The sequence below is a fragment of the Patiriisocius marinistellae genome, from assembly GCF_009014635.1.
Lineage (GTDB): Bacteria > Bacteroidota > Bacteroidia > Flavobacteriales > Flavobacteriaceae > Patiriisocius > Patiriisocius marinistellae.
Genome location: NZ_BKCF01000001.1, coordinates 1 through 461,373, shown reverse-complemented (window position 1 = coordinate 461,373; position 461,373 = coordinate 1). Strand labels below are relative to the sequence as shown.

General features: G+C 33.8%; 407 protein-coding genes and 4 tRNA genes (1 of these 411 only partly in view). 240 read left to right on the top strand and 171 right to left on the bottom strand.

What is annotated here, in order from left to right; all coding sequences use genetic code 11:
* The 9 genes from GB234_RS02010 to GB234_RS01970 form a co-directional block, all read left to right on the top strand.
* Window positions 1–426: the 3' portion of a uracil-DNA glycosylase family protein gene (locus GB234_RS02010; protein ID WP_151892834.1), read on the top strand. It extends 144 nt beyond the left edge of the window; only the last 426 of its 570 coding nucleotides appear in the window; its start codon lies beyond the left edge, outside the window; the stop codon is at window positions 424–426.
* A 75-nt stretch (window positions 427–501) separates the two neighbouring features.
* On the top strand, window positions 502–1,389 hold the full coding sequence (locus GB234_RS02005; protein WP_151892833.1) for an MBL fold metallo-hydrolase: 888 nt from the start codon (window positions 502–504) through the stop codon (window positions 1,387–1,389).
* A gap of 8 nt (window positions 1,390–1,397) precedes the next feature.
* Window positions 1,398–3,062, top strand: coding sequence for a S8 family peptidase (locus GB234_RS02000; RefSeq protein WP_151892832.1), 1,665 nt, complete (start codon window positions 1,398–1,400; stop codon window positions 3,060–3,062).
* Between the two features lie 80 nt (window positions 3,063–3,142).
* On the top strand, window positions 3,143–4,966 hold the full coding sequence (locus GB234_RS01995; RefSeq protein WP_151892831.1) for a M1 family metallopeptidase: 1,824 nt from the start codon (window positions 3,143–3,145) through the stop codon (window positions 4,964–4,966).
* A 170-nt stretch (window positions 4,967–5,136) separates the two neighbouring features.
* Complete coding sequence (gene rnpA / locus GB234_RS01990; RefSeq protein ID WP_151892830.1) at window positions 5,137–5,502, top strand: ribonuclease P protein component; 366 nt, start codon at window positions 5,137–5,139, stop codon at window positions 5,500–5,502.
* Window positions 5,503–5,753: 251 nt separating this feature from the next.
* Window positions 5,754–7,388, top strand: a complete 1,635-nt coding sequence (locus tag GB234_RS01985) for a S41 family peptidase (RefSeq protein WP_151892829.1) — start codon at window positions 5,754–5,756, stop codon at window positions 7,386–7,388.
* Between the two features lie 10 nt (window positions 7,389–7,398).
* Window positions 7,399–7,947, top strand: a complete 549-nt coding sequence (locus GB234_RS01980) for an NUMOD4 domain-containing protein (RefSeq protein ID WP_151892828.1) — start codon at window positions 7,399–7,401, stop codon at window positions 7,945–7,947.
* Between the two features lie 3 nt (window positions 7,948–7,950).
* Window positions 7,951–8,772 (top strand): sterol desaturase family protein, encoded by an 822-nt coding sequence (locus GB234_RS01975; protein WP_151892827.1) that lies wholly within the window; start codon window positions 7,951–7,953, stop codon window positions 8,770–8,772.
* A 59-nt stretch (window positions 8,773–8,831) separates the two neighbouring features.
* Window positions 8,832–9,203: a hypothetical protein gene (locus tag GB234_RS01970; RefSeq protein ID WP_151892826.1), complete on the top strand. Its 372-nt coding sequence runs from the start codon at window positions 8,832–8,834 to the stop codon at window positions 9,201–9,203.
* Here GB234_RS01970 and GB234_RS01965 read toward each other — a convergent pair.
* The 5 genes from GB234_RS01965 to GB234_RS01945 all read right to left on the bottom strand — a co-directional run bounded on the left by GB234_RS01965 (window position 9,193) and on the right by GB234_RS01945 (window position 12,345).
* Window positions 9,193–9,633 carry a GNAT family N-acetyltransferase gene (locus tag GB234_RS01965; protein WP_151892825.1) on the bottom strand — a complete coding sequence of 147 codons (441 nt, stop codon included), beginning with the start codon at window positions 9,631–9,633 and terminating at the stop codon, window positions 9,193–9,195. The genes GB234_RS01970 and GB234_RS01965 overlap by 11 nt on opposite strands.
* Window positions 9,634–9,647: 14 nt before the next feature.
* Complete coding sequence (locus GB234_RS01960; RefSeq protein ID WP_151892824.1) at window positions 9,648–10,559, bottom strand: cation diffusion facilitator family transporter; 912 nt, start codon at window positions 10,557–10,559, stop codon at window positions 9,648–9,650.
* Window positions 10,560–10,562: 3 nt separating this feature from the next.
* Window positions 10,563–10,985: a PH domain-containing protein gene (locus GB234_RS01955; protein ID WP_151892823.1), complete on the bottom strand. Its 423-nt coding sequence runs from the start codon at window positions 10,983–10,985 to the stop codon at window positions 10,563–10,565.
* Window positions 10,986–10,996: 11 nt separating this feature from the next.
* Window positions 10,997–11,428, bottom strand: a complete 432-nt coding sequence (gene rpiB, locus GB234_RS01950) for a ribose 5-phosphate isomerase B (RefSeq protein ID WP_151892822.1) — start codon at window positions 11,426–11,428, stop codon at window positions 10,997–10,999.
* Between the two features lie 677 nt (window positions 11,429–12,105).
* On the bottom strand, window positions 12,106–12,345 hold the full coding sequence (locus GB234_RS01945) for a DUF2007 domain-containing protein (protein ID WP_151892821.1): 240 nt from the start codon (window positions 12,343–12,345) through the stop codon (window positions 12,106–12,108).
* A gap of 215 nt (window positions 12,346–12,560) precedes the next feature.
* On the opposite strand from GB234_RS01945, the gene rnr reads away from it, so the two are divergent.
* From rnr to GB234_RS01930, 3 genes are read left to right on the top strand one after another with little or no spacing between them, the layout of a single operon-like run.
* On the top strand, window positions 12,561–14,777 hold the full coding sequence (gene rnr / locus GB234_RS01940) for a ribonuclease R (RefSeq protein WP_151892820.1): 2,217 nt from the start codon (window positions 12,561–12,563) through the stop codon (window positions 14,775–14,777).
* A 53-nt stretch (window positions 14,778–14,830) separates the two neighbouring features.
* Window positions 14,831–15,505 carry a head GIN domain-containing protein gene (locus GB234_RS01935; RefSeq protein ID WP_151892819.1) on the top strand — a complete coding sequence of 225 codons (675 nt, stop codon included), beginning with the start codon at window positions 14,831–14,833 and terminating at the stop codon, window positions 15,503–15,505.
* 57 nt (window positions 15,506–15,562) lie between these two features.
* Window positions 15,563–16,267: a LysE family translocator gene (locus GB234_RS01930; RefSeq protein ID WP_151892818.1), complete on the top strand. Its 705-nt coding sequence runs from the start codon at window positions 15,563–15,565 to the stop codon at window positions 16,265–16,267.
* Window positions 16,268–16,345: 78 nt separating this feature from the next.
* Here the strand turns inward: GB234_RS01930 and GB234_RS01925 are convergent.
* Both GB234_RS01925 and folB read right to left on the bottom strand, forming a co-directional pair.
* Window positions 16,346–16,419, bottom strand: a tRNA-Cys gene (locus tag GB234_RS01925).
* 100 nt (window positions 16,420–16,519) lie between these two features.
* Window positions 16,520–16,873, bottom strand: a complete 354-nt coding sequence (gene folB / locus GB234_RS01920) for a dihydroneopterin aldolase (protein WP_151892817.1) — start codon at window positions 16,871–16,873, stop codon at window positions 16,520–16,522.
* Window positions 16,874–17,101: 228 nt separating this feature from the next.
* On the opposite strand from folB, the gene GB234_RS01915 reads away from it, so the two are divergent.
* The 4 genes from GB234_RS01915 to GB234_RS01900 all read left to right on the top strand — a co-directional run bounded on the left by GB234_RS01915 (window position 17,102) and on the right by GB234_RS01900 (window position 20,065).
* Window positions 17,102–18,775 (top strand): glutamine--tRNA ligase/YqeY domain fusion protein, encoded by a 1,674-nt coding sequence (locus GB234_RS01915; RefSeq protein ID WP_151892816.1) that lies wholly within the window; start codon window positions 17,102–17,104, stop codon window positions 18,773–18,775.
* A gap of 228 nt (window positions 18,776–19,003) precedes the next feature.
* Window positions 19,004–19,381 carry a YtxH domain-containing protein gene (locus tag GB234_RS01910; protein WP_151892815.1) on the top strand — a complete coding sequence of 126 codons (378 nt, stop codon included), beginning with the start codon at window positions 19,004–19,006 and terminating at the stop codon, window positions 19,379–19,381.
* A 1-nt stretch (window position 19,382) separates the two neighbouring features.
* On the top strand, window positions 19,383–19,820 hold the full coding sequence (locus GB234_RS01905; protein WP_151892814.1) for a hypothetical protein: 438 nt from the start codon (window positions 19,383–19,385) through the stop codon (window positions 19,818–19,820).
* Window positions 19,821–19,822: 2 nt separating this feature from the next.
* Window positions 19,823–20,065, top strand: a complete 243-nt coding sequence (locus GB234_RS01900; protein ID WP_151892813.1) for a DUF6327 family protein — start codon at window positions 19,823–19,825, stop codon at window positions 20,063–20,065.
* A gap of 71 nt (window positions 20,066–20,136) precedes the next feature.
* Here the strand turns inward: GB234_RS01900 and GB234_RS01895 are convergent, their stop codons facing one another.
* Window positions 20,137–21,138, bottom strand: a complete 1,002-nt coding sequence (locus GB234_RS01895) for an SPFH domain-containing protein (RefSeq protein ID WP_151892812.1) — start codon at window positions 21,136–21,138, stop codon at window positions 20,137–20,139.
* 72 nt (window positions 21,139–21,210) lie between these two features.
* Between GB234_RS01895 and GB234_RS01890 the strand changes: the two genes are divergently transcribed.
* Window positions 21,211–21,882, top strand: a complete 672-nt coding sequence (locus GB234_RS01890; RefSeq protein WP_151892811.1) for a hypothetical protein — start codon at window positions 21,211–21,213, stop codon at window positions 21,880–21,882.
* A gap of 82 nt (window positions 21,883–21,964) precedes the next feature.
* Here the strand turns inward: GB234_RS01890 and gltX are convergent, their stop codons facing one another.
* Window positions 21,965–23,476 carry a glutamate--tRNA ligase gene (gene gltX / locus GB234_RS01885; protein WP_151892810.1) on the bottom strand — a complete coding sequence of 504 codons (1,512 nt, stop codon included), beginning with the start codon at window positions 23,474–23,476 and terminating at the stop codon, window positions 21,965–21,967.
* A gap of 278 nt (window positions 23,477–23,754) precedes the next feature.
* On the opposite strand from gltX, the gene GB234_RS01880 reads away from it, so the two are divergent.
* From GB234_RS01880 to GB234_RS01865, 4 genes are all read left to right on the top strand, one after another.
* Window positions 23,755–27,165: a DUF4175 family protein gene (locus GB234_RS01880; protein ID WP_151892809.1), complete on the top strand. Its 3,411-nt coding sequence runs from the start codon at window positions 23,755–23,757 to the stop codon at window positions 27,163–27,165.
* On the top strand, window positions 27,158–27,574 hold the full coding sequence (gene ybeY, locus GB234_RS01875; RefSeq protein WP_151892808.1) for an rRNA maturation RNase YbeY: 417 nt from the start codon (window positions 27,158–27,160) through the stop codon (window positions 27,572–27,574). Before GB234_RS01880 ends, ybeY begins: the two co-directional genes overlap by 8 nt.
* Before the next feature lie 175 nt (window positions 27,575–27,749).
* Window positions 27,750–29,621, top strand: a complete 1,872-nt coding sequence (gene mnmG, locus GB234_RS01870; protein WP_151892807.1) for a tRNA uridine-5-carboxymethylaminomethyl(34) synthesis enzyme MnmG — start codon at window positions 27,750–27,752, stop codon at window positions 29,619–29,621.
* Between the two features lie 130 nt (window positions 29,622–29,751).
* A complete protein-coding gene (locus tag GB234_RS01865) occupies window positions 29,752–30,600 on the top strand; it encodes a class I SAM-dependent methyltransferase (protein ID WP_235906037.1) in 849 nt (282 codons plus the stop codon).
* Window positions 30,601–30,740: 140 nt separating this feature from the next.
* Here GB234_RS01865 and GB234_RS01860 read toward each other — a convergent pair whose 3' ends face one another.
* A complete protein-coding gene (locus GB234_RS01860) occupies window positions 30,741–31,889 on the bottom strand; it encodes a DNA polymerase III subunit (RefSeq protein ID WP_151892806.1) in 1,149 nt (382 codons plus the stop codon).
* A 95-nt stretch (window positions 31,890–31,984) separates the two neighbouring features.
* Between GB234_RS01860 and GB234_RS01855 the strand changes: the two genes are divergently transcribed.
* The 5 genes from GB234_RS01855 to GB234_RS01835 all read left to right on the top strand — a co-directional run bounded on the left by GB234_RS01855 (window position 31,985) and on the right by GB234_RS01835 (window position 38,395).
* Window positions 31,985–33,172, top strand: coding sequence for a phosphoglycerate kinase (locus GB234_RS01855; RefSeq protein WP_151892805.1), 1,188 nt, complete (start codon window positions 31,985–31,987; stop codon window positions 33,170–33,172).
* Window positions 33,173–33,233: 61 nt separating this feature from the next.
* Entirely contained in the window at window positions 33,234–34,883 is a 1,650-nt protein-coding gene (locus tag GB234_RS01850; RefSeq protein WP_235906036.1) for a lytic transglycosylase domain-containing protein, read from the top strand.
* A gap of 2 nt (window positions 34,884–34,885) precedes the next feature.
* On the top strand, window positions 34,886–35,854 hold the full coding sequence (locus tag GB234_RS01845; protein ID WP_151892804.1) for a DUF4837 family protein: 969 nt from the start codon (window positions 34,886–34,888) through the stop codon (window positions 35,852–35,854).
* A 293-nt stretch (window positions 35,855–36,147) separates the two neighbouring features.
* Window positions 36,148–37,353, top strand: a complete 1,206-nt coding sequence (locus tag GB234_RS01840) for a hypothetical protein (RefSeq protein WP_151892803.1) — start codon at window positions 36,148–36,150, stop codon at window positions 37,351–37,353.
* Between the two features lie 205 nt (window positions 37,354–37,558).
* Window positions 37,559–38,395 (top strand): alpha/beta fold hydrolase, encoded by an 837-nt coding sequence (locus tag GB234_RS01835; RefSeq protein ID WP_151892802.1) that lies wholly within the window; start codon window positions 37,559–37,561, stop codon window positions 38,393–38,395.
* A 75-nt stretch (window positions 38,396–38,470) separates the two neighbouring features.
* Here the strand turns inward: GB234_RS01835 and GB234_RS01830 are convergent, their stop codons facing one another.
* Entirely contained in the window at window positions 38,471–38,653 is a 183-nt protein-coding gene (locus tag GB234_RS01830) for a Sec-independent protein translocase subunit TatA/TatB (RefSeq protein WP_151892801.1), read from the bottom strand.
* Window positions 38,654–38,772: 119 nt separating this feature from the next.
* Between GB234_RS01830 and GB234_RS01825 the strand changes: the two genes are divergently transcribed.
* From GB234_RS01825 to GB234_RS01715, 23 genes are all read left to right on the top strand, one after another.
* Complete coding sequence (locus GB234_RS01825) at window positions 38,773–39,639, top strand: M23 family metallopeptidase (RefSeq protein ID WP_151892800.1); 867 nt, start codon at window positions 38,773–38,775, stop codon at window positions 39,637–39,639.
* 70 nt (window positions 39,640–39,709) lie between these two features.
* Window positions 39,710–41,200: a GH3 auxin-responsive promoter family protein gene (locus GB234_RS01820; RefSeq protein WP_151892799.1), complete on the top strand. Its 1,491-nt coding sequence runs from the start codon at window positions 39,710–39,712 to the stop codon at window positions 41,198–41,200.
* A 56-nt stretch (window positions 41,201–41,256) separates the two neighbouring features.
* Window positions 41,257–42,942, top strand: a complete 1,686-nt coding sequence (locus GB234_RS01815) for a DUF6909 family protein (RefSeq protein ID WP_151892798.1) — start codon at window positions 41,257–41,259, stop codon at window positions 42,940–42,942.
* A gap of 14 nt (window positions 42,943–42,956) precedes the next feature.
* Window positions 42,957–43,976, top strand: coding sequence for a dTDP-glucose 4,6-dehydratase (rfbB, locus tag GB234_RS01810; protein ID WP_151892797.1), 1,020 nt, complete (start codon window positions 42,957–42,959; stop codon window positions 43,974–43,976).
* 91 nt (window positions 43,977–44,067) lie between these two features.
* The gene (gene rfbA / locus GB234_RS01805) at window positions 44,068–44,925 is read left to right on the top strand and encodes a glucose-1-phosphate thymidylyltransferase RfbA (RefSeq protein ID WP_151892796.1); all 858 of its coding nucleotides are present in this window, start codon (window positions 44,068–44,070) and stop codon (window positions 44,923–44,925) included.
* A 3-nt stretch (window positions 44,926–44,928) separates the two neighbouring features.
* Window positions 44,929–45,477 carry a dTDP-4-dehydrorhamnose 3,5-epimerase gene (rfbC, locus tag GB234_RS01800; protein ID WP_151892795.1) on the top strand — a complete coding sequence of 183 codons (549 nt, stop codon included), beginning with the start codon at window positions 44,929–44,931 and terminating at the stop codon, window positions 45,475–45,477.
* A gap of 31 nt (window positions 45,478–45,508) precedes the next feature.
* The gene (wecB, locus tag GB234_RS01795; protein WP_151892794.1) at window positions 45,509–46,633 is read left to right on the top strand and encodes a non-hydrolyzing UDP-N-acetylglucosamine 2-epimerase; all 1,125 of its coding nucleotides are present in this window, start codon (window positions 45,509–45,511) and stop codon (window positions 46,631–46,633) included.
* A 1-nt stretch (window position 46,634) separates the two neighbouring features.
* Window positions 46,635–47,849, top strand: a complete 1,215-nt coding sequence (gene wecC, locus GB234_RS01790; RefSeq protein ID WP_208997313.1) for a UDP-N-acetyl-D-mannosamine dehydrogenase — start codon at window positions 46,635–46,637, stop codon at window positions 47,847–47,849.
* Between the two features lie 12 nt (window positions 47,850–47,861).
* Complete coding sequence (rfbD, locus tag GB234_RS01785; RefSeq protein WP_151892793.1) at window positions 47,862–48,713, top strand: dTDP-4-dehydrorhamnose reductase; 852 nt, start codon at window positions 47,862–47,864, stop codon at window positions 48,711–48,713.
* A 5-nt stretch (window positions 48,714–48,718) separates the two neighbouring features.
* Window positions 48,719–49,702, top strand: coding sequence for a hypothetical protein (locus GB234_RS01780; protein WP_151892792.1), 984 nt, complete (start codon window positions 48,719–48,721; stop codon window positions 49,700–49,702).
* A 51-nt stretch (window positions 49,703–49,753) separates the two neighbouring features.
* Complete coding sequence (locus tag GB234_RS01775) at window positions 49,754–50,953, top strand: MATE family efflux transporter (protein ID WP_151892791.1); 1,200 nt, start codon at window positions 49,754–49,756, stop codon at window positions 50,951–50,953.
* Window positions 50,943–52,685: a 7-cyano-7-deazaguanine synthase gene (locus GB234_RS01770; RefSeq protein WP_172966829.1), complete on the top strand. Its 1,743-nt coding sequence runs from the start codon at window positions 50,943–50,945 to the stop codon at window positions 52,683–52,685. The genes GB234_RS01775 and GB234_RS01770 overlap by 11 nt, the downstream gene beginning before the upstream one ends.
* Before the next feature lie 125 nt (window positions 52,686–52,810).
* A complete protein-coding gene (locus GB234_RS01765) occupies window positions 52,811–53,980 on the top strand; it encodes an O-antigen ligase family protein (RefSeq protein ID WP_172966828.1) in 1,170 nt (389 codons plus the stop codon).
* Window positions 53,964–55,004 carry a glycosyltransferase gene (locus tag GB234_RS01760; protein ID WP_151892788.1) on the top strand — a complete coding sequence of 347 codons (1,041 nt, stop codon included), beginning with the start codon at window positions 53,964–53,966 and terminating at the stop codon, window positions 55,002–55,004. The genes GB234_RS01765 and GB234_RS01760 overlap by 17 nt, the downstream gene beginning before the upstream one ends.
* Window positions 54,997–55,911: a hypothetical protein gene (locus GB234_RS01755; protein ID WP_151892787.1), complete on the top strand. Its 915-nt coding sequence runs from the start codon at window positions 54,997–54,999 to the stop codon at window positions 55,909–55,911. Before GB234_RS01760 ends, GB234_RS01755 begins: the two co-directional genes overlap by 8 nt.
* Window positions 55,874–57,085 (top strand): O-antigen ligase family protein, encoded by a 1,212-nt coding sequence (locus GB234_RS15035; protein ID WP_151892786.1) that lies wholly within the window; start codon window positions 55,874–55,876, stop codon window positions 57,083–57,085. Before GB234_RS01755 ends, GB234_RS15035 begins: the two co-directional genes overlap by 38 nt.
* A complete protein-coding gene (locus tag GB234_RS01745; protein ID WP_151892785.1) occupies window positions 57,072–57,920 on the top strand; it encodes a heparin lyase I family protein in 849 nt (282 codons plus the stop codon). Before GB234_RS15035 ends, GB234_RS01745 begins: the two co-directional genes overlap by 14 nt.
* Window positions 57,921–57,933: 13 nt before the next feature.
* A complete protein-coding gene (locus GB234_RS01740; RefSeq protein ID WP_235906035.1) occupies window positions 57,934–58,704 on the top strand; it encodes a WecB/TagA/CpsF family glycosyltransferase in 771 nt (256 codons plus the stop codon).
* Between the two features lie 79 nt (window positions 58,705–58,783).
* Window positions 58,784–60,001: an O-antigen ligase family protein gene (locus tag GB234_RS01735; RefSeq protein ID WP_151892784.1), complete on the top strand. Its 1,218-nt coding sequence runs from the start codon at window positions 58,784–58,786 to the stop codon at window positions 59,999–60,001.
* Between the two features lie 153 nt (window positions 60,002–60,154).
* Window positions 60,155–61,468 (top strand): UDP-glucose dehydrogenase family protein, encoded by a 1,314-nt coding sequence (locus GB234_RS01730; protein WP_151892783.1) that lies wholly within the window; start codon window positions 60,155–60,157, stop codon window positions 61,466–61,468.
* On the top strand, window positions 61,468–62,454 hold the full coding sequence (locus GB234_RS01725) for a UDP-glucuronic acid decarboxylase family protein (protein ID WP_151892782.1): 987 nt from the start codon (window positions 61,468–61,470) through the stop codon (window positions 62,452–62,454). Before GB234_RS01730 ends, GB234_RS01725 begins: the two co-directional genes overlap by 1 nt.
* A gap of 1 nt (window position 62,455) precedes the next feature.
* Window positions 62,456–63,811: an exopolysaccharide biosynthesis polyprenyl glycosylphosphotransferase gene (locus tag GB234_RS01720; protein ID WP_151892781.1), complete on the top strand. Its 1,356-nt coding sequence runs from the start codon at window positions 62,456–62,458 to the stop codon at window positions 63,809–63,811.
* On the top strand, window positions 63,780–64,589 hold the full coding sequence (locus tag GB234_RS01715) for a glycosyltransferase family 2 protein (RefSeq protein WP_151892780.1): 810 nt from the start codon (window positions 63,780–63,782) through the stop codon (window positions 64,587–64,589). Before GB234_RS01720 ends, GB234_RS01715 begins: the two co-directional genes overlap by 32 nt.
* A 125-nt stretch (window positions 64,590–64,714) precedes the next feature.
* Here the strand turns inward: GB234_RS01715 and GB234_RS01710 are convergent, their stop codons facing one another.
* Window positions 64,715–66,028 (bottom strand): phenylacetate--CoA ligase family protein, encoded by a 1,314-nt coding sequence (locus tag GB234_RS01710; protein ID WP_151892779.1) that lies wholly within the window; start codon window positions 66,026–66,028, stop codon window positions 64,715–64,717.
* A gap of 91 nt (window positions 66,029–66,119) precedes the next feature.
* On the opposite strand from GB234_RS01710, the gene purD reads away from it, so the two are divergent.
* Window positions 66,120–67,388, top strand: coding sequence for a phosphoribosylamine--glycine ligase (gene purD, locus GB234_RS01705; RefSeq protein WP_151892778.1), 1,269 nt, complete (start codon window positions 66,120–66,122; stop codon window positions 67,386–67,388).
* Window positions 67,389–67,544: 156 nt separating this feature from the next.
* Here the strand turns inward: purD and GB234_RS01700 are convergent, their stop codons facing one another.
* Complete coding sequence (locus GB234_RS01700; protein ID WP_151892777.1) at window positions 67,545–67,805, bottom strand: DUF6341 family protein; 261 nt, start codon at window positions 67,803–67,805, stop codon at window positions 67,545–67,547.
* Window positions 67,806–67,845: 40 nt separating this feature from the next.
* Here GB234_RS01700 and GB234_RS01695 point away from each other — a divergent pair, with 40 nt between their 5' ends.
* The 3 genes from GB234_RS01695 (at window position 67,846) to GB234_RS01685 (ending at window position 70,760) form a co-directional block, all read left to right on the top strand.
* A complete protein-coding gene (locus GB234_RS01695) occupies window positions 67,846–68,784 on the top strand; it encodes a DUF6427 family protein (protein WP_151892776.1) in 939 nt (312 codons plus the stop codon).
* A 261-nt stretch (window positions 68,785–69,045) separates the two neighbouring features.
* Complete coding sequence (locus tag GB234_RS01690; protein ID WP_151892775.1) at window positions 69,046–69,657, top strand: DUF4254 domain-containing protein; 612 nt, start codon at window positions 69,046–69,048, stop codon at window positions 69,655–69,657.
* Window positions 69,658–69,725: 68 nt separating this feature from the next.
* Window positions 69,726–70,760: a glycosyltransferase family 9 protein gene (locus GB234_RS01685; RefSeq protein ID WP_172966826.1), complete on the top strand. Its 1,035-nt coding sequence runs from the start codon at window positions 69,726–69,728 to the stop codon at window positions 70,758–70,760.
* Window positions 70,761–71,097: 337 nt separating this feature from the next.
* On the opposite strand, the gene GB234_RS01680 is transcribed toward GB234_RS01685, so the two are convergent.
* Window positions 71,098–72,147, bottom strand: coding sequence for a ferredoxin--NADP reductase (locus GB234_RS01680; protein ID WP_151892774.1), 1,050 nt, complete (start codon window positions 72,145–72,147; stop codon window positions 71,098–71,100).
* A 183-nt stretch (window positions 72,148–72,330) separates the two neighbouring features.
* Between GB234_RS01680 and porW the strand changes: the two genes are divergently transcribed.
* The 13 genes from porW (at window position 72,331) to GB234_RS01620 (ending at window position 85,290) form a co-directional block, all read left to right on the top strand.
* The gene (gene porW, locus GB234_RS01675; RefSeq protein ID WP_151892773.1) at window positions 72,331–74,895 is read left to right on the top strand and encodes a type IX secretion system periplasmic lipoprotein PorW/SprE; all 2,565 of its coding nucleotides are present in this window, start codon (window positions 72,331–72,333) and stop codon (window positions 74,893–74,895) included.
* Between the two features lie 28 nt (window positions 74,896–74,923).
* The gene (locus GB234_RS01670; protein ID WP_151892772.1) at window positions 74,924–75,346 is read left to right on the top strand and encodes a bactofilin family protein; all 423 of its coding nucleotides are present in this window, start codon (window positions 74,924–74,926) and stop codon (window positions 75,344–75,346) included.
* On the top strand, window positions 75,312–75,530 hold the full coding sequence (locus tag GB234_RS01665) for an AtpZ/AtpI family protein (protein WP_151892771.1): 219 nt from the start codon (window positions 75,312–75,314) through the stop codon (window positions 75,528–75,530). Before GB234_RS01670 ends, GB234_RS01665 begins: the two co-directional genes overlap by 35 nt.
* Before the next feature lie 2 nt (window positions 75,531–75,532).
* Complete coding sequence (locus tag GB234_RS15335; protein WP_371863328.1) at window positions 75,533–75,925, top strand: DUF6168 family protein; 393 nt, start codon at window positions 75,533–75,535, stop codon at window positions 75,923–75,925.
* 94 nt (window positions 75,926–76,019) lie between these two features.
* Window positions 76,020–77,204 carry a F0F1 ATP synthase subunit A gene (gene atpB, locus GB234_RS01660; RefSeq protein ID WP_151892770.1) on the top strand — a complete coding sequence of 395 codons (1,185 nt, stop codon included), beginning with the start codon at window positions 76,020–76,022 and terminating at the stop codon, window positions 77,202–77,204.
* 50 nt (window positions 77,205–77,254) lie between these two features.
* Window positions 77,255–77,455 (top strand): ATP synthase F0 subunit C, encoded by a 201-nt coding sequence (gene atpE / locus GB234_RS01655; RefSeq protein ID WP_111815511.1) that lies wholly within the window; start codon window positions 77,255–77,257, stop codon window positions 77,453–77,455.
* Window positions 77,456–77,555: 100 nt separating this feature from the next.
* Window positions 77,556–78,056, top strand: coding sequence for a F0F1 ATP synthase subunit B (locus GB234_RS01650; RefSeq protein WP_151892769.1), 501 nt, complete (start codon window positions 77,556–77,558; stop codon window positions 78,054–78,056).
* Between the two features lie 37 nt (window positions 78,057–78,093).
* A complete protein-coding gene (gene atpH / locus GB234_RS01645) occupies window positions 78,094–78,633 on the top strand; it encodes an ATP synthase F1 subunit delta (RefSeq protein ID WP_151892768.1) in 540 nt (179 codons plus the stop codon).
* A gap of 166 nt (window positions 78,634–78,799) precedes the next feature.
* A complete protein-coding gene (atpA, locus tag GB234_RS01640) occupies window positions 78,800–80,380 on the top strand; it encodes a F0F1 ATP synthase subunit alpha (RefSeq protein ID WP_151892767.1) in 1,581 nt (526 codons plus the stop codon).
* 116 nt (window positions 80,381–80,496) lie between these two features.
* Window positions 80,497–81,366 (top strand): ATP synthase F1 subunit gamma, encoded by an 870-nt coding sequence (gene atpG, locus GB234_RS01635; protein ID WP_151892766.1) that lies wholly within the window; start codon window positions 80,497–80,499, stop codon window positions 81,364–81,366.
* A 353-nt stretch (window positions 81,367–81,719) separates the two neighbouring features.
* Window positions 81,720–82,736: a recombinase RecA gene (recA, locus tag GB234_RS01630; RefSeq protein ID WP_151892765.1), complete on the top strand. Its 1,017-nt coding sequence runs from the start codon at window positions 81,720–81,722 to the stop codon at window positions 82,734–82,736.
* Window positions 82,737–83,114: 378 nt separating this feature from the next.
* Window positions 83,115–83,648, top strand: a complete 534-nt coding sequence (locus tag GB234_RS01625; RefSeq protein ID WP_151892764.1) for an RNA polymerase sigma factor — start codon at window positions 83,115–83,117, stop codon at window positions 83,646–83,648.
* Between the two features lie 43 nt (window positions 83,649–83,691).
* Window positions 83,692–85,290, top strand: coding sequence for an outer membrane beta-barrel protein (locus GB234_RS01620; RefSeq protein ID WP_151892763.1), 1,599 nt, complete (start codon window positions 83,692–83,694; stop codon window positions 85,288–85,290).
* An 82-nt stretch (window positions 85,291–85,372) separates the two neighbouring features.
* Here the strand turns inward: GB234_RS01620 and GB234_RS01615 are convergent, their stop codons facing one another.
* A complete protein-coding gene (locus tag GB234_RS01615) occupies window positions 85,373–86,113 on the bottom strand; it encodes a lysophospholipid acyltransferase family protein (RefSeq protein WP_151892762.1) in 741 nt (246 codons plus the stop codon).
* A gap of 104 nt (window positions 86,114–86,217) precedes the next feature.
* Between GB234_RS01615 and trpS the strand changes: the two genes are divergently transcribed.
* On the top strand, window positions 86,218–87,186 hold the full coding sequence (trpS, locus tag GB234_RS01610; protein ID WP_151892761.1) for a tryptophan--tRNA ligase: 969 nt from the start codon (window positions 86,218–86,220) through the stop codon (window positions 87,184–87,186).
* Here trpS and dprA read toward each other — a convergent pair.
* On the bottom strand, window positions 87,183–88,289 hold the full coding sequence (gene dprA, locus GB234_RS01605) for a DNA-processing protein DprA (protein WP_151892760.1): 1,107 nt from the start codon (window positions 88,287–88,289) through the stop codon (window positions 87,183–87,185). The two genes, trpS and dprA, sit on opposite strands and share 4 nt — an antisense overlap.
* Before the next feature lie 202 nt (window positions 88,290–88,491).
* On the opposite strand from dprA, the gene GB234_RS01600 reads away from it, so the two are divergent.
* From GB234_RS01600 to GB234_RS01590, 3 genes are all read left to right on the top strand, one after another.
* Complete coding sequence (locus GB234_RS01600; protein WP_151892759.1) at window positions 88,492–89,430, top strand: HU domain-containing protein; 939 nt, start codon at window positions 88,492–88,494, stop codon at window positions 89,428–89,430.
* 151 nt (window positions 89,431–89,581) lie between these two features.
* Window positions 89,582–90,091, top strand: a complete 510-nt coding sequence (locus GB234_RS01595; protein ID WP_151892758.1) for an acyl-CoA thioesterase — start codon at window positions 89,582–89,584, stop codon at window positions 90,089–90,091.
* 147 nt (window positions 90,092–90,238) lie between these two features.
* Window positions 90,239–93,817 (top strand): S8 family serine peptidase, encoded by a 3,579-nt coding sequence (locus GB234_RS01590; RefSeq protein WP_151892757.1) that lies wholly within the window; start codon window positions 90,239–90,241, stop codon window positions 93,815–93,817.
* A 60-nt stretch (window positions 93,818–93,877) separates the two neighbouring features.
* On the opposite strand, the gene GB234_RS01585 is transcribed toward GB234_RS01590, so the two are convergent.
* From GB234_RS01585 to GB234_RS01540, 10 genes are all read right to left on the bottom strand, one after another.
* A complete protein-coding gene (locus tag GB234_RS01585; protein ID WP_151892756.1) occupies window positions 93,878–95,116 on the bottom strand; it encodes a murein hydrolase activator EnvC family protein in 1,239 nt (412 codons plus the stop codon).
* A gap of 2 nt (window positions 95,117–95,118) precedes the next feature.
* Window positions 95,119–95,898 carry a lipoprotein insertase outer membrane protein LolB1 gene (gene lolB1, locus GB234_RS01580; protein ID WP_151892755.1) on the bottom strand — a complete coding sequence of 260 codons (780 nt, stop codon included), beginning with the start codon at window positions 95,896–95,898 and terminating at the stop codon, window positions 95,119–95,121.
* Between the two features lie 4 nt (window positions 95,899–95,902).
* Entirely contained in the window at window positions 95,903–97,273 is a 1,371-nt protein-coding gene (locus GB234_RS01575) for a tetratricopeptide repeat protein (protein WP_151892754.1), read from the bottom strand.
* A 72-nt stretch (window positions 97,274–97,345) separates the two neighbouring features.
* A complete protein-coding gene (locus GB234_RS01570; protein WP_151892753.1) occupies window positions 97,346–98,362 on the bottom strand; it encodes a sugar phosphate nucleotidyltransferase in 1,017 nt (338 codons plus the stop codon).
* Window positions 98,363–98,418: 56 nt separating this feature from the next.
* Window positions 98,419–98,859: a dUTP diphosphatase gene (gene dut / locus GB234_RS01565; protein ID WP_151892752.1), complete on the bottom strand. Its 441-nt coding sequence runs from the start codon at window positions 98,857–98,859 to the stop codon at window positions 98,419–98,421.
* 5 nt (window positions 98,860–98,864) lie between these two features.
* Window positions 98,865–99,242 carry a PH domain-containing protein gene (locus GB234_RS01560; protein ID WP_151892751.1) on the bottom strand — a complete coding sequence of 126 codons (378 nt, stop codon included), beginning with the start codon at window positions 99,240–99,242 and terminating at the stop codon, window positions 98,865–98,867.
* A gap of 3 nt (window positions 99,243–99,245) precedes the next feature.
* On the bottom strand, window positions 99,246–100,706 hold the full coding sequence (locus GB234_RS01555) for an oligosaccharide flippase family protein (RefSeq protein ID WP_151892750.1): 1,461 nt from the start codon (window positions 100,704–100,706) through the stop codon (window positions 99,246–99,248).
* Window positions 100,707–100,789: 83 nt separating this feature from the next.
* Window positions 100,790–101,314: a hypothetical protein gene (locus GB234_RS01550; protein WP_151892749.1), complete on the bottom strand. Its 525-nt coding sequence runs from the start codon at window positions 101,312–101,314 to the stop codon at window positions 100,790–100,792.
* Window positions 101,315–101,394: 80 nt separating this feature from the next.
* On the bottom strand, window positions 101,395–102,090 hold the full coding sequence (locus GB234_RS01545) for a T9SS type A sorting domain-containing protein (protein ID WP_151892748.1): 696 nt from the start codon (window positions 102,088–102,090) through the stop codon (window positions 101,395–101,397).
* 243 nt (window positions 102,091–102,333) lie between these two features.
* A complete protein-coding gene (locus tag GB234_RS01540; protein ID WP_151892747.1) occupies window positions 102,334–103,047 on the bottom strand; it encodes a T9SS type A sorting domain-containing protein in 714 nt (237 codons plus the stop codon).
* Between the two features lie 174 nt (window positions 103,048–103,221).
* Between GB234_RS01540 and trhO the strand changes: the two genes are divergently transcribed.
* The 6 genes from trhO (at window position 103,222) to GB234_RS01510 (ending at window position 110,604) form a co-directional block, all read left to right on the top strand.
* A complete protein-coding gene (gene trhO / locus GB234_RS01535) occupies window positions 103,222–104,253 on the top strand; it encodes an oxygen-dependent tRNA uridine(34) hydroxylase TrhO (RefSeq protein ID WP_151892746.1) in 1,032 nt (343 codons plus the stop codon).
* Window positions 104,254–104,574: 321 nt separating this feature from the next.
* Window positions 104,575–105,915 (top strand): PSP1 domain-containing protein, encoded by a 1,341-nt coding sequence (locus GB234_RS01530; RefSeq protein ID WP_151892745.1) that lies wholly within the window; start codon window positions 104,575–104,577, stop codon window positions 105,913–105,915.
* The gene (locus tag GB234_RS01525) at window positions 105,908–106,396 is read left to right on the top strand and encodes a gliding motility lipoprotein GldH (protein WP_151892744.1); all 489 of its coding nucleotides are present in this window, start codon (window positions 105,908–105,910) and stop codon (window positions 106,394–106,396) included. Before GB234_RS01530 ends, GB234_RS01525 begins: the two co-directional genes overlap by 8 nt.
* A gap of 190 nt (window positions 106,397–106,586) precedes the next feature.
* Window positions 106,587–108,887 (top strand): penicillin-binding protein 1A, encoded by a 2,301-nt coding sequence (locus GB234_RS01520; RefSeq protein WP_151892743.1) that lies wholly within the window; start codon window positions 106,587–106,589, stop codon window positions 108,885–108,887.
* 299 nt (window positions 108,888–109,186) lie between these two features.
* A complete protein-coding gene (locus GB234_RS01515) occupies window positions 109,187–109,885 on the top strand; it encodes a CoA transferase subunit A (RefSeq protein ID WP_151892742.1) in 699 nt (232 codons plus the stop codon).
* Between the two features lie 62 nt (window positions 109,886–109,947).
* Entirely contained in the window at window positions 109,948–110,604 is a 657-nt protein-coding gene (locus GB234_RS01510) for a CoA transferase subunit B (protein ID WP_151892741.1), read from the top strand.
* A 622-nt stretch (window positions 110,605–111,226) separates the two neighbouring features.
* Here GB234_RS01510 and GB234_RS01505 read toward each other — a convergent pair.
* Window positions 111,227–112,900 (bottom strand): ABC transporter ATP-binding protein, encoded by a 1,674-nt coding sequence (locus GB234_RS01505; RefSeq protein WP_151893725.1) that lies wholly within the window; start codon window positions 112,898–112,900, stop codon window positions 111,227–111,229.
* Window positions 112,901–113,115: 215 nt separating this feature from the next.
* Between GB234_RS01505 and GB234_RS01500 the strand changes: the two genes are divergently transcribed.
* Together GB234_RS01500 and GB234_RS01495 are read left to right on the top strand one after the other, a co-directional pair.
* The gene (locus GB234_RS01500) at window positions 113,116–113,364 is read left to right on the top strand and encodes a hypothetical protein (RefSeq protein ID WP_151892740.1); all 249 of its coding nucleotides are present in this window, start codon (window positions 113,116–113,118) and stop codon (window positions 113,362–113,364) included.
* A gap of 121 nt (window positions 113,365–113,485) precedes the next feature.
* Window positions 113,486–117,088, top strand: coding sequence for a S8 family serine peptidase (locus GB234_RS01495; protein WP_151892739.1), 3,603 nt, complete (start codon window positions 113,486–113,488; stop codon window positions 117,086–117,088).
* Window positions 117,089–117,230: 142 nt separating this feature from the next.
* Here GB234_RS01495 and GB234_RS01490 read toward each other — a convergent pair whose 3' ends face one another.
* The 3 genes from GB234_RS01490 to GB234_RS01480 form a co-directional block, all read right to left on the bottom strand.
* The gene (locus tag GB234_RS01490) at window positions 117,231–117,944 is read right to left on the bottom strand and encodes a 3'-5' exonuclease (protein ID WP_151892738.1); all 714 of its coding nucleotides are present in this window, start codon (window positions 117,942–117,944) and stop codon (window positions 117,231–117,233) included.
* 102 nt (window positions 117,945–118,046) lie between these two features.
* Window positions 118,047–119,183: a serine hydrolase domain-containing protein gene (locus GB234_RS01485; RefSeq protein WP_151892737.1), complete on the bottom strand. Its 1,137-nt coding sequence runs from the start codon at window positions 119,181–119,183 to the stop codon at window positions 118,047–118,049.
* Between the two features lie 52 nt (window positions 119,184–119,235).
* Window positions 119,236–119,727 (bottom strand): methylated-DNA--[protein]-cysteine S-methyltransferase, encoded by a 492-nt coding sequence (locus GB234_RS01480; protein WP_151893724.1) that lies wholly within the window; start codon window positions 119,725–119,727, stop codon window positions 119,236–119,238.
* A 108-nt stretch (window positions 119,728–119,835) separates the two neighbouring features.
* Here GB234_RS01480 and GB234_RS01475 point away from each other — a divergent pair, with 108 nt between their 5' ends.
* The gene (locus GB234_RS01475; protein WP_151892736.1) at window positions 119,836–122,052 is read left to right on the top strand and encodes a tetratricopeptide repeat-containing hybrid sensor histidine kinase/response regulator; all 2,217 of its coding nucleotides are present in this window, start codon (window positions 119,836–119,838) and stop codon (window positions 122,050–122,052) included.
* A 1-nt stretch (window position 122,053) separates the two neighbouring features.
* Here GB234_RS01475 and GB234_RS01470 read toward each other — a convergent pair whose 3' ends face one another.
* From GB234_RS01470 to hemB, 4 genes are all read right to left on the bottom strand, one after another.
* Window positions 122,054–123,136, bottom strand: a complete 1,083-nt coding sequence (locus tag GB234_RS01470) for a CNNM domain-containing protein (RefSeq protein WP_151892735.1) — start codon at window positions 123,134–123,136, stop codon at window positions 122,054–122,056.
* An 88-nt stretch (window positions 123,137–123,224) separates the two neighbouring features.
* Window positions 123,225–123,737 (bottom strand): DinB family protein, encoded by a 513-nt coding sequence (locus tag GB234_RS01465; protein ID WP_151892734.1) that lies wholly within the window; start codon window positions 123,735–123,737, stop codon window positions 123,225–123,227.
* Between the two features lie 21 nt (window positions 123,738–123,758).
* A complete protein-coding gene (locus tag GB234_RS01460) occupies window positions 123,759–124,451 on the bottom strand; it encodes a TlpA family protein disulfide reductase (RefSeq protein WP_151892733.1) in 693 nt (230 codons plus the stop codon).
* Window positions 124,452–124,455: 4 nt separating this feature from the next.
* The gene (gene hemB, locus GB234_RS01455; RefSeq protein WP_151892732.1) at window positions 124,456–125,445 is read right to left on the bottom strand and encodes a porphobilinogen synthase; all 990 of its coding nucleotides are present in this window, start codon (window positions 125,443–125,445) and stop codon (window positions 124,456–124,458) included.
* A gap of 57 nt (window positions 125,446–125,502) precedes the next feature.
* On the opposite strand from hemB, the gene GB234_RS01450 reads away from it, so the two are divergent.
* Entirely contained in the window at window positions 125,503–128,154 is a 2,652-nt protein-coding gene (locus tag GB234_RS01450) for a DEAD/DEAH box helicase family protein (RefSeq protein WP_151892731.1), read from the top strand.
* 37 nt (window positions 128,155–128,191) lie between these two features.
* Here the strand turns inward: GB234_RS01450 and hemF are convergent, their stop codons facing one another.
* The 8 genes from hemF to hemA all read right to left on the bottom strand — a co-directional run bounded on the left by hemF (window position 128,192) and on the right by hemA (window position 135,016).
* Entirely contained in the window at window positions 128,192–129,097 is a 906-nt protein-coding gene (gene hemF / locus GB234_RS01445) for an oxygen-dependent coproporphyrinogen oxidase (protein WP_151892730.1), read from the bottom strand.
* Window positions 129,094–129,726, bottom strand: a complete 633-nt coding sequence (locus GB234_RS01440; RefSeq protein ID WP_151892729.1) for a hypothetical protein — start codon at window positions 129,724–129,726, stop codon at window positions 129,094–129,096. Before GB234_RS01440 ends, hemF begins: the two co-directional genes overlap by 4 nt.
* A 4-nt stretch (window positions 129,727–129,730) precedes the next feature.
* Window positions 129,731–130,510, bottom strand: a complete 780-nt coding sequence (locus GB234_RS01435; protein ID WP_151892728.1) for an EI24 domain-containing protein — start codon at window positions 130,508–130,510, stop codon at window positions 129,731–129,733.
* An 11-nt stretch (window positions 130,511–130,521) separates the two neighbouring features.
* Window positions 130,522–131,010 carry a DUF6973 domain-containing protein gene (locus GB234_RS01430; RefSeq protein ID WP_151892727.1) on the bottom strand — a complete coding sequence of 163 codons (489 nt, stop codon included), beginning with the start codon at window positions 131,008–131,010 and terminating at the stop codon, window positions 130,522–130,524.
* Window positions 131,007–132,044 (bottom strand): uroporphyrinogen decarboxylase, encoded by a 1,038-nt coding sequence (gene hemE / locus GB234_RS01425; RefSeq protein WP_151892726.1) that lies wholly within the window; start codon window positions 132,042–132,044, stop codon window positions 131,007–131,009. Before hemE ends, GB234_RS01430 begins: the two co-directional genes overlap by 4 nt.
* Before the next feature lie 96 nt (window positions 132,045–132,140).
* Window positions 132,141–132,809, bottom strand: coding sequence for a uroporphyrinogen-III synthase (locus GB234_RS01420; RefSeq protein WP_151892725.1), 669 nt, complete (start codon window positions 132,807–132,809; stop codon window positions 132,141–132,143).
* A gap of 1 nt (window position 132,810) precedes the next feature.
* The gene (gene hemC / locus GB234_RS01415; protein WP_151892724.1) at window positions 132,811–133,737 is read right to left on the bottom strand and encodes a hydroxymethylbilane synthase; all 927 of its coding nucleotides are present in this window, start codon (window positions 133,735–133,737) and stop codon (window positions 132,811–132,813) included.
* Complete coding sequence (gene hemA, locus GB234_RS01410) at window positions 133,730–135,016, bottom strand: glutamyl-tRNA reductase (RefSeq protein WP_151893723.1); 1,287 nt, start codon at window positions 135,014–135,016, stop codon at window positions 133,730–133,732. The genes hemC and hemA overlap by 8 nt, the downstream gene beginning before the upstream one ends.
* A 205-nt stretch (window positions 135,017–135,221) precedes the next feature.
* Between hemA and GB234_RS01405 the strand changes: the two genes are divergently transcribed.
* The 16 genes from GB234_RS01405 (at window position 135,222) to GB234_RS01330 (ending at window position 157,616) form a co-directional block, all read left to right on the top strand.
* The gene (locus GB234_RS01405) at window positions 135,222–136,130 is read left to right on the top strand and encodes a helix-turn-helix transcriptional regulator (RefSeq protein ID WP_151892723.1); all 909 of its coding nucleotides are present in this window, start codon (window positions 135,222–135,224) and stop codon (window positions 136,128–136,130) included.
* A 180-nt stretch (window positions 136,131–136,310) separates the two neighbouring features.
* On the top strand, window positions 136,311–137,354 hold the full coding sequence (gene hemH / locus GB234_RS01400; protein ID WP_151892722.1) for a ferrochelatase: 1,044 nt from the start codon (window positions 136,311–136,313) through the stop codon (window positions 137,352–137,354).
* A gap of 29 nt (window positions 137,355–137,383) precedes the next feature.
* The gene (locus GB234_RS01395) at window positions 137,384–138,760 is read left to right on the top strand and encodes an MATE family efflux transporter (RefSeq protein WP_151892721.1); all 1,377 of its coding nucleotides are present in this window, start codon (window positions 137,384–137,386) and stop codon (window positions 138,758–138,760) included.
* A gap of 33 nt (window positions 138,761–138,793) precedes the next feature.
* Complete coding sequence (locus GB234_RS01390) at window positions 138,794–139,477, top strand: T9SS type A sorting domain-containing protein (RefSeq protein WP_151892720.1); 684 nt, start codon at window positions 138,794–138,796, stop codon at window positions 139,475–139,477.
* 41 nt (window positions 139,478–139,518) lie between these two features.
* Window positions 139,519–142,632 carry a VPS10 domain-containing protein gene (locus tag GB234_RS01385; RefSeq protein ID WP_151892719.1) on the top strand — a complete coding sequence of 1,038 codons (3,114 nt, stop codon included), beginning with the start codon at window positions 139,519–139,521 and terminating at the stop codon, window positions 142,630–142,632.
* 91 nt (window positions 142,633–142,723) lie between these two features.
* On the top strand, window positions 142,724–143,260 hold the full coding sequence (locus GB234_RS01380) for a CopD family protein (RefSeq protein WP_151892718.1): 537 nt from the start codon (window positions 142,724–142,726) through the stop codon (window positions 143,258–143,260).
* Window positions 143,261–143,416: 156 nt separating this feature from the next.
* A complete protein-coding gene (locus GB234_RS01375; protein ID WP_151892717.1) occupies window positions 143,417–144,832 on the top strand; it encodes a sensor histidine kinase in 1,416 nt (471 codons plus the stop codon).
* A gap of 102 nt (window positions 144,833–144,934) precedes the next feature.
* Window positions 144,935–145,717: an enoyl-CoA hydratase/isomerase family protein gene (locus GB234_RS01370; RefSeq protein WP_151892716.1), complete on the top strand. Its 783-nt coding sequence runs from the start codon at window positions 144,935–144,937 to the stop codon at window positions 145,715–145,717.
* Between the two features lie 150 nt (window positions 145,718–145,867).
* A complete protein-coding gene (locus tag GB234_RS01365; protein ID WP_151892715.1) occupies window positions 145,868–146,941 on the top strand; it encodes a PA0069 family radical SAM protein in 1,074 nt (357 codons plus the stop codon).
* A 38-nt stretch (window positions 146,942–146,979) separates the two neighbouring features.
* The gene (locus GB234_RS01360) at window positions 146,980–147,516 is read left to right on the top strand and encodes a PaaI family thioesterase (protein ID WP_151892714.1); all 537 of its coding nucleotides are present in this window, start codon (window positions 146,980–146,982) and stop codon (window positions 147,514–147,516) included.
* Window positions 147,517–147,566: 50 nt separating this feature from the next.
* The gene (locus tag GB234_RS01355) at window positions 147,567–149,273 is read left to right on the top strand and encodes an AraC family transcriptional regulator (RefSeq protein ID WP_151892713.1); all 1,707 of its coding nucleotides are present in this window, start codon (window positions 147,567–147,569) and stop codon (window positions 149,271–149,273) included.
* Window positions 149,274–149,518: 245 nt separating this feature from the next.
* Window positions 149,519–149,953, top strand: coding sequence for a hypothetical protein (locus GB234_RS01350; RefSeq protein WP_151892712.1), 435 nt, complete (start codon window positions 149,519–149,521; stop codon window positions 149,951–149,953).
* A gap of 7 nt (window positions 149,954–149,960) precedes the next feature.
* Entirely contained in the window at window positions 149,961–150,170 is a 210-nt protein-coding gene (locus GB234_RS01345) for a hypothetical protein (RefSeq protein ID WP_151892711.1), read from the top strand.
* 189 nt (window positions 150,171–150,359) lie between these two features.
* Window positions 150,360–151,226: a TraB/GumN family protein gene (locus GB234_RS01340; RefSeq protein WP_151892710.1), complete on the top strand. Its 867-nt coding sequence runs from the start codon at window positions 150,360–150,362 to the stop codon at window positions 151,224–151,226.
* 208 nt (window positions 151,227–151,434) lie between these two features.
* On the top strand, window positions 151,435–154,503 hold the full coding sequence (locus GB234_RS01335) for a carboxypeptidase-like regulatory domain-containing protein (RefSeq protein ID WP_151892709.1): 3,069 nt from the start codon (window positions 151,435–151,437) through the stop codon (window positions 154,501–154,503).
* A gap of 5 nt (window positions 154,504–154,508) precedes the next feature.
* Window positions 154,509–157,616, top strand: a complete 3,108-nt coding sequence (locus GB234_RS01330) for a carboxypeptidase-like regulatory domain-containing protein (RefSeq protein ID WP_151892708.1) — start codon at window positions 154,509–154,511, stop codon at window positions 157,614–157,616.
* Between the two features lie 2 nt (window positions 157,617–157,618).
* On the opposite strand, the gene GB234_RS01325 is transcribed toward GB234_RS01330, so the two are convergent.
* The 3 genes from GB234_RS01325 to GB234_RS01315 form a co-directional block, all read right to left on the bottom strand.
* Window positions 157,619–158,281 (bottom strand): HD domain-containing protein, encoded by a 663-nt coding sequence (locus tag GB234_RS01325; protein WP_151892707.1) that lies wholly within the window; start codon window positions 158,279–158,281, stop codon window positions 157,619–157,621.
* A 1-nt stretch (window position 158,282) separates the two neighbouring features.
* Window positions 158,283–159,032 carry a lysophospholipid acyltransferase family protein gene (locus GB234_RS01320; RefSeq protein ID WP_151892706.1) on the bottom strand — a complete coding sequence of 250 codons (750 nt, stop codon included), beginning with the start codon at window positions 159,030–159,032 and terminating at the stop codon, window positions 158,283–158,285.
* A gap of 232 nt (window positions 159,033–159,264) precedes the next feature.
* Window positions 159,265–159,675 (bottom strand): BrxA/BrxB family bacilliredoxin, encoded by a 411-nt coding sequence (locus GB234_RS01315; RefSeq protein ID WP_151892705.1) that lies wholly within the window; start codon window positions 159,673–159,675, stop codon window positions 159,265–159,267.
* 218 nt (window positions 159,676–159,893) lie between these two features.
* Here GB234_RS01315 and GB234_RS01310 point away from each other — a divergent pair, with 218 nt between their 5' ends.
* From GB234_RS01310 to GB234_RS01275, 8 genes are all read left to right on the top strand, one after another.
* Complete coding sequence (locus GB234_RS01310; RefSeq protein ID WP_151892704.1) at window positions 159,894–160,673, top strand: TerB family tellurite resistance protein; 780 nt, start codon at window positions 159,894–159,896, stop codon at window positions 160,671–160,673.
* Window positions 160,674–160,796: 123 nt separating this feature from the next.
* Window positions 160,797–161,453 (top strand): metal-dependent transcriptional regulator, encoded by a 657-nt coding sequence (locus GB234_RS01305; RefSeq protein WP_151892703.1) that lies wholly within the window; start codon window positions 160,797–160,799, stop codon window positions 161,451–161,453.
* Window positions 161,454–161,530: 77 nt separating this feature from the next.
* Entirely contained in the window at window positions 161,531–162,310 is a 780-nt protein-coding gene (locus GB234_RS01300; RefSeq protein WP_151892702.1) for a transporter, read from the top strand.
* Between the two features lie 22 nt (window positions 162,311–162,332).
* Complete coding sequence (locus GB234_RS01295) at window positions 162,333–163,250, top strand: metal ABC transporter solute-binding protein, Zn/Mn family (protein WP_151892701.1); 918 nt, start codon at window positions 162,333–162,335, stop codon at window positions 163,248–163,250.
* A 1-nt stretch (window position 163,251) separates the two neighbouring features.
* Complete coding sequence (locus tag GB234_RS01290) at window positions 163,252–163,989, top strand: metal ABC transporter ATP-binding protein (RefSeq protein ID WP_151892700.1); 738 nt, start codon at window positions 163,252–163,254, stop codon at window positions 163,987–163,989.
* Between the two features lie 11 nt (window positions 163,990–164,000).
* Window positions 164,001–165,128 carry a metal ABC transporter permease gene (locus GB234_RS01285; protein WP_151892699.1) on the top strand — a complete coding sequence of 376 codons (1,128 nt, stop codon included), beginning with the start codon at window positions 164,001–164,003 and terminating at the stop codon, window positions 165,126–165,128.
* Window positions 165,121–166,281 carry a metal ABC transporter permease gene (locus GB234_RS01280; protein WP_151892698.1) on the top strand — a complete coding sequence of 387 codons (1,161 nt, stop codon included), beginning with the start codon at window positions 165,121–165,123 and terminating at the stop codon, window positions 166,279–166,281. Before GB234_RS01285 ends, GB234_RS01280 begins: the two co-directional genes overlap by 8 nt.
* Window positions 166,282–166,356: 75 nt before the next feature.
* Entirely contained in the window at window positions 166,357–166,761 is a 405-nt protein-coding gene (locus GB234_RS01275) for a hypothetical protein (RefSeq protein WP_151892697.1), read from the top strand.
* Between the two features lie 97 nt (window positions 166,762–166,858).
* Here GB234_RS01275 and GB234_RS15030 read toward each other — a convergent pair whose 3' ends face one another.
* The 4 genes from GB234_RS15030 to GB234_RS01260 form a co-directional block, all read right to left on the bottom strand.
* A complete protein-coding gene (locus GB234_RS15030; RefSeq protein ID WP_172966825.1) occupies window positions 166,859–167,017 on the bottom strand; it encodes a hypothetical protein in 159 nt (52 codons plus the stop codon).
* An 11-nt stretch (window positions 167,018–167,028) separates the two neighbouring features.
* Window positions 167,029–169,128: a ferrous iron transport protein B gene (gene feoB / locus GB234_RS01270; protein WP_151892696.1), complete on the bottom strand. Its 2,100-nt coding sequence runs from the start codon at window positions 169,126–169,128 to the stop codon at window positions 167,029–167,031.
* A complete protein-coding gene (locus tag GB234_RS01265; RefSeq protein WP_151892695.1) occupies window positions 169,128–169,355 on the bottom strand; it encodes a FeoA family protein in 228 nt (75 codons plus the stop codon). The genes feoB and GB234_RS01265 overlap by 1 nt, the downstream gene beginning before the upstream one ends.
* Window positions 169,356–169,517: 162 nt before the next feature.
* Window positions 169,518–170,216: an SCO family protein gene (locus tag GB234_RS01260; RefSeq protein WP_151892694.1), complete on the bottom strand. Its 699-nt coding sequence runs from the start codon at window positions 170,214–170,216 to the stop codon at window positions 169,518–169,520.
* Between the two features lie 263 nt (window positions 170,217–170,479).
* On the opposite strand from GB234_RS01260, the gene rseP reads away from it, so the two are divergent.
* On the top strand, window positions 170,480–171,793 hold the full coding sequence (rseP, locus tag GB234_RS01255; protein ID WP_151892693.1) for an RIP metalloprotease RseP: 1,314 nt from the start codon (window positions 170,480–170,482) through the stop codon (window positions 171,791–171,793).
* Window positions 171,794–172,172: 379 nt separating this feature from the next.
* On the opposite strand, the gene GB234_RS01250 is transcribed toward rseP, so the two are convergent.
* Both GB234_RS01250 and GB234_RS01245 read right to left on the bottom strand, forming a co-directional pair.
* Window positions 172,173–172,246, bottom strand: a tRNA-Asn gene (locus GB234_RS01250).
* Window positions 172,247–172,386: 140 nt separating this feature from the next.
* Window positions 172,387–173,340 carry an NAD-dependent epimerase/dehydratase family protein gene (locus GB234_RS01245; protein WP_151892692.1) on the bottom strand — a complete coding sequence of 318 codons (954 nt, stop codon included), beginning with the start codon at window positions 173,338–173,340 and terminating at the stop codon, window positions 172,387–172,389.
* Between the two features lie 138 nt (window positions 173,341–173,478).
* On the opposite strand from GB234_RS01245, the gene GB234_RS01240 reads away from it, so the two are divergent.
* Both GB234_RS01240 and GB234_RS01235 read left to right on the top strand, forming a co-directional pair.
* On the top strand, window positions 173,479–174,072 hold the full coding sequence (locus GB234_RS01240; protein ID WP_151892691.1) for a hypothetical protein: 594 nt from the start codon (window positions 173,479–173,481) through the stop codon (window positions 174,070–174,072).
* Between the two features lie 52 nt (window positions 174,073–174,124).
* On the top strand, window positions 174,125–176,194 hold the full coding sequence (locus GB234_RS01235) for a M13 family metallopeptidase (protein WP_151892690.1): 2,070 nt from the start codon (window positions 174,125–174,127) through the stop codon (window positions 176,192–176,194).
* A 103-nt stretch (window positions 176,195–176,297) separates the two neighbouring features.
* On the opposite strand, the gene GB234_RS01230 is transcribed toward GB234_RS01235, so the two are convergent.
* The 4 genes from GB234_RS01230 to GB234_RS01215 all read right to left on the bottom strand — a co-directional run bounded on the left by GB234_RS01230 (window position 176,298) and on the right by GB234_RS01215 (window position 180,997).
* Window positions 176,298–177,107, bottom strand: coding sequence for an NAD(P)-binding domain-containing protein (locus GB234_RS01230; RefSeq protein WP_151892689.1), 810 nt, complete (start codon window positions 177,105–177,107; stop codon window positions 176,298–176,300).
* Window positions 177,108–177,111: 4 nt separating this feature from the next.
* Complete coding sequence (locus GB234_RS01225) at window positions 177,112–179,457, bottom strand: M20/M25/M40 family metallo-hydrolase (RefSeq protein WP_151892688.1); 2,346 nt, start codon at window positions 179,455–179,457, stop codon at window positions 177,112–177,114.
* A 109-nt stretch (window positions 179,458–179,566) separates the two neighbouring features.
* Window positions 179,567–179,923: a hypothetical protein gene (locus GB234_RS01220; protein ID WP_151892687.1), complete on the bottom strand. Its 357-nt coding sequence runs from the start codon at window positions 179,921–179,923 to the stop codon at window positions 179,567–179,569.
* 132 nt (window positions 179,924–180,055) lie between these two features.
* Window positions 180,056–180,997, bottom strand: coding sequence for a DUF6268 family outer membrane beta-barrel protein (locus GB234_RS01215; protein WP_151892686.1), 942 nt, complete (start codon window positions 180,995–180,997; stop codon window positions 180,056–180,058).
* Between the two features lie 201 nt (window positions 180,998–181,198).
* Here GB234_RS01215 and GB234_RS01210 point away from each other — a divergent pair, with 201 nt between their 5' ends.
* Window positions 181,199–181,720, top strand: a complete 522-nt coding sequence (locus GB234_RS01210; protein ID WP_151892685.1) for a hypothetical protein — start codon at window positions 181,199–181,201, stop codon at window positions 181,718–181,720.
* A gap of 132 nt (window positions 181,721–181,852) precedes the next feature.
* Here the strand turns inward: GB234_RS01210 and GB234_RS01205 are convergent, their stop codons facing one another.
* The 5 genes from GB234_RS01205 to GB234_RS01185 all read right to left on the bottom strand — a co-directional run bounded on the left by GB234_RS01205 (window position 181,853) and on the right by GB234_RS01185 (window position 191,859).
* Window positions 181,853–182,713, bottom strand: a complete 861-nt coding sequence (locus GB234_RS01205) for a hypothetical protein (protein ID WP_151892684.1) — start codon at window positions 182,711–182,713, stop codon at window positions 181,853–181,855.
* 115 nt (window positions 182,714–182,828) lie between these two features.
* Window positions 182,829–188,735, bottom strand: coding sequence for a T9SS type A sorting domain-containing protein (locus tag GB234_RS01200; RefSeq protein WP_151892683.1), 5,907 nt, complete (start codon window positions 188,733–188,735; stop codon window positions 182,829–182,831).
* A 66-nt stretch (window positions 188,736–188,801) separates the two neighbouring features.
* The gene (locus tag GB234_RS01195; RefSeq protein WP_151892682.1) at window positions 188,802–189,041 is read right to left on the bottom strand and encodes a response regulator transcription factor; all 240 of its coding nucleotides are present in this window, start codon (window positions 189,039–189,041) and stop codon (window positions 188,802–188,804) included.
* A 194-nt stretch (window positions 189,042–189,235) separates the two neighbouring features.
* Complete coding sequence (locus tag GB234_RS01190) at window positions 189,236–189,862, bottom strand: response regulator transcription factor (RefSeq protein ID WP_151892681.1); 627 nt, start codon at window positions 189,860–189,862, stop codon at window positions 189,236–189,238.
* Window positions 189,859–191,859: an ATP-binding protein gene (locus GB234_RS01185; protein WP_172966824.1), complete on the bottom strand. Its 2,001-nt coding sequence runs from the start codon at window positions 191,857–191,859 to the stop codon at window positions 189,859–189,861. The genes GB234_RS01190 and GB234_RS01185 overlap by 4 nt, the downstream gene beginning before the upstream one ends.
* A 328-nt stretch (window positions 191,860–192,187) precedes the next feature.
* Here GB234_RS01185 and ileS point away from each other — a divergent pair, with 328 nt between their 5' ends.
* Genes ileS through GB234_RS01165 form a run of 4 tightly spaced genes read left to right on the top strand, consistent with a single transcriptional unit; the run spans window position 192,188 to window position 197,325 of the window.
* A complete protein-coding gene (ileS, locus tag GB234_RS01180) occupies window positions 192,188–195,595 on the top strand; it encodes an isoleucine--tRNA ligase (protein WP_151893722.1) in 3,408 nt (1,135 codons plus the stop codon).
* Window positions 195,596–195,600: 5 nt separating this feature from the next.
* Complete coding sequence (locus GB234_RS01175) at window positions 195,601–195,984, top strand: TraR/DksA family transcriptional regulator (RefSeq protein ID WP_151892679.1); 384 nt, start codon at window positions 195,601–195,603, stop codon at window positions 195,982–195,984.
* Between the two features lie 59 nt (window positions 195,985–196,043).
* Window positions 196,044–196,676 (top strand): hypothetical protein, encoded by a 633-nt coding sequence (locus tag GB234_RS01170; protein ID WP_151892678.1) that lies wholly within the window; start codon window positions 196,044–196,046, stop codon window positions 196,674–196,676.
* A gap of 31 nt (window positions 196,677–196,707) precedes the next feature.
* Window positions 196,708–197,325 (top strand): lipoprotein signal peptidase, encoded by a 618-nt coding sequence (locus GB234_RS01165; protein ID WP_151892677.1) that lies wholly within the window; start codon window positions 196,708–196,710, stop codon window positions 197,323–197,325.
* Window positions 197,326–197,346: 21 nt separating this feature from the next.
* On the opposite strand, the gene GB234_RS01160 is transcribed toward GB234_RS01165, so the two are convergent.
* The 7 genes from GB234_RS01160 to GB234_RS01130 all read right to left on the bottom strand — a co-directional run bounded on the left by GB234_RS01160 (window position 197,347) and on the right by GB234_RS01130 (window position 201,942).
* A complete protein-coding gene (locus GB234_RS01160) occupies window positions 197,347–197,916 on the bottom strand; it encodes a 5-formyltetrahydrofolate cyclo-ligase (RefSeq protein WP_151892676.1) in 570 nt (189 codons plus the stop codon).
* Complete coding sequence (locus tag GB234_RS01155) at window positions 197,916–198,914, bottom strand: succinylglutamate desuccinylase/aspartoacylase family protein (RefSeq protein WP_151892675.1); 999 nt, start codon at window positions 198,912–198,914, stop codon at window positions 197,916–197,918. Before GB234_RS01155 ends, GB234_RS01160 begins: the two co-directional genes overlap by 1 nt.
* 69 nt (window positions 198,915–198,983) lie before the next feature.
* The gene (rimK, locus tag GB234_RS01150) at window positions 198,984–199,859 is read right to left on the bottom strand and encodes a 30S ribosomal protein S6--L-glutamate ligase (protein WP_151892674.1); all 876 of its coding nucleotides are present in this window, start codon (window positions 199,857–199,859) and stop codon (window positions 198,984–198,986) included.
* 46 nt (window positions 199,860–199,905) lie between these two features.
* Window positions 199,906–200,355 carry an ATP-dependent zinc protease family protein gene (locus GB234_RS01145; protein ID WP_151892673.1) on the bottom strand — a complete coding sequence of 150 codons (450 nt, stop codon included), beginning with the start codon at window positions 200,353–200,355 and terminating at the stop codon, window positions 199,906–199,908.
* Between the two features lie 69 nt (window positions 200,356–200,424).
* The gene (locus tag GB234_RS01140; RefSeq protein WP_151892672.1) at window positions 200,425–201,303 is read right to left on the bottom strand and encodes an ATP-grasp domain-containing protein; all 879 of its coding nucleotides are present in this window, start codon (window positions 201,301–201,303) and stop codon (window positions 200,425–200,427) included.
* Window positions 201,304–201,437: 134 nt separating this feature from the next.
* Entirely contained in the window at window positions 201,438–201,728 is a 291-nt protein-coding gene (locus GB234_RS01135; protein ID WP_151892671.1) for a type II toxin-antitoxin system RelE/ParE family toxin, read from the bottom strand.
* Entirely contained in the window at window positions 201,721–201,942 is a 222-nt protein-coding gene (locus GB234_RS01130; RefSeq protein ID WP_151892670.1) for a hypothetical protein, read from the bottom strand. The genes GB234_RS01135 and GB234_RS01130 overlap by 8 nt, the downstream gene beginning before the upstream one ends.
* A gap of 153 nt (window positions 201,943–202,095) precedes the next feature.
* Between GB234_RS01130 and GB234_RS01125 the strand changes: the two genes are divergently transcribed.
* A complete protein-coding gene (locus GB234_RS01125) occupies window positions 202,096–204,834 on the top strand; it encodes a DUF7619 domain-containing protein (protein ID WP_151892669.1) in 2,739 nt (912 codons plus the stop codon).
* Window positions 204,835–205,020: 186 nt separating this feature from the next.
* Here the strand turns inward: GB234_RS01125 and GB234_RS01120 are convergent, their stop codons facing one another.
* Window positions 205,021–207,243 carry a TonB-dependent receptor gene (locus tag GB234_RS01120; RefSeq protein ID WP_151892668.1) on the bottom strand — a complete coding sequence of 741 codons (2,223 nt, stop codon included), beginning with the start codon at window positions 207,241–207,243 and terminating at the stop codon, window positions 205,021–205,023.
* A 101-nt stretch (window positions 207,244–207,344) separates the two neighbouring features.
* Window positions 207,345–207,737, bottom strand: coding sequence for a hypothetical protein (locus GB234_RS01115; protein WP_151892667.1), 393 nt, complete (start codon window positions 207,735–207,737; stop codon window positions 207,345–207,347).
* 232 nt (window positions 207,738–207,969) lie between these two features.
* Between GB234_RS01115 and uvrC the strand changes: the two genes are divergently transcribed.
* From uvrC to GB234_RS01075, 8 genes are all read left to right on the top strand, one after another.
* A complete protein-coding gene (uvrC, locus tag GB234_RS01110) occupies window positions 207,970–209,760 on the top strand; it encodes an excinuclease ABC subunit UvrC (protein WP_151892666.1) in 1,791 nt (596 codons plus the stop codon).
* An 82-nt stretch (window positions 209,761–209,842) separates the two neighbouring features.
* Complete coding sequence (locus GB234_RS01105) at window positions 209,843–212,077, top strand: patatin-like phospholipase family protein (RefSeq protein WP_151892665.1); 2,235 nt, start codon at window positions 209,843–209,845, stop codon at window positions 212,075–212,077.
* A gap of 187 nt (window positions 212,078–212,264) precedes the next feature.
* Window positions 212,265–213,425 carry a homogentisate 1,2-dioxygenase gene (locus tag GB234_RS01100; RefSeq protein ID WP_151892664.1) on the top strand — a complete coding sequence of 387 codons (1,161 nt, stop codon included), beginning with the start codon at window positions 212,265–212,267 and terminating at the stop codon, window positions 213,423–213,425.
* Between the two features lie 173 nt (window positions 213,426–213,598).
* Window positions 213,599–214,369, top strand: coding sequence for a DUF3108 domain-containing protein (locus GB234_RS01095; RefSeq protein ID WP_151892663.1), 771 nt, complete (start codon window positions 213,599–213,601; stop codon window positions 214,367–214,369).
* 3 nt (window positions 214,370–214,372) lie between these two features.
* Window positions 214,373–215,311, top strand: a complete 939-nt coding sequence (locus GB234_RS01090) for a tryptophan 2,3-dioxygenase family protein (protein ID WP_151892662.1) — start codon at window positions 214,373–214,375, stop codon at window positions 215,309–215,311.
* A gap of 61 nt (window positions 215,312–215,372) precedes the next feature.
* A complete protein-coding gene (locus tag GB234_RS01085; RefSeq protein WP_151892661.1) occupies window positions 215,373–216,593 on the top strand; it encodes a M23 family metallopeptidase in 1,221 nt (406 codons plus the stop codon).
* A 173-nt stretch (window positions 216,594–216,766) separates the two neighbouring features.
* Window positions 216,767–219,436 carry a TonB-dependent receptor gene (locus GB234_RS01080; RefSeq protein WP_151892660.1) on the top strand — a complete coding sequence of 890 codons (2,670 nt, stop codon included), beginning with the start codon at window positions 216,767–216,769 and terminating at the stop codon, window positions 219,434–219,436.
* 99 nt (window positions 219,437–219,535) lie between these two features.
* Window positions 219,536–219,976 (top strand): hypothetical protein, encoded by a 441-nt coding sequence (locus GB234_RS01075; protein WP_151892659.1) that lies wholly within the window; start codon window positions 219,536–219,538, stop codon window positions 219,974–219,976.
* Window positions 219,977–220,096: 120 nt separating this feature from the next.
* Here the strand turns inward: GB234_RS01075 and GB234_RS01070 are convergent, their stop codons facing one another.
* Window positions 220,097–221,146 carry an endonuclease/exonuclease/phosphatase family protein gene (locus GB234_RS01070; protein ID WP_151892658.1) on the bottom strand — a complete coding sequence of 350 codons (1,050 nt, stop codon included), beginning with the start codon at window positions 221,144–221,146 and terminating at the stop codon, window positions 220,097–220,099.
* A gap of 131 nt (window positions 221,147–221,277) precedes the next feature.
* Between GB234_RS01070 and GB234_RS01065 the strand changes: the two genes are divergently transcribed.
* A complete protein-coding gene (locus GB234_RS01065) occupies window positions 221,278–224,136 on the top strand; it encodes a carboxypeptidase-like regulatory domain-containing protein (RefSeq protein ID WP_151892657.1) in 2,859 nt (952 codons plus the stop codon).
* Between the two features lie 35 nt (window positions 224,137–224,171).
* On the top strand, window positions 224,172–225,590 hold the full coding sequence (locus GB234_RS01060; protein ID WP_151892656.1) for a DUF5689 domain-containing protein: 1,419 nt from the start codon (window positions 224,172–224,174) through the stop codon (window positions 225,588–225,590).
* A gap of 143 nt (window positions 225,591–225,733) precedes the next feature.
* Here the strand turns inward: GB234_RS01060 and GB234_RS01055 are convergent, their stop codons facing one another.
* From GB234_RS01055 to GB234_RS01030, 6 genes are all read right to left on the bottom strand, one after another.
* Window positions 225,734–226,270, bottom strand: a complete 537-nt coding sequence (locus tag GB234_RS01055; protein WP_151892655.1) for a PH domain-containing protein — start codon at window positions 226,268–226,270, stop codon at window positions 225,734–225,736.
* A gap of 127 nt (window positions 226,271–226,397) precedes the next feature.
* Window positions 226,398–228,293, bottom strand: a complete 1,896-nt coding sequence (locus tag GB234_RS01050) for an OmpA family protein (protein WP_151892654.1) — start codon at window positions 228,291–228,293, stop codon at window positions 226,398–226,400.
* Window positions 228,294–228,316: 23 nt separating this feature from the next.
* Window positions 228,317–229,243 (bottom strand): PorP/SprF family type IX secretion system membrane protein, encoded by a 927-nt coding sequence (locus GB234_RS01045; protein ID WP_151892653.1) that lies wholly within the window; start codon window positions 229,241–229,243, stop codon window positions 228,317–228,319.
* A gap of 132 nt (window positions 229,244–229,375) precedes the next feature.
* The gene (locus tag GB234_RS01040; RefSeq protein WP_151892652.1) at window positions 229,376–233,950 is read right to left on the bottom strand and encodes a T9SS type B sorting domain-containing protein; all 4,575 of its coding nucleotides are present in this window, start codon (window positions 233,948–233,950) and stop codon (window positions 229,376–229,378) included.
* A gap of 120 nt (window positions 233,951–234,070) precedes the next feature.
* Window positions 234,071–235,033, bottom strand: coding sequence for an endonuclease/exonuclease/phosphatase family protein (locus GB234_RS01035; RefSeq protein WP_151892651.1), 963 nt, complete (start codon window positions 235,031–235,033; stop codon window positions 234,071–234,073).
* Between the two features lie 160 nt (window positions 235,034–235,193).
* A complete protein-coding gene (locus GB234_RS01030; protein WP_151892650.1) occupies window positions 235,194–235,448 on the bottom strand; it encodes a hypothetical protein in 255 nt (84 codons plus the stop codon).
* Window positions 235,449–235,653: 205 nt separating this feature from the next.
* Here GB234_RS01030 and hflX point away from each other — a divergent pair, with 205 nt between their 5' ends.
* Both hflX and GB234_RS01020 read left to right on the top strand, forming a co-directional pair.
* Window positions 235,654–236,862 carry a GTPase HflX gene (hflX, locus tag GB234_RS01025; protein ID WP_151892649.1) on the top strand — a complete coding sequence of 403 codons (1,209 nt, stop codon included), beginning with the start codon at window positions 235,654–235,656 and terminating at the stop codon, window positions 236,860–236,862.
* 105 nt (window positions 236,863–236,967) lie between these two features.
* Entirely contained in the window at window positions 236,968–238,008 is a 1,041-nt protein-coding gene (locus GB234_RS01020) for a T9SS type A sorting domain-containing protein (protein WP_151892648.1), read from the top strand.
* A gap of 98 nt (window positions 238,009–238,106) precedes the next feature.
* Here GB234_RS01020 and GB234_RS01015 read toward each other — a convergent pair whose 3' ends face one another.
* The 15 genes from GB234_RS01015 to GB234_RS15295 all read right to left on the bottom strand — a co-directional run bounded on the left by GB234_RS01015 (window position 238,107) and on the right by GB234_RS15295 (window position 252,399).
* On the bottom strand, window positions 238,107–239,018 hold the full coding sequence (locus GB234_RS01015; RefSeq protein WP_151892647.1) for a DUF3078 domain-containing protein: 912 nt from the start codon (window positions 239,016–239,018) through the stop codon (window positions 238,107–238,109).
* Between the two features lie 102 nt (window positions 239,019–239,120).
* Window positions 239,121–239,627 carry a DUF2480 family protein gene (locus GB234_RS01010; RefSeq protein WP_151892646.1) on the bottom strand — a complete coding sequence of 169 codons (507 nt, stop codon included), beginning with the start codon at window positions 239,625–239,627 and terminating at the stop codon, window positions 239,121–239,123.
* A gap of 82 nt (window positions 239,628–239,709) precedes the next feature.
* Window positions 239,710–240,036 carry a DUF59 domain-containing protein gene (locus GB234_RS01005; protein ID WP_151892645.1) on the bottom strand — a complete coding sequence of 109 codons (327 nt, stop codon included), beginning with the start codon at window positions 240,034–240,036 and terminating at the stop codon, window positions 239,710–239,712.
* Between the two features lie 88 nt (window positions 240,037–240,124).
* Window positions 240,125–240,550, bottom strand: a complete 426-nt coding sequence (locus tag GB234_RS01000; protein ID WP_151892644.1) for a SufE family protein — start codon at window positions 240,548–240,550, stop codon at window positions 240,125–240,127.
* Window positions 240,551–240,569: 19 nt separating this feature from the next.
* The gene (locus GB234_RS00995) at window positions 240,570–240,995 is read right to left on the bottom strand and encodes an META domain-containing protein (RefSeq protein WP_151892643.1); all 426 of its coding nucleotides are present in this window, start codon (window positions 240,993–240,995) and stop codon (window positions 240,570–240,572) included.
* A gap of 105 nt (window positions 240,996–241,100) precedes the next feature.
* Complete coding sequence (locus tag GB234_RS00990; RefSeq protein WP_151892642.1) at window positions 241,101–242,315, bottom strand: aminotransferase class V-fold PLP-dependent enzyme; 1,215 nt, start codon at window positions 242,313–242,315, stop codon at window positions 241,101–241,103.
* Window positions 242,316–242,406: 91 nt separating this feature from the next.
* Complete coding sequence (gene sufD, locus GB234_RS00985) at window positions 242,407–243,720, bottom strand: Fe-S cluster assembly protein SufD (protein WP_151892641.1); 1,314 nt, start codon at window positions 243,718–243,720, stop codon at window positions 242,407–242,409.
* A 66-nt stretch (window positions 243,721–243,786) separates the two neighbouring features.
* Complete coding sequence (gene sufC / locus GB234_RS00980) at window positions 243,787–244,539, bottom strand: Fe-S cluster assembly ATPase SufC (protein ID WP_151892640.1); 753 nt, start codon at window positions 244,537–244,539, stop codon at window positions 243,787–243,789.
* Window position 244,540: 1 nt separating this feature from the next.
* Window positions 244,541–244,969, bottom strand: a complete 429-nt coding sequence (locus tag GB234_RS00975; RefSeq protein ID WP_208997312.1) for a hypothetical protein — start codon at window positions 244,967–244,969, stop codon at window positions 244,541–244,543.
* A gap of 21 nt (window positions 244,970–244,990) precedes the next feature.
* On the bottom strand, window positions 244,991–246,439 hold the full coding sequence (sufB, locus tag GB234_RS00970; protein WP_151892639.1) for a Fe-S cluster assembly protein SufB: 1,449 nt from the start codon (window positions 246,437–246,439) through the stop codon (window positions 244,991–244,993).
* A gap of 19 nt (window positions 246,440–246,458) precedes the next feature.
* Entirely contained in the window at window positions 246,459–246,788 is a 330-nt protein-coding gene (locus GB234_RS00965) for a HesB/IscA family protein (protein ID WP_151892638.1), read from the bottom strand.
* Window positions 246,789–246,952: 164 nt separating this feature from the next.
* Window positions 246,953–248,020 (bottom strand): cytochrome-c peroxidase, encoded by a 1,068-nt coding sequence (locus tag GB234_RS00960; RefSeq protein ID WP_151892637.1) that lies wholly within the window; start codon window positions 248,018–248,020, stop codon window positions 246,953–246,955.
* A gap of 14 nt (window positions 248,021–248,034) precedes the next feature.
* The gene (locus tag GB234_RS00955) at window positions 248,035–248,787 is read right to left on the bottom strand and encodes an MbnP family protein (protein ID WP_151892636.1); all 753 of its coding nucleotides are present in this window, start codon (window positions 248,785–248,787) and stop codon (window positions 248,035–248,037) included.
* Between the two features lie 197 nt (window positions 248,788–248,984).
* Window positions 248,985–250,364: an autotransporter outer membrane beta-barrel domain-containing protein gene (locus tag GB234_RS00950; protein WP_151892635.1), complete on the bottom strand. Its 1,380-nt coding sequence runs from the start codon at window positions 250,362–250,364 to the stop codon at window positions 248,985–248,987.
* Window positions 250,365–250,482: 118 nt separating this feature from the next.
* Entirely contained in the window at window positions 250,483–252,399 is a 1,917-nt protein-coding gene (locus GB234_RS15295; RefSeq protein ID WP_151892634.1) for a choice-of-anchor B family protein, read from the bottom strand.
* Window positions 252,400–252,695: 296 nt separating this feature from the next.
* Here GB234_RS15295 and thiL point away from each other — a divergent pair, with 296 nt between their 5' ends.
* Entirely contained in the window at window positions 252,696–253,745 is a 1,050-nt protein-coding gene (gene thiL, locus GB234_RS00940; RefSeq protein WP_151892633.1) for a thiamine-phosphate kinase, read from the top strand.
* Here the strand turns inward: thiL and GB234_RS15025 are convergent, their stop codons facing one another.
* From GB234_RS15025 to GB234_RS00930, 3 genes are all read right to left on the bottom strand, one after another.
* Complete coding sequence (locus GB234_RS15025; RefSeq protein WP_172966823.1) at window positions 253,746–253,952, bottom strand: hypothetical protein; 207 nt, start codon at window positions 253,950–253,952, stop codon at window positions 253,746–253,748.
* 11 nt (window positions 253,953–253,963) lie between these two features.
* A complete protein-coding gene (locus tag GB234_RS00935; RefSeq protein ID WP_151892632.1) occupies window positions 253,964–254,212 on the bottom strand; it encodes a DUF1660 family phage protein in 249 nt (82 codons plus the stop codon).
* Window positions 254,213–254,274: 62 nt separating this feature from the next.
* Window positions 254,275–255,045, bottom strand: coding sequence for an alpha/beta fold hydrolase (locus GB234_RS00930; RefSeq protein WP_151892631.1), 771 nt, complete (start codon window positions 255,043–255,045; stop codon window positions 254,275–254,277).
* 41 nt (window positions 255,046–255,086) lie between these two features.
* Between GB234_RS00930 and brnQ the strand changes: the two genes are divergently transcribed.
* Window positions 255,087–256,361, top strand: a complete 1,275-nt coding sequence (gene brnQ, locus GB234_RS00925; protein WP_151892630.1) for a branched-chain amino acid transport system II carrier protein — start codon at window positions 255,087–255,089, stop codon at window positions 256,359–256,361.
* On the opposite strand, the gene GB234_RS00920 is transcribed toward brnQ, so the two are convergent.
* Complete coding sequence (locus GB234_RS00920) at window positions 256,358–257,647, bottom strand: aminopeptidase P family protein (protein ID WP_151892629.1); 1,290 nt, start codon at window positions 257,645–257,647, stop codon at window positions 256,358–256,360. The two genes, brnQ and GB234_RS00920, sit on opposite strands and share 4 nt — an antisense overlap.
* Before the next feature lie 152 nt (window positions 257,648–257,799).
* On the bottom strand, window positions 257,800–258,426 hold the full coding sequence (locus GB234_RS00915) for a Crp/Fnr family transcriptional regulator (protein ID WP_235906033.1): 627 nt from the start codon (window positions 258,424–258,426) through the stop codon (window positions 257,800–257,802).
* 75 nt (window positions 258,427–258,501) lie between these two features.
* Here GB234_RS00915 and GB234_RS00910 point away from each other — a divergent pair, with 75 nt between their 5' ends.
* The 4 genes from GB234_RS00910 (at window position 258,502) to GB234_RS00895 (ending at window position 264,968) form a co-directional block, all read left to right on the top strand.
* On the top strand, window positions 258,502–261,345 hold the full coding sequence (locus GB234_RS00910; protein ID WP_151892628.1) for a WD40/YVTN/BNR-like repeat-containing protein: 2,844 nt from the start codon (window positions 258,502–258,504) through the stop codon (window positions 261,343–261,345).
* 102 nt (window positions 261,346–261,447) lie between these two features.
* On the top strand, window positions 261,448–262,140 hold the full coding sequence (locus GB234_RS00905) for a succinate dehydrogenase cytochrome b subunit (RefSeq protein WP_151892627.1): 693 nt from the start codon (window positions 261,448–261,450) through the stop codon (window positions 262,138–262,140).
* Between the two features lie 12 nt (window positions 262,141–262,152).
* Window positions 262,153–264,168 (top strand): fumarate reductase/succinate dehydrogenase flavoprotein subunit, encoded by a 2,016-nt coding sequence (locus GB234_RS00900; protein WP_151892626.1) that lies wholly within the window; start codon window positions 262,153–262,155, stop codon window positions 264,166–264,168.
* 53 nt (window positions 264,169–264,221) lie between these two features.
* Window positions 264,222–264,968 carry a succinate dehydrogenase/fumarate reductase iron-sulfur subunit gene (locus GB234_RS00895; RefSeq protein ID WP_151892625.1) on the top strand — a complete coding sequence of 249 codons (747 nt, stop codon included), beginning with the start codon at window positions 264,222–264,224 and terminating at the stop codon, window positions 264,966–264,968.
* A gap of 127 nt (window positions 264,969–265,095) precedes the next feature.
* Here the strand turns inward: GB234_RS00895 and GB234_RS00890 are convergent, their stop codons facing one another.
* Window positions 265,096–267,327, bottom strand: a complete 2,232-nt coding sequence (locus tag GB234_RS00890) for a response regulator (protein ID WP_151892624.1) — start codon at window positions 267,325–267,327, stop codon at window positions 265,096–265,098.
* Window positions 267,328–267,444: 117 nt separating this feature from the next.
* On the opposite strand from GB234_RS00890, the gene GB234_RS00885 reads away from it, so the two are divergent.
* The 4 genes from GB234_RS00885 to GB234_RS00870 all read left to right on the top strand — a co-directional run bounded on the left by GB234_RS00885 (window position 267,445) and on the right by GB234_RS00870 (window position 272,321).
* Window positions 267,445–268,578 carry a methionine aminotransferase gene (locus tag GB234_RS00885; RefSeq protein ID WP_151892623.1) on the top strand — a complete coding sequence of 378 codons (1,134 nt, stop codon included), beginning with the start codon at window positions 267,445–267,447 and terminating at the stop codon, window positions 268,576–268,578.
* A 144-nt stretch (window positions 268,579–268,722) separates the two neighbouring features.
* Window positions 268,723–270,960 carry a catalase/peroxidase HPI gene (gene katG, locus GB234_RS00880; RefSeq protein ID WP_151892622.1) on the top strand — a complete coding sequence of 746 codons (2,238 nt, stop codon included), beginning with the start codon at window positions 268,723–268,725 and terminating at the stop codon, window positions 270,958–270,960.
* Between the two features lie 65 nt (window positions 270,961–271,025).
* Window positions 271,026–271,493 (top strand): ankyrin repeat domain-containing protein, encoded by a 468-nt coding sequence (locus GB234_RS00875; RefSeq protein ID WP_151892621.1) that lies wholly within the window; start codon window positions 271,026–271,028, stop codon window positions 271,491–271,493.
* Window positions 271,494–271,541: 48 nt separating this feature from the next.
* The gene (locus tag GB234_RS00870) at window positions 271,542–272,321 is read left to right on the top strand and encodes an amidohydrolase (RefSeq protein WP_151892620.1); all 780 of its coding nucleotides are present in this window, start codon (window positions 271,542–271,544) and stop codon (window positions 272,319–272,321) included.
* Here the strand turns inward: GB234_RS00870 and GB234_RS00865 are convergent.
* Together GB234_RS00865 and GB234_RS00860 are read right to left on the bottom strand one after the other, a co-directional pair.
* Complete coding sequence (locus GB234_RS00865; RefSeq protein WP_151892619.1) at window positions 272,308–273,870, bottom strand: Ig-like domain-containing domain; 1,563 nt, start codon at window positions 273,868–273,870, stop codon at window positions 272,308–272,310. The two genes, GB234_RS00870 and GB234_RS00865, sit on opposite strands and share 14 nt — an antisense overlap.
* Before the next feature lie 148 nt (window positions 273,871–274,018).
* Window positions 274,019–274,699, bottom strand: coding sequence for a ComF family protein (locus GB234_RS00860; protein WP_151892618.1), 681 nt, complete (start codon window positions 274,697–274,699; stop codon window positions 274,019–274,021).
* A 77-nt stretch (window positions 274,700–274,776) separates the two neighbouring features.
* Here GB234_RS00860 and GB234_RS00855 point away from each other — a divergent pair, with 77 nt between their 5' ends.
* Both GB234_RS00855 and GB234_RS00850 read left to right on the top strand, forming a co-directional pair.
* The gene (locus tag GB234_RS00855) at window positions 274,777–275,661 is read left to right on the top strand and encodes a DUF8428 domain-containing protein (protein ID WP_151892617.1); all 885 of its coding nucleotides are present in this window, start codon (window positions 274,777–274,779) and stop codon (window positions 275,659–275,661) included.
* A gap of 177 nt (window positions 275,662–275,838) precedes the next feature.
* Window positions 275,839–277,377, top strand: coding sequence for a glycine--tRNA ligase (locus tag GB234_RS00850; RefSeq protein ID WP_151892616.1), 1,539 nt, complete (start codon window positions 275,839–275,841; stop codon window positions 277,375–277,377).
* Between the two features lie 81 nt (window positions 277,378–277,458).
* Here the strand turns inward: GB234_RS00850 and GB234_RS00845 are convergent, their stop codons facing one another.
* A complete protein-coding gene (locus GB234_RS00845) occupies window positions 277,459–277,824 on the bottom strand; it encodes a hypothetical protein (RefSeq protein ID WP_151892615.1) in 366 nt (121 codons plus the stop codon).
* A gap of 241 nt (window positions 277,825–278,065) precedes the next feature.
* Between GB234_RS00845 and GB234_RS00840 the strand changes: the two genes are divergently transcribed.
* A complete protein-coding gene (locus tag GB234_RS00840) occupies window positions 278,066–280,249 on the top strand; it encodes a T9SS type A sorting domain-containing protein (protein ID WP_151892614.1) in 2,184 nt (727 codons plus the stop codon).
* Between the two features lie 199 nt (window positions 280,250–280,448).
* On the opposite strand, the gene GB234_RS00835 is transcribed toward GB234_RS00840, so the two are convergent.
* Complete coding sequence (locus GB234_RS00835; protein WP_151892613.1) at window positions 280,449–283,862, bottom strand: DUF8818 domain-containing protein; 3,414 nt, start codon at window positions 283,860–283,862, stop codon at window positions 280,449–280,451.
* 198 nt (window positions 283,863–284,060) lie between these two features.
* Between GB234_RS00835 and GB234_RS00830 the strand changes: the two genes are divergently transcribed.
* From GB234_RS00830 to GB234_RS00820, 3 genes are all read left to right on the top strand, one after another.
* Window positions 284,061–284,825 (top strand): exodeoxyribonuclease III, encoded by a 765-nt coding sequence (locus GB234_RS00830; RefSeq protein WP_151892612.1) that lies wholly within the window; start codon window positions 284,061–284,063, stop codon window positions 284,823–284,825.
* A gap of 140 nt (window positions 284,826–284,965) precedes the next feature.
* Complete coding sequence (locus GB234_RS00825) at window positions 284,966–285,958, top strand: OmpA family protein (protein WP_151892611.1); 993 nt, start codon at window positions 284,966–284,968, stop codon at window positions 285,956–285,958.
* 78 nt (window positions 285,959–286,036) lie between these two features.
* On the top strand, window positions 286,037–287,077 hold the full coding sequence (locus tag GB234_RS00820; RefSeq protein ID WP_151892610.1) for an aldo/keto reductase: 1,041 nt from the start codon (window positions 286,037–286,039) through the stop codon (window positions 287,075–287,077).
* A gap of 90 nt (window positions 287,078–287,167) precedes the next feature.
* On the opposite strand, the gene GB234_RS00815 is transcribed toward GB234_RS00820, so the two are convergent.
* The 5 genes from GB234_RS00815 to GB234_RS00795 all read right to left on the bottom strand — a co-directional run bounded on the left by GB234_RS00815 (window position 287,168) and on the right by GB234_RS00795 (window position 293,388).
* Entirely contained in the window at window positions 287,168–288,376 is a 1,209-nt protein-coding gene (locus tag GB234_RS00815) for a lipase family alpha/beta hydrolase (RefSeq protein ID WP_151892609.1), read from the bottom strand.
* 7 nt (window positions 288,377–288,383) lie between these two features.
* On the bottom strand, window positions 288,384–289,967 hold the full coding sequence (locus tag GB234_RS00810) for a GMC oxidoreductase (protein WP_172966822.1): 1,584 nt from the start codon (window positions 289,965–289,967) through the stop codon (window positions 288,384–288,386).
* Window positions 289,968–290,014: 47 nt separating this feature from the next.
* Window positions 290,015–291,379, bottom strand: coding sequence for an acyl-CoA dehydrogenase family protein (locus tag GB234_RS00805; RefSeq protein ID WP_151892608.1), 1,365 nt, complete (start codon window positions 291,377–291,379; stop codon window positions 290,015–290,017).
* 96 nt (window positions 291,380–291,475) lie between these two features.
* A complete protein-coding gene (locus GB234_RS00800) occupies window positions 291,476–292,609 on the bottom strand; it encodes a M23 family metallopeptidase (RefSeq protein WP_151892607.1) in 1,134 nt (377 codons plus the stop codon).
* A 176-nt stretch (window positions 292,610–292,785) separates the two neighbouring features.
* The gene (locus GB234_RS00795; RefSeq protein ID WP_151892606.1) at window positions 292,786–293,388 is read right to left on the bottom strand and encodes a T9SS type A sorting domain-containing protein; all 603 of its coding nucleotides are present in this window, start codon (window positions 293,386–293,388) and stop codon (window positions 292,786–292,788) included.
* 236 nt (window positions 293,389–293,624) lie between these two features.
* On the opposite strand from GB234_RS00795, the gene GB234_RS00790 reads away from it, so the two are divergent.
* Complete coding sequence (locus tag GB234_RS00790) at window positions 293,625–294,500, top strand: AraC family transcriptional regulator (RefSeq protein ID WP_151892605.1); 876 nt, start codon at window positions 293,625–293,627, stop codon at window positions 294,498–294,500.
* Between the two features lie 2 nt (window positions 294,501–294,502).
* Here the strand turns inward: GB234_RS00790 and radA are convergent, their stop codons facing one another.
* On the bottom strand, window positions 294,503–295,879 hold the full coding sequence (gene radA / locus GB234_RS00785; protein ID WP_151892604.1) for a DNA repair protein RadA: 1,377 nt from the start codon (window positions 295,877–295,879) through the stop codon (window positions 294,503–294,505).
* Window positions 295,880–296,123: 244 nt separating this feature from the next.
* Here radA and GB234_RS00780 point away from each other — a divergent pair, with 244 nt between their 5' ends.
* Together GB234_RS00780 and GB234_RS15020 are read left to right on the top strand one after the other, a co-directional pair.
* Window positions 296,124–299,846: a T9SS type A sorting domain-containing protein gene (locus GB234_RS00780; protein WP_151892603.1), complete on the top strand. Its 3,723-nt coding sequence runs from the start codon at window positions 296,124–296,126 to the stop codon at window positions 299,844–299,846.
* Window positions 299,847–300,029: 183 nt separating this feature from the next.
* The gene (locus tag GB234_RS15020; RefSeq protein ID WP_172966821.1) at window positions 300,030–300,182 is read left to right on the top strand and encodes a hypothetical protein; all 153 of its coding nucleotides are present in this window, start codon (window positions 300,030–300,032) and stop codon (window positions 300,180–300,182) included.
* 42 nt (window positions 300,183–300,224) lie between these two features.
* On the opposite strand, the gene GB234_RS00775 is transcribed toward GB234_RS15020, so the two are convergent.
* A complete protein-coding gene (locus GB234_RS00775; RefSeq protein ID WP_151892602.1) occupies window positions 300,225–301,373 on the bottom strand; it encodes an alpha/beta hydrolase in 1,149 nt (382 codons plus the stop codon).
* A gap of 577 nt (window positions 301,374–301,950) precedes the next feature.
* Here GB234_RS00775 and GB234_RS00770 point away from each other — a divergent pair.
* Window positions 301,951–302,592 carry an ANTAR domain-containing protein gene (locus tag GB234_RS00770; protein WP_151892601.1) on the top strand — a complete coding sequence of 214 codons (642 nt, stop codon included), beginning with the start codon at window positions 301,951–301,953 and terminating at the stop codon, window positions 302,590–302,592.
* A 57-nt stretch (window positions 302,593–302,649) separates the two neighbouring features.
* Here the strand turns inward: GB234_RS00770 and GB234_RS00765 are convergent, their stop codons facing one another.
* The 3 genes from GB234_RS00765 to panC all read right to left on the bottom strand — a co-directional run bounded on the left by GB234_RS00765 (window position 302,650) and on the right by panC (window position 304,979).
* A complete protein-coding gene (locus GB234_RS00765; RefSeq protein WP_151892600.1) occupies window positions 302,650–303,612 on the bottom strand; it encodes a lysylphosphatidylglycerol synthase transmembrane domain-containing protein in 963 nt (320 codons plus the stop codon).
* A 1-nt stretch (window position 303,613) separates the two neighbouring features.
* On the bottom strand, window positions 303,614–303,961 hold the full coding sequence (gene panD, locus GB234_RS00760) for an aspartate 1-decarboxylase (RefSeq protein WP_151892599.1): 348 nt from the start codon (window positions 303,959–303,961) through the stop codon (window positions 303,614–303,616).
* A gap of 175 nt (window positions 303,962–304,136) precedes the next feature.
* Window positions 304,137–304,979: a pantoate--beta-alanine ligase gene (gene panC, locus GB234_RS00755; RefSeq protein ID WP_151892598.1), complete on the bottom strand. Its 843-nt coding sequence runs from the start codon at window positions 304,977–304,979 to the stop codon at window positions 304,137–304,139.
* Between the two features lie 102 nt (window positions 304,980–305,081).
* Between panC and GB234_RS00750 the strand changes: the two genes are divergently transcribed.
* The 13 genes from GB234_RS00750 (at window position 305,082) to bioA (ending at window position 320,837) form a co-directional block, all read left to right on the top strand.
* Window positions 305,082–305,894: a glycogen/starch synthase gene (locus GB234_RS00750; protein WP_151892597.1), complete on the top strand. Its 813-nt coding sequence runs from the start codon at window positions 305,082–305,084 to the stop codon at window positions 305,892–305,894.
* A 95-nt stretch (window positions 305,895–305,989) separates the two neighbouring features.
* Window positions 305,990–307,570 carry a BamH family beta-barrel-assembly machinery protein gene (bamH, locus tag GB234_RS00745; RefSeq protein WP_172966820.1) on the top strand — a complete coding sequence of 527 codons (1,581 nt, stop codon included), beginning with the start codon at window positions 305,990–305,992 and terminating at the stop codon, window positions 307,568–307,570.
* A gap of 6 nt (window positions 307,571–307,576) precedes the next feature.
* Entirely contained in the window at window positions 307,577–309,424 is a 1,848-nt protein-coding gene (glmS, locus tag GB234_RS00740) for a glutamine--fructose-6-phosphate transaminase (isomerizing) (RefSeq protein WP_151892595.1), read from the top strand.
* Window positions 309,425–309,540: 116 nt separating this feature from the next.
* On the top strand, window positions 309,541–310,263 hold the full coding sequence (locus GB234_RS00735) for a sulfotransferase-like domain-containing protein (RefSeq protein WP_151892594.1): 723 nt from the start codon (window positions 309,541–309,543) through the stop codon (window positions 310,261–310,263).
* Window positions 310,264–311,160, top strand: coding sequence for an aminotransferase class IV (locus GB234_RS00730; RefSeq protein WP_151892593.1), 897 nt, complete (start codon window positions 310,264–310,266; stop codon window positions 311,158–311,160).
* Window positions 311,161–311,346: 186 nt separating this feature from the next.
* The gene (atpD, locus tag GB234_RS00725) at window positions 311,347–312,852 is read left to right on the top strand and encodes a F0F1 ATP synthase subunit beta (protein ID WP_151892592.1); all 1,506 of its coding nucleotides are present in this window, start codon (window positions 311,347–311,349) and stop codon (window positions 312,850–312,852) included.
* A gap of 40 nt (window positions 312,853–312,892) precedes the next feature.
* Entirely contained in the window at window positions 312,893–313,168 is a 276-nt protein-coding gene (locus GB234_RS00720; RefSeq protein ID WP_151892591.1) for a F0F1 ATP synthase subunit delta/epsilon, read from the top strand.
* Between the two features lie 267 nt (window positions 313,169–313,435).
* The gene (locus tag GB234_RS00715; protein WP_151892590.1) at window positions 313,436–315,304 is read left to right on the top strand and encodes a mechanosensitive ion channel family protein; all 1,869 of its coding nucleotides are present in this window, start codon (window positions 313,436–313,438) and stop codon (window positions 315,302–315,304) included.
* Window positions 315,305–315,651: 347 nt separating this feature from the next.
* Complete coding sequence (locus GB234_RS00710; protein ID WP_151892589.1) at window positions 315,652–316,860, top strand: sensor histidine kinase; 1,209 nt, start codon at window positions 315,652–315,654, stop codon at window positions 316,858–316,860.
* 253 nt (window positions 316,861–317,113) lie between these two features.
* Window positions 317,114–317,617 (top strand): hypothetical protein, encoded by a 504-nt coding sequence (locus tag GB234_RS00705; RefSeq protein ID WP_151892588.1) that lies wholly within the window; start codon window positions 317,114–317,116, stop codon window positions 317,615–317,617.
* A 71-nt stretch (window positions 317,618–317,688) separates the two neighbouring features.
* Complete coding sequence (locus tag GB234_RS00700) at window positions 317,689–318,867, top strand: aminotransferase class I/II-fold pyridoxal phosphate-dependent enzyme (RefSeq protein WP_151892587.1); 1,179 nt, start codon at window positions 317,689–317,691, stop codon at window positions 318,865–318,867.
* Between the two features lie 42 nt (window positions 318,868–318,909).
* On the top strand, window positions 318,910–319,548 hold the full coding sequence (bioD, locus tag GB234_RS00695; RefSeq protein WP_151892586.1) for a dethiobiotin synthase: 639 nt from the start codon (window positions 318,910–318,912) through the stop codon (window positions 319,546–319,548).
* A 20-nt stretch (window positions 319,549–319,568) separates the two neighbouring features.
* Window positions 319,569–320,837 carry an adenosylmethionine--8-amino-7-oxononanoate transaminase gene (bioA, locus tag GB234_RS00690; RefSeq protein ID WP_151892585.1) on the top strand — a complete coding sequence of 423 codons (1,269 nt, stop codon included), beginning with the start codon at window positions 319,569–319,571 and terminating at the stop codon, window positions 320,835–320,837.
* Here bioA and GB234_RS00685 read toward each other — a convergent pair.
* The gene (locus GB234_RS00685) at window positions 320,820–321,260 is read right to left on the bottom strand and encodes a cytochrome c oxidase assembly factor Coa1 family protein (RefSeq protein WP_151892584.1); all 441 of its coding nucleotides are present in this window, start codon (window positions 321,258–321,260) and stop codon (window positions 320,820–320,822) included. The genes bioA and GB234_RS00685 overlap by 18 nt on opposite strands.
* 64 nt (window positions 321,261–321,324) lie before the next feature.
* On the opposite strand from GB234_RS00685, the gene GB234_RS00680 reads away from it, so the two are divergent.
* From GB234_RS00680 to GB234_RS00665, 4 genes are all read left to right on the top strand, one after another.
* A complete protein-coding gene (locus GB234_RS00680) occupies window positions 321,325–322,488 on the top strand; it encodes a beta-ketoacyl synthase N-terminal-like domain-containing protein (protein WP_151892583.1) in 1,164 nt (387 codons plus the stop codon).
* 27 nt (window positions 322,489–322,515) lie between these two features.
* On the top strand, window positions 322,516–323,604 hold the full coding sequence (gene bioB / locus GB234_RS00675) for a biotin synthase BioB (RefSeq protein WP_151892582.1): 1,089 nt from the start codon (window positions 322,516–322,518) through the stop codon (window positions 323,602–323,604).
* A 112-nt stretch (window positions 323,605–323,716) separates the two neighbouring features.
* Window positions 323,717–324,580: a cupin-like domain-containing protein gene (locus GB234_RS00670; protein WP_151892581.1), complete on the top strand. Its 864-nt coding sequence runs from the start codon at window positions 323,717–323,719 to the stop codon at window positions 324,578–324,580.
* Window positions 324,581–324,673: 93 nt separating this feature from the next.
* Complete coding sequence (locus tag GB234_RS00665; protein ID WP_151892580.1) at window positions 324,674–325,243, top strand: DUF6646 family protein; 570 nt, start codon at window positions 324,674–324,676, stop codon at window positions 325,241–325,243.
* On the opposite strand, the gene GB234_RS00660 is transcribed toward GB234_RS00665, so the two are convergent.
* The 3 genes from GB234_RS00660 to GB234_RS00650 form a co-directional block, all read right to left on the bottom strand.
* Window positions 325,233–325,712, bottom strand: a complete 480-nt coding sequence (locus GB234_RS00660) for a regulatory protein RecX (protein ID WP_151892579.1) — start codon at window positions 325,710–325,712, stop codon at window positions 325,233–325,235. The genes GB234_RS00665 and GB234_RS00660 overlap by 11 nt on opposite strands.
* A 121-nt stretch (window positions 325,713–325,833) precedes the next feature.
* Entirely contained in the window at window positions 325,834–327,375 is a 1,542-nt protein-coding gene (locus GB234_RS00655) for an Rne/Rng family ribonuclease (RefSeq protein WP_151893719.1), read from the bottom strand.
* A 396-nt stretch (window positions 327,376–327,771) separates the two neighbouring features.
* Window positions 327,772–328,062: an HU family DNA-binding protein gene (locus GB234_RS00650; RefSeq protein WP_151892578.1), complete on the bottom strand. Its 291-nt coding sequence runs from the start codon at window positions 328,060–328,062 to the stop codon at window positions 327,772–327,774.
* Window positions 328,063–328,178: 116 nt separating this feature from the next.
* On the opposite strand from GB234_RS00650, the gene mutY reads away from it, so the two are divergent.
* From mutY to rpmA, 7 genes are all read left to right on the top strand, one after another.
* Entirely contained in the window at window positions 328,179–329,243 is a 1,065-nt protein-coding gene (mutY, locus tag GB234_RS00645; RefSeq protein WP_151892577.1) for an A/G-specific adenine glycosylase, read from the top strand.
* 75 nt (window positions 329,244–329,318) lie between these two features.
* Window positions 329,319–329,783 carry a single-stranded DNA-binding protein gene (locus GB234_RS00640; RefSeq protein ID WP_151892576.1) on the top strand — a complete coding sequence of 155 codons (465 nt, stop codon included), beginning with the start codon at window positions 329,319–329,321 and terminating at the stop codon, window positions 329,781–329,783.
* Window positions 329,784–329,832: 49 nt separating this feature from the next.
* Entirely contained in the window at window positions 329,833–331,155 is a 1,323-nt protein-coding gene (locus tag GB234_RS00635; protein ID WP_151892575.1) for a gliding motility-associated protein GldE, read from the top strand.
* Window positions 331,155–331,706 carry a gliding motility lipoprotein GldD gene (gene gldD, locus GB234_RS00630; RefSeq protein WP_151892574.1) on the top strand — a complete coding sequence of 184 codons (552 nt, stop codon included), beginning with the start codon at window positions 331,155–331,157 and terminating at the stop codon, window positions 331,704–331,706. The genes GB234_RS00635 and gldD overlap by 1 nt, the downstream gene beginning before the upstream one ends.
* Before the next feature lie 78 nt (window positions 331,707–331,784).
* Window positions 331,785–332,657 (top strand): DMT family transporter, encoded by an 873-nt coding sequence (locus GB234_RS00625; RefSeq protein WP_151892573.1) that lies wholly within the window; start codon window positions 331,785–331,787, stop codon window positions 332,655–332,657.
* 244 nt (window positions 332,658–332,901) lie between these two features.
* The gene (rplU, locus tag GB234_RS00620) at window positions 332,902–333,600 is read left to right on the top strand and encodes a 50S ribosomal protein L21 (protein ID WP_151892572.1); all 699 of its coding nucleotides are present in this window, start codon (window positions 332,902–332,904) and stop codon (window positions 333,598–333,600) included.
* A gap of 39 nt (window positions 333,601–333,639) precedes the next feature.
* A complete protein-coding gene (rpmA, locus tag GB234_RS00615) occupies window positions 333,640–333,903 on the top strand; it encodes a 50S ribosomal protein L27 (protein WP_151674773.1) in 264 nt (87 codons plus the stop codon).
* A gap of 130 nt (window positions 333,904–334,033) precedes the next feature.
* Here rpmA and GB234_RS00610 read toward each other — a convergent pair whose 3' ends face one another.
* The 4 genes from GB234_RS00610 to GB234_RS15015 form a co-directional block, all read right to left on the bottom strand.
* Window positions 334,034–334,267, bottom strand: a complete 234-nt coding sequence (locus GB234_RS00610; RefSeq protein ID WP_235906032.1) for a hypothetical protein — start codon at window positions 334,265–334,267, stop codon at window positions 334,034–334,036.
* Window positions 334,268–334,465: 198 nt separating this feature from the next.
* Window positions 334,466–335,131, bottom strand: coding sequence for a DNA-binding response regulator (locus GB234_RS00605; protein WP_151892571.1), 666 nt, complete (start codon window positions 335,129–335,131; stop codon window positions 334,466–334,468).
* Window positions 335,132–335,139: 8 nt separating this feature from the next.
* Entirely contained in the window at window positions 335,140–337,044 is a 1,905-nt protein-coding gene (locus tag GB234_RS00600) for a tetratricopeptide repeat-containing sensor histidine kinase (protein WP_151892570.1), read from the bottom strand.
* A gap of 51 nt (window positions 337,045–337,095) precedes the next feature.
* Window positions 337,096–337,242, bottom strand: a complete 147-nt coding sequence (locus GB234_RS15015) for a hypothetical protein (protein WP_172966819.1) — start codon at window positions 337,240–337,242, stop codon at window positions 337,096–337,098.
* 341 nt (window positions 337,243–337,583) lie between these two features.
* On the opposite strand from GB234_RS15015, the gene GB234_RS00595 reads away from it, so the two are divergent.
* The gene (locus GB234_RS00595) at window positions 337,584–338,252 is read left to right on the top strand and encodes a hypothetical protein (protein ID WP_151892569.1); all 669 of its coding nucleotides are present in this window, start codon (window positions 337,584–337,586) and stop codon (window positions 338,250–338,252) included.
* A gap of 77 nt (window positions 338,253–338,329) precedes the next feature.
* Window positions 338,330–338,665, top strand: coding sequence for a hypothetical protein (locus GB234_RS00590; protein ID WP_151892568.1), 336 nt, complete (start codon window positions 338,330–338,332; stop codon window positions 338,663–338,665).
* Window positions 338,666–338,789: 124 nt separating this feature from the next.
* Here GB234_RS00590 and ahcY read toward each other — a convergent pair whose 3' ends face one another.
* Window positions 338,790–340,100 (bottom strand): adenosylhomocysteinase, encoded by a 1,311-nt coding sequence (ahcY, locus tag GB234_RS00585; RefSeq protein WP_151892567.1) that lies wholly within the window; start codon window positions 340,098–340,100, stop codon window positions 338,790–338,792.
* 247 nt (window positions 340,101–340,347) lie between these two features.
* Here ahcY and GB234_RS00580 point away from each other — a divergent pair, with 247 nt between their 5' ends.
* The 8 genes from GB234_RS00580 to GB234_RS00545 all read left to right on the top strand — a co-directional run bounded on the left by GB234_RS00580 (window position 340,348) and on the right by GB234_RS00545 (window position 347,662).
* On the top strand, window positions 340,348–340,977 hold the full coding sequence (locus GB234_RS00580; RefSeq protein WP_151892566.1) for a 4'-phosphopantetheinyl transferase family protein: 630 nt from the start codon (window positions 340,348–340,350) through the stop codon (window positions 340,975–340,977).
* A gap of 10 nt (window positions 340,978–340,987) precedes the next feature.
* A complete protein-coding gene (locus GB234_RS00575; RefSeq protein WP_151892565.1) occupies window positions 340,988–341,686 on the top strand; it encodes a phosphoglycerol geranylgeranyltransferase in 699 nt (232 codons plus the stop codon).
* Between the two features lie 88 nt (window positions 341,687–341,774).
* The gene (locus tag GB234_RS00570; protein ID WP_151892564.1) at window positions 341,775–342,035 is read left to right on the top strand and encodes a thiamine-binding protein; all 261 of its coding nucleotides are present in this window, start codon (window positions 341,775–341,777) and stop codon (window positions 342,033–342,035) included.
* Window positions 342,019–342,651 (top strand): nicotinamide riboside transporter PnuC, encoded by a 633-nt coding sequence (gene pnuC / locus GB234_RS00565; RefSeq protein WP_151892563.1) that lies wholly within the window; start codon window positions 342,019–342,021, stop codon window positions 342,649–342,651. Before GB234_RS00570 ends, pnuC begins: the two co-directional genes overlap by 17 nt.
* Complete coding sequence (locus GB234_RS00560) at window positions 342,612–343,178, top strand: AAA family ATPase (RefSeq protein ID WP_151892562.1); 567 nt, start codon at window positions 342,612–342,614, stop codon at window positions 343,176–343,178. Before pnuC ends, GB234_RS00560 begins: the two co-directional genes overlap by 40 nt.
* Before the next feature lies 1 nt (window position 343,179).
* A complete protein-coding gene (locus GB234_RS00555) occupies window positions 343,180–344,709 on the top strand; it encodes a DUF4301 family protein (RefSeq protein WP_151892561.1) in 1,530 nt (509 codons plus the stop codon).
* A complete protein-coding gene (gene arfB, locus GB234_RS00550; protein ID WP_151892560.1) occupies window positions 344,709–345,113 on the top strand; it encodes an alternative ribosome rescue aminoacyl-tRNA hydrolase ArfB in 405 nt (134 codons plus the stop codon). The genes GB234_RS00555 and arfB overlap by 1 nt, the downstream gene beginning before the upstream one ends.
* Window positions 345,114–345,478: 365 nt before the next feature.
* Window positions 345,479–347,662 (top strand): TonB-dependent receptor, encoded by a 2,184-nt coding sequence (locus GB234_RS00545; protein ID WP_151892559.1) that lies wholly within the window; start codon window positions 345,479–345,481, stop codon window positions 347,660–347,662.
* A 122-nt stretch (window positions 347,663–347,784) separates the two neighbouring features.
* Here the strand turns inward: GB234_RS00545 and GB234_RS00540 are convergent, their stop codons facing one another.
* Window positions 347,785–348,216 carry a hypothetical protein gene (locus GB234_RS00540; protein WP_151892558.1) on the bottom strand — a complete coding sequence of 144 codons (432 nt, stop codon included), beginning with the start codon at window positions 348,214–348,216 and terminating at the stop codon, window positions 347,785–347,787.
* 213 nt (window positions 348,217–348,429) lie between these two features.
* On the opposite strand from GB234_RS00540, the gene greA reads away from it, so the two are divergent.
* Window positions 348,430–348,906 (top strand): transcription elongation factor GreA, encoded by a 477-nt coding sequence (gene greA / locus GB234_RS00535; protein ID WP_151892557.1) that lies wholly within the window; start codon window positions 348,430–348,432, stop codon window positions 348,904–348,906.
* Window positions 348,907–348,917: 11 nt separating this feature from the next.
* A complete protein-coding gene (locus GB234_RS00530) occupies window positions 348,918–349,307 on the top strand; it encodes an HIT family protein (RefSeq protein ID WP_151892556.1) in 390 nt (129 codons plus the stop codon).
* Here the strand turns inward: GB234_RS00530 and GB234_RS00525 are convergent.
* On the bottom strand, window positions 349,302–349,652 hold the full coding sequence (locus tag GB234_RS00525) for a hypothetical protein (protein ID WP_151892555.1): 351 nt from the start codon (window positions 349,650–349,652) through the stop codon (window positions 349,302–349,304). The genes GB234_RS00530 and GB234_RS00525 overlap by 6 nt on opposite strands.
* On the bottom strand, window positions 349,649–350,686 hold the full coding sequence (locus GB234_RS00520) for a sensor histidine kinase (RefSeq protein ID WP_308645049.1): 1,038 nt from the start codon (window positions 350,684–350,686) through the stop codon (window positions 349,649–349,651). The genes GB234_RS00525 and GB234_RS00520 overlap by 4 nt, the downstream gene beginning before the upstream one ends.
* A 222-nt stretch (window positions 350,687–350,908) precedes the next feature.
* On the opposite strand from GB234_RS00520, the gene GB234_RS00515 reads away from it, so the two are divergent.
* The 4 genes from GB234_RS00515 to GB234_RS00500 all read left to right on the top strand — a co-directional run bounded on the left by GB234_RS00515 (window position 350,909) and on the right by GB234_RS00500 (window position 354,793).
* The gene (locus GB234_RS00515; protein WP_151892553.1) at window positions 350,909–351,742 is read left to right on the top strand and encodes a flavin reductase family protein; all 834 of its coding nucleotides are present in this window, start codon (window positions 350,909–350,911) and stop codon (window positions 351,740–351,742) included.
* A gap of 110 nt (window positions 351,743–351,852) precedes the next feature.
* Complete coding sequence (locus tag GB234_RS00510) at window positions 351,853–352,236, top strand: DUF3127 domain-containing protein (RefSeq protein ID WP_151892552.1); 384 nt, start codon at window positions 351,853–351,855, stop codon at window positions 352,234–352,236.
* 98 nt (window positions 352,237–352,334) lie between these two features.
* Window positions 352,335–352,979: a leucyl/phenylalanyl-tRNA--protein transferase gene (aat, locus tag GB234_RS00505; protein WP_151892551.1), complete on the top strand. Its 645-nt coding sequence runs from the start codon at window positions 352,335–352,337 to the stop codon at window positions 352,977–352,979.
* 86 nt (window positions 352,980–353,065) lie between these two features.
* Entirely contained in the window at window positions 353,066–354,793 is a 1,728-nt protein-coding gene (locus GB234_RS00500; RefSeq protein ID WP_151892550.1) for an agmatine deiminase family protein, read from the top strand.
* 69 nt (window positions 354,794–354,862) lie between these two features.
* Here GB234_RS00500 and GB234_RS00495 read toward each other — a convergent pair whose 3' ends face one another.
* Window positions 354,863–355,429: a DNA-3-methyladenine glycosylase I gene (locus tag GB234_RS00495; protein ID WP_151892549.1), complete on the bottom strand. Its 567-nt coding sequence runs from the start codon at window positions 355,427–355,429 to the stop codon at window positions 354,863–354,865.
* Window positions 355,430–355,527: 98 nt separating this feature from the next.
* Between GB234_RS00495 and GB234_RS00490 the strand changes: the two genes are divergently transcribed.
* A complete protein-coding gene (locus GB234_RS00490; protein ID WP_151892548.1) occupies window positions 355,528–356,148 on the top strand; it encodes a thioredoxin family protein in 621 nt (206 codons plus the stop codon).
* A gap of 4 nt (window positions 356,149–356,152) precedes the next feature.
* Here the strand turns inward: GB234_RS00490 and GB234_RS00485 are convergent, their stop codons facing one another.
* The 7 genes from GB234_RS00485 to GB234_RS00460 all read right to left on the bottom strand — a co-directional run bounded on the left by GB234_RS00485 (window position 356,153) and on the right by GB234_RS00460 (window position 360,191).
* Window positions 356,153–356,869 carry a hypothetical protein gene (locus tag GB234_RS00485; RefSeq protein ID WP_151892547.1) on the bottom strand — a complete coding sequence of 239 codons (717 nt, stop codon included), beginning with the start codon at window positions 356,867–356,869 and terminating at the stop codon, window positions 356,153–356,155.
* 62 nt (window positions 356,870–356,931) lie between these two features.
* Window positions 356,932–357,108, bottom strand: coding sequence for a hypothetical protein (locus GB234_RS15010; protein ID WP_172966818.1), 177 nt, complete (start codon window positions 357,106–357,108; stop codon window positions 356,932–356,934).
* A 15-nt stretch (window positions 357,109–357,123) separates the two neighbouring features.
* Window positions 357,124–357,867: a tRNA pseudouridine(55) synthase TruB gene (truB, locus tag GB234_RS00480; protein ID WP_151892546.1), complete on the bottom strand. Its 744-nt coding sequence runs from the start codon at window positions 357,865–357,867 to the stop codon at window positions 357,124–357,126.
* 10 nt (window positions 357,868–357,877) lie between these two features.
* A complete protein-coding gene (locus GB234_RS00475) occupies window positions 357,878–358,672 on the bottom strand; it encodes an undecaprenyl-diphosphate phosphatase (RefSeq protein ID WP_151892545.1) in 795 nt (264 codons plus the stop codon).
* Complete coding sequence (locus GB234_RS00470; protein WP_151892544.1) at window positions 358,672–358,938, bottom strand: DUF3098 domain-containing protein; 267 nt, start codon at window positions 358,936–358,938, stop codon at window positions 358,672–358,674. The genes GB234_RS00475 and GB234_RS00470 overlap by 1 nt, the downstream gene beginning before the upstream one ends.
* Window positions 358,939–358,987: 49 nt before the next feature.
* Window positions 358,988–359,329, bottom strand: a complete 342-nt coding sequence (locus GB234_RS00465) for a hypothetical protein (protein WP_151892543.1) — start codon at window positions 359,327–359,329, stop codon at window positions 358,988–358,990.
* A complete protein-coding gene (locus GB234_RS00460) occupies window positions 359,313–360,191 on the bottom strand; it encodes a cell division protein FtsX (protein WP_151892542.1) in 879 nt (292 codons plus the stop codon). The genes GB234_RS00465 and GB234_RS00460 overlap by 17 nt, the downstream gene beginning before the upstream one ends.
* A gap of 144 nt (window positions 360,192–360,335) precedes the next feature.
* On the opposite strand from GB234_RS00460, the gene GB234_RS00455 reads away from it, so the two are divergent.
* Together GB234_RS00455 and GB234_RS00450 are read left to right on the top strand one after the other, a co-directional pair.
* Window positions 360,336–363,359: a leucine--tRNA ligase gene (locus tag GB234_RS00455; protein WP_151892541.1), complete on the top strand. Its 3,024-nt coding sequence runs from the start codon at window positions 360,336–360,338 to the stop codon at window positions 363,357–363,359.
* A 642-nt stretch (window positions 363,360–364,001) separates the two neighbouring features.
* Window positions 364,002–364,691, top strand: a complete 690-nt coding sequence (locus tag GB234_RS00450; protein ID WP_151892540.1) for a zinc metallopeptidase — start codon at window positions 364,002–364,004, stop codon at window positions 364,689–364,691.
* Window positions 364,692–364,825: 134 nt separating this feature from the next.
* Here the strand turns inward: GB234_RS00450 and GB234_RS00445 are convergent, their stop codons facing one another.
* A complete protein-coding gene (locus GB234_RS00445) occupies window positions 364,826–366,196 on the bottom strand; it encodes a saccharopine dehydrogenase family protein (RefSeq protein ID WP_151892539.1) in 1,371 nt (456 codons plus the stop codon).
* Window positions 366,197–366,293: 97 nt separating this feature from the next.
* Between GB234_RS00445 and GB234_RS00440 the strand changes: the two genes are divergently transcribed.
* Window positions 366,294–366,665 (top strand): DUF423 domain-containing protein, encoded by a 372-nt coding sequence (locus tag GB234_RS00440; protein ID WP_235906031.1) that lies wholly within the window; start codon window positions 366,294–366,296, stop codon window positions 366,663–366,665.
* 332 nt (window positions 366,666–366,997) lie between these two features.
* Window positions 366,998–368,608, top strand: coding sequence for a phosphoenolpyruvate carboxykinase (ATP) (gene pckA / locus GB234_RS00435; RefSeq protein ID WP_151892537.1), 1,611 nt, complete (start codon window positions 366,998–367,000; stop codon window positions 368,606–368,608).
* A 169-nt stretch (window positions 368,609–368,777) separates the two neighbouring features.
* Here the strand turns inward: pckA and GB234_RS00430 are convergent, their stop codons facing one another.
* Both GB234_RS00430 and GB234_RS15330 read right to left on the bottom strand, forming a co-directional pair.
* Window positions 368,778–369,524, bottom strand: coding sequence for a uroporphyrinogen-III synthase (locus GB234_RS00430; protein WP_151892536.1), 747 nt, complete (start codon window positions 369,522–369,524; stop codon window positions 368,778–368,780).
* A gap of 27 nt (window positions 369,525–369,551) precedes the next feature.
* Window positions 369,552–370,205: a DUF4271 domain-containing protein gene (locus tag GB234_RS15330; protein ID WP_151892535.1), complete on the bottom strand. Its 654-nt coding sequence runs from the start codon at window positions 370,203–370,205 to the stop codon at window positions 369,552–369,554.
* 115 nt (window positions 370,206–370,320) lie between these two features.
* Between GB234_RS15330 and GB234_RS00420 the strand changes: the two genes are divergently transcribed.
* From GB234_RS00420 to GB234_RS00410, 3 genes are read left to right on the top strand one after another with little or no spacing between them, the layout of a single operon-like run.
* The gene (locus GB234_RS00420) at window positions 370,321–371,052 is read left to right on the top strand and encodes a polyprenol monophosphomannose synthase (protein WP_151892534.1); all 732 of its coding nucleotides are present in this window, start codon (window positions 370,321–370,323) and stop codon (window positions 371,050–371,052) included.
* Window positions 371,052–372,392 carry a dihydroorotase gene (locus GB234_RS00415; protein WP_151892533.1) on the top strand — a complete coding sequence of 447 codons (1,341 nt, stop codon included), beginning with the start codon at window positions 371,052–371,054 and terminating at the stop codon, window positions 372,390–372,392. The genes GB234_RS00420 and GB234_RS00415 overlap by 1 nt, the downstream gene beginning before the upstream one ends.
* Window positions 372,393–372,407: 15 nt before the next feature.
* On the top strand, window positions 372,408–372,944 hold the full coding sequence (locus GB234_RS00410) for a DUF4296 domain-containing protein (RefSeq protein ID WP_151892532.1): 537 nt from the start codon (window positions 372,408–372,410) through the stop codon (window positions 372,942–372,944).
* On the opposite strand, the gene GB234_RS00405 is transcribed toward GB234_RS00410, so the two are convergent.
* Window positions 372,926–373,942, bottom strand: coding sequence for an NAD-dependent epimerase/dehydratase family protein (locus tag GB234_RS00405; protein WP_151892531.1), 1,017 nt, complete (start codon window positions 373,940–373,942; stop codon window positions 372,926–372,928). The genes GB234_RS00410 and GB234_RS00405 overlap by 19 nt on opposite strands.
* Window positions 373,943–374,012: 70 nt before the next feature.
* Here GB234_RS00405 and tyrS point away from each other — a divergent pair, with 70 nt between their 5' ends.
* On the top strand, window positions 374,013–375,356 hold the full coding sequence (gene tyrS, locus GB234_RS00400) for a tyrosine--tRNA ligase (RefSeq protein ID WP_151892530.1): 1,344 nt from the start codon (window positions 374,013–374,015) through the stop codon (window positions 375,354–375,356).
* Between the two features lie 155 nt (window positions 375,357–375,511).
* On the opposite strand, the gene GB234_RS00395 is transcribed toward tyrS, so the two are convergent.
* Genes GB234_RS00395 through GB234_RS00385 form a run of 3 tightly spaced genes read right to left on the bottom strand, consistent with a single transcriptional unit; the run spans window position 375,512 to window position 378,041 of the window.
* Window positions 375,512–376,027: a DUF350 domain-containing protein gene (locus GB234_RS00395; protein WP_151892529.1), complete on the bottom strand. Its 516-nt coding sequence runs from the start codon at window positions 376,025–376,027 to the stop codon at window positions 375,512–375,514.
* 7 nt (window positions 376,028–376,034) lie between these two features.
* A complete protein-coding gene (locus GB234_RS00390; RefSeq protein WP_151892528.1) occupies window positions 376,035–377,066 on the bottom strand; it encodes a hypothetical protein in 1,032 nt (343 codons plus the stop codon).
* Window positions 377,067–378,041 carry a LuxE/PaaK family acyltransferase gene (locus tag GB234_RS00385; RefSeq protein WP_151893717.1) on the bottom strand — a complete coding sequence of 325 codons (975 nt, stop codon included), beginning with the start codon at window positions 378,039–378,041 and terminating at the stop codon, window positions 377,067–377,069.
* 254 nt (window positions 378,042–378,295) lie between these two features.
* On the opposite strand from GB234_RS00385, the gene GB234_RS00380 reads away from it, so the two are divergent.
* Window positions 378,296–379,258, top strand: a complete 963-nt coding sequence (locus tag GB234_RS00380) for a hypothetical protein (protein WP_151892527.1) — start codon at window positions 378,296–378,298, stop codon at window positions 379,256–379,258.
* Window positions 379,259–379,330: 72 nt separating this feature from the next.
* Here the strand turns inward: GB234_RS00380 and GB234_RS00375 are convergent, their stop codons facing one another.
* A complete protein-coding gene (locus GB234_RS00375) occupies window positions 379,331–380,263 on the bottom strand; it encodes a T9SS type A sorting domain-containing protein (RefSeq protein WP_151892526.1) in 933 nt (310 codons plus the stop codon).
* 183 nt (window positions 380,264–380,446) lie between these two features.
* Between GB234_RS00375 and GB234_RS00370 the strand changes: the two genes are divergently transcribed.
* Together GB234_RS00370 and GB234_RS00365 are read left to right on the top strand one after the other, a co-directional pair.
* Window positions 380,447–381,130, top strand: a complete 684-nt coding sequence (locus GB234_RS00370) for a response regulator transcription factor (protein WP_151892525.1) — start codon at window positions 380,447–380,449, stop codon at window positions 381,128–381,130.
* Window positions 381,130–382,179, top strand: coding sequence for a sensor histidine kinase (locus tag GB234_RS00365; protein WP_151892524.1), 1,050 nt, complete (start codon window positions 381,130–381,132; stop codon window positions 382,177–382,179). Before GB234_RS00370 ends, GB234_RS00365 begins: the two co-directional genes overlap by 1 nt.
* Here GB234_RS00365 and GB234_RS00360 read toward each other — a convergent pair.
* On the bottom strand, window positions 382,153–383,214 hold the full coding sequence (locus tag GB234_RS00360) for a glycosyltransferase (protein ID WP_151892523.1): 1,062 nt from the start codon (window positions 383,212–383,214) through the stop codon (window positions 382,153–382,155). The two genes, GB234_RS00365 and GB234_RS00360, sit on opposite strands and share 27 nt — an antisense overlap.
* A 64-nt stretch (window positions 383,215–383,278) precedes the next feature.
* On the opposite strand from GB234_RS00360, the gene trmB reads away from it, so the two are divergent.
* The 7 genes from trmB to GB234_RS00325 all read left to right on the top strand — a co-directional run bounded on the left by trmB (window position 383,279) and on the right by GB234_RS00325 (window position 388,125).
* Entirely contained in the window at window positions 383,279–383,959 is a 681-nt protein-coding gene (gene trmB, locus GB234_RS00355; protein ID WP_151892522.1) for a tRNA (guanosine(46)-N7)-methyltransferase TrmB, read from the top strand.
* A 33-nt stretch (window positions 383,960–383,992) separates the two neighbouring features.
* On the top strand, window positions 383,993–384,628 hold the full coding sequence (locus tag GB234_RS00350) for a LysE family transporter (protein ID WP_151892521.1): 636 nt from the start codon (window positions 383,993–383,995) through the stop codon (window positions 384,626–384,628).
* The gene (locus GB234_RS00345) at window positions 384,628–384,957 is read left to right on the top strand and encodes an MGMT family protein (RefSeq protein WP_151892520.1); all 330 of its coding nucleotides are present in this window, start codon (window positions 384,628–384,630) and stop codon (window positions 384,955–384,957) included. Before GB234_RS00350 ends, GB234_RS00345 begins: the two co-directional genes overlap by 1 nt.
* Window positions 384,958–385,279: 322 nt before the next feature.
* Window positions 385,280–386,416 (top strand): Mrp/NBP35 family ATP-binding protein, encoded by a 1,137-nt coding sequence (locus tag GB234_RS00340; RefSeq protein WP_151892519.1) that lies wholly within the window; start codon window positions 385,280–385,282, stop codon window positions 386,414–386,416.
* A gap of 4 nt (window positions 386,417–386,420) precedes the next feature.
* Window positions 386,421–386,663, top strand: coding sequence for a NifU family protein (locus GB234_RS00335; RefSeq protein ID WP_151892518.1), 243 nt, complete (start codon window positions 386,421–386,423; stop codon window positions 386,661–386,663).
* An 80-nt stretch (window positions 386,664–386,743) separates the two neighbouring features.
* On the top strand, window positions 386,744–387,796 hold the full coding sequence (locus GB234_RS00330) for an NAD(P)/FAD-dependent oxidoreductase (protein WP_151892517.1): 1,053 nt from the start codon (window positions 386,744–386,746) through the stop codon (window positions 387,794–387,796).
* The gene (locus tag GB234_RS00325; protein ID WP_151892516.1) at window positions 387,796–388,125 is read left to right on the top strand and encodes a 2Fe-2S iron-sulfur cluster-binding protein; all 330 of its coding nucleotides are present in this window, start codon (window positions 387,796–387,798) and stop codon (window positions 388,123–388,125) included. Before GB234_RS00330 ends, GB234_RS00325 begins: the two co-directional genes overlap by 1 nt.
* Window positions 388,126–388,128: 3 nt before the next feature.
* On the opposite strand, the gene GB234_RS00320 is transcribed toward GB234_RS00325, so the two are convergent.
* The 7 genes from GB234_RS00320 to GB234_RS00290 form a co-directional block, all read right to left on the bottom strand.
* Window positions 388,129–388,821, bottom strand: coding sequence for an SGNH/GDSL hydrolase family protein (locus GB234_RS00320; RefSeq protein ID WP_151892515.1), 693 nt, complete (start codon window positions 388,819–388,821; stop codon window positions 388,129–388,131).
* A 22-nt stretch (window positions 388,822–388,843) separates the two neighbouring features.
* Window positions 388,844–389,740 carry a metallophosphoesterase family protein gene (locus GB234_RS00315; RefSeq protein WP_151892514.1) on the bottom strand — a complete coding sequence of 299 codons (897 nt, stop codon included), beginning with the start codon at window positions 389,738–389,740 and terminating at the stop codon, window positions 388,844–388,846.
* 135 nt (window positions 389,741–389,875) lie between these two features.
* Entirely contained in the window at window positions 389,876–390,661 is a 786-nt protein-coding gene (locus tag GB234_RS00310) for a DUF3050 domain-containing protein (RefSeq protein WP_151892513.1), read from the bottom strand.
* Window positions 390,662–390,730: 69 nt separating this feature from the next.
* Window positions 390,731–391,909 carry an acyl-CoA dehydrogenase family protein gene (locus GB234_RS00305; RefSeq protein WP_151892512.1) on the bottom strand — a complete coding sequence of 393 codons (1,179 nt, stop codon included), beginning with the start codon at window positions 391,907–391,909 and terminating at the stop codon, window positions 390,731–390,733.
* A gap of 50 nt (window positions 391,910–391,959) precedes the next feature.
* Entirely contained in the window at window positions 391,960–392,688 is a 729-nt protein-coding gene (locus GB234_RS00300) for a tRNA1(Val) (adenine(37)-N6)-methyltransferase (RefSeq protein ID WP_151892511.1), read from the bottom strand.
* A gap of 85 nt (window positions 392,689–392,773) precedes the next feature.
* The gene (gene rimM, locus GB234_RS00295; RefSeq protein WP_151892510.1) at window positions 392,774–393,298 is read right to left on the bottom strand and encodes a ribosome maturation factor RimM; all 525 of its coding nucleotides are present in this window, start codon (window positions 393,296–393,298) and stop codon (window positions 392,774–392,776) included.
* A 12-nt stretch (window positions 393,299–393,310) separates the two neighbouring features.
* The gene (locus GB234_RS00290; RefSeq protein WP_151892509.1) at window positions 393,311–393,817 is read right to left on the bottom strand and encodes a 30S ribosomal protein S16; all 507 of its coding nucleotides are present in this window, start codon (window positions 393,815–393,817) and stop codon (window positions 393,311–393,313) included.
* A gap of 195 nt (window positions 393,818–394,012) precedes the next feature.
* Here GB234_RS00290 and GB234_RS00285 point away from each other — a divergent pair, with 195 nt between their 5' ends.
* From GB234_RS00285 to GB234_RS00220, 14 genes are all read left to right on the top strand, one after another.
* Complete coding sequence (locus GB234_RS00285; protein ID WP_151892508.1) at window positions 394,013–394,855, top strand: DUF6252 domain-containing protein; 843 nt, start codon at window positions 394,013–394,015, stop codon at window positions 394,853–394,855.
* 195 nt (window positions 394,856–395,050) lie between these two features.
* Complete coding sequence (locus GB234_RS00280) at window positions 395,051–395,500, top strand: ferritin-like domain-containing protein (RefSeq protein WP_151892507.1); 450 nt, start codon at window positions 395,051–395,053, stop codon at window positions 395,498–395,500.
* A gap of 213 nt (window positions 395,501–395,713) precedes the next feature.
* Window positions 395,714–396,169, top strand: a complete 456-nt coding sequence (locus tag GB234_RS00275; RefSeq protein WP_151892506.1) for a ferritin-like domain-containing protein — start codon at window positions 395,714–395,716, stop codon at window positions 396,167–396,169.
* A 318-nt stretch (window positions 396,170–396,487) separates the two neighbouring features.
* A complete protein-coding gene (gene dnaE, locus GB234_RS00270; protein ID WP_151892505.1) occupies window positions 396,488–400,975 on the top strand; it encodes a DNA polymerase III subunit alpha in 4,488 nt (1,495 codons plus the stop codon).
* Between the two features lie 396 nt (window positions 400,976–401,371).
* Window positions 401,372–401,689, top strand: coding sequence for a thioredoxin (gene trxA, locus GB234_RS00265; RefSeq protein ID WP_151892504.1), 318 nt, complete (start codon window positions 401,372–401,374; stop codon window positions 401,687–401,689).
* A gap of 229 nt (window positions 401,690–401,918) precedes the next feature.
* Window positions 401,919–402,470: a ClpP family protease gene (locus GB234_RS00260; RefSeq protein WP_151892503.1), complete on the top strand. Its 552-nt coding sequence runs from the start codon at window positions 401,919–401,921 to the stop codon at window positions 402,468–402,470.
* Window positions 402,471–402,531: 61 nt separating this feature from the next.
* Window positions 402,532–403,461, top strand: coding sequence for a DUF58 domain-containing protein (locus GB234_RS00255; protein ID WP_151892502.1), 930 nt, complete (start codon window positions 402,532–402,534; stop codon window positions 403,459–403,461).
* 170 nt (window positions 403,462–403,631) lie between these two features.
* Window positions 403,632–403,705 (top strand) — tRNA-Asp (locus tag GB234_RS00250).
* Between the two features lie 156 nt (window positions 403,706–403,861).
* Window positions 403,862–405,862 carry a sensor histidine kinase gene (locus tag GB234_RS00245; RefSeq protein WP_151892501.1) on the top strand — a complete coding sequence of 667 codons (2,001 nt, stop codon included), beginning with the start codon at window positions 403,862–403,864 and terminating at the stop codon, window positions 405,860–405,862.
* Window positions 405,863–406,017: 155 nt separating this feature from the next.
* Complete coding sequence (locus GB234_RS00240) at window positions 406,018–407,859, top strand: cytochrome-c peroxidase (RefSeq protein ID WP_151892500.1); 1,842 nt, start codon at window positions 406,018–406,020, stop codon at window positions 407,857–407,859.
* 385 nt (window positions 407,860–408,244) lie between these two features.
* Complete coding sequence (locus GB234_RS00235; RefSeq protein ID WP_151892499.1) at window positions 408,245–411,223, top strand: alkaline phosphatase PhoX; 2,979 nt, start codon at window positions 408,245–408,247, stop codon at window positions 411,221–411,223.
* A gap of 87 nt (window positions 411,224–411,310) precedes the next feature.
* The gene (locus tag GB234_RS00230; RefSeq protein WP_151892498.1) at window positions 411,311–412,228 is read left to right on the top strand and encodes a leucine-rich repeat domain-containing protein; all 918 of its coding nucleotides are present in this window, start codon (window positions 411,311–411,313) and stop codon (window positions 412,226–412,228) included.
* A 93-nt stretch (window positions 412,229–412,321) separates the two neighbouring features.
* On the top strand, window positions 412,322–414,028 hold the full coding sequence (locus tag GB234_RS00225) for an FAD/NAD(P)-binding protein (protein ID WP_151892497.1): 1,707 nt from the start codon (window positions 412,322–412,324) through the stop codon (window positions 414,026–414,028).
* Window positions 414,029–414,211: 183 nt separating this feature from the next.
* Entirely contained in the window at window positions 414,212–416,491 is a 2,280-nt protein-coding gene (locus tag GB234_RS00220) for a transglycosylase domain-containing protein (protein WP_235906030.1), read from the top strand.
* Window positions 416,492–416,495: 4 nt separating this feature from the next.
* Here GB234_RS00220 and GB234_RS00215 read toward each other — a convergent pair whose 3' ends face one another.
* The gene (locus GB234_RS00215) at window positions 416,496–417,509 is read right to left on the bottom strand and encodes an alpha/beta hydrolase (protein WP_308645048.1); all 1,014 of its coding nucleotides are present in this window, start codon (window positions 417,507–417,509) and stop codon (window positions 416,496–416,498) included.
* A gap of 8 nt (window positions 417,510–417,517) precedes the next feature.
* On the opposite strand from GB234_RS00215, the gene GB234_RS00210 reads away from it, so the two are divergent.
* Window positions 417,518–418,468, top strand: coding sequence for a hypothetical protein (locus tag GB234_RS00210; RefSeq protein ID WP_151892496.1), 951 nt, complete (start codon window positions 417,518–417,520; stop codon window positions 418,466–418,468).
* Between the two features lie 4 nt (window positions 418,469–418,472).
* Here GB234_RS00210 and GB234_RS00205 read toward each other — a convergent pair whose 3' ends face one another.
* Complete coding sequence (locus GB234_RS00205; protein ID WP_151892495.1) at window positions 418,473–419,978, bottom strand: hypothetical protein; 1,506 nt, start codon at window positions 419,976–419,978, stop codon at window positions 418,473–418,475.
* A 460-nt stretch (window positions 419,979–420,438) separates the two neighbouring features.
* The gene (locus GB234_RS15240; RefSeq protein WP_262714097.1) at window positions 420,439–420,573 is read right to left on the bottom strand and encodes a hypothetical protein; all 135 of its coding nucleotides are present in this window, start codon (window positions 420,571–420,573) and stop codon (window positions 420,439–420,441) included.
* Window positions 420,574–421,084: 511 nt separating this feature from the next.
* On the opposite strand from GB234_RS15240, the gene GB234_RS00200 reads away from it, so the two are divergent.
* Window positions 421,085–421,369: a DUF2188 domain-containing protein gene (locus GB234_RS00200; protein ID WP_151892494.1), complete on the top strand. Its 285-nt coding sequence runs from the start codon at window positions 421,085–421,087 to the stop codon at window positions 421,367–421,369.
* A gap of 60 nt (window positions 421,370–421,429) precedes the next feature.
* Here GB234_RS00200 and GB234_RS00195 read toward each other — a convergent pair whose 3' ends face one another.
* From GB234_RS00195 to GB234_RS00190, 4 genes are all read right to left on the bottom strand, one after another.
* Window positions 421,430–421,639 carry a hypothetical protein gene (locus tag GB234_RS00195; protein ID WP_172966817.1) on the bottom strand — a complete coding sequence of 70 codons (210 nt, stop codon included), beginning with the start codon at window positions 421,637–421,639 and terminating at the stop codon, window positions 421,430–421,432.
* A gap of 64 nt (window positions 421,640–421,703) precedes the next feature.
* A complete protein-coding gene (locus tag GB234_RS15005; RefSeq protein WP_172966816.1) occupies window positions 421,704–421,844 on the bottom strand; it encodes a hypothetical protein in 141 nt (46 codons plus the stop codon).
* A 75-nt stretch (window positions 421,845–421,919) separates the two neighbouring features.
* Window positions 421,920–422,075 carry a hypothetical protein gene (locus GB234_RS15000; RefSeq protein ID WP_172966815.1) on the bottom strand — a complete coding sequence of 52 codons (156 nt, stop codon included), beginning with the start codon at window positions 422,073–422,075 and terminating at the stop codon, window positions 421,920–421,922.
* A gap of 188 nt (window positions 422,076–422,263) precedes the next feature.
* Window positions 422,264–422,662 (bottom strand): DUF1573 domain-containing protein, encoded by a 399-nt coding sequence (locus GB234_RS00190; protein WP_151892492.1) that lies wholly within the window; start codon window positions 422,660–422,662, stop codon window positions 422,264–422,266.
* Between the two features lie 347 nt (window positions 422,663–423,009).
* On the opposite strand from GB234_RS00190, the gene hppD reads away from it, so the two are divergent.
* Both hppD and GB234_RS00180 read left to right on the top strand, forming a co-directional pair.
* Window positions 423,010–424,173: a 4-hydroxyphenylpyruvate dioxygenase gene (hppD, locus tag GB234_RS00185; RefSeq protein WP_151892491.1), complete on the top strand. Its 1,164-nt coding sequence runs from the start codon at window positions 423,010–423,012 to the stop codon at window positions 424,171–424,173.
* Window positions 424,174–424,288: 115 nt separating this feature from the next.
* The gene (locus GB234_RS00180) at window positions 424,289–424,846 is read left to right on the top strand and encodes a nitroreductase family protein (protein ID WP_151892490.1); all 558 of its coding nucleotides are present in this window, start codon (window positions 424,289–424,291) and stop codon (window positions 424,844–424,846) included.
* A gap of 22 nt (window positions 424,847–424,868) precedes the next feature.
* On the opposite strand, the gene GB234_RS00175 is transcribed toward GB234_RS00180, so the two are convergent.
* On the bottom strand, window positions 424,869–425,369 hold the full coding sequence (locus GB234_RS00175) for a DUF456 domain-containing protein (protein WP_151892489.1): 501 nt from the start codon (window positions 425,367–425,369) through the stop codon (window positions 424,869–424,871).
* 178 nt (window positions 425,370–425,547) lie between these two features.
* On the opposite strand from GB234_RS00175, the gene GB234_RS00170 reads away from it, so the two are divergent.
* From GB234_RS00170 to GB234_RS00155, 4 genes are read left to right on the top strand one after another with little or no spacing between them, the layout of a single operon-like run.
* On the top strand, window positions 425,548–425,913 hold the full coding sequence (locus tag GB234_RS00170) for a BlaI/MecI/CopY family transcriptional regulator (RefSeq protein ID WP_151892488.1): 366 nt from the start codon (window positions 425,548–425,550) through the stop codon (window positions 425,911–425,913).
* Between the two features lies 1 nt (window position 425,914).
* Window positions 425,915–427,324, top strand: a complete 1,410-nt coding sequence (locus tag GB234_RS00165) for a M56 family metallopeptidase (RefSeq protein WP_151892487.1) — start codon at window positions 425,915–425,917, stop codon at window positions 427,322–427,324.
* The gene (locus GB234_RS00160) at window positions 427,314–428,492 is read left to right on the top strand and encodes a tetratricopeptide repeat protein (RefSeq protein ID WP_151892486.1); all 1,179 of its coding nucleotides are present in this window, start codon (window positions 427,314–427,316) and stop codon (window positions 428,490–428,492) included. The genes GB234_RS00165 and GB234_RS00160 overlap by 11 nt, the downstream gene beginning before the upstream one ends.
* A 50-nt stretch (window positions 428,493–428,542) precedes the next feature.
* Window positions 428,543–429,025 (top strand): hypothetical protein, encoded by a 483-nt coding sequence (locus tag GB234_RS00155; RefSeq protein ID WP_151892485.1) that lies wholly within the window; start codon window positions 428,543–428,545, stop codon window positions 429,023–429,025.
* On the opposite strand, the gene GB234_RS00150 is transcribed toward GB234_RS00155, so the two are convergent.
* From GB234_RS00150 to GB234_RS00140, 3 genes are all read right to left on the bottom strand, one after another.
* The gene (locus GB234_RS00150; RefSeq protein WP_151892484.1) at window positions 429,022–429,915 is read right to left on the bottom strand and encodes a hypothetical protein; all 894 of its coding nucleotides are present in this window, start codon (window positions 429,913–429,915) and stop codon (window positions 429,022–429,024) included. The genes GB234_RS00155 and GB234_RS00150 overlap by 4 nt on opposite strands.
* Before the next feature lie 73 nt (window positions 429,916–429,988).
* Window positions 429,989–431,122, bottom strand: a complete 1,134-nt coding sequence (locus tag GB234_RS00145; RefSeq protein WP_151892483.1) for a glycosyltransferase — start codon at window positions 431,120–431,122, stop codon at window positions 429,989–429,991.
* A complete protein-coding gene (locus tag GB234_RS00140; RefSeq protein ID WP_151892482.1) occupies window positions 431,119–432,075 on the bottom strand; it encodes a hypothetical protein in 957 nt (318 codons plus the stop codon). The genes GB234_RS00145 and GB234_RS00140 overlap by 4 nt, the downstream gene beginning before the upstream one ends.
* Before the next feature lie 155 nt (window positions 432,076–432,230).
* Here GB234_RS00140 and ruvC point away from each other — a divergent pair, with 155 nt between their 5' ends.
* The 10 genes from ruvC to GB234_RS00090 are packed head-to-tail and all read left to right on the top strand — an operon-like array spanning window position 432,231 to window position 440,723.
* Window positions 432,231–432,809: a crossover junction endodeoxyribonuclease RuvC gene (gene ruvC, locus GB234_RS00135; RefSeq protein WP_151892481.1), complete on the top strand. Its 579-nt coding sequence runs from the start codon at window positions 432,231–432,233 to the stop codon at window positions 432,807–432,809.
* 60 nt (window positions 432,810–432,869) lie between these two features.
* On the top strand, window positions 432,870–434,030 hold the full coding sequence (hemW, locus tag GB234_RS00130; protein WP_151892480.1) for a radical SAM family heme chaperone HemW: 1,161 nt from the start codon (window positions 432,870–432,872) through the stop codon (window positions 434,028–434,030).
* Window positions 434,031–434,074: 44 nt separating this feature from the next.
* On the top strand, window positions 434,075–434,821 hold the full coding sequence (locus GB234_RS00125) for a cyclase family protein (protein WP_151892479.1): 747 nt from the start codon (window positions 434,075–434,077) through the stop codon (window positions 434,819–434,821).
* Between the two features lie 21 nt (window positions 434,822–434,842).
* Entirely contained in the window at window positions 434,843–435,193 is a 351-nt protein-coding gene (locus GB234_RS00120; protein WP_151892478.1) for a DUF4260 domain-containing protein, read from the top strand.
* Between the two features lie 5 nt (window positions 435,194–435,198).
* Entirely contained in the window at window positions 435,199–435,828 is a 630-nt protein-coding gene (locus GB234_RS00115) for a DUF4230 domain-containing protein (RefSeq protein ID WP_151892477.1), read from the top strand.
* Window positions 435,815–436,789 carry a transglutaminase domain-containing protein gene (locus tag GB234_RS00110; protein WP_151892476.1) on the top strand — a complete coding sequence of 325 codons (975 nt, stop codon included), beginning with the start codon at window positions 435,815–435,817 and terminating at the stop codon, window positions 436,787–436,789. Before GB234_RS00115 ends, GB234_RS00110 begins: the two co-directional genes overlap by 14 nt.
* A 9-nt stretch (window positions 436,790–436,798) precedes the next feature.
* Window positions 436,799–437,158: an MmcQ/YjbR family DNA-binding protein gene (locus tag GB234_RS00105; RefSeq protein ID WP_151892475.1), complete on the top strand. Its 360-nt coding sequence runs from the start codon at window positions 436,799–436,801 to the stop codon at window positions 437,156–437,158.
* Window positions 437,155–438,930: a MutS-related protein gene (locus GB234_RS00100; protein ID WP_151892474.1), complete on the top strand. Its 1,776-nt coding sequence runs from the start codon at window positions 437,155–437,157 to the stop codon at window positions 438,928–438,930. Before GB234_RS00105 ends, GB234_RS00100 begins: the two co-directional genes overlap by 4 nt.
* The gene (locus GB234_RS00095; protein WP_151892473.1) at window positions 438,931–439,926 is read left to right on the top strand and encodes a metal-dependent hydrolase; all 996 of its coding nucleotides are present in this window, start codon (window positions 438,931–438,933) and stop codon (window positions 439,924–439,926) included.
* Window positions 439,927–439,961: 35 nt separating this feature from the next.
* The gene (locus tag GB234_RS00090) at window positions 439,962–440,723 is read left to right on the top strand and encodes a T9SS type A sorting domain-containing protein (protein ID WP_151892472.1); all 762 of its coding nucleotides are present in this window, start codon (window positions 439,962–439,964) and stop codon (window positions 440,721–440,723) included.
* A gap of 44 nt (window positions 440,724–440,767) precedes the next feature.
* Here GB234_RS00090 and GB234_RS00085 read toward each other — a convergent pair whose 3' ends face one another.
* From GB234_RS00085 to GB234_RS00065, 5 genes are all read right to left on the bottom strand, one after another.
* On the bottom strand, window positions 440,768–441,202 hold the full coding sequence (locus tag GB234_RS00085; RefSeq protein ID WP_151892471.1) for a YybH family protein: 435 nt from the start codon (window positions 441,200–441,202) through the stop codon (window positions 440,768–440,770).
* A gap of 11 nt (window positions 441,203–441,213) precedes the next feature.
* Window positions 441,214–444,201: an aminotransferase class III-fold pyridoxal phosphate-dependent enzyme gene (locus GB234_RS00080; protein WP_235906029.1), complete on the bottom strand. Its 2,988-nt coding sequence runs from the start codon at window positions 444,199–444,201 to the stop codon at window positions 441,214–441,216.
* Window positions 444,202–444,255: 54 nt separating this feature from the next.
* The gene (locus GB234_RS00075; RefSeq protein WP_151892469.1) at window positions 444,256–445,356 is read right to left on the bottom strand and encodes a DUF4407 domain-containing protein; all 1,101 of its coding nucleotides are present in this window, start codon (window positions 445,354–445,356) and stop codon (window positions 444,256–444,258) included.
* Between the two features lie 110 nt (window positions 445,357–445,466).
* Window positions 445,467–447,962 (bottom strand): M56 family metallopeptidase, encoded by a 2,496-nt coding sequence (locus GB234_RS00070; protein ID WP_151892468.1) that lies wholly within the window; start codon window positions 447,960–447,962, stop codon window positions 445,467–445,469.
* 2 nt (window positions 447,963–447,964) lie between these two features.
* Entirely contained in the window at window positions 447,965–448,330 is a 366-nt protein-coding gene (locus tag GB234_RS00065; RefSeq protein ID WP_151892467.1) for a BlaI/MecI/CopY family transcriptional regulator, read from the bottom strand.
* A gap of 209 nt (window positions 448,331–448,539) precedes the next feature.
* Between GB234_RS00065 and GB234_RS00060 the strand changes: the two genes are divergently transcribed.
* Complete coding sequence (locus GB234_RS00060) at window positions 448,540–449,133, top strand: PhnA domain-containing protein (protein ID WP_151893714.1); 594 nt, start codon at window positions 448,540–448,542, stop codon at window positions 449,131–449,133.
* Window positions 449,134–449,199: 66 nt separating this feature from the next.
* Here GB234_RS00060 and GB234_RS00055 read toward each other — a convergent pair whose 3' ends face one another.
* The gene (locus GB234_RS00055; RefSeq protein WP_151892466.1) at window positions 449,200–450,588 is read right to left on the bottom strand and encodes a dipeptidase; all 1,389 of its coding nucleotides are present in this window, start codon (window positions 450,586–450,588) and stop codon (window positions 449,200–449,202) included.
* 67 nt (window positions 450,589–450,655) lie between these two features.
* On the opposite strand from GB234_RS00055, the gene GB234_RS00050 reads away from it, so the two are divergent.
* Both GB234_RS00050 and GB234_RS00045 read left to right on the top strand, forming a co-directional pair.
* Window positions 450,656–451,354 (top strand): aspartyl/asparaginyl beta-hydroxylase domain-containing protein, encoded by a 699-nt coding sequence (locus GB234_RS00050; RefSeq protein ID WP_151892465.1) that lies wholly within the window; start codon window positions 450,656–450,658, stop codon window positions 451,352–451,354.
* 77 nt (window positions 451,355–451,431) lie between these two features.
* Window positions 451,432–451,513: transfer RNA gene (locus tag GB234_RS00045), tRNA-Leu, on the top strand.
* A gap of 135 nt (window positions 451,514–451,648) precedes the next feature.
* Here the strand turns inward: GB234_RS00045 and GB234_RS00040 are convergent.
* From GB234_RS00040 to GB234_RS00010, 7 genes are all read right to left on the bottom strand, one after another.
* A complete protein-coding gene (locus GB234_RS00040) occupies window positions 451,649–452,356 on the bottom strand; it encodes a hypothetical protein (protein ID WP_151892464.1) in 708 nt (235 codons plus the stop codon).
* Between the two features lie 70 nt (window positions 452,357–452,426).
* A complete protein-coding gene (locus tag GB234_RS00035) occupies window positions 452,427–453,134 on the bottom strand; it encodes a hypothetical protein (protein ID WP_151892463.1) in 708 nt (235 codons plus the stop codon).
* Window positions 453,135–453,202: 68 nt separating this feature from the next.
* Window positions 453,203–453,898 carry a hypothetical protein gene (locus GB234_RS00030; RefSeq protein WP_151892462.1) on the bottom strand — a complete coding sequence of 232 codons (696 nt, stop codon included), beginning with the start codon at window positions 453,896–453,898 and terminating at the stop codon, window positions 453,203–453,205.
* Between the two features lie 63 nt (window positions 453,899–453,961).
* A complete protein-coding gene (locus tag GB234_RS00025; protein WP_151892461.1) occupies window positions 453,962–454,801 on the bottom strand; it encodes a mechanosensitive ion channel family protein in 840 nt (279 codons plus the stop codon).
* Between the two features lie 7 nt (window positions 454,802–454,808).
* Entirely contained in the window at window positions 454,809–456,959 is a 2,151-nt protein-coding gene (locus GB234_RS00020; protein ID WP_308645047.1) for a thioredoxin domain-containing protein, read from the bottom strand.
* A 29-nt stretch (window positions 456,960–456,988) separates the two neighbouring features.
* Window positions 456,989–457,189, bottom strand: coding sequence for a dodecin family protein (locus GB234_RS00015; RefSeq protein WP_151892460.1), 201 nt, complete (start codon window positions 457,187–457,189; stop codon window positions 456,989–456,991).
* A 142-nt stretch (window positions 457,190–457,331) separates the two neighbouring features.
* Window positions 457,332–458,279: a NifU family protein gene (locus GB234_RS00010; RefSeq protein ID WP_151892459.1), complete on the bottom strand. Its 948-nt coding sequence runs from the start codon at window positions 458,277–458,279 to the stop codon at window positions 457,332–457,334.
* A 356-nt stretch (window positions 458,280–458,635) separates the two neighbouring features.
* Here GB234_RS00010 and GB234_RS00005 point away from each other — a divergent pair.
* Window positions 458,636–461,373: FIDD domain-containing protein (locus tag GB234_RS00005; protein ID WP_151892458.1), on the top strand; the 2,738-nt coding region annotated here is incomplete at its 3' end.

Sequence of the window (461,373 nt, the reverse complement as noted above, 5' to 3'; positions counted from 1 at the left end):
GGAAAAGCATGGGCAGATCAAAGCGGTAAAAAACTACGTCAATGGCTTGGTGTAGATGAAAATACTTTTTACAATACAAATAACTTTGCTATTCTACCCATGGGGTTTTGTTATCCTGGAAAAGCAAAAACAGGAGATTTACCTCCTAGAAAAGAATGTGCACCTCTATGGCATGAGCCAGTTTTAAATAAACTTAATAAAGTGCAACTTATTCTCTTAATAGGTAGTTATGCTACAAATTTTTATTTACCAAAAGATGGTAGAAACCTTACTCAGCGTGTAGAAAATTATAACGAGTATCTTCCTCAATATTGGCCACTCCCCCATCCTTCACCAGTAAATAGATTTTGGAGAGCAAAAAACCCTTGGTTTGAAGAACACTTAGTTAGTGAATTGCAAACTAAGATTACTAAAATTCTTAAATAGTTTTAATCTATCATTTCTTAATAAAATCTTAACGTATTTCAACAATCGCTGCCCTTTTTGTAAATTGCACATTCTATGAAATTATACCCCATCGAGGCAGGAAATTTTAAGTTGGATGGCGGCGCTATGTTTGGCGTTGTTCCTAAATCACTTTGGACTCGAACCAATCCTGCAGACGCTAATAATATGATTGACATCGCAGCGCGTTGTTTGTTAATTGAAAATGGCGACAGACTTACATTAATTGATACAGGAATGGGCGATAAACAAAGTGAAAAATTCTTTGGGTATTACTATCAATGGGGAGATGATACTCTTGACAAGTCATTAAAAAAATACGGTTTTCACCGTGATGATATTACAGATGTTTTTATGACTCACCTACACTTTGACCATTGTGGTGGCAGTGTGGAATGGAATAAAAATAGAACAGCATATAGACCCGCTTTTAAAAATGCGACTTACTGGAGTAATCAAAATCATTGGGATTGGGCTACAAAACCTAATCGCAGAGAAAAAGCCTCTTTCCTTTCAGAGAATATATTACCTATGCAGGAAAGTGGTCAATTAAAATTTGTGGATGGTCCTTCAAGTTCTATTTCCGAAGAAAATATAAAAAAAGATTTTTCAAAAAATACCCCACTTGATTTTGGACTATTTTTTGCTGATGGCCACACAGAAAAACAAATGCTTCCTATGCTAGAATACGATAATAAAACTATCGTTTTTATGGCAGATTTGTTACCCACAGCTGGACATTTACCATTACCATTTGTAATGGGGTATGACACTAGGCCATTACTAACAATGCCCGAAAAAGAAAAATTTTTAAACAAAGCAGCAGACAACAATTATTATTTGTTTTTAGAGCACGATGCTCACAATCAAATAATTACAGTTAAACATACAGAAAAAGGCGTAAGATTAAATGAAGTCTTAACGTGCAACGATTTATTTAATTAATAATAACTATGAATATATTAAAATCCTCTTTGGTTGCGGCTAGTGCTGCATTAGTCCTATCAGGTTGTGGATCAACATCTGCTCCTATAATTGCTACTCCAGTAGCTAATATTGATACACTTCCTTTAAAAATAACACCACTTACTGAAACACAGTTGAAAATGTGGAGTGCTGCAGATTTGGCTACAGACACCATTCCTGGAATGGCTGTAGATAGAACATATGCAGAGCTATTGACTGGACGCACTGGTCAAAAAGTAATCGTAGGTGTTATTGACAGTGGTGTTGATATTGAGCATGAAGATTTAAAAAATGTACTTTGGACAAACAAAGGAGAGATTCCTGGCAACAATATTGATGACGATAAAAATGGGTATATAGATGATATCCACGGTTGGAACTTCCTAGGAGATATAGTAGCCGAAAACATGGAGTATGTGAGAATTGTAAGAAAGCTAAAGCCTAAATATGAAGGCAAAACCGAAAGTGCAATCAGCGCTGCAGACCGTGAAGAATTTGCATTGTATCAAAAAGCACAAGCTGAAGCTGAGAAAGAAATTCAGCAAACAAATGCTAACGTACAACAATACAGTGGTATTTTAGCACAATTAAAGCCTGCACATGCTGCCATAAGTACAAAACTAGGGACAGAGGATTACTCTAAAGCAGACCTTGCTGCTATTGAAAGCCCAACCGAAGCTGAGCAACAACAAATTGCGTTACTTACTCAAATGCTAAACTACGATGATAACATTCCTGCATTTATCAAGCAACTTAATAGTGGTGTTGAATATTTTGAAGGGAGACTAAATTCTCACTTTAGTATGACTGAAGACTTTAGAGCTGCCATAGGAGATAATCCAGACGATAATAGCAACCCTTACTACGGTAATAATGATGTTGACGGTCCAGATCCTAAGAAAGCAGACGCAAAGCATGGAACTCATGTTTCAGGAATTATTGCTGCACAACGCAACAATGGTATAGGAATGAATGGTGTGGCTAGTAATGTAGAAATTATGGTTGTACGTGCTGTACCTGATGGAGATGAGTATGATAAAGATATTGCAAACGCTATTCGTTATGCAGTCGATAACGGAGCAAAAGTATTAAATACTAGTTTTGGTAAATATTACTCAACGCATCCAGAATGGGTGAATGATGCGATTAAATATGCTGCTAAGAAAGATGTATTAATCGTAAATGCAGCTGGTAATGAAGGTTTAGATTTAGATGCAACTCGTGTGTACCCTAATGACCAAGTAGGTGCAGATGCAGAGATTAGTGATACGTTTTTAACTGTGGGAGCATTAAACTATAAGTATGGTGGAGATCTAGTTGCAAACTTTTCTAACTATGGTAAAACAAACGTTGACGTTTTTGGACCTGGAGTTAAAATCTGGGCAACAACACCTTTAAATACGTACGAATATTTACAAGGAACATCTATGGCGGCACCTAATGTTGCGGGTGTTGCGGCGATGATTCGTTCTTACTTTCCTAAATTGAGTGCTCAACAAGTAAAGCAACTTTTAATGGATAGTGGTCTTTCAACAAAGACTCCAGTAGTTCTTGGTGGAGATCCATCAAACGTAGGAAGTTTTGGTGAGATTTCTACATCTGGAAAAATGGTAAATATGTACAATGCCTTCATTATGGCATCAAAAATGTAATAAACAAAGTAATTAAGTATATTTAGGCTGCTTTTTTCTTCGGAAGTAAGCAGCTTTTTTTAATGTATAATCAAACGACTATGAAATCAATTTTTAAAATTTCCGTAGCCCTTCTTTTCTTCGGAAATGTGATGGCTCAAAACAATACTAATTATTGGCAACAACATGTAGATTACACCATGAATATTGATGTGAATGCAGACGCCAATCAATACAAAGGTGAGCAAACATTAGTGTACACCAATAATTCACCTGATGTTCTTGATCGCGTATTTTACCACCTTTATTTTAACGCCTTTCAACCAGAAAGTGAAATGGACGCACGTTCTTTATCAATTGAAGATCCAGATGGGAGAGTGGGAGATCGTATTTCTAAGTTAAATCCAGACGAAATAGGCTACATAAAGCCTACGATGCTTACACAAGACGGGAAGCCTTTGCAATATGAACTTGCAGGTACTGTACTTGAAGTAAAACTCAACACACCTATACAACCAGGTGCAAAAACTACTTTTAAAATGGAATGGGATGCACAAGTACCTTTACAAGTGCGTCGTAGTGGTAGGGACAATGCAGAAGGGGTTAAATTTTCAATGTCGCAATGGTATCCTAAATTAGCAGAATATGATTTTCAAGGATGGCACGCAGACCCATACATAGGACGTGAATTTCACAGTCCATGGGGAGATTTTGATGTAACAATTACTATTGACAAAGATTATACAGTAGCTGCAACTGGTTATAGTGCAGAAAATGTAAAAGACTCAAAAGAATACAAAGAGGTTAAAAAAGCTAAAAAAGGAAAACGCTCTTGGAATTTTGTAGCACCTAATGTACATGATTTTACTTGGGCTGCAGATAAAGATTATATCCACGACCAGTATATGGCTGATAATGGAGTGACATTAAATTTTTATTATAAAGATAATGATGAAATAAAAGAAAATTGGAAAAACCTTCAGCCTAAAACCGCTGAGATGCTTGCCTATTTTAATGAGCACGTAGGTCAATATCCTTACAAACAATATTCTGTTATTCAAGGTGGAGATGGCGGTATGGAATATGCGATGGCTACATTAATTACTGGTAATAGAAAATTTGGTAGTCTTATGGGTGTTACAGCACACGAGCTTGCACACACATGGTTTCAGTTTTTATTAGCAACAAACGAAGGAAAGCATGAGTGGATGGATGAAGGATTTACTTCGTATATAAGTTCAGAAGCTATGAATTATATTAATAATGAAAACAACCCTAATGTACACGCTGGTTCTTACCGCGGGTATCAGTTTTTAGCAACAAGTGGTAAAGAGCAGCCTGCAACTACACATGCGGATAGATATGCAGCAAACCGAACGTATAGTATTATAGCTTATGCAAAAGGTGCTGTTTTTCTTTCTCAATTAGGTTATGTGATTGGAAAAGAAAATCTAGACAAAACATTAAAAAAATACTTTGAAGACTGGGCTTTTAAACACCCAACTCCAAACGATTTTATTCGTGTTGCAGAAAAAGTAAGCGGTCTAGAATTAGACTGGTACTTGATGGATTTTATGCAAACGACAAACACTATTGATTACGGTATTAAAAGTGTAGAAACTAGAAAAGATGCTACAGTTGTAACACTAGAGCGCATTGGATTAATGGGGATGCCTATTGACCTTGATGTAACGTATACAGATGGTACACAAGAACAATTTTACATCCCATTGCAAATGATGCGTGGTGAAAAAGCTAATCCTTATAATGGACAAAAACGCACTGTGGCAAAAGACTGGGCGTGGGCTTATCCAACGTATGAGTTGAATATACCAAGTACTAAAAAGGTAAAATCAATGATGATTGATGCTTCAAAAACAATGGCAGACATCAACGCAGAAAACAATAGTTGGGGTGAGGAATAGTTTTTAGCTTACGCTAAAATTTTAAGTAATTAAAGCCTCTTGAGTCTCTTTTGTAGATTTAAGAGGTTTTTATGTTTTTAAAAAAATATGAGAGCATTGTCTGTTTTTAAATCACGGTTATGAAATAGATTACTATTTATTTGTCAGTTCAAACTAAGTATCTTTACATCATGAGTTTTAAATTTCCGAAGCAAGAAAAATTAAAATCCCGCAAGGTAATTTCGCAATTGTTTGCTGAAGGAAAATCGTACTCAAAATTTCCAATAAAGGTGCTCTATTTGCCTGCTGATGAAGCTGATGTTACAAAAGTAACTTTCGCAGTGCCAAAAAAGAATTTTAAAAAAGCCGTTTCTAGAAATCGTATAAAACGCCTATTACGAGAAGCCTATCGTTTGAATAAAACTGAATACCTTGAAATTAACGGCAAGAAGTTTGTTCTTTTATTTATCTATCTAGGTAAGGATGAATTTGAGTTTAAAAAAGTACAAAAAGCTATGGTTTTTGTATTAAAAAAGCTAAACCTTAGCAGTACTTAACCTGTTTTGATAAACACTTTAGTCTTTTAGTATTGTTGTAATCATTATATTTATAATTCGTCATTCTAAAAATCGAGACTTTAATTACGTAAATAAGATAAAATGATAATTTGCGTTATACTTCTGAAGAAAAATTTATAATTCTGGTTACGTTTCCGAAGAAATTTAAATCATCCTTTTTTTGAGAACCAGAAATAAAAGACTCGCTTACGTGAGTAAATAATAGTTTCCCGACTTCTCGGGCATATAATATGAAAAAGAAAATTATAATTCCATTCCTCGCAGGTGTAGTGCTTTTGACTACTGTAGGGTTTACTACAACAGTAAAAAGCGACTTTTTTGAAATCGCTAAACAACTTGAAATTTTTACAACACTTTACAAGGAGCTGAATATGAATTATGTGGACGAAGTAACACCAGCCACATTAATGGATAATGCAATTAAGGGCGTTCTAGCAGATTTAGATCCTTACACTGTGTACTGGAATGAACAAGCTGTTGAGGATGCACGTATTAAAAATAGTGGTGTTTATACGGGTATTGGTGCCACTGTTAGAAATGCAAAAGACAAATTAATTATCGTAGAGCCTTTTAAAGGATATCCTGCTGATAAGGCTGGATTAAAAGCTGGTGACGAAATTATTAAAGTAGGAAATACAGCCATTGATGGTTATGAAGATGAGCCTTTAGATTTACTAAAAGGTAATCAAGGATCAAAGGTTGAAGTTACTTTCAACCGTCAAGGAAAAACTCAAAAAGTATCAATTGAAAGGGATGCAGTTGAGGTAAATGCTGTACCGTATTACAAATTGATTAATGAGGATATAGGGTATATTGTTTTAAGTAAATTCAATAAAAAAACAACAAAAGAAACACAAAGCGCACTTGAAAATTTAAAACTACAAGGAGCTAAAAAAATTGTTTTAGACTTACGAGGAAATCCTGGTGGGCTTTTGAATGAAGCAATTAATATTGTTAATCTATTTGTTCCTAAGGGCGAAGTGGTTACTACAACACAAAGCGTTATTGAAAAATATAATAAAGTATATAAAACAACTAAAGAGCCGGTTGATACTGAAATTCCTTTAGTTGTATTAGTAAACGGGCGCAGTGCCTCGGCTAGTGAGATTGTAAGTGGTGGGTTACAAGATCTAGACAGAGCGGTAATTGTAGGAGCGCGTAGTTTTGGGAAAGGTCTTGTACAGCGTCCTAAAAAATTGACGTATGGTACTCAGTTAAAGGTTACAATATCTAGGTATTATACACCAAGTGGTCGTTGTATTCAAGCACTTGATTACTGGAATAGAGATGAAAATGGTGACCCCGTACGTGTAGATAGTAAAGAATACAATGCATTCAAAACTAAGGGAGGAAGAACAGTTTATGATGGTGGTGGAGTTTTGCCAGACATTGAGCTTGAAACAGCGGTATTTAGTCCAATAACAACGGCGCTATTAAAAGATAATGCCATCTTTGATTATGCTACCGAATTTTATTACAAGAACAATAGTATTGATCCTGCTACATTTGAATTTACAGATGCCGAATTCAATAAATTTTTAGCTTTCTTAAAGCAGAAAAATTTTAAATATGAAACCGATACTGAAAAGAAGTTTGAGGAAGCTTTAAGAAACGCTGAGGACGATGATATCAAAAATGAGATAAGTAATGCTTACAATGCTTTAATGACTCAAATTGCAGCTGCAAAAGAGCAAAAGCTTATTAAGAAAAAAGTTGAAATCAAATCTTTATTAAGTGACGAAATTTTAAAGCGTTATTTCTATAAAGAAGGTTTATACGATTATCAAATTGTAAATAACCCTGAAATTCTTGCAGCTATTGATGTATTGAATGATGAAAAAAAATACAAAAGAATATTAAAGTAAGTTTTTTGAGATGATAAGAAATTTGTGGAATGAAGAATGGAAAGTCATTGATTTTGATGAGAAAATTGATGATAAAGAAAGGTTTAAAATATCTAATTATGGAAGAATTATAAACTGTAAGAACGAAGATGAATTTTTGATGAAAAAATCATTTATAAATGGCTACCAAACAATATCTCTCAAACAAAAAAAGAACGGAAAGTCTACTAGTAGGTATGTACATAAACTAGTAGCTGAACATTTCCTCAAGAAAAATGTTGGTATTTATGTGATTCATTTAAACTACGAAAAAAAAGAAAATCATATAGATAATTTAAAATGGGCTACTAAAAGAGAAAAAGAAATCCACCAGTTTAGTAATCCTGAATATATTAACAGACCAAAAAAAATTACATATTCAAAACTTACAGAAACAAGGGTTAAATTGATTAAAAGAAAACTGAACGATCCTAATCGCAAAACACGTTTAAAAATGATTGCGAAACAGTTTGGAATATCAACAATGCAACTGTATAGAATTAAAACAGGTGAAAATTGGAGTAGTGTAACAGAATATTAATTAATGGAAACTTTTCTAAACTTTTTTGAAACAATGCCTATTTGGTTAAAAGCTGGATGGGTGTTTTTTGTATTAGCTGTTTTTTGGATTTTAGAAGGATATTATTCTCTTTCAACAAAACCCTATAAAAAATGGCGTCATGGTAAAGCTAATTTTATCCTCCTCTTTTTTGTAATGATAATTAATGCTGTTTTTGGTATTGTAACCTTAGGAGTTTTCACTTGGTTGGGTGCTGAGCGCTTTGGATTACTCTATTTAATTAAGGCTCCTATTTGGGTTGAGTTATTATTATCTATTCTAGTTTTAGATATAATTGCGCAGTACGGCGTTCACTATTTATTGCATAAAGTACCTGCTATGTGGCGACTTCATATTGTACACCACAGCGATAAACATGTGGATGCAACAACAGGAACCAGACATCATCCGTTCGATTTTATTATTCGTGAAACTTTTGCACTTGTAGCGGTTATTATTATGGGAATGCCTATTTCATTCTATTTGTTCTACCGCATTTTAAGCGTTGCATTTACATATTTTACTCATGCAAATATCAAACTTCCACTCAAACTAGATAAAGCCTTGAGCTACGTTATTGTAACTCCTAACATGCATAAATTTCATCACCATAATCAACTACCATGGACAGATAGTAATTATGGAAATATGTTTTCAATATGGGATAGACTCTTCGGAACTTTTGTCTACGGAAATATTAATAACATAACCTATGGAGTTGACATTGCAGATCATACAGATGATGAAAATATTCTAGTTCAGTTAGGAATTCCATTTAATAAAAATGTGAAAAGTAAAACACTTTAAATAATCAATTAACAGCCCTTTAACGCACATTCCCATTTAATAACCTTATACTTAGGGTTATGATACAAATAGATAAACGCGAAAGCACAGAGACAATTAAAGAAGCTGTTGAATATTTAGAGAACAGAGATTACGAAAATATCAAAGCAGATATTGAAGGATATGAAACTCCTAAGTCGTATCATAAAAAGGATGGTGACGTTAAAGTAACGCCAGATATTGTTGCTGAACGTGCTGGAATTAAGCACTATTTTGAAATAAGCTTAAAGTCGGAAAAACCAAATTTATTAAAATCAAAATGGCGTTTTCTAGAAGTACTAAGTAGAATGAAAAAGTCTAAATTCAAGATTTTTACAAGAAAAGGACATTACAGTTTTACAAATACAATGCTAGATGATTTAAATATGGAGAAAAACATGATTAAATTGTAATCATAGCAACATGAGGAATACCATCTTCAAGATAGCCCTCGCCTATTTGATGGAAACCATGTGACTCATAAAATTTTATCAAATAGGTTTGTGCTGAAAGTTTAATACTTTCAGTATCAAACCTATTTTTTATAGCCTCTTTTGATGCTTTCATAATATCGTGACCGTATCCGTATTTTCGCTCGTTTGAGTCCACTACAACTCTTCCTATTGCTGCTTGGTCAAAATAATACCCTGGAGGAAAACAGCGAGTATATGCCACTACCTTATTTTTTTTCATTCCAATTATATGTAACGCCTTTGCATCTTTTCCATCAATATCTTGATACACACAATCTTGCTCCACTACAAAAACTTCACTACGTAATTGCAAAATATCATGTAGCTCATAAATAGTTAATTTGTCAAAGGTTTTTATAATGATATTCATAATAGGTTATTAATTTAATCTTGTACAATAATATCTTTTACATCATCTTTATTCCATTCTGGTTGTAAAGTAACATGATTAATTTTGTAGTCATGAAACAATAAAGCTTCTACAGTTTCACTAATATCATCAAATTGAGAGATTGTAACATCTTGTTCTATTACAATATGTGCTTCAAGGTGAATTTCTTTTTCATTTAATTGCCAAACATGTACATGATGCACATTTTTTATTTCTGAAATGTTACAAATTTTAGCACTTATCTCTTCGATATTTAAATGATCTGGAGTATAAAGCATTAGCACTTTAAAACTTTGCTTAAATAAGTCCCAACCCATTACAATTAAATAAATAGCTATTAAAACTGTTAAAACACTATCTACCCAAAACCATCCATAGTATTTCATTAACAACCCACCAATCAACACAGCTACAGATGCAGACATATCTGTCAATAAATGCAAATAAGCAGATCGCATATTCATGTTCTCTTTACTATCTTTTTTAAGTAATAAAACACTAAACCCATTAGCTACAATACCTAGTAAAGCCAACCAAATAACTATTGTACTCTCAATTGTTTGTGGATCAAGAAAACGTTCTACAGCTTCATAGATTAAATAAATTGCTACTAGAATTAAAGAAAGTGCATTGACAAAAGCTGCGATGATTTCAGCACGTTTATAACCAAAGGTTTTAGTAAGTGACGCTTCTTTCTTGGAATATAAATCTGCTATATAACTAACTACTAAAGAAATAACATCACTAAAATTATGTAGTGCATCACTCAATAACGAAAGACTTCCTGAAATTAGTCCACCTATTACTTGTGCTACTGTAATAGTAATATTAAGAAAAATTGATATAAGAAGATTACGACCTTTCAAGTCGTTGTGAGAATGTCCATGAGAATGTGAATGACTCATGATTTAAATTGTCGATTTAATTGATGGATTTACAGTTTGTAATGCAGTAATAAAAGCTTTTTTATTTATTGGAGAAATTATAACACTATCATATGTATTAAATTTTATTTCAATCCTATCCATTGAAGCAGCTGGCGCAGCAATTATTGAATTAGTTTTTTCAATACTCTTAATACTTTTTATAGGTATAGCTGGATAATTAAGTAATCCAGATTTAATATATAAAGTAGTTTCTTTAATTATATAACGCGTTCTCAAAAAAAGATCAATACAAAAAGCTAGTAATAATCCAATAAATAATTTTAAAAACCACCCTCCTAAAGTATCAATTGTTTGGTCAAAAACTATCTTTAAAATGAATATTACAAATAGTACTAAGAATAATCCTAGAAATATAAAATTAACTTTAGACCTAAACACTTTCATAACAATAATTGTTAAGAACAGGATATTTTATCAACTCTATTTTGATGACGACCACCTTCAAAAGCTGTATTTAAAAAAGTTTTTACCATTTTTACTGCTTGAGGTATTGAAGTGAAACGTGCTGGAATACAAATTATATTAGCATCATTATGTAATCTCGTTAACTCAGTAATTTCGTTTGTCCAACAAATACCAGCTCTTACATTAGGATATTTATTAGCTGTCATTGCAACACCGTTTGCACTTCCACAAATAAGAACACCAAAAGGAACATCACCTTCATTTACCGCTTTTGCTACAGGATTTGCAAAATCTGGATAATCAACACTGTCTAAAGTATCTGTACCGTGATTAATAACTTCATGTCCTTGTTCCTTTAAATAAGCAACAATTGCAAATTTATAATCTGGTCCTGCATGGTCATTTCCTATGGCTATTTTCATCTTTATTATATTTCTATTACTCGTTTGTCGCTTTTTAAAGACAGGCTAAAGACGTGTAATGTTTTAATTAATACTTCTATCTTGGTAAAGATAAAAATAGTTATTGGGTGAATGGTTTACATTTCAATAAAAAGTAATGGCATGATAGTGGATAAAGAATAATTGTAGCTATTAACATTTAACTAACAACAATGTTAATATCTACATGGAAGAAATCGAAAGAAAAATTTGCACAATTGTTTCAAAAAATTCATATCCATTTTTATCTGAGAATTCCTAAATATAACTATCCAATTTATAGGTAAGTTTTCAGACAAATAATTGTAGTTCCAAACATTGAAATTAAAATTATTTATCAAAAATGAGTTGTGGATTAGCGTTATCAACAATTGTTAACTAAGGTGTGTAATGTATTAAATTTCAGAAGAAAATAATATTCATATCTTGTTAATAACCTATCAAGAACAAACTATAAAGTTTAAAACAACGGTTCTTCAATAAAGTTATGCTACATATTAACATACCATTATATACATCATTTTTATTTTAAATTTTTAAAAAGAAAAAAGTATTATATATATAATTGTTGATAACAGGGATAACTTTGAAAATGGAATTTTTACTTCGGAAAAGTGACAAGATTTTAAGAGTAGTATTTTTAATTTAGAAGAAATATTTTAAACCACAGATAAATGACTATCATCTTCTAGCGAGTTAATAATAAGTCTTGCTTTATCAATATCACTAGGGTGCACTTTTAAACGAATGCCTCCAAAAGCGTTGCTATGAAAAGGAAGCACGCTAATCATTGTTTCGTTTTGAAAAAAATAATGCAATTCAGCCTGCTCAAACAAATGTTGAAGCACAGCATATTCACTGGGGAATGTAAAAATGGCAATTGTTTTATAGTCTTCCATAGCCTTAGATAAGCATTTTAAAATTACATATATTTTTATTTATAATTATATAAAGTTATTTTAATGTTACGATACCTTTAAAAGTAACACCCACAATGCTAAAACTTTACAAATAAGAGACGGTTTGATTTTATTAAACCTACTTTTACATTAAATAATAATAAGATTCTCACATTTTTGAGAACAAAAAATACCCGCTTTTGCGGATCATGAATATGTCGAAAAGAACAAAACAAAAAAGAAAAAAAAATACAGATGGTCTTGAACAAAAAATATTAGAAGTCCTACGAAAAGACCATTCAAACCCTAAAAATCATAAACAAATTGCTGCAAAAATGGGCGTTGATGACGCAAATAGCCGCAACCAAATTATAAAAAAATTAAAAGAATTACAAGTAAAAAAGACCATTCAAGAAATTGAACGTGGCAAATATATTATTACACCAAACCAAAATTATTACACAGGAAAAGTAGATATCGCTGGACGTGGCCAAGGCTACATCATAGTGGAAGACTTAGAAGATGATATTCTGGTAAAGAATAAAAATCTTAATAAAGCATTACAAAATGATATTGTAGAAGTCTATGTTTTTAAACGTCGAAGAGGCGGAAAAACTGAGGGCGAAGTAACAAGAATCATAGAACGCCATAAAACCGAATTTGTAGGAACAATAGACATCAAAGAAAACTTTGCATTTGTTGATACCAGTGACCATAAAATGTACACTGATATTTTTGTTCCCAAAGCAAATATAGGCGATGCAAAACAAGGTGAAAAAGTACTTGTACGTATGGATGATTGGCCAGAAAAAGCAGATTCTCCTTACGGTACAGTTATAAAAAGTTTAGGAATGCCTGGTGAGCATAATACAGAGATCCATTCAATTTTAGCTCAGTATGGATTGCCATATGATTTTCCCCCAGAGGTGGAGGAATATGCAAATACATTAGATACTAAAATTCATGCTTCGGAAATTGCTAAACGGCGAGATATGCGCAAGGATTTAACTTTCACTATTGATCCTAAAGACGCAAAGGATTTTGATGATGCTCTTTCATTTACAACTTTAGAAAACGGAAACTACGAAATAGGAATTCATATTGCAGATGTATCTCACTATTTACAACCAGGATCTGTGCTTGATGATGAAGCTTACGAAAGAGCAACCTCTGTTTATTTAGTTGATAGAGTAGTACCTATGTTACCAGAAATTTTATCAAACGGTGCTTGTTCCTTAAGACCTCATGAAGAAAAATATACATTTTCTGCAGTATTTGAAATGAACACTAAAGCCGAAATTGTTAATAGATGGTTTGGTAGGACAGTTACATACTCAGACGCTCGTTTTGCGTATGAGGAAGCGCAACAGATTATTGATAATAATGTAGGTAAAAACAGCAGTGATAATAATCTGGATCTTAACATTTCGGCAGACATATCAATAACAGATAAAGCTTACAAAGTGGATGCTCCTATAGCATCTGCAATTATTGAAATGGATAGACTTGCTAAGATTTTAAGAAAAGCAAGGATGAATGCTGGAGCTATATCCTTTGATAAAGTAGAGGTTAAATTTATACTTGATGAAGAAGCAACGCCTACTGGTGTTTATTTTAAAGAAAGTAGAGATGCTAACAAATTGATTGAAGAGTTTATGCTTCTAGCAAATAGAAGTGTTGCTGAATTTATAGGCAAAAAGAAAAATAAACAAGGAGAATCAAAAACGTTTGTATATCGTGTACACGATGAGCCAGATGATGAAAGGATTGCAGCGTTAGAGAATATTATTAAGCAATTTGGTTATAAATTAAACACCAAAGACAGAAATTCTACAGCGCAATCTTTAAATAAATTATTAAAAGATGTCAATGGTCGTAAAGAGCAAAACATGATTGACACACTTGCTATCCGTACAATGAGCAAGGCAGTGTATACAACACAAAATATAGGTCACTATGGACTTGCCTTTGATTATTATACACATTTTACTTCGCCTATTCGTCGTTACCCAGATGTAATGGTACATCGTTTATTACAACGATATTTAGATGGTAAAGAAAGTGCTAAAAATGAAAAATACGAAGATCGTTGTGCACATTCAAGTGAGATGGAAGGACTTGCAGCAAGAGCTGAGCGTGATAGCATTAAATATATGCAGGTTAAATATATGCAAGACCATAAAGATCAAGAATTTAAAGGCGTTATTAGTGGTGTAACAGAATGGGGAATTTACGTAGAAATTATTGAAAATAAGTGTGAGGGAATGATAAGGATTCAAGATATGCAAGATGACCATTATGAGTTTATCAAAGAGGAATATGCTGTTGTTGGACAACGTAAACATAAAAAGTATGTCTTAGGTGATGAAGTACAAGTAAAGGTTAAAAATGCCGATTTAGTAAGAAAACATTTAGATTTTGTATTTGTATAATTTCATTTTTGGAATAACTATTGTAAAACACATTATAGAAAACAAAAAAAATCATGAAAAACCTATTTACGTTAGCATTAGTTTTATTAACAACATTTACTATTGCCCAAAACAGAGAAGAAACAGTACCACAATTCAATGAAATTAAAGTATTTGACCTTATTGAAGTTGAGCTCATTACTGCAGATGAAAACAAAATTGTAATCACTGGAACTAATGTAGATGATGTAAAAGTTGAAGTGGATGACAAGGATATTTTAAAAATTAGAATGAAACTTGATACTCGCTTTAATGGTAATGACACGCAAGTAAAAGTATATCATACAGGTGTTACTATTCTTGATGCAAATGAGGGTGGCGAGATTACAAGTGCTCAAACTTTTAAACAAGAAAATATTATTATTAGAACTCAAGAAGGTGGTGAAGTTCGTATAACATTAGATGTTAATAACGGTGAGTTTAAATCTGTTTCAGGAGGTTCAATACAAGCTTCTGGGATGATTGTTTCTCAAGAAATAACAGTTAATTCTGGTGGTGGATTTAGAGGAGAAGATTTAAAATCTCAAAATACTGAAGTAAAAGTCACCGCTGGGGGAGCTGCAGATGTTTATGCTAGTGAAAAAGTAGATGCAAAAGTCACTGCTGGTGGAACTATAACTGTCTATGGAAATCCTAAAAAAATCAATAAAAAGAAACGCTTAGGAGGTAAAATAATCATCAAAGAGTAACTAAATAGCTTCCATATATAGAAAGCATAAAAGGTTTTGTATTTTTACGAAACTATTATGGACGGACTTCTATTCGCAGCTTTCTACGGTTTTATTATGGCATTTGCCGTAGGTCCTGTCTTTTTTACACTTATCGAAACTAGTATAACTAAAGGTTTTAGAGCTGGTTTAGCCTTTGATGGAGGTGCAATTTTTGCAGATATTATTTTTATTTGTATTGCCTATTTTAGTACAACTAAACTTCTAGAACGTGTAAAAAATGACCCTGCATTACTCATTTTTGGTGGAGGAATTTTAATAGCTTATGGTATTATTTCTTACATACGTACGACAAAATCTTTATACAAAATAGTTAGAGAACATCATGCACTAGAAGTAAAGAAAAATCTTGGAAGTCTCTTTATTAAAGGGTTTTTCTTAAATTTTGTAAATTTTGGAGTACTTGCTGGATGGGTGGGTATGATTATTCTTGCAAACGCAAATGCAAAGAGTGAACGGGGTGTAATTCTTTTTATAACTACGGTGCTTGTTGTTTTTATAACTATTGATATTTTAAAAATAGCACTTGCAAAAAAATTAAAAAGTAAAATGACACCTAGATTTACAGTTAAGACAAAAAAATGGGTAAGTCTCTTAATTGTTGGTTTTGGTGTATTTATGTTATTAGAAGGTATTTTTCCTGCACAGGTTCAAAAGGGTATTGATAATTTACCAACTCCACTTGACCCATTAGAAAAGCCTATTCCACCAGTAGTTGAGTAATTTTCTTGTCTTCGGAAATGTGACTAATCATTTTCCTGTAAAACATAAAAAAACCAGTCTTTTTGAGACTGGTTTTTTTGGAGGCATCTAGCGGATTCGAACCGCTGTAGAAGGTTTTGCAGACCTCTGCCTAGCCACTCGGCCAAGATGCCGTTTTTTATGTAAAGGCAGGAATCTCTTCACTGGCTAAAATTACAGGACGCAAATATAAAAGATTACCGCCTAAGTTTGCAAACAATAATCATCTTTTAATTATGCTGAAGTCATTGTTACACTAACAGCTTCAACATCACCACCTATAGGAGGATTAACTTTTGAAACTGTTACCGTCGTAAAAGTAACTTCAGAAAAATCACTTAAAATACGTTCTATGATTCTAAAGCCTACGTTTTCTAAAAGTTTTGCTCTAATTGCCATTTCTTCCTTTACAATGTTGTTTAATGCAACATAATCTATAGTATCATCAAGTTCATCAGTTTGTGCAGCGTGCATTAAATCTGCTTCAACGCGCACATTTACTAGATAATCACTCCCTATTTTTTCTTCTTCAGTAAGGCAGCCGTGATTTGCAAATACACGTATATTTTTTAATTCAATTGTACTCATAATGTTTTTGTTTATTTTTTTATGTGTTCAAGAATGCATCTTTTGAATCTTTATCTCTTCGGAAATTTTAATGCCAGTTACATTTCCGAAGAAAGCCTTTTTTAGCCATTTAAAATATTTTTAAAAAAAGGAACTACTGTAAATATAAAATTTAGTTTGTAGTTGTGTGTTGTAGTTCGCTAGAATTTAACAATAATGGTATCTTTGCGTTGCTTTAAAGCATGCAACATGGAAGAAAAAGAACCGCTTAATTTTATTGAGCAAATCATAGAGAAAGATTTAGAAACTACACACAAAAAAGAGGATTTGTGTTTTAGATTTCCACCAGAACCTAATGGATATTTACACATTGGGCACGCGTCATCTATTTGTTTAAATTTTGGATTAGGGCTGCGTTATAATGCACCAGTTAATCTTAGATTTGATGATACAAACCCTGCAAAAGAAGAACAGGAATTTGTAGATGCAATTAAGAGAGATGTAAGCTGGTTAGGCTTTAATTGGGCAACAGAGTGTTATGCGAGTGATTATTTTCAACAATTGTATGATTGGGCAATTATGCTTATTAAAGATGGAAAAGCGTATGTAGATTCTCAATCTTCTGAGGCTATTGCAGAACAAAAAGGGACGCCAACTCAACAGGGTGTTGATAGTCCATTTCGTAATCGTAGTGTTGAAGAAAATCTTGATTTATTTGAGAAAATGAAAAATGGAGAAGCACCAGAAGGTGCTCATGTTTTGCGTGCTAAGATTGATATGAAATCTACAAACATGTTAATGCGTGATCCCGTAATTTATAGAACATTACATAAGAGTCATCATAGAACGGGAACTGATTGGAAAATATTCCCTATGTATGATTGGACCCACGGTGAAAGTGACTATATAGAACAGGTATCTCATTCTTTTTGTACACTAGAATTTTTACCTCATAGAGAATTATATGACTGGTTTTTAGATCAAATTAGAGATTCAAGTAAATTACGACCAAAACAACGTGAGTTTGCTCGTAGAAATTTAAGTCATACAGTTGTGAGTAAGCGAAAATTAGCTCGTCTGGTTGAAGAGGGTGTTGTTACTGGCTGGGATGATCCAAGAATGCCTACTATTTCTGGCTTACGCCGTAGAGGATACACTCCAGAGTCTATCGTAAATTTTGCAAATGGAATAGGAGTAGGGAAGCGTGATAATTTAATTGATGTATCTAGATTAGAATTTAGTGTGCGTGATGATTTAAATAAAAAAGCCAATAGAGTAATGGCAGTTTTAGATCCAGTAAAAGTTATTATCACTAATTATCCAGAAGATAAAACAGAATGGCTAGATGCTGAAAATAATCAAGAAGATGATAGTGCCGGTTTTAGAAAAGTACCATTTTCAAGAGAGTTATATATTGAAAAAGAGGATTTTAGAGAAGAAGCAAATAAAAAGTTTTTCCGTCTCAAATTAGGGAAAGAAGTTAGATTGAAGAATGCATATATTATTCAAGCTAATGATTGTGTAAAAGATGCAAATGGAAATGTTACCGAGATTCATTGTACTTACGATGAAGACAGTCTTAGTGGAAGTGGAACAGAAGCTTCAATGCGCAAGGTAAAAGGAACATTACATTGGGTTGCAATTAAAGAAGCATTAGAAATAGAAGTACGACTGTATGACCGTTTATTTACGGTTGCCTCACCAGATACACATAAAGAAAAAGATTTTATGGAATTTGTTAATCCAGATTCTTTAGAGGTTATTACAGGATATGCTGAGCCAAGCTTTAAGGAATTACATGTAGAAGATAAAGTACAGTTTCAACGTTTAGGTTATTTTACTGTGGATAAAGACACTACTACAGAAAAAATGGTTTTTAATAAAACGGTAGGTTTAAGAGATTCTTGGGCAAAGCTAGAGTAGCTGTATTTTTAAACTATTTTTAAAATAAAGAGCAAGGCATTTATGCCTTGCTCTTTTAATTTTAACTAATTAATATTTTCTTTAAGAATTTTTAATAAAAATTTACCCTTTTTAAGATAACTTTAAGTCTTATAAATCAACTATTAACCGGTTATTAACAACCACTCGTTTAATCAAGATTTATATTTGTGGTATAAATAAACAATTAACAATCTAAATTCACATACAATGGCATCTAACTCAGGACAAACCTTATTAGCAATATTAACAGGAGCAGCAATAGGAGCTGGTATAGGTATTCTATATGCCCCAGACAAAGGATCTAAAACACGTAATAAAATTACGAAAGAGACTACTAAGCGTCAGAAAGAATTAACTAAACAACTTAAAAAAACAACTGAAGTTCTTGGTGCAAAAGCTAAAGACACAAAGTTGACATTAGAGCAAAAACTTGAAGGTGCTATTTCTTCTGCAAGTTACAAGGCTGATGATGTTCTTTCTGCTTTAGAAAGCAAATTAGAAACTTTAAGAGTTCAAAATGCAAAATTACAAAAAGACGTAAAGGTTGAGCAATTAAAAACTGAAGTGAAAAAAGCGACATCATAATATGCCTTTTAAAGAGCTAACAGACAATATAAATTCTACGAGTGACAAGGCTCAAGAATATTTAGAAAATACGGCGGAGTACTTAAAACTTCGCCTTTTTAAATCTTCTATGAAATTTGCTACGTCTCTAATAAATATGTTATTACTAGGAAGCATAGGAATATTACTCTTCATGTTTTTATCAGTAGGATTAGCACTATACCTTAATACATTACTAGATAGCGCATCAGCTGGATTTTTTATCATAGCTGGTATTTATTTACTTGGATTTATTTTAATAGCGATTTTTGGAAAAAATTTTATTACTAGGAGAATCTTATCTAAATTTTCAGAATTATTAGAAGACAATGATGATGAGGATTTTTCTGCAAAAGACGTTGCTAAAGAAAATATGAAAGAAGTAATGATGGAAAAAGTAATTGAAGAAAAAACAATTTAAATATGTCAAAAAGCTATACCTCTTTTAAAGAAATCGATCTAGAATTAAAACGTTTAAAGCTTCAGTCTGAAATAAGCAAAGAAGAACTTAAGCTAAATTTTCATAGCACCAAGAAAAGTGCATCACCTTCAAATTTAATAGGAGGTATGTTTGGAGGTTTAGTTTCAAGTGGTTTTATTTTTAAACTTTTAATGCCAGTAGCAACATTTGCAATTGGAAAATTGACCGAAAAAAAGGAGAAATAGATTTATTATAAAATATAAAAGCCCGAAATAAAAATATTATTTCGGGCTTTTTTGTGTTTAAAATTTCAACATTAAAACTGAACATCGTCATCATCATAAGAAGACTGTGCTGGTGGCGGCTTGGGACGTGAGCGTTTTTTATTAGTAATTCCTTTTGCCGCATTTGTCTTTTTCATTTCCTCTCCTATCTGATTACTTGCCACAAAACTTGCAATCATATCGTTCAACATATTGCTACCGGCTTGCGGCGAGTTAGGTAATAAAATTAAATTTGTATTTGTTTCTTCACCTATAGATTGTAGCGTATCATAATGCTGGGTTACCACGATTAATGCAGACGCCTCCTGTGAGTTAATCCCCACATTATTTAATACATCAACACTTTCTTCTAATCCGCGAGCAATTTCTCTTCGTTGATCTGCAATACCTTGTCCTTGTAATCGTTTACTTTCAGCTTCGGCGCGTGCTTTTGCCACAATTTTAATTCGTTCAGCTTCAGCTTCATACTCAGCAGCTACTTTCTCGCGTTCTGCTGCATTAATTCTATTCATAGCCTCCTTTACCTGTAAGTCTGGGTCTATGTCTGTTACAAGGGTTTTAATAATGTCATATCCATAATCGCTCATTGCTTCATTTAGTTCTTGCTTTACAGCTATTGCAACATCATCTTTACGCTCAAAAACATCATCAAGTTTCATTTTTGGAACTTCAGCACGCACTACATCAAAAACATAAGAGGTAATTTGATCATGAGGACTTTCTAACTTATAAAAAGCATCGTAAACCTTCTCTTTAATTACTTGAAATTGTACCGAAATTTTAAGGCGTACAAATACGTCGTCTTTTGTTTTAGTCTCTACAAGTACATCAAGTTGTTGTACCTTTAAATTGATACGACCAGCAATCCTATCAAACACAGGTATTTTAAAATGTAAGCCAGAGTTTCTGCTACTTAAAAATTTTCCAAAACGCTCCACCACAGCAGAAGTTTGTTGTTTGACAGTAAATATCCCCGAAAGGAGAATAAAAAATCCAAGAATAAATAATGGAATTAAAAAGACAAATCCGCTCATAGTAATTTATTTAAAGTTTAAATGATTGAAGGTACAAAATTAAAGCTATTTTAGCCTTTTAAAGTATCAATTATGAGTCTTCAAAAAATATTATTTGTTACATTAATATGTTTCATTTGCGCAAACGTTTACAGTCAAAGACGCTATGGAGATGGTGATTATAACCGTATAGGAATAACAGGAGGATTAGCTATTTTTGATATAAACACAGACGACTTTATTACTGAATCCCGCACAGGGTTTATAGGAGGATTTACAACAAGAGGCTCCTACAGAAATAATTTTGACCTTATTTATGGGATTAATTTTGTAAGCAATGAAATAGGAATTTCAGCAATTGGAACAGGAACTAATATAGGCGACCAGCAGTTTATTATTTATACCATTATTGGTGCTCAAATAAATTTTTTAGTGAGTTACAACATTGTAAAACCATATTTATCCATTGAAGTAGGTCCTATGTTACAACTAAATGGAAATATGAAATTAAAAAATGATCGTTTTGCGGATTATAATATCGATGGCTATACAAATCTTACAGCAGAAGATATACAAGACATTTCGCCTATTAATGGTTTGGGGTATGCCGGCTTAAGTGTAGGACTTAAAAGTTTTAAATTATCTGGAGGATATCAATATGGTTTTACAAATACTTTTGCAAAATTGAATGATAAGAATCTAAAAAATGAAGATTTTAAAGGTAATATAGGGAAGATAGTAATTGCTGCAACCGTTTATTTTTAAAAAAATTTTATTGAATTAAAGAGTCCGTTTCGAAATTCACTATGAATTTCAAAACGGACTCTTTAAGTATTACATAATTAAATTATCCTATAAATTTTACTGCCTGCTCAATCCTTGCGATAGTTTCTTCTTTACCAAGTAGCGATGCAATTTCAAAAACATCTGGACCTTTCATTTCGCCAACAAGGGTAAGTCGCAATGGCATCATAACCTTTCCAAAACTCATCTCTTGACTAGTAATCCATCCTTTAACAGCTTCGGAAATGTGACTACTTTCAAAACTGTTCAAACCATTTATAATTGTAGCAACAGAGCTTAAAATTTCGGCTGTGCCTTCTTTAAACGCTTTTCCAGCTGCTTTTTCATCATAAGTAGTAGGGCGTTCAAAAAAGAAACTTCCTTCATCCCAAATATCTTGAACAAATGTTGCTCTTTCCTTTAAAGAAGCTACAATAGGAACAATATTAATAGAGGTAGTGATACCCTTATCCTTCAATAATTTTGAAAATTGAATTGCTAATGTTTCATCGTCAACTTCTTGTAAATACTGTTGTTGAAACCATTTTGTTTTCTCAAAATCAAACTTAGCCCCAGATTTGTTAACGCGTGCCAAATCAAAATCTTTTATCAATTGATCAAGCGTAAAAAGCTCTTGCTCAGTACCTGGATTCCAACCTAAAAATGCTAGCATATTTACAACTGCTTCAGGTAAATAACCATCTTCTTTATAACCTGGAAAAACCTCTCCATTCGCAGTGTTCCAATTTAATGGAAATACTGGAAAACCAAACTTGTCTCCATCTCTTTTGCTTAACTTTCCATTGCCAACAGGCTTTAAGATAAGTGGTAAATGTGCAAATTGTGGCGCATCCCAACCAAATGCTTTATACAACAAAACATGTAAAGCCATAGATGGTAACCATTCTTCTCCACGAATAACATGTGTAATTTTCATTAAATGGTCATCTACAATATTTGCTAGATGATAGGTAGGCATACCATCACTTTTAAAAAGTACTTTATCATCAAGTACATTGGTGTCAATTGTAATACCGCCACGTATTATATCTTTCATGTGTAAAGTCTCACCCTGCGGACTTTTAAATCTTATTACATAAGGTTCTCCAGCATTTATTTTTGCTTGAGTTTCCTCTACAGAAAGCGCTAAAGAGTTTGTTAACTTTAAACGATTATGCCAATTATAGATAAATGTTTTCCCTTGATCTTCGTGATTAGCACGATGTTCGTTGAGTGCATCAGCAGTATCAAATGCGTAATATGCATTGCCAGAAGCAATTAAATCGTCTGCATATTTTAAATATAGATCTTTACGTTCGCTTTGTCTGTAAGGCCCATATCCACCATCTTTTGATGGAGATTCATCAAACGGAATGTGTAGCCAGTTCATAGCTTCCATAATATAATTTTCAGCACCTTCCACATAACGGGTTTGATCTGTATCTTCAATACGAAGAATAAAATCACCACCGTGTTTTTTAGCGAATAAATAATTGAATAAAGCAGTGCGAACACCACCTATATGAAGAGGTCCTGTAGGACTTGGAGCAAAACGTACTCTTACTTTTTGTGACATTGAAAACTAAGTTTTTATTCCCGTGTAAGCGAGAATTTTGTTAAGGAAAATTAGAGTACAAAGATACAATCTACCCTTTGTTTTTCAATGAAAAGACATTAGTGATTATTGAAGTTTAATTTTGCCTAAAATGAGTTATTTTGCTCGAAGCAATTAGGCTAAATGCGAAAATAAGTAACATCGATACTAATAATATATTCTTTGATGCAATTTGGAGTGTTTTTTGCTGTTGAAATAATGTTGTAATTTAGAAGTTCTGTATAATTCAGAAAAAAGATATGAGTTCATTTACGCTGATCCAGCAAAAGCTGGAACAATTTATAAAAAAATATTATACAAATGAGTTAATTAAAGGAGCAATCCTTTTTTTTGCTATTGGTCTTCTATACTTATTAATCACATTATTGGTTGAGTATTTTTTATGGCTCAGTCCTTTGGGGAGAACTATTCTCTTCTGGACTTTTGTTATTGTAGAAGCAGCACTCTTTGTAAGGTTTATTGCTTTTCCGCTAGCTAAGTTATTTAAACTTCAACAAGGAATTACAAATGAGGAAGCTTCAAAAATAATTGGGAACCACTTTCCACAGGTAAGCGATAAGTTACTTAATGTTATACAATTAAATCAAAATCAACGTGAGAGTGAGTTGCTTGCTGCAAGTATTGACCAAAAAGCAGACGAAATTGAACCAGTACCATTTAAGAGTGCAATTAATTTTAAGAAGAATGCTAAGTATTTAAAGTATGCAGCAATTCCGGTTTTGATTTTTGCTTTAATAAGTGTTTTTGGAAATGAAGACACCTTTAGTAGTAGTTATGACCGTGTTGTTAATTATGATACTGCTTATGAGCCACCTGCTCCATTTAGCTTTTTCGTGGTTAATAATTCTTTAAATGCTGTTGAGAATAAACCCTTTACAGTCCAAGTAAGGACAGAGGGTGAGGCAATCCCAGAGAATGCCAGTATTGTGTACAATACTGAAACCTATTTTCTTCAACAAACAGCCCCAGGAATTTTTGAATATACTTTTTTGCAACCTAACACTCCAGTAGATTTTAAACTTAAAGCAAATAAAGTAACGTCTAAAGAATACACTTTAGATGTAGTAAAAGTCCCCTCATTATTGGGTTTTGATATGGTGTTGAATTACCCGAACTATACAGGTAGAAAAGATGAGGTGCTTAAAAGTACAGGAAATGCCACTGTACCAGAAGGAACTTCAGTTACCTGGAGAGTTGCTGCAAAAAACACTACAGAGGTTTCTTTAAAAACGCGAGATACTACATACCTCTTTTCCGAAGAGAAACAGCAGTTTGACCTAATTAAGGGTATTTATTCTAAGCTTGATTATGCAATTACAACGTCCAATAAAAATTTAAAAGATTACGAGAACTTATCTTTTACACTAGGCGTTATTAAAGATGAATATCCTGAAATTGAAGTACAATCTAGGCAGGATAGTTTAGAAAGTCAAAGGATTTATTTTTTAGGACAGGTGAGTGATGATTATGGACTAACAAAATTACAAATTGTATATTATCCTGACGGAAATGAGGCGGCAAAACAAGTTGCGACTTTGCCCTTAAACAAAAGTAATTTTGATCAGTTTACATATGCATTTCCGGGTGATTTAAATTTAACCCAAGGTGTTGCATATGAGTACTTTTTTGAGGTGTTTGATAATGACCAGATTCATAATTTTAAGTCTAGTAAATCTGCGATTTATAATTTTAGAAAATTGACTGAAGACGAATTGCAGAACGAACAATTACAAAATCAAGAAAATGCCATTAAAGGGATGGATAAAGCACTTGAAGAAATGAAAAAGCAAGACAAGCGTCTTGAGGAAATTGAGAAACTGCAGAAAGAAAAGGAGGAGCTTAATTGGAATGATAAGAAAAAATTAGAAGATGTAATTAAGCGTCAAAAGCAACAAGAGCAAATGATGCAAAAATTCTCAAAAGAATTAAAAGAGAATCTTGAAAATTTTCAACCAGAAAATGAAGAGAAAGACCCTTTTAAAGAACAACTAGAAGAACGCTTAGAAAAGAATCAAAAAAAGCTTGAAGAAAATGAAAAACTACTGGAAGAATTAGAAAAGCTTCAAGAAAAACTATCTAAAGAAGAACTTACCGAAAAAATTGAGAAGGTTTCTAAACAAAATAAAAATCAAGAGAAAAACCTTGAGCAGTTACTTGAGCTGACAAAGCGTTATTATGTAGAAAAGAAAACCGAAAAACTAGCTGAAGAATTATTCAAATTGGGAGAAGAGCAAGAAAAATTAGCTGATGAACCAAAAGAAAAAAACACAAAAGAAAAACAAGAAAAACTTAATGAAAAGTTTGAAAAGTATAAAGAAGAACTTGAAAAGCTAAAGAAAGAAAATGATGATTTAAAAGCACCCATGGAAATCCCAGAAGATAAAGTTGGGGAAGAAATTATTGACAAAGAGCAGGATAATGCATCAGATAAATTAGAAAAAGGAGATAAAGAAGGAGCTCAAAAAAGTCAAAAAAATGCTGGCAAGAAAATGAAGCAAATGGGACAGCAAATGCAATCTTCTATGTCTGGTGGACAACAAGAACAAATGGAAGAAGATGTTGAAATGTTACGACAAATCCTTGATAATCTTGTAGTATTTTCTTTTCGTCAAGAAGACTTAATGGAAGATTTTAAAATTACAGATTACGGAAATCCAGTGTTTGGAAAACGGTTAAATTTTCAAAATGATTTAAAGCAAAATTTTCAACACATAGATGACAGTTTGTTCTCATTATCATTAAGACAACCTATGATAAGTGAAGAAATTAATGAATCACTTACTGAGGTTCAATATAATATTGACAAGTCAATGGAACGCCTTGCAGAAAACCAGTTAAGACAAGGTATAAGCAACCAGCAATATACTGTTACAGGAACTAACGAACTTGCAAATATGTTAGCTAATATGCTTACAAGTATGCAAAATCAAATGAATGCTAGTGGCAGTGGTAGTGGAGGAAAAGGAAAGCCTAGTCCTGGTGAAGGAGGAGGTGGTCAGGGATTCCAACTTCCAGATATTATTGAAAAACAAAAAAGCTTAGGTGAAAAAATGAAAGAGGGAGTGGGGAAAGGTGAAAAAGAAGGTAAAGAAGGAGAGGGTGAAGGTGAAGGTCAAGGAGAAGGCGAAGGTGAAGGTGAAGGTGAAGGGAATGGTAATGGTGGAGAGAATGGAAATAATGGAAATGGAAATAATGATGGTCAAGGCAAAGAAGGTGAGGGAAAAGGGGAAAGTGAAAATAACGATGGAGAACTATTTGAGATTTATAAGCAACAACAACAACTACGACAACAGTTAGAAGATAAACTTAGTAAAGAAGGATTTGATGGCAAAGGAGGCGATTTAATAAAAAAAATGGAAGGTATTGAAGAACAATTATTGGATAAAGGTTTTAATCAACGCACACTTGAAAAGATGCTAAATTTACAATATGAATTGTTGAAATTAGAAGAAGCAGACTTTGAACAAGGTCAAGACACGAAGCGTGAATCTCAAACAAATAATTTGAATTTTAATAACACAATTAGAATGTCTCCTGAGGACATAAAAAAGTATTTTAATACTACTGAAATTTTAAACAGGGAAGCGCTACCGCTTCGACAAGAATATAAGCAAAAAGTACAAACCTATTTTAAGAAAGACAATGATTAGTTTTTATAGCGAAACAGATTTTATAATTGGAAATGAATCTAATGTTAAAAATTGGATTATTGATATTATTGAGTCTGAAGGGTTTGATGAAGGTGACATTGGATATATTTTTTGTGATGATAACTATTTGCATAAAATGAATGTCGAGTTTTTAGATCATGATACATTAACAGATATTATTAGCTTTGATTATTCAATGGGTAAACAAATTCATGGCGAAATTTATATTAGTATTGACCGTGTTAAGGAAAATGCAGAGGAATTTAATGCAATGTTTGTTGATGAATTACACCGTGTAATTATTCACGGTATTTTACATTATTGTGGCTACAAAGATAAAACCTCAAGTGATGCTGTATTAATGAGATCTAAAGAAAACGAAGCCCTTTCAAAGAGAAACTTTGTCTAGTTTCTTGAAAATCAAATAACTATATATTTAACTTATTGATTATAAGTAATTTAACTATCTTTGCGCCCGCATAATTAAATCATTGGTTAATCGTTTATGTTTTAAGCCGATATATGCTATAATAAAATAGTATTTCACAGATTGTTCCACGTGGAACAATGTATACCTAGAGAATATGTTTGAAAAAGAATATGATGTAATAGTTGTGGGAGGTGGCCATGCTGGTTCTGAAGCTGCTGCTTCTGCTGCTAATATGGGTTCTAAAACCCTGTTAATTACTATGAATTTACAAAACATTGCACAAATGTCTTGTAATCCAGCAATGGGTGGTATTGCAAAAGGTCAAATTGTACGTGAAATTGATGCACTTGGTGGTTATAGCGGAATTATAAGTGATAAAAGTGCTATACAGTTTAAGATGCTAAACAAATCAAAAGGACCTGCAATGTGGAGCCCAAGAGTTCAAAGTGACCGTATGCGTTTTGCTGAAGAATGGAGAATGATGTTAGAGCAAACTAAAAACCTAGACTTTTACCAAGAGATGGTTTCTGGGATTTTAATTGAAGGAGATCGCATTGTCGGAGTTAGGACATCGTTGGGTTTGGAAGTTAGAGGTAAAACAGTTGTTCTTACAAATGGAACTTTTTTAAATGGGTTAATTCATATTGGCGAAAAACAATTTGGTGGTGGAAGGGCCGGTGAAAGAGCAGCGCATGGCATTACTAAAGAGTTAGTAGATTTAGGTTTTGAATCAGGAAGAATGAAAACAGGAACACCTCCAAGAGTGGACGGAAGGTCTCTAGATTTCTCTAAAATGATTGTACAACCAGGTGATCAAAACCCTGAAAAGTTTTCTTATTTAAAGTCAACACAGCCTTTAAAAGAACAACGCGATTGTCACATGAGCCACACAAGCCAGGAAGTTCACGATATGCTTAAGGAAGGTTTTGATAGGTCACCTATGTTCAATGGATCTATTAAGAGTATTGGGCCTCGTTACTGTCCGTCAATTGAAGATAAAATAAATCGTTTTGCAGATAAAAGTAGTCATCAATTATTTGTTGAACCAGAAGGATGGAATACAGTCGAATATTATATTAATGGGTTTTCAACGTCTCTACCTGAGGATGTTCAATTTAAAGCATTGAGAAAAGTAAAAGGTTTCGAAAATGTAAAATTTTTTAGACCTGGCTATGCTATAGAATATGATTACTTCCCACCTACACAATTAAAGCATACCTTAGAGACTAAAATAATTTCAGGATTATTTTTTGCTGGTCAAATTAATGGAACAACTGGATATGAAGAAGCAGCTTCCCAAGGATTAATGGCAGGAATAAATGCACATTTAAAAGTAAGAGAAAAAGAAGCTTTTATTCTTAAACGTAACGAAGCTTACATAGGTGTTTTAATTGATGATTTAATTACAAAGGGAACAGAAGAGCCTTACAGAATGTTTACCTCAAGAGCTGAGTACAGAACATTATTAAGACAAGATAACGCAGACTTTAGGCTTACGCCTATGGCACATAAAATAGGTTTAGCATCTGATGAACGTCTTAGATTGATGGAAGATAAAAAAGAAAAAAGCGATGCTTTTGTTCAATTTTTTAAAGACACAAGTGTAATTCCAGAAGTGATAAACCCTATTTTAGAACGTAATAATTCTACTCCTGTTAAACAAAGTGACAAACTTTTTAAATCATTTTCAAGACCAAATATTTCTATGGATGATATGCTTGATGTTGAAGATGTAAGTCTTTTTGTCAAAAGTAACAATCTTGATCACGAAGTATTACAACAAACGGAAGTACAGGTAAAATATGCAGGGTATATAGCTAAGGAGAAAAACAATGCTGATAAGCTCAATAGGTTAGAGGGTATTAGGATTCCAGATAATTTTGATTATACAAAACTTAAATCATTGTCATTTGAAGCCAGAGAGAAACTTAGTAGTATACGACCAGTATCATTATCTCAAGCTTCTCGTATAAGTGGTGTTTCACCAAACGATATTTCAGTAATGCTTGTATTTATGGGGCGTTAAAGAGTTGTTTCACGTGGAACATTGTTTTAAAAGATGTTTTTTTAAAACTATAATCAATTTATATTTCCGAAATTTTTCAAACTTAGAGTAGTTTAAAATTTAAAATCAATCCTACAATTATATTAAAGTTGTGATTAAAAAAAGCCAAAACATATACATTAAGACACAAGATTATTTTAAATCTGGTGAGTCTTTTGAGTTATTATTTGATGAACATTATCAAATGCTAGTCACATTTCCGCAGCCTGTAAATGAAAATTTGGAATTTTATTATGAGAGTGATGACTACATTTCGCATACAGATACTAAAAAAGGAATTATGCCTTTTCTATATCAAAAAGTTAAGTTTTACTCTTTAAATAAAAAAATTGCCCTTATAAACTCTATGGTCCCTTTAAAAGGAAAACTCTTAGACATTGGAGCGGGCACAGGGGATTTCTGCAAAGCCGCATTAAATAAATCTTGGGATGTAAGTGGAGTGGAACCAAGTAAAAAAGCAAGAGAAATTGCTTTGGAAAAAGGAGTACCTCTTTCAAAATCATTAGCAGATTATAAAGGACAGCTTTTTGATGTAATTACTTTATGGCATGTATTAGAACATTTACCAAATCTTGATGAGCAAATTCAAAACATAAAAATATTATTGAAACCTAATGGTATTTTAATTATTGCAGTCCCAAATTATAATTCTTACGATGCTATGTATTATAAGGAGTATTGGGCTGCGTATGATGTTCCAAGACACCTTTGGCATTTTTCACGAGAAAGTATGAAAGTTCTTTTTGGAAATTCTTTAAAGTTGTTAAAAATCAAACCAATGATTTTTGATTCGTTTTACGTGAGTTTACTTTCTGAAAAATATAAATCAGGATCTTCTTTTTCATTGAAAGCACTATTCGTTGGTTTATTATCAAATATTAAGGCAATTTCATCAAAAGAATATTCATCACTAATTTATTGCTTCCAAAAACCAAAATAAAAGCCTTTATTCGGCGATATGTCACTACTAAATCCCAAACAAAGCGGATGGGTTTAAAGCAGCTTTAAAACGCCTTATTTTAAGCCTTGTTTAATAGAAAATACTAATAGCTTTTGTTGTCTAAATAAGTATTGTCTATGCTATTGTTTTGCATGAATAAGCCTTGTCAATTTTATAGATAAATCTGTAAAAATTATTTTTGCATTCCCATTTCGTTCAATATGATAAGAAGCATCTTCAAGTGCACTTTGAATTTCAAATATATTATTCTGGTGTATAAATGGTGCAAATTTATCAATTGAAAATCCTGTATCTTCAGCTTCAAAGAAAAGTAAGCTATCTGCTTTGTAATTTTTTAATAACGCTTGTCTAAAAGTTTCACTACAATAGGATAGAAGTTTTTTTTGAGTTTCCCTTCCTTCTTTGGCTAAATCATCGCTCCATAAAATCAAACCTCTAATGGCTTTTTTATTTCCTTTAGCTTTAAAAGCGGTTCTAACCCACGAAACAAACCATTTTTCAAACACCACATCATTACCGTCTTCCGCTAAAATATGTAATGCATTTTTATAATCGCCGTTAGATAATTGGCTTATTTTTAGTGCTTTTTTTGTTTCAACTTGCTTGTTATTAATTAGTTCTGTCGCAATTTGCTCTTCAGATAATAGAGGAAATTGTAGTTTTTGACATCTTGAACGAATTGTTCCAATAATCTTTTCTTCTTGCTCTGTAAGTAACAACAATACGGTCTTCTCCGGTGGCTCCTCAACTAATTTTAAAATTTTGTTAGAGCATTCTGTATTCATGCGGTCTGCCATCCATACAATGACAATCTTATAACCTCCTTCGTAAGATTTTAATGACAAAATTTTTAGCATTTCTTTTGCCTCATCTACCTTTATATTACCCTGCTTTTTTTCAATACCTATTGCCTCATGCCATTGATATAAAGAATTATAAGGGTTTTCAGCAACAAAATCACGCCACTCTGCTAAAAAACTGCTAGATACAGCATGCTTTTTAATGGTATCGTTAGTACTTACAGGATATACAAAATGTAAATCTGGATGAGCAAGTTGTTGAATTTTTTGTTTACACGCATTATATGCAGTAGAATCTATCTCATGATTACTACATAAAATAGCTTGAGAATAAGCAATTGCCATAGGTAAAATACCACTCCCTGTTTTTCCAACAAATAATTGAGCGTGCGGAATTCGTCCATTCTCAACACTTTTTTTAAGATGACTTTGCAAGTGATTCTGTCCTACAACCTGAGTAAATTCCATGCGCAAATTTACTTAAATCTGTCCAAAGCACAACTCCATATAATTACCTCTTAAAAGCCACTAAAAACTGTATATTTGTCTATAAAATTCTTGTTATGAAAACAGTAAACGACTTCAATTTTTCAGATAAAAAAGCACTAATTCGTGTAGATTTCAATGTCCCTTTAGATGATGACTTTCAAGTAACTGATGCTACTAGGATAGAGGCAGCAAAGCCGACAATTATTAAAATTCTTGAAGATGGAGGAAGCTGTGTTTTAATGTCACATTTAGGACGTCCCAAAAACAAAGAAGCAGAATTTTCGTTACAGCATATTGTAAAAACCGCATCATCAATTTTAGGAATAAATATAAAATTTGTAGCTAATTGCATTGGTGAAGTTGCTGAAAACGCAGTTGCTACTTTACAACCTGGCGAAATTTTATTGTTAGAAAATTTACGTTATCATGAGGAAGAAGCAAAGGGGAACAGAGCATTTGCAGAAAAACTCTCAAAACTAGGAGATATTTATGTTAATGACGCTTTTGGTACAGCACATCGAGCACATGCTTCGACCGCAATAATTGCAGAGTTTTTCCCAAAAAATAAATGTTTCGGACTTTTATTGGCTTCGGAAATTTTAAACTTAAAAAAAGTTTTAGAAGAACCACAAAAACCATTGACAGCCATAATTGGAGGGGCAAAAGTTTCTTCAAAAATCACTGTAATTGAAAACATTCTTGACAAGGTTGACCATTTAATTATAGGTGGAGGAATGGCTTTTACATTTATAAAAGCACAAGGCGGAGCAATTGGAAATTCGTTAGTAGAAGAGGATAAGCAAGAATTAGCTTTAGAAATTTTAGAACTTGCAAAACAAAAAGGAGTAGAGGTACATTTGCCAGTAGACGCTGTTGTTGCAGATAGCTTTTCTGAGTTTGCTAGCACACAAGAGAGTCCTATTAATAAAATTGCTGAAGGTTGGATGGGTCTAGATTCTGGTTCAAAATCAAATGAGAATTTTGCGTCGGTTATCAAAAACTCTAAAACTATTTTATGGAATGGTCCCGTGGGAGTTTTTGAAATGGAGCCTTTTGCAAAAGGAACAATTTCGTTAGGAAATGCAATAGCAGAAGCCACTAAAAATGGAGCGTTTTCACTTGTAGGAGGAGGAGATTCTGTGGCTGCAGTAAAACAATTTAACCTTGGAAATAAGGTAAGTTATGTTTCAACTGGAGGAGGTGCAATGTTAGAGATGCTTGAGGGAAAAACATTACCAGGTATTGCTGCCATTGTAGATTAAAGCGTCTACTTAATTATTTATCTTTAAACACTTTCATTGTTGAAATTTCGTTGAAATATCTATGAATAAAACACTTTACATATTAGGATTTATGCTTTCCTTTTCAGCTATTGGGCAGAATGATTCTATTCCGGTATCAGAAAATCCAAATGTTGTAATCCAACAAGTAAACTCCAACGCATCTAATATTTCCGAAGAAAACAAAACGCAATTAAAGCCAAAAATAGACTCAATACGTCCTGTAAAAATTCAAATTGTAGACACAATTAAAGTACAAGGAATGAGTGGTGATTTGCCCTCAACTGCAGTAGCCACTCAGGTAAAAGACACGATGCTTTTTTTATTAGAAGATATGTCAAAAGCACGTAGACTAGATAGTGCTTGGCTTAAAGAACTATATACATCAAATCACTTTGAGGATATTTATGGAAGTATAACAAATATGACTTATGAGCCTATTGCGTATGAAGAGTTACCTACAGAAGTTCTTAAACAGCGGCTTGCTGAGCTCAATGCTAGGACACCATTTAATGTAGAATATAATGCCTCCTTAGAAAGTGTTATAAAAAACTATCTTAAAAACCGTCGCCGTACCATGGGTAAGTTGATGGGGATGGCAGATTATTATTTTCCTATGTTTGAAGAGGCTCTTGACAAATATAATTTACCATTAGAAATCAAATATCTTGCTATTGTAGAAAGTGCATTAAGACCTACTGCAGAGTCAAGAGTAGGGGCAACAGGGCTTTGGCAATTTATGTTTAGCACGGGAAAAATGTTTGGTCTTGATGTAAATAGTTATGTTGATGAGCGCAGCGATCCTTTAAAAGCAACTGAAGCTGCTTGTAAATATCTTGAAGCTTTGTATGCTAGATTAGGGGATTGGGATTTAGCATTAGCTGCATACAACTCTGGTCCCGGAAATGTTTCAAAAGCAATAAGAAGATCTGGAGGGCACACAAACTACTGGAATATTAGACCCCATCTTCCACGTGAGACGGCAGGTTATTTACCGGCTTTTTTAGCAACAATGTACATTTTTGAATATGCTGATGAACACGGTTTTAAAAGTGAGGGACCTCAAATTCCATATATAGCGACAGACACAATTCATGTAAAAAAACAAATTTCGTTAGAACAAATAGCGACGGTGGCCTCAATGGATTTAGCGGAGCTAGAATTTTTAAACCCTTCATACAAGCTAGGTATCATCCCTATTGTTAAAGATGAAGTTTATACACTAAGATTGCCAGTAGATGTGATTGGGAAATTTGTTGAAAATGAAGATGCGATTTATGCCTATGCACAAGCCGAATTTGATAAAAGAGAAAAACCTTTTGATGAGGTTGTAAATGTAGGAAGTAAAATTCGCTATCGTGTAAAGAGTGGTGATTTTCTTGGTAAAATAGCAAATAGGTACGGAGTTAAAGTGAGTGATATTAAACGATGGAATGGTTTACGAAATAATAATTTAAGAATAGGGCAGAGGTTGACAATTCATCCACGTAAACAAGTAGCCTCAGCTAAGACAGAAAAAAGGGTGCGTAACGTTACGAAAGATCCAAATGCAAAGACATATATTGTTAAAAACGGAGATTCTTTATGGAGTATTTCACAAAAATTTCCAGGGGTTACTGTAGATAATATTAAAAAGTGGAACGATATTAGTAGCAGTAAACTAAAGGTCGGGATGGCTCTTAAAATTTTATAATTATGAAGACGATTTATTTTGCCATTGTGGCGCTAGTTTTGTTTGTATCCTGTGATAACGGAAACGGTAAAAAATACAAGCAAGAGTCTTTAGGAAACATAAATACACTTCAAGTCATTATGACTAATGTTTTGTGGCAAGATAGCGTAGGAGAAGTTGTTCGCAAAAGGTTTGCGTCACCAGCTTACGGACTTCCACAGGATGAACCTATTTTTTCTATGAACCAAATGCCGCCAGAAACATACAGTGGTTTTGCTAGAAAATATCGTCTTTTTTTACATGCTACAATTGCAGATAAAGATACAGTTGCTATTAGGAAAAACCCATATGCAAAACCACAAGTGGGCGCGTTTATTACTTCAACATCACAAGAAGGCCTTATTAAACTCATTAATACAAATTACGAAAGCATTATAAAAGCATATCAGTCAGCCGAAATTAAGGAACGTCAGCGACGCACACGCATTTCTTTAAGGAATACAGATTCATTAAAAGAAGACCTTGGTATTAAGCTAGAAATACCTTCGGCATATAAAATTTCAAAATCTGAGAAAGATTTTTATTGGATGCAGAAAAAATTAAAACATGGAACAACAAATGTTATTGTTTATGAAGTTCCTTTAAATCAAATTCCAAGCGACAGTACAACCATAGGCGCCATTATCAAAATGAGAGATTCTATAGGGATTAATAAAATGCCAGTGGAGGATGATGGTCAATTTATAACCGAAGAGGCCTATGCCCCCTATCTTTTTGAGAGCAAAATCGATGGAAAATTTGCATGGGAAACTAAGGGTACTTGGGAAGTCAAAGGACGTTATATGGCAGGTCCATTTGTAAATTTTGCTATTCGTGATGAGAAAAATAATCGTTATATAGTCATTGAAGGTTTTACGCACGCACCATCAGTTGCAAAGCGTGATTTGCAATTTGAATTAGAATCAATTTTAAGGTCTGCGAAGATTGATTAATCAAATAATTTCTTCTGAAATATTAATTGATTTATAATTTCTTATCAAAGAGTATTAGTAGAAAATAAATTAAAAACTACTTTAAAAAGAAGAATGTTTTGGAGTGGTTTTTTGATTTAAACATTAGCTGACTTTATTGTATTTTACACAAAATCAATGTGTTTGCTAAAAAAATCATTCGTTTACTAATTTTTTTTGATGGGTTTATATTAGGCATATACTTTTGGAGAATAACCTCCCTTATTGATGGTATTAAGTTTTTAAACTAATGTTTAATTAAAAAAACTTAAATCATGAAATTAACAATCAAACTAGTCTCTTTAAAAGTAACCGATAATGGAGACCCTTCGCACGAAACAAACGGTGAACTTTACTACAGTTTTAAAGTAAACGGAAAATCTTTATGTACCCGTTCAAGATCGAACCCTAAGAGTGTTCGAGATGGAGCCACAATTAGATTAAATGATACTAAAGTAGTAGAAATTACAGGAAAAAGTAGAGTGAGTTTAAGCGGTTATGTAGGAGATGCAGACAAAGGCTTTAATGGAAAAGACGAATATGATGATTTTTCTTTGTCAATACGATCTAGCAATAACTGGAAACAAGGAGCTCATTCAGTTCATTTAATTGATGGGCGTTTAAATACAACACTTAATTATGAGGTAACGCTCACAGATGCTGCTGGAGATGTAGAAGATTTAATAACACCTAAAAAATCTGCTTCAGTAACCATTGTTTCTTTTGAGGATTCAAAATTTTATAACCTAATCCAGAACGCCCATAATAAATACAGTCATGGATTTGAAGGGTACAATAAAAGCGTATTAATTAAAAAAACTTTTGCCGAGGCTAAAAAGCCTACAGTGCACATAAAAGATACAAGCAAAGAGACTATTTTTAAAACGCTACGCGATCTTGCTGACGATGGATATTACATAGACTTGATTATCCATAGTCATGGAACCTATGAAAGAATCCCAATGAAAGATAACGTAACGATCACAAATAGTGATATTAATGGGCTTGATACGGGAAGATATGCCGGAGGACGCTTTCCATTACGTATGGTATACCAAATCAACTGTAATGGCTCAACTTTAAACAATAACTTTATTGCAGCTGGTGCAAAAGCAGTTTGTGGTGCTCGCTTTATTAATTTCTACCCTAATCAATGCAATAAGTTTTTGAGGGAATGGAATAGTGGAGAACGTTTTGATACATCTTTAAACAACTCAGACACTGCTTCTGCAAGAACAGTCATGCAATCATTAATTGTCTTAGATTCAAAGACAACATCTTTTAGCCCAAAATGTAAGCTCTTTACAACTGTACTAGGCAGTGGAGATTGCTCTGAAGCTTATTTTAATAAAGTATGGTTGAGCGCTAGTAGAAATGAATACAGATCAAGTATGAGTGGAAAAGAGAATATGAACTTTTCTTCAAAGATGATTATTATGGGAGATCCTGGTTTACGCAAAGCAGATAGACTTTCTTGGTAACGTCGTCCGTTTTCTTAAAATTTAAAAAGTCCTAAAACATTCAAGTTTTAGGGTTTTTTTTGTTTGTGAAGAATATTCTAATACCAAAAATCAAAAAATCCTTAACATACAAGCTGTATTAGCGTTAAACATCTTTTAAACCTCACCTCAATTTTGGTAAATGAGTATTTGAATTATAACTTTAAATTTCACTAAAAAATAAATTATGCCTTATATAGAGACAAGTTCAAAAGAAAAGGAGAGAAATATCAAATTATACTATGAAGATTATGGTGAGGGGAAACCAGTAATTTTAATACATGGCTGGCCTTTAAGTAGTGCAATGTGGGAACAGCAAAAATGGGCAATCGTTGAAGCTGGTTATAGATGCATTTCGTATGACCGAAGAGGTTTTGGAAAAAGTGATTTTCCATGGCAGGGTTATGATTATGATACATTATCACAGGATTTAAATGATTTAATTCAATCGCTTAAATTAAAAGATGTTACTCTAGTTGGATTTTCCATGGGAGGTGGTGAATTAGGGCGCTATGTTGGTAAATTTGGGACAGATAAATTATCTAAACTTGTCTTTTTAAGCTCTATTGCTCCATTTATGATGAAAACCGATGATAATCCAGACGGTGTGCCAGAAAGTGTTTTTGAAGGCTTTAAAGATTCATTAGAGACAGATAGGGTTGACTTTTTAAAAGGATTTGGAAAAAACTTTGTCAATTATGAGGATAATAAAGACAAGATAAGCGAATCTTTATTGCATTACACTTGGAATATAGCAGCAAACGCTTCTCCTAAGGGTACAATAGATTGTGTTAATGCTTTTGGAAAAACAGATTTAAGAAACGATCTTAAGAAAATAGATGTCCCCACCCTTTTTATTCACGGAGATGCGGATGAGGTGGTGCCTGTGAAACCAACATCAGAACAGGGACACAAAATTGTAAACAATAGTAAATTACATATTATTAAAGGAGCACCTCATGGTTGTGTATTTACACATAAAGAAGAGGTTAATAAAACACTTTTAGATTTCTTAAAAGCATAAATTTTAAAACGTAATCATACAAAAAGCCCTGAAACATATAATGTTTCAGGGCTTTTATATTTCCGAAGAAAAAATTTATTTTCCTAATTTGTGTTCATCTTCCTCCTCTTTTGAAGCGTCTTTAAACTCTTTAATTCCACTTCCAAGACCCCTCATTAATTCTGGTATCTTTTTACCTCCAAAAATCAATAAAATTACCACAGCGATTAATACAATCTGTGGCCAACCTATTACTGAAAATATAACTAATGCTTCCATGTTTGATAAATTTGTTGGGCAAAGGTAATAAGAAATCCTTACATATTACGTTTTCAATTGTCAATTGCAACTATGCATTGCAGTTTGTTTTATATTTGTGATGTGAATTAAAGAAAGTAATGGAGCCTAAAGAAAAAAGAACAAAGAAAATAAAGAAAAAGCTACTGCATAAGTATCGCTTAGTTGTTCTTAACGAAGAAACCTTTGAGGAGCGTTTTTCGTTTAAACTCAATAGGCTTAATGTATTTGTTTTTAGTATAATTTCGGCAGTTTTACTAATTGCCATCACTACAATTATTATTGCATTTACACCATTAAGAGAGTATATTCCTGGGTATTCTTCTACTAAGTTAAAGAAAAAAGCAACAGAGCTCACCTATAAAACAGACTCACTCAAACAGGTTATAGACATTAATGAGCAATACTTATCATCAATTAGAAAAGTTTTAAGTGGCGATATTAAAACAGTTGATTTTAATAAGGATTCTGTTATTGAAGCTGCAAAACTTGACATTTCTCAAATTAGCTTCTCAGCCTCAAAAGAAGATTCTATTTTAAGAGAAAAAGTGTCTCAAGAAGATAAATACAACCCATTGTTGAGCGCTTCTGAAATAGGACTCGTTTTTTTCGCTCCAGTAAAAGGAACTATATCTGAGCCTTATAATACTAAAACAAAACACCTTGCGGTTGATGTTGTCACGGTCAAAGACGAACCAGTAAAAGCAGCAGCAGATGGTACCGTTATTTTTGCAGGATGGACCGCAGATACTGGAAATGTGATTATTCTTGAACACCCCAACAATACATTAACTGTTTATAAACATAACGCATCATTAAATAAAAGTCAAGGTGAGTTAGTAAAAGGCGGTGAAGTAATTGCGACAGTAGGAAACACAGGAGAGTTAACTACAGGCCCACATTTACATTTCGAAATTTGGAGAGAGGGTTACCCTGTAAATCCACAAGATTTTATTGATTTTGATTAATGAAAATAGAATCTTTAAATTAATAAAAATTAAAGTAACTCGTTTATTTATTTAACAAATCAATTACCCCGTGTCACTAAAATCTATAGGAGCTAAAATATTTGCAAAAATTGTTGTTGCTAAGATGCATTCTTGGTCTTCAAACCCTATTGCAACCCAAGAAAAAGTATTTCAAGAGCTTATAAAAAAAGGTCGTAATACGCGCTTCGGAAATGACCATAATTTTAACCAAATTGAGACAACCCAAGATTTTGCAAAACAAGTGCCAATAAGAGATTATGAAGATCTCCGAAACTATGTTGATCCAATGGTCGCGGGAGAAGCAGATATTTTGTGGCCAGGAAAACCGCTTTATTTTGCAAAAACATCTGGAACAACATCTGGAGCAAAATACATTCCTTTAACAAAGGATTCAATGCCTTCTCACATTAAGGCAGCTAGAAATGCAATACTTAATTATATTCATGAAACTGGGGACGCATCTTTTGTTGATGGAAAGATGATTTTTTTGCAAGGCAGCCCAGAAATGACTCAAAAAAACGGAATAGGGTTAGGAAGACTCTCTGGTATTGTGGCGCATTATGTGCCAAGTTATCTTCAAAAAAATAGATTACCTTCTCTAAAAACTAATTGTATTGATGATTGGGAAGAAAAAGTAGATGCTATTGTTAAAGAAACGAAAGATGAGAACATGACTGTCATTAGCGGGATTCCACCGTGGGTACAAATGTATTTTGAACGTTTACAGGAAGAGACAGGTAAGAAAGTAGGTGACCTTTTTAAAAATTTTAACCTGTTTATATATGGTGGAGTTAACTTTGAACCGTACCGTGCAAAATTTGAAAAGCTAATAGGCCGAAAAGTACCAAGTATAGAACTGTTTCCTGCGAGTGAAGGGTTTTTTGCTTTTCAAGATTCGCAAACAGAAAAGGGAATGTTATTGCTTCTCGATAGCGGAATTTTTTATGAATTTATAGAGGCCGATACTTTTTTTGAGTCCAACCCAACTCGTTTAACCATTGGGCAGGTAAAGCTTGATACAAATTATGTAATGATTATTTCATCAAATGCAGGGTTGTGGGGTTATAATTTAGGTGACACCGTGATGTTTACATCGTTGGAACCTTATAGAGTTATAGTATCTGGAAGGATAAAGCATTTTATTTCGGCATTTGGTGAGCATGTTATTGGTAAAGAAGTGGAGCAAGCAATGAATGAAGCCATAACAAATCATAATTTTAGTATTACTGAATTTACAGTAGCACCCATGACAGATGTGCCTGAAGGAATCCTGGCTTATCATGAATGGTTAATAGAATTTGAGACACTTCCGGAGGACATGCATTTGGTTGTGAAAACACTAGAGGCATCACTTCAGCAACAAAATAGCTATTACAAAGATTTAATTGACGGCACTATGTTGCAACCGCTTAAAATTTCGGCTTTGCCTAAAGACAGTTTTCAAAAATACATGAAATCGCAAGGAAAATTAGGGGGTCAAAATAAGGTGCCTAGATTGTCTAACGACCGTAAAATTGCAAATTTATTAACGCAAGCTTAATTTGAATAAAGTTCTCCCGTTAATGAGGTGTGGGGAAAAATGTATCTTTGTACTTAATGACAAAACTAAAAGCACACACAAGATCTCGCGCACAGGAAAGTACTGGCGCAATTGAACGATTATATATCACGATGAGACACTTATTCAATCGTGGTTTTTATAAGCCTATGGGCATTTCTGGAGAGTCTTTACGAGATTCTTTATTAACGTTACGACCTGAAATTTATGGTTCTATTTCAGAAGAGAAAATTGAACTACAAGGTTTATTATATGTTATAGATAGACTTCCTGATGGAATAGAGGAATGTAGCTTTATAAACTTAACTAGTGACGAAGGGTATAAAAACTCTCACTTTAAGCCTATAATCCCGCCTAAACGCCGCCGTAATTGCTATCGCATCGATGATGAGCAAATGAATATTGAGGTAACTAGAGGAAGATCTGAAATTTATGATATTCTTACGCACTTAACATTTCTTTATATTGAGTCTCATAAAATTATGAAACAGGTACTCATTGATGAGAGTGGGGGGGTTATACGAGACTGGAAAAAATTAGAAGTAGCGGTTGCTAAAGAAGAAAACTTGACGCAAGAGGAGAAAGAAATTGCGTTGACTCATACAGCTAACTTTTTAGGGCGTACGTTTGAGGAGGTAAATAGTGTATATGATGCTTTTGCCACAAGTACAAATGCTGATAGGTTTTTGAATATTATTTATCATTTAGGTAAACGAGCGATTGATGAGGTTGTAAATGATAATAAGCGCATAATTACATTTAGTCCTGTTCTTAGAGAGCGATTAGGTCACCATATTCATGGAGAACAATGGGCTCTCAACATAAAGGAAACACTAGATAATAAAGGTCTTATTGAACGCCCAATCCATATTATAAGTGCAAATATGCATAGTGTAATGAATTCATTATATGCAGAAAAAGCATTACCTACTGAAGCAAAAAAAGGAAGCTTAATTAACTTATATGAGTTATTGAGCAGCCACGGTAGTACAAAGCAGCGGGAGAAAACAATGAAAGTTGCTCTTGCCGAAGGGATGACTTATATTGAGGATACAAGTGGTACAAATATTAATGTGCAAGTATTTGATACTGCTAAGTTAAAGAAGTTACCATTTGGTATTGAAGCAAAAACACTTCCCGAAGAAGAGAAGCCAGTAATTATAGTAATGGATTATGCCTTTGGGGAACAAGCCTATGAAACTATGGACGAGCTTTTAAAACCTTATGTTAAAGAAGGTAAAACAAGTTTCTTAAATGTTGTTTCTATTGGTATTATGGGAAAAGCGGGTATTCTCGATGGTGGCAAAGGTGATATTATGATCCCGAGTGCACACGTTTTTGAAGGTACTGCAGATAATTACCCCTTTAAAAATAAATTAAAGAAAAGCCATTTTGCTGAAGATGATGTAAAAGTATGTACTGGTTCTATGATAAGTGTTTTGGGTACATCACTACAAAATAGAGATGTATTACGATTCTTTTTTAAAAGTACATGGAATGTAATTGGGTTAGAAATGGAAGGAGCGCATTACCAAAAAGCAATCCAAGCAGCTTCGAAAATAAGAGGCAGTATTGGAAAAAAAGTAAAGGTTATGTACGCATATTACGCGAGTGATAATCCATTAGAAACAGGAAGCACATTGGCTTCTGGAGGATTGGGTACAACTGGGGTGAAACCCACGTATTTAATCACCGAAAAGATGTTAAAATTGATTTTAGACTAAACTAAAAATTTATTTTGGAAAACAACAAAGTATTAGTAACAGGCGGCGCAGGCTTCATAGGTTCAAATTATGTTGCCTATATACTAGAAGATACAACCGATGAGGTTTTTGTTCTAGATAAGCTCACATATGCGGGTGATTTGAAAAACTTAGAAGGAGTTTCGAAGCTTTCTAACTATCATTTTATTGAAGGAGATATTTGTGATGAAGCATTTGTAAATGACCTTTTCAAAAAGTACAATTTTAATAAAGTGGTGCATTTTGCAGCAGAGTCGCATGTAGATAATTCGATTACTGGTCCGGGTGCTTTTATAGCTACAAATATTACGGGAACATTCAATTTATTGCAAGCTGCTTATAAAACATGGATGCATGGCCCAAATAATTTTAAGGAAGATATTGTTGCCCCACGATTTTTGCACGTGTCAACAGATGAAGTTTATGGAACATTAGGCCCAACAGGTTTATTTACAGAAGAAACTCCTTATGCTCCAAATAGCCCTTACAGCGCATCAAAAGCAAGTAGTGATTTTATTGTACGCAGTTATTTCCACACTTACGGAATGCCAGTTGTAACAACAAACTGTTCAAATAATTATGGCCCTAATCAACATAAAGAAAAGTTGATTCCTACAATTATTAGAAAAGCAATATCAGGCAAAGCAATTCCTATTTATGGAGATGGTAAAAATGTAAGAGACTGGTTATACGTAAAAGACCATTGCGTAGGAATAAAACAAGCTATTGACACAGGAAGGCTAGGCGAAACATATAATATAGGAGGACGCAATGAGCGCGAAAACTTATATATAGCTCATACAATTTGTGAAATACTTGATGAACTACAACCCAAAGGTTTTAAATACAAAGAACAGATTACCTTTGTGACAGATAGGCCAGGACACGATTTTAGATATGCTATTGATGCTTCAAAAATTGAAAACGAATTGGGGTGGAAGGCAGATGAGAATTTTGAAACCGGAATTAAGAAAACGATAGCTTGGTATTTAGATAATACGGACAGACTATTGTAATTACGGAGTAATTTATTAAAAAAATTAGTTTTACTTCGGAAATGAGGCACAGATTAAAATGATAAAACACAACCCATAAATCCTAACCATTTTGAAAGGAATCATACTTGCCGGAGGAAGCGGCACACGACTTCATCCACTTACACTTGCAGTTAGCAAACAGCTAATGCCCGTGTATGATAAACCAATGATATATTACCCATTATCAACACTTATGCTTGCTGGTATAAAAGAAATATTGATTATTTCTACGCCACAAGATTTGCCGTTATTCGAAAAGTTATTGGGAGATGGGAAAAAATTTGGGTGTGACTTTCAATACGCTGTACAACAAGACCCTAATGGACTTGCAGAAGCATTTATTATAGGTAAAGATTTTATAGGGAACGATAAAGTAGCTTTAATTCTTGGAGATAATATTTTTTATGGTTCAGGATTAAAAGAGTTATTGCAATCTAATAACAACCCAGAAGGCGGTGTTATTTATGCATATCATGTCCATGATCCAGAACGTTATGGTGTTGTTGAATTTGACAAAGAAGGAAAAGCACTTTCTATTGAAGAAAAGCCCACGTCACCAAAATCTAATTACGCTGTTCCAGGCATTTATTTTTATGATAACAGTATTGTTGACATAGCAGCTAATATAAAGCCTAGTCATAGAGGTGAACTTGAAATAACAGACGTAAACAATGTTTATTTAAAACAAGGTAAACTCAGTGTGAGTATTTTAGATAAAGGAACTGCTTGGTTAGATACAGGAACATTTGCAAGTTTAATGCAAGCGTCTCAATTTGTTGAGGTAATTGAGGAGCGGCAAGGTTTAAAAATAGGTGCTATTGAAGAAGCAGCTTACGAAATGGGCTATATTAATAAAGAACAATTACATGCTCTTGCTAAACCGTTATTAAAGAGTGGTTATGGAAAGCATTTAATGCAATTAGACTAAGCTGTGGAAATTGAAAAAACAAACCTCAAAGGCTCTTTCATAATAACTCCTCGAGTATTTGAAGATGAGCGCGGCACATTCACCGAATCTTTTAACACCAAGGCTTTTGCAGAAATTACTGGAATAAACCCAGTTTTTGTTCAAGACAATCAATCTATATCAAAATATGGTGTAGTTCGTGGTTTGCATGGGCAATTGGGAGAAATGGCGCAAGCAAAATTAGTGCGTGTAATCAAAGGAAAAGTGCTTGATGTAGCTGTAGATATGCGTAGAGAATCTGAGACTTTTGGTCAACATTTTTCTATTATTTTAAGTGCAGAAAACAGGAAGCAGCTATTTGTGCCTCGTGGTTTTTTACATGGTTTCTCTGTACTTGAAGATGATTCCATATTTGCTTATAAGTGCGATAACTTTTACGATAAAGAATCTGAAGCTGGAATTGTATATAATGACGCAACCTTAGGTATTGATTGGCATCTTGAAGATGATGTAATGATTGTTTCAGAAAAAGACGCAGTACTTCCTTCTTTTAAAGAAATGTATAAAAAATAAATTATTACTAAAGAAAACAAGTTACTTGTTTATGAAGAAGAAAAACTTAATCATTTTTGGTACACGTCCAGAAGCCATTAAAATGGCGCCATTGGTGAAAGCATTTAAAGAGGACACAACTTTTGAAACTTATGTATGTGTAACAGCACAACATAGAGAAATGTTAGACCAAGTGTTAGAATTCTATGAGATTACTCCAGATTTTGATTTAGATTTGATGAAACCTAATCAAAATCTTTATAGTTTAACAGCAGATATTATTACTCACTTAAAGCCCGTTCTAGAAGAGGTAAAGCCAGACTACGTGTATGTACATGGCGACACAACAACATCTACAGCTTCAGGAATAGCTGCGTTTTATAGTGGTGCAAAAGTGTGCCACGTAGAAGCAGGCCTTCGTACTCATAATAGACAATATCCATTTCCAGAGGAATTTAATAGACAGCTAACAGGTAAAATTGCAGACTATCATTTTGCTCCCACTACTTTATCAAAAGATAACTTATTGAGGGAAAACGTTTCAGAAAAAAACATTCTTGTTACGGGTAATACTGTTATTGATGCACTACTCTTTGGAATTGAAAAAGTAAACACAACTACTTTTGAAGATTCAGAAATCAAAATGCTTAATGAAACATTAGATTTTAGCAAAAAAATAGTATTAGTTACAGGCCATAGACGTGAAAATCATGGCGAAGGATTACTGAATATCTGTACTGCATTGAAAGAAATTTCAGCAAAAAATCCAGATATTCAAATCGTATATCCCGTGCATTTAAATCCAAATGTAAAAGGCCCTGTACATGACCTTTTAGGAGATGAAAAAAATATAATTCTTATCGCTCCGTTAGCATATCCAGCATTTATATGGTTGATGGAAAAAAGCCATAGTATTATTACAGATAGTGGAGGAATTCAAGAAGAAGCTCCTAGTTTAGGGAAGCCAGTATTAGTAACAAGAACAACTACAGAGCGCCCAGAAGCGGTAGCAGAAGGCACTGTAATACTTGTAGGAACTAACAAAGACAAAATCGTAGAATATACAAATCAATTATTATCAAACGAGCAGCAATACAATGCGATGAGTAAACTTCATAATCCCTATGGAGATGGAAAAGCAGCGCAGAAGATTGTTGATTATATAAAAGCATTATAACATGTCGCAAAAACCTAGCGTTGTCATGATGGGATTAGGCTATATTGGTCTTCCTACGGCTGCACTAATTGCCAGTAAAGGATTAAAAGTAACAGGAGTTGATATACATCAAAATGTTGTCGATACCATTAATCAAGGGAAAATCCATATTGTAGAACCAGATCTTGATGGTCTTGTACATCACGTGGTAAAAAAAGAGTTACTGGAAGCTACGTTGTCACCAGTTGTGGCAGATGTGTATCTTATTGCAGTTCCTACGCCTTTTAAGGAAAATAATGTTCCAGATATTTCTTATGTAGCTTCTGCAGTTGAGAAAATCGTACCAACATTAGAGAAAGGTGCGTTGATTATAATTGAATCTACGAGCCCTGTGGGAACTACTCGAAAAATGGAACAGCTAATATATAGCCACCGTCCAGAGCTAGAGGGTGATATTTATTTAGCATACTGTCCTGAGCGCGTTTTACCTGGAAACATTATTCACGAATTAAAAAGTAACGACCGCGCTATAGGTGGTATCAACGAAGCCTCAACGGCTAAAGCAATTGATTTTTATACTTATTTTGTAGATGGAACATTACACCCCACAAATGCAAAAACTGCCGAAATGGTTAAACTTGTAGAAAATGCAAGCAGAGATAATCAAATAGCATTTGCAAATGAGCTTTCTATTATTTGCGATAAAGCAAACATTAATGTATGGGATATGATTGCGCTTGCAAATAAGCATCCGCGAGTAAATATTTTAAATCCAGGAACTGGTGTAGGAGGTCATTGTATTGCTGTTGACCCTTGGTTTATCGTAGCTGAGTTTCCAGAAGAAAGCGGGTTAATACGTAAGTCTAGAGAAACCAATAATTACAAAACAGAATGGGTTTTAGAGAAAGTTAAAAATAAAGCACTTGCATTTAAATTAGAGCATAAAAGAGATGCAAAGATTGCATGTATGGGTCTTGCTTTTAAGCCAGATATTGATGATTTGAGAGAGTCTCCAGCTTTGTATGTGACAGAACAGCTTGAAAAAGAAGGTTTTGATGTTTTAAAAGTGGAGCCTAATTTAGATACTGATAATACGCACAAATTAATCGTTACAGAAAAGGCATTGCATCAAGCAGATTTAATTGTATTCTTAGTTGCACATACAGAGTTTAAGAGCGTTTCAGTGCCTCAAGGAATTGCAGTGATGGATTTTTGTGGTGTTCGTAATAAAAAGTAAATCTTTTTAAAGATGACTAGGATATTAATCACAGGCGCAAATGGACAATTAGGGAGGTGTTTGAGAGATGCTTCGGAAATATATCAAGATTACCATTTTACCTTTGCGACAAGAGAAGATATTGATTTTACAGATGAGGCTTCAATTGTGTCACATTTCCGAAGTAATGATTATGATTACTGTATTAACTGTGCCGCATATACAAATGTAGACCAAGCCCAAAAGGAAGAGTCTTTAGCATTTAAAATAAACGCTGATGCTGTTAAACTTTTAGCCGAAATATGTAATAAAAAAAACATCACGTTATTGCATGTTTCTACAGATTATGTGTTTGACGGACAGAATACAAAAGATTATACAGAAACAGATTTTACAAACCCCATTAATGTTTATGGCACATCAAAATTAAGTGGGGAGCATTATGTACAGTCCATATGCAAACAATATTTTATTATACGTACATCGTGGTTGTATTCACAATATGGAAATAATTTTTTAAAAACCATTTTAAAGCATGGTGCGTTAGGAACCGAATTGAAAATTACAACAGAGCAAACGGGAACGCCTACAAACGCTAATGACTTGGCAGAAACATTGCTTAAAATTGTTAAAATAAAGAATGAAGCATACGGAGTATATCATTACAGCAATGAAGGAAATGCAACGTGGTATGATTTTGCAAAAAAAATAATAGAGCTGCAGCCACAATTGACAAAGGCAAACCTTGCGAGTACAGATCATTATCCTACATTTGCGCAACGTCCAAAACGAAGCGTGCTGGATTGTAGTAAGATTGAAAAAGTTTTAGGGGTTGAAAGCATTAAATGGAAAGAAAGTTTAGAAAAATTAATAGAATTAATTTAAAAACAATGGCAACAAATACAACAAACGACGAAATTGATTTAGGGTATTTATTTGAAAAAATTAATAATACTTTTAAAAATATAGCAATTGGTATTTATAATGGGATTCAATTTATAATTAGGAATTGGTATATCGTTTTAGGAATTATCATTGCTGGCGTATTGCTTGGCCTTTTTAAAGAGAAAGATTCGTTACCTTCAAAAAGAGCTAAAATTATAATTAGAACAAATTTTAATACTGCAGAATATACTTATAATGCCATTAATACTCTATTGGAAAAATCTAAAGCTAGAGATACTATTTTTTTGCAAAAAAACGGATTTAATTATGAAGTTACAGACATTGCTGATATTGAAATAACTCCAATAATAAATTTTGAAGAAATTTCTGAAAAATATGATGTTAACGACAGAACCTTAGAGTCTGTTTTACGAAATGTTGAGTTTAAGGAAGAGGAAGATGTCTCTGAATCTTTTTTTAGTGATTACACATATCATGAAGTGGAATTAAGCTTAGGATCTTACACGAGCGAGGCAACAATTAAAAATATTATTATATACCTAAATAATAATGAATACATTCAAAAAATGGGTGTTACAGGTAAAGAAATGCTCGAAAGAAATATTGAAAGGAATAATTTTTCAATTTCTCAAATTGATTCGGCAATTTCAGATTATAACGAGAAGGTATTGTTGCCGATGTCTACAAATTTTTTAGCTGTTGTAGACAAAAATTTTAATTATCATAATGTTGTAAATTCAAAACTAGAGTTGCAGAAAATTAATGATAAGTTGATAGAAGATCTAATATATGCTGACAAAGCCATCATACAAATAGGTGAAAATAATATTATTGAAAAAAAACCACCATTTTTATTTAAAAAATATGTGATTTACCCTATCCTTTTTCTGTTCCTATTTTTATTTCTTTCTTGGCTTATTAAATTATACGGAAGGGTTAAAGTACTTGCGGCTCATTCAGATAAATAAATTTTGGCAGTTTAATAAAGCATATAAAGCTATTTTGGTTACCCATGGTTTATGTTGAATAATCTAATACATAAAAAATACATAATTTATGGAAGCTCAATTATTGTTGCCCGGGGGCTTGAATATTTTATACTTTTATTTGCCGCAGGATATCTAGCAAAAGATAGTTATGGTGATTTAGAATTTTACAAAAAACTCATTGAAGTATTTTCAATCGTTTTTTCTTTTGGATTTCCAGCTCTTATTTTGAGTTACACTAAAAGTAGAGATAGTAAAAAATACTTTTACGTATTAGCTTGTACTTGTACACTTGTTATAGGAATAATTACTTTCGTTACAGCAACATTTTTTGGGTATGAATATATTATACTCGGGATGATTTTTTATGCACTATTTTTCAATGGAGGTATAACCCCAGCTTATATTTTAGTAAATGCAGGCAGTACATATGCTGCTTATTATAAAATTGGGATTTCCACTTTTTTTTATATAATACTTTTTTTATTATTATATTATTTTGAGGTTAGAGGTATGCTATACCCCTATGGAGGAACTATAGTATTTTCTTTTTTAATTTTTTATATTGGTTATTTCCTATTTAAAAAAAATATTGAATTTAAAAAGCTAAAACAATATTGGAGAGTTTTTAAGAGGCTTTTAATAAGTTCTTTTACTCTTGTTATCAGTAATTTTGCTAACTTAATGTTTTTATATACTGATATTTTTATTATTAAGCTTATTTCAGAAGATCCTAAAATAGAAATAGCTGAGTATAGTTTTCTTTTAAATATTGCATATTTATTACTCTTTATTCCATTAACTCTTATACAAGTAGATATTGATAAAATTAAACATCAAAAGGGGTATGTAAAGATTCTAAATAAGAAGATTGGCATCCTTGTTTTTATTGCGTCTGTATCTATCTATTTAGTATATTATTTTATAATAGGTGTTTTTTATCCTGAATACGGAGATTTTCATGTGTTAATGGGAGTTCTACTTTTTGCAAATATTTTTCAAGCATTATCTCCATTGTTTGGTTTCCTTACAGTAGTTCAGAAAAAATTTAAACAGAATTTAATCGTAAATGTTGTAGCCCTTGTTCTTAACATTATAATTAGTTATTTGCTATATTTTAAGCTAGGATTAATAGGCTTAGCAATTTCAAGTATGTTAACATTGATTTTTAGATATGTATGGTTAATTAATTTAGTAAAGGATTATAAAGCAAATGAGTTATATGGATCATAAAAACACATATGGAGTTTTTGGTGCATTTGTAAGTAACAAATATTCTAAAAAAGAATTATACAACAATGGTATCGATGAAAATGGTTTTTTTCAATCAATAAAAAAAGGCTGGGTAAGTGCGAATTTATTAGATAAAAATATAAAAGATAGGTTTTTTAAAACTAAAAATGGAATTACAATTTGTTTTGATGGTGTTCAATATTCTACTATTAATGAAGAAGATTTTTTTAAAAAGTATAATGAAGAAAATAGTTCTTTTTTAAAAGATTTAAAAGGCACTTATTCTGGTTTTATATTAGATGAAAATAACGGTAGCTTACACTTGTTTAACGATCCACTTTCTACCAAGAACATTTATTATTTTTTTGATAAAAATATAGGCTTTGTGTTTGCAAATAAATTGCACAAAATTTCGGCGTTTTTAAAGAAACAAAAGATTAGTTATAGTGTTAATAATGACGCTATTTATATGATGGCCCTTTATGGTTTTTTGTTAGAAGACAACACATATATAAATGAAGTTAAAAAATTACCATATGCCTCTATTTTGACTTATTCCATAGATGAAAATACAATTTCTAATAAGACATGGCATTCATTTACTAATAAAACAGTACCAGTAACAATAAATGATGCAGAAAAACGAATAGACACGTTATTTGTAAAGGCAGTAAAAGATTCTTGGAGCAAAGATAATGATAATAAGCACATAACATTATTGAGTGGAGGTATGGATGCCAGAACCAATGCCATTGTGGCCAAAGAAATTGGGTTTAATAACATTTCATCAATCACATTTGGACAAAAAGACTCTAAAGATATCAAATATGCTAGGGAAATTGCAAAAGGCGAGGGGTTTTTACATAAAGAGCGTTTTTTAGAAACTCCAATGTATTTATTAGATAATATTATTGAAAATTATGTGAAACCTAATGATGGGATGATTATGTTTCATTCTTCGGCACATACATCTTCTACAATTAGGAACACTAATTCTACAATTAGGAACACTAATGTAAGCAACTATTCTAACTTGCATACAGGTCAAATAGGAGATGCATTGTTTGGATCCTTTTCAACACAAAATTATAATTTTATAAAAAATAGAGGAAGTATTGGCTACACTGGATTTGTTAGTGATAATAAATTACTAGATAAAATCGAGTGTTTGCCCGAAGTTTTAAAAAAATATCAAGATCTTGGATTAGAGTTGTTTACATATGAACAACGTATTATTAATGCAACAATTTACGGAGATAGGAGTTTAAGTGATGTTATTGATAACTCTTCCCCTTTTTATGATTTAGAATTAATAAATTACTGTTTGAGTATCCCAAATGCTTATAAACAGTTTCAAAAAATTTATTTTTCATGGCTATCAAAATATCATAAGAACACTTTGAAGTACAAGTGGGATAAAATTAATATGAAGCCGTCAAATGATCTTAAAATTAAGTACGGTAAAATTTTGAAAAAATATTATAATGGAGGCAAAAAATATTTTAATCTTAATTACGAGAGTATGAATCCTTATCAAATATGGTTAAAGGATTTTCCTGTAGTGATAGAAACTTTTAATTTTATTGTAGAGGAGGAATTGTCTAAAAACATTTTAGATAATGATGTAAAGCAAGATTTATTAAATATTTATAGAAATAACATATTTGAATATCGCAATAAATTTGCTGTAGTTACATCTTTACTAGCGATTAAATTACATTTTGATTCGTAATTTCTTTTAATAAAAAGACAAAATCAAAAATTTATTTTAAAACATTTTTTTAACAATATATATCTTAAAAAACCTTTATCAAAACTCATCTAAAACATATAAATTTAACCTCGATACTTTGTTTGGTGCCTTTTTTACTCATTTTTGCAGGCGGTGCATTTATGAATACCAATAAGGATATTGGTACAATTATTAAATTTTCTGGGTTTGGGTATATGATTTTCTACGCTATAATCCATTTAAAATTTAACAAAAACCTAATAACTGCCACATCCATTTTTATTCCATTTTTGCTCTATGGAATAATTATCTCATTCAATATTAAAGCAGGTATAAGCGATGGATTACGTTATTTATTTCCATTAATTATTCTTTTCTATAGTTATTCGATAAAAAAACAATTCCCTATACTACTCAAGTTTGTTGTTTTTTTTGTGATTCTTAATTTTGTTGTCCAACTTGTTAATTATGCAAATTGGATAAGGGGTGTAGAACAATGGTTTTATTACAAGCGAGATGGCTATACTTCATTTAGTCAAGTAGCAGGCATTTTAAGAGGAACTGGGGTTGTTGTTTTTTTTGGGTTTTATGGTTTTCTTAATTTAATATCATACATCATAATTTCAAAATATTATAAAGGAAAGTATAAGATGCTAATTTTAAGTTTTGCTGTTTTTGGAATTCTTGCAAGTATCTCTTATAAGACAGTTGGAACATTTTTAATCATTCTCTTTATTTATCATTATAAACATTTTGTAAAATTGTTAAGTGGTCTTCTAATATTGGCACTTATAATATTTATATCCTTTGCAGAAGAAGGTCTTTTTTTTCTTGAAAATTTTATGTTACGTATAAAATTATATATTACTGGTTCAAGAACGGCAAGAAGCGAATCGTATCGAGTCATGCTTGAAGAAATTAAGTCATTTAATTTTTTTGGGGAGGGAGTAGGTACTTTTGGAGGTCCGGGTTCTATTAAATACAATTCTCCCTATTATTTTGAGAAAAGTTACAAATGGTATGATGCGGAGTGGCTCAACCTCATAACTACAGATACGTACTACCCACATCCTATTGTTGAATTAGGTATTATAGGAGGTCTTGTTTATCTTACTTCGCTATGTATTCCATTATTGCAAAAAAAAATATCTAGCCGTCTAGCAATTTTAGCACTTATTTATTTTGCTATATTTTTTGATTCCTTATTTTCATTCTCACTAAATAACCCTGAGTTTTTGATGTATTCTATCGTCTTTGCATACCCTATACTTCATTATTATGAAAAAAAAGATTAACATTTTGCTTTTTGCAAATATCCCCATAGAAAGTGACAAACGATCACTAGGTGGAGCCACTATACTCACAAAAGAAATTTTAGAATATTTAAAAAATGAAAAGAGTATTAATGTAAAACACGTTCAAATACGAAAATTGTGGAAGCCAAAACTTCAGTTATTCGACTTTATCTTTTGGCTTATTAAATTCCCCTTTATAATAAAGAAGTACGACATTGTAAGCTTACACGCAACAAAAGACATGCATTTTTATTTTTGCCCTTTATTAATTATATGGCTTAGATTATTCAAAAAGAAATATGCTTACCATTGCTTTGCAGGTAACTTTCATAAGCAATATGAACAAAAAACCTTTCTTCACAAAAAAATTATAGATGCAACTATATTAAAAGCTAATGCACTGTTTTTTGAAACAAAGGAAATGGTTTCTTATTTTGAAAAACGAACTAAAGCCATCTGTATTTGGCTCCCCAATGCTAGAAAACCTCAAAACGCAACAATTAGAAGGTTTGAAAAAAGGTTTGTTTTCATTTCACGCATCCTACCTTGTAAAGGAGTCGAAGAGATTGTTGAGGCAAGTAAAAACTTGCCAAAAGATTATATTATTGACCTTTATGGTCCTATTAATAACGATTTCTATCCCAATAATTATTTTGACTCACTTCCAATAAACTATTGTGGAATTTTAAAGCCAAATAAAGTGCTTTCAACAATAAACAAATACAACGTTATGCTCTTGCCCACTTATTGCTATGGCGAAGGGTATCCTGGAGCAATTATTGAAGCGCTTTCGCTTGGAGTACCAACAATATCAACACACTTTAACTCTATTAGCGAGATTATAACTCATAAGAGTAATGGTATACTAGTACCCATTCAAGATAGTACTGCACTTGAAAAAGCAATTTTAGAGTTTACTGAATATAATTATAAACAATTTGCAATAAATGCACTAAAAAGCTTCGATAATTTTAACAGTAATTTAGTCTTTTCTAAATTTACAAACTGCTACTTAAATGTATAGAAAATTGACAATATGGATAACCCTTACCCTTGTTTTGCTCATGGGATATCTATCCATTTCGTTCATCGTTAAAGAGTCTCGCAACTTTTCGAGTCTTAACTATGATTGGTCAAACGCAAAGGAAGTTCAAAATTTCGGAAAGGTGACCGTTGATTCAATTTCAGACGATTATTTGAGGCTAGTTGTTTCAGAAAAACAACATTTAGGACCAACAAATACATTTAATATTTCAAACAATAACGGAAGTTTTTATTTTAGGTACACTTACAGACTTGTTGAAAAAAATGCAGTCATTTTTAAAGGACTTATTTGGTTGAATGTCCAGCCAGAAAACAATAAGGAAATTTACGTATTTAAAGAAATTGACCTGCCAATTATTAGTAGAAGCCAAGCTACTATAATCACTTTGGGTGATGAACAAATATTTGAAAACGAAGCGAAATACTTCAGAAAAGAAATTAAACGCAGGAAAGAAATCAACTTTATTGGTACAAATAAAGATATTTATGGTTTCAATTATTACTCAAATAGTACAATTTCATACCAAGAATTAGATACATTATATGCTCAAATTCCCAAAGCACAAATTTTAATTCTCTTATTAAAACCTTCACAGAATTTAAAAAAAGAGCTTTTGGCATTTAAAAATTTTAGCAAAAAAATAAGTTCAGATAAAAATTTTGATCAAGCATTTATTATCACGCAACCTATTTACAATAATAACTATATAGATTATAAAAGATTTAATAAAGCGCTTTGTGAAATTTCAGAAAAAAATAAAAAAATTAAATGTATTGATATAGAAGCGTTGTTTGGAAAATCGACGCTTTTTTATCGAGGAGAGGTAAACGAAATTAGTAAAGAAGGATATGAAAAGTTGGCTGCAACAATTTCAAAATTATTTTAGCGTAAAGGAAAATAGTGAATTCCACTTTCTTTTCGCCCTAGCGCTAGTAGTGGTAACTATACCATTGCCCAAATACAGTTTAAATTCACAAGCAATAATTTTGCTTGTGGTGGGATGGTTACTTCTCAATAATATGAAAGAAAAATGGAAGCTGTTGAAGCACAACTATAGAAATGTGCTTTTACTAAGTATTCCTTTTTTTTTACACTTGGTAGGATTAATTTATACCAATAATCTCGAAAGAGGCTTTAGTGAAATTATAAAAATGCTCCCTTTTTTAATTTTCCCACTCATATTTTACACCATTGACACAGTTTTTATTTCAAAAGAAAAGATATTACAATACTTACCTATTAGTGTTTTTGTTGCATCTATAATTACGTTAATAAAAGCTTCCTTTTTTTATTTCAATAATTTAGGTAATTACTTTTATTATGATCAATTAGCTGTTTTTTTAAATAAGCACACAACTTATTTTTCCCTCTTTGTAGTGATTAGCTGTATTATTTTATTAAAGAATATCGCTATTAACTATAAAAAGACTCTAAGTTTTTTATTACTTATTTTTTTTATTATAATGCTCTATTTTTTAAGTGTTAGAATTAGCGTTATTGCTATGGGGGCAGCTTTTCTTTTTTTTATCTTTAATCATTTAAAGGGATGGATACTACTCATAGCAATTGCGCTTATTCCCATTTCAATAACCTTGGCATATAACACTCCTCATTTTAAAAAAAGATTTGAACCTAGCCACACAGAAAATGCAGTTCTGGAAGATGTAGATTATAGAAAATTACATTGGGAGGCTGTTTTTATGTCAATCAAGCATAAGCTACTTTTAGGTAGAGGAACAGAGGGAGACAGAGATGATTTACATTCTATTTACAACGATAAAAAACTGACTGCTGCCTACGAAGAAAATTACAATGCGCACAATCAATTACTCGAAATAGGTCTTGATTTTGGAATTTTGGGAATGGTGATTTTCTTACTGTATGTGTGGTTTTTAATTAAAAATGCAATAACTCATAATAATAAATTATTGCTTCTAATCATTATTATCTTTGCTTTATATTCAATTACAGAATCTATTTTTGTAAGACATAGTGGGATAATATTATTTTCTTTGTTAACCTCGTTATTAATTTTAAAAAAAGAAGATGAGATTGTGTAGCCTTTTAATTGTTCTTATTTTTTTTAGCTGTAAGAATGATAAAGAAATTTTTCAAAAGACCATTATAAAAAATAAAGAAGAAACTTCTTCTAATAAAAACATATTAAAAAAATTTGAAGATAATTTTGATGTCAAATTAAACAGTTTTTGGAAAAGAGAAAATCAAGACTCTGCTCGAATTAAGATTGTAAATGACCCATTAGAACAAGAAAACAAAGTGCTTAAAGTTGACTTAAATCTTGGAGATTATGTTAGTGGAGGGTTAAGGTCTGAAATTTTAATTGAACCAAAAGATTCTTTTGGTTATAAAACCAATTATTCATTTAAGTTCTTATTACCGAATGATTTTTTTAAAGAAAATGAAGACAAAGGTTGGATTATTATTCATCAATGGCATGATTCACCACCACCAGGATTTGGTTGGTCAACCTACAAAGAAAAGACACAACCCCCCCTCCATTTACTAATTGAACATAATCCAGACGGAATTTATTATTTATATTTTAAAACAGGTTTAAAAACAGGAGGAATGGACGAAATTTACACAACAATTTGGAAGGAAAATTTAAAACCTAATCAATGGTATGAATTTTCTTGCGAAGTATTGTGGAGTCTTTATAACAATGAAGGATATTCAATACCAAAATTAAATGGTAACTATCCGTTTGATTTAAAAGGTGATACAATGGTTAAAAGAGAAAGAATAATGAGAAGAAATATGTACAATTCGTTACCAAACTACTTTAAAATGGGTCTTTACAGGTCTGGTACAGAAAAACATAATAGATCCATTTACTTTGATGATTTTAAATACAAATCAATAAGAATGAAATAGTTTAATTAAAAATATGTCTACAAAAAAAATGATAAGTTTTAATTTGTCAACTATTAAAATATTAAATACCACCATCCACAATCTCACAATGAAACAAACCATTGAGAGAGTTGATAATGCTATAGTGCAAAATAAACAACTCCATCATGTAGTTGTAAATGCAGGTAAAATGGTAGCCATGCAAAAAGACCCCCAACTTAGGGAAAGTGTAAACAGTAGTGATATTATCAATGCTGATGGGCAAGCAGTAGTTTGGGCAAGTAAATTTCTTGGCAAACCACTTGAAGAAAGAGTTGCCGGAATAGATTTAATGCATAATCTTGTTACTTTAGCATATAAAAAAAACTATAAAATCTTTTTGCTAGGTGCAAAAGAAGAAGTAGTTGGTAATGTTGCAAAAATATATGCAAAAAAATACAACAGAGACCTCATTGCAGGTTATCGTAACGGTTATTTTACTAGAGAACAAGAGCCAGAGATAGCAAGACAAATTGCTGCAAGTGGGGCGCAAATGCTTTTCGTTGCAATTACCTCCCCAATAAAGGAAAACTTTCTATACAACCATAGAGAAATTTTAAAAGAGATTAACTTTGTAATGGGTGTAGGCGGCAGTTTTGATGTAGTTGCAGGCGTTACTAAAAGAGCACCTCTATGGATGCAAAATGCTGGATTAGAATGGTTCTACCGCTTTGCGCAAGAGCCTAAGCGTATGTGGAAACGCTACCTCGTAGGGAATAGTAAGTTTATATATCTTGTGTTAAAGGAAAAATTGAAAGGAGCCTAAGGATTTCACCATATTGTTTTTTACCTTCACAGCAGCAACAATTATCTATAATTGAGGTGAGAATAATAACAAAGCATTAATGAGAATACTTCTTTCTTCCATATATCCATTCGCATTTATGCTGCTGTTTTTCATCATTCCATTTGATGATTATATACGTGCTTTACCTAATATTTTAATTATAATTTTAATTGTCACATTTCCCTTTGTGATAAAAAAAGAGCACATAGGTAAATTGAGAAAATTACCCACCATGTTATTCATAGTTTTCTTTGGGTACATAGTGTTAGCAGCTTTAGTTACGGGAAGGATAGAAACCGATTTTAAAATTATAAAAAAAATAGGTATCGCAGCAGGACTATTAGTTCTATATCTGCCAGTATATCATGACCGTAAAGTTCAAAAAGCAATCATGTTCTCAGCACTTGCAGCCGTAATTTTCTCCGTGGTGAGTATTTTTTACGCTGCAAATACAAACGCTAGTTTTGAGTTTGGAGATACCCAGATGGTTATTGAGGCCCTTCTTATTGATAGACTTTACCTAGGACTTATTAGTGTGTTAAGTATCGTTTTTTCATACTATGCAATGCGCCGGGAGTATCACGATCACAACAAATATTATTTTGCTAACATTGTTATAAATGTATTATTTATAGCGCTAATTGTATCAAAAATTGCCGCAATTGTGTGTTTAGTAATTTTCATAGTAGCACAACTATATAGCAAGAAAAAAGTTTTACGAGCTATAATGGCCATTACAGCAATAGCAATTATTTTTTGTGCAGTGTTTTTTATAAAAAACCAACTTAAATCCAATACTAGCAAGGGCTTTAAGACAGAAGTAAATACTTTTTTCAACACTTCAAATACATGGCGTACAAGAATAGTTGCTTGGGATTGTGCGATTAAAAATATTGAAAATCAAGGTATTAACTTAGCGGGTGTAGGTTTTAAGAAAACTAAGGATGATCTAATAAATTGTTACGGTACAAATATTAAAAATGATACAGAGAGAGCCACATTTGTAAATGAACGATACAATTCTCACAATCAGTTTTTAGACATATATAGCAGTACAGGATTAATAGGTTTATTATTATTTGTAGGTTTCCTTATTGTAACATTTGCAACAAATAAAAAGCAATTTTTCCCCACAGCAATTATTGTAACTTTAGTGATTTATTGCTTAGTAGAAAATATATTTCACCGCCAGATGGGAGCGTACTATTTTGGGTTGATGCTTATAATTTTACTTGTTTCAAACAATAACCCTCAAAACAATACGCTAAAGAACTAATAAAGCCATTGCAAAGTGTATTTTTGCTTCGGAAATTTCAAACCATTAAAATTTCCGAAGAAGAACAAAATCAATCTAATAGCGATGATGTGTTCACTTAATTAAGAAGAGTAATCATAAAATAAACCCCGTACGTTAAACGGAATTAAAGATATGAAGATAACAGTTGTAGGAACAGGATATGTAGGACTAGTAACTGGTACCTGTCTGGCCGAAACAGGAAATGAAGTAATTTGTGTAGACATTGATGCAGAGAAAGTGAAGCAAATGCAGTCTGGTATTGTTCCCATTTATGAACCACATCTAGATGTTATTTTTGATAGAAATATTAAAGCAGGGAGACTTACATTTACTACATCGCTCGATGAAGGTTTAGACCATGGCGAAATTATTTTTTTAGCATTACCTACTCCAGAAGACGAAGATGGAAGCGCAGATTTAAGGTATGTACTGGGTGTAAGTGAAGAGATAGGAAAAAAAATAAAAAGCTATAAAGTAATTGTTGACAAAAGCACAGTACCCGTTGGTACTGCTGAAAAAGTACGCGCCACCATTGCAAAAAATGCAAGTTGTGATTTTGATGTGGTTTCAAACCCAGAATTTTTGAGAGAAGGTTTTGCCGTAGATGATTTTTTAAAACCAGAACGTATTGTTGTTGGTTCAAGTAGTGAAAAAGCTACAGCCCTTATGCAAAAATTATATAAGCCCTTTGTACGTTCAGGCAATCCAATTATTATTATGGATGAAAAAAGTGCCGAACTTACTAAATATGCTTCAAACTCATTTCTTGCAACAAAAATTACTTTTATGAACGAAATAGCAAACTATTGTGAAGCAGTAGGAGCTGATGTTGATAAAGTGAGAGTTGGTATGGGGACTGATAGCCGTATAGGAAAACGTTTTTTATTTCCTGGCATTGGTTATGGTGGATCTTGTTTCCCAAAAGACGTAAAGGCACTACAAAAAGCAGGACGCGACTCAAATTATGAATTCAAAATTCTAGATTCAGTAATCAGAGTAAACGAAGGGCAGAAAATAATTTTATTACCCAAAATTGACGCGCATTTTAAAGGAGATTTAAAAGGTAAGAAAATAGCAATTTGGGGATTAGCATTTAAGCCAGAGACCGATGATATTAGAGAAGCACCTTCATTGTATTTAATGAAAGGATTGTTGGAACGCGGAGCTTCATTACAAGTTTTTGATCCAGAGGCAATGCCTAATATTCAAAAAAGATTTGGTAATACACTTGATTATGCATCAGGAATGTATGAAGCGCTAGATGGTGCAGATGCGTTACTCATTTGTACAGAATGGAGTATTTTTAGAACACCTAATCTTGTTAAAGTAAAGCAACTATTGCAACAACCTGTCATCTTTGATGGTAGAAACCTTTATGATACAAATGATATGCAGGAAGCAGGATTCAACTATGTATCTATAGGTAGAACAGAAATAAAAGCATAATGAAAACAGTTTTAATAACAGGTGCTGCAGGGTTTTTAGGATCACATTTATGTGATAAATTTATTGCTGAGGGTTTTAAAGTAATAGGGATGGATAACCTTATTACTGGAGATAAGCGTAACCTTGAACATTTGTTTAAACTAGAGCAATTTGACTTTTACCATCATGATGTTACAAAGTTTGTACACGTTGCTGGTAAGGTAGATTATATTTTACATTTTGCTTCTCCTGCAAGTCCTATTGACTATCTCAAAATCCCTATTCAAACGTTAAAAGTAGGGTCACTTGGGACACATAATTTGTTAGGCCTAGCAAAAGAAAAAGATGCTCGCTTTATGATTGCATCAACCTCTGAGGTATATGGTGATCCACAAGTACACCCACAAAAAGAAACTTACTACGGAAACGTAAATACCATTGGACCTCGTGGCGTTTATGATGAAGCAAAACGTTTTCAAGAATCCATTACTATGGCATACCATAGATTTCATGGATTAGACACGCGCATTGCTCGTATATTTAATACATATGGACCAAGAATGCGACTTAATGATGGTCGTGTAATTCCAGCGTTTATTGGGCAAGCCTTGCGAGGAGAAGATTTAACTGTTTTTGGTGACGGTTTACAAACACGATCTTTTTGTTATGTTCAAGATCAAGTGGAGGGACTGTATAGATTATTGATGAGTGATTATACAAAGCCAGTAAATATAGGGAATCCAGAAGAAATTACAATACTTGATTTTGCAAAGGAAATTATCAAACTTACAGGAACTGAACAAAAAATTATCTATAAAGAATTACCAAAGGACGACCCACTTCAGCGAGAACCAGATATATCATTAGCTCGTAAAATTTTAGGATGGGAACCTAAAGTATCACGTGCAGACGGAATGAAAGTTACGTATGATTATTTTAAAAGTCTTTCAAAAGAAGAGCTACACAAAAGTGAACACAAGGATTTTTCAAAGCACATAAGAGCATAACATGATCTTTAAAAAGGGTAGATACTCAGGGTTTTTAAGACCTATCTCTTACGCAATCGATTTAGTGGTAATTAATACTTTCGCTTATTTATTTTTAGGTGGGGGAACAGAGTTTTTTAATTATACCATTTTTGTAACCATTTCGTGGATAATTTCCTCATCGATTATTAATTTCTATGAGATTTATAGATATACAAAAGCAATTAAAATACTCTCATTAGTTATGAAACAAACAATGATGTTTTTGCTCATTGTGTTTGCTTTTTACGGGTATTATTATACATTAAAACAAAATCCAGGTGCCATTGTAAAGTATGTTTTTACCGTAATGGGGATTATCTCGGGAATAAAAATTGCTATTTACTATTTATTAAAACAATACCGTGGTTTACTCGGGGGAAATAAAAGAAATGTAATTATTGTAGGCTTAAATGAAAAGACAAAAGAGCTAGAGCATTTTTTTAACGATAACTCAGAATATGGGTATCATCTCATGAAATCGTTTATCTTAAAAGGCCAAGAAAAAACATCTTTAGATACAATTTTTTCATTTATTGATAAAAATGAAATTGATGAAATATATGCTTCAGTTGGTGATTTGAGCGAAGAAAAAATGGCGAAGCTAATTGAGTATTCTGATAATAATTTAAAGATTTTAAAGTTTTTACCAGACAATAAAGAGATTTATGGCAAAAGACTAGACTTTAGTTATTATGGCTATTTACCAGTGCTTTCTCTACGTAAAATACCCATGGATGAACCTTTCAATAAGTTTATCAAACGAGCCTTTGATATAATTATGTCTCTTACCGTTATTGTGGGAATCTTATCTTGGTTAACACCTATTTTAGGAATACTCATAAAACTGGAATCTAAAGGTCCTGTGTTTTTTAAACAAAAAAGGAATGGTCTCGATTATAAAGAATTCTATTGCTACAAATTTAGATCCATGCGACCTAGCCCTACAGCTCATTTACATCAAGCTACAAAAGGAGATACTCGTATTACAAAAGTGGGTAAAATTATAAGAAAAACAAGTATGGATGAATTACCACAATTTATCAATGTACTAAAAGGAGATATGAGCGTCGTAGGACCTAGACCACATATGGTTAGCCACACACATATGTACGCAGAGCGAATTGACAAGTTTATGGTACGTCACTTTATCAAACCTGGAATTACTGGATTAGCACAAGTAAGTGGCTATAGAGGCGAAGTAGAGACTGATAAGGACATTATAAATAGAGTTAAATATGATATTTATTATTTAGAAAACTGGTCGCTTATTATGGATCTTAAAGTTGTTTTCCAAACCGTATATAATGCTATCAAAGGAGAAGAAAAAGCATACTAATACTATAGCACAACCGCTTATATCCATTATAACACCGCTGTATAATGCTGCTCCATTTATTGCTCAAACAATAGCTTCAATTCAATCTCAAACATATTCAAATTGGGAACTTTTAATTGTTGATGATAACTCTACAGATGCATCAGTTACTATTGTAAAAACATTAGCAAAAAATGATGCTCGCATCAAACTCACTGAGGAGAAAATAAACAAAGGGGCGGCCCAAGCTCGCAATAAGGGAACCTCGCTAGCACAAGGAACATATATTGCATTTTTAGATGCAGATGATTTGTGGCATTCGCAAAAGTTAGAAATTCAGTTATATTTCATGTCTAAAAATAACTGTAATGTAAGTTTTACGAGTTATGTTCACATAGATGAAAACGGGTATGAAATAGGAAAACGCATTAAAGCCATTAATCAATTAACTTATAAAAAGCAACATAATAATAATTACCTCGGAAATTTAACTGGCATGTACAATTGTGCCGTTTTAGGTAAAATAGAAGCACCTACAATAAGAAAACGTCAAGACTGGGCGGTATGGCTCGAAGCGATTAAAAGAAGTGCTAAACCTGCCTTAGGGATTCAACAAGACTTAGCATATTATAGAGTCCATAACGGCAATATGAGTAGAGATAAATTGAACCTTGTAAAATATAACTACGCATTTTACAGAGAATACTTAGGGTACTCAACAATCAAGTCTTCATTGTATTTACTCCGGTTTTTCTGGGAGTATTTTGTAAATCGACCTAAACACATTGAACAGTATTAATTGTAAAACCTTTGCGGTTAAATTACTTTTTGAAAAGCTCAGCTGACCAACTAAATAATTTGATAAAACTTTATTACAATACGCCTATCGAAGTGAGTGTAAAAGGCTGTTTTTAAACATTATAGCTATTTGTCCACTAAACACACAAACTGTTTCAGTTTTCCTCTATTGTTTCTATTTAAAACAGTTACACGTTCAAAGCTTAAAACTAGATCATTTTCTAAATATTTGAACAGTGCTTTTTTAACACTCTCTTCTTCAGTTTTTAATAGGGGGTTTTTTGCGGTATAAATGATTTTAAAGTGGTTTAATGTGTGTTGTTCAATTACAAATTCTTTTACATTTCCGTCGTCTTCAATAACGCTTTTTGTAACATAGTAAAATGTCAATCCTGGTACTTTTTTTCCGTTTTTAAGGATTGCGACATCATTTGTTCTGCCTATTAATTGAGCAAGGATGGGTTTTTTCAACGTACTATCTTTTGTCAATCTGCCAGTGTCGCCTATATCATACCTAATAAGTGGATGCGCTTTGTTGTATAATGATGTAATTACAATACGCCCAAGCTCCCCTTTAGGTAAAGGCTTATTATTTTCATCTAGTATTTCAACAAAAAGAGTTTCACTATTAACTATAAATTCATTTTGTGTGTTAGTGAATGCGATGAGGTCTAATTCACTCGCTCCGTATTCGTTAATCACGGGTACACCAAAAACTTTTTCCATCAATTTTTTATCACTTTCAAAAAGCATTTCGCTAGTAACGATGCATTGTTTGAGCGATGGACAAACATCTGTTAATAGTATATTTTTTTGTTGAATAAATTTTGCAAAAAGTACGATGGAGCTTGTATATCCATTGATGTAATCAAACTTTTTTCTTCGGAAATTTTCTAAAAACCCCTCCATTTTTTTATCAGAAAGATCAAAAATGGGAAATCTATATCTATTGCTTAACCTATCTTTTATTCGCTCTTTTTGATATCCAAATGTATCTAATGGAATTCCATAAAAGCGTGCTTGTAGAGAACGGTTAAAATCAATAGAATACCAACCAAACCTATCTAAAATTTCGGCCCAAGTCATGGCATGGCAAAACTTGTCTTTAGCAAAAATAAAAGGATGTCCACTAGAACCAGAAGTTTTATTGATGTAACAATTTTTTGAATGAAAACCGTGGGATAATCGCTCTTGTAGCGGGCGTTGTAAGTCCCTTTTTTTCAACACGGGTATTGCTTCCCAGTTATTCATTTCCGAAGCACCTACAAAATTACTGTAGTAGCTGTTTTCTCTTAAATGATAGTTAACTATTTCTTTTCGCAACGTATGCACATAGGCTTCATAATCAGCTTCTGGTATTGCTTGAATTTCAAGTAAGCGCGCTTTTGCTTCCTTGATAGGAAAACCATTAAATCGCAGTGTGGTTTCAAATAAATTCAAACGTCAAAATTTAAAGCTGAAATATACAAAACGCTGGGGTACTATTTTGGTAAATTCATGTTACTTTTGTAGCCTTTAAAACCAGAAAAATATGAACATTTTAGTACTTGGGTCAGGCGGTCGTGAACATGCATTTGCGTATCAATTAGCAAAAAGTGAACGGTGTAAAAATTTATTTGTAGCACCTGGAAATGCAGGAACAGCTGCAATTGCAACAAATATTGATTTAAGTGTGACAGATTTTCAAGCGATTGAAAAATGTGTTTTAGAAAATAAAATAGACATGGTTGTGGTTGGGCCCGAAGATCCATTGGTAATGGGGATTGCCAATTATTTTAAGGAGACACCAAGTTTGAAGAAGATAAAAATTATTGGTCCTTCAAAAAGAGGTGCTTTGTTAGAAGGAAGTAAAGAACGTGCAAAGGAGTTTATGTTACAACACAATATTCCTACTGCGGCGTATGCGAGTTTTACTTCAGAAACATTAGATGCGGGAAAACAGTTTTTAGAAACATTGAAAGCACCTTATGTATTAAAAGCAGACGGGCTTGCAGCCGGAAAAGGGGTATTGATTATACAAGATATTGAAGAAGCAAAAAGTGCACTTGCCGAAATGCTTGGTGGTAAATTTGGCGATGCAAGTAATACTGTGGTAATCGAAGAGTTTTTAGACGGGATTGAGTTAAGCGTATTTGTATTGACAGATGGTAAAAACTATAAGGTTTTGCCTACAGCAAAAGATTACAAGCGAATAGGAGAGGGCGATAAGGGCTTGAATACTGGCGGAATGGGAGCTATATCTCCAGTGCCCTTTGCAGACGAGGTGTTGATGCAGAAAATAGAAGAGCGTATTGTAAAACCCACGGTAAAGGGTTTAAAGGAAGAGGAGATTGATTATAAAGGTTTTGTGTTTATTGGATTAATAAAGGTGGGAGATGAGCCGTATGTTATTGAATATAATGTGCGTATGGGCGATCCAGAGACCGAGGTGGTTTTACCACGAATAAAGACAGATCTAGTTGATTTGCTCGAAGCGACCTATGAGCAAAATCTAGATATTATGCCCATAGAACTTGAAGAAAAAGCGGCGGCTACGGTGATGCTGGTTTCGGGAGGATATCCAGAGGCATATGAAAAAGGAAAAGAAATTAAAGGCACTGAAAATGTGCAGGATTCCATCGTTTTTCATGCTGGAACCGCACAGAATGAAGAAAGATTAGTGACTAATGGAGGTCGTGTTATCGCAGTTACATCGCTAGATTTAGATTATAAAAAAGCAATTCAAAAATCATATACAGAGATTGAAAAAATATCTTTTGATGGGATGTTTTTCAGGAAAGATATTGGTTTTGATTTGTAAATATATTGTTTAGTTTATAATTTTTTTAAGGCGTATTTATAGGTTAAAGTCAAAACTGATATTTAGCTCTTTAAATAAAATTCATCCCACAAAAAAAAGGGTTAAAGCTTAATCGTGATTACGATTAAGCTTTAACCCTTTACTTTTTTATAAAATCTAGTCTTTGTATTGGTATGTATCTCCACCCAAGAAAGAGTGAGATGTTGAGGTGCGATCCTCTTCATTATTGTCATTATATTTTTTTAGTTCTAGCATCCAGTAAATAAATGCTACAAAACCAACCAAAATAAATAACCAAGATATAATATTTGCAGCAGACCAGCTTTCTAATTCCAGCGCACGTAATGCATCAAAAGGTGCAAATAAAACATCTTCTGAAAACTCTTTAATACCGTAAAAAACATCTCTTAAAGCCATATCTTTATATTTTGAAATGCAAAAGTATAAATAAGTCCCTATGCTCGCAAGCTTTTTTGGTAAATCTAGCCCTATAAATTATGTGTTGTTGTGCATTTCTATAAGTGTAGGTTATTTATTATTCCTTTTTAATAGTCAATCTTGGACATTTAGTTTCATAAATTTAGGCAGTAGTGTTTTAATATTATCGCTCTTGATGTTTATGCTATTGCTAGTTGATTTCATTATTCGAAAAAATGATGTTACAGAAAATAATACTTATGCAATTTTTATTTATACTATCTTTCTATTAATGACCCCAAGTGTTTTTGGTGAGACTAATATTATTATTTCGGCAATTTTTTTATTACTATCAACTCGGAGAATTTTGAGTCTACGAACAGGAAGGAATATTGAAAAAAAACTTTTTGATGCAGGAATGTATATAACACTTGCATCCCTCTTTTATTTTTGGGCAATTCTTTATTTTATAATAGTATTTATTGCAATTTTTAGATTATTAAGTATTTCATTTAAATTACTCTTAATTCCGGTTTTATCCTTTATTACTGTATTTACACTTGCTGTTGTTTTTTATTTATTGAAAGACGATTCATTTACATGGATTTTTAATTGGAACCAAACGGGCAACTTTGACTTTAGAGGATATAATAAAATACCCATTCTTATCCCAATAACTATGTTAATTAGCTTGCTATTATGGATGGGAAGTAGTCGCTTAGTTAAAATCACATCTTTATCAAAAAAAGAGAAACCCGCTGGTTTTATGATATTAGCTATAGGAGTTGTGACTATTTTTGTAGTCGCCTTGAGTCCGCAAAAAAATGGAGCAGAATTACTTTTTCTCTTCTTCCCAGTCTCAATTTTAACTACAAATTATATTGAGGCAGCCTCTGTAAAAGAGCGCTACATTTTTAATGAAATACTTTTGTGGGCTTTATTTTTCTTAGCATTAATTATTGGCTTTATACTAAATTAATTTTTTGGGCAGAGCCGAAATATAGCAGGTTTATATATTTCCGAAGAGAGATAGAATTGTAAACTTAAATAAGAAGCAATTTTTTATTTTAACGAAATCTTAGAAAATCAACCTATAAATCTTTAGTAAAAACGCTAGTTTTTTTTTAAAAAAGAAGAGATAATGAAGCTAAACTATTAATAGGCTGTATTGTATAAAACACTCAAATCTCACAAAATATCATACCTTTGTAATACCTTGTTTAACACTTAAATATATACTATGAAATTTAGCGAACTCGCCAATAAAATATTTCTAGAAGTTATTGTAAAATATCACCATATTAATACTGTTGACCAGCCTTTTGAAAACAAATATGATAAAGATGACCATTTGTTAGAACACTTATTATATAGAAAATGTTGGATAGATACAGTACAGTGGCATTATGAAGATATTATTAGAGACCCTAACATTGACCCAATAGCAGCACTTGCTTTAAAACGTCAAATTGACGCATCAAATCAGGATCGAACAGATATGGTGGAATATATTGACAGCTATTTTTTAGAAAAATATAAGAATGTAACAGTAGACGAAAACGCCACAATAAACACAGAAAGCCCAGCTTGGGGCGTTGATCGTTTGTCAATTTTGGCTTTAAAAGTATATCATATGAACGAGGAGGCAACTCGTGCAAATGCTACTGAAACTCACAGAACAACTTGTAAGAAAAAGCTTGATATTTTATTAGAACAACGAGTAGACTTAAGTACGGCAATTGATCAATTATTAAATGACATTGAAGAAGGTAGTAAGTATATGAAAGTTTATAAGCAGATGAAAATGTACAATGATGATGAGTTAAACCCTGTACTTAGAGGGGAAAAATAATTTCAGTTTTTATTACGCTGAAAGCCTTAACGTTTAAGCGCAACAATTTGAAATATTAGGATTTTTCGATGTCAAAACCCAAACATATTTTAGCAATTCGTCTCTCAGCAATGGGAGACGTTGCTATGTTAGTGCCAGTGCTGCGGGTTGTTACTCAAACGTATCCAGATTTAAAAATAACAGTCCTTACTAAATCTTTTTTTAAACCATTTTTTTCTGAAATTTTAAACGTGTCAACACTCGATGCTGATGTCTACGGAAAACATAAAGGTATTGTAGGGCTATTTAAACTTTCAACCGAAGCAAATAAACTAGGCATAGATGCTGTAGCAGATACACATAATGTATTACGCTCAAAAGTATTAAGGTTTTTACTTTGGCTACGTCAAAATAAAACTGCATCAATTGATAAAGGCAGAGCCCAAAAAAAAGAGCTCATTCAAGCAAATGGGGCACTTATAAAACCGCTAAAAAAAACGCATCAACGTTATGCCGATGTTTTTGAAAAATTAGGCTTTCCCATTGACTTAAATAAACAAAAATTTCCCGGGAGACATAGATTAACCCCTCTATTACAAGAACTAGTAGGAGCCCACCCCAAAAAGTTAATTGGTATTGCTCCGTTTGCAGCCCATGACGGAAAAATGTATCGTTTGTCATTAATGAAGGAGGTAATTGAAGATTTGAATGCTACAAATAGATTTAAAATTTTTCTATTTGGCGGTGGAAAAAAAGAGGTTTCTCAACTTGATGATATTGCACAAGAATTTGAAAGTGTAATAAACGTAGCTGGAGTTTTATCATTTGAAGATGAGTTAAAACTTATTTCAAATCTAGATGTAATGCTTGCAATGGATAGTGGTAATGGGCACCTAGCAGCAATGTATGGATTGCCTGTAATTACACTTTGGGGAGTGACACACCCTTATGCCGGGTTTGTTCCTTTTAATCAACCTAATGCTAACCAATTAATAGCAGACAGAGATCAATTTCCATTAATTCCCACCTCAATTTACGGAAATAAATATCCGGCTGGTTATGATAAAGCCATGAATACAATTCCTGTTACTACAGTAGTTGAAAAAGTATTGGGGGTTTTGTAAAAGATTTTTTTAATTAAAGTATCGATAAATACTTACAATACCAATAAGAACAAAAACTATGGCCCCAAAGATTATTTTATAATTTTGTGATTTAATGGACTAATCTTTTTTGCCAATTGTATTCCATTGCGAAACTTCTCGATAGAGTATGATCGAACCGATAATTAGTGTGCAAATACCTATTGTTAATTCTAATACTTTTGACATAGATATTTTTAATATTTATGTAGTCTGAATCTGTCGAAGACTCTCTATATTAACATTTTGTTGTTAATTGCTGTATTATAATCTGAGAGGTTTAATATGATTATAAATTATGGCATTTCTTTCTATTTAATTATACATCATCATAATCAACAGTTAAAGTTGCTGTTGTGGGATGTGCTTGGCAGGTTAAGATAAGTCCTTCGGCGATTTCGCCGTCTGTGAGTATTTGATTTTTTCTCATTTCGGCTTTGCCTTCTACAATTCTTGCAATACATGTACTACAAATTCCGCCTTGACATGAGTATGGTGCATCAAGTTTTTTTTCTAAGGCTGCATCTAAAACAGATTTTTCTTGAGACATATTAAAAGTAGTTGTCTCATCATCGATAATTATTGAAATGTTAGTTGTGCCATCATGGCTTTCAACAAGTAAGCCTCCTTCTGAGGTTTTAAAAAGTTCAAAATGAATTGCTTTTTCATTGATCCCATTTTCTTTTAAAGTTGAAGAAACCTCATCAATCATTGGTTCTGGTCCACACACATAAAACGCATCAAATACAGTGTATTCAAATTCGTTTTTCAAATAATAGTTAACGATGGATCTATCGATACGGCCAAAACGGGCATTATCTTCTCTACTTCGGCTATAGATAAAATTTGGAAAAAAGCGCTGTGGATTCTTTTGTTTTAGCTTCATTATAGCATCATAAAACATAGTGTTCTCTCTAGTTTGGTTTCCGTAGACCAATAAAAACTTACTGTCTGGCTCGTCTTCCATTACTGCTTCTATGATAGATAAAATAGGTGTAATACCACTACCAGCAGCAAAAGCAGCATAGTTTTTTGCATTGTCCTTTTCAGGATTGACGATAAATTTTCCCTGTGGGGGCATTACTTCTAAAGTATCACCATCTTTAAGAGACTCATTTGCGTAAACCGAAAAAGCGCCTCCATCTACTTTTTTAACTCCCACTTGTAAAACCTTGTCGTGTGGTGCGCTGCAAATAGAATAGGCACGACGAACTTCTTTTCCTTCAATTGTATGTTTTATGGTAAGATATTGACCAGCCTTAAACGCAAAATCACGCATCAAATTACCAGGGACGGCAAATGTAATAATGACTGAGTTAGGCGTGTTTTTATCAATTTTTGAAACTTTTAGCGTATGAAAGTCGCTCATAGTAGATGATGTTTTTACGCAAAAATAAACAACAATAAGTTTCAAAGCGTGGCACAAATGGCTATTTTTTAATGCAAATTTTAAACAGATCACAAAAAGAAACGTATTTTTACGCCCTTATCGTTGATTTACATACTAAAAGAACCACTTTTTAGTTAGTATAACATACAAATTATAAAGATTTTGAAGCGCATTAAATATACTACACTTATTCTTGTTACAATTCTAGCAGTAACAGCTTGTTCCCGAAAGAAGAACACTTTTTTAAATCGCAACCTCCACGCTGTTTCCACAGAGTATAATACATTGTTTAATGGAAATAATGCTTTTGATGCAGGAAAAGAAGGCCTCTCATTAGGGTATCAAGATAACTACTACGAAATACTAACCGTTGAGCGCATTGAAGTAATCGATGAGGTTCAATTAGATAAAAATGGAAAGGACCCTAATTTCAACAAAGCTGAAGAGAAAGCTGTAAAAGCAATACAGAAACACTCTATGTTTATCAATGGGCAAGAATATAATCCTCAAATTGATGAGGCATATATGCTTTTAGGAAAAGCTCGTTATTATGATAACCGATTTATTCCTGCACTGGACGCGTTCAATTTTATTTTAGACAAATACGCAACAAGCAATAATATTAATAATGCTAAGGTTTGGAAAGCGAAGACAAATATTAGATTAAAGAATGAGGATTATGCAATTGAAAACCTCAAGAAAATGCTTGAGGAGTCTGAGATAAAAGATGATGCTGTAATGGCAGATGCACATGCTCAAATTGCACAAGCTTATATTAATTTAGATTCACTTCCGGAGGCTTTGCCTTATATGAAAATAGCTTCAGAAACGGTAGACGACAATGAACTTAAGGGACGCTTTAATTTTATAAAAGGACAATTATACGATAGACTTGAAATGCGAGATAGTGCCAATATGGCTTATGATGAAGTGATTGATTTAAATCGTAAGACTGCAAGAATTTATATGATCAACGCCTATATAGCAAAGGCAAAGAATTTTGATTATAATAAAGGAAACAAAGAGGAATTTTTAGAATTGCTTACAGACCTTGAAGAGGATAGAGAAAACCGTCCATTTTTAGATAAGGTTTACAATATGATAGGTGATTATCACCGTAATGAAAAGAAAGATAGTCTTGCTGTTGCATATTATAATAAGTCAATTAAAGCATTTAATAATGATTTAACGTTACAATCTTTTAACTATCAAACGCTAGCAGAAATGAATTTTGATGAAGCTGCTTATAAAACCGCAGGGGCATACTATGATAGCACGTTAACAAACCTTGAAGTAAATTCAAGAAGATGGCGTCGTATCTCTAAGAAAAGAGAAAACCTTGATGATGTTATTAAATATGAAGATATCGCAACACTTAACGATAGCATATTAAGAATAGCTAATATGAGCGAAGGTGAACGTCTTGCATACTTTACTGAATATACTGATGGGTTAAGAGCAAAAGCAATTGCAGATTCTATAGCTATAGCAAAACAATCAAGAAAAGGAGGAATTGCTAACAACGAATTTTTTAAAGGGGGGGGCAAAACTTCTGGGCCAAGTGCAGGAGGAGGAAATTTTTATTTCTATAATCCCACAACAGTTTCTTTTGGGAAACTTGAATTTGAAAAAAACTGGGGAGAAAGAGTTAATGAAGATAACTGGAGAAGAAGTGCAAGTCAAAACTCAGGGATTGCTAATTATAATGAAATAGAAGACGCAGGGGTTGCTGTTTCAGAGTCCGCGTTATTCAATCCACAATCTTACATTGAAACTATTCCCTCTGAACAAAAAGTGCTTGATAGCTTGACTAAAGACAGGGATTTTGCTTATTATCAATTAGGGCTGATTTATAAAGAGAAATTTAAAGAGTACGACTTAGCCGCAAATAGACTTGAAAAATTACTCACTTATAATCCTGAGGAGCGATTAATATTACCTTCAAAATATAATCTGTATAAAATCTACGGGCAATTAGAAGACGCGTCAAACACCTCAAAATATAAGAATGACATTTTAACAAATCATGCTGATTCACGCTACGCGGAAATTTTAAGAAATCCTAACACGCAATTGGCAACAGATGAATCTAGTCCAGAATTTAAATATAACGCTCTTTATAAAGAATTTGAAGCAAGTAAATATGCAGACGTAATTAGGAAAACTGAAGAATACATCACTTTATATAATGGCGATGATATTGTGCCAAAATTAGAATTATTAAAAGCAACTGCAATAGGTAGGCAAGATGGCTTTGATGCATATAAAAAAGCTTTAAACTTTGTTTCATTAACGTATCCTAATTCAGAAGAAGGTAAGCAGGCACAAGTAATTTATAATAAAACATTGCCTCAAATCGAAAGCACTACGTTTGTGTCTTCTGAAGAAAGCACAAAATTCAAGTTAATGTATCAATTTGATGCCAATGAAGCTTCAAATATTTCAGCTTTTAAAACTAAGCTTGACAATGCCATCAAATATTATAAATATGACAATAAGCTATACACATCAATAGATTACTATGCGCCTGGAAAACAATTTGTAGTAGTTCATGGATTAGACTCTAAATTGGGCTCTGAAGGATTTGGTGATAAACTAGCAAATCCAGTAAAAGAAGCTTCTGAACATCGAATAACAAGAAACTCTTTTGGTATTTCTTCCGAAAATTATAAAATTGTTCAAATTCATAAAAACCTCAATGATTATTTAAATCCAAGTGTAGAATAATTAACGAGTCTCCCCAAAATATTATAATATGTTATCTGATAAAAAGAATAGAAAGCCTAGTAACGTTTCCACAGAACCGGGAGCTAATCAAAATAGAATTAATGAAGGGACTTCAATAACAGGAGATATTGAGTCAACAGGTTTTTTTAGAATTGATGGAATCATTAAGGGTAATGTAAATACGCCTTCTAAAGTTGTCTTAGGAAAAAAAGGAGTTATTACTGGAACGTTGAATTGTGAACAAGCTGATATCGAAGGAACGTTTGAGGGTACTTTAACAGTCGCAAATCTTTTAACATTACGCTCTTCAGCAAAAATCATTGGTGATGTTATTGTTGGAAAATTAGCTGTGGAGCCTGGAGCCGAAATGAATGCAACTTGCAAGATGGGCAATGGTGTTAAATCTTTAAATAACGATGGAAAATCCAAAAAAGAAGAACGAATCGCCTAGTAAATGGTTGCGTTTTTCTTCTATTGCTTTACAAATGGGAGCAACAATTTATCTTGGTAATCTTTTAGGCGGTTGGTTAGATGGACAATACACTACTACTTTCTGGGAGCCTACAGTAACTATGATCGCAGTTTTTATTTCTATGTACCTTATTATCAAAGGTGTCAATCAGATGAATAAGTAACTATGCTCAAAAGATTTTTTTACTATACTTTAATATGTGTTACTGCATTTTTCCTTTTCCACGAAATACATTCTTTTTTAATTTCATATAATGAGATCCAACATCCATTCGAAATAAGAAGAATATATCTTTTTCAAGCTTTATTTACTCTTTTTTTATGTGTCCTTTTTGAAATAATCGCATTAAAAATCCCAAAAATGCATGACCAACTAGGATTTTTATACTTGGGGTCAATGGTGTTTAAAATTACCGTATTTTGTGTAGTGTTCAATGAGTTACTTTTCTCATCACTAGTATTATCAAAGGCTGACAGTCTTTCAATGTTGATTCCTATTTTTATTTTTCTGCTTATTGAAGTCTCAATTATTGTTAAAATTATCAATAGAAATATATAAAAAATATTTACCTAAAATATTGTCTGCATATTATCTAGAAAGTACCTATTTTTGCGCCAAATTTAAGCAAGCATTATTTTTTGAAATAAAAGCAATGAAGATAGCAGCATATTCTATTAAAACTTTAAGTGTATTATTCTTTTTGTATTCGGCAATTAGTTTTGCTGGTGTTAAAGAAGAGAACTTGAATCCTCAAGACGGCGGAGAGGTAAATACTCAAGAAGAAGTGACGGAGTATATCTTACACCACATAAAAGACTCTCATGATTTTCATTTGTTTTCATATACAAGTGACGGTGAGCGAAAGCATGTGGGGTTTCCATTACCAGTTATAGTGTGGACAAGTAATGGATTAACAACATTTATGTCTTCTGAGTTTCATCATGATGACGCAGGAAAGGTAATTGTTGAGAAAAATGGAGTTAAATTGACAAAGCTACATAGCAAAATTTATGAATTGGACGCTACAGCTTCTGGGGTAAATTTTGATGCTGAGCACCACCCTACAAATGCAAAAAAGTTATTAGATTTTTCTATAACGAAGAGTGTTTTTGGAGTTATGATGATCGGTCTATTAATGTTGTTGTGGTTCTCAAGGCTTGCTAGGCAATATAAGACAAAACAGATTCCAACAGGTTTTGGTCGTGTTTTAGAGCCATTGGTTCTTTATGTGCGTGATGAAATTGCAAAGCCAAACATAGGGCCTAAATACAGAAAGTTTACAGGATATTTATTAACTGTGTTTTTCTTTATATGGATATTGAATCTTTTAGGTCTTACTCCATTTGGTTTTAACGTTACAGGTCAATTAGCAATTACAGCTTGTTTGGCAATCTTTACTTTGATTATTTATGTCGCAAGTGGTAACAAACATTTTTGGCAACATATTTTATGGATGCCTGGAGTTCCTGTTTTAATTCGTCCAGTATTAGCAATTATTGAGTTAGCTGGAACTTTTATAATTAAGCCATTTTCATTATTAGTGCGTCTTTTTGCAAACATTAGTGCAGGACACATTGTTGTTATGAGTTTAATAGGTATTATGGTTGTTATGAAAGCAGAGCTAGGTGCTCCTGGAGCAACAATTTTATCGTTTGTTTTATCAATGTTTATTACTTTGATTGAGGTGCTAGTAGCATTTCTTCAAGCATATATATTTACAATGCTTTCTGCACTATTTATTGGTATGTCTGTTGCAGAGCATGACCACGATCACGATCATGATGATCATGGTCACGAAGTTCCTGACGCAGAAGATGTGCGTGCAGACTTTATTTAATGAGTATTTTTTTGTTTAATTAATATTAATACATTTTTATTATGGAAGAAATGGTGACTTATGTACCAAATTTAGTAGGTGCAGGTTTAATCGTAATCGGAGCTGGAATTGGTTTAGGTAAAATTGGTGGAGCTGCCATGGAAGGTATTGCTCGTCAACCTGAAGCAACTGGTAAGATTCAAACTGCGATGATTATTATCGCGGCACTTTTAGAAGGTCTTGCATTTGGAGCACTTTTCTTAGGAAAGTAATCCACACAAAACCCAACTCATACTCCTGTAACGGTTGGTTGCAGGAGATGAGTTTTTAAACAATTTTAATAGTATATATAACCCTCAAAGGGACATAGATATGGAAACTTTATTAAATGACTTTTCTCCAGGATTGTTTGTAATGCAAACAGTTTTATTTTTAGTGTTAATTTTCCTTATGGTAAAATTCGCTTGGAAACCTATTCTTAATTCATTAAATGATAGAGAAGAAGGAATTCAAGGAGCACTTGATGCTGCAGAAAAGGCAAAGTTAGAAATGGCAAACTTGCAAGCTGATAACCAAAAGTTATTACAAGAAGCAAGAGCTGAGCGCGAAGCCATGATGAAAGATGCTAGAGAAATCAAAGCAAAAATGATTGCTGACGCTAAAGAAGAAGCAACCGAAGCTGCAAATAAAACAATAGCTAACGCACAGGCAACTATTGAAGCAGAAAAGAAAGCTGCTGTTGCTGAGATTAAAGCACAAGTTGCAAACCTTTCAATAGAGATTGCAGAAAAAGTTGTGAAAAATGAGTTGTCAAATAAAGAAAAGCAATTAGCTTTAGTTGACACAATGTTGAACGACGCAACTTTAAACTAAGTTTAATTAAACAAGTATCCGTTAGCGGATAATTAATATGAGCAACAGAGCAGCCATACGATATGCAAAAGCAGTTTTGGATCAAGCCAATGAAGCCAATATAGGTAGCGTTGTATTTGGCGATATGAAATCTGTTCAAGACACACTTGCTGGAAGCAAAGAATTACGCAATGTATTAGCTAGTCCTATTATAAAAGGAGAGGACAAGGAAAAATCATTGATAAAAATTTTTGAAAGTAATAGTGACGTTACTAAAGGATTAATTCAAATTCTTACTGCAAATAAGCGTATTAATTTATTAGGGGATGTAGCATCAAGTTACATTAACCTTTATAATGAAGCGCAAGGTGTTAAAGTAGCAAAAGTTACTACAGCAGTGGCATTATCTCCTGAGTTAGAGACAAAAGTTCTTGCTAAGGTAAAAGAGATGACTGGTAGTGATCAAGTAACTATCGAGAATACTATAGATGAGAGTATAATAGGAGGATTTATCCTTCGTGTTGGCGATTTGCAATACAATGCAAGTATCGCTAATCAACTTGGAAATTTAAAGAGAGAATTTACAAAGTCTCTGTAGTGCTTCGGAAATGAATTGGGCATTGTCCTAATTTTTTTGAATATGCAATATAGTGGGTTTTAAAAATAAATAAATGTCGATGTTTTAATATTTCGGCATTAAATAAGAATAAGTACAATTATAACTGAAAGGTTATTGGGAAACCATAACCACAAACATTCATAAAATGGCAGAAGTTAAACCAGCTGAAGTTTCAGCAATCTTAAAGCAACAACTTACCGGTTTTGAAGCAACAGCTTCACTTGATGAGGTAGGAACTGTATTAACTGTAGGTGATGGTATTGCACGTGTTTACGGGCTTGCTAACGCTCAATACGGAGAATTGGTAGCGTTCGAGTACGGTATGGAAGGTATTGTATTGAACCTAGAGGAAGATAATGTAGGGGTTGTATTGTTAGGTCCTTCAAAAGGAATTATCGAAGGTGCAACTGTAAAACGTACACAACGTATTGCGTCACTTAAAGTAGGTGAAGGTATTGTTGGGCGTGTTGTAAACACTCTTGGAGAGCCTATCGATGGTAAAGGTCCTATCGAAGGTAAAACTTATGAGTTACCACTTGAGCGTAAAGCACCGGGTGTAATTTATAGAGAGCCGGTAACTGAACCATTACAAACGGGTATCAAGTCTATTGATGCGATGATTCCTGTGGGTAGAGGACAGCGTGAGCTTGTTATTGGTGACCGTCAAACAGGTAAGTCAACTGTTTGTATTGATACCATTTTGAATCAAAAAGAATTTTACGATGCTGGGGAACCAGTATATTGTATATATGTTGCCATTGGACAAAAAGCGTCAACGGTAGCAAACATTGCTAAAGTACTTGAAGAAGCAGGTGCATTAGCATACACAACCATTGTTGCAGCAAACGCGAGTGACCCTGCATCAATGCAAGTTTATGCTCCTTTTGCCGGTGCAGCAATTGGTGAGTACTTTAGAGATACAGGTCGTCCTGCTTTAATTATTTATGATGATTTATCAAAGCAAGCAGTAGCTTACCGTGAGATATCACTATTGTTACGTCGTCCACCAGGACGTGAGGCATACCCTGGAGATGTATTTTTCTTACACTCAAGATTGTTAGAGCGTGCGGCTAAGGTAATTAATGATGATGCGATTGCAGCAGACATGAACGACCTTCCAGAATCTTTAAAAGGAATAGTAAAAGGTGGAGGTTCATTAACAGCTCTTCCTATAATTGAAACTCAAGCGGGTGATGTATCTGCATATATTCCTACAAATGTAATTTCTATTACAGATGGACAAATTTTCCTTGATGGTGACTTGTTCAACTCTGGTGTACGTCCAGCGATTAACGTAGGTATTTCGGTATCTCGTGTAGGTGGTAACGCACAGATTAAGTCAATGAAAAAAGTATCTGGTACATTAAAACTGGATCAAGCAGCTTTTCGTGAATTAGAAGCGTTTGCAAAGTTTGGTTCTGATCTTGATGCTGCAACATTAAATGTTATTGAAAAAGGTAAGCGTAACGTAGAGATTTTAAAGCAAGGTGAGAATACACCATTTACAGTAGAAGATCAAATTGCTATTATTTATGCAGGTTCTAAAAACCTATTGCGTAACGTACCTATTGAAAAAGTAAAAGAATTTGAAAGAGATTATTTAGAATTCTTGAATACCAAGCATAGATCAACTTTAGATACATTAAAGTCTGGTAAATTGACAGATGAGGTAATCGATACATTGACTACTGTAGCTGCTGATTTATCTGCTAAATACAAAGCTTAATTACAATTCCCACGATTTTAAAAATTTGTGGGAATATTATTATTGATTGTCACCCTGAGATTATCGAAGGACTTTTATAACAGATGTGATTTAAAATCACTCTTTAATTAAAATGAATGGCGAATTTAAAAGAAATTAGAAACAGAATCCAATCCGTTGGATCGACAATGCAGATTACGAGTGCCATGAAAATGGTATCTGCTGCAAAGTTGAAAAAGGCACAAGATGCTATTACAGCAATGCGTCCTTATTCTGAAAAATTAACCGAGTTACTACAAAACTTAAGTGCAACCTTAGATGATGATAGTGGAAGCACTTTCTCAGAACAACGTGAGGTAGACAAAGTGTTAGTGGTATCAATTACTTCAAACCGTGGGCTTGCAGGTGCTTTTAATTCAAATGTAATTAAAGCATCTAATAAGTTAGCTAATGAAACCTACGCTGGAAAGAAGGTTGATTTTTTTACTATTGGGAAAAAAGGGAATGATATAATTAGAAAAACAAGCAATGTTATTGAACATAACGTAGCTATTTTTGATGATCTAAGTTTTGATGCTTCATCCGCTATTGCTCAAATGTTAATGGATTTATTTAGTGCTGGTACATATGATAAGATTGTTATAGTATATAATCACTTTAAAAATGCAGCGACCCAAGAGATAATAACAGAACAATTTTTACCTATTCTACCTAGAAAGGAAGAAGTTGAAACTAGTGGATCAAATATTGATTATATTTTTGAGCCTTCAAAAGAAGAAATTGTTGAGGGGTTGATTCCTAAGAGTTTAAAGACGCAATTATTTAAAGCGCTTAGAGACAGTGTAGCGAGTGAACACGGAGCGCGTATGACAGCAATGCACAAGGCAACTGATAACGCAACAGAGCTACGTGATGATCTTAAATTAAAATATAACAAAGCACGTCAAGCTGCAATTACTAATGAAATTTTAGAAATTGTTGGTGGTGCAGAGGCATTAGCTGGATAAGATAAATAGTCTTATATTAAAAATTACATATTTATTAAAGCTGAACAAAATCTATTGTTCAGCTTTTTTTAACCCTAAGTGTAAATACTTAGGGTTTCGTTTATTTTATAATATTAATTAGAATAAATAATAATATTTTTCTTCGAGAATACCACTATAAAATAGTTTTCTATATTAAAGAAATTATTATTTTCTCACTTTGTGATTATTAAAAAATAATGAAACTCAAAAGAGTTTTGGAAATATTCCAATATTCGTTATATTTACATCCTATTTTGATGGAAAAATTCCACAAGATTAAAAATTAGGTATGTTTTTGACTTATTCTTAAACATCAAATAAAAAAATCTCTCATGGCTGACGATAAAGAAAAAGAAGCAAAATTAAAAGCACTTAAATTAACTCTTGACAAACTTGACAAAACTTACGGAAAAGGAACTGTCATGAAAATGGGTGATAAAACTGTAGTTGAAGTTGATACAATCCCTACAGGTTCTCTAGGATTAGATGTTGCTTTAGGAGTAGGTGGCTATCCACGAGGAAGAGTTATTGAAATTTATGGACCAGAGTCTTCTGGAAAAACTACATTGACCATTCATGCTATTGCTGAAGCTCAGAAAAAAGGAGGTATAGCAGCATTTATTGATGCAGAGCACGCTTTTGATCGTTATTACGCTGAAAGTTTAGGAGTTGATATTGAGAACTTAATAATTTCGCAACCAGACAATGGAGAACAAGCACTTGAGATTGCGGATAATTTAATACGCTCTGGTGCTATTGATATTATTGTTATTGATTCTGTTGCGGCATTGACACCAAAAAGTGAAATCGAAGGAGAAATGGGGGATAGTAAAATGGGATTACATGCCCGGCTAATGTCCCAAGCACTTAGAAAACTTACTGGTTCAATTAGTAAAACAAATTGTACTGTTATATTTATTAACCAATTGCGTGAAAAGATTGGAGTAATGTTTGGTAATCCTGAAACTACTACTGGTGGTAACGCTCTTAAGTTTTATGCTTCAGTAAGATTAGACATTCGTCGTTCTACTCAAATTAAGGATAGCAATAGTGAGGTTTTAGGTAACAAAACACGAGTAAAGGTTGTAAAAAATAAAGTAGCCCCACCATTCAAGAAAGCCGAATTTGATATTATGTACGGTAAAGGAATTTCAAAAGTTGGGGAGATTATTGATCTAGGGGTTGATTTTGAAATTGTGAAAAAAGCTGGCTCTTGGTTTAGTTATGATGATACAAAACTAGGACAAGGTAGAGATGCAGTTAAGGCTCTATTGTTAGATAATCCAGAACTAATGGAAGAACTTGAAATAAAGATTAAAGATAGTATTAAGGCGCTTACAGAAGCTTAAATCTCTTGTTTTATATATTCTTAGGAAAGAATTTAATTAAACTAAACCCCCAAATTCCAAAAATTCACTTTTGGAATTTGGGGGTTTTTACAAATAGTTGTTATACTATTATGAGATAATTATAAATCTATTGAAGGCATAAATTGAAGGAAAGAATAAAAGCATATTCTTTCCTATATTCGCATTCAGTTCTCCTCAACAAATCAATAGTTATATATTAACTTTAATTCTTTAAGTAACAATTAAATAAAAATTGGTGATTATACGCAACCCTCTTAACAATCAGGTATCTACTAATTGTAGAAGCCAAAGTTATTCCGGTTGTTACTTACTTTTTTATGTGAGTTACTATTAAACTAACTAACCTAGGTACTGCATTTGACTTTAGATGAACTCATACAAGGCTGCAAAAAGAAGGATATTAGGGCCCAAGGAGAATTGTACAAACGTTATAGTAATGCGCTTTTTCCCATTTGCCTACGATATTCTCCTAATAGTACTGAAGCAGAAGATAATCTGCAAGATGCCTTTATGACTATTTTTGATAAAATTGGTCAATTTAAAGGTAAAGGATCTTTTGAGGGCTGGATTAAACGAATTACAGTTAACACAGTCTTACAAAAATATCGAAAACAAAAAGTGTTTGATATTAAAGATGAGGGGCAGATTGAGGATACAGCAGATGAGGATATTATTGACGAAGGCTTACCGCTAGATTTTTTGTTAAAAATAATTCAAGAACTACCAGACCAATATAGATTGGTATTTACCATGTATGTCATGGATGGTTATTCTCATAAAGAAATAGGAAATTTGTTAGGAATTAGCGATGGAACGTCTAAATCAAATCTAGCAAGAGCCAGAGGAATTTTAAAAACAAAAGTAATTGATTATAGAAAAACTGATTTATAGTTATATAAAACACCTAAGATACTTGCCAGGGTAGGTAAGAAAGATGGAAAATAAAAAAAACATAGACTCACTTTTTAAAGAGCGCTTTAATCAATTTGAAGCGACTCCTCCTCCGCATGTTTGGGAGAATATCCAAGCACAGTTGCAGGAGAAGAAAAAAGACCGTAAGGTGATTCCATTATGGTGGAAAATGGGTGGTCTTGCTGCAATTTTAGCATTGATGTTTACTATTGGAAGTTCAGTTTGGGATAACACGAATAATAATAATTCTATTGTTAATGAAGATTCAAAAGAGACAAAAATACTTAAAGAAGACAATAATCATTCTCCCCTAATAGACACTGACAAACAAATAACAGAAATTCATAAAGAAGAAGAAGTTGTTGAAGAAACTAATTTTAAAACTTTAAAAAGAGTAAGCCCTTCTTCTGAAATTTCTGGTGATGATGCATATTCTGCGACACAAAAAACAGCAACAACAAATAGTAATTCTGAAAATAATATAAATTCAATAAACAAAAGTGTAGCTGCTCAAACTAATCAACTTAAAAATCAAGGCGTAAAAGAAGAGTTAATTGAAAACGCCGTATCAAGTACTATTAATAATAAAAAAGATGAGGCTTTTGCTATTCAAAACGGCGATAATTTGATAAATAAAAAAGGTATTCAAAATTCAACTGTAATTGATGAAAAGATTGCCATGAAGAATGCTTCGGTTGAAAAAGACACCTCTAAAAAAAATGATAATCCTGCATTCCTTAAGGAAAATGAAATTAATATTTCCGAAGAAGTTATTGCACAAGAAATGCCATTAGAAGAAAAGGAAAAAAATGTTGAAGCTACTAAAAAATCAATTTTTGATGCTATTGACGAGCAAAAGAAAGTTAATGTAGAAGATGCGATTGTTAAAAAAGACCCACCAAAAAACAGATGGGAAGTAGCGCCTAATTTTGCTCCAGTGTATTATAATACATTAAGTGAAGGTTCCTCAATAGATGCGTCATTTGCAGATAACTCACAAAGCGGCGATGTTAATTTTAGTTATGGTGTGGGTATTAGTTATGCGGTAAATAATAGGTTGAGTATTCGTACAGGAGTTAGTAATGTTGATTTAAGCTATAGTACTAGTGGTATTGAGCTAGGCAATGGTCCTATTTCGGCCGCCTTGAGGAGTGTTGATTATAACAACCCACAAAGTGTATTAATCCCGCAAGATGCGGGAACTTTTGAAGCTTCAAATGATGGCACCTTTGGAGAAATACGTCCTAAATCAACAAGCGGTGAGGTTTTCTTAAATCAAAATATATCTTATTACGAAGTGCCACTAGAGTTAAAATATGCACTTTTTAACACAAAGCTGGGTGTTAATATTATAGGTGGTATGAGTACACTTTTTTTAGGAAATAATGAAGTAAGCGTAACCGCAGGAAATTTTAATGAAACGTTGGGCGAGGCCAACAATTTATCTAATGTAAGCTTCTCTACAAATGTTGGGTTAGGGTTTGATTACAAATTGTCAAGTAAGTTTAAGTTTAATGTTGAACCTATGTTTAAGTATCAACTTAATCCATACACAGATAACACTGTGAATTTTAAACCTTATTATATTGGTGTTTATACTGGATTGAGTTTTAAATTTTAAGTAAGTAGGTTATATTTAATTGGTGTTTGGGAAGCCAAACAAAATGATTGAAAAGCCATCTCGTCGCCATGAGATGGCTTTTTTATACACTAGCAGCATTCAACTCCTCTAAGATAACTTGACGGGTTTGATTCTTTATTGCTCTTTTATCTTCTAATTTGTGTCCCTGAGTAGGAATTAGTGCGTGTGCTTTAACACGCATCTTACCAGGCGAACCACTAAAAAACTCATAAGAAAACCGTTCTTTATTATCATGAAATGTCATTGGTGCAATTGGTATTTGGTGCTCAATGGCTAATCTAAAAGCACCGTCTTTAAACTCATCAAGAATCATACTCGTGTCATCTGGAACACCACCTTCTGGAAAAATACAAATACTCAAACCTTGATTTAATCTGCGTTGTGCACTTTCAAAAACATCTCTGCGACTTCTTGGGTTTTTGCGATCAACCAAGATACAGGTGCGCTTGTAAAAGAAACCAAATAGCGGAATCTTACTTAACTCTTTTTTCCCAACAAAAACAAAAGGGTTTTTAGTACTGTAGAGCATCATCATTATATCTGTCATTGAAGTATGATTTGAGACAAACATATATGATTGGCCTTTTTTATAGTGTACGTCACGTTTAATTTTAGGCAAGAATCCCATTCCAAAAAGAATTACTGTGGCCCAAATGCGTGCCATCTTAAAAAAATATGGGTACCATTCCTGCTTTAAAATAGAGATAACCAAAAAAGGAAACATAACAAGAATAGGTAATGCCATAAGGATATAAAACCAAATACGGTATAATAAAAAAAATGGATACAGCAGTATTCTCATAAACGCCAAAATTAGCAATTTGCCTGACGTAAATAGCCTAAAAAAAGTAACTTTGCTAAAAGATTGATTTTAATTTAAAAGTTATCCGTTAAGACGCCCTCAACATGTCAAGAATACTTACAGGAATACAAAGCACAGGAACGCCACATTTAGGAAATATTTTAGGAGCTATATTGCCAGCGATAGAGATGGCAAACAACCCTAAAAATGATAGCTTTCTTTTTATTGCAAACCTTCATACACTTACACTTATTAAAAATGCCGAGATATTAAAGAGTAATACGTATAGTACCGCCGCAACATGGCTAGCATTTGGTCTTGATGTAGAAAAAACAGTTTTTTATCGTCAAAGCGACGTACCCCAGGTGACAGAATTATCTTGGTACTTAAGCTGCTTCTTCCCATTTCAACGGTTAACTTTAGCTCATTCCTTTAAGGATAAAGCAGACCGATTAGAAGATGTAAACGTAGGTTTATTTACATATCCTATGCTCATGGCTGCAGATATATTAATATATGACGCAAACATTATCCCCGTAGGAAAAGACCAATTGCAGCATATTGAAATGACCCGCGACGTAGCATCTCGTTTTCATGCACAAATGGGTGAAACATTTGTAATTCCAGACGCTCAAGTTCAAACAGATACTAAACTTGTTCCAGGACTTGATGGTCATAAAATGAGCAAGTCAAGAGAGAATACCATCAATATTTTTATGGAAGACAAAAAATTGCGCAAGCAAGTAATGAAAATTGAAACAGATAGCACACCACTCGAAGAACCAAAAGACTGGAATACTTGTAACTGTTTTGCAATTTATTCTTTATTGGCTTCGGAAACTGAAATAGAGCAGATGAAAGCAAATTACGAAGGCGGAAATTATGGTTATGGCCATGCTAAACAAGCTTTATACGAATTAATTGTTGAGAAATTTGCTAAACCCCGTGAACGCTACAATTACTATATGAACAATTTACCCGAAATAGATAAAGCATTACAAGTAGGTGCAGAAAAAGCTAAAGTCGTTGCAAATGGAGTTTTAGAGCGCGTACGTTTGAAATTAGGGTATTAAATTAATTGAAACAATTTACCTGGTAAAGGTCTAATAACTCCTTTTAGTTCCATTCCTAAAAGCAAGTTTGCAACTTTATAAGTAGGCAATTGGCATTCAATTGCAATAATATCAAGAAGCTCTTTATCTTTTTCTTTTAGAAAATTATAAATGAGCTTTTCTTCTGCGGTAAATTCAATGAAGAGTGATGTTTGAAGTGGTTTTTTTGCATTTTCATCAAGTTTCCAACCTAGCATATAAATAACATCTGCTGCAGAGGTGACTACTCTCGCTTGGTTTGTTTTAATAAGATTATTACAACCCACACTTTGATTATCTGTAGCCCTACCTGGAACGGCAAAAACTTCTCGGCTGTAACTATTTGCAATATCAGCTGTGACTAAGCTTCCTCCTTTTTCAGCACTTTCAATGACAATCGTAGCTTCGCTCATACCTGCTATAATACGATTACGTTTTAAAAAATTATTTCGATCAAATGAATCTGTGCTCCAAAATTCTGAAATAAATCCACCGTTTTCTTCTACTTTAGCTACATACTTTTTATGAACTTTAGGGTAAATTTGGTTTAAGCCATGAGCTAAACATCCTATCGTTTGCAGCCCATTATCCATAGCAGCTTTATGTGCAGTAATATCAACACCATATGCAAACCCGGAAACAATAACAGGATTAATCGCTGCTAGCTCTTCAATTAATTTTTCACAAAAAGCCTGCCCGTAACTTGTTACTTTACGAGTCCCTACGATGCTAAGCATTTTTCTATTTTGAATATCTAAATTTCCAGTTTGAAAAAATAATATAGGACCATCAAGACAATGTTTTAATCTTTCAGGATATGCTTTATCTTTAAAATAACTATACTCAATATTATTTGCTTCTATAAATTGAATTTCACTTTTGGCTTCGTCTAATAACCTACTTTCTTCGAGGTCCTTTAATTTAGACTCACCAATGCCATCAATTTTTAGCAAATTGGATTTTTTTTCTTTGAAAATTCCTTCGGCACTGCCTATGTTGTGTAATAGTTTTTTTGCTGAAGTGTCACCCAAATTTGGGACGCGTTGTAATGCGAGTGTGTATAAAAGTTCGGTTTTAGAAAGCATATTTTAAATGTTTATGCTATTGAAAAAGTATTCCAGTCTTAATATTTCAGAAATTAAAATAATTTTTTCTGAAATATTAGCCATTCAAAATGAAGACTTAAAGTATAAATTAGGGAGATTTTCAAGATACGTATTTTTGAGTTGTTAATAAGTTGCGTGCTTTGAATTCGATAAAAAAACAAAAAAAAGTATATTTGCTTTAGTGCAATTATCAACTTACATACAAGATTTACTATACCGCTACGAGTGCGTGATAATCCCAGGTTTTGGGGCATTTTTAACGCATTATGCGTCTGCTCAAATTGATATTGAGACACATACATTTTATCCTCCGGGAAAATCAATTTCTTTTAACAGACAGTTACAAACTAATGATGGTCTTTTAGCAAACTATGTTGCAAGTGCTCAGGGAATTAGTTATGAGGTTGCACTTCAAAAAATTAGAAATTTTACAGGAAAACTTTCTTTAAATTTAAGTGAAGGCAAAACTGTTTCGCTAGATAACATTGGTGACTTTTCTTTTAATAAAGAACGAGTAGTTCAATTTTTCCCTTCGGGAAACAAAAATTTTGATGCGGGTTCTTTTGGTTTAACTACGTTTATTTCATCAGAAGTTAGTCGTGTTATTGAAACTAATATTTCAGCAGCTGAAACTACCGAAACACCTTTATTATTTACCCCTCGCAAAAGAAACACACCTTATATTAAATATGCTGCTGTAGGTTTAATTGCTGTTGCAGTCGCAGGTCTAGGCGGTATGAAATTGTATGAAAGCGGTGTCCAGGACCATAACTTTGTACAAAAGCAAAAAGCAGAAACACTTGTTCAAAAGCAAATTCAAGAAGCTACATTTATAATTTCAAATCCTTTACCTACGGTTGAGGTTGCAGTACCTAAGCAAACTGGAAAATACCATATTGTAGCTGGTGCTTTTAGGGTAGAAGAAAACGCAACTACCAAGGTTGCGCAACTTCATGAAAAAGGATTTACTGCTAAACTAATAGGGGAAAATAAATATGGTTTACATCAAGTGGTGTATGCAAGTTATGAAAATCGTCTTGAGGCATTAACTTCGCTGCGCAATATAAAACGCACTGAAAATAAAGATGCTTGGTTGTTAGTAAAGGAATTAGAGAATTAATTATTGCTTTTTTCTTTAATTTCTAACTTTCAAAGTTGTCCTAAAGTTTTTCAAAAAATCAAATTCTCGTTTTTAATAACAGCTTAAATTGGGCTTAACTGCTTACCTTTGCGCAAAATTTAAATTCGACCCAATTTTCTGGGCATCTATAATGGAAATAAAGACACCTTCGCAATCTTGTACAACAATTACAGACCTTGTTCTGCCTAGTGAAACTAACCCAATAGGTAATATGTTTGGTGGCGAATTATTAGCTCGTATGGACCGTGCTGCTAGTATTGCTGCACGCAGACATAGTCGTAGAATTGTTGTAACAGCATCAGTTAATCATGTTGCTTTTAATAAGATGATCCCACTAGGAAGCGTTGTTACAGTTGAAGCAAAAGTTTCTCGTTCTTTTAAAAGCTCAATGGAGGTTTTTATGGATGTATGGATTGAAGATAGAGAAAGTGGTATTCGTAGTAAGGCTAATGAAGGCATATATACTTTTGTTGCAGTTGACGAAATGGGAAACCCAGTTCCAGTACCTCCGCTAACCCCAGAAAGCGAGTTAGAAAAAACTCGTTTTGCTGCAGCTTTACGTCGTAAGCAATTAAGCTTATTACTTGCTGGTAAGATTAAACCAGAAGCAGCAACAGAACTAAAGGCATTGTTTGATTAGTTAAATAATGAGTTATTCTTATTATTTGTGAGTTTTTTCTGAGATATTTTTGGTCAAAACGCTTTTTGGCAATCACTTCTATTCATTATTTTTGAGTAAGTATAATTATGTGCTAAATAAAACGGCGCATTTATAATTTCAGAAAATATGAAAAAAGCAACTACATTTTTAATGCTATTATTAAGCATGGCTTTATTAGCACAATCTCCTTATACTATTCAATTTCAAGATGAAGTCGTAGTAGTTGAAGAAAACATTAACTCTTTTCAATGGAGTGAAATGCCAGAATCCTCAAAATTTATGGATGGATATTATGGTTGGATTCAATTTTTTGAAACTCCTACTCAAGAGATCCAAAATGATTTTAAAAGCAGAGGGTTTGAACTTATAGAGTATTTACCTAATAAAGCGTATGTTTTTTATTTTCCAGAAAACGTTTCAATTCAATATTTAAAAGATAATGGAGTTAGAGCAATTGTTCCTATAGACGGGGAGTATAAGTTGTCTTCAGCTTTAAAAATGCCTCCTTACCCAGCTTATGCTTTGAATGGAGATAACATTTTTGTTACATTAGAATTTCAGAAGCATGCTGACTCAAATTATGTTATTGATGAGTTAACAAAGCAACAGATTATTGTTGAGCAAGAATATAAGGGGCATAATGTTTTTGATCTTTCGATTCCTAATAATTGCTTAGAAACACTTTCAAATTTACCATTTGTAAAATGGGTAGAGCTTATAGTTGCTCCCGACGTAAAAGATGACACAAGAGGAAGGAGTTTACATAGATCTAGTAATCTTGATACACAAACCACTGCAGGAAGAAATTATACTGGCGAAGGTATTGGAGTTATGGTACGTGATGATGGGATTGTAGGTCCTCATATAGATTTTCAAGGGCGTATAGATAATAGTAGTGCTTCTGGGACAGGCCAAACTCATGGCGATGGCGTAGGTGGGATTATGGCAGGTGCAGGAAATCTTAATCCTATGATGAGAGGAATGGCAGCAGGCTCAAATGTATTTGTTACTAATTATCAAGCAAACTTTTTAGATAATGCAACAACTTCACGTATTGACGATGGTAGTGTACAAATTACAAACTCTTCATATAGTAACGGTTGTAATGATGGATATACTACAATTACAAGTAGAGTAGATGAACAAACAAAAGATATACCTTCTTTATTGCATGTGTTTTCTGCGGGTAACTCAAATAATCAAAATTGTGGTTATGGAGCTGGTAATCAATGGGGAAATATTACTGGAGGACACAAACAAGGTAAAAATGTGATTGCTACTGCAAATGTATTTTTTGATGGAGAGTTAGTAAACTCAAGCAGTAGAGGTCCTGCACATGATGGAAGAATAAAACCAGATATCGCAGCAAATGGTCAAAATCAAAATTCAACTGACGAGAACAATCAATATATGTCTTTTGGAGGTACTTCTGGTGCAGCTCCAGGAATTGCTGGAATCTCTGCGCAACTTTATGAAGCCTACGGGGATTTAAACGGAGGTGATTTACCGCAATCTGCTTTGATTAAAGCGGCTTTGTTAAATACGGCTAATGAAGCTGGAAATATAGGCCCTGATTATAAATTTGGTTGGGGAATCGTAAATGGTTTACGTGCAGCAAAAATTATTGAAGATAATAGATATTTAAGTGATAATATTACGCAGGGAACTACAAACAATCATACAATTGCTGTTCCTGCAGGGACTACTCAAGTTAGGTTTATGTTATATTGGAGTGATGTACAAGCTTCAGCTGGAGCAAACCCAGCACTTGTAAATGATCTTGATTTAGTGGTAAATGACCCTGCAAGTAATTCATTACTTCCTTGGATTTTAGATCCAACTCCTAATGCAACTACACTTGATAACCCTGCGACTAACGGGGAAGACCATTTAAATAACGTAGAGCAAGTTTTAATTAATAACCCTGCTGCTGGTAATTACACGTTAGATATTTCAGGATTTAATGTTCCTGTTGGCCCTCAAGAATATTTTGTAGTTTATGAAGTTATCTCTGATAACATTACAGTTACTTATCCTGACGGAAGTGAAAGTTTTGTTGCTGGTGAAACCGAGTCAATACACTGGGATGCGATAAATACAACTGCAGATTTTGATTTAGAATATTCAACCGATGGAGGAACAAGCTGGACAGCCATTGCAACAGTGGGATCAAACGTTACAAATTATGGATGGAGTGTTCCTACAACTATTACAGGAGCAGCACAAATAAGAGTGACAAGTGGTGTATTTACTGATGATAGTAATGCTAATTTTTCTATCACAAATCAAGTTGAAGGTTTTGCATTTTCACAAGTATGCCCTGATGAGGCTACATTTGTCTGGGATGCCTTAGCAGATGCTGAGTCATACGATGTATATCTTCTAGGAAATAAATTTATGGAAGTAGCAGGGAATGCAACGACGACAACAATTACAGTACCTATTGCAGATCCTAATGCAACAATTTGGGCTGCGATTGTAGCTAAAAATGATACAGAAAACTGGACATCTCGTCGTACAATAGCAATTTCACATGGAGGTGGATTACTTAACTGTTCATTACCAAATGATATTGGAGTAATTGAAGTTGGAAACGATGTTGGTGACTTTTCGACGGTATGTTCAGGCTCAAGTGATGTTATTGTTTCTGCAGTAATTAGAAATACTGGTATTGATCCACAAAGCAATTTTGATGTGACTTATCAATTAAGTGGTCAAGCTATAGTCACAGAAACATTCACAGCAACAATTAACTCTGGAGACCAAGTAATTTTTGACTTTGCAACACCGCTTTCAATCACCACTGCAGGTTCTTATACGTTAACAATTACAGTTAATTTAACTGGTGACCAAAACGCAAGTAATGATGTTGCTACATTGGATTTCTTTGCAATTACAGAAGCAACACCGCTAGATTTTGAAGAAAATTTTGAAACAAATGGAGTTCCACCTGCTGGATGGTCAATCACAAATGTAGATAATGATGAAACTTGGGTTGAAGAAAGTGGAATAACAGGAAGTGACGGTAATAACACAACGGCTGCGTTTGTTGATAATTATAGCTATAATGCACCAGGGGAAGAAGATGTTTTAACTACTGAAATTTTTGATCTTACTTCAGCAACCACAGCAACATTGACATTCGATTTAGCAAAAGCACAATATTCAGCGACGCTTTTTGATAGCATGCGTGTAGAGGTTTCAATAGATTGTGGTGGAACTTTTACAACAATCTACAATAAAACAAATCTTGATTTATCAACATTATCTGGATATGAAACAGGAAATTGGCAACCTGAAAATGCCTCAGATTGGAGAAATGAATCTATCGATTTAACTCCATATTTAGGTGAGGTTGCTCAATTTAAATTTATTAATATTAATGGCTACGGAAATAGTACTTTCATTGACAATATCAACTTGACCTCAACATTAGGAATTAATGATAATGCTCTTGCAGGAATTACACTTTATCCTAATCCAGCTTCTGACAAAGTTTTTGTTGATTTGACTTCTGAAACTGCTTCTGATGCTTCCATTTTAATTGTCAATAGTTTAGGACAAACAGTTCAAACTATTTCAAACGTACAAATGGGAGGAAAAACAACGGCGACAATTGATATTGCAGGGTTTAGCACAGGTATGTACTTTGTAACGATTACGTCTCAAGGAATTTCTGAAACTAAAAAACTATTAATAAAATAAGAGGTAATTAATTATATAAAAAAGGGACTCATATTGAGTCCCTTTTTTAATATCTTGAAATTACATTCTATAAATCCAATCTGCTGGATTCATCTCGGTGCTATTTTTATACACTAAGAATTTAATGACGGTTTTTCCTGTTGTAGGATGTGTAAAAATAGTTCCTAAATTGTCCTTGGCAGATACTTTATCTCCTTTTTTTACAGATACGCTTGCTAAGTTATTATAAATTGTAATATAATCTCCATGTTTAATATAAACAGCTTTGTTCGCGTTTTTTACTTGTTGTATTTGGACAACTTCTCCTTCAAAAATAGCTCTTGCCTTTGCATCTTTACTAGTGGCAATTTCTACCCCATGAAATATTTGAGTTACGTTAGGAAATTGAGGATGTTGACGGGTTCCATATCTATTTAAAACAACACCCTTCTCAACAGGCCAAATAAGTTTACCTTTATTATTACTAAAATTTTTTGCTAATGCTGCAGCCTCTGGAGTAAGGGCAAATCCACCACTTAAAGAAGCTTTAGGCTTTACGGTACTACTTCCTGCTGCTTTTTTATTAGCTTCAGCTATAACCGCTCTAATAATAGCTTTAATTTCTTTATTTAACTTATCTGCTTCATTTTGCTTACTGCGTATTTGACTAGCAAACCCAGTTTCATCTTTTTTTAATGTTGCAATGAGCGCTTCTTGATTTTTCTTTTCCTTATTAAGGTTAGCCTTTGCAACTTTATTCTCTGCAATAAGTTTGTCTTTTTGTTTACGTTGGTCTATAAGCCCTTGATTTAAGTCTTGAAGTAAAATCGTTTTTTCTTTAATACTTTCCCCTTGTTTTTTTCTATGATTAGCATACTGTTTCATATACTGTACACGCTTGTAGGCTTGTAAAAAATCTTGGGAAGACAACAAAAACATAATTCGGCTTTGCTGTGATTTACTTTTGTACGATTTGCGCACCATTGCAGCATAATCATCTTTAAGCTCCGTTAACTCAGCTCTTAAATTTGAAATTTGAGTAGTATTTTCGTTTATTTCGCGCGTGAGTAAATTTGCTTGTTGGTTTGTAACTCTAATAAGATTTTCCTGTGCCTTGATCCGTTGATCTAAATCTTCAACCTCGGTTAAAACGGTCTTTTTTTGACCCTGCGTTTTAAATAACAAAGAATTAATTTGCTTAATTTCATTTAAAATAAGCTGTCTTCGCTCTTCTAGTTGTTGTTGTTTTTTGGACTGTGAAAAAACAGGGCTAAGGCTTGCGAATAAAAGAAAACCGAAAAAAATTACGCGTAACTTCATATTTAATCTAAGGTTCTTTTTTTGTACCCATCTGGAATAGTAAACGGAAAACTTACCGAAACATTGAGATCAATCTTTTTATATTTCATATCAATGCTTGTAACACTAGTATTTTCTGTTGCAAGAATACTTATGGTTGATGGATAATAATCTGTTTCTATTTTATTATAATTTCCGTAGGTAACCGAAAGATTACGTCCTTTTTGAGGTTGCGAAACAGTTTCTTGAGACAGCATAAAATTATCTGGGTTGAACAAGAGCGTTAATAGCATTTGAGGATTTTGCTGTTTTGGGGTTACTTGATATTTATTATTAGAAGCTTGTGTTTCATATTTTTGAGATGAAATAGGTACAATACTATTACCTAAAAGAATAGATTGTGCTTGTTTAAAATCTATTTCAGTCCCTAATAAATCACTTAAAAGCGCAAAATCACCTTCAAAATAACTGCGATCAATAGACTCATAAAAACTTACTTTTTCTGGAGTTATTAAAACTTTTGCTAATGTGATCCCTAAAATAGATGCTTTAATCCATATTACTTTATCCTTTTCCATGCGCACACTCGTAGTGATACTCTGCGATTGTTTATCATCATCATATTTTACTTGAAGTCTTGCTGCGAGTGTCTTAAAATTTTGAGTAGCTCCATTATGGGCCTTTACTAGATTTTTAGTTGTCATTGTTGCAGATGCAGTGGTTGTGCCTTTAATAGTTTTTGTACTTCCGCAAGCGGAAATAAACAACATCAGCCCTATAACTAAAATAGCTCGTATTTTCATTTTCTTAATTTGAAATTTGTATCGCCGCCGCCTTATTGGCAAAGTCGGTTGCTTTTTTAGTATTTCCTTTACCCGTATATCCTATGCTCAACTGCTCATAGTAGTCTTTTTCCATTTTTGGATTGTCAAATAAGTAATCAATTCCTGTTTCTAGTGTTTCGAGTGCACCATCAAAATCGTTTAAACTATTTAGGGAAACGCCGTGTAACAAATACACTAAAGGTTGTGCTGGAAAAACCTCTAAGCCTTCTTTGCTCAACTTTTTTGCTGCTTCAAAATTTGCAACATCTATTTGTAATAATAAAGTATTTTTTAGTAAACTAAAATTATCTGCGTCGAGTATAATTCCTTTTTCAAAGAATTTTAATGCGGCTTCTTTATTCCCTTTAGTCAAATAATAATCTCCCAGTTTTTCATAAACTTGTCCATTATTTTGTGCTGAGAAAAGAGAGACAGTTTCATCAAGTTGTTTTTCATATTCTGGATTTTCATTAACAAAACTTAAAAAATCACCTAATACTTTATATTGGCTTTCTTTATCTATTTCCTCAGATTTGAAAACAACTTTCATTGATTTTAATGCTTCATCTGTAATACCTTTATCAAGATAAAATTTATAAAGCGCAAGATGTACTAACTCACTCTTAGGGTTGTTTTTTTGGAGTTCTTTAGCAGTTTCAAATGCTTTGTCTGTATTACCCTCTTCACTATATAAATAAATTAGATTTAGATAATCTTTTTCGTTCTTAGGGTTCTTATCTACTTTAGTTTCTAGGTTATCAATTGCTCCTTGACTGTTTCCTGTAATCCTATAAATTTGATTGCGTAGTGCGTCTCTATAAGTGCTCTCTCCCCAAGAGGCGTCTAGCTCGTCAAGAATAGTTATAGATTTATCATACTGCTTTGTTCTGCTATATAAATTTGCAAGATCTTCTTTGTAATCCTCATCTATAGCACTTAACCGTTTTACTAATGGAATTGCCTTATCATAATCTCTTTTTAAATAATAAAGGTCATAAAGAGCTTCAAGTACCTCTAATTTATCTGGATTTGTTTCAATAACTTTATTATAATTTTCCTCGGCAGTGTCGTAGTATTTAAGTTTGGTTTGATTTTTTGCTAACTCAAAATATATAATTGCATCACCATTTTTATTTCCTTTTGAAGCGGCTTTTGCTTTTTCTAAAGATATAATTGCGAGCTCATAATTTTCAATTGACTTTTGCTTTAAAGCCTCGTAAAAGTTTTCTTGAAATGCATCCGTAACATTTCCTAAATCGTCCGTTGGTTCCTCTTCTTCTTGTGCAAACGCCGACTGCGGAAATATGAAATTTCCGAAGAAAAGAGCGATACATATATATTTTAGTTTCACCATGTAGTTATTTAGTAAAATGTGATGGAAACCTATTTTAAAAAATTACTTGTCAAAAGGTTTCTTTGAGCACTATTATTTTAATTGTGAATAATCACCAATGCTTACGTTAGTAAATTTACCGTCAAAATGAGCATGATTTCCAATCATTGCATTATCCAGAACAGCGTTTTTAATAGTTGTATTTGTCTGGATAATACTGTTTTTTACGGTACTATCTTCAATAACCGTACCCTTACCAATGGATGCATGAGGACCCACAACACTATTTTTTAAAACAACGCCTTCTGCAATGAAACATGGTGAGATAATTTCGCTATTTTCATTAATTACTTTTTCTGAAATTAGTGATTCTTTTGCTTCGTGCAAAAAGCCTAACATTCTTTTATTTGTTTCTACGGTTACTTCTTTATTACCGCAGTCCATCCACTCACTAACTGTTCCAGTTTTAAATATCTTTCCATCAGCCATCATGCGTTTAATACCATCATTTATTTGATATTCTCCACCATTTATAATGTTATTGTCTAAAACATATTGCAATTCATTTTTAAGTACAGCAACATCTTTAAAATAATAAATACCAATCACAGCTTGATCGCTTACAAATGTTTCTGGCTTTTCAACAAGCTCAACAATTTCTTCATTATCGTTTAAGTTTACTACACCATACGCCTCTGGGTTTTTAACTTTCTTGGTCCAGATTACAGCATCTGCTTCTTTATCTAAATCAAAATCAGCACGAATCAATGTGTCTGCATACGCAATGACCGCAGGTCCACTCAAAGAAGGCTCAGCACACATTATTGCGTGGCCAGTTCCTTTAGGGTCTAACTGGCGGTAAATACTAGCTTTAGCTCCAAGACCTTCTGCAAGTTCCTTTAAACTCTCAACAACGTCATCCCCAAAAAACGCTGGATCACCTAGAATAAAAGCGATTTCTTCAATATCTTGATTTAAAACACCAGCAATATCTGCGACTAATCTATGTACTATAGGCTTTCCCGCAACAGGAATTAATGGTTTTGGTACTGTTAAACTATGTGGGCGAAGACGGCTTCCGCGGCCTGCCATTGGAACTATTATTTTCATTTTAATATTTTTTTCATTTCCGCGAAGACGGAAAGCAATCGTTGTTTTATAAATATTTACTTTACTCCTGTACTACCAAAACCCCCTTCACCACGAGTTGTTTCTGAAAGCACTTCTACTTCTTCAAATACGGCACGCTCGTGTTTTGCAATTACTAATTGTGCTATGCGTTCGCCGTTTTCAATTGTAAAATCCTCATTTGAAAGATTTACAAGAATAACCCCAATCTCGCCACGATAATCTGCATCAATAGTTCCTGGGCTGTTTAAAACTGTAATTCCTTTTTTTGCAGCAAGACCACTTCGAGGACGTACTTGCGCTTCGAAGCCTACAGGCAATTCAATAAAAAGCCCCGTTTTAACAATGGCACGTTGTAATGGTTTTAGGGTTGAGGACTCGGTCACGTTTGCACGTATGTCCATACCTGCGCTCGCTATAGTTTCATAACTAGGCAATGGATGGGTTGACTTATTTATAATTTTAATAGGTACGGTCATGTTTGTTACATTACTTTTTGAGCTAAATACCGTTGCACGGCATAGACATCAATACTTTTATTAAATTTTTTACTTACAGTAGGTGTGTTTTCACTAGAGATCCAAATTTTCAATTCGGCATCCAAGTCAAAAGTACCTGCGGTTTCTAACGAAAACCGAGAGATATTCTTGTATGGCATTGATTTATATTCTGCTTTACTTCCTGTAAGCCCTTGAACATCGATTAAAATAAGCCGTTTATTTGTAAACATAAATACGTCTCGTAACATCTTAAAGCCTAGTTCTACCTCCTCACCTTCGATTAACAACGTTTGATATTTTGTTGTTAGATCTTCAGAAGATACTTCGCTGGCATTGCCTAAAATTTTATTGAATAAGCTCATATTTTATTTCTTTAAAATACTTCGGAAATCGTCTTTCTCAAAAACAATTACCACAAACAAAAATACCAATAATAACGCAGTCCCAAGGTAGATATTTCGCTCAAATCCATAAAAGACTACTCCAGAAAATAACACCGAAAGCATTACATATCCACCTATCTTTTTTAAATCATAGGGTACACGATAGTGTTTTCTTCCGTAGAAGTAAGACAAAAACATCATTGAGCCATACGCCGCAAGGGTTGCAATTGCAGCGCCTTTGTAGCTTATTAATGGTATTAATGCAAAGTTAAATACGAGAGTGATGATTGCCCCTGCTATAGATATATAAGCGCCATATTTAGTTTTATCTGTCACTTTATACCATACAGATAAATTGTGATAAATGCCAAGACATAAATTAGCAAGCAATATAAATGGTACCACCCATAAGGCTTCCCAGTATTGACTATCACTAATAAGAATTTCTTTGAAAAAATCTATGTAAACAATTACAAACAATAGAATAAAACTCCCAAAAATGGCAAAATACTTGGTTATTGTAGCGTAGGTAGTTTTTGCATTTTCATGCCCTGCATGATTAAAGAAAAAAGGCTCAATACCCAGTCTAAAAGCTGTTGCAAACAAGGTCATAAACACGCCTAGTTTATAACAAGCTGCATACACACCCACTTCTTTTTCGGCAATATTCTCAGGTAATAAATATTTTAGCAAAATTTTATCAAAAGCTTCATTAATTGAAAAAGCAATTCCTGCAATTAATACTGGAAATGCATATTTGAGCATTTGTTTCCAGATGGTTTTATTAAACCCAAATTTAATTTTAAAGTATAACGGCAACAATAATAGTAGCGTAAAACCACTGGCAATTACATTTGAAATAAACACGTAAACAACTTTGTTTTCTTCGGAAAAGATACCTGACCAAAAACTTTCAGTATTGTTTGCAGCTAATTCTGGAAGTACTAAAAAGAAAAATAAGTTGGCTCCCAAATTTATACACACATTCAATATTTTTATTACCGCATAACGCATGGGTTTTTCGTTGGCACGCAACCATACAAAAGGTAAAACTACAAGTGCATCCAGTAATAAAATGAGTAATGCATATAAAATGTATTCAGGTTTAAAATCTAACCAAACAGCAAGCGAATCCTTCAATAAAAAAGTAATAGTAAAAAACAAAATAGATGATACGGTAAGCGATGTTAGCGCAGTTGATTGAACAACTCTTTTATTTGAAGCATCTTTATTAATAAATCTGAAAAAAGCAGTTTCCATTCCGTAGGAAAGCAAAACATTTCCTAAAATAATATAAGACATCAATGTTGCATAAATACCAAAACTCGATGGCGCAAGTACAGATGTATATAAGGGCACCAATACAATCGCCAATGCGCGAGGCAGCACTGTAGCCAAGCCATATATAAAGGTTTGTTGAAAGAGTTTTTTAAATACCGACAAAGTGGGTGTTGTTTAGAGGGCGTAAATGTAGAAAAACGGAAATAGAAACAGGAAACTTTAAAGGATAATGAAAGACAAATATACTATAACCCTCCTCTGTTTTCATTAGGGTTTGCGCTTGGATATGCCAAAAGTGGTTTTTCAATCATCTTCGTCACTTTGTAAAAATTTACATTCCCATTAAATCGATACTCAATAATTGCATTTCCTGGCGCTACATTAAATTGGCTTTTGGGGTGTGGTAGCTTATTAATTTCTTTTTTAGGGTCAATATTCATGCTACGGTCATCATTAATATTGTTCAAAATATTGGCTTGATACGCCAACGTTTTATTGGGGAGCACATTTGCTAATGCCTTAAAATTTCCGAAGTAAAAATTAAGGATTTCAACGTCCCTGTCAATGTCACTAAATGTAATCATCACGGTAGTGCCAGCACCACCTCCTTGAACGCCAGCAACCCAATCTTGGTGGGTGGCTTCGAGTATTTTAAATGGTGGATTTGTTGTCATTTGTATAACCTCTTTTTGTGCAGTGCCGCATTGTAAGAAGAGCAGATTAATAATAATAATTGCAATAAATGAAAGATAGTATTTGAATGTTTGCATTGTATAAAATTACAATTTAAACTGCAATCAATAAAAAATGCGCTACCTTAATGGATAGCGCATTTTATAAATTTATTTTATTATTCTTTAATAAATTTAAATGTTTGTTTTTTGCCGTCGCTTGCGGTAACTTGTATTAAATACATCCCTGCTCTGAGCGATGCAACGTTTAATTGATGCAAGTTTGTGTCAATGACAGCAGTCATTACTTCTTTCCCTAGCATGTTATAAATAATCACTGTGCTACTTTCAATGTTTGTGGTGGAAATCATTAGCACGTCTTTTGCGGGGTTGGGAAACAAGGTGATGCGTAATTTAGATTGCTCTTGTGTTGAGAGCATTGTGTTTCCATAGAATGCTTTGTCACCGTTTCCAGCTGTTATTATCAATGATAATTCATTTCCAGTTTGTGTTATTAAATATTCAAACGGCATAGATTCGTTGCCTTCATAAAAGTTATAATAAAATAAACGGTAAGTTTCAAAAGTTTGGTTGTTGCAGTCTCCTGCACCAGATAACCAGCCTCCAAAAATTGAAAATGTTTCTTCCGTGTTATTGAATGTTAATTGGCTGCTGTAAAAATCCTCGCATATTCCCAGCGAAATTCCATATGGATTTGAATCATAGAATTCTAACCTTGCGATAACAGGTGGAAAATTATCTGTGTTATTAACGACAATATTACGCAAATACCAAGTTGTACTAAACAATTGTGGGTCTTGTGCACTTAATAATATGCCTTGCAACATAATTAGTGCGAATAAAATATTTTTCATGTTATTAAAATTTAATTTTTTGACAAATTTTTTGAGGCAACAATTTCGCTATCACAAACTAGTACAACAGCATAAATACCGTTACTTATTTGAAATATAAATTGGGAAGGAAATTTAAGTTATGCATTTTAAACAATAGTAATGATAGCCATTCCTTAAAATTTCCGAAGCCCTTGAAATCACGGAAATAAAAATGCGCTATCTAAGTAAAATAGCGCATTCATAATTTTGTGTTTAGAATAGTTACTCTTTAATAAATTTAAGCGTTTGTTGTTTTCCATTAATTGCAACAACATTCATCAAATAAATACCTGCATTTAAATGCTCAATATTTAATTGTTGAGAAGCCGTATCAATCGCAGCATTCATAACCTCCTTACCAAGAATATTATAAATAGTCACAGTGCTGTTTTCAATATTTGTAGTGGAAATGGTTAAAATATCTTTTGCGGGATTAGGGTATATCGTAACGTTTGCAAAGCTATTTTCATCTATGGAAAGTGCTATAGTGTTATAATAAGCCTTATCTCCTGCAGAATTTGTGACAATTAGTTCCTTTTCACTTCCCATTTCGTTGATTTCATAGGTAAATGGTCCATTATAATTTCCATTGTCATAATATATAGTTTGAAACCGTGAATCAAAAGTTACTTCAGCTTGCACTGTGCACATACCTAATAAAATTATCGGGTCTTCTACTGGTAATTCAAACGCAGTGTCACTACTATATGTAATAGTTGTGGAGAAGCCATCACAATAGCTAAATAAAAATTCATTGGGGTTTTCAGTAAAACTACTAATGCCATTTAGTGGTAGACCATAAAGTGGTGATAGGTAATCTTCACCTTCAAGGGTGATTTTTTCAATGTACCAGGTGTCTGTATCAATAAGCCGTGAATCTTGTGCATAAGCATTAAAACTAATTATGCAAATAAGTAAAAATATAATTTTTTTCATAGCGTGATATTTTTAGTTGATACTAAATTTAGTAAACTTTCTTTAAAAATCTTTAAAAATCAACTAAATAGCAAATTCTTAATATTTCTAAAGAACTCCACACGCACATTTTAATTCTCAGTATTATTTTTACCTTTGCACCTCACTATTTTTTCAACCTTAAAAACGTATAGCATGCAACTGTACAATACCTTAAGCGCGAAAGAGCGAGCAACGTTGCTCGAACAAGCCGGAGAAGACCGGTTGACGCTCTCTTTCTATCAATACGCTAAAATAGGCAACCCAGAACTTTTTAGAAATCACCTTTTTATAAAATGGGACGAGCTCAACGTCCTTGGGCGCATCTACGTAGCTAACGAAGGCATAAACGCGCAGCTTTCTGTACCTGCTCATAACTTCGGAAATTTTAAAGAATTTCTTGACGGAATTTATTTTTTAGAAAACGTTAGACTGAATATAGCCGTTGAGCATGACCTAAAATCTTTTTTAAAACTAAAGGTTAAAGTCCGCAATAAAATAGTCGCAGACGGTCTAAATGATGAAACATTTGATGTGCGAAATAAAGGCGTCCACGTAGCCGCCGAAACTTTTAACGAGCTCATCGAAGATCCAAATACGGTATTAGTAGACATGCGAAACCACTACGAAAGTGAAATTGGCCATTTTAAAAATGCTGTAACACCAGATGTAGACACCTTTAGAGACTCATTAGATATAATAGAGGAGCAGCTTAAAGACCATAAGGAAGATAAAAAACTAGTGATGTACTGCACGGGAGGAATTCGTTGCGAAAAAGCAAGTGCCTATTACAAACACAAAGGATTTAAAAATGTTTTTCAGTTAGAAGGTGGTATCATTGAATATACACGAGAAGTGAACGAAAAAGGCTTAGAAAATAAATTTATAGGTAAAAACTTTGTGTTCGACCATCGTAGAGGAGAGCGTATTACTGATGATGTTATTGCAAACTGCCATCAATGTGGTAACCCATGCGACAATCACGTAAATTGTGAAAACGAAGCGTGTCATTTACTCTTTATTCAATGCGATGATTGTGCAAAACAAATGGATAATTGTTGTTCAACAGAATGTCAAGAAGTAACAAAACTACCAGATGAGGAGCAAAAAGCATTGCGTGCAGGAACTCACAATAGCAACAAAATTTTCAAAAAGGGAAGAAGTGAGAAACTTAAGTTTAAAAAATAAAGAGTTCTATTTAAGGCTTTGCACTAAAACTTTTAAAGATCAAAGTTCTTTAAACGAAGATTAGGTTTTCAAATTTTTAAGATATGTTTTATCATCCATTAAAAAGTCCCTGCTCTAGTAGGGATTTAGGGAGGAAATTTTAATATCTTTACCTATTAAATTATTGTTTAATTTTTCGAGAGATTGTAATAGTCCTTGGCAATACAAGGGCAAATAAAACGTTCCACAATAACTGTGGATTGAAAGCGGTGGCGTTGATGAATAAAGTTGTTTGAATTACTACCGCAAACACAAACAATCTCCTTTATATATACATAAAATATGGGCTGTACTAGCTGTGCCACGGGCACCGATGGACAACCTAAAGGCTGCAAGAATAACGGAACTTGCGGTACTGATGGTTGCAATAAATTAACGGTGTTTGATTGGCTTTCAAATATGTCACTTCCGGCAGATATGATTCTCTTTACGGGAGTTGAGGTTCGTTTTAAAAATGGACGAAAACACTTTTATCAAAATAGCGAAAATCTTACATTAAGTATTGGCGATGTTGTTGCTACAGAAGCAGAATCTGGACACGACATAGGCCAAGTTACCCTCACAGGTGAGTTGGTACGCGTACAAATGAAAAAGAAAAAGGAAAACCCTAACGCAGAAAAACTTCCTAAAATTTATAGAAAAGCCACACAAAAGGATATCGATATATGGCAAAGAGTGCGTGACCGTGAAGCTGACGTTCAAAAACGCTCTAGAGAAATCGCTATTCGTTTAGGTCTTCGTATGAAGATAAGTGATGTGGAATTCCAAGGGGATGCATCAAAAGTTATTTTCTATTACACCGCTGAAGAGCGCGTAGATTTTAGAGAATTAATAAAAGAATTTGCACGTACCTTCAACTCACGTATTGAGATGAAACAAATAGGTTTTCGTCAAGAAGCTGCTCGCTTGGGCGGAATAGGAAGTTGTGGGCGTGAGTTATGTTGCTCAACATGGTTGACAGATTTTAGGTCTGTAAACACATCAGCAGCTCGTTATCAGCAATTATCTTTAAATCCACAAAAGCTCGCAGGACAATGTGGAAAATTAAAATGCTGTCTCAATTATGAATTAGACACCTATCTTGATGCCCTTCAAGAATTTCCGCGTAGCGATGTAAAACTTAAAACAGAAAAAGGAAATGCTGTTTGTCAAAAGACAGATATTTTTAAGGGCTTGCTCTGGTTTGCTTATGAAAGAGAAGGGATGAATTGGCATGAGCTTTCTGTTGAGAAAGTAAACGAAATTATCGCTATTAATAAAAAAGGGAATACTGTTGCAAGTTTAGAAGAGTTTGTAGCATATGCTAAGATTGATGAAAAAGAGTTGTTTAGTAATGTTGTAGGCCAAGATAGTTTAACGCGTTTTGATCAACCAAAAAGGTCTAAAAACAAAAAACGCAGAAATAATCGTAATAGAAAAACAGCTACTGCAGGAGCTTCTCAAAGCAAAGGTGGGAATAGAAATTCAAAACAAAGAGCTAAAACTGGTGCTAAACCAAAACCTAAAGGTGCCGCGCCTTCAAAAGAAGGGTCTTCTGCAAAACCAAGAAGAAACAACAATAAAAGGCGTACAAACAATAATAAAAATAACCCGCCAAAATCAGGGCCTAAAAGCGATGGGTAAAATATTCTATGTATTCATAATAACCTGCTTTTTTATTGCCTGTGACAACGCGACAGTTGCTGGAGATACGCATACATTATCTGGAAACTCATGGGATGTGGACGAGAAAATTGATTTTGAAATACCAGTATTGGATAGTATTAAACAATATGATGTTTTTGTAAATGTGCGTAACACAAACGAGTACCCATTTAATAATTTATTTTTAATCGTTTCAATGCAGTACCCCAACGGAAAAACGGCGGTAGATACGTTAGAATATAAAATGGCTGCCCCAGATGGTTCTTGGTTAGGAGAAGGAATAGGCAGTATTAAGGAAAGTAAATTATATTACAAAGAAAATTTTAGCTTTCGTGAAAACGGAAATTACTCACTAGGCATAACACATGCAGTCCGCAATAATGGTAATGTACAAGGCGTTAAAAATTTACAAGGAATAAGTGATGTGGGTTATAGTGTGGAAGTCGCTAAAAATAAATAGTTTTTTAAAGGCTTCGGAAATTTTATGTAATCATAAACGAATAATTGCCAAAACATAACGAATACTAAAAGGGCAGTAAGAATATCAAAAAACAATACGTTTTTTGTCAGAGATAAATAAAACTAAAACAATTTCAAATTTCCGAAGTAATATTAAGAAATTTTGAAACGCTTCAATTTTAAACATTACAATGGCAACAGCAAAAAAACAGCCTAAGAAAAAGTGGACACCGTTAAAGATTTTCTGGATGCTACTAGGCGCTGGAATTTTAGGGATAATTTTATTGTTTTTATTAGCATCTTTTGGTGTTTTTGGAAGCCTTCCAGATGAGACAAGTTTAGAAAATCCAGAAAAAAATTTAGCAACCGAAATTATTGCAGTCGATGGTAAGGTTATAGGTAAATTTTATAAAGAAAATAGAACTCCTGTTCCATTCGAAGAATTACCAGACCACCTTATAAATGCATTACTAGCAACAGAAGATATTCGTTTTTATGACCATAGCGGCATAGATATTAGGGGTACAGTTCGTGCTGCAGTATTTTTAGGAAGTAAAGGTGGGGCCAGTACAATTAGCCAGCAATTAGCCAAACAGTTATTTACTGATAATGTATCAAAAAGTAAATTTCAACGTGGTATTCAAAAGGTTAAAGAATGGATTATTGCAACACGTTTAGAACGTCGCTATACAAAAAATGAAATATTAACAATGTATTTCAACGAGTATGACTTTTTAAACCAAGCAATTGGTATTGAGTCTGCTAGTAATATTTATTTTGACAAACCGCCAAGAGAGTTGACAACAAGCGAGAGCGCAATGCTCGTGGGTATGTTTAAAAACTCATCCTTATATAACCCGCTACGTAATCCTGAGGGTGTAAAAAACCGACGTAATGTTGTATTAAGTCAAATGGCAAAGTATGATTACATAAGCGAGCAAGTAAAAGATAGTTTGAAGGCACTACCATTAGAGTTTAAATATACACCGCAAGGGCACGTTGAAGGAATCGCAACATATTTTAGAGAATATGCACGTGCTTTTATGGCAGACTGGACAGAAAATAACCCTAAGACAGATGGAACAAACTTTAATATCTATCGTGATGGTTTAAGAGTTTATACGACCATAGATTCTCGCATGCAAACTTATGCAGAGAATGCTATGGATAAGCATATGGCAAATATTCAAAAAGAGTTTGATAGTCAAAATAAGAAGAATAAAACCAAGCCTTTTAGAGACGTAACTAGTGAAGAAATTGAAAAAATAATTAATAATTCAATGCGTCGAAGTGAGCGTTGGAGAATTATGAGTGAAGAAGGTAAAACCGAAAAAGAAATTTTAGCAAGTTTTGACAAAAAGGAGAAGATGAGCATATTTGCTTGGGGAGGTGATATAGATACGATTATGACTCCTAGAGATTCAATTAGATATTATAAAAACTTTCTACAAGCTTCAATGATGTCAATGGAACCTCAAACAGGAGAAGTAAGAGCGTATGTGGGAGGTATAAATTATAAGCACTTTAAGTATGATATGGTGACAACAGGTAAACGTCAAATAGGCTCAACCTTCAAGCCTTTTGTATACGCCACTGCAATCGACCAGATGCACATGTCGCCTTGCGACACCTTGCCAAATACACCATATTGTATTCCAGCAGGAAAACGAGGAAATACAAAAGACTGGTGTCCTAAAAACGCAAGTGGTGATTACGGCGGAATGTTATCATTAACTAACGCGCTTGCAAATTCAGTAAATACAATTACAGCGAGATTAATTGATAGAGTGGGTGCTGAGCCTGTAATTGAATTAGCTGGAAAAATGGGAATAGAAACTAAAGATATTGTGCCAGTACCATCAATTGCATTAGGTGCCGCAGATTTATCTTTATACGAAATGGTAGGAGCCTATAGTACTTTTGCAAACGAAGGAGTCTATGTAAAACCAACTTTAATCACTAGAATTGAAGACAAAAATGGAACAATTTTATATCAGCACGTACCCGAAACTAAGGACGTTATTAGTAGTGAAACTGCTTATGTAACTGTTAAATTAATGGAAGGAGTAACACAATCAGGTTCAGGTTCAAGACTGCGACATAGCGGAAGAGCTTACGGAGCATATAAAGATGCTGTTACGGGATATCCTTATAAATTTACAAACGTTATTGCTGGTAAAACAGGAACCACACAAAACAATAGTGACGGGTGGTTTATGGGAATGGTCCCCAATTTAGTAACCGGAGTTTGGGTAGGTGGAGAAGATCGCTCAGTACATTTTAAAAGTACTGCTTATGGGCAAGGAGCTACTATGGCGCTACCTGTTTGGGGGATGTATATGAAAGATGTTTATGCAAATGAGAGCCTAGGTATTTCGAACGGTAGCTTTAAAAAACCAGATAAACTCACCATTGAAATCGACTGCGCTAAATGGAAAGAAGAGAACATGGATAAAGACGAAGAAGAAGTCCCAGATGAGTTTGATTTTTAAAATGATTTTAAATGCTTCGGAAGAAATTTCGAAGCATTTTTTTTGTTATCACTTCGGAAATGTATTGGGGTTGAAGTGATTGTTTTTAATGAAAATATTGCTTTCAAAAAACCAATTAGGACGTTTTAGATTTAAATAAAACACTTTTCTAAAAGCAAAAGCTTACAATAGCTTTTATTAGCTTATGTTGTTTATCTCTCTGAGCCTGTCGAAGAACCAACTAAGCAAAGTAAATTTCACCTTCCAAAAAACACTTAGCTCCTCACTTTTCACTATTTTTATAGCAAACAAAGTACACGATGATTAATAAAACTGTGAAAGATGTAACTACCGCTTGTAAAGGGGTGAAAGACGGAATGACGTTTATGTTAGGGGGATTTGGTTTAAGTGGTATTCCAGAAAATGCGATTGCCCAACTCGTTAAACTCAATGTAAAGCAAGTAACATGTATTTCTAATAATGCTGGGGTGGATGATTTTGGCCTTGGGTTATTGCTTCAGAAGCACCAAATAAAGAAAATGATATCTTCATACGTAGGAGAGAATGCAGAGTTTGAACGCCAAATGTTAAGCGGAGAGCTTGATGTGGAATTAATTCCGCAGGGAACATTAGCACAACGCTGTCTTGCGGCTCAAAGTGGAGTTCCTGCTTTCTATACTCCAGCAGGCTATGGGACCGAAGTTGGAGAAGGCAAAGAGTCTAGGGAGTTCAATGGTAAAATGCATTTGTTAGAACATGCTTTTAATGCAGACTTTGCATTTGTAAAAGCATGGAAAGGTGATACAGCAGGTAATTTAATTTTTAAAGGAACAGCCCGCAATTTCAACCCAAATATGTGTGGAGCAGCAACAATTACAGTAGCTGAGGTAGAGGAACTTGTGCCCGCTGGTGAGTTAGACCCTAATCAAATCCATATCCCAGGAATTTTTGTTCAGCGTATTTTTCAAGGAGAAAAATATGAAAAGAGAATTGAGCAGAGAACAGTAAGAAAAAAATAGACTCCTGTCTGGTCGAGTGCAGTCGAGACCTAAATTTGACCGTTAACATTTCAAATTAAATTATGGCATTATCAAAAGAACAAATAGCACAGCGTATTGCTAAAGAAGTTAAAGATGGATATTATGTAAACCTAGGGATAGGTATTCCAACACTAGTAGCAAACTTTGTACGTGATGATATAGAAGTAGAATTTCAAAGTGAAAATGGAATTTTAGGTATGGGCCCGTTCCCATTTGAAGGAGAAGAGGATGCAGATTTAATCAATGCAGGAAAACAAACAATTACTGCAATGAAAGGCGCTTCGTTTTTTGATAGCGCAAAGAGTTTTTCAATGATACGAGGACAACACGTTGATTTAACCATTTTAGGAGCTATGGAAGTAGCGCAAAATGGAGACATTGCAAATTGGAAAATTCCTGGGAAAATGGTTAAAGGAATGGGTGGTGCAATGGATCTAGTTGCAAGTGCAGAAAATATTATTGTGGCAATGATGCATACAAATAGAGCTGGAGAATCAAAAATATTAAAGCAATGTAGTTTGCCATTAACGGGAGTAAATTGTGTAAAGAAAGTAGTAACAAATCTTGCAGTACTTGAGATTGAAGATGGTAAATTTAGATTGTTAGAAAGAGCTCCAGGCGTTAGTGTGGAAGAAATTGACGCGGCAACTGAAGGCAATTTGATAATTGATGGAGATATTCCTGAAATGACATTCTAAAACTTAAAGTATAAAAAACCCTTTTTAATACTTAAAATTTTCCTAAATACACAAGCGCCAATTTTTTTACTAAGTCTAATTTTAGAATTTAGTTAGAACTCCATAAACACTAGCTTTGAGCACTATTGTTTTAATACACTTCTGAAAACAAATCTTCTTTGATCTTTTTTCAAGACGAAATACCTCTTTCGTCTATGAAAACGATGTTCAAATGTTAAATTTTTATGCTTTTTGTCGAAAATATACGTTATTTATCGGTTTAAATTGATTTTAGTTTGCATATTTGAATTCCCAAACAAAATGAAATTACCTACTATGCAAATGATTTTTAAAAAAATTAAAAGCACATCTTCGTTAATAAAAAATGTGTTTTACGTTGCAAAAAAAGTTTTTTTATTGGCATAAAGTTTTAATGTTATTTACCCCGAATCTGCTACGATACAGATAAAGGTCCAAGCCCGTTCTTTGTGAGGTTAGAACGGGCTTATTTTTTTTCTTTTTTTTGGAATAAATTTCATTAAAAATTTATAAGAAAATCAAATTTTTAATGAAACATGTAAAAATTTAAAGTGAATCAAATTTCCGCGAAAGCGTTATTGATAATTGAGGTTTTTGATTGCAATTACGTACCAGGAATTGCTTCAATCAATTTTTTAGTGTACGCTTTAATAGGGTTAGCATACACTTCGTCAGCATCTCCCATTTCTTCAATTTCTCCAGCATTCATTACTAATAATTGATCCGCCATATATTTTACAACAGCAAGATCATGTGAAATAAATATATAAGTGAAGCCAAAGTCATCCTTTAATTCATTTAATAAATTTAAAACCTGCGCTTGTACCGAAATGTCCAAAGCAGAAACACTCTCATCACAAATAACAAGCTTAGGTTCCATTGCAATTGTTCGTGCAATCCCCACACGCTGCCGTTGACCACCAGAAAGCTCGTGGGGATAACGATGGTAAAAAACGGCATCAAGACCTACACGATCTAATAGTAGCAATGCTTTTTCTTTTCTTACCTTTTTGTTAAACCCTATATTGTGTACTTGCATTGGCTCAGTCAATGCTTCGCCTATTATTTTTCGAGGGTTAAGAGAAGAATAAGGATCTTGAAAGATGAGTTGGATATCTTTTCGAAGTTCTCTAATTTCTGATGTTTTTAAGGTCGTAAGTTCTCTTCCTTTATATTTTATATTTCCAGCAGTAACCTTTTCTAATTGTAAAATTACTTTTCCAAGTGTTGATTTTCCGCAGCCAGATTCGCCTACAAGACCTATAGTTTCCCCTTCATAAACATTAAACGACACCCCTTTTACTGCTTCTATTTCTCTTTTTTTTGAAAAAAGCCCTGCATTAGAATAATATGTTTTTTTTACATTATTTACAGTTAATAAAGGGGCTTTTGTATATAGCTTTTGGTGTTTTTTTGCACGATCTAATGGTGTTATTTCTACAGGAGTAAACAGATTGTTTTCTATAGAAGCAATTGTAGGCAGGCTCTTTAAGCGCAAACTTAAAGTGGGTCTAGAGGCAAGTAGTGCTTTGGTGTAATTATCTTTTGGTGATTGAAAAATCTCTTTTTTTGTTCCCTGCTCAACAATCTTTCCTTCGTACATCACTAGTATTTTGTCACAAATTTCAGAAACTAATCCTAAGTCATGCGATATGAAAAGGATACTCATTTCAGTTTCTTTTTGAAGCTCTTTTAATAATTGTAAAATTTCTTTCTGTACAGTTACATCAAGTGCCGTTGTGGGTTCATCTGCAATGAGTAATTTAGGCTTACAGGCAATTGCCATTGCTATCATTACACGCTGCATCTGGCCACCACTTATTTGATGAGGATAACTATTATATAATATATTTGGTCTAGGTAATTTTACTTTTTCAAAGAGAGAAATAACTTCTTTTCTTATTTCTTGAGAAGATAGTTTTGTGTGAATTTTTAAAATCTCTGCAACCTGAAAGCCGCAAGTTAAAGATGGATTGAGAGCGCTCATGGGCTCTTGAAAAATCATGGAAATTTCGTTTCCTCTTAATTTCTGAAATGTAGTGTCTTTTAAATTTAGTAATGCTGTTTCATTAAATGCTATAGTACCTTTTATAGTTGTGTTTTTCTTCGGAAGCAATCCCATAATTGCCATTGAAGTTACAGATTTTCCAGAACCAGATTCTCCAACGATTCCAACAATTTCATTTTCAGCGACTGAAAAAGAAATATCATGAATCACTTCAACCAATTTTTTTTTTCTTCCGAAAGAAATGGAGAGGTTTTCAACATTTAGCAACATAATTAACTCACTTTTACCCAAAGGTACATTTTTAATTATTTTAAGAAAAAGAGTTTATCCTAGCAAAAACAGCCTATTAGGTTAATAGGGTTATAATTGTTAATTTTTTCTTAAATATTTTAAGAGGAATAAATTGGATTTTTAAATTTTATTTTGTTTTTTCGTAGAGTATTGATAAAAATATCAGTTATTACTAATTAAAATCATAAATAATTATGAAAAAATCTACTATGTTGTCAGATTTTTTCTTTTCGTCATTAAAAGTGTTCATAGTAAAAAATGTACCTGTGAACGCACAAAATAAAATAGACGAAAAGAGAAATGTGAAGCAGCCACCAGAGCTACTATTACTTAATAAAGTAATTAAATATGTTATCCCCGCCCTCGCAAAGTTTTTTCAAAAAGCTTTCTTACATCGCAAATTTTCAAGCGATTATCATTTGTACTCTCAAGTACCAATTTAAATTATAATTACATATAAGTTTTAGTGTTTAATGCACTTTAGCTTAGCATTGTGTGCCATATTTTTTGGCGCTAACAAACCATGCACTTAGTACAATTTTATTAACTTTAATTCATAACAAAATGACAAATCTAATTACCCTAAGGTCTGTGGCGGTGGCTGCATCCTTACTATTAACTGGAGTTTGCGTTACGGCACAGACCCAGGCTGAACGCCAGCAAATCATGGCAAATTCAAATGTGCAAGAACTCACAAGTCTTAGTGATTCGTATACACAAATAAGAGCAGCAGAAAAGCAACAAGCAATTAGTATTGCACAGCAAAGAAATTTACCTATTAAACTTACATTAGAGGATGGCGGAGTAGCAGAACTTCAAAGGATAGCCGAAGATGGAAGTCCTATATATTACCGTACTTATAATGTAGCAGCTGCAAGATCAACAAGAACTAATCATCTTAATATAGGTGGAAGTTTAGGCTTAAACTTAGACGGTCAGAACATGACTGCAAATGTATGGGATGGTGGTCACGCCAGAGTTTCACACCAAGAATATGATGGTGCTGGTGGAAGTAATAGAGTTACTATCATTGATGCAGCTTCAGAAGGAGGAACGCAGCTTAACTTTCATGCAGCACACGTTACTGGAACAATTACAGCATCTGGAGTTACAGCCGCAGCAAAAGGAATGGCTCCTCGCTCTAAAGTTCGTGGCGCTATGTGGAATAACGATGTAGCAGAAGCAACCGCTGAAGCGGCTAATGGAATGTTAGTTTCAAACCATAGTTATGGCTTTAGAGGTGACCTTGTACCAGACCAATACTTTGGTGCTTACATACAAGATTCAAGAGACTGGGACAACGTCATGTATAATGCACCTTATTATTTAATGGTTGTAGCTGCGGGTAATGATGGAAACCAAAACTCATATAATGGTAATCCTTTAGCTGGAAACTCATCTTATGATAAATTGACTGGGCATTCTACTTCAAAAAATAACATGGTTGTTGCAAATGCGCAAGATGCTAATATTGCTAATAATGGAGATTTAATAAGCGTTTCAATTAATAGCTCAAGTAGTGAGGGACCAACAGATGATTACCGTATTAAACCAGATATTACAGGAAATGGAACCTCAGTTTATTCAACTTACGAGAGTAGTAATACAGCATATGCTAGCATTACAGGAACATCAATGGCTTCACCTAATGTTGCAGGTTCATTACTCTTATTACAACAACATTATAATAATGTTAACGGAAACTTCATGCGTTCTGCAACGTTAAAAGGAATAGCATTACACACAGCAGATGATGCCGGACCTAATGGTCCTGATGCAGTTTATGGTTGGGGATTAATGAATGCTAAAAGAGCAGCACAAGTAATTTCAACGAACGGAAGCGATTCAAAAATTGAAGAAATAACACTAAACTCTGGACAAACATATTCAGTAACAGTTGATTCTGATGGTGTAAATGATTTATTAGCATCTATCTCTTGGACAGATATAGCAGGTTCTGTAAATAATGGTACAAATTCAGGAACTCCAGCCTTAGTTAATGACTTAGACGTTAGAGTTACTAAAGGAGGAACTACTTTTAGCCCATGGAGATTAACTGGAGTTACTACTAATGGAAAAGGTGATAATACAAAAGATAATTATGAGCGTGTTGATGTAGCTAACGCTTCAGGGACTTATACAATAACAGTAACTCATAAAGGTTCATTAAGTAGTGGAAGTCAAAATTTTAGCCTAGTAATTACAGGACTTGGTAATGCTGTTGCAGATAATCAAGCACCTTCAAACCCTACATCTTTAGTAGCTTCAAATGTTGCGAGTACTTCATTAACATTAAACTGGAATGCTTCTACAGATAACATAGGAGTTGTAGGATATGATATTTATCAAGGAAACACTGTTCTTGGAACGGTTGCAGGAACTTCTTCTAATGTAACAGGATTAACTGCAAATACTGCATACCAGTTTAGAGTTCGTGCAAAGGATGCCGCAGGGAATGTTTCTGGTTTTAGTAATACAGTGTCTGTAACAACTACTGCAGGTGGTGGTGGAGGTACAAATTATTGTGATTCTGCAAGTACAAATACAAATGATGAGTATATAAGTCGTGTTCAATTAAACACAATAAACAATGCTTCTGGAGCTCAGTTTTATTCAGATTTTACAAACCTTTCTACAACACTTGCTAAAGGAGAAGCACAAACTATTACTGTAACGCCTACGTGGACAGGAACTGTTTATGATGAAGCGTATTCAGTTTGGATTGACTATAATGCAGATGGAGATTTTACAGACAGCGGAGAACAAGTTTGGTCTAAAGCCCCATCAAAAGATACTCCTAATAGCGGTACATTTACAGTGCCAGCAAGTGCTACAAATGGAGCTACTCGTATGCGTGTTTCAATGCAATATAATGCGATCCCTACATCTTGTCAAGCATTTACATATGGTGAAGTAGAAGATTACACGGTTGTAATTAGTAACGCTACTGCAGATACACAAGCACCAAGCGTACCTACAAGTTTATCAGCATCTAATGTTGCCGAAACTTCAGTAACATTAAGCTGGAATGCTTCAACAGATAATACGGGTGTTACAGGATATGATGTTTATCAAGGAACCTCTAATTTAGGAACAGTTACAGGGACATCTGCCAATATTACTGGATTGACTGCTGCAACTGCGTATCAATTTAGAGTTCGTGCAAAGGATGCTGCGGGTAATGTTTCAGGATATAGTAATACTGTTAATGTTACAACAGCTGGAGGTTCATCAGGAGGTTGTACTAACGGAATTTCATCTTTCCCATACACGGAGAGTTTTGAAAACGGCTTAGGAGCTTGGACTCAAAGTAGTGCAGATGATATAGACTGGACACGTGATTCTGCTGGAACACCTTCATCTGGAACAGGTCCTTCAGGTGGAGCTGCCGGATCATTTTATATGTATGTAGAAGCATCTGGAAATGGTACAGGATACCCTAATAAACGAGCGATTTTAAATTCTCCTTGTATAGATTTAGGCACAGTATCTCAAGCATTTTTTACATTCAACTACCATATGTATGGAGCGTCAGATATGGGGAGTATTGCTTTACAAGCAAGTAGCGATAATGGTGCAACCTGGACGACATTATGGAACAAAACAGGCAATCAAGGAAATACTTGGTTAGAGGAAACTGTAAGTCTTGCAGCCTATGCTGGTGGTACAATTCAATTACGTTTCAATAGATTAACTGGTGCGACATGGCAGGCAGATATTGCTATTGATAATGTACGTATTGCAAGTTCAGTTGATCAATGTGCAGGAGTACCAGCTTATAATAGTAGCACAAGTTATAGCGTAGGAGACCGTGTAACATACAACGGCTTTTTATATGAGCGTGCAGCATCTAGCTGGACTAACATAGGAGCTTGTGGAACACAAAATTCAAATAGCACACAAGCAACAGGTAACAATGCAATAGATGGTCCACCAGTATCTGGGGCTTTCAAAATTTATCCTAATCCAGTATCAGGTTCTGAGTTAAATATTGCGCTTCAAGGAACAACTGCAATTGACTTTGTGGTCTATAATATTCAAGGACAAGTAGTATTAAAAGGTGACTTTACAAACACTATTAATGTTACTAACTTGAGTAGTGGAGTATATGTACTTCAAGTAAATACTGAGCGTAACCAATTTATTGAGCGCTTTGTTAAAGAGTAAGTTTTAGTTTAAGTTAAAAGCCCGGTTCATTACGAATCGGGCTTTTTTTTTAAACTTTTTTCTTCGGAAATGTAATGTTGATTATTTTCTATTCTGAAATATTAATTTTTTTAAGGCCTGTCAAATTTCCGAAGCATAAAAATTACACAGAAAGAATTTCAGTACTTGATAGCAATGTTTCATTTCTAAGCTTTAAAACTATTTGCGCCACTGTAACTGTGTCTTTTTCACAATATATAACAATGCGATCAATGTCTTTATCAACATAATATGTGTTTCGCACTTCGCTTCCATCAATATCATCTTTAGGCGAAGGGATGCCGAGTACGTGTGCCATCAATTTAAGTGAAGTAAAGGTCTTATAATCGCCAAATTTCCATAACTCTAACGTATCTAGATGTGGTACTTCCCAAGGTTTTTTGCCAAATAAATTAAGCTTAAACGGTAAGTCAATTCCATGAATAATCATGCGTCTAGCGATATACGGAAAGTCAAATTCTTTACCGTTGTGAGCGCATAGTACATGTTGCGATTTGTTAAAATGTGTGGAAAGCAGTGTTTTAAAGTCAGAAAGAATTTGATGTTCATCACCATAAAATGAAGTAGTTCTAAAATTTCGAGTTTCTCCCGTTATCTTAAAGTAACCTACTGAAATGCACACAATTTTTCCAAATTCTGCCCAGATTCCTGCACGATCGTAAAACTCCTCAGGGGTAAAATCATCTTTTCGTTGGTATTTTGTTTTCAACTCCCATAGTTGTTTTGTGGTTTCATCAAGGTTGTCAAAATGTTCAAATTGAGGTACTGTTTCAATATCCAAGAAAAGGATATGTTCAAGGTTTATTCGCTTAAGCATAGATAGTTTGTATGACGGGGAGTCTTTTTAAAACTACATAAAATTAATGAGATATCATTAGTTTGAAAATTACACTATAATTAATCATTTCTAATTTTAGGTCTAATTTGCTTCCAGCATTTTATAAACCTCTTCCACATATACATAAAAATCATCACTAAAGGGTCTGTCAGAACGAGTACCTCTTTGATGCCCTAGTCTCACAATGATGAGGTTGTCTTCTGGAATTGTTATTACATACTGTCCTAAAATTCCTCGCATTACAAAGATGTCTTTGTCCATGTGATTACTTAACCAAAAGCCATAACCATATTCTGGACTATCAGCGAAACGCGCTTTAATGGCTTTTGCTACAAATGATGAATCAAGAAGTTGTTCCCCATTAAAATTTCCGAAGTCTTTAAAAAGTTTTCCAAATCGTGCAAAATCCCTGGCGTTACTAGCAATGCAGCAGTAGGTTTTTGCTAATCTATTTTCAGCATCATCAACTTGCCATGTTGCTGCCTGTTCAAAACCCATAGGCTCGTAAAAACTTTCTTGCAAGTATTGCGCAATAGGTTTTCCAGTAGCCTTTTGAATAACCATTCCTAAAAGTTGGGTATTTCCACTTAAATATTTAAATGATTGTCCAGGAGTTTCAGTCACTTTTAATCCAAGGATAGTTTTGGCTAGATTATCATCATAATAGGAGCGGGCCGTCACGCTAAAAGGGCTTGTGTAAGATTCTTCCCAATTAAGCCCAGAGGACATGGAGGATAAATCGCCTACGGTCATTTTTTGATTTTCAAAAGATGGGTAAAAATCACGCACTGGCTGGTTTAGCGATGAAATAAAACCATCTTTTATTGCTTTTCCTAAAAGTGCCGTTGTAATACTTTTTGCCATGGAAAAGGAGTTTGTTTGTGAAGTTGCAGAATACCCGTCTGCATAATTTTCATACCAAATGCTATCGTTTTTGATAATAACAAAAGCTATAGTTCCAAGATCATTATTGATTTTAGTAAGCGCTGGAGTAGGTGATGCTGTATTATAATTATGATGTGTTTTCCACATTTGTGGTTGCGACGATGCAGAAATAGTATCGTTTTCAAAATGTTTTGCGTCGTCAATATATGCTGATGTGTGTCCTGTAAGGTACACCACTCGCACTCCTTTTAAAATATAGTCGTAATCTGTAATATAGGCCAGTGCGATCAAAAGTATTAGTGTGCCAATGAGATAACTCAATTTTTTCTTCATTTTTAGTAGACTTTAGATATTGGTTTTGTAATGGTAATACTTGTTACAAATTTTAAAATAAAGCACCTTGTGTTACAGGACTTTCGTGTTCTAGCAACCATTTTTTTCTATGAAGCCCTCCTGCGTATCCAGTTAATGACCCATCACTGCCTATTACTCTGTGGCAAGGAATTATAATAGAAATAGGATTTTTGCCATTTGCAGAGGCAGCTGCTCTAATCACTTTTGGGTCTCCAAGGTTATTAGCCATTTTTTGATATGAGCATGTTTTTCCATAAGGAATATTTGATAACTCTTCCCATACTTTTTTCTGAAATGTAGTCCCTTGAGGATTTAAGAGAATATCAAAACTATTTCGGGAACCGTTAAAATATTCTTTTAGCTGTTGCGCTGTTTTCTTTAAGACAAGGGGAATTTCCATTGTTAATATTTCCGAAGTAGTAGCACCATTTTTTTCTTCTAAAAACAATACTTTTTGTAAACCTTGGTCATCTCCAGCAATGGATAAAATACCTAATGGGGTTTGTAAGAGTAGGGTGTTCATCATACAAATATAATCTAAAATTAAGTTTAGATTAACACCCTTAGGAAACCTATTATATTTTTTCCTAAGGTATATTTTCATAAGTTTGTTACATAAATATCCTCACAAATGTATCAAAAACAAAGGCTTTTTTTGACTATTGTTATTGCACTAACTTCTTTTTTTAGTGTATCTCAAAATCAAGAAATATCAAAAGATAGCCTTGAAACTCTTCAAAGGCAATCATTTGATTTTCTATATGCAAATGATTTTACAAATGCTATAGCTTCAAGTAAATACTTAATACATATTGCAAAGAAGCAAAATGACAACTATTACACGTCTTACGGCTACTCTGGGTTAGGCTCAACGTATTTAACTTTAAGAGATACTGTAAATAGTCTTGAAAATTATATGCAAGCTCTTGAGTTTGCAAAAAAAACGGAACAGGATACATTTATTGCCGAAGTCTATAGTAATATAGGTCATATGTTTATGGATACAGGTGGTGATCTTAATATGGCAATTGAAAATTTTGAGAAAAGCCTTGAACTTAATATACGCGGTCTTCGTGAAGAAAAAGAATTACTTAAAAATTACATTAACCTTGCTTGGACAAAAATTGAGCTTAATGACCCCGATGAAGCTTTTGAGTATTTGACGAAAGCTGAAAAAATAGTCGAAAAAGACTCAACAGACATACTCAATACCATTAATTTGAATACGCTTTGGGGTAGGTATCATTATCAAAAAGGGGACTATAGTAAGGCTATTGAAGAACTTTTAAAACAAGCTCAAATTTCAGAAAATGCATCGTTACTTGATGAGGCAATTATTGCACAAAGATATCTTTCAAAGGCTTTTGAAGCTGATGATAATATGGTGGCAGCTATTGCTAGTTTAAAAAAAGAAAAAGATTTTAATGTAGCATTACAAAAGATAGCTAATGAACAGAAAGTTCGTGAGATAAGTGCAAAATTTGAGATTGAAAAATATCAAAACAATATAGAAACTGCAAAAGAAAAAGAAATATATACTGACGACCTTGATTTTAAGGTAAGAAATGAGACAACGGTGTATATTATAATTAGTAGTGTTTTATTGGCGGGATTATTAATTATTGTTTTGTTATTTCGTAATAGAAAAAACTATTTAAAAAGCTTAAACACTAAAAACAAAGAGCTTCAATTTGCTAAAGATGAAGCAGAGCGATTATCAAAATCTAAGACACAATTTTTTTCAACAATTAGTCATGAGTTGCGGACCCCATTGTATGGAGTTATAGGTTTGTCATCTATTTTGTTAGAAGATGAAAAGCTGGGAGAACATAAAGATGATTTAAAGTCATTAAAATTTTCGGCAGATTATTTATTAGCATTAATTAATGATGTTCTCATGCTGAATAAAGCAGATGCAAATGGAATTAAATTAGAAAAGACTAATTTTAGTTTAAATGTTTTACTGAAAAATATAACCTCTTCGTTTGCCTATAGGTTAGAACAGAATAAAAATGTTTTACACCTTAACATTGACGGAAATGTACCAGATAAACTAATAGGAGACTCAGTGCGTTTGTCTCAAATTTTAATGAACATCGTAGGCAATGCGGTAAAATTTAATGAAAGTGGTACCATTGACATTAAAATAGGGGTGAAGCAGATAAAAAAAGATGGAACCTATAGCATTATTTTTTCTATAATTGATGATGGAATAGGAATTCCAAAAGAAAAACAAGAAACTATTTTTGAAGAGTTTACTCAAGTTGAAAATAAAAATTATAATTATCAAGGAACTGGGCTTGGCTTACCAATTGTAAAAAAATTATTAGCATTACATAATAGTGACATACATTTAGAAAGTGAAGAGGGGAAGGGTTCAAAATTTACTTTTACTATTGATTATAAACCAGCAAATCTTAATGAAGTTGAAGCTGAATTTGAAGAAGAAAATGTGCCTCTTAATACATTTGAAAACGTTCGGATTTTAATTGTTGATGACAATAAAATTAATCAAAAGGTAACTCAGAAAATATTAGAATCACGCCATTTTAAATGCACTTTGGCAGATGACGGAGCGCAAGCTATTGATAAGGTTAAGAACAATCATTTCAACCTCGTTTTAATGGATGTTCATATGCCTAATGTAGATGGTGTTGAGGCAACAACGGCAATAAGAGTTTTTAACAAACAAATTCCTATAATAGCTCTTACGGCTGTTGAGGTTGATGAAATGAGAAAAAAGATTATGGATTCTGGTATGAATGATATAATCCTTAAACCCTACGATGTATCACAATTTTTAACAACAATTTTGAAACACTTAAGCACAAGCGCTCAAGATATTTAAACTATTCTTCTTCTTTTTGTAGATGAATACCCATACGTTTAGCTCGTCTTTCCCAATTTTTTCTAGCTTGAGCTTGCATATCTTCTATGGCATCACTCTCATCCATAATCTCTAAGCCTAACAGGGTTTCAATAATATCTTCCATTGTAACAACGCCAATTGTATTGCCAAAATCATCTACAACGAGTGCTATATGCATACGTTGTTGAATAAAAGTATCAAACATTTCTGGAATAGGCTTGTCATCTGCAACAACTGTAATCTCACGTTTAATGTCACCAAGTGTTTTGTTTCCTCGCTCCTCAATTATTTCTTCTAATATTTGATCTTTTAAAACAAAACCCGAAATATTATGACTTTTATCTTTATAAACGGGAATTCTAGAGAAGCGTAAATTTTTATGAGTTTCATGAAAATCTTCTAATGAAAGTGCTTCACTTGCTGTCTCAACTACTGGAAATGGTGTCATAATATCTTTAGCCAAAATAGATTTAAAGACTAGTAAATTTCTAATTACAGCACTTTCATTTTCTTCAAAAACACCTTCCTGCTCAGCAGCGTCGGTAATGGCAATAAACTCCTCACGACTCATGGTGCTTACGTGTGCAGATTTTCCTATTAACTTTGTTGTCAAGTTTAGCAACCATAAGATTCCTGTATATTTTAGTGGAAATATTATGAGTTTAAGGGCTGTTGCAGTAAAAGGCCCTAAACTTTTCCAGTATGTAGCTCCTATGGTTTTAGGAATGATTTCAGAAACTATTAAAATTAAAATTGTCATAATTGCCGAAACAATCCCTACAATATTAACACCCATTACATCTACCTTATAAGGCAAGCTTTCTGCTTGTACACCTACAAGTATTGCTCCCACGGTATGTGCAACAGTATTAATCGTTAAAATAGCAATAAGAGGAGCATCTATGTTTTTCTTTAAATGTGCTAATGTTTTTGCATATCCTTTGCCCTCCGCAGTTTTCATTTTAATAAATGTGGGCGTAAAACTTAATAATGCGGCCTCTAAAATGGAACACAAAAAAGAAAAGAAAATAGAAAGAACTGCGTAAAGGATAAGTAGCGTCATGCTTAAAATTTTTAGGCAAGTTACTAGAAATGCACAAAATCTAGTATTAAAGAAAAATTAAAAAGGGAATAATTTACTTTTTAAATAATTACCACCCTACAAAAGCTGGTGGTTCCACGTTTTTTAAATTAAGATATACGAGTAATTGTCCTCTATGGTGTGTGACGTGATCTTGTAATAAGTTGAGAATTTGAATCTTGCTTTTAGGGCCCGAAAAAAAATTTACCGTTTCGGTTAAAGTATTATCTGGGGTATTTTCTATGATTAACTTAGCATTGTTAAAAGCCTTATTGATTACTATGATAGTTTCGGCTTTTGTTTTTGGGAGTTCACTTTTTATTCTTTCAAAACCTGTTTCAGTAAAATAGGAGTTACTTAGCCAGTCCATATTTCCTGTTATGTGAATAAGCTGTTCTTTGAAAGTCATTTGACGATCTGTAGGCCTGTAGTCATAATTTTCTTGGGGCATTGCTTCGGCAATAGCGATGAGATAATCTTTGCTATTCTCCCATTTTTCGAGCCATGCACCTTTTACAGTTTTTTGCTGTGCTACCATGTGTCCCGAAATACTAATCAATAGCACAAATAGTAGTTGTTTCATATTTCCGAAGTTATAAAAAATTTAAAGCGCTGCCTCAATCGCCGCTTCTATTTGTTTCCCAATACCCTTTATTCCTCCCGAAATATATTCCTGTACAGTACCATCTTTTTTAACAATTACGTTTGTGGGATAAGACCCGCGAGATACTTTTTGACTAAAACCACCTTGTTGTGGCACAATGGGGTATTTTAAATCATAATTTTTTAAAAACTTTTCAATTTTAGGCGCTCTCTCAAAAGTAATCGCAGCAAATACAATCTCTTTGTTATTCTTGTATTTTTCATAGACCTCATTGAGTTCTGGAAGTTCTTGAATACAAGGAGGGCAAGAGGTAAACCAGAAATTGAAAACAACAACTTTGCCCTTCGTGTTTTCAGTACTTATTACATTTTCATTGCTATCAAATAAATAAAACGGTGGCAGTGTTCCCCCGGTAAATTCTTCTATGCGGCTAGCAACTTTAGCATTGTTGTTAAGTTGATTTTTTGTGAGTTGTACAATTTGAATATATGCAGCTCCATTTGCATCTTTTTTAGGCTCAATACTGTATTCTTTACTATCCATCAAAATCACAAAATCATCGATAGAAATTTGTGTTCCATCAATATCCTTTATTATAGTTTTATCTGTTATTTGTATGGCGTTTTCCTCCTGCGGAAATGCGGCAGTCATTACACAAATTGTATAAATTATAGTAAGTAATAGGGTTTTCATATTTTTAAGAAATTAGTTTGACAACATCTTTTGCAAAATAGCTTGCAATCATGGTCGCTCCTGCACGTTTTATACTCAAAATTTGTTCCATCATTACCTCATCATGATTTAACCACCCTTTTTCTGCTGCGGCTTTTAACATAGCGTATTCACCGCTTACTTGGTATACCGCAACAGGTACGTCCACAACATTACGAATATCACGAACAATGTCTAGATAACAAAGTCCAGGTTTTACCATGACAATATCTGCTCCTTCTTCGATATCCATCAATGTTTCTTTGATAGCTTCTTCCCGGTTTGCAGAATCCATTTGGTACGTTTTTTTATCCTTTGGCACATCTTGCGCATCAACTGGAGCACTATCAAGCGCATCTCTAAAAGGCCCATAAAATGCAGATGCATATTTTGCACTATAACTCATAATACCTGTGTTATAAAATGCGTTTTCTTCAAGTAAAGTACGCATTTGAAAAATACGGCCATCCATCATGTCGCTTGGTGCAACAATATCTGCTCCTGCTTGCGCGTGGCTTAGAGCCATTTGGCTTAAAATATTATTAGTAGCATCATTTACTATCATTCCATTAGCAACTACTCCATCATGACCAAAGCTTGAATATGGATCCATCGCTACATCTGTCATGACAACCATCTCTGGACAAGCATTTTTCACAGTTTTTATTGCACGTTGCATTAACCCATCTGTGTTTAATGCTTCTGTTCCTTTATTATCTTTAAGGCTTTCAGGAACTTTTACAAAGAGTAAAACACTTTTTAAACCCAGTGACCACAGTTTTTTAATTTCGGTAGTTAAGAGGTCTAAACTATAACGATAATAATTGGGCATTGAAGCTATTTCTTCCTTAACGCCTTTTCCTTCCACTATAAAAAGTGGCACGATAAAATCGTTTGGAGAAATGATAGTTTCTCTTACAAGACTTCTCATAGCCTCAGTTGTTCTTAATCTTCTGTTTCTTCTTAATGGGTACATATAAATGAGTATTTTTAGCTCAACAAATTTACCAATATTAATCGAGCCTCAATTATCTTGAACACGCTATCAAAATCTTTTAATTTCAAGTACTCATGGCGAAATTATCAAGAAAGATTTTTAAAAGATTTTGTCTCACATATTGAAGATGATCATTTACATATAGTTGCTCCTCCAGGTTCAGGGAAAACCGTATTGGGGTTAGAAATGCTAGGGCGTGTTAATAAAAAGGCTTTGGTGTTATCACCTACATTAACAATTAGAAATCAATGGAAAGAAAGAATGGAAGAGTGTTTTTTAGAACACCCTAAAAGCGATCTTTCATCCTTTGATATAAAAAACACATCAATACTAACTTTTACAACATATCAATCATTACATTCTTTTTTTAGAATTGATTGTAATAATGATAAAGATAAATTATTACTGTTTTTTCAAGAAGCTGGTATTGAAACTATTTTACTAGATGAAGCACATCATTTAAAAAATGAATGGTGGAAGCCATTATACTGTATAAAGAATTTACCCAATTGTACTGTTATTTCATTAACTGCAACGCCTCCTTACGATAGTGAATCTAAAGAAATAAAAAAGTATTTTGATCTTTGCGGCCCTATTGATATGGAAATAGGTGTGCCAGAATTAGTTCGTGAGAAAAACTTATGCCCCCATCAAGATTTTGTTCATTTTTCAAAACCTAAACAAAAAGAAATAGAGGCCATACTTAAGTATCGTGGGCAATTAATGGATTTCATTAATAGCCTTTCTAAAAATCAGGCTTTTATTACATTTATAAAAAGCCACCCCTATTATAATGATACAGAAAAATTTGAAGAAGCTATATATTCAAATACATCATTCTACTCAGCCATACTTATTTTTTTAAATGATGTTGGTGTTCAAATTTCAGAAGAAAAAATAAATGTTTTAGGAATTGATTCAAAAAAAATTGAATTCCCTTCATTTAGTTATGAGTGGGTTACAGCGTTATTGCAACCACTTATATTTGATAATAGAGAACGCTATCTTGACGATGAGGAAATATTATTAAGTATAGAAAAGCAGCTTAGAAAAATAGGTGGCTTACAAAAAAATAAAATCAACCTTATAGGAGAAAGCAAATTATACAAATCATTATCTCAAAGTTCTACGAAGCTTTCTAGTATTGTTGATATTTTAAAAATTGAATCTAATAGTTTGAAAGATGATTTACGAATGGTAATTCTTTCAGATTACATACGAAAGGAGTTTTTAAATTTTGAAAATGATAAACCTACTTCTGAAATTAACACATTAGGTGTACTACCTATTTTCCAATTCATTAGGCGAAAAATTGAAGAAGACAATATTTTCACTATAGAAGATAGATATTTAGGAGTGCTTACAGGGTCATTGATTGTAGTACATCAATCACTCATTGCAACTTTAAAAACTAAAATAAAGCCAGATTTTTTTAAGTACAAATATGTAGGTGGTGGCTTTGTTTTAATAACGCCCACCATTCAAGGAAAAAAAACAATTGTTGCAGTTATTACTTCTTTATTTGAAAATGGAAACATCAAAGTATTAATTGGAACAAAATCCTTATTAGGAGAAGGATGGGATGCTCCTGCAATTAATACTTTAATATTAGCATCTTTTGTGGGCTCGTTTGTAATGTCTAATCAAATGAGAGGTCGCGCAATTAGAGTAAATCCTCAAAACCCTCAAAAATCTGCTAATATCTGGCATCTTGTTTGTTTAGACCCAACAGTAAGTGATGGTGGTGCTGATTTGAAGATTTTAAAACGCCGCTTTGAAGCTTTTTGTGGTGTTTCACTTACAGGAGACTTTTATATAGAAAATGGTGCAGAACGATTGGATATTTTAAACCATCTAGACGATATTAAGTCACTAAATAATAGAATGGAGTCTGTTGCACTAAAACGTGATGAAACAAAAACAAGGTGGGATTTAGCTATAGGGGGAGGGTATCAACTCGTTAGAGAGTTGAAGCTAGATTTTCAAGATGAAGTACCATATCAAAAACAGAAAATAGTTTATTTTAATGATGCACTTAAATACACTATCATTGAGTTAATTACAGTAGTAACAATTACCCTTCCTGAATTATTATTGAAAAATATAAATGTCTTATTTTCAAGAGGAGTATTATATTTTATATACGCAATATTGGCTGCAATATTTATGTTGTTTTTTCCAAAAATGATTAAGGCTGTACATTTATATTTAAAATATGGTAGGCGAGATAAGCAGCTTATTAAAATTACTGAAATTCTAAAAAACACTCTTATTGATGAACAGATTATTGAAACACCGGCTTCTGAAATTAGCGTCCAAATTGATCAACATAGTAATGGTGTAATCTCTTGTTATTTGATGGGAGCTACTGCTAAAGAAAGCATTCAGTTTATTGATTATCTTCAAGAAATAATTAATCCGGTAGTATCTCCAAGGTATTTAATTTCACAATCAATTTGGTTTAGAAAGCAACTAGGATTTTCGAATTACTATACGGTTCCAGGTGTCTTTAGTGAACATAAAGATAAGGCATCTTTGTTTTTTAACAATTGGAAAAAAACGTATAGTAAAGCAAATTTACTTTATACAAGAAATACAAAAGGAAGAAAAACATTGTTAAAAGCGCGTTTTCAATCTTATCAACCTGGAGATAAAATAAAATCTAAAAAAGCGATGCTGTGGAGGTAGTTTAATAAATTATATAATTTAAAAAAAATAAACTGTATTACTGTATCCAGTCTTTAGGGTTCTGTAGTACTTTAATTAAGTTTTCTTCTTGGCTGTCAGTGTCTGGTTCATGATTGTAAACCCATTGTACTTTAGGAGGTAAACTCATTAAAATGCTTTCAATTCTTCCATTTGTTTTCAGTCCAAAGAGGGTTCCTTTATCATGTACGAGATTAAACTCAACATAACGGCCGCGTCTTATTTCTTGCCAGTCTTTTTGTTCTTTAGTAAAGGATAAATTTTTCCTTTTTTCGGCAATTGGTGCATAGGCATCAAGAAAGCTATTTCCTACTTCGGTTACAAAATTATACCAGTCTTGCATCTCCATTTCTTCAGTAGCTTTGCAATAATCAAAGAATAACCCACCTATTCCTCTTCCTTCATTACGATGATTATTATAAAAGTACTCATCACAACGTTTTTTGTATTTGGGATAAAAATCAACATTGTGTTTATCGCAAGCAGTTTTACATGTTTGATGAAAATGACGAGCGTCTTCTTCAAATAGATAATACGGAGTTAAATCTTGACCACCTCCAAACCATTGGTCAACAATATTACCATCTGTATCATACATTTCAAAATAGCGCCAATTTGCGTGCACTGTAGGAACCATGGGATTATTAGGGTGTAATACTAAACTTAGTCCGCAAGCAAAAAAATCTGCGTCTTTTACACCAAAATATTGCTGCATAGTCTCTGGTAGTTTTCCGTGAACTTCACTGATATTTACGCCTCCTTTTTCAAAAACGGCACCGTTTTCAATTACACGCGTACGTCCACCACCACCTTCTGGTCGCATCCATATATCTTCTTGAAATGTTGCCTTCCCATCAATTTCTTCAATTTTTGAAGTTATTGTTTTTTGAAGTGAACGTATATATTTTACAAATTTTTCTTTCATGATTTTTTAATTTCTAGGACATTATTGCCCTCGTAATTTAAGAGCTTAAATTCAATAATGGCAAGGATGCAATAATATAAAACTCCAAAGCATAAGGCAGATTGTGGAATGTCTAATAAAATTCCTCCGGTGTCAATATTTTCAAAATAGTTTGATTGTGATAGGAAAGATGGGGATAATCCTAAATGTGGGATTTTTTCAGCATTAAAAGCAATTATCATCATTAAAAAAAAATACACCATAACTGCAATTACAGAAGTTAGAATATTTCTTGATTTAATTTTCTGTGGAACATCTGCAAAAGCAAAGCGCATTCGGTTAAAAACTGCAACTAAATATGTTATTACAACAATGTGCCAGTCATCAATCATTGAAGCAAAAGCCCAAGCAAATAGACCGTATATAGGAAAGAATATAAATAATGAAATTTTTTTTGGGAAAACGGCCATAAAAACACCACTATGTACCATGATAAATTCAAAGCCCACAAGTGTAGCCATGGTTATAATTTGTGACACTTGATCTTCTTGAGGTGAATACCATAATTGAAAAAAACGTACAGCAATTATGAGGTTTATTAAAACCCCAGCGTATAGAAATTGCTTGTCATATTTTTCAATGATATTCATCGCATCAATGGCTTAATATTTCCGAAGTTAAATTTTTACTTTCTAGCTTTCCAGATTCATGAATCAATCTTACAGTCTCTGTTGTAGATGCAGTTACTGAGAGCGGTAATACTATTAATATACCTATGACTGGGATAAATAACATTGCCATAAATATAATTCCGTTTCCAATAGCTACACCTCGATTTGACTTTACAAAATTGATGCTTTCTCTATATTTAAAATGGCGTTCAAGGGTATAGTCCATATTCCCAAATCCAGCATAATATGCTTGAATTATGAAAACTAAAACAGTTGTAACTAGATTTAATATTGGTATAAAGCTAAGCAGTAATAATGGCACTGTTAATATTAATTCAAGTACAAGATTTCGCACATTTATACGAATTCCTCTAATTAATTGAGCCGTGTTTGTTGTTTCTCTATGTGTATGTTTTTGTCCTAAGAGGTGATGCTCAATTTTTTCTGAAACGGGACTCATAAATGGAGCGCTAAAAGCCATGATAATATGTTTGTATAATATTAAGCCAATAGCAATAACAATAGCTCCACCAAGAAATTCACTAATGGTTGTAAAAGTTTCTTTCCCCCAATCCCAAAACCAAATTTTTGCAATAAACCCGCCTATATTATCACTTAAACCCCAAGCAGAAAAACCAATAAGTAGTGCGGTTATAAACGAAATTAAAATAGGTACGCCAAAATACTTCCAAAGCCCTAATTGACTAATAAGTTTGAAAGTGCCTAAGTAGGCTTTTATGCCTTTTGCAATATTTTTTACCATCTTATATTAAATCAATCTTCAATGTACACAAGTTCATTTCGGTATTTTGCCATGTCTGCAATAGTATTCGCTTTTTGAGAACTTTGAGTTTTGAAGGCTAAAAAGGAAAGGATTTCTTCTTCATTTTTTTCTAAAAGATTTAAAAACAGAATTCTTCCCACGGAATTGTTATGCAAATCCATGGCTTTATCCATTTTTTCATTTTGAGTAACCTTTTCATAAAGATCACCCACTTTTTGAGCCCAAAAAACACTTTTTTGCTTGTTTTTAGTAACTTTTAAGGCGTTTTTGCAAATTAAAATATTCCACAAAGCATGTCTAAAAGCGTTGGCTTGATTACTTTTATGGTGTGATTTGTCAAAACGCTCATCACATAATTGCATTGTTTTTTTAGTTGCTCTCAATGTAGGCAAAATCAAAAATGGATGTGACAAAAAAAGGAGGGATAACTTAAAAAGTTGTCCAATACTTAATTGTGTAACTCGTTTCCAGATATTCAAGATTCTACTTTATATTCTTTTACTGCTTCAATAAAAGCACCTGCATTTTCAATAGGAATATTTGGTAAAATACCATGACCCAAATTTACAATGTATTTATCTTTCCCAAATTCATTAATCATTTGGTGTACCATTTCTTTTATTTTGGCTGGAGGACTAAAAAGCCTTGTTGGGTCAAAATTACCTTGTAATGTAATATTTCCGCCGGTCAACTTACGAGCATCTTGAGGTGAGCATGTCCAGTCAACACCTAAAGCAGCAGCACCACTTTTTGACATTTCATCTAGTGCAAACCAACATCCTTTACCAAAAGCAATCACAGGAGCTTCATCTTTTAAAGCATCAATAATTTGCTGAATATATTGCCATGAAAATTCTTGATAATCCACAGGAGATAACATACCTCCCCAACTATCAAAAACTTGTAAGGCATTTACTCCAGCTTTTACTTTTTCTTTTAAATAAGCGATGGTAGTATCTGTAATTCTTTGAAGTAAAGTATGTGCAGCAACGGGTTGTGTAAAGCAAAACTCCTTTGCTTTGTCAAAGTTTTTTGAACCTTGCCCTTGCACGCAATAGCATAAAATAGTCCACGGACTTCCAGCAAACCCAATTAATGGAATGTCATCATTCAGTTTTTCTTTTGTCATTTTAATTGCGTCCATCACATAACCTAGTGTATCATGAATATCTGGAACAATCACGCTGTCTAAATCTTTTTGTGACCGAATAGGGTTAGGTAACCAAGGTCCTATTCCTGGTTTCATTTCTACATGAATATTCATCGCTTGTGGAATTACAAGAATATCACAAAATAAAATCGCCGCATCCATGCCATAACGACGAATGGGTTGTACAGTAATTTCGCTAGCTAACTCTGGCGTTTGACAACGTGTAAAGAAATCATATTTAGCTTTAATCTCCATAAATTCGGGAAGGTAACGCCCCGCTTGCCTCATCATCCACACGGGTGGACGGTCTACTGTTTCTCCTTTTAAAGCTCTAAGAAATAGGTCGTTTTTTATTGTATTCATTCGTTTTAATTACTGTTAATTTATTCGAGCGCAGTCGAGAATTGTATTTATTCACTTTAGTTAAATAACCTCTCGACTGCACTCGAGGAGACCTGTTTATAATAAAGTTTTAACTGCTTTTGCAATCACACTTTCAACAGATGTATTATTTGCAATAACAACATTTTTAAAATGTTTAGCTGCTTCGGTCGCCGTTGTATTACCTATGCAAATTGCGCTTGTTTCTTTAAAAATGATGATGTTTTCTGCAATATAACTTTGAACACCGCTTGGACTAAAAAATAATATACCGTCCCAATTTTGCTCAAATTTTTTCGGGAACAGGACTGTTTTATATGTTTTTACTTCGGAAATTTCAATTCCATAATTTTTTAGAATATTTGGTAATTCATCTCTTCGTTGCGCTCCACAGAAATAATAAAATGATTCGTTTTCGTGGTTTTCAACTATAAATTTACCCAAATCAGCTCCATATTCGCCTACTTTAGTTACATTAAAACCGTTTTTTTGTAAAAGTGACTTTGTCTTTTCGCCTATACAAAACACATTTTTAATTTTAGTTTTTTTGTTTTTGATTGAACAGTTTTCAAAAAACGATTTTACTCCATTTTGACTCGTGAAAATAGCATTTTCAATAATGCTAGGTGTATCAAAATCTAAAGTCTCAATATTAATAGCGTTATAATCCACAATACTAAAGCCGGCACCTAAGAGTAAATCTCTTTGATTGAGTTTTAGTTTTTTTGTGGATAAAATTGATTTCATTTTATTTCAAAGCATTCTTTATTTTTAACATCAATTCTTTCCCGCCATTTTCTAAAAGCTCTTTTGCTACTGAAATTCCTAGGTTTTCTTGAGTTGTATTTAAATAATTGTCCACTTTTATTGAACGGGCAATCTCTAATTTTTGAGTGCCATCAAGGGAGAATAAACAACCTTTAAATTGTATACTATCATCTATAATTTCGGCCAATGCTCCTATGGGCGCTGTACAGCCACCTTCAAGTGTTTTTAAAAACAATCTTTCAATGGTTGTGCAAATTTCCGAAGTGCTATCATTAAGTTTTGAGGTTGCTTCTTTATTAAAAGCATCGTTTTCTAATGCAACGATTACCATTGCACCTTGTGCTGGTGCAGGAATCATCCAGTCCAGTGTTTCATGGTTTTCTGGCAATACATTAATGCGTTTTAAGCCCGCTTTTGCAAAAACGGCACCTTCCCAATTGTTATCTGTTAGTTTTTGTAATCTTGTATTCACATTGCCTCGTAAGTCTACGACAGAATGATGTGGGTAACGATGTAGCCATTGCGCTTTTCTTCGTAAACTTCCTGTTGCAACTATGCATGGTTGTGAGTAATCAATTTTTTCTTTTTTAACAAGTATATCCTCAGAAGTGGCTCTAGGTAAAACAGCGGTTTGAACAATGCCTTTAGGTAATGCCGTGGGAACATCTTTCATGCTATGGACAGCAATATCCACCGTTCCATTTAACATAGCAATGTCTAGTGTTTTTGTGAAAATTCCTGTAATTCCCAACTCGTATAGTGGTTTGTCTAATATTAAATCTCCTGTTGATTTAACTGCAACAAGTTCGGTTTTGTAACCTAGGTTTTCTAATTGAGATTTAACGGTGTTTGCTTGCCATAGCGCTAATTCGCTATCGCGAGTGCCAATACGAATTATTTTATCCATTAACTTCATCGTTTAATTGAAATACCTTATTAATAAGGTCGATGCTTTCCTGTGTATTACCATTTGCACCTTTTAAGTGATTAGCAAATTGGGTGGTGATTTTTTGGATAATACGATTGCTAATAATTTCGGCTTGGTCTTCATTAAAGCCTGAAATTTTGCGTCGCTGGTTATCAATTTCACCAATTTTAATTTCAGAAAGCTTACTTTTTAATGCTTTAATTGTAGGAGCAAAGCTTCGGTTTTTTGCCCAAAGATTAAACTCTGTAGCCACTTCGCTTATAATATTTTTAGCTAAAGGAATTTGGGATTGTCTGTGCTCAAGTGTTGCATCTGTTACTTTTGAAAGTTCATCTAGATGAATAAGGGTTACATGTTCATTATCTTTAACACACTCTGACACGTTTTTTGGTATTGATAAATCTAGAATTAGTAATGGTTTTTTAAGATATAACAGCTCTTTTGTAATGGTAGGTTGTTGAGCTCCTGTTGCAACGATAAGTACATCAGTAGTTGCAATTTCACTTTGAATATTTGCGTAGTCTTTTACAACGAGATTAAACTTTCCAGCAATTTCTTCGGCTTTTACTTTAGTTCTGTTTATTAAAGTAATGTGTTCGTTTTTTGTGTGTTTTATTAAATTTTCACACGTATTTCTTCCAATTTTACCAATCCCAAAAAGTAAGATGTTTTTTTCATTTACATAAGGCACGCGTGCCATTATATATTGCACAGCGGCAAAACTAACAGATGTTGCTCCCGTTGAAATCTCTGTTTCGTTCTTAATACGTTTGCTTGCTTGAATAACCGCATTTCCAAGGCGTTCCATATATGCGTTGAGCAATCCAGCTTTTTTAGAACGACGAAGTCCATTGCGTAGCTGGCTAATAATTTCAAAGTCACCAAGTATTTGACTGTCGAGCCCAGTCCCTACCTTGAACAAATGGCTTACAGCATCCTTTCCTTGATAAATGTAGGCTACTTTTTCAAACTCCTCAACGGTACCATGTGTATGTTCACATAATAGCTTAATGAGTTGTGATGCATTTTCAGCAAACCCATATAACTCTGTACGGTTGCAAGTAGAAATTAATGAAAGTGATTGAATGTTATTTGATGCAGCAGAGGATAATATCGCTTTTTGAGTATTTTCTGAAATACTAAAATGTCCACGAATTTCGGCATCAGCTTTTTTATAATTTAAGCCAATGGCAAAAAAATGTGCTTTCGCTGCCGAAGTATTTGTAATTTTTGAAATGCTAATAGCGTTGTTTTTCATATCAATTTCTCGCAAAGTGGAGAAGCTCATCTAGTAACAACGCAAAACTACTATCAATAAAGCGCAAAAAATAACGCCAGCGGTATGATTAGTGTCGGTTAACGTTTTAAATTGTAAAATATTTATGTAATATGCTGTAAAGTCAATAAATATGTATCTTTGAATATGTTTGCTAAAATTCTTATTTATAACAATTCTAAATAAAATGGATTCAAAAAAACACCACATTTCCGAAGAAAGTATCGCTCAAGGTATTTATAAAGAAACAGTTATTGAAGATGGTTTTTTTATATTAAAATTTCAAAATGAAACCGATGATAATCAATTATTTACAAGAGAAGTGAGTGATGATTATATACAGTTTCATTTTTGCGCCAAAGGTGCAGGTTCTTTTAGTTTTAATAATGGCTCTTATCGATTGCCTATCCAAGAGGATACGTCATTATTGCTGTATAACCCACAACGGGAATTGCCTATAGAAGTATCTGTAGCGGCACATTCTTGGGTGATTTCGGTATTACTTCCCATTAAAAAATTTCACTCCCTTTTTTCAACAGAGGCTAATTATATTACTTTTTTAAGTGATGAAAATAAGGATCGTAAATACTATAAAGACGCTCGCATTTCGCCATCGATGTCAATTGTGTTGAATCAGCTTATTAATTTCAACTTACATTCATCAATTAAACCACTTTATTTTAAAGGAAAAGCTTACGAGTTATTAAGTTTATATTTTAATCGTGCTGAGAATGTGGACGTAGAGCAATGTCCCTTTTTAGTTGATGAAGATAACGTAGCAAAAATAAAAAAAGCGAAGCAAATTATAATTGCAAGAATGGCTGAGCCACCTACATTACAAGAACTTGCTGACGAGATACAACTTTCATTAAATAAATTAAAAGAAGGCTTTAAGCAAATTTATGGTGACCCAGTTTTTACATTTCTGTTTGATTATAAAATGGAAGTAGCGCGGCAATTATTGGTTTCTGGCTCACATAATGTAAATGAAGTAGGTTTAAAAGTTGGGTATAGCACGAGCAGTCATTTTATTGCGGCGTTCAAGAAAAAATTTGGTACAACGCCAAAGAAATTTGTGATGGGGTTGTCTAAATAAACTAAACAAGTTGTTATCCTAATATTAGGTTAATCTATTACCCCGTATTTAAGAAATCATTTTTAAGCATTATTTTTGTAATTATATAACGCTTCATGTGTCGGTTCGAGCGCAGTCGATAACTTTTTATTAGACACATTATAATTTCTCGACTGCGCTCGAGAAGACTTAATTAAAACAATGAGTAAAGGAGTTCTTTTAGTAAATCTAGGTTCGCCAGATAGTACAGACCCTAAGGATGTTAAAAAATATCTGGGAGAGTTTTTAATGGATGAGCGTGTGATCGATGTTCCATTATGGGCTAGGACATTATTAGTTAAAGGTATTATTTTAAATACACGCCCTAAGCAATCTGCAAAGGCGTATGCTAAGATATGGTGGGATGAAGGTTCGCCATTAATTGTGTTGAGCGAAAGGCTACAGAAAAAAGTTCAGGAAAAATCAAACATACCCGTAGCACTTGCAATGCGTTATGGAAGTATGACATTAAAAAAGGGATTGCAGGAACTAGTTGACAAAGGAGTTACAGAGGTAAAAACACTGCCGCTGTATCCACAATTTGCAATGGCAACCACCGAGACCATTGATGTAAAAGTGGACGAACTTGTTGCAGCACACTTTCCGCAGTTAAAAATAACACGTACACCAGCATTTTATCATCGTAAAGACTACATAAAAGTACTAGCCGAAAGTATAGGCGAGAAACTAAAGGGTCTTGATTATGACCATTTATTATTTAGTTATCATGGAGTTCCCGAGCGTCATATACGCAAAAGTGATATCACTAACGGAAATTGTAAAATGAACGGCAAGTGTTGCTTTAAAAAAGGCAGTGAACAACATGAATTTTGTTATCGTCATCAATGTGAAATAACAACGGTGAATGTTGCGAAGTATTTAGGATTAAAAAATGGAACATATTCAACGTCATTTCAGTCACGATTAGGGTTTGACCCATGGCTACAACCCTATACAGACAGGACTATAGAGCGTATGGGAAAAGCAGGGGTAAAAAAAATGGCGATTGCTACACCAGCATTTGTTAGCGATTGTTTAGAAACTCTTGAAGAAATTGCAATGGAAGGAGAAGAAATTTTCCACGAGGTTGGCGGAAAAGAGTTTACGACAATCCCATGTCTAAATGATAGAGATGAATTTGCACAATTAATTGCTAATTGGATTGAGGAATGGCAAGTTGTAAATATTGATACTGCGATAGCTTAAAAGCCATATCAAGAAAGAATAAAAATACATTGAATAAAAAATCATCCACCTTAGGGATAGACTCTATTAGCAGCTTGTTGATAAAACAGGCTGTTCCTGCATCTATAGGAATTTTAGTAATGTCCCTCAACATGATTGTCGATACAATTTTTGTTGGAAGGTGGATTGGTCCTTTAGCTATTTCGGCAATCACTGTTGTATTACCAGTTACATTTTTTATCGCCGCCATTGGGCTTGCGGTAGGAATAGGTGGAAGTTCTGTTTTATCAAGAGCATTAGGTGCTGGCAACGATAAAAAAGCGTTACAGGTCTTCGGAAATCAGGTAACCTTAACACTTCTTGCTTCGGGATTATTAGCTAGTGTCGGACTCATTTTTCAAGATACTCTTATTGAATTTTTTGGTGCTGCCGAAAGTTTTAAAGAATTAGCACTTACCTATTATCGCATTGTTATGTATGGTATTGTCATGCTCGCAATGTGCATGATGGGAAATAATGTGATAAGAGCAGAAGGAAAACCAAAGTTTGCCATGTATGCCATGATGTTGCCAGCAATTGGCAACATAGCCATGGATTATTTATTAATAAATGTACTTGATTATGGAATGGAAGGTGCAGCTTGGGCTACATTTATTAGTTATGCTATTTGTTTTGCGTTTATATTGTGGTTTTTCCTTTTTAAAAGTGAACTGCGATTAAAAGCCGAAAGCTTTAAACTTAAGAAAAAAATCGTATCAGAAATCAGCGGTCTCAGTTTTGTAACTCTTGCAAGACAAGGAGTTATTGCGGTTTTAACCATTTTGTTAAATAATGTTTTAATCAATGTGGGGGACGCTATTGATGTTGCAAGTTATGGTATTATAAGCAGGGTTTTAATGTTTGCTTTATTTCCAGTTATTGGAGTCAACCAGGGGTTTATGCCTATTGCTGGGTATAATTTTGGGGCAGATAAATTTCAGCGAGTTAGAGAAGCTATAAATACTTCAATAATCTATTCAGGGATATTGGCGCTAGGTATTTTTATACTCATTATGATTTTTGCCGAACCATTTGTTTCAATCTTTATAAGTGATAAAGCTGGACAAGATGCAGGATCATTAGCAGATAGTGCAGAATTGTTAAAACGAACTCCTAACGCACTACGTTGGGTTTTTGCAGCAACGCCGGTAATTGTAATTCAATTAATAGGAGGTTCCTATTTTCAAGCCATTGGTAAAGTAATACCTGCTTTGTTATTAAGTTTGACAAAACAAGGTTTCTTTTTAATTCCGTTGATATTAATTCTTCCTAACTATTATGGTGTATTTGGTGTTTGGATTTCCTTCCCCATTGCAGATGTGCTTTCTACCATTGTTACGGGGTATTACTTAAATAGGGCGGTAAAAAAGGATTTGATTAGTAGTTGATTTTCAGTATATTTAGGTAAGAAAATTTACGCTATGAAAAAAACACTACTATTTTTAATAATTTGTATGAGTACTTCGCAAATTATAAGTGCTCAAAACGCTGAGCTATTTCAAACATGGTACTTATATTCAATCACGGCAGAATTTGGAGACACAAATTATTATTATGGAAATGATGTTGCTCAAATGAGCATTCATGAAGATTTTTCATTCAATGCTACAGATAATTGTTGGGAGTTGATGGGTAATTTTGAATTCATCTCTACAAACGGTGAGGAAGAATTTGGACTTAAAAACCTTAACTATGAAAAAGCTTGTGTTTTAGGAGGCAATTCTGGTTACAATCTAGAATTAATATATGAATATGAGAATGACCTTACATGCTATATATATGAGGGAAATACAAATTCAGATTTATTTATTAATCTTGATTTTTTTCTTACATATCATTTTAAAAATGAAACTACTTTAAATATGCCAGAAAGCAACCTTCAAAATATTACAATCTTTCCAAACCCTACTTCTCAAATTTTAAACATTGGCAATCTTTCTGCACCCATTGAGAATGCGTATTTATATGCTATGAACGGTACTTTAGTAAAATCTTTCAGCAATTTTTCTAATCAACTTACTATTTCCGAAGTCAATACCGGTGTCTACTTCCTTGTTATCGAGCAAGGTGGCGCAACGACTGTTAAAAGGATTGTGAAACAATAGCAATTTATGTAACTTCACTTCATAACCAATTGCTATTTTTTATGAAAAAGTATACTACATTATTTGTGGTCTTGCTTACGTTTTTCTTCGGAAATGTAACCAACGACACACATGCTCAAAATTATGATGAATCTCTTTACAACGCCTTGGAGTATCGCCTTATTGGACCTTTTAGAGGTGGTCGAAGTGCTGCTGTAACGGGTGTTCCAGGAAAACCTAATTTGTTTTATTTTGGTGCCACAGGTGGTGGTATTTGGGAAACCAAAGACGGCGGCCGTAGTTGGAAAAATATTTCAGATGGTTTTTTTGGTGGGTCTATAGGCGCTATTGAAGTAGCAAAGAGCGACCCCAATGTATTATATGTGGGAGGTGGAGAGAAAACTGTGAGAGGTAATGTTTCCTCTGGCTACGGTATGTGGAAATCTGAAAATGCTGGTAAAACATGGACACAAGCGGGTTTAAAAGACAGTCGTCATGTACCTAGAATTCAAGTACACCCTACAGACTATAATACTGTGTATGCTGCTGTAATGGGTAATATTTATAAGCCTACTCAAGAAAGAGGTGTTTATAAAAGTACAGATGGAGGAAAATCTTGGCGTCGCACATTATTCGCAAATGAAAATGCAGGTGCGGTTGATTTAATTATGGATCCTAATAATCCAAGAATTTTATATGCATCTACTTGGAATATACGTCGTACACCATATAGTTTAAGCAGTGGTGGCGATGGTTCTGCATTATGGAAAAGTGTAGATAGTGGTGAAACTTGGAAAGAGATTTCAACGCACAAAGGCTTTGCAAAAGGAACATTAGGCATTATAGGTGTTACGGTTTCTCCAGCAAACAGCGAACGTGTTTGGGCAATTGTTGAAAACAAGGATGAGGGAGGAGTTTATCGTAGTGATGATGGTGGCGAAACGTGGACTAAGATTAATGACGAGCGTAAATTGAGACAACGCGCCTGGTATTATACACGTATCTATGCTGACCCAAAAGATGAAGATATAATGTATGTTTTAAATGTGCGTTACCATAAAAGTACCGATGGCGGAAAAAGTTATGAGACTTACAATGCACCACACGGTGACCATCATGATTTATGGATAGCTCCAGAAAATCCAGAGCGTATGATTATAGGTGATGATGGAGGAGCACAAGTGAGCTATGATGGAGGAGAAACTTGGAGTACATATCATAATCAACCTACAGCACAGTTTTATAGGGTAACTACGGATAATGCTTCTCCATATCGTATTTATGCAGCACAACAGGATAATTCAACTATTAGAATATCACATAGAAATGAAGGTCGCAGTATAGGTGAAGGTGACTGGGAAAGTACTGCTGGTGGAGAAAGCGCTCACATTGCAGTGGACCCGCTAAATAATGAAATTGTTTATGGAGGAAGTTATGACGGGTTTTTAACACGTTATAATCATGAAAAAAACACGGTAAGAAGTGTTAGTGTTTGGCCAGATAACCCAATGGGTCATGGTGCTGAGGATATGAAATATAGATTTCAGTGGAATTTTCCTATTTTCTTTTCTCCACACAACCCTAAAAAAATATATACGGTTTCAAACCATTTGCACGCTTCAACAAATGAAGGAGAGAGTTGGGAGTTGTTAAGTCCAGATCTAACAAGAGATGTAGCTGAGAAGCAAAAATCATCTGGAGGTCCTATTACGCAAGACAATACGAGTGTAGAATATTACTGTACCATTTTTGCCGCTGCAGAAAGTCCGTTGAAAGAAGGGGTTTTGTGGACAGGAAGTGATGATGGATTAATACATGTATCGCAAGATGGCGGGAATAATTGGAGTAATGTTACGCCAAAAGGAATGCCAGAATGGATGATGATAAATAGTGTTGAACCATCAGTATTTGATGCGGGAACTTGCTATGTAGCTGGAACAAAATATAAGACAGGGGATTTTGCACCTTATTTGTATAAAACAACAGACTATGGTAAAAGTTGGAAAAAAATTACAAATGGAATTGCTCCTGAACATTTTACAAGAGTAGTTAGAGAAGATCCAAAACAAAGAGGATTATTATATGCAGGTACTGAGACGGGAGTGTACATATCTTTTGATGATGGAAATAACTGGAACCCCTTTCAATTAAATTTACCTATTGTTCCAATTACAGATCTGGCAGTGAAAGATGGTAATTTAATTGTTGCAACACAGGGGAGAAGCCTTTGGATTTTAGATGATATGAGTGTTATACATCAACTTCAAAGTGCTAAAGGAAAGGATAATTATTTGTTTAAACCAAAAGATACCTATAGAATGGGTGGAGGCTCAAGAGCAGGTTCTTTAACTGATGGAACTAATCATCCTAGTGGTGTAATTACATATTTTAATTTGAAAGATATTTCAGAAAAAAAGGTGAAACTCTCTTATTTAAATATGCGCGGAGATACTATACAGGCATTTAGTACAAAGCCTCCAAAAGAGAGCGATATTGAAAAACTAGAGGTTAAAGAAGGCGCTAATTATCACACGTGGAATATGCGTGGTAAAGGCGCAGAAAGATTGAAAGGTATGATTCTATGGTGGGCAAGTACTGAGGCGCCTCAAGCAGTGCCAGGACAGTATAAAATAGCTTTAGAGGTTGAAGGAGCGCAAGCTTTAACTCAAAATTTCAACATTATTCCAGATAAAAATGCAGAGACTGATGTGGCAGGGATGCAACGGCAGTTTGATTTTATTACTGATGTAAATGCGACTGTTGATAAGGCACACAAGTCTATTAAAAAAATAAGAAATATTAATGACCAGTTAAAATCCTTTAAAACTCAATATGGGGATAATGAGAAATTAAAAGACCTAGTTGAAAAAGCAGATACATTAAGCAGTCAGTTTTCAGAAATCGAGAAGGCATTGTATCAAACTCAAAATAAGAGTGGTCAAGATCCATTGAATTTTCCTATCAAGTTGACTAATAAATTAGCACATTTAACGAGTTTAGTTGGGATGGATGATTTTCCGCCAACAACGCAAGATGTGGCAGTAAAAAATGAATTAACAGGATTAATTAATGTAGAATTAGTAAAATTTGAAAAGCTTATTTCTGAAGAAATAAAAGCGTTTAACAATGAGTTTAATGCTCGTAAATTAGAATATCTTTTTATTGAGGAAAAATAATATTCTAAATTCATTTTATTGAAACCTCTCATGTTTTAAAACTTGAGGGGTTTTTATTTTGAGCTATCTTTGCATTTATAAAATTTGAGAATTGGAATATAACTATATAAAATCACTACATTTAATTTTTGTCATCACTTGGTTTGCTGGGTTGTTTTATATTGTAAGACTATTTGTATATCAAATTGAAGCTACTAAAAAAGAATCTCCCACTCGAGAAATACTTGGAGAGCAATATAAGATTATGACAAAAAGGCTGTGGTATATTATTACGTGGCCTTCGATGATTTTAGCTATTGGATTTGCGGTTTGGTTATTAGCGCTTCGCCCTTTTTGGCTTACAGATGCTTGGATGCAAGTAAAATTAGGTTTTGTAGTAGCGCTAATTGTATATCATATTAAATGTCATTTAATTTTAAAGGCGCATGAAAATGATGTGTATAAATACTCATCAAACTGGATGCGATTATTCAATGAGGGTGCTACATTGATTCTATTTTCGGTAGTATTTTTAGTTATTTTAAAAAATGCTTTTAATTGGATTTATGGTACGGTTGGTATTATTGTTTTTGGTATTTTATTAATGCTTGGTGTTAAGGTGTATAAAAGAATAAGGGAGCGTAATTAATTTTAGAATAACTAAGTTGGTTCAATTCTTGTGATTTCAATACTAGCTAAGACTGCAAATTAAATTATTATCTTTCAACAATTAATATTTCCGAAGTAATCATAAAATAATTTGAAATTCTACACCTCCTCTTTACGAAACCGAATATTTTTATCCATGCTAGTGCTTGTGGTAATTGCCTCTATTTTGATTGCGGTTGTTACGGTATATCAATATAGGGAAGAGGCAGAGGATTACCATAGAGATAGGTTAGAACGCAAAGAACAAAATATTAAGCAAAATATTGATTATGTTCTTGAGGAAACTACTTACGCCAGAGAAACAGAATATATCCCGCTTATCTTTAAGGAGAAAATTTACGAGATAAAACAAATTCATAATTTAGAGTTGTATTTGTATGATTTAGAAGGCTCTTTACTCATCAAATCAAAAGCCTCTTTTGTAAAGGACTCAATAGGAAAATGTTTGCCTGCTTACGTTTTAAATGCACTCGATGTATCATCAAACAAGCATTTTGTTGAGGAATTTCATAAGGATGGACAGCAGTACCAAACGTCGTATTCTTATATAACAGACAAGTATTTTAAACCCTTAGCAATTCTTAATTTACCTTATATTGAGGATGATGGTTTTATAAAAAAAGAACTTAAAGAAAGTCTCACACGTTTAGCAATTACTTATCTTTTAATGATAGGTATTGCCATAGCACTTGCCTATTTCCTTTCAAATTATATTACACGTTCTCTCAACGAAGTGAGTGAAAAAATTACCGAAACTCGCCTTGATAAACGCAACAAAAAAATTACAGTATCAAACACCCCCGAAGAAATTTCTACACTTGTCAACGCTTATAATGGGATGATTGACGAGCTAGAGAGTAGCGCCGCTCAACTAGCCACAAGCGAGCGTGAAGCTGCTTGGCGGGAGATGGCAAAACAAGTAGCGCACGAGATTAAAAATCCGTTGACGCCTATGCGATTAACAGTACAAAGCTTTCAGCGGAAATTTGACCCAAATGATCCCAATATAAACGAAAAACTAAGTGAATATACAGATACAATTATTCAGCAAATTGACACGATGAGTAACATTGCATCTGCTTTTTCAAATTATGCCCAAATGCCAGCCCAAAAAGAAGAAACTCTTGATGTTGTTAAGATTACAAAGCTTGCTCTGGATATTTTTAATGAGGATTATATTTATTTTAATGCTGCTAAAGATGAAATCACAGCGCGTTTTGATCGTTCACAACTTATTAGGGTTGTTAACAATCTTGTAAAGAATAGTACACAAGCAATTGACTCAATTAATCCAAAAAATCCTAGAGTTGATGTTAATGTTTTTGAAGAAAACAAAGATGTAGTTTTGACGGTTACTGATAATGGTGTGGGCGTAAGCGAAGAGAATAAAAAACTTATTTTTGAGCCTAAATTTACTACAAAGTCTAGCGGAATGGGATTGGGTCTAGCTATGGTAAAAAATATTGTAGAATCATTTAAAGGGACCATTAGTTTTACTTCTGAAATAGGACAGAAAACCACATTTACGGTTCGTTTTCCTAAGCAATCCTAGCGTTTTTAGTAATTTTGCAGTTCATTTAAATAGAGATTTAATTTTTGAATCTTTAAAATTTCCGAAGCCTTTCGAGAAATTCAAATATTAAAAAGAAAAACTATGAGCTATAATAATGTACTTTCAGCAACAAACGAAGGAGTTACGACGATAACGATTAATAGACCTTCAAAATTAAACGCTTTAAATTCTGAAACTATTCAAGAGCTACATACTGCATTTAAAAAGGCAGATGAGGATAAAGTAACAAAAGTTATTATCGTAACAGGGAGTGGCGAGAAAGCATTTGTTGCAGGAGCAGATATTAGTGAATTTGCAGATTTTTCAGTTTCAGAAGGTGGAAAACTTGCTGCTGAAGGTCAAGCAAAATTATTTGATTTTGTAGCAAATTTAGACACCCCAGTGATTGCAGCTGTAAATGGTTTTGCACTAGGTGGTGGTCTCGAATTAGCCATGGCAGCACACTTTAGAGTGGCTAGCGATAATGCAAAAATGGGATTGCCAGAAGTATCATTAGGAGTAATTCCTGGTTACGGAGGTACACAACGGCTGCCGCAATTAGTGGGAAAAGGTCGTGCCATGGAGTTAATAATGACAGCAGGAATGATAGATGCAAATCAAGCATTGCAATATGGATTAGTAAATCACGTGGTGGCGCAGGAAAATTTATTAGAATTTACTGGAGGGATTGCAGCAAAGATTATGCGTAATTCTCCTATGGCAATCGCGGCTGCTATTAGAGCTATTAATGCAGGGTTTGAGGATGGCGAAAATGGATTTGATGCTGAGGTAATGGAATTTGGAAATTGTTTTGGAACAGCTGATTTTCAAGAAGGAACTCAAGCATTTTTAAATAAAAGAAAACCAGTTTTTACTGGGAAGTAATATTATTCAATACATTATAAAAGTCAAATGTTTTTAGGAAATTTCTAAGAATTTTTGACTTTTCTTATTTAAGACATATGGAATAATTCCAAATATAAAGGGAATAAATCCTAATAAGGATTATATTTGTAATAATCGAACGTATTATAAATGAAAAATCCTTCTCATATAAAAGGTCGCGGAGCCCAACAAAAAGTTCATAATAGGTTTTTTGAGCTGAGCCACGAGCAACGGGATGATTTTCTCAATTATTGCGAAATAGAAGGTGAAGAGGCAAATACAAATCAAACAAAATACATTGAAGTTCACCCTAAAACATTTGTAAATAAAGTAGAAAGCCCAGATGTGGGTATGGGGTTTTCGGCAAATCCCTATCAAGGCTGTGAGCACGGTTGTGTGTATTGTTACGCTCGCAATAGCCATGAATATTGGGGTTATGGAGCAGGTTTAGATTTTGAAAGTACAATTTTATATAAGTTAAATGCACCGCAACTACTCGAAAAGAAAATAACTTCAAAAAACTGGGAAGGGCATCCCATTGTCTTTTCAGGGAATACAGATTGCTATCAACCACTAGAACGAAAACTAGAAATTACAAGAAAATGCCTCGAAGTGATGCTAAAATGGAAACATCCCACTGGCATTATTACAAAAAATAGTTTAGTGCTTAGAGATTTGGATATTTTGAAAGAGCTGGCAAAATACAATTGTATTCAAGTAAATATTTCAATCACATCACTTCTTGAAGAAACACGCAGATTATTGGAACCAAGAACTGCGAGCATCAAACAACGGTTAAAGACCGTGCAAATACTTTCAGAAAATAATATTCCAGTGCGAGTAATGATGGCGCCTATTATTCCGTCGCTTAATAGTCATGAAATTTTACCTCTCGTAAAAACAGTTGCAGCACTTGGTGCGCAGGACGTCGCATATACCGTTGTACGACTTAATGGACAGATTGCTCAGATTTTTGAAGATTGGGCACGAAAAACAATCCCAGATAAGGCGGAGAGGCTTCTCAATCAAATTGCAGAGTGCCACGGAGGCAAATTAAATGACAGTCAATACGGAAGGCGCATGCGTGGAGTAGGCACGATTGCTGAGCAAATTAAAAACACAATGGCGCTCGCAAAGCGGAAATATATTACGGGCAACATATTACAGCCGTTAGACAATTCGTATTACCTCCAACTTAAAAATCCACAGATGCGTTTGTTTTAAATTATATTTGCCAAAGCAGAAATTTTTAGAAACATTACATGTCATTATATCAAAAACTAGAAGCTGTTGGTTTAAAATTCTTTAAGCCACACACACTGTTTAAATACGGTTTTAACTTTTCTCCCATGTACAGGAGGAGCACTGCAAGAATTACTCATGTTTCAAAAGATATTATGAAAGTAACTGTTAAGCTTCCTGTAAGCTGGAAGAACAGGAATTATATGAATTCTATTTATGGTGGTAGTTTATTTTCGGCAGTGGACCCAATACCTATGATTCAATTGGTTAATATTTTAGGCAAAGAATATGTAGTTTGGGATAAAAGCGCTGTAATACATTTTAAGCGTCCAGCAAAAGAAAATGTTTATGCCGACTTTATTTTTAATGAAGCAGAAATTTCAGAAATAAGGAAAAGAATTGCTTTTGAAAAAGAGTTTGATATTACAAAGAGCACCTCATTAACTAATAAAGAAAAATCCATTGTTTATTGCACAGTAGATAAAACAATCTACATTGCAGAAAAACAATTTTACAAAGCAAAAAGAGCCAAGAAACAATCTAAAAAAGCGAGTTAATGCTATATTTGGGTTTCGTTTTATTTCTTCAATACTTATAGTGCTAACTCATGAAATACCTACTTAAATTATTCTTTTTTTTCTGTTTGTTTCAAGTGACTGCGCAAAATGATACGCTCGCCAAAAAATCTTTCAAAGAAATTATAGGTATAATTCAAACCAATGTAAAGGACACAACTGTAGCGCTTAATGTTACCCGCTACTACTCAAACAGAGCAAATAAAGAGGCTAATTTAAAACACCAATGGGGAGCTTTACAATCTAAAGTTATTATTTATAACATTGCAGAAGATTTTCCCAAAGCAGCAGTTGCTGCAAGAAAATTGATTGCATTTTCAGAAAGAAATATGCTAGAGCAATACTATATGGATACATATATGCTCGCAGGGATTGTTGTAATGAGAGAAGGAGCTGTTAAGGAGGCACTTGTTTATTTTGAAAAAACAAAAGCAATAGCTTATGAGAAAGGGAATGAAGATGTTAAAAAACAGGCGCAATTTTTTATTAATAATATAAAATCTATAGGTTCAGATAAAAGTGATGTTATTGCTTATTATCAAAACGAGCTCAAGCAATTAAATGAAATTGAAGTCAATACAGAGAATGATAGTGTGGTTAGACAAAGGTTTTTAATGGCAAAGTTAGGTTTGTCTGATGCTTTTTTAAAAAACAAAGTAGCAGATTCTGCAAACTTTTATATTAATGACATTTTAAAAAATTACTTAGAGAAACAAAAAGACTCTTGCATGGTAAAACCATTGTATATGATGCTTGGAGAGACAGAAATATTATTAAATAATTTTGATGCTGCAGCAAAAAGTCTAGATTATTCAAAAAACTATTGTAAACCTCACACACGTTTTGATAGTTTGTTGTTAGGTAAGGCTTACGGTGCGTTGTATTACAAGCAAAAAAAATACGAGAAGGCTATTACATCGTTTGAGCAAGCTTTAGAAGCTTATGAAATTTCGGATAAAGAAGAGGCGTATATGGATGATTTATACAAATCTCTCGCTATAGCTTATAAAGAAACAAACAACTTAGATAAAGCAAGTTTTTACTTTGAAAAGTATGGAAATACAATGAGTGAATTTGCAAAAGTGCAAGACACAATTGATACAGAATTTAGAAAACAAGAACTTGCTGCATTTGAAGCCGAAATAGAACAACTAAGAATAGAAAAAGAAGATAGTAAGAGCAACCTTAATTATTTATTACTTGGAGGTTCTATTGTTATTTTAGCACTATTATTTTTACTGCTGAAATTTTATAAAACTAAAAAAGCAAACGAGGTAAAATTTGAAGCTTTATTAGCTAAAATAAATGCGGCCGAAGCGCCAAAGGATATTATTGACACAAAAGATGAAGTGCTAGAAGAAAAAAATACGTTAGATATTCCAGTGGAAACACAACAACTTATTCTTGACGGATTAGCAAAACTGGAGGAAAAAGAATATTTTTTGAGTCAGGAATGTAATTCTCACAACATGGCTAAAAAAATAGGCACAAATACATCCTATTTATCAAAGGTTATTAATGCACATTTTGGCAAAAACTTCAATACCTACATAAATGATTTACGAATTAATTATGCAATCGTTCGTTTAAAGAATGATGTTTTTTTTAGAGCGTATTCTATTCAATCTATTGCCGAAGAGATAGGTTATAAAAGTGCCGACTCGTTCACAAAATACTTCAAAAAAGATACAGGATTAAATCCTTCTTTCTACATTAAGAATATTAAAAACGTAGCCTAAAAAAGGCTCTTTTTCACACCTTGCACCCTAAATTTACGAATTTAGGGTTGGTAGTTTTTTGTTATTTTAAAATTTCATTATTAACGATACATCTCTTTATTTGCAACGCTTAAAGAGTTTTTGTGGCCTCCCCAATTTTGCTAAAATGGGGAGGCTTCTGTTTTTTAAAGGTTTTTTATGCCAGATGTTTGTTCCATCAAATAATCACAACTCCCGAAATAAACGGGATATTAAAAAACCATATTATGAAGGACACAAATACAAACTCAAAAAAAACATCAACTACTAAAAAAGTATTAACAATTGCAGGAATTGCACTAGCTTTTTTTATAGGAATTCCATTTGGATATGGAATGTATCATGGTATAAAAGCACACACAGGAAATACAGGTGCTATTGAAAAGATCTTAACCAAAAATTGTAATTGTGATGTTGACTTTGAATTTTCATCTTATGGCATTCACGTAAGTAAAAAAGATGGTATCAATGGGCAAACAGCTCAATATAACTTAATGAATTATAATAAAGAAGTTTCGGTTGTTGATGAAGCTTCAAGACTTAACAACATTCTCAAAAACGAAGTAGAGAGTTATAATGAGATTGATGTGTTGACATTACACTTCATTTCAGAAACAAAAACAGAAACTGTGAAATTTAAAAATGGGTCTATTTTATATTAAAAAAACGATGGATAAAAACATACCACAATCAACCTACATAGGAGTAGTTGCAATAGCTGTCACATTTTTAGGTAGCGAAATAGGGCTTGATTATCTAATGGAATCTGGAGCTACCCTAGAAGCGAAAGTATGGTTTACTTTCCTTGTAACTGGACTATACTTTATTATAGCAAATCAAATTTATAACACAAAAAACAGGAAAAATGAAAACAACTAATAACACATCAACTAGAATTCAATTAATAAAATTTGGAGTAGGCATCGTTTGCGGTGTGATTATCTACTTATCAATTAAACTAATCTTTTAAACTAACACTTATGATAACACTCGTAAAATTTATTATTGACGTTACAATTACATTCATTTATTAATTAAATTATTTAAGAACAATTAAACCTTTATATCATGAAAAATTTAAAAAATATATTAGCATTAGTGGCATTTATATTTGCTATTTCAACAACAACAGCTCAAGAAAACGAGCATAGTCTATTATGGAAAGTAGAAGGAAATGGGATTAAAACAAGTTATGTTTTTGGAACATTCCATATGTTACCTAAAGAAGATTTTGCTTTAAAGGACAAAGTCAAAAATGCATTTACTGAAAGTGAAAACATTTTTCTAGAATTAGATATGGATGACCCTTCATTACAACAAGAAATGATGCAATTATCAATCTTGCCAGATGGTGGAAACCTTAAAAACTTTATGGATGAAAGCGAATATTCATTGATTGATACCTACTTACTAAGTAACATGGGTGTAGGTCTTGATAATCTAGCCACTTTTAAGCCTTTGATGGTTTCAACAATGGTTATGATGGGTTATATGGGCAAAGATGTTGCAAGCTATGAAGCAACATTAATAAGTCTAGCTAAAGAGCAACAAAAGGAAATTAACGGATTAGAAACGGTAGCTTCTCAAATTGCAGTTTTTGATATACAACCGTATGATGAACAAATGGATGAGGTTGTAAAATTGCTTAAGGAAGAAGATGCTATGAAAGATATGTTTAATAAAATGATTGAACTTTATAAGGCTGAAAATATTGAAGGTCTTTACGATTATATGGATGAATTTTATGGTGATGACCCAGAACAATTACATAGAATGCTAGATAATAGAAATCAAAACTGGATTCCATTAATTGTTGAAAATTCTAAAAAGGCAAGCACATTTTATGGTGTAGGCGCAGGACATTTAGGTGGAGAGCAGGGTGTAATTTCATTACTTAAAAAAGAAGGATTTACAGTGACACCAGTTATTGAGTAAAGTCAAACAAATTGTTTATAGGGCGTTAACACATATTTTGTTAGCGCCTTTTTTTGTTTTAAACTATTGTATATAAGATTGTTAAAAACAAATTAGGCTCTCTTTATTTATAAATTATGGGACATTCTATATACAAATACACGGTCTAATTCATTATATTTAATAGCACCAATTAGTAATTGACTTCATTATATAAAACTCTTTTAGCATGAAAAAATTTATACTAGTACTAATTACCTTTTTTATAACGATACAACTATACGGTCAATCAAACACATTTATAAAAGCGTCTATAATTGATGCAGAAACACAACAATCCATTCCTTATGTTAATGTAGGTTTTTTTGATAAAGCTATAGGTACAACAACTAATGAACAAGGGCAGTTTAGTTTAGCTTTTGATAATAGCATTGTAAAACAAGTACCACTACAAATATCTGCCATAGGTTATGAATCAAAGGAAATTACATTTGAGGAAATAGAGAAACTAATAAACTTTTCGGTTAAAATAACATTAATACCAGAACAATATAATCTTAACGAGGTAACCATCACAAGTCAAAAGAGATCATTAGAAAGATTGGGTAGCAAAGCTTATTCGGCAAAAGGAATAGGGTATTGGCATGAAATTGAAGGCTTGGGCGGTGAGCTAGCAACAAAAATTGACATTAAACATGATAACACCTTGCTCCATGATCTTACATTTAATATAGTTGAAAATCTCTCAGACAGTTTATTAATTCGTGTAAACGTCTATGATTATCATAGAGGGTTTCCTGGAAAAAATTTATTATCTCAAAATATCTTTCATACTGTTTCAAACAAAAAAGGGATAGAGACAATACCGCTTAAAAAGTATAAAATTAAAGCAGACAATGATATTATTGTAAGTCTAGAACTTGTGGAGGTATATGGCGATGTTATCTATTTTGCGGTTTCTTCAAGTTCGTATAATGGAACTTCTTACACAAAAAAAATAAGTCAAGATCGCTGGCTACGTCAAAAAGAAACAAAATTAGCATTCAGTTTGATAGCTTCTTACACACAGCAAAATCCACAACAAATAACTACTATAAGAGAATTACCTAAAAAAGCGGAAATTTTTTGGGACACCTCCTTTTCTATGCGCAATAGGGATTTTGATGAAGAGTCAAAATTATTAAGAAAATACCTTCGGAAATGTAACAACATCGATATAAAAGTTTCAAAATTCAACACCAGTATTTACGAAACCAAAGAATTTAAAATAAGAAACGGAAACAGTAACGAAGTCTTAAATTATCTAGAAGAGAGTACCTATTTTGGTGCATCATCATTTTCAGCTGTATTAAAACAAAACAATTTTAATGCTTCGTTAGGTTTATTATTTAGTGATGGTATTTCTCAGCTTTCTAATATAGAGTCTAAAGGGTTTTTAGAAATATTTACTGTAAATAGTAAAAAAATAGCAGCCCATGAAATATTGCAGAGCGTAGCGAACTATAATAATGGAACTTATTTAGACCTCACAAAATATGACGTAAAAACTGCTTTAGAATTTTTACTAGAGAATACAGAAAATATTGAGGATTATCAGAATTCAACAAATGACACAAGAGCCAATGTATATGGCATAGTATACAATGAAGAAGGTCCAGTACAAGGAGCCTATATAGTTTTAAACGACAGTTTTGAAATTGTTGAAACAGACAAAAAAGGGGCATACTCAATTAATGCAGAAGCTGGGGATAAATTAACTATTGATGCTATTGGAATGAAAACCAAAGACACGGTCGTTTCTGCACTAAAAAAACTAAACATCTCATTAGCCTTAAACGCAGAGAAACTCGCTGAGGTAGAGCTAAAGGCAAAGACAAATGCAAAAGATAGGGCTGAGGAGTTAGTAGACACACCTTTTGGAAAAAGAATGAGAGGGAGTGTCGGGTATTCATTAGCAAATAGAATTACCAGCGAAGAAATTCTAGGTACCGATATTGATTTGATGAAGATATTAATGAAGATGCCAGGTGTTAGTGTAATTAATCTTAAAAATGTTCCGCCACAAGAGCCTATTTATGGTTTTACTAGAACTATGAATGGTGGAATTAATGGTGGATTGCCCGCTTTAATTATTGACGGCCTGGCATACGATCAACAACGCGGTCAACTTGCACCAAGAATAAGTGCAGAAAAAATTGAAAGCGTTACACTCTTAAAATCAATAGCTGCTACGACAAGATATGGGTCTTTAGGAGCTTTTGGGTTAATTGTAGTTAAACTAAAAAACTCATTTAATATAGAAGATACCGCTAGTGATAATTTTGCTAATAAAACTCCAGATATTACTGTAAAAGGTAATGTTTATAAAGAGCAACTGCCCATGCTAGAGCAAGTAAATCAAAACATAGCGAAGCCAACTTACATAACTACTTTAAAAGATGCAGGTTCTTTTACTGATGCAAAAAGTAAGTACGCGCTATTATTAAATACTCAGGATTCAAAAACAATTTCATTTTATGTAAATACTGGTGACTACTTTAAAAAGTGGGATAAAAAATATGCCTCTACAATATATTCAACCATTTTAGAGCTGGCTCCTAAAAATTTAAAAGCCCTAAAAACAGCAGCATACAAACTAGAAGAAATAGGCAATCACGAAAAGGCTTTAGAGGTTTATCAATATATTGTAGATTCTTTTCCTTCAAAAGTACAATCTTACCTAGATGTTGCTAGAGCCTATACCAATACAAAAAACTATAAAGAGGCGGGCTCATTGTACACACAAATGTACTTTAATACTATACCTAATGTAGATTTTACTAATACTGCTCCCACAGTAATAAACGAGCTACGTTATCTCGTAGCTAATCATAAATCTCAAATTGACTATAAAGAACTTCCACCAGAGATGCTTGAACTAACCTTTAAAAAAGACTACAGGATTGTCTTTGAATGGAACGACCCACTCGCCGAATTTAAAATACAATTTGTAAACCCAGAAAATAAATACTTCACCTTCTCCCATACGGAGTTTGAAGATACGGAGCTCATTACATCAGAGATTGAAAATGGCTTACACAGTAAAGAATTTATTATAGATGATGAGGTATCTGGTGATTGGCTCATAAACACACATTCATTTGAAAGAGAAGATATTAAAAATCCAGTATATTTAAAAATGACTACTTATGAAGATTTTGGACTAGCGTCACAACAAACAAAAATTCAAGTTGTCAATTTGGGTGAAATTTCAGAAAAAATCACACTCAAAAAATTGATAACCCACCTTAAAAAATAACAGTTATGGAATATCTATGCAGGCAAAAAATAGTATTCGCTCTATGTTTGATTACTGTTACATTAATAAATGCACAAACTGTTTTTAGAGGAACAGTAATTGATCAAGGGACAAATGAGCCTATTAAAAATGCACGGGTGGGAGTAACCAATCAAGGTGTAGGTGTGATCACTAATGAAAAAGGAAATTTTACCTATCGTAAATATCATGAAGTTATCGACAACTCAAGCACGTTAAAGGTAAGCGCGTTTGGTTATAAAATGTTACGTAATGATGTTTCGGCAATACGTCAAATGATAAATAACCGTGGTATTATTTACCTTCAATCAAAAAAAGAGGAGCAAATAATTAAAGAAGTATCAAAAAAGGTTGCTGTCTTTTGGGATGCTTCAAAAAGGCCCAAAAATAGAGATGTTGAGAGCGAAAAAGCTTTTTTGATGGACTATATTTCAAACAATAGCTTTTCTGAAATTTCACTAACCATTTTCAATGAAACTATTATTTTTAAAGAGACCTACAATAGTTCAAAAAATGCATCCTTAGCAATTCCATCGATAATAGACGCAATTGAGTATAAGGGTTTTTCTGACTTCGGAAATATTAAATATCAAGAAATAGATGAGGTTTTATTAATTGCACAACAAAAACCAATCGTTGGAAAACCACAAATAAACCAAGAGATACCGTTCAGTGTTCTTAATTTGAATGCAAAAGAAGCTGCATTGCCCTTTTTTAAAGAGATTACAATATTCACTAACGGTATTTATCATAATGCTGCACAGAGTAATAATCAAACAATAATTTCCGAAGATAAAACAATAGAGATTATTACAGGTGTTGTTGCTTCTAGCAACAAAGAAGTTAACTATGCAATGGTGGTGAAGGAAGGTAGTATAGAGGAATATTATACAGATCAAAATGGTTTTTTTAGTATTCCAGCAGTTTCTGGGGATGAGTTAACAATTTATAGTCTGGGACATTATCCTAAAAAAATTGTAATAACAGATGATAGTTTCTATGACATTACTCTAGCAACTAAAGCAGAAATACTAGATGAAGTAGAACTAAAAGGCACTATGAGCAAAGCTCCAGAGTATGCTTATGATGAAAAATCTCAGACAGATAAAGTAGAAAATGGTAGAATGGTTCCTATCCGCACCTTATATAAAAAAGATTGGAAAAAAGGAGTGGGTCAAATTTCTGAGATTATTAATGGATGGCACGGAGTAAAATCTGGCGTAGGAGTTGATGGTCGCACGTATACATCAGTAAAAGGTATGTGTGCTAAGTTTTTAGTGGATGGAATTGAGGTGCCAGCAGAGGCGATAAATGTATCTGCTATGGCTATAATTACAATTTACGCGCCCTATGGAAGTGTTTTAAAATGTCCAGCCAGAATTGTAATTACTACTAAATTTCACCCAGATATTATAGATCAAAAGTTAAGAAGTTATGGAATAGATCCACTAAAAAATAATAATTACACAGAAGAAGTAGAAAATTTAAATACTAAAGCAGGAACCTATTTTCAAGAGAATATAAAAACTGGAACTATAGTCTCAAAAGGGATACCGCTTCAAAATGTGCGTATTTTCAAACAAGGCTCGCTTAAGGAATACGTTTCTAAAGGAGATGGAACTTTTTCATTACCAGCAATCAAAGGCGATATTTTATTTGTTAAACATTTAGGGATGTACCCTAAAACGATTATTGTAACAGAGGCAGAAAATTATTCAATTTCTCTTACCAATAAAGCCGAAATGCTAGATACGGTTGCTTTAGAAGGTCAAATAAAAGAGAAAAGTCAAAATCAACAAATTGAAACAGCTTATGGAAAAAAAGATAGAAACGTTATAGGATATCAAGTAGAAAGTGGTTTATCAAGATTTATTGCTCCCACTGATACAGATTTTTTTACGGTGGCTCAAAAGTTGCCTAATGTGGTTGTAGATTTAGACACAAGAACAGTTTTTCATCAAAGAAGTGCAGGAGCTATAAAGCAATCACCCATGCTTGTAGTAGTTGATAATGTGCCAACAACACAAGAGATTTTACGTATTATTGACCCTCAAACTATAACTAGTGTTACTGCACTAGCAAACCTTGCTGCGACTAATATATATGGTAGTAAAGCCTTTGGAGGTGTTTTACTTATTACAACAAAAAACAACTCTAGTAGTAATTTTAATACTGCAAAAAAGGATTATACAATCAAGAACAATGATTATAAAGAGGAAGTCCCCATTTTAAACTTTGATGCAATAACAAATAATTTTGTAGACTCACTAACACTCCAAAAAAGCATAAAAATAAAATTTGAAACTTACAAAAAACTTAGAAGCAATAATATTGACAAAGTTGATTTCTATGTTGACATGGCCCTCTATTTTAACAATATCGACGCAGGAGTTGCCTCTGTTGTAAGATCAGATTTTGCTCAGATAATAGGAGATAATATTAAAGCATTACGCATACTAGCATACCTTAATGAATATGCGGGTGAATACCTAAACGCTCAAAAAATATACGAACGAATTTTAGAACTAGACCCCTCATTGCCACAGTCATATAGAGATGTCGCGGCTATTTATCAAGAAACTGGTGAATTTGAAAAGTCACTAGAATTATATATAAATATGTTGGGGGATCAAATAAAGGGAGTGGACTTTTCTAGTTTAGAAGTACCTATAAGTAATGAACTTAAGCGTTTAATTAGTATTCATAAGCATAAAATTGACTTTAGTAGACTTCCTAATGATTGGTTAACCATCAATTTTAATATTGATGTGCGTTTAACATTAAGCTGGAGTGACCCTAAAGCTCCTTTTGAATTTCAATTTGTAGACCCAAAGAAAAAATTTTACACATGGCAATCGTCACAAGAAAATCAAGGCGCTAATGTGTCTAAGGAATTTATTGTAGATGATGCAGATGCTGGAAAATGGCTGGTCAATATTAGATATACAGGTCAAGAAGGTGAAACACATATTCCCCCATATTTAAAGTATACTATTTATAAAGATTTTGGAACGCCTAAAGAGGAAAAGCTGGTTAAATTAGTGAGATTGGACGCGCAGTTAGATAAAGTAACATTAGATAGTTTTGTGTATTAATTTTAGCGCTCACCATTCCATTCTCCGTAAAATTGTTCAAGGAATAGCTCCATAAAAGTATGTCTTTCTTGTGCAATTTTTTTGCCCGTTTCAGTATTCATTTTATCTTTTAGTAACAATAATTTTTCGTAAAAATGATTGATAGTTGGTGCTGTAGATTTTTTATACGCTTTAGGAGTCATGTTTTGTTGCGGAGCAATTTCAGGGTCATAAATTTTACGGTTTTTAAAGCCACCGTAATTAAACGTTCTCGCAATACCTATTGCCCCTATTGCATCAAGTCTATCTGCATCCTGCACTACATTTAATTCCATAGAGCTAAATGTTTTCACGGCATTGCCCCCCTTATAAGATATATTTTCAATAATCTTAACAACATGCGTAATAACATCTTCTGAAATTTGCTGCGCCATTAAAAATGTTCTTGCCATTTTAGGCCCCACAGTATCATCGCCATCATAAAATTTTGAATCTGCAATATCATGTAACAATGCTCCTAATGAAACTACAAATAAATCTACATTTTCACCCTTTGCAATGAGGAGCGCATTTTTGTAAACTCGTTCAATATGAAACCAGTCATGTCCACCTTCGGCATCTCTTAAGGTTTCTTTTACAAAACGAATAGTTTGATTTATAACAGATTGTTCTTTTGTCTGGTCCATTTTATTTTTCAGTTACGTGAGTAGTAACAATTTGTTCAATTTCAGAAATTAAATCTTCTTTGTTAGCATACGCCGAAATTTTAACAACCGGATGCACATAATGCTTTAAATGAACCCCTAATGGCATAGGAAACATCCCATAACGTTGTAATTTCCATGAATTGTTGACACTTACAGGCAACACATAACCATCTGGCATTTGTTCAAATAACGTAAGCAATCCTCGAGACTTAAAAGGCTTAGGATTCCAGTCTCTGCTTCGAGTTCCTTCTGGGAAAATTACCACACTTCTATTTGTGGCTTGCGCGTATTTACCTATTTCTATTATTTTTTCAGTAGCTTCTACAGGTTTTTTTCGGTCAATTAATACTGATGCGCCATACTTTAAATTAAAACTAATGGAAGGAATTCCTTTTCCTAACTCTTTTTTAGATATAAAAGCTGGGTGAATTTTACGCAAATACCAAATAATAGGAGGGATATCCCACATGCTTTGATGGTTTGAAGCAATTATAATAGGAACGTTTTTAGGGATTTCTCCTTCGACAGTAAAACTAAAACGAGTGCCCAAAACATTTAAACAACGTAGAAGAAACCAATTTAAAATATCAACCGAGTCTTTGTGGGCTTTATACCCAAATACATTAAGACAAACCCATTGAATAGGATGGAATATTACAATACATAACCCAAATGAAAGATAAAATAAAACCGAAAATGGATAGCTCAAAAGCTGTAATAAATTTTTCATAAATACTTCGGAAATGTGACTTCCATTAAATTTCCGCGCTGCGAGAAAACCCTATGGAATGTGGTTAAAAGTACAGTAAAATGCGAAAGGTTAAAAGAAAACGAAAAATCTCGTTCAATTTTAACCTTTAATAATGTCTGGTTGAACACAATCGAAACCTACATGGAAAATCGAAAGTTTAAATTTCAACAGTGCATTAACTTTTAATAAATTGCTATATTAAACTAGACACTTAACAGTGCTCATTAAAAGCACCTTTAAGGTTTTCAGCAATCATATCTGCTGGTCTTCCTTCAATGTGGTGACGCTCTAACATGTGCACTAACTCTCCATTTTTAAATAAAGCCATTGATGGTGAACTTGGAGGAAAAGGTACCATTTGTGCACGTGCTGCATCAACCGCTTCACGATCAACACCTGCAAATACAGTTACTAAATGGTCTGGCGTTTTTGCATTTTGCAATGACATTCTAGCTCCTGGGCGTGCATTTGCTGCTGCACATCCACATACACTATTTACAACAACGAGGGTAGTTCCTTCTTTGCTCATTGCTTCGGTAACGTCTTGTTCTGTATATAATTCTTGAAACCCAATCGCTGTTAAATCTTCGCGCATTGGCTTTACCATTTCTGCTGGATACATAATTTTTGTATTAAATATTAGTATACAAAGGTACAAAAATGAACATTCTAATTGTCCTTTTCAAATTCCAAAAATAGATGGAGCGATAAAGCAAATTGATATATCAAATTTAAAATGATTAATATTTCCGAAGTCAAACTTTACAATAGGCTTGTAACAAATACTCTCACTTCATTACTTATCTTTGTGTCTTGCAATTGATGCACAAAATTTTATTTATGTTTAGTATTTTAGGAGCTATTATAGGCTATTCCATTTATAGATTTCCAGGAGCCGTGGCAGGTTTTGTACTTGGGAGTTTTATTGATAGGTTAAATTTTAAAAAGGGACCCAATCAAGGTACAGCTGGAGGACAAAGACAAAGCCGAGGTCCTTTTAGTGATATTTTTCAACAGGCAACAAGAGGCTCACGGGTTACTCCAGCAGATTTTGAACTTAATCTAATTTCTCTATCTTCATTTGTTATCAAGGCAGATGGCACTGTAAGTCAAAGTGAGCTTGATTATGTGCGACAATACTTTGTGCAAGCATATGGGAAAGAGCGTGCAAACGCTACATTTAAAACTTTTAATGAAGTTATTAAAAGTAGAGAAATGGATCCGCAACGTATTTGTATGATGTTGCGAGCAAGAACGAGATATGAATCTAGGTTGCAAATGCTCCATTTTCTTTTTAGTGTTGCAAACGCAGACGGAACAGTTTCCACGGCTGAGGTAAATATGATTCAGCGTATTGCTGGTTATTTGAGTATACAAATGGCAGATTTTGAAAGCATAAAAGCTATGTTTTTTAAAAACCCAGATAGTGCTTATAAAATACTTGAAGTTGACCGTAATGCTACTGACGCTGAAGTTAAAAAAGCCTACCGAGAAATGGTTAAAAAGTATCATCCAGATAAATTAGTACATATGGATGAGGCCTATCAAAAAGGGGCTGAGGAAAAGTTTAGAAAAGTACAAGAAGCTTATGAGCAATTGCAAAAAGAGCGAGGGTTCTAGTCCTTAGTAATATAAATAAAAAATTAAGAGCAGATTGCTCTTAATTTTTTATTTAATTTTTATTTTTAGTCTAAGCTAAAAATAAAATGTGTACATATCGAAAAATAAAATTACCTTTGCCGTATGTATTCATTAGCCGAAGAAAATTATATAAAATCAATTTACCATTTACAACAGGAAGCTGGTAAAGAGGTAAGTACAAATGCTATTGCAGAAAGTATGGAAACAAAGCCATCTTCTGTAACTGATATGGTGCAAAAGCTTGCTGAAAAAAAAATACTTTCATATAGAAAATATAAAGGCGTACAACTTACCGAAGAAGGCAGGATAATAGCGGCAAACGTTATAAGAAAACACAGGTTGTGGGAAGTCTTTTTGGTAGATAAGTTAAAATTTCATTGGGACGAAGTGCATGAAATTGCAGAGCAATTAGAACATGTTCATAGTGAAGAGCTAATAAATAGGCTTGATAAGTTTTTAGGCAATCCAGCTTTTGATCCACATGGAGACCCCATTCCAGACGCCAAGGGTAATTTTAAAAACACAGAAAAGAAACTACTTTCAGAATTAAAGAAAAAACAAAGTGGCGTTTGTGTAGGAGTGAAAGAAACAAGTACGGAGTATTTGCAATATTTGGACAAGAAAAAAATTACTATTGGCACTAAAATTAGTGTTCTTGGCAAAGAATTTTTTGATGGCTCAATGATTATTCAAGTAGGACGAGATCAATTTTTTATATCACAAAAGATTGCAGAAAATCTATATATACAAACAGCTTAATAACTGTCTTACATCATTCAATTATATATTAAACACAAATAATTAATTTAATAATCACCCTTACGAGGGCATAATAAATGAAAATAAAACTCTCTTTAATAATGTTATTTTTGGTGTCTTTTCACGCTTTCTCTCAAGACGAAAAGGCAGAGTTAATAACAGATAGACCAGATGCTACTGAGGCTCCAAACACCGTCCCTAAAGGAGCTTTGCAGATTGAAACTGGAGCTTTTTACACATCATTTGAAGAAAACAGCATAAAAGAAGAAACGTTTGTGTACAACACAACATTACTTAGGTATGGTCTTTTAGAAAATCTAGAATTAAGATTGGGCTGGAATTTTGAAGAGGCAAGAACTACGGTCAACGGTAATGTAGCCCCAAATGTGTTAAGCGGCCTCTCCCCGTTGCTTGCTGGAGTTAAAGTTAATATTACTGAAGAAAAAGGTTTAATGCCTACAATAGGTCTAATTGGGCATTTGTTTTTACCCTTCTCTGCAGCGAACGATTACAAACCAGAAAACACAGCGATAGATTTTAGGTTTGCCTTTGATCACACGCTTTCAAAAAAATCTAGTATTGCCTATAATCTAGGTGCACAGTGGGAAGCAGATACATTGGGGGCAGCATATATTTATACAGTAGCTTATGGATATAGCATTACAGATTCATACGGTTTTTATCTTGAGCTTTATGGAGATTTGCCAGAAAACAGCAGTGCAAATCACTTTTGGGATACAGGAGTTACATATTTAATATTACCCAACTTACAGCTGGATGCAACCATAGGAACTAGTATTACAAAAGGTCAAGATTTGTTAGTGAGTGCTGGACTAAGCTATAGGATTTTCAAATAATTAATATTTCAAAAAGAAAAACATGATAAAAAAATTTGTTGCATTAGCCATAACGATAGCCATATTGGGTTGCAAAAATGAAAGAAAAGAAGATGGCAAAGCCGAAATATTAAACATTGTCACAACAACGTCGATGATAACAGACCTTGTTAAAAATATAGGGGGTGATATGGTCAATGTTCAAGGTTTAATGGGAGCAGGAGTTGATCCACATTTATACAAAGCAAGTGAGGGCGATGTATCAAAACTTTTTAATGCCGATGTTATTTTCTACAATGGTCTTCATCTTGAAGGAAAACTAGTGGAGGTTTTTGAAAAGATGGAATCAAAAAAAGAAACCATTGCTCTTGGTGAATATTTGCCAAAAGGAGAATTAATTGGCTCAGAGTATTTTGCCTCAAACTACGACCCACATGTTTGGTTTAATATTGAATTTTTTAAAACATACGCCAAAAAAGTAGCAGATGTGTTATCTAAAAAAGACCCAAAAAATGCAGTTACATATATTGAAAATGAAAAAGTATTTTTATTAAAATTAGATGTTTTACAGTCTGAAGTTAAAAATACAATAGCTACGCTTCCCAAAGAAAAAAGAATATTAGTTACAGCACATGATGCATTTAATTACTTTGGTAAATCTTATGGGTTTAATGTTGTAGGTTTACAGGGGCTTTCAACAGCAACAGAAGCTGGAGTACAAGATGTTCAAAAGCTATCTCAGTTTATCATTGATAATAAAGTAAAAGCAATTTTCATTGAAAGCTCTGTTCCAAGACGTACTATTGAAGCTTTACAAGCGGCAGTATTATCAAAAAATCACGAAGTGAAAATAGGAGGATCTTTATTTAGCGATGCACTAGGAGATGCTGGTACTATTGAGGGAACATATCTTGGAATGTTTCGTTACAACGTGAGCACTATTGTTAATGCACTAAATTAAGATGAAACAAAAGATAGCAATACAAGTTGATGATTTAACGGTAGCCTACAATTATAAACCCGTGTTGTGGGATATAGATCTAGTTGTACCCGAAGCCGTATTAATGGCGATAGTTGGCCCTAATGGGGCAGGAAAATCTACTTTGATAAAATCAATTTTAGGAATTATTGACCCTATTGCAGGGAGTGTTTCTATCTATGGGAAGCCTTATGATAAACAACGTAAATTAGTTGCTTATGTTCCCCAAAAAGGAAGTGTAGATTGGGATTTTCCAACGACAGCCATTGATGTTGTAATGATGGGTACCTACGGGAGCCTAGGCTGGATAAAGCGACCTGGCCAAAAAGAGAAAAAAGCATCATTAGAGGCTTTAGAAAAAGTAGGTATGCTTTCCTTTAAAAATAGGCAAATAAGTCAATTGAGTGGTGGGCAACAGCAACGTGTATTCCTAGCAAGAGCCTTAGTTCAAAATGCAGCAATTTATTTTATGGATGAACCTTTTCAAGGTGTAGATGCCACTACCGAAATTGCAATTATTAACATTTTAAAGGAACTTAGAAAAGCAGGAAAGACGGTAGTTGTAGTTCACCATGATTTACAAACTGTTCCTGAGTATTTTGATTGGGTGACATTTTTAAACGTAAAGAAAATTGCTACAGGACCTGTAAAAGAAATCTTTAACGATGATAACTTAACAAAAACCTACGGTATAAATTATAAAGTTGCAGTAAATAAATAACTATCGACTAAATGAGTATCAGCGAATATTTTCAACTACTAACTAACGATTACACATTACGAACAATTACGTTAGGTACAGCCGTTTTGGGAGCTATTTGTGGGATGCTTGGTAGTTTTGCTGTGTTGCGTAAACAAAGCCTCTTAGGAGATGCAATTTCGCATGCGGCATTACCTGGGATTGCAATTGCATTTTTAATTACAGGAGCGAAGGATACAAATATTTTATTATTAGGCGCATTGGTTAGTGGTTTAATAGGAACATTCTGGATTAAGGGAATGACGACAAAAACGCATTTAAAAAGTGACACGGCATTAGGATTAGTACTTTCTCTTTTCTTTGGATTTGGAATGTTATTACTTACGTTTATTCAAAAACAACCCAATGCAAATCAGGCAGGGTTAGATAAGTACCTTTTTGGTCAAGCGGCAACACTTGTTGAAAGTGATGTCAATTTAATGATAATCGTCACTTCAATTGCATTGTTTATTATGGTGCTATTTTGGAAAGAATTTAAACTTCTATTATTTGATGCAGATTATACAAAAACACTAGGCTTTAATACACGGTTTATTGATATTCTCATTACATTTTTTATAGTATTAGCGATTGTGCTTGGTTTACAAACAGTGGGGGTTGTATTGATGAGTGCTATGTTATTAGCTCCAGCAGCAGCAGCAAGACAATGGACCAATAAATTAAGTGTAATGGTGTTTTTAGCTGCTATATTTGGTGCATTTTCGGGAGTCTTTGGAACTGCTATTAGTGCTAGTCAAAACAATCTTTCTACTGGCCCAGTAATTGTTTTGGTTGCCAGTGTATTTGTTTTGGTTTCTTTTATATTTTCTCCCGGACGTGGATTGCTTTTTAGGGAGTTACGTTTCAGAAGAAATCGTAATGATTTACAATTGAAAAAAACACTTCAACTCATGTTTGGAATTGCTCAAACACATGAGAATATTTCACACCCACACGCAATTAAAATTTTAAATAATTTTCAGGGATTTACAAAAAAATCGCTTCGTGAAATGGAGGAAAAAGAATGGATAACACTTAATAAGCAAGAGTGGGCGATGACAGAAAAAGGATTTAATGAGGCTGAAAATTTGTTTAATAAACAATTAGAAGTTAATGAATAGCCCGCAAATTGAAATACAATTAATTGCTGCAGTAGTTGCTGTTGCATGTGCCATTCCAGGAGTGTTTTTAGTACTTCGGAAAATGGCCTTAATTAGTGACGCTATTAGCCATTCCATACTCCCTGGGCTTGTTCTTGGGTTCTTTATTACCGAAGATTTAAACTCCCCATTATTAATTATTCTTGCTGCATTTACAGGGATTATTACGGTCGTGCTCGTGGAACGAATACAGAAAACAGGGCTGGTTAAAGAAGATACTGCCATTGGGTTAGTTTTTCCAGCATTGTTTAGCATTGGAGTTATTTTAATCGCTAAAAATGCAAACGATGTCCACCTAGACGTTGACGCAGTTTTATTAGGAGAATTAGCTTTTGCACCATTTGATAGACTAATCCTAGGGGGAGTTGATATTGGGCCAAAATCGCTCATAATTATGGGGGTCATTTTATTAAGTACACTTCTCTTATTATTCTTGTTTTTCAAAGAATTGAAGGTTAGTACATTTGATGTTGGTTTGTCCTCAGCACTCGGTTTTTCTCCAGCGATTATGCATTATGGATTGATGTCAATTTCATCAGTAACGGTCGTAGGAGCTTTTGATGCAGTGGGAGCGATTCTCGTAGTTGCATTAATGATTGCACCAGCAGCGACGGCATATTTATTGACATCAAACTTGAAAAAAATGCTAACTCTTTCGGTTTGCTTTGGAATATTTGCTGCGATTGCTGGATATTGGTTGGCCCACTGGTTAGACGCTTCGATTGCTGGTTCAATTTCAACAATGCTTGGATTTGTATTTTTAACAATTTATTTATTTGCACCCAAAAAAGGGTTAATATCTGTACTTTATAGACAGAAACAACAGCGCATAGAAGTATCATTATTAACATTTTTACTTCATTTAAACAACCATCAAGAGTTAAAGGAACGTCATATCAATCACTTGAGAGAGCATATAAATTGGCAACACGTAAAAGCAAAAACAGTGGTAGATTTAGCTCTAAAGAACAACATGATTACAATTGATCAACAAATTATTTCGTTGACTAAAAAAGGTTCAGATTTTACAAATACCGCATTAGAATATATTATCACAAACAAGGATGAAAAAATTGAACACTTAAAAGAGGATTTCTTTTTGTTTAGAGGTTAGTAAAATGTGGCATTGTTCTTTCAGTCTTAAGGTTGAAGTTTAATTAATAATTTACCTCCTTAGGGAGAAATAGATATGAAAAAAATAGCTTTATTATTTTTAGTTTTTACGGTACATTTCGGCTTTGCCCAAAACAGTAAGGTAAAAGTTCCCACAATTGTTTTTAAAGTACCCTTGGGCGAAACAATAGTAAAAGATGGTGTTTCAATAATGCTTTCTGAAGTTTTAGAGGACTCAAGATGCCCCAGTGATGTTGATTGTGTTTGGGCAGGAAAATCTAAAGTTGAGGTTGTCATTGACTACAATGGTAAAAAAACTACCGAAATTATACTCTTCCAGAAAGGAAGACAAAAGGTAATTGCGAATACTGAAAACACGGTTTTTAAAGCTGTAAGTTTATCCCCATATCCTACCAGCACCACTCAAGGAAAGTTGAAATATGAGTTACTTGTTATGGAGGAAATCAAAATAGAAGAATAAGGTGTTTTTAATAGTATATAGAAATACGCTGTTTTTTTATATTGATATCAGCGTCATTTTTGCTTAAAACTGTAATTATTTTTAGACGTAATTAAAATTAATGACAACCACAGTCACTCTTCCCACATTTTGTATTTCCGCCGTCTAGAGTTCCTACAGATGTTTTTTTCTTCTCTAAAAATGAAGCAAGAATAAATTTATTGAACAGATAACCTGCTGCAATAATAAATGTGATAATTACAAGTGTTGTTTGCATAATTTTTTAATTTATTTTAACCATTGATATGCCCCAAGTGCTACAACATAGGCAATCACAGTCATAACCACTAATTGCCACATGGGCCATTTCCAACTATTTGTTTCTCTTTTAACAATCGCAAGCGTACTCATACATTGCATTGCAAATGCATAGAATAATAATAACGAAACACCACTAGCAAAATTAAATAATGGAGTTCCTAAAATTGGGTTTACTTCGGCTGCCATGCGATTTTTAATTGTTTCTTCCTCATCACTACCTACGCTATAAATTGTAGCAAGAGTACCCACAAAAACTTCTCTCGCAGCAAAAGAACTTACTAAAGCAATCCCTATTTTCCAGTCATAACCTAATGGTCGTACGGCAGGTTCTATAAATTTACCTACATGTCCAATGTAACTATTCTCTAATTTAAAAGACGCAATTTGAGTCTCTATTTCTTCTTCTGAAATGTTAGTTGAAATATTTTGTTGTTGTACAATTTCCGAAGCCTTATTAAAGTCGCCTGGACCGTAAGAAGCTAACACCCAAAGGATGATTGAAATTGCTAAAATAATTTTACCAGCACCAAAAACAAATGATTTTGTTTTCTCCAGTACCGTAATCCCTACATTCTTGAATAATGGAAGTTTGTAATTAGGCATCTCTACAACAAAGAATGTCTTACTCCTAATTTTCAACACTTTGTCTAATGCCCAAGCTGAAAATATAGCAGCTCCAAAACCTAATAAATACATAAACATAAGTGTTAATGCTTGTAGGCTTATGATTCCAAGTACTTTTTGCTCAGGTATTACAAGTGCAATTATAATAAGATAAACGGGTAGCCTTGCAGAACAAGTTGTAAATGGTGTTACAAGAATAGTAATTAACCGTTCTTTCCAGTTTTCAATATTTCGGGTTGCCATAATTGCTGGAATGGCACAGGCGGTTCCTGCTATTAAGGGAACAACACTTTTTCCGCTTAATCCAAACCGTCGCATAACTCGGTCCATTAAAAAAACAACTCGGCTCATATAGCCACTTTCTTCAAGGATGGAAATAAAGAAAAACAAAAATGCAATCTGCGGGATGAATATTACGATACCACCAAGTCCTGGGATGATTCCTTCGCTTATAAGATTTGTAAAATCACCCGCGGGTAGATTATTTTTTGTCCACTCACTAAAAGAGGCAAAGGAACTATCAATAAAGTCCATTGGGTAACTACTCCAATCAAAAATAGCTTGGAAGATGAGGAGTAAAATAGCAAAGAATATAACATACCCCCATATTTTGTGCATTAAAACACGGTCTAATCTACTCCTTAAATCTTTAGCATTAGCGGTGTCAATAGTGAGTGTTTCTTTAAGGACACCATTTATAAACTGGTAACGTGCAATAGTTTCTTTTTGCTGTAAACGTTTTAAATTACTCGTACTTTCGGTTTGAAATGAAGCAACCCCTTTCATCTCTTTTCGGTCTAACTTCCCAAAATTTACATCCTGTGTAATTACGAGCCATAATTTATACAAATCTTGATTTGGAAAAGCTTTTCTAAGCCTATCAAAATACTCAGGAGCAATAACCGAAGCATTTAAACTTGGCTTTGTAGATAGCGTTTTATGGGCAATGATAAGTTCTTTTAAGTTTTCAAAGCCATCATTTTTTCTAGAACTAATAAGCGCTACTTTAGTCTCAAGCCTTTGTTCTAACTGCTCTACGTCTAGCGAAATTGCTTTACGTTTCATCCTGTCTGCCATATTTATGGCAAGGATTGTTGGTATTCCTAAATCCTTTATTTGAGTAAATAGGAGAAGGTTACGTTTTAGGTTTTCAACATCAGTAACTACAACTGCGACATCTGGGAAATCCTTGTCGTTTTTATTTAATAATAATTCAATTACAACATTTTCATCTAGTGAAGAAGCATTTAAACTATAGGTGCCAGGAAGATCAAGGATATGAGCTTTTACACCACGTGGAAGTTTGCAAATTCCTTGTTTTTTTTCAACAGTGATTCCGGGATAATTTCCCACTTGTTGATTAAGACCCGTTAATCTATTAAATACAGATGTCTTTCCAGTATTTGGGTTTCCTATAAGTGCAACGTTAATTTGTTTTGCCATTAATCCACGATATCAATTTCAATCTGAGCAGCCGTTTCTTTACGAATAGCAAGATGACTCCCGTTGATATTCAAATAAAGAGGGTCTTGAAAAGGCGCTGTTTGAACGAGCGCCACCTCGTTACCTGGAAGGCATCCCATTTCTAACAATTTTAAGGGCACAACATCTACAGAAAACTCCTTAATGATGCCGCGCTGCCCTTTTTTTAATGATGCTATGGTTGCCATTTACTATCTAGATTGATTTTAAATAAGCAAAAATAAGGTAAATTTTATACACTTAAATGAGAATTACAAAGAGTTTTCCTACTTCGGAAATATAATGGGCTCAATTAATGAAGCGTTACATCAATGTTGTTGAACATCTTTAAAAAAGTAAATGAAAGTGGCTTAGTAATGAAATAGTCCAAAAAACAAAGATTTTTTTCCTTCGTTTTGAAGGATATCAATATCATTTAAAACCTTATCCATGTCCTCTTCAACTGTCCCGTCATAAAAACCACGAATACGTTTTTGTTTGTCGACTAGCACAAAGTTTTCAGTATGTACGAGTCCTAATGGGTCGCCTGGATTTTCTTTCGCTGCAAGATATTGTTTGCGGGCAAGGTTATAGATTTCTAGTTTGTCACCAGTGACTAAATTCCATTTACTATCATCCACACCTTTTTTAATAGCATATTCTTTAAGTCGTTCTGGCGTGTCATACTCTGGCATTACAGTATGAGAGAGAAGCTTTACCTCAGCATTATTTTTTAATTGGTTTTGCAATTGCTCCATATTATCTGTCATAATTGGGCAAATGGTCTGGCAGGTAGTAAAAAAGAAATCTGCAACATAAATTTTATCATTAAAGTCAGCTTGGGTGATGGTTTTTCCATTTTGGTTTGTTAAGCTAAAATCACCCACTGTGTGGTATTTTTTTTGATGTTGAATTGATGGATCAACCATCTCAGCATTAACTTTTGAAGGTTGGTAGATAGGTAAAACTTCAACTGGTTTTAAAATGGTGTAGATAATGCTTATTGTAATTGCAGAAAGCACCAATAAAACGATTCCTAAAAACTTGTATTTTGAAAAAAACTGAAGCATGTTTCCGTCTTTGTAATTTCAGCAAAATTACGACCTAAAACTTATTTTTTCATCCTACCAGACGTTAATATTTTGAGTATAAAGTTTTGGAGTTTTTAAAATTTCCGAAGTGAGACTTTAACTAAGAAATGATATTTTTTTAACCGCAGTGATTGCATTACTTTTGTGCGTTAAAATTGAGGCGAGTTGTTCATTGTGGCAGTCGTTGCGTTTTGGGTTCGATTTTTGAAACCCCACAAAAATTATAGTTAAAAAATTTATATATGAGTCCATTTGCAGTTAAAGCAATACAATTATTATTGAGTTTGTCCTTTTTAATCGTTTTGCACGAATTAGGGCATTTTATTCCAGCCAAATTATTTAAAACACGCGTAGAGAAGTTCTTTTTATTTTTTGATGTAAAATTTGCATTATTCAGTAAAAAAATAGGCGATACCGTCTACGGAATAGGATGGTTGCCATTAGGGGGTTATGTGAAAATATCTGGAATGATTGATGAGAGCATGGACAAGGAACAAATGGAAAAACCTCCGCAGCCATGGGAGTTTAGAAGTAAGCCAGCATGGCAGCGTTTGATAATTATGCTTGGTGGTGTAACTGTAAATATTATTTTAGGTTTTGTAATTTATATGGGAATTTTAGGATTCTACGGTAGAGATATTACGACTAATGAACAATTGCCAGATGGTTTTGCAGTTGATGAGTCTTTTAAACCAATGGGATTTGAAGATGGTGATAAAATTTTAACTGTAAATGGTGAGGAATTTAAAAACGTAACTCAAATTAATAAATATCTTTTTTTAAGGGACGTAAATACAATTGAGGTTTTACATGCAGACGGAACAGAAGAAAGTATTACAATGCCAGAGGACATTGGGACTACCATGTTTCAAAATGATGTTTTAAAACCTTTTAGAGCACGTAATAAACCTATTATTGAGCAGGTGGGAGAAGATTATCCTGCTGAGGCTGCAGGTTTTAAAGTGGGTGATCAAATAGCCATGGTTAATGGGAAAAAAATTGTGTACTGGAATGATTTTCAAGAGGCTGTAAAGGCTAATGGGTTAAAACAAAATAATTTTGTTGTTATACGTGATGGTGCTCCTACAATTTTGAGAGTCACGCCTAATGAAGATGGTGTTGTAGGGTTAAATGCGTTTAATAAAACTATACGTGAGTCGTATAGTTTTGGAGAGAGTATTACTGGAGGTATTAGTTACGGAATGGGTATTTTAGGTGATTATGTACGCCAGTTTAAATATGTTTTTACAAGTAAAGGAGCTTCACAGGTAGGAGGTTTTGGAGCGATAGGAAATTTATTCCCTGATCAATGGGACTGGTTGAGCTTTTGGGAAACAACGGCGTTGATATCTATAATTCTTGCTTTTATGAATATTCTGCCTATTCCTGCACTTGATGGTGGACACGTAATGTTCTTACTTTATGAAATGGTAAGTGGGCGTAAGCCTAACGACAAGTTTATGGAATATGCGCAAATGGTAGGTTTCTTCCTTTTAATAGGCTTGGTATTATTCGCAAACGGGAATGATATTTATAGGTGGTTATTTAAAGGATAGCGCAATTGTTTACAATTTTGAAAACCCAATCTGGCTTAGCTAGATTGGGTTTTTTTATAGTAATTTTTATAATCTTAGAGGTATAATTAATATACATCTTCTATTCGGAGGTCTGCTATGTAATGTCTTGATTACTGATAGTGAAGATGTTGCATATATTAGGTAGGATTTTATGTCTGTAAAATGTTTTAAATGAGACAATAAATGTTTTTATATATTAGTGATAATTTAAAAAAAAACTTAAAAATTGGTAAGATTTGATTAGTCACGAAAAAGGACAATTTGATTAAAAAAAGTAAAAATGGGATATAAAACGGGGTAAAATTATATTTAATAAATCAAAAAAGCCTGCATATCAAAGATATACAGGCTTTACTCGCTCCTCTTCTTGGGCTCGAACCAAGGACCCTCTGATTAACAGTCAGATGCTCTAACCAACTGAGCTAAAGAGGAATTTCATATAGAAAATTAAAGACTATTGCCTTTAGCGGATGCAAATATAAATGTTTTTTAATTTTGATAAAATAAATTTCAATTTTTTTTTAAATCTTTTATTTTAAAAAAACTAATCATATTCTTCTAAAGTAAATACTTTAGTAACTTTCTTTCAAATTCTCTATCATAATTGCAGTCATTTCATCAAGAGAAATTTGATGTTCCCATCCCCAATCTTCGCGCGCAGTACTGTCGTCAATAGTTTGTGGCCAAGAATCTGCAATAGCTTGTCTAAAATCTGGCTCATAACTTATTTCAAAATCAGGAATATGTTTTTTAATACTGTTTGTAATTTCTTCTGGATTAAAACTCATTGAAGCTACATTATATGAACTTGTAATCTTAATATCCTCTTCTGCAGCCATCATAATATTTACAGTGGCTCTAATAGCATCGTCCATAAACATCATAGGTAGCGTAGTTTCAGCATTAAGAAAACATATGTACTTTTTGTGTTTTAAAGCTTTATGGTAAATATCTACAGCATAATCTGTCGTACCGCCACCAGGTAATGTTTTGTAACTTATTAAACCAGGATAGCGTATGCTTCTTACATCTACTCCGTAACGTTTACTATAATATTCACACCAGCGCTCTCCCGTTTGTTTACTTATTCCATAAACGGTTGAAGGTTCCATAACGGTGCGTTGTGGAGTATCAGATTTGGGAGTGGTAGGACCAAAGACAGCAATACTTGACGGCCAAAATATTTTATCAATCTTCCCTTCCTTTGCAAGGTTTAAAACATTGAAAAGCGAATTCATATTTAAGTTCCAAGCTTTCATCGGAAATTTTTCACCAGTAGCACTCAACATTGCTGCCATTAAATAAACATCAGTAATTTCATAACTAATAATTACATCTTGGATTGCATCATAATCCATAGCATCAATAATCTCGAATGGACCACTTTTCATCAACTCATCAGAACCTTCATAAATATCACTAGCAATAACTTTATTATTTCCGTAGATATCACGCAACTTTGCAGTCAATTCAGTTCCTATTTGCCCGCAGGCACCAATTATTAAAATTCTTTTTTTTAAAGACATATTGTTTGTATCAATGGGGTTTGAATGGCAACTGCCAAAATTTTAGGGGTAAATATAACGATTAAAACACCCATATATTTCTAAAATAAATGTAGAGTTGTAACAGAAAAACTATATTTGCTTTTCTTTAAAGGTATTATGAGCTTTCTGAAATTTACAGCCCTTATTTTTTTTGCCATTGTTTGTATGGCGAGTTGTGAAAATATAGAAAATCAAAATGAAGAGAACTCTCAAAATCAAAATTTAGAGAATACGTTCTTCGGAAATAAAACATACCAATTTCCTTTAATTTCACCCGAAGCTATCAACTATGTTTCAGACTGGGCTGTTTTTGAAGATTTTAGAACTGAAGCTTTTGAAATTAACGGAAATAACATCAACCAGCTTAAAGCAGGTAGCGAAAGACTGGTTGCGCGAGTGGATTCCTTAATAAAAAAGATACCAGATACATTAGATACTCAGCAAATTTACTCAAGGGTTTTAGTTGTAAAGACTCGAGCATCATTACTTTTTCAAGAAGTAAATAGAGTAGAGGTTGACTCCATTAGTGTCCAGCAGCACATTTCAGAAATGAACATAGCAACATCAAATTTAATTACTCAAATCAATGGTAAATTTGAAAAAGACGCGATTGATTTTGAACGAACAGACAATGAAAAAAAGGAATTAGAGCTGCAAAAGAAAAAAGCTGATTCCATTTTCAAAGCCGAACTAAAAGATAATCAAAATTAACTGTAACACAATACACTTTTTTATTACTAACATCCTAATAAAACTAATTAAAATGAAAAACAATAAATGGATTTTGGCTGCTGCGGTGGCCGCTACTACAACACTTTTCGTGTCATGCGATGATACAAAGAAAGGTGACGTAGCTAAGGATACCGAAGAACGCGGGATTATCCTTTCAAATATGGACACAACATTAAGTCCTAAAGCAGACTTTTATAACTATGTGAATGGTAGCTGGATGAAAAACACTGAAATTCCAGACGATCAAGTACGTTGGGGAGGTTTTGGTGTATTGCGTAAAAAAACAGATGCAGATGTACTTGCAATCTTAGAAAAAGCAGAAAAAAGTGGAAAATATGATGCTGGGACTGATCAAGCTAAAGCACTAGCGATTTTTAATTCTAAGTTAGATACTGTTGCTAGAAATCAAGCGGGTATTGAGCCTATAAAAGCAACACTTGCTAAAATTGAAGCAATGAAAACCGTTGAAGATTTTCAACGTTTAATGACGGAAGATGCTGTTTCTGTATCTCAACCTTTTGTAGGGGTTGCGGCTTTTTCAAACCCAAGCAATAGCTCAATAAACTCAGCATACATTACTCCTGGCGGCTTAGGTCTTCCAGATAGAGATTATTATACAAATATGGACGCTAAGTCTGTTGAGATTCGTGGTCAATATGTAGATCATATTACTAGAATGTTACAGTTTTTAGGTGATGATGAGACTAGTGCACGTAAACAAGCTGAAACTATTTTAGCTTTTGAAACTAAGCTAGCAACACCGCGTTTAGACAAGGTGGCAAGTAGAGACTTTAGGAATTTCAACAATCCACGTTCTATGGATCAAGTTCAAAAAATGGCTCCTTCAATCCAATGGAAAAAAGCATTTAAGGATTTAGGTGTTGAAAAAGAATTAGATACTGTTATTGTAATGCAACCTAAATATATGGATGTAGTACAGAAAACACTTGCGCAAGGTGATGTAGATACTTGGAAAACAGTAATGCGTTGGGCAACTTTAAATGGTGCAGCAGGGCAATTGACTACGGAGATTGAAACAGCTAATTGGGACTTTTATAGCAAAACATTGAGTGGTGCTAAAAAACAACGTCCAGCAGATGAACGTGCATTAGCTACTGTAAATGGTACAATGGGTGAGGCGCTTGGTCAATTATATGTTGACGAAATGTTTCCACCAGAGGCAAAAGAAAAAGCAGAAACGATGATTGCAAATGTAATTGCTGCATACCAAGATCGTATTCAAGCATTAGACTGGATGAGTGAGGAAACAAAAGTAAAAGCAGTTGAGAAGCTTGATAAATTTACTGTTAAAATAGGGTATCCTGATAAATGGGAGGATTATAGCTCAATGGATGTTTCGGCAGATAAAAGTTATTATGAAAATATGCTAGCTGTTGGAGCATGGGGATTAAAAGATAATCTATCTGAAATTAACGAACCAGTTGACCGTACAGAGTGGGGAATGTCTCCTCAAACTGTAAATGCATATTTCAATCCATTTAATAATGAGATTGTATTTCCAGCGGCAATTTTACAACCTCCATTTTACGATTACAAAGCTGATGAGGCTGTAAATTATGGAGGAATAGGAGCTGTGATTGGTCATGAAATTTCACATGCATTTGATGATAGTGGAGCTCGTTTTGATGGCGACGGAAATTTAGTAAACTGGTGGACTGAAGAAGACCTTGAAAAATTTGGTGAAAGAGGTGGAGCACTTGCTGAGCAGTATGATGCTATAGAAGTTTTAGACAGTGTTTATGTAAATGGAAAATTTACACTTGGAGAAAATATTGGAGATCTAGGTGGTGTACTAGCTGCGTATGATGGTTTACAGCGTTACTATAAAGATAATGGAAGACCAGAACCTATTGATGGATTTACTCCAGAGCAACGTTTCTTTATGAGTTGGGCAACCGTATGGAGAACAAAGCAACGTGATGAGTCTTTAAGAACACAAGTAAAGACAGATCCACATACACCAGGACGTTGGAGAGCAACAGAGCCCCTTAAAAATGTTGATGCATTCTACGAAGCATTTGACATCAAAGAAGGTGATCCTATGTATGTAGCTCCAGAAAACAGAGTAAGAATCTGGTAGTTTAGTTAGATGCTCAATTAAAAAAGAGCATTGAATACAAAAGATTAAAAAAAATCTCGGTAGCATTGCTATCGAGATTTTTTTTTAATCTTAAAAATTTTGATTATTGATTTAAAGGGTTTTTAAATTCAAAACCCAATACTAGTTTAAGATTTAAAGAATCCACTTGTTTCCCTTCTGAAATTTCTTCATTTGAAAATTGTGGTGGTTCAAGTCCCAGTTTTAACGCTTCACTATAATAAAAATCTTTCTTTAAAGGATGCTCAGGGTGTACACCATTAAATATAGTCCCAAAGCTGTCTTTATTTATAATACGCAGTAATATCTTGATACAATCATTTCTATGGATTAAGTTTACCGCGTCATTGCCACCATTTAAATCTTTTCTTCCAGCTAAATATTTTACAGGTTGACGTGTACCTCCCATAAGTCCGCCAAAACGTAGGATAGAGGTTTTAAAATCTGGTGTATTAAAAAACAATTGCTCTACCTTAAATAGTTGTCTTCCAGCTTCAGTATTGGGTTCGGGGATGTCTTTTTCGGTAACAACGCCTTGTTCATCTCCATAAACTGACGTGCTACTTATAAAAACCACTTTCTCAATTTTGGATTGTTTAATTTCGGCTAAAAAATGAGACATTTTTAACACATAATCTGCACCCGAGTTACGGCGTAGCCCCGGAGGAATCATAATTATTAATACATCTGTGTTTTTTAAAAAACCTTGGGGTGAACCTAAAACACCTTCCTCGGTAATATTTACTGCATACGCATCTATACCATTGTTTTGTAATCCACCAGCTTTCTTTTGGCTAGTTACAGAACCTTTTACTTTATATCCAAGTATCATTAAATGCTGTGCTAGCGGTTTTCCTAGCCAGCCTAATCCTGCAATTGCGATTGTTTTACTCATATTTTTATTGAACGCTATCTACTTTCTTGTTATTCATTTCGGTTACTTTAAAACTTTTACTTACAATCACCGCATCAGTATTAATAAACGGTTTAGGCATCATTGTTTTTTCTCTTGCTTTTACATTAAGTATTTTATTATCCATTAAATTTAATGAGTATTCTAATGCTTTAAAAGTAACTTGAGGAGCTTTTTCGGGGAGCACATATCGCACCTCTAATGAGTCTTTGTCTGCTACGTAATAACGCAACAAGTTATTGTGTGGTCGATTAAAAAAGTGCTGCCCTAAAACATCTGTTGTTTTTGGAGAAACTCCATTAAACGAGAGCTTTTCAAAGGCAATGTCTTTGTCTGCATATAACATTATTTGATGTACATCACGTTGTGGTAAATAAGTAAATGTAACATCTCGCAAACCATTAGTTATGGTATCTTTTTCTAATCTAATTTTAAAAGGTGGAATGTCAATTTTAGGTGCAACACCAGCATAAGTATAGCCAGAATTATATTTGCTACCAGCAGAAGCTTCTACATAATTTGCTGCGGGTTTTGGTTTTTCTCCTAAATATGATTTTGTCCAATTATCTAATATAGTATCATATGTTAGCCAAAAAGCATCACCATTGTCAATATCTTGATAATAAACAAGACTATTGGGTTTTTGGCGAGTTTCAGAAAATTCACTTTTAAAATGAGATATAATGAAAAAGACAAATGCTACGCCAAAAAATAAATAGGCTAATATGTTTTTCATTTTATAAAAGCCTAAAACGGGTAATAACAAACCAAATAATAGAACCGTTACAACACAGCTAATTACAATATGATCTGACCCTAAGCCTATAGGAAAAAACTGAATAAGAGGAGCGAAGATAAAAACTGCAGGCGCACCTAATAACGCCATGCCAATGTAACTAGGCGTACTCCATTTTAACAATATAAACCAAGATAATAAACCAAAGAAAATGGGAATAATAAAAAACCCAGCTCCTTTAATAAACATAAAAATAGCTAGATTTAAAATTATCCAGAAAAATAATGGCGCGACTAATAAATTTACAACGGTAGTACGTTTTGAAAATATATGATAAACTATAAATATAATTGCAAGAGACAAACTTACAAAAAAGGCAATGTACCAATGGCCATTATATTTAAAACCATGTTGTACCTCAGCATATTGAGGGTACAGCCATTCTATTAATTTCCAACCAAAAAACCCGATTATCCCACACAACACTAATGAAAATAAAAAAGGCAAAAAACCACGACCTATGCTCGCTAAGTTTAGTTTATGTTTTGAAATACCATAAAATAGTAAAATAAAAAATAAAACCCCTGCTATTACTACCATAGGCAAAATCCACGAAAAAGGATAGTGAATAAACTTGATAAAAGGCATATTTACATAAACACTATCCTCTAGTGTTTTTAATGCATTGAGGTCAGCATCAGCAAAATAATGTAACAACGGTAAAAGGTAGGTGCCTTGATGCTGCAAGGTTTCAATGTCCAGATTTTCTACATTGTCATTTACAGTGTGGTAGTCATAATGGTCATCTATAAAAGCGAAAAAGAAACTTTCAATATCACCATCCTCCTTAAAAACGGTAGAATCAGTATCATTTGGCAGCATTTTATACACACTATACATAAGTGATGATGCTACGGGGAATTCCACTTTTGCAGCAGCAAAAGCTTTAATGAGATTTGTATTTCCACCGTTAGTTTCAACAATCATATTACTAGGGCCGCCACTTCCACGGGCTTCAAAATTGAGCACTAACCCCACATTTTTTGCCCAGCGATGTTCGTTTACAAAAAGCGATGCGCCATCGAGACCTATTTCTTCGCCATCACTAAAAAGTATAACAACATCATTAGTAGGAGTTTTTCCACTTGCTTTGTAAGCACGTAAACTTTCAAGAATGGTCACCACACCGCTACCAGCATCACTTGCCCCAAGAGATGGGACTAAGGCACTGTCATAATGTGAGAGAAGCACTAACGATTTTCCTCTTCCGTTTCCTTTTAAACGGGCGACAATGTTTTTTGGTTTTATCAATCCTCTTCGGGCTCCACTGAGAACAAAGCCTTCTTGAACCTCTACTTCTAACCCTAATTTTTGTAATTCTGAAACAAGAAAACTACGAACTCTCGTATGTTCTTCTGTACCATGAAAGTGTGGTTTTTTACTTATTTCTTTCAAAGGGACTAATGCACGTTCAGTAGAAAACTCAGTATCAGGAGTTGAGGCGAGTGATCCGCCACTGGGCATTAAGGTTTCAAAACTGATGAATACTAATAATAAAACGACAACAAACGAAATGATTGCACTTAAATGTTTCATGAGGGATGGTGGATTAGCCGGATAAAAATAGCACTTTTATAATGCTTTTAAAAATAGCTTCGGAAAAGTGACTACATCGTTAAATTTAGAGGTTGGATTACTATAATAACTATACTTGTAAATCTACTTTAACCAATAAATACCAGTCGTTTTCTAACGGAAGGTATCCTTGGTCATACACATAAAAATAAACACTTCCTGTTTTTGTGACGTACTGTCCTGTGAAAAATTTAAAATTAAAACCATGTTTTAAGAGCGTGTCTTTTTTGATTTTAGTTTTCTCTTTTCCATTGGCTTTTTGAAGAATTCGGTAGTTTTTGCGAAGTCTATTGTTAATGTTACGTACTAGATTGCTTTGGTCTTTGTTTAGGGTGTTATTATGGGAATTTCGGCAGCCATCACTGCAGAATTTTTTATCTGCACGACCTATTATTTTATTTCCACATTCTGGGCAAGCTCTATCCATGGATTAAAGATAGGAAAAAATAGTTGGTGTTGTTTACTTGGTAGCTGTTAGTAAAGTGAGGAAGTTTGATTCAATTAAATTAAAAACGATATGTTTTATTAATCTAATATTTCCGAAGAAAAAAATGCATTACTATTTATCTACTTTGCTCAAATTAAAACGGTAAAGAACTTCAACTTTTGCAAATATACCACCACTATTTATAGGGTTTAATTGGGTGCGCTCAGAACCAAAATCGAATGCAGAAATTCTTAGATCAATATTATCTCCATCTTCATACGCTTCTGCGTCAATATCACTATAACCAAGTTTTCCTCTTAATAAAATACTTTTTTCAAGCATTGCGTATTGCGCATAAATGGAAAAATCAAGTGAGCCATAATCCACATAATAGTCTGGTGTGTTCTCTTGATGAATATCAAAACTTCTACCTATACCAAAATAATCAACACCAACTGCCCAGTTTTCAAAACGGTAATTAACATCGGCCGAAATAGGTAATGAAGCATCTACTTCTAATCGCTCATTTGGGCTTAAATAATAGAAACCTAGTATGGGGGTTGTGAATATTCCATAAGCTTGATCCATTGCGTAAATCCCTAAGCGATACTTTAAATGTTCGTTTTTTTGATATTTAATAACCGCAACGCCACCAAGATAAAGGTCATCGCTAGAGATATCCTTATAATCTGATGACAGGTTGGGTAGGACTACAAAAGTTCCGCTCCATTTCTCGTTAAAATTTGTTGCGAGACCTATTTTTAATACAGTGCTGTAGAGATTTATACGCTTAGATAATGATTGTGGAGCTAATGGATTTTGAGTTAAGAATGAATCTGGAAATAATTGCAAATTATTATTGCTGTGTAAAAAACCAGTAATTATTGCATTATTCTCATCAATTACAATGGGATATGTAAAATCAGCATCAAGTGATTTAATATTCATTTCATCAGTAAATCCCTCAAAACTATGATTAAAAGAGTTGCCGTAACTTACTTTAAGGATGTCAACGTAATCTTGTGCGGTTGTGATTGTTGTAAAAAAAAATAGAATTAAAATAATTTTTTTCAATGCAGTAAGGTTTAGTCAAGAAAGATACATATTTAAAAATAGTAGATAAAAGCTATATTTAATATTCTAATTAATAATAGAATTAAAATCCTAAATAAAACGTTATTAGTTGTTTAATGAATAGCTGTACTGAAATATAAGGTTTAATAATATATAAGTTAAAGTTGTAGTTATATTTGCCAAAAATTTAAAATTTAAAAAATGAAAAAACTACACTTTTTATTCGCTATCATGTTGGTAGCAATCACATTTACATCATGTAAGAATGATGATGATAATGCTGTGGCATTTACTCAATCTAGTATTGCAGGTGATTATTCTTTTAGCTATTTAAGAAGTAGTGATGTTGAAGTACTTATAAATGCAGACGGAACCACTATAACAAATACTTATTTGACAGAAGGTTCAAACTTTAATGTTAACTGGAATTTTAATAGTAATGGAACATTTGCTGCGCAAGGGACATATACAATTACGTATACAGATACCGAAGACGGTGAAGTAATTATTGAGACTGAATTAACGTCGATCGATGGTGAGGGAAGTTTTATTGTTAATGAAGCAAACGGAACTTTATTGCTTGATTTTGATAATGATGATGCGCAACTATTTACTGTTTCAAATTATTCTGGTAATTCATTTGACACACGCTATGAAGAGATGTTTAGCGGAGGTGGATTTGAAGATACTTATGTAATTGAAATAGGATTTGTAAGACAATAAAAATTTTGAAAGTTATAAAGAGGTGTTTCGTTTTTTTGAATCGAAACGCCTTTTTATTTTTTCAAAAGAGGGTAGAATTAGACGTTAAATATAAACGAATAATTTTAATACCGCTCTTTTGAAAAATTCTGGCTAATTCCCAAAAACATTCATCACTTTGTAATCACTCATAGTAATAGTCAAAGGGGACATATTAATTTCAGTTACTCGCATTTCGGTTGTTTTCTTTCCTTTTTTGTTAATTTGAGTTATTAATAATGGGTACCCTAACGACTCATTATTTGCTGGCATAGTCATATATTTTGACATAAATCCTGCCGCATTTTTAAAAAATGAAGTTGGTATAGCCGTAGAATACCATACTTCAACAGCACCATCTTCTGTTTCCATATGGTAACCTTCAGCGGTATATCCTGCAATAGTTTTAGTGCCTTCTAGTTTTGTAATTTTTGGGGTTTCTGAAACATCATCACCATTTTCCACCATATAATCCAAGGCCTTACCTATAAATTTTCCCATAAATGCAGAAGACATAGTTTGCGCTGTTTTACTTTTAGTATTGATTATAACAATGGTTTCGCTATTGAGGTCAGTAAGCATTAGCTGCCCTTTTTCCATAGCCATCATCGTCGCTGCAGGCCCGTAATGTTGTGTCATTAATTGCTTTTTAGGCTTGCGTTTTGACAAGTCTTGAATTTGTGTAGTAATGGCCACTTCAAAGGTATAACTATCTCTTACCTTTGCTTTGTCTTGACCCGTAGTAATACGTAGCACATCTCTAATTTCACTATCAGTGGGAGACATATCAATCGTTGGTTTTTTAGCCCAATCTCGACCTCGCTTGTTTTTAAGTTCTTCTTTTTTTTCTTCGGCACGTCGCTCTATGCCTTCTTCGATAACGTCGTTAACAGTTTCCTTTTTTTCTTGTGCCGAAATTTTAGCAACATTAAAAATAAAGATGCTGATGACTAATGCTTGTATAATTGTTTTCATAATATGTATTTGCTTTATAATTAATGTCTCTAATTTGATAAAGTTAACAGTATTATAAAAAAAAACCTGCCGAGTTTTATTCGACAGGTCTCTTTTAAAGAAAAACATTGATTAGTTACTCTTTGATTATTTTCTTTATCAACGACCCATTTTCGGTATTTATATGCAAGAAATACACAGTGCTGCTTAATGTTGAAATATCAACCTTTAAATCGTATGTTTTATTTCCGAATACCTTGTTTACCAATCTTCCTTGCAAATCAAAAACCGATATATTTTTGATGATTGCATTTACTGAATTTACAAATAATATACCTTTAGTAGGATTAGGCACTATCGAAATTTCATCATTAAAAATTTCAGAAGTTTCAAGAATTGTTTCATCCATAAATTTAAGTATAAAACGATTTGGGTAATTGCCCATTGCCGAAGTAAACATATACATTCCTTCTTGAGTAAGGTTTGTGGTGGAATTTTCAAAGGTGTCTACGAGATATACTTGAACATTTTCTAGCTGTGCCCCATCCATATTCTTGACGGTGATTTTAAAAGTTTCTCCATCATTGATTTGTGATGCATAGCCCATGGGCACCTGAATACTAGTGTCAAATTGTTCCCTTGTTTGAATACCAAGTGACATTTCGCCGTTAGGCAAATGAGAATATAACGATACTATCCTCCCTAGCTGGTCACTATCATATCCGGCATCAAAACCTTGTGTGGCATTGGGGTCGAAGGCAATCAATGTTTCACTGCTCAAGTCGTAGTCCATGGATTCCATCTTTATCCAAATCCTATTTCTGTCTGCCGTAGGGGAACGTAGGGTGTTATTGCCCGTTGTTACCCGCATGCTATTGTTAAAGGTAGCCGTTCCTGCAGCATTTGCTTTTACACCAAAACCTTGCGAAGTAGCGATAAATCCATTAGGTTCTGTCCCTCCATTTATTGCTTGGGTTCCTGCGGCAATCCCTCCAGAAATATTATACATAGAGATATCCTCCATACTAAAGTTTGCCGAGCTACCTCCTGGAAATGTATTGTCTGGCTCAGTAAGGTGTTCCCAGAAATATACTTCATCTATTAATGGATTTGCTATTAAAAATTTCTCGGCATCAATGGCAGACGGGTAGGGGTTTGCCAATATATTAGGACTGGAGTTCTTGTCTATATGGTACTCCATGGCATATTCGTGTACGCCGTTGTTCAGTGTTCCTTGTTCAAATAAAAGATTGTAGGACTGGTTACCGTCTATAATACTTGCCTGTGGGTATACGAGGTATCCTTCGGCGGGGTTTAAAATTCCTGAGTGTTGTGACCAATCGTCTAGACTGGTGTTAGCAAAATTTGCAACGGTATTGGGAGCATAAAAGTCATCGACGAGTGGGTTAGGGAAAAAGTCCAGTGTGGAATGCTCTAGTACTCTAAAGGATGCATTGTGCACTCCTTCTCGTGTTTCTGCGGTCATAGGGCTTCCAGAAATTATAAAATCTCTGGGTGCTACTTCGGGAGTGGTTACATATACATTTATAGTACCATTATTGATTACTGTTGCATCATTGTTTGTTTGAACAAGACTTCCCGTGTGAGCTATTTGTAAGATTCCATCAACGGTAATATCATTTTCTACACTCACAAAGGTTTCTGCTTCAATGGTTAGCGTGGCTCCATTTTGAATAATAAGCTCACAAGCTGTTATATTTCCGAGGAAACTGCTGTAGTCCTCTAAGATAATTGCAATATCTGTTGCACTGGGCACTCCATTGTTCCAGCCATCGGCAATGGTATATGTTGTGGTAATACCTGTGCATTCACCCAACCCTGCATTTTCTAAATAATGTGCTTCATTCCCAATCCCACCTAAAATATCCAAATCACCATCATTATCTATATCACCAATATCAAAATGTGTAGAAGCAGACAATCCATTTGGCAAAACTTGTCGATTCCCAAAACTTCCTGAGCCATCGTTAGCATACCAATATAAAACATTAGAGCCTATTTGTACAAGCACATCTATACTGCCATTACCATCAAAATCACCAAGCCTAATATTTCCAGATAATGAATCAATTATTTCTATAGGTTCGAATACGCCAAGACCATCATTTTCTAACCAACCTATTACATAATCAGGAAAACTACCGCTTGCTGTTACTATATCTACATCTCCATCTCCATCTAAATCTGCAATTTGATAATCATAAGGTATTGTTGAAATTGTATGAGCTTCGCCAAAAGATCCTAATCCATCATTTTCAACCCAGACAAATCCATTAGTACCAAATTCTGGTAAAATTAGGTCTAAATTTCCGTCATTATTTATATCTGCGATTTTAAGACTTCTTACAGCCCAAAGATCATAAGTTAGTTGGTTAGCATTAAAGTTTCCATTGCCATCGTTAGTATACCATATAATAGTGGTTTCAAAATTATCATTTGTAACTATTACGTCAAGATGACCGTTGTTATCAATATCGGCTATATCAAATGCGAATATGGCATCATCATTATCTATAAGAGTATAGGTGCCAATAATAATTTCTTCATTTACTCCATTAGCACCATCATTAGGGAAATAGCCAAAAATCACTTCTTCAACAGTATTTGAATAATCGAATGTAATGATATCTAAATTTCCGTCACCATTTATATCTCCAATTTTAAAATCTACAATGTCATCAGGTAAATCTATTAAGTTTTGTGACGCACTAAGTAAACCGGTGCCATCATTTTCAAACCAGGCGAATTCTACGTCATTAGTATTATTTCTCCCTATAAAATCTAAATCACCATCGCCATCCCAATCTTTTTGAATTAGATCATAAAAGCTACCCGTATCTCCAGAAAATTCAGGTTCAAAAGGAAATTCGCCTGGACTATCTGGACTTACCGCCGCAGTAAACTGAAAAGAATATGAATCGGCTAAATTTGAACCTGTTGTATTTTCTACATTCGTAGTAACAACCGTAGTAATTTTTTCACCAGGAAAATAGTCTCTGTTAGGATTTAAAGTTGCGTCTGTATCTATTACGGTTGGTGTAAAACTTAAAGGAAAACCTTGGTTGCCTGTAATTGTTATGTTTGTATTAGTGATTGTAGAGGGATCTACATCTTCAGTAAAACCAAGCATTATATCCTGCGTAACAGGAACATTAATTGCGTGGATAGTAGGATTAGTGTCTTCTATTTGAAATGCAAAATTTTCATACCACGCAATGCGATCATCTATTTGTGAAGCTGACAAGATATCTACGTCACCATCACCATCTAAATCGGCAGCAGAAACAGCTCTTGCACCATCTGCGGTAGATGTGATTATTGTTGAAGCTCCGAAAACGCCTAAGCCGTCATTTTCAAACCAAGTAACTTGGTCATCATTAAAATCGGATATAATAATATCAAAATCGCCATCACCATCTAAATCTGCATTTGTAATATCTGTGATAAAAGTACTTGCCGTGCTAATTATATTTCCAGAAGAAGCAGAGAATAATCCGTTACCATCGTTAGCAAACCAAGATATAGCATCATCTAAACTTGAAGAAGAAATCACATCGATATCGCCATCTAAATCCACATCTGCTAATGAAACGCCTAATGTGTTTATGCCAGATGTCCAGTTTGCTACAATATTAGGAGTTTCAAGATTACCTGTACCATCATTGAGAAATCTTGCTACCTGACCAAAATCGGTAAATGTTGCAATTATATCTAAATCGCCATCATTATCTAAATCTGTTGTGAATACACCACGCGAATCTGAAGGGTTTACAACTTGTGCCAGCGTAAATGTACCTGAGCCATCATTGGTAAATCGTTCTACACCATTATCAGAAGATGTTAAGACATCTAAATCACCATCATTATCTAAATCTGCTGCAGTAACGCTATAAGCGTCGTTACGAGATGTAGCAATATTTTGTATGCTTCCAAAAGTGCCTGAGCCATTATTTGCAAACCAGCCAATTATGTCCAAACTACTATCTGCTACCAAAACATCAAGATCACCGTCACCATCAAGATCACCTAAACTAACATCACGTGGATTTGCCATTGTAGTTGAAATGGTATTGAGCGCACCAAAATTGCCGGAACCATCATTAGCATACCAGCCAACAGTATCAGCTCCAAGCGAAGACGAAATTACATCTAAATCTCCATCGCCATCGAGATCTGCAGATTCAACATCCCATGCAAAGTCTGCAGTTGTTGTAATGTTGTTTTGATCATTTGTAAATTCTCCTGGACTCAATGGACTAACACCTAAGGTAAAAGTAAAAGTGGACGGGTTTAATACTAAATCATTTGTAATACTAATACTAACAATCTCATTTGCAGTGAAGTTTTTGGTTGGGTTAAATGTAAGCGTTGCCGTATTTACTCCAGTAAGGTCTCCCGTTATTTCACCAGATTGTGAGCCACATATTATAATTGAATTAACTGGATTTAAGCCAGCATTCACTGCTGCGTCAAAGTTGAAAGTAATATTACTATCTGCTGAAATATTAAGGCCATTAAATACGGGTGTTGTAGTTAACAAGTTAGGTTTGCTCAGATTGGTTCTTAGAAATGCTAGATTATTAGAGCGGACTAAAACTGCATCAATATCAGCATCTCCATCAATATCTCCTTTTAGAATATTTCCAGCTAAAATTGTAGACCCAATGCTCGATGAACTAAATGAACCGCTACCACTGTTATAAAAAATAGTCGTAAAACTAGGAGAAAAACTTCTATTTGCCATTAAATCTTGATCCCCATCTCCATCAAAATCTGCTAAGGCAATAGAGGTGTATTGAGTTGATAGATTTATTGCACCTGCTGTAAAAGTATTTGCACCATTGTTAGTAAATTTCCTTATTCTTGGACTTTGGTTTTGGCGTATAACAATATCAAGAGCGTTATCCCCAGATATTTCACCAACTATAAGGTCAAATACTACTTCCGTATCATCAATAAATGTATTTGTAAAGCTAGGGTTTTCATTTCCATTATTATTAAACCACCGTAGTGAATATTCAAAAGACCCACTTACAATTATTGCAGTTATTACTATAATATCTAAATCATTATCTCTATCTAAGTCTCTCACTACAACCTCTTGAACTCTATCTGTTATTAGAGTATTTCGAGAAAATGAGTTGCCATTACCGTTGTTTTCAAATGTATAAAGACCATCTATTGTCCCCACAATAATGTCTAATTCGCCATCATTATTTAAATCTCCAACATTAAGTGAACGAAAGAAGAAAAAATTTGTCATAGGAAAACCAGGATCACTAACTAAATGAGCCGTAAATGTAGGGTTTAACCCACCGCTACTCTCATACCAATAAACTTCTTCATCATTATTTGCTGCAATAAAATCTATATCACCATCTCCATTAATATCTCCTGTCACTATATGACTAATTGAATCATCATTAGGTGATAAAAGAGGTTGCTTTGTATATACAAGATCTAACCCTCCACTATTTTGATACCAAACTGCTCCTTCATTTTGTATTATTGTTACAATATCGAGATTGTCATCGCCATTAAGATCAACTAACGTTGTGGCATCGTCATTAATAAGATTATTTGGAGCATCAATAATTGTTTGAAAATAACTAGACCCTGCTGGATCGAGTGGAGCACCAACGATGGTAAAACTATCCATTCCAGGACCATTTATTGCATCACCACCGCTCATCACTCCATCAGTAACGTGGATTGTAACCAATTCTCCAGGTAAAAAATCCTGAGAAGGATTAAACGTAACACTAGATGATGAAGAATCGAAAGAACTGAAGACCCCGGAATGAATACCAGACTGAGAACCTAAAACAATAATATTATTAGAATTTACGGTGGCATTATCTATAGGTCCAGGGATTAAAAATATTTCTATATTCGTATTTGCCGCAATATTTTGACCTCCGCTTCCAGGAACTGTGCCTACGAATGATGCCTGAGCAATTGAAGAAATACTAAAAAGTAACAGGATGTAAAGTGGCAACAGATTTTTGTGAAAATTATTCATAATTTAAGTTTTTTTAAAGATATAGCTCCTAGGTTTTAAAAACAATACGTAGACCTACGTAGTGTGCTAAAAATCAGGGTTTTTCATTAAATAGAAATATAGCGCCTGTTGCGAAGAGGTTAAACCTAATTTCTTAATAATATTACTACGGTGTTTCTCTACAGTGCGTTTAGAACAATCTCTACGCTCAGCAATTTGAATGGAAGTGCAACCAAGTTTTATTAGCTTAAGAATAACAATTTCGGTCGAGCTTAACGCGGCGAGTTTCTTTCTTGATGTTCGTGATATGGGGTGGTTAGATGCCATAACACAAAGGTAAATGCAAGTAGCGGGCTGTGGAATACGTAGACCTACGTATCCTCTTGGAAATCGTGCTTCGATACATTTTTCAGAAAACAAATTGTAAGATTGATTGAACAGCTATAGCTGTAAATCACTCAGCAACCGCTTTGAAATCGAAAATGAAAATGAAATCGAAAACTAAAGTATTCTAAATAATTCTACTCCTGAAAAAGCTCAGGATGTTTTTGCACCCAAAGCAATAAACCATTTTGAGACGGTGGGATTTCTAGTTTTTTAATAATGTTGCTTCGGTGTTTTTCTACCGTTCGTTTTGAGATAAAGAGTTCTTCGGCAATTTGAGATGAAGAAAAGTTTTTTGCTAGGTAACGCAATATTTTAGATTCGGCAATGGTGAGGTTGTTTAGCTCTTCGCTACTTGCCGGAAAATGAATGCCAGATTCAATATTTTTACTCACGAAGGTTTCTCCAGACAAAACCTTTTTAATACAAAGTTCAATTTCTTGAAGGGCGTCTTCTTTTAACAAATACCCTTGAATTGATTTTCCTATTTCCTGTAAAATTGCTTCCTCCTTAAATAAGGTCAATATTATAATTATAACGTCAATATTGTTAGACTGACATTCTTTTGCGACTTCTAAGCCATTGAGTTTGGGCATATCAAAGTCCAAAATTGCCACATGGGGTTCATATTTTACAATTTTATTATAAGCATCATTTCCATCCATCGCAGTTGCTAGAATAGTAAAATTTTTACTTTCTAAAAAAGCTTTTGTACCAGTTAATAATATGGGGTGGTCGTCTGCTATAACAATTGTAGAATTCATTTTATTGGTATTTTTAGCGTGATGGTCGTACCTTTGTGTGGGAGGGAGTCTATTTGTAAATTTGCATCAATAAACCGTGCTCTTTCTTCTAGAGTTTTCATGCCTAATCCTTTCCATTCAGTGGTATTTTTATTTAAATCAAAACCTTTTCCATTGTCTTTTAATATAAAAATTATTTGATTGTTACTTTCTGTTGCAGTAAGATTACATGCCGTTGCATCACTATGTTTTTCAACATTAGTTATGGCTTCTTGTAACATTCTAAATACGTATATTTCTTTTTCCTTCGGAAATTTTAAGTATTCAATTTCAATATCTTCGGAATAAAAAATGTTTGAGTTTTTCTGAAATGTCTCCACCATGTTCTTAAGTGATTGCACAAGCCCCAATTTCTCAAACTGAAACGGATGTAAACCATGGCTCATCTCTCTCACCTCTTTAATGGTATCGCCCACTAAATCTATCTCCTTTTTATCCCCATTGTCTTTTTGAACTAAGGAGTTTTTAAGTATCAATAATTTTTGACCCACGCTATCGTGAAGTTCACCCGCAATGCGAGCACGCTCTTTTTCCTGCGTCTTTAAAACATCCTTAGTGAATTCTTCTTGAAGTTTTTGTTTATTTCTTGCGTAATTTCGAGAGCGAGCTAACCAGAAAACCCCAAAAATTCCAATTAACAAAAGTATAACCAAGAAAAACCATTGCATTCTCACCTTGTTCATTTCATTAATAAACGCAATATCTTTTTGTTGCGCTTTAATTTTTAAATCAAGTTTTTCAGTTTCATAGATGGTTTGGTAATAAGATAGCACGCGTACTTTTTTAGCATTTTCAATACTATCCTTTATTTTAGAATATTCAATATAATGGTCAAACGCCTTCCCTTTTTCTCCAATGGTTTGATACACCTTAGCCAAAAATTTTTCGGCAGCTTGTATTTCTTCGTATTGTTTTCCTTGGCGTTTTGATTTTAAATATTCGGTGCCATACTCTATTGCTTTTGAGTACTCCATTTCGGCGAATGCCATATTTTTAATAGCGCCCAGATAATAGTCCCTAAACTGTCCAGAAGTATTTTGCTCTTTATTTTTGTATATTTTTTTTAAATAAAATTTTGCCTCTTGTAAACTATCATTTTCAGCATATGCAGCAATAAGTCCCGTTAACATGATGGGCTCATAAAAATTTATATGGTCAGACTTTCTAGCTGCTTCCAGTGATAATTTTAAGGAGACAATTCTATCCATTTGTCTATCCTGTTTATTGTAATCTGCAGCTGCATTATAATATACTGCTGGTAATGTATTGAAATGCCCACCGGCAACTTCGAATTTGATTATCTCGTTTCGTTCTGTCTCTGCTTCATCATAAAAACCATTTTTGCTATATAAAATTGACAACGAATTTTTAGCCTCGATAATACTTGTAGAATCTTGTTTTATGGTAAAGAATTTTATAGCGTCCTGTAACGTTAAAGATGCGTTGCCAAAGTCTCCAGAATCTGTGTAGACCTGCCCTTTTCCTAGCTTAGCTAGCCCAATAAAACGATTGTTATTTGCTCTTTTAGCTTGTATAAAAGTGCTGTCAAAAAGTTGTAGCGCTGTTTCAAATTCACCTAAAAAGTAATGCGTATTTCCACCTTCATAAAAGTATTTACATAGCACATTGGGGTCATTTACTTTCGCTCTATGTTTCATCGATTTTAGAAATAATTCTTTCGATTTTTCTGGCGTTCCTTTTCTTGAGTTTAGATGATAAATTTCATTGGCAATGTGCCAAGTTGCTGTGTTGAACGAGTCTAATTTTTTAGCAAATTTTATAGTTGTGAGTACAATACTATCATTCATAAAATTTGTATCGTAGGCAATTATATTTGAAAGACTGTCTAGCCATTGTAGTTTTTCAATACCTTCAGAATTTTCAACAAGTTGCATTAGTTTTTCAATACGCTCTTCAATAGAAATTTCGTCTTGCGCGTTGACAGGGGGAATGCCCATACAAAATAGCAACAGGAAAATGGTTGCGAGGTATTTTTTAAACATAAGACTAAAATAATGGTAGTTAGTGAAGTTTAAAAATAAGGTAATTTTGATTAGTAGCACGAACGTAGGTATATGTAACATAATTAACCGCAATTCAATTATTTTGTTTGCTATAGTTATGAATAGTTTTACTACTATACATTTAAATCAAAATTCTGTAAATTCGCACCCTTAAAATGGAATATAATTGATTCTGAAATTTTAATGCATTTAAAATTTCAGAATTCAAAAAAAACTCTTTGAAAAGCTTTTGAAAAATCAAGGTAAAAATACAGAACCACAAATGGCAACAAAATTTAAAGAATACAAAGGATTGGACCTTCCAAAACTGGGCGAGGAAATACTCGATTTTTGGAAAGAAGAAAATATTTTTGAAGAGAGTATTGCTATTCGTGAAGGAGCAGAACCTTTTGTGTTTTTTGAAGGCCCACCATCTGCAAATGGAATGCCCGGTATTCACCACGTAATGGCACGCGCCATTAAGGATATTTTTTGTCGCTATAAAACTCAAAAGGGATTTAAGGTTGACCGTAAAGCAGGTTGGGATACGCATGGTTTGCCAATAGAATTAGGGGTTGAGAAAGAACTTGGAATTACAAAAGAGGATATTGGAAAGAAAATTTCTGTCGAAGCTTATAACGACGCCTGTAGAAAAGCAGTAATGCGTTATACAGATGTGTGGAACAAAGTGACGGAGGAGTATGGTTATTGGGTAGACATGCAAGACCCATACATTACCTACAAACCAAAATATATGGAATCTGTCTGGTGGTTGCTAAAACAGATTTATAACAAAGATTTACTTTACAAAGGCTACACTATCCAGCCATATTCGCCAAAAGCAGGAACAGGATTAAGTAGTCATGAGTTAAACCAGCCAGGTACCTATCAAGATGTGACAGATACTACGGTGGTAGCTCAGTTTAAGGCTGTGCCTAACACATTACCAGATTTTTTAGCTGAGGTTAGTAACAATATTTGCTTTATTGCATGGACAACCACGCCTTGGACATTGCCAAGTAATACAGCATTGACAGTAGGTTCTAAAATAGATTATGTGCTTGTTAAAACATTTAATCAATACACGTTTTTGCCTATCAATGTAATTCTTGCAAAGAATTTAGTTGGAAAACAATTTGGTGGTAAATACACTGAAACTGAAAATGAAGATGCTGTTGACGCATACACGCAAGGAGATAAAAAAATCCCTTTTTGTGTTCTTAAAGAATTTAAAGGCGCAGATTTAATTGATATTCGCTATGAGCAATTATTAGATTACGCAATTCCAGATGCAGGAGTTGAAAATGCTTTTAGAGTTATTGCGGGTGATTTTGTGACTACTGAAGATGGAACGGGAATCGTGCATACGGCACCTACTTTTGGTCAAGATGATGCACTCGTTGCAAAACAAGCAGTACCTGAGGTTCCTCCAATGCTCGTAAAGGACGAAGACGGAAATTTAGTGCCATTGGTAGATTTACAAGGAAAATTTAGACCTGAAATGGGCGAATTTGCTGGAAAATATGTCAAAAATGAATATTACAATGATGGCGAAGCACCAGAAAAAAGTATTGATGTTGAATTGGCAATTAAATTAAAAACCGAAAATAAAGCATTTCATGTTGAAAAATACGTCCATAGTTATCCTAACTGCTGGCGAACAGATAAACCAATTTTATACTACCCATTAGACTCTTGGTTCATTAAAGTAACAGACTTTAAAGATCGTATGCATGAGTTGAACAAAGAAGTTAATTGGAAGCCTAAGGCAACAGGAGAAGGTCGTTTTGGTAATTGGTTAGCAAATGCAAACGACTGGAATTTATCACGTTCACGTTATTGGGGAATTCCATTACCTCTTTGGAGAACCGAAGACGGAAAAGAAGAAATCGTCATTGGTAGTATAGAAGAATTAAAAGCCGAAATGGCAAAAGCAGTCACGGCTGGCTTAATGCCAAATGATATTTACGAGAGCTTTAATGTGGGTGACTTTTCAGAAGAAAATTATGAAAAAGTTGACTTGCATAAAAACATTGTGGATGGTATTGTTTTAGTCTCTGCAACTGGGCAACCCATGAAACGTGAGGCAGATCTTATTGACGTTTGGTTTGATAGTGGTTCAATGCCGTATGCGCAATGGCATTATCCTTTTGAGAATAAAGAAAAAGTAGAGAATACATGGCGTAAAGCAGACTTTATCGCAGAGGGTGTTGACCAAACACGTGGATGGTTTTACACATTACATGCAATTGCGACAATGATATTTGATGATGTTGCGTATAAAAATGTAGTAAGTAATGGGCTTGTACTTGACAAAAACGGACAGAAAATGTCTAAGCGTCTTGGAAATGCGGCAGACCCCTTTGAAACGTTAGCAACTTATGGGCCAGATGCTACGCGCTGGTACATGATAAGTAATGCAAATCCTTGGGATAATTTAAAGTTTGACCTTGATGGAATAAGTGAAGTGCGTAATAAATTTTTTGGTACGCTTTATAATACATACAGTTTTTTTAGCTTGTATGCAAATCTGGATAATTTTAATTATTCTGAAGCAGATATTAGTAACGAAAAACGACCAGAAATTGATAGATGGATTTTAAGTGAATTAAATACTTTGATTCAAACCGTAGATGAAGCTTTTTCTGATTATGAACCAACAAGAGCTGCAAGAGCGATTCAAAATTTTGTAGGAGAAAATCTAAGTAACTGGTTTGTACGATTGAGTAGAAGGCGCTTTTGGAAAGGTAGTTATGCAGAAGATAAAATAAGTGCGTATCAAACATTATACACATGTCTTGAAACAGTTGCAAAACTAGGAGCTCCAATTGCACCATTTTTTATGGATAGGCTTTATAAGGACTTAACTGCCGTAACTAAGGGTGATCAAAACCATAAATCTGTTCACTTAAGTGATTTTCCTAAAGCTAACACTGCATTAATCGATAGTAGCTTAGAGCGCAGAATGCAAAAAGCGCAGACAATTTCATCGCTTGTTTTATCGTTACGTCAAAGAGAGAAAATTAAAGTTCGTCAACCACTTCAAAAAATTATGATTCCAGTGCTTGATGAAGCTACTAGAAAAGAAATTGAAGCAGTTAGTGATTTGATTAAAAGTGAAGTAAATGTAAAAGAGATAGAGCTGATTGATGAAGGATCAGGTATTTTAGTAAAGCAAATCAAACCAGATTTTAAAAAACTTGGACCACGTTTTGGTAAGGACATGAAAATGGTTGCCGTTGCAATTCAAGGATTTGGACAAGAAGAAATAAAATTGTTAGAAAAAGATGGTGAGATGGCGCTTAACATTTCAGAAAAAAACACTACATTGACACTTGATGATGTGATTATCAACTCACAAGACATTGAAGGTTGGCTTGTTGCAAACAACGCAGGAATAACGGTTGCTCTAGATGTAACGATTTCTGAAAGCTTAAAAAATGAAGGCGTTGCAAGAGAATTAGTTAATCGAATTCAAAATTTAAGAAAGGATAGTGATTTTGAAGTAACAGATCACATTATTGTTACGTTACAAAGAGAGGAAATGCTCGAAAAAGCAGTTACCGAAAATGTAACTTATATTAAAGAGGAAACACTAACAGACACGCTTCAATTTGAGGAGGATGTAGCAAATGGAACAGAAATTGCTTTTGATGGAATTACAACCAAATTGAAGATTAACAAAATTTAAAACTTATGTCAACAGAATCAAAAACAAGATATAGTGATGCACAATTAGCAGAATTTAGAGATCTAATCAAAGAAAAAATAGTTGCCGCTAAAGAACAATTAGATTTAATTGAAAGCGCTTACAGAAACGATAGTGATAATGGAACAGATGACACTTCTCCCACATTCAAAGCCTTTGATGAGGGAAGTGAAGTGATGAGCAAAGAAACATCATCACAGCTTGCAATACGCCAAGAAAAATTTATACGTGACCTTAAAAATGCGTTAATTCGTATTGAAAATAAAACATACGGTGTTTGTCGTGTAACTGGAAAATTAATTAATCCAGAGCGTTTAAAGTTAGTGCCTCATGCAACATTGAGCATTGAAGCAAAAAATATGCAAGCATAACTTTTATTTAATATTATACTATAAACGCTCTAACTTAAATTAGGGCGTTTTTTATTTTTATGCCAAAATTTATAACATCCACACTTTTATTGCTGTTCCTAACTGCAACTGTTCATTCCCAAAAAATACTTGAGAAACAATACGATGCTAAATCACTTAAAACCTTAGTGATTAATGGAAACAGCGTTTTTGAAATTCATGTTATTGCCGAAAGTAGAAACACCATTTCTCTAAAGGCAACCATTGCAGGAGAGACTTCAAATGATGTGATGATTACTGAGCAGGATAATCAAAGCAAACTACAGCTAGGTATAAAATACGCACCATATTTTACCGCTATTAATGACAAGCTTTCGGCTCACAAAGTACTCTCGGTTATTTTAGAATATAGAATTCCAGAAAAAATGAATGTTGAAATAGGATCAGATATTGGTTCGTTTTGGGGGCGTGGAGTTTTCAAAAATTTAAATGTTTCATTAGAACGTGGCAATTGTTTTATTAGTAATTACTTCGGAAATGCAACAATCATGACGTTAATTGGTGATGTTGATATAGCTGTAATAGGAAACGTTTCGGGCGTTGGTATTTCAAAAAACGGAACTGTTTTAAACAATCTTTCTAGGGGTCATGTGACTAACATTTCCGTAGAGAGTAGGGACGGAAATATATCCTTAACCCAAACCGAAAAATAGTGTTATTTTTGCCAGCAATTATACCCAGTTTATGTCAATAAAAAAGTCGATTTTTCTTATAGTTTTGGTCTTATTGATTGATCAGATTTCAAAGATTTATATAAAAACTACATTTCAACTTCATGAAGAAGTCGAAGTGTTTTCTTGGTTCAGAATTTTGTTTGTAGAAAACGAAGGCATGGCTTGGGGAGCAAAAATTCCAGGAACTTATGGAAAGCTTTTTTTAACTTTATTTAGGCTAGTTGCAATTGTTGGTATAGGCTATTGGCTATGGGATAGTGCAAGAAAAAACGCTTCAAATGTATTGCTAGTTGCTATTGCATTAATTTTTGCAGGAGCTATGGGAAATATAATTGACTCTGTTTTCTACGGTATTTTATTTGAAGATAGTGTGCGTAATGTAGCAACGTTTCTTCCAGAGGAAGGTGGGTATGGTACCTTATTTCATGGTAAAGTTGTAGACATGTTATCGTTCCCTTTATATGATAGTGTGTTGCCTAGCTGGATACCTATCTGGGGCGGAAAACCATTTACATTCTTTGACCCAGTATTTAATGTTGCAGATGTGGCAATAAGTACGGGAGTTGGTTTATTGTTAGTATTTAACAAAAAGGCATTCCCAAAGAAAACCGAAAATGTTGCTGCTTAATTAACTTTTATTAGAGGAACATTAAAGTTCGCTAATTGTATAATTTTTGCTTGGGGTGATAACATAATGAAGAGGGATATCAAATTTTGATTTTTCAATCATATTTTCAGGTTCAAAAAAAGACAATCCTACAAAAATACAAGAGGGTTTACAAGCGCTCAAAAATCTATCGTAAAATCCTTTTCCGTAGCCCACTCTATTTCCTTTTTTATCATATGCTAATAATGGTACAAAGACCACCTCAATAATTTGAGGGGTAACTTCAATTCCATTTTCTGGTTCTGGAATACCATGCCCTGTTAGCTTTAACACGGTATTTTCTTGTAGTAAAATATGTGTCATTTCGCCCGTTTTAAAATGGGCTTTTGGAACTATAGTTGTTTTGTCTTTTCCTTGTAGAATATGCAATAAATACTCAGTGTTAACCTCAGCTTTGCCAGCGATAGGGAGAAAAATATGGTAGTTTGTGGCGTCCCAAATAGGCAATTGTAGTGCATTATTTGAAATGGCTAAGCTTAAATCTTCAAGCTCATTTTCACCAAGTGCAGCACGTAAGGTTTTGTATTTTTCTCTTAAAGCTCTTTTGTCCATTAATTTTCAATTTCTTCTGATCCTGCAGGATCATTAATTGAAGTGGATAAATGAAAAATTGCATCACCTTGATTAACAATGGGTGCATGATTTACATTTATTATGTAGCCTTCGTTAGGAGCAGTAACTTTAAAACGCATTTTTCCATATGGGTCTGTAATTGTCGCAAGAAATTCACCTTTTTTAACATGCTTATTGCAGTCAATTTTTACATGCAAAAGTCCGCTTCGCTGTGCTCGAACCCATCTGCTTTTTTCTATGATAACAGGTTTTTTTTGTGCTACTTCTGGTGAAAAATTTGAGTTTAAAACCCCTAAATGATCCAAAACTCTTAGAATACCTTCAACCCCTTCTTTTACAATATTTTTATTACTTTCAAGTGATTTCCCACCCTCAAAAAGCAGACAAGGAATATTCATTTGCTCACATGTTGAACGGTATGTTTTTCCCATGTTTGATGAGAAAACGGTGAATGGCGCATTAAAAACCTCTGCTAATTCTACTAACCTTTTATTATTAGGAGATACTCTTATTTGTGCTGCATTAAAACGTTGTGATCCTCCAGTATGAAAATCCATACAATAGTCTGCAAGGGGCAAAATTTCTTTAGAAAAGTGATATGCAACTCTACTTGCTAATGAGCCTGTCTTTGTGCCAGGAAAAACCCGGTTTAAATCTCTACCATCTGGGAAGGCACGTTCTGCATTTAAGAATCCAAAAATATTAAGAATAGGTATGCATATAATAGTCCCCTTAGCGGGTTTGTTTATTTTCTTTGCAATTATTTGTCTAACGATCTCAACACCGTTAATTTCATCTCCATGAATACCTCCAGTTAATAAAATTGTAGGTCCAGGAATTTTTGCGCGTTCAATAATTACAGGGATTTCTACATTAGTAGAGGTATAAAGTTTTGCAAAACTAAAATTGATAGTCTTGCTTTCTCCCAGTTTTACTTTTTCGCCAAGAATTATTAAATCGGTATTATCTATAGACATATATTTTGCAAAAAATTTAGAGTATGTTTTAAAGTTTAAATTATAGAACGACAGTTGTAATGAACGCTTCTAATCTACATTACGCTCAATATACTTAATAATAATTGTAGCAATATCCTTACCTGTTGCCGTCTCAATACCCTCAAGTCCTGGCGAGCTATTAACTTCAAGAATTAGCGGTCCACGAGACGATTGAAGCATGTCAACACCCGCAATACCTAGACCCATTGCTTTTGCCGCTTTAAGAGCTGCACGTTCTTCCTCATCAGTAAGTTCAATGACAGAAGCACTTCCACCTCTATGAAGATTACTCCTAAACTCACCTTCTTTACCTTGACGCTTCATAGCGCCTACTACCTGTCCATCCACAACAAAAGCTCTAATATCTGCACCACCAGCTTCCTTAATAAACTCTTGTACAATTACTCTTGCTTGCAAATTATTGAAAGCTTCGATGACAGATTCTGCTGCTTTTTTTGTTTCGGCTAGAATTACACCTATCCCTTGTGTTCCTTCAAGTAATTTGATGATAACAGGTGCGCCGCCGGCTTGATCTACTATATGTTTAACGTCTTTACTATAGTTTGTAAAAATTGTTTTTGGTAACCCCAAACCAGCACGAGATAAAATTTGAAGACTTCGCAGTTTATCTCTAGAACGTACTAATGCAACAGACTCTGTAGTAGTAAAGCAGTGCATCATCTCAAACTGTCTTACCACAGCAGTTCCATAAAAAGTAACTGAAGCTCCAATTCTTGGTATTACTGCATCAACTTTATCTAATTGTTTTCCTTTGTAATAAATCACTGGATTTTTCTTCTCAATAACAATATCACATTTGGTATGATTAATAACTTCAATATCGTGCCCTCTTTTTTTAGCAGCTTCTAGAAGTCTTTTTGTAGAATAAAGATTTGCGTTTGCAGATAAAATTTTAATATTCATGAGTGTTTTTTTGCTTGATTACCGATTTTTTTATGCTTCGGAAATTTTAGTTTGATGCGACTTTAGTTTTTAATTTATAGGATTTGTTTGTTGCATTAATATCTACAACAAATTTTTTATTCAGAAATTTTCTCCCTATAAGTACTGGGTATTTCATTTCACCTCGATCACTTAGGGTTAAAAAAATAGGATATGTTTGATTAAAAAGAATAATTTCGGTCAATATACGATATCTGGTTTGTGTTTCGCCATTACTACTACGAACTACGCGCACATCATACGCATCAAAGATAAATTCCTTTTCATGATATGAAGGGTGTTCTTCATCTAAAAAAGTACATTTTAAATAATTATTTTCAACAATTACATTTTTGCAGTGAATACTAGAAGTAAAAGCTCCAGTATCAATTTTAATATCAATATTTTCTAATTTTAATAGTGGAAAATCTGCTTTATCAACGCGCCCTATTTCTTTTTTAATTTTTTTTTCTTTCATATTTATATCCACTTAGGTGGGTAATTTTTAAAAATTTTCCATCAATAATTATCTTTCATCAGCCACATATCATTTACTATTGACCATTTTCTCAATATACTCAATTATTTTTCCTGCAACATCAATTCCTGTAATTGTTTCAATACCCTCCAACCCTGGAGTCGAATTTACTTCTAACAATAAAGGTCCTTTTTTTGATTGAAGAATATCAACACCACACACGCCTAATTTTAAAACTTCTGCAGCCTTTATAGCAATCTCCTTTTCTGCATCACTCAAATCAATAGGATTACCAGAACCTCCGCGGTGTAAATTAGACCTAAAATCTCCTGCTGCCGCTTTTCGTTTCATAGATGCAACTACCTTACCATCAACTACAATAATACGAATATCACTACCTTTTGACTCTTCAATATACTCCTGCATTACGAACTTTGTTTGTGTTGATTGTAATGTTTCAACTGTCGAAAGCGCATTTTTATAGTTTTCGCAGAGGATAACACCGCTACCGTGTGTTCCAGATACGAGCTTTATAATCACCGGGCCTTCGCCAAAATCTTTTAAAAAATCAGCCAAATAATAATGCGAACCTAACGTTGTCTTGGGCATGGGAATCCCAGCACTTGCAAGTATTTGAAAGGTAGCCCATTTGTCTTGAGCTTCAAGAATCCCAAAGGATGAAACGGTAGAAAACACTTTCATCGCTTCAAAATGACGTACTAAAGAAGTACCGTAAAAAGTGTTTGAAGATGCAATTCTAGGGATAACAGCATGCAAGTCATCAACTATTTCATCGTGATATTGCAATAAGGCTTTATTCTTTTGAATCATCACATTACAATACGTGGGGTCGATGACCTCAATATCGTGATTTCGTTTTTCTCCAGCTTTGATTAAACTCTGCGTGGAATACAAATTTTCGCCCCGCGATAAAACAGCAATATTCATAAAAAGTGCTTAGTAGTTGCAAGGTAGAAAAAAATCAAATTGTATTTGGGATGGGGAATTAAATGTGTGTTAAAATATGATGTACTGCATTGTAAGGTATAATACAATGCATCCTTTTTTAGATGAAGCAACATTTATCTTTTCTTCCAAATGTTTGGATTTCTGCTTGTGTGAATTACTGCAATTATACGTACTTCTTTAGGGTATATTTTATAAAAAATCCCATACGGGAACCTCTTTAAGTAGATGATTCTGGCATCTTCAATCCGTTTTTGAAATGCTTGAGGATTTTTTGATATTGTATGTATACAAATATCTAATTCAGAAATTAAATCTTCGGAAAGGGTGTTATTCAAATCATTGTAGAAATCAACGATATTATCAATATCAGCAAGTGCCAAAGGTCTAATTGAAACCTTATGCATTTTTTGTTCTTAATGCTTTTTTTACCTGTTCCCAAGTTAATCCAGGTTCTTCACAAAGATCTGCTTCTGCAATACGTTCTTTAACTAAAGCAACTTGCTCTTCTGTAAATTGTTGATTGTTTTGTTTAAGTAGTACATACATTTGAAACTCCTCTAATGTATCAAAAGAGGTGCGGTCAAAATGTAATTCTTCTTTTATGGATATTGTAGTCATAACAGTGCTTTATACCCAAAGATACGAAAAGAATACTAGGATTTTAGATTACACAAACTTCGCTTTTTCAATAAAAATGCAAATTTCTAACAAATTAACACCCTTCCTCCATTTTTTTATTTTTCTTTAGTGATATTTTTTGAAAACATTGCTATGACTCGATTTTTACTCCTTTGCATCACCCTCATTTTTACAGCGACTTCTTTTTCACAGATTGTGAATATTCCTGATGTTAATTTTAAAAATGCATTATTAAATTTCAACCCTCCAATTGATACAAACGGGGATGGAGAGATACAAGTTTCAGAGGCTGAGAATTTTGCTGATTTTCAACTTAGACTAAATCAAGGTGGAATAAGTGATTTAACTGGACTAGAGGCTTTTATAAATCTCAAAAATCTAAGAATACAGAATAATGGAATTAATGAGATTAATTTAACTGCATTAGTGAGTTTAGAGATATTCTTTTTAAATGATGAAAATGTTCAAAATATTATATTACCCAATAGCTTAAATCTAAAATATATTGGTTTTCAACGGTCAAATTTAACCGAACTTGACCTGTCTAATTATATAAATCTAGAAACAATCGTTTTTTTGGGAAATAGTATTAATCCGGTCTTGACAAATTTAGAAATTCCAAATACTTCATCATTGAAAACGCTAAATGTTTGGTGGACGTTAATAGATGATTTTGATATTGAAAACCTTACGAGCTTGGAGACATTTATATCACTTAGCAACCCAAATATTACAAGTCTAGATGTATCTTCATTGTTTAACTTAACTAAAATTCAAATAGTTGGTAATAGTATTACAGAGTTTAATGTGAACACTCTAATCAATTTAGAAGAGCTATCAATCTCTAGTAATAATTTGTCTTCCATAGATGTATCAGAAAATAACGAGTTGAAAATATTGAAAATAGGAAATCAAGAAATTAATACTGTTGATATATCCAACTTGACTTTATTAGAACAGTTTTTTTTTAATAGTAATGATTTAACGACAGTTGATGTAAGTAACAATACAAATTTAAAAGTGTTGTCTTTAGTGGACACAAACTTAGCTACAATTGATTTGTCTTCAAACGTTAATTTAGAAAGATTAATTTTAAGTGACACTTCATTATCAGAACTTGATTTGAGTAATAATCCGTTAATTAATGAATTAGAAATTAACAACCTAAACATCCCTTTTTTAGATATTGATAATTTGACATTACTAGATTATTTTGAGTGTAATAATACCTCGTTGTCAACAATCGATTTGTCTCAAAATATAAATTTATCTGAAATATCCTTAAATAACTCTGAGTTCGAGAACTTAGACTTTTCAAACAATATAAATATATCGCAAATATCTGTTGATGGCTCACTTGATTTAAATTCAATGAATTTAAAAAACACTACGTTAGAAAATTTAAATATAACCGCTCAAAACAACCCCAACCTAAACTTCATCTGTGTAGACGACGTTAACGAAGCCACAGCCCAAAACTGGAACATTCCACCATTTACTTCATTTGTAGAAGATTGTTCACTTGCTGACGGTGAGTTAAACCGTATTGAGGGCACTGTAACCTATGACGCCAATGGCAATAATTGTGGTGCTGGTAGCTATGGCGTGGCAAATTATTTATTAAACGCAACAGATGGTGTAAGCAACTTTGCTAATAGTAGTAATGAGAATGGAGAATATGAGATTACGGTTTCAGAAAATACCTACATCACGCAAGTCCTAGGATTACCCCCATATTTTGACACCAATCCCGCAACCGCCACAAACACATTTGTAGGCTTTGATCAAACACAAACAGCAGATTTTTGTGTACAACCCAACACTACTGCAAATGATTTAACTGTTGCTATTTTCCCAATAAATGCAGCAAGACCTGGCTTTGAAGCGCAGTATGAAATTGTGTATGAAAATGTAGGTACAACAACATTGACGGGAGATGTTACGGTTGCTTTTAGCGATGTGCAAGTAGATTTTGTGGAGTCAGCACCAAGCCCTACGGGTCAAACGACAAGCACCTTGACTTTTAATGTGGGTACGTTGGTTCCTTTTCAAGAAGGCACGATTGAAGCTACCTTTTTATTAGAGCAACCACCCGTAAATGAAAGTGGCGATGTTTTGCCATTTACAGTAACGATTAGTCCTACGGCTGGCGATGCCACGCCAGAGGATAATGAATTTTACTTTCCGCAGGTCATTGTCAACTCTTTTGACCCTAACGATAAAACATGTGTACAAGGACATCAAATATTGGTTGAGGATGCAGACCAATATTTACATTACATTGTGCGTTTCCAAAATTTGGGAACAGCAAGTGCAATCAATGTGCGCGTGGTAGATGTGCTGGATGAGCTCTTAGATTTTTCTACTTTTAGAGTATTAACGGCAAGCCATGACATGGAAACTACACTTATCGAAGGGCAGATAGATTTTATTTTTGACAATATAAATCTTCCCGCAGAGATCAATGACCCAGAGGGTAGTAATGGGTATGTAACGTTTAAAATAAAGCCACTTCCCGGTATTATTTTAGGCGATGAGGTGAACAACCGCGCAGACATCTATTTTGATTTCAACCCACCCGTATTAACAAATGTAACATCAACAACCTATGTGGATGAACTGGGGATAGAAGATAATTTGTTAAATGATGTGATAATTTACCCAAACCCAACACAAACAAAATTCAACATCCAAACAGCGTTTGCTATTGAGAGCTTACAAATATTAAATACGCTAGGGCAAGAAATTAAAACAGCACAAATTTCCGCAGATGGAAAAGTGGTGGACGTTTCTTCTTTAGCGGCAGGAATGTATTTTATAAAAGTCACTACAGCGCAAGGAACTGGCGTGTTTCAAGTATTAAAAGAGTAAGTTGAAAATATAGATAAAAAAGTATTTTGGTTTAAAGCTAAACATCCGTTCGAGCGCAGTCGAGAACTATTCGTTTTCGTAAAGTAAGTTTCGATTCGCTCAACCAGACATTACTACTAAAAAAACCTCTTAGATCAATAAATCTAAGAGGTTTCATTTTTCTCTTTGTAATTCGTCACTCTTAATTTAAAAGTTCACCGTTACTTTTCCTCTCAAAAAGAAAGGCGTTCCCGGGGTGAAATGAATTTCCTCCACAGGTTCTGGCTCATTGAATAAACGGCTTTCTGTAGCAAATTGGGTTTCGTTCCATTCGGTATCAAAAAGATTTTCGATAATAATTCCAAAATCTATATTCTTATATGTGTAATTCACATTAAAATCTGTCACTAAATACCCTTCGGCAATAATACTGTTGTCCTCGTTTGCCGCACGGTCTTTTAAATAGCGGTAATTGAGTCCGCCAGAAAAACCTTGCAAATCCTCAAAAGTAACACCACCGGTGCTCGTTAAATCTGGCGCTAGCGGAATGTAGTCTTGTCCACTAGGCTCTTCGGTGCTTCTTGCGTAGGTGTAGTTAATGTCGCCAAAAAAGTACAACCAGTCCAGCGCTTCAAAACGTGCGCCAACGTCAACGCCCAAACGTCTTGTTTTTCCGCTAGGCTCAACGATACCGGCATCTCCCACGTACACAAATTCTTGGTCTAAAAATAATGTCCACAAGGCAGCATTAAAAATAAGACGGTCATTGGCTCTAAAAATTCCACCTAAATCTGCGCCGTAGGCCGCGGGTAAAATGTCTTCGCCACTATTAGCAACAACAACGCGCGCATCGTTTGAGTGAAACCCAATACCCGATTTTAAAAACAATTGAATGTTGTTATTTGCTTTGTAAAACAAGTTCAGTTTTGGACTCGCAAAAACTTTTGATTCACTTTTATTGTCATACAATTCGCTCAATCTATTTACATAATCGAATTTAAAATAATCAAGACGCACACCTGGATTGAGTTTAAAATTTCCGAAGTCAAATTCCGTATTCAAAAATGCAAAAGCATTCATTTGATTAACATCACCAAAGGCAAGACGCTCTAGTAATTCCTGTCTGTTTTTTGTGCGGGATAACTGTATATCATCAACATCATCGTATCGTAACCCACCACCGGCAGTATATTCAAAAGGTGTTTCTAGCAATGATGTTTGTTCTGTAAACGCCGTTTGAAAGCCCATTAAATTTCGGTCTTCAAATTGACGAATCTGGTCGCCATTTACAGGGTCTTCGAGAAAAAACGTAAAGTTTGAAAACAACTCAAAATCATAGTGCGAAAAATAAGCGCTGCTTACCAGTTTTTTGGTTTCTGAAATTTGCTTTTCATGGGCAATCAAGATGTTTGATCGACTCGTATTACCACCCTCAGTATCATCAATAGCGCCAAAACGTCCAATCAATCCAGCATCTACGGCACGTTGCGGGATTTGTCCACTCGCATCCCATTTGCTTTGAAAATGCGAAGCGGTAATTGTTACTTTCTGGTCCTGAGGAAGTTGATAAGAGTATTTCCCCATTAAATTAATACGGTTAAAATTTTGAGGAGAGTCATACGGCCCATCAAAACTATTAAAAGACCCAGCAATATATGCGTCGCTTTTTTCAGTGTCTAAAACGTTGAATAATCCCACAGTTCTAAAAGAGTCAAAATCGCCATATTCAACAGATATACTACTGTTGTCAATCCGTTCTTTTGTGCTAAAGTCAACATAACCTGCCGTGGTAAAATCTCCTTTTTTCGCATAATATGGACCTTTCCCAAATTCAATATTTTTTACCGTTTCGGGGATTAAAAAGTGAAGGTCACTATATCCTTGCCCGTGCGCGTGCGATACCATGTTTACTGGCATTCCATCAACGGTAAGACTAATATCTGTCCCGTGGTCAATGTCAAATCCACGTAGGAAAATTTGCTCTGCTTTTCCTCCTCCTGCGTGTTGTCCTATAAATAATCCGGGTACTTGACGCAATACTTCTTGCGTGTTTTTTACAGGATTTTTGTTGAGGTCAACGGCTGCAATTTGGTTAAGCGTATTTATTTCGTTAGTAAGTACAATTTGAGAAAGTGAAACAGCACCTTGTGTCAATGTGATAGTAACGGGGTTGCTAAAATCTGTTTCTTCTACGGTATAATAAACGGTACCGTATCCTAAATAGGAGCAAGATATTTTGTCATTTACCGTGACATTGTCAAGTGTAAATTCTCCCGCTTGGTTAGTGTGTGAGTGGCTACCTTTTGTAGCATTAAATATTGCCACATCTACAAGTGGAATATTGTTTTGGGTTACTACAATGCCCTTGAGCGATTGCGCTTGCATTGTTGCAAAGCAAAGTAGTACACCCCATAATAATTTGAATTTCATGGGTATAATTTTTTAATAAAAATGAATAACAACACAGCTAATACAAAATGGGAAATACCCTTTTTTGTCTAGCAAAGTGATTTTGTTTTTCTATGTAAAAATTATACTTCGGGAGGTGGAGCGTCTAAGGACTTCGGAAATGTGACTTCATTGAACTCGTAGTTAAAATTATGAGTTCTAAATATTCTTTCGGGGGTTTTTAATGAGTAAGAAATTTCAGAAAAATGCTTGTCTATTTTAACCGACGGAATTTTATCGTTGTTATTATTTTGCTGTTTGTCTGAAAAAAGCTCGGCTATAAATGAAATAGTCTCGTGTTCGTGGCCATGTGCATTATGGTGGTTGCCGTGATGGTGGTGCGCTGTCGATTTTGACACTGCATGCGAAAATTTATGCATCCCCTCTACAATAGCTTCAGCAAGTGGCGTCAATAGATAAGACGTTGCCAAGAAGACAATTATAGTGTTTTTTAAAAAAGTGAGCGGTTGGTGCATTGAGTTTTATACTTAGTAAAACTACGCAAGTGCTTAACATTAGGTTTTATTTATTGTGCATTTAACCCTTTATTAACAGGTGAAACATTCCTTTTTATAGATTAATGATAATACTCAATCAAGACTTTAATAGTCTCTTTCTTGAAATTTAAGGACAAATTTTTATATAAATTAACATTTATTGCACCCTTAAAATTTCTGCTAAAAAAAGGAAAGCCATTATCTTTACGCTATGGCTCAAGCTTCTGTTACCTTACAAATTTCTACGCTTCCAGACTCTCCCGGAGTTTATCAATATTATGATAAAGATGGGAAGTTATTGTATGTAGGGAAAGCAAAAAATTTGAAGAAACGCGTTAATAGTTATTTTACTAAAAAGCATGATAATGCACGTACGCGCATGCTTGTTAAGCGTATTGTTGATATTAAACATATTGTGGTAGCTACGGAGACTGATGCTCTTCTGTTAGAGAATAATCTTATTAAAAAATACCAGCCTAAGTATAACGTACTGCTTAAAGATGATAAATCGTATCCTTGGATTTGTATTAAAAACGAACGTTTTCCACGTGTATTCCCCACACGCCGCCTTATAAAAGATGGTAGTGAATATTACGGGCCGTACACGAGTATGAAAACTGTACACACGTTGCTAGATTTAATTAAAGGCTTGTATAATTTGCGTACCTGCAATTATGATTTAGCCGAAGATAAAATAAGAGACGGCAAGTATAAAGTGTGTTTAGAATATCATTTAGGTAATTGTGCTGGGCCATGTGAGGGGCTTTATTCTGAAACCGAATACAATGAAAATATTGAAGCAATCCGAAATATTGTAAAAGGGAATTTTAAAGAGTCTCTAGTTAGATTTAAAACCCAAATGAAACAGTATGCTGAAGAAATGCTGTATGAAGATGCCCAGCGAATTAAAGACAAAATAGATGTGCTGGAAAATTATCAAGCTAAATCTACGGTTGTAAATCCTAAAATTAATAATGTTGATGTATTTAGTGTCATTAGTGATGAAAGCTATGGTTATGTCAATTTTTTGCAATTAAGTTTTGGTGCAATTATTAGAAGTCATACCCTAGAGATAAAGAAAAAACTAGATGAGAGTGATGCTGAGTTGTTAGAGCTTGCGGTAGTGGAATTGCGACAACGTTTTAACTCACAATCAAAAGAAGTGTACCTTCCATTCAAAATTAATCTTGAAGCAGGTATAAGTTTTCATATTCCTAAACTAGGAGATAAAAAGAAAATACTCGATCTCTCTATTCGTAACGCCAAGTATTATAGAATGGAGCGTTTTAAGCAAGCTAAAATTGTAGATCCAGACAGGCATGCTAATAGAATTATGGCACAAATGAAAATAGATTTACGTTTAAGTGAAGAGCCACGCCATATTGAATGCTTTGATAATAGTAATATTCAAGGAACAAATCCTGTTGCTGCATGCGTAGTATTTAAAGACGGAAAACCAAGTAAAAAAGACTATCGTAAATTTCATATTAAAACTGTAGTAGGTCCAGATGATTTTGCCTCGATGGAAGAGGTGGTCTATCGCAGGTATAAAAGGCTAAAAGAGGAGGGACAGCCCTTGCCACAGCTTATAATTATAGATGGAGGTAAAGGACAATTGTCATCTTCTTTAAAAGCACTTGACGCTCTAGAGTTGCGAGGAAAAATTGCAATTATAGGAATTGCAAAAAGATTAGAGGAGTTATTCTATCCAGATGACCCTGTCCCTTTGTATATTGATAAAAAAAGCGAAACTTTAAAGATTATCCAACAATTAAGGAATGAGGCGCACCGTTTTGGTATCACATTTCACCGCCAGCTTAGAAGCAAAGAAGCATTAAACAATACGCTAGAGTCCATACCGGGAATTGGAGAAAAAACCTCCATAGAATTACTTCGGAAATTTAAAAGTACAAAGCGAGTTGGTGAGGCCAGTTTTGAAGACTTAGCAAAGGTAGTAGGAGCGAGTAGGGCAAAGAAGATTATAACTCATTTTCAAAAATAGTATAGAGAGTTTCGACTAAACATATCGATTCATCAACATATAGTAAAGTTTAAGAATTCAAAAAAAAATAATAAAGGCACATTTGAAAAATTTAATACTCATACTTCTATTAGTATTGTCATTAGGTGGTTCCTATGCCCAATCCATAGAAAACAAAGACCTTAAAGTTGGTCTTGTTTTAAGCGGCGGTGGCGCAAAGGGGTTAGCACATATAGGAGTCTTAAAAGCAATTGATTCTGCAGGTGTGCGCATAGATTATATAGGTGGTACAAGTATGGGTGCTATAATTGGTGGGTTATATGCTTCAGGCTATTCTGGAATACAGATTGATTCTATTTTTAAAGTTGTTGATTTTGATAGGTTAATTCAAGATGAAATTCCACGGAGCGCAACAACATTTTATGAAAAGTCTGAAGACGAAAAATACGGAGTCACGCTTCCTTTTGATGGTTTTAAAATAAGATTCCCCTCTGGACTTTCTAAAGGACAAAACGTATACAATCTACTGTCAAAATTGATGGTGCATGTAGATACAACCGATAATTTTTCTGAACTCCCCATTCCATTTTTTTGTGTTGCAACAAATCTTGAAAACGGAAAACCTGTAGTGTTAGAAAACGGATATTTACCAAGGGCTATTTTAGCTAGTGGAGCACTTCCTTCATTATTTGCTCCAGTAATTATAAATGACCAAGTACTTATTGATGGTGGTGTGGTTAACAACTACCCAATTGAAGAATTGAAGAAAAAAGGAGTTGATGTTGTTATAGGAGTTGACGTTCAGGATTTATTGAGAGATAAAGATGCGTTAAAATCTGCATTTGATGCCTTAGTTCAAATTAACAATTATCGCACTATTGAGGCGATGGTTAAGAAGAAGGAAATGACAGACATTTATATTAGACCAGAGATAAAGGATTTTTCTGTTGTGTCATTTAATGAGGGCAGAAAAATTATTAAAAACGGTTTTGAAGCAGCCACGGCTTTTGATATTTCTTTAAAAAATTATGCTAGTCAACAAAAAACAAGAAAAAAAGAAGCTATTAAATTTAGGCAGAATGATGAAATTGATATTCGTACTGTAGAAGTAAATGGCACTAAAAAATATACTGAAAAGTACGTGCTTGGTAAACTTAAATTAAAATTACCAGCTACTATTAAGTATAAGGATTTTAGTAACGGTGTTAATAATCTTTCAGCAACAGGAAATTATGATGCAATCGATTACCGGTTTATTGAAAATGGAGATGGCAGTTATAAAGTTGTATTTAATGTAGAGGAAACTAATCAACGTATGTTGTTGCGTTTTGGAGTGCATTATGATGACTTATATCGTACATCAGCATTAGTAAATTTGACTTATAAGCGGTTATTAACCAATAACGATGTTGCAAGTTTAGATGTTATCATTGGAGATAATTTTAGATACAACGCCAATTATTATATAGACAAAGGATATTATTGGAGTATTGGGTTAAATAGCTCGTTTGATTTTTTTGAAAAAGATATTCCAGTTTCATTAGTGCAAGTGGGAGAATTATCTGTTCCATTTGGACTTAATGAGCTTGAGTTAGAATATAATGACTTTACAAATCGGTTATTTTTTGAAACCCTTTTTAAACGCACATTTACTATTGGTACTGGATTAGAACACAAATATTTAAGGTTGCTTTCAGAAACGTTAGGTGTTGACGATCAAAATAATCCACGTACAGTCTTTGAGAGTACTAATTATTATAGTGTTTTCGCCTATGCAAAATATGATAGCCTTGATGATGCATTTTTTCCTTCTAGTGGTTTTTTTCTAGACGGAGATATCCATTATTATGCATTTGCAGAAGGGCGTAATAATAGTTTTGAGCAATTTGCAATTCCAAAAGCAAAATTTGGTTATGCAACAAAAATTCTTGATAAATTTTCAATGTACTTTACTACAGAGGGAGGTTTTAAAATAGGTGATGATTCCACATCATCTTTAGACTTTTTAGTAGGTGGGTACGGTTTTAAAAACTTAAATAATATTATTCCCTTTTATGGTTATGAGGCGTTGAATATAAGAGGAGATTCATATTTGAAATCTATGTTGTCAATTGATTATGAAATTTTTAAAAACAGTCATCTTCAAATCTTCGGCAATATCGCAAACGTGGGTAATGATTTGCTAACAGACGCTCAGTGGATTGATGGAATAGATTATAGCGGCTTTGGAATAGGTTATGGATTAGAAACTTTTATGGGCCCAGTCGAGGTTAAATATGCCCGTTCACCAGAGAGAAAAGCTGGAGAGTGGCATGTGAGTGCAGGGTTTAGGTTTTAAACCCATTAAATTTTAGAACACTATTATTAATTTTTGAAATTGAAACTTCCTCTTTACTATCGGAATTTTTTAAAATTTTGAAAAAGTATTCTTTCCAAAAAAAGTTAATCACCCGTCATCTGTTATCAAACCTTTGAAATTTGAGATTAATTTTTCCGATATTTGTTAGACTACAAAATAAAGACTTATGCCATTATATCACACATTAGGGAAAATACCTCCCAAGCGTCATACACAATTTAGAAAACCAGATGGTTCATTGTATAGTGAACAGCTTTTTGGAACTATTGGGTTTGATGGAATGTATAGCAATTCTTATCATGAGCACCGTCCTACGATGGTTAAAGAAATTAGAAACCAATATAGTGTTAAACCTAAAATTGCTAAAGAAAATAACATTCAGTCCTATCGTTTTAGAGGATTTCAAGTAAAACCAGAAAATGATTATCTAGAAAGTCGTAAAGCTGTGTTGACTAATAGTGATTGTACTATTATTCTCGCAGCACCCAAACATAGTATAAAAGATTATTTTTATAAAAACACAGATGCAGATGAGTTGTTATTTGTGCATAAGGGTAGTGGAAAACTAAAAACACACTTAGGTAATCTTGACTTTAAATATGGTGATTATTTATTAATCCCGCGAGGTATTATTTATCAAATAGATTTTGATACAGAGGACAATCGCCTGTTTATTGTTGAATCTCGCAGGCCTATTTACACCCCAAAAAGATATAGAAACTGGTTTGGGCAATTACTAGAACATTCACCTTTTTGTGAACGCGATATTCGTAAGCCTTACGAATTAGAAACAAATGATGAGAAAGGCGAGTTTTTAATGAAAGTTAAAAAGAAAGACGAAATTATTGAAATGGTCTATGCCTCACATCCTTTTGATGTAGTGGGTTACGACGGGTATAATTACCCTTATGCATTTTCAATACACGATTTTGAACCTATTACAGGGCGCATTCATCAACCGCCACCAGTACATCAAACTTTTGAGACAGATGCTTTTGTTGTGTGTTCTTTTTGCCCACGACTGTACGATTATCATCCAGACAGTATACCAGCACCTTACAACCATAGCAATATTGACAGCGATGAAGTGTTATATTATGTAGATGGTGATTTTATGAGCCGTAACGATATTGATGCAGGTCATATATCTCTGCATCCAGCAGGGATTCCACACGGTCCACACCCAGGCGCCGTGGAACGAAGCATAGGCAAAAAAGGAAGTGATGAACTCGCCGTTATGGTTGATACCTTTAAGCCTCTAATGGTAACCGAAGAAGCAATGAAAATTGCAGATGAGGACTACTTTAAAAGTTGGTTAGACCATTAATACTATTAAAAACCTGTTTCTGAAATTAAATCTTTTCAATGATTTTTCTTCGGAAATATACTATAATTGAAATCTGTGCAGTTACAATAAACCCAGCACATTTCCGAAGAAACAATTAATATGAAAAAACGGAACAACTATTGTAATTGGGTAGCTATACCAAAGATAATATTATGAAAAAATATATTACAATAGCGCTTTTAGCCATTACTGCTACGGCCTTTTCACAACAAAATGCATATGATGCAGGCGAGTGGTTTAAATTCAGAATTCATTATGGACTTATAACTGCCGGTTACGCTACTCTTACTGTTGAAAACGCTTTTGTTGATGGTAAAGAAGTGCACCACGTTAAGGGTGTGGGGAAAACCACAGGAATGACAAATTGGGTATTCCCTGTTGAAGACCATTATCAATCATATATTGATAAAAATAAAAATATTCCGTATCGTTTTATTCGTAAAATTGATGAAGGAGGTTATACAAAGGATATTGAAATAAATTTTGACCATCAAGCTCAAATGGCTGAGGTTAACAATAAAAAGCACGGTACTATTGAAGAGGTGCAACTGCCTGATAATGCACAAGACATGGTGTCTTCTTTTTATTATTTGCGAAATAAACTAGATACTAAAAACATTCAAATAGGGGATGTAATAGATATGAATATGTTTTTTGATAGAGGAACACATAAATTCCGTTTAAAATTTTTGGGTAGGGAAACCTTAAACACTAATTTTGGAAAAGTTTCCACACTCATTTTTAGGCCTTATGTGGAGAGTGGTAGAGTTTTTAAAGAGGAAGAAAGTTTGACCGTTTGGGTTACAGATGATGAAAATAAAATGCCTATTTTGATTAAAGCAGATTTAATGGTAGGCTCACTAAAAGCAACGCTTACAGAATACAAAGGGTTGCAACACCAATTTAAGATTATTGTAGATTAATAGATGAAGATAGAACAAACAACCAAAGATCTTTTAGCTCAACTAGAAAAAAAGTTTGATGCCATAGGGCAAGACCTTGACACGCATCTAGAGGGATTATTGCATGCTGAGCCCATCACATATTGGGATTATATACAAACAGATGCCTTACTCAACCTACAAATACAACGTACAACATTACCAGACGAAATGGTGTTTATTATGTATCACCAGATCAATGAGTTGCTTTTTAAAATGATTTTGTGGGAAATTGAGCAAGTATCAAAAAAAGTAGAAATATCTGCAACATTTTTTTCTGAAAAATTAATGCGTGTAAGTAGATATTTTGATATGTTAACATCCTCCTTTACTATTATGAGAGAAGGAATGGATCGTGAACAATACATGAAATTTAGAATGACACTAACTCCTGCAAGTGGATTTCAAAGTGCACAATACCGTAAAATAGAATTTGCCTCGACAGACTTAATTAATTTGATTGATGCCCGCTTTAGAAAAACAATTGACAGAAATACCCCTTACGAGCACGCTTTAGACCATTTATACTGGCAAGCAGCAGGGAAAGATTTTACCACAGGCAAAAAAAGTTATTTGTTGACCGCCTTTGAAGAGCGTTACAAAGATGAGTTTATCATTTTCACACAAGAGTATAATACCACTAATTTATATGCTAAATTTAAAGAATTGCCAGATCAGGTAAGAAAAAATGAAACGCTCGTTAAAGCCATGCGTCATTATGATTACACAGTCAATGTTACTTGGGTTATGGCACATTACAATGCCGCTAAATTTTATATAGGTGGTGATGATACGCTTGAAGAAATTGAAGCAACTGGAGGTAGTGACTGGAAAAAATACATGCACCCTAAGTATCAAAAACGTGTTTTTTTCCCTAACGTTTGGAGCGAAAAAGAGCTTCAAGAATGGGGAACTGACATTTAAAAAATAAACAACAACATTTTTTTCTACATTTTCTTCGGAAATATTAAACGAATTATCTCTCTTGAAATATCTTTTATATATACTCCCAGCTTTCTTATTTTTAATATCATGTGATGACGAAATCACAGTTGATGATTCAATATTACCACCATTAGAGAAAGAAATTATAACCGAAGAATATGGTTACACATTAAATGATTTTAATGTTGTGCGTGATACCATTCGAAACGGTGACACCTTTGGAGGAATTTTAAATGAAAATGGGGTAAGCAACGCAAAGATATTTGAAGTTGCCACTCAATTTAAAGATAGTTTTGATGTTCGCAGGATTGTTGTGGGTAAACCTTACGTTTTGTTAAACTCAAAGGACAGTTTAAATAGCACTCAGGTATTTATTTATGAAAAAAGTAAAGTCGATTATGCGGTAATTGATTTTAGAGAAGATGTTTCGGTTAATTTATTTCAGAAGCCTATAAAATACATAGAACGAGAAGCCTCAGGAATAATTGAAAGTTCACTTTCATTAACAATGGAAGAAAATAATTTAAGTCCAGCAATGACAGAACGTTTAGCAAATATTTATGCTTGGACCGTAAACTTTTTTAAACTTCAAAAGGGAGATCGATTTAAGGTTGTTTACACAGAAAAATATATAAACGATACTATCCCTGCAGGAATTGATAAAATTAAAGCAGCTTATTTTGAGCACAAGGGAGTGCCGTTGTATGCTTTTGGTTATATGAATGATAGCTTACCAGTATTAGACTTTTATGATGAAAAAGCAGAAAATTTAAGAAGGGCATTTTTAAAAGCTCCAGTAAAATTTAGCCGTATTTCTTCAAAATATAATTTAAAACGTAGAATTAAGTTTTACGGTTATAAATTGCGTCCACACAAAGGGACAGATTTTGCTGCTAGTATTGGAACTCCCATATTAGCTACTGCAGATGGAACAGTAACAAAATCTGAACGTCGCGGGGGTAATGGTAATTATGTAAAGATTAAACATAATAGCACATACGATACACAGTATCTACACATGAAAAGTCGTAATGTAAGAGTAGGTGATTTTGTACGCCAAGGTGATGTTATAGGCTGGGTAGGTATGACAGGAAACACTGGAGGTCCACATGTATGTTACCGCTTTTGGAAAAATGGGAAACAAGTTGATCCTTTTCAAGAAGATCTTCCAGCTTCAAAACCTTTGCCTGCAGAGTTTCATGAGGATTATTTTGCAAAAACAAATCCTATGAGGACACAATTAGATTGCATTAAGTTTTAATGTAACATGTTGATAAGCTTGTTATTAACTATGTTCTCCTAGTCTCTTTGTAGGAGTGAAAATCAAGTACTTTTAAAAAAATAAATTGTTATTGTTTTCTTAACATTTACGTTATGTAAATGTATAAGTTAACCGTATTTTTGCAAAATAATTTCTAATTAAAACAAACAAACATGAAAAAACTATTACTAATTACTTTTATGGCAATTGCTGGGATGGCTACATCTTTTGCTCAAGGTACCGTAACAGGAACTGTTGTTGATGCAGATCTTGGAGGAGCTTTGCCTGGCGCTAACGTACTAGTAAACGGGACAACGAATGGAACTATCACAGATTTTGATGGTAACTTCAAATTAGAGGTAGCTAATAACAATGGTACTCTCACTTTGAGTTATGTAGGGTTTACTGGCAGAACTGTAAACTATACTATAAAGAATGGTGTAGCAAATTTAGGTTCAATTAATATTACTCCAGATGCAGCATCTCTTGATGAGGTAATAATTGTAGGAAGTGGTATTATTCAAGTTGCAGAGGGTCGTCAAACTCCAGTTGCAGTATCAACAATTAGAGAAGAGGAAATTCGTTTAAAAGTTTCAGGTAACGCAGAATTTACTGAATCTTTTAAAAATACACCTTCTGTATATGTTGCTAACCAAGGTGGTGGTTTTGGTGACAGTCAAGTCTTTTTGAGAGGTTTTGATGATACTAACACTGCATTCTTATTAAACGGTCAGCCTATTAATGGTCAAGAAGATGGTCGTATGTACTGGTCTAACTGGTCGGGAATGAGCGATGTAGCAAATGCTGTACAAGTACAAAGAGGTCTTGGTGCTTCTAAACTTGCCATTTCTTCTGTGGGTGGTACTGTAAATATCATTTCAAAAACTACAGACAAAAAACAAGGTGGATCAGTACGTATTCTTGGAGGTAATGATAGCTACTTTAAAGGTACGGTTTCTTATGACTCAGGCTTGAATGAAAATGGTTGGGCATTTTCAGTACTTTTAGATCACTGGCAAGCACATAAAAAGTATGCTTTTGGTACAGAAGGTCAAGGACAAAATTACTTATTTGCTGTTGGATACCAGCCAAGCGAAAGAAGTTCATTTAACTTTTTACTTACAGGTGCTCCACAATATCATGATCAAAACTTTGGTCAAAGTGAAGATACTTACAAGGCTTTTGGAGGTCGTTACAATCCTAACTCAGGTTTCTTAGACGGAGAGCGTTTTACGGAGCGTCGTAATTATTACCATAAGCCAGTAGCAAACCTTAACTGGGATTATGAAATCAATGATAAAACAGATTTAGCTACAGTAGTTTATGCTTCTTGGGGCCGTGGTGGTGGTACTGGAGGTTTAGGACGTGGTAGAGTAAGAAATGAATATAATGATAATATTCCAGGTGTAGATCCAGATGAGGTTACTACAGAAATTGACTTTGAACAGATTAGAGATAATAACCTGGCTCTTGAAGGAGGTATAGGAGAGTTTGGTAATTCATATGCGAGAAGAGCATCTGTCAATAATCACAATTGGTACGGTTTGCTTTCAAACTTAAATTATGAAGCTAATGAAAACCTGAACTTGAGTATTGGTGTAGATGGAAGATTATATAAAGGAACACACTTTTATCAAATTAATGATTTATTAGGTCTTTCTGGTTACAATGATAACTTTAGAACAGATCGCCCAGACGGATATGTTTTTCAAAATGAATATGATGCAGATCCTTGGTCAGCGTTATTTGATTATGCTAATGAAGCTAACCGTACGCAGTTTGACTATGATGAAAATATTAATTATGTAGGTGGATTTGGTCAAGCAGAATATGCAACAGATCGTTTTTCTGCTTTTGTACAAGGAGCAGTTTCTACGCAGTCTTTTCAAAGAACAGGTCGTTTTACAGGAAACACTATTGATGGTGTTGATGGTTTAGGTGAATCTGAAAAAATTAATAAATTAGGATATAATGCAAAAGGTGGAGTTGGTTACTCAATAAATGAGGCAAGTACTTTCTTTGCAAACGTAGGATATTACTCAAAACAACCTTATTTAGATAATATTTTTGCTGATATTAGAAACTCAAATGCATTAGTTCAACCAGATGTTGATAATGAAGAGATTTTTAGTTATGAAGCTGGATACCGTTACAAAAAAGGTAACTTTAGATTAAATGTTGATGTATATAGAACAAAATGGGGTAACCGTTTCCTTTCTCAAAGTGGACGTATCAATGGAGATCCTGATAATGGAATTCCAGATGTTTTTTATACTGATAGATTTACTGACTTAACGCAAATCCACCAAGGATTAGAGTTTGATTTTGAATACCGCCCAGATAGTGACCGCTACCGTTTAAAAGGTTATGGTTCATTAGGTAACTGGAAATATGATGGTTCAACACCAGTAACACGTCAAGATAACGATACATTTGAATTTTTAGATTTTAACGGAGGTGTAACTGAAGTTGACCTGACAGGAACAAAAGTAGGTCGTGCGCCTCAAACATCTTTTGGAGCTGGATTAGTATTAAAAGTATGTGAAGGTTTAAGCGTTGATGGAGATTACAATGTATATACAGATATATATGCGCAGGTTGATCCTGATGATGTAGTTGATGAGGCTTTAGCTGGTAATACTTTTCAAGCAAATAGATTGTCTGCTTTTGGTTTACTAGATGTAGGTTTTACTTATAAATTTAACTTTAGTGGAAATAAGTTAACGCTTAGAGGAAATGTATACAATGCAACAAATGAAGCTTATATTTCAAGTCAGAACAATTTTGGTAATAACTTAGGAACAGGTAGAACGTACAATGCAAGTTTACGTTACGCTTTCTAATTAAAAGTTTTATAATTTTAAAACTGCCTCCTAACAGAGGCAGTTTTTTTATGCCCTTATTTTGTACCTTTGAAAAACCAATTTTTTAAAAAAATTAATATGTACGAAGTTGTTCAGGTTATTCACTCCTATTGGGCTTATTTAGTAGTGCTTGTCGTGTTTTTAGCTACAGTTAATGCAGTTGTTGGACATTTCAGCAAAAAAGAATATAGTTATAAGGATTTTAGAATTTCGTTGTTTGCATTAATTGTGACGCATATTCAATTACTTATAGGTCTTGTGCTATATTTTATATCACCATTTGGGTTTAAGTCTATAAAGAATAATGGAATGAGTGCAGTGATGAAAGATTCTTTATTAAGACTTTATGCTGTTGAACACATAACAGTGATGATACTTGCAACAATTTTTATTACAATAGGGTATTCAAAGCATAAAAAGAAATTAACTTCTGTGCCTAAACTAAAAACCTTAGCGATTTTCTATACAATTGCTTTAGTATTGATATTAAGTAGAATACCATGGGCGCAATGGTTTTAATTAGTTTTAAACCATAGTTAGTATTGTGTATTAAAACATTATGCTAATAAAATAATAAAAAAAACAATTCCCAATATTCAAAATGAATATTGGGAATTGTTTTTTTCTCTAAACTCTAAACTATTTTTCCTTAATTAAGTAAACAAATACTGGAAAGTGATCACTATAACCTCCCGTAAAAGCACCGTTTCCAAAACTACGGTAGGGATAACCTTTATATTGTCCTTTAGTATTTGCTAAATAAGATTTATTGTAAATACCTGCTTTGTAAAAACGGTAGCTACTATAGTCATCTTTTGTAAACTCAGTCGAAACAATCATTTGGTCAAATAAATTCCAGCCATCTCTGTACGCTAATGTGCCTAGACCATCCTTAAACATTTTATACATGGGGTTGTATAATTCTTTCATTTTCATGTCTTCTTTGTCTCCTTTTGGCTGCAAAACATCACGAACACTTGGGCTTGTAGGATCATCATTTAAATCACCCATTGTAATAATTTTTGCATAAGGCTCCTCCACAAAGATAGAATCCATAATATGCTTGTTTAATTTTGCTGCACTTATTCTTTTTTGTCTACTGCGTGCTTCACCACCACTTCTTGAAGGCCAGTGATTAACTATGAAATGCATTTTTTCACCATCAAGCATTCCACTAACAACGAGTTGATCTCTTGTGAAAATTCTTTTTGTGGGATCAACATTATCATAAATAATTAATTCGTGTGCTTTGTAGTTAGTAGGAGTGAATAATCTTTTTTGATACAAAAAAGCAACATCTATTCCACGGCGATCTGGTGAATCAAACTGGATAATACCATAATCTTTTAATAATAAAGGCTCTTGATTTACAAGGTCTTCAAGAACTTTTCGGTTTTCAGTTTCACATACACCTATTATTGCTGGTGAAGTTCCAGTGATGTCTTTTCCTATTTCAGAAATAACTTTTGCCATGTTTTTTAATTTGGCTTGATAAATTTCTTCAGTCCAATGGTCTTTCCCATCAGGAGTTCTATCATCATCAAATGTTATAGGATCATTTTCAGTGTCAAATAGGTTTTCAACATTGTAAAAAGCGATGGTGTTTACTTTATATTCTTTCTTTTTCTGTGCAATAGTTATTGAGAATGTCAATAATAGTAGTGGTAGGATGTACTTCGGAAATTTCATCAAATGTTTAATATTAAGTTTATGTAAAGGATTCTGCAAATGCCGAGCCAAAAGTAATTAATTGAATTGAAACACTTACTTTTGCACGCAATTCATAACAATTTAATAATCATAACACTTAAAATTTCAGAATGAAAAAATTCATTTTTACTTTTTTTACACTTTTTGTTGCAACGAGTTCGCTCATAGCACAAGAGGCAGTCGTAAAAGGAAGAGTAGTGGATACCAACTCTAGCGATGTGATTCCTGATGTAAATGTTAGCATAGAGTCTAGTATTTATAGTGCAGAAACAGATGCTGGTGGTTTATTTTTAATTAGTGGTACAGATTTGCCTCAAGGAGAGCAAGTACTTTTAGTTAATAAGCAAGGGTATATCGCACAGCGTATTCCTATTACTATTCAAAACGGAAACACCTTAAATCTTGATCCTCTTTTATTAGAATTAGATTTAACAGAAATTGAAGCGCAGATTGGGATTATTAGTCTAAGTGATAATGAACTTGACCAAGATGATGGGACTTCTTTTAATACTTCGGGTTTATTACAAGCGTCACGTGATGCATTTTTAAATGCTGCAGCGTTTGATTTTAGTGCTACATTTTTTAGACCAAGAGGTCTTGACAATGCTGATGGTAAATTGCTTATAAATGGTATTGAAATGAATAAACAACTTACTGGTCGTCCACAGTGGAGTAACTGGGGTGGTTTAAATGATGTTCAAAGAAATAGAGAGTTTTCAATGGGTCTTAGTGCTAATGATGCCAGTTTTGGTGGAGTTGCTGGAACAACTAATATTATAATGAGAGCATCTCAATACCGTCAAGGAGGTCGTGTTTCATTTGCATCTTCTGATAGAAGTTACCGTGGAAGAATTATGGGAACATACAATAGTGGATTATTACAAAGTGGCTGGGCTTATACATTTTCAATAGCGCGTCGTTTTGGAGAAGAAGGTTATCAAGATGGTACGGCATATGATGCTAATTCATTCTTCGTTTCCGTAGAGAAAAAAATAAATGATGATCATAGCTTAAATTTTACAGGATTTTATACACCCAACCGTAGAGGTCGTTCTACTGCAATCACTCAAGAAATGAGAGATTTAAAAGGAATTCGTTATAACCCAAATTGGGGAGACTTTGATGGAGATAAGAGAAATAGCCGTGTTCGTGAGATTGAAGAGCCAGTGTTTATGCTAAATCACTATTGGAACATTGGCGAAAAGACAACATTGAATTCTAACTTGGCATACCAATTTGGGAAATCTGGACAGACAAGAATTGATAACGGAGGAACAAGACTTGTAACAATTGATGGTCAAGAATCATACATAGGAGGTGCTCGTAATCCTTTTGGAAATTACTATCAAAGACTACCTAGTTATTTTTTAAGAGATGACAACCCAACACCTTATGATTATCAACAAGCATATTTAGCACAACAGGATTTTATTAATGATGGACAACTAGATTGGAATTCATTATATTTTGCTAATACTAATGCAACAAATGTTGCAAATGGAGGAAATTCTATTTATGCTATTCAAGAAGATAGAACAGACGATTCACAGATAACAATTAATTCTATCTTGAACACGCAGGTTTCAGATAACATTATAGTAAACGCAGCAATTAATTACCGAAGCCTAAAGAGTGAGAACTTTGCTGAGCTAACTGACTTATTAGGGGGTACAGGGTATTTAGATGTTGACTTCTTTGCTGGTGATGATGAACAAGCGCAAGAAGTAACCGTAGGTGACATTGCACAAAGTGATTTAAGAAACCGTAACCGTATTGTACAAGAAGGTGATCGTTATAAGTATAATTATGAAATGAATGCTAATGTTATTTCTGGGTTTGCTCAAGGACAGTTTAAGTATCAAAAAGTAGATTTTTATGCAGCCCTTTCTGGATCAAATACAACATATCAACGTAATGGATTGTTTGAAAATGGTAATTACCCTGGAGCTGCTTCATTTGGAGAAAGTGAGCAGTTGAGTTTTACAAACTTTGGTTTTAAAGGGGGAGCTACTTATAAGGTTTCTGGACGTCATTTAATTGATGTTAATTTAGGAAGCTATTCAAAAGCACCTTCAATTAGAAATTCATTTAGCAATGCACGTATAAATAATGAGACTGTTTTTGGCTTAGAAAGTGAGAAAGTAAACAGCCTTGATATCAGTTATATTTTTAGATCTCCTATTGTTAAAGCTAGATTAACTGGATTCTATACAGGCTTTAAAGACAAGACTGATATAGGTTTTTATTTTACCGAAAATATTTCTGGTCTAGGACTTGAGCAAGATGCTTTTGTTCAAGAGGTAATGACAGGAATTGATCAAAGACATGTAGGTGCAGAGCTTGGTATTGAAGCGCAAGTTACACCTACAATTAAATTAAAGGGTGCAGCAAGTATGGGTAATTATACTTTTAGTAATAACCCAAATCTATATTTAACAAGTGATGACCTTGATGGTCGTGTAACTTTTGGTGATGGTACTTCAAAATTAAAAGATTACCACGTAGCTGGAGGCCCAGAAAGAGCTTTCCAAGTTGGTTTTGAATATCGTGATCCTAACTTTTGGTGGGTTGGTGTAACTGGAAACTATTTTTCAAATGCTTATATTGATGTAAATAACCTAGCAAGAACTTCGAACTTTACATCAGATTTTGATGGAAACACATTTAACGATTATGATGAGGCAACTGCTAGAGAGTTATTAGAACAAGAACAGTTTGATAATTATTCATTAGTTAATGTAGTAGGAGGAAAGTCTTGGAAAATTGATAGCTATTATGTAGGGTTCTTTGCTACGATAAATAATGTATTCAATCAAGAATACACTACAGGTGGTTTTGAGCAAGGAAGAAAAACAAACTTTAGAGACGTTCAAGAAGATACAAGTTTAGCCGGAGGTAGAGTTTTTGGTCCTCGTTACTTCTTTGGATATGGTACTACGTATTACCTTAATTTATACGTGAGATTTTAATCAATAAAAAAATAGAACACTTTAATATATTTCAGATGAAAACATTAAATTTTTACAAATTAATCCTATTGCTTTCAGTAGCAGTATTTTTATCATCTTGTGTGCAAGATGATGATTTTGACACGCCTGATACAACTGTTGTGGCACCAGATATTCAAGGAAATGTTATATCGATTAATGCACTATATGATGCATTATTGCAAGAACAAACTACAAACGGAAATAATATTTTACGATTTGAAGAAACAAATAACTTTATCACTGGTTATGTTGTGTCAAGCGACGAAGGAGGAAACTTTTTTGAAGAACTTGTGATACAAGATGCTGCAGAAAATCCTACACGTGGAGTACGTGTTTTAGTGGATGTAAGTCCATTATTTACATCCTTTGAGTTTGGACGTAAAGTATTTATTAAATTAGATGGTTTAACAGTTGGTTTTTCAAATTCAGGTGATTTAGCAGGTAATTTTAGTTTAGGAGTTTTAAACGGAACTTTAATTGATAAAATTCCTGAAGCTCAATTTGAAGAATTTCTAATTAGAGATGTTGAAGTAGCTACTATTGTAGCAAAGCCAACTTCAATTGCAGATTTTAATATAGCAAACACTAATACATTTATTCAATTAAATGATGTACAATTTAACCGTAACATTGTTTTAGGGCCAAACCGTCAAACATTTGCTGGTGAACCAAGTGATTTATTTGATGGTGAACGTCTTTTAGAAAGCTGCTCAGATGGTCGAACAGCTACTTTAAGCACAAGTACATTTGCAGATTTTAAAAGCGTTTTGTTGCCTGATGGAAGAGGAAATTTAAGTGGTGTTTTGACAACAGATTTTGAAGGAGATAACTTTATTGTTTCTGTTAATTCTCCTGAGACTATTAATTTTGACAGCACTGAGCGTTGTGATCCAGATGTTTTTAATTGTACAGGACCAAGTGGTGGCGGAACAGCATTTTTCTCTGAAAACTTTGAAGCCTTCAACGCTATAGAAGATTATGAAGCTGCTGGTTGGACTAATGTAAATGTTGGTGATGGATCATTAGTTTGGGAAATTGGAAACTTTAGTAATAGTAATTACGCACAAATTAGCGGTTTTAACTCTGGAGAAGATGATATTCAAGCTTGGTTAGTAACCCCTTCTATTGATATGGATAACACTATCGAAGAAGAATTAAACTTTAACATTCAAGCAGCATTTGATAATGGACTAATTTTATCTGTATTAGTTTCTACAAACTTTACTGGAGACGTTACTACAGCAGATTGGTCTCCACTTGATGCTAATATACCAGTAGGTCCTGCAAGTGGATTTGGTGACTTTACACCAGCGGGTCCAATCAACGTTTCTTGTATTGATGGAACAGTAAATTTTGCTTTCTTATATGAAGGTAATGATCCAGATGCATCAACACGTTACCACATTGACGATATTGTTCTTACAGGTAACTAATATCTTTTTTTGGCATAAAGCCGAAATTTTAAACACATTAAAAGGCTTCCATTGTTGGGAGCCTTTTTTTATACTTGGAAAACCAAAACCAACGGTATTTTGAACTTGATCTTTATTAGGTAAAATTGTGTAGTTAGTTTTAATTATAGAGCGTCAAGAAAAGGAGAATTTATCCAAGCTCCATTGTTAAAAAAACCTCGTTTTAGATAAAATATCTTACCTTTTAAAATAGAAATTGATTTAATTGAAGAATTCAGGTTGCTGTCTGATAAAGAAGTAATGTAAACCTTTTGGCCATTGTTTAAATTTATTAATATATAATGGAACGGCTCAAAAGGGAAAAATATAACCCGACTATTTCTTTTAATAGAAGGAGCACAATGAATAATTATAGTTTCGATTTCTTCAATCTCAAATGAATACCTAACATCATTTATTTGATAGTTTAATTTATTTTTAGAAAATTGAACTACAGTATTTTTTGTTTTAATATAAAAATCTGCTAAAAGCAAAAGGGTTATAGTTAATTGAATGCTAAAGTAAAATGCAAAAATTAATAATACGTGTTGAACATAATTGGTCTTATAAAAAAATACTAAAGCCATCAAAAAGCCTAACAAAACAATAATGAAATTTATTAAACTTTTGAATATACTTTTTCTATTTATCTGGTATTTCATTATTTAATGTTGCCTAATTATTTTCCTTTTTTAGATGAAGTATTATATTAAAGAAAAAACCCTCATATCCCGATAAATCGTTCCATGAGGGTCTAGCTTCTTGGTTGGTTAAGCTAATTTTTACAGGTTATCTTTTTGTTATAGTAAACTCAGACCTTCTGTTTAATTGATGTTCTTCTTCTGTACATTTTTCTCCACATGATACACGTGGTCTAGTCTCACCGTATCCTTTTGCTGTCAATCGCTTAGCATTAATACCTTTTGAAATTATGTATTGGCGTGTGGATTGTGCTCTTCTTTCAGATAGACTAAGATTGTATGCGTCTTTACCTCTAAAGTCGGTATGACTAGCAATATCTATTTCCATATTTGGATATTTAGTCATTATTGAAACTATCTTATCAAGTTCAAAAGCGGCTTGAGGTTTAATGTTAGATTTGTCAAGGTCAAACAATATAGGGTTTAGCACTATTTTGTCCTCAACAATAATATCTTCAATAGGACGTAACATTACAGTTGCTGAAATTGTTTCATCATTAGCTGATGACACACTTGTAGCATTGCTTTCAAAATCATTCATTACAGCTTGTACTTCATGCTCTTGGTCACAAGAAGTTTCAAAAGAGACCTTACCATCTGGACCACTTGTCTTAGCGCTTAGTTTATTGTCCATAGTATCATATAAATCAACTCTTGCTCCTGCAATAGGCGCTTTTGTGTATTCATTCATAACCATTACATCAATTGTTACTACACATGGAATCTCCACAGCTCTTACCATATAAATATCATCGCTACCTTTTCCTCCTTCACGATTTGAAGAAACATATCCAGTCTCAGTAATTGGGTCATATTTGTAAGCAAAATCATCTGCAGAGGTGTTTACTCCAGATCCTAAATTATTTACAGTCCCAAAATTACTTCCCTGAGCTTCTGCAATAAAAACATCAAGCCCACCTATTCCTAGGTGTCCGTCACTTGAAAAGTATAATGTCCCACTACTATCAACATATGGGAACAACTCTTTACCCTCAGTATTAATATTATCTTCAAGTCTTTGAGGAGTTCCTAGAGATCCATCAGCATTAATACTTGTTTTGTAAATATCAGACAAGCCCTTACCACCTGGCATATCACTTACAAAATAAAGTGTTTTTCCATCTGGGCTTAATGCAGGATGTCCTACTGAGTATTCATCACTATTAAACGGAGCAGATTTAACTCCAGACCATCCTTTACCAGCAATTTTTTCGGCGTAGTATAAGTTAATTTGGTTTACACCATCTTCACTTTTGTCGTAATCTCCTTCAAAATAATCATTACGGTCAAAATACATTCTTTTTCCATCTGCAGAAATTACTGCATTTGATTCGTGGTACTTTGTGTTTACATCTCCATCAACTAATTTAGGATCCTTTATAGTACCTCCTACATCAGTAGCTTTATATAAATCTAAGAAAGGCTCTTCATTCCATTGATATTTTTTGCGTGTTGTATTACGACCAGAAGAAAAGTAAAAGTCTTTTCCATGGATTATACCACCAAAATCTGCAAACTCGCTATTAACCTGTTCCATGTTTGTTGCAGTGTAACGAGCCATATTCTCAATAATTTGAGGAACATAGTTGGGATTTTTCATAAAATCCTTTGCGCGCGTATCGTTAGGCTTCATAGAAGCAAACTGCTTCATGTAAGTATTGTAGTCTGAAAACTTACCATTTGCTTTTAATGATTGAGCATAATTGTAAACAGCCTCAGGATTTGCATTTTTTGATTTTACGACTCTTTTATAATATGTTTCTGCTTTTTTTGTATCGTTTATAAAAAAGTAGCTATTTGCTAATCTTTCAAATACGTAAAGGTCGCCATCACCTTTTTTAAGTAATTTTTGGTAGGCTTTTGCAGCATCTGTATATGCTAGATTTGCATAGTATTTATCTGCTTTTTTAGTCTTACTATTTTGAGCAGTAACTAATGAAGTACTTACTGCTAGAAGTAGAAATATGGTATATATTTTTTTCATTTTGAATGAAATTAAAGTTGTTATTAGAAGTATCTAGGTGAACGAAGTGTGCGTTTCTTTGTGAAAAGGTCAAAAGTTAAGACAATCTCATGCGAGGAGTCTGAAACTACGTTGATATCTGAAACCACACGATCATAAGCATACCCTACTCTTATTTCAGGCAATACTTGGAATCCCACAAGCCCACTAAAAGAATCATCTAGTCTATAAGAAACTCCTAATTCAAATTTATCATAGAATAATGCATTTAAGTTTCCGTCGAAAGAGACAGGTGCATCAAAAGCACTTTTTACTAATACAGAAGGCTTTAATTTAAAGTTTTCGTTTACTTGAAATACATAACCAGCAGTACCAAAGTAGTGATTTGTCTCATTTCCGTAGCGAATACCATTTTCATCAAGGTGAACAGTATTTAATAAGTTAGGAACAGAAAAACCAACGTAGAAACTGTCTGCATATAAAAAAGCTCCCGCCCCAATATTAGGATATGTATTATTTATATCCTGTGAAAAAAATGGGTCATTAGGGTCTTGAGAGTTGACACCTACACCAGCTAATCCCACATCATGAAACGTAGCACCGGCTTTTAAACCTAATGCTAACTTTGTATTTGCGCCTACTTGTAGTGTATATGAAAAATCTGCATATACATTAGTCTCGCTAATAGGACCAAGTTCATCTTTAATAGCCGAAAGCCCTAATCCTACTTTGTCACTTAAAGGTCCGTGAGCAGAGAACGTGAAAGTTTCTGGTGCTCCGTCAAACCCTGACCATTGTTTGCGATAGAGAGCGGTAAATGAAATGCTTTCTTTAGAACCTGCATATGCTGGGTTTACAACATTCATGTTGTACATGTATTGCGTATACTGCGGGTCTTGCTGAGCGGTAGCTTTTTCGGTACACAGTACAACACACAAGAGTACTAATAATAGCGATAGTTGTTTTTTCATTATAATGATATTTATTTTTTGTTAATTGAAACTTCCGAGTTGATTATCATAAACTGAGCAATCTTTTCTTCGGAAATAGTAAGTGGATTATACAGATTGCTATACAATCCACTTTACTGGTTTTCTTTTTAATTAGTTTGCTTCTCTATTTATATATATCCAACCTGACCCAGTAGCTGAATCTTGGAAGATTTGATCTGCATTCTGTAGCTTTATTACATAAAAGTACGTTCCAGTAGGTAACTCATCACCGTCAGTTGTGTTTCCAGTAAATTGATTTGAATAACCGTTACCAAATACAAATACTTCACGTCCTAATCTGTTAAAAATTTGAACACTTTCAATTCCAGATCTATTGTTTAAGAACTCTAGGTTTAATACATCATTAATACCATCACCATTAGGAGAAATACCTTGAGAAATAACACAGTTTGCATTATCAGTGAATAATGATATATCAATACTTGCTTCACCTTCGCAACCTTCTGGGCTCATTACAAGTACAGTGTAGGTTTGTATTCCCGTTGTATTTGCAGGTAATGAAACATCAATACTACTATTTGTCTCTCCAGCTAATTCATCACCATTTAAAAGCCATTGGAACGTTGAACCACTCGCACTAGCAGATGCATTGATAGTAGTTTCAAATCCTGGACATGTTTCAAAATCGTCTGTGTCAATTATAATATCTAAAGGTGCTGCGAGTGTTACACTTATACTTTCTTCACCCATACAACCTTCTGGACTTGTAACTACAACATTATATACTTGAGCTTGTGTAGCTCCTGCTGGATATGTTGCACCTATACTACTATTTGTTTCTCCAGGTAGTAAAACACCGTTTAAGAACCATTGGTACGTCACATTTGCTACACTAGCAGATGCGGTTATAGTAGTAACAAAATCTTCACAACTTTCAAAGTTGCCAGAATCAATAGTTACATCAATTGGGTCTGATATAGTCACAACAATTTCGTCTGTTACTTCACAACCATCTACTGTTGTAATTGTTAACGAATAGGTTCCTGTAGTATCAACAATAATCGTAGGTGTTGTTTCTCCTGTGCTCCATAATAATGTTGCACCCGTAGTATCTCCTGTGATATCTGGAATAATTTCGAATGTGGCATTATCACAAACAGTTGCATCTGCACCCAAATCAATTGTTGGAACTGGGTTCACAATTACATCTATAGAAATCATGGTAAAACTACAAGGTGGCACTGTAATAGTCACTGTGTATGTTCCAGAAACGGCAGGTGTAAATATAGCATCAGTCGAAACAATTGTTCCTCCAGCATCTTCCCAAGAATATGTAACTGTTGTTAAATCAATTCCTGCGTTTGTAGGTGTCGCGTCCAATCCAGTAAATGATTCATCTGGGCAGAATGTTACTTCTGCTGGTAAATCTGTAGTAATAACAATAGCCTGCGTAATACTTAACTCAAAATTTGTAGTGCTAAAACAATTAGGTTGGTTCAGTTTTTCTACACGAACAAAAATTGTTTCAGGGTTTGAAGCATTAATGTATGCCGTAGGAGTAGGGATGTCATTATTGCCAGTGTCTGCATCTACTTGGCTATTGTGGAATGTTACTACGTGTAAAGCAGGGTCTAATCCGTCTAACAATTCGGTAATTGTAGAGGTTAAATCAAATGTTGCTTCATCATTTCCAGTTTCATCACATAATTCAAGATTTGTTGGTGCAATAATAACTGGTGGCACACCTTCAGCAAAAACACCTATATCATCAATGGCTAAGTCATTTCCGCAGGCACCAAAAATATCGTTTAAGATAACAATTTGAACTTGATTATTAGCTCCAGAATTAAAATCAAGAGAAAATTGAAGCCATTGTGGGTCTGATTGATTAATAACATCATTTGTGTTATTTGTAGCTATGACTGTGCCAGACATGTCTTCAACTCTAAAAATTAATCTAGAAGGAGAGCCGTTATTAGGACATATATTAGTGTCTATATCATAAACAGTTGTCATCCAGAAAGAGAATAAATGGTCTGTATTTGTAGGTACTGTCACATCACGTCTATATAATTCAATTTCAGTTGGATTTTCTGAAGGATTAAAGAAAATCATTTGTCCATCAGTATCATCTGCTGTATGGTCTAACATATCATTATGCCATCCATCATTTAGTCCTGTAGAAACACTTGATACAGTATATTGATTTGCATCTATTTGTGTAGTTCCGTCATTAAAGTCTAATGGTGTAAAAGGATGTGTTTCATTACCTGTTCCAGTTCCAAAATCTTCAAATAATAGTGTGTCATTACAATCAAAAAAGCCACAGCCGCTTTCTTTAGTTACAGTAACCTCATCAGTAATTTCATCAAAACCACCTCCTGGCAATTCTACTGTAAGTGCTGCAACATACGTTGTTGTTTCGGTAGGGCAAACATTAAGGACGGGATTATTACTTAATACAGTTCCATTGATATCTCTCCACTCAAAAGCACTTGCAGTTGTTGGAGCACCACTAGGAACAAATCTCCAGCTTTCACTTTGTCCAGGCGCAACCTCCCAAACACCTACGTTTCTATCTTCTGGCACACTAAATTGAGTAATGTCATTTCCTTGAATACCAATTGCAGCAAGGCCATCATTCCAAGTGATACAAGTAGGTTTTTCAATAATATTGACATCAATAATATTCAAAGATTCATATAAAAGAATTTGAGATGTAGAAGAAATATCATTACAAGAAAAATGAGCTATGTTATTATAGTTTAATACAAATATCCTGTAAGGAGCAACTCCAGAGACAAAAAAGTTAATCTCCCCACCTTCACTCACATCCATATCGTGTAAAGCACCAAATATAGAATTTAAAGTATATACTGGTGGGTCATTAAGAGGAAGTTGGTCAGGTGGATCCATTACATAACCAGAGCCGCCAGTATTTGACAGATCAAAAGAAACTACTCCATTACCATTAACTACAAGTGATGAGTAAGTATTACCAAAAAACTCAAAATCAAAAGTCATATCAATAGGGCTACTCCAAGTATCATCACTAATAACTCCAGATGGTGTTCCAGTTAATGGCGGAACGTCACAAACAGGACCTTGTATAGCATAACTTGTAGTGTCTAAAAAAGGAGTTGTCAAAAAAGAAGCCGTTAAGTCTACACAATCAGTATCACAATCTAAAAAAGCATCTGGTCCTGCATTAACAATATCACATTCTCCTGTAGATAAACAATTTATAGGGCCACTGTCAATAACACAGTCTGTATTTCCACCATCAATAGTAATAATAGGAGTTGTGCCTGGAGGGTAAGTTCCAAAGGTTAAAATTCCTGGTGCTGTTGCGGTCTGAGCTGGATTTCCTTGGTCATCAGTTATTGTAAGTGTTGATGCACCTCCTAAATCTGTGATGTCAACAAAAACGGAGAATTCTTGGCCGGTTTCACATAAACCATCTTGAGAAAATGTTGCTGTAGGAGGCACACATTCACAATCTATAGGTCCACTTGTTGCAACACAATCAAATGCACCACCATCTACTATCATATTTACTACTGCACCAGGAGGAAAAGGACCAAAAGTAAATGTCCCAGGTACTGTTGTAGTTTGTACAGGTTGTGTCATTGCTGCATCAAAAATATCAACACTTGGAGCACCTGATAAATCTGTAATTACAACATCAATTGTCCAGTCTTGTCCTGGAAAACATAAATCGTTTGAAATAAAGTCTACTATAGGTTCTTCACATTCACAAGAAATAGGACCACTTGGTACTACACAATCCATTACTCCACCATCAACAATAATATTGACTACTGCAGCTGGGTCAAAAGGACCAAATGTATATGTGCCAACTGCTGTTACTGTTTGCGCCGTAGTTGCTGGAATGGTAAATATGTTTAAACTAGATGCTCCGCCTAAATCTGTAATCTCAACATCAACAGTCCAATCTTGTCCTGGAAAGCACATGTTATTTGAAACAAAATCAACCGTAGGAGGTTCACATTCACACCCTATTGGGTCACTCTCAATTAGACAATTAGCATCGCCATTATCAACAGTGAATATAACGTCTACGTTTGGATCATAAGGGCCAAATGTTGTTGTGCCTACCGCTGTAACCACAACAGGTGTTGATCCTTGGTCATCAGTTATTGTAAGTGTTCCAGTACTTCCTAAATCTGTAACATCCACGTCAATTTCAAAATCTTGACCTGTAAAACACATATTGTTACTTATAAAGTCTACTGCAGGAGGCATACACGTCAAACAAAATACATCCCAATCCCATGCTGTCTGTGAGCCACTTACACAACTATTAGAGACGTCAGAGTTAATCATTAATGTAATAGTGTCTCCAGTTGATGTAAATGTAAGACCAGATAATTGACCTCCAGCACCATATGGTGTAGCTGCATTTAAATCTGTAACTCCATCAGAATCAAGCACAATAACTTCATCCCATGTATTTTCAGTTGTCCCTGCATTAAATGTTAAAACAAGGGGAAAACCTGTGTCGCTTGTAAACTCAAATGATGTTGTATCAAAATTATCATAGCAAAATGTAGTGTTAACTGGGCCATCGGCACATACAACTGTAGTCTGTGCATGACTAAATCCAACAAACAAAAAAGCCAAAATAAAAAGCAATTGTGATTGCTTTATTTTGGCAAGTAAGTGTGTATTATTAGAATTTTCGGAAGGTAATTGTAGCTTCATCAATAATCTTTTTGTGTTATTTTTGGCTAAATTTAGTTAAAATATGTTAATCAATAATCAATATTGTATGTTTTAGATGAATGGCATGTAATTCACGACGAAAATCTGGAATAATTCCTATTAATTATGTATGGTAAAAACTCCATAAATAGGGAAGTGATCACTAATACCTCCTAAATATTCTGGACCTGCATATGTTCGAAATGGATGCCCTTTGTACACACCTTCAAATACTTGAGCACCATGAAAATTAAATATTTTAGCCTCTTTAAATCTAAAATTATTTCCATAACCTTGAAGAAAATTTTGAGAGATAATAATTTGGTCAAATAAATTCCATTCTCCTTTAAAAGTAAGGCTCCCATCTTCTCTTGTGAGTAATAACTCCATAGGATTATACATGCTTGTATTGCTGATTGCTTTTATACTATTACTTTCTGGATCATCATTAAAATCGCCTAAAACAATAATCTTGGCATTAGTGTTTACTTTTCTTATACTATTAATAATTTTAATATTTGTTTTTGATGCAATTATGCGTTGAGGTTCAGTAAGTTTTACCCCAGCTCTTCTAGAGGGCCAGTGGTTGACTAAAACATGAACAATAACACCATCAAGTTTTCCTTTAACATAAAGTATGTCCCGAGTATAATCCTGGACGCCAGCTTCTTTTTCTAAATACACCTCGTGTATTTTTTTTTCAAGTACTTCAAAACAATCTACATTATATAATAACGCAGTGTCAATGCCGCGCTCGTCATTAGAATCAAAATGAACAAATTTATAATTTGTATGCTTTAAATGTTCAGAGTTGATAAGTTCTTGAAGGACAAATGCATTTTCAATTTCGGCAACACCTATTAATGATGGAGGTTTTTTTGTGTCCTTAAACCCTATTTGATTAATAATGTGTCCAAGATTGCGCACCTTTTTTTTAAACCTAGATTGGTTCCATTTTTTTGGTGCGTCAGCAGTAAAATCATCATCAAATATATCAGGGTCATTAATTGTATCAAAAAGATTTTCAAGGTTGTAAAAGGCAATAGTATGGTTGATGATATTCTCTTCGGAAATTTTTGACATTTGATATAAAGTTGTTTGAATACACTAAAGTACTCAAATAAGATGACTCAAATATTGGGGTATTTAATTATAACAAATATTTGTGTTGTTAAATATTTCCGCAGAAAACAAAAAAAGACCGCTTATCATAAGCGGTCTTTAATTAATTATAATTTATTTTTTAATTGCAGTCTAAGTCATCTAACGCTGCTTGAAACTGAGCAGCTTGTTCTCCTGAACAGCCATTATCTACAAAAGACTGTAAAGAAGCTCTGTAAGCAAGACAATTTGCATTTGAGTCATCTTCAATAAATGCCGTTAATTTTGCAGAAATATCTTGAGAAGAAGCAACACAGTCAAAACCTGCATCATCATCACTACCGCAAGCTGTTAATACCATACCCATTACTGCTAAACTTAAAATTAATTTTTTCATTGTTTTTGTTTTATATGAATTGCTAAAATAATATTAAATTTATGTTAAAAAAATAAATTTTTATTTGATTAATAAGCTATCAATAGCTATCCTTTTTAAATTTTTTATAAATCTTAAATGATAACAGCTAAATTTAATAAAATCTTGAGAGGCTCATTTGTTGCTCTTTAGTACCTTTACTCTAAGTGTATAATGATTAGAATATATGATTGAAGAAAAACAAATAGATTACGAGAGGACTATATTAATTGGTCTCATAACCCAGCAACAAGATGAGGAAAAGTCTAAAGAATATTTAGACGAATTAGAATTTTTAGCATATACTGCTGGTGGTGAAGTGTATAAACGCTTTATTCAAAAAATGGAAAAACCAAATCCTAAAACATTTATAGGTACAGGAAAATTAGATGAGGTTTTATCATATGTGCAACAACATGATATTGGGACAGCAATTTTTGATGACGAATTATCACCAGCACAACAAAAAAATATTGAGAAGATTCTAGATATCAAGATAATTGATCGTACGCATCTTATTTTAGATATTTTTGCACAACGAGCACAAACAAGCTATGCACGTACACAAGTTGAGCTAGCACAATATCAATATTTGCTTCCTAGGTTAACAGGGATGTGGACTCACTTAGAACGTCAACGTGGTGGGATAGGAATGCGTGGACCTGGAGAGACTGAAATTGAAACTGACAGACGTATTGTAAGAGATCGTATTTCTTTGCTAAAAAAGAAAATTGAAAAAATTGACAGGCAAATGGATGTTCAGAGAGGTAACCGAGGGGCTCTTGTAAGAGTGGCGCTTGTGGGTTACACAAATGTTGGGAAATCAACATTAATGAATGTTATAAGTAAAAGTGAAGTCTTTGCAGAAAATAAATTGTTTGCTACGCTTGACACTACGGTACGCAAAGTTGTAATAGGTAATATGCCATTTTTGCTAAGTGATACGGTAGGTTTTATTAGAAAACTTCCTACACAGTTAGTAGAGTCTTTTAAGAGTACACTTGATGAAGTTCGTGAAGCAGATTTACTATTACATGTTGTAGATATTTCTCACGAGTCATTTGAAGATCATATAGCCTCAGTCAATAAAATACTTGATGAGATTGACAGTGCTGATAAGCCTACAATTATGGTATTTAATAAAATTGATGCTTATAAACCAGAAACCATAGAGGAAGATGATTTAGTCACTGAAAAAACAAAGGCGCATTATTCTATTGAAGAATGGGAAAAAACGTGGATGAACAAAATGGATGGTGATGTGATTTTCATTTCGGCATTAATGAAAGAAAACTTTGAAGCTTTTAGAAAACTTGTCTACGATAAAGTAAGAGATATTCATGTAACAAGATTTCCATATAATAATTTTCTATATCCTGAAGAATATATAGAATAGTAGGAATTTACTTTCGAATAATAGGTTAAATTTTTATATATAAAGTTATTTTGTGTTAATATTTTTTATAGTTTTATATAATATTAACAACTTAATTGGTTTATTATGAAAAAAATTACTTTTATAGTGAGTGCATTGTTGGCAACATCATTTGTTGTTCAAGCACAACAAATGGATGAGGACACAAGTTCATCAACACCTCCTACATCGGATGGGTTTTCTATTAATGATGCATCTGTTATAGGAACGGAAGCAGTATTTTATGAAAATGGCCCTTATTTTAATTTACCAGGTGCTGGACTTGGTGGTGCTGACATTAGTAGATTAGAAAATGTAACTATTGGTAACACTACATTAGGTGCAGGTTGTAATACTGGTAGCGGATTCAGAATATCAGATGATTTTACAATTGCTGATGGTTATCAAATCAATGAAATTACTTTATATGCATATCAAACAGGGGCCCCTACGTCTCCAGCATCTATTCCTGGTGTGTATATTCAAATTTGGGATGGAATTCCAAGTGATCCTGGATCAACTGTAATTTATGGAGATTTAGCGACTAATGTTTTAGATACATCATTCTTTAGTAATGCTTATAGAGACTCGGAAGGGACTCCAGACGCAACAGACAGAGCTATTCAAGAGGTTGTTGCATTAACTCCAGGTTTAAGTCTTGCTCCGGGTCAATACTGGGTTGATTGGGTTTATGATGGTGATCCTGGGTTTTCTGGACCATGGCAGCCACCTATTTCTATTTTAGGAGCTACTACAACAGGTGATGCTTTACAATTTGATCCAAATACTAGTTTATGGGCTCCTAATGCAGATGGTGGGTCAGGTAACATTAATGGTTTCCCTTTTGCTTTAGATGGGGATCAAGTTGCAGGTGTTTTTGATAATACTTTAGATTCACAAATCTCTGTTTCGCCTAATCCAGCTTCAGATATTTTAAGAATAAACACCTCAAATGGTATTCAAATTGAAGCTGTTTCTGTTTATGATATTAAAGGTTCGTTAGTTAGAACTTTTGAAGCATCTGGTGTTGTTCAGGAAATTAATGTTCAAGATTTAAGTGCGGGTGTTTTCTTAGTGAAAATTCAAACAAATCAAGGTCAAACGGCTAAGCGCATTGTAAAAAAATAATTCTATAATAATACAATAGCTAAAAGCCTCGAAACAAAAGTTTCGAGGCTTTTTTATGTCAAATTAATTTACTGAAATTTTTATAAATGGTCTATAGACTAAAAACCATAAGTAACACCAATGGCAAGTGCTTCACGAATTTGAAATCCTTTTACAGCGTTATCATCATAGATTGCTTGGAAAGTTGTGTTAGCAGTTATCCATTTGTTTACTGTCATTACTAAATTCATAGTATAGTCAATATCAACGTTTTGAGGATCTTCTAAATAATTACTATAAAGGTTTAAAACGTTTTCCATTGATACATTTTCAAGTAGTGTAAATTTGCCATAAGCACCTATAGAAGCACCAAATTCAAAACGAGTTGACTCATTTGCATCTACACCAAAGTATGGAGAATACGCCGCAAGAGCAACAGGATCGTTAGCATCAACCTCGGTAAACTTGCTGTCAACGACAATTAAACGAGCAGTTGCGGGAGCAATATTCACTTTTAAATTATCGCTATCTTTCCATAACATACCAGGTCCTGCTTGAAAATATCCAGGGGATAAAAACTTAGTTTGTTCAGTTCTTGTTTCATTTCCATCCACATCTTCGCCAAAAGTGTACCCACTAGTAATTTGTGACCTAAAGTTGAAGAAGAAAGAATAATACCATTTGCTGGTATCGCTCAATTGTTTTCCAACAATAGAGTTAAACTCTAATCGATCATTTGTTTTTTTTGAGAACTCTTGGTCTCTTTGATTTGTAATACCATAATCAACCATTAAGCGATTGTCCCATGTTAATCTTCCTTTCTTATAATTTGCATCATAAGATCCTGTAAGATTTACAGAATAATTGGTTGTACCACCACCTTGCCACTCAGCATTAAATGCAGATTGACTAAAAAGTAATGAAACATTTCCTGCTTTTGTCCATCCTTCTTTAGGAGCTTCAGCTTCATCTTGCGCAACCATTAAATAAGGAATTGCAGCGATTGCTAGTGTAAGTAAAATTTTTTTCATTAGTTGTAATTTAAAATATTTGCACAAATGTAAAACATCTTCCAATTATAATATAATAATAGAAAATGTGCTTTCGTTGAAAGTAATTAAACTCTAGGCGAATTACCTTCTTTTATAAAGGGGGACAGAAGAACATGCTTCCCCAAACATGATGCTTTTTGCTACAGGCTGTAATCTTTTAATCAACATACTGTATGCAGAGGGTGGAATAGGTTTGTTTGAACAACCTTTAATTATTACTGGAATATTATCAAAAGGTGCTATATCTATTTCTGAAACTATTCTTGTATAAAGAACCGTTTCAATACTTTTCAAATCTCCAGTAATAATCTCCTTTGCAAAAGGAGCTAAATGAGATGCAACTAACATAAAAGCCCAAGAGGGTATAATCGCATCTGTGCTACAATATAAAGCTACATAAGTATTATTATATTGAGACCAATCATGTTCCTTTACAGATGCTCTAAAATCACTTTCTTTTAAAATTATGCCTTCTAGTAACCATTGAGAAATATCAAATAATATTCTTTTACCAGATGGGTAAAAATCTTCTAAGTCTATAGTAACAAGTTTGCTTTGAGCAACTCTATTTATTATTTCGTTTTCCAAATTTCTAACTTAATTATAGGAATCCTATTTTAAATTTTAGCCCTGTCGTTTAAAAATAAGATAGACAGAAAGCGTTAAATTTTTATAGCATCCCTAATTCTAATTTTGCTTCGTCGCTCATTAAATCTTGGGTCCAAGGAGGATCAAAAGTGATTTCTACCTCAGCATCATTTACCATTTTTAATGACTTTACTTTGTCTTCTACTTCAACAGGTAATGTTTCGGCAACTGGGCAGTTGGGCGTTGTAAGGGTCATTAAAATTTTAACGTCATTATTTTCATTTACAAATACATCATAAATGAGTCCAAGTTCGTAAATGTCAACAGGGATTTCTGGGTCAAAAATTGTTTTTAAAACTTTAACTACTTTTTCGCCTAACTCTGCTGTATCTCTTTCTTGTGTTTCCATATTAGCTGCCCTACTAAAAGGGTTTATTTAATCTTTATTATTTTAATGTCGAAGTTAAATTTCCGAAGAAAAACAACCTTGATTTTATTTAGCTATTTAACTGTGCTTGATAGCCCAATGCGTACAATTTTAATTGCTTTACCATTGATACAAGGCCATTGGCTCGAGTAGGGGAAAGGTGCTCTTTTAATCCTATCTCATCAATGAAATCCATTTTTGCGCTCAATATATCTTCTGGAGCTTGGTCGTCAAAAACTCGAATCAAAATTGCTATAATTCCTTTAGTTATTATAGCGTCACTATCTGCTTTAAAATTCACCTTTTCGCCATTAAGTCCTGCATCTAGCCAAACTTTTGATTGACATCCTTTGATGAGTTTATCATCGGTTTTCTTAGCTTCATCAATTAAGGGTAATGATTTTCCTAGGTCAATCATATACTCATAGCGTTGCATCCAATCATCAAACATGGAAAACTCATCAATTAATTCTTCTTGTATTTGTTCAATCGTCATAGTCAATTATTTGTAACTTTTATTTACGTGAGGCTTTTAGTAATACACTGCGGTCTACTTTTGAATACAACGATAAAACATTATCTTCAATATTAAATGAACCGGTTTCTTTTAATGCTTTCATAAATGCTCTTTCTACATTCATTACTGGCTCATCACAATAAGCCTCTGTTGCCATAAGCTGTCCTACGCTTATTGCAAGAACATCAATGCTATAATTTCCAGAAAACGTATTGCATCCACTATTTCCAGATACCATTTTGTCTAGTGCGGTAAATGATAGGGACATATCTTTTGATTGTAATGGGGTGCCCGTGATTTGTGTTACAGTATAATTTCCTGTCAATCTCACCGTACCTGCAGTTTCAATAACTTTTTTTGTTTCATTACACCCTGTCATAAGTACTGCGGATATAAGTGCCGTTACTAAAAGTAGTTTTTTCATGATAAATTTGTTTTTTCTGTTAAATTATACTCTGTTAGGTTTTTAAAATACCTTTATAAATTTACAGTTAAAAAGGGATAATTGCGATACAATTTAAGAAGAAAACTATTGCAACATCATTTTTGCTCGCTCCACTGCACTTACTAATTTGTCCACTTCTTCCATTGTATTATAGAATGCAAACGATGCGCGTACGGTTCCTGGTATATTGAAAAAATTCATAATGGGTTGTGCGCAATGATGTCCTGTTCGTACAGCTATGCCCAATTTGTCAACAATAGTGCCAATGTCATACGGGTGAATCCCTTCTATATTAAATGAAATAACTGATGTTTTTTGAGTGCCAGTTCCATAAATTTTTAAACCATCGATTGCTAATAATTTTTTAGTAGCATATTTTAACAGCTTTTCTTCATGTGCTGCAATGGCATCAAAACCAATGTTGTTTAAATAGTCAATTGCTACCCCAAAGGCGATTCCACCACAAATATTAGGGGTTCCTGCTTCAAATTTATGAGGTAATCCAGCGTAGGTTGTTTTTTCAAAGGAAACTTCGGCAATCATCTCACCACCTCCTTGATATGGTGGTAGTTTTTCTAACCACTCCTCTTTTCCGTAGAGCATCCCAACGCCTGTAGGACCACACATTTTATGTGCAGAAGTGACATAAAAGTCACAATCAAGTGCTGCTAAATTTGGTTTTATATGCGAACACGCTTGTGCACCATCAATTAAAACAGCAGCATCATATTTATGTGCTTCATCGATTATGTATTTAATAGGGTTTATGGTTCCTAGCGCATTTGAAATATGATTAACAAAAACAAGTTTAGTTTTTTTAGATAACAAAGTATCAAATGCATCCATTTTTAAAACTCCATCCTCATCAATTGGGATAACTTTTAAAATAGCTCCTGTACGTTCGCAAAGCATTTGCCAAGGGACAATATTGCTATGATGTTCTAATGCCGAAACTATAATTTCATCACCCTCCTTAAGCAAAGATGAAAAACCATTTGCTACAAGGTTGATTCCATGTGTAGTTCCAGGGGTTAATATTACTTCGTGTGAATGTTTAACACTAAAGTGAGCTTGAATTTTTTTGCGTGCTGCTTCATAAGCATCCGTTGCTTCTTGTGAAAGCGAGTGAACACCGCGGTGTATATTTGCGTTATAATTTGAGTAATAATCAACAATTGCATCAATAACCTGTTGTGGTTTTTGAGATGTTGCGGCATTATCAAGATAAACTAATGAATATCCATTAACCTCTCTTGAAAGTATAGGGAACTCTTTTCTTATAGCATGTACATCAAACATAGTGTCTTCCTAATTTTTAAACTTTTGAAAATTTGATCGTGAAAAAAAAGCCTTTCAGTTATAACGGAAAGGCTTTTTTAGAGTTTCAGTATTATACTTGAAAGCCTAAATTCACACCTATTTTATTTGCGATGAGTTTATTTATTCTTGTTTTTAATTCTGGAATCTTTACAGATTCGAGAACTGTATTTGCGAAAGCATACATGAGCAACGCTCTTGCTTCTTTCATAGCAATTCCGCGGGAGCGTAAATAGAATAGTGCTTCCTCATCTAACTGCCCAATGGTACAACCATGGGAGCAACGTACATCGTCAGCAAATATTTCTAATTGTGGCTTTGCATTTATTGTTGCTTTATCACTAATTAATATGTTATTGTTCTGCTGAAATGCGTCAAGCTTTTGGGCATCTTTTTCAACATAAACCTTACCATTAAATACTCCAGTTGAGCTTTCGTCGAAAATACCTTTATAATCTTGATGACTCTCACAGTTTTCGGCAATGTGATGAACTAATGTATTGTGATCTACATGTTGTTTTCCTTCAATAATTGTAACACCATTTAAAATAGAATCACAACCTTCTCCAAGTTGTCTAAAATTAAGATTGTTTCTAGTCAACTTTCCTCCAAATGAAAAAGTATGAACACTACAAATACTATCGCGTTCTTGAGAAACGTATGTACTATCTATTAAAGAAGCATTTTCTTTATCATTTTGAATTTTATAGTAATCCACGTTTGCTCTTTTTTCAGCAAAGATTTCAGTCACACTGTTTGTGAGAACAGCGTTTTTACTTAGACTTTGGTGACGTTCTATAATTTGAACATGTGCATTTTCTTCTACCACAATAAGGTTACGTGGTTGCAATAAAGTTGCAGCTTCATTTCCTGTTGAAAAATTTATAATTTCAATAGGTTTTTGAGCTTCTTTGTGTTTAGGGATTCTAATATAAGCACCTTCCTTAGTGAAAGCAGTGTTTAATGATGTGAGGCTTTCTTTTGTTGCAACTTTGTTAAAATATGTTTCTATTATAGGTTTGTATTTCGCTTTATTTAAAGCAGATGACATTAAACAAACATCAATAGTATCATGCGTAGTTTCTGAAAGGAAAGAACTGTAAACGCCATCAATAAATACAAGTTTATAGGTGTCAATTTCGTGTAAAAAATACTTTTTCACATCCTTAAGTTCAATTGCATTCTCTCCATTAGGAAAAACGCTATAATCTACTTTTAATAAAGAGTTAAGTGATGTGTATTTCCATGCCTCATCTTTTTTACTAGGAAAACCTTGGTCTTCGAAGCTTTTCATTGCAGCAGTTCTTAAGTCGTGCAATGGAGAATCTGCTTCTAAATGGTCTTCAAAAGCAATATATGAGGATTGTAATTTTTCTTTTAAGCTCATGTGTTGAATTGTGAGTTATGAGTTAAACAAAATGTTCATTTAATTGAACTTTATAAAACTTAAAACTTATTTTACTAATTCTTCTTTAATCCAGTCGTATCCTTTTTCTTCTAGCTCATATGCTAATTCTTTTGTTCCAGACTTGACAATTTTACCGTCCATTAAAACGTGTACAAAATCTGGAACAATATAATCAAGTAAACGCTGGTAGTGTGTGATAACAATTACAGCGTTATCTTTTGCTTTTAATTTGTTCACACCATTTGCAACAACCTTCAAAGCATCAATGTCAAGACCAGAATCAGTCTCATCAAGAATGGCAAGTTTAGGTTCTAGCATAGCCATTTGAAAAATTTCGTTACGTTTTTTTTCTCCACCAGAAAAACCTTCATTTAAAGAACGAGATAAAAATTTACGATCAATCTCTAATAAATCAGCTTTTTCACGAATCATTTTTAACATGTCACTAGCTGGCATATCCTCTAAACCTTTTGCTTTTCGGTTTTCATTGATAGCTGTTTTAATGAAGTTAGTTACTGAAACTCCTGGAATCTCAATAGGGTATTGAAACGAAAGGAATATACCTTTATGAGCTCTTTCTTCTGGATCAAGCTCTGTTATGTCTTCACTATTAAGAGTAATTTCGCCTTGCGTAAGTTCAAACTCTTCTTTCCCTGAAATTACAGAAGCAAGTGTGCTTTTTCCAGAACCATTAGGTCCCATTATAGCATGTACTTCTCCTGCATTTACATTTAGTGAAATCCCTTTTAAAATATCCTTTTCTTCTACACGTGCGTGTACGTCTTTTATATGTAACATATTATTTTTTCTGGATTGCTCTCGCTTTTTTATCTACTATATTTTTGTCCTCAATTTTAACATCTGCTGGTGCTGGTTTCTTACTAATTTGAACAATATCAATAATTGTTAAAACCTCATCCCAGCCTTCAGTTCCTTCGGGTTTATTTGCTAAAGTTCCAGTTACAACTACTGGGACCATATCAAAATCATCTTTTTTGACCGGTGCTACTTTATTAGCCAGCTCTTGCATTTTTTTATCTATAGTAACCCCATAAATAAAGTCTTTTCCTTTTAAAACAGCTGCATCTGCGGTGTAAATAAACTCACCTTTGTAAACTGATAAATTAGAATTTTTAGTTGTTACTAAGTTTTTGTCTAGTTTCTTAGTGTTGTTATTACAAGACGCTAGTGTAAATATTGCTATTGCAATGAATACTAACTTTTTCATGTTTTTGTTTTTAGTTTCGGATTAACCAACGGAGCCTTCAAGGCTAATTTCTAATAATTTTTGGGCTTCGACTGCAAATTCCATTGGAAGTTTGTTTAATACTTCTTTGCTAAAACCATTTACAATTAAAGCAATTGCTTTTTCTGTGTCAATACCTCTTTGGTTGCAATAAAAAATTTGATCTTCACCTATTTTGCTTGTCGTTGCTTCATGTTCAATTTGAGCACTTTTATTTTTCGCCTCAATATAAGGGAATGTATGTGCACCACAAGCATTACCCATTAAAAGAGAATCGCACTGAGAGAAATTACGTGCGTTGTCCGCATTTGCATTTATTTTTACTAAACCACGATAACTATTTTGTGATTTTCCTGCGGAAATTCCTTTTGAAATAATAGTGCTTTTAGTGTTCTTTCCTATATGAACCATTTTTGTTCCAGTATCTGCCTGCTGAAAGTTATTTGTCACAGCAATGGAGTAAAATTCACCTACACTATTGTCTCCTTTTAGAATACAACTTGGATATTTCCATGTTACGGCACTACCAGTTTCTACTTGTGTCCAAGAAATTTTTGCGTTTTTTTCGCAAATTCCTCTTTTTGTAACAAAATTAAAAACGCCACCTTTACCTTCTTTGTTTCCAGGAAACCAGTTTTGTACCGTAGAATATTTTATTTCTGCATCATCTAATGCAATTAACTCTACAACAGCAGCATGTAATTGATTTTCATCGCGGCTCGGGGCTGTACACCCCTCGAGGTAACTTACATAGCTTCCTTTGTCAGCAATTACAAGAGTTCTTTCAAACTGACCAGTTCCCGCTTGATTAATTCTAAAATAAGTTGAAAGCTCCATTGGACAACGAACGCCTTTAGGGATATAACAGAAAGAACCATCACTAAAAACAGCACTGTTTAAGGCTGCATAAAAATTGTCTCGTTGAGGAACTACTGAACCTAAGTATTTTCTAACAAGCTCAGGGTGTTCCTTGATAGCTTCTGAAATACTCATGAAGATGATACCTTTTTCTCCAAGGGTTTTCTTGAAGGTAGTTGCTACGGAAACAGAATCTACAACGATATCCATCGCTATGTTATTCATTTTTTTCTGTTCATCGACAGAGATGCCTAGCTTTTTATACATTGCTAATAACTCTGGGTCAACATCATCTAAGGTTTTGTTAGGATCTACTTTTTTAGGAGCAGAATAATAGGCGATAGATTGGAAGTCTGGCTTTTCATAATGAACATTTGCCCAATCTGGTTCTTCCATAGATTGCCAATGGCGAAAAGCTTCTAGACGCCAGTCTGTCATCCATTGAGGTTCTTCCTTTTTCATAGAAATCGCACGTACGACATCTTCATTTAAACCAATGGGGAATGTTTCAGATTCTATATCTGTGTAAAACCCGTACTCATATTCTTTAGTTTCGAGTTCTTTCTTTAAGTCATCTTCTGTATACTTACTCATAGCTTTTTTTCTGTAATTATTAAAGTGAAAAACTTTCACCACAACCACAAGTGCGGTTTGCATTTGGGTTATTAAAAACAAATCCTTTACCATTAAGGCCTCCACTATATTCTAGTGTAGTCCCTACAAGATATAGGAAGCTTTTTTTGTCAACTGCAATTCGAACATCATTTTCTTCAAAAATTTTATCGTTTTCACCAGCAACTCCATCAAAATCTAATTCATAAGATAATCCAGAACATCCGCCACTTTTTACCCCTACACGTACGTAATCTTTGGCAATGCTAAAACCGTCCTCGGTCATTAGTTGCGCAATCTTTGTTTTTGCAGTATCGCTTACTTTAATCATATATTTAGATTTAGTCTAAATTGGAGTGCAAATATACGCTAAAAACGGCATTTTTTCAAGAGGATGGGATAATTAAAAAAGATGTGTTAATAGGCATTAATTATAGCCAATTCTTAATATTTCCGAAGAACAGATATTAGCAAAATCTGGAAAATAAATTCTGTTTAATTTGGATTTTGATAGTTAGGATTATTTGCTAAGCTAGGGTCTGAGAGGCTTAGTAAAAATGCTTTTAAATCTGCTTTGTCAGCTTCAGTTAATTGAACCCCTCCTTGTGCGATACTTTTCATTAAGGGGTCTATAGTTTCAGAAAAAACGAGTCCTTCACTATAATGATTTATAACATCGTCAAGGGTTTCAAAACGGCCATCATGCATGTATGGTGCTGTGTAGGCAAGATTTCGTAAAGATGGTGATTTGAAAAGCCCAAAATGCGCTGGATCTCCTGTGATTAAGCCAAGTCCTCGATCAGTAAATTCCTCATCTAGTCCATTGTTGTGGAAATCATTATCAGACCATATTGGGTTGCTATCGCTACCGTGACAATGAAAGCAATCTCCTCTATCTTCATCCAGAAAAATGGCAAATCCATTAGCTTCAGAGGGTGTTAAGGAGGCCTCACCTCTTAAATGCTTGTCAAATTTTGAATTTCCAGAAACAATTGTTCTTATAAATTGAGCAATTGCTTTTGTTGCTAATTCCTTTGAAATGGTAGCAGTACCAAAAGCTTGTTCAAAAAGTAGCGGGTAATCAGACTGAGCCTGTAGCGTTGCTACCGCATTAGGCCAGGTATTATGCATTTCAATCTCATTTATTACAGGTTCTAGAATTTGCTCTTCTAATGAAGATGCGCTTCCGTCCCAATTAAATTTATTCCTTGTATTAAAGGCGAGATTTACGAGTGGCATTGAATTTCTAAATCCTGCAATTCCATCAATTCCTATGCTAAATTGTCTTTGGTCAGAAAAGCCTTGGTTAGGCGCGTGGCAACCTGCGCAAGCTAATGTGTTGTCTGCAGAAAGATTTTTATCAAAGAATAATTTGCGTCCTAAAGATACACCTTCAACCGTTTGAGGGTTATCCGCTGGAAAAGAGGGGTTTGGAAGCAACTGTTGGAATAATACTGGTGCTTCAAATGCTAGTGGGGTAGGGATATAGCTCTCTTGTTCGTCATCGTTACATGATGAAAAAAAAGTAAAAATTAATATAATAAGGATCCCCTTTTTAAACATTTCAGAAATTTTAATTACTCTATTGTAAACGCTGTTTGACCATTAATATTCATGTCAATTTGAGCATCATAATTACCCATTAATCCGTTGTCACGTTCATTCAAATTCCATGGATTAAACCATTCTGCAATGTTCATTTTAACATTAATAATATTATTGTCATTTGAAATAACAATATTTGAAGCTGTAAACAAAATAGAGGTATCTTCTCTAGTTACTTCTGGTGTCATTACATCTTGAGCAGCACTTATTGTATGATAAGCATATCCAACAGTTGCTCCTATGTCATTGATGTATTGACCTTCTAATTGCATGTAGTGATATCCTCCTCCCATTGGTTCTGGAACATTCCAAGAAGCATTGTTTAAGTCTGGATATGCATTTGTAGTATTATCTGCTTCAGTAAAACCAAACCTTGCTGATACGGTATATGCTCCTACAGGCAATGAAATATTTTCAATAGTTGCGCCTATTTCTTCACCAACATCAACAAAATTATACTCATCCACAACTGTAGAAACTCCAGCTTGGTTTGTAAAAGTTATATCTGTAATTAAATAACGCATTCTTGAAAAACTAATCATCTCACCATTTGCAACCGTATAGTCAACATTGTTAAAGTTTGCATTTGTAATTGATGTCCCGTTAAAATTTTGACTAAAATTTATATCAAAATTTACATTTTCAACAACTGTTTCATTGTCGTCATTTTTATCACAAGCTATTACAGCAATAGCAGCGAATAGTATTAAAGCAATTTTTTTCATAATATTTTTAGCAAATTATTTAATGATTAACGTAATTTTTAGGGCTTTGTTTTCTGAAATATTAATAAATTATCCTTCTTGTATTTAACAAAAAATCCTCATTTTTAATTTAAAATTTTTGTTAGGCTGAATTTAATGAAGTTAAATGGTTGAAAAAATTTCAGCATTAAAATCTCCAGCCTTAGCTATTAGTATCTTTAATTTGTTTGTTTTTCAACTTTAACTAATAATAAATCGTAGTTTCCTTTATTAGAGTTTAAATCTCCATCTGCACTTTCAGTGTTTCCTGTAATTATTAAATTCCCGTCTATAGTTTGTGTGATACCTCTACCAAAATCTAGATTGCTTCCCCCAATATTTTTTTGACTCAACATTTTGCCATCATTGTCAATTAGTAGTAGCCAAGCATCATTAACCCCATAATTATTAGTTAAATTTATATCATTACTTCTGCTTGAAGAAACTATTGCTATGGTGCCGTCTGAAAGAGAAACAACGTCTCTGGCTGATTCAAATTGAGTTCCTCCATAGGTTTTTGTCCAAATTATAGAACCAGATTCGCTAAATTTTACAGCCCAAACATCTGCATTACCCAACGGGTCTTCGATGTCTATATCACTGCTTCTGGTGTCACCTACTAATAAATAGTTTCCGTCTATTGTTTTAGTCATTGCATATACTAGGTCAATTTCAGAACCTCCAAAATTTTTCCTCCAGATAATATCTCCACTTTCGTTTATATTTAGAATCCAAAAGTCATATTCTCCAATATTAGAATTTATATCTACATCTTCACTGTCTGAGCTCCCCGTAATTATAAAACCGCCAGAAGGAGTCTCTATTGCATCGTAGGCAGTATCAGTAAAGGTGCCGCCGTAGTATCGACTCCACTCTCTTTCTCCTGAGCTATCTAATTTAAGAACCCAATAGTCACCACCTGCATGATTGCTATTTATACGACCGACATTCCCCTCTCCATTACTAGCACTTACGTCTAAAACTCCAAGTAATAAATAACCTCCATCTGATGTTAATATTACATTGTAAGCAAGGTCATTGCCAGCATAACCGTATGTTTTTTCCCAAATTATATTTCCTGAACTAGATATTTTAAAAACCCACATATCATTAAATCCAGCATTTGTAGAAATATCACCATCAGAACTTCTAGTAACTGCTGAAATTATATAACCACCATCATTTGTTTTTTTAATATTTGTCCCAAAATCATTATCAGATCCTCCATACGTTTTACTCCATTGAATAGAGCCTTGAGGGTCTGTTTTTACAATCCAAACATCTGTGTCATCTATTGTTTTGTCTGTAATATCACCATCAGTACTTTTTGTTGCGCCTAGAATTACAAAGCCACCATCATTAGCTTGTATAATTGCCTCCCCTTCATCTATATTGCTACCTCCTAAACTTTTTGCAAACGCAATTTCTAAATTAAACTCAATTGGAATATCTTCATTTTCTTGTATTTCTTCAGTTGGAGTTACATCTTCACTGCAAGATATACTCGCAATAAGTGAAAGAAAAAAAAGAGGCGTTATAAATCTTTTTATTAATATCATTATGTAACAGTTATGTTTTGGATTGTTAAATTTCAGAAGCATAATTACAGAAAAGTGCTAATTGCTAATCACTTGCAATTAGCACTAATATTAAATTGTAATAATTTTGTAGTACTTACTAATTTTTAATAATTTTCTTAGAAATTTGATTGTTTACTATTATGAAGTAAATACCATCAATAAATTGAGAAACATCAATTGTTTTTGTTTTTACACTTATGCTTCCTACGTTTAAAAGTTGTTTTCCTAAAATATCTACTATTTGAAGAGATGTTATAGGGGTGTTTTTTGATGATACTGTAATATGATTGCTTACGGGGTTAGGGTATAATATTAATCCACTATTTAGATCATTCTCTTCAATATTTAAAGGTGCTTCAACCGCAACTTGGAACATGCAAGTACCAATATTGCCTGAGTTATCTGTGCTTTCAAAAGTAATAAAATGATTTCCTTGTGGTAGTTGTGTCCCAGCAGCAGGATCTTGAGTAATTGATAGCCCTGTGGTGCAATTGTCATTGGCTGTTACTTCTCCGAGTGTTACATAATCTGGAAGGGTGTAAAAACTTTGTCCAGCATCAAATTCAACTTCTGCGTTTGTTGGGCAAGTTAGAATTGGAGCAAGTTCATCTATTACATTAACGGTACCTGAACAAAAATCACGATTTCCAAAATCATCATAAACCTCAAGTTCTACGGTGTTTGCTCCTAATTCAGAACAATCAAAAAATTTATCGCAAACTAAGAAATAAGTATCTCCTGCATTATCTGTTGATCCTCCGTCTAAGTCAGCAGGATTTAAAGTTGCTACACCATTTTCATCTAACGAAATGGTAGTCGTGCCACAAACTGCGGTTGGAGGTGTGTTCTCATATGTTGAAGCTTTAACCAATATGAAACCTCTATTGATATCGCTAATTACAATATTTCCACTATCAAAATAAGGATAAACACTCCACGCTCCACTAAAACTAGCGTTATCATTATTTGGGTAGGTGTCAAAAAAACCTTCTTCAACTATGCTTCCACTAGCAATGTCTGTTACATCAATTACACGTAAGCCAGCTCGATAGTTAGCCATGTAATATTTTGTTCCTCTGGTATATCCATTGTGATCAATTGCAGCAGTAGGTCCTAAATACTCAAAGCTCAATGACGGATTGTCTAAGTCTGAAAGATCAAAAATAATTGTACGTGTATTAAAACCATTGTCTATTTCGTCTATCTCATCACCTAATATAAAAAAGCTTTGGTCTTCGGTAAACCATCCTTGGTGTGTGTATGATGTATTTGGGTAGCCAACAGAAGAAATGTTAATAGGATTAGATTTGTCTGTAATATCAGCTATAATAACTTCGTTTTCATTACTCCCAATTAATATTTCTCTACCATTATAATCTGGGTCTGGACCACAATATGTGATAATTTGAGCATCATGGCTATAGCTATCCATTCCGTATCCACCTTCTGCAGTAGGGTTTTGTGGGTCTTGTATATTTATAAAAATTGGCCCACCATTAAAATTACTAGCTCCCACAGGATATGCATAGCCAGTATCTTCATTTATAACAATATTGTGTGCACTGCCAAAACCATCAAAGTGGGCGTCTTCTGTAAATGTAACAGGAGGTGATGTAACATTTCGAAGTCTTGTGAGGTCAAAAACTTGCATTCCATGACCTCCAGCCTCACTTACCACAAAGGCGTGATTACTGTAAACTTTAATATCTCTCCAAGTACTAGAAGATGTATGAGTTGGTAGTTTTCCTAAATATATAGGGTTTGTAGGATTATTAATATCTATAAATGCTGTTCCATTATCAAGTCCAACAATTGCATACTCATTTCCATTTGAAGGGTCTGTCCAACCCCATGAATCATTTCCGTCACTTGCATTCATAACGCCTAGACTAATTTCACTCTGAAGGTCGTATCCATCACAAGGATAAGGACCAGCAGTGCCACCAGAGCATGGGGTTTGTGCAGAAAGTGAAAGAGATAAGCAGACAAATGCAAAAGAGAGTAGTTTTTTCATATACATATTTTGAGATTATAGATTTTAAGTAAACATAACAATATTAGGTCATTGATGTAAATCAAATGAGTTTAATATGAGACGCGAATTTGATAATTTTATTACAGAAACACTGTTAAACTTTTTAAACATATTTTAAGTGTATAAACTTAATTTAGTAAAATTAAGTTTTAAAAGGATGCTCATAAATAAACATAATCATTTAAAACATTAATGTAAATTAATCTATATGTTGCTTTTAAGCACATCTTTAAATTGGGAAAATGTACCTTTGTAATTCTTAAATTAATGATGAAATGTTAGAAAATAAAAATACTCCAAAAACAGATATAAGTTCATTAGGAGAATTTGGTCTTATTGAACACTTGACAAAAATTTTCACCATTGAACATGCTTCGACGATAAAAAGTATTGGCGATGATGCAGCGGTCCTAGAATTAAAAGGGCAGCAAGTGGTTACAACAGATTTATTAGTTGAAGGGGTGCATTTTGACATGAGTTATATGCCTTTAAAGCATTTAGGTTACAAAGCGGTAGTTGTAAATTTAAGTGATGTTTATGCGATGAATGCAGTTCCTTCTCAAATTACGGTATCTATTGCAGTATCAAATAGGTTTCCGGTTGAAGCGCTTGAGGAATTATATGAAGGTATTAATGCTGCGGCGAAAAAATATAATGTTGATGTTGTAGGAGGGGATACTACATCTTCAACAAGTGGTTTGTTAATTAGTATAACTGCAATTGGATCAGCTAAAAAAGAGGATATCGTTTACAGAAATAATGCTAATGATAATGATTTGCTTGTTGTGAGTGGTGATTTAGGAGCTGCTTATTTGGGATTACAAATTTTAGAAAGAGAACGCCAAGTTTTTAAAGTGAATCCTAATGCACAGCCAGATTTAGAGCCTTATTCTTACTTAATTGAACGACAATTAAAACCTGAAGCGCGTAAGGATGTCCCTAAATTATTAAAAGATTTAGATGTATTACCTACTTCAATGATTGATATAAGTGATGGGCTATCGAGTGAAGTATTACATCTTTGTAAACAATCAAAATTAGGTTGTACGGTTTATGAAGATAAAATACCATTAGATCCTCAGGTAATTACAACTAGTGAAGAGTTTAATATGGACAGCACAACTATTGCAATGAATGGAGGAGAGGACTATGAGTTATTGTTTACAGTAGCAATGGAAGATTTTCCAAAAATAAAAGCAAACCCTAATTTTTCAATAATTGGTCACATGACTCAAGAGAAAGAAGGTGTGCACCTTGTTACAAGAGCCAATACTAAAATCCCTATAATAGCAAGAGGTTGGAATTCCTTAAATGAGTCTAAATAATTAAACGACGGTTGCTTGTTGTTGCTCGTTAAAATAGGCTAAAAATGTTTGATGATTCTTTTCCCAATATGGAGTTAATGATACATATTTACCATATCCATCAGTAGTAAATTGTTTTTTACAATTCATACACTCAAATTTTTTAATTTGTACGTGCGGAGTAGTAAGTGCGAAAAGTTTATGTCCTTTAATTTTACATTTAAGCATAGCGAGGGGTTTTATGCGGTTAACTGTCTTTTACTTTTTTTCTTAAAAAAAACCGAAAGTGTTTCATTTACCTCCCGTTGTTTCAAAGTCAATTCTTCAAGGTGGCCTTTGGTATTATCACAAACTTCGTTTTTGCAGTTTGTACATTTATATTCATTAATGTGATTAGTGATTTTGTTTGTAATAATATAATTATGCCCCATAATAGAACATATTAATGCAGAAATTGGCCGAGTGGGTTTATTGTTTGCTTTGGGCATTTCAATTAGCTTTAGAGCGTAAACCTAGATAAAATAACCCACATAACCGTTAAAAAACACTTTTAATCGATGAAACGCATTGCGTTTAACATTTCTTTTCTATTTGTGATCCAGCTCATATGCCCACCGTTAATAGTTTTTAAGGGTGTATTTGTAGCTTCGGAAATTTCTTCGGAAACCGAAATAGGAACTATCATATCCATTTTTCCCGTAATTATTAATTTAGACCCTCCAAAGTTTTTTAGAACAGACGTTCTATCCTTTCGGTCTCGCATTCCTTTAATATTTGCAATAATTCCTTCAGAGGGAAAATTTAAAGCTTCATTTTTGAGATTTAATATTTCCGAAGCAAACATTACGCGATTCTCTTGAGTAAAAAGATTACTAATAGCCATGCTTATTATTGCACTTTTTTGTTTTTTTATAAATTTAATAGCTCGGTCTCTGTTTTTCTTTCGATCTTCACTATCACTGTACGTTGAAGAATTAAGAAGTATTAATTTTCGTACTTTATTAGGGAATAGTTCTGTAAAGGCTAATGCTACATAGCCACCCATTGAATGACCTATAAATGAGGCTGTATTTATATTGTGATTAATTAAAATTTCAGAAATTATTATAGCCATTAATTCCATTTCATGTGTTTTTGCAACAACATCGCTTTTGCCGTGACCTGGCAAATCAACAGTAATTATCGTGTGGGTTTTTTTAAACTCTTCTACAGTGGAGTTCCAGATAGAGCTGCTTTCTAAAAATCCATGAAGTAGAATTAGCGCTGGACCAGTTCCTTGTATTTCGTAAAAAATAGAGGCGTTATTGTAGGGTAAATTCATTTAGTTATCTTGGTAGTCAATTTTAAGCAAAACTACCAAATTTGAATATCAAGAAACAAACCTTCGTTATTGCATTTGCATTGTTTTCTCTTTTTTTTGGAGCGGGAAATTTAATTTTACCGCCTTTTTTAGGATTTAACGCAGGTAAAGATTGGTTGTTAGTCACTTTGGGTTTTGCCTTATCTGCAGTTGTAATTCCCATATTAGCTATTTACGGACACGCAAGATTACAAGGAACAATCCTCAATTTTGCAAACAAGGTGTCATCTGTTTTTGCCTTAATTTATGCGGTTCTTGTATATGCAATTTCAATAAGCTTGCCTTCTCCACGAACTGCATCAGTAACTTATGAAATGGCAATCCAGCCTTATTTTGAAATTTCTTCTCTTTGGGTAAGTACTATTTATTTTGCACTTGTACTTGTTTTTGCACTCAACAGGACAAAAATTTTAAGTTTAATTGGCAAGTTTCTTACACCTTTAATTGTCCTCATTTTAATGTGTATTATTTGTATTGGTTTGTTTACAGATGTTGAGCCTATTCGAGCTAGTATTTTTGATAATTCATTCACTGATGGAATTCTTGAAGGATATCAAACTTTTGACGCCATTGGAGGAGTTGTTGTAGGGGCAGTAATCGTTGTCTCGCTTGCGTTGCAAGGTAAATTTAATTATGAAGAAAAGAAGGCAATGATTGCCAGAGCAGGGTTTATTGCAGGATTAGGGTTGTTAATTATTTATGGTGGATTAATTGCACTAGGAGCTTTATATAGTGGTACTGTTTTAATAGAAAATAGGACCCAATTACTTACGTTGTTAAGTACAAACACATTAGGTAACATTGGGACAGCATTCTTAGGGATTTTAGTAGCATTAGCTTGTTTTACAACTGCTGTTGGTATTGTTACTGGAACAGCAGATTTTGTAAAGGGACTCACTAAAAGCTCGCAAAAGGCTTATACTATTACTGCTGTTTTAGGGTGCATTATTGGAGTCGCAGTTGGTCACTATGGAGTTGCTTACATAATTGCTGCGGCTGTGCCAGCGCTTATGTTTATTTATCCTATAACTATTGTGTTGATACTACTCAATATATTGCCTAAAAAATATAGCACTCCGTTAGTTTTTAGAGTAGTAACAATTACAACATTGATTTTTAGCATTCCAGATTTCCTTCAGTTTTTTGTTCCTGAAGGAAGTCTAGATGCAGTTAGGTCATTTATTCCATTATCCAAGCAAAGTATGGGATGGGTGTTGCCTGCATTTATAGCATTTATAGCTCTAAATATATTTAAATTAATAAAAAGGGATTACTAGTTCATCAAATCCTCAATTTCATCAGCTTCAATAGGAATATCACGCATTAAGTTAAAAGGCTCGCCAGTTTTTTGAATAACCAAATCATCTTCTAAACGAATTCCAAAACCTTCATCAGGAATATAAATTCCCGGCTCTACCGTGAAAACATTTCCAGCTTGCATTGGCTCATACAATAATCCATAATCATGTGTGTCAAGACCTATGTGGTGAGATGTACCGTGCATAAAATATTTTTTATAAGCAGGCCAATCTGGATTTTCGTTTTTAACATCAGCTTTGTCGAGCAACCCAAGTCGTATTAATTCGCTAGTCATTAATTTACCAACTTCTACATGATATTCTGCCCACATAGTTCCAGGAACAAGCATTTTTGTAGCATCGTTTTTAACACGATTAACCGCATTATACACTTGTTTTTGTCTGTCTGTAAAACGACCACTTACTGGGATTGTTCGAGACATGTCGCTACTGTAATTTGCGTACTCTGCACCTACATCAAGTAAAATTAAATCACCTGCTTTACATTCTTGATTGTTTTCAATATAATGTAAAACGTTTGCATTATTTCCACTTGCAACAATAGGGGTATAAGCGAATTTTTTTGAACGGTTTTTTAAAAACTCGTGCATAAATTCGGCTTCAATATCAAATTCCCAAACACCAGGTTTTACAAAACCTAGTACGCGACGGAATCCTTTTTCGGTAATATCACAAGCGGTTTGCATTAAATCAATTTCTATTTGATCTTTTACCGACCGTAATCTCTGTAAAATAGGATTGCTTTTTGCCCAACTGTGTGCTGGAAATTTATCTTTAGTTGCTTTAATAAAACGAGCTTCACGGGTCTCTGTCGCTACATTTGCACGGTAATGCTCATTAGTATTAAAATATATAGTATCCACTTGAGTCATTACCTCGTAAAAAACTTTGTCAAACTCTTTAAGCCAGAAAACTGTTTTTACACCGCTAGTTTCAAACGCCTTGTCCTTTGTAAGTTTCTCACCTTCCCATACAGCAATATGCTCGTTTGTTTCAGTTAAAAAAAGCATTTCTCTATGCTTTGGGTTTGGAGCATCTGGAAATAAAACCAAAATGCTTTCCTCTTGATCCACGCCGCTCAAGTAAAAGATGTCACGCGATTGTTCAAAAGGCATTGTGCTATCTGCACTAACAGGATAAACGTCGTTACTATTAAAAACAGCAAGGCTTGACGGCTTCATTTTAGCCATAAAATTTTTGCGGTTTTTTATAAAAAGATTACGGTCTATAGGATGATATTTCATTGTAATGTTTTAATTTTTCATTTCCACCTAGATGAAAATGTATTGATAATCTATAAGATTTTATTAAAGTGTTCTTCGGAAAAGTAACAAGCCTAAAACTTCTTAGCATCAAAAATAATTAAAGAATTGCCTAAATAATCAGCCAAATGGCATTAAATAGAATTTTTCCTAATTCGACTCATGTGCCTTGAGGAAATACCCAAAAAAGAAGATAGATACTGGAGAGGAACTTGTTGAAGTAAAGTGGGTTCGTTTTCTAGCATTTTCAAATAACGTTCTTCAGGACTCAATATTAAAAGATTGATGCGATAATCATCAATAAGGAAAATTTGATTTTCAATTAAATTAAAGTAAAAGGTTTTAAAAACAGGATTAAACTCTAATAACTCTTGAAAATCTTTAATAGTTAAAGCCCACAATTCACAATCACTTATCGCTTTAATGTTTTTTCTAGACGGAATACTATTTTTAAAACTATTGAGTGCAGATGTTGCGCTATTTTTTAATCCTAAATAGGTGGTTTTTTCAACGCCATCAATCATAATTGTATGTTGTAGAATCCCACTTTCAATAAAACAGAAGTATTGACAAATAGAACCTGCAGCCACTAAAAAATTATTTTTTTCAAGAGTTAAAAAAGAAAACTTCTCTAAAATAAAAGATATTTTTTCGGTTGAAGTTTCCTTAGGGAGATACTTTTTTATATAAAGTTCTAAATGTTTTTTAGACGGTAACATATAGTAATTTGTTAATATTTCCGAAGTTAAAAATTGATTCATCAAAGGTGTTAAACTTCCTCGAATTATTTTGAGTTATTTTTGTGTTTAAGTACTTTTCAACTTTAAATCAACCAAATGAAAAATTATTTCCTCCTTGCAATGTGTTTAATTTCATTTTACGCATTTGCACAACAACCAGCAACTACATCTAATAATGTTGCAACAGCGCTCCAGCAAAAAGAACAATTAATAGCTGCCTCTTTAGTAAAAGATGTTCCTTTTAAAAATATTGGCCCAACTATTATGAGTGGTCGTGTTGTTGACTTAGCCGTAAACCCTAGTAATCCAACTGAATTTTATGTTGGTTATGCAAGTGGAGGAGTTTGGCATACTAAAAATAACGGAACCACATTTACTCCTGTTTTAGATTCAAGCCTAACTCAAAATGTGGGTTCTTTAGCGGTGGATTGGACAAAAAACACAATATGGGTTGGTACTGGTGAGGTAAATGCATCTCGTTCAAGTTATGCAGGTATAGGTGTTTTAAAATCAAATGACAGTGGAAAAACTTGGGAAAACATGGGGCTTACCGATAGTCACCATATTTCAAAAATTATCATTAACCCTAATAATGCAAACGAGGTGGTTATTGCCGCAGTAGGGCATTTATACTCCACTAATGACGAACGCGGGGTTTACAAAACAATGGATGGTGGAAAAACTTGGACACAAACATTGTTTGTTAACAATCAAAGCGGGATTATTGAAATGGACGCTGACCCTAAAAATTTTAATTTAATGTATGCTTCATCTTGGGATAAAGACAGAAAAGCGTGGGACTTTAGAGGAAGTGGAACGGGTAGTGCAATTTATAAAAGCATAGATGGTGGGGGCTCATGGACAAAAGTTTCTACTCCTAATAGTGGTTTTCCTACTGGAGAGGGCGTTGGAAGAATAGGGCTTGCTGTAGTGGACGCAAATATAGTGTATGCTATTCATGATAATCAAGCAAGACGTGATGGTGGAAAACAAACTCAAAAAGGTGATGAACTTTCAAAAGAACAATTTAAAACTATGACATCAAGTCAGTTTTTAGCACTTGATGATAAAAAACTAAACGCTTATTTAAAAAATAATGGGTTTCAGGAAAAATACAGAGCAGATAATGTTAAATCAATGGTACGAGGAGGTACGGTTAAACCTGTTGATTTGGCTAAATATTTAGAAGATGCAAATTCTATGCTGTTTGACACCCCAGTTATTGGAACTGAGGTTTACAAAAGTACAGATGGTGGAAAAACATGGGCTAAAACACATGAGGGTTTTCTTGATGGTATTTATTATAGTTATGGGTATTATTTTGGGAAGATACATGTAGATCCTAGCAATAAAGACGGTATTTATATTTATGGAGTCCCTATCTTAAAATCAAAAGACGGAGGAAAAACATTCACATCAATTTCGGCAAATAATGTGCATGCAGACCATCACGCGTTATGGATTAATCCAAATATGCCTGGTCATCTCATTAACGGAAACGATGGAGGAGTAAATATTAGTTACGACGATGGAGAAAATTGGATAAAAAACAATGCTTCTTCTGTGGGTCAATTTTACGCTATTAATGTGGATAATGAAGAGCCCTATAATGTGTACGGAGGATTACAGGACAATGGTGTTTGGGTAGGCGCTCACACAAATGAGGAAAATCCAGGATGGAAGCAAAATGGTAAATATCCTTTTGAGTTTATTATGGGTGGAGATGGAATGCAAATACAAATTGATAACCGTGATAGTAATGTTGTATATACTGGATTCCAATTTGGAAACTATTTTAGGCTTAATAGAAAGACTGACGAGCAAACATACATTCAGCCTAAACATGAGTTAGGTGATAGTCCATATCGTTTTAATTGGCAGACCCCTATTTTGTTAAGTTCGCATAATCAAGATATTCTTTATTTAGGTGGCAATAAATTAATGCGATCTATGAATCAAGGAACAGACTGGACTGCAATTTCACCAGATGTTACAAATGGAGGGAAGCAAGGAAATGTGGCTTATGGTACAATTTCGTCATTTGATGAATCAACATTCCAATTTGGATTATTATATACAGGAAGTGATGATGGAATAGTACAAGTAACAAGAAACGGAGGTAGTGACTGGCAAAATATTACAGGGACATTACCAAAAGATTTATGGGTGAGTCGCGTGATTGCTTCACAGCATAAAAAAGAACGGGTTTATGTAGCTTTAAATGGCTATCGTTGGGATGATTTTACATCATATGTGTATATGAGCGATAACTATGGAGCAACATGGACAGCAATTTCTAACAACTTGCCTATGTCTCCTGTAAACGTCATTAGAGAAGATCCGTCAAATGAAAACGTATTATACCTAGGGACAGATAATGGTGCTTATGTATCGTTCAATAGAGGTAAAAGTTGGGAGGCATTTAACAATGGGTTGCCTGCTGTGGCAGTGCATGACTTAGTAGTTCAACAGCGCGATAAAGATTTGGTTGTAGGGACACATGGCCGCTCCATTTATATCGCAGATATTTCTTTGGTTCAGCAAATTTCCGAAGCAAATATGAGCAATTTAATGCTTGCTGAAATTTCAAATCAAAGGGCCTCTCGTCGTTGGGGAAGCACCGGTTTTAATCAATACGGAGATGTCTATGAACCTTCTGAAAAACTACAGGTTTATACGCCAGTAGCAGGCAAAGCCGAAATTTTAGTCAATAATGAAAACGGAAAAGAATTGAAATCTTGGAGTGTTAATTTAAATAAAGGGTTCAATATTATTGATTATAATCTTAGTGTTTCAGAAAAAGGAAAAAAACAATTAGAGCGAGATGGCTCAGGAGCATTTCAAGCAGATAATGGTACTTTTTATTTGACAAAGGGAACGTATGAGATTTTAATTAAAACAGCAGGTAAAAGCACAAAGCAAGCTTTAGTTTTAGAGTAATGTAAAATGAATACAAATTACTTTTAATAGTATGTAATATTTGCTTAACAGCATTTTGAGACGTATTTTTGTAGTACTAAACATTTTGAAAACACAACCATAATGGGAATAATATCCTCTTCAATTGCTAGAAAAGTTGCCATGGCACTTTCGGGCTTGTTCTTAGTATTCTTTTTAGGACAACATTTTACAATCAATTTAATGTCAGTTTTTTCGCCTGATACATTTAATGAAACCTCCCATTTTATGGGAACTAATCCCATTGTTCAATTTTTATTACAACCCGTTTTAATTTTTGGCGTTGTATTCCATTTTATTATGGGCTTCATTCTTGAAATAAGAAACCGTAATGCACGTGCCGTGAAATATGCGTCTTATAAAGGAAGTGCTAATGCTAGCTGGGCTTCTAGAAATATGATAATTTCAGGATTAGTTATTTTAGCTTTTTTGGGATTACATTTTTATGACTTTTGGGCGCCAGAATTAAACGTAAAATATTTTAAAGGAGACATGAGTGGCCTTATTGATCCAGACAACGTAAATAGTGGTTTTAGGTACTATGAGGAGTTAGTACATAAATTTGAAAGCCCAATTCGTGTAGGAATATACGTTGTTGCATTTTTATTACTTGCCGTTCACTTATGGCATGGGTTTGCATCATCGTTTCAAAGTGTTGGTTTTAATAATAAATACTCAGTGGCGTTGACAAAATTTGCAAAAGTGTATGCCATCGTAATACCAGCTGGCTTTATTTTTATAGCCCTTTACTTACACTTAAATCAATTGCCACACTAAACACATCAAGCTATGTCGATATTAGATTCAAAAACACCTGAAGGACCCTTAGCAGATAAGTGGACAAATCATAAAAACAATATTAATCTTGTAAATCCAGCAAACAAGCGTAACATTGATGTTATTGTTGTAGGAACTGGACTTGCAGGAGGTAGTGCCGCTGCAACACTTGCAGAGTTAGGCTATAATGTAAAAACATTTTGTTACCAAGATTCTCCGCGACGCGCACACTCAATTGCAGCACAAGGGGGTATTAATGCAGCAAAAAACTATCAAGGAGATGGAGATAGTAACTATCGTCTTTTCTATGATACAGTAAAAGGTGGGGATTATCGCTCAAGAGAGTCAAACGTGTATCGTCTTGCTGAGGTTTCTGCAAATATCATTGACCAGTGCGTTGCGCAAGGAGTTCCTTTTGCACGTGAGTATGGTGGGTTGTTAGATAACCGATCTTTTGGAGGGGTTCTTGTTTCAAGAACTTTTTATGCAAAAGGACAAACAGGACAACAGCTTTTATTAGGAGCTTATTCAGCTATGAATCGCCAAATTAACCGTGGAAAAATCCAGCCATTTAATCGTCATGAAATGCTTGACGTTGTAAAGGTAGGAGGTAAAGCGAGAGGAATTATTGCTCGTGATTTAGTCACTGGAAAAATTGAAAGACATTCAGCACATGCTGTAGTACTTGCTACTGGTGGCTACGGAAATGTATTTTTCCTTTCAACTAACGCCATGGGAAGTAATGTAACAGCAGCATGGAAAGCTCACCGAAGAGGTGCATTCATGGCAAACCCATGTTATACACAAATACACCCTACTTGTATTCCAGTTTCTGGAGACCATCAATCAAAATTAACATTGATGTCAGAGTCTTTACGTAATGATGGAAGAATTTGGGTTCCTAAGAAAAAGGAAGATTCTGTTGCAATTAGAGAAGGAAAGAAAAAACCTACGGATCTTAAAGAAGACGAAAGAGATTATTATTTAGAGCGTCGTTACCCTGCATTTGGTAACCTTGTGCCACGAGATGTTGCGTCAAGAGCTGCTAAGGAGCGTTGTGATGCCGGTTTTGGTGTAAACAAAACAGGAGAGGCAGTATACTTAGATTTCGCAAGTGCAATTAAGCGCTATGGAAAAGAACAAGCAACAATTAATCACGCCGAAAATCCAAGTGAACAAGAAATATACGATTTAGGAAAAGCCGTAATTGAAAACAAGTACGGTAATCTTTTCCAGATGTATGAGAAAATTGTTGATGAAAACCCATACAAAACACCAATGATGATTTACCCAGCAGTACATTATACAATGGGAGGTCTTTGGGTTGATTATAACTTACAAACTACAGTTGAAGGACTATATGCTGCAGGTGAAGCTAATTTTAGTGATCATGGTGCAAATAGACTTGGAGCTTCCGCATTAATGCAAGGTCTTGCTGATGGTTATTTTGTACTTCCTTATACAATTGGGGACTATTTATCTCACGATATTAGAACTGGAAAAATACCAACAGATACGGCTGAGTTTGACCAAGCACAAAAGGATGTTGAAGAGCGTATAAATAAATTGATGAACGGTAGCGGGCAACATTCTGTAGATTATTACCATAAAAAACTTGGTAAAATCATGTGGAATAAATGTGGTATGTCTCGTAATGCAAAAGACTTGCAGGAAGCCATTGATGAAATAGCAACACTTAGAGCAGATTTTTGGGCAAATGTAAAAGTTCCCGGTACAAAAAATGAGTTAAATCAAGAGCTTGAAAAAGCTGGGCGTGTTGCAGATTTTCTTGAATTAGGAGAGCTATTTGCAAAAGACGCTTTGAATAGAAACGAATCTGCTGGAGGACACTTTAGAGAAGAGAGTGTAGAACAAAGTGGTGAGCAAAAAGGTGAAGCATTACGCGACGATGAAAACTTTAAATATGTAGCGGCTTGGGAATATAAAGGAGCTCCTAAAGATGCGGTACTACATAAAGAAGAACTTGTCTTCGAAAACATAGAATTAAAAACACGATCGTATAAATAAGAAACAATACAATGTCTTAAAACATTGTATTCATCTTAAAAAACAACATACAGATGAAATTAAATTTAAAAATTTGGAGACAAGCAGATGCAACTTCTAAGGGAAGTATCCAAACATATCCTATTGATGGCGTAGAAGGTGATATGTCTTTCCTAGAAATGCTTGACGTGTTGAACGAAGATTTAATCAATAAAGGTGATGAACCCGTAGTTTTTGATCACGATTGTCGTGAAGGAATTTGTGGAAGTTGTTCATTACAAATTAATGGAGAGCCTCATGGACCAGATAGATTAGTAACAACATGTCAATTACACATGCGTAAGTTCAATGATGGAGATACAATTACTATTGAGCCATTTAGAGCAAAAGCATTTCCAGTTGTTAAGGATTTAATGATTGATCGTTCTTCTTTTGATAGAATTCAACAAGCAGGTGGTTATGTGTCTGTAAATACCTCTGGTAACACAATTGATGCAAATGCAATTCCTATTGAAAAGGAAAATGCAGATGACGCTTTCTACGCGGCAACTTGTATAGGTTGTGGAGCATGTGTTGCGGCCTGCAAAAATGCAAGTGCAATGTTGTTTACATCTGCAAAAGTATCACAATATGCGTTGTTACCACAAGGACAAGTGGAGGCTACTACACGTGTTTTAAACATGGTTGAACAGATGGATAAAGAAGGTTTTGGTAACTGTACAAACACAGGTGCTTGTGAGGTAGAATGCCCTAAAGGAATTTCTTTAGAAAATATAGCTAGAATGAATCGCGAATATCTTTCAGCAAGCTTAAAAGGGTAGTTTTTTTACTTACACAGATTTTAAATTAATAAAAACCCTACACCATAAATTATGATGTAGGGTTTTTATATCAATACATTTCCGAAGAGAAATACTGTGAATTTTATCTCTGATATTATTAGCCCAATTAAACGACTTTTTTATTTTGTGCATTTTTTTTAGGGTTGATCATGTTCTCTGCAATTGTCTGTACAAACTGATTTATATCGTACGGTTTAATAATAATATCATTCATGCCTACAAAATAAATTTCATTTCTAACTTCTTCAATTTCAACGGCAGTTAATGCTACAATAGGAATATTAGGATTGAATTTTCTTATTAAAACGGTTGCTTTAAAACCATCCATAATTGGCATATTTAAGTCCATTAAGATGAGATCAAACTTTTCATTTTTAACTTTCTTAACAGCTTCTTTTCCATTTTCAACTACCACACAATAAATTTCCTTTTTCTCAAGGATTTTTTTTGTTACTATCTGGTTGATACGGTTATCTTCTGCTACGAGGATTTTTTTACCTTTTAAAAAATTTACGTCAATTAAAGGTTTTTCTTTTATAACATCAATTGAAGAGACTATTTTGAAATCAAGATCAAAAGTAAATGTTGCGCCTTTGTTGATTTCACTATCTACAGTAATTTTTGAATTTGATAATTTTAAAAGTTTTTTTACAATTGGAAGACCAAGACCCGTGCCTTGATAGGTGTATTGCAAATTTCCTACTTGAGTGAACTCATCAAAAATTGACTTTTGCTTTTCCTTTGCAATTCCTATTCCGTTGTCACTTATTGAATAACGTATTCTAGCAGATTTATTCGTTGTTGCAATGTGTTTAATAGATATTTTTATAATTCCATTTTCAGTAAACTTGCAAGCATTTCCAATTATATTCATCAAAATTTGTGACAATCGTGTTGCATTTCCAAAGACCATTTTAGGAACTTCATCATCTATATTGATTTCAATTTTATTCTTGTTTTGTATGCGCATGTACTCAAATGAGGCTACAATATTTTTTATTAAATCTTGGGTGTTAAAAGTAACCTTATCATTATCAATATTATCTGAATCAATTTTATTTATTTGCAATACATCGTTGATAAGAGCTAATAGGTAATCCGCAGAAAATTTTAAAGAACTCAAATCTTTTTTATGCGACTGTAGCTTTTTATCCTCTAATAGAATTGTGCTTAGACCAATAACACCATATAGAGGAGTTCTTAGCTCGTGACTTACTGTGGAGAAAAATTTGCTTTTAGCTTTAGATAAATGTTCAGATTTTTTTTTGGCTTCAAGATATTCTTGGTTTTTAATTTGAAGGGCTTTGTTTAATTCACGTCTTTTTGTGTAAGCTACAAAGAGTGAAATGAAAAGAAACAAACCTATTAAGCATACTATAATTAAAAAATTTTTGATAATATTATTGCTAGAAGCTACTTGATCTTGTAGCCTTCTTTTTTCTTTTTCTGTTTCTGCTTGCCGTTTATACTGTTCAACTTGAAATTTTGATGAAATAGCATTTGATTGAGCATCTTGTCTCACCTGCATATTCTCTTTTTGAAATTCAAGATGTTTAATACTGTATTTATATGCATCTTTATAATTCCCTATGGCGTTTAAACCTTTTGCGTAATTTCTATAGGCAGTAGATAGTTCTAAAGGGTATTCAGAAGCTAGAGAATCTTCAATCACGCTCTTTGAATATTCATTTGCTTTTGTATAATCTTTGTTATGCAGATAATATAAACTCCATTGATTATCAATAGATTTATTGTAATTTTCAGGCTGAAATTTTCTAAAAGACTTAAATAGCTTTAAATATGCGTAACCTTCATTTATATGATTAAGGTCATTACAGGTTAAAATAGTATTATAATAGGCCTTTGCTAAGCCTACAGAATCCTTAGATTTTTTGTAAAGTGAAATAGAGTTTTTGTGATATTCAATAGCTTTTTCAAAATTGCCATATGCGCTAGAATATAGATTTGCTAAATCCATTTGATTCTCAGCTTTTGTACTTAGTTCATTACCGTCTTGAACAACATTTTTTGCATTGATAAAACTTTCTTTTGTCAAAAGAGTATCATTCATCATAAGATAATCATAACCAAGATAACGATAACCTTTGTAAATATTATTAGAGTCTTTAATTGATATTGCAAGCTCAACGATGGCAATATTTACTTTTAAAGAGCGTGAATAGCTTCCTCTTTGATAATAATATTCAGATGAGTCCAGTAATTTTTCAATTCGTTGAATTGTTTCTTGTCTTTTTTGTAATGAGTCAACATCTTTTTGTTGTGCATAACAAGAAATTGAGAACGCAAAACATAGAACTAAGTAGGGGAGAAATTTCATATTTGGGGATACATATTTCAAACAGTGTGCAAGATATGAATATTCACTATATTAGCGTGTTTAATTTAACTCATATAGATTAAATTTTGTCTTTTATCACATATTTCGCAAATAATCATGTCAAAACTGCCTGAAATCGCAATTTCTATATTTTCAATAATGAGTAAAATGGCTTTAGATTATGATGCTATAAATCTCTCTCAAGGATTTCCTAATTTCCCTAGTGATCCTAAACTTATTTCGCTTGTAAATAAAGCAATGATTGAAGGTAATAATCAATATGCACCCATGGCAGGAGCTATTTCTTTGCGTGAAACCATCGCGCATAAAGTAAAGAAACTTTATAATAAAGCATATAACCCATCTAATGAAATTACAATAACAGCAGGAGCTACCCAAGCAATTTTCACTGCCATCGCAGCTACTATTTCAAAAGGTGATGAAGTCATCATTTTTACACCTGCATACGATTGTTATGCGCCAACTATTGAGCTTTTTGGTGGAATAGTTAGATATATTCAATTACAATCACCTACATATCAACCAGACTGGGATAAAGTGCGAGATAAAATTTCCAGAAATACAAAAATGATAATCGTTAACAGTCCACATAATCCTAGTGGAATGCTTTTTTCTGAAAACGATATGTTACAATTGCAGCAAATTTCAGAAGAGAAAAATCTTTTTGTTATTAGTGATGAAGTATATGAGCACATTATTTTTGACGGTAACAATCATCAAAGTGCTGCTAAATTTGAAGCACTTTCAAAAAGAACATTCATAATAGCATCTTTTGGCAAAACGTTCCACAATACGGGATGGAAATTAGGGTATTGCCTTGCTCCACAAAATTTGATGAAAGAGTTTCAAAAAGTACATCAGTACAATGTTTTTTGTGTTAATCACCCTATGCAATTAGCCCTTTCAGAATACCTCAAAACACCGTCGCATTATTTGGATTTACCTGGTTTTTACCAACAAAAAAGGGATTATTTTATAGCAAAGCTGAAATTATCAAGGTTTAAAATAATTCCGTCTCAGGGCACCTATTTTCAACTACTAGATTATAGTAATATTTCCGAAGAAAGCGATATCATATTTGCAGAAAATCTAACAAAAGAATACGGAGTTGCAACAATACCAACATCAGTATTTAACGCTAATAAAGAGGATTTTAAACAAATACGCGTATGCTTCGCAAAAACAGAAGTAACCTTAAATGAAGCTGCAGCAATTTTAAACAGGATTTGATAATCTTATATATGGAGCTGTTGAGTATAGCTTTTATCAATCACTAGATTATTACATACAATGAACTATAGTAAATAAACCTTTAAAGAATCTTTATTTTTATTTTCTTAAAAATTAAACCTAATTAATTAAAACATACATATTATGAGTCATAATAAAGGAGAGGCATGGGATATTAATGGAGCAAAAAGTCAATGCCCTTATTTTGCAGATGGAGCATTACAGCAATCAGCAGGCAGTGGAACTACTAACCGAAAGTGGTGGCCCAATAGATTAAAATTAAATGTGCTACGTCAACACGCTAGCAAAAATGACCCAATGGGAACAGATTTTAATTATGCCGAAGCCTTTAAAAGCCTCGACTTTGATACTTTGAAAAAGGACTTACTTAATTTAATGACAGACTCTCAAGAATGGTGGCCAGCAGATTATGGTAACTATGGTGGTTTCTTTATTCGTATGGCATGGCATAGTGCAGGAACGTATAGAGTAACAGACGGACGTGGTGGAGGAAATACAGGGAACCAAAGATTTGCTCCATTAAACAGCTGGCCAGATAATGGTAACCTTGATAAAGCAAGACTTTTACTTTGGCCTATTAAACAAAAATACGGTAATAAAATTTCTTGGGCAGATTTAATGATACTTGCAGGAAATTGTGCATTAGAATCAATGGGCTTTGAAACATTTGGTTTTGCAGGAGGAAGAGAAGATGTTTGGGAACCAGAGCAAGATATTTACTGGGGTTCAGAGACTGAGTGGATGGGTAATGAAGCACGTTATGAAAAAGAAGGTGAATTAGAAAAGCCATTAGCAGCTGCTCACATGGGACTAATCTATGTTAATCCTGAAGGACCAAATGGAGAACCAAACCCGCTAGGTTCTGCACATGATATTCGTGAAACTTTTGGTCGTATGGCTATGAATGATTATGAAACAGTGGCACTTGTAGCAGGTGGTCATACTTTTGGTAAAACCCATGGCGCCGGCGATGGAGATGCACACGTGGGTATTGAACCAGAAGGAGGTAAGATTGAAGCGCAAGGACTAGGATGGTTAAATACTTTTGGTTCTGGAAAAGGAGATGATACAATTACAAGTGGTCTTGAAGGAGCATGGACACCTAATCCAGTACGATGGGATCATGACTATTTTAAGATGTTGCTTGAGAACGAATGGGAATTAACAAAAAGTCCTGCTGGTGCGCATCAATGGAGACCTACAGACGCATCAAATGCTCCAAAAGCTCCTATGGCACATGACGCGTCTAAGTCACAAGATTTAATGATGTCAACTGCAGATATGGCATTGAAAATGGATCCCACTTATGCTAAGATTTCAAAACATTTTATGGATAACCCTAAAGAGTTTGAAGATGCTTTTGCAAAAGCATGGTATAAATTGACACACCGTGATATGGGGCCTATTTCTAGATACCTAGGACCCGAAGTTCCTAATGAGGAGTTATTATGGCAAGACCCTATTTCAGTTTCAACTAGAAGCTCAATAAATGAAAACGATATTGCTTCATTAAAAGATTCAATAGTATCTTCAGGGCTTACTATACCACAATTAGTTACAACAGCTTGGGGTGCAGCATCAACTTACAGAGGTTCAGATATGCGAGGTGGTGCAAACGGAGCACGTATTAGATTAGAGCCACAAAAAAATTGGGAAGTTAACAACCCTACGCAACTTGCAAAAGTGTTAGATGTTCTTGAAGAAATTCAGAACAATTTTAATACATCGCAATCTGGTGATACAAAAGTATCAATGGCAGATTTAATCGTATTAGCAGGTGGTGTAGGTGTTGAAATGGCAGCAAATAATGCAGGACATACAATAGCAGTTCCATTTACTGCGGGTAGAGGAGATGCAACTCAAGAACAGACAGATGTCGATTCTTTCAAATTTTTAGAACCAATGGCAGATGGATTTAGAAACTATTTTAGACCCAATCAAATTGCTACAGCAGAAGAGTTATTAGTTGATAAAGCACAATTATTGACACTTACGGTGCCAGAAATGACAGTTTTAGTTGGCGGAATGAGAGCAATGGGAGCAAACTACAATGGTTCTAATCATGGGATTTTCACAGACAAAGAAGGTTCATTAACAAATGATTTTTTCGTAAACCTACTTAATATCAACAATACTTGGAAAGCAACTTCAGAAGATGAAAGGACTTTTGCTGGTCGCAATCGTAAAACAGGCGAAGTTGTTTATGCAGGGACAAGAGCAGATCTTATTTTTGGTTCAAACTCTGAACTTCGAGGTACAGCAGAGGTTTACGCAACTGCAGATGCTAATGAAAAATTTGTTAAAGATTTTGTTGCTGCTTGGAATAAGGTGATGAATCTTGACCGTTTTGATTTAAAGTAATTTATTTTGATAAATAAATGTTAAGCAACACCGTTAGGTGTTGCTTTCTTATTTAATTTTATACCATGACCAAAGAAGCCCTTTTTACCGCTATTAGAGAAGAAAATTTGCAGGCAGTCGCCGAAATTTTAAATAATGACCCCACCGTAGTTTCAACAAAAGACAATAGAGGCTCAACACCTTTATTGTTAGCTACCTATTATGGATACAATGATATTGCCGAAGAAATTTTAAAACATAACCAAGACATAGATATGCAAGATGCCTCTGGTAATACAGCCTTAATGGGTGTTTGTTTTAAGGGTTTTGATGAAATTGCAGCTATTTTGATGGCACATGGAGCAGATGTCAATAAAACTAATTTTAATGGTGCAACTGCACTCATTTTTGCTACCACATTTAATCGTGCAGCAATCGTAAAAATGTTATTGTCAAATGGAGCAGATACATCAATTAAAGATGACAAAGGCAATACTGCTAAGGATCATGCAGTAATGCAGGGTAATAAAATTTTAGTTGATCTTTTGAGATAAAATACTTTTAACGACTTCGGAAATTAGCTAAAAATTTTACAAATTATTATGGAACAAACATTGAAGGTTACAATCATTCAATCCCATTTATATTGGGAAAACCCTGTTGCTAATTTGGAGCACTTTTCCGAAGTAATTGAAACCATTAATGAAAAAACAGATCTAATTGTTCTGCCCGAAATGTTTACTACAGGTTTTTCAATGAACGCTGAGGAATTAGCCGAAGAAATAAATGGACCAACTTTAAAATGGTTGCAAGAAAAAGCTATAAAAAAGAACATTGCCATAACGGGAAGTATAATAATTAAAGAGAGTGCTTATTATTATAATCGCCTTTTCTTTGTGTTTCCTGATGGAACTTTTAAAGTTTATGATAAGAAACATACATTTACATTAGCGGGGGAGCATAAGGTTTTCACAGCTGGATTGACGCAAAATATTATTGATTATAAAGGGTTTAAAATTAATCCATTAATCTGTTACGATTTGCGATTTCCTGTTTGGGCAAGGAATACACAAAATTATGATTTGTTATTGTACGTAGCAAATTGGCCGGAAAAGCGCATAAATGCTTGGGATACCTTGCTTAAAGCTCGTGCTATTGAAAACATGAGTTATTGTGTGGGTGTAAATAGAACGGGTCTAGACGGTAACGGTCATCAATATACGGGGCATTCTGCTGTTTATGATGTGTTAGGAAATTTAATTTCTACACCAGATTTTGAACGGGAATTTCATCAAACAGTTACACTCTCAAAAAACCACATTAGTACCAATAGAAAGCATCTTAATTTTTTAAATGACGCAGATAGTTTTACTCTAATATAAATGTTTCATTCCAGCTCCAATTAGGTCGAAGTTCAATTTTAGTTGGATAATAGACTACTTTTTCGGGGGCAGTTTTTAATAGAAAATTACCAGTGTCCCATTTTTTATTATTATTAGAATCAAATAATAAGCGGATAAAATAATTACCAGGTTTGATGTATTCAAAATAGATAGGTTTATTCTCTGTCAAATATATCTTATCAATTACCTCAAACTTTTCGTTTACCAGTTGTGCAATTATTGGATATTCATCAACATTTACAAGGTTAAGGGTTAAGGTCGAAAAATCTGATACTGGTTTTACAACTTGTTTAAAAACAATTGAATCACTCTCGTTTTGAAAAAAGTCTACTAAAGCGCCTTTAAGCATAGTTACACTATAATTATCTTCTTCTGTTTTTGGAAAAATAATTTGTGCATTATTTGTTTTTCGATGTATGCGAGAAGTAAATGCTACAGCTAGGCTATCTTTATTAATAATTGAGATTAATGAATCATTTAATTTAATTAAGGGGGTGCTAGATTGTATCTCTAGCGTATCTCTTTGAGCAACTGCACCTACAAATTTTGGTGTTAATTGTATTGAGTCTGCAAATAACTCACGCATACGTACCGTAAAAGTATCTCGTTGTGTTTTGTGTTTTGTTTCAAATACTAATGAGTCTTGTGTAACTTCGGGTTTAAACCAGTAGTTGAGGGTGTCTTTATTTTGTTGCTTCAAAACAATTGATTCAAATTCTTTTGGCATTTCAGAAAGAAGTTTGATTTGTAAACTATCCCCATTACCATTGTAACCAAAACTAATTCTGTTCTTGCTTTCTAATTTGGGTCTTGAGGGTTTAAAAGCTACAATTTCTTTAAAAAGTTTTAATTCAAAAGTGCTATCTGTTGGAATAGAGATAGGGGTAGGATAGAATGCAATTTTATCTGTATCTGGTTGAAAGGTATAATTATTTGTAGTCTCTTTTAATGCAATTAATTGATAGACACCTTCTTTGATATTAGTTAACTCAAAGTTATTACTTTCATTAATGGTGGTTGTGATGTAGTTTGGTTTTTCATTAAAAATGATAGAATCATTATAGTTTTCATCAATTTCGTATAATAAAATTGCTGTAGGATTTTTAGTTTCTGCAAGTAATGCGTCTGTGACTGTTCCTTTTAATTTTAAGCTATCAATAAAAGTTCCAGTGGATATAACATATTTATAATTGGGAAATATATTGCCTTCATTGTTATCTAAAATACTATTACCAAAATTGAAAGAATAGGTTGTGTTCTCTCTAAGTGTATCAAGTATTTTAATCCGTACCGTTTTTGAAACGTTTGTGGGAGTAATTATTGGTGGGTATTTTAAGGGTGGCGAAATAATAAGCTCCTTATTAATGTCCTTAAGTTTTACATACTCATCAAAAGTGATTCTAATTTCATTTTCAGAAAAACTTGTTGTAAAATTTTCTGGAAAACTTCTTGTAATTATAGGAGGAATACTGTCTCTCACACCTCCACTAGGGCGTCCCTTTTTTGCGCAATCGACAAAAGAAAGCATAAAAAGGAGTAATATCGAAATATAAAGGAAACGTATTTTCACAGAGATAGAACTAAAATTTTCAAGACAAAAATAAGGAAACTTTTAGTGTTGAGACGTTAAAATAAATTGTACAAATTATAGCATTTGTTTTATGAGTTTATTGTGGTTATGAGATTGTCATTGCAATAGCAGCAAAACTAATTTTTGTATTTGGTATCTTTAATAATTGTAACGCGCAGTTCTCTAATGTTGCACCCGTTGTAATAATATCATCAACTAGTAGAATGTGTTTATTTTTAATAAGATGTGAGTTTTTAATAGTTAGCGTTTGAGCTGTTTCCATTCTTTTCAATCTTCCTTTAAAAACTTGCGTTTTTGTATTTGCTGTTTTTAATAATACATCTTCATGAAAGGTAATAGAAAGAGCTTTTGCTATTTCGCTACCAAACCCAGATACTTGGTTGTAACCTCGTTCTCTTTTTTTTGTTTTGTGGATTGGTACTGGTATTACAACATCAATATCTTTATAATCATTTAATGCACTCAATTTTTCTCCTAACCATGCACCAAAGAAAGCGCTAATATCTTCTTGTTTGCGGTATTTTAAATTGTGCATTAATTCTTGAACAATACTTTGTTTTTCAAACTTTAAAAGAGCAGTTGCATGAACTACTGGAATTCTTCCATAAAAAATATTTTTTATTGAATTCTCACCAGCATATTGTTGCTGAAAAAGAGGCAAATTATGCCTGCATTTAACACAAATTACCTTTTCTGAGCTAGAAATAGCACTGTTGCATCCATTGCAAGTTTTTGGGAATAAGATATTTAACACATCTGCAATCATATTTTATAATTTCTTTTGGAGTTTGTTTTTTTTAAACACATTACATTTGGCCGCAACAACTATATAAATAACCACTAATGACAGACGAAACTAAAAATAATACACGCTTTAAAGTGCTCATTGGCGTTCTTACGTTATTATTAATAGGACTTGCAGTTTACACTTTTATACTTTACCAAGACAGTAGTGACACAGTTACCGCTCTCGAGGTACAAAAAGCTAATGTTGAAACTGAACTTGAAGACCTTATTGCAAACTACAATGATATTATTCAAGATAATGAATTAAAGGATAAAGATTTACTTGCAGCGAGAGAAAGAATTGTTGTGTTGTTAGATTCGGTTAAAGATTCTGAAGCAAATGCATCATTAATTCAACGTTATAAAGTTGAAATTGGAAGACTGAAAGCCGAGCGAAAAACGCTCTTTAAAAGGGCAGATAGTTTAATTATAGCAAACCAAAGACTTGCTGTTGAGCGTGATAGTACAACTAACGTGCTGACAGAAACAATTAAAGTTGTTGACTCAGTAAACCAATCAAACGAAGCGCTTGCTACAACAATTAAAAAAGCTGGTGTACTTGGTGTTACAAATTTACGAGGAGAAGCAGTAATTGTTAGAAATAGTGGGAAAATAGTTGATACTAAGAGATCAAGCAGAGCAGATAAATTAAGAGCTTGTTACACATTAGCACCAAATACTATTGCAAAAAAAGGAGATCGAATGGTTTATGTGCAGGTTTTAAGTCCTAGAAATAATGTATTAGGTGACAATGCGAAAATTACTTTTGAAGGTAAAACTTTAAACTATAGCGCTACAACAAATGTATTTTATGAAAATGAAGCACTAGATGTTTGTACGCTTGTTGATGCTAAAGAGGCAGACCTAGTTGAAGGAAGATATATTGTAAATGTTTTTGATGGAGCAAAACAAATTGCAACCACAACGTTTGAATTAAAATAGAACGATTTCAGAATATTCATAAATTTTAAATCCTTTAATCGAGAGACACCTCAAGATTAAAGGATTTTTTAATGCATAAAAAGGTATAATTTTTTCTGAAATATTAAATCCATTTTATTTCAGAAAAAAATAATAAAGAGAAGCTTATACCCCACGCCAATTTTCTATTTTTGCTACATGGCAAACAATGAAGATCAATTTAAAAAAGTAATCTCGCACGCAAAGGAATATGGATATATTTTTGGCTCGAGTGAAATCTATGACGGTTTAAGTGCTGTCTATGATTATGCGCAAAATGGTGTTGAATTAAAAAAAAATATACGTGAATATTGGTGGCGCAGTATGGTGCATATGCATCAAAATATTGTAGGTATTGATGCCGCGATCTTAATGCACCCTACGACATGGAAAGCTTCAGGTCACGTAGATGCATTTAATGATCCTTTGATTGATAATAAGGATTCAAAGAAGCGCTATCGTGCAGATGTGTTGATAGAGGATTATGCGGAGAAATTAAATGTTAAAGCACAGAAAGAAATCACAAAAGCTTCAAAACGATTTGGTGATGCATTTAACGAGCAAGAGTTTATAACTACAAACCCAAGAGTAGTAGGTTATTTAAATAAAAAGACTGAAGTTCTTGAACGCATGGCACGATCTTTAGAAGCTGAGGACCTTGATGATGTAAAATTACTCATAGAAGAGTTAGAAATTGCTTGCCCATTAAGTGGTTCACGAAATTGGACTGAGGTTAAGCAATTTAATTTAATGTTTGGTACAAAATTAGGAGCTTCTGCAGACACAGCAACCGATTTGTATTTGAGACCAGAGACAGCACAAGGTATTTTTGTTAACTTCTTGAATGTACAAAAAACTGGAAGAATGAAAATACCATTTGGTATTGCACAAACTGGAAAAGCTTTTAGAAATGAAATCGTTGCAAGACAATTTATTTTTAGAATGCGTGAGTTTGAGCAAATGGAGATGCAATTTTTTGTGCGTCCAGGCGAAGAGATGAAATGGTATGAATACTGGAAAGAAACGAGACTTAATTGGCATTTATCGCTAGGAATGAGTAAAGAAAACTACCGTTTTCATGACCATGAAAAGTTAGCACATTATGCAAATGCTGCGGCGGATATTGAGTTTAATTTTCCATTTGGATTTAAAGAGTTAGAAGGCATTCATAGCCGCACAGATTTTGATTTAAAAGCCCACGAAAAGCATAGTGGCAAAAAGTTACAATTTTTTGATCCAGAATTAAAAGAAAATTACACACCATATGTTGTGGAAACATCTATAGGTTTAGATAGAATGTTTTTGGCTATTTTTAGTACGGCATTACAAGATGAAGAATTAGAAGACGGTTCTTCAAGAACAGTCTTAAAATTACCTGCAGTATTAGCACCCGTAAAAGTGGCAGTTTTTCCTCTTGTAAAGAAAGACGGATTGCCAGAAATAGCAAATAGCATTATTGAAGATTTACAATGGAACTATAACGTGTTCTATGACGAGAAAGATGCCGTAGGAAAACGTTACAGACGTCAAGATGCCAACGGAACTCCATTTTGTATAACGGTAGATCATCAAACGATTGAAGATAATACAGTAACCATTAGACACAGAGATACAATGGAACAACAACGTATTAAAATTTCAGAAATTGATGGTATTGTTTCAAAAGCCATTTCAATGAAAGAGTGGTTGAAACAATAGCACAAATAGTCATAAATTAAAATTTCCGAAGTAAAACACAATGTTTCGCTTCGGAAATTTCACTTTTATTAAGTAGCTAGCTTATTTTCTAACTTGAATTTCATTAACATTCACAGGATTTGCTTTTTCGCAACGGTTCATCATTCTTAAACCATTAAAAGTAAACCAAATTTTCATTCCATCTTTTTTATACATATCATCAAGGTTAATTGGATCTAAAAAATAGGGTTGGTCTCCATCTATTTTTATTGTAAAAGGACAATCTCCTTCAATATTACTTGCTACAATTACGCCTTGTTTAAAACCAGCTTCCATCATCTTTGCGTCTGTCATCATAATTTCAGATTTTTCAGTGCTGTCCATATTGGCATCTGTTGTTGATTTTTTTGAAGTACAACATGCTGTAATTGATATACAAAGTGTTAATATTAAAGTGCGAATTATCATGATTTAAAAGTTTTGTGGTTATATATTTTTGAAAATTACAAATATTGTATCTTTTATTAATTACGTATTTTGATTTATTTTGGATTTAAATAATTAAGCATAAGAGTGCATCTTTAATACTGTTCGAGTATATAATAGGAGATTATAGTGAGAAAATACTAGTTTTTATTCCTTGTTCTTTCTCTAAATCGTCGTAATTTTATAAATTAAATAAAAATATTAAAACTTAAAATTACTTAATATGAAATTTACAAACTACATGATGGCTTTAGGATTACTGGCAACGGTAAGCTTAACGGCTCAAGAAGTGCAGCAGTATCCTGCGAATGAATACGGCATGATGGAAGCACCTATTAGTGTGCCTAGTATCGCTGAACAGATGAGAACTGGTTCTTTTATCGAAGGTGACAATACTCCTAGAGAAGGTCGCCCAAAAAGACAACGAGGTAATCAAGTAGTTCCAGGAAAAGGTTCTGCAACACCAGATGGAGCGTTACAAACAGCACCTCCTATTCATGGATCTAAAGCACCTTTACTTGTTTTTGATGCAGATACAAATGCATCTGCAACACCGTCAGATCCTACGGGAGCTGTAGGCCCTAATCACTACATAGGTGCGTGGAATTCTAACTTTAGAATTTTTGACAAAACAGGAACCCCATTAACTAATGAAGCATCATTGGCTACAATTTTCCCAGGAAATAACATTGGTGATCCAATTGTATTTTTTGATCCATATATTGAAAATGAACCAGGAGAGCCAAGAGGTCGTTTTGTAATTACAGAATTTGATAGTAGTCCAAATGGATTTAATATGGCAGTTTGTCAAGGTCCAGATCCAGTTAATGATGGTTGGCATGTTTACACTACTGGATTTACAACAGGAGCATTCCCAGATTACACAAAGTTTTCTGTGTGGAGTGATGCGTATTATGTAACAGCAAATATAGGATCTTCAAATCGTACTTTTGCTGTAGAGCGTGAGCAAATGGCTCAAGGTTTACCAGCACAGCGTATTTCATTTCCATTGCCAGGTATTGCTACAAACGGTTTTTATAGCCCACACGGATTTTCTGCTACAGGAGGTTCTCAGCCTGAAAAAGGAAACTTCTCTGTAGTATATTTACAGGATGATGCTTGGGGTGGTGTAAGTGATGACCATTTAAAAGTATGGACATTTAATACAGATTGGGAAACACCTTCAAATTCTACAGTATCTGCAGCACAAGTAATTCCAACGACAGATTTTATTTCTGTATTTGATGGAGGTAATTTTGCAAACTTAGATCAACCAGGTGGAGGTGCAGATATTGATGCATTACAAGCAACGGTTATGAATCAAGCACAGTTCAGAAAATTTGATACTTATAACTCAGCATTATTAAACTTTGTTGTAGATACAGATCCTACAGGTGGCGAACTTGCAGGTATTCGTTGGTATGAGTTAAGACAAGATGCACAAGGAGAGCCTTGGTCTATTTTTCAAGAAGGTACGTATACTGCTCCAGATGGCAAAGATGCATTCTCAGGATCAATGGTAATGGATGTTTTTGGAAATATAGGGATGGCATATAGTTCTGTAAGTGATACTGAGCGAATTTCTATTCGTTACACAGGTCGTTTTGCTGATGATCCAGTTGGTCAAATGACAATTGCTGAAGATTTAATTGCACAGAGTAGTGCTAATTGTCCAGGAACTCGTTTTGCAGATTATGTACATTTAAGTATAGATCCTTTAGATGATCAAACAATGTGGCATATTGCAGAGTATTTTAATCCTAATAGGAGAGATGTTGTAGGTGTATTTAAACATGCTGCTCCAGTAACAAATGATCTAGCAGTTATTAATTTAACACCTAATACAAGTGAAGGATTAACTGATAGTGAAGTAATAACAATTGAAGTTCAAAATTATGGTACTGCTGCTCAATCTGGGTTTCCAGTTACCTATTCAATTAATGGGGGTACTGTAGTTTCTGAAACCTTTACAGGATCTGTAGCTGCTGGTGCAACAGGAACTTATAGTTTTACTGAAACAGCAGATTTATCTGCAACAGGAGATTATCGCATTGAAACTACTGCAAATAATTCTGGTGATGAAAATCCATTTAACAATGTGTATGGAGAGAATGTAGATAATGACACTGTTTTATCTATTACAGATTTACAACTTGCTAACGCTGAGATGATAGTGACCTCAAGCGATCAAAAACATTTTACAATTACATTAACAACTTCTTATAACGACATATTACCTTTATCAGTTTACGATATTGGAGGCAAAACTTTAGCTTTCAATAACTTAATCAAAGAAGGTAATAAATACCGTTACGAGTTAGATATGTCTTATGTAGCTTCAGGTGTTTACCTTATTAAATTAGGCGCTGGAGATATTGAAAAGTCTGCTAAGATTATTGTAAAGTAATCATACAGCCTTGAATAATAAAAAGGGAAGTCATTATGGCTTCCCTTTTTTTATGCCGAAATTTTAAGAGGTACAAAAATAACCGTTTCATTATACAGAGGCATGAAGATGTTTAAAGTGCTAGATACTTTAAAAAATAACCTCTCATTTCATTTTACTTCCGAAAATTTATAGGGGTTCATCTATTGTCAATCAAAGATTAAAAGAACGCTCTTAATTGTACACTTCCTGTATGGATAGTATTTGAAGTCTCGCTCTTTCTACCATTGTACGTAATGTTTGCATCAAGATACTTCGTAATTCTTTTTTGAATCAATGCTCGCCACGTAAAGTTTGTTCCTGGTTGTAATCCATCAAGCATTTGATAGGCAACTGGAGAGAAAGCACTTCCTTCAAATGCATTGTCGATATACGTAAACTCACCATTTAACGAAATTTTTTCTGCATTAGCATAGGAAAATGAAGCACCTATTTTTTGCTGGTCTAACATTTCGGCCCCATTAATAACATTGTCTTTATTAATAAAGTTGTAAAACACATCAAAACGTGTTTGAGAACTAAGTAAGTAAGAAATTTTTGGATTGAGCTCATAGGTGTCTAATCTATAATTACGGCTACTAAAATTTTCAGAAGTACTCTCTGTACTACCTGTAACACCTTTTCCGTTTACTAACCAACTCTCACCAAATTTATGGGTAAAATTCAATTGATGATTTTTAAGTCTTGATGACTGTAGTCCTAATGATTGCAAATTATCTGAGGCACTCGTTATGTAGGTGTAGCTGGTAGTATATTTTTGTTTTCCACGATTAAAGAAAATAGCATTTCTAAAACTTAACGCAAGACCTAATTGATTGTCCCCACCATCTTCAAATGGGTTAATATTAAAATCCTCATTAGCACGTCGAACTTTTCTGTCAATCGTATATGATGTTTGATTGTAAAAATGAGAAAGCACTTTTAAAAAACCACCTTTTCCATTCCATTGTTGAGGATTAAGGGTTAGAGTTTGCCCAAATTTATTCTCTCTTATTTTCTGAAATGTCTGATTAGGTAGTAATATGCGAATAAAATCTGCCTCATCTTGAAATTGTGCTATTTCAAACTCTTCTAGTTCTTGAACGCCATTATTGTTATAATCATTCCATGTATAAACCCCTTCGCCTTGGTCCACCTGCACATATGTAAAATCTTGCTGTGGAATTACGCCATTATTAGACGCAAGTGTGGTAGTGCCTCTTATAAACCCTTTAAACAATGACTGATTGTAAAGCACGCGAGCATTTAACGATTGCTCTTTCTCTTCTGTCATAGCGTCTTTAAGAGTGCGGTAATTTGCAAAAATTTCTAATTGAGAGTTTTGAGTGTTGATAAGTTTAGATTTTGCGTAAAACGTATTACTCGAGTTTACTCGTTGCACACTTCCATTTCTTAGGCTGTCATTTGTTCTATATTGATAACCTGTTTCTACAAATAATGCCGTGCTATCACCTATTCCAGCATAGACTTCATATGCGTTGTATTTTAAGCTTAACGGTGTTAATGTATCTTGTTCAATTGCTATTACCTTGTTGTCCTCAAAGCCTAATTTTGCACCCGTCCATGCCTTTTTAAACGAATAAGCACCACGAATGTTTCCTCGAGCAAATTGTGTGTCTAATAAATCACTCTCACTTTTTAAATAACTTGCTTGCCCTTGTACTTTTAAACTATCTTTTATAATGTTTCCCACAATTTCTTGACGCGTACCATCATAATTTTCTGAAAAGTTTAAATTTTGAAATGTATAATTAAAGATACCCACTCCAGGTTTTAAAATCTCAGCACCAGCAGTTATAAACCGTTGATCGCCCATTGGGTCAATAAGATTCCAATCTCTATTGAATTCAATATTATAGATACGCTCCACATTTCGGAAATCCTTATTAATAAAATTTATCGTACCTATACCGCTCACGCTTAAGCTATCTGCACTAGTGTAAATATTTTGTTTTCCTGTAAGTCGCAATGCATAGCCATCATTGTCTTCATCGTTAATATCCGAAAATAAGTTGAGATCTCTTTGACTTCCAGCAAGCTCAAAATCAATGTTTGTTTTCTCATTAGGATGAAAGCGCCCTTTAACACCACCTATTTGTAACTTAGTTGGTGCATTGATACGTACAAAAGGAGCATAATTACCCTGTTGAACTCCATTAATAGGTGCTACATATTCAAAGATACGAGTAACTGCAGATGCATCACTCAAAACATAATCGCCTTGATTTGCTCCCACAAGAGTAAAACGTACATTAAAAAGTTCATCTTCTGGATTATTGGAGAACACAAAAATTTCCTCCCCGTTAATTAGGTCTTTTTTATAAAATATTTGACCTTCAACAAATGTTGCAGGAACAGCAGAAGGCGCATTCATTAAAGACATATCATCACCTGCTTGTTGTAATACAGCTACCTGCTCTTCGCTTAGGTTTTGTTGTAATGGCTGATTTTTAGCATCATTTTCTGAATATACATACGCGCCTATGTCAAACGTGTCACTCGTATAATCACCACCACCATAGCCTATAAAACGCGTATAATTGCGCTCTGTAAATTGATAATCAACCGTAATCCGCATGTTTGAAGTAATAGGATACGTAGGGTTAAATTTAATTTCACCAGCATTATAATCAATTACATAATCTTCATTTTCACCACGTTGTACTAAAATACCATTGACATACACATTTTCACTCCCGGAAACTATCAAAACAAAAAGTTCTCCATTAGGCCCCACTAATTTATAAGGACCTTGATTTCCTTCCTGTCCCACAAATTGACTTGTTGTAAAAACCCCTCTCACTAAAGCACCCGCAGCAAACGCAGTAGTTTTTGCACCAGTAGCATGATTAATGGTGCCACCTAATGAGATTCCTTGTACTTTTTTTGTGAAATTAGCAAAGTAACTTCCTTGGTTTTGGAGGTCAACGTCACCTGCTCTAATGTTCCAATTATCGCTGTAGAGTTCAATAAAAACTTGATCAAATTCGTCAAGATTTTGTGAATAACCTCCTTCTTGAGTAGGAATGTTAGCGTCTTGAATAGAAGCACGGATAGAAACATTATCATTTAATTTTCCTGTAATTTGAAGGTCAAGTTGCGAGTCTACAACAGCATTTTGATTATTACCAATAGTGACACCACGGGATATACTACCATTAGTGTTAAGGCCATCAAAGGGAGTAAAATTATTTACACGGGTGCTTTGGTCAAGTGAATATAATTTGTCGATGGCACCTGTATTTTCAACAATTATACTTTTGTCAAATTGAAAATAGTCGCGGGTTAAAAAGTCTGGATAACGTAAATAATCAATGGTTAGTGAATCTGTTTCGGTCTTTAAAGTTTCCGAAGGGATTAAAATTGCCTTATTAAAATCAACGGTGTATTTTAAGGAATCAATCACTGTGGTACGGTCACTAAAAACTTTAAACTGTGCTGGGTTTATTGCCACACTATCAATAGTAATAGTGTCTCGCACAGCAACACGCTTTGTTTTGTAATTTGAAGTTATATCCTGCGCATACCCCATAAGGGTAAAAAAGAAAATGAGAATAGATAATTTTAACTTCATATAATAAAACCCTTTTTCTAGTATTCCTTCGGAAATTTTAAGGGGTGGGACAATACGTTGTTTGAATAACGCAGAATTTTATAATTTGTTGATTGTTTTGTGAAAACCTTTCATTTAACGACTGTGGTAAAGATACATTGTTATTTAATTTCGCATTATGTTTAATGGAGGTCACGTTTCCGAAGAAAGAAAAATAGAATGAAGATAATTTCATACAATGTAAACGGTATTCGCGCCGCAATGCGAAAAGGATTTATTGAGTGGTTACAAGCAGCAGATCCAGATGTGGTGTGTATTCAAGAAACTAAAGCCAATAAAGACCAAGTAGATATTGCCGAAATTGAAGCAGCTGGTTATCCTTTTCACTATTGGTTTAGCGCACAAAAAAAAGGGTATAGTGGTGTCGCTATTTTTTGCAAGAAAGAACCTAACCATATTGAATATGGAACGGGAATAGCCTCTATGGATTTTGAAGGTAGAACAATACGTGTTGATTATGATGATGTATCGGTAATTAGTTTGTATTTGCCTAGCGGAACTAATATAGCAAGACTCGAACATAAGTTTGAGTTTATGGCATTGTTTCAAAACTATATAAACGAATTGAAAAAGGAACTTCCCAATTTAGTAATTTGTGGGGATTACAACATTTGTCATGAAGCGATTGATATTCACGACCCAGTGCGCAATAAAAATGTGAGTGGTTTTTTACCAGTGGAACGAGAATGGATAGGCAATTTTATAGATAGTGGTTTTATTGATAGTTTTCGTCATTTTAATAAAGAGCCCGATAATTATACGTGGTGGAGTTATCGCGCAAATTCGCGCGCAAATAATAAGGGCTGGCGTATTGATTATAACATGGTATCGCAACCTTTACAAGAAAACATGCGTCGTGCCGTTATATTACCAAACGCAATGCACAGTGACCATTGCCCTTTAATGGTGGAGCTAGAATTTTAAGCTTTATTGTAGAGACGAACAAAGAAGAAAGATTTTAAACTTAAAGTTTGTCTATTTGAGCGCGGTCTAAACCTTCATTAAATAACGTTAAATGAAATGTGACGATTTATAAAATAAGAATTACCCAAAATCAAAAAAATATGAAAAATCTACTTATACTTTTAATACTTACAGCAACCTCCACTTCTTGTGTTTCTTCAAAAATTTATGATGAGTTAAAAGAAAAGAATGATGCATTGCGTGCTGAAAACCGAGAACTATCCTCACAACTAGATGGAGCATCTTCAACTGGAGAAATGGGCATTGAAAGCTTACGCAAAAATTTTAATAAATGTAAATCTGAGAAGACGAAAGCAGAAATGGAACTCAAAGCAACCAAAGAAAGTTTAGAAAGATTACAGACATCCTACGATGCATTAGCTTCAAATAGTTCGGAAAATTTAACCGAAAATATGGAGCGTAACAGAAAGCTTTTAGCCGAGCTTGAAGCTAAAGAGCGCGAACTAAATGCCAAAGAGCAAGTATTAAATGCGCAAGAACAAACTCTAGCAGCACAAACGCAACGATTACAACAAGCACAAAATGAATTAGAAAAAGGAGAACGCCGCGTAGCAGAGTTAGAGAACATTATTGCAGCAAAAGACGCAACGATGAAAGATTTAAAGAATGCAATATCAGCAGCTTTAGTAAATTTTGAGGGTAATGGTCTTACTGTAGAACAGCGTGATGGGAAAGTGTATGTGTCGATGGAAAACAAGCTCCTTTTTGAAAGCGGAAGCTGGGCTGTGAATGCACGTGGTCGTGAGGCTGTAGAGCAACTTGGAAATGTACTAGGCGAGAATAAAGAAATAGCTGTCCTCATTGAAGGGCATACAGATAATGTGCCTTATGGTGAAAAAGGATTGATCAAAAACAATTGGGATTTATCTACAAAAAGAGCAACTGCAATTGTAAATATTCTTACTGAAAATGAAACTATCCCAAAAGAAAATCTCACTGCAGCAGGACGCGGTGAATACGCACCAATTACCTCAAATGCCACTAGTGAAGGCAGAGCAAAAAATCGCCGTATTGAGGTTGTATTGACACCTAAACTAGATGAGATTAGTAAGTTGCTCGAGGGCGTGGAGTGATATAAATAATTTAATAAAAATAAATGAAGACCTTTTAAGAAACTCAATCTTGAAAGGTCTTTTTGTAACTTTGTATTTATGAAATACACCACCCTCCCAAATACAGATTTAAAAGTTTCAAAAATTTGCCTTGGCACCATGACCTGGGGAAGACAAAACACCGAAGCTGAAGGGCACGAGCAATTAGATTTTGCACTTGAAAAAGGTGTGAATTTTGTAGATACTGCAGAGATGTATTCCGTCCCGTTTACGATGGAAACTTATGGAAGTACTGAAAAAATTATTGGAACGTGGTTGGCAAAAACGGGACGAAGAAAAGATATTATTTTAGCTTCTAAAATCACAGGACCAGGCCGTGGAATTTTTGAGAATATCCGGGAGAATCTTGACTTTAGTGCCAAATCATTAGAAGATGGATTGCACCGCAGTTTAAAAAGACTGCAAACAGATTACCTTGATTTATACCAATTACATTGGCCAGAACGTGCTGTTAATATTTTTGGGGTAAGAGATTATAATCACGAGCCCAATGCAAAATGGGAAGACAACATTGCCCAAATTTTAGAGCGATTAGAAGTTTTTGTGAAAGAAGGTAAGATTAGGCACATTGGTTTAAGTAATGAAACAGCTTTTGGTGCCATGCGTTATATGGAAGAAAACCGTAACGGAAAACTTAAAATGGTAAGTATTCAAAATGCTTATAGTCTTTTACAGCGCCGTGACGACATTGCCCTTGCTGAGGTTTTACAGATGGAGAACATAGGTTATTTACCGTATTCCCCTTTAGCTTTTGGTGTGTTAACAGGAAAATATCTTAATGGCAAAATGCCTGATAATTCACGAATAAAAAATTTCCCTGCCTACTCAAGATATTCGAGCGAAACTTCAATGAAAGCAACACAAGCATATAATGAGATTGCTAAAAAGCATAATTTGAGTTTGACGCAATTAGCTTTAGCTTTTGTAAATGATCGTCCTTTTGTGACGTCAAATATTATTGGAGCAACGAACCTAGAGCAGCTTTCAGAAAATATAAACAGTATTAACGTGCAACTTTCTTCTCAAATTTTAGAGGAAATTGAAAAGGTTCATACTGCAATGCCTAATCCTGCGCCGTGATTTTAGAACGCAGTAACAGTGGCTTTCTTTAATAAAAATAAAACCCCATAGGTTAAAAATAGCCTTTGGGATTTTATGCGTTTGCAAACTTTAATTTACAAACCATTTTTGTAGTTGTACAAAAACCTCTTGATTGCTTAATAATTCAACGTGGTTGCAACCATAGACAACTAACGTTTTTTCTTTCTGAAACTTTAAATTTTTAGAAGATTTCTTATGCCTCCCCAATGCGCTTTTTAAATCCACCATTCCATCACTTTGTAATAGCTTCATTCTTTTTGTAGTTTCTTTACTTGTTACTGCTGCAATAGTATAGCAGTCAATATTTACAGGTAACGGAACGTGCGTTCTATTATCACCTTTTATTTTATGTTGATCAATATCTTGCCAATCTTCATCCAGTAAATTTCCGTAGCGCAAATCTGTTACGCCTGCGCCCCTAATTTTTGCCAAGCGCGCGAAAGGCTTTGCATAAGGAATAGTATTTAATAGTACCTCCACATAGTTACCAGCTTTTTCTAAAGGAGCGCCTTGATGCGGAGTTCCTAAAAAGAAAATTTGTTTGGTGCTTTTGGTCCACACTTGGTTTTCTTTTTGGCCATAATAGAGCGCGCTTCTTAAAACTAAGCCGCCCATACTATGAGCTATAACCCTAATTTCTTCAACAGGGACGGGCCATTTAGAAAATAATTTCTTTAAAAAAGTATTAAGCTGTTGTCCATTTTCTGAGACGTGCAATCCGCTATTGTATTTAAGATATACAGGTGTTTTATTAAAGTCTTTTGCTAAAACTGCCCCATGATTATGTTTATTGTGTGACCAGTTTTGATCATTTAAGCATGAACCATGTATCATTAATAAGATACTGCTGCCGACCTTTGGGGAAATTCTAGATATTCCCTTTTTAGTGAGATTAATATTTTTACCATTGTTTTTAAATTGCATTTCTATTTGTAGCGGATTATCAGTTCGTTTTAAATAATCACCCACCAGACCATTTAAAACAGATCTAATTCCTTCTCTCTTTTCAGTAGATTTTATATCGCTAATATATGGTGCAAATTGTCGTAAAGCTCTATCTGCGCCATTACCCATAAGTTTTGTACCCCAGCGAATATTCTTATAAACAACTCCAGCAATATTGGTTATCAAATGCTGTACGGGAGTAGAAGGCAGAAATGGCGGATGCACAATACGTTTATGCATATTCTCAACTAGATCTGTCAACTCAATAGTAGCATCAACTGTGATGCGGTTGATGCCTTGAAGTTTTGAGTCTGTGTTTTTCTTTTTTGACATAAGCCTTTTATGAAATAAGCGTATTATTTTTCTTCGGAAATTTATCCAACGCTCTTTCTGCAATGGCAGTAATAGTTAGTGAAGGATTTACCCCAGGATTTGCCGAAATCATCGCACCATCAATAACATACATGTTTTTATAACCAAACATTTTATTGTCTTTATCAATCACGCCCGTAGTTTTATCTTTTCCCATTACGGCACCGCCAAGAATGTGGGCTGTTGAGGGTATTCCTGCCAAGGTTTCTAGTGCAAATGAAGTACTTACTCCATTAATTGCTTTTTGATACGCCTTTACTAATTGAATAGATTCTGGGATAAACGGTGTGGGTGCATTACCCATGCTAACAGTTGATGTCATTTTTCCGAAAATATTCCTCTTAAATTTTAAAGTACTATCAAGCGTTTGCATAAATAGCAATACTACTGTGTTTTTTGCCCAACCGTTGACAAAATAAATTTTAAAATAGTCAACAGGGTTTTTTAAAAGTTTTATGAATGTTTTAAATAAACGGGAAAACACATTAGATCCAGTAACGTAAGGCAAGTGCGCGAGTTTCCAAGCATCAGAACCTTCGCCGTATCTACAAATTTCTAAGTGACTATTTTCATCTGTGTCGAGAATGCTACCTATGGCTATTCCTTTTGAGAAATTTTTATCTTTTTCTAATCCCGAAACACTTATCAAAGTTTCGTTATTACTCCTTATATCTTCCCCAATTTTTTCTGAAATATTAGGCAACGATTTCTGCTTCAGTTTTAATAACAATTTTACAGTCCCTAGAACGCCTCCCGAAAATATGACACCTTTCGCGGTGATTTTTTGATGCTTCCCAAAAATGCGAGTACTTCTTTTTAATGAAACTTCATAACCTTCAGACCCATTCATATTTCCGAAGGGTTGTACATTATACACTTCTTGTTCTGCTAAGATTTCTGCTCCTTGTTTTTGTGCTAGATAGAGGTAATTTTTGTCTAATGTGTTTTTTGCATTATACCTGCAACCTGTCATACACGCACCACAAAAAGTACAGCCAGTTCTATCTGGCCCTTCGCCATTAAAATAGGGGTCTTTTACTGTTTCAGCAGCTTTTCCGAAGTAAACACCTACACGAGTGGTGTCAAATTTTTTAAGGATATTTAAATCTTCGGCAACCTTTTTCAGTCCTTTATCGCCATCAAATATTTTTGGGTTTTGTGTAGCTCCCAGCATTCTCAGTGCTTCCTTGTAATAGGGTTTTAAATCTGTTTCCCAATCATTTAAGTCTTTCCAACTTCCTGAATTAAAGAAGGCTGTTTTAGGGGTAGGCAACGTGTTTGCGTAGACTAAAGAACCACCGCCCACACCCGTTCCAGAGATTATGGCAATATGTCTAAAAATGGACAACTTCATAATCCCAAAAAACCGTAAACTGGGCATCCATAACCATTTTTTAATATTCCAATTAGATTTAGGAAAATCTTTTGATTTGTACCATTTGCCTTTTTCAATTACTAATACTTTGTATCCTTTCTCTGATAACCGCAACGCACTTACTGAACCGCCGAAGCCGCTTCCTATTATTATGTAATCGTAATCTATTGTATTCATTCAATGTAGGCAAACGCTTTTAAGCTTTTTGTAAAAATACTATTACTTTAACTCACAAAAGCACTATACCCTGTGATAGCTCTTCCTACAATTAGAGAGTTAATTTCCTTTGTTCCTTCGTAACTATATATTGCCTCAGCATCTGCTACAAAACGTGCTACGTTGTGTTCTAATAATATTCCATTTCCACCCATTACTTCTCTAGCGCGGCTCACAACGTCACGGGTGCGCATTGAACAAAATACTTTTGCAAGACTAGCGTGCTCATCGGTCATTATTTCTTGATCTTGCATTTCACTTAATCTAAAACACATGGTTTGCATTGCAGTAAGATTTGCTACCATCTCCACCAAATGATTTTGAATTAACTGAAAACGTGCAATAGGTTTTCCAAACTGCTCTCTTTTTTTAGTATATTTTAGGGCATTTTCATATGCGCCTCGGGCACATCCCACCGCTTGCCAAGCAACGGCTGCTCGAGTCATTTTTAACACTTGAGCGGTGTCTTTAAAATGATCACATTTTTGTAATCTATCACTTTCTGGAATACGGCAATCTGTTAAGGTTATTAATGCGTTTTGTACGGTTCTTAGGGCCATTTTATCTGCCATCTTTTCGGCTTTGTAACCTGGATTTCCTTTTCTTACTAAAAACCCTTTTACTGCATGTGTTTTCTTTTCTCGCGCCCAGATAATAGTTACATCGCTAAAGGTGGCATTTCCTATCCATTTTTTTTGACCGTTTATAACCCATTCATCATCAATCAATTCACAAGTGGTTTCCATTCCGCCGGCTACGGCACTACCCACATTTGGTTCGGTTAAGCCAAAGGCTCCAATTGCTTCCATTTTTTGCATTTTTGGGAGCCATTCCTGTTTTTGTTCTTCACTTCCGCAGAGGTAAATACTTCCCATCGCTAATCCGGAATGCACGCCAAAAAATGTAGAAATAGACACATCTATTCTAGCCAGTTCCATTGCCATAATTCCTTCCATTAAAAAACTTTCGCCCGGGCATCCATAGCCTTTATAAGCTAATCCGCAAATATTTAACTCGGCCATTTTTGGGATGATGTGGTGTGGAAATTCAGCTCTATTCCAAAAATCATTTGCAATAGGTTTAATTTCTTTCTCCATAAACTGGCGCACCTTTAACTGAATTTCACGTTGGTGCGGAGTGAGTTTTAAACTTAAATCATAAAAATCGCCATCAATAGGAGGTAAATTATGCTGTCCTTTTCGGGCTTTGGTTTTTAGCATTCGCATAAGTCCAGCCATTTGGCGGTCGTCTAATTCACCAACGGTTTTCATTACCTCGCCTAAATCTATTTTTTGAGAAAGTTTTGCAATAGCAGCAATATCAACCGATTTTAATACGGAGAAAGTTTGTTTAATATTTTTGAATATGGACATAGGAATTAGTTTTAGTAGTGAGTAGTAAGTTTTTAATTTCAAAACTTTATGTTACTAAAGATAAAAGTTTCTAATTTGGAATGTTTTAACGAACTGTTAATTTAAAAAAAGTTCCTTAACGTCTCTTTCAAGGATAAAACCTCGCAATGTATCTCCAGAAGTAATATGATAATAAGAACCACTTTTACCAAAGATGGAAATAGTGTCGGTACGTTTTAAATTTTGTAACACGGCCGATTTTCTCTTTGGGTTTTGAAGCAATTTAGAAGTTTGAGGTTTAATTACGCCGTAACTTGATGAAAGTGGTTTTTCGTCTTTAGGAATTTCAGAGATTTTAATAAATGGATAGGGATCTATAGCGCCACCGCTTGTGTAAATTCCAAAATGGAGGTGTGGCGGAGTTGTGCGTGCATTACCAGTATTTCCTACCAAACCTAGTGTATCACCAATTTTCACACGCTGTCCCTGCCGAGCAATAATACTATCCAGATGGGCGTAATAAAGCGACTGTCCAAAAATCCCATCTCGTAACCACACTTGTTTTCCACCTAATCCTCGATTGCCGGTTGAAGAAACTATTCCATCAGTAATAGCAACCACAGGAGTGCCTCTCGCTGCAAAAATATCATTGCCTTTATGGCTTCGTTTCCCGCCCTCGCGATCTGCTCCCCAAAAACTCTGTATCGCCCGGTTATCTTTACCAACAACTGGAAATGCGTATTGTGGTTGTGTATAAATTTTTAGCTGAAAAGGCGAATCTGCAAAAATCTCTGGCTGAATGTGTATTTTGTAAATGCCAGTTTCTTTAATTTCTTCGGAAATATTAAGTTTATTAGGACGATTACTTTGAATGGAAATGAAAGTTGAGACCGAATCATTTTTCTGCTCAAATAATTCCATAAAAACTTGAATACTGTCAATTTCTGTTTTGACTTCAGCGTGAAATATTTCGCCTCTTTTTAATGAAACTTCAAAAGTGAAAATTTTTAAAATTTCCGAAGAAAAAAGGCCGCTTTCTGCAAATGGGATTTCAACTTGTAAACTATCTTTTTTTGAAATTTCAGAAAGTAGTTTCCACTTGTTAAATAATTGGTCGGTGTTTTGAAACTCGCGCTCGTAGGCTTCTCTTGCGCTGGGTTTTGTAATGATATCTGTGGCGTTTGGATAAAGAAAATAAATTAATGATGCAATGAGCGCCAGGAATATTAAAAAGATGCCAAATTTTTTCATCAATGCTATTTACTCAAAAACTGAACCAAATTTATGATGAAAATGTACGTTAGCATAATAGAATAGCATCCAAATCTAGACTATTATTGAAATTTATAATTAATAGATAAAAAAAATCCCAAACTTTACAATGTGTAAAATTTGAGATCTTTTATGCTCAGGGCTTCTTAATCGAACTATAGGTTAAAAGTAAGTCCGTTGTATTTAACCGAAACCTTATAGTCATTTGGGCGACCATCTAGAAATATATATTTCTTGTTCAGGTTGTTTTGTACAGTAGATGTTTCTTGATGAACAATTTCACCTACATTGTTAAAAATAGTAATTTGTACAGCCACATTTTTTTCAATATTGCTGGAAACATATAGCGTGTCTTCTTTTACATAAGTTACAGGTTTATTAATGGTTGTTACGCCTGCCTCATTATAAAATAACTTTTCGTTTTTAATTGTAATTAATTGATTGTAAACACTTTTTTTGTTTTCTACTTCTAGAAAGTATTTCCCGTCAGGTAACCCTTTAAGATCAAATGTTTTAGATAATTGCTTTACGTCTTTAACTGTTTCTTTGAAAAGTATAACAGACGCTGCGTCTCTAAAAGTAATTTTTACATCAAGTTTTTTCTGATTTTCAAAAGCAATTGCGAAAGATTTATCATTCTCTTTTGAAATTGTAAGTTTTGGATTTTCTCCGTTTGCTAATAGCGTATTTGTTGTTCCTATTAAAAAAACAAACAATAACACCTTTACTACTGAACTCATTTTTTTTGTTGTTTTCATAGCGCTTAATTTTTTAGATTAATACTTTCAATTAAGTTGTTAATAATTGATGATACAAATGTAGAGGGCATTGCTAGTTTAGACTACATCATAATTTACCAATAGTTATGCTATATTAACTCTTTATGGGAGTACTGAAGTTAAATAGGTTAATTTTGTATAGATATGGGGTAATTTCGCATACGTTTAAGATTTATGCCCTAATTAATTTTGCTCTAAACAGATAAAAATGAGCTATGAATACAAATAACAAAGCATCTTTTAAGAGAATAGATCCTTCTTTTGGAAGCTCTTTTACGCTGAGAGTTTTTGATGAAGCTTGGAAAAACAGTATTCCATTTTATCATTTTCATCCTGAAATAGAAATGGTTTATGTAAAAGACGGAAGCGGGAAAAGCCATGTAGGTAACCATCTTTCCTGTTATCAAGGAGGAAAACTTCTATTAATAGGATCTGGATTGCCACATTCTGGATTTATAGATAGAATGACACGTAATGTCTCTGAAGTTGTGGTACAAATGAAAGAAGATTTTCTCGGTAATGAGTTTTTTGACATTCCTGAAATGGAACGGGTAAAGCAATTGTTTGAAAGAGCCAAAATGGGAATCTCTTTCTTCGGAAATGCTAAAAAATTGATAGGCGAGCGAATGGAAAAGTTAGAGAAATTAGATAGTTTTGAACGATTGATAGAACTTCTTGCTATCTTAAAAATGATGGCAGATGCCGATGAATATGAGTTATTAAATGCTAAGGAATTTATACTAGAGGTAAAACAACAAGATAACCAGCGTATAAACCAAATATATAATTTTGTTCAAAATAACTTTAAAAGAACCATTACTCTTGAAGAAATTTCCGAAGAAGTGAATATGACAATCCCTGCCTATTGTAGGTATTTTAAAAAGCAATCCGGAAAAACTTTTACACAGTTTGTAAATGAGTTTAGGGTTGTTCACGCTTGTAAATTATTGTCTCAAGAAAATTCAAGCATCACTGATATAGCGTTTGAAAGCGGATTCAATAATTTTTCTCACTTTAATAAACTTTTTAAAGAAAGAACGGGCTATAAACCATCGGAATATCGTAACTCTATCACACAGATTTTAAAATAGTTTTACGCAAACAAATGCTTTACCACATCGTGAACCTTTGCCACTTTTACAATTTGAATGCCATAGGTTTCTTTAGGGAGTTTGCAATATTTTGAGATGATGATGGTTTCAAAGCCTAACTTTTCGGCTTCAAGGATTCGTTGGTCCACTCTTGTTACAGGGCGGACTTCTCCAGCCAGGCCTATTTCGGCAGCAAAACACATTCGTTTGTCAATTGCTATATCTACGTTGCTGGATAAAACAGCTGCAACTACCGCAAGATCTATTGCTGGGTCATCTACGGAAATCCCACCCGTTACATTTAAGAAAACATCTTTAGCACCAAGTTTAAAACCGGCTCTTTTCTCAAGAACGGCGAGAATCATATTAAGGCGTTTTGCATTATAACCTGTGGCGCTGCGTTGAGGTGTACCATAAACTGCAGTAGAAACTAATGCTTGAATTTCAATCATTAATGGCCGCATTCCTTCTAATGTTGAAGCAATAGCAGTACCACTTAAATCTTCTTCATTTTTGGAGATTAAAATTTCCGAAGGGTTTGCAACTTCTCTAAGTCCGCTGCCTTGCATTTCGTAAATACCTAGTTCATTAGTGCTTCCAAAACGGTTTTTATTTGCTCTAAGAATTCTATAAATATGATTTCTGTCGCCTTCAAACTGGAGTACGGTGTCCACCATATGTTCCAGAATCTTAGGGCCTGCGATGTTACCATCTTTTGTAATGTGACCAATTAAAATAACGGGCGTAGCGGTTTCCTTCGCAAATTTGATAAGCTCGGTTGTGGTTTCTCTAATTTGAGATATACTACCAGCACTACTTTCAATATAATCTGTATGTAGTGTTTGTATGGAATCAATAACGACTATATCGGGCTCCATTTCAGCAATATTTCGGAAGATGTTTTGTGTTTTTGTTTCGGTTAAAATATAGCAGTTTTCAGAATCTGGATGGATTCTTTCTGCGCGCATTTTAATTTGTGTAGCGCTTTCTTCACCTGAGACATACAACGTTTTATATGGCAGCTGCAATGCAATTTGGAGCATTAAAGTACTTTTCCCAATTCCGGGTTCTCCACCTAAGAGGGTTAAACTTCCGGGAACTAATCCACCACCTAAAACTCTGTTAAGTTCTCCGTTTTGGGTGTTCATCCTTGCCTCGGCACTTGAGTTTATTTCTGAAATTTTAAGGGGTTTTGCTACACGGCTTCTACTTGAAACTGCCTTCTTTGCTTCTCCCACTTCCCATGTAACCTTTTCGGCTTTCTGGATAACTTCTTCGGCAATAGTGTTCCACTCTTTACAGGAAGTACATTGCCCTTGCCATTTTGAATATTGGCTGCCGCAGTTTTGACAGAAAAAGGTAGTTTTGGTTTTTGCCATAGGTGTAAAAGTAGTACTATTTTAGGTGTAGTAAAAGGAGATGTTCTTCGGAAATTTTAAGAAAATTATCCCGCTATTATCTCTTTAAATAATGGTTTAAAGTGAAATGTTTGTTGCATTTCCGAAGCTATTAATATGCGTTCACTAAAAAAAAGATGTGTTCACTAAAAGAAAAGCAATGTTCACGCACTTTTGATTAGTTTAGATATTCCCCGAAAAACCTCTAACATTTTAATTCTTTATTATGAAAAAATTATTACTCTCACTCGGGCTTTTATTTTCTTTTACTTTTTTATTCGCACAGGCTCCTGTAAATGATGACTGTTCAGATAGAATTTTAATTACAGTAAGTACTACTGCACCAATTACGGTTGCTCCAGTAGATTTTGCTTTAGCAACTGAGGATGATCCTTTATTTGTTACAGATTGTGAAACGAGTTCCGGGACAGAATTTTTTGATGTATGGTATGAGTTTACAATGCCAGTTACGGGTAATATTGTAATTACCGATGTTCCAAATACCGAATATATTACATTATTTAGTGTCAATGCTATGGGTGACGGTTGTGGAGGAGAATTGCTTTCATGCCAAGTTGATGATTCAGTAATTGGGGGCTTGACGGCTGGAACTCCTTATATAATTCGATATTCTGAGCGAGCGCTTTTTGCAAATATTTCAGATTTTTCCATCCAGGCTTTTGAGTCTGTTGCAAATGATGACTGTGCAAATAGAGAAACAATAGCTGTGACAACTACAGATATAAATACTTATACTACAGATTTTAGAGCAGCAAGTGAGGATGACCCTTTATTTGTTACAGATTGTGAAACAGGTGCCGGGATAGAATTTTTTGATGTATGGTATGAGTTTACGATGCCTGTTACTGGTAACGTTGTGATTTCAGGTATTCCAAATACCGAGTATATTACATTGTTTAGTGTTAATCTCGCTGGTGATGGTTGTGGAGGAGAACTGCTTTCGTGCCAAGTTGACGATTCTGTTATTGGGGGTTTGACAGCAGGAACCAACTATATACTCCGATATTCTGAGCGGGAACTTTTTGCAAATGCCTCAAATTTTTCAATCCAGGCTTTTGAGACCGTTGCAAATGATGACTGTGCAAATAGAGAAACAATAGCTGTGACAACTACAGGTATGAATACTTATACTACAGATTTTAGAGCAGCAAGTGAGGATGACCCTTTATTTGTTACAGGTTGTGAAACAAATGCTGGGATAGAATTTTTTGATGTATGGTATGAGTTTACGATGCCTGTTACTGGTAATGTTGTAATTTCAGGTATTTCAAATACTGAGTTTATCACTTTGTTTAGTGTTAATTCTATGAATGATGGCTGCGGAGGGGAAGAGCTTTCATGCCAAGTTGATGATTCAATCATTGACGGGCTGACAGCAGGAACTAACTATGTACTTCGATATTCTGAGCGGGAACTTTTTGCAAATGTCTCAGATTTTTCAATCCAAGCTTTTGAGTCTATTACAAATGATGACTGTTCAAACAGAGAAACTATAACTGTGACAACTACTGGTATAAGTACATATAGTACAGATTTTAGAGCAGCAAGTGAGGAAGATCCATTTTTAATTACAGAATGTGAAACGAATGCTAATATAGAATTTCTAGATGTTTGGTATGAATTTATAATGCCTGTTACTGGAAATATTGTAATTACCGATGTTCCAAATTCGGAGTATTTTACAATTTATGATAGCTGTGGAGGTACAGAATTATCTTGCGATGTAGATGATTCTGTTATTAGTGGTCTTACTGCAAACACAACATATACTCTTCGATATTCTGAACGAGAACTTTTTGCAAATGCCTCAAGTTTTTCAATTCAGGCTTTCGAGCAGGAACCTAATGATAACTGCTCAAATGCAACAACTATAAATTTGAGCACATTAAATCCCGTATTTATCACTACTGAATTAAGAGGGGCTTCAAATGACAGTGAGATTACTTGTGAGAATAATAATACAATAAATTATCTAGACGTGTGGTATGAAATGACAATGCCAGTTGATGGTGAGATTCAAGTCAATAATGTAGATAACTCCATATCTATCGCATTTTTTGATAGCTGTGAGGGAAATCAAATAAGCTGTTTTTTTAATGATGGCTCTTTATTCAACGTAGAAGCTGGAACTATTCTAAAAATGAGAGCTTCAACAAGAGAAATTTTTGCTGGAGAATATACTTTTGATGTAAGTGTTATACCAGCACCGTTACCACCCTGTGTAGAAACGACCGAATTTATTAGTGGTGAGTGGAATAATGGTATTCCAGATAATACAATGAATGCTATTATAAGAGCTAATTATAATACAGCGACAACAATAGATCCTGCAACGATGATGCCTTATGGAAATCTAGAAGCATGTAGTGTGTCTATAGAAACTGGTAGAACTTTAACCATTACGGCAGGAAATTATCTTGAAGTTACAAGCAATATTTTAGTTAATGGAACATTAAATGTGGAACATCAAGGAAGCATTGTACAGAGGGATGACACAGCAGTGACTACAAATAATGGAACTATAAATGTGAATGTGACAACTCCTAACATTGACCCTCGTGATTTTATGATTATGGGAAGCCCTATGAGTAATGAGTCTCGAGATGGAGTTTTTGTAGACGCATTTAGAGTTTTAAAACATAATACAAATAATTTTATACCAGATCCTACGGTTGCTGCAGCATTTCCAATGGCCGAAAATTTTGCTGATGATGATGGGGATAACTGGTCAACACAAACAGGAGTTTTAAATCCTGCCGAGGGTTATTTTGTACAACCACAGCCTGACCTTTCAACGGGTGGTGCATTTGACCTTACTTATAATAACGGAACGCTAAATAATGGTGTTATAACTACTCCGCTGCTTTTTCATACAAATAAAAACAGTAGTCCAAATATGATTGCAAATCCATATGCTTCAGCAATATTAGCTGATGACTTCATTACTGTAAACCCTGAAATTGATGAGGTATATTTCTGGGAGCATCTAACCGAGCCAAATGGAACTTTACCAGGCTACAACAGTGCAAATTTTTCAATGGAAGATATTTCAATGTATAATTTAATGGGGGGTGTAAAAGCTGCTAGTGACACATCAGAAAATAATACAAAACCAAATGGGCTTATTGCAACGGCACAAGGGTTTGCAGTAAAAGCTAATGCTGCAGGAACAGTAACATTTAATAATACAATGCGCAGATTAAATGGAAATACAACGTTACGCACATCAAACAATACAAATAAAATTTGGTTAAATATCACTAACGAACAGTGGGAAATTAATGGCTCCACATTGATAGGTTTTTCTGAAAATGCTTCGGAAATGTTAGATAAGGGATATGATAGTCGTCGATTAGCAACCTTCTTAGGTATATATTCTCATTTACAAGATGGAAGTTTTGAGCTAGGAATACAATCACTTGGTTCTTTTGAAAACACGATGGCAATACCAGTTGGTTTTTCAACACAGCTAGCTCAGGATAATGCGAGCTATACAATTTCAATAGCTGACTTAGAGGGTGATCTAATTGAAAATGAGCAAGTATATTTAGTAGATACTGTAACAGGAATTATGACTAACCTTATAGATGGAAGTTATACATTCAATAGTTCAATGGGGACATTTAATAATCGTTTTATCCTAAAGTTTATTGAAGAAGAAGTTTTAAATATTGAAAATGTTTCAATTAATAATTTTGTAGTCTATCCCAACCCAGCAGAAGATAGTATCAATATTTTGAGTGTAAATGGAAGTTTAATTTCCGAAGTTCATATTTATGACTTACAAGGGAGAAAATTAATATCAGAGAAATTGAATGTTCAACATAAATTAGTCTCTCTAGATATTTCGGTATTAAATAGTGCGGGATATTTTATAACAATTATCACAGATAACGGGTCTATGACTAAAAGCATTGTCAAAGAGTAATTTTTTAAGTTAGCGGCTGGATTTAAAATAAAATACAGCCGCTATTTATGTTTAATGAGTTAATCTATTTTAAAATACCATATTAACTTTTAAGTAACTATAAAATAACATTTAATTTAGAAGGTCTTGAAAATAGAAGAGTAAGTTTGTAGCATTATAAAACTACTGTAAAAAAATAAATAAATGAACATCCTTGAGCCATCGTTAATTGAAGAACATAGATTTTTTTTCAATCAACTTTTTTTAGGTAGTTTAAATAATATTGATGATCACTTCATTGATGACAAGCCAGTTTCATTGAATACAAAAAAGGTGAAACAATTAATTTCGGCTTAAAAAATATAGTTAAATATTTAAACCCATTTTTAGTGGGTTTTTTTAATAACCAAATTCACTTTTTATATTATCTGCTCTGTCTAGCATCATATCAATAGTGATAAAGTCCACTTCCTCTTTGTCAAACGCACCTTGAAAAGTACGCATGGCTTTTTTAGGCTCACCAACTTCTTCGTAGTAGCGCCCCATGTAATAAGGTCCTAATACAGTTTCGGGATATTCTCTAGTTGCCATTTCTGCAATAGATTTAAGGGATTCCCATTGTTTTTTCTTTTCAGAAGCCGTCGCCGTTGCTATATAATCATTAACACGAATAGGGTTTGTTAGACCAAAGAGGTCTTCAATGGTTTGGTATTTTTCTATGAGATAATCACTTATAGGAGTTTCTAATTTCATTAAAACATCTTTGTATTCCTGCTTACTTATAGGGCGAAATACCGCAAATATTTTTTCTAGAGCGTTGGGTATTCCTCTACCCACTAAAGAGTAATGTGTTCCCATTTCAAAGTTGTCATAGTAATAATTGAAGTTCTTGGCTTCAATAGGTTTTAATGCGGCATTCAGAGCTTCGGTTCCCTCCATAAGTCCTTTAATATCATCTGTTCCAGTTGCTAAATAGTAGAAAAGTTGGCTTTCAATTGCTGGGATTCTATCAGCTAAACGACCTGTTTGTTGTGGAGCAAGATCTGGGCTTAAAATTATATAGCCATTAAATAATGGAGGATCTTTAAAAAGATAATAATTTAAAAAGTTTGCGGTAAAATCATGTCCCACTCCAATTACAAATTTTGCCGTACGATAATTTTGATCTATATAAGGAAGTAATTCTAACCCGAGGAATTCAAAAAAATCTGCTCCTTTGTCTGCGGGTAATCCATTATCATCATCATAGTCACAATCATCATAACGAGTCCCTCCTTGCATAACACCTACTACTATTGACTCAGGCATATCCTCCCAGTAAGAAAAATAGTCTACGTTTCCAGCTACTGGTTCAAATAAATAATCACCATCGAGTACAATAACTACAGGATATACTTTGAGTTCATTATCATCATAATTACGGGGAAGTTGAATTTTTAATTTTCGTGTTTCTCCCAACTTGTCTGAGGAAAACTCCTCGTATGTAACTTGAGCTGAAATATTAATAGAAATTAAGAAAAGAAGTAGGAGTAGCGCTGTTTTTTTCATCCTTTAATCTGCAATTGCAGTGTTTATTAATGAGTATTGAATGTTTTTTTGGAGTATTGTTTTATAGATTGCTGAAAGATAATAAAATTTTAGGTTGTTATATTTCAATCAAAAAAATCGTTTTTAAATTAAGCATGATTACAACTGTTTTAACCCATTAATATTTTTTTCGGAAATGAAATAACATTACCAGCTTTTTTTTAAAGAAATTACTAAAAAAGACTAAAATGGCAATTAACATTGAAAAGGTTTAATATTTAACATAAAGAGTAAAAATTACTCTTCATCATTAATAAATAGATTTTAACCCCCGTAAAACTACCTGTTTTAATTACTTTGTAGGAAATTTGTCTTTCAAACACCCTCAAAATTATGTACATTTATACGTACAACAAATCTATTATTATTCCAGAGACTGTTTAATTAGTTATTAATCCTGGTTTTTTAACTTCCCCAATGTTTATTTCATACCATAAATATGGTATTTCATGACATTTTTTTGTTTTTAAATATCTTAAATAGGAATTTGTTTTCTTATTAAGGAGGTAGCTATTCAACTAACTAACCATTATTAATTATGAAATCTAGTACAATAATCATTGCTCATAAAGACAAGTTGCGTCAAGCATCTATTGCTACAACAATGTCTATTTTAGATTGCGAAGTAATAAAAACACTCTCTACAGGAGTACGCACACTTAGGTACATTGTAAGAGAAAAGCCAGACATAGCAATTTTACAATCTTGTTTAGGAGATGTTTCAGCTTTCGAGATTGTGAAGGAGATCGCTTCAAAAAACATTAAAACTAAATGTATTCTTATTTTTGATGAGCCATCTTATGAAAACCTCTTAATGGCTCGTTCGCTTAATATACATGGCTGTTTTTGTGAAAATGGTACAGCAATGCAAATGTTGTCAAGTTTACACGCTGTTCTTGGTGGTGAAAAAGGCATTTGCGAAAAAATTCTAGACACAGAAAGCGATAAGAATAATTTAAATAATATTGAAATGCTTTCAGATAAAGAAATCCAGATAATGACACTTTTTGGCTTTTATAAAAACAAAAGAAAAGTTGCTCAAAAATTAGAATTTTCTAACAAGAAGATTGAACGAATTCAAAAGGGTATTGCATCAAAATTAAATATAGAGTCTTCAGAAAGTTGTTTAGCCAATTGGGCAGAACAAAACAGGGATTTAATTAAAACATTGGCTTTATAAATAGCAGTGTTTCTTTTTTGTACTATTAATAGATTTAAAATTAAATTCTTATAAAAATTACGTTTTCTTATTATAAATAGGCAATAAGAGTAAAGATAAAACTCCAAATATTAAAATGGAAGCAATATTTGATGTCCAAACAATCCACCCAAAAGCTGTTCCGGCTGTAATAGGGACTGAGAATAAAACTAAAATTCCTGCGATTGCTGCAGGATAAGTGCCAAATCCGCTATTTGTAAATGCAAAAGTAAAACTCCCAACAACAAAAGCAATTATAATGGTGCCAAAACCTATTGTTGTAGTTTCATCTAGTGCTTTTGTAGCAACATAAAATGATAGAAGATACAACCCCCATATTAAAAATGTGTGAAAGATGAAAGCGCCTTTTTTCTTCATTTTTACAACGCTTAAAACACCGTCCTTTAGTCCGATGACAAAATTTTTAATTTTGGTGTTAATCTTTGATTTTGAAAATTTCAGAAATAATAAAACAAGAGCTGTAAAAATCACAAATGCAATAACAGCTTTATATAAAAAACTGGGAGGGATGCTCGAAACAACGTAATCGTAAAGCACGTCAAATTTAAGAAATAAGGCAAGTCCAGTGAATGCAAGTAAAAACAAAAGATCTACAATCCTTTCTGAAATTATGGTGCCAAACCCTTTTTCAAACGGAATGTTTTCATATTTATCAAGTATTATTCCTCGTGATACTTCACCGCTTTTAGGAATAAAAATATTCATTAAATAAGCTACAGAAATAGCCATAAAATTATTAGCTAATTTAGGCGTGTAGCCTAGTGGCTGTAACATAAATGACCAGCGATATGCTCTAGAGAGGTGACTTAAAATACTCAATAATACAGATAGCGCTACAAAACCATAATGAGCATTTTTAAAATGCTCTTTAGTTTCTTTAAGTTGACTAGGAGTAAATTGCTGATATATATACCAAATTAAAAAAATGCCAAGTCCTAATGGAATGGCAATCTTGAGTATTTTTGAGAGTGTTTTGTTCAAATTACTTGAGGAGATTATCCTTGTTAGGAAACACAAGCGAAGGCTTAAACTTAAGAGCCTCTTCCTTCGTCATCATACCATAAGTAATTAGAATAAGAATATCCCCAGGAGCTACTTTTCTGGCTGCTGCACCATTTAATGTAATTTCTCCACTTCCGCGAGGCCCAGGAATAGCGTATGTTTCAAGACGTTCGCCATTATTGTTATTCACAATTTGCACTTTTTCACCCTCAACAATATTTGCTGCATCGAGCAAATCCTCATCAATGGTAATACTCCCTATATAATTAAGGTCTGCACCTGTTACTTTAACTCTGTGAATCTTTGATTTTACTACGTGTATAAACATGGGGCAAAGATAAATTAAATTAAGAATTCAGAAAAAAATAATAAAATGATATTTAAAGGGATGAACTAAATTTTTTTAACTTCGGAAATGAGTCGTAGATTATAAATAAAAATGAAACATAAAAAGCCTCCTAGTATTTAACATTTCCGAAGAGCATAATTTTTACTCATCATAACTACAAATGCATATTATCAATTAACCGAACTTCACCAGCAAAAGCAGCAACAAATCCACGGTATTTGTTTCCTTTTCTTTTACGTTGCACTGTTTTTAAGGTTGCTTCATTAGCGATTTCAAAGTATTCTAGTTCAATATGCTTATTATCTTTAAAACGCTGCTTAGCTAATGCGTTGAGCTGTGGGATTGACATTTTTTCAAAATTATCTTTAACCTCTTTTAAAGTTTTGCTAATAACGGTAGCGGCTTCAAATTGACTTTTTGTAAGCCTTTTGTTACGAGAGCTCATAGCAACGCCGTTTTCTTCTCTTACAATAGGGCACCCTATTATTTTTACTGATAATTTTTCAAGTTCAACAAGTTTTTTCACAATCTGTAATTGTTGAAAATCTTTCTGTCCAAAATAAGCCTTATTAGGATTAACTGCCTTTAAAAGTAACGAAACAACTGTGCCCACACCATCAAAATGACCATCTCTATGTTTTCCTTCCATTTCCTTTGCAATAGGACCGTAATTAAAATGTCTAGAAACAATAGCATTATTGTATAATTCATTAGCGGTAGGAGCAAAAACATATACAGTGCCTTGTAACGTTTTTAAAAGTGCAACGTCTTTATCTAGTGTTCGTGGATACTTTTTTAGATCTCCAGCGTTATCAAATTGCGTGGGATTGACAAAAATGCTCACAACAGCACAGTCGTTTTCAGAAAGTGCTTGTGAAACTAAGGAAAGATGGCCCTTGTGGAGTGCACCCATAGTAGGTACAAACCCTATAGTTTTTTTGTCTTTTTGAGCCATTAAAGCTTGGCGTAAATTTTCTGCGTTGGTAAATACCTTCATAGGAGAATCTTAATGAGTTTGTAAAATTAAGTTATTGAAAGCAATCTGCATAAATTTTCGTAATTTTGCATTTTTTAAGAACCTAGCTAATAAAGTACATTTATGAAAGATAAAAGAGTCTTGTATGTTTCTTCTGAAGTAATACCATACCTACCAGAAACAGAGATTTCTTCCATGTCGTTTGAGGCCCCGAGAATGGTTAATAAAAATGGCGGACAGATTCGAATTTTTATGCCTCGTTATGGAAACATCAATGAGCGTCGCCATCAATTACATGAAGTCATTAGGCTAAGTGGAATGAATATGGTTATCAATGATCTTGATATGCCATTAATAATTAAAGTTGCATCGATCCCAAAGGAGCGTATGCAAGTATATTTTATTGATAACGAAGATTATTTTAAAAGAAAAGCAACATACGCTGATGAGGATGGAAATTATTTTCCAGACAATGATGAACGTGCTATATTTTTTGCGAAAGGAGTTATTGAAACTGTGAAGAAATTAAACTGGGCACCAGACATTATACATGTTCATGGTTGGCTAGCTAGTTTTTTACCACTATATCTTCGTAATTACTACGGAAATGAACCATTGTTTGAAAACAGTAAAATTGTTACATCTGTGTACAATCAAGGGTTTAGTAATACGTTAAATCATGATGTAGGTGATAAAATTAGGTTTGATGCTATTGATGATGATGCTATTAAAGAACTTGATGAGCCTACGTATGAGAATGTAATGAAGGTTGCTATTAATAATTCTGACGCAGTGATCATAGGGTCTAAAGATATTTCAGATGAATTGGTGAAACATATTGATGGTCTTGACATACCGGTATTGCCCTATCAAGAAATGGAGGATATGGAGCGAGAATATATTGAGTTTTACGAATCAAAATTATTAGCTGAATAATATATTTTGAGTTTTTTCTACGGAAATGTTATATGAATCATACATATTTTAATTCATGTAACATTTCTGCAGAAAAAAAAGAAAAAAAGAAAAGAATGAAAATAAAAAATGTATTGCCAGCTTTATTGGCAATTTTTGGTGCCTTTATATTTTTGGCATCTTGTGAAGAGGATTTGGGAACTATAGGTTCTGAAATTATTGGAGATCAAAATATTGACGCAACGCTAGATGAATCAAAATCGATAATTTCTTATAGCAGAAAGATATCTCCAATACAATCAAATGGATTACCTATATACCAATTAGGTATTTATAACGATCCCGTTTATGGACAAACTAAAGCAAACATACTAGCTCAAATTACATTAGGTACTACAAACCCAACATTTGATAACTTTGTGTCAATGGATAGTGTTGTTTTGTATATGCCTTTTTTTAGTGAAGCAACAACTACTGATGATGTTGTTACATATGAGTTAGATTCAGTGTATGGAACTGCGCCTATTGATATTTCAATTTTTGAATCTGAATATTTTTTAAGGGATTTTGATCCAGAGACAGGCTTTGAAGAAGCTCAAAACTATTATGCAAATCAAGGAAGTACTTTTGATAACTTTCAAGGTGAATTAATTCATGCTATTGAAGATTTTATAATAAGTGATGAGGGCTTTACAACAGTTGTGGTTCCTGAAATTGATGATTCAGGAAATCAACCAGATTCAATTATTACAAGACTTGGTCCAGGAATACGTACATTTTTACCTAATCAGTATTTTATGGATAACATTGTAGCAATGGAAGGGACTCCGCAGTTACTTAATAACAATAACTTTAGAGACTACCTTAGGGGTTTGTATTTTAAAGTAGATGGAAGTGACGATAACTTAACAAAGTTTGATTTATCTAATGCAAAAATTGATATGCATTATTCAATAACACAAGAAACAACTGTAAATAATGTAGCTGTGATTGATACTATTAGTCAATTGTTGACTTTTAATTTTGATGCAATTAATGTAAATACATTAGAGACTCAATATCCTGGGATTATTGATGCAAACTTAACAAATCCTAATATTGTTGAAGGTGAGGATAGGTTATATGTAAAAGGGGAAGATGGAGTAATGACTATTCTTGAGCTTTTTGGACCAGACAATGATGAAAATGGAGTGCCAGATGAATTAGACCAAATGAGAGCAGAAAAGTGGCTGATTAATGAGGCGAATTTAATTTTTTATGTAGATAAAGATATAGTTGATGGAGGTTCAAGCGAGCCAGAGCGTATATTAATTTATGATGTTAAAAATAGCTCAGCCTTAATTGATTATGCTCTTGACACTACATCTGGTAATGACCCCATAGATTCTTACACCACACATTTGGGGAGGTTAGAAAGAGATAGTGATGGAAATGGCGATTTCTATAAGATTAGAATTACAAATCACTTGAGTAACTTAATTCATAATGATTCAACTAATGTCGCTCTTGGCTTGGTCGTTTCTCAGAATGTGGGAACTCCTACATTTCAAGATTTAGAAAATGCTATTGCGCCAGGGGTTACAGAAATTCCATCAAGTTCAGTAATATCGCATGAAGGAACAGTGTTACATGGTAATACATCTGTAAACGAGGGAAAAAGACTAAAACTTCAAATTTATTATACCGAATCTAATTAATTAACTATGTGCGGAATTGTAGGTTATATAGGTCATAGAGATGCTTATCCAGTAATTATTAACGGTCTCAAAAGATTAGAATATAGAGGATATGATAGTGCTGGTATTGCATTATATGATGGAACACAAATTCAATTAGCCAAAACTAAAGGAAAAGTGGTTGATCTTCAGGAGCGTGCTTCTAAAGAAATCACAAAAAAAGGTACTCTAGGAATTGGACATACAAGATGGGCTACTCATGGTGTACCTAACGATGTAAACTCACATCCTCATTACTCTAACAGTGGTGATTTAGTTATCATTCATAATGGTATTATTGAAAATTATGCTTCTGTAAAAAAGGAACTTATTAATAGAGGATATACTTTTAAATCAGATACAGATACTGAAGTTTTAGTAAACTTAATCGAAGAAATAAAAAAGGAAGAAGGCGTAAAACTTGGTAAAGCAGTACAATTAGCGCTCAACGAAGTTGTAGGTGCGTATGCAATTGCCGTTTTTGATAAAAATAAACCAGATGAAATTGTTGTTGCAAAGTTGGGAAGTCCACTTGCAATAGGTGTAGGTGATAATGAATTTTTTGTTGCTAGTGATGCTTCTCCTTTTATAGAATTTACAAATAATGCTATTTATCTTGAAGATGAAGAAATGGCTATTATTAGAAGAGGTAGAGACGTTAAGGTTAGGAAAATTGGTAATGATAAAGAGGTGAAACCTTTTATTCAAGAACTTCAATTAAATATTGAGCAAATTGAAAAAGGTGGTTACGATCACTTTATGTTAAAAGAAATATACGAGCAACCATCTGTAATTAAAGATACCTATAGAGGCAGGTTGCTTGCAGATAAAGGGATTATTAAACTAGGCGGACTTGAGGAATACATCCCTAAGTTTGTAAACGCAGATAGAATTATTATTGTTGCCTGTGGTACCTCATGGCATGCAGGGTTAGTTGCCGAATATATATTTGAAGATCTGGCAAGAATCCCCGTTGAGGTAGAATATGCGAGTGAGTTTAGGTATCGTAACCCAATTATTACTGAAAAAGATGTTGTTATAGCAATTTCTCAAAGTGGAGAAACAGCAGATACTCTTGCGGCAATAAAATTAGCAAAGCAAAAAGGTGCCTTTGTTTATGGGATTTGTAATGTAGTGGGTTCTACGATTTCTCGTGAAACTCACAGCGGCACATATACTCATGCAGGACCAGAAATAGGTGTAGCGTCAACAAAAGCATTCACAACACAGATTACTGTATTGACAATGATTGCCTTAAAACTTGCAAAAGTGAAGGGCACAATTTCAAAAACAGATTATATGATGTACTTGCGTGAGCTTGAAATGATTCCTGCACATGTTGAAGCAGCATTAAAAAGTAATGACGACATTGAGGAAATTGCAAAAGTGTTTAAAGATGCAACTAACTTTCTGTATTTAGGTCGAGGATATAATTTTCCGGTAGCACTTGAAGGCGCATTAAAGCTAAAAGAAATTTCATACATACACGCAGAGGGATATCCAGCTGCCGAAATGAAACACGGGCCCATAGCCTTAATCGATGAGCACATGCCAGTTGTTGTTATAGCAATCAATAGTGATCATTACGGAAAAGTAGTAAGCAACATTGAAGAAATTAAAGCAAGAAAAGGTAAAATTATTGCAGTTGTAACAGAAGGTGACACCGCAGTAAAAGAACTAGCAGATTATTGCATGGAAGTTCCTAAAACCCCTGAGACTTTAACCCCACTTGTAACTACAATTCCTTTGCAGTTATTGTCTTACCACATAGCGGTAATGCTCAATAAAAATGTTGATCAACCACGTAACTTGGCAAAGTCAGTTACTGTAGAATAGCAAATAAATATAATTTTAAAAGAGCAAAAACAAATCGTTTTTGCTCTTTTTTTATACCCTAAAGTTGCTCTTAAACCCTATTTTTATTTTCGGGAATTTACGGTTATTTTTAAAGAGTGAAAATCTTCAATCTCATCGCGGGACCTCGCAACTTATCCACTGCATTAATGTATTCTTTTGCACAACGAAAGAATATAAAAGTTTTAGACGAGCCTTTTTACGCCTATTATTTGCATAATAAAGATAAACGAGTTAAGCATCCTTCCGAGAATGAGATTTTTAAATCCATGGAAATTTCCGAAGAAAAAATAATTGCACAGATAGAGAAACAAGCATTAAAAAAAGATGTGTTTATTAAAGGAATGGCGCATCATTATTTAAGTAATAAACCACAATTTATTTTAAATTGGGAAAACATCATTCTTATTAGGCATCCTCAAAAACTGCTAACTTCATTTTCAAAAGTGATTGAAAATCCAACAATTGATGACATAGGGATAAAAAAAGCCAGCCAACTTTTTACTTTTTTATCGCAAAGCGGAAATGTGCCACTCATTATAGATAGTGACGAGCTTATTAAAAGCCCAAAGGTATATCTTCAAAAGATATGCGAAAAGTTGAAGATTCCGTTTTCTGAAAAGATGCTGAAGTGGAAAAAAGGAGGCATACCCGAAGACGGTGTTTGGGCAAAACACTGGTATAAAAACGTTCATAACTCTCAAGAATTTTCAGTTCAAAAATCCACTAAACAAAAAATACCAGAAAGATTACTGCCGGTGCTTGATGAAGCCTTAGATTATTACAATATTTTAAAAAACTATATTCTTAAAAACGACTAAATGCTACAGAAACCCAATCCTAAAAATGATAATATTCAAGTGTATATTAAAGACAGGTTATTTCATCGCAATGAAGCAAAAATATCGGTTTTTGATAGTGCTGTACAAGGTGGTGATGCTGTTTGGGAAGGATTACGCGTATACCCAGAAGGTATAGTATGTTTAGATAAGCACTTAACGCGGCTTCATGAAAGCGCAAAAACACTAGCGTTTGTAGATATTCCATCAAAAACCGAAATTAAAAAAGCAATTAAACAAACGCTCGATGCTAACGGGATGAACGACGATACCCATATTAGGCTTACTTTGACAAGAGGAGAAAAAATTACAAGTGGAATGGATCCTCGTTTAAATCAAAGCGGTTCTTGTCTTATAGTTCTAGCGGAATGGAAACCATTAGTCTATGATAATAAGAGTGGAATTAAAGTAATAAGCTCAAGCCAAAGACGAAATGCACCACAATTTTTAGACAGTAAAATTCATCATAACAATCTACTCAATAATATCATTGCAAAAATCCAAGCAAATGTAGCTGGAAAAGATGCAGGCTTAATGCTAGACGAGCGAGGCTTTGTGGCAGAGCTAAATGGGAGTAATGTGTTTATGGTAAAAAATAACACCGTTTATACGCCATTTGCACACGCATGCTTGCCCGGAATTACAAGAAATACGGTGATTGATTTATGCAAAAACAACGGTGTTAAAATAAAAGAAGCAGATTTATCTCTAAGCGAATTTATAAATGCTGAAGGTGCATTTGCCACTGGTACTATGGGCGAATTAACACCGATGGTAGAAATTGACGGAAGAGACGTGAATAGAGATTGTGTATTGATGGATAAGGTGTTGATGCTTTTTAAAGATAATATTAAAGGGCTTTGTGAGTCTGTTAATTAATAGCTTTTTACTGCTATAAGTTTTAATGAGGCAGTAATATTACACCCTTAAAATTTCAGAAGAAAATCTCTGTCAAAAAATCCCTATTTTAAACGTGTTATATTTCCGCAGAAAAAACTATCTTTGCACCGTTGAAAAAAAGGGTGCTTTTTACACCCGTAGATAACTAAAAAAGAAATACTTAAAATGTCACAAAGTACAGGAAAAGTTGCACAGATCATTGGGCCAGTTGTAGATGTTGAATTTGCAAATGGAGCAGAGCTTCCAAAGATTTACGATAGTCTTGAAGTTAATAATAACGGAAACAAGTTAATTCTTGAAGTACAGTCTCACGTAGGAGAAAACACGGTACGTACCATCTCGATGGACTCGACTGATGGTTTGAGCCGTGGTGTTGATGCTGTTGCAACAGGATCTCCTATTCAAATGCCAATTGGTGATGATATATATGGGCGTCTTTTTAACGTAATTGGTGATGCAATTGACGGTATTGGTGACTTACCTAAAACGGGTGATAGCGGTCTTTCTATTCACAGAGATGCTCCTAAGTTTGAGGATCTTTCAACTTCGTCTGAAGTGCTTTTTACAGGTATTAAAGTAATCGACCTTATTGAGCCTTATGCAAAAGGGGGGAAAATTGGTTTATTTGGTGGAGCCGGTGTAGGTAAAACTGTATTAATTCAAGAATTGATCAACAATATTGCAAAAGGACATGGTGGACTTTCTGTATTTGCAGGAGTAGGGGAGAGAACACGTGAAGGAAATGACCTTTTGAGAGAGATGCTTGAGTCTGGTATTATCAAATATGGTGATGACTTTATGCACTCTATGGAAGATGGTGGATGGGATTTGTCTAAGGTTGATAAAATGGCTATGAGAGATTCAAAAGCGACATTCGTTTTTGGACAAATGAACGAGCCGCCTGGAGCACGTGCACGTGTTGCATTATCTGGACTTACAATTGCTGAGTACTTTAGAGATGGAGCTGGAGATGGTCAAGGAAAAGATGTACTTTTCTTCGTTGATAACATTTTCCGTTTTACACAAGCAGGATCAGAGGTGTCTGCACTTTTAGGACGTATGCCATCTGCGGTAGGATACCAACCTACATTAGCGACAGAGATGGGAGCGATGCAAGAGCGTATTACATCAACTAAAAAGGGTTCTATTACATCTGTACAAGCGGTTTACGTACCTGCGGATGACCTTACAGATCCAGCACCAGCAACAACATTTGCTCACTTAGATGCAACAACAGTATTATCTCGTAAGATTGCTGAGCTAGGTATTTATCCAGCGGTAGATCCACTTGATTCAACATCAAGAATCTTAACAGCATCAATTTTAGGTGATGAGCATTATGACTGTGCACAACGTGTAAAAGAATTGTTACAACGTTATAAAGAATTACAAGATATTATTGCCATTCTTGGTATGGAAGAATTATCTGAAGAAGATAAACTTGCTGTAAACCGTGCACGTCGTGTACAACGTTTCTTATCTCAACCTTTCCACGTGGCAGAGCAGTTTACAGGAATTCCAGGAGTATTAGTAGATATTAAAGAAACAATCAAAGGTTTTAACATGATTATGGATGGTGAATTAGATCACTTACCAGAAGCAGCTTTTAACCTTAAAGGTTCTATCGAAGAAGCAATCGAGGCAGGTGAGAAAATGTTAACCGAAGCATAATCAGCTTATAGCCCATAGCTTAAAGTTTAAAGCATAAAATATGTATTTAGAAATTGTAACCCCAGAGGCGTCATTAGTAAGTGGAGATGTGGAGAGTGTTACCGTTCCAGGAATGGAAGGTGAGTTTCAAATGTTAAATAACCACGCTGCTATTGTTTCTTTATTAGATGCAGGAACAGTAAAGTTCAAAGGCAATCCAACGATTGCTGAGGCATTTAAAAACAGATTTACACAAGTTGATGGTAAGTGGACCATAGAAATTAACGGCGGTACTGTTGAGTGTAGTGACAATAAAGTAATAGTACTAGCAGACTAAGCTTTAAAATATACAACTAATGAATCCCAAACCCCTTTTACAGGAGTTTGGGATTTTTTTTGTTCTTCAGAAATATTACAACCTCTAATTTTTTTTCCCCATTAAAATAAGTAATGCCTTCTATAACAATTTTAATAGTGATTTTAGCTAACATTCTTTGTCAAAACCACATTTTTTAAAAAAGCAATAATCTAAAACGAAATTTTATACCTTTAGCATCCTTCATTTCAAAAATTAAAAAGATGTTTAACAAAGGAAAATAGTTTTATGAATAAAATTAAAACCTTAATAACGCTATTATTTTTTTCAACAGCTTTTTGTATTGCACAAACAGAAAAAGTTGAAGGTATTAAAGACTCAACAAATATCTCTCAAATAGAAGGAGATGGAGAATTTGAAAAAAAAGTAACCAATTTTGAAAAAGAACGATTTGCAGATTCTATAAGACGAGCAGATCTTGAAGCAAGAATTCAAAATTTAAGTACCACAAAATCTTCAGAGCGTAAGGAATTAGAAGCTGAGCTTAACCAATACAAAATTAAGGAAGAAGCACTGCTTATTTCAAAAAAGAAACAAATTGAAGCATTAAAAAAAACCACAAAGGGGTATCCCGTAGATGGTTTTCATAATGATACATTATTTTTAATCTATACCCGTTTAGGAAGTTTTTCACCAGCAGAACGAGCAGAAACTATAACAAATAGAATAAAAAAATTACCATTTAAAATCGATTTTAGTGAGAACTCATTAAAAATTGAAGAGCTTGAAACAACCGTAGATATTATTTACGAAGAACAAATTATCATAAGTATTACAGATTTTGACGCACTTTGGCTAGAAACGTCACCTGTTGAGCTCGCACAAAAGTATAAAACTAAAATTGTTACAGAAGTAACAAATTATAAGTCTGAAACTAGCCTGTTCAATCTGCTTAAAAGCTTAGGACTCGCATTTATAGCTCTAATTATAATTATTATTATTGTTAGGTATATTCTTAGGTTGTTCAAATGGAGTAGGCAAAAAATTCAAAGACAAAAAAAGGAAAACTTTAAACCATTTATAATTAAAGGCTACACCCTTTTAGATATTGATCGTCAAGTTACAGTACTATTATTTGCAAATAAAATAATAAAATGGTTTACCGTTTGCCTATCCATATATATAGCTTTACCTATTATTTTTGGGTTTTTTCCGCAAACTGAAAATCTCGCAAAAACTTTATTTGGCTATATTCTAAACCCACTAAAAGGGATCTTCCTTGCGTTCTGGAATTACTTGCCTAACCTTTTTACTATTATAGTAATTGTATTTGTATTTAGATTTGTTTTAAAAGGTTTAAACTTTCTCAAAATCGAAATCGAGGAAGAAAGACTAACCTTTAATGGGTTTTATCCTTATTGGGCAAAACCTACATATCAATTAGTACGTGTACTAGTAATAGCTTTTGCTTTTGTAGTTATTTTTAAATATCTACCCGGGAGTGATTCACCAGTATTTCAAGGTATATCTGTATTTCTGGGATTTCTTTTTACTTTTGGATCTGCTGGTTCATTATCAAATATCATTGCAGGATTAGTCCTTACGTATATGCGCTTATTTAAAATAGGAGACCGTGTAAAAATTGGGGATGTTATGGGAGATGTAATTGAGAAATCATCCCTAGTAACACGAATACGCACACCTAAAAACGAAATTATTTCAATCCCAAACTCATCTGTCATGAGTAGTCACACGATTAACTATAGTAGTGATGCGCCAGAGAAAGGGTTGATCATCCACACCACAGTTACCATAGGGTATGACATACCTTGGAAAGAAATGCACACAGCATTAATTGAAGCTGCTTTACGAACAGACTTGGTTCAAAAAGATCCCATGCCATTTGTACTTCAAACAAGTCTTGAAGACTTTTATGTAGCCTACCAGATTAATGCCTATATCCAAGAAGCAAACAAACAAGCTGCTATCTATTCACACTTGCATCAAAATATACAAGACGTTTGTAATGAACGAGGAATAGAAATATTATCACCACATTACAGAGCAGCAAGAGATGGTAACCATAGCACTATACCCACAGATTATTTACCTAAAGATTACAAATCACCAGGTTTCAATGTAAATACCGCTAAATAAAAGTAAATATGCTATATTACTTGTTAATAATATAACGTCTCAACTTAATAAAGCTATTTATAATGCTTCGGAAATTTTAGTTTGATTAGCATTATTTACGAACATTTAAGATATAAATCATGCAACCGTTTGCGAGATAATGGTGACAAAAAAAAGATGTTATCTTGATAGTACTAAGGTATATCTATTCGAAAATATACTATTAAGTAACTATCCATCAATTTTAAAGCAACTTTCAAAAAATACGTCAAATTCTAAAATAACTTAAAGTTTACTACATATTAAACTAGATATTGTGAAACTTAAAAAATTGATTATTTTTATTCGCTTAACTACTTACCTATATAATGCCTGCGTCAAAAGTACCACATAACGAAATAGAACGGCTTCAAGCCTTAATTAGTCTCAAAATTTTGGACACAGCAGAGGATGATGATTATGACAACATTACTGAATTGGCAAGCTTTATTTGTAATACACCTGTATCATTAATCTCACTTGTTGATAAAGAAAGACAATGGTTTAAATCTAAAAAAGGTATGACTGCCTGCGAGACTTCACGAGATTATTCTTTTTGTGCTCACGCAATCCTCGACCCTACAGAAATTTTAGAAGTAGCAGATGCAAGATTAGACCCAAGATTTATTGACAATCCACTCACAGAACTTGATGAGCCAGTTATATTTTACGCGGGTATTCCATTAAGGACTGAAAATGGTTTGCCTTTAGGTTCACTTTGTGTTATAGACCATAAGCCTAATGCTCTAAATCAAGGGCAAAGAGATGCTTTAAAACGATTGGGAAAACAAGTAGAAAGGCTTCTGTTATTAAGAATTATGAACAGAGATCTTATAAGCACTAAAGACAGCTTAAAAAAACATAATGGTCTTCTCAAAGAATTTGCGAGCATTGTATCCCACGACCTTAAAATGCCATTGGCTAATTTAATCTTAACTTCAGACATTATAAAAAAGAAGTACAATGATTTTATAGACGATACTGGAAAAGGTTATTTAGATTATCTAAAAAAGTCATCACTTTCTATGAGTGACTACATCACTAAAATTTTAGAACATTATGAATGTATAGCTTATGATGTTGATGATACTCAAAATTTTCAAATCAATGAGTTGTTAGAAGGCGTCATAGACTTATTAAATATAAAAGATAATTGTGAGATAAATTTACCTGAAAACAACATAGATATACTTTGTAACATAACGGCTTTAAAGCAAATTTTTATCAATTTGATAGGAAATAGCCTCAAATATAATGATAAGGAAAGAACGATTATTAAAATTAAGGCAAGCGAGATAGAAGGCTTTTATGAATTTAAAATTCATGATAACGGTCGTGGAATAGAAAAGGAGAAACTCAAAACAATATTTGAACTATTTACAATTGTGGGGCATCTTGATAACAACGGTGAAAAAGGACACGGAATAGGCTTGTCAACTGTTCAAAAACTCGTTCATAGTCTGAGCGGCGAAATTTCAGTAATTTCAGATTTAGGTTCGTATAGCGAATTTACTTTTACAATAGCCAAATTAAAATAACTGCACGAAGAAAAACCACAGGTAACAATATAAAAAGACTGTGTTTTAGTGATTAAAATAACGGTAATCAAGCTTTTAATAAGTAAGTTTTAAAAATCAACTTGCATCGTTCAAATAGCTATCGTTCATATAAAAATACATTCATTATTAAAAATAATGAAACAACAATCTTAATTCAAAACTAGTATTGTCAATTTAAAAATAGAGTTTTTCATCCCTATCTTTATCCACTTATATCAAAACTTAAAAAAGTATGTCGTTATTAGTAGACGATAGATATGTTGTAGTTAAACAAAAAGCCAAATTATGGTATGAATGGTTAGTTCCTATACTCTTTTTGTTAATTTTAGGATTCTGTATTTGGCAAATAATAGTAGGAGTTGATGTACATACAGAGTTATATTTTTATGGACTTTTAATCTTTGTGAGTAGTATCTCTGCATTTTATAATGCTAAAAAAAGCAACTTTATATTCGATTTTAAGCGTGAACGATTTAAAGAAGAAATCCAAGTAGGGATTATAAAATTTGGATGGTGGGAGCCTATGCCATCCATTGAATATATTTCCATTTATAAAGAGGCAGAAAATAAATACTTTCTTAAAATTTTCATTTCATTTAATGATGGCTATTTAATCGAGGAATATAATAATCGTGAGGATGGAATAGAAGCAGCATATCAAGTAGCAAGTAGATTAAATACGTCAATATGGGACGGTACTATTCTAGAAGATCGTAAATGGATTAAGGAAAATTAAAAAATATTAGAAATTCCATAAAAATTCACTTGAGTAGTTTGTTTAAAACCGTGAGCAATTATCTTTGAAAGATGCTACCTAAAAAACTTCAAATAAAAATAGCAAAACGCCAAGAAAGCAACTCATTGCGCAAGTTGGGTACGCCTAATAATCTTATAGACTTCTCATCAAATGACTATTTAGGGTTTAGCGTCTCAAAAAAGATTTTTAAAATAACTTCTGAAATTTTAAAACAACAAAACCTTGAGCACAATGGCGCAACGGGATCAAGACTTTTATCAGGAAACCATTCACTTTTTAAAAGCACCGAAGACCTAATAGCCACATTCCACAACAGTGAAGCGGCTCTAATTTTTAATAGTGGGTACGATGCTAATATTGGTTTCTTTAGCAGCGTTCCACAAAGAGGAGATATTGTTTTATATGATGAATTATGCCACGCCTCTATTAGAGACGGCATTAAGATGAGTAATGCAAAAGGGTATAAGTTTACTCACAACAATGTTGAGGATTTAGAAAAAAAACTCCATCAATTTAGTAACAACTCAAAAAGCCTAATTGATCGAAATCGAAATCTCCAAGTAAAAAACGAAATTTACATAATCACCGAAAGCGTTTTTAGTATGGACGGTGATACTCCAGATTTAAAAGCACTTTCCCATTTGTGCAATAGCTACAACGTGCATTTAGTTGTTGATGAAGCTCACGCGCTTGGTGTTTTCGGAAACAAGGGAGAAGGATTAGTGCAAGAATTAGAATTAGAAAATAAAATATTCGCACGTATCATTACTTTCGGTAAAGGTTTGGGTTGTCACGGCGCTGCAATTATTTGTAGCAATGATTTGAAAAACTATCTTATTAATTTTGCTCGAAGCTTTATTTACACAACAGCATTACCACCGCACAGTCTTGCAACAATACAAGCAGCGTATAATGAACTAAATATTTCTTCGGAAAAAAGGCAAACATTAAAAAGTAATATTGCAATATTAAAAAATGAAATAATTAGTAATTCATTACAACAGCATTTTATTCCAAGTAATTCGGCTATTCATAGTTGCATTGTGTCTGGAAATAGTCATGTAAAACACATTTCCGAAGCTATTAAAAAACAGGGTTTTGATGTGAAAGCAATACTATCACCCACCGTGCCTAGAGAGAAGGAACGTTTACGTATTTGTTTACATAGTTATAATACTAAAGAGCAGATAGTTAAGTTAATTACCATAATTACTAATCAAATCAATTAACTCTTTTAAAAGGGTTAGAGCTATGTTTTATAATTTTACACAATGAAAAATCAAACCTATTTTATCACCGGTATCTCTACTGAAGTTGGCAAAACAGTAGTCTCTGCAATTATCACAGAGGCACTTAAAGCAGATTATTGGAAGCCTATTCAAGCTGGTGAACTTGAAAATAGTGACACACATAAAGTGAAACGATTTATCTCAAATAATAAAACTGTTTTTCATAAAAGCGCGTTCGATTTAAAAACTCCAATGAGTCCGCACGCAGCAGCACAAATTGACAGCGTAAAAATTTCCGCAAAAAAAATAACGCGACCTCAAACTAAAAATAACTTAGTAATTGAAGGAGCTGGTGGATTATTAGTGCCTATAAATGATACAGAAACGATTGCTGATTTAATTCTCCCAACAGATAGTATTATCGTCGTTTCGCGTCATTATTTGGGCAGTATTAATCATACATTATTAACCCTAGAAGCAATTAAATTAAGAGGTCTAAAAGTATTCGGAATCATTTTTAGCGGTAAAGAACACCCCACCACCGAAGCAATTATTCTAAAAATGAGTGGAGGAAAAATGCTTGGCCGTATTGATGAAGAACCCTATTTTGATAAAAATGTAGTAAAAGAGTACGCAAATATAATATCAAAAAGTATTGATTCTCCCTTTGAAGCCCAATAGGGTGGTGTTACCTTTGTTCTATGAAACTTATAGAAAGAGATAAGGCCCATTTGTGGCATCCATTAACCCAGCATAAAACTGCCACACCGCCTGTAGGTCTTGTTAAAGCGAAAGGCTCTTTATTTTGGGATGAAGATGGTAAAGAATATATTGATGCTATTGCTTCGTGGTATACGTCAATGTATGGTCATGGGAATGAAGCAATCATTAAAGCAATAACTGCGCAAATGGAATCCTTAGATTTTGTAATGTTTAGTGGTTTTACACATGAGCCAGCCATAAAACTTGCAGAAGAATTAATGAAAATTCTTCCAGCCAACCAGCAAAAAATATTTTTTAATGATAATGGGTCAACAGCGGTTGAAGCCGCTATCAAAATGGCTTTTCAATACCATCATAATATTGGGGAAAAGCGAGATACATTAATTGCTTTTGAAGATGGATTTCATGGAGATACCTTTGGTGCGATGAGTGCTTCTGGACTTGCATCATACAACGCTCCCTTTGAAGATTTTTTACTTAAAGTAAAAAGAATTCCTGTACCACAAGAAGACAACCTCTTTGAAGTACTTGAACTATTAGAACAAATTTTAATAGAAAATGAATGTGCAGCCTTTGTTTTTGAACCATTAGTGCAAGGAGCTGCGGGAATGAAATTCCATTCTGTTTCTGGATTAGATGCAATTATTAAGCGTTGTCAAGAGACAGATGTGCTTTGTGTCGCTGACGAAATTATGACAGGTTTTGGAAAAACAGGAACTAATTTTGCCATTGACCAATTAGAATATAAACCCGAAATTATATGCCTTAGTAAAGCACTAACCGCAGGAATGTTTCCATTGAGTATTACGAGCTGTAGTCAAAAAGTATTTGATAGATTTTTAAGTGAAGATGTGCACAAAGGTTTTTTTCACGCACATACATTTAGTGCACATCCACTAGGGTGTGCGGCAGCTATTGCAGGAATTAAATTATTGAATAGCTCAGAGATAAAAAATCAAAGAGAAACTATAGCCTCATCACATATACATTTTGCTCAATCAATAAAAGATCACCCTAGTGTTAAAAATGTGCGTTGCAAGGGTGTAATTCTTGCCATTGATTTAAACATAAAAATGGAGCGGTACGGTAATTTGCGTGATCAACTATATCAATTTTTTATAGAACGGGGCATAGTATTACGACCTTTGGGAAGCACTATTTACGTATTACCGCCCTATGTGATTACAAAGGAAGAATTAAAGAAGATCTATGAGGTTATTGAGGAAAGTTTAGTAATCTTCAATTAGCATGCTTTCTTCAAGCAAATTCACAATTGTATCTTCGGTTCCAATAAAAACATCCATTTGCGAATATTTCCAAACGTCATCCATACCTTCACCAATAACCTTTAAGGTCGCAGTACCTTTTGGTCCCTTTATTGGTGTCGTAAAATCAACAATTTTATATCCATTTGTATAATTAACACTAGTACTTCCGTAACCATCTTTTTCAATGGGTTCACCAAGTATTTCAATAATATATGCGTTTTCAGTGGTGCGTTTCATAGCTTCGGTATATGCAGAGGTATCAGTAACTGCTGAGGAAATTCCATAAAACAAGCCGCCTATTCCAAGTAGTACAAGTAGGATTAGTGTAAAACATCCTCCCACGGGTACAACCCATTTCCAATTGCGACTCCACCAGCTTTTTTGCGGCTCTAATTCTTCCATAATATTGTAATTATTGGGCACTAAAAAATAGAGAACCCGTATTTTTGCTCCAAATTACAAAAAGTTGCGATATCCCATTTCAATTACAGCATTATCTTCCATTTCGGCATTAGGTCAAACCCGCGAGGAAGTGTGGCAAAATTACCTTTTTAAAAGTGCTCTTTTTTCTGAAATGCTAATTGGAGAACATACTATTAAAGTTTCAAAAATTTCTTCGGAAATGCAACAAGCATTATCCAAAATGCAGGATGAAAATCCGGCTTTTAAACATTTAGATAGAACGGTATTGTTAGCTTTAATGGCCTCGGAAACTTTAAACGGCGCAGCAAATTTCCGAAGTAAAAGAACTGGAGTTAACATTGGCTCATCAAGAGGTGCTACGGGACTTTTTGAAAAATATTATGACCAATTTAAGCTGGACGAAACGGTCTCTGTATTTACATCTCCCACCACAACGTTGGGCAATTTATCGTCATCGGTTGCACAATTTTTAGGTATTCAGGGAGTTCAAATTGATCAATCGGTTACCTGTTCAACCGCAATGCATGCGCTATTAAATGGTATTGCGTGGCTGCAAGCAGATATGGCAGATGCGTTCATCGTGGGCGGAAGCGAGGCGGCTTTAACACCATTTACCATTGCTCAAATGAAAGCGTTGCGATTGTACTCAACATCGCAAAGTAAGATGGCATGTGAGTCGATGCGATTTCAGAAAACAAAAAACACCATGATACTTGGTGAGGGGTCTGCACTTGCTGTTTTAGAACGAGGCATAAAGGAAAATGCGCTTGCAGTAATTAGTGGTTATGGTTTTGCTTCTGAGGCCTTACAGCACCATAGCTCTATTAGTGAAAACGCAGATTGTTTTCAAAAATCAATGCATATGGCACTAGAAAATGCTGGACTCAAAACGGTCGATGCAATTGTTATGCATGCTCCAGGAACCGTAAAGGGAGACAAGGCTGAGAAAAATGCTATTGATATGATTTTTGGCAGGCAATTACCATTATTGACTTCAAATAAATGGATGGTGGGCCATACGTTTGCAACATCTGGCATGTTGAGTTTAGAGCTCGCAACGTTAATGCTTGAGCACAATAAATTTATTGAAAATCCATTTTACGGTAATTCAAGGCATCTTCCAGAGCAACTCAAAACCGTGATGGTTAACGCTGTAGGTTTTGGAGGAAATGCTGTGAGTATTATTATTTTAAAACCACATTTCTAAAAGAAATAATTTCATATTTTTGAATTTATGACTCAAACAAAACACACTTGGACTAAAGAAGAAATTTTAGCGATTTATAACAAACCTATGATGGAATTGTTATATGATGCCGCAACTATTCATCGCGAGCATCACAATCCTAATCAAGTACAGGTATCAACACTATTATCGATCAAAACAGGAGGTTGTCCAGAAGATTGTGGCTACTGTCCACAAGCTGCTAGATATCATACAGATATTGAAGGAAACGAATTGATGAGTGTGCAACAAGTAAAAGCACAAGCGTTGAGAGCAAAATCTAGCGGAAGTTCACGCGTGTGTATGGGTGCAGCATGGCGAAATGTAAAGGATGGGCCAGAATTTGATAATGTTTTAGAGATGGTGCGTACCATTAATAAACTAGATATGGAAGTTTGTTGTACTTTAGGTATGATTACAGAAAACCAAGCACAACGTCTTGCTGAAGCTGGTCTCTATGCATATAACCATAATCTTGATACAAGCGAAGATTATTACAAAGATGTAATATCAACACGTGCCTATCAAGATAGGTTAGACACTATTGGTAATGTTAGAAAAACTAATATTACAGTTTGTAGTGGTGGAATTATAGGTATGGGAGAAGCTGTTGAGGACAGAGCAGGAATGCTTGTTGCTTTAGCTAGTTTAAGTCCACAACCAGAAAGTGTGCCAATAAATGCATTAGTAGCAGTAGAAGGTACACCAATGGAAGAGATTGAGCCTATCTCTATTTGGGAAATGATACGCATGGTAGCAACAACGCGTATTGTTATGCCTAATACGCAAGTAAGGCTTTCTGCAGGTAGAACCGAAATGAGCCGAGAAGGACAAGCTATGTGTTTCTTTGCAGGAGCAAACTCTATATTTGCTGGTGATAAATTATTAACTACACCTAATCCAGATGTAAATGAAGACATGAAAATGTTTAAATTATTAGGCCTACAGCCTATGAAACCTTTTGTTAAAAAAGAACAGCCAGAAACTGTAGAAGCTCAATATTCAAAATACGCGGCACAAGGCGAAAAACCAAAATGGTCTCGTCCTGGACATAAAATTGAACGTAACGAAGAGGCTAGAGAAAAAGCTAAGGTATAACGACAGTATATTTTAATTGTTAAAGGACCGCTATTTAGGCGGTCTTTTTTTATGATAATTTTAAAACCTTAATTAGTACTATTCCGTACATTTACTGACCTCAAAAAACCACATGCAGTTAAAAGAAATAGAGCGCATACAAACAATATCTTCTAAAGATTTTTATAATCAATACTTTAAAACACAAACTCCAGTAGTAATTGAACGTTTTATTGAAGATTGGCCTGCTTTTAAAAAATGGAATCTTGATTACATTGCAAATGTTGTAGGTGATGCTGAAGTGCCATTATATGATAATCGCCCAGTTACTCATGAAGATGGCTTTAATGAGCCTCATGCAAAAATGAAAATGCGAGATTATATTTCATTATTGAAAAAAGAGCCTACTAAATACCGTATATTTCTTTGGAATGTATTGAAAGAAGTGCCCGAGCTTCAAAAAGATTATAAATGGCCAGACTTTGGGCTGAGGTTGATGAAGAGTTTACCTATGTTGTTTTTTGGCGGGAAGGATTCTTATACCTTTATGCACCACGACATCGACTTAGCTAATATATTTCATTTTCATTTTGATGGAAAAAAAGAAGTCATCCTTTTTGACCAAAAGCAAAATGATTATCTATATCAAGTGCCACATTCATTAATTACAAGAGAGGATATAGATTTCTCAAATCCAGATTATAGTAAATGGCCAGCTCTTAAAAAAGCTAAAGGATTTAAAACTCATTTAAATCATGGCGAAGTTCTTTATATGCCAGAAGGTTATTGGCATTATATGAAATATATAACACCTGGCTTTTCAATGAGTTTGCGAGCGGTCCCAAGGAACCCAGTACGACTGGGTAGAGCTATTTACAACGTTTTTTTTATGCGTCATTTTGATAATGTTATGCGTCGCTTAAGAGGTCAAAAATGGATTGATTGGAAAAACAAAAAAGCAATTGAAAGAACGCATTCAAAGCTTGGAATTAACTAATCATTACCTCAAAGATTTTATTATTTTTGTTTAAAGTATATCACAAGTGTTAAAAACTACGTTTGATACCCAGAAACAACAAAACTCGAAAAAATGAAATATCTATTTACAGTTATTACATGTATGATTTCTTCAATTATAATATCTCAAATTGCTTATAGTGGCCCTGGAGATATAAAATTTGGGGTAGGAGCAAATATCCAGTCAGAGGCTACTGGAATTACAACCACGGTCGATTATGGTTTAGGAGAAAACATTTCGATAGGACTACGAGGAACTTACCTACTAGGCGTTGATGAGTATTCAAATTTAAATGCCTTTACCATAGATAATGGTGATGGTTCTGGTACAATTGTATTTTTTGAAGATCCAAAATTTACAGATCGTTTTGACTTACGTGCACGTTTTAATGCTCACTTAAGTAATGTGTTGAATATAAGTGAAGCATTTGATTTATATCCTGGTCTCGATTTAGGTCTTAAAAATTTTGGTACACACGTAGGAGCAAGATATTTTTTTACAGATGGTATAGGAGTTTTTACAGAGCTTAATTTACCAATTGCCCGATACAAAAATGACGATGATTACGAAATACAACAAACACTCAGAAAAGAACTCAACAACCAATTCAATATAACTATTGGAGCTTCGTTTAATATTTAAAAGTTCTCAATTTTTCATAGATCATAGCAGATTCCCATCCACGATATAGGAGGTAATCTGCTATTTTTTTGCGCTTTTTTTGGTTATCTTTCTCTGTTTTGAGCTGTGAAACTCTTTTTTCAAACAAAGTTTCAAATGTATCTTGGTATTCCCCTTCTGGTATTTCTTTTAAAGCAAGTTTTAAATTATATGCCGAAATTTGACGTATTTTTAGTTCTCGCGTAATCCTTATTCGACCCCATTTTTTTTGCCTGAATTTTCCTCGAGTATAGGCTTGAGCAAACCTTGTTTCGTTTAGAAAATTATGTTCCAATAAGTGCCCAATCACTTCATCAATTGCCTGCGGTATCATGCGCATTTCCTTCAATTTTTTGTTAATTTCTTTGTGACAACGCTCTTGGTATGCACAATACTTTTCTAGTTTACGTTTTGCTTCTTCAATGGTATATGTTTTTATGGGTTGCTGCATGGAAAATCAAATTTATAAATTTTGTTCTTTTATTGGGTTTTAATTTTTTTCAATATTTAATATTTCCGAAGTAAAAGCGCATAAAAAAACCCCTTAAAGTCAAAACAATAAGGGGTTGTGGTTATTTTAATCTTTCACCATTCTTGTCAGAGAAATGATATTCTAGATACGTGTAAGCATCTCTAGGTTGTATTTTCACCCATTTTTTGTGCTCCATAAACCACTTATGGCGCACAGATGGAAGTCCTTTTGTTAAAAAGGCTGCTATAAAAGGATGCGCACTTAATGTCACATTTTTATAGTCTTTTTTGAAAAGCCTTTTAAGCTCTTCGGTAATTTTTTGCACAACGACTATTGGCGCTTCGATTTCTCCAGTGTCGCCTGATGGGGCTTCTTCTCGAGTTTTAATATTCATCTCAGGCCTCACACGCTGGCGTGTAATCTGTATCAAACCAAATTTACTTGGAGGTAGTATTTTGTGTTTTGCTCTATCTTCTTTCATTTCATTACGAAGGTGATCAAACAATTTTTTTCTATTGCCGGCTTGTGCCATATCAATAAAATCTACCACTATAATACCGCCCATATCACGTAAACGTAATTGTCTTGCAGTTTCTGTAGCTGCAATTAAATTTACTTCTAAGGCTGTTTGTTCCTGATTGTTGGATTTATTGCTACGGTTGCCACTATTAACATCAATAACGTGCATGGCTTCTGTATGCTCAATCACTAAATAGGTTCCTTTAGTACCAGATACAGTTCTACCAAAGGAGGTTTTTATTTGTCTCTCAATACCAAATTTTTCATACATAGGTACTTTTGAGTCATATAATTTGACAATATTCTCTTTGCCAGGTGCAATCTCTTGCACATAATCTTTTATTTGTAAATAAAGTGTTTCATCGTCTATATGAATTGCGGAGAATGAGTCGTTAAAAACATCGCGTATCATAGAGGCTCCTCTATTTAACTCACTAAGCACCTTACTTGGGTGGTGCGCCCCTTGTAGCTTTTTGCACATCGCTGTCCAGCGATCTACTAGATTTTGTAAATCTTTATCCAGTTCTGCTACTTTTTTGCCCTCTGCTACAGTGCGTATAATTACACCAAATCCTTTAGGACGAATACTCGTAATTAATCGTTTTAATCTGTCTTTTTCTTCGCGGCTCTCTATCTTTTGTGAAACAGAAATACGATCTGAAAAAGGGACTAAAACAATATAACGGCCAGCTATTGAAAGCTCACTGCTTATACGAGGTCCTTTTGTGGAAATAGGTTCTTTTACAACTTGTACCAGAATAGATTGATTTGATTTGATGGCACTGTTAATGCCGCCATTTTTATCAATCTCCTTGTCAAATGGGAAATCTTTTAAAGAATACTCTTTAAGTTTACCTGTGCTTACACGTTTTACGAATTTTAACATCGAAGTAATTTTTGGCCCAAGGTCATGATAGTGTAAAAAACCATCTTTCTCATAGCCTACATTGACAAATGCAGCATTGAGTCCTGGTACAGTCTTACGAATTTTAGCGAGAAATACATCTCCCACCGCAAAATTGTTTGCCTCTTCTTCTTTGTTTAACTCGATGAGTCTTCCATCTTTTAACAGCGCAAAATCAACTTCTTGTGAACTGGATCTAATGAATAATTCGTAGTTCACGGTCATTAATTTTTGTCCTGACGCACAATAACGTGGTCAGAATGGATTAAACAATATTTGTAGCATTCTTATTATAGAATACTCACAGGGTTTTTATGTTTTCTGAAATTTTAAACATCCAGAAAAACCCGTCGAAATCAAATTACTGTTTCAGGTAGTAACAGTGTTTAATTTCATTTTCAAAGAACTAATTACAGGAAATTTCCGAAGAAAAATCCAATACTTTTTTAAAAGAAAAAAGTAGTTTAAAACTACTTTTTCTTTTTGTGACGGTTAGCGCGTCTTCTCTTCTTACGCTTGTGCGTAGCTACCTTATGTCTTTTTCTTTTCTTACCACTTGGCATATTAAATAGGATTTATGTTGTCCCGTTACCTTAATAACGGGACGTTATTAATTTATTTTACTTCAACATTTGTTTTAACACCCTCTACAAATACTTTTGCAGGCTTAAACGCTGGGATGTTATGTGCGGGGATTTTAATCGTAGTATTCTTAGAAATATTACGTCCAGTCTTTTCGGCTCTAGTTTTAATGATAAAACTTCCAAAACCTCTTAAATATACATTGTCTCCACCTTCAAGAGAAGTCTTAACTTCTTCCATAAATGTTTCAACAGTAGCTTGTACATCTCCTTTTTCCATTCCTAATTTCTCTGAGATCTTTGCTACGATATCTGCTTTCGTCATGTTTGTTCTTTTTATTAATTAATTTTTTTTCAAGACGGCAAATATAAGAAATATAAAATCAATAACTCAAAAGGTAATGCGTTAAAATATAAAGACATAAAGGTTATTTTTGTCATATGGCGATAAATACCTCAAAGTTTCGTAAAAATCTCATTTCATGGTACTTGGAAAACAAACGTGAGCTCCCATGGAGAGCTACGAGGGAGCCATATTTAATTTGGCTTTCCGAAATTATTCTTCAACAAACCAGAGTGGAGCAAGGAACGCCCTATTATTTTAAATTTATTGAAGCTTTTCCTAATGTTCAAGCACTAGCAAATGCACCGCAAGAACAAGTGTTAAAATTATGGCAAGGATTAGGGTATTATTCCAGGGCGCGTAATTTACACATTACGGCTCAACATATAACTGGAGAATTTAAAGGAGAGTTTCCGAAAACTTATAAAGAACTCTTATCTTTAAAAGGAGTGGGGGATTACACGGCAAGTGCAATTGGTTCTATTTGTTTTGATTTACCTACAGCTGTGGTTGATGGAAATGTATATCGTATTCTTTCTCGCATTTATGGAATTAGTACTCCTATTAATAGTAGTGCAGGAATTAAAGAATTTAAACAACTGGCTCAAAAACTGTTAGATATATCGCAATCAGGTACTTTTAATCAAGCAACTATGGAGTTTGGTGCTCGTTATTGTGTGCCACAAAACCCAGATTGTTTACACTGTATTTTTAATAAAGATTGCGTGGCTTTTTTATCTAATACTGTAGGGGAACTTCCTGTTAAAATAAAAAAGCAGAAAATTAAGAAACGTTATTTTAATTATATAGTTATTGTATCCGCAGACAAGAAGACAATTTTAAACCAAAGAACTGGTAAAGGTATATGGCAACAATTGTACGAATTTCCACTTGTTGAGAGTGCTTCGGAAATTTCTGAAAATCAATTAATAAACACTGATGATTATGTGTCGTTATCAAAAATACACGGTATTACAGAACTTGTACTTTATAATGACGTTCAAGTAGTACATAAATTATCGCATCAACATTTGTATACTAAATTTTGGATAGGTTATTCAAATAACTTAAACAATAATGGCATTAAAATTTCCGAAGTGCAGGACTTTGCAGTACCTGTTTTAGTGTCAAATTTTATTTCCAGCTTTCCCGAATTTAAGTAGTTAAATTTTGATTATATTTAATTCTCAAAACATACCTTTGAAAACGATTTTTGAATAAAATTAATTTATAGAATTATGAGTGGGACGTTGAATAAAGTGATGCTAATTGGGCATACGGGAGATGATGTGAAAATGCATTTTTTTGAAGGTGGAAATAGCATAGGTAGATTTCCACTTGCTACAAATGAAAGCTATACAAATAGAACGACAAATGAGCGTGTTACTACTACAGAGTGGCATAACATTGTTGTGCGTAACAAAGGTGCTGAGATTTGTGAAAAATACCTTAAAAAAGGTGATAAAGTATATATTGAAGGAAGACTCAAAACACGCAAATGGCAAGATGATAAAGGTCAAGACCGTTATAGTACAGAAATTCAATGTACAGATTTTACTTTTTTGACGCCTAAGAATGATCAGCAAGCAACAATGCCACAGCAACAGTCTCAACAGAGTCCTGCTCAATCGCAAGCGCCTGCTACTCCAGCCCAAACTCAAAATGTACAACAACCTGAGGGAGATGATGATTTACCATTTTAATTGAACCACTATTTTTGTAGTATCTTAGCCTAACCAACGTTAAAAAATTGTGGACATAGAACCTCCTAGTTTATATTTATTAGTACTTACTTCAGGGATAATTGTTTATCTCGTTGCATTAATAGTATTGCTTATTTGCTCAGCAATGATAAGTGGTGCTGAGGTTGCATTCTTTTCTTTAACTCCAACAGAACTTGATGTTGAGGATGAAAAGATGGCTCCAAAAAAACTCCAGATAGTAAAGAAACTTCTTGAGCGTCCTAAAAAGTTGTTAGCTACCATTCTCGTGGCTAATAATTTTATAAATATTGCAATTGTATTGTTATTTGATTCTATTGGAGAAGTTTTGTTTGCGAATTTAAACCAAGTTTATTTTGGAATAAATATTCGATTTGTTGTTGAGGTAGGTGTTGTAACTTTTTTAATATTACTTTTTGGAGAAATTTTGCCTAAAATTTATGCTAGTCGTAATAGTATGACTTTTGCATTGTTTATGGCAATGCCGCTAAAGGTACTAGATTTTTTATTTACTCCTATAAGTATGCCCATGCGTGCGGTTACTATTTATATTCAGGAAAAATTTGGTAAACAAAAGTCAAACATAAGTGTTGACCAATTATCTCAAGCATTAGAGCTTACTGATGAAACTGATACAACACACGAAGAGCAAAAAATATTAAAAGGAATTGTCACTTTTGGGAATACAGATACTAAACAAGTGATGAAAAACCGCATGGATATTTTTGCGCTTAATCAAGAGTTGTCATACGCAGAAATATTACCTCAAATTATTGACAAAGGCTATTCTAGAATACCAGTGTTTAGTGATAGTATTGATAATATTACAGGTATTTTATATGTCAAAGATTTAATGCCACACATTGATACAAAAGCTCTTGAGTGGAATACGTTAACACGTAAAGCATACTTTGTTCCAGAAAATAAAAAGTTAGACGATTTGCTTAATGAGTTCAAAACAATGAAAATGCACCTTGCTATTGTTGTTGATGAATATGGAGGGACTAGTGGCTTGATTTCGTTAGAAGATATTATTGAAGAAATAGTAGGAGAAATAAGCGATGAGTTTGATGATGAGGATTTAGTTTTTTCAAAATTAGATGACAATAACTATGTATTTGAAGGTAAAACGCCGCTAAAAGATTTTTATAAAGTAATAAGCCTTGAGGATACTTCAGTTTTTGAAAGTTCAAAAGGTGAAGCTGAAACTGTTGCAGGATTTCTTTTAGAAGTTTCAAAAGGATTTCCAAAGAAAAACGAAATAATAAGTTTTGAGCATTACGCGTTTACTATTGAAGCGTTTGAAAACAAACGTATCAAACAAATTAAATTAACCATACGCCCACAGCCTTAATGCGTTATTTACTTCTGCTTTCTGTTTTTTTAATAATCGGCTCTTGCGGTGAAGATGTCACGGTAAAACCCAATGCAAAATTACGCTTGGATTATCCAGCTCCCACATACACTATAACAAATACGGGTTGCGATTATAATTTTTTGCTTAATGATAACGCAAGTTTAATACCTGGTCGCAATTGTGGTGCTATGGTAGAATATCAACATATGAATGCAGGTGTTTATTTGACGTACCAAAAAATAAAAAATCAAAACTTAGATTCTTTGTTATATGATGCTCAAAAACTAGCCTATAATCATGATATTAAAGCACAAAGTATTCCTGAGCAGGTTTTTGAAAATCCAGATAATAAAGCGTACGGTATTTTTTATAGCATTAACGGTAACGCTGCTTCTCAAGGACATTTTTATTTGACAGATAGTGTTAATAATTTTATCACTGGCTCATTATACTTTGAAGCAAAACCCAACTTTGATTCCATCTATCCAGCTGTAGTTTATCTACGAGAGGATATAAAAGTTATGATGGAAACAATGGAGTGGGAGTAATCCGAAATATTAATTTAATGCTACCGCATTCCCAAAATTTAAAATCATCTTTGCATTTCAATTTTTTAAATCAAAAAAGTGAAAAGCATTGAGAAAAAGTGGATTTACCTTGCCGTACTTTCTGTAGTTTGGGGTAGTTCATTTATACTTATTAAAAAGTCGCTTATTGGATTAACACCATTGCAATTGGGAGCTTTACGCACACTCTTTGCGGCTACTTTTTTATTGTTAATTGGATTTAGATACCTAAAAAAAATTAAAAAGCATAAATGGAAATGGATTGCTATTTCAGCATTTTTAGGAACGTTTATTCCAGCTTTTCTATTCGCATTTGCCGAAACCGAAATTGATAGCGCAGTAGCTTCCATTTTAAATTCTACAACACCTATTGTCACACTCATTATAGGCGCCATCATTTTTAGTATTAGCTATACCCGCAACCAGTTATTTGGCGTAGTCGTTGGGCTTTTGGGAAGTTTGTTGCTTATTTACGCAGGAGCAGATGTTAATCCTGACCAAAATTATTGGTACTCAAGTCTCGTTATCGCCGCATCATTATGCTATGCTTTTAACGTGAATATTATAAAAAGACATCTACAGGAAATTCCAGCAATGTCAATTGCGGTGGGTAATTTTGTTGTTTTGATACTTCCTGCTTTTACTGTGTTGCTGTTTTCTGGATTTTTCTCAAAAGACTTGGCTAACGACGCTGAGTTGCACACATCACTTGGGTATTTAGTTATTTTGGCCGTAATAGGTACAGGTGTTGCAAAAGTGATGTTCAATAAATTAGTACAGATGAGCACGCCAGTTTTTGCAACTTCGGTCACATACACAATTCCTATTGTGGCTTTGTTGTGGGGGATGCTCGATGGAGAACATTTTACCTTATTTCAAGGCTTTGCCACGGGGATTATTTTATTGGGAGTATTGCTTACTAACAGGAAATAATTGATGTTTTTCTTCGGAAATTTCAAGGGTTAACTATAATTTTGTTGTTTAAAATTTCAGCAGAAATAAAAAGGATAAGTTACATTTCCGAAGCTATAATTATACATCTTTTGTAAGTGCTTTGTTTAATAGGATTTAACGATTAAATTTTAGCGAATAAAGTGTTTGTTTTTATGTGAATTACAATTATATTTGCACCCGCTTTAAAATGAAGCGAGATTATTAATTAATTAAACGTTACGCTATGTACGCAATTGTAGAGATAGCAGGGCAGCAATTTAAAGTTGCAAAAGACCAAAAGGTTTTTGTTAATCGTTTATCAACTGAAGAAGGTAAAACTGTAGAGTTTGACAATGTTCTTTTAGTAGGTGATGGTGACAATATTACCCTTGGCGCCCCGGCTATAGACGGAGCTCTTATAGGAGCAAAAGTCCTAAGACACCTTAAAGGTGACAAAGTTATTGTTTTCAAAAAGAAAAGAAGAAAAGGTTACCGTGTAAAAAACGGTCACAGACAAGCTCTTTCTGAAATTGTTATTGAAAGCATCGCAACTTCTGGAGCTAAGAAAAAAGCAGCTCCTGCGAAGGCTAAAGCAGCCCCAGCTAAAAAAGAAGAAGCTAAAAAAGACGCTCCAAAGGCTGAAGCTAAAGCAGCTCCAGCAAAAAAAGCGGCTCCAAAAAAATCTACTAAGGCAGATGACCTTAAGAAGATTGAAGGTGTAGGACCTAAAGCTGCTGAGGCAATGGTTGCTGCAGGATTAGATACTTTTGCAAAAGTAGCAAAAGCTAAACCAGAGGCTATTGAAGCAATTTTAGCTGAAGCAAGTTCTAACTTAGCACATTTAGTTGCTAACACATGGCCAAAGCAAGCTAAATTAGCTGCAGATGGTAAGTGGGACGAGCTTAAAGTATTACAAGACGAATTAGACGGCGGAAGAAAATAATCTAACGCTAAAGTTTAACTAAAATAAAACCTTAAAATTATGGCTCACAAAAAAGGAGTTGGTAGTTCGAAGAATGGTAGAGAATCAGAATCAAAACGTCTTGGCGTTAAGATATTTGGTGGACAAGCTGCTATTGCAGGGAACATTATCATAAGACAAAGAGGTAATACACATCACCCAGGTGAGAATGTGTATGGTGGAAAAGACCACACGCTTCACGCAAAAGTGGATGGTGTTGTAAAATTCACTAAAAAGAGAGATAATAAAAGTTACGTAAGTATCGTGCCTTTCGCCGAAGCATAAGGAATCTCTTACCTTTGACAAACAAACCCCAACCGATTATTTCGATTGGGGTTTTTGTGCGTTTACTAAGTGGCTTTATGCCTTTTTATTTCTGCTAACTTTAGTGTTACTGAATATTTAACACATCTTTTCAATCTTCCCAGCCACAAAGAGATCTACCACTCTCTTTTGCAGATGTTATGGTTACTTCTTTTGTTGGTTTTTTACAAGCATTTAGTCCTCGGCAATTTTTCTTTAAATGATATTTAGAGCTTGTAGTGGAATTACAGATGTAGACTGTCTTTTCAAAAGTTGTTGTGAAGCTAAATGCAAAAATCGCAGTAGTAACTGCTAATGTGGTTATTTTTAGTTTTGATAAATCCATATGGTGTTTTTTACATTTTAAATGTAAACTAAAAATAAAACTCCCTTACGAAAAACTGTAAGGGAGATAAATAGCTTTAACTCCCCAATTAAAGAGCTATTTTTTATTGATTATCAAACCTACAATAAATTAAAAACCCCACCTTACGGGTTTCCGTAGGGGTGGGAATTTTATTATACTTATGTGTTGATTTATTAATTAGATAAGTTTAAGATTTTTTGCCATCATTACTAAATGGATCGTTGTTTTTGCGCCAAAATCAACACGTAAATCCTTTAAGCGTTTTTCTATACTGCTACGACTACTTGGACTAATTTTATGTTTTTTAAAATATTGTTCAATTTCTTCTTGAGAATAACCATCTGCTAAAAGCGACAATAATTTGTTGTCATAATTGGATACGCTAAGCACCTTCTTTTTTTTAAATTGGCTTTCTATAGCTGGAGACATATATGTTTCGCCATTATATATTTTTTGTATTCCAGTTGCTAAATTTTTTAAACCCCATCTATTTTTATCAACATATCCATTTAAGCAGCCAGTTCCCCACAATTCCTTAACTCTTTTTGGATGATCATCTACACTAAAAACAATAACTTTTAAATCTGGTTGTTCTGCGATTAACATTTTTATCAACTCTTTTCCAGTGGTTATTTGGTCTTTCCTATGGCTCTTTTTAAAGCTAAGATCACAAATTAGCAACTCATAAGGTTCTTTATCATATTGCGCTTTTTTAAATTTTACTAACGCATCATCACAATATTGGCAATGGGCTACATTTTTAATATTTAAATCTTTTAACATGGTAGCAATCCCTACATTTATACTATCAATGTCTTCAGCAACTAAAACTTTTTTAAACATTTTTCTATTTATTTTAAAGGAATAGTCCATACACAGGTAAAGCCATTATTTGGTTCACTTTCAAATATACAGGTTCCGTTTATTGAAATAATACGGTTTTCCATATTCGCCATTCCATGTCCTTTGTTCTGGTCGTTTAAAATTACTCCAATACCATTGTCCGCATAATTAATTTGTAAAGATGTTTGTCGTTCTTTAAAGCTAATTGCAACAAGTGATGCTTTACTGTGTTTTTTCATATTAGTCATCAACTCTTGCAATATTCTTTTAAGATGCTGTTTGTTTTCTTCTGAAATTTTAGTCCAATCCACTTCGTTAATTCCATTTAAAATTAATCGTTCATTTTCAGATAAATATCCTTCTATAAGATTTGATAAAGTAGTTGAGAAATCTTCATTAGTAATTATTGAAATAGTTTCTCTATTAATGTCTCTCGTTCGTTCATAGATGTTTTCTAAAGCATCCACATAATCAACAGGAATATTTGCTTGTTCCATTTGAGCCATTATATTAAATATGTCACTGGCAAGTTCGTCATGGATTCGTTTAGAAAAATGTTGTTGTGTTGCAATGCGCTCTTTTAAACGTTGTTTCTTATAACGTTCTCGTAAAATATAATAAAGCGCAATTATGGTAATAAATAATATAAAAGATATAAAACCTATGATGTACTTTTTGATTTTCTCTTCAGCAATAATAGTTTCTTGTTGTGCCTTTTCGGTTAATAACAAACTGTTTTCAAGAGAGATTTCGTCTGTCTTATATTTGAATTTCAAATACTCTGTGCGTTGTTTTGATGTTGCTATAGCTATACTGTCTCTAAGATGTAAACTACTAAGAGCAGCAAGTTTTGTGTTTTCTGGGGTTTCTAGTGCTATAAGATATGATAATGCTTCAATTTGGGCTTCTGGGCTATTAATAATTTTAGACAGGTTAAAAGCGTCTTTTGCAAATTCCAAAGATTTTTCTCTGTCTTTTGCTTGGTAATATTCCGTGAGATGTATAGTGCTTGCAAAGAGTCCGGTTTTGTCATCGTCTTTTTGCCGTAGTGCATATGCTTCTAATAATTCGGTCAATGCATTAGGTTCTCCTATTTTAAAGTTAGCATATCCTAGGTTGTCGAGTATTCTGGACGTTAAATAGGTGCTGTTTTTAACTTCAGATTCTTGTAACAATGCTGTTAATAATTTTCGGGCTTCATTATATTTTTGCTGTTTCATTAATACAACGGCTTGATTTTGTATCAATGAAACAATAATTTTTTGGTTGTTTGTACTGGATATACCCCGATCATACCAACTTAAAGCTTCATCAAATTGAAACTGCTCCTTGGAGGCTCTTCCTAAACAATTATAAAGCCAGGCGCTATTGCCTTTCGGATTGTGTTTTGCATATTTAAGGCCTTCAAGAGCAGATTTTTCTGCACCTAAAAAGTCACCTAGATCATTTTGGATGTTAGCGATCTTTTCAAAAACATAGCTTAATTTAAGGCTGTCTTTGATCGTTTTGTATGGTCTAATGGCTTGGAGATAATTTGAAACAGCTAATGTTAAATCTCCTGTTTTACTATAGTATCGACCTAATTTATCATGAGAGCGAGCAATATGAAAAATATCATTTAATTGGTTTGCTTCAACATTTAGGAAAGTTGCTTGTTCAATAGCATTTTTATAATCTTTAGAATTTCCGAAGAGCGTACTCTTTCTGGAAATTGAATTTAGGTATAAAGAGTCTTGCTTATTTTGTATTGAGATTTCCATGGCTTTATTCAAATATTCTATAGCCAATGGGATGTTTTTTTTATGTTGTTTTGCGAGATTTTGATAATGAGAAATACTATCTGATTGCCCATAACTCATAGAGCAAAAGCATATTGTAGAAATAAAATAGAGGGATAGAATAATGTCTTTCATCCCTCTAAATTACAAAATGATTTAACTAGGTTGTAGCCTAATTACTAACAATCATTCATCTGTTTCATCCTCGTTGTCGTTACTATCCTCGCCTACAGTCTCTTGAGGGTCTATATTGTTTTCGATGGCTTGCGGGGTACAGGATATAAAACTACTGTTTAGAATGAGCATAATTAAAATAGAAAATATAATTTTCATAGTGTATAAAATTTAAAAATTGAACAATAGAAATGCTGTAAAAGCGTAGCTTGTGCTTTAGTTGTTTTGTAACATTTCGTGAATGAGTGAAAACTCAATTTGTGGGAAGTTGAAATCATCCTGCGACTACTAATGCTACTTCCCGGTGGCAATTTGCGGGTCGCAAGAAAAATTTCAGAAAATGAAAATAGGGTTACACCTTTTTAATTTTTATAGGTGAGATATAATTTTCACAGTGCTAAATACGGAAGAATTGGAGGCTAGTCTTTGGATAGAAATTGGAAAAGAATGTCCAAAAAGGCTGTCCAGAATTTGTCCATAATCTGTACTTTTAAATCAGTATGGAACAAATAGCAAAAAATCTTATTAACGAAGCTTTGGCAAAGGCAGCAGCCGAAACTTTAAATAAATCATTAAATGGTCAAGCGGAACATGTAGAAATGCAATTAATGGAATTGTATCGATGTCCTATTTCGGCTAAATCCTTAAAACGATATTCAAAAGGAGAAGGAACGCCAAAACCCGAAGTATTAAAAGCACTCTCTCAATATATTGGTTATGATGATTTCGAATTATATATGAAAAGCCATAATGGCGCCAACAAAAAACAATTGAATAATGACTTGGAGCCCAAACAAAAGGCACCGAATAAATCGGCTATTTTGTTGTTTGTTTTGGTAACAATATTAACAGTTTCATTATGTTGGAATTTCTTCGGGAATACGAGATTAGAATGTATGGTCTGGAAAGATAATCATTATGAGAAAACAGCATGTTCTGGTGCACGTTTAGAAGTTTCTTTTAATGAGAAAAAGCTTGAAAATTTTAAAAAAATTCAAGTTTGTGATGAAACAATATTTTTTAAAAATAACAAACCGGTTATTTGGTATGATAAAACCAATAAGGAACTTTCTTATTTTTCAATCCACGGAATCCATCCAGAAAATGGAAAAACGTTAAAACCTATTACTCAAACTATAATTGACAAGTATGTTGTTGAATGTGATTGAAAGCTATTTTTTGAAGAGGTTATTATATGTATGTGTTAGTTCAGAAATTACTATTTTAGTGGTTTAAGCCAACCATCATGAAAAAACAAGTAATCTTTCTATTTGCGCTAATTTCAATTCTATTATTTACGGAAACCTTAATTGCCCAAGATATTACTCAATATGATTTCTTAGAAGTTATCGTTGTTCAAAAGGCAAATAATAGAGGTAAAGTAAAACGCATAAGAGTTGAAGAGCAAGAATCTATTAAAGGAAAAAACATAACTGTAGATGCTATTGAAGATTTAGAAACAACGGCACAATTGCTTAATTATATGAATAGAGCAAATTGGGAGTTCCTTGATAGGCAGGCCATTGTCTCAGATGATAATGATCCTGTATGGATGAGTTATATTTTTAAAAAAGCTAAATAGAATAAAAACAAAAAAACCCTTACATTTCTGCAAGGGCTTTAATGGATTCTGAATCTAGTTCAGAATTTCAGTATTTAATATTTCCGAAGAAAATCAAAGTCAAAAAAATAATCTTAAATTTTGACTAGTATCTGTAATATTCAGGTTTAAATGGACCTTCAACCGTTACACCAATGTACTCAGCTTGGTCTTGCTTTAATTCGGTAAGCTCAACACCTATTTTTTCCAGGTGTAAACGTGCTACTTTTTCATCAAGATGTTTAGGTAACATATACACTTCGTTGCCATATTTATCAGCGTGGTTCCATAATTCGATTTGTGCTAAGGTTTGGTTTGTAAATGAGTTGCTCATTACAAAACTTGGGTGACCTGTTGCACAACCTAAATTTACTAAACGTCCTTCCGCTAGAAGAATAATGTCTTTTCCACCAAAAGTATATTTGTCAACCTGAGGTTTGATTTCGTCTTTTGTAGCGTTTTTGTTTAACCACGGCACATCAATTTCATTATCAAAATGCCCAATGTTACAAACAATAGTTTTGTCTTTCATTGCTTCAAAATGCTCTCCGCGAACGATGTCTTTATTTCCGGTTGTAGTAATTACTACATCAGCAGTTTTTACAACATTCTCTAATTTTTTAACTTCAAAACCGTCCATTGCAGCCTGTAATGCACAAATTGGGTCAATTTCTGTAACTGTTACGATTGATCCTGCACCTTTAAAAGAAGCAGCAGTACCTTTTCCAACATCACCGTAACCACAAACAATAACACGTTTTCCGGCAAGCATTACATCGGTAGCACGGCGTATTGCATCAACAGCACTCTCACGACATCCATACTTGTTGTCAAATTTAGATTTTGTAACACTATCATTAATATTGATAGCTGGCATTGGTAATGTTCCATTTTTCACACGTTCGTATAAGCGGTGAACACCAGTAGTAGTTTCTTCAGATAGACCATTGATCCCAGCAGTTAATTCTGGGTATTTGTCTAAGACCATATTTGTTAAATCTCCACCATCATCAAGAATCATATTTAAAGGCTTACGATCTTCACCAAAGAAAAGCGTTTGCTCAATACACCACTCAAATTCTTCTTCATTCATTCCTTTCCACGCGTAAACGGCAGTTCCGGCAGCAGCAATTGCAGCAGCTGCTTGATCTTGTGTAGAGAAAATATTACAAGAAGACCAAGTAACTTCTGCACCAAGAGCTTGTAATGTTTCAATTAAAACAGCAGTCTGGATAGTCATATGCAGACAACCTGCAATGCGAGCGCCTTTTAAAGGTTGCTCATTTTTATATTCTTCACGCAAAGACATTAAACCTGGCATTTCTGCTTCGGCAAGCTCAATTTCTTTACGTCCCCATGCTGCAAGGGAAATGTCTTTTACTTTGTTAGCTGTGTAAGGTACTGTGTTTGTTGACATAAAAATTATTTAATTATATTCCCGCACGAGCAGGAAACTTATTAATGTGTATACTATATTTTAGTATTTTCTTTTTCTAGCTTTCGCGAAAATGAGCCTAAAATGAAACTGTTACTGTTTCATAAAACAACCAAACCTGCAAAGCCACCTTAATTCTAAATTTATTCGCTATTTTTATAGGAACAAAAAAGGTTCAAATTTCTTAAAATTTCGGACTGCAAAAGTAAGCAATATCTCTTAGAAAATCATGCCTCTTTACAAAACTATAACACTACAAGATAATACTAACCTCCTCATTTGGAAGATAGAAGAATCTTTTGATACATTAGCAAAAGGAATAATACTTACAACGCATTGTCAAAATAGAGTTGATGGAATGAAAAGTGATTTACACCGGCGCGGTTTTATGAGTGTACGTCATTTATTAGCCCAAATGAATTACACAGACCATGATTTATACTACGATGATAATGGGAAGCCACATTTAAACGACGGTAAACATATTTCTATAACTCATAGCTACAACTTTGCCGCGATAATAATAAGCACTACAGAAGTGGGTATTGATATTGAAAAACAGCGTCCTAAAATTATTAGAATTGCCCATAAATTTACACCGCTAGAAGAATACCGTACGCTGGCAAATGATGATGCCATCATGCGTAAATTAACCATAGTTTGGGGAGCAAAAGAGTCACTATATAAAAGCTTTGCAAATCCAGGAGTTAGTTTTTTAGAAAATATTTATGTGGAAGATTTTAGGCTAGATGCAACGCAAACTAAGTCAACAGTTTCATTTAATGGTGATAGTGAAACTTACGATATATTTTTTGAAGAATTTGAAGAGTTTACATTAGTGTATGCGTTAATTTCTTAAAGTAATTATAATGCGTAGTTCATTTCAGTATAAAAACTTAATTAGGCAAATTGAGGAAGGCAATAAATTATTAGCAATATTAATTGACCCAGAAAAGTTTGATATTACAACTTCAGAAAAATTTTTAAAAATTATTCCTAAGCAAACAACACATCTTTTTTTAGGTGGAAGTACAGTGCCTGAAAAATTAATGGAACGTTTAATTGATTCGTTGAGAATGCATACAAAGTTACCATTGATTATTTTTCCAGGAGCAGCAAGTCAAATTTCAGAAAAAGCAGATGCATTATTGTTCCTTTCGCTCGTTTCTGGAAACAATCCAGAATATTTAATTGGCCAACAAAAGGCTGGTGCAGCTCAATTACTAAAAAGCAAACTCGAAGTCATTCCTACGGGTTATTTGTTAATAGATGGTGGAAGTGAATCTGCAGTTGCAAATGTGACAAATACACTTCCTATGCCCCAATCAAATATTGAGGGTATAGTACACACAGCATTAGCGGCCGAGTTGATGGGCGCTAAAAGTATTTATCTTGAAGCAGGAAGTGGTGCAAACATTCCTGTTTCAGCTCAAGTTATTAACGCGGTAAAACAAGTTTTAACAATTCCGTTAATTGTTGGAGGTGGTATCCGCACAGCAGAGCAAAAGAAATTGTCGTATGATGCGGGAGCAAACATGGTAGTGATGGGAACGGTATTTGAAGCGTAGCGTACTTGGGTGATTTTCAAACTTAATTTATATTCTCCAGTCAATTTTTCTACCTTTGATTCTTAAAATTTAGATACTTTAAGCTTTTATGGATATTTCGGTAGAATTGACATTGACTCCTTTACAAGATGATTACGAACCTGCTATTATTGACTTTATTAAAAATTTAAGAAATTCAGGTTTAACAGTTTTGGAAAACCCTTTGAGCACACAGGTGTATGGTGAATATGATGCTGTAATGCATGTGCTGCAAAAAGAAATGAAAGTAGCACTAGAAGCTGTGGAGCGTGGACTGCTTTATATTAAAATTGTAAAATCAAATAGAAGCGATTATGAGCCTCATTTTTGATTTCCTCTTTGGTCAATATGCCGAGTATGAAACGTACCAAATAGTTTTAGAATCTATTGCTGTTTTTTTTGGATTAATTTCTGCAATATTTTCATGGCGTAATAGTATTTGGGTATATCCCACAGGGATTATTAGCACTTCAATTTTTGTTTATTTACTTTGGCAGTGGGGTTTGTTAGGTGACTTAATAATTCAAGGATATTATTTTATAATGAGTATTTATGGTTGGTATATCTGGACACGTAAAGTAGCGCCAGAAAAGCATACACCAATTACAAATGCTACATTAAAAGACCACAAAACGGCATTATTAATAAGCGGCGTTGCGTTGCTAGGTGTCTTTGTTGTTTATACTATATTTGATAAATGGAATAGTTGGACTGCTTATGTAGATACCTTAACTACTGCAATTTTCTTTGCGGGAATGTGGATGCTTGCAAAGCGAAAAGTTGCTAACTGGATGTATCTTTTAGCAGGAAATATAATAAGTGTTCCGTTGTATTTCTACAAGGGTTATACATTGAGTAGTTTATTGTATATTATATTTATAGGCATTTCAATTTTAGGATATCGAGCATGGAAGAAACACTTAAACAGCGACCAAGTAATTGCTTGAAAATTGTAATGTTTGGTCCTGAGTCTACAGGCAAAACAACTTTGTCAAAACAGCTTGCTAAACACTTTAAAACCCAATGGGTGCCAGAATATATGCGCACTTACTTAGAAGCAAAATGGGAGAAGTATAAGGAAACAATAGTTAAAAATGATTTATTGCCTATTGCTAAAGGTCAAATAACTTCAGAAAATAAATTGGTTTTAAAATCAAATAACGTACTCTTTTGTGATACCAATTTATTAGAAATTGAGGTCTATTCTAAATATTATAACGATGGTTTTTGTCCTTCGGAAATTTCCGAAGCATTTAAAACACATACCTATGACTTTTATTTTTTAACAGATATTGATGTTCCTTGGGAATTCGACAAATTGCGAGATAGACCCGATGAAAGAGAAAATATGTTTCGTATGTTTGAAAATCAATTAATCAACTACGACCTCCCATATATTACACTGAAAGGTTCAAAATTACAACGTTTTGAATTTGCAGTAAAACACATTAACAAACTGCTCAATAAAAAATAACATGTTTACAAAACAAGATTTGCAGGATCTAGAGGTTAGAGGATTGAATGAAAATGCAGTAAAAGAACAACTTAATACATTTAATAATGGAGTTCCATTTGCCAAAATTGTTACCGCAGCTTCAATAGGCAATGGAATAGAAGTACTCGATGAAAATGCTCAAAAAGAAAGTGTAGCATACTACGAAAAAAATAAAGCGGGATTAGATATTATAAAATTTGTTCCTGCGAGTGGTGCTGCAACCCGAATGTTTAAATTTCTCCATGAATTTTTAAGCGATTACAATGAAGAAGAAGAGGTTTTACGCGATTACATAAAAGTTAATAAACTAGATCAACTCAAGTTGTTTTTTGACAACTTAAAGGATTTCGCATTCATTTTAGAACTTAGAAAAGCAATACGAAAAAAATATCCAGATTATAAGCAATCAAACAGAGGTCAACGCATGAAAATGCTAGTAAAAACAATGCTTAGTAAAAAGGGGCTTAATTTTAGTAACTTACCTAAAGGTCTTATTCCATTTCATCGATATACAAAATTTGTAAAAACAGCTTATGAGGAGCAACTATTTGAAGCGACACAATATGCTTTTGCTCATGATACTGCACATTTACATTTTACATTTTCACCAGAACATTTAGAGTTTTTTAAAAATGAATATGAGCGAGTACAAAACAGAATTACCAGTAAAACAAAGATAAAACTAAAAATATCTTACTCTTTTCAATGTGACAGTACAAAAACCATAGCAGTAGATAATGAAAACATACCCGTTCGTAAAGATGATGGAAATCTTTTATTGAGACCGTCTGGGCATGGGGCATTGATTAAAAACCTAAACAACGTAAATGCAGATATTGTTTTTATTAAAAATATTGATAATGTTGCTGCTGAGGAATATTTAAGAGAAATAGCATTTTACAAAAAAATGCTTGCAGGAAAATTATTGCAATTACAGAAAAAGATATTTTCATATTTGCAAATTATCATAGAGCACAATGTAACTGATGAAAATCTAGCAGAAATGAAAGCATTTTTGTGGAACGAACTTTACATAAGAGAAAACCCTGAGACCCCAGCAGGAATTGCGGGAGTTCTAAACAGACCATTGCGAGTTTGTGGAGTTGTCAAAAATACTGGAGCACCTGGAGGTGGTCCTTTTTGGGTACGAAACAAAGAAGGCAATATGTCGCTTCAAATCGTAGAAATGTCCCAAGTAAATATTGATGATACGTCGCAAGCTAGTCTAGCAAAAGAGGCAACCCATTTTAATCCAGTAGATATTGTTTGTGCAACAAAAGACTATGAAGGTAATTGCTTTAATTTGGCTCATTTTGTTGATGAGTCAGCCTCCTTTATCTCAAATAAAACCTTAAATGGGAAACCTATAAAAGCTCTTGAACTTCCGGGATTATGGAATGGCGCAATGGCACGATGGAATACTGTTTTTGTAGAGGTCCCGCAAAGCACTTTTAATCCAGTAAAAACAGTTAATGATTTATTACGTAATGAACATCGTCCTAATGCATAATGAATACTGAACAACTTTTAAAAGAGGTTACTTTTAAGGCAGTTCGCAGTAGTGGGCCTGGTGGACAGCACGTTAATAAAACATCTAGTAAAGTAGAAGTATCCTTAAACATAAGTGTATCTAAAGCTTTCTCGGAAACCGAAATAAACAGACTCGAAGTAAAGTTAGCCAACCGAATTTCCCAAGAAGGAATTCTTACTTTATCTTGCAGTGAAAGCCGAAGCCAGCATCGCAACAAAGCTTTAGTTGTTCAAAGATTGATAGTTTTATTGGAGAAAAATATTAAAATTCCAAAAAGGCGAAAAAAAACAAAACCTTCAAAGGGAGCTATTGAAAAACGTATTAAAGCAAAGAAAAATAATGCTTTAAAAAAAGTAAATAGAAAACCACCCCGTATTGATTAAAAAATTATAATTAATTTTTAATCAATTTCTGTTTTACATTTCAGAAACCCTTCTATCTTTGTGCCACATCTCAAAGGGGTGCTTTTTTGATAGGAGATTAAAGATAGTACATTGGAGATTATTGAGCTAATAGTTCAATAATTAAAAATTAATATCATTAAATAAATATTTTTAAGGCTGAGATTATACCCGTAGAACCTAGAACAGGTAATGCTGTTTAGGAATGATACTGTCGCATCGAGCGCAGTCGAGATGTAATTATAGTCGAGAAATCTTCAAAGGTCTCGACTGCGCTCGACTAGACACATTTTAATTTTAATAAAGAATAACGCCCCTTTTATTCGTCACAAATAACCATTGTACGAATGAAAATTATTGCAACATCTTTTTTTGTATTGCTAGGTATGTGCTCAATGAATGCACAAGTACAGCAACAAGTTCAAGATTCAACAAAAGTTGAAAATCTCGAAGAAGTTTTAATCCAAAGCATACGTGTTAAAGCAGATTCTCCCATTACACACTCTAATCTTGATGCGGAGGATCTAGAAGCTCGTAACTTAGGACAGGACATCCCCTATATGCTAAACTATTTGCCTAGTGTTGTTACAACAAGTGATGCTGGCGCTGGTGTGGGTTATACATATATGCGAGTGCGCGGAAGTGATGGGTCAAGAATCAATGTGACTCTCAACGGTATTCCATTTAATGACGCAGAAAGTCAAGGAACATTTTTTGTCAATTTACCAGATTTCACATCATCTGTACAAAGTTTACAATTACAGCGTGGTGTAGGTACTTCTACAAATGGTAGTGGTGCTTTTGGTGCAAGTCTCAATTTACTTACAGATGCTGTAAGTGAAAATGCCTACGGCGAGATTGCAAACTCTTTTGGGTCTTACAATACTAGAAAGCACAATGTAAAATTTAGCACAGGTAAATTAAGTGACCATTTTGAAATTTCGGGAAGGCTTTCAAATATTCAAAGTGATGGATATATTGACAGAGCCACATCAGATTTGAAATCCTATTTCCTACAAGGAGCTTACGTAGATGACAACACCTTGATAAAGGGGATTATATTTGGTGGGCGTGAAGAAACCTATCAAGCCTATGAAGGAATAGATCTTGCTACACTTGAAAGTGACAGAAAATTTAACCCAGTAGGTCAAATTTTTGATGCCGATGGAAACTTTGAAAGATTTTATGAAAACGAAGTTGACAATTATGCGCAGGATCATTATCAGTTGTTGTGGAATGAGCGTATTGATAATAACTGGAGTACAAATCTCTCTTTAAATTACACTTATGGTAGAGGTTATTTTGAGCAGTATAAAAATGATGAAGATTTTGATTTTTTAGGAGCTACTCCCATTACAATTAATGGAGATGAAATTTCATCAACAGACTATATTCGTCGTCGCTGGTTAGATAATGACTTTTATGCTGTAAACGGTAATGTTAATTATAAGGATTCTAAAGTTGATATTTCGGCAGGTGTTTTTTATAGCTATTACGATGGTGACCATTATGGCGAAGTTTTATGGAGTGAATTTCCTATAGGGTATGATTATGAAGAAAGGTACTATGAAGGTGTAGGGACAAAAAATGAATTAAGTGTTTTTGCAAAAGCAACTTATAAAATTAATGATAAGTTTAGTGTATTTGGAGATTTACAAGGTCGTTTTTTACAGCATAGAATCTCTGGATTAACAAGTGATAGAGATCCATTAAATGTATCTGTTACATATGATTTCTTTAATCCTAAAGCAGGAGCATCTTTCGAATTAAACACAAATAACCAATTCTATTTTTCTTACGGAAGAGCTAACCGAGAACCCCGCCGAAGTGATTTTGAAGAAGGCATTTTTACCGCAGAGCGTTTAGATGATTTTGAATTGGGATGGCGTCATGGATCTAAAGATTTCAAAATAAACACTAACTTATTTTACATGAAATATAAAAACCAATTAGTAGTATCGGGTATAGATGATGTGGGGGCTTTGTTACGAAGTACAAGTGGTAATAGTTATAGAGCAGGTATTGAAATAGACTCTGAGGTTAAAGTGCTTGATAAATTGTATGTACGTCCTAATGTAGCGTTGAGTATCAATAAAAATAAAGACTATTTTTTTCAAAGAGATGGTGAATTGCAAAACCTTGGCAACACAGATATAAGTTATTCGCCTGCTGTAGTTGCAGGAAATATTATAAGCTATAATCCTATTAATAATTTAGAATTTTCATTGTTGTCAAAATACGTAAGTGAACAATTTATGGGTAATATTGACAGTGATGTTTCAAAACTAGACGCCTATTTTGTGAATGATTTTAATGTAGTGTATCGCTTGACAAACATTCCTGTTGTAAAAGAAATAGTATTTTCTGGATTAGTAAATAACATTTTCAATAATGAATATGTATCAAATGGCTATTTCTTCACATTTGATGATGATTTTAGTGTCCCAGGTGAAGTTACAACAGTAGAGGGAGCAGGGTATTACCCACAGGCTACGACAAACTTTTTAATAGGGGCAACGGTAAAATTTTAGAAAGCAGTTTTTTTTCAAGTCAGAAAATGCCCTTTTGTATATTATAAAGGGCATTTCTATTTTTAGGATTGAAATAGAATATGTTCCACCCTTAAAATTTCCGAAGAAAATAGTGTGCCGTTTTAATTTGTAATTCGCAGTGTATTTCCATTCTTTACAATGCGGTACTGGGTCATGGGAAATAAATTTTCATCTGTTTGATGTGAGCCAGTTACAACATCATAGGTGTTTCCATCCCCGCAAGAACAACTCGTAATTATGCCATTGAGTGTCATGCGTGAGCATGTACTTGGTGGATGATTAGGGTCTGTCAACTCAAAGGCAGTATATAAATCATTATTTACATTATAAACAACCACACCTTTTGTGCCTTGAGTGGTGGTTATGAAAGAACCTCCTGGAAAACGCAAATTATTATATTCTGGTAAATTGAGGTTAAGGCTGAGCTGTACAAATGCGTTAGGATAATTAGGATTATTCTGGTTTATCTCGTCATCAGATTTGCATGCAAATAATGTTGCAATAGCCATAATGGTTAAAAGTATTTTTTTCATAGGGAAGCGATATTTACGCAAAGCGAAATTATAAAAAATTACGCAACTGTTTATTTTTTAGTATATTTGTTAGGCAAATCCCGTAATCTATGGGATTTTTCTATTCCTGCCCGCTGGTTTATAATTAATAGCTAGAGGCGGGTTTCTTGTTCTAAGGTCACGACAGAAAATGATGGAGACTTTAGGATTATTAAAAACTAAAACGAAATTAAAATGAGTAAAGTATCTTATTATACAGATGAAGGTTTAAAAAAACTAAGAGCAGAATTAGCTCAACTTAAAGACATTGAACGCCCTAAGGCATCAAATGCAATTGCAGAGGCTCGTGATAAAGGAGATTTAAGTGAAAACGCAGAATATGATGCAGCAAAAGAAGCACAAGGAATGTTAGAAATGCGTATTTCAAAACTTGAAGAAGTAGTTGCTAATGCACGTGTTATTGACGAGTCGCAATTAGATACATCAAAAGTGTTAATTCATTCAACGGTAAAAATAAAAAATCAATCAAACGGCACACAAATGACATACAAATTAGTAGCGCAAAGTGAAGCCGATTTAAAAACAGGAAAAATATCTGTAGATTCTCCTATAGGTAAAGGTCTATTGGGGTGCGAAGTGGGTGATGTAGCAGATGTGGTTGTGCCTGCGGGAACGATGAAATTTGAAATTTTAGAGATTTCAAGGACTTAAATTAATTTAATATGGCCACAATTTTCACTAAAATTATAAATGGAGAAATACCTTGTTACAAAGTTGCTGAGGATTCAAAACACATAGCCTTTTTAGACATAAATCCTAATGCAAAAGGACATACTTTGTGTATTCCTAAGGAAGAAACCAATCGTATTTTTGATATGGGTGAACAAGCATATTTGGAATTAATGCAATTTTCAAGAAAAGTAGCAATTGGTTTAGAAAAAGCAGTTTCTTGTAAAAGAGTTGGAGTGAGTGTTGTCGGTCTTGAAGTTCCTCATGTACATGTGCATTTAATTCCATTAAATGATATGAAAGAAATGACTTTTCAACATAAAGTTAAAATGACAGAGAATGAGTTTATAACTCTTGCTAAAAGTATTAACTCTAAGCTATAGCGTACTTAAATAAATAACTCCGTAAGCTAAGGCAGCTACAGCAACAATACATATTAAAATTATTATATATCCCAATGAAGTCAATCTTATAGATGTCTTTTTTGGGATTACTTGTTTTTTATTGTATTCATAAACACGCTCAATATTATCATCCCAACTTACTGGAAATATTTGAGTGTTACAGCTTGTGCAGTAAAGTTTTTCAATAATATTCTTGTCTGCTTTTGAATAAAGTTTTTTAGAAGTTTCTTCTTGAGTAAATGAAAATTCTAGTCCATTGTTTGCAAAACAAGTGGGACAGTTATTTTTAATTTTAGCGGTATGTAGTGTATGATTTGTGGTCATATGGTATCACTTAATTTAATAGCAATTAAAAATGTAGTTCCTTCTTTAGGGTTGCTTTTAAGTACACGTATTTTTCCATTATGGTATTCTTCAACAATACGCTTAGCGAGTGATAGTCCTAATCCCCATCCTCTCTTTTTGGTTGTAAAACCTGGAGTGAATATTTTTTTGTGATTACGCTTAGGAATTCCTTTTCCAGTATCAGTTACATAAACAAGGGCATTATCACCTGTCATTTCTACAACCACACTAATATCTCCTTTTCCTTTCATAGCGTCAATCCCATTTTTTACAAGATTTTCAATGGTCCAACCAAAGAGTTGACTATTAAGATTTACATAGATAGGGTTTGTAGGAACTTTAATGCTAAAATTGATAAGTTTTGAACTTCTACTTTTAAGATAATCGTAGGCATCGTGAGTTTCAGCTACGATATCTGTTTTTTTAAGCTTTGGCATCGAGCCTACTTTTGAAAACCTATCTGTAATTATTTCTAACCGTTTAATGTCTTTATCCATTTCTTCAATATATTCTGGATTGACATCTTCACTCTTAAGTATTTCGGTCCACCCTACTAAGGAAGAAAGTGGTGTGCCTATTTGGTGAGCCGTTTCTTTAGCCATACCCGCCCAGAGTTTGTTTTGTTCGGCAGATTTTGCTGTTTGATTAAAGTAATAAATAGCAATGCTCAGCAATAATAAAATAAGAATAAGTATAGCTGGATAATATTTAAGCTTGTTAATTAATGGCGAATTTCCGTAGTAAATAGTCTGAATGATTTGTCCGCCATATTTAATTTCTAAGGGTTTATACTCAGATGTAAACTGGGCAATTAATTTCTCTCTTTTTTTTAAATTATTAAACGTTAGTGAGTCAATGTTTCTTGAGTCATATTCATTATCACTATGACTATACCTTACCATTGGGGTTGTAGTATTTCCTTGAATTACTCGTAGGGCTGTTTCGCTAAGGTTTGCATTAATATCAACTTCAGATGATGCGATTTCTTGTTGTGCTGCTGCCCAAATTTGCATTTTGGTACGTTCATTATTTTTTAATTGGTTAAAAAAAGTAAATGTGTTCCAAAGAATAAGGCTAATTATTATTACCGAACTAATTAAAAAAACAATTCGACCAACCGAGGCATTTTGCTGCATAACTGTAAATGGTTAATATGATAAATATAATGTAAATATGTTAATATTATTGTGTGCGTCTTATTCAAACCCCACACGGGTTAGTGTATCTTTGTAACAATGATAACAATAGACCCAAAACAAGTTTCAACTGCTCAATTACACGGCTATATGCTAGGAGCAGTTGCACCAAGACCTATCGCTTTTGCAAGTACTGTAGATGCAAAAGGTAATATCAATTTGTCACCATTTAGCTTTTTTAATGTCTTTAGTGCAAACCCGCCAATAATGATTTTTTCACCAGCAAGGCGCGTTCGGGATAATACTACTAAACACACATTAGAAAACGTGCTTGAAGTTAAAGAAGTTGTCATCAATATATGTAACTACGCAATGGTACAACAAATGTCGTTAGCCTCTACAGAATATGCACAAGGAATAAATGAATTTAAAAAAGCAGGATTTACCGAGCTTGCTTCTGAAACGGTACAACCTCCGCGCGTAGCAGAGGCACCTGTACAATTTGAGTGTAAAGTAAATGATGTTGTTGCATTAGGAAACGAAGGTGGTGCGGGAAATTTAGTTATTTGCGAAGTTTTAAAAGCACACGTAAGTGAAGCCATTTTAGATAGCGATGGAAAAATTGACCCAGTAAAACTTGATGCAGTTTCAAGAATGGGAGGCAATTGGTACGGGAGAGCAAAAGAAGGTATGTTTGAAGTCCCTAAACCACTTTCAACCTTAGGAATAGGTATTGACAATTTGCCAGATGCCGTTAAAAACAGTAAAGTATTTACGGGTAACGATTTAGCGATGCTTGCAAATATTGAAACATTGCCTAACAACATTATAAATGGCATTGAAATTGACGAAACTATCCACGAGGAAGTTCAACAATTTTTATTACTAGATGCTGTTGAAAAGGCATGGCAAAAATTAATCAAAACAAAATAATAGCGTACATTCGCATTTATATATAACGGGGAAAACCCTACATTAATTAATTTAAAACGATTGCCATTAAAGTCATTAAAACAAAGGCTTACGATGGAAAATTACAGATTATGGAAGTACAAGGAAAAGTAAAACTAGTTGGAGAAACACAAACATTTGGCAGCAATGGTTTTCGCAAAAGAGAATTGGTTGTAACTACAGAGGAGCAATACCCACAGCATATTATGATTGAGTTTGTGCAAGATAAAACAGACTTATTGAATAGTGTTGCGCCAGGACAAGATGTAAAAGTAAGCATCAATTTAAGAGGTCGTGAATGGTTGGACCCAAAAACAAATACAAATAGATATTTTAACTCTGTTCAAGGCTGGAGAATTGAAAATGTAAGCCAAGGGGCGCCTTCTGGAGCAGGAATGCCACCTATGCCACCTGCAGATGCCTTTGAGCCAGTGAGCGATTTAAATGATAATCAAGAAGACGATTTGCCTTTTTAAAAGGCGTTTTTAAATTTTATAAATCCCGCATTATTGCGGGATTTTTTATTTTAGCAACAAGCTTTACTCCACATTCACTTTTAAAATTACATTACCTAATGTATTTAATTGATAACATATTTTGGTTTCCACACCCAAGTCAAGCAAACGAAGACGGTATTCTAGCCGTGGGTGGAGACTTAACCATGGAGCGATTATTGTTGGCTTATAACTCTGGAATCTTTCCTTGGTACGAAGATAACCAGCCTATATTGTGGTGGTCACCAGACCCAAGAATGGTGTTGCTTCCTTCGGAAATGAGAATTACAAAAAGCCTTAAGAGAACTATTAAAAAGGAAGTTTTTAAAGTCACTTTTAATACAGCTTTTCCCGAAGTCATAAAAAATTGCGCAACAATAAAAAGAGATGGTCAAGGTGGTACTTGGATTACAAATGCTATGAAAAATGCATATATTAATTTACACAAAAATGGTAAGGCAATGTCGATTGAAGTGTGGCAGGATGATGAATTAGTGGGCGGACTTTATGGGGTGGATTTAAAGGACAAAAAGGTATTTTGCGGGGAGAGTATGTTTAGTAGAGTAAGTGACGCTTCAAAAGTGGGGTTTTATTATTTAGCGCAATACTTGATTGAAAAAGACTACAAAATTATAGATTGCCAAGTCTATAATGAGCATTTAGAATCCTTGGGTGCGTATGAAATTTCAAGAAAAGAATTTTTGACTTATCTCAATGGTGAGTAGCGTTCAGGCGTTAAATTTCTCATATTAATATCCTATTTTGTACTATTGTTTCTAAAGTTTTCAGAACTTTATAAAAAATTCATTTTATGAAAAAGATTATACAACTACTTCCAGTTGCTTTAATATTACTTATTTCAAACATCACATTTGGTCAATTACCAAGTTACATTTCCGAAGCAGAACAAGGGCTTGTAGCAGATTTTCAATTTTCTACAACTAGAATGACACCTCCGCCAGCGGTGCCAGTGCGTGCTGCTGCTGAGTGGGAAGAAGTTGAATATTTAGTGGTGACTTGGGAGTCCAATTTTCAAGGAATTTTACGTCAAATTGTCGCTGCTGGAGTAGAAGAATGTAAAGTAATTATTACAACTCAAAATCAAAATAACGTTGCAAATTATTTAACAAGCGGAGGAGTAGATTTGACAAATGTAATCTTTATGGATGCAGATTGGGATAGTATCTGGATTAGAGACTACGCTGGAAATACAGTTTATGAAAACGAAGTAGGCGAGCGGGGATTGACAGATTGGATTTACAATAGGCCAAGACCAAATGATAATGTAGTGCCAGAAGCACATGCAGCATTATTGGGATTACCTATTTATATTACAAATACAGGTACAAACGATTTAGTAAATACTGGTGGAAATTATATGAGTGACGGTCTTGGAAACGCTTTTGCTTCTGAGCTTATTTTAGAAGAAAACGAACCTGGAAATCCATACGGTGTATCACCAAAAACCGAAGCTCAAATAGATCAAATTATGGGAGATTATATGGGGATTCAAAACTATATAAAGATGACCCCTATGCCGTTTGATGTTATCAATCATATTGATATGCACATGAAATTGCTTGATGAAGAAACATTAGTGTTGAGTAGTTATCCAGAGGGTGTTGCAGATGGTCCTCAGATTAATGAGAATATTGATTACATATTAGACAACTTTCAAACACCTTTTGGCACACCATATAAAATTAAACGTATTCCTGCACCGCCAAGTACAAGTGGCGCATATCCTGATAGCAACGGGTCTTATAGAACATATACTAATGCATTGTTCTTAAATAAAACAATTTTAGTGCCTACATATAGAGAAAATGTAGATACACCAGCATTAGCATTATGGCAAGAAATGATGCCTGGTTACAATATTGTAGGGATTGATGTTGACAATCCAGGAGAAAATTTAATTTCATTAGTTGGAGCAATTCATTGTATCACCCATACTATTGGAGTTGCAGACCCATTGTGGATTGTACATCAGCCAATTACTGAATCTGTTGAAAATACGACCATAACAATTGAAGCTTCTATAAAACACAATAGTGGTATTGCAAACGGAACTATTTTTTGGAGAGAAGAAGGAGCTGTAGATTTTACCCAAACAATGATGACTAATGCAGGAAATGATATTTGGACGGCAGACATTCCTGTTGTAGCAAATAATGTGGAATACTATATTTCTGGGACATCAAATTCTGGTAAATCTTTGGCAAGGCCAATTGTTGCTCCAGAGGGTTTTTGGACCGTTCAAGTAGGGCAGCTTTCTACAAATAATTTTCTAAAAAATGCGATTGCAGGTCCATATCCTAATCCCACTAATGGAGATGTTACCTTTAAAATGGGTAACCTTAGAGGAAACATAACAGTTACTATAACAAATATTCTTGGGCAGGAATTATATAGTAATACTCTTGAAAACGGGAATGGGACTATTATTTTAGACCTACAAGATGATTGGAACGGAACATTGTTTGCAACGTTTATTGGTGACTTCGGAAAAGTGACTAAAAAAATACTTAAGTACTAAACTCTAAATAAAAAGAATTTTACTTCAAACAAAAAGCCAACTCAATTGAGTTGGCTTTTTGTTTGAAAATTATCGTACTTCATTATGTCTAAAACAATAAACAGCATGGTCATTAACCATTCCCGTTGCTTGCATATTTGCATAAATAACTGTTGAGCCTACAAATTTAAAACCACGCTTCTTTAAATCTTTACTTATTGCATCGCTCAAAGCTGTGTTTGCAGGAACCTCTTTCATAGATTTAAAATTATTTATTATAGGGTTTCCATCTGTAAATTTCCAAATGTAGTTGCTAAAACTCCCAAACTCTTTTTGAATCTCCATAAAAGCTTGCGCATTAGTAACGGCACTTCGCACTTTTAATTTATTACGAATAATCCCAGTATCTTCAAGCAAAGCCGAAATTTTAGTTTCATCATACTTCGCAATTTTTTTATAATCAAATCCATCAAAAGCATTTCTGAAATTTTCGCGTTTTCTAAGAATAGTAATCCAGCTTAACCCCGCCTGAAATGTCTCCAATAAAAGAAATTCAAACAACGTTTTATCATCATAAACGGGTACTCCCCATTCCTCATCGTGGTATGCCATATATAAAGGATCATTACCGCACCATTCGCATCTTTTTTTTTCCATTTTCTTAAAGTTTAATATTTCCGAAGTACATATTGAAGAATTTTTTCGTTAGAATTTAAAGATAGTAAGTTTGCAAAACCTATTGCGTCTTATGCATTATGAATATAGAAACCACAGTGGAAAAATCAAGAACAGCATCATTAAAAGAAACTATTGCTTCATCAATGAGCTATGAAGAATATAGAATTTTAGTAGCCGAGAAAGTTGCATCAAAGTCGAGTACTGGACCTAATCAAAGTGAAGCATACGTTAACTATACTAAATTAAGTGATGCTCGTATGCGAAGGTTAGATAAAACTATAAAAATTAGCAAAGCGTTAAATAATGCTGCATTAAATTATGACAAGAAAGTAACTTGGCTTATTTTAACAGAAAGCTGGTGTGGTGATGCAGCACAGTCTATGCCTGTTTTTCATAAGATAGAACAACTTAACTCAAATATTAAAGTTAAAGTTGCATTGAGAGATGATAATATTGAAACAATGCAATATTTTTTAACAAATGGAGGGATGTCTATCCCTAAATTAGTTGCTATTGACGAGATAACTAATAAAGTAATAGGGGAGTGGGGTCCAAGACCTACAGTAGCAACAAAAATGGTTTCAGATTATAAAGCGGAGCATGGAATGCTAACACCAGCGTTTAAACAAGATTTGCAAGTGTGGTACACTAAAGATAAGGCGACTTCAATAATGGAAGATGCTCTAGAGTTGTTATAATAGCTTAATATTGTCCTGGAAAATTATAGGTTATTGTGCCCTCTTGCTCTTCAATATCGGCTTTTGTGTTAAACCTAGAACGTTGCGCATAATCTAAAGCGCTATCTATTAAACAACCATTTCTAGTTGTTGAAGCGCTTCTGTTATAATTTGCTTTTACAACATTGCCTAGCTTATTTACCTCAATGGTAATCACAACTTTTCCACCACCTTCACATGTGAAAACGGGGTTTGGCAGTCGCATTGCTGTCCGTTCTTTTAGGCTATAACTTATTGTTGTTCTTGTTATTGCTCCTTTTGTAGAAGATGTAGTTGGTTTTGAAGCTTGGGCAGCCGCAGCTTTTTTTCTTTGAGCTGCAATTCTCTTTTTTGCTTCGGCTAGTGCGTTTTGTGTTTCGAGACTTTCTGTATTTTCAATAGTTTTTTCGCTTGGAGGTGTTTGGGTTGTTTCTGCGTCCTCGAGTCTATCGTTTTCTAATTCTTCAATAAATTTCTCCGCTTCATTATAGGCTCTGTTAGTTTTTATTCTAACTCTTTTTGGAGTTTGTTGTGCGAGCTTTTCTTCGGCTTCTTCAATAATAAGATCTTCATATTCAATTGGAGTAGTTTCTTCTTCGAGTATATTTTCTGAAGATATTTTTATACTCCACAACGTTAGCACTAAAATGCCAAAAAGCAAACTAGTAATTAGAAACGCGCGATATGAATAATTAAAGTTCACAATATAAATTTACAATAACTTAGGAAATATTAATTATTGAGATATGTTAAGAGCAATTTAAATCATAAAACTTTTTCAATCAATACGGCATACATTATTATTGATAACAATGTAATGATACCGAAGAATATAATCCAGTATTTAATAACTTTCACATCTTTAGCTATAGATTCTAAAGGGTTTGTTTTAGGTTTATCTTTCGTTTGTCTTTCTGGTTCGACTCCTTCAATATTTGACATATTTATATGATTTTATTATAAATTTTTGCTCCTTTCTTTTGAAGAAAAGGTTGGGGAATGATGTTTTTCTTCAATAAATTTAGCTTCAAAATCTTCAATAGAGATGGCGTCTTTGACATCCAAATCTCCAATTTTAGTTCGGCGCAACGCACTCAAATGCCCCCCGTTGTTTAAGGCTTTGCCAAAATCGTGCGCAAGTGAACGGATATAAGTTCCTTTACTACAAGCAACTCTAAAGTCAATATTAGGTAAATCAATAGTTGTAATTTCGAATGCTGAAATGTGAATTGCACGTTTAGGGATTTCAACTTCTTCTCCAGCACGCGCATATTCGTATAAACGTTTTCCTTCTTTTTTCAATGCTGAAAAGACTGGCGGTTGTTGCATGATATCGCCAACAAATTGTTTGGTAGCTTCATGAATCGCTTTGTTTGAAATCGTAGTGAAATCGTAGGTGTTATCTATTTCGGTTTCTAAATCATAACTTGGAGTAGTTGCACCTAGTGTAATTGTGCCCGTGTATTCTTTATGCTGTGCTTGATAAGTTTCAATTTGTTTTGTGAATTTTCCAGTGCACAAAATGAGTAGTCCAGATGCAAGTGGATCAAGTGTTCCTGCATGTCCAACTTTTATTTTCTTTAAATCAAATTGTTTTCTAATCAACCATCGTACTTTGTTGACTACTTGAAATGAGGTCCACCCAAGTGGTTTGTCTATGAGAATAACTTGACCGTCGAGGTACTCTTCTTTAGTTAGCATAGCTCAAAAATTAAAGATAAAGTCCTACGCCAATAGCAATAATACCGACGATTAAACAATAAATAGCAAAGTATTTTAACTTACTTTTCTTTACCAAACTAATCATCCAAGTACATGCAATCAAGCCACAAATAAACGCTGCGATAAATCCTGCGCCTAGTGTGGTAAAGTTAGTCGCATCGCTAGTTAACTCTCCTCCAAGAAGGTCTTTTGCTATTTTTCCAAAGATTAATGGCACAACCATTAAAAACGAAAATCGGGCTGCTTTGCTTTTATCATTACCTAATAAAACTGATGTGGAGATGGTAGCACCACTTCTAGAAATACCTGGGAGCATTGCGATTGCCTGTGAGATACCAATGATAAATGCATCTTTAAAAGTAACAGGTTTTCCTGTGTTTTTTGAACGATCAGCAAACCATAATAATACTGCTGTTACAATTAACATAGCTCCTACAAAAGCTATATTACCTCCAAAAAATGCTTCTAATTGTTCTTCAAAAAGTAAACCCACAATTACTGCTGGCAACATAGAAACAATAATTTTTACAATAAACTGTGTTTCTTCATTCCACTCAAATTTGAACAGAGCGGTGATAATTTCGATAATATCTTTTCTAAAAACCACTATGGTACTCAATGCTGTTGCAAAATGCAAAACCACAGTAAAAAGTAAACTTTCTTCTGGAACAGAGCTATCTCCAAGAATAGCTTTTCCTAATTCTAAGTGTCCACTAGAGGATACGGGTAAAAATTCGGTGAAACCTTGTATGACACCGAGTATAATTGAATCCCAAATTGTCATTATTTTTTGTCTTTATGTGGATTCAATAAAATTGCATAGACCTCAATACCAAATCCTATTAAAATTAATGCCGGAGCAAGACGTATGCGCCTCCAGTTGTAGATTTCGGGATTAAAAACGTTGGGGTCATCGCTACCACCACCAGACATCAAAATGAAGCCTAGTGCGATAAAGGCAACACCTATGAGCATAAATTTGTAGTTTTTACGCTCAAACATAAAGTAATGCTTTGCTTCGCTTTCGGTTTTTCTTTTTTTCTCTCCCAAGGTTTGAATTTTTTAAGATTTCGGCTTTATGCCTGCAAATATAATGGAATTATAATTCTGAAAAGAGCGTATCATTCGCAACGACAAGTTGTGAAATATGGTTGGTTTCCGAAGACATAAAAATTGTTTTAGCTAAGTGTAGTTTTACTTTTTTGCCTACAGTTTTTTCTGCCATTTTTTCTAGGGTCATTCCATTTTCTAAGCCCCTGTTTATATAGTAAAAACTCCCGTCACTTTCTGCAAAGACAATATCTTTAACACCTCCCTCGTAAACACGTGCTACGGTAATTTCTTTAAACGTGCAGTCTTCTGCATCTGGATTTTGAATGATACAGCTTGTAAATAATAAAAGGCTGCAAATTCCTGCTGAAATTTTAATAGTACAAGTCATCTGTTCTTAGATTTAAAAAACGTTGTGTGGCAAAATAAGTGCTCAACCACGTGATGAAAAGTCCCATTAAAAAGACAAACAAAAAGACAGCGCCAAGCATCATTTTGTCATTCAATAATTGTAAATCTGGAAAGCTTTTATTAATATAATATAATACACCTGCCATTCCTGCCATTGCAACAAAAGCACCTATGATTCCCAATCGAACACTTTTCCATATAAAAGGACGTCGAATAAAGCGTTTAGTTGCGCCTACCATTTGCATTGTTTTGATTGTAAATCTTTTAGCGTAGACCGAAAGTCGTATAGAGCTATTAATAAGCAACACTGCAATGAATAAAAAAAGCGAAGCTATAATGAGAATCCAAAGGCTTATTTTCTTTACATTATCTGTCAATTTTTCAATTAACGGTTTATCATAAACCACATCATCCACAAAATCTTTTGCTTTGAGTTCGCTTACAATTTCTTCAATTTTTTCAGGTGTAACATAGTTTGCGTTAAGGCGTACATCAATACTATTTTGTAGTGGATTATCTCCTAAATATTCCATAAAATCTTCGCCTATGGTTGCGCTGTGCTCTTCGGCAGCTTGTTCTTTTGAAACGTAAATGGCGTCTTTTGTGTACTCAGCCAGCGCAAGACTTTGTTTTAATTGCTCCATTTCTACCTCTTTTGCAGTGTCTTTCATAAAGACCACAATGGGTATTTGTTCTTTAAAATAGTCGCCTACTTTTTTCCCGTTAAGAATTAAAAGCCCTAATAACCCTAGTAAAAACAGCACTAATGAAATACTCAACACCACTGAAAAATAAGAAGAAATTAATCTGCGTTTCTGAAATTTATCAAAGGATGCTGCCATGTTTATTTTATAGGATTTAGTGGTTGCTTAAATGCGCTTCCATTGGTAAAAATACGAGGAATTTTCAAGCTACAATGATTGAACGTTTAAAGTTTTCTCTTTCGTACATAACTGTTAAATTTGCCGCTTAAATAAATAGACGCGATGAGTAAATATCATTTCAACGATATAGAAGCCAAGTGGCAACAATACTGGGAAAAAAACCAAACATTTAAAGCTTCAAATACTAGTGAAAAACCTAAGTATTATGTGCTAGATATGTTTCCTTATCCTTCAGGTGCGGGATTACACGTAGGGCATCCGCTGGGTTATATTGCGAGTGATATTTATGCGAGATACAAGCGTCATAAAGGTTTTAATGTATTGCATCCACAGGGATACGATAGTTTTGGGTTGCCAGCTGAGCAGTATGCAATACAAACTGGACAGCACCCGGCAGATACTACTAAAGTAAATATTGAAGGAGGTGTAGACAAAGCTGGAAATAAAATTGAAGGGTATAGAAAACAGCTTGATAAAATTGGGTTTTCGTTCGATTGGTCACGCGAGGTTCGTACATCAAATCCAGAATATTACAAATGGACGCAATGGATATTTATCCAACTTTTTAATAGTTGGTACAACAAGGATAGTGATAAGGCTGAAGATGTTGCCACATTGATTTCAATTTTTAAAAAAGATGGAAATGCAAAAATTAACGCAATAAGCGATGAAAACATTAATGTTTTTTCTGCGGAAATGTGGAACAGTTTTTCTGAAACGGAACAACAACAAATTTTGTTGAAATACAGGCTAACCTACTTAGCCGAAACAGAAGTAAATTGGTGTCCAGCACTAGGAACAGTGTTAGCTAACGACGAAATTGTCAATGGGGTGTCAGAACGTGGTGGGCATACCGTGGTTCGTAAAAAAATGACACAATGGAGCATGCGAATTTCAGCCTACGCGGAGCGTTTGCTGCAAGGGTTAGAAACCATCGATTGGCCAGAATCATTAAAAGAAACACAGCGCAATTGGATTGGAAAATCTGTAGGTGCGATGATTTCATTTGATTTAAAAGAACACAGCGAAAAAATCCCAGTATTTACTACAAGACCCGATACTATTTTTGGAGTCTCATTTATGACGCTAGCTCCAGAACACGAGTTAGTTTCAAAAATCACGACTGATGATCAAAAAGCCGCTGTAAATGAATATGTGGAGGCTACTTCAAAACGAAGTGAGCGTGAGCGTATGGCAGATGTTAAAACAATTAGCGGTGTATTTACAGGAGCGTATGCAGAGCATCCTTTTACAAAAGAACCTATTCCAGTTTGGATAGGAGATTATGTACTTGCAGGATATGGAACAGGAGCCGTTATGGCTGTACCATGTGGTGACCAGCGTGATTATGATTTTGCAACTAAGTTTGGAATCCCAATTCCTAATGTATTTGAAGGAGTTGATATTAGTGAAGCAGCACATGCAGATAAAGAAGGAACTGTAATCGCAAATAGTGATTTCTTAAATGGATTGAAATATAAAAAAGCTGTAAAACTTGCTATTTATGAGTTAGAAAAACTAGGTGCGGGAGAAGGCAAGACAAATTATAGATTACGTGACGCTGTATTTTCAAGACAACGTTATTGGGGAGAGCCGTTTCCAGTGTATTATGTGGACGGAATGCCGCAAATGATAGCAAAAGAACACTTACCAATTAGATTACCCGAAGTAGAAAAATACCTCCCCACAGAAGAAGGCGAACCACCATTAGGCCGTGCAGATGTATGGGCATGGGACACAAAAAAATGCGCAGTAGTCAGTAATCAGTTAATTGATAATGAAACTGTATTTTCTCTAGAATTAAATACAATGCCAGGGTGGGCAGGAAGTAGCTGGTACTTTTTTAGATACATGGAAGACGCTATGCGCGATGGTGAATTTGCTAGCGAAGATGCACTCAACTATTGGGAGAATGTTGACTTGTATATAGGCGGTAGCGAACACGCAACAGGCCATTTGTTGTACAGCCGTTTCTGGGTAAAGTTTATGAAAGACAGAGGGTTTGTAAAAGTCGATGAGCCTTTTAAGAAGTTGATAAACCAAGGGATGATTTTGGGAACGAGTGCTTTTGTATATAAAATTCTTCCAGAAATGATTAGTATTAATCCAACTGGAATAGTTGATTTAAGCAAATATCCAAAAGAGATTTTTGTTTCGTCTAATTATATTAAGAACGAAGAATTTAGCAAAGATTTTGAAACACAATTTAGAACTGCTTGTAAGCCAATTTTTGAATGGTTAAATAAAGATAAATCATCAGCAGAAGAACATTTAAGCTTAATTAATTTTACTACACAAAAAATCCATATAGATGTTTCATTAGTAAATACCTCAGATGAGGTTGATGTGGATGCACTTCGGATATGGAGAGAAGAATTTAAAGATGCTGAGTTTATAACTGAAGAAGACGGCACATTTAAAGTAATTCGCGAAGTCGAGAAAATGTCTAAGTCAAAATACAATGTGGTCAATCCAGACCAGATATGTGATGAATATGGGGCAGATAGTTTACGATTGTATGAAATGTTTTTGGGGCCTTTAGAGCAGGCAAAGCCATGGAACACCGCCGGACTAAGTGGTGTGCATTCTTTCTTAAAAAAACTATGGAAATTATACCACGGCGGTGCTGATGAAAGTTTTAGTGTAAGCGACGAGGCACCTTCAAAAGATGCGTTGAAAACATTACACAAAACAATAAAAAAGGTAGAAGAAGATATTGAGAACTTTAGTTTTAATACATCGGTTTCTACATTTATGATTGCGGCAAATGAGTTGACGGCACAAAAATGTAATGCGAAAGAAATTCTTGAGCCACTAGCTATTTTAGTTTCTCCTTACGCACCACATATTGCTGAGGAACTTTGGAGTAAATTGGGGCATACAACAAGTATTTCAACAGCGCCATTTCCTAAGTTTGAAGCAAGTCATTTAGTAGAGAGTAGTAAGAATTATCCTATTTCGTTTAATGGAAAGATGAAATTTACTATGGAGCTACCTCTAGATTTAAGTAAAGACGAAATTGAAGCTGCCGTAATGGCAAGTGAGGATACTCAAAAATACTTAAATGGTCGCGAGCCGAAGAAAGTAATTGTTGTTCCTGGTAAGATTGTAAACATAGTGGGCTAGAGCGATTGTAGATCTTTATTTTACGATTTTTGAATTAGTATAAATTTAGGTTGTGATTTGCGTTTTTAAGTTGGGTATGTAATTGAAAATGTATTTGTTAGGTGTTTTTTTTGTACCTTTAATATATGAATTTACCAAGCGAAGCATACGAAATAATAATAGCAGTAATTTTAATTTCAGTTGCAATGGTTTTAGTTAATTACATAACTAAGCGTAGCAGAAATTTTAGAAGTACTAGAAATAAAAAGGCGAGAAAACAATTCCCGACTTCTAAAATTTTATAGTTTAATATCTCGTTTCATATATACCTGTAAAATAAATTTTAAACCTCAATTATTCTAATTATATCAATCATCAACTCAAATAGGTGATTGTTTTGCTTGTTAAATTTGTACATTTTGTGATAAAACTATTTGCAAGCAAGAACCTTACGAGCTATATTTAATGATCTATTTGGAATCTTTATTAGTTTCCCGAACGGTTATTTTACATTACATAGTTCTCCACTAAGTTTAAATGAATAATTGTGAGTTGTATATTATGCAATCTGCCACTTAAAAATTTTGCACGCTTTTTGTTATCTTTAATCTTGAAATATTAAATGATTAAAATTTCCGCGAAAGCGATACAATTTTTTAAACTATGATTGGATACTATATAATTGCCGGAGCTATATTTTTAATAAGTAGCTATGTAAGTAATAAGTTAAAAAGTAAATTTAAACATTACTCAAATGTGCATCTAAAAAACGGTATGAGTGGTAAAGAAATTGCCGAGAAAATGCTGGCAGATAATAATATTTATGATGTTGAGGTGATTAGTGTTAAAGGGATGTTGACCGACCATTACAACCCAGCCAACAAAACAGTAAATCTTAGCGAAGGTGTATATATGCAACGTAATGCAGCAGCTGCAGCAGTCGCCTCTCACGAAGTAGGACATGCTGTGCAACATGCAACGGCATATAGCTGGTTAACTATGCGAAGTAAAATTGTTCCTGCAGTGGGGATTGCGAGTAAATTGTCAAATATTGTTATTATGGCAGGTTTGGCTTTGTCTGTTGGAGGTTCTGCTTTTGGTACTAATATATTTTTAGTAGGTATCATTTTATTTGCAATAACAACAGCGTTTGCATTTATAACTTTACCAGTTGAGTATGATGCGAGTAAAAGAGCATTGGCTTGGCTAGAAAGTGCAAACATGACTACGCCAGAAGAACACGCTGGAGCTAAGGATGCTTTAAAATGGGCAGCAAGAACATATTTAGTAGCGGCTTTGGGTTCATTAGCTACATTGCTTTACTTTATTATGATGTTTTTTAACAGGAGATAGAGTAAAAGATATAAAAAAATAAAGGCTTTTTTGTCAGTGGTTTCGACTTCGCTTAACCTGACAAAAAAGCCTTTATGTATGCTATGTTATTTTGAAATCAACAATCTAAATAAATATGTTGATCTTCAATTTGTTTACCCTACAACAGTTAATGGGTTATACCCAAGGTATTCAACTTCAGTCTCTTTAAAGTTGATGTCAAAGTTTTCAAGCTCTTTTAAAATGGGTTCGTAAACTTCTTTATTTATTGGCAGTTGAACACCGGGTGTTGTGATTTCTTCATTTAATATTTTCAACGCTGCCATTGCAACAGGAAGCCCCACGGTTTTTGCCATTGCGGTGTATGTCTGGTCATCACCAATAGCTACCATTTTGCTGTCTATTTGATGTTTTTTGCCATCGAGTTCATAACCAAATTTATGATACATCACTATCATATCTTTATCCTCAGGAGATAATGTCCAGCTGTCTTCTAATATTTTTTGAAGCGCTTGTGCAGGAGTTGCATCTTTAATACCTATTGTTTTTTTATTACTTAAAATATCAAGGTCAAGTATTTTTTCCCACATCAAATCATCTTGGTCAATCTTAAGATTGTGGCGTAGTTTTAACTCTATACTATCTGTAGGTGAATACGGTAAAAAGCAGTTTACAAATTCTCGATAGGTTAGTGTCTCGCTATCTGGTAATGTATAAGTATCATCTGTCAATCCTAGTTGCACAAACATATTCCAAGCCTTGCTATAACCCACTCTACGAATGGTTCCTCGGTATAATGTAAGAACGTCTTTTAGTCCATAAACACTCTGGTATTTTAGACTATTTCTATTAGCGTACACTTCAAATTTTCCATAGTCTTCAACTTCGATAAATTCAGTGCGACGAAATAATCTATTATAAGGTATATACTTATATTTTCCTTCTTGGATAAACTCTGCTGCTCCACCTTGCCCTGCTAATACTACGTTACGAGGATTCCATGTAAATTTATAATTCCAAAGATTTGTGTCACTCTCTGGAGCAACAAGGCCACCAGTAAAACTTTCAAACAATAACATTTTTCCACCTTGCTCCTTAATACGGTCAATTATTTGCATTGCGCTCATGTGGTCAATACCTGGATCAAGCCCAATCTCGTTCATAAACACTAATCCTTTTGCTTTTGCCATTGGATCAAGGAGTTGCATTTCATCACTAATGTATGATGCTGTTACAAGATGCTTTCCAAACTCAATACAATCTCTCGCCACTTCAATATGATACCTTGCAGGTAGCATAGAGATTACTAAATCACTATTTTCAACAGCCTCTTTACGTTGCTTATCATTAAAAACATCTAATAAAATACCACGACCATTGGGGTGATCACTTGTAAATTTTTGTGCATTTTGAACGTTGAGGTCACCTATAGTTATGAACAACTCTTCAGTCTCACTTTTATCTAATAAATACTTGATTAAACTAGTTGCTGAACGTCCTGCGCCAATGATTAAAATGTTTCTCATGAAGGGGTTTTTATTTATCTTTAACTGTAGAAAATACGTTGACGAAAGTACAAATTTGTAGATACATTTTATGGATATTCTTGATAAAAAAATAGTGATGACAGCATGTATTATTGGTGCAGTTACGATTGCCATTGGTGCTTTTGGTGCACATGGACTAAAGCAACTTGTTAAAGCGCAGTCGCTTGCCACATTTGAAACAGGAGTGCGTTATCAAATGTATCACGTTCTTGCATTACTCGTTATAGGTTTTGCAAAACCTATTGATATGAAAACTAAAAAATGGGTTTTTGTACTCCTATTATTAGGAATGCTATTATTTTCTGGTTCTATTTATATTTTAGCATTAAAAGACGTTTTTTCTTTCAGTGTTTCTTTTTTAGGTCCCATAACTCCTATTGGTGGATTGTTGTTTATGGCGGGGTGGTTGCGTTTAGGTTTTGGGATTTGGAAGTCAAAAAATAGTTAAAACTTGTGTGTGCTAAATTTAATAACTTCGGAAATGTACCACATATTACTAATAATTAGACAATACTTCATAAAAGCCAGTATTGTATTTTGATTATACAAAAGCGTAAGTTTAATGAGCCAGTAAAGTGGTTGATGACTTAATATTTCTGAAGTAAGCATCTAATTTTTTGAATTTTTAAAAGTCAAAAAAACTATGCAACTTTTTATTTTTATGTTTTAGTATAAAATTTAGTTGAGGTTATTAACAATTTGAGAGGATAATTAAGGAGAGTTTAATGCTTTAAGTGTTGATGTTTTGTTACTTTTGCCGAACAACAATTAAATTAAAGTATGGCGGCTAATAACCAAACTACGAAAACGATTTCGATAGATAAATACGGAATCAAAAATGCAAAAGTTAACTACCAACTTTCTGCGGAAAATCTACACCAAGAAACATTACAAAAAGGACAAGGGAAAGAAGCGAACAGTGGTGCACTTGCAGTAAATACTGGCGAGTTTACTGGGCGTTCTCCTATGGATCGTTTTATTGTAAAGGACAAGATTACCGAGGATAAAGTATGGTGGGGAAATATAAACATCCCTTTTGAAGCGGATAAATTTGATGCGCTTTATGACAAGGTGACGAACTATCTTTCTGAAAAGGAAGTATATGTGCGTGATAGTTATGCTTGTGCAGATAAGGATTATAAACTAAACATTAGAGTCATTAATGAGTATCCATGGTCAAACATGTTTGCTTATAATATGTTTTTAAGACCTACAGATGCTGAGCTTGAGGGGTTTGATCCAGAATGGCTTATTGTTAATGCACCAGGTTTTATGGCAGATGCTGCTGTAGATGGAACACGTCAACATAACTTTGCGATTCTTAATTTTGAAAAAAAGATTGCATTAATAGGGGGAACAGGATATACTGGAGAAATTAAAAAAGGAATTTTTTCTGCTTTAAATTTTATTCTTCCTGTGTTTAAAAACACATTACCTATGCATTGTTCTGCGAATGTAGGTGATGATGGTGAGACAGCTATTTTCTTTGGGTTAAGTGGAACAGGAAAAACAACCTTGTCCGCAGATCCAGAACGTAAATTGATAGGTGATGATGAGCACGGTTGGACTTCTGAAAATACTATTTTTAATTTTGAAGGAGGTTGTTATGCAAAGGTAATTAACCTATCTGCAGAGAACGAACCAGATATTTATAATGCAATCAAACCTGGAGCTATACTTGAAAATGTAGTAATGGATGAAAATGGTGACGTTGATTTTGCAGATACTTCTGTAACTCAAAACACTCGTGTGAGTTACCCTATTTTTCATATTGATAATATACAGGAGCCAAGTGTGGGCAAAAACCCTAAAAATATATTTTTCTTAACTGCAGATGCTTTTGGAGTTTTGCCTCCTATTTCAAAGTTAACACCTGGTCAAGCTGCATATCACTTTATTAGTGGGTATACAGCAAAAGTAGCAGGTACTGAAGCTGGTGTTGATAAGCCAACACCAAGTTTTTCTGCTTGTTTTGGAGCGCCATTTATGCCTTTACATCCTACAAAATATGCTGAGATGTTGAGTAAGAAAATGAAAGATGCAGGTGTTACTGTATGGTTAGTAAATACAGGTTGGACTGGAGGTCCTTATGGAGTAGGTAGCCGTATGAAGCTGAAATACACTCGTGCAATGATATCTGCGGCGATGGATGGAAGCTTAGAGGCAGCTAACAAAGATAATTACCACGTGCACTCTGTATTTGGTTTAAATCAACCTAGAACATGTCCTAATGTGCCGTCTGAGGTTTTAAGCCCAAGAGGAACATGGAATAATGATGAAGGATATTATGAAACAGCTCATAAATTAGCAAGTTCATTTAAAACAAACTTTAAAAAGTTTGAAGAATATGCAAATGAAGAAATTATGGCGGGAGCTCCTTTAAAGGGTTAAACTGTAGTTTTGAAATATTTAAAAGCCGTGCTAGCATTTTGTTAGTACGGTTTTTTTTGTGCAGTAATGATTTACATAATAAAAAAAGCTCCCTATTTTCAACGTTGAAACGGGAGCTTTAATTTTTTATAATGAATACTTTTTAAGTGATGGATAAGTAATATTTAAATTATTTCTTGTTCATCTCCTTAATATACTTTTCTAGAGCCATTGTCATAGATGGCATCTCTGGCGTTGGAGCTTGTATGTCAACACGTAATCCTTTTTCGGTAGCAGCTTTTACTGTAGTGTTACCAAATACAGCAATACGTGTGTCATTTTGTTCAAAATCTGGAAAGTTTTCAAAAAGAGATTCTATTCCACTAGGGCTAAAGAAAACCAGTATGTCGTAGTAAACATTTCTTAATCCACTTAAGTCGCTTACAACGGTACGATAAAAAACAGATTCTGTCCAGCTTACTTTTAAGTCATTAAGAACCTTAGGTACTTCTGGTTTTAATTTGTCACTAGCAGGAAGTAAAAACTTTTCAGTTTTATATTTTTTAATAAGAGGTGAAAGCTCTGTAAATGTTCTCTTACCTACATAAATCTTACGCTTTCTGTACACCACATATTTTTGCAAATAATAAGCAACAGCCTCACTTTGACAAAAGTATTTCATAGAGTCTGGTACTTTAAATCGTAATTCGTCAGCAATCCTAAAAAAGTGGTCTACAGAATTACGGCTTGTCAAAATAATTGCTGTAAAATCTTTAAGATCAATTTTTTGCGCTCTTACTTCCTTGCCATCTACTCCTTCAACATGAATAAAAGGAACAAAGTCTATCTTCACCTTTTGTCTGTCAATCAAATCAAAATAGGGAGAGTTTTCAACCTTTGGTTCAGGTTGAGAAACTAAAATAGTTTTCACTTTCATAAGCCTTTTTTTTTGTTAAAACTTAAACTACGTTATTACCTTATATAGAATAATGTAGGGGGAAATTTCAAGCGCGCAAAGATATAAAATAAAATAGAAGAAATTTGTTAAAATAATTTTTCCATGCGTTTTGTAGCTGGAAAACAGAGCAATGCCGTTAAGAACAAGGATAAGTACAAAAAATATCGTGAATGAAATTCCATTTAGAGGAGTGAAATAAGCCGAAATAACAGCGATAAAGAAAAACAAAAGGCCTAAAATATTTCTATAACTTAATTTTTGATATAAATAACTGTTTATGAGTGATTCAAGGTTAAGTATGTTTCCTATAATTTTTTCAATTGCAAATTTTACGAAAACAAAAACAGAATATAAGGTGCAAATTTGTACATAAATCCATTTGTTCACTATTACCTTTTCAGGAATTTGCCATAATAAAAAAAAATAAATAACTAATGAAACACTAAGTAACTGAGCAACGAACAAAATAATATTAAAAGGGTGGATAATTGTATCCACCTTTCCATGTACTAAAAAATATTTATTTGAAAGTGGTAATCTTATAAATTCTTGAAATCGATTAGGGTATAAGTATTTAGCAAATGTATATAGTGCAATACAACTCATAATTACTAGTGTAATCCAGTTATCTGAAGTTATAAGTCTGTCTGCGTACTCCACGTAATTTTTTGTTGATAAAGGTACTGCAATTAACAACCTCTAAAAAGTAACCTTAACACATTTTTGCAATTACAATCTTGTTCAAAATGGGTACATTTGCCAAAAAAGAAATCGGATGCCAAATGCCTTGGTGGTCATACCTACCTACAATGAAATTGAAAACATAGAGCGACTCATTCGCAATGTATTTTCATTGCAGCGTAGTTTTGATATCCTAGTTGTTGATGATAATTCGCCTGATGGAACTGCAGATTTAGTAAAAAATTTGCAGTTAGTATTCCCAGATAAACTCTTCATATTAGAGCGAAAGGGAAAACTTGGATTAGGGACAGCATATATTGCAGGCTTTAAATGGGCCCTTGAAAAAGAATATGCATACATATTTGAGATGGATGCAGACTTCTCTCATAACCCTAATGATCTCATAAGGTTATATAATGCTTGTGATAAAGATGGATTTGATGTTGCAATTGGATCCCGTTATGTCACAGGTGTGAATGTTGTAAACTGGCCTATGAGTAGGGTGTTAATGTCTTGGGGAGCATCAAAATACGTTCAATTTGTAACAGGAATGGATATATATGATACCACTGCGGGTTTTATTTGTTACCGAAATGAGGTGTTATCAAAAATTAATTTAGATAAAATAAAATTTGTTGGGTATGCATTTCAGATTGAAATGAAATATAAAGCTTACTTAAGTAAATTTAAAATAAGAGAAGTTCCTGTCGTTTTTACAGATAGGACAAAGGGAGAATCAAAAATGAGTTCAGGAATAATTTCCGAAGCCATTTTTGGGGTTTTAAGAATGAAATTAAAAAATAGCTTTAATCGCTTAGAAATCTAATGAGTAATTATTTAATAAAAAACGCAAACATTGTTAACGAAGGCAAGATATTTAAGGGTGACGTCTTAATAGAAGGTGACCGTATTGCCGAAATTTCAGAGAGCATTAGTGTAAAATCTGCAGAAACAAAGGTTATAGACGCAGATGATAGTTATTTAATCCCGGGAATGATTGACGATCAAGTGCATTTTAGAGAGCCTGGTTTAACTCATAAAGCTACTATATTTACAGAGTCACGTGCTGCTGCTGCTGGAGGAATTACAACTTTTATAGAAATGCCAAATACAGTTCCTCAAGCTACAACTGTTGAATTACTAGAGGAGAAATTCACTACTGCTTCAAAAGATAGCTTTGTAAATTATTCATTCATGTTTGGTGGAACAAACACTAACTTAAATGAAATTCTTAAAATAGATAAAACAAAAGTAGCTGGACTTAAATTGTTTTTAGGATCATCGACTGGAGATATGCTCGTGGATGATTTGAACACTCTTGAGAGTATTTTTAGTAAGACAGATTTGTTGATTTCTGCACATTGTGAGGATGAAGCAACTATCAAAGCTAATATGGAGAAAGCACTCGCAAAATATGGAGAAGATATTCCTATTAGTGAACATCCTAATATACGTAGTGAAGAAGCATGCTATATTTCTTCCTCAAGAGCTATTGAATTAGCAAAGAAAACGGGTGCAAGATTACACGTTTTTCATTTGTCAACAGCAAAGGAAACAGCACTTTTTAGTAATAAAATACCCTTAAAAGATAAAAAAATTACAGCCGAGGTTTGTGTACACCATTTATGGTTTACTGATGAAGACTATGCAGTAAAAGGCACAAAGATAAAATGGAATCCCGCAGTAAAAACAGCGGCTGATAAAAAAGGTTTATGGAAAGCACTTAACGATGATCGTATTGACGTTATAGCAACAGACCACGCACCTCACACTATTGAAGAAAAAAATAATATATATACAAAAGCACCTAGCGGAGGACCTCTAGTGCAACATGCTGTAGAGGCATTATTTGAAATGCACCATAAAGGCTTTGTGACCGTTGAAAAATTAGTGCAGAAAATGGCGCATAATCCAGCCATCTTGTTTGAGATTAAAGACCGTGGTTATATTAGAAAGGGTTACAAAGCAGATTTAGTTTTGATAAACCCTAACGCTCCTTGGACTGTTACAAAAGAGAATACTGCCTATAAATGTGAGTGGTCTCCTTTTGAGGGAAGTACATTTAGGTCTAGAATTACACATACGTTTGTTAATGGTAATTTAGTATATGATAATGGTGTTTTAACAGAACATTCTGTTGGGGAAAGACTTACGTTTAATAGATAAAATTTTCCAAAATTTATGAAATATGTCACCGTTATACTATTGTTGCTATTAGCATCTTGCCAAGATGTTAAACGTCCTGAAGCTCCAGAAAACTTAATTTCTGAAACGCAAATGGTAGCTGTGTTGACGGATGCATATTTAATGAATGCCGCCAGAAGTATTGATATTAGAAAGATTAGAAAAGAAGGGATTTATTTAGACTCAATTATTTATGCAACTCATAAAATTGATAGTCTGCAATTTGCTAAGAGTAATGCTTACTACACAAATAACTTAAATACTTACAATGATTTGATTACAAAAGTAGAGCAAAAGCTTATTACTGAAAAAACAAAAAGAGACAGTCTTTATGAAATCTTTAAAGAGGGAAAAGAAGAATTAAAAAGATTAGATAGTATTTACAAAGCAAAGATAGATAGTATGGCTGTTGAAATGCCTGCTGTTTCAAGAGATAGTCTTGAAATATTATTAGATGCTGAAAATGCTAAGCTAAAGACCTCCGAAACAGGAATTACAGACGATAGTGTAGTTTCTCAAGATTCAATTTTATAGCTTTCTGTGACGCGACTTAGCGTGTCTTCAAAAGGAATAAAATTTAGAACAAGCTCATTTTTAACTTTTGAACTATCATAAAATGATGTGTCATAAAGTGAGTGTACGGTAGCCTTTAATAACTTTCGTTTTGTTCTAAAAATCAAATTAAAAAACCAATCAACATTACTAACCATCATTAGCTTCCATTTTTGGATGGATTTTCGTGGTGGTTTTTTATTAAAAGCTAATGCGAGTGTTGTCATTAAATCTTTATAAAAAATATTTTTTGAGACTAGGATATAACGTTCATTTTTAATTTCGCTTTGCGTTAATTTTATCATTACGCTTACCACGTCTCGTACATCGACAAGACCTACGCCGCCACTAGTGTAAATTGGGATTCCGCGTGAGCCTATATTCATTATTATACCACTGCCTGTGCTCCAAAACCCCTCGCCAAAAATTACACCTGGATTAACAATTACAGCATTTAGGCCTTCTTGAGTTCCTCGCCATACTTCCATCTCCGCGCCATACTTTGTAATTGCATAAACACTATTTTTTGCTTCAGGATTCCAGTCACTTTTTTCATTGATAAGCGAGCTGTCAACGGTACTTCCCAGTGTGGCAATTGTACTAACGTAACAAAGTTTTTCAACTTTATGTAGCAAACATTGATTGACAATATTTGCCGTCCCTTCAATATTTATTTTTTTAAGCTTTCTAAAATCTTTAGAGTTAAAACTTATAAAAGCAGCAGCATGATAGACACGAGTTATTCCTTTAAAAGCAGTTTCGAGGGCAGGGATATCATTAATGTTAGCTACTACCCATTCAATACGACTGTACATTTTTTCAATTTCAGAAATTTCAGAAGAATAGTAAGAAAAGATTTGTTTTAACTTTTCTCTATCGCTACTCTCACGATAGATTGCTCGTACTGCATTGTGTTCTTGAAGAAGAAAATAGAGCAAATGACTGCCCACTAAACCTGTGCCTCCCGTAACTAAAATCATAGGACTAAAATACGTTTTTAAGACTTTAAATGGCTAAAAAATAATGTAATTTTGCTGAAAATTTATTGAAATGCAGTTACAAAATTTTGTTGAAGAATTACAATGGAGAGGGATGGTACACGACGTGATGCCAGACACAGAAGCGCACTTACTAGTAAAAATGCGAAGCGCCTATATAGGGTTTGATCCTACGGCAGATTCATTACATATAGGTAATTTAGTACCTATAATGATATTGTCGTTTTTTCAGCGCAGTGGGCACAAACCTTATGCATTAGTTGGAGGAGCCACAGGAATGATTGGTGATCCTTCTGGAAAATCAACTGAGCGTAATTTTCTTGATGAAAAAACCTTACGTCATAATCAAGAATGTGTGCGTAAACAGCTATCACAGTTTTTAGATTTTGCTCCCGAAACTAAGAACGCAGCCGTATTAGTAAATAACTACGACTGGATGAAGGAGTTTTCTTTCTTAGATTTTATACGTGATGTGGGTAAACATATTACTGTAAATTATATGATGGCGAAGGATAGTGTAAAGAATAGATTGACAGGAGAGAATGTTGATGGAATGTCCTTTACTGAGTTTACCTACCAGATGGTGCAGGGGTATGATTTTTTACACCTTTATAAAAATCATGACTGTACTCTACAAATGGGAGGAAGTGACCAGTGGGGAAATATTACCACGGGAACAGAGATGATTCGTCGTATTGGCGGCGGAAAAGGATATGCCTTAACTTGTCCGTTAATTACAAAGAGTGACGGAAGTAAATTTGGTAAAAGTGAGGGTGGTAACGTGTGGTTAGATCCAAAAAGGACTTCGCCATACAAATTTTATCAGTACTGGTTGAACACTAGTGATGAAGATGCTGCTAAGTATATTAAAATTTTTACATTCTTAGACAAAGCAACAATTGAGAGTATTATTACAGCTCATGAAAAAGCACCCCACGTGCGTGCGTTACAAAAAAGACTAGCGCAAGAAGTAACCACAACGGTCCATAATGAAGAGGAATATGAAAAGGCGGTAGCGGCTTCGGAAATATTATTCGGGAAATCAACGTCTGCCGATTTGAAAAAATTAGATTCGGAAACATTTCTTGATATCTTTGAAGGCGTACCTCAAGCTGAAGTTACAAGGGAAGACATCAAAAACGGACTCGATATTATTAGTGCGCTTGCCGAAAAAACAGGATTCTTAAAATCAAACGGTGAAGCAAGGCGTGCATTGAAAGAAAACTCAATTTCGGTAAACAAAGAGAAAGTAAAAGACAGCTACAAAATAACCGAAACAGATTTGATCAACGGTGCTTTTGTGTTATTGCAAAGAGGAAAGAAAAATTATTTTGTTATACGAGTTACCAAGGATGGAGGTGATAAACCCGACCCAAAGAATTTATTGACTTTATAACAATCTCAAAATCAAAAATCCCCAAACATAACGCTTGGGGATTTTCTTCATTAACTAACCAACCAACTATGAATGGGAGTTATCATCTCCTTTTTCATAACAATTGTACTAATAGTCGGTTTATTATATTTCGGCTTACAAAAAATAAATCTTTTTTACATAAAATTTGTGACTGTAGGATATGGCACTAATGCACTGATAAGTAATGCGATGCTGTCTTTAACAATCAATGTAATACTAATCATAATCGCTACTACTAGAATTGCAACAGATGTATTGTTTTGCTGTATTTCTTTAAACTCATTGATGCCTTTTGTGAAAAGAGAAAAAAGTAAAAATACAGCTCCATTTATAAGTGCTGCTGCTAGAAAACCTATGAAGAGATAGAGCCCAGAATAGGTGAGTATTTCAACAACATCAATGGCTTCGCTATCTGCCATTGCTATACGTATTACGTTAGTGATTGATGGTAAAATTTCAGAAAGTATTAAACCAATTGACAATACAATTCCAGAAGTGAAAATTGTAAAGGCTAGATTTTCCCCATTTAGGTTTCCGTCCTTAAAAAATAGCTTTATAAGCACTTTGTAAGACGCAAACATGATAACTATGGCGATGATTATTGAAAGAATAATTTCTAATAGTGCGAGTGTAAATAGTTGTGAGTTCATACGGTTTTTATTTACTTGTTAATACAATATTCCAGTGTTTTACATCGCTAGATGTTGCGGGAAGTACCCCTATTTTAAAATGCTTTGATGTTGTTTCCCAAAGCATATATGTTTTGCCTTTATATTTTTTGTTTTTTCCAGTGGCGGCTATGTTGATTCCAATAATAGAATGACGATAAAAATCGCTATTAGCAATAGCAACATCGTAATTAAAATAGTTTAAAATGGAATAGATAAGCATTGTCCGCGTGTCACAATCTCCTTTTAAATTTTTAATAAATGATACAGGATTTTGAACTCCGTAAAGCACATCGCCTATGCAGCAGTCTGGGCAGTCTTTAAGAATATCTTTAATAGCATCTTCATAGTTATCTGCAGGCAAACAGTCATCTTGAAATACAAAAGAGTACGGTATGTCTTGAATACAACTAACTACCATCTCTGCAAACTCCATTTGGTTAAGTTTCTTTTCAGCATGGATTTCTTTAAAAGTATTCATTACTAAATCTAGACTTGGCGTATCTTTTTCATCAATATAATTGTAGAGATTTCCCCAGAAATTAGGTTCATTTCCATACCGAAAAGTTGCTATGTGATTTTTAAGGCGGTCATAATCTTTTTGACGCACGGTAAGATTTCCAGTGTATGGATTTCCGTAGTTATCTTTCCAATTACGACGACTTGTAAATACTGGAATTATGTTGTTATTTTCAAAAATAGTATCTGTCGCTACAGACTCTTCCTCTGTAAAAACGGCAGTGTCGTTTTGATGTATTATTTCGTTCCAAAATCCGCCTAAATAATTAAGTCCGCTAAAAACAATTATGAGAATTGTGACATTAAAAAGGATAGATTTTATAGAAGGTTTTCCCAGTATTTTAAAAGTAAGTGTTAGGGATAATAATATGGCAATAAATAGGGTAATGAGATTAGGAAGATTAATAGCAAATTTGATTACTCCAAAAGCTACAACGGTGAGAATAAACGTGAGGAAAATCCACAGACAGCCATTGCTCAACCCTTCCTTTTTTGATTCCATTTACAGTACCATTAAATTACAACCTCTAATATCACTTGAGTCAAATCTACCTAAAATTTCAAAACTTCCATCCTTAAATTTTTTACCTAAATCTTGTGTTGCGATAAAGGAGCAGGAATGATAATTAGCGAGGTCGATTACATTTATTCCACCTGTTTTGTTTTCAATTAAAGTTAGTGGGTCTTCCGTGTCACGAGTTAATATTTGCATCCACGGCGGACAATTAAAAATCCCTTTTCCAATTGAATATGCTTGAGATAAAAGCTCTGTCATACCATATTCACTGTGTATTTTTGAAACACCAAAGCCAGCAGTAAGTACTTTATGCAATTCTTGTTTTATCATTTCTTTTCTACGCCCTTTCATACCACCTGTTTCCATAACAATAGTGTGTTTGAGTTGAAATTTTTGCATTTCAATCAAATCTAAAAGCGCGTACGAAACGCCAAGTAATATTGTTTTCTTTCCTTTTTTTTCTTGTTCAATTAAAGTTGAGGCTAGATCAGTAAGATTATGGAGATAAAAACCACTTTTTGAATTTTTACTTTTTTTAATTAGCGTATCCACCATATATACGAGAGAAGACCCTTCACGCTCTAAATATGCCGGTAAAAGAGCGAGTATAGTATATTGTTGAATAGCACCATAAGCAAGCTCAAAACCTTTTAAAAAGCTTTCTTCATAAAGCGCAATATTTGCAACATGGTGTTTACTAGTAATTGAACCCGTTGTCCCACTACTTAAAAATATTTTTTCGGTAGTATTAACTTCGGAAATGAGCTGGTGGGATTTAAAAAATTCAATTGGCAAAAACGGAATTTCTGAAACTTTTTTTACTGTTTCCGATTTTATATTGAGGTAATTACAAAACCTTTGGTATACATCGATAGTGCTGTATTGATGTCTAAATGTTTCAAGCGCGGCAGCTTCAAAATCATCTGCGTTTTTAATTTCAAAAATAGAGGGTATGGACATATTAATATTTCCGAAGTAATATGTATCAAAAATAAGCAATATAAAAATATCTGGTTTTGTAGAATTTAAAAATGTTATTGTTTTCAAATTTTTAAGCTATTGAAAGGACTGAGTATTTATATGTATTCTAAATTTTATAAAATAATGTATATCAACATTTTGCGGTTTTTTATCTTATAAATAAGCGTATTGTCTAATTTTCAAAATTTTAAGTTGTCAGTTTCCGATATTGCATTTTAACTAAACCTTTAATTATGAAAAACCCAATTATTATTGCTGCTACACTGTTAATGCTAGGTTGCAGCCAGGATACGTCACTTGAAGAAAATCAAATTCAAGAAATTGACCTTAGCACAATTGTACAACCTGAAACTGCAAGAGCGGCAGCGCAATATGACACCCAATCAAAGGGGATTTATCGCGGCGTAGTAGCTACTGAGGATATTTCTTACCACGGTGAGTTGACTATTAATTTAGGAAATGATGGTAATTATAATGCAATATTACAATTGGTTAACGGTAGAAGTATGGGCTTTGTTTTACAAAATCAAGTTGCTAAAGATATTAATGTTTATACTTTAAAAAACAGAAACAGTAGTTTTACAATTGATGTAAATGAGCCACAAAATCCCATTATAAGAAATTTAACTATTGCTGGTATTGCAGGTGATGCTAGAGTTTTAAAAGAAAATTCAGCAAGCATGGTTGAAGTTAGAATGGGTTCATATCAAGATAGTAACAATGCTAATCATTTTGGCACTTGGGATTTGATAAGTAATTCATCTACCATTTTACCGTTAGGTACCCCTATTGGAAATTTTGAGATTGTAGTAAACGAACTTTCAAGTTTAGTGGTTATGAAAAATGGTGGGGGTACGTATATGGACACTAATATAGAACTTTTTGACCCAGCAGATTACCCAGGGTGTTCACCTGATGAAGGATTTTCACTTCCTCTTGGTGAAAGATTACCATTTTTTACAAATGATGAAACGCTGAGTATTCCCATTCCTTTTCCGCCGTTTGTTTATGAGGTACCAATTCATGAGTTTACAATACCTGATCAAACTTCACAATTTGGTGCGATAACAGTTAATTGGAATTTTAGTTTTAGTAAAGGAGCTGGAAATGTTTATTATGATAATATATGTGAGGAAGCTACATCTGCTACTTGGTCAACAGCAACAGGCTCAATAGGGACTGCTTTATTAGAATAGAAATTTTTGTTAATGACAAAAAAAGGCTCCCGTATGGGAGCCTTTTTTGAGTATGTTCAAAAATTAAATTGACTATTTAACAATTAATTTTTTTGTAGCAGTTACGTTATCTTGTGTAATTTTTACAATATAAACACCGCTGTTTAATGAGCTGATATTCATTGTTTTATTAGTTACATTTCCGTTAAGAACTTTCTTTCCTAATACGTCAAAAATAGCAACGTTAAGTACTCCTGTATTTTTAGAAGTTATGTTTAAAACTCCTGAAGTTGCAGGGTTAGGGAATATAGAAAAAGTATCTGCAGCAACGTTGTTAATACCTAATGTACCGTCAAATACAATGTTGTCAAAAAAGAAAGCTTCTGCTCCAGCATTCATTCTTGCTTCGATTACAAGTTGTACCATTGTGTTAGGTAATAAAGCAGCTACTCCATTATTCCAAGCACCTTCTATACCTAAATCATTAATATCATTACCTGTAGTATTAAGAATGTCAATTTCAGTATTGTTTGTTAAATCTTTTACGTAAATACGTAATCTGTCTGAAGAAGATTCATTTACAGTGCCGTCACCTTCATATCCAGTTTCAGCAAGAAAATAATCCATCGTTAAACCAGGAGTTGTAGCTCCGGTTAAATCTACTGTATCAAATTCAAGAATAAAGTTTCCATCAGCATCACTAATTTGATATCCTTGTGTACCATCTGTATAGGGAAAGTCTACACCAGGGGCAAAATCTGTAACACCTACGAAGTCTCCATCTGTAAGACCTACATCTGGTGTGTCAAATGGCTCGTAACGAGCATTAAAACCTATTTCGGTAGCATCAGCAGTAAAGTCAACAACGGCTTGGTCTGTATTGTTAACTAAATCATGCGCTACAGTAGCATCACCAGTATCCATATACTGTGTGCCAAGTGTAGGGTTTTCGAAACTGGTTTTTGCGATTTGAGCAAAAGAAACAGCGCTTATTGAAAGAGCAAAAAGTAAAGTAATTTTTTTCATGATAAAATTTTAAATTTTCTTGCGCAAAGATACATAATAGTTATAGTTATAGATTGTTAGAATAATAATTTAACAATCACTTAATATTGGGTATGAAGTAAGTATATATCTTTAAAATCTGTACACAATGAATGAAGGTTTGTTACTTTTGTATGTGTTAGGATTGAATAAAATTAAATAAAAATGAAAAAAAAAGACACTATTATTCTGCTAGTAGATGATGAGCCGGATATCTTAGAAATCATTGGTTATAATTTAACCTCAGAAGGCTATCAAGTAGTAACGGCAAAAAATGGAGTTGAAGCCATAGCAATGGCTTTAAAACATAAACCAAAGTTAATAGTGCTAGATGTAATGATGCCAGAAATGGATGGAATGGAAGCTTGTGAAAAACTTCGTGAAATTCCAGAATTATCTGAGACTGTTATTACATTCTTAACTGCAAGAGATGAGGATTATTCACAAGTCGCTGGTTTTGAAGCTGGAGCAGATGATTATATTACAAAACCTATAAAACCAAAAGTACTAATAAGCAAAGTAAAGTCTTTGCTTCGTAGATTTAAGGAAGTAGATGCTGCGGTTCAAAATATAAAGCTTGGTAATATTACAATAAATAGAGAGGAGTATAAGATTGTTGTAGGTAAAGAGGAAATGATATTGCCTAGAAAAGAATTTGAGTTGCTTTCATTATTAGCTTCAAAACCTGGTAAAGTATTTACAAGAGAAGATATACTTGACAGGGTTTGGGGAAATGAAGTAATTGTAGGAGGAAGAACGATTGATGTGCACATTAGAAAATTAAGAGAGAAAATTGGAGATAAAAAATTTAAAACAATTAAAGGTGTGGGTTATAAATTTGTAGTTTAATGTCTAAAAAATTAGAAAAATCATATCGTTTTGCGGGTTTTTCAGCTGGCTACATATCAATTATTTTAACAATTATTCTTGGTAGTTTTTTTTATTTTCAAGGTGCAATAAATGTCACTTATTTAATTTTAAATTTTATTGTATGTTTTATAACATGCTTTTTAATGATTCAGCTAAGAATAGAGAAGTTAATCTATCGTAGAATTAAAGAAATATATGATGAAGTTACATTGCTAGATGCTTCTTCATTAAGTCAACAACAAGTTTCTACAGATATGAAAACGCTTACAAAACAAATAGGGCGTTTTGCTGAAAACAAAAAACTTGAGATCGAAACACTTAAAATTCGTGAAAACTATAGGAAAGAATTTATAGGAAACGTTTCACACGAATTAAAAACACCTCTATTTACAGTTCAAGGATACATTTTAACATTGCTAGATGGCGCAATGAAAGACAAGTCTGTTAGAAAAAAATACCTTAAAAGAGCAAATAAAGGGGTTGAACGGCTTATTTACATCGTCAAAGATTTGGATATGATTTCGAAACTTGAGGTTGGTGGTTTACAATTGCAAAAAGAGCGCTTTAATATCATTAAGCTTATTCAAAATGTATTTGACCTTTTAGAGATGAAAGCTGCCAAGAAAAAAATAAATTTAATTTTTGATATTGATTACAAAAGTACTGGCCCAATAGAGGTTTATGCAGATCAAGAAAGGATACAGCAAGTAGTTACAAATCTAATAGTAAACTCTATTAAGTATGGAAAAAATAATGGTAGCATTGAGGTAAGTGTAGAAGACCTCATTAAAAATAAAGTAATTGTTAGAGTCACCGATAATGGAGAAGGTATTGAAGCTCAACATATAAATAGAGTGTTTGAGCGTTTTTATAGAGTTGATAAAAGTGGTTCTAGAAAAGAAGGTGGGAGTGGTCTTGGTTTATCTATTGTTAAACATATTTTAGAAGCTCACAGTGAAAAAATTTATGTTGAGAGTCAGTATGGCGTAGGTTCAGAGTTTTCATTTACTATGGAAAAGGCTAAATAGTTTTCCATAGTCCTGAGTATGCTTCTCTTTTGAGAGCCCAGAATATAAGGTAACACTTAAAAGTTTTTTCTTTGTAAAACTTCTTTGCTTACATGAGGCAACAATACCTTTTTCTTTTAATCTTTTTGCTAAATATTTTTGTTCATATTGCCCTGGTGTTGGGATGAAGAAACACTTTTTTTCAAGTGCGGCAAGGTCCATAATTGTTGTATAGCCTGAGCGCGCCACAACTAATTCGCTTTCGTTAATAGCTTGGCTTAATGCATCAGTCTTTAAATAATTGATGATTTTTATATTCCCAAAATAACTAACAGTTTCTTCATTTTCGACAACACCTCTCACTAATAAAATATTTCGTGCATCATCTTTAAATTCCGCTAATAAACGTTTTTCTAGCATCGTTCGTTGAGGTTCTGGACCTGAAAGTAAAATAAGAATATCATAATTTTTGGTGATTTCTTCTTGTCTTAATCTACTAAGCGTACCAATATATTTAACAGGAAAATCTAGATCATTAATATGCCCCAATTTCCCACTTAAGTTTCTTGGCCCCTTAAAATCTGGAATCCAACACTCCGTAAATTTTCTAATAATATTTTGATGTAATTTGCTCGTAATTGATGTAGTACTACCACTTAAAACATGTAACTGGTGTGTTACAAAAACAGAAGGTACTTTTTTACTAATAACTCCCCAGCGATTGTCGCTTATAATACCTTTAATATTATACTCCTCAACAATTTTTGACACTCGCCTTTTTTCAGCAGCAATAGTTTTTAAAATATGCGGAACTTTTAATAATAAATTCCATCTAAATTTATTACCCTTCCTAGGATACGTAATGTTATAAGAAGGAAGCTCAATGTGTTCTAACTTCGGAAATTCCTTTTGCAATAACAATAGTGCTGCCCCATCTCCAGCAACAATAACCTTAAAACCGTGAATGATAAGTTCGTTAATAATGGGAATGCATCGCGTAGCGTGACCAAGACCCCAATTTAAGGGAGCGACTAAAATTGTTTTGCGTTGCATCATAAATCAAAAGTACTAATAATTGTAACTGCGCTATATTTCCTTAATTTTACCAAAAAATTAAATTTTGGGTAGCAAAAACAAACTTAAGCGATTTAGAGAAAACGATAATTTTTCAAATGTGGTTCAACCTACTAGAGAAGAAGCCGTTAATGACGGACTAAATTTGAAAGGGAATTGGAATAAAAATTTCTTTAAAAATGACAATCCCATTGTTTTAGAATTGGGTTGTGGTAAAGGAGAATACTCCGTGGGGCTTGCAAAGCAGTCATCAGACAAAAATTTTCTTGGAGTTGATATAAAAGGAGCTCGCTTTTGGAGAGGCGCAAAAACAGCACTCGAAGAAAATATGACTAATGTGGGCTTTTTAAGAACCCAGATTGAACTTATTGACAATCTTTTTGCAGAAAATGAAGTTGATGAAATTTGGATAACCTTTCCAGATCCTCAAATTAAGTTTAAACGAACAAAGCATCGATTAACAAACGAAGACTTTTTAAAAAAATATAAGAAAATTTTAAAAAAAGACGGTGTCGTGCATTTAAAAACAGATAGCGAATTTATGCACGGTTATACACTTGGTTTGTTACATGGCTTAAAAGAAAAGATTGAATTTGCACACCACGATGTATATGGAATAGGAGATGAAGCACCTGCTCAAGTCACGGGAATTCAAACCTATTACGAAAGTCAATACTTAGAAGTAGGAAAGAAAATCACATATATTAGATTTAAGTTTCGTTCCTAAAATTTAAGTATCTTCACCATGTAATGCTATTTTATGACCCTAGTTACAAATTTTATTATTGGTTTTTTAGCTTCCTTTATAGGAGTGATACCACCAGGGTTACTTAATATGTCTGCAGCAAAGATTAGCATGAAAGAGGGGCGCAAGGTAGCAACTTTATTTTCTGTGGGTGTTTGCGTTACCGTAATGATTCAAACTTTTGTAGCGCTTGTTCTTGCTCGCTATTTAGATAAAAACCCAGATATAATTGATGCATTACAAAAAGTTGCATTAGGTATTTTTATCTGTCTAACTATTTTTTTCTTTTTTATTGCAAAAGATACAAGAAGAGAAACCCGTGCCGAAATAAAGAAATCTAAAACAAATAGGTTTTTCAAAGGGATGTTCATTGCGGCACTTAATTTACTGCCCTTACCATATTGGGTGTACATAAGTATTACATTTTCAGCTTTTGGTTGGTTTAGCTTTGAGCAATTAGATTTGTGGATAGCGGTAGTAGCATCTGGTCTAGGGACCTTTGCAATGCTTATGATTTATATACAGTTTTTTAAACTAAAACCAAAAAAAATCCAGAAGAAGAATACCATAAATATGAATTATGTAATAGGCGCAATAACTGCTGTTATAGCTATCGTTACTGCAGTAAAAATTTTAAATTCTATCGTATAATGTCAAACGATGGTTTTTTTGAAAAGGTCTACAAAGTAGCACAGCAAATCCCCCATGGAAGAGTAACTAGCTACGGTGCAATAGCTAAATATTTAGGTGCAGCAGGAAGTGCTCGCATGGTAGGTTGGGCAATGAATGCGAGTAAATTAAATGAAAACGTTCCCGCACATAGAGTGGTCAATAAACAAGGGTTACTTACTGGAAAACATCATTTTGATGGTACAAATTTGATGCAACAATTATTAGAATCTGAAGGTATTTTGGTTGTCAATAACAAAATTCAAAACCTAGAAATTTTATTTTGGGACCCAGCAAAAGAACTTCTTTAGTTTTTATTTCTGAAATTTTAAAAGCTTCGGAAATGTGGCTTTTGATTTAAATATTTAGACAATAAAAAATATCAGTTTAAATTTTAGTTTTTTGTAATCCCTATCTTAATAATATTCTTTTCTAAATAGATTATAAACATTTGTTTCAAACAATAGAATAAGGATCAGCCTTAGAATTTCCGAAGAATAACTAGGTTGAAAATAAATTTTTAGAATCCCAGTTATAATGTTATAAATCATTTCGATACTCAGCCTTTTAAATCCAAAGTCTAAGCAGTATCTTTGCGTTTAGAATGATTCTAAATCCAATGTAATTCAATTCATGAAATTAATTAAAGAAGATATACTAAAAGCCCTTGAAACTATTAGTGTTGCGGGTGAAGGAAAGAACATGGTGGAGAGTGGTGCAGTAAAAAATGTGATGACGTTTGCAGATGAAGTTGTGGTAGATTTGACAATGGCTACACCTGCAATGCACATAAAAAAACGTGCTGAGACAGATGTAATAAAAGCAATACATCAACATGTAAATGCTGATGCTAAAGTACAAGTAAATATTAAAGTTGAAGCATCAGAGAAACCTGCAAACCCCAATTTAATTAAAGGGAAGGCAATCCCAGGAATTCAAAATATTGTCGCTGTAGCATCTGGTAAAGGTGGTGTTGGAAAATCTACAGTAACGGCAAACTTGGCAATTACATTGTCAAAAATGGGATTTAAAGTAGGGATTCTTGATGCAGATATTTACGGGCCATCTATTCCTATTATGTTTGATGTAGCAATGGAGCGACCACTTTCGGTTACTGTGGATGGCAAAAGTAAAATGAAACCTGTTGAAAATTATGGTGTAAAAGTATTGTCTATTGGGTTTTTTACTAAACCAGATCAAGCTGTAATCTGGAGAGGTCCAATGGCAGCCAAGGCGTTAAACCAGTTGATTTTTGATGCAGATTGGGGAGAACTAGATTTTATGTTGCTTGATTTGCCTCCAGGAACGGGTGATATTCATTTAAGTATTATGCAATCGTTACCTATTACGGGTGCTGTAATTGTGAGTACACCTCAAACAGTAGCACTTGCAGATGCTAAAAAAGGTGTTGCTATGTTTCAACAAGAAAGTATTGATGTACCAGTGCTTGGAGTGATAGAAAACATGAGTTACTTTACACCAGCGGAACTTCCTGAAAATAAATATTATATCTTCGGAAAAGAAGGAGCTAAAAACCTTGCAGAAGATTTGAATGTGCCTTTCTTAGGAGGGCTTCCTTTAGTTCAAAGTATTCGTGAAGCTGGTGATGCAGGTCATCCAGCAGCTTTACAAACTGGGACTATTATAGAAGATGCTTTTATAGAAATCACTAAAAATGTAGTGAGTGAAACAGTACGTAGAAACGAATCTTTACCACCTACTGAAGCTATAAAAATAACAACAATGGCGGGTTGTAGCGCTGTAAAATAATACGATGAGTCAAGAAGAATTAATATCAAAAATTGAAATTGCTCTAGATGAGATTCGCCCTTTCCTTCAAAGTGATGGGGGTGATATTTCATTATTGGGAGTTGATGAGGGAACAATCGTACGCGTTCAACTACAGGGTGCTTGTGTGGGTTGTAGTGTAAATCAAATGACTTTAAAAAGTGGCGTAGAAATGACAATTAAAAAACACGCGCCACAAATTGAGCGTGTTATTAACGTTGAAGCGTAACAAGATTAAATTTTTAAAGTAAAAGTTGCACAGCTAGCAGCGGTGTAATAAAAAAGATACCCTTTTCATGGGTAATGAATATGATTAAGACAGATATACTTATTATAGGAGCAGGTCCTACAGGTTTATTTACCGTTTTTGAAGCAGGACTCTTAAAATTGAAATGCCATTTAATTGACGCATTACCGCAACCCGGCGGACAGTGTAGTGAGATTTACCCAAAGAAACCCATTTATGACATTCCAGCATTTCCAGAAGTACTAGCGGGTGACTTAGTCAGCAATTTAATGAAACAAATAGAGCCTTTTCAACCTGGTTTTACATTAGGAGAACGGGCGCAAACAATTGAAAAACTAGAAGACGATACTTTTATTGTAACGACAAATAAAGGTACAAAGCATCATGCTCCAGTAGTGGCTATTGCAGGCGGATTAGGAAGTTTTGAACCAAGGAAACCTCCTATTACTGGGATTGCAAATTATGAAGACAATGGTGTAGAATATATTATACGCGATCCAGAATTATACCGTGATAAAGACGTAATAATTGCTGGAGGTGGAGATTCTGCCTTAGACTGGAGTATTTTTTTAACTGATGTTGCAAAAAGTGTAACTTTAGTCCACAGACGTAATGAATTTAGAGGAGCGCTTGACTCTGTAGAAAAAGTTCAAGAATTAAAAAATGAAGGAAAGATTGAATTGATTACACCAGCTGATGTAGTTGATGTTATTGGAGAGGGAAATGTCAAAGGAGTAAGTATTAAAAGAGGAGCTGAGGTTTTTAATAAAGCATGCGATCATTTTATTCCATTATTTGGATTAGCACCTAAATTAGGACCCATTGCAGATTGGGGATTAGAAATTGAAAAAAACGCTATTGTTGTAAATAATAGTTTGGATTATCAAACAAATATTCCTGGTATTTATGCCATTGGCGATGTAAATACATATCCAGGAAAATTAAAACTTATTCTTTGTGGATTCCATGAAGCAACCCTAATGTGTCAAAGCGCTTATCAACGTATTTTTCCTGAAAAGCGTTATGTAATGAAATACACGACTGTAGGTGGTGTTGAAGGATTTGATGGTACTAAAAAAGAAGCACCAAAAGCGGTTGTTAAAGCCATAACATAATGCAGGATATTAAACTTCATATTACAGATAGGGAAGGGGTAACTCATAACGTGGATGCTCCTACAGATATGAATATGAATCTTATGGAAGTAATTCGTTCTTTTGAATTAGCTCCTGAGGGCACCATAGGTATTTGTGGTGGAATGGCTATGTGCGCTTCTTGTCAATGCTATATTGAAAGTAAGCATGAGTTGCCTGAAATGTCATACGATGAAGATGCGATGCTCGCTGAAGCTTTTCACGTAAAAGACAATAGTAGATTAGGTTGCCAGGTTTTTGTCAAAGACAATTTGGATGGATTAAAAATTACACTGGCTCCAGAGGAATAGCTGTTAATATTTAAGTTGTTTTAATAATTTTTTGGCAACTAATTTATACACTTCTTTAGATGGGTGTAAACCGTCACTTGCAACTAACTCAGGATTTAATAATCCCTTACGCGTGATGTCTGTGATATTTATGTATTCAATATTTTTAGATGCTGCGGCTGTTTTAATGTAGTTGTTATAGATGTCTATCTCTTTTGAAATTTCTTTCATTTTACCACTACCATAAGGTGTATGTCCATAATCAGGGATTGATAAAATAATAACTTTAGAAGCATCTCCATTCGCATATTTAATAGCACTGTTAATAAGCGATAGAAATTCGGTTTCAAATAAAGAAAATGGTTTACCTTGAAATTGATTATTAACTCCTATTAATAAAGTTACAAGGTTATAGTCCTGTTTTATTTCTTCTTTGCTTATCGCATCAAGTAGTTGTGTAGTTGTCCAACCAGTTTGTGCAATTTGTTTTAACGAAACTGGTTGTTGTAATTTTAATTCAATAGCTTTAGTAATTATAATGGGAAAGCCACAGGTACTGCATACGCTTTCTCCCTTTGTGTAACTGTCTCCCAACGCTAAATATTTAAAATTTTGAGACTTGTCGTTGAGGTCTTTATTTTTAAATTTTATCGAGCTGCATCCCGTAATTAAAAAAATAGACAGTACGAGGATTGTTAAACTTTTTATTATCTGCATACTAAATATACGTTAGACTAATTTATTCAGTTTTATAGTCGATTATTTTTTGAGGTCCTTCTAATAATACCCTTATAACTCTTAATGAACCATCTTCGAAGGTAGAAATTTGCCATTTTATTAATGAGATTGTACCGTTTTCAATTTCAAGACCCGTAATGCTTCTGGGGTGAACACAGCTTCCATCATTAAAAAAAGCAATGTCTCCAGGTTCTGGAAATCTTGGTCTGTGTGTATGCCCTGTAATAGTGAAAATATTCTTATTGTCTGTAATCCATTTTTTAGTACGTCGTTCTACTTTTATTAGTTCTTTATAGTTTTTCGCAGGACTTGTAGGGTCTCCAATTCCAAAGATTTGTAATTGCCGCCATAGTGCCCTTACCATAAATCTGTTGAATTTCCATCCCCGGTAATTCATCCAGTCTGCTTGATGGCCATGAAGCATAAAAATTTCTTGTTTTGATGTTTCATGTTCAAGTATAAGTCCTTCGGTAAAAGTAATGCCAGGGAAAAGAGGTTTGTCTTCATTGTCGACTTTGTCAAAATAACTAAAGAGATTTTTCTCAACATAGCTTTGATTTCTATAAACCATATCATGGTTGCCAAGGAGTCTGTGAAGTCTACCTTCGGCATAAAAAAGTTTCATGAGATTAAACACATTTTTATGCGCTTCGAGGATAGATTTAAACTCTATATTTTCCCAAAGCTCATCGCCATCACCCACTTCGCAATACGTGAAGCCCTCTGTATAGTAGTGTTTTAATGCGTGGTAATAGATGTTTCGATTGTTAGCAAAATCATCAGCAAAACTATTGTCTCCACGATGCACGTCACTAAAAATAACAAATTTAGAATCATCATTAAAAACTACTCTATGAGCGGTTTTATAAGCATTACTAATTCTAGTTTGAGAGGACATGATTTTTCTTTGCTTAAAGATACTATTTGATTTTTAAAATTTCAGAAGAAAAAAAAGCCTTACTAAAAGCAAGGCTAAGAATACTATATGTAGCATCTATTTTCTAATAAATAAAAAAATCCTATTATAAATTTATTAATCGATAATAGTTGTAGTTTGTTCTTTGATAGCTGCTTCAATACCATCCCAAAGTAATATTCGTGCGTTTAGTGCTGCTATTGAAATTTCCTCCACCTCTTTCCATTTTATTTCATCTTTTCCACATAACTCATCGATCATTTTTAGAGCCATAGGGCCATGTTCGTCACCATCAAGTTCAATATGACGATCAAAATAATATTTAAAATCAATTAAATCCTTTTCTGGAAAGTGCTGTTGAATTTCATTAATAATGGATGTAAATAATTGAGGAATTAAATCCTCTCGGCCAAAGGTAAAAGCAGCTGCTATTGAATGTGGTTTTCCCTCTTTAATAGTGCTAAATGTAAATCTTAGGAAATCTTTAATTGATTGTTGTACCTCCAAATTTTCAATTGCCTCAAAAACTTCAGTTCCCAAAGTAATACTATCCATTAACTCGTTAACATTAGATGTTTTTGCACCTGCTTTTTTCATAGCATCAAGGTACATTTCAAAATGACTTTGACGTTCCCCTAATTGATTAAGGTCAGTTTCCTCAGCAAGGACAATTTCGTTTATTAAATAACGTGTATTTGGATTTCCAACAGGAACCCAAGGAATAGAGGTACATGTGAGATTACTTTGAAGTGCTTTTAATAAAGACATGAAATCCCAAACAGCAAATACATGATGTTCCATGAAAATTTGCAAGTCTTTGGGCGTGTTTATTAACGTATATAAAGGGTGATTGAGTAATTTATTTTGATGTGCTTTAATAGCGGAAATTATATCTGAAATCATATTTTATTACAAAATAAAGGCGTTACTTGGAATAGTAACGCCTTTGGTTAAAATATTTAAATGTACTTTTTATTTAAAAGCGTTTAACCCTGTTATATCAAGGCCTGTGATTAATAAGTGAATGTCATGTGTTCCTTCGTATGTTACTACACTCTCAAGGTTCATCATGTGTCGCATAATTGGGTATTCTCCCGTAATTCCCATTCCACCAAGCATTTGTCTTGCGTCTCTTGCAATTTTCAATGCCATATCTACATTATTTCTTTTTGCCATTGAAATTTGTGCAGAAGTTGCTCTGTTTTCATTTTTCAATTGACCTAAACGTAAGCAAAGTAATTGAGCTTTAGTGATTTCGGTAATCATCTCAGCAAGTTTCTTTTGCTGTAATTGGAATCCACCTATAGGTTTCCCAAACTGTATACGCTCTTTTGAATAACGCAATGCAGTGTCATAACAATCCATCGCAGCACCAATTACTCCCCAAGCAATACCATAACGAGCCGAGTCTAAACAACCAAGAGGTGCTCCAAGTCCAGATTTGTTAGGTAATAAATTTTCTTTAGGAACTTTTACATCCTGAAATATTAACTCTCCAGTAGCACTTGCTCTTAATGACCATTTGTTGTGAGTTTCTGGTGTAGAAAATCCTTCCATTCCACGCTCAACAACGAGGCCATGGATACGACCTTCTTCGTTTTTAGCCCAAACAACGGCTACGTCACAAAATGGTGAATTTGATATCCAAAGTTTTGCTCCATTCAATAAATAATGGTCTCCTTTGTCTTTAAAGTTTGTTACCATTCCACTTGGGTTACTTCCGTGGTCTGGTTCCGTTAGTCCAAAAGAACCCATCCATTCTCCAGAGGCTAATTTTGGTAAATATTTTTTTCGTTGTGCTTCATTTCCGTATTTCCATATAGGATACATTACTAATGATGATTGCACAGATGCTGTAGAACGAACGCCACTATCACCACGTTCAATTTCTTGCATGATAAGACCATAACTAATTTGGTCTAATCCAGCACCACCATATTCCTCAGGAATATAAGGGCCAAAAGCACCAATAGACGCTAGTCCTGGAATGATAGATTTAGGAAACTTTGCATCCTGAGCAGCTTCTTCAATAATAGGAGAAACATCGCGCTTTACCCATTCCCGAGCAGCATCACGAATTAACTTGTGCTCATCAGTTAATAAATCGTCTATATTGTAATAATCTGGAGATTCGAATAAATCTGGTTTCATCGTGTAATTTTTAATTGTAATGTAAAGGTAAATATCACACCATTAGTTTCCTACATTTTAAGATAGAAATCTTTCAAGAGACCAATGTATTCTTCGGTATAATCATGTCGTTCTTTTTCAATGACAAGTGATTCATTTTCTATTTTTTTCTGCTGAAATGTAAATTCCATTAAACTTCTTTTTACTGCAGAAGTTTCAGTGCCGCGTATGTTGCATATTCTCTTAGGAAATAAACCAACCGTTGCGGCCAAAGTAATGAATGAATTTTCTTCTTTTTTAGGAAGAACAACAGAAAAAACCCCGTCTTCTGTAAGTAAATTCGAAGCGCAAACCAATAAATGCTGAAAAGGTAAGGAATCCTCAAATCTCGCTATATCTCTTTCCTTGTTTTCAGATTTATAGTCATCTGTATAAAATGGAGGATTTGAAACAATTAAATCATATCCTTCAAAATCATTTTCTTCAACAATTTCTTGGGTAAATTCTTGAATGGAAGCGTGATAACAATACAGGCGATCTCCCCAAGGTGAGTTTTCAAAATTCTCTGTGCATTGTTCAAAAGCATTGCTATCTATTTCGATAGCGTCAATAGTTTCGGCAAAGCTGCGTTGGGCAAGTTGTAGTGCAATAACCCCAGTTCCACTGCCAATATCAAGAATAGTTTGCGGTTGTTGTTCAATAGAAGTCCAAGCGCCGAGCAAAACCCCATCAGTTCCTATTTTCATAGCACAGCGATTCTGTGAGACCGAAAATTGCTTAAATTTAAATGGTTGACTCATAAAGCTTAATGAGAAGATTGAATTTTAATTGACTACTATTTCCGAAGAAAAATAAATACTACAATTTAATACGTTTAATTATTGATTACAAGTAAAGATCAATTAACCCTTCAGGTAAATCCATAATAATCACTTTGTTTTCCCGGTCAATCTCTTTAATGAATTCGTCACTAATAGGAATTAGCACCTCGTTTCCGTTAAGGATAGATACAAATAAGTGCTGTGCAGTATGGTCATTTATATGTGAGATAGTCCCAGCGTTCCCATAAGCCTTGTCCCTTATTGTAAACCCTATAACTTCGTGGTAATAAAATTTTGTTCCAGTAAGTGGTGGAAGAAATGAAAGGGGTAAAAATAATTCTGTGCCTAAGAGGGTGTCTGCGGTAGCTTCATCATAGACGTCCTCAAATTGAACTCTTAACAGTGTAGATTTATGTAATGAGCTACTTTCAATAAAAAATGGAATCAAGTTTTTGTGTTGTTCCACAAAAACCGATTCCATTTCTAAAAATAATTCGGGTTCGTCTGTATCTAGTTTAACTAGTAACTCACCTTTAAAACTGTATTTTTTAACGACCTTGCCAACAAAGAAACAGTCTTCCTTTTGCATTAGTCTTCAGTTTTATTCTTCTTCTTTACTTGCGTCAGCATCACCGGCAACTTCAACAGCTTCTTCAACTACAGGAGCGTTTGCAGCAATACGGGCTTCGTTTGTTGCTTTTTCAGCAGCAAGAGCATCAGCTTTTGCTTTGTCTTTAGCGTCAGCAAGTTTAGTTTTCTTACCGTCAACAGCTTTAGACTTTTCTTCTAACCAAGCGTTAAATTTTTCTTCAGCCTGCTCCTCAGTGAATGCACCTTTACGTACACCACCAGCAAGGTGATTTTTCATCATTACACCTCTATAAGACAAGATTGCTCTTGCGGTATCAGTAGGTTGTGCTCCATTTTGAAGCCATTTAACCGCACCATCAATATCAAGATTGATTTGTGCTGGGTTCATGTTTGGATTATAAGTACCTAATTTTTCAAGGTATTTACCATCTCTTTTTGAGCGAGCATCTGCCGCTACGATCCAGTAAAAAGGTTTTCCTTTTTTACCGTGTCTCTGTAATCTAATTTTAACAGGCATATAATTAATTTTTGGAGTACGCGACTCCGGTTCTAATTTGTTGAAAACCTATGATCACTCTAGTGTTATACATAACAATTGTGATTCCCAAATAATGGTTCTCTGTTTTTGGGTCTGCAAAGATACTGTAAAATATATTTGTAACTCAAGTGTTTGTATTAATTTTTATACATTTGTCACCCCCTATTTTAAGCTATGAGAAAAGTTTTTTTACTGTTAGTTGCAACAATTTTTGTTTTTTCTTGTGCAGAAGACATACAAGATTATAGTCCTGCAATTCAAGGATTTGTTAATAATGAACTATATAGAGCAACAGGTGTAAATGCAACTAGAAAGCTGGATGGTGCATTTTTAATAGAAGGGCTTACACAGCTTGAGGCATTGAAAATAAATATTACAGCAGGGACGCCGGGCGTTTATAATTTAGGAGGAGCTTCCTTGAACACTGCAACTTTTAGTGATAAAAATGGCAACAGCTATTTTACAAACCCTAATGGAGAGGGTCAAGTTGTTGTAACAGAGTTAAACGTCGAAGAAAGTTATATTTCAGGAAATTTTAATTACAAGGCAATTCAAACTGGCCTTGATAGTATTGTTGTAAAAAACGGGGTCTTTTTTCAAGTTCCTTTTGCTCAGGAAATTGAACCTATTATAGTAGATCCAACCCTTCCTGCGGGACCGTGTAATGCAGGAACATTTGTAGCTAATGTTGATGGAGAGCCTATAAGTACGTCTGCAAATCTTTGCGTTATGGCAGTAATATTTCAAAACCAAATTGTAGTCACAGCGACAGATGCTGATGAAGAAATACAAGTAAGACTTCCTATAAATGTGCTAGAAGGTAGTGTTTCTCTTCCAGAAGATAATTTCTTAGCTTCGTATACAGACTTAGCTACAGGTGAAACTAGAGAAGCTCAAACAGGAGCGATTTTTATTTCAATACATAATCAAACCTCAAACTTAATTAGAGCCAACTTTACTTTTAATACTGGCATTGAAGAAATTACCATTGGTAATTTTGACGTAACCTATCAATAAGTTAAAAAAATTAGCAGTATTATTCTTATCCCAAGCGTGACGTTAAAGGTTGTTAAACCGCGTTAAGCTTGGGTTAATTATTTGGTATATCCTCTTTAATAATGGTATATTAAGGTATATCGAATAATGCAAAGCAGAAATGTAACTTCGATTAGTAAATTTTATTTCTGCATAATTTTAAACATAATGAAGAAGATGAAGTATACAGAAGAAATGTCTAAAAATTTAAATGAATTATTAACTAAAAATTACGACGCTGAAGCAGGTTACAAAAAAGCAGCTGAAATTGTGGATAATCCAAAACTTAAAAGATTTTTTGAAGCTGAAGCTCAAAAGCGATACGATTTTGGTCACGAGCTAAAATCTGAAATTAAAAACTATGGCGAAAATCCAGATAAAGGTACAAGCTTCACAGGTGATGCTCATAGAGCTTGGATGGGAATGAAGAGCGCCTTTACTTCTAAGAATGAAGGAACAATCTTAACAGAGGTAAAAAAAGGAGAGAAAGCTACGATTAGCGAATACCGCGAAATTATTAATGACACAACGTTGCCGCCCTCAACCGCAACATTAATTACTAAGCAAGTAACTCAGATTGAAAATGCTTTACGAAATGCGCAAAATTTTGAAGTAGTTATGGCGTAAATTTCAAACATCAATCACATAAAGTTAATCAATAAAAGAGACCAAATATGTAATATTTGGTCTCTTTTATTTATAGATGCGTTAAACTGTGTTAATAGAAGTTAAGACGTGGTTAAAGTGATTTTTTATTGTTTATTTCAACTGTATATTTATAATGTAATAAAGAGGCAGCTCTTCACAAGTGAAAAATGTCTCAAACTAAAAAAAGAAACTATGGATAATGTAAAAAAATTAACCAATCAATTAAACGAATTGCTGACTAAAAATTATGATGCTGAAGCAGGATATAAAAAAGCAGCTGAACTTGTAGAAGGAACGCAGTTAAAATCTTATTTTCAATCTCAAGCTCAAAATCGCTACGATTTTGGACATTCCTTAAAAGCAGAAATTAAGGGAGTTGGTGGAGACGTTGATAAGGGGACTAGTTTAAAAGGAGATGCGCACCGCACATGGATGAGTATTAAAGACACTTTTTCTGGCACTGATAATAAAGCTATGTTAGAAGAGGTCGTTCGTGGAGAAGAAGCTGCAGTAGCAGAGTACCAGGAGATTTTAAAAGAAGCTACATTGGCGCCAACAACGCAAAAGCTAATTCAAAAACAAGTGAGTAGTATTCAAGAAGCGCTAGCAAGTGCAAGATCACTTGATGCTTGGGCTGGAAAAGAATAATTTTACAATACGTATATAAAAGCACAGTTTAAAACTATTAAACTGTGCTTTTTTTTGCTTTAAAACAAAATTATTAATTTCGTATTAATTGAATATTTTCATTTTCTAAATGTGAACAACTCATTATAAAATCAACTACAGTTTTGGGATGATTTTTTCTATTTTTACTTCGGAAATTCCCATGCATTTGTAATATCTAGTTTGATGCTATTTTTATAGCAATATCAAAGATGAACAGCTCATTTCCGAAGCCATAATTTAGAATTTTTTTAATTTCTAGAATTTTATAATTCTGAACTTTTAATCCACAATTGAACCATGTATTTAATCTTCGACACCGAAACAACTGGACTCCCTCGCAACTGGAATGCACCACTTAGTGATAGTGATAATTGGCCTAGGTGTATTCAAATAGCTTGGCAATTGCATGATGCAATGGGTAATGTTGTAGAAAGTCAAGATTATCTAGTGCAGCCAGAGGGTTTTAATATTCCTTTTGATGCAGAAAAAATACACGGAATCTCAACTGAACTTGCCCAAGCCGAAGGTGTAACACTTGAGGCAATGGTTGAAAAGTTTATTGAAGTTTTAGGAAAAACCAAATTTATCGTTGGACAAAATGTAGGTTTTGATTTAAATATAATGGGGGCGGAGTTGTTGCGATTGGGGCAAGAAAATGTTTTACCTAGTTTTAAGGTTTTAGATACGTGTACAGAGACAACAGCAACACTTTGTCAAATTCCCGGAGGACGTGGAGGTAAATTTAAGTTGCCTACTTTGACAGAGCTCCACCAGTATTTATTTGGAGAGCCTTTTGGAGAAGCGCACAATGCAACGGCAGATGTGGAGGCAACTACGCGTTGTTTTTTAGAACTAGTTCGCCGTCAAATTTTTACTATAGAGGAACTAGATGTACAGCCAGATTATTTTGAAAATTTTAGTAGAGAAAATCCTGTTGAAATTGAGCTGATTGGTCTTAAACACATCAATTTAAAAAAGGCGTCAGAGAAAATAAGAAAGCAATTAGAAGCGTCTCAACAAACCGTTGAAATATCTAAAGAAGAAATAAAGGAAAACCTTGAGGTGTTGCAAGATGCACCTTTCGCTCATTTGCACAACCACTCTCAATATTCAATATTACAGTCAACTTCTTCCACTCAGGATTTGGTGAATGCCGCTGTTGCAGATAAGCAACCAGCTGTTGCAATTACAGATACTGGAAATATGATGGGAGCATTTCATTTTACTCGCGCAGTGAATAATCATAACGCTAGTTTAAAATCTGCTTATGAAATAGCACTTAAAGAATATGAAGACTTTGATGATACTGCAACAGATTTTGATGGTGTCATGCCAGACAAACCAGAGGAGCCGCAGTATTTAAAGGCAGTTGTGGGTTGCGAATTTTTTGTCTGCAATGACCATAACGATAAAACTCAAAAGGACAATGGTTATCAAATTGTGCTCATTGCAAAAAATAAAAATGGATATCATAACTTGGCCAAGATGGCAAGTATTGCATATACAGAGGGTTTTTATTATGTGCCGCGCATAGATCGTGAGGTAATAAAAAAATACAAAGAAGATGTGATGGTCCTTTCTGGAAGTATATATGGAGAGGTTTCAAGTAAGATTTTAAATATAGGAGAAAATCAAGCTGAGGAAGCATTATTGTGGTGGAAAGAAGCATTTGGCAACGATTTTTATCTTGAGATCATGCGTCATAATCAAGAAGATGAGGACCGAATAAATCAAACGTTAATAGATTTTTCTAGAAAGCATGATGTAAAATTAGTCGCAGCAAATAACACGTATTATATAGGAAAAGAAAGTGCAAATGCACATGATATTTTGCTTTGTGTAAAGGATGGAGAAAAGCAAGCAACACCTATAGGTAGAGGTCGTGGTTATAGATATGGCTTACCAAACCAAGAATATTATTTTAAGTCTCAAGCCGAAATGAAGGCATTGTTTAAAGACTTGCCAGATGCCATTGCAAATATTAGTAGTGTAATTGAAAAGGTGGAACCCTTTAGTTTAGCACGGGATGTCTTATTGCCAAAATTTGATATCCCCAATGAATTTAAAGTTACAGAAGATGATGTTGATGGTGGAAAAAGAGGGGAGAATAAATTTTTAAGACACCTCACATATGTTGGCGCAGCAAAAAGGTATGATGCTTTTAAAATTTCAGAAGATGAAACCGTTGAGGAAGAATTAAGAAAGGAAAAGCAAAAAGAGCTGCAAGCTATAAAAGAGCGGCTTGACTTTGAGCTTGATGTTATTGAAAAAACGGGCTACCCAGGCTACTTTCTAATTACAGAAGATTTTATTAGAGAAGCTCGTAATATGGATGTTTCGGTTGGTCCCGGCCGTGGTTCGGCGGCAGGTTCGGTTGTGGCGTATTGTTTGTGGATTACCAATATTGACCCAATAAAGTATGACTTGCTTTTTGAGCGTTTTTTAAATCCAGATCGTGTGAGCATGCCTGATATTGATATTGATTTTGATGATGAAGGTCGTAGTCGTGTAATGGATTATGTGATAGATAAATATGGTAGTAATCAAGTTGCTCAAATCATTACGTACGGTACAATGGCGGCTAAATCTGCAATTAGAGATACTGCACGTGTATTAGACTTGCCATTATTTGATGCTGATAGAATAGCAAAGTTGATTCCTAATATGACTAAGCTAAACAAGGTTTTTGGACTCAGTGAACAGGATCTAAGAAGAAAATTTAGAAGTGATGAATTGCCTAAAGTTCAAGAATTAATAAATCTTGCTGAGGGTACAGATTTAACTTCAGAAACTATAAATCAAGCAAAAATTTTAGAAGGATCTGTTAGAAATACAGGAATTCATGCCTGTGGTGTAATTATTACCCCTAGTGATATAACAAATTTTGTCCCTGTAGCACTTGCAAAGGATAGTGATTTGTATGTAACCCAATTTGATAACTCTGTAGTAGAAAGTGCGGGATTGTTGAAAATGGATTTTTTGGGCTTAAAAACATTAACTTTGATTAAAGATACGGTCAAAATTGTAAAGCACAAACATAATATTACACTTGACCCAGATACATTTCCGTTAGATGATGTAAAGACGTATGAGTTGTTCCAGCGAGGGGAAACTGTGGGGATATTTCAATATGAAAGCGCTGGAATGCAAAAATACATGAAGGAGTTAAAACCTACTGTTTTTGCAGATTTGATAGCTATGAACGCCTTGTATCGCCCTGGTCCATTAGAGTATATACCTAGTTTTATTCGCAGAAAAAATGGCGAGGAAGAAATTGAATATGACCTTCCAGCAATGGAAGAATATCTTGATGAAACCTACGGTATTACGGTATATCAAGAGCAAGTAATGCTATTGTCACAAAAGCTAGCAGATTTTAGTAAAGGTGATGCGGATGTACTTCGAAAGGCGATGGGTAAAAAGCAAAAAGCTGTCCTTGATAAAATGAAACCACGTTTTATTGAAAATGCAGTAGCCAAGGGGCACGATGCAGAGAAGTTAGAGAAGATTTGGAAAGATTGGGAAGCCTTTGCGAGTTATGCCTTTAATAAATCTCATTCTACTTGTTATGCTTGGATTGCTTATCAAACAGCATATTTAAAAGCTCATTATCCAGCAGAGTATATGGCTGCTGTATTGAGCAATAATATGAGCGACATAAAACAAGTTACCTTTTTTATGGATGAGTGTAAACGTATGGGACTTGATATTTTAGGGCCTGATGTAAATGAGAGTTTTTATAAATTTTCGGTAAATGATGCTGGTGCAGTGCGTTTTGGTATGGGAGCAATAAAGGGAGTAGGTGGTAATGCGGTCGCAACAATTGTGGAACATAGAAAGGACGGTAAATATAAATCTATTTTTGACCTTGCAAAACGAGTTGATTTACGTTCGGCAAATAAAAAAGCATTTGAAAATTTAGTGCTTGCTGGTGGCTTTGATAGTTTTGAAAATCATCGAGCACAATATATGCATGACGAAGGTGATGGTACTACGTTTTATGAAAAAGTATTAAAATACGCCGCGAGACATCAAGAGACTGAAAACAGTAGTCAAGTAAGTTTATTTGGCGAAACTAGTGAAGTGCAAATACCAGAACCAGCAGTTCCACCTTGTGAAGAATGGGGCACTATGAAAAAGCTAAAGCAAGAACGAGAAGTTGTTGGGGTTTATATTTCAGGACATCCTTTAGATGATTTTAAAACCGAAATGAAGGCTTTTACTAATTGTCAAGTAAGTGATTTCAATGAGTTAGAAAAATATGTAAATAAAGAGATGACCTTTGGTGGTGTAGTAAGTGATGTCCAGCATAGAGAAAGCAAAGCTGGAAAAGGATGGGCGATATTTACTGTTGAAGACTACATGGATAGTTATGAGTTTAAAATTTTTGGCGAAGACTATTTAAAATGGCGTCATTTTTTAGTACCTAATAGCTTTGTTTATGGAAGAGTTTATGTAAAGGAGGGATGGATAAATAGAGATACTCAAAAGCGTGGCGAACCAAGATTACAGTATAATAGTTTTCAATTATTGCATGATGTAATGGACAGTCAAACAAGAAAATTAACGATACAAATGCCTATTGAATCACTACAAGAAGATAAAATAGATTTTTTGAAAGAAATTCTTGAAACTCATAAAGGAGACAAGCCTTTATATTTTACAATTTATGAAATGGAAAGTAAGACTAAACTTATAATGCCAAGTAGAAAACAAAAAGTCAATATCTGTAATGAGTTGCTAAGTGAACTGGATGCTAAAGCAGTAAAATACCGTTTAAATTAATTAAAACTAAATACCTTAACATTAGCTAAAAAATAGTAAATAAATAATTATATAGTTGTACAAAATTAGGATAGGGATAGTAGTGGAAATCTCACAAGGATATGCTTTAGGCTTTCGCCGAAATTTTAAACATCAATTACAAATGCCATTATTCAATAATTTTACTTACAGAATTTTAGCGAATAACCTGATTACACTTTTCCTGCGCAAAATCCTCCAAGTGATTACAGTGATAGTTGAAAAGCCTATTTGGAAATTGTATAAATTGTATTGATATTTGTATCACCGAAAGTAATATGTCCTCTGTAAGTTATGGAATAATTATTGACTACTTTTGTGTATAGAAAATAATGTTAAATGCAATTTTGGCTTCGGTCAAATTAAAAAATAAAAATTATGGCTTTAGAAATAACAGACGCAACATTTGAAGAAACAGTATTAAAAAGTGATAAACCAGTAATGGTTGACTTTTGGGCAGCTTGGTGTGGACCTTGCCGCATGGTTGGACCTATCATTGACGAGTTAAGCAATGACTATGAAGGAAAAGCAGTTGTTGGTAAAATGGATGTCGATGCAAACCAAGAGTTTGCTGCAAAATATGGAGTAAGAAATATACCAACAGTATTGATTTTTAATAACGGAGAGTTGGTAGGGCGCCAAGTAGGTGTTGCTCAAAAAGCTACATACGCAGAGGCAATTGACTCACTTTTATAGTCATTTAAGCAAATTGATTAACGAAAGACTCAGCATTTTGCTGAGTCTTTTTTTATGAATTGTTTTCAAGCTTTCTGCGGAAATATAACATAGGTTTCAACTATTTTAGGATGAATGAAAGGCATATAATTTTGTTATCTTTGGGTAGCGGGATTTTAAAAATTCCAAAAAGATTAAAAAAAGAATATAGAATTAATTAAAAGAGACATCCGTTATGCGGATGATGAATATGAGCACAGAAAAAAAACAAAAAGCACAGGATAAAATAGAAAATCAACAACTAGAGGACCGCACTATTTTTTTGTGGGGACAAGTTGATGATAAAAGCGCAAGACACGTAGTTGACAGATTAATGTATTTAGATTCAATAAATCATGATGAAATTAAGCTTTATATCAATAGTCCTGGAGGATACGTGACAAGTGGTTTCTCAATGTATGATACTATTAAAAATATTAAAAGTCCAGTATCAACTATTTGTACAGGACTCGCTGCAAGTATGGGGAGTATTTTATTAAGTGTAGGAGAAAAAGGACGTCGTTTTATCCAGCCTAATGCGCGTGTTATGATTCACCAACCTAGTGGTGGTGCAAGAGGTCAAGCCAGTGATATTGAAATCACAGCACAAGAAATTTTAAAAACTAAAGAATTAAGTGCACGTATTCTTGCAGAAAACTGTGGTCAAGATTATGATAAGGTAATGAAAGATTTTAATCGTGATCATTGGATGGATGCAGATGAGAGTGTAAAATATGGTATCGTTGATGGAGTAATGGAATAGTTGATTTCTATTATATGCCATACCTTACTGAGGATAAATAGCTATTGATTATACCTAAAATATGGAATTAGAAAAAGAAATAAACGAAATTACAGGGTTTAAAAACCTTGAGTTACTCGCTAATCAAGTAGTCGAGGGGTTCATTTCTGGATTACATAAATCTCCATTTCACGGGTTTTCAGCAGAGTTTGCGGAGCATAAAATTTACAATAATGGCGAAAGTACAAAGCACATTGACTGGAAATTATATGCTAAGACAGACAAATTGTACACCAAGCGATATGAAGAGGAAACAAACTTACGTTGTCATTTAATAGTTGATAATAGTAGTTCAATGCATTATCCTTCAAAAAAAGATTTTTCAATAGACTCTTTAAATAAGATAGGTTTTTCAGCATTAGCTGGTGCAGCAATTATGAACCTATTAAAACGCCAACGTGATGCAGTAGGATTGAGTATTTATAGTGATACCTATGAGTTTTACTCAGGTGAAAAGGGAAGTGAACGCCATCATCAAATGCTTTTGCAACAACTTAATAATGCATTATTACAATCACGTAAAGAAGTGCAGACTAAAACATATTCACACTTACACTTAATTGCTGAAAAGCTAAAACGCCGAAGCCTCGTTTTTTTATTTACAGACATGTTTCAAAGCGATACCGAAGAGGAAAAATTATTTGAAGCACTGCAACATTTAAAATATAATAAACACGAAGTGGTATTGTTCCATACATATGATAAGGATAAAGAATTAAAATTTGATTTTAATAATCGCCCTAAGCGTTTTATTGATGTTGAAACAGGTGAACATGTAAATGTATACGCTGATAATATTAAAGAAAACTATGAAACTGCCGTTAAAAGCTATTTTGATGAACTAGCTGTTAAATGTGGTCAATACCGTATCAAATATGTACCTGTGAACATAAATGAGCATTTTAATAAAATATTGACAGCATATTTAGTAGAGCGTGGAAAGTTTGGTTAATATTTTTTTGAGCAATTAGCTTGATTTTCAGGGATAAAATAACCTATCTGAAAAAAAACTTCTTTTTTTTAAAATAATTGTTTGCAGATATTCAAAGTAGTCTTATATTTGCCCTCGCTAATAGCAATATTAGCAAAGACATGCTAGTAAAGTCTTTAAAATAGTAGCACGGTCTGGTAGTTCAGTTGGTTAGAATACCTGCCTGTCACGCAGGGGGTCGCGAGTTCGAGTCTCGTCCAGACCGCAATTATAATGTTGTGTTGAAGTATTAAAAGGTTTTAATACTTTGTGGTTTAATAAATTAGACCGATGAGAAGCTTATCCAAATGGATGGGCTTTTTTTGTTTTCAGTAGTTTTATAACCGTACTTCCCAGTTTTTGTTAGTATATAACTAGGAAAATGTTAAAAATCAGATTAAGCGTATTGTTTAATCGATTAAACGTTATATTTGTTGTTACCTACTTTATTAATCCCCCCGATTTAATGCAAGAGCTTATATCCTCATCCTCAAAAAAAGCAGTTGGTCTGTCTAATTCCATTATTCACAATAAATTTTTATCATTACTTTCTGTAGGAATATGGAAATATAATTTTATAACACATGAGCTTATAATTGATGACTCATTATTAGAAATGATTGGTTACGATTCTAATGTATTAGAAACAGATCAAGCAGATACTATTAATGATATGCTTCAATTTGTACATCCAAGAGATAAGGAATTGTTTGATTTTTTAAACCTTCCTTTTTCAGAATATATTCCGAATAATAGATGTTTTGAATTTAGAATGCTTGACCATGAAAAAAAATGGATTTGGGTAGAAAATCATTGCGAAGTTATTAGCCATACAAAAGACAACAAGCCTGAATGGTTGGTAGGTTATGCACAAAATATTAATGAAAAAAAAAATAAGGAGTTACTTTCAAGTAAATATGAAGAGTTACTTAATAAAACAAATGAAGTAGCCTCGATAGGTACTTGGGAGGTTAATTTAGCAACTAATAAAGTAAATTGGAGTAATGTAACAAAAAAAATTCATGGTTTAGATAATGATTATGAGCCAGAGTTAGAGACTGGAATACATTTTTATAAAGAAGGTTTTCACCGTGATAAGTTAACTGCATTATTTACAAAATGTGCTACTGAAGGAGTGGGTTTTGACGCAGAATTAATAATCGTTACAGTTGATAAAATTGAAAAATGGATTCGCGCGATAGGTGTTCCTGTAATGGAAAAAGGGGTTTGCACTAGAGTGTATGGTGTTTTTCAGGATATAGATGAAAAAACTCGAGCAATACAAAATCTAGCAAATACTGAGAAAAAATTTAGAAAAACATTTGACTTTGCAGGTGTGGGTATGGCTCTAGTGGGCATGGATACAAAATGGCTTAGAGTAAATGATAGCCTATGTAATATGCTAGGGTATACTAAGGAAGGATTTTTAAAACTACGGTATCCAGATTTTACACACCCAGAAGACCTTGAAAATGACGAAATACTTTTAGGTGAGGCATTAGCAGGAAACTTAGATGGTTATGAAATTGAGAAACGCTTTATTCATAAAAATGGAAGTGTTATATGGACTATATTAACAGTTGCAGTAGTAAAAGATGATGAGGGAGTACCTCTTCATTTTGTATCTCAAATTAATGATATTACTAGTATAAAAAAATCGGAAAAGAAAGTAACAGATTTGTTAGAGGTTACTAAAGATCAAAATGACCGCCTTTTAAATTTTGCACATATTGTATCGCATAATTTGAGATCACATACAGGTAACCTTCAAATGCTCTCAAATTTAATGCAAATTGACCTCCCTGAAGTGACTGAAAATGAATTATTCCCTTTATTGAAAAGTGCAATAACTCAATTAAGTGAAACTGTACAAAACCTTAATGAAGTAGCAGTTTTAAATACTAAAACAGAAATCAATCTTGTTAATCTTAATTTAAGCTATTATATAAAAAATGCTATTTCAAATATTAATTCACTCATTATAGATAGCTCAGTAACAATAATTAATAACATTAATGATACACTTATTGTTTCTGCAATTCCCGCATATTTGGATAGTATTTTATTAAACTTTTTTACAAACGCTATAAAGTATAAATCTTTAGATAGGCCTCCTGTAATTACAATAAATGCAGTACAGAAAGAAGATTTTATTGTGTTACATATAGAAGACAATGGTCTTGGAATTAACCTACAAGCTCATGGTAAAAAACTCTTCGGGATGTATAAAACTTTCCATAGACACAAAGATGCAAGGGGTCTTGGGTTGTTTATTACAAAAAACCAAATAGAAGCAATGGGAGGTAACGTTACCGTAGAAAGTGAAGTCGACAAAGGAACAACTTTCTATATCTCACTTCAAAAAGAAAAAACAGACGGTTAGCATATTTTGTTGAGAGATTAATATTTTTTAAAAATTTGCCTTTAAGGTTACACGCTATTATCTTATAAAATAAGTATACAGTTAATAGTTTCGTAATACTTACCTAACAATCTACTTGTACTAATTCAATAGGTTTGCTTTTAAAACAGCATTCCATGTTTAAATTAAACCCTGTACTAATTGTTTTAATAACTATTTGTACTGCATCACTATTTGTCAATTGTATCCCTAGATCTTCTTCGTATAGTAAAAAGCCACTTACAATTAAAGACTTTTATAATGATGCTGAAAACAAAATTGAAGCTCTAAACAGTGTAGCAGCAGCATTTCAACGAGATAATGTTAGTGCAGATTCTTTGCAAAGAACACTTACAAATGCACGTAATGCTTATAAAAAAATAGAAATTTATATAGCATACTTATATCCTAAATATGCAAATACGCGCCTCAATGGAGCTCCTTTATTAAAGACAAAAAAATCTGGAAATCAGCCCACGGTCGTTCCGCCAGAAGGTCTTCAGGTTTTAGATGAACTCATTTATGCGGATAATCCATCACTAGATAAAGTAAAAATAGCTGCGCTTACTAAAAAGTTAAAAGCAAATTACAACTCCATTGCACAAACTTTAAAGCGTTCAAAACCATCAACAAAAATATTAATCTCAGCTTCGAGAATGCAGTTAGTACGAATTTTTACGTTGAGCATTACAGGCTTTGACACTCCAGGTTCAGCAAATGGTTTAGAGGAAGCCTCTATTTCATTACAATCGATCAATCAATTAATAGGGCAATCAACTATAATTTCGAGAAGGAATAAGTCTGAAATAAACAACATCATCACCCGTGCCATCGCTCAAATAAATGAGAATAATTCTTTTGATAATTTTGATAGACTTAAATTTTTAACGCAATCAATAGATCCTCTATATAAATTATTGGGTAATATTTCCGAAGAAAAATCAAAAGGAAGCATTAAAAAAGCTACAGCTTGGAATCCAAACAGCAAAAGTATTTTTGCAACAAATTTTTTAAACCCTTATTTTTTTACACAATTAAATGAAGAAGAAGATAGTCCTGCGCTACGCCAACTGGGAGAAGCACTTTTTTATGATACCTCGCTGAGTAATAATAAAGAAATGAGTTGCGCTACATGCCATAAACCTGAGCTAGCTTTTACAGATGGACTCAAGACTTCAATGAGCAATATTGATGGGAAAAACGTGCTCCGCAATTCTCCTACCTTATTGAACGCTGTTTACGCTGAGCGTTTTTTCTACGATGTAAGAGCATTTAATTTAGAACAACAAGCAGAGCATGTTATCTTTAATAGTGACGAATTTGATACTGATTATTCCCAATTGTTGGCATCATTAAACAATATGCCATCGTATAAGGATACATTCAAAAAAGCATTTGATACTCCCACTGTTTCAAGACAAAAAATAGCAAGTGCACTAGCGAGTTACGTGCTGTCGTTACAGTCGTTCAATAGCCCGTTTGATAAATATGTGCGTGGAGAAATTGACCAGATTGGTGATGACGTTAAAAACGGATTTAATATTTTTATGGGAAAAGGTGCATGTGCAACGTGCCATTTTGCACCTACATTTTCAGGACTAGTTCCACCTTTGTTTATTGATTCGGAAACCGAAATTCTTGGGGTGTTAGAAAATCCAGATGCAACGACACCCATTATCGATACCGACGAGGGAAGATGGAAAAATGGAATTAATGCCGAAGCTGCATGGATTTATGAAAAATCATTTAAAACAACAACGGTACGTAACATTGATTTGACGGCACCTTATTTTCATAACGGTGCTTACAATACGCTTGAGCAAGTTCTAGATTTTTATAACAAAGGAGGTGGTGCAGGAATGGGACTAAATGTAGTAAATCAAACGTTACCAGATGCTCCACTAGCACTTTCAGAAAAAGAGATTAGCGACGTTATCTCTTTTCTTAAATCATTGACGGATATTTCGGTAATCAAATAATTTTTTTGATAGCTAATATTAACCAGTGTAATTACAATAGCTTTTTTATATAGTATTTACTTTCATTTCCTATTTCTCTTTTCATATTCTTAAAGAGATTTACAATCAATATTCTTCTTTAAATTAACGAAAGTATCCCAATAGTCACATTTCCGAAGATATAAGCCATACAGTTGATTTTATTTAATGCTGAGGAAATATAGCGTTTAAAATAATTTTACATTCAAGTATTTAATATGTATGTAACGTAATGTTGAGGTAACGTTTATAACACTGGGTTAAAAGTTTAGTAAAAAACAGGTAATCTTGAGTTTTCATGATTGGCGTTTTGTCATAGTAGTTTTGGGGAACAAAAATTAACCAAAAGAATCTAAAAAAATTAAACATGAAAAAACAACAACTATTTTTAAGTTTTATATGTGTGCTTTCTGTATTATTTACGGTACGAGCAGCAGCGTTTGAGACTTTAACTACTACCACGACAGCAATTGCAGGCGCTTATCCATTTGCGGCTGGAAGTAACTGGAGTTATAATGATACAGGTGCAGATTTGGGCACTAGCTGGAAAGAAACAAATTATGACGATAGTGGTTGGCAAACAGGAAATGGAAAATTTGGTTACGGTGATGGAAATGAAACAACAACATTAAACTTTGGGTCTAATGGGAATAATAAATACCCTACCTATTATTTTAGGTATGAATTTGATATTAGTGATGCATCTCAATATGGAGATTTGTTATACAATATTCTTTTTGATGATGGTGTAGTGGTGTATTTAAATGGTGTAGAGATCCATCGTGCAAATATGCCTGGTGGTCAAATTACATATAATACGTATGCTTCTGGAACAATAGGGGGTAGTGATGAAAATGATTTTGACCTTTTTAGCAGTGCTAATTTATTAATAAACGGAGCAAATGTAATTGCTGTGGAACTACATCAAGCAACTCCTGGAAGTTCAGATTTAGGTTTTGATATGTTTACAGATTTTGTGCCTATAACACTTGACCCTACACCTTACCCAGTTGCGGCTTTATCTGGATGGAGATTTTTAGATACGGGCGTGAGTCTTGATGCAGAACCTTGGACAACGGGAGCATACAATGTGTCAACTTGGTCAATAGGAGTTGGATCTTTTGGTTATGGAGATCCTGTAACTACTACAGTTTCTTTTGGACCGGATGCATCTAATAAATATATTACTACATATTTTTCAAAAGAAGTAGAGGTTGATTTAACAACTATGGCAGACATGGTTGAGTTTGGTTTACTTCGTGATGATGGAGCAATTGTATATGTAAATGGAGTTGAGGTTTTAAGAGACAATATGCCAGTAGGGACTGTTGATTATTTAACTGGTGCAGAAAATACTGTTAGTGGTAATGATGAGAATACTTATTTTATTACAGAAGTGCCTAAAACAGCTTTTATTAATGGGATAAATCGTATTTCGGTTGAAATACATAATCGTGATGCTCAAAGTTCAGATTTAAAGTTTGATTTATACCTACAAGATGCACAAGTAGCAGTTGATCCATTTACGTGTGAAGAAGGAGATATTGCTTGTTTTACATCAATTGATCCTACAGGTCAAACTGAAAACATGATAATTGCAGAAGAGCACAAATTTCAATTATTATTTAAGCAAGGAGATGAGTATACTATAGGTGGGGGTACAGTTCCGGGAAATAATGATTTTACAGGTTATGTTCCAGTTGCAGGCTCAAGCACAGAAGGGTATGTGGCAATAAACCATGAAACAACACCAGGTGGAGTGTCAATAATTGATGTTCATTATGATGAAGACACACAGCTATGGGTTTTAGATGAATCTCAACCTGTTGATTTATACAACACAGCTTTAGTTACTACAACCAGAAACTGTTCTGGAGGAACAACACCTTGGGGAACTGTAATTACAGCAGAAGAATCAACTAATGGTGGAGACCAAAACAACGACGGGTATCAAGATGTAGGCTGGTTAGTAGAGATTGACCCAGATACAGCACGCGTAATTAACTATGGTAACGGGCAAGAAAAACTATGGGCAATGGGGCGTATGAAACATGAAAATGTAGTCGTTTCAGAAGATATGGTGACAGCTTACTATGGTGAAGATGGGGGAACAGATTGTGTATATAAATTTGTTGCAGATACTCCAGGAGACCTTTCTCAAGGAACTTTATACGTTTTAAAATTAGATACACCATTAATAAACAACGACCCATCATCGCCATCTGCACATTGGATTCAAGTTCCAAACACAACAAAAGCAGAGCGTAATAATGTAACAGCTGCAGCTGCTGCTTTAGGAGGAACTGATTTTAATGGTGTTGAAGATTGCGAAATCAACCCAGTAACCGGTGAAATTTATTTTACTTCAAAAGGGAAAAGTAGAGTGTATAAATTTACAGACAATGGTACAACGGTTTCAAATTTTAGAACATTTGTAGGAGGTACAAATTATGACATTACTACAGCAAACGGAACATTTAGTGAAAGTTGGGGTGGTGGTAATGATAATCTTACATTTGATGATAAAGGAAATCTCTGGGTATTACAAGATGGTGGTAATAACTATATTTGGGTAGTACGTCCAGACCATACACAAGCAAACCCTAAAGTAGAATTATTTGCTTCAATGCCTAATGGGTCTGAGCCTACAGGTCTAACATTCACCCCAGATTTTAAATTTGGTTTCTTCTCTGTACAACACCCTAGCGGTAGCAATACACCACAACAAGACGCAACATTTACAGATGTAAGGTTCAACGCATCTGCAACAGTTGTATTTGCTGTAAAAGAAAACTTAGGAGCGCAAGTGCCTATAGCAGATTTTCAAGCATCTGTGACCGAAACTGCTCCAGGAACAGCAATCACCTTTTCAGACTTAAGTCAAAATAATCCTGCATCATGGCAATGGACTTTTGAAGGTGGTATTCCAGCAACATCAACTGAGCAGTCTCCTACCGTAGCGTATTTAGATGAGGGGATATTCAACGCATCATTAGTTGTAACAAATATTGCGGGAGAAAGTGAAATGGAATTAAAGGATGACTATATTCTAGTACAGTTGCTAGGTATTGATGATGCCTTAAAAAACAATGTTGTAGTATATCCTAACCCTACAAGTGGTATTGTAAATATAGTTTTGAACGAAGTGGGTGATCAGGATGTAAGTGTAACTGTTTTTGATATGCTAGGAAAACAATTAATGACAACAAACAACATTCAATCAAATGGAAATGCAGCAACCGCAACATTTGATGTGTCATCATATATGACAGGAAATCAAATGCTAATGCTTAAAGTACAAGTAGGTAAAAATATAGCAACATACAAGTTGCTCACTAAAAATTAAGTTAAGTTAAGTGTGAAAAAGGCTGATGGTTTGAGGATACTGTCAGTCTTTTTTTTATTCTGAAATTTTAAAACAACAATAAATACTATGATATTTAAAACTATAGTAGCGATAGCAATTATGACCACTATGGCTTTTTATAATGCAAATGCGCAATATGCAAATCCATTGAAAGATGCTGTTTATTATAACGTTGAAAAAGCAATCGAAAAAGATTTAAACGCAAGAAACCTTAATTTAAGAGATCAGCAATTATTTGTTATTCCTTCTAAAATAGTTAAACTAGAATCCCTCCAGTTTTTAAACGCAATGCGTAATAATTTTGAACAATGGGACGAAGTACTATTTCAATTAAAAAACCTTGAAGTACTTAATTTAAAAGCTAATGGACTCACCACAATTCCTAGTGATATAAACAAACTGTCTAACCTTACCTCTCTCGATCTAGCCGATAATGGAATTATAGAAATTTCCGAAGCCATTGGGACACTAAACAAATTACAAAATCTTCATCTTAGTGGTAATACTCTTGTGCGCATTCCAGACGCTATTACGCAGTGTACTACTTTAAAAGTATTGCAACTTGATAATAATCAATTGAGCTATTTACCTGAGAATATGGAAAATTTTAAGGCACTTAAAATGCTAGATTTAGGGTATAATCAGTTTTATGAAATTGACGCAAGTTGGTTACAATTAAATAACTTATTAGAACTTAATATAGAGCATAACAATTTGAGAGCTATTCCATCAAATATTGATGGATTAGAGTCGCTAACTACGTTGAAGTTGAATGATAATAAGTTAACTTCCATTCCAGAAGAGTTAATAGCATTAAAAAACTTAGAGCTCTTAATCCTTTCAAATAATCAATTAAAAATACTTCCTAAAAATTTAAAAGATTTACCAAAACTTACCACACTTATTTTAACTAAAAATAATTTTTCTCCACAAGAACAAGCAAGAATCAAAACAGCTTTACCTCATTGTTCTGTATATTTTTAATACTTATAGAAATGAAAAAGAGCTATTTTTTTAACGGGATTTTATAAAAATCATCTGCACCTTATACCGACCTTTATGCTGTAAAATTAATACATGAAAATAGCAATTATAGGTTTTGGTCCAAGAGGATTAGCATGTCTTGAAAATTTAGTTTTAGAACTTTCTTCGATTAAAACAAAGTTAGAACCTCATTTTTTAATTTATGAAATTTCTAGTCATTTAGGCACAGGAAAAGCTTGGGAAATCAATCAACCCAAAACGAATTACATAAATATATCTGACCACGCGCTTCAAAATTTAAAAGGAAGAGAAAAAATGCTATTTAATACAATAGAAATTCCCTCATTCCCATCTTATATTACTTGGTGTAAATTGCAAGATAAAATTCAAAATATTGATCAAGATGAAGATGTTTATCCCCCAAGGTCACAAATGGGTCAATATTTAAATGAGCGTGCAAAAAGTATTTATAACATCTTGAAAAAGGAAAACTTTTTAACCATTTATAAAGAGCGTGTAACAGAGGTTTCTTTTAAAAATTCAGTGGTGACTGTTAAAAGCGAAAAATCTACTGTTAACGTTGAAGAATGTTTGTTAACCATAGGGCATACGCCAGTAAAAGATAGTGATGAGACTAAAGAGTTTAAAGCACATTCAAATCAAAAGCACATTATTTATATTGATAATCCATATGAAGAGAAGATTGCTATTGAAGAACTAAAAGATGCAATTGTTGCAATAAAAGGATTTGGATTATCAATGCTTGATGTAGCTAGGCAATTAACAAATTATAAATATGGAGAATTTAAAGAGAAGCAAGGGTCAAATTATTTACAATTTATACCAGAAAAAGGATGTGTAAAAAAAATAATTCCTTACAGTTTTGATGGTCTCCCATGCGTTCCCAAACCCTACGGTAGAAAAGTAGATAGTTCTTTTGAGCCTTCAATTTCACAACAAAATTGGTTTGAATTAACATTAAAAAATAAATTGCTTCAGCCAGAAAAAATAGATAATTGTGATTTTATCTTAAAAGCTTTTTCTCATGTAGCCGCAACAATTTACAGTCATAATAGCTCAAACAAAGTTAGTGTTACAAAGTTGGAAGCAATAGCTAATAAATGGTTGCAAGATACAAGCACGGCTCATGATTTAATTTTAGATACCACATTGCCTACGGTTAAATATATGAAACAAACTGTTGAAATGGCTTGGGGTAACATTGAGCCAACTTTAGATTTTCATATAGGTCAGGTTTGGCGGCATCTACAACCTATAATGTATCGTCTTTTTGCATTTAGCGGGGTTTCGGGAGATGTAATAAAACAATTAATCGATATTGACCAAGAAGTAAAAAGATATTCTTATGGTCCTCCAATGGAAAGCATATTACAACTTATTGCGCTTCACGAAGCAGCAATTTTAGATTTAAACTATGTAAACGACCCTAATGTTGATATTGTAGAAAGTGGTTGGGAAATCACTAAAAATGATACAAGTGTAACTGCAATAATGTTGTGTAATTCTGTTATGGATGCTCCTGTTTTACAACAAACAGACAGCTCCATATTTAAAAAATTAATTGAAGAAAAACTCATACAACCAGTTCACAAAGATCTAGGCATAAAGACAAATCCAGACGCAACAATAATCCCTGCAAAAAAGCATAAAAATATAATTCCCATTGCAGTAGTGGGGAGGAATACAAAAGGTAGCATATTTGGAACAGATGCTATTTTAGAATGTTTTAGTCCAGAAACTCACGATTGGGAGAGAGGTGTTGTTGCAAGAGTTAGTTAGAATTATCTTATATTTAAAACAAACAATCATTACTTCGGAAATATATTGGTTTAAAAAATTTCATATTTTTAATTCAACACTGTCTTAAAAAAGATTTTTTTTGTCAAAATATAATACCATAAAAACTCTTGTTATTTGAATCCAACATCCTCTAAAAAATTTATACATAAGGTCTTAAATAAATTGAAACTAAGTTTTCAATTTGCAAGAAAAAAACCTTTTAAAACAGTTGGATATCTAGTGCTCACTGGAATTTCTTTTGTGTTATTATTGTTTTTCTTCACGTATGTTGGGCTCTTTGGTCATGTGCCTAATAAAAAAGAATTGGCAAGTCTCAAAAACCCGGTTACATCAACCATATTTGGAAGTGATAAAAAGCCTATCGCCTATTTCTATATGCAAAATAGAAGCAATATAGACAGTCTTCAACTTAACCCGTATTTAAAAAAAGCACTTGTAGCAACAGAGGATGTTCGTTTTTATGAACATGCTGGTATTGATTATAAAAGTTATGCGCGCGTACTTTTAAAATCTGTAGTACTACAACAGGGCAAAGGAGGCGGAAGTACCATAACCCAGCAAATTGCGAAAAATATTTTTGGCAGAAAAGACTTTTGGTTTTTGAGCACACCCATTAGTAAAATGCGAGAAGTCATAATAGCAAAAAGACTAGAAAACCTTTATACAAAAGAGGAACTTTTACTCTTGTATTTTAACACCGTTTCATTTGGTGAAAATCTCTATGGTATTGAAAAAGCAGCACAGCGGTTTTTTAATAAAACCCCAGAAAAATTAAATTTAGCAGAGTGCGCTACTCTAGTTGGCGTTCTCAAAGCTCCCACTTATTACAATCCCAGAAGAAACCCTATTAACGCAACAAACCGCCGTAATACGGTACTTGATCAAATGGTAAAATATGCCGCTATTACTGCCGAGGAGGCGACAGCAGCAAAAACACCTATTGTTTTAAACTATACGCCACCAGAAAAAAACTCATCCCTATCAGGCTACTACAAAGAGTTTGTAAAAAAAGAGTTTGAAATATGGGCAAATGAAAATCCTACTGCAGAAGGCGGAATTTATGATTTAGAAAAAGACGGTCTCAACATATACACTACTCTTCAACCCAACATTCAAAAATATGCAGAAAATGCAATGGTGCGTAACATAGAACGTCTTCAAAAATCTATGGCAGAATTTTGGGAAAGTAATACAACGCAAGGCGGAAAAGAAGCATTCATCAATAAATTGATGAAACAACAACCTAAAGTAAAACAATTGCAAAACCAAGGAAAAACCCCCGAAGAAATTGAGCAATACCTACAAAAAGTAACTGCAAGAAAATACTGGGAAGTCAACAAAGGTTTTGAACCTCGGCAGCAAAGTTATCAAGATAGCGTTATAAGTGCTATCGTACGATTACATACAGGAATCCTAGCAATGAATAGCCGTAGCGGTGCAATTCTAGGTTATTTAGGTGGTATTGATTATGGATTTTCACAAATAGACAACATTAAATCTCCTAAACAAGTAGGATCTACATTTAAGCCTATTACGTATCTCACGGCACTCCAGCATGGCATTGATCCATGCGATTTTTACGATAACACATTACGCACTTATTCCCAATACGAAAATTGGCAACCTCGCAACTCAAGTGGTAGTTATGGCGGGAGCTATAGTGTACATGGTGCTTTAGCTAATTCAGTAAATACAATTTCTGTGGCGTTGCAAATGCAAGTGGGTGTTCCCAAAGTGAAAAAACAAGCCGAAAAAATGGGGATTACCGCAACTATTCCAGACGTGCCTTCAATTGTATTAGGAACCGCAGATGTCAATCTTTTAGAAATGGTGACCGCCTACGCAAGTATTTCAAACGGTGGCCAATTAGTGCAGCCTTATATGATTCAAAAAATAACCAATGAGGAAGGAAAAGTATTATTTGAGGCAAAGCCGAAATATAAAGGGCGTGTTGCCTCAGAGAAATCCATTAAACAATTGCAACAAATAATGGGCGAAGTTATAACAGAAGGCACCGGAACGTCTTTTAATAGCTACAACATACCGTTTAATATTATAGGGAAAACAGGGACCACTCAAAATAATGGTGACGGTTGGTTTATAGGAGCATCGCCAGAGATTGTTGTGGGCGCTTGGGTGGGTACACAAGACAAACGTGTACATTTTAAAAGTACTAGTTTAGGCAGTGGAGCAAGAACAGCGATGCCTATGGTAGCTTCAGTATTTAAGAGTTTGAGCAGTTGGACACGACCTATGCTTACAAATTTTGAATATGAAACTCCATATTTTAAATGCCCAGCTTATAGTGAACTCTCTGCAAATGAAGCAAAAAGTTTCTATGCAAGCGACTCAACCTATCTTAAAGAATTACAACTTAAAAGCATGGTAATTTCTTTAGATTCTCTGCCTTCTAAAACAAGTGATTCTCTTGTAGTTCAATAGTACTTTAATTCTTTTTTACTACGCCCATAAACGCTACAATTTCATCATATCGCTTACTCCAAGGCCAAAAGTATTGCAATACCATGGGCACGTGTTTTTTCTTCAGAATTTGGGGTTGTACCGCTGGTTGAAAATTGTGCAATTCTTCGAGAAAACGCGCATTTGCAGTTTTGATAGATTGGTATGTTTTACTTCCTAAATAAATTTTAAATGGTGGGCTCGTTTTAGAAAGAAAATAAACTGGAGAAGCATCCTGCCATTTTGCTGGCTCATTAGTCCACGTGGTGAGGTAGTCATCTGTAGTTGTAGGAGGATTGTTTTCAAGATAATGCTTCATGTCTAACGCCGCGGCATCATTTAAAATTATTCCTGAAATACTCGCTGGATCAATCCCATATTTAGGGTTTAACGTTGCAAGCGCCACTAAATGTCCACCAGCCGAATGTCCCGTTAAATAAATACGACTAGGGTCACCACCATAATCGGCAATGTTATTTTGTGTCCATTTGATAGCTTCGGCAATTTGACGTGCCATGGTATCATAATTTGCTTGTGGGCTCAAGGTATAATTAGGCAATACGCTCACCACATCATGTTTTACAAAATTGCGGCCAAGAAAACCGTAGATGTCCTTGCTACCAGTATTCCAGTTTCCGCCGTACACAAAAATGAGCACGGGTTTTTTTACACTTTTATTTTCTTCGGAAATGTTGCGGGAATTAAAAACGTTTAGCTTCGGGATTTCTCCGTCTGTTTTAATTTTAAGTTCGGGAGTGTTTAGGTATGAAATATCTGCATGTTTTTTAACGGCGCAGCTTGTAAATGAAATGATAAAAAACAGAACTCCTAATAATTTAAACATCATGTATAATGGATTTAATATTTCGGCTTTATGCCTACTAATAATACGATAAAGATAAGCGCTTGGTTTGGAGAGTTCTGTTAAGATGATGGTAAGGTTTGAGATTGTAGTTGATGGTTTATGAGTATCTTTAAGCACTATTGAAATCCCAAACATTTTTATTTATGAAGATTTTTTCTGCCGTTGCTTTACTAGTGTTATTTGTTTTTTCTAGTTGTAATGAAATTGATCCCAAAGGAGAGAAGGAGGTCAAGAGCTTTGTGCAACAATGGAACGCCAATCACACAGTTTTACGTGCGCCTTACTTGAAGCAGCAGTATATGGATGAGGTAGATTATTATGATGAAAAGCGCACAAAGGAACAAGTGGCGCTGGATAAAAAACTGTTGTTTGAGCAATTTCCAGACTACGCCCAGACCATTGTAAATGGAGAAATAACAGTTGTAAAAGAGGCTGGAAATTATTTAGCTACGTTTATAAACAGCGTTACTTATAATGGTGTAACAGCAAATTATCCTTCTTTTTTAGCGGTGAGTTTTAAAAATGGAGAATTCAGAATTTTACGAGAGGGCGTAACGCCAGATGCAGTTAATCTAGACGCGCCTATATTTCCTAAAAATAGAATGAATAATGCCCAACTCATTAAAAGCCCACGACTTTACGGCGACTTTAACGGTGATGAATTATCTGACTATGCGTTTGTAGAATCGCCAGTAATTAGTTCAAATACTGCTACCGCTAATCAAAATACTGAAACAGTTTTTTGCGAGGGTGTGTGCACAAGTATCATACGTTTTAGTAATTCAACGCTCAAATCTATAAATGTTGAAAACGCTTATAAATCACAACTTGAAAACCTAAGAGACCTCAATGGTGATGGCGCTGACGAAATAGGTTTTTGGAGTTTTAAAGACAACTCAAAGAGTCTCTACATTTACGACGTGGCAAACAGTAAACTCATTACTCCGCCACTTGTAATTAATACCGCTATTCACAAAAAAATAAAGCTTATAGACGTTATCAAAAAAACGGGACCTAGTAAGATTACTGTTACTGAGAGTGTCAACGTAGATGGTAAATGGAAATTGGTGAGTAGGGTTGTGGGGGTGGAGTGAGTTTTTATTTAAAATTTATAGGCAAACCTACTCCAATCCCAAAACGGAGATCGTCATCTTTTCCATTTGGACTCAAGCTTAAATCTGTTCGGTCGATAAAACCCTGAACAGTAATAATTGGTGAATCCTTTTTAGCATTTTTAATATCAAATAAAAGACCAATTCGCATGGGAGAAATTTCTTTGTCATCAATGTTTTTTGAACTGCTAAAATTTATAAATTGATATCCAAAACTTCCAAAGACTCCTACGGGAAGAGGAAATGGATAGTAATATAAGTCTATTGAAAATGTACTGCCTATGCCATATTCATAAGTAGCATCGCCAATATATGCTTCATTATCATTGGTAAAAATTATTGGGTTTCCAGACACATCGTTACCCAACGAGCTGCTAAGGTTGAGAGTGCTGTTTCTAAATGATGATATATTTGATGCTCTATTAGCCCCACCTGTTAAACGGCAAAAAACTTTATCTGGTAAAATTGAGATATGTTGGTAACTGCCTCTCTCATAATTAAAATTAAAAGAACCCGTTATTCCATAAATATCTCCAGTTTCATTATCAAACATCTTTGAGAATGCAAGACTCTCATCTAGTGTAAATCGTTTAAAGCTTTCGCGTTGATAATAAGGAGTCAGTCCTACAAAAATCATTTGTGTACTAGTCCATTTTGCTTCGGCATCTTTACTTTCAAGTGCAATGATTTCATTTTCTAATTTCTCCATGATATAATTTTGTTGTTCAATGTAATCTGAAATCAATTTTTCATCACGGTACAAATCTGTTATTTCTAAAGGGTTTTTAGCTATAGCGTTAGTTGTCCCAGTTGGGATTATATTGGGCAATATAACTCGACTGTTTTTTTTAGCTTGATAATCTTTAGGGTCAAACATGCTTTTTGATAATACCTTCATTGCTTCATACCCCTTTACGTGTTGGTCATTTATATATCTTTTTGATATTGTGAGTAATTTAGTTTCAACTTTTTCTTGTCTTACAATGTCAGTTTTTGCCAACGATGGGATTGTAGTTGTTATAATTGATTTGAGCGTATCATATTTTGCAATTGCTTTTACTACTAATTGTAATGTCGCTAATTTGGTTTTGGTTTCTTCAATGGGTGATTTTGCATTATACCCAGATTTAGACCAAACATTCCTGAATAAGTTAAAACTTATTTTTCCTTGCTCACTTCCATTTTGCTCATCAAAAAAATACACTCCGTTGCTCGCTGCCAAATCAGCTTCAAGAGTTAGCACCCCCACTTTACCAGTAAAAAGGACACCACTTAGCTTAAGGTTGCTGCCTTTTTCATTGAGCTCTAAACTTAAACCTTGTTGTGGCGAATTTTCACCTAAAATTAAATAACTAAAGTCTTTTGTTATTTTTTTGTTGAAAGCCTGCCTACTTACCAACCCTTTTTTTTGTTCTATGGTGACTTGAGATATTACGGGTATATTGATAAACAGTAACAAGAAACTTATTTTGATGTATTTTAAATAATGCATAATGTAAATACTTTGGTTAGTAGTTATAAATTTAATAGTATAGCCAACATAAAAATATACCCATTAAAGGGTATATTTAGTTTGTAACTAATTGAAATTTATTAATTTATAATACATCTTTTCAAGTCTAATTTGTGAATTTTTAAATATTAAACAATAACAAGAACTTATGTTAAGTTTTACAATTAATACCACCCCACCACATTTCCGAAGCCACAAAAAACAATGTTCGCTCCCATTCGAAATCCTATATTTAAATAAACCCAAATAACTAGACATATACGTGAGCAATACCTTAAGTGAAGACCGAAAAATGAAACAACAACTTATAAAACAAAAATTTGTTAAATTCAATCAAGCAAAATATTTGCAATTTAAAAAACCCTAAAACAAAAAAAAATGCTTTCAAACCATGAAAATTAATCCATGTTTTGAAAGCATTTAATACTTAAGTAAATTGTTACTCTTCTTCGTTTTGTCCTTTAATAGGTTCTTTTCTATTCTCTTTTGAGTTTGGTTTCCCTTTATCTCCTAGACCTTCGGCATGAGGAATAGGGTGTTTTGATTGCGTGTCTTTATAATTTGGCTTTTCCATAACGTATAGTTTTTTATTAGTAAAATGTTTGATGTGTAATTCTATTACAAGCTATTAAATATCCATGCTACTTAATTGAATGCTAACATTATTTAACAATAAAGTGTTGGTAAATAGTTAAAATAGGGAGGTTGTTGTTGATTAAAAAAATCGTTTAGCTAGACAAGTTTTAAATATAATAACTACAATTATTTTTATAAATTATAGTCACCCCACCACATTTCTGAAGCCACACAAAAAAACATTGCTTGCTCCCACTCGAAAAGCTATATTTGGAAGAAACCAAAATATATTTAGTAGTAACTAAAAATACTTTAGAGCAAACCTGTTCAAAAAAGCAGATAAACTGCGTAAAATTTTAATGCATCGGAGTACGAACACGTTGTGCTTGGGCTTAAATTTTCAAAATCCTTATGATAAATCATATCAAAAAATATATGAAAGATTAATAATAGTTTTAATAAAAATTTTTGAGTTAAAAAATATGTTTAATCTGTATTATAAACCCCCAATGGCAAAAAACATAAAACAATCCTCTTGGAAAACTATCATTCTTGAACTTATAGAAACCATCTTAGAAAGCTTAAATAAAAGAAAACGCACTTGGCATCAACATGTGGTTCCATTTGAAGATGACTGGGCAGTACGACGGGAAGGAAATAAACGCATTACATCAAAACATAGAAAACAAAGCACAGCAATAAATAAAGCAAAAATTATTGCTAAAAGAAAAAAAGCAGATGTTATTATCCATAGAGCAGATGGAACAATAAGAGAACGTATTAACTATGATTAGAACATTGAAAAAATCAAATTAACCCCATAAAAAAACCAACTCAATTGAGTTGGTTTTTTATTATTTTTTATAAGGAGATTTTTTAACCTTACCTTCTTTGCTATAACCAGCAGGGTCGTTTGATTCTGGTACTTTTTTAGGATCTTCGCTTGTAGGCTCAGTATCTTCAGGTTTACTATTGGGCTCGCCAGGATAATCCTGATTTTTAATCTGCTGTTCGTTCTTTTTATCTTTATCTAGCATAGGTGTTTTTTTATCTTTTGCGCTCATATAAAATTTCCGCATGAGCGGAAATGGTATTAAAACTTACCGAAACAAGTTTAGTTAATATTAATTATTGAACCCTAGTAGCTTTGTCTTTATCTCCGTACTGGTTTTGGTGCTTCTCTTTTTGAGGTCCTTTCTCAGTTTTAGGATTTAAACTTTCGGCTTTATCAGGTGTGTTTTCTTTTTTAATTTGTTCTTTCTTATCCATAATTATTACCCATATTATGGGAGTTTTATTTTGTAGCTAATGCTTCTAATCTAAGCATATAAGCTATATTAATAGTTAGGCATTATCTCTAGGCTGGTGTTGTTCTCTGCGTTGTTCCACCTGATTGTTAATTTCGCGGCCATCTGCTTCATTTGCTTTTTTATTTATGGCACTATCTTTTTTACTTGTAGTTTCTTCTTTTTGTCCAGGTATTTTTTTTGAATCGTCCATAGTGTAGTTTTTTGATTATTTAAATATCGGGAACTGTTCCCAAATTAAATTTAGTTATAGAAAAAGGAACAATGAAGAATATTAGCAAACCTTAACAGCAAACGTTAAACAATTGTAAAAAAAAATCGGTTATAAGTAATGAACTTAAAACCGATTTATTATTTTATTTCTGAGTGCTTATACTCACATTATTTTGTCGCGAGTCCTCCAAAGTTTAATACAATAGGTCTTTCTTTAACATTCGTTTTTATGTATAGGGTTTCTTTAAAACTTCCCTCACGCGCTGGATTAAATTTTAAAGTCATAGATGCTTTTTTTCCAGGAGCTACCTCTTTAGGCATTTCAATAATTAAACAATGACAAGAGGATGTGCTATTTTCAATAACTAGCGGCTCAGTACCATCATTTATAAACTCAAAACTTTTAGTGGTTGTTTTTCCTATAGCTGCATCTCCCATAGTAAATACGTGCTTCCCTAAATTCATCCTTGGTCCTTCTTTAGGTTCAAATGGAGATTCCATCATTTCTTGTGCATGCATCCCAACACAAGCTATTAAAGCAAATAATAATATGTAAATTTTTTTCATAGCATTTTATCTTTAATATAAAGTTACTTGAAATAGAGAGGCTTGGATACGTTACTGCGTATATTCTTACGAAAAACAGTTATTTGTAGGAATAGAGCCTAGGTGTATACACGTATAAAGTTAAAATAAATGCTTAAATGTAAATTGAAAACAATTATAGCGATTAATTTATATTTCCGAAGTACTTAAAATATCATTACATAATTTTACGTTCGCATTGTAATTTAAAAATTCCGATATTTGTATCAAGAAAGTGACTTTGTGATGCCTATACAACAATAAAACTGTTTTCTTCGGAAATTTTAATGCATCATAATAATCGAGTCACTCGCCTAAAACTACAAATTATGGCAGCAGAAATTAAAAATTTAAAAGATTTACAAAACACAGAGTACGGCTTAAAAAAGCTCTTTAGTGATGCCGAAGATTTTCTTCCGCTCTTAGGGACAGATTATGTGGAGCTTTATGTAGGGAATGCAAAACAAGCAGCACATTTTTACAAGACTGCTTTTGGATTTCAAAGTGAAGCATATGCAGGATTAGAGACGGGATTGAAAGACCGTGTGTCGTACGTTATTAAACAAGATAAAATTAAGCTTGTTTTGACAACGCCGCTTACTAAAGATGGCCCTATTAATGATCATATAAACTTACATGGCGATGCCGCAAAAGTAATTGCATTATGGGTTGATGACGCAGCGAGTGCTTTTGAAGAAACTACAAAAAGAGGTGCAAAACCATTTTTAGAGCCTACAAGAGAAGAGGATGGTGATGGCTATATTATTAAATCTGGTATTTACACGTACGGCGAAACGGTACACATGTTCATCGAGCGAAAAAACTACAACGGTATTTTCCTTCCAGGATTTACAAAATGGGAATCTCACTACAATCCAGAACCAGTAGGCCTAAAATTTATTGATCACATTGTAGGTAACGTAGGTTGGGATGAAATGAATACATGGTGTAAGTTTTATGCTGAGGTAATGGGCTTTGCACAGATAATTAGTTTTGCAGATGATGACATTGCAACAGATTATACGGCACTCATGAGTAAAGTGATGAGTAATGGTAATGGTCGTATCAAATTCCCAATCAACGAGCCAGCAAAAGGAAAGAAAAAATCTCAAATTGAAGAATATTTAGATTTTTACAATGGTCCGGGAGTGCAGCATTTAGCATTAGCGACAGATGATATTGTTGCAACAGTATCACAAATGAGAGATAGGGGTGTAGAGTTTTTATATGTACCAGATACCTATTATGATGATATTTTAGAACGTGTAGGCGATATTGATGAAGATGTTGAAGTGCTTAAAAAACATGGAATTTTAATCGACCGAGACGAAGAAGGCTATTTGTTGCAACTTTTTACAAACAACATCCTTGACAGACCCACAATGTTCATTGAAGTCATTCAAAGAAAAGGAGCACAATCCTTTGGAGTAGGTAATTTTAAAGCATTATTCGAAGCTATTGAAAGACAACAAGCAAGACGCGGAACGCTTTAACTATTTAATTTAAAGTAAAAGACAAACCTCTCCAATTTTCAATAATTGGAGAGGTTTCTTTATTTTTATAATCACCCTACTTACAATTTTTAATAAAAAAAATAGTATTATTAATATGATTCAACAACTTATAAAATCTCGTCGTTCTGTATTTCCAGAACAATATAATGATGCTCCAATTACAAAAGAAGAGTTACATCAAATACTAGAATCAGCAAACTGGGCGCCAACGCATAAGCGCACAGAGCCATGGCGATTTAAAGTATTACAAGGTGTGTCAAAAGAGGCGTTAGGTAATTTTCTTGCTGAAACATTTAAAAAAACAAGTTCTAAATTTTCAGAATTTAAATACAATAAAATAAAAGATAAATGCTTAAAAAGCAGCGTTGTAATAGTTATTTGTATGGAGCGTGATCCTCAAGAACGCATTCCAGAATGGGAAGAAGTTGCTGCAACAGCGATGGCAGTTCAAAATATGTGGCTTACAGCACATTCTTTAAATATAGGTGGTTATTGGAGTAGTCCAGGCATGATTCAATATATGGATCAGTTTTTTGATTTGAAGGAAAAAGAGCAGTGTTTGGGTTTTTTCTACATGGGAAAATTTGATGGCAAACTTGAGGATGGAAATAGAAATTCAGGGATTGAAGAGAAGGTAGTCTGGATGGAATAGTTTTAATTAATATGTATTCGTCTTAAAAAAGTGCTTCCCTAAATTCAAATACTTTATAAATAAACAGTCCAAGATACACCAGCGTAGCCATAAACTTCATAAATGTTGAAGCGATAAACCCCATAAAAGAACCAAAAGCAGCCCTTAATGCTATATTGCTTTGAGTTTTGTTAAAGACAACCTCGCCTACAAATGCACCTGCAAATGGACCTACTAAAATTCCAAAAGGGATAGGAGCAATTACCCCTACAAGAAGTCCTATTGTTGTTCCGTAAATGCCAGCTTTGCTACCACCATATTTTTTAGTTCCAACAGCAGGAATTACATAGTCTAAAATATAAAGTATGATTGCAACAATGCCAGTTATAGTTATAAATGTCCAATCAAAGTCAATTTTAGGGGAGAGGTAAAGTGCCACTAAACCTAACCAACTCACAGGTACACCAGGTAATACAGGTAAAAAACTGCCAATAATACCCACTAGCATTAAAATAAGTCCAAGGACCACAAAAAGAATATCCATAATTAATGGTTAAATACTTTAATAAGACTTCCTAAATATTAAAATGTTACATTTTATAACTAAAAAATTAGTTTAACTAAAAATTTAGTTGTAAGTTTGATTTCAGAAATAAGATAATTATCAACTTGATTTTGTTTAAAAACATTCATAATCAAGTATATATATAAACTAATAATCCATGAATAGTAAACAACTTACAAAAGCCGAAGAAGATATTATGCAAATCCTTTGGGAGTTAGGAGAGGGAAATGTCGCAGCAATTGTGGCGCAATTTGATGAGCCCAAGCCTGCAACAAACACAGTTTCTACAATTGTAAGAATTTTAGAGAACAAGGAGTTTGTAAATTATAGAAAAGAGGGAAGAGGGCATATTTATTTTCCTATTGTAAAAAAAGAGGTGTATAGTAATCAATCTATCAACAAATTAGTTGATGGTTATTTTCAAGGTTCCTTTAAAAGTATGGTTTCTTTTTTTATGAAGAAAAATGATATTTCGGTAAAAGAGATGGAAGCAATCATGAACGAAGTAAATAAAGAAAAATAGTATGATACATTATATTTTACAGGTTGTCGCTTTTCAGCTACTGTTTCTTGTAGCGTATGATTTGTTCCTTAAAAAGGAGACATTTCATAATTTAAATAGATGGTATTTATTGGGTACACCTATTGCGAGTTTTATACTTCCGTTAATTAGTGTTTCGAGTATTAGGGAACAAATTCCCACAGCGTATGTGGTTGAGTTACCTGCAGTTATTATTGGTGATGTAACATCGGCTAACGGACTTGCAAATACATTTGCATCAGGATATTTGGATTTGTTTTTATTTTGGAAAATAGGCGCTGCTATTGCACTTTGCTTATTTATTATAAAACTGGTTAAGCTTTTTAAACTTAGGTCCCAAGGAGTAGTTTCTAAAATGGATGGTTTTCAATTAGTTGAGCTGCATAATTCAACTACAGCATTTTCATTCTTAAAAACAATTTATTTAGGGTCTAATATTTCCGAAGTGCAGAAAGAGAGCATACTATTACACGAACTTGAACACGTTAAAGGCAACCATTCTTTAGATTTGCTTTATTTTGAAATTATCAAAATTATTTTTTGGTTCAATCCATTGAGCTACACCTATCAAAGTAGAATGCGCACGTTACAAGAGTTTATAGCAGACGAAAAAGTAATTACAATTCAATCCAAAAGCCAGTATTATCAAAGCCTTTTATCACAGGTTTTTGGCACCGAAAATATTTCATTCATCAATACATTTTTCAATCATTCATTAATCAAAAAACGAATAATCATGTTACAAAAATCAAAATCAAAAAACATTGTACAGTTAAAGTATTTAGTGTTAATCCCGCTAGTATTTGGAATGTTAATTTATACTTCTTGCTCAGGTCAATCCAGTGAAGAAGGATATAATACTGCTAATTTTGGCTCAGAGTCAAACAGTGAAATAATACAGAATATAGACAGGCTTACCGAATCTATCGCTAAAAATGGGGGTTTAACTGCAGAGGAAGAACGTGCATTAGCAGCGTTTACAGTTTTAACATCACCTCAAGGAGTTGATCATCCAGATTTTGATAGTGATAACGAATTTCTAGAAATCCCCTTTGGAGTTATAGAAAAAGTTCCAACATATCCAGGATGTTCAGGAACAAATGAGGAATTAAAGTCCTGTATTCAAAAAAATATAATGTCTTTCGTTGTTAAAAATTATAATGTAGATGTCGCTCCTAAAGAGCTAAGTGGTTTACAACAAATATATGTTCAATTTAAAATTGATGCACAAGGGCAAGTATCTAATGTAAAAGCAAGAGCTCCCCATTCTTCGCTTAAAGAGGAAGCAATTAGAGTGGTTTCAAGTTTACCAACTATGCAAGCAGGAGAACAAAGTGGCAAAAAAGTAAGTGTGCTTTACTCATTACCTATAAATTTTAAGATTGAAGAATAATACCTATTTCATACTACTTTTATGCAGTCTAATTTTTATTAGCACTCACGCCCAGAAATCAAATATTGATGCTGGGCGTGATGTTGCTTTATATTCTCAAAGTGGCGATAGTCTTTTTGAATTAGGGGATTACAGTCGTGCAATTATAGAATATCAAAATGCAGAAATAGATGCGAATGTTCATTTCAAAATAGCAAAAAGTTATGAGGCGCTAGGTTTCTCAAAAGAGGCGATAACACATTTTAAAATGGCACTTGAAAAAGATGCAAGTAACGTACTTATTCAATATAATTATGGTAAGTTGCTGTATTCCCTCGGAAATATAAAACAAGCAAACCCCGTCTTCGCAGCATTGGCAGAGAATAATGCAGAAAATCCAAACTACCCCTATTACCAAGGTTTATTAGCCGAAAAAGAAAATGATACCCTTGCAATCCCTTTTTATTTATCAGCGCTTAAAGATGACCCAAATCATCTTAACACTGTGTACAGACTCGCAAAAATACTAACCGAAAAAAGAAAATTTAACCAAGCAAAACTATACATAACTCAAGGTTTAAAAGCAGATGAGAAAAGTAGTAAGTTTTTAATTTTGAAAGCTCTCTCAGCATTTTATCAAGATGAATTTCATGATGCGATCACAAGTTTTAATAAGCTTATCGAACTGGGCGAGGGCACTGAACAATTTTTAGAAAAACTAGCCATTAGTTATGCAAAAACATATCAATATCAATTAGCGGTAAATACTTTTGAAAAGCTCATAAAAGAATATGATCCCAAAAATGCCTCATATTTTTATAATCTAGGAAAATGTTTAATGGGAATTGAACAATATGAAAAAGGAAGATTAAATATAGAAATGGCAATAGCATTGCGAACCCCTTCTTTAGATAGTGAATATGTTTCAATAGCTGCAAGCTACAACCGTGAGAAAAATTACAAAAAGACTATTGAATATTTAAACAAAGCAATAAAAGAAAATCCTTTTAATCAATATGCCCAATACCAATTAGCAATAGCGGCAGATAATTATTATGAGGACGACAGTGAGGTGCTCAAGCTCTATGAGCAGTATATTTTAAATTTTGACAAAGAAGGAGATTTTTATCAACTTGCCTTTACACGTGCTAATGATTTAAAACAAAAAATCCATTTGAGTAAGGAATAATTGTCTAGTTAAAATTGTGTATTTTTCAAGTTCCATTTTGGTTACTAAAAATGAAATACACAGTTTTCTTATTCATCATTATTATTGCAACATCTTGCAACTATTTTGAGACTGAAAAAATCACTTCGGAAACTTTTTACACAGAGGAAATTAAAACTATAGATTTTAAAGACGTTGACACATTTCCTGTTTTTAAAAGTTGTGAGAATAGTACCGAAAAAGAAGCTTCAAAGCAATGCTTTATTAGCGCATTAAGTGATACCGTTACTGGCGCACTTCTAGACCGCAATCTAGTAGCAATGCAAGATCTTGATGAAACAATTGCTGTGTCTTTTCAAGTTTCTGCAAAAGGAATTATAGCAATACAGCATATTGAAATAGACAGTCTCGCCGCCTTAGAATTTCCGAAGTTAAAAGAATGGATTTCACAGCGCCTTGATTCAATGACGCTCATAGCTCCCGCCTATAAAAGGGGGATTCCAGTGACTACTGAGTTTACATTGCCTATTAATTTGAGTACGGGGAATAATTAAAAAATAAATTTATACCCCAAGGTTACATCAAGTGGAAACTCATCATTTTTTTCTAATCCTACGGCAACTAGGTCGTTTAGAGACAGCGTGAGGTAACCATTACCTAGTTTGTAATCTGCACCTAACCCTAAACCACCAATGGCATCAATAGTTCCTCCGCTAGTGTCAACAATAACCGTGGTGCTCTCACCAGGATTTCCTGCAACGGGTGTTATTACAGTTCTTTCATTTTTGATGTAAGAATACTCAGCTACTTTTATGTTTGCAAAAAGATCTAACGTTTCAGATTTAATAAATTTAAAACGGTAGTTGAATGAAACTTGTGAAGCAGAATATGCGTGATCATCTGCATCTAGAGTTTGCTTAAATCTAAAAACAAGAGAATGTCTTTTTAGTTTATTTGGGTCTAATACTTCGTATTCTATCCCTAATGCTGTGTGACTTGCGTTTGTAGGGTTAGCAGTATATGCAGCATTATTAACTCCTACAAAAGCACCCAATCTATGTTGTAGTTTTATGGGTTCGTTGTAAGAGTAGTTTGTATCTTCACCTGCATTGTAGCTGTTAAAAAAATTGCGTAACGAACCTAATGTAAGTTTTGTATCCTTAACTCTTGATGCATCCCAGCCAGTTTGCTGTTGTAAAACTACTTTGTATTCTTCATTATAATCACCGTTTGAGTAGGTATTAGTAAGTTCTGTTATAGCTGTTCCCTTTTGAGAAAAGAAGCGATATTCTCCTTCAATTGTATTCCATAAAAGGGTGATGGTGCCTTCTGCCTCAGTGTTGAGTTTGTATTGCTTACCATCAATTGTATATTGTTTTTGAGCAAAAACAGCACTCACAACTAGTAAAAATAGTACTGTGAAAAAGGGACGTAGGATTTTCATTATTTGTAGGATTTGGATTATAAAGGTACAGATTTTTTAGAATTCAACCTTTAGCTAGTTTTCTTCTCAATATTTAAAAATCTCTACCCTTCCAGTTGTATCTCCCTTTAATAGAGCCAACGACAACAATCATTGTAGTAAATGGATAAATAATAGCACTTTTTACTACGGAAATGAATCCCAGTCGTATTCCAAAAAAAGAAGCCGATTGATAAAGTGCAATCGCGTCAAGGATTAATTTGAGTATAAAATAAATAAGCACATGCCACAGTATTGAGAGGTTGAAAACACTCCATAAAACACCAATAATAATAGCTGCATTAGCTAAAAAAACCAAAAGTCCGATTCCTTGTGAAAATTGATTTTTTACCTTGCTCGTTTTTGAAGCCCAACGTACCCGTTGATTAATTACACTTTTCCAGTTTTTTTCGGGTTGGGTAAATACAATAGCATTCTTGACTCTTAAAAATTTGACACCGTTTATATTACTCTTTTTTGCTTTTTCTAGCATAAAAATATCATCGCCACTAGCAATATTGGTATTACCTTCAAAGCCATTGAGGCTCTCAAACAAAGTTACCCTATACGCCATATTTGCACCATTTGCCATTATGGGTTTTGAGTATCCAAAGCTTCCCATTCCTACCCATTGCAAACTCAATGCGTCTAGTTGTTGAAACTTATTTAAAAAGCTATTGTTGCTGCTATATGCAATTGGTCCACAAATGAGTGATGGATGCTTTTTATCTATAAATTGTGCATAAGTTTCTAGCCAATATTGTGGTACTATACAATCAGCATCAGTAGTGATTATCCACTCATTTTTTGCTTTTGAAACCGCGAGGGTAATGGCATCTTTTTTTGGAGATTTTGATACGTTTTTATTCGTTAAAATTTGGTAGTCAATCGTAGGGTCAATACTTGTATTTATAACAAAAATGGAATCATCACTAGAAGCATCATCAATAAATATAATTTCAAAAGATGATTTTGGGAATTTGAGTTTATTAATACTTTGAAGCAACGGCAAAATGCGGTGTTGTTCATTTCTAAAAGGAATTACTATGGAAAATTTAATAGTTGGAATTTGCGATGTTTGATCATTTCTTAAAGCATCTTGAAACTTTTTTAGTTTAATATTTCCGAAGTACAGAAGAAGTATTAATAATGTATATAAACAGCCTATTATGAGTAATGCAATGCTCATGCGATTGTATGTTTATAACGTGCAACAAAATAACTGCCTAACACGGCTGGGATTATGGTATTAAGTACCCACATGGCTAATACAGTGGCGAGGACAATAACTTCATCAACACCTATTATAGAAAATAACCACACAGCTACGCCTCCTCTTACCACCACATCAAAAATAAACACTGAAGGGAGAATGGATACCAATAAGTACATTGCGAAAATGAAAAATATGGTTAGATGTAATGAAATTTCAGCTCCAAAAAAACATAATAAATAGTAAAATAAATAGCTGAAAAGTACATATCTAATTACTGAAAACACCATAACTTTTATTTTTATACTAGTATCAATAATACCATAGTAGCGCCACACATTTGCGATAGAAAAACCTTTTATGAGCAATTCTCTCTCTTTAAATAAATAGACTAAAAATGCAAATAACAGAGCGACTATGCTTAAGAGAATGAGTGTGGTTGTTTGCAATTTTAAATCATAATTTAAAACAATGAATAAAATTCCTATTGTTCCAAAAATACAAGTAACAGCCATCTGTGAGCCACTGACTAAAAAATTGAGTAAAAGAATTTTTTTTCGCTTATCTGCGGCGTAAAAATATGCCTTTGCTCCATAATCGCCTATTCTATTTGGTGTAGTAAGCGACACCGTTAAAGCTGAAAGGCTTTCTTTTAAAGCTCGTAAATATGAAATGTGTTGTAAGTGAGATATGGCTATTTTCCATTTTGAAATCTCGAAAAACCAATTGCCTAAGACTAAAATAAAAATTAGAATTAGTTGTCGCGTTAAATCTTGTGTGGTATTTTGAAATGGTGACTTTAAAATGGTAATTACAGATGCATTAGTCTCAGCGAGTTTTATGTATATGTATATAAATGTTGCTCCAAGTATTAATACTTTTAGTGCAACGAGTAGATATTGTTTAGCTTTGTGAGAAAGTGAAAACATATTGCTACGAAAGTATTAAAAAGTATTCTAAAGATTAAATAATCATTTTTATTTTGGGATGATATAAATTAGAATTAGCATGCCTGTTTGAGCGCAATCGAAACCCCCTTTAAACGATATGTTTAAAAATCCAACTATTTTTTTAAAATTGAATAATGTCCATAAATAAAACAGAAAGAATCATATTAGGCATTGACCCAGGAACTACAATTATGGGTTTTGGGTTGATTCGCGTAGTGGGTAAAAAAATGGAATTTTTACAATTAAATGAACTTCAATTATCAAAATATGATGATCATTATAAGAGGTTAAAATTAATTTTTGAACGCACTATTGAATTAATAGACACGTTTCATCCAGATGAGATTGCAATTGAGGCTCCTTTTTTTGGTAAAAATGTGCAATCCATGTTAAAACTTGGTAGGGCACAAGGAGTTGCAATGGCCGCGGGGCTTTCTAGAGAGATTACAATTACAGAATACTCGCCAAAAAAGATAAAAATGGCAATTACTGGAAGCGGAAATGCGAGTAAAGAGCAAGTGGCAAAAATGCTATTGAACACGCTAGAGGGACTTAAAAAGTTACCTAAAAACTTAGATAGTACAGACGGGCTCGCAGCTGCTGTATGTCATTTTTATAATACAAATAGAGTTGCGGCAACTGGTAAAAGTTATTCAGGTTGGGCGTCTTTTGTAAAGCAAAACGAGAAAAGAATTGAAGGAGGAAAAAAATAGGTCGTTTAAGTATTCAGTAAATAAACTGCAAACTTTAACTGCTACTATAAACTAAAAAAAATGGCCGGAATATACATTCATATCCCTTTTTGTAAACAAGCGTGTCACTATTGCGATTTTCATTTTTCTACTTCTCTGCATAAGCGAGATCAAATGGTGGCGGCAATTTGTAAAGAATTAGAACTTCGGAAAAGCGAAATGGTTGAAACTGTTCAGACTATTTATTTTGGTGGAGGAACACCATCCTTGTTAACAATCGAAGAATTAAAAACTATTCTTGATACAGTTTATAATCAATTTCATATTTCCGAAGCACCCGAAATTACGTTAGAGGCAAACCCAGACGATATAATATTTAATGAGCCTATCGATGGACAATCACAAATTAATATTTTTGAAGCATATAAAAACATAGGGATTAACCGCCTTTCCATTGGTGTACAATCTTTTTTTGAAGAAGATCTAAAATTAATGAACCGCGCTCATAATGCAACCGAGGCTTTAGCATGTATTAATAAAGCAAAGGAGCATTTTGATAATATAAGTATTGACTTGATTTATGGGATTCCAAAAATGACACGCGAACGTTGGTTAGAAAATATAAAGATTGCTCTAGCATTAGATATTCCTCATTTATCCTGCTATGCATTGACTGTAGAGCCTAAAACAGCACTCGAGAATTTTATTAAAAAAGGGATTGTTCCTCCTGTGGAAGATGATGTGGCGCAGGAACATCACAAGTTATTATTAGAATATACAGAAGCTTCTGGGTATGATAATTATGAGTTTTCAAATTTTTGCAAACCTGGTTGGGAGTCACAAAATAACACTGCATACTGGCAAGGAAAACCTTATTTGGGCATTGGTCCTTCTGCGCATAGTTATGATGGAAATGCAAGGAGCTGGAATATTAATAATAACCCACTTTACATAAAAAAAATTACAACGGGCGAACTTCCAATGGAGCGTGAATCACTTTCTAAAACAGATAAGTATAATGAATATGTGATGACACGATTGCGCACAAAAAATGGTGTCTCTTTTACTGAAATTTCTAAAAATTTCGGCACAAAGTATCTTGAGTATTTAGAGCTCCAAATGAAGGAACATATAACATCTAATTTCCTTATAATTGATGGAGAAAATTTGAAAGTGACTAAAAAAGGGAAGTTTTTAAGTGATGGGATTGCTTCAGACTTATTTTTATTAAATTTAGAATAAAATTATTGCTTAAATAAGCATTACACATTATCTCATTAAAACTATTGAAAGCAACTATCACTTTACACGCAACGCGAAAAGCAATTGATTTATCAAAACCTATTGATTTATCAATCACGTTAAAAAACTCAGATAAAAATCCGTTAGCCTGGTATTTGGAAAAACCAAAAATTTCTCCTGTACAATTAGATGATTGGGTAGGGAGTGTTGAAGCTGGAGCTTCTGTAAATTTTAATAATATAGCATTTAATCCGCACGCTCATGGAACGCATACGGAGTGTTATGGTCATATAACAAAGGAGTTTTATTCCATAAATGATGCATTGAAAACCTTTTTCTTTATGGCCGAAGTTATTACAGTTGCCCCTGAGAATAGGGAAGGTGATCTTGTAATTTCAGAAGCGCAATTAAAAGAAAGGTTGCACGGTACTACTCCGCAAGCCGTTGTAATTAGAACATTGCCTAATACAATTTCAAAAAAAAGCCGAAAATATTCTAATACAAATTGGGCATATCTGCACAAAGATGCTGCGACGTACCTTCGTAAAATAGGTGTGTTGCATTTACTTATAGATTTGCCAAGTATAGATAAGGAAAAGGATGATGGAGCTTTGTTAGCGCATAAAGCATTTTGGGATGTTCCAAAAGCACCAAGAAAAAAGGCTACAATAACAGAGTTTATTTATGTTCCTAATAGTGTTAAAGATGGAAGTTATGTTCTTAATTTGCAAATAGCTTCTTTTGAAAATGATGCCTCTCCAAGTAAACCAATACTTTATAAACCACTGTAATCGTTTAATTTTCACATTAAAATGAAATCAATATTAAAAGCAGAAGAGTTTGCATTATTTATTTTAGGTATTGTTTTGTTTTCATTTTTGCACATGAGTTGGTGGTGGTTTCCCGTATTATTACTTTTGCCAGATGTAGGTATGTTAGGATATTTATTTGATTCAAAAGTAGGAGCATTTTTCTACAATCTTTTTCATCATCGTGCAGTTGCTGTCATCTTATTGCTAATAGGATATTTTAATGACGTTCATGGCATGCTTTTAGCCGGAGTCATTATGTTTTCGCATATTGCATTTGATAGAATGCTAGGTTATGGACTCAAATACCCAAGCAGTTTCAAAAACACTCATTTAGGCGAAATAGGCAAATAATAAATATGGAATTACTTTTTATAGGACTCGCAATTGGCTCCATCATCGCATATGTTATTTTTCTTAGGTTTAACAATTTGCGTAGAAAAGGAAAAACCTCTTCGCAAAGTGTCATCTTAATGGAAAAAATTAGGAGCGTTTGCAAGTTCATTACCGTAGAGGGTGATTTTTCTGAAATTTATCACTACGAAAATGTACAACAAAAATGGCTTAATTTACTTTTGGGAAAAAAGAAAGCCCTTGTTCTTATTGAAGCTAGAGCATATGTAGGGTATGATTTAACCCAAATTAAAATGCAAGCAAACGAAGAAACAAAAACGATTATTATTAACGAGTTTCCAAAACCGCAGTTACTTTCTATCGAAACAGATTTTAAATACTATGATAAGAAAGAAGGCTGGGCAAATCCCTTTACGGCAGAAGACCTTACAGAGATTAACAATGAAGCAAAACAGCATATTGTAGATAAAATACCTAGTAGCGGCCTCTTTGATGAAGCTTCAAAACAGGCGCTAGACACCATAAATTTAATTTCACAGCTAGCTAGTACAATTAACTGGAAAGTTGACCATACAGCGTTGCATATTCCTGAAAGTGCAAAAAAAATTAGTGCATCAAAAAATGAGTTATTATAGTATGACTTCGGAAATAAAACGCGTAAAGTTTTTGCTGCTGTTTGTTGCCACAGCTTTTTCATGGTCTGTTTATTCTCAAAATAACGATCAAGTAGATGCAACGATACAATTATACCCAACGACGGTAGATTCGGCAGAGGTGTTATCAACATTTATAACAAGAGACTTCACTTCCGAAGAAGATAAAGTACGTGCAATTTATACGTGGCTTATAAATAATGTTGCCTACGATCCTTCAGAATATAAGAACTTCAATTACAGTTTTAAAAATTATAGAGAGCGTAATAAAAAAGAAGAAAAGTCGAGAAAGCAAATTATTAAAAGGACGTTACAAACAGGGAAAGCTGTTTGTGAAGGATATGCTATGGTTTTTGAAAAACTTTGTCAGCTGCAAGGCATTGACAACTATCTTGTAAGAGGTGATACAAAGACTAGTTTTACAGATATAGGAAGACCATTTGCAAATAATCATATGTGGAATGTTGCTGTAATTAACGGAACATCTTTTCTTTTTGATGCAACCTGGGGAGCTGGAAAATTTATAGGTTCTTTTATTAAAGAGCCCACATATAAATATTATAAGGCAGCACCTAAAAAACTTATTAATACTCATTATCCTGCTTTCTTTGAAGATGCCTTTGTAGAGACTGAGATAACAAAAGAAATGTTCTCAAATAGACCTATAATAATAGGAGGTTTTCTAGAAATAGATGATATTATTGAACCTGCAAGTGGTACTATTCAAGAAATGTTAATTGATAACGGAATAATAGAAATCGTTGTGGGAGCAACAGTTGATGCAATAAGCTATAGTTATGGCGAAGAAATAAAGATGGTTGCAGAAACAGAACATACAACTTTTGATAATCAAACAACATTTAAAATTCCATTAGAATTGGGAGTGAAAACCTTATTAGTATATTTTAATGGAAAGCCTGCTTTAGGTTATAGGATTAATTAAAATAATATAATGCACGTAGAAGATTTTAGAGCATATTGTTTGACTAAAAAAGGAGTGACAGAGTCTTTTCCTTTTGATGAAAACACACTTGTTTTCAAAGTAATGGGAAAAATGTTTGCCCTCTGTGGTCTTAACAGATTACCTACTCAAGTAAATCTTAAATGTGACCCAGAACGTGCCATAGAATTACGTGAAGAATATGATGGTCTTATTGTTCCAGGCTATCATATGAGCAAAATTCACTGGAATAGTATTCTTATTCAAGATAATGTGCCACAGCCTTTAATTATAGAGTTGATTGACCACTCTTATGAGTTAGTAATAAAAACTCTCACTAAAAAATTGCAAGCAGAGCTTGCAGCACTATGAAAGAAAAACAACAAAATTTTTATAAAAAAACAATTGAGGAAAATACAACGACCTTAAATAAATTAAAGAAAAAATTGCTTCTTTCAAGTATTTTGAGGCTTGTTATTTTTTTAATAATTGGGGTAGGTGTATACGTATCTTTTGGGAATGCAAAACTTGTATTAGCGATTATAGGAGGAGGAATAGTGCTTTTTCTTTTTTTAGTTTCAAGACATTCAGATTTACAATATCGTGCTTCGGTATTACGGCAGCTTATCGCACAAAACGAAATTGAACTTAAGGTATTAGCATATAATTTTCATCAATTACCTGACGGTATAAAATACAAAAACCCACTACATTATTATAGTGAGGATATTGACCTTTTTGGGGTTGGATCCTTTTATCAATACTGCAATCGAACGTCATTAGAGAGTGGAAGTGATGCACTGGCATCCTATTTATTAAGTAATAACATTGATAATCTAGAAGGCAAACAAGAGGCGGTTTTGCAACTTAGTCAAATGCCACATTGGCGTCAACGATTCTCGGCGATTGCATCTTTAGTGAAAGTTGAAACATCTGCGGCAACAGTTCATAAATGGATTACTAATTATAAAAAATTTATTCCTTCATGGGCACCAATCATTTCTACAATTTTCTCATTGATTTCGGCAATAATGATTGCGCTGTATTATTTTGAGATTATTCCAGGACTAGCTTTGTTTTTTTGGTTTTTAATTGGGTTAGGTATTTCAGCAATTTATGTGCGTAAAGTAAATGAGCTTTCTTCGCATACAGGTAAAATACAAAGTACTTTTGAGCAATTTTACAAGCTGCTCTTAGAAATTGAAAATGCAAAATTTAATGCACCTTTGCTGTTAGAAAAACAAGCCTTGGTTAATGAAGAAAAACGTAAAGCATCTACATTGTTAAAACAATTTTCTTCTCATTTAAACGGGCTAGACCAACGCTCTAATATGCTTATTGGCGTATTGTTAAATGGATTTATGTTGCGCGATTTAAAGCAAAGTTATAATATTGAGAAGTGGATAGAGAATCACTCAAAAAAAGTTGTTAGTTGGTTTGAGGTTATTTCTTTTTTTGATGCATACAACAGTTTAGGAAATTATCATTTTAATCATCCCACCCACATATTTCCGAAGGTATTAAAAGAAGGTATTGTATTAGACTCTAAAGATTCTAATCATCCTCTATTACACCCAGAAACTGCTGTTTCAAATAATTTAAATATTGGCGAAGGTGAATTTTTTATAGTTACAGGGGCTAACATGGCAGGGAAAAGTACTTTTTTACGCAATGTAGGATTACAAATAGTAATGGCAAACATAGGACTTCCCATTTGCGCAACTAACGCAAATTATACGCCAATTAAATTAATAACGAGTATGCGTACCACAGATAATTTAACAGAGGATACATCGTATTTCTTTGGAGAATTAAAACGTCTCAAATTAATTGTCGATGCTATTAAATCTGAGCGTTATTTTATTATCCTTGACGAAATTTTAAAAGGAACAAACAGTACAGACAAAGCCATTGGCTCACGCAAATTTGTAGAAAAGCTTGTGCGAAGTAATGCCACAGGAATCATTGCAACACACGATTTGAGCTTATGCGAAGCAGCAGATGATTTCAAAGAAATTGAAAATTATTATTTTGATGCACGTATAGAAAATGATGAACTCTATTTTGATTATATGCTTAAAAAAGGAATTTGTCAAAATATGAATGCTTCATTTTTACTAAAAAAAATGCAGATAGTTGATTAGATGGATTCATTAACCCAAATCGTATTAGGTGCAGCTGTTGGCGAAGCTGTATTAGGAAAAAAAGTAGGTAACAAAGCAATGCTTTACGGCGCAATTGCAGGCACCATTCCAGACCTCGATGTCATTGCACGCTTTTTTGTCGATACTGTTACAGCGCTTGAAATCCATCGTGGATTTTCTCATTCCATTTTATTTTCAATTCTTTTTGCTCCTGTTTTTGGGTGGCTAGTTTCGCGATGGGAACATACAGCTAGCTGGCGGCAATGGTCTTGGCTTTTCTTCTTTGGGTTTATTACGCACCCATTGCTTGACGCCCATACTACATGGGGGACACAATTATTTTGGCCTTTTGACTTACGATTAGCGTACAAAAATATATTTGTCATTGACCCATTATACACACTGCCATTTTTAGTGTTTTTAATCTTGGCAATGCTTCGGAAACGTAACGACCCCAAGCGCCGTTATTTTAATTCCCTTGGTTTGTGGGTGAGTAGTATTTATTTATGCATCACGTTGCTTTTAAAAGGAATCACTTATTTTAAATTTCAACAAGCTTTAAAGGATCAAGGGATTCAGTACATAGAATTAGAAACAAAACCAGCACCCCTTAATACCATTATATGGACAGCAAATGTGGAAACAAAAGACGCCTATTTAATCGCAAATTATTCTTTGTTTGATACTAAACCTATTACTTTTTCTAAGCATCATAAAAATCACCACTTACTTGGCGACCTTGCCAATAATAATAAAATAAAACGGCTGGTAAACCTTACTAATGGATGGTATATCATTCAAGAAAAGGAAGGTAAATTATTTTTTAACGATTTACGTTTTGGACAATTGTCAGTAGATACCGCTGCTAAAGATTATGTGTTTAGTTACAAACTAAAACAAACGGGTGATGGATTATACATTTCAGAAAACAAAAAACGCCCAGAAGATGGGAAGAAGCTACTAGTTGATTTGTGGCAACGATTGAAAGGGAATTAGTTTTTTATTAGTAGCTTTATGTAAATCTAATTGTTATGAAAAAATTTTACTTATTGATTGGTTTGTTTCTTTTCTCAGTATCAAGTGTAGTTGCACAATATGAGTGTAATAATTTGGCATATACGTATTATTTAAAACAGATAAATGCTGGTGGTATTAATCAATGGATATTTTATAATGATGAGGTTACAAACGTAACATTAACCTGCCCCGACGATGGCAATGGTGATTTTAATTTTGTTACTACATTTTGTAAAACGGGAAGAGCAAATGTTGTCTCAAATGGAAATGGAACAGTTTCATTTCTTAACCAAGAATTTCTACTCGATGGTGACTCATGTGTTCAAGATGATAACCCAGCATTTGAAGATGCATTCTATTCATTTTTTACAGATGATTTGAATGATGAGTTTACTTTTCAATATGGATGGATTCATGGAGGCGAACCTCCTGGGCCAGAATTCATAAATTTTCTGTACATCTATAATTCATCAAACGAATACGTTTATTTTGAAGATTACCCTAATGGACTTTTGGATGTTAACAATAACACACTTCATTCAATTTCAATATCTCCAAACCCTGCCGAGGACTTAGTGACTATTGCACACGATAATTTTGAATCAACTGTTTCTCAAATTTCCATAATTAACATACAAGGTACATTAATTACTACATATGAAGCAGATGATAATTTTAGCCAAGTAGATGTTTCACTATTAGAAACTGGCATCTATTTTCTTATTATTGAAACTAACGAAGGCAATAATTTTATTGAAAGATTTGTCAAAAAATAATTTTATAGGCTAATTAAATTTAGCAAACACAATATTTTAATCACTTAAGAGCTCATATCTGCTACAATTTTCCATTCCCCGTTTATTTTTTTGAAGACAATCATAAAATTGCCATTAGCGTCGCCTATTTTTCTTTTCAAAAAATAACGCCCCATAACCCAGTAGCTATTTGTTTCAATTTGCGAGATATCATCTATTGTAAAATTTAAGGTGCCACTGTGTTCTTTAGTAGGATACCCTTTAATGTAGTTGTCTAATGTTTGCTGCCATCCTTTTGTTAAACCACGGCTTCCATAAAATTTGAGCGAATCACTTTTCCAATACCCTTGCATAAAGCCTTTAAGATCGTTTTGACTCCACGCAACTTCTTGGTATTTCATCACTTCTAAGATAGCAGCTTTATCTTGTTTGGGTGTTGTTTTTTGTGCAGCACAGCTTGTGAAAAATGCAATGCAGCAAATAAATAGTATGTTTTTCATATTCGTTTTTTTTAATAATGGTTCATATAATCTTCTTTAAAAACTTGAGTTAGGCGTACTATAAGTGTTGATGCATTTTCATGACTGAATACTAAAGGGGGTTTTATTTTTAAAACGTTGTGTTCAGGGCCATCAGTACTCATTAAAATGTGCTTTTGTTTCATTCTATTAGCAAGGTAAGTAGCGTGTAATGGAAGAGGGTTTTTATTGTTATCTACAAGTTCAAACCCTAAAAATAAACCAGCGCCGCGTACATCGCCGATAATTGGAAACTCAATTTGCAATTTCTTTAATTCAGCTTTTAAAAATTCGCCAACTTCAAGTGCGTTTCTTTGTAATTCTTCTGTGTCTATAATATCAAGGACTGCATTTCCAATAGCGCAACTCACAGGGTTCCCACCAAAGGTGTTAAAATACTCCATCCCATTTGCAAAAGCATCAGCAACTTCTCGCGTACACGCAACTACGGCAAGAGGATGCCCATTTCCAGCAGGTTTTCCCATAGTAACAATATCTGGAAGTACATCATGCATTTCAAACGCCCAAAAATGCGAGCCAACTCTTCCAAAGCCCGTTTGAACCTCATCAGCGATACAAATACCACCTTCTTTTCTAACATACTCGTAAATCTCTTTAAAATAGCCTGCGGGAGGAACAATTTGACCACCACAACTAATAATAGGTTCGCCTATAAAACCAGCAATTTTTTCATCAATAATTTTAAGATGTTCAATATGGCGTTCTGCATAACTTGCATATTTACTGCCCGAAGTTTCCCACGCATGGCGCCCTCTATAGGGGTCTGGTAAGGGTAAAATATGAGTGTGCTCTGGTTTTCCTTGCCCGCCCTTTCCGTCAAATTTGTACGAACTTACATCTATAGCAGCATTTGTATTACCGTGATACCCTACCTCAATTGCCATAATTTCTTTTTGGCCTGTTATAGTTCGCGCCATTCTTAGAGCAAGTTCATTAGCCTCACTTCCCGAATTTACAAAATGTAAAACGCATAATTCTGGAGGTAATTTTTTTAATAATGCTTGAGAATACGCAGTAATGCTATCGTGCAAATAGCGTGTATTTGTATTTAAAACAGCCATTTGCTGTTGTCCTGCGTTCACAACCTTAGGGTGTTCGTGGCCCACGTGCGCTACATTATTTACAGTGTCTAAATATTTTTGTCCTTCATTGTCCATTAAAAATACACCATCGCCTCTTACAATATGTAATGCTTTTTTATAAGAAACACTCAGCCCTTTTCCTAGATGCTTTTTTCTGAAATTTAAAATAGTATCACTCGGAGTATCTAATTCAGTTTTTAGATTTGCATTTTTGAATAATAAATTTGGATCGGGACAAATGCTTTTCCAAACTTCTGTTTGCTTCGGAAAAGTAACTCCCGGAAAATCTTTAGTATTGCCCAACATACTGAGCATTATTTGAAAATGTAAATGTGGCGACCAGTTTCCATTTTCTTGAGGGGTTCCTAAATATCCAATGCAATCCCCTTTTTTAATGGTGTCTCCTATTTTTAAATTTTGAGAACTTTCCGAAGAAAGATGTCCGTATAATGTGAAAAACGACATGTTATCAATGTGATGTTGCAAAATTATCAAACCACCATATTGTTTATATCCGCCTTCATTATTTGCGGTAATAACAGTGCCGTCAAACATACTATTTACAGGAGTTCCCGAAGGTAGCCAAAAGTCAATGCCTAAATGTACCGTACGACTTTCTGGCCCATCATTTCCTTCTTTGTCAAAATCTGTTGAAGTGTAAATGGGGCGTGGTTCTAAATAGCCGTTAGCAATTAGTTTAGTGGGATGCTCCTTTTGGAGTTGGTTGACCTTGTATTCAAATAAATCTAGATTGTTAAACTCATGCCTACTTCCCATCCATTTGCTGGACACTTTTAAATCTAGAAGATAAATTTCTTCTTTAAGTTGGGTGGGAAATAAATGGGTGAAACTAAAAGTGTGGTTTTTTACCCATTCAGTGAATATTTCTTCTTTGGGGTGCGGATTGTAATCACAAACACTACGAAAGCTATAATATGCAAACTCACTTGAAATGAGGTGCCATTTTTTAAGCAGCTCCCAAGCAGGTTGTTCGCTAATAATATGATACTCGTTTGATGGGTCAACTTCTTTTCGAATAGAAGATTTTGTAACCGAAATTACTAACCGTATCCCCACTAAAATGTACAAACAATTTAATTCTTTAGGAGATAAACGATAGGATTTATTATAACCTTCAATAACATCCAGCGCAGCTTCTAATGGGTCTGGTACATCCATAGCAGCATAAGCAATTAAAATGGCTAGGTCATTTACCGTTTGTGTAAAAACCGAATCCCCAAAGTCAATAATACCAGAAACGGTAGGATTTAAAAGATCTTCTGAAACGAGAATATTATAATCATTTACATCATTATGAACTACACTTTTGGGTAACTTAGCATAGCTATCTTGAATCCCTTGAAACAAATTTTGAAAAGTAGAAATAATATTTTTTTCTTCCCCTTTAAATCTGTCGAGATGATCAAGTGTCCATAGTGCATTTGCTATATCCCAATCATGTTTATTATTTGACGCGGGATGAGTAAAGGATTTAAGTGCCTGAGAAATGGCTCCTGCTTTGCTTCCTAAGTCTTTACGTAACGCTATTGTTTTAGGATTTATAGTTGCCCAAACTCTTCCAGAAACCCACCCTTGTAATCGTAAAAACCTATTGTCTTTAGTTTGTTCAAAATAATATAGTTTTGGCGTTTCAAAAGCTAGTTTTTCTTCTCGTAAATGTGCTAAAATTTTATTTTGAAAATCTTCAAATTCGGCATTATTGCTATTTGATATTTTAAAAAGAAAGTTTTCAGAACTATCAGACTCAAATTTGTAATTTAAATCTACATCACCGGGAAGTTTTGAAACGTTACCTTTTAAACCAAAATACAATGCAATTAATTTTTTTGCCTCTTCAATTTCTTGTGTTAATTTCATGTGCATTTCTTTGCACAACCAAATTAATCAAAATCAATTTGCAGACAATAGAATCTAAAGCATACTTTTTTGTTTCTTGTAAAAAGCATCAGCTTGTTCTTCCATGAGTTTTCGGGCAATTTTCCGCTTGTAGTCATAAATTGCTTGCTCCTCGGCAATGTCACCATACACACGATTGTTTACTTCAATATCAGTAGTTTTTAAAATATCTCGTTGTGCCTTTTGCTGTGCAACCCATGATTGTACAGTACCTTCTTGTTCGGCTAATTTGTAGTCGTAAGCACCTTTTGGAGAAAGTAGTTTTGCAATTATGGGCGACGTTTCAATCGCTAGGAATAGTAAGAATATAAAAAAGGAGGGAAGCCACGGCAGTTTGTTCAAAGCATTAATTCTCGCCATTAATCCATCAAAGCCATTAATAATAGGTTGTGTAGATGCTACCTGCGTTTCATAATCAGTTTTAATTTGCGCTATTTCTTTTTCTGCTTCGGAAATTTTTGCTTCATTAACCTCTTTAAGTATTTTAAAATCCGCTAAGGCGGCATCATGTTTTTGTCTCTTTTCGGCATAGACGGGGCCTTTTCCTAATTTGTTAGTTCCGCTAGTTCCTTCAGCTTCAGAAATATAAATGTCGTACAAGCCATTAACTGCTATTTCTTTTTTAGCAATCTCTTCTTTAAGACTTAAAATTTCAGAAGTCTTCGCATCAATATTCGGTGTAAATTGAAGTGCCAATTGGTCTTTGTTATCTAAAGTCATTTGGTTCTTTTCCGTCAAGAGCACTTGATTAATTTCTTTTTCAAAAATCTTCATTTCCAAAGGTTTTGAAATCACTATGGCGATGATGAGTGCAAGAATGATTCTGGGCGATGCTTGGATAAGTTCATCAAAAAAGTTGTCTCGTTTTTTAATAGTTGAAACGATAAATCTGTCTAGATTAAAAATTAATAATCCCCAAATCAACCCAAAAAAGATGGCGGTGAATACACTGTCAAAAACAGTGTACAAGGCAAATGAGCCAGCGATTGCTGCCATAACAGCAGTAAAAAATACGGTAGCGCCTATACCTGCATATTTAGTATTTTCTCCCGCGGAGCAGTCTTTAAGTATGTCTGTGTCTGCACCCGAGCAGAATATGAAAAAGCGTTGTAGCATAAGAATGTAATTAAAGTGTATGAGTTTATTAGAACGCTAAATGCCTGATTTTGTTACATAAAAAAACCTTGAAATATTTCAAGGTTTTAAAATAGTGTCTTTTTGAATTTTTATTTTTGAGTTATTTTCTCTCCTTTTTCATTAACAGCTTCGCCATGAACTGTCTTGTAGCTAATTACTCCATCATTTTTTACATATAAATAAGTCTCCCCGTTAATTTCAATATAGCCAGAACTATTTTTCTCTTTTTGCGCTCTAATAGATTTTAAAGTATCGTAATATACATCTGTTCCATTTTTATTGACGGGGCCGTCTCTCTCAATGATGACTGCAAAAGGCTTATTTTCTTTATAGTCAGTTCTAATTTTAGATTGTGGATGTCCCTTGATAAAATTAATAGCATCATCTGCACTAATTACTTTTTTTCCATATTGAAACCTAACATCTTCTTTAGCCATATCAATTATATAATCTAATGAATTAGTGGGTGCAGGCGGTGGAGGTGACGGAATATTTGATTTCTCACCTTTTAAAACTTTGGGAGCCTTTGGTGCAGGTGGTGGTATGTTTGATTTTTCACCTTTTTTTACCTTTGGGGCTTTAGGTGCAGGAGATGGTGGAGGTGGTATATCTGTTACGTTTAATCTTTCTATTTTTTTTCGTGTGTCCAAGTATATAGTCTTTTTTCCAAAATCATTATATTCAACCACTTCAAAAGCTTTTATATTATTTTCAGTAACAAATGCAATAGCTTGGTTAAGTGTTGCTCTATTGTTGTTTGTGCGGTATGATGTGCTATTTCCATCAAGATTATTTAATTCTTTGATGATTTGATTTTTCGTTTTGTTTTTCGCGTTATAATTTTTCACTATTGGATAACCATTACCATAGCCTAAGTGTTCTGGTTTGCATTCGAGGTGAGGCCAAAAAATACTCAAGCCGCCCGTAGTTTTTGAATATTTTGTTTTCTTAAACTCACGATCAAGGTCATTTAAAAAATCTTCTGAGGTGTTTTTAAAAGAAGTACGTGGTTGGGTTTGTTTAAAATCTTTCTCAGTCCAGTCCTTTGTTGCTGCGTCAACATCGTTTTTAAATGTCTCTAAACTTGAAACTTTGCCGTTTACAATAATTGTATTGAAATCAACTGCTAGTTTAAAAAATTTAAGGTTGTCAGTATCAAAATTTAACGGCTCATCTTGAAATGTAGTAATAGGAGTTTCAGTTTCAAAGTTCTTTGTGTAGAGGTTAATTTCTGGATTCTTTTTAAACAATGCAATTGCTTCATCGCTAGAAATTTCAGCGTCCTTATAAATAAACTTTCCGCCTTTTTTTGCTACTGCAATAATATGATCTAAGGTTTTTGTATTTTCAATCTCATTCTCTTGTGGAACTGGAGGAATGGTGATAAAGTCACTTTTAGAGGTGGATTGTTTATAAAGTGCAGTATTTTTAAAAGCACGATTAACACGGTTTATAAAAGGTGTAAGTGTGTTGTCTGTGGTAATACTCACACGATATAATTTAAAATCTTCTACAGACCATTTTTTAGTTACAGCATCAATTTCAGAACTAAAATTATCAATATCTGTTTTTTTATCGTTGACATAAATGGTCATTCCATTAATGGCCACTTTAAGTAGTGGTTTTTCTTCAGAAATATTAATTGCATTTTCAATGTGTGATTCTTCTGAAATTTTAGCGATTTCTTTAGTGGTGCTAAAACCGTAAATTGAAACTGCCAATACTGGAAGTATTAATAAGCTGCGAAGCAATGTTGCTCTTTTTGATGCTGTTGTTTTCATAACTGTGAGTCGTTTTTTTACCTGCCCAAAAGCATTTGATGAAAATAATGCTGTTAGGCGGTTTGATGAATGAATAATAGAATTTGCCAATACTGGCGAGCTAGCGTTTGATGAGAACGCGAGTAAAATATTTGAATAATTGTAGGCATCTGCACCGCTATTTAATACAGCACGGTCTGCTAAAAATTCGTGATTGAGTTTGATGCTTCTTTTGTACAACCAGATAAAGGGATTGAACCAAAACACAACTTGTAAAAGTTCTATAAAAAGTACGTCAATGCTATGTTTTTGAATTGCATGTGCTTCTTCGTGCATTAATACTTCCTGCGGAATTTTTCCGTTTTGATAGTCGTCTTTATTTAAAAATACATAGTTGAAAAACGTATGCGGAATGGTTGCCATTTGTAATAACACGCGAAACACTGAAACAGATTTCTCTTTAGGGTTTTGCTGAATTTTTTTTATAATCTGAAATAGATTTTTAAAAAATATACTTCCAAATATTAGTACGCCTAATCCGTATAAACTCCAAATAATTATTGGTGTATAATTTACTGTTGGAGTAATGTTTAGATTTTGTTCAGTCGTTAAAATTTCCGTGGAAATTGGAAAATTTGTAAAAGCTACTGGAGCAACTTCAACGTAAGTTGTAAATACAATTAACGGAATTATTGCTGCTGCGATAAAGCTACCCAACAAATAAAACCGTTTGAAGGTGTGCATTGCTTGTTGCTCTAAAATAAGTTTATAGAACGCATAAAATAGGGCGAGGCAAGCGGCAGACTTTAAGATATATGCTTCCATGGCTATTTAGTTTTAATTTGGTCGTTGATGATTTTCTTTAATGCCTCGAGTTCTTTTTTAGAGAGGTTTGTTTCTTCGGTAAAGAAAGATGCAAATTGTGTTGCACTATTGTTAAAAAAGTTTTTGATGAGTCCATTAACGTGTTTTGAAAAATAATCTCTTTTTGCTACGAGCGGAAAATATTCTCTAGAGCGACCGTATTGAATGTAGTCCACAAAATCTTTATCCTGCATGCGTTTTAAGAGCGTCGCAATGGTTGTTGTTGCGGGTTTGGGCTCTGGATATGCTTCAATGATATCTTTCATAAAAGCGCGTTCCTTTTTCCAGAGAATTTGCATTAAGGTTTCTTCTGCATTAGTTAAGCTCATGTTCTACAAATTTAGATTGTGTTCTACAAATATAGAGTTTATTTTTTAATTCTACAAATGTAGAGTAATAAAATGTTTAATTTATAATTTCAACAAGGTCGCTTGTGTTTAAATTTTCGTTTTTCTAATTTCTACTTTGTCTTACCTTTACCGTTAAATCAAACAAAGTCGCTTGGAGGGTTAAAATTTCCGCTTTGCGTATAGCTATTATGAATCAAGACATTGAAAGAGAAATAAAAAAACGAGCCGAAGACAAATGTGAGTTGTGTGGACACGCAGAGCCAGAAAATCTTCTGCTTTTTGAGGTTCCAAAAACACCCGAATATATTGAAGGTGCTGATAATGGTTTACAGGTTTGCACCACGTGCGAATCTCAATTTGATAGCGAAGAACGTGACATAAATCACTGGCGCTGTTTAAATGACAGCATGTGGAGCACTGCTGCGCCGGTACAAGTTATGGCATGGCGAATGTTGCACCGTTTGAAAAAAGAAGGTTGGCCACAGGATTTATTAGATATGATGTATATGGAGGAGCAGCGGTTAGAATGGGCGGCGGCAGAGGGTGATGCAGAGGATAAAAGTAATGCGCTTGTTCATCGTGATGCAAATGGTGTAATATTACAGGCAGGTGATAATGTGGTGTTGATTAAAGATCTTAAAGTAAAAGGATCTAGCATGGTTGCAAAGCAAGGAACTGCAGTACGGAGAATATCATTAGACCATGAGAACGATACCTACATTGAGGGGAAAGTTGATGGAATTCAAATTGTGATAATCACTGAGTACGTGAAGAAAACATAGGTGCGAAAAAAAAAACCTCTCAGTTTTTAAAGTTTGAGAGGTTTAGTTCTTCTTCGGAAATATGTGCTATTTACTCATTTGAGTAAAATGATGAAAAAACTGTGGGATGGTCTCAATCCCTTTTAAGTAATTCCAAACTCCAAAATGCTCGTTAGGTGAGTGAATAGCATCACTATCAAGCCCAAATCCCATAAGGATGGTTTTGCTTTTTAATTCCTTCTCAAAAAGCGAAACAATTGGGATACTTCCTCCACTACGTTGTGGAATAGGGGTTTTGCCAAAGGTGCTCTCATACGCTTTTTCTGCAGCTTTATATGCAATGTTGTCAATAGGTGTTACGTAACCTTGACCACCATGATGAGGCGTTACTTTTACAGTTACACCTGCTGGAGCAAGGCTTTCAAAATGTGTTTTGAACAATTGTGTAATTTCTTTCCAATCTTGATGAGGTACCAAGCGCATAGAGATTTTTGCAAATGCTTGACTTGCAATCACGGTTTTAGCTCCTTCGCCTATGTAGCCGCCCCAAATTCCATTGACGTCTAGTGTAGGTCTTATGCTATTTCGTTCATTAGTGGTATATCCTTTTTCTCCATATACCGCATCAATATCTAGTGCTTTTTTATACTTCTCTAAGTTAAATGGCGCTTCGCCCATTTTCTCTCTTTCTGCTTTAGTAAGTTCTTCTACTTTGTCGTAAAACCCTTTTACAGTAATATGGTTATTTTCATCATGTAGTGAAGCAATCATTTTTGCTAGAACATTAATAGGGTTTGCGACTGCACCCCCATACAATCCAGAATGTAAATCTCTATTAGGTCCAGTAACCTCAACCTCTACATAACTTAATCCTCTAAGGCCAGTAGTTATACTAGGAATGTTATTTGCAATCATTCCAGTGTCACTTATTAAAATTACATCATTGGCTAATTTTTCTTGATTGCGCTCTACATACCAAGCAAGATTTACACTACCAACTTCTTCTTCACCTTCAATCATAAATTTTACATTACAAGGAAGTTGATTAGTAGCTGTCATAAATTCCATTGCTTTAACGTGCATGTACATTTGTCCTTTGTCGTCACAGCTACCTCTGGCAAATATTGCACCCTCTGGGTGTAGCTCAGTTTTTTTAATTACGGGTTCAAATGGTGGGCTGTCCCAAAGATTTATTGGATCTGGCGGTTGTACATCATAATGCCCATAGACTAATACCGTGGGTAAGTTTTTGTCAATTATTTTCTCACCGTAAACAATAGGATAACCTGGTGTTTCACAAATTTCAACATGGTCACAACCTGCTTTCTCAAGACTTTTTTTAATGACTTCGGAAGTTTTGATAACCTCGTCTTTGTATTTAGAATCTGCGGATATTGATGGGATTTTTAGTAATTCAACAAGTTCATTTAGGAATCTGTCTTTATGTTCTGAAATATACTCTTTTGCGCTTTTCATAGTCTAATTTTTGTTTGCCCAATGTAACAAAAAAGAAGTAAATTAGAGGAAGCTAACTACAGAATTTATGAATAATAACGCGATAAAATTACCTTTTCACTTTTCGGAAGAACTACTGCTTAATGATTTAAAATATTGTAAATCACTAGAATTTGTCAAACATTATAGCACTGATAATTATGTGGGAAATTGGAATTCAATATCGTTACGTTCGATAGATGGATTACCTCAAAATATAAAGGCATTTGATCCCATGAATGATAATTGGGTTGATACTTATTTGTTAGATCATTGCTTTTACTTTAAAGAAATTATTGATTTGTTTAAATGTGATAAATATGCAATACGATTGTTAAATCTTGCACCAAATAGTCGTATCAAAGAACATACAGACCATAACTTGGGCTATAGTGATGGGGTGTTTAGAGTTCATGTTCCAATTGCCACTAATAATAGAGTGCAATTTGTTATAGGTGGTGCACAAGTGCCAATGAGAGTAGGCGAGTGCTGGTATGGTGATTTTAATGTTTCTCATAGTGTTTGTAACTTAGGTAATACTGAGCGTGTACATTTAACGATGGATTGCAAAAGGAATGAGTGGAGTGATTCTATGTTTAAAAACTCGGGGTATGATTTTGATTTAGAGAATAAAATTGAAATTTATGATGATGTTACCAAGAGAAGTATGATTGCTTCGTTACAAGAAATGGATACAGATGTAGCAAGAGCGTTGATAATCAAGCTGCAAAATGAACTTAGAGAATAGATAGATAAAACAATTGACAAAAAAAGGTCTTTTTTTTGTTCAGATTATTGGGATTATTTATATTTGCACTCCTTAAAGCGGATGTGGTGGAACTGGTAGACATGCTAGACTTAGGATCTAGTGCTTCACGGCGTGCAGGTTCGATTCCTGTCATCCGCACAAAAAGACTTCAACTAACGTTGAGGTCTTTTTTATTTTCTACCTATTATACGAGCGATTTAATGTTTTTAAAATTTCAGCATAAAAAAAACCACACAATAAATAGTGCGGGTATTGTAATGATATTAAAAGTAATTACTGTTTTTCAAAATACTTCACAATTGTAATAAGGTCTGTTTCATCCTCAATATTAAGTTTTTTGTCTTTAGCATACTTTTTAAGAAAATCTGCTTTTTGTCCAAAAACTTGATATTTGTCATTTTTAGAATCTGGTAATTGGAAAAATCTTTTTCTTTTTGTAACTAAAAAATAGAGAGGGTTGTCGGTAAACTTGGCTGGTATATCTCTGGTTAAAGAGGTGTGGGACTTAAGTGGATAGCGTACATCTTTTGCGTGTTTTTTTAATATATCTACTTGTGTTCCTTCGTAGAGGACTTCAAAAAATTCTCCATTTTGAATACTACCCTCAAATGGGACTAATACAAAAGTTTGTTCTTTAATTTTAACTATTAAATCTGGAACCTTTTTAAGGTTAATTATATCAAAGTTTCTAGTTTTTAAACTTTCTTTTGTCTCAATTTGCTTTGATATAACATTATACCTTAGTGCTAAAAGTGGAGAAATGAGCGAATCTTTTATATAGACAGTACCATATTGAAAATCTGGATTAACATATGGTGTGCCAATATAAGAACTCTTGTCTTCAAAATTAATTTTAGAGGCGTCTTCATCGTTCTTGATTTTCATTTTAATTATATCTAAGTCTGTAAGTTGTTGACTGTAGATAGTCCCGGAAATCAAAAATGATATTATTGCAAATAAAAGTGCTCTAATCAGATTCATAATGCTAATTTTTTTCATTAAAAAAGCCTTCGTTTTTATCGAAGGCTTAATTTAAATATAATTTTTAAATTTAAATGGTTTCAAAATACTTAATAGCTTTTAAGAGATCTTTTTCTTTATTCAAATCAAGACGTTTTTCTTTAACGTATTTTTTAACTTGCTTTTCTTTATCACCAAAAACTTTCAATTTTTTATTTCGTGAATTAGGAAATTGATAGAATTTACCAACTTTAGTCACTAAAAAATATTCTGGCTCGTCTGAGAAGCTTGCTGGAATATCTCTTGTAAGTGATGATGTGGCTTTCTTTTCTTCGTCAAAATCCTTAATAATTTTTTTATAAAAATCAACTTGTGAACCTTCATAAATTACTTCAAAATATCCGCCTTCTTCAATTCCGCCTTGATATGGAACAAAAACAAATATTGTACTTACAATTTTAACAAATATATCTGGAGATTTAGTCAAAACTTTTGCATCATCATCTGGAGATGTAAGTTTTTCTTTAACTTCCATTTCATCAGCAATTGCATTATATCTTAATGCTACATTTTCTGCTAATAATTTTCCGTCTTTATAAATACTACCCGGAAGGAACGAAGCATTATTATAGGGGGTTCCTGTATATGTATCTGTATCTGCAAAACTAATACCTTTAGATTGCCTTTTGATATATTCATCCATTAAAAACAGATCTGAAGCAAATTGCTTTCCATTAAAACTTTGTGCTGAAATATTTCCAGTCAATATGATAGCTAAAATTATTATTATTTTTTTCATTTTTATGTTTTATATAGAATTTTCAAAAACCTTGCCAGAATTTGTATCTTAATTAAATGAACATAAACTTATAGGGTATTATAAAAATCAATAGCTGAAATCAAATCATCATCTTTTCTTAGATTTAGATTTTCATTATCAATATGATTTTTCATTGCTTCTTCTTTATCAATGAACAATCTTTTTCTCTTAGATTTTGAGTTTGAAAGCTCCATCAAAGAACCATCCTTTATTTTCACATATAGAGTTTCTTGTTCCTTAAAAGTAGCAGGTACTGAGCGTGCAATAGAATTCACAGATACTTTACCCTCTCTATAATCCTTAGAAAGTTTTTTATACAAAGAGATATTTTTACCTTCTCTCAAAACGTTAAAATATCCATCTCTCATATTCTTGTTTGGCGAAGGTAAGAATACAAGTGTTTCATTTGCAATGCTAACGTGTATGTTCGCATCTTTCTTTATTACATTTGCTACTGTAATTCCGCTATTAAGTCCTTTAGTCAACTCAATTTCTTCATCTAGGACGTTATATCGTAAAGCTACATTGTTTGCAACAACTTTTCCATTCATGATTATTGAACCCATTTGGAATTCTTCATTCATATAAATTGATCCATTAGTATCCTTATAACCCTTAAATATTGGGGTTGTTTTTGAAGATATGTAATTTGATTCAATTTGCTGATCATTCCCCATATTTTGAGCAAATAAACTTGAGGTGATTAGTAAAAAAAGTGAGACTGTAATTGGTAAGATTTTCATTTAGTTTTATTTTAAATTTTCATAGCACCCAAAAATACATTTTATGATTCCTGTAAATGTTAATTATTTGTTATTATTTGTGTAGAAATGTACATCTCTCTGCGGAAATGGTATAGAAATCCCTGCAGCTTCTAATCGTTTTTTACCTTCTTCTAAAGTAAACCATCGCGCATTCCAGAAATTTTCATTAGTAGCCCAGTATCGTAATGATAAATTAACAGAACTATCAGCTAACTCAGCCATCACTATCATAGGCATTTTATTTTCTACCTTCATTATTATTTCTTGCTCCATGGCTAACTCTAATAATATATTCTTTGCGGTTTCTACACTACTATCATAAGATATGCCAAAAATGATGTTTTCTTTTCTTATGCCTTCAGTAGTGAAATTGATAATAGTTTCATTTGATAATTTTCCATTAGGTAAAATGGCTTCTTGATTTCCAAAGGTCAATAGTTTTGTATTAAAGATTGAAATTTCTTTTACAGTCCCCTCAACTCCTTGCGCTTTGATGAAATCTCCTACTTTAAAAGGCCTTAATAATAAAATTAAAACACCTCCTGCAAAATTAGAAAGAGAGCCTTGAAGTGCTAGACCTATTGCAAGACCGGCTGCTCCAATAATAGCAATTAGTGACGCAGATTCAACACCCAATTGAGTAATGACTAATACAAATAATATAATTTTTAAGCTCCAGTTTATAAGGCTAGCAATAAATTTTTCCAACGTAACATCATAATCTTTACGTTGAAAGAATTTGTTAATTAATCTACTAATCACTCTAATAATCCATAATCCTATAAAGAGCATTAAAACTGCTAATATTAGATCGGGTAAAAAGTCAATTAATTTTTGACCGTATTTTTCAATGTAATAATTTATATCGTTAAACTTTTCCATCTCTTTTTTATAATTTTATTGGGTTTATTGATTTTTTTACGTCTGTTTCTGGTAGTTTGCAAGCGTTATTTACACATATGTATATCATAGTTTTTCCATCTATATAACGCTCTTTTATTAATGGCGAATTTCCTTCTGTAATACTCCCCGCTAATAAGGCGTTAGGTAGATAATAGGTGTTAATTGCCTTTATTTTTTCTTTTGCATTTTTTCCAACTACAACTACTTCGTAGTAGCTATTTTTATAATTCATTAACAAATCTAGCCAGTTTGAAAATCCAGTAGGGTACTGTTGAATTTCGGGGGTGACGTTTGCTAGCATTTGTCTTGCAACCTCGTTATATTTATTGTTGTCAATATAATGTGCTAGCTTAAATAAGTTTTTTGCATGGATTGAATTTGAAGCTGGAATTACATTATCACGGTATTCAAAATTTCGACTTACTAACGCTGGGTCTTTATCGTTTGTATAGTAGAACATTTGATTTTTAGTATCAAAAAAATGTTTAAATGTGTATTCGGTTAATTGATTTGCAGTTTGTAGCCATTGTTCATCAAGACTAGCTTCGTATAATGAAATGTAGGCGTCTATAACAGTAGCGTAATCTTCAAGATATCCATTAATATTGCTTTTTCCATTTTTATGATTTCTAAATAAAGCGCCATCTTCTTGTAATACATTATCTTTAATAAAATTTGCATTTTTCAACGCGATTTTTAAATAATCTTTATTTCCGAAGACTTTATAAGCATCAACATATCCTTTAAGCATTAATCCATTCCATGAAGTTAAAATCTTGTCATCCAATCGAGGTTTATTTCTTTTACTTCTGAAATTTAGCAGGATTTTTTTCCATTTTGTTTTTTTCTCTTGGAGCTGTTTTAAAGAAATATTGAAGTTTTTTAAAATTTCAAGATCACTCTTGTCGCGGATTAATACATAATGATTGTTTTCCCAGATTCCATAGTTGTTTATATTATAATATTCTTTGAAAATTTCAAAATCATCACCTATTTGGGTTTGTATTTCTTCTTTTGAGTAAATGTAATAAGCACCTTCGTTTAAATTTCCATTTTGATCAATACTGTCTGCATCTAACGAGGAATAGAAGCCGCCATTTTTATCTGTAAGTTCTAAGGCTACAAAAGCTAGTATACCTTCTACAACTTCTTTATAAAGAGGATTTTTTGTCGCTGTATAAGCATCACTATAAAGACTTGCCAGTTGTCCATTATCGTAAAGCATTTTTTCAAAGTGCGGTACATGCCATTTTGTATCAACACTATATCTAGAAAATCCACCTCCAATGTGATCGTATATTCCACCATAGGCTATTTTTTGAAGTGTATTGTCTACATAATTCATTAAATGTTCATCTTTCTCTTGCTTTGCATAGCGTAATAAAAATGCATAGTTACTAGGCATCATAAACTTTGGAGCTCTATTGAGACCGCCAAACTTGTGATCAAAGCTTTCAGACCATTTTTTTACAATTTGATTTGTGTTGAAAGTTGGGTAATCTATTTTATCAGTATTTAAAGGAACTAAGTCCATACTTTTGATTCCAGCTTCTAATTGATTTGCATTTTCAATTAATTTGTCTGGATCTTCGACGTATATTTTTTGAATTTGCTCTAATGCACTAATCCAATCCCTTTTTTTAAAGTAAGTTCCTCCCCATACTGGGCGCCCATCAGGAAGCGCAACTACATTTAATGGCCACCCTGCGCTACCAGTCATTAATTGAACTGCATTAATGTATATCTGGTCAACGTCTGGTCGCTCTTCTCTATCTACTTTAATGCTTATGTAGTTTTCATTCATAACATCTGCAACGGCATTATCTTCAAAACTTTCATGTTCCATGACATGGCACCAATGACATGCAGCATACCCTATGCTAATAATAATAAGCTTGTTTTTTTCTTTAGCAGTTGCGAACGTTACATCATTCCAAGCAAGCCAATCAACTGGATTGTTAGCGTGTTGTAATAAATAAGGGCTAGTCTCATTAACTAATAAGTTTTTAAATTGATGTGTGTTCACAATATCTTTTTTGGAAGAGTTACAAGAAGCAAATGTTAAAAGTAAAACAAGTGTAACTTTAACAGTGCGCATGGGAATTAAAATAAAATACGCTCTTGAAAATATTTTCAAAAGCGTTTAATTATGTAAAAAAGCAACTCTTATTTAACCTCAAATGTAATTTTTACATTCACACGAAATTCTGTAACATTATCGCCATTAACAACAGCTGTTTGTTCATTAAGATAAACAGATCGAATATTCTTGACACTTTTTGCAGCATGTTTTACTGCATTTTTTGTTGCATCTTCCCAGCTTTCATTTGAGTTTGCAAGTACTTCAATAACTTTTAAAATTGCCATAATGGTATTTTTATTGATTAATAACTGCTTGCAAATTACAGTTTTAAAAAAGGCTTTTTCTGAAATTTGAGTTAAAAGAAATAGATTTTTTAATTATAAACAGCTGTGTTTCAGTTGTTGTTTATTAAAACTAAATTATAATTTATCCATTTATAGCTTCAACAGTAGTTACACGTCCTTGTAGCATCTCTTGCATCATTGTTTGAATTCCGTTTTTTAAAGTAATGGTTGAAGAAGGACAGCCACTACATGCACCTTGTAAAATAACTTTTACAGTTTTACTATCAGGATTATAAGAGTCAAATGCAATATGTCCACCATCACTAGCAACAGCAGGTTTAATATACTCATCAAGAATAGAAATTATTTCTTTTTCAGTTTCTGAATGATCATAGTTTTTAGCGCTATTGTTTGTTGGTAACGGTGCTAACTCATCTGTGTTTTTCTCTTCGGAAATTTTAATTTCATCAGCACGTTTCCGAAGAAAATCATTCGAAAATATCGCTTTTCCTTCTTCAATAAACTCTCTAATGAAAGAACGCAATTCATTTGAGATTTCAATCCACTCAACGCTATTGTATTTTATAACAGAAATATAATTTGAGCTTATGAAAACTTCTTTTACAAACGGAAATGTAAAAAGAGCTTTAGCTAAAGGAGCATCTACTGCGTCATCTATATTTTTAAACTCAAAGGTGCCGTCAGCTAATGGTTTGTTTGCTACAAACTTCATAGCAGTTGGATTAGGAGTGCTTTCTGCATATACTGTTACAGGTACTTTTTTTGAAACTTCTCCCTCACTGATAACCTCTGCTCCGCTGTTTAAATATTCGGCAATAGAAGTAGCTACTTCATCTTGTACTGTCTCCCAGGCTACAATATTATATTTTTCAATTGCGATAAAGTTTTGAGAAATGTAAACAGTTTTTACAAAAGGAAGATGGAATAATTGCTGTGCTAACGGGCTTGGTTTTGCCTCGTCAATATTTGCAAATTCAAAACTTCTTGCTTGTGTTAAAAACGAATTTGCAACAAACTTTACAATATTTTCGTTATTAGTAGGTTGTACTGTTATATTAAAATGAGACATGTAACGATTTTTTTTGCAAAAATAACAAAGAAAATCAATGTATTCAATATATTTGGCAGTCATTAAACCTTCTTTTTATGATTAATCATTTACTCGATATATGTATTTTTTTAATACCATTTTTTTGGTTTTTAAAAAGTACTGTTGAAAGGATGATTGCTGAGCAACAATCTATAATGTATATTTTTTTTGTTAGATTTAATTTGGTTTCATCGTTCTTTAGTGATCGCTATGTCAATCAAGGATCTTATTTTAGGTTTAAATATAAAATTTGTAAACCCAACGAATTATAATGGTCAAACATCGTTTCTTTTATTTTCGAGAAATTATGTAGCGGGTATAAAAAAACAGTCAGTATGAAAAGATATCTACTCATTTTGTTATTTTGTTTTTCAGGAACTTTACTTTCTCAAGTAGAGCCAATTACGCTTTTTCAACAATTTAACGGAAGGCTGGATTTTACAGGTGTAGGGAATACATTAAATGCATCAGCAAATCCAGGATCTTGTGATTTGTTAAGTGAAAGTAGCGCAGAATTGTTGTTACAGCCAACTGAAACAATAGTATCAGCACATTTATATTGGAGTTCACCTTGGGTCAATGCAATAGGAGGGGATTTTAATGTAATGTTAAATGGTTCAGCTGTTAGTGCCACCAGAGATTTTCATTTAATAGCAGGTACAGGAAATACATATTTCGCTGCTTATGCAGATGTTACAGCAATAGTTCAAGCTACTGGTAATGGAACCTATACTTTTTCTGGTCTTGAACAAGACTTAATTGCTACTGGTGCTTGTAGTAATGGTACTAATTATGGAGGATGGGCAATGTATGTAATTTATGAAGACCCAGCTTTGACTCAAAACCAAATATCACTTTTTGATGGATTGGAATTTGTTTCAGCAAATAACCCAAGTATAGATATCACTATTGGGCCTCTAGATGTTGCAAGTGACCAATTTTCTAAAATAAGTTTTTTAGCTTGGGAAGGTGATATTCCTAACCCTAATATGGAATCTTTGACAATAAATGGTCAATTGATCTCAAATGCTCAAAATCCACCAGATAATGCTTTTAATGGAACAAATAGTTATACAGGGTCTACCACATTATGGAACATGGATTTTGATGCCTACGATTTGCTGGGTATTATTGCTCCAGGTGATGCGGATATTGATATAGCTTTGACTTCAAGCCAGGATTTTGTAATGGTAAATAATATTATTACAAATGTTAACTCAGAACTTCCAGATGCTACAATCACAATTGATGCGATAGGGGTATTGTGTGATAATAGTGATATTGATGTTGATTATACGGTTTCAAATATAGATAGTACAGAAGCTCTTGAGCCTGGATTACCCATTGCTTTTTATGCTGATGGAGTTTTAGTAGGACAAGCAGTGACTACTGGAATAATAGCTATTGGCGGTTCTGAGAGTGGTACTGTAACGTTGAATTTTGCTCCTCCAACTCCCACAGTGTTTAACTTAAGAGCTGTTGCAGATGATGATGGAACGGGAATGGGTACAGTAGATGAAAATAATGAAAACAACAATTTTTTTGATTTAGTAGTTGATTTGTCTCAACAGGGATTAGATCTTGGTCCAGATTTGTTTCCATGTGTTAATGAAATCGTTACTATAGGTCAAGATTTAGGGTCTGATTTTACATATCAGTGGTATTTTAATGGTACCTTTTTGCCTAGTGCGACAGGACCATTTTATAATCCTACGCTGTCAGGAACATACACTTTAGAGGCCTTTAGAGGTTTTTGTACAGTTAATCCTGACATGATTGATGTAACATTTCAACCTGATCCTGTAGCTGGAATCCCAGACGATTTAGAGGCTTGTGATGGCGTTCCTAATGATGGATTTGCGGTTTTTGATTTAACTTTAAGTATACCTCAAATCCAAAATGGTCAAACAGGAACTACGGTTACTTTTTATAGAACTCAAGGGCTAGCAGAATCTGCAAATTTCCCATTTGCAACTCCTAATATGTATACCAATACTACCGCTTCCTTTCAAACGGTGTGGGCAAGATTGGAAGTAGATGCTTTTGGTTGTTTTGATGTCGTCCCTTTAAATTTGATAGTCAACGACAGTCCTTCTATTACCTCCCCCATCAGCGATTATTTTTTATGTGATTTAGATGGAGATGGTTTTGAGACTTTTGATTTAACGAGTAAAGACGCAGAGATTTTAAATACTCTTGTTGATGTTGACTTGAGTTATCATGAGAGTGAGCTAGATGCCCAGAACAACACAGCACCAATTATTCCTGCAGATGCCTATGTAAGTAGCAATACCGTTGTTTGGGTTCGTGCAGTAAACTATGAGAACGGTGACCCTAATGGCGCCGAGCTTTGTACAACTGTTGGCAGTTTTAATTTAGTATTAGGACAAGTACCTGTTTTTAATGTGCTTCCAGAAATCACAGCCTGTGATGATGAGATAGCAGACGGTATTACAGAGTTTGATTTAAATAGTAACAATACAGCGATAACAGGAGGAAACACTGGTCTTAATGTTACGTATTATAGCAGCTTGGCCGATGCACAAGCACCTATGAACGCCCTTGCTGTATTTTATACCAACCAGACCAACCCTGAGGCAGTATGGGTACGTGTGGAGGACAATATGAGTGGTTGCTATGGTATCTTTGAGAGCCAGTTAGTAGTGATAGCACGTCCAGAGGTTTTTCAACCAGATGACCTTATTTACTGTGACGATGATAACGACGGTTTTGGAACCTTCACTTTGGAAGATGCAAGTGAGCAGGCAGTAGGAGGTAACCCATCGGGAACCTTAGTAGTAACCTATCACTTAACCCAACCCGACGCAGACAACAATGTACTGCCACTAATGAGTCCTTATGATAACGAAGTGCCTTTCGATCAGGTGGTATACATCCGCGTGAGTGATTTAGCAACAGGCTGTTACAACACTACCATAGTGCATCTAATCGTAGAGCAAACCCCTCAAATAACAGACCCAGCCCCATTGGTGGTTTGTGATACAGACGCAGACGGTTTTGCTGTGTTTAACCTTATAGAAGTAGAAGACGATATCCTTTTTGGTCTTACAGG

Excerpts from the sequence above, each read along its gene's own strand:
- GB234_RS00930 (WP_151892631.1), bottom strand. The coding sequence starts at position 255,045 with ATGAATTTACCCTACAATAACGCCTCTATTTTTTACGAAATACAAGGA.
- rseP (WP_151892693.1), top strand. The coding sequence starts at position 170,480 with ATGAGTCCATTTGCAGTTAAAGCAATACAATTATTATTGAGTTTGTCC.
- GB234_RS01390 (WP_151892720.1), top strand. The coding sequence starts at position 138,794 with ATGAAAAAAACACTACTATTTTTAATAATTTGTATGAGTACTTCGCAA.
- GB234_RS01045 (WP_151892653.1), bottom strand. The coding sequence starts at position 229,243 with ATGAAAAAACAACTATCGCTATTATTAGTACTCTTGTGTGTTGTACTG.
- GB234_RS01665 (WP_151892771.1), top strand. The coding sequence starts at position 75,312 with ATGGAAAATCCAAAAAAGAAGAACGAATCGCCTAGTAAATGGTTGCGT.
- GB234_RS00700 (WP_151892587.1), top strand. The coding sequence starts at position 317,689 with ATGCTACCTAAAAAACTTCAAATAAAAATAGCAAAACGCCAAGAAAGC.
- GB234_RS01165 (WP_151892677.1), top strand. The coding sequence starts at position 196,708 with ATGTCAATAAAAAAGTCGATTTTTCTTATAGTTTTGGTCTTATTGATT.
- GB234_RS00990 (WP_151892642.1), bottom strand. The coding sequence starts at position 242,315 with ATGTTTGATGTACATGCTATAAGAAAAGAGTTCCCTATACTTTCAAGA.
- GB234_RS01190 (WP_151892681.1), bottom strand. The coding sequence starts at position 189,862 with ATGAATTCTACAATTGTTATAGCAGACGACCACCCCATATTATTAACT.
- GB234_RS00920 (WP_151892629.1), bottom strand. The coding sequence starts at position 257,647 with ATGAAATATCATCCTATAGACCGTAATCTTTTTATAAAAAACCGCAAA.
- GB234_RS01505 (WP_151893725.1), bottom strand. The coding sequence starts at position 112,900 with ATGTTGCTAAATGTTGAAAACCTCTCCATTTCTTTCGGAAGAAAAAAA.
- GB234_RS00790 (WP_151892605.1), top strand. The coding sequence starts at position 293,625 with ATGAATACAAATAACAAAGCATCTTTTAAGAGAATAGATCCTTCTTTT.
- GB234_RS01140 (WP_151892672.1), bottom strand. The coding sequence starts at position 201,303 with ATGAATATTGCTGTTTTATCGCGGGGCGAAAATTTGTATTCCACGCAG.
- GB234_RS00340 (WP_151892519.1), top strand. The coding sequence starts at position 385,280 with ATGAAATTAATTAAAGAAGATATACTAAAAGCCCTTGAAACTATTAGT.
- GB234_RS00430 (WP_151892536.1), bottom strand. The coding sequence starts at position 369,524 with ATGAAAGTGAAAACTATTTTAGTTTCTCAACCTGAACCAAAGGTTGAA.
- GB234_RS01740 (WP_235906035.1), top strand. The coding sequence starts at position 57,934 with ATGTCTACAAAAAAAATGATAAGTTTTAATTTGTCAACTATTAAAATA.
- mutY (WP_151892577.1), top strand. The coding sequence starts at position 328,179 with ATGGCGATAAATACCTCAAAGTTTCGTAAAAATCTCATTTCATGGTAC.
- GB234_RS00395 (WP_151892529.1), bottom strand. The coding sequence starts at position 376,027 with ATGAACTCACAACTATTTACACTCGCACTATTAGAAATTATTCTTTCA.
- GB234_RS01970 (WP_151892826.1), top strand. The coding sequence starts at position 8,832 with ATGATACAAATAGATAAACGCGAAAGCACAGAGACAATTAAAGAAGCT.
- GB234_RS00085 (WP_151892471.1), bottom strand. The coding sequence starts at position 441,202 with ATGAAAAACATACTATTTATTTGCTGCATTGCATTTTTCACAAGCTGT.
- GB234_RS01080 (WP_151892660.1), top strand. The coding sequence starts at position 216,767 with ATGAAAAAACTATTACTAATTACTTTTATGGCAATTGCTGGGATGGCT.
- GB234_RS01370 (WP_151892716.1), top strand. The coding sequence starts at position 144,935 with ATGAGCTATAATAATGTACTTTCAGCAACAAACGAAGGAGTTACGACG.
- GB234_RS00280 (WP_151892507.1), top strand. The coding sequence starts at position 395,051 with ATGAAGTATACAGAAGAAATGTCTAAAAATTTAAATGAATTATTAACT.
- GB234_RS00955 (WP_151892636.1), bottom strand. The coding sequence starts at position 248,787 with ATGAAAAAAATTGCTTTAATACTATTCGCTGCTATTGCTGTAATAGCT.
- ahcY (WP_151892567.1), bottom strand. The coding sequence starts at position 340,100 with ATGTCAACAAACACAGTACCTTACACAGCTAACAAAGTAAAAGACATT.
- atpD (WP_151892592.1), top strand. The coding sequence starts at position 311,347 with ATGTCACAAAGTACAGGAAAAGTTGCACAGATCATTGGGCCAGTTGTA.
- wecC (WP_208997313.1), top strand. The coding sequence starts at position 46,635 with ATGTCGCAAAAACCTAGCGTTGTCATGATGGGATTAGGCTATATTGGT.
- GB234_RS01980 (WP_151892828.1), top strand. The coding sequence starts at position 7,399 with ATGATAAGAAATTTGTGGAATGAAGAATGGAAAGTCATTGATTTTGAT.
- GB234_RS01320 (WP_151892706.1), bottom strand. The coding sequence starts at position 159,032 with ATGAAAAATTTATTACAGCTTTTGAGCTATCCATTTTCGGTTTTATTT.
- GB234_RS00660 (WP_151892579.1), bottom strand. The coding sequence starts at position 325,712 with ATGCAGCAACCCATAAAAACATATACCATTGAAGAAGCAAAACGTAAA.
- GB234_RS01895 (WP_151892812.1), bottom strand. The coding sequence starts at position 21,138 with ATGAGCGGATTTGTCTTTTTAATTCCATTATTTATTCTTGGATTTTTT.
- panD (WP_151892599.1), bottom strand. The coding sequence starts at position 303,961 with ATGTTTATACACGTAGTAAAATCAAAGATTCACAGAGTTAAAGTAACA.
- GB234_RS01770 (WP_172966829.1), top strand. The coding sequence starts at position 50,943 with ATGGATCATAAAAACACATATGGAGTTTTTGGTGCATTTGTAAGTAAC.
- GB234_RS01985 (WP_151892829.1), top strand. The coding sequence starts at position 5,754 with ATGAAAAAGAAAATTATAATTCCATTCCTCGCAGGTGTAGTGCTTTTG.
- mnmG (WP_151892807.1), top strand. The coding sequence starts at position 27,750 with ATGTTTGAAAAAGAATATGATGTAATAGTTGTGGGAGGTGGCCATGCT.
- GB234_RS01200 (WP_151892683.1), bottom strand. The coding sequence starts at position 188,735 with ATGAATAATTTTCACAAAAATCTGTTGCCACTTTACATCCTGTTACTT.
- GB234_RS01585 (WP_151892756.1), bottom strand. The coding sequence starts at position 95,116 with ATGAAGTTACGCGTAATTTTTTTCGGTTTTCTTTTATTCGCAAGCCTT.
- GB234_RS00610 (WP_235906032.1), bottom strand. The coding sequence starts at position 334,267 with ATGGATTTATCAAAACTAAAAATAACCACATTAGCAGTTACTACTGCG.
- GB234_RS00035 (WP_151892463.1), bottom strand. The coding sequence starts at position 453,134 with ATGAAAAAAATAATAATAATTTTAGCTATCATATTGACTGGAAATATT.
- hemE (WP_151892726.1), bottom strand. The coding sequence starts at position 132,044 with ATGAATACAATAAAAAACGACCTATTTCTTAGAGCTTTAAAAGGAGAA.
- GB234_RS00770 (WP_151892601.1), top strand. The coding sequence starts at position 301,951 with ATGAAATCTAGTACAATAATCATTGCTCATAAAGACAAGTTGCGTCAA.
- bamH (WP_172966820.1), top strand. The coding sequence starts at position 305,990 with ATGAAAATAAAAAATGTATTGCCAGCTTTATTGGCAATTTTTGGTGCC.
- GB234_RS01050 (WP_151892654.1), bottom strand. The coding sequence starts at position 228,293 with ATGAAAAAAATATATACCATATTTCTACTTCTAGCAGTAAGTACTTCA.
- GB234_RS00075 (WP_151892469.1), bottom strand. The coding sequence starts at position 445,356 with ATGCTACAACGCTTTTTCATATTCTGCTCGGGTGCAGACACAGACATA.
- GB234_RS00080 (WP_235906029.1), bottom strand. The coding sequence starts at position 444,201 with ATGAAATTAACACAAGAAATTGAAGAGGCAAAAAAATTAATTGCATTG.
- GB234_RS00885 (WP_151892623.1), top strand. The coding sequence starts at position 267,445 with ATGTCAAAACTGCCTGAAATCGCAATTTCTATATTTTCAATAATGAGT.
- lolB1 (WP_151892755.1), bottom strand. The coding sequence starts at position 95,898 with ATGAAAATACGAGCTATTTTAGTTATAGGGCTGATGTTGTTTATTTCC.
- GB234_RS01000 (WP_151892644.1), bottom strand. The coding sequence starts at position 240,550 with ATGACGATTGAACAAATACAAGAAGAATTAATTGATGAGTTTTCCATG.
- dut (WP_151892752.1), bottom strand. The coding sequence starts at position 98,859 with ATGACCGTACCTATTAAAATTATAAATAAGTCAACCCATCCATTGCCT.
- GB234_RS00705 (WP_151892588.1), top strand. The coding sequence starts at position 317,114 with ATGTCGTTATTAGTAGACGATAGATATGTTGTAGTTAAACAAAAAGCC.
- GB234_RS01160 (WP_151892676.1), bottom strand. The coding sequence starts at position 197,916 with ATGGACAAAAGAGCTTTAAGAGAAAAATACAAAACCTTACGTGCTGCA.
- aat (WP_151892551.1), top strand. The coding sequence starts at position 352,335 with ATGTATTTAATTGATAACATATTTTGGTTTCCACACCCAAGTCAAGCA.
- GB234_RS01120 (WP_151892668.1), bottom strand. The coding sequence starts at position 207,243 with ATGAAATTCAAATTATTATGGGGTGTACTACTTTGCTTTGCAACAATG.
- GB234_RS01265 (WP_151892695.1), bottom strand. The coding sequence starts at position 169,355 with ATGGCAACCATAGCATCATTAAAAAAAGGGCAGCGCGGCATCATTAAG.
- GB234_RS01350 (WP_151892712.1), top strand. The coding sequence starts at position 149,519 with ATGAAGGACACAAATACAAACTCAAAAAAAACATCAACTACTAAAAAA.
- GB234_RS01695 (WP_151892776.1), top strand. The coding sequence starts at position 67,846 with ATGCTCGCAAGCTTTTTTGGTAAATCTAGCCCTATAAATTATGTGTTG.
- GB234_RS00710 (WP_151892589.1), top strand. The coding sequence starts at position 315,652 with ATGCCTGCGTCAAAAGTACCACATAACGAAATAGAACGGCTTCAAGCC.
- GB234_RS01495 (WP_151892739.1), top strand. The coding sequence starts at position 113,486 with ATGACAAATCTAATTACCCTAAGGTCTGTGGCGGTGGCTGCATCCTTA.
- bioD (WP_151892586.1), top strand. The coding sequence starts at position 318,910 with ATGAAAAATCAAACCTATTTTATCACCGGTATCTCTACTGAAGTTGGC.
- greA (WP_151892557.1), top strand. The coding sequence starts at position 348,430 with ATGAGTAAAGTATCTTATTATACAGATGAAGGTTTAAAAAAACTAAGA.
- GB234_RS01195 (WP_151892682.1), bottom strand. The coding sequence starts at position 189,041 with ATGGCATCTAACCACCCCATATCACGAACATCAAGAAAGAAACTCGCC.
- rplU (WP_151892572.1), top strand. The coding sequence starts at position 332,902 with ATGTACGCAATTGTAGAGATAGCAGGGCAGCAATTTAAAGTTGCAAAA.
- pckA (WP_151892537.1), top strand. The coding sequence starts at position 366,998 with ATGGCGGCTAATAACCAAACTACGAAAACGATTTCGATAGATAAATAC.
- GB234_RS00730 (WP_151892593.1), top strand. The coding sequence starts at position 310,264 with ATGCTACAGAAACCCAATCCTAAAAATGATAATATTCAAGTGTATATT.
- GB234_RS00575 (WP_151892565.1), top strand. The coding sequence starts at position 340,988 with ATGCGTAGTTCATTTCAGTATAAAAACTTAATTAGGCAAATTGAGGAA.
- GB234_RS00515 (WP_151892553.1), top strand. The coding sequence starts at position 350,909 with ATGATAACAATAGACCCAAAACAAGTTTCAACTGCTCAATTACACGGC.
- ybeY (WP_151892808.1), top strand. The coding sequence starts at position 27,158 with ATGATTAGTTTTTATAGCGAAACAGATTTTATAATTGGAAATGAATCT.
- GB234_RS00830 (WP_151892612.1), top strand. The coding sequence starts at position 284,061 with ATGAAGATAATTTCATACAATGTAAACGGTATTCGCGCCGCAATGCGA.
- GB234_RS00325 (WP_151892516.1), top strand. The coding sequence starts at position 387,796 with ATGCAGGATATTAAACTTCATATTACAGATAGGGAAGGGGTAACTCAT.
- GB234_RS00915 (WP_235906033.1), bottom strand. The coding sequence starts at position 258,426 with ATGAATCAATTTTTAACTTCGGAAATATTAACAAATTACTATATGTTA.
- GB234_RS00640 (WP_151892576.1), top strand. The coding sequence starts at position 329,319 with ATGAGTGGGACGTTGAATAAAGTGATGCTAATTGGGCATACGGGAGAT.
- GB234_RS01995 (WP_151892831.1), top strand. The coding sequence starts at position 3,143 with ATGAAATCAATTTTTAAAATTTCCGTAGCCCTTCTTTTCTTCGGAAAT.
- GB234_RS00775 (WP_151892602.1), bottom strand. The coding sequence starts at position 301,373 with ATGAAAAAAACAGCGCTACTCCTACTTCTTTTCTTAATTTCTATTAAT.
- GB234_RS02005 (WP_151892833.1), top strand. The coding sequence starts at position 502 with ATGAAATTATACCCCATCGAGGCAGGAAATTTTAAGTTGGATGGCGGC.
- GB234_RS00115 (WP_151892477.1), top strand. The coding sequence starts at position 435,199 with ATGGAATTACTTTTTATAGGACTCGCAATTGGCTCCATCATCGCATAT.
- GB234_RS01890 (WP_151892811.1), top strand. The coding sequence starts at position 21,211 with ATGAGTCTTCAAAAAATATTATTTGTTACATTAATATGTTTCATTTGC.
- GB234_RS00215 (WP_308645048.1), bottom strand. The coding sequence starts at position 417,509 with ATGTTTGGGATTTCAATAGTGCTTAAAGATACTCATAAACCATCAACT.
- GB234_RS00300 (WP_151892511.1), bottom strand. The coding sequence starts at position 392,688 with ATGAGTCAACCATTTAAATTTAAGCAATTTTCGGTCTCACAGAATCGC.
- GB234_RS01470 (WP_151892735.1), bottom strand. The coding sequence starts at position 123,136 with ATGACGCTACTTATCCTTTACGCAGTTCTTTCTATTTTCTTTTCTTTT.
- GB234_RS00410 (WP_151892532.1), top strand. The coding sequence starts at position 372,408 with ATGAAATATGTCACCGTTATACTATTGTTGCTATTAGCATCTTGCCAA.
- GB234_RS00180 (WP_151892490.1), top strand. The coding sequence starts at position 424,289 with ATGATTCAACAACTTATAAAATCTCGTCGTTCTGTATTTCCAGAACAA.
- trhO (WP_151892746.1), top strand. The coding sequence starts at position 103,222 with ATGCAACTGTACAATACCTTAAGCGCGAAAGAGCGAGCAACGTTGCTC.
- GB234_RS00595 (WP_151892569.1), top strand. The coding sequence starts at position 337,584 with ATGGAACAAATAGCAAAAAATCTTATTAACGAAGCTTTGGCAAAGGCA.
- sufB (WP_151892639.1), bottom strand. The coding sequence starts at position 246,439 with ATGAGTAAGTATACAGAAGATGACTTAAAGAAAGAACTCGAAACTAAA.
- rpiB (WP_151892822.1), bottom strand. The coding sequence starts at position 11,428 with ATGAAAATAGCCATAGGAAATGACCATGCAGGACCAGATTATAAATTT.
- GB234_RS00360 (WP_151892523.1), bottom strand. The coding sequence starts at position 383,214 with ATGATGCAACGCAAAACAATTTTAGTCGCTCCCTTAAATTGGGGTCTT.
- GB234_RS00065 (WP_151892467.1), bottom strand. The coding sequence starts at position 448,330 with ATGAGCTTAACTAATGCAGAAGAAACCTTAATGCAAATTCTCTGGAAA.
- GB234_RS00305 (WP_151892512.1), bottom strand. The coding sequence starts at position 391,909 with ATGAAACCAGATTTATTCGAATCTCCAGATTATTACAATATAGACGAT.
- GB234_RS01480 (WP_151893724.1), bottom strand. The coding sequence starts at position 119,727 with ATGAACACCCTACTCTTACAAACCCCATTAGGTATTTTATCCATTGCT.
- GB234_RS00330 (WP_151892517.1), top strand. The coding sequence starts at position 386,744 with ATGATTAAGACAGATATACTTATTATAGGAGCAGGTCCTACAGGTTTA.
- GB234_RS00570 (WP_151892564.1), top strand. The coding sequence starts at position 341,775 with ATGGATATTTCGGTAGAATTGACATTGACTCCTTTACAAGATGATTAC.
- GB234_RS01300 (WP_151892702.1), top strand. The coding sequence starts at position 161,531 with ATGAAAATAAAACTCTCTTTAATAATGTTATTTTTGGTGTCTTTTCAC.
- GB234_RS00865 (WP_151892619.1), bottom strand. The coding sequence starts at position 273,870 with ATGCTTTCTTTTGTCGATTGCGCAAAAAAGGGACGCCCTAGTGGAGGT.
- GB234_RS00200 (WP_151892494.1), top strand. The coding sequence starts at position 421,085 with ATGGCAAAAAACATAAAACAATCCTCTTGGAAAACTATCATTCTTGAA.
- GB234_RS01720 (WP_151892781.1), top strand. The coding sequence starts at position 62,456 with ATGATCTTTAAAAAGGGTAGATACTCAGGGTTTTTAAGACCTATCTCT.
- GB234_RS00025 (WP_151892461.1), bottom strand. The coding sequence starts at position 454,801 with ATGGAAAAGTTTAACGATATAAATTATTACATTGAAAAATACGGTCAA.
- GB234_RS00510 (WP_151892552.1), top strand. The coding sequence starts at position 351,853 with ATGGAAGTACAAGGAAAAGTAAAACTAGTTGGAGAAACACAAACATTT.
- GB234_RS01850 (WP_235906036.1), top strand. The coding sequence starts at position 33,234 with ATGAATAAAACACTTTACATATTAGGATTTATGCTTTCCTTTTCAGCT.
- GB234_RS00405 (WP_151892531.1), bottom strand. The coding sequence starts at position 373,942 with ATGATTTTAGTTACGGGAGGCACAGGTTTAGTGGGCAGTCATTTGCTC.
- rfbD (WP_151892793.1), top strand. The coding sequence starts at position 47,862 with ATGACTAGGATATTAATCACAGGCGCAAATGGACAATTAGGGAGGTGT.
- GB234_RS00445 (WP_151892539.1), bottom strand. The coding sequence starts at position 366,196 with ATGAGAAACATTTTAATCATTGGCGCAGGACGTTCAGCAACTAGTTTA.
- GB234_RS00375 (WP_151892526.1), bottom strand. The coding sequence starts at position 380,263 with ATGAAAAAAATTACTTTACTTTTTGCTCTTTCAATAAGCGCTGTTTCT.
- GB234_RS01620 (WP_151892763.1), top strand. The coding sequence starts at position 83,692 with ATGGAAAATAAAAAAAACATAGACTCACTTTTTAAAGAGCGCTTTAAT.
- GB234_RS00315 (WP_151892514.1), bottom strand. The coding sequence starts at position 389,740 with ATGTCCTCTCAAACTAGAATTAGTAATGCTTATAAAACCGCTCATAGA.
- rimK (WP_151892674.1), bottom strand. The coding sequence starts at position 199,859 with ATGAATATTAAAATTTTATCTGCAAACGCAAATCTTTATTCTACAAAA.
- GB234_RS01715 (WP_151892780.1), top strand. The coding sequence starts at position 63,780 with ATGCTATCAAAGGAGAAGAAAAAGCATACTAATACTATAGCACAACCG.
- GB234_RS00030 (WP_151892462.1), bottom strand. The coding sequence starts at position 453,898 with ATGAAAATCTTACCAATTACAGTCTCACTTTTTTTACTAATCACCTCA.
- GB234_RS00175 (WP_151892489.1), bottom strand. The coding sequence starts at position 425,369 with ATGGATATTCTTTTTGTGGTCCTTGGACTTATTTTAATGCTAGTGGGT.
- GB234_RS00285 (WP_151892508.1), top strand. The coding sequence starts at position 394,013 with ATGAGAAAAGTTTTTTTACTGTTAGTTGCAACAATTTTTGTTTTTTCT.
- GB234_RS00310 (WP_151892513.1), bottom strand. The coding sequence starts at position 390,661 with ATGATTTCAGATATAATTTCCGCTATTAAAGCACATCAAAATAAATTA.
- GB234_RS01030 (WP_151892650.1), bottom strand. The coding sequence starts at position 235,448 with ATGAAAAAATTAATTTTAAGTTTAGCAGTAATGGGTATGGTATTAACA.
- GB234_RS01575 (WP_151892754.1), bottom strand. The coding sequence starts at position 97,273 with ATGGTGAAACTAAAATATATATGTATCGCTCTTTTCTTCGGAAATTTC.
- GB234_RS00795 (WP_151892606.1), bottom strand. The coding sequence starts at position 293,388 with ATGAAAACAACAAAAAAAATGAGTTCAGTAGTAAAGGTGTTATTGTTT.
- GB234_RS00845 (WP_151892615.1), bottom strand. The coding sequence starts at position 277,824 with ATGATAATTCGCACTTTAATATTAACACTTTGTATATCAATTACAGCA.
- GB234_RS00040 (WP_151892464.1), bottom strand. The coding sequence starts at position 452,356 with ATGAATCTGATTAGAGCACTTTTATTTGCAATAATATCATTTTTGATT.
- GB234_RS01205 (WP_151892684.1), bottom strand. The coding sequence starts at position 182,713 with ATGAAAACAATTATACAAGCATTAGTCATCAGCATCTTTATTTTTAAT.
- GB234_RS01515 (WP_151892742.1), top strand. The coding sequence starts at position 109,187 with ATGATTAATAAAACTGTGAAAGATGTAACTACCGCTTGTAAAGGGGTG.
- GB234_RS01335 (WP_151892709.1), top strand. The coding sequence starts at position 151,435 with ATGAAAAAATTTATACTAGTACTAATTACCTTTTTTATAACGATACAA.
- GB234_RS00070 (WP_151892468.1), bottom strand. The coding sequence starts at position 447,962 with ATGGAAGCATATATCTTAAAGTCTGCCGCTTGCCTCGCCCTATTTTAT.
- GB234_RS00870 (WP_151892620.1), top strand. The coding sequence starts at position 271,542 with ATGGAACAAACATTGAAGGTTACAATCATTCAATCCCATTTATATTGG.
- GB234_RS01275 (WP_151892697.1), top strand. The coding sequence starts at position 166,357 with ATGAAAAAAATAGCTTTATTATTTTTAGTTTTTACGGTACATTTCGGC.
- GB234_RS01440 (WP_151892729.1), bottom strand. The coding sequence starts at position 129,726 with ATGAATATCATTGAAAAATATGACAAGCAATTTCTATACGCTGGGGTT.
- GB234_RS01055 (WP_151892655.1), bottom strand. The coding sequence starts at position 226,270 with ATGAAATACCAGATAAATAGAAAAAGTATATTCAAAAGTTTAATAAAT.
- GB234_RS00150 (WP_151892484.1), bottom strand. The coding sequence starts at position 429,915 with ATGAAAATCCTACGTCCCTTTTTCACAGTACTATTTTTACTAGTTGTG.
- GB234_RS00900 (WP_151892626.1), top strand. The coding sequence starts at position 262,153 with ATGTCGATATTAGATTCAAAAACACCTGAAGGACCCTTAGCAGATAAG.
- GB234_RS01100 (WP_151892664.1), top strand. The coding sequence starts at position 212,265 with ATGCCATTATATCACACATTAGGGAAAATACCTCCCAAGCGTCATACA.
- GB234_RS01485 (WP_151892737.1), bottom strand. The coding sequence starts at position 119,183 with ATGAAGAAAAAATTGAGTTATCTCATTGGCACACTAATACTTTTGATC.
- GB234_RS00210 (WP_151892496.1), top strand. The coding sequence starts at position 417,518 with ATGAAGATTTTTTCTGCCGTTGCTTTACTAGTGTTATTTGTTTTTTCT.
- GB234_RS15025 (WP_172966823.1), bottom strand. The coding sequence starts at position 253,952 with ATGCTTAAATGTAAAATTAAAGGACATAAACTTTTCGCACTTACTACT.
- feoB (WP_151892696.1), bottom strand. The coding sequence starts at position 169,128 with ATGGCAAAACAAATTAACGTTGCACTTATAGGAAACCCAAATACTGGA.
- GB234_RS00230 (WP_151892498.1), top strand. The coding sequence starts at position 411,311 with ATGATATTTAAAACTATAGTAGCGATAGCAATTATGACCACTATGGCT.
- GB234_RS15000 (WP_172966815.1), bottom strand. The coding sequence starts at position 422,075 with ATGGACGATTCAAAAAAAATACCTGGACAAAAAGAAGAAACTACAAGT.
- GB234_RS01830 (WP_151892801.1), bottom strand. The coding sequence starts at position 38,653 with ATGGAAGCATTAGTTATATTTTCAGTAATAGGTTGGCCACAGATTGTA.
- GB234_RS00055 (WP_151892466.1), bottom strand. The coding sequence starts at position 450,588 with ATGAAAAGCGCAAAAGAGTATATTTCAGAACATAAAGACAGATTCCTA.
- GB234_RS01930 (WP_151892818.1), top strand. The coding sequence starts at position 15,563 with ATGGACGGACTTCTATTCGCAGCTTTCTACGGTTTTATTATGGCATTT.
- GB234_RS15035 (WP_151892786.1), top strand. The coding sequence starts at position 55,874 with ATGAAAAGTTGGCTGCAACAATTTCAAAATTATTTTAGCGTAAAGGAA.
- GB234_RS00750 (WP_151892597.1), top strand. The coding sequence starts at position 305,082 with ATGAAAGATAAAAGAGTCTTGTATGTTTCTTCTGAAGTAATACCATAC.
- GB234_RS01960 (WP_151892824.1), bottom strand. The coding sequence starts at position 10,559 with ATGAGTCATTCACATTCTCATGGACATTCTCACAACGACTTGAAAGGT.
- GB234_RS01975 (WP_151892827.1), top strand. The coding sequence starts at position 7,951 with ATGGAAACTTTTCTAAACTTTTTTGAAACAATGCCTATTTGGTTAAAA.
- GB234_RS01475 (WP_151892736.1), top strand. The coding sequence starts at position 119,836 with ATGTATCAAAAACAAAGGCTTTTTTTGACTATTGTTATTGCACTAACT.
- GB234_RS01935 (WP_151892819.1), top strand. The coding sequence starts at position 14,831 with ATGAAAAACCTATTTACGTTAGCATTAGTTTTATTAACAACATTTACT.
- GB234_RS01490 (WP_151892738.1), bottom strand. The coding sequence starts at position 117,944 with ATGCTTAAGCGAATAAACCTTGAACATATCCTTTTCTTGGATATTGAA.
- GB234_RS00165 (WP_151892487.1), top strand. The coding sequence starts at position 425,915 with ATGATACATTATATTTTACAGGTTGTCGCTTTTCAGCTACTGTTTCTT.
- trpS (WP_151892761.1), top strand. The coding sequence starts at position 86,218 with ATGTCAAGAATACTTACAGGAATACAAAGCACAGGAACGCCACATTTA.
- GB234_RS01280 (WP_151892698.1), top strand. The coding sequence starts at position 165,121 with ATGAATAGCCCGCAAATTGAAATACAATTAATTGCTGCAGTAGTTGCT.
- GB234_RS00780 (WP_151892603.1), top strand. The coding sequence starts at position 296,124 with ATGAAAAAATTATTACTCTCACTCGGGCTTTTATTTTCTTTTACTTTT.
- GB234_RS00835 (WP_151892613.1), bottom strand. The coding sequence starts at position 283,862 with ATGAAGTTAAAATTATCTATTCTCATTTTCTTTTTTACCCTTATGGGG.
- ileS (WP_151893722.1), top strand. The coding sequence starts at position 192,188 with ATGGCAACAAAATTTAAAGAATACAAAGGATTGGACCTTCCAAAACTG.
- GB234_RS01525 (WP_151892744.1), top strand. The coding sequence starts at position 105,908 with ATGGGTAAAATATTCTATGTATTCATAATAACCTGCTTTTTTATTGCC.
- GB234_RS00600 (WP_151892570.1), bottom strand. The coding sequence starts at position 337,044 with ATGAAAGACATTATTCTATCCCTCTATTTTATTTCTACAATATGCTTT.
- GB234_RS01355 (WP_151892713.1), top strand. The coding sequence starts at position 147,567 with ATGAAATACCTACTTAAATTATTCTTTTTTTTCTGTTTGTTTCAAGTG.
- GB234_RS01690 (WP_151892775.1), top strand. The coding sequence starts at position 69,046 with ATGAAATTTAGCGAACTCGCCAATAAAATATTTCTAGAAGTTATTGTA.
- GB234_RS00685 (WP_151892584.1), bottom strand. The coding sequence starts at position 321,260 with ATGGAAGAATTAGAGCCGCAAAAAAGCTGGTGGAGTCGCAATTGGAAA.
- GB234_RS15005 (WP_172966816.1), bottom strand. The coding sequence starts at position 421,844 with ATGGATAAGAAAGAACAAATTAAAAAAGAAAACACACCTGATAAAGCC.
- GB234_RS00275 (WP_151892506.1), top strand. The coding sequence starts at position 395,714 with ATGGATAATGTAAAAAAATTAACCAATCAATTAAACGAATTGCTGACT.
- GB234_RS00910 (WP_151892628.1), top strand. The coding sequence starts at position 258,502 with ATGAAAAATTATTTCCTCCTTGCAATGTGTTTAATTTCATTTTACGCA.
- GB234_RS01235 (WP_151892690.1), top strand. The coding sequence starts at position 174,125 with ATGAAAAACAATAAATGGATTTTGGCTGCTGCGGTGGCCGCTACTACA.
- GB234_RS01060 (WP_151892656.1), top strand. The coding sequence starts at position 224,172 with ATGAAAACATTAAATTTTTACAAATTAATCCTATTGCTTTCAGTAGCA.
- GB234_RS00235 (WP_151892499.1), top strand. The coding sequence starts at position 408,245 with ATGAAAAAACAACAACTATTTTTAAGTTTTATATGTGTGCTTTCTGTA.
- GB234_RS00875 (WP_151892621.1), top strand. The coding sequence starts at position 271,026 with ATGACCAAAGAAGCCCTTTTTACCGCTATTAGAGAAGAAAATTTGCAG.
- bioB (WP_151892582.1), top strand. The coding sequence starts at position 322,516 with ATGACTCAAACAAAACACACTTGGACTAAAGAAGAAATTTTAGCGATT.
- GB234_RS01760 (WP_151892788.1), top strand. The coding sequence starts at position 53,964 with ATGAAAAAAAAGATTAACATTTTGCTTTTTGCAAATATCCCCATAGAA.
- GB234_RS00420 (WP_151892534.1), top strand. The coding sequence starts at position 370,321 with ATGCCAAATGCCTTGGTGGTCATACCTACCTACAATGAAATTGAAAAC.
- GB234_RS00530 (WP_151892556.1), top strand. The coding sequence starts at position 348,918 with ATGGCCACAATTTTCACTAAAATTATAAATGGAGAAATACCTTGTTAC.
- GB234_RS01005 (WP_151892645.1), bottom strand. The coding sequence starts at position 240,036 with ATGGAAACACAAGAAAGAGATACAGCAGAGTTAGGCGAAAAAGTAGTT.
- GB234_RS00010 (WP_151892459.1), bottom strand. The coding sequence starts at position 458,279 with ATGTCTCATTTTAATATAACAGTACAACCTACTAATAACGAAAATATT.
- GB234_RS00825 (WP_151892611.1), top strand. The coding sequence starts at position 284,966 with ATGAAAAATCTACTTATACTTTTAATACTTACAGCAACCTCCACTTCT.
- GB234_RS01090 (WP_151892662.1), top strand. The coding sequence starts at position 214,373 with ATGAAGATAGAACAAACAACCAAAGATCTTTTAGCTCAACTAGAAAAA.
- GB234_RS00560 (WP_151892562.1), top strand. The coding sequence starts at position 342,612 with ATGGAAGAAACACTTAAACAGCGACCAAGTAATTGCTTGAAAATTGTA.
- GB234_RS00060 (WP_151893714.1), top strand. The coding sequence starts at position 448,540 with ATGAATCAAGACATTGAAAGAGAAATAAAAAAACGAGCCGAAGACAAA.
- tyrS (WP_151892530.1), top strand. The coding sequence starts at position 374,013 with ATGCAGTTACAAAATTTTGTTGAAGAATTACAATGGAGAGGGATGGTA.
- GB234_RS00345 (WP_151892520.1), top strand. The coding sequence starts at position 384,628 with ATGTCAAACGATGGTTTTTTTGAAAAGGTCTACAAAGTAGCACAGCAA.
- rnpA (WP_151892830.1), top strand. The coding sequence starts at position 5,137 with ATGAGTTTTAAATTTCCGAAGCAAGAAAAATTAAAATCCCGCAAGGTA.
- GB234_RS00665 (WP_151892580.1), top strand. The coding sequence starts at position 324,674 with ATGAAATATCTATTTACAGTTATTACATGTATGATTTCTTCAATTATA.
- GB234_RS01670 (WP_151892772.1), top strand. The coding sequence starts at position 74,924 with ATGTTATCTGATAAAAAGAATAGAAAGCCTAGTAACGTTTCCACAGAA.
- GB234_RS00890 (WP_151892624.1), bottom strand. The coding sequence starts at position 267,327 with ATGAAATTTCTCCCCTACTTAGTTCTATGTTTTGCGTTCTCAATTTCT.
- GB234_RS01775 (WP_151892791.1), top strand. The coding sequence starts at position 49,754 with ATGTTGAATAATCTAATACATAAAAAATACATAATTTATGGAAGCTCA.
- GB234_RS01420 (WP_151892725.1), bottom strand. The coding sequence starts at position 132,809 with ATGAAATCAATTTTATCCACAAAAAAACTAAAACTCAATCAAAGAGAT.
- GB234_RS00545 (WP_151892559.1), top strand. The coding sequence starts at position 345,479 with ATGAAAATTATTGCAACATCTTTTTTTGTATTGCTAGGTATGTGCTCA.
- GB234_RS00580 (WP_151892566.1), top strand. The coding sequence starts at position 340,348 with ATGCCTCTTTACAAAACTATAACACTACAAGATAATACTAACCTCCTC.
- GB234_RS01530 (WP_151892745.1), top strand. The coding sequence starts at position 104,575 with ATGGGCTGTACTAGCTGTGCCACGGGCACCGATGGACAACCTAAAGGC.
- GB234_RS01915 (WP_151892816.1), top strand. The coding sequence starts at position 17,102 with ATGGAAGAAAAAGAACCGCTTAATTTTATTGAGCAAATCATAGAGAAA.
- GB234_RS00605 (WP_151892571.1), bottom strand. The coding sequence starts at position 335,131 with ATGTTTAAAAAAGTTTTAGTTGCTGAAGACATTGATAGTATAAATGTA.
- GB234_RS01460 (WP_151892733.1), bottom strand. The coding sequence starts at position 124,451 with ATGAAAACCCTATTACTTACTATAATTTATACAATTTGTGTAATGACT.
- GB234_RS00170 (WP_151892488.1), top strand. The coding sequence starts at position 425,548 with ATGAATAGTAAACAACTTACAAAAGCCGAAGAAGATATTATGCAAATC.
- GB234_RS01260 (WP_151892694.1), bottom strand. The coding sequence starts at position 170,216 with ATGCTTCAGTTTTTTTCAAAATACAAGTTTTTAGGAATCGTTTTATTG.
- GB234_RS01310 (WP_151892704.1), top strand. The coding sequence starts at position 159,894 with ATGTTTAGTATTTTAGGAGCTATTATAGGCTATTCCATTTATAGATTT.
- GB234_RS01540 (WP_151892747.1), bottom strand. The coding sequence starts at position 103,047 with ATGAAAAAAATTATATTTTTACTTATTTGCATAATTAGTTTTAATGCT.
- GB234_RS01815 (WP_151892798.1), top strand. The coding sequence starts at position 41,257 with ATGACAAAACTAAAAGCACACACAAGATCTCGCGCACAGGAAAGTACT.
- GB234_RS00810 (WP_172966822.1), bottom strand. The coding sequence starts at position 289,967 with ATGAATACAATAGATTACGATTACATAATAATAGGAAGCGGCTTCGGC.
- hemF (WP_151892730.1), bottom strand. The coding sequence starts at position 129,097 with ATGAAAGAAAAATTTGTAAAATATATACGTTCACTTCAAAAAACAATA.
- GB234_RS01075 (WP_151892659.1), top strand. The coding sequence starts at position 219,536 with ATGTACGAAGTTGTTCAGGTTATTCACTCCTATTGGGCTTATTTAGTA.
- hppD (WP_151892491.1), top strand. The coding sequence starts at position 423,010 with ATGGCAGCAGAAATTAAAAATTTAAAAGATTTACAAAACACAGAGTAC.
- hemH (WP_151892722.1), top strand. The coding sequence starts at position 136,311 with ATGAGTAAAGGAGTTCTTTTAGTAAATCTAGGTTCGCCAGATAGTACA.
- GB234_RS01245 (WP_151892692.1), bottom strand. The coding sequence starts at position 173,340 with ATGTCTTTAAAAAAAAGAATTTTAATAATTGGTGCCTGCGGGCAAATA.
- GB234_RS15335 (WP_371863328.1), top strand. The coding sequence starts at position 75,533 with ATGCTCAAAAGATTTTTTTACTATACTTTAATATGTGTTACTGCATTT.
- GB234_RS01340 (WP_151892710.1), top strand. The coding sequence starts at position 150,360 with ATGAAAAATTTAAAAAATATATTAGCATTAGTGGCATTTATATTTGCT.
- GB234_RS01070 (WP_151892658.1), bottom strand. The coding sequence starts at position 221,146 with ATGAAATTTCCGAAGTACATCCTACCACTACTATTATTGACATTCTCA.
- GB234_RS01680 (WP_151892774.1), bottom strand. The coding sequence starts at position 72,147 with ATGAGCGACTTTCATACGCTAAAAGTTTCAAAAATTGATAAAAACACG.
- GB234_RS01855 (WP_151892805.1), top strand. The coding sequence starts at position 31,985 with ATGAAAACAGTAAACGACTTCAATTTTTCAGATAAAAAAGCACTAATT.
- arfB (WP_151892560.1), top strand. The coding sequence starts at position 344,709 with ATGAATACTGAACAACTTTTAAAAGAGGTTACTTTTAAGGCAGTTCGC.
- GB234_RS01330 (WP_151892708.1), top strand. The coding sequence starts at position 154,509 with ATGGAATATCTATGCAGGCAAAAAATAGTATTCGCTCTATGTTTGATT.
- hemC (WP_151892724.1), bottom strand. The coding sequence starts at position 133,737 with ATGGATAAAATAATTCGTATTGGCACTCGCGATAGCGAATTAGCGCTA.
- GB234_RS00650 (WP_151892578.1), bottom strand. The coding sequence starts at position 328,062 with ATGACGAAAGCAGATATCGTAGCAAAGATCTCAGAGAAATTAGGAATG.
- GB234_RS01345 (WP_151892711.1), top strand. The coding sequence starts at position 149,961 with ATGGATAAAAACATACCACAATCAACCTACATAGGAGTAGTTGCAATA.
- GB234_RS00385 (WP_151893717.1), bottom strand. The coding sequence starts at position 378,041 with ATGTCCATACCCTCTATTTTTGAAATTAAAAACGCAGATGATTTTGAA.
- GB234_RS01185 (WP_172966824.1), bottom strand. The coding sequence starts at position 191,859 with ATGGGCATTCCCCCTGTCAACGCGCAAGACGAAATTTCTATTGAAGAG.
- GB234_RS01905 (WP_151892814.1), top strand. The coding sequence starts at position 19,383 with ATGCCTTTTAAAGAGCTAACAGACAATATAAATTCTACGAGTGACAAG.
- GB234_RS01095 (WP_151892663.1), top strand. The coding sequence starts at position 213,599 with ATGAAAAAATATATTACAATAGCGCTTTTAGCCATTACTGCTACGGCC.
- GB234_RS00460 (WP_151892542.1), bottom strand. The coding sequence starts at position 360,191 with ATGGCAGCATCCTTTGATAAATTTCAGAAACGCAGATTAATTTCTTCT.
- GB234_RS00995 (WP_151892643.1), bottom strand. The coding sequence starts at position 240,995 with ATGAAAAAACTACTTTTAGTAACGGCACTTATATCCGCAGTACTTATG.
- hflX (WP_151892649.1), top strand. The coding sequence starts at position 235,654 with ATGATTGAAGAAAAACAAATAGATTACGAGAGGACTATATTAATTGGT.
- GB234_RS01115 (WP_151892667.1), bottom strand. The coding sequence starts at position 207,737 with ATGCACCAACCGCTCACTTTTTTAAAAAACACTATAATTGTCTTCTTG.
- GB234_RS00110 (WP_151892476.1), top strand. The coding sequence starts at position 435,815 with ATGAGTTATTATAGTATGACTTCGGAAATAAAACGCGTAAAGTTTTTG.
- GB234_RS01570 (WP_151892753.1), bottom strand. The coding sequence starts at position 98,362 with ATGAAAATAATAGTTCCAATGGCAGGCCGCGGAAGCCGTCTTCGCCCA.
- GB234_RS01015 (WP_151892647.1), bottom strand. The coding sequence starts at position 239,018 with ATGAAAAAAATTTTACTTACACTAGCAATCGCTGCAATTCCTTATTTA.
- GB234_RS00365 (WP_151892524.1), top strand. The coding sequence starts at position 381,130 with ATGTCTAAAAAATTAGAAAAATCATATCGTTTTGCGGGTTTTTCAGCT.
- GB234_RS00335 (WP_151892518.1), top strand. The coding sequence starts at position 386,421 with ATGAGTCAAGAAGAATTAATATCAAAAATTGAAATTGCTCTAGATGAG.
- GB234_RS00490 (WP_151892548.1), top strand. The coding sequence starts at position 355,528 with ATGAATATAGAAACCACAGTGGAAAAATCAAGAACAGCATCATTAAAA.
- atpG (WP_151892766.1), top strand. The coding sequence starts at position 80,497 with ATGGCGAATTTAAAAGAAATTAGAAACAGAATCCAATCCGTTGGATCG.
- GB234_RS01730 (WP_151892783.1), top strand. The coding sequence starts at position 60,155 with ATGAAGATAACAGTTGTAGGAACAGGATATGTAGGACTAGTAACTGGT.
- GB234_RS00190 (WP_151892492.1), bottom strand. The coding sequence starts at position 422,662 with ATGAAAAAAATTTACATATTATTATTTGCTTTAATAGCTTGTGTTGGG.
- GB234_RS00720 (WP_151892591.1), top strand. The coding sequence starts at position 312,893 with ATGTATTTAGAAATTGTAACCCCAGAGGCGTCATTAGTAAGTGGAGAT.
- GB234_RS00815 (WP_151892609.1), bottom strand. The coding sequence starts at position 288,376 with ATGTCAAAAAAGAAAAACACAGACTCAAAACTTCAAGGCATCAACCGC.
- GB234_RS01520 (WP_151892743.1), top strand. The coding sequence starts at position 106,587 with ATGGCAACAGCAAAAAAACAGCCTAAGAAAAAGTGGACACCGTTAAAG.
- GB234_RS00450 (WP_151892540.1), top strand. The coding sequence starts at position 364,002 with ATGATTGGATACTATATAATTGCCGGAGCTATATTTTTAATAAGTAGC.
- GB234_RS01465 (WP_151892734.1), bottom strand. The coding sequence starts at position 123,737 with ATGAAACAACTACTATTTGTGCTATTGATTAGTATTTCGGGACACATG.
- hemW (WP_151892480.1), top strand. The coding sequence starts at position 432,870 with ATGGCCGGAATATACATTCATATCCCTTTTTGTAAACAAGCGTGTCAC.
- folB (WP_151892817.1), bottom strand. The coding sequence starts at position 16,873 with ATGAGTACAATTGAATTAAAAAATATACGTGTATTTGCAAATCACGGC.
- GB234_RS00415 (WP_151892533.1), top strand. The coding sequence starts at position 371,052 with ATGAGTAATTATTTAATAAAAAACGCAAACATTGTTAACGAAGGCAAG.
- dnaE (WP_151892505.1), top strand. The coding sequence starts at position 396,488 with ATGTATTTAATCTTCGACACCGAAACAACTGGACTCCCTCGCAACTGG.
- GB234_RS00820 (WP_151892610.1), top strand. The coding sequence starts at position 286,037 with ATGAAATACACCACCCTCCCAAATACAGATTTAAAAGTTTCAAAAATT.
- GB234_RS15030 (WP_172966825.1), bottom strand. The coding sequence starts at position 167,017 with ATGCAAACAACACTTGTAATTATCACATTTATTATTGCAGCAGGTTAT.
- GB234_RS01135 (WP_151892671.1), bottom strand. The coding sequence starts at position 201,728 with ATGCATAAGGTTTCAATTAGACCTTTGGCACTTGCTGATATTGATAAT.
- hemB (WP_151892732.1), bottom strand. The coding sequence starts at position 125,445 with ATGTACCCATTAAGAAGAAACAGAAGATTAAGAACAACTGAGGCTATG.
- atpE (WP_111815511.1), top strand. The coding sequence starts at position 77,255 with ATGGTGACTTATGTACCAAATTTAGTAGGTGCAGGTTTAATCGTAATC.
- GB234_RS00100 (WP_151892474.1), top strand. The coding sequence starts at position 437,155 with ATGAAAGAAAAACAACAAAATTTTTATAAAAAAACAATTGAGGAAAAT.
- GB234_RS01230 (WP_151892689.1), bottom strand. The coding sequence starts at position 177,107 with ATGAGTAAAACAATCGCAATTGCAGGATTAGGCTGGCTAGGAAAACCG.
- GB234_RS01590 (WP_151892757.1), top strand. The coding sequence starts at position 90,239 with ATGAAAAAAGCAACTACATTTTTAATGCTATTATTAAGCATGGCTTTA.
- GB234_RS00590 (WP_151892568.1), top strand. The coding sequence starts at position 338,330 with ATGAAAAAACAAGTAATCTTTCTATTTGCGCTAATTTCAATTCTATTA.
- GB234_RS01285 (WP_151892699.1), top strand. The coding sequence starts at position 164,001 with ATGAGTATCAGCGAATATTTTCAACTACTAACTAACGATTACACATTA.
- GB234_RS15020 (WP_172966821.1), top strand. The coding sequence starts at position 300,030 with ATGAACATCCTTGAGCCATCGTTAATTGAAGAACATAGATTTTTTTTC.
- atpA (WP_151892767.1), top strand. The coding sequence starts at position 78,800 with ATGGCAGAAGTTAAACCAGCTGAAGTTTCAGCAATCTTAAAGCAACAA.
- GB234_RS00855 (WP_151892617.1), top strand. The coding sequence starts at position 274,777 with ATGACAGACGAAACTAAAAATAATACACGCTTTAAAGTGCTCATTGGC.
- GB234_RS00225 (WP_151892497.1), top strand. The coding sequence starts at position 412,322 with ATGAAAATAGCAATTATAGGTTTTGGTCCAAGAGGATTAGCATGTCTT.
- GB234_RS01295 (WP_151892701.1), top strand. The coding sequence starts at position 162,333 with ATGATAAAAAAATTTGTTGCATTAGCCATAACGATAGCCATATTGGGT.
- panC (WP_151892598.1), bottom strand. The coding sequence starts at position 304,979 with ATGAAGGTATTTACCAACGCAGAAAATTTACGCCAAGCTTTAATGGCT.
- GB234_RS00370 (WP_151892525.1), top strand. The coding sequence starts at position 380,447 with ATGAAAAAAAAAGACACTATTATTCTGCTAGTAGATGATGAGCCGGAT.
- GB234_RS01175 (WP_151892679.1), top strand. The coding sequence starts at position 195,601 with ATGTCAACAGAATCAAAAACAAGATATAGTGATGCACAATTAGCAGAA.
- GB234_RS00105 (WP_151892475.1), top strand. The coding sequence starts at position 436,799 with ATGCACGTAGAAGATTTTAGAGCATATTGTTTGACTAAAAAAGGAGTG.
- GB234_RS01735 (WP_151892784.1), top strand. The coding sequence starts at position 58,784 with ATGAGAATACTTCTTTCTTCCATATATCCATTCGCATTTATGCTGCTG.
- atpB (WP_151892770.1), top strand. The coding sequence starts at position 76,020 with ATGAAGATAGCAGCATATTCTATTAAAACTTTAAGTGTATTATTCTTT.
- GB234_RS00090 (WP_151892472.1), top strand. The coding sequence starts at position 439,962 with ATGAAAAAATTTTACTTATTGATTGGTTTGTTTCTTTTCTCAGTATCA.
- GB234_RS00245 (WP_151892501.1), top strand. The coding sequence starts at position 403,862 with ATGTTAAAAATCAGATTAAGCGTATTGTTTAATCGATTAAACGTTATA.
- GB234_RS00290 (WP_151892509.1), bottom strand. The coding sequence starts at position 393,817 with ATGCCTGTTAAAATTAGATTACAGAGACACGGTAAAAAAGGAAAACCT.
- GB234_RS00095 (WP_151892473.1), top strand. The coding sequence starts at position 438,931 with ATGGATTCATTAACCCAAATCGTATTAGGTGCAGCTGTTGGCGAAGCT.
- GB234_RS00495 (WP_151892549.1), bottom strand. The coding sequence starts at position 355,429 with ATGGAAAAAAAAAGATGCGAATGGTGCGGTAATGATCCTTTATATATG.
- GB234_RS01040 (WP_151892652.1), bottom strand. The coding sequence starts at position 233,950 with ATGAAGCTACAATTACCTTCCGAAAATTCTAATAATACACACTTACTT.
- sufD (WP_151892641.1), bottom strand. The coding sequence starts at position 243,720 with ATGAGCTTAAAAGAAAAATTACAATCCTCATATATTGCTTTTGAAGAC.
- glmS (WP_151892595.1), top strand. The coding sequence starts at position 307,577 with ATGTGCGGAATTGTAGGTTATATAGGTCATAGAGATGCTTATCCAGTA.
- GB234_RS01220 (WP_151892687.1), bottom strand. The coding sequence starts at position 179,923 with ATGGATAGAGCTTGCCCAGAATGTGGAAATAAAATAATAGGTCGTGCA.
- GB234_RS01315 (WP_151892705.1), bottom strand. The coding sequence starts at position 159,675 with ATGTATCCAGCAGAAATGGTAAAGCCAATGCGCGAAGATTTAACAGCG.
- GB234_RS00350 (WP_151892521.1), top strand. The coding sequence starts at position 383,993 with ATGACCCTAGTTACAAATTTTATTATTGGTTTTTTAGCTTCCTTTATA.
- GB234_RS00240 (WP_151892500.1), top strand. The coding sequence starts at position 406,018 with ATGTTTAAATTAAACCCTGTACTAATTGTTTTAATAACTATTTGTACT.
- katG (WP_151892622.1), top strand. The coding sequence starts at position 268,723 with ATGAGTCATAATAAAGGAGAGGCATGGGATATTAATGGAGCAAAAAGT.
- GB234_RS00975 (WP_208997312.1), bottom strand. The coding sequence starts at position 244,969 with ATGAAAAAGTTAGTATTCATTGCAATAGCAATATTTACACTAGCGTCT.
- GB234_RS00140 (WP_151892482.1), bottom strand. The coding sequence starts at position 432,075 with ATGTTTTCACTTTCTCACAAAGCTAAACAATATCTACTCGTTGCACTA.
- GB234_RS01145 (WP_151892673.1), bottom strand. The coding sequence starts at position 200,355 with ATGAAAGAAAAAAAAATTAAAAAAGAAATAGGGCGCGTTGATAAAGCA.
- GB234_RS01035 (WP_151892651.1), bottom strand. The coding sequence starts at position 235,033 with ATGTCAAAAATTTCCGAAGAGAATATCATCAACCATACTATTGCCTTT.
- GB234_RS00500 (WP_151892550.1), top strand. The coding sequence starts at position 353,066 with ATGAAAAAGATTATACAACTACTTCCAGTTGCTTTAATATTACTTATT.
- GB234_RS00540 (WP_151892558.1), bottom strand. The coding sequence starts at position 348,216 with ATGAAAAAAATACTTTTAACCATTATGGCTATTGCAACATTATTTGCA.
- GB234_RS01130 (WP_151892670.1), bottom strand. The coding sequence starts at position 201,942 with ATGACTACAATATCCATAAAAGAAGAATTACATTTTGACCGCACCTCT.
- GB234_RS00465 (WP_151892543.1), bottom strand. The coding sequence starts at position 359,329 with ATGACTTGTACTATTAAAATTTCAGCAGGAATTTGCAGCCTTTTATTA.
- thiL (WP_151892633.1), top strand. The coding sequence starts at position 252,696 with ATGTTAGAAAATAAAAATACTCCAAAAACAGATATAAGTTCATTAGGA.
- GB234_RS00520 (WP_308645049.1), bottom strand. The coding sequence starts at position 350,686 with ATGCAAATTTGGGCAGCAGCACAACAAGAAATCGCATCATCTGAAGTT.
- GB234_RS00320 (WP_151892515.1), bottom strand. The coding sequence starts at position 388,821 with ATGCAGATAATAAAAAGTTTAACAATCCTCGTACTGTCTATTTTTTTA.
- hemA (WP_151893723.1), bottom strand. The coding sequence starts at position 135,016 with ATGAAAAACAACGCTATTAGCATTTCAAAAATTACAAATACTTCGGCA.
- GB234_RS00195 (WP_172966817.1), bottom strand. The coding sequence starts at position 421,639 with ATGAGCGCAAAAGATAAAAAAACACCTATGCTAGATAAAGATAAAAAG.
- GB234_RS00475 (WP_151892545.1), bottom strand. The coding sequence starts at position 358,672 with ATGACAATTTGGGATTCAATTATACTCGGTGTCATACAAGGTTTCACC.
- GB234_RS00260 (WP_151892503.1), top strand. The coding sequence starts at position 401,919 with ATGAGCACAGAAAAAAAACAAAAAGCACAGGATAAAATAGAAAATCAA.
- GB234_RS01405 (WP_151892723.1), top strand. The coding sequence starts at position 135,222 with ATGGATTCAAAAAAACACCACATTTCCGAAGAAAGTATCGCTCAAGGT.
- GB234_RS00800 (WP_151892607.1), bottom strand. The coding sequence starts at position 292,609 with ATGAAAAAATTTGGCATCTTTTTAATATTCCTGGCGCTCATTGCATCA.
- GB234_RS01880 (WP_151892809.1), top strand. The coding sequence starts at position 23,755 with ATGAGTTCATTTACGCTGATCCAGCAAAAGCTGGAACAATTTATAAAA.
- purD (WP_151892778.1), top strand. The coding sequence starts at position 66,120 with ATGAACATTTTAGTACTTGGGTCAGGCGGTCGTGAACATGCATTTGCG.
- GB234_RS01375 (WP_151892717.1), top strand. The coding sequence starts at position 143,417 with ATGCTAGTGCTTGTGGTAATTGCCTCTATTTTGATTGCGGTTGTTACG.
- GB234_RS01745 (WP_151892785.1), top strand. The coding sequence starts at position 57,072 with ATGAGATTGTGTAGCCTTTTAATTGTTCTTATTTTTTTTAGCTGTAAG.
- GB234_RS01365 (WP_151892715.1), top strand. The coding sequence starts at position 145,868 with ATGAAAAATCCTTCTCATATAAAAGGTCGCGGAGCCCAACAAAAAGTT.
- GB234_RS01955 (WP_151892823.1), bottom strand. The coding sequence starts at position 10,985 with ATGAAAGTGTTTAGGTCTAAAGTTAATTTTATATTTCTAGGATTATTC.
- GB234_RS00950 (WP_151892635.1), bottom strand. The coding sequence starts at position 250,364 with ATGATATTAATAAAAAGATTTATAACGCCTCTTTTTTTTCTTTCACTT.
- GB234_RS00715 (WP_151892590.1), top strand. The coding sequence starts at position 313,436 with ATGAATAAAATTAAAACCTTAATAACGCTATTATTTTTTTCAACAGCT.
- GB234_RS01240 (WP_151892691.1), top strand. The coding sequence starts at position 173,479 with ATGAGCTTTCTGAAATTTACAGCCCTTATTTTTTTTGCCATTGTTTGT.
- GB234_RS01560 (WP_151892751.1), bottom strand. The coding sequence starts at position 99,242 with ATGAGCTTATTCAATAAAATTTTAGGCAATGCCAGCGAAGTATCTTCT.
- GB234_RS00840 (WP_151892614.1), top strand. The coding sequence starts at position 278,066 with ATGAAATTTACAAACTACATGATGGCTTTAGGATTACTGGCAACGGTA.
- trxA (WP_151892504.1), top strand. The coding sequence starts at position 401,372 with ATGGCTTTAGAAATAACAGACGCAACATTTGAAGAAACAGTATTAAAA.
- sufC (WP_151892640.1), bottom strand. The coding sequence starts at position 244,539 with ATGTTACATATAAAAGACGTACACGCACGTGTAGAAGAAAAGGATATT.
- bioA (WP_151892585.1), top strand. The coding sequence starts at position 319,569 with ATGAAACTTATAGAAAGAGATAAGGCCCATTTGTGGCATCCATTAACC.
- ruvC (WP_151892481.1), top strand. The coding sequence starts at position 432,231 with ATGTCCATAAATAAAACAGAAAGAATCATATTAGGCATTGACCCAGGA.
- GB234_RS01615 (WP_151892762.1), bottom strand. The coding sequence starts at position 86,113 with ATGAGAATACTGCTGTATCCATTTTTTTTATTATACCGTATTTGGTTT.
- radA (WP_151892604.1), bottom strand. The coding sequence starts at position 295,879 with ATGGCAAAAACCAAAACTACCTTTTTCTGTCAAAACTGCGGCAGCCAA.
- GB234_RS15240 (WP_262714097.1), bottom strand. The coding sequence starts at position 420,573 with ATGGAAAAGCCAAATTATAAAGACACGCAATCAAAACACCCTATTCCT.
- GB234_RS01510 (WP_151892741.1), top strand. The coding sequence starts at position 109,948 with ATGGCATTATCAAAAGAACAAATAGCACAGCGTATTGCTAAAGAAGTT.
- GB234_RS01780 (WP_151892792.1), top strand. The coding sequence starts at position 48,719 with ATGGCAACAAATACAACAAACGACGAAATTGATTTAGGGTATTTATTT.
- GB234_RS01210 (WP_151892685.1), top strand. The coding sequence starts at position 181,199 with ATGAAAAAACTACACTTTTTATTCGCTATCATGTTGGTAGCAATCACA.
- GB234_RS01825 (WP_151892800.1), top strand. The coding sequence starts at position 38,773 with ATGGAGCCTAAAGAAAAAAGAACAAAGAAAATAAAGAAAAAGCTACTG.
- GB234_RS01305 (WP_151892703.1), top strand. The coding sequence starts at position 160,797 with ATGTATTCATTAGCCGAAGAAAATTATATAAAATCAATTTACCATTTA.
- GB234_RS01910 (WP_151892815.1), top strand. The coding sequence starts at position 19,004 with ATGGCATCTAACTCAGGACAAACCTTATTAGCAATATTAACAGGAGCA.
- GB234_RS01840 (WP_151892803.1), top strand. The coding sequence starts at position 36,148 with ATGAAATTAACAATCAAACTAGTCTCTTTAAAAGTAACCGATAATGGA.
- GB234_RS01125 (WP_151892669.1), top strand. The coding sequence starts at position 202,096 with ATGACTCGATTTTTACTCCTTTGCATCACCCTCATTTTTACAGCGACT.
- rpmA (WP_151674773.1), top strand. The coding sequence starts at position 333,640 with ATGGCTCACAAAAAAGGAGTTGGTAGTTCGAAGAATGGTAGAGAATCA.
- GB234_RS01860 (WP_151892806.1), bottom strand. The coding sequence starts at position 31,889 with ATGGAATTTACTCAGGTTGTAGGACAGAATCACTTGCAAAGTCATCTT.
- GB234_RS01685 (WP_172966826.1), top strand. The coding sequence starts at position 69,726 with ATGTCAAAACCCAAACATATTTTAGCAATTCGTCTCTCAGCAATGGGA.
- GB234_RS01225 (WP_151892688.1), bottom strand. The coding sequence starts at position 179,457 with ATGAAACATTTAAGTGCAATCATTTCGTTTGTTGTCGTTTTATTATTA.
- rimM (WP_151892510.1), bottom strand. The coding sequence starts at position 393,298 with ATGCAAAAGGAAGACTGTTTCTTTGTTGGCAAGGTCGTTAAAAAATAC.
- GB234_RS00050 (WP_151892465.1), top strand. The coding sequence starts at position 450,656 with ATGAATAATAACGCGATAAAATTACCTTTTCACTTTTCGGAAGAACTA.
- GB234_RS00805 (WP_151892608.1), bottom strand. The coding sequence starts at position 291,379 with ATGTCCATATTCAAAAATATTAAACAAACTTTCTCCGTATTAAAATCG.
- GB234_RS15010 (WP_172966818.1), bottom strand. The coding sequence starts at position 357,108 with ATGTCAAATATTGAAGGAGTCGAACCAGAAAGACAAACGAAAGATAAA.
- GB234_RS01700 (WP_151892777.1), bottom strand. The coding sequence starts at position 67,805 with ATGGCTTTAAGAGATGTTTTTTACGGTATTAAAGAGTTTTCAGAAGAT.
- GB234_RS00555 (WP_151892561.1), top strand. The coding sequence starts at position 343,180 with ATGTTTACAAAACAAGATTTGCAGGATCTAGAGGTTAGAGGATTGAAT.
- wecB (WP_151892794.1), top strand. The coding sequence starts at position 45,509 with ATGAAGAAGAAAAACTTAATCATTTTTGGTACACGTCCAGAAGCCATT.
- GB234_RS00670 (WP_151892581.1), top strand. The coding sequence starts at position 323,717 with ATGCAGTTAAAAGAAATAGAGCGCATACAAACAATATCTTCTAAAGAT.
- uvrC (WP_151892666.1), top strand. The coding sequence starts at position 207,970 with ATGGCTCAAGCTTCTGTTACCTTACAAATTTCTACGCTTCCAGACTCT.
- GB234_RS01650 (WP_151892769.1), top strand. The coding sequence starts at position 77,556 with ATGGAAACTTTATTAAATGACTTTTCTCCAGGATTGTTTGTAATGCAA.
- GB234_RS00255 (WP_151892502.1), top strand. The coding sequence starts at position 402,532 with ATGGAATTAGAAAAAGAAATAAACGAAATTACAGGGTTTAAAAACCTT.
- GB234_RS00905 (WP_151892627.1), top strand. The coding sequence starts at position 261,448 with ATGGGAATAATATCCTCTTCAATTGCTAGAAAAGTTGCCATGGCACTT.
- GB234_RS01835 (WP_151892802.1), top strand. The coding sequence starts at position 37,559 with ATGCCTTATATAGAGACAAGTTCAAAAGAAAAGGAGAGAAATATCAAA.
- gltX (WP_151892810.1), bottom strand. The coding sequence starts at position 23,476 with ATGTCACAAAAAGTAAGAGTACGTTTTGCTCCAAGTCCTACAGGACCT.
- GB234_RS00455 (WP_151892541.1), top strand. The coding sequence starts at position 360,336 with ATGAGTAAATATCATTTCAACGATATAGAAGCCAAGTGGCAACAATAC.
- GB234_RS15015 (WP_172966819.1), bottom strand. The coding sequence starts at position 337,242 with ATGAAAATTATATTTTCTATTTTAATTATGCTCATTCTAAACAGTAGT.
- truB (WP_151892546.1), bottom strand. The coding sequence starts at position 357,867 with ATGCTAACTAAAGAAGAGTACCTCGACGGTCAAGTTATTCTCATAGAC.
- GB234_RS01155 (WP_151892675.1), bottom strand. The coding sequence starts at position 198,914 with ATGTCTATAGATAATACCGATTTAATAATTCTTGGCGAAAAAGTAAAA.
- GB234_RS01020 (WP_151892648.1), top strand. The coding sequence starts at position 236,968 with ATGAAAAAAATTACTTTTATAGTGAGTGCATTGTTGGCAACATCATTT.
- GB234_RS00155 (WP_151892485.1), top strand. The coding sequence starts at position 428,543 with ATGAAATACACAGTTTTCTTATTCATCATTATTATTGCAACATCTTGC.
- GB234_RS00960 (WP_151892637.1), bottom strand. The coding sequence starts at position 248,020 with ATGTTTAAAAAGGGGATCCTTATTATATTAATTTTTACTTTTTTTTCA.
- pnuC (WP_151892563.1), top strand. The coding sequence starts at position 342,019 with ATGAGCCTCATTTTTGATTTCCTCTTTGGTCAATATGCCGAGTATGAA.
- atpH (WP_151892768.1), top strand. The coding sequence starts at position 78,094 with ATGAGCAACAGAGCAGCCATACGATATGCAAAAGCAGTTTTGGATCAA.
- GB234_RS01900 (WP_151892813.1), top strand. The coding sequence starts at position 19,823 with ATGTCAAAAAGCTATACCTCTTTTAAAGAAATCGATCTAGAATTAAAA.
- GB234_RS00145 (WP_151892483.1), bottom strand. The coding sequence starts at position 431,122 with ATGAGCATTGCATTACTCATAATAGGCTGTTTATATACATTATTAATA.
- GB234_RS01065 (WP_151892657.1), top strand. The coding sequence starts at position 221,278 with ATGAAAAAATTCATTTTTACTTTTTTTACACTTTTTGTTGCAACGAGT.
- GB234_RS01500 (WP_151892740.1), top strand. The coding sequence starts at position 113,116 with ATGAAAAAATCTACTATGTTGTCAGATTTTTTCTTTTCGTCATTAAAA.
- GB234_RS00380 (WP_151892527.1), top strand. The coding sequence starts at position 378,296 with ATGAAAAACCCAATTATTATTGCTGCTACACTGTTAATGCTAGGTTGC.
- GB234_RS01170 (WP_151892678.1), top strand. The coding sequence starts at position 196,044 with ATGCCAAAATTTATAACATCCACACTTTTATTGCTGTTCCTAACTGCA.
- GB234_RS01385 (WP_151892719.1), top strand. The coding sequence starts at position 139,519 with ATGAAAAAGTATACTACATTATTTGTGGTCTTGCTTACGTTTTTCTTC.
- GB234_RS00965 (WP_151892638.1), bottom strand. The coding sequence starts at position 246,788 with ATGATTAAAGTAAGCGATACTGCAAAAACAAAGATTGCGCAACTAATG.
- GB234_RS00015 (WP_151892460.1), bottom strand. The coding sequence starts at position 457,189 with ATGGCAATTTTAAAAGTTATTGAAGTACTTGCAAACTCAAATGAAAGC.
- GB234_RS01550 (WP_151892749.1), bottom strand. The coding sequence starts at position 101,314 with ATGCAAACATTCAAATACTATCTTTCATTTATTGCAATTATTATTATT.
- GB234_RS01325 (WP_151892707.1), bottom strand. The coding sequence starts at position 158,281 with ATGGACCAGACAAAAGAACAATCTGTTATAAATCAAACTATTCGTTTT.
- GB234_RS02000 (WP_151892832.1), top strand. The coding sequence starts at position 1,398 with ATGAATATATTAAAATCCTCTTTGGTTGCGGCTAGTGCTGCATTAGTC.
- GB234_RS01360 (WP_151892714.1), top strand. The coding sequence starts at position 146,980 with ATGTCATTATATCAAAAACTAGAAGCTGTTGGTTTAAAATTCTTTAAG.
- GB234_RS01725 (WP_151892782.1), top strand. The coding sequence starts at position 61,468 with ATGAAAACAGTTTTAATAACAGGTGCTGCAGGGTTTTTAGGATCACAT.
- dprA (WP_151892760.1), bottom strand. The coding sequence starts at position 88,289 with ATGCTTTCTAAAACCGAACTTTTATACACACTCGCATTACAACGCGTC.
- GB234_RS01545 (WP_151892748.1), bottom strand. The coding sequence starts at position 102,090 with ATGAAAAATATTTTATTCGCACTAATTATGTTGCAAGGCATATTATTA.
- GB234_RS01845 (WP_151892804.1), top strand. The coding sequence starts at position 34,886 with ATGAAGACGATTTATTTTGCCATTGTGGCGCTAGTTTTGTTTGTATCC.
- GB234_RS00390 (WP_151892528.1), bottom strand. The coding sequence starts at position 377,066 with ATGGAATCAAAAAAGGAAGGGTTGAGCAATGGCTGTCTGTGGATTTTC.
- GB234_RS01595 (WP_151892758.1), top strand. The coding sequence starts at position 89,582 with ATGGAAATAAAGACACCTTCGCAATCTTGTACAACAATTACAGACCTT.
- GB234_RS01965 (WP_151892825.1), bottom strand. The coding sequence starts at position 9,633 with ATGAATATCATTATAAAAACCTTTGACAAATTAACTATTTATGAGCTA.
- GB234_RS01290 (WP_151892700.1), top strand. The coding sequence starts at position 163,252 with ATGAAACAAAAGATAGCAATACAAGTTGATGATTTAACGGTAGCCTAC.
- GB234_RS01945 (WP_151892821.1), bottom strand. The coding sequence starts at position 12,345 with ATGGAAGACTATAAAACAATTGCCATTTTTACATTCCCCAGTGAATAT.
- recA (WP_151892765.1), top strand. The coding sequence starts at position 81,720 with ATGGCTGACGATAAAGAAAAAGAAGCAAAATTAAAAGCACTTAAATTA.
- GB234_RS00525 (WP_151892555.1), bottom strand. The coding sequence starts at position 349,652 with ATGACCACAAATCATACACTACATACCGCTAAAATTAAAAATAACTGT.
- rnr (WP_151892820.1), top strand. The coding sequence starts at position 12,561 with ATGTCGAAAAGAACAAAACAAAAAAGAAAAAAAAATACAGATGGTCTT.
- GB234_RS00860 (WP_151892618.1), bottom strand. The coding sequence starts at position 274,699 with ATGATTGCAGATGTGTTAAATATCTTATTCCCAAAAACTTGCAATGGA.
- GB234_RS00850 (WP_151892616.1), top strand. The coding sequence starts at position 275,839 with ATGGCAAACAATGAAGATCAATTTAAAAAAGTAATCTCGCACGCAAAG.
- GB234_RS00120 (WP_151892478.1), top strand. The coding sequence starts at position 434,843 with ATGAAATCAATATTAAAAGCAGAAGAGTTTGCATTATTTATTTTAGGT.
- GB234_RS01755 (WP_151892787.1), top strand. The coding sequence starts at position 54,997 with ATGTATAGAAAATTGACAATATGGATAACCCTTACCCTTGTTTTGCTC.
- GB234_RS00205 (WP_151892495.1), bottom strand. The coding sequence starts at position 419,978 with ATGCATTATTTAAAATACATCAAAATAAGTTTCTTGTTACTGTTTATC.
- GB234_RS15295 (WP_151892634.1), bottom strand. The coding sequence starts at position 252,399 with ATGAAAAAACTACTCTCTTTTGCATTTGTCTGCTTATCTCTTTCACTT.
- GB234_RS00895 (WP_151892625.1), top strand. The coding sequence starts at position 264,222 with ATGAAATTAAATTTAAAAATTTGGAGACAAGCAGATGCAACTTCTAAG.
- GB234_RS00440 (WP_235906031.1), top strand. The coding sequence starts at position 366,294 with ATGACAGCATGTATTATTGGTGCAGTTACGATTGCCATTGGTGCTTTT.
- GB234_RS01435 (WP_151892728.1), bottom strand. The coding sequence starts at position 130,510 with ATGGTAAAAAATATTGCAAAAGGCATAAAAGCCTACTTAGGCACTTTC.
- gldD (WP_151892574.1), top strand. The coding sequence starts at position 331,155 with ATGCGTTATTTACTTCTGCTTTCTGTTTTTTTAATAATCGGCTCTTGC.
- GB234_RS00935 (WP_151892632.1), bottom strand. The coding sequence starts at position 254,212 with ATGCCCAAAGCAAACAATAAACCCACTCGGCCAATTTCTGCATTAATA.